Here is a 461,373-nt window from a genome sequence, read left to right on the forward strand (position 1 = left end):
TTAGGATCGTATTTATGAGAACAGACCACGCTCGCGGAAAGTCCCTTGATGACTTGGATACTTTTGAGCGGCGTTTTGGATTGAAGTTTGACCGAAACCTCGGGCTCGGAGAATTCCGCTTCGAGATTCTTATCCAGATTTTGACATTTGATCGGAATTCCGAGAAGAAGAGTTTCGCCCGCGTTAGACGCGCTTGCAAACACGTTCACACGTACGGTGATTTCCTTTACGTTGTCCCGAACTTTGACCGATGCGGGAAAATCCGGAAGTTTATGTTTGATCGTAAAGGATTCGGTTTTGTCCTTGAGGGAAATCGGAGGAATCGTGATCCGATTCAATCCTTCCATCGCGCCGGGAGGTCCGCTCACGTGGATCACCGAAGGAGAAACGAAATGACTCGTCTTTACGTAGTTAGGCGGAAGATCTCCCGTGAATCGAACGTCGATCGGAAGAGTTCTTCCCGAGGTCGACTCGACGATGATCTTGACCTTGTCCTTGAGTTTCGTGATTCTGAGACCTGCGGGCGCTCCGGAAATTCTATAAACGGAAACGAGATTCTCCCCCGCTTTGAGTTCGGCCGCGTTGACGTGCGCTTTCATAAACTGAGAATAATAATTCACGTATTCGCGAACGCCTTCCACTTTTACCGGAACGGTTTTGTCCGAAAGTCTGGAAACACTCAAAGAGCCGCTGAGTTTCGGATATTCCACGGGAATATGAATTTCTTTTACGAGTATTTTAGAATTTTGTAAATTAACATAGAATACGATCGCAAGGATGAGCGATCCGAGTTTGGCCTGCCAGTTGTTGAAGATCCGTTTCAACATCAGCGTTCACCCGTTTTTTCTTCCGTGGAAGAATTGTGTTTTTCGGAACCCGTATCTTTCTTTTGGAGGATCGTAGTTACGAAATTTTTCAACTCGATCGGTTTGACAGGGTGTGTCATCTCCCCGTCGTAACATACGGAAATTTCTCCGGTCTCCTCGGAGGTCACGATTACGATGGAATCCGATTCCTCCGAAATTCCGATGGCGGCTCTGTGTCTTGCGCCCATTCTCGCGTCGTCCAGGTTTTGAGTCATGGGTAAGAATGCTCCGGCGCAAGCGATTCGATTCTGTTCTATGATGACCGCCCCGTCGTGAAGCGCCGAATTTTTTTTGAAGATCGTCAAAAGCAAACTCGTGGAAATGATCGCGTCGAGTTGCACCGATTGATCGATGATTTCCTTCAGGCTGTTTTCGCGGACGATGGCGATGAGAGATCCGGTTTTATTCTTGGCCATGATCTTTACGGCCTCGGAAATTTCCTCCAAGTCGGTCATCTGTTTTAAAAGAAAGGGCTGAAAGATTTTCATTCTGGAAAGATCCGCGGTGATCTTTCTGAGTTCGGGTTGAAGCAATACGATGATCGCGAATACGAGTGCGGGTCGAATGTTTTCTATGATCCAATCCAGAAGTTCGAGTTCGAAGTAACTCGCAAAAATTCCAAGAAGCCAAATCAGCGCGACCCCGAGCAAGAGTTGAATCCCTCTCGTTCTTCGGATCGTGGTATAAAATTGATAGATTAAAACGCTGACGATGATTACGTCTATGATGATGATAAAAGGATTTTTACCGAGAGGAAAGAGAGATATGTTCTTGAAAAAAAACAAATCGATTCTCCCTTTTTTATAACCCTAATACGGCGAACATATCATACAATCCGGGCTTACGTCCGACTAAAAATTCTGCCGCGTGCACCGATCCGACCGCGAACGTTTTGCGGTCCTGGGCCTTGTGTGTGATTTCGATTCTTTCTTCGGGCGTAAAAAAATAAACGGTATGATCTCCGATCACTTCTCCCGCGCGCAACGTATGAATTCCGATTTCCTTCGGATCTCTTTCTTTTAAGATCCCGTGTCTTCCGTGAACCACGTTCTTTTCGGTTCTGCCTAACGTTTCGAGAAGAATGCTCTTCAACTTTTCGGCGGTTCCGGAAGGCGCGTCTTTTTTATGACGATGATGAATGTCTTGGATTTCTATGTCCGAAATTTCTCCCATGACCTTGGCTGCGATTTCGGTTAACTTGAATAATAGGTTCACTCCGATCGACATGTTCGGTGAATATACGATCGCGATTTCTTTGGACGCCACTTTTAAGGAATCTTTTTGTAGCTCGGTAAGCCCGGTCGTTCCTACGACCACCGGTTTTTTTAAGGAAACGCAGGCCTTAAGAGTCAAATCCAAATTCTGATGTGTGCTGAAGTCGATGACGCAGTCCGCGCCTTTGATCGCGGATTCTATATCGGAAGTGAAGTTCACTCCGTTTTGTTTGATTCCGGAATGCAAACCGGAATCCATTCCGTGAAACACGGAGCCCGCGCTTACGACCGCGGAGGAAAGCGAGGATTTATTCGACGAAGAAAGAACGGTGATGATGGCGCGACCCATTCTTCCCGATCCTCCGATGAGAGCGATCTGAAACTTTTGTTCCGACATTTCTTATTCGTATCCTTTTGAAATCAGACCTTCGAGAATCTTTTTAAATTTCGCGCTCGTTTCGTTTTGGGAAAGAGCCGTCATCGGAAGACGAATTTCGGGAGAACAATGTCCGAACCAACTCATCGCGGCCTTGATCGGAATCGGATTGGTTTCCATAAACGCAAGAGAAAAGACGTCGATCAAATCGTAATGAATTCTTCTGGCTTCCGCGAGATTGCCTTCGTGAAACGCGTTCACAAGTTGCACGAGCGCTTTTGGAAATAAATTGGAAACCACCGACACGACCCCCACTCCACCGACGGCCAAAAGAGGAAGAGTTAGATTATCGTCTCCGGAAAGAACCGTCATCTTGTGACCGACGAGAGAAATGAGTTTGGACATCTGACCCAAATCTCCGGTCGCTTCTTTCATCGAACGGATCTGTTTTACTTCGCTGAGTCGAAGCACCGTTTCGGGAAGAACGTTTACTCCGGTTCTTCCGGGAATGTTATAAAGCATCACCGGCACGGAAGAATGTTCCGCAATTTCTTTGAAGTGCTGATACAATCCTTCTTGAGTCGGCTTGTTGTAGTACGGATTTACAGAAAGAATTCCGTCGACCCCGTCCTTACAGGCGGCTTCTGTGAGTTCGATCGCTTCTCTTGTGGAATTGGAACCGGTTCCCGCCACGACTTGAATCCGATTTTTGACCGCCTTTACGGTTTCGCGGATCAGTTCCGCGTGTTCGGAATGGGAAAGAGTCGGAGATTCTCCCGTTGTCCCACAAGGAACAACTCCGCTGACCTCGGCCTTGATTTGTTTTTCCAGAAGCTTGAAGTAACTGTCGTAGTCGATTTTTCCGTTTTTGAAAGGTGTGATGATTGCTGTGTAAACGCCCTGGAACATAAGGTTAGGTTCCCGAGTTTAGCCGGATTTGGCAATCAAAATCATTTCGATTTCTGATTGCAGGGAGATAACTTCCGTCTAGCCTGGAATGCCAGTGGAACCAATCTCACATTTCTGGAATCCGGGAATTCTTTCCGTCCTTTTGTTTTTCATCACGGCGATTTTGTCCTGGATTTATCTTCGGTCGGAAACGTTCGGGATCAGCGACGTCTCCAACGAACGAAGTATGCATGTCGGAACTACGAAAAAGTCCGGAGGAATCTGGATTTTTCTCGGCGTTTTTTCGATCGCACTCGTTTGGTTCGGCGGTTTCGAGAATGCGGAAGAAAAAACGATCTTCTTCTTTGCGGGTCTTCTTTTCTTTTTCGTGATCGGTCTCGCGGACGACCTACTTTCTCTCGGGGCGGGAATCCGTTTGCTTTTGGAAATCGTTTTCCTGATTTTTTTCTTTTTGTATGTTCCGGTGAATTTCACTTTGCTCGGGTTTAAACTGGATGCAATTCCCGGGCTTTCCACCGCGGTTTTGATCGTCTACGTTCTGTTTGTCGTTAATGTTTGTAATTTTATGGACGGGCTCGACACGTATCTCGTTTCTCATTTTTTACTCGGGGTTCTTGCGTTTCCGTTTTTGTTTCATTCTTACCTTCCTACGTTTTACATCTGGATCTGCGCGGGTCTTTTCGGTTTTTTAATTTTCAATCTTCCCAAGGCGCATCTGTTTTTGGGAGATTCCGGTTCTTTGCCCTTGGGTTATGCGATCGCCGTGCTTCCGCTTTTGTATATCGATGAAAAGAATTGGGTCCGGTTCGAAATCAGTTCCGCTTTCTTTTTGCTTCCGGTGTTTTTTGTGGACGGTGTGATTACGATTCTTCTGCGTTTAAAGGATGGGGAGAATATTTTGAAAGCGCACAGAAGACATTTGTATCAGCTCGTGGCCGTTAAAACTTCGCGCAAAGGACTGGTATCGATCGCGTTTACGTTAGGCAATCTTCCCGCGATGTTCTTTTTCGGGCTTCATCGGGCGGCTGGAATTCCGGGAAGCGTCGTGTTTTGGATTTGTTTGGGAGTTTATGCGGTTTTGTATTTTATCGGCTTTTTGAAAGTAAGAAAGAATCCGGCTCCTTGAAAGTCGGCGCTTTCTTGAAATCAAATTACAACTCGCAAACTTATTTCAAAATTTTGAAAGTCATTCTATAAAGTTCCGTTTTCACGTTCAACCTCAGTGGATTCTCAGTCTATAATCTTCCTTGTTTTTCGGAGAATTGAGTATTCAAATCCCTCGCATATCGATTGTTTGGTTGCAAAAATATCCGATTTTGGTATATTCTATTTCAGAATGTAGAATATCCCTGTTTTGTATAAGTCTCTGTATTCAACCGAAGCGAAAATTTTTTGTAAAAATTTAATCGCCGCCAGAAAGGAAGCCGATCTGACTCAGGTTCAAGTCGCGAAACTTTTGGGCCAACCGCAATCCTATATTTCCAAAATCGAGTCCGGTGAACGTCGTCTGGACGTGATCGAGTTCTGGAGATTTTTTAAAATCTTCGGCAAACCGTTCGAATTTTATTTTCAGTTTGATGAAAAGGCGGATTCCACGGATCGAAAATCAAAAACTCTCAAGGCCGCGAGCGGCAAACGTAAGAAAAAACAGAATCGTGCGTGAGGGAATGTGGGAGTTCCCACGTTTTCTTCGCGAATCGTGAAGCTGCGACGTGGGAGTTCCCGCACAATCGCCGCGTGCGCTAAAATGCTTACTGCGTTTTTATGGATTGCAGGAGTTCCTACGTTTTCGCGGGGAATTTCTTCCGAAGTTTTGTAGATTGAAGGAGTTCCCACACTGATTTGTTTTACAAAGAAACACCTGAACTCAAAACATTACCCACGAATGACTGAATTTTGTGTGAGTTCCCACATCCATTGGTTCTACGAATCGACAACGTCTTCGTCGCGCTCTATGACTCGCAAAAGTTTCGTATGAGTTCCTACATTTGTTTGAAAAACTAAAAATTCCTCACGAAAACGCCCGCTACGATTTCCACGGACGCACGTGCACAGACTGTATGAGTTCCTACATTCTCAGTTGTAACGAATATAAATCCGCTTCAACGCAAGATTTGCGGGAGGATAATTCGGTTGAATTTGAATCGCCTTTTCGTATTCCAAACGGGCCAACTCGATATGACCTAAAATTTCCAAACAAGAAGCCGCATTGAAATACGGATAAACCGGAACCTCGTACCGAGGAGCGGACTTCGCCTTCTCGAACCAAGGAAGAGCGTCCCGATACCGTTTCTGCTGAAGTAGATAAACCCCGATGTCATTATAAGGATTTCCTAATGTAGGATCCGTCTCGATCGCGGTTTTACAGAATTCGATCGCACGATCCAATTTCCCGGCAAGAGAATAGGACCAACCCAAGAACGTCCATGCTTCAGCGGTGGGTTTGACCGCGATGGATTTTCTATAGTGCTTGGAAGCGAGCTTCAGATTGCCCTTGGTTTGATACTCATAGGCGGTCAAAAAATGTTTCTTAGCTTCTTCCGATTCTCCGAACGATTGTAAATAGAGTGGATTCATTCTAAACTTTAGACAGGAGTTACTTGGTGGAAAACTTCAAGAATTTCAAAAACGTGGAATTTAAAAAACCGTCGACCTCGGGAGAAAAGTTGTTGTAGAGAATAAAACCGCCCCAATAGATCAGGGTCGCGCTCACGAGCGCTTTCGCAAGAGATTTGCTGACCTGAGGAGAAGCGGAATAAAAAATCCGAAACAAGGCCACGGGCCATAAGAACCAAAGAAAAAAATAAAAACCCTTACCGACGCCGTAAACCCAGGAAAGAATTTCCACGGGATAACTCGCCGTCAAACGTTCGTAACTCGCCTTTAATTCCGGAAAATACTGAAAGAAGTAAAAGATAAAAACGAAAACGAAAATGATTTTCCAGACGAACTCGAAATCCGAACGGAACAAAACCAAGGTCAGTCCGCAAAACCAGAAAAGGAAAATCGGAAATACGATTTGTTCTAAAAGCCCAGGCATACTACCTCACAACTCGGTGCAGACATTCTACAAAGCTGGCCGGATCTGCAAGCCCTTTCCCGGCGATATCAAACGCGGTTCCGTGATCGGGAGAAACACGGATAAACGGAAGACCCAGAGTCAGATTGACGCCATTCTTCCCTTCCCACATTTTAAAAGGAATCAAACCCTGATCGTGATAACAAGCAAGATGAAGACCGAATTTTTTTCTCGCGGAATCGCCAAACATAGAATCGGCGGACAAAGGGCCTTCCACTTTCAAACCTTTCTTTTTCAAAAACGAAATCATAGGTTCGAGAATCTCGGCTTCTTCCTTTCCGACCTTGCCGCCTTCTCCCGCATGAGGATTGAGACCTAAAAACGCGACCGGCTTTTTACGATCGATCTTCTCACAGGAAAGAATGGAATCCGCAAGAGCCCCGAGATCGATTTCTTTCAAGAACTCGGGAACGCGCACCAAGGGAACATGAGTCGTCAAAGGAAGAACCTGAAGATCCTTTCCGGACATGAGCATAAACGTTTTCGTATTGTATTCTTCGGCTAAGAATTCGGTATGACCGCGAAAGGTAGAAGCGCCCGAAGCGATCACCCATTCTTTGCTCAAAGGAAGAGTGACGAGATCCCCTCCTCCTTCTTTTTGAAATCGGACCGCGAGCGCAAGTGAAGCCAAGGCGGACTTGCCGGATAAAACGGAAGGTTTGCCGAACTTAAGCGCCGTAATTTCCTTTTTGGAAAGCGCATTATGCGAAACCGCAAACAAACCCTTTTTCAATATTTGAGACGACGCCTCGGCGACATCCGCAGTATCCGCGACACGCGCCGTTTGAATCGAAACGAATTCTTTCGGAAGCGGAAACTTGCCCGAATGAAAGTAAACGATCGGTCTTGTTTTGGAGATTTTTTTTAAAAGAGAAAGAGAATGGAGAAAGATCTCCGGTCCGATTCCACAAGGGTCGCCTTCTGTAATCAGGATCCGGTTCACTGTTTTGGAAGCGGGGTTTTCGATTCGGAGAAGGACTTCGTAAATTCTTCCCCGAAACGAAACCGTTTCGATTATTCTTTTGCGGCTCCGGATTGTTTACCGAAGATTTTTTCCACGCTGAGAGAATCCTTGGAATACTCGAGATCGATCAGATCTTTTGCGGAATGTTTGAGGTCGTTGGAGATCATACAACGTCCTTCGAGAATCACTCCGTTCTGGATGATCAACTCGGGCGTGCGGATGTCTCCGAGAATTTTAGAAGTGGGAAGAAGCATCACTCTGTTTCTTGCGGTGATGTTTCCGATAACGATTCCTTCTATGATAACGCTGGCGGCGGTGATATTGGTTTTGACCTTACCGGTAACGCCGATATAAAGCTGTTCCGCTTGTAAGGACTTACCTTCGAATTTTCCGTCGATCTTAAGAGATCCGTTGATAAAGAATTTTCCGCTGAAGTAGGAATTTTCTCCGATGGTGGAGTTCGTAACTTCGGATGAATTTTTAACGAGTGCCATGCGCCTGTCTTTCCTGTATGTCCTTTCGGAGGGAGTTAAAATCACTAAATATGCAGATCCCGCCAAACGGAAAAGGATTTTTCAAGACCTCGTCTTGAAAATTGGCGCAAGCAGGGCAAGGGCTTCGGAAATTCAGCGGATATTCGGAACGTTGATTCGGTCAAGGGCCTCGGCCGTAAATTCCTGGAATTCCTTGAGCGCGTCCATGATGCTCCTTCCTTCCAGCTCGGTGGCTCTTTCGAATCTCGGATTGAATCGGATCGAATCTTCCAAGTTCATGATAACGCCTCCGACTTCCTTCGCCTCTTTGATGACCTTATTTAAGAATTCGTTGAATTTTTGGAACATCTCGAAGGCCTCTGCGATGAAGATCCGAGTTTGTTTGTTCTTCATTCTGCTGAGCTGTTCCCTGAATTCCTGTTTTTCCGCGGCGTGAAATTCTTCGATGGTTTCGGTGAGGACCTTGATGTTTCTTCGGATATTCTCCATATACTTTACGACGCCGTCTTTTTCGTTCGTATGGGAGAAGTCGAAACGAACGTGCGTCTCGTTTAAGACCGGAAGATATTCCCGGTCCATCACGTTGATCCAGGTTCCGATCTGATTGACCTCGGGATCGTTCGAGTTCGGGGAAATTTTCATCACAGGATATTTTGCGAGAACACGACCGGCTTCGTTCGGATTCTCCTTATACCGTTTGATCTGTTCGGCGGCCACGTCGAGGTTGTCCGGAATTCCTTCGGGAGAAATGTCCTTCATCTTCGTTCTGTATTTTTCCAAATCCCGGGAAACACGATAACGTTGTTCGTCGTTCTTCGATCCCTTTGCGATCTTTTCCAGCTGATGAATCATCTTCTGGTATTTTTGCAACTCGAGAATTTGTTCGTGACTGATTGCCATTGGATTGTTCTTAAGATCCTAAATTTTTTAGGAAACTCCGATCGACTTCAATTCTCCGCTTTCGGCGAAGATCTGTCAAGGGAAGTTCCCGGATTTCCTTCGTGTTTCCAGGGTTCCATTCTTCTTACGGCGCATTTCAAAACTGAATTTATTTCATCGAAAAAATCAAACCGCTAGAATCGGATCGTCAGCGCACATTCTTATATCTTTCCAAAACCAAACGGAGATAATCCGAATCCGGAAACTTCATCAACAGACTTTCCAAAAGTCCGATGCCCTCGTCGGTTTGTCCGATTTCGATAAGAGACAAACCTTTCAGATACAACATCTCGGGAGAATAACGGAAACGACCGCAGTGTTCCGCCGCTTCTATGTATTGTTCGAAATCCTTTTTGAAAAAATGCAACACGGCGCGCGCGCGTCTCGTCAGATACGAATCGGGAAGTCGTTCCTCCACTCCTCCGATTTCCTTTTGAACGTTCGAGGATTCGGTGGAATTCAAAAGAATCAAAAGTTCGAAAGGACCGAGCGTGTAAACGAGATGATTTTGTTTCAAGATCGCATAACGTTTCTCGAGGGATTCGTCCTGACCCGCGAGAATATTGTCCTGAAGAGAACCGAGAAGCACCGATCTTCCGTTCTTTTGTTTTTCGCCTTCGAGCCAGGCCTTTCTGTATTCTCGGGGACGGATTCTTTTTAATACGAAGTAGTTTTCCAGATAACCGTGACGGGAAGAATACGCCTTAAAAAAAGATTCCTTTTCGTCCGAGTTCAAAGTTTCGATCACGGTCAGAATTCTTCTTTCGATCGGAAACACGGTTCTAAAACCGGTGGTTTCGTGTTTGAAAAGAATCCACGCGAGTCCGAGCAAACCGGGCTCTTGTCCCGTGACGACGAGATCGTAGATCGTTTCGCGGTCTTCGAGGCTCAGGCCTCCGAACTTCCAAAGAGAACCGTATTTTTGAAAACGAGAATCCCCTTTGTCCTTTAGAAATTCCGAATATTCAATTTTTCCCATAAGCGCGAGAAGCTGTTTCGCTTCCACGATAAACGGAAGATCCTGATCGTAGACTTCGGTCAGTTCTAGATATTCGTCGAGTTCCTGTTCGTGTAAAAGAAAGGATTCCAAAACCTGAAAGACTTCCGGATCGGCTTGGTGTTCCTCGAGGGCCTTGTCCAAAAGTTCCTCGAAAAAAATCTTCAGAAGATTTTTTTCCCGTTCGGAAAGTCCTTCCTCTTCGAAAGGAGAAGTCGCGTCGGATTGAAAACGGAATTCTCCGAACAGATCGATTCTTATGTTAGAAAAGGGAGAATGAAATCGGTTGAGCGCTCCCGAAAAATATCCCAGGATTTTGGATTTAAGACGTATGATTTCCGGATTACGAGGAGCGGGTCCTTCCGATTTTTTTTTCTTGGAAAGAAATGCCGGGACATTCTCCTCCGCGAAATTTTTTTCCGCGCGAGAAGACAGCGTGAATTCCGTCCAGACGTCGTTCGTTTTTTCTTTTTCCAGGATTTGCATTGGAATTTCCTTTTTGCGATTGAATCCTTAGGCCGAAAAGGTAAGTAAAGAATACGAATGAAAAAATTCGCCCTGACCAGCCTACTCATCTTCATTTTCGGCAACCTTTACGCAAACGATGATCTCAAATACCTGATCAAATCCTACAGTCTTCAAAAAATCCATCGTATTTTTCGGGAAAGGAATCCGGGAACCGAATCCGAGGTCTACGCCTTGGTTCGTTATCACGAGGAACACCCCGACGGAAGCCGAGATAAAAAGTTTTCGTATCTGGTTTCTCTTCTCAAAGGGAGAATGGTTTCGTCTCCCGGAAGACAGGACCTTTTGGAAATTTTGAATTCTCCCCTGCCCTCGACCTCGGTCATCACGAAACTTTCGCTTTGGAAACTCTACGAGGAAAGTTCCCACAGAAAAATTCTCGGCAAGGAAGAATTGATCGGCTTACTCAAGAAATTTCCGAGGGAAAACGATCCGCTGAGTCAGAACGCGATCGCGGAAATTTTCAGAATTTATTACGAAGCGGGGATGATCCAGGAATGTCTGGACTTCGCCAAAAGTTTTTCCGATCGGGAACAAGCCGAATTATTCTCGCCTATGATTTTGTATCGTTATGCGAAATCGCTCTATAAATCCGGGAACACCGAAAAAGCCGAGTCGATCTTTTATTCGATCCTGGAAGATCCGTCCGTTCTCGCTTCGGTCAAAAAATTCATTCTCGAAGACCTTCAGGTTTGGAAGGGTCATACGTTTTATTCTTCCCTGACTCCCGAACGCGCGGCGCTTTTTCTTCCTCATCTTGAAACTTCGGAAAAAAAACATCTGATCTCTTCCAAGGACTTGGAACGGGTTTCCTTTTCCAAAGGAGAAGCGTTCCGCAACACGGCCCGCGTTTTAGCGGCGTACGAACCCGAAGCGCTTCCGAACTTCTTTCGCCGCAACGCGAATTTAGCGAGATCCAATCCGGACTTCACCGCCGCGATGTCGAGAGAACTCACCAACCAGAATTTTTCCGGGAAGGCGCTCGATTTGTTAAACGACGCGGGCGCGGAAAAAAACGACGAGATTCTTTACAGCTACGCGAGGGCGTATAAAAAACAGGGAAACAAGGATCTATATTTCAGAAATCTAATAGACTCTTTGGAAAAAAGTCCCACGAATTTAATCAGACAAGACGAATTGATCGATCTTCTCACCGGCAACCACGAAAACTTTTTGGGCGACGCGTATTGGAAGGACGCGCTTCGAAAGATTCCGGATCTTCCGGTCAAGGGAAGACTCGTGTATTGGTATCTTCGTCTTTTAAAAAAGAACGGAAGAACCGAAGAACTTGGGACGTGGCTCAAGTCGTATTACAAACATATCCCGGGTTCGTATTATACGCGCGTGATCCGCGAAGAATTTCAAGACGAGATCGCGGCCTTTCCTCTTCCTTCCAATCCGACTTGGAACAAGGACAACCTTTTCGAATACCTTTCCTTGACCGCGGGGATTCCCGAACTTTCGGGAAAAATTCTCGGGAAGGATTTGGACTTTGCGACTCAGGCCGCCGCGTTTCAACTGAACGTCCGCATCGACAACGCGCATTCTAAAATTCGTGGGAACCGTTATCTGCAATCGGCGAAAGAATATTTGGAAGTCGGCGAGATGGCCCACGCTCTTTCTTTGGTGCAAAGATATAAGATCGGGCAAGGAATCGGAGAAACCGAAAAGGAAGAAATTCTCGCGGCGCTCGGCGAACAAACCGGAACTCCTTATCTCACCGTCTTTCACACGAGAGCGTTGATGAAAAAAGAAAAACTCAGCGACGACGTCATTCTTCTTCCCTCCAAACTCGCGGGGAGAATTTATCCGAGACCGCACAGAGGCCTTGTCGCTTCCATTTCCCAAAACGTGGGAATCGATGAGGACATCGTTTACGCGATCATGCGTCAGGAATCCTTCTTTAAGGAAAACGCGATTTCGGTTTCCAACGCGAGAGGTTTGATGCAGATCATGGGTCCCACCGGAAGGGAACTCGCCAAAAGAATGAACTTGGATTCTTATTCCCTTTTTGATCCCGAGGTTTCGATCGAAATGGGCGCGCGGTTTCTACGTTATCTCGTCGCGTCCAATGGAAATCTTCAGTGGGCTTCGATCGCCTACAACGGAGGTCCGGGAAATCTTCGCAAATGGAAACGAAATCATTACCACGGGGACTTCAATCATTTCTTGGAAGAACTTCCCGTAAAGGAACCTAGGGATTATTGTAGAATCGTGAGTTCGAACTATTACAACTATCAGAACTTGCGGAAGTATAAGAATCTTTAAATTTTGATTTTTTAGATTGTCTATCTGACGGAAAGAATAGGATAGGAATCTGAAACGATTTTAAGCGCAATTTTTTTAGCCGTCGGATTATCCGAAAATTCGGCGAAAACAACGAACACTACTCTAGGAGAGAAACATGGCCGAGGTAGCAATTCTGAAGATCGACGGGAAGGAATACGAACTCCCGATCATCGTAGGCACCGAAAACGAAAAGGCAGTCGATATTTCCAAACTCCGTCAACAGACGGGATACGTAACACTGGACAACGGATACTTAAACACCGGAGCTTGTACGAGCGCGGTCACCTTTCTCGACGGAGAACTCGGCATATTAAGATACAGAGGAATTCCGATCGAACAACTCGCGGAAAATTCCACATTCACCGAAGTCGCCTATTTACTGATCTACGGAAAACTTCCGTCCGACGCGGAACTCAAACGCTGGAACGAAGAACTTACGATGCACACATTGATCCACGAGGATCTCAAACGTCTTTACAACGGATTTCCGAAAGACGGTCACCCGATGGCGATCATGTCTTCGATGATCGGTTCTCTTTCCACTTACTACCAGGATTCTTACGATCCCGAAAACGCGGAACACAGACATATCTCCATGATCCGTCTTCTCGCGAAGTTTCCTACGATCGCGGCGTTCGCGTATAAAAAATCCATCGGGCAACCTACGATTCATCCGTTGAACAGCCTCGACTACTGCGCGAACTTCATGAACATGATGTTCTCCGTTCCGAGCGAAGAATACAAGATCGATCCTGAAATCGTAAAAGCTCTCAACCTTCTCCTCATCCTGCACGCGGATCACGAACAAAACTGTTCCACGTCTACGGTGCGTTTGGTGGGTTCCTCTTTGGCGAACCTCTACGGCGCGATCTCCGCGGGAATCTGTGCTCTTTGGGGACCAAGACACGGTGGAGCAAACCAAGAAGTTCTCGAAATGCTCCAAGAGATCCAGGCGAGCGGACTTCCAGTGAAGAAAATCGTGGAAAAAGCGAAGGACAAAAACGATTCCTTCCGTCTTTCCGGATTCGGTCACAGGGTTTATAAGAATTTCGATCCTCGCGCGAAGATCATCAAAAAGGCCTGCGACAGCGTGCTGAAAAGACTCGGCGTTCAGGATTCTTTATTAGATATTGCTAAAGAACTGGAAGAGACCGCTTTGCACGATCCTTACTTCGTGGAAAGAAAGTTGTATCCGAACGTGGACTTCTACTCCGGTATCATCTATCGCGCGCTCGGAATTCCGGTGAACATGTTTACCGTGATGTTCGCGATGGGACGTCTTCCCGGTTGGATCGCACAGTGGAAAGAAATGATCGAATCGCAAGATATGAAAATCGGTCGCCCGAGACAGATCTACACAGGAGCGACGGAAACATCTTACAAAGAGGCCAAGAAAAAAGCCTGAACTCTCCCTCGAAAAACTTCCGGTTCCGCAGATATCAGCTGAACCGGAAGAGCGAACTTTCCATTCAACGTAAACATCCCTGGGTCTTTAGCGGAAATCTTTCCACAGCGACTACGGCCTTTTCCAACGGTCAATGGTTGAATCTTGTCTCCACCGAAAACGAACCCGTAGCCACGGGAATCTATGCAAGCGCCGGACTTGTTCGAATCCGAGTGATTCAATTTTCGCCTTCCTTTTCCAAAGAAAAAATACGGGAGAATTTAGTCTCCGCTCTTCAAAGAAGATCTTCTCTTCGATCGGAAACGAACGCGTATCGTATCCTGCACGGAGAAAACGATTTTTTTCCGGGAATCACGATCGATCGAATCGCACAAACCTGGGTCGTTCGGATTTATTCTTCTTCGTTGCTCGCGTACGGAAGATGGCTCGTTTGGAATCTGTATGATATATGCAAAAATTCTAAATTAGAAGAACCGCAACCGAAACGGATCCTGTTCGATCCTCCCGAAAAAACGGGGGAAGATAAGATCGTCGCAGCTAACACGGCTTCAGCCGATGTCGCATTAGCAAAAACGCCGGAAGGCGCAAAACGGCGCGAAACACGGCTTTGGCGGGGGAATACGCAACTTCCGTCGCTTCGCATTCGGGAAACGATCCGACTCGGAGATCTGCGTTTTCCGGTCGAACTCCCCGGACAAAAGGGAGGAATCTTTTTGGATCTGAGAAATCTTCGTAGATTTCTTTTGGAAAAAAAAGAATTGAGCGCCGGCCGAGATTGTCTTCATCTTTTTTCACATACCGGACTGACTTCGATTTGTATGGATGCTGCCGGCGCTCGTTCGGTCTTATCCGTGGACGGATCCAAGGAAGCCCTCGATTCTTTTCAAAGAGTTTTGAGCATTCGAAAAAACGAAACAAGATGCGAACATAGATTCGTACAAAAAAACCTATTCCAAGAATTGGAAGACGTTCTCCAAAACAAAACCTTCGGGCTCATCGTAATCGATCCGCCCAATCTTACGCCGGACGCAAAGTCCAAAAAAAACGCGCTCAAATCCTATTCTTATCTGTTCGCAAACGCGCTCGGTTCCTTACAAGAATCGGGAACGATCATTCTTTGTTCTTGTTCGGGGAGAATCACTTCCGAAGAATTGGAAACTCTGGCAAAGAATATTCTCAAAACGAAGGGAATCTCCTTCGAACGATTTACGAGTTTAAAACCGGAATCGGATCATCCGGTAAGAAAGAACTTTCCGGAAGGAAATTATTTTAAGGTACATATCTATGAAAACTGTAAAAAGAACTGAAAGTCCGAGTCTCGACGGATCGTACGTGTTGATCGACTCCGGCGACTTTCGAAAACTCGAACAAATCGGACCTTATACGATCATACGCCCCTCCCCCGTTTCCGCTTGGCCCGCCACAAAACCGAACCTCTGGAAAAACGTTCACGGAGAATACGTCCGCTCCGACAAAGGCGGCGGCTCTTGGACCTGGAACAAAAAGGTAGAAGAGGAATTTTATATTCAAATATTAGAATATTCTATTAAAATCAAGTTTACTCCGTTCGGTCATCTCGGGATTTTCGCGGAACAACTCGAAAACTGGAAAAAGATCCAGAAACTTTCCTCCGGTCTAAAAAAAGAAGAAGAGGTCCTGAATCTTTTCGCATATTCCGGAATTTCAACGCTCGCCGTTTTGGACGGAGGCGCTTCCGCTTGTCATTTGGATTCTTCCAAAGGAATGGTGGATTGGGCCCGGGACAACGCGAACGCATCCGGTCTCGCGGACAAAAAAGTCCGTTGGATGGTCGAAGACGTTTTGAAATTTTTAAAACGCGAAATCAAACGCGGGAAAGATTATCGGGGATTCATTCTCGATCCGCCGACCTTCGGAAGAGGAGCCAGCGGAGAAGTTTTTAAGATCGAAAAGGATCTTCCCGAGTTAATGGATCTTTTGATGCAACTCTGCGACGGCAAACCGGACTTTATCGTTTTGACCTGTCATTCCACGGGCTTCAGCCCTTTGGCTTTGCAAAGAATTTTGGAGGGAAGAATCCGCAACCGAGGCAAGTTTCATTTGGGCGAACTTTCCATTCCCGAAGAAAGCGGAAGACTTTATCCCGCCGGTTCGAATTGTATCTACGTATCGGAGAGACTTTCGCTTTGAACGAAGAAAAGGACATTGCGTTTTTGGAAATCACCAGCTTCTCGAATGAGAAGTTGAAGAATATTTCCAACCTAAAGGAAAAAAAACACAGAGAATCCTCGGGACTTTTTTTTATCGAGGGTTATCGTGAAATTCTAAGGGCGCAAAAATCCGGTAAGGTTCGTTTTCAGAATCTGTTATATTCTCCCGAATGTTTTTTGGGGGAAAACGAATTCTCTCTCATTCGTTCCATCGGAGCGAAGAACATCCGCGTTCCGAAAAAAGTTTTCGAAAAAATTTCGTATCGGGATCGACCCGACGGTTTGATCGCGACAGCGCAATTTTTCTCGACGGGTCTGGATGCGTTTCAAAAAGAATCGACTGCATTCAAAAATTCTAAACCGATTCTCGTGATCGAAGGCGTGGAAAAACCCGGAAATCTCGGAACGATCCTTAGAACCGCGGAAGGCGCGGGTTTTCACACGGTCCTTGTGGCCGATCCTCGTCTGGATCTGTTCAATCCGAACGTAATCCGCGCGTCCACGGGAGCGCTTTTTACCCTCGACGTTTATCTCGGGGAAACGGAGGCGATCTACGAAATTCTTAAGAATCAAAATTATAGAACGTTAGCCGTAACACCCGAGGCGAAAAAACTTTATTTCGACGCCGATCTAAAAGGCAGAATCGCGTTGGTGTTCGGTTCGGAACAATACGGTCTTTCGTCCTATGCGAGAAGTCATTCCGACGAATATTTATCCCTTCCGATGTTCGGAGAAGCCGATTCTTTGAATCTGGCCATGTCCGCGGGAATCGTTATGTATGAAGTGATTCGTCAAGGAAACGGCTCCGCTCCAAAATGAAAATCACCTATTATGTCAGCGGTCACGGCTTCGGGCATATCAGCCGATCGATGGAGATCATTCTCTATCTGCTTCGCAGTTTTCCGGACCTGGAAGTCGATCTTGTTACGGTTCGGGAAGAATTCTTATCCACACTTTCTTTAAACGAAGAAGATTCCAAAAACACGGAGCGTTTGCACATACGCAAGAAAACCGTCGACGTCGGAATGATCCAAAGAGATTCTTTGTCGATCGACATACGCGCTACGGAAGAAAATCTCGAAAAATTCAATTTAGAAAAATCGTATATTCAAATTTCGGAAATCGAAGCCTGTCTTGATTTCGAAACCGATCTGATTATCTCCGACTCGGCTTCTCTTCCGTTTATGGTCGCGGATAAGATCAAGATTCCTTCCCTTTTTGTGGGAAATTTCACCTGGGATTTTATCTATTCGGGTTATGCAAAAGAATCTTCCGTGTTCGAACAGGCGGCGCAGACCTTGTTCGAAGAATACTATCACGCGACGTTCGGTTTGATTCTCCCTTTTGCTTGTCCTGCGCAGTCTCTCGCGGAACAAAAACAAATCGGCTTAGTCGGCCGAAGACCGCATCTTGACAAAAAGGCGGCGAAGGACCATTTCGGTTTTTCGGATGATCGAATTCATTTGTTGTTTTCTTTCGGCGCTTACGGAGTCGAAACCTCTCATTTTCACTGGGAAGAATTCGATTCGGATCGTTATTCAATCGTTCTTTCGGGCACCGATTTCGATTTGATGCAGATTCCTAAAAAGCAGAGAAACGGTATTTTAAAACTTTCTAATGTTCATTATCCAGATCTTTTGACCGCTTGCGATTTCGTGATTACGAAGCCGGGCTACGGCATCTTGAGCGAAGCCGTTTATTCGAAAACTCCGGTTCTTTATACGGATCGAGGCGATTTTCCGGAGGTTCCCTTTCTTCATAACAGTTTGAGGGAGGAGATTCCATCGGCTCATATTTCCAACGAGGATTTGTTTTCGTTTCGTTTTGATTCTGCAATTCGTGCTACGAATTCTTGGAACGGAAATCCTTCTCCCTGGTTTGAAAGGGACGGCCGCGAAGACGTTCGGCACGCCGTTTCCGTTTTTTTGAAGTTGATTTAGTTCGATTTGAAGTGTTCATGTGCCGGTTGTGAATCGTGAATTGCGGCGCGGGTCTCTCTTTGACCCGTCCGATCTTACGTTGTGTCGTCGATTGATTGTAAAGCGTTGTCTTGTCGGTTCAGTTAGGTTTCTGATTTTTTTGTCGGTTCATTTTTAAAGCCGCTTCTTTCGTTTGCTGATACATTGTGGTAGTGCAGATTCTTGCGCCTATATTTTTGTCGGTTTACTTGCGGATCTGTCCGTCGGCTGTTTTCGTTGTATTGAAATCTTTTGTAACGATTCTTTTTTGAAAAATTTTTGAAAACTGCGCTCGGTGGGAGCTCTGCCGCAACGCCCGGCAAAACCGTTTCGAGTATGGGCGTTTTATTGTTAAATTCGAATTACGAAATTCGATCCACTCTTCAGGAAAGAAAAAGCAACGTCGTCACGCTTCTCGTTCCCGAATCTACGTTGCTCCGTTATTCCGTTCGGGAGCGGCGAAATCTCCCGAAAAAAATTCCGGCTTTGTTACGGAGATATTCTAAATTTCTTTCTGCGACGAAGCGATTGGGGAATAAAGCCGGTAAGACCTTGTATCAACCGAGTCCCGGAAAACTAAAAATGAAGAAGATCAACGTTCGGTTGAGCACGGGAAGTTGGGCTTTGTTCGGCGCTCTGGCTCAGGTGCACGGGGTTTCTCGTTGTTTTCTTTTTAATTATCTGTTGTCGTTGGAGGATTCGGGAGTCGGAGATTCTATCGTGAGTGTTATGAATGAAGGAGGTCCTACCTTTCACAAGAACTACAAATACATCCTGGACCTCGATCTTTTAAACAACAGCATCACAAGGAGCTTACGATGCGACCCGCACGACACATTCTACGTGTTGGACTACAGAGATTGGTACGATTTCTAAATTCCGCGATCGACGACGGAACCTGGACCGACGCCGACGACCCCCGAATCAACTTCGCTTAACAAAACCTTGCGCTTATACTCCGCGAAAGAATTTTTCCACCAGGAAGGAAGCCTCCGCACGTCCGCCGTCCATAACCAAAAATGCAAATCAGCCATACTATCATGATCCCATAGAATTCGGAGCAATTCCTGATTCTTAAACGAAGAAGGCCCTTCCGTTTTCAGTTTAGCGGTAAGATTCTTCAGATAATTTTTTCGAACGGGAGAATCCGAACTACGCTTTCGTAGCCTGGAAAGATGAAATTCGTTCAAAGAAGGATCCACGATACAAAGAAAAATCCCCTTACGATTATCGGAGTTCCCGATCCGTCGAGAATATTCGGCCTCGAAAGAACGCAACGTTTGTAAAAGACGATTCTCCCGTAACTCCGGAGGATTGGAAAGAATACCGAACGAATCACTTTTACTTTTTGGAATATAAGAAGTAAATAATGCGATCGGGTAAGCGAAAATCCAACCGAGCAACAAAGGCAAAAACCAAAAGAATAAAATCGGATACGTCGCAAACATCCAAATCCCGATTCCCAAACCGTAGAACGAAGCGGGCAAAATCGCGATCGCCAAAGATCTCAAGTCCGGTCCCAAGGAGGCGTCTCTGTTCTGAGGACCCCATTCTATTTTACGATTGAAGAACGTAAGAAGAATGAATCTCGTATATTGAACCATATATACCGGCGCGGTCAAAACGGAATGCAGAAATTCCAAAAAGAACGAAACGATCCAGGAAATAAAGGAGAATCCCCATTCTTTCCTACGAAAAAGTGAAACCTCCAAAAAGGAAACGATTCTCGGCAAAAACAATATGAGTAAAGTATAACCTTGTAATGTATATGCGACCGGAAGATACAGATCGTCCCGGAAGGCGATCCAGTCCTCGGGTAAAAGCGCCAACCTGAAAAAGTCCACGTCCTCGATAGTGGTCAACGAGGAGGAAATCAATAACAAGGCCCAAAGCGGAGAACTGAAATACGAAAAAATTCCGAGAAGAATCTGAAGCCTGCTCGAAAATCTCAACTTGCCCCCGAACAAAAACCAAAAGTGCTGAAGATTTCCCTGACACCAACGATTGTCTCTTTTTAACGCCTCTAATATGTTAGGCGGAGCCTCTTCATAAGAACCTTTTAGATCCGTCGCGAACCAAACCCCGTATCCCGCCTTTCTGAACAACGCGGCTTCGATCGTATCATGACTCAATATCTTTCCGCCGATGGCGCTTTCGCCGGGTAAACCGGGAAGCCCGCAGTATTTCATAAACGGCTGGAGTCGAATGATCGCATTGTGTCCCCAAAACGGTCCCGAACGTAATTGCCAAAAATAAGAACCGGCTCCGAAAACCGAATTTCCGACCCAGGCCCCGAACGCGGAAAGCTTTTGAAAGACGGACTTGGCTTCGATCACCTCGGGAACAGTTTGAATGATCCCCGCGTTCGGGGTTTTCTCCATCAACAATATTAAATTTTTCATACATTCTCCCGTGACGATGCTGTCCGCGTCCAGGATGATCATGTATTTGTATCGTTTACCCCATCTTCTGCAGAAGTCGGCGATGTTACCGGACTTCCTGTTCAGATTTACTCTTCTTTTGCGGTAATAGATTCTTCCCTGGTTCGAAGGTTTTCCGCTAAGAATCGAAAACGCCTTTTCTTCCAAGGCCCAAAGATTGGGATCGGATGTATCGGATAGTATAAAAAAATCTGTGTTTTGTGCGAGACCGCTTTGGGCGATCTGATCCATCATCAACTCGACGCCGGCGAAGATCCGCGAAACGTCCTCGCAATGAATCGGCATGACCACGGCCACGGGCGGGAATTCTTTCCCGATCATATCCTGTTTTTCTAATATTCTAGAAATACTCAGGGGATCTCCTCCCCTGAGCTTCTGGAAAAAACCTATGAGCGCCGTGGCCGCGCCGAAACAAATAATCGGAAACAAAACGCAGAATAAAATCAAAGTGGCCCATTCGAACGGGCTGATCGATTGAAAGGATAAGAATTGAACTTCTAAAAAAACTCCGATGATTACGAAAAAGAAAACCAATCCTCCGAAGGTCAGTCTTCGATAACTCAAGGTTTTCGAATCGATCCAATGACCCGCTTCTTTTTCAAAAACGTTCAACGCAGAAGTCCGTATAACAAAAATGAATAGATGCTTCCCCAAAAAAGAACGGACAACACGACCGCTACGGGTTCGAGTTTTTCCTTGGGTTCCGCCAATTCGCCGAGCGGTCCGAAGTCGACCGGATTCGGAACCATACTCGAAGGTTCGATCGCGGGAAGCATCGTAATCGCAGAATCATTTTGAGCGGATTTCAAAATTCCCGAACTCAAAAACAAACGCATCGCTTCGGTTTCGAAATCCAGTTTTTCTTTTTTTACGAGGGGAAGAATTTCCTTTTCGACGGAGTTTAAAAATTCGTCGAGCCTCGAATGCAATTCGATCGGATCGGCGATTCCCGAGGCGATACAATACAACTTGATCTTCGTATAAACTCTGGAAAGTTCTTCTTTATGTTCCCCAAAGCGGGGATTCGGTTCAGATCGTGGATTCAAGAGTGAACGTCCAGATCTCGCTCAGGTCTTCCTGATTTTTTTTCAAAATCGCTTTGAGTTCGGCGGGTTTATTCTTATTTTTTTGAACGACTCGAAAGGTGAGTCTCCAAACTCCGGTCTCTTCAATTTTTTGAATATTATAATCCGTTAATTCCGCATTGTCTCCGGTATCGATCGACGCTTGAAGATACGTGAACGCGTCGAGCGCCTTCAGCTTCTCTCCGGCAAAGTCAACATAGAAAACGCGCATATCGGATTCTCCCGGTACGGGTGCGATTCTCGTGGAGACTGTTTTTGCGAGTTCATCCGGCAACGGATCTTCGTTTAACCAGCGTATGGTGTAACTGAATTCATAAGGTTGAAGCGGAGCCGGAAACGAAGCGGGAACCCAAAACGCGCCTATGTTATCGTCCGAATCTCGCACCGTGGGAATCTGTAAAAGCTGAACGCTTCCCTTTCCCCAATCTCCTTCGGGTTCCACCCAAGCGGAAGGACGAAGATGATACTTCATCGAGTTGTCCTGATAACTCGCAAAGTTTCGATCTCTTTGTATAAGACCGAACGCTTTCGGATTTTCGTCTTGGAAAGAATGGATCGTCACTCGTTTCGGATTATCAAGAGGTCTCCAAACCCAATCCCCTTTTCCGGTTTCCAACATCAATCCGTCCGAATCGTGCGATTCCGGATAAATCTGTCCTTCCGGAATTCCTCTCGTTTCGGAATACCAATACATCGATGTCAAGGGCGCGATTCCGAATCGATCCACCTTGGTCCTCAGAGTCACTTCCGCGTTTACGTGAACCGAAGAAACCTTTCCGGGCGAGATTTGAAATTCATACGCTCCGGTCGCGGTCTTACCGTCTAACAACGCGTAAACGAAAATCGTAGAATCCGTTTTATCAGGATGAACGATCCAAAAATGCGTGAACCCCGGAAAATCCTCCGGATAAGGCATTCCTGTATTGATCGCTATTCCTCGCGCCGACAAACCGTAGACTTGTTTTTTGGAAACCATTCTATAATAACTCGCGCCTTGGAACACGGTGAACTCGTCCGTATGTTCCGGAGTATTCAACGGATAATGAATCTTAAATCCGGAATAACCGAGATTCTCCGGGATTTCTCCCTGCACTTTTAAGTTCGTTAAATCGAAATAGGATTCGTCGTAAGGGATCGTTCTCGAGTAATCGGACCGAACCTCGTTTAAGGTTACGTTCGTGTTGTAAAGATGTCCGGGATGAAAGAATTGGATTTGAAACGGATTTCCTTCCTTTTTCCAAAGAGAGGATTCGGGTCGAAAGCGGATGTTCTTATATTGATCCCAACTCAAACCCTGCAAAAAACGAGTGGATACGAATTGCGGTTTCACATAACGTCCGTGGGCCATACTGCGCGCCCTTTTTTTCAGATCGTCAAAGGAGAATCTTGTGACAGGAACCTGAATTCCGGAAACCGGATCGAGAACCACGGATTCTTCCGTATCGGGAAATTTAAAGTCTATCTGCGTTTCTTTTTTCTGTTGTCGGTTTGCGACCGCAAAGAGAAGGATCGTGGCAAAAAAAGCGAGGGCTATGTGTATTCTTAACATTGTCTTTTCCCGGATCGAAAGCCGGCGCCGCGTATCGCAACCCGACCCCAATCCCTACGTTAGCCGACATCGAACGTTAAACGCGCGGCGCCGGACGTCTCTTAGAAAATTCTTCAATGAGAAGATTCTTTCTCAAAAATCAAAGGACTAAATTCTTCCCTGGATCGCCTAACTCTCGTTAGGACCATCCAAGGAAAGAATTCGTTCGTTTCTCCGAAGAGATTATTTCGGAACGACCTTCACGAAATAATTCTTATTTCCGTCGAAATCCTTTAAGATTCCTTCCGATAAATCGGATCCGGTCAACTTGGAATGTTCGGAGATCAGATTTTTGATGATCTCGTAGTCTCCGTTTTCCAAATCCACGGTTTTCACGTATTCTTTGTTGAGAAGAGGTTGAATGTCCCATCCCTTTTGGAAGAAATACGCGCTACCGCCGGTCATACCCGCGCCCATATTCTTACCTACGCTTCCGAGGCAGACGATGGTTCCGCTGGTCATATATTCCAAGAAGTGATCTCCGGCTCCGCCCACAACGGCTTCCGCTCCCGAGTTACGAACTCCGAATCGTTCTCCTGCTCTTCCAGAGCAGAAAAGTTTTCCCGAAGTCGCGCCGTAGAGACAGGTGTTTCCGATAATCGTGTTTTCATAAGCCTTAAGTTTGGACTTACGATGTTTTTTGATCACGATCACTCCGCCGCAAAGACCCTTTCCTACGTAGTCGTTCGCGTCCCCGTGTAATGTGACTTGAACTCCCTTGACGAGCCAAGCTCCCAAGGATTGTCCTGCGGTTCCTTCCAGAATGATTTCGAGTTTTCCGGGGAGACCTTTCGATCCGTATTTTCTCGCGATCAGACCGGAGATCTTCGCTCCCACGGTCCGGTTCGTGTTGCGGACAAGATAAGAAAGAGCCATAGAAGATTTTCCTTCGAGAGCCTTTTCCGCGTCCTTGATGATACGGTCGTCCAATACTTCTCCGATCGGTTCCTTGCGGATCGATCTGTCTTTTTTCTGTTTCGTAGGATCGTAGAACAGAGGCAAACGAACCAGAATCGGATTGAGATCCAAAGAATCCAAACGATCTCTTTCGTAACGAGTGATCTGCTTCAATAGATCGGTTCTTCCGATGATCTCGTCGATGGAACGGAATCCGAGCTCCGCGAGATATTCTCTCACTTCGAGTGCGAGACAGGTGAAAAGATTCACAAGTTGATCCGGAGATCCTTTGTATTTCGCGCGGAACTTGATGTCCTGAGTCGCAATTCCGGTCGGACAGTTGTTCAAGTGGCATTTTCTCGCCATGATACAACCGAGCGCGACGAGCGATGCAGTTCCCACACCGTATTCTTCGGCGCCGAGACAAGCCGCGATGATCACGTCTCTTCCGGATACGATACCGCCGTCTGTTCTTAAAACGACGCGGTCGCGCAGTCCGTTCATTACTAAAACTTGATGTGTTTCGGAAAGACCGAGTTCCCAAGGAGAACCCGCATACTTGATCGATGTGATCGGAGCCGCTCCGGTTCCACCCACGTGACCGGAAATGAGAATCACGTCCGCGTTCGCCTTTGCGACACCGGCTGCGATCGTTCCCACACCCGCTTCGGACACGAGTTTCACGGAAACCTGCGCCTTGTGGTTCGCCATCTTCAAGTCGTAGATGAGCTGTGATAAATCCTCGATCGAATAAATATCGTGGTGAGGCGGAGGAGAAATCAAATCGATTCCCATCGGAGTGTGACGATTGGTCGCGATCTCCTCGTTGTTCTTCTTACCCGGAAGCTGACCGCCTTCTCCAGGTTTTGCGCCTTGTGCGATTTTGATTTCGATTTCTGTCGCGGAATTCAGATACTCGGAGGTCACACCGAATCTTCCGGAAGCGATCTGCTTGATGGAAGAATTTGCGAGATCCCCTTTTTCGTTCACGACGTAACGGGACGGATTCTCCCCACCTTCCCCGGAAGAAGACTTAGCGCCTAACCGGTTCATGGCGATGGCAAGATCCGTATGCGCTTCGATCGACAACGCACCGTGCGACATTCCCGGAGTGAGAAAACGTTTTTGAATTTCGGTAACGGTTTCCACTTCTTCGATCGGGATCGGTTTTCTCGCGACGAAGTCGAATAAGTCGCGGATGTTGATCGGATCGCTTTCCTTGAGAATTTTTGTCGCTTCTTTGAACGCTTCGTAGTCGTTGTCGACCGCGGCCTTTCTTAAGAATTTAACGACTCTCGGAGACCAACGGTGCGGTTGATCGTCCTTCTCGGAAACGAAGTCTTCCGGATTGAGTTCTTTGTAAAATGCCTGTTCGTGGTTTCTAAGAATGTTCTGTTCGATCCCGCCGATTCCGATTCCGGAAATCCGTGAATACGTTCCCGGGAAATATTTGGAAACGAGAGTTCTCGAAAGACCGATCGCTTCGAACACCTGACCGCCCACATACGAGGAAAGAATGGAGATTCCCATCTTGGACATGATCTTGAGAAGTCCGTCGTCTACGCCGTAACGGTAGTTCTCACAAATCTTATGGAATTCCGGACGAGCCGCGCCTTCTTCGGAATCGAATTCTCCCTTTTCCCAAAGATCGAATAACGTGTCCCAGATCAGATAACTGTTTACCCCGGACGCTCCGTAACCGAGCAACACGGCCACATTATGAATTTCGAATGCGGAACCGGTTTCGACGAGAATCGAAACCGCGGAACGGGTTTTGTTGCGGATCAAATGGTTATGAACCGCCGCGACCGCGAGTTCCATTGGAATCGGAGCTCTTTCTTTCGCGAGTTTTTTATCGGAAAGAACGAGAATGTTCGTTCCGGATTTCGCCGCCTGAAGAGCTTGTTCGAGAAGAGCGTCGAGCGCCTTTTCGAGATAGTTGCGGTTGGAATTCGCTTCCGCTTCGATATGCGCTTCGAAGGTTGCGTCTAACGTAAGAATTTTGTACGGTTTCCCGTCCATCTCGCGGATTCTTTTCAGATCCAGATTGGTGAGATACGGATGGGAAAGAACGAGACAGTTCTGAGGTTTTTCGTCTCCGAACAGGTTCATCTTTTTGACAAGACGAGTGTAAAGAGAAGTCACACCTTTTTCGCGGATGTAGTCGATCGGAGGATTGGTTACCTGCGCGAATCTCTGACGGAAATAGGTGTAAAGACCGATTCGAGAAAGCATCAGGATCGACAGAGGAGTATCGTCTCCCATGGAGCTGATCGCTTCCTTGCCCTGACCCGCTTGAGGTTTGATCACCGATTTTTGTTTAAACGGAGAATACGCAAACAACACCTGTCTTCTTCTGAGATCGTCGCCTTTGTAGGTGATCGTATCCTTCATGGAGGAATCCAGATCCTGATTGAGATACGAAACGTTCTCTTTGGACCATTCTCTGTAATCGTATCTCTTTTCGAAAAGAGAATTGATGTCCTCGTTGTAGTAGAGTTTTTTCTCTTTTAAGTTGATCCCGATCATTTCGCCGGGTCCGAGACGTCCCTTTTTGGTTACGATCTCCTCGTCGACCTGAACGAGTCCCGCTTCGGAACCCATGATCAAAAGACCGTCTTCGGTGACCGCATAACGTGCGGGACGAAGTCCGTTTCGATCGAGAGCTCCGCCGATCCAGTCGCCTTCCGCAAACGCGAGCGCCGCAGGACCGTCCCAAGGTTCTATAAGAGTATTATTATATTCGTAAAAGCTTTTCAACTCTTCCGACATCGTCAGGTTTTTGGACCATGCGTTCGGAACGAGCATCGCCTTCGCCTGAAGAACGTCCTTTCCGGAACGAACGATGGCTTCCATCGCGTTGTCCAAACTCGCGGAGTCGCTCATGTGAGGACGGATGATCGGATGAATTTCTTTTTGATATTCTCCCCATTTTTTGCACTCGAGTTCTTCCTCGCGCGCGAGCATCCAGATTCTGTTTCCGGCGATCGTGTTGATCTCTCCGTTGTGCGCGAGAATTCTAAACGGTTGCGCCAAAGCCCAAGATGGGAAAGTGTTCGTGGAATATCTTTGGTGAAAGATACAATACGGGGAAACCATATCTTCCGAGTTCAAATCTTCGTAGAACTGGGAAACCTGGTTTCCGTTGAAGAGACCTTTGAACACGATTCTTTCGGAAGAAAGAGAACAGATGTAAAGATCTCCCGCTAAAGAAAGACGGTCCGCGTCTCTCATCAATTTTTTCTGAATTAAGAATAACTTCGTTTCGAAGTCCTCGTTGGACATTCCTTCCGGTTTGCCGATGAGAACCTGTTCGATCTGAGGTCTGGATTGATTCGCCTTCGGTCCGAGAACTTCCGGATTTACGGGAACGTATCTCCATGCATAAAGTTTAAAGTTGAATTCCATGAGCGCGGACTCTACGAGACTGCGGCACATGTCCTGTTTATCGATGTCTTCTCTTGGAAGAAAAATCATTCCGACGCCGATGGAATCTTCGTTCGGTCTTCGATGACCCATGTCTTCGATGTATGTTGCGAACAACTTCTTAGGAATCTGAATCATGATACCGGCGCCGTCTCCGGTCACCATATCTGCGTCAACGGCTCCTCTATGCGTCAGACAAGCAACCGCCTTGAGTCCCATAGATACGATTCTGTGACTGTTCTCTCCCTGAAAGGAAGCAACAAATCCTACTCCGCAGTTATCATGTTCAAACGACTTTTCATAAAGACCGTTTTCCTCTAGATAATTTTGAAGTCGCAATTGTTCTTTTACATCATTCATTTGCCGAGATCCCTCATGATACAAATTCCCTGGTTAACAACGAGCGTCGGGCGCGCCTATGGCTGAAATTTCAGCAAAATTCCCCAGCTACGGCCAGTAAATTGACAGTTGCGTAAATTGAAAACATTCTTTTAAAAGATAGGATTGAAATAAGAATCGTTCCACGATGTGAAGCGATGATAAAAATTTCAGACCATTCTTCCCTCTTGTTTCCGAATATAACACAGTTTCAAATCCGCCTCCAGACCTAAATTTTTTAGATCGCATTCCTTAGACTGAAATGATTTCGAAAGAAGCGAGAGTTTCCCGAAGATGAGTACAAACTGCCTTATCTTTAAGCAATTCTAACTTGATTTATAACTTCTGAAGAACGGGAAGAAAAAGATCGGAAAGTTTTTTTCTCTGAGTCGCATCGGGAATGCGAGTGAAAAGCTGATCCAATTTTTGACGCAACGAAGAAGTGTCCGGATACTCTTCGAAAATTTTCAGGATATGAGGCCACGCTTTTTTTACGAGCTCTTCCATTCCGGGACCCGCCGTCTTGGATGCTACGAAGGCTCTTTCCAAACCGGACCTGAGTTCCGCGAACGTTCGAGTCAGATCCAAAACCTTCCAGAGTCTCGTATCCTTTAAACCGATTCTCGAAGAAATCGAAGTCACGATCGCGTTCCAATCCACGGGTTCGTTTTTCATTTCCTTCAACACGTAAGAATGAAGTTGTACGAGCGCGCTGAGTTCCGGCGGAAGAGTCATCACCCATTTTTTATACGCGTCCGGTTGTCCGTCTTTTTGAAACTGTCGTACACGGTTTATACTTTCCATATATTTGGAAAACGGAATGATCACGGGAGGTTCGGAAGGAACGATCGGATTTTCTTCTTCGGAGAAGGAAGGTTCCTCGAATCCTCCGAACTGTAGATCTTCCACTTCGGTTAACAATTCTTCGTTGCCGCCGACTGCAACGTTGGTCGCCACATCGTCGTCTTCGAGTTCCTCTTTTTGAAGAACGAGGGCCGCACCCGAAAACTCGGAACCGAATTTTTCCACGAGCTCGGTGAGAATCAATTTTTCGGGAGCTTTCTTCAATGGAACCGGAGGAGGAGCGGGTTTACGAACCGCACCTTCTTCTCCGGGTTTCGGAGGTTCGCCGAAAGAAGAGATGGAAGGTTCCAAATCCTTTCCGGTCGCGTCGTCTCTGAGAACGACGTAACCTTCCATACCGATGAATCGTTTTCCCGGAGGTACCAAGGTTCCGATTGTATCTACGATTTCTTCGGAGATGCGGGAATACTTTTTCTTTCTCGGTTTTCCCGCGTTCGTTTTTTCCTGTTCGATGAGTTTGTTTTTGATCCCTGCGTGTGTGTTCATGAAGTTCTTCGTCATGAACGCGGAAAGATCCGTTTGGGACATTCCTAGATACTCTGCAAACTTGGGAAGATGATCGAAGAACTGTTCCGTCTTCTGGATATTGTTTACGATATAAGAACGTACTTTTTGTTTGAGAGTTTCCTGTTCGGTGGGAGAAATTTTTCTGCCGGAGATCAGCCCGTTAAACAATTGAATATGGGTATGGAAGTAACTTAAGAATTCTCCGTAAGCGGTGAGCTCGAACTCGCCGTGGGCATTCTGTTCTATGATTTTCTTATCGTTTCCGGACATACGATCGATCGCGGCTTCTTTCCGCGGAAACGAACACGAATTTTGCGATCCGATTCGTTTGATTGGTCAGTTTTCGCCTCGTTTTCAGGAATTCAAGAATTTTCGAACGATCCAGTCCTGTAGAAAGGAATCAGATTCTTTCCTTAATCAAACTCTCCCCCGATTTTAAAGAAAGAATCCGATAACGCAAAAAGGTATTGCAGGTCGCCTCTTCCGTATAACGAACCAGATCGTAGTCGGGCCTTGGAGAACGGAAAAAATTGGAATGCAAAAGCCGTTCCGAAACTTCTTTCTGAATATGCGCTCTCGCCTCGGTCCTACGAAAGTATTCGGAAGGAATGATGACGTCGTTCTTATAAGACAGAATATTGCCCCTGTAAATGGCGACCGTAACCCGAATCCTATAGGTCTCGGCGGGTTTTAAAGAAGGAAAATCCATAATCAATTTATTTCCAAAGATGTGTTTGTACTATCGGAGCCGGAGGACCCGGAATCAAATCCTCCGAGACGAAAAATACGCGCGGAATTGCGGGAAAAACGAGAATGACGGGGCGATAAATCCCCGCAAAACTGTCTTAAGAAATGAGGGAACCCGGCTTTAAGACCGGAATTATAGAACGAAATGAATTTTAGATACAATCACACGCCTTTCGGTTATCAGAGAAGAAAAACAAGAGAAGTCAAAGTCGGAGACGTTAAGGTCGGAGGCGACAATCCGATCGTCATCCAGTCCATGATCAACAGCGATACGACCGACACGCAAGGATCGGTGAAACAAATTCTCGAACTGGAACGCGCGGGTTGTGAAATCGTAAGACTCACCGTACCTTCTCAAGCCGACGCGGACAATTTACCCGCGATTCGACAAGAACTCAAAAAAGCGGGAAGTAAGGTTCCTCTCGTTGCGGACATTCACTTCACGCCGAGCGTCGCGATGAAAGCGGTCGAGTATGTGGAAAAGGTGAGAATCAATCCGGGCAACTTTGCGGATAAGAAAAAATTCGCGGTACGCGATTACACGGACTCGGAATACGACGACGAACTGGGAAGAATTTCGGAAGTATTCTCCCCTCTCGTTCTGCGTTGCAAAGAACTCGGGGTCGCGATGAGAATCGGAACCAACCACGGTTCCCTTTCCGATCGAATCATGAATCGTTACGGCGACACTCCGCAGGGAATGGTGGAATCCGCTCTCGAGTTCATCGCCATCGCGGAAAGTTTAGGATATTATGATATTATTGTAAGCATGAAAGCCTCGAACCCTCAGGTTATGGTTCAGGCGTATCGGATGCTCGCGGCGAGATTCGGAGAACTCAAGATGAATTATCCGCTTCATTTGGGAGTGACCGAGGCCGGAGACGGAAAGGACGGAAGAATCAAATCCGCGATCGGAATCGGTTCCTTGTTGGAAGACGGACTCGGCGATACGATCCGAGTTTCTCTCACGGAAGATCCGGTATTGGAAGTTCCCGTTGCGAAACTTCTCGCGGATAAGTTCAACTCGAGAAGAACGGACACGGAGAAAGCGAAAGGATATTCCGAATTTAGAAATCCGTTTTCATACGAAAGATTTTACAGTAGCGAAATCAAAATTGGAAACTTCGAAGCGGGAGACAGTCATCCAGTTCGAGTCGAAACGATTCTTCCGTTTGAAAACACGAACTCGTTTCTTGCAAACGTAGCAAGACTCTATCAATACGGAAAAACCTTGTCGATCGAACCGGAAAGTATTCTGGTCGATTCTCCCCAACCCGATCAACTCGAGGAAATTTCCGAAGCCGCGAACGCGTTGTCGATTCCGGTCGGACTTTTTCTCGCGAAGAACGTTTCTCTCAACGAAAAACTTCAGAAAGAATTGAAACGATTTCCGAAAGTTGTATTCGATCCGTTTTTACAATTCCAAGACGGCGAAAAGATGTTGGCTTATCTGAAGGAAAGACAAAACGCGGGGTTGTACAGCGAAATTCATACGAGCGGAGACAAGATAGAATCTCTTAAAGGCCTGCCGGAAACGTTAGCCGAAAGCGGAATCAAAAACGTTCTATTCTCCCTCGATACGAAGGAAATTCTTTACGATTATAGAAAGCTCGGAAACATTCTGAGCCGTTACGAATTCCCGATCCTTCTTCACGGATCTTTTCAAAATCAGGAAGAGGCCTTGTATGATTCCGCGATCGGAATCGGCGGACTTCTCATCGACGGAATCGGGGACTTGATCCGAATTCAAACTCCGTCTCTCGAAGATATCGAGGAAACGTTTCAACTTTCCTACGATCTTTTGCAGGGCACAAGACTTCGTTTAACAAAAACGGAATATATTTCCTGTCCTTCCTGCGGACGAACCCTTTTCGATCTTCAGGAAACCACCGCGAGAATCAAATCCAGAACGGGACACCTCAAAGGGGTTAAGATCGCCGTGATGGGTTGTATCGTAAACGGGCCGGGGGAAATGGCGGACGCGGATTTCGGTTACGTCGGCGCGGGTCCGGGAAAGGTGCATCTCTATCGGGGAAAAGAAATCGTGATGAAAAACGTCCCGAGCGAAATCGCGGACGAAAAACTCGTGGAACTCATCAAAGCCAACGGACTCTGGCAGGAATTGAGCGCCCCGGAACACGCCCCATAGAAAGTGTTCCGCAATTCTCATTTAGCTCCCCATCGAAGACGGTGAATTGCTCTCTAAGGATCGCAATTCAGGAAGCGAAATTGCCGGAGATAGCGGAGCGTAAAATCGTAGGCTCGCAACGCAGTTGCGACACGCGAGAACGCTCAGAAATTCCCAACGAAGCAAAGAAATTGAGCGCCCCGGAACACGCCCCCTAGGAAGTGTTCCGCAATTCTCATTTAGTTCCCATCGAAGACAAATGACGTTCCCGAAGAATGGCATTTCATTCTCGGGAATAAATTTCGCTTTTCTCCCGTCGTATAGTACAACATTTCGAACCGCCGAGGCCTGATCCCGTTTTGAATCCAACTTCCCGCATTTTTATAGAGTGGAGATCTAAGTATAAATAGTTATTTACTGGATTCTGCAAACCCGGAATCCGATCATTTTAAGAGAATCCGTAAAATAGTGTTGTTTTATAGATTATTCCGAATGACATAGACTCTTTTATCGGATGCAAGACCGGACGGAAACGTTATGAATTCATTTCTCAATTTGTATAACTGGAATATCCGCCAAAAACTGATGGTGATTATTTCTTTCATCATTCTCGTTTCTTTGGGAGTGATCATCGCTCTCGCGACGTATTTTTTCAAATCGGACAACGAGGTACGGATCAAGGAAAACAACCTGAAACTGACCGACGTGATCAGTCAGAAAGTGCGTTCCGATATCGCCTCCTTGACAAAACGTTCTTTGTTACTCGCAAGATCGGTCGCGAGCACGGAAGAATCGAACGATATCCTCCAAAACGACGAGGACATCTTCTATCTGAAGATCTTCAGAAAAGAAGGCCCCGACTATGTCGGTGTGAAACGGGTAATCAGCGATTCCACGCTCAAAGAATTCAAAACCAACCCGGAGGACGCGGATAAGATCGTTCGTAAATATTTAAACGGACAAAAGAAGGCGCAGATCGGAAAGCCTTTGGTCTTCAACGTATCTCCCGATTTTCAAAGACCGGTTCTTTATCTTTCGGTCGTGATCGGAGACGGAGTGAATTCCGCGGTCGTCGTTTCTCTCGTGAGAATGGATTCTATATTAGATTCTTTTAAAACGTCCGGAATCACTCAATTTTTTCTCGTGGGTCAGGACGGAAAACTGATCGCACATTCGGATCCGAAATTGATTCTCCAGCCGACAAACCTTTCGGACGATCCGATCGTTAAGAATTTATTGGAAAGTTCCATCAGCAACGGACAAACCCGTTATAAAGGAAAGGACAATCAATTCTATCTCGGGTCCTTCCGAAGAATCGGTTACGCGGGACTCGGAGTGATTTCGAGCACGTCCGAAAAGAAAGCCTTCGAAGAAGTTTATAACATTCAAAAAAGAAACATCTATCTGATGTTCGTCGTGGTGAACGTTTCCATTCTATTCGTGTTCTTTTATTCGAGAAGATTGACCAGACCGATTCTCAAACTCGTGGACGCATCGAAAGAAATCGAACAGGGAAATTTTCAACTCACGCTCGAACCCGAGTCCGGCGACGAAATCGGAAAACTCACGGCTTCCTTTGTGGAAATGGGAAAGGGGCTTTCGGATCGGGACAAGATGAAGGACGCGTTCGGAAAGTTCGTAAACAAGGACATCGCCGAAATGGTTCTCAAGGGAGAAGTAAAACTCGGTGGAGACAAGAGAGAATGTGTGATTCTCTTTTCGGACATCCGTAGTTTTACGTCCATCTCCGAAAAAATCGAACCGGAACTCGTGGTAGAATTCTTAAATCAATACTTTACCGCGATGGTAAAGTGCATCAACGCAAACGGCGGGAGCGTCAACAAATACATCGGGGACGCGATCATGGCGGTCTGGGGAGAATTGGGACACACCGATTCCGACACGGAAAAAGCGATCAACGCCGCGCTCGATATGCGTAAGAGTCTGATTCAATTCAACAAAGGAAGAGGAACGGATAAAAAACCGAAGATCTTTATCGGAATCGGGATCAACACCGGAGAAGTCATCGCCGGACAAATCGGTTCCGAAGATCGATTGGAATATACGGTCATCGGCGATACGGTAAACCTCGCTTCCCGAGTGGAATCTTTGACAAAGGTTTTCGGAGCGGATATTCTGATCACCGGAAACTCTTACGAAAAAGTAAAAGGAATCTTCAACTTGGAAAAACTAAAACCCATCAAGGTTAAGGGAAAACAATCCCTGCAAACCATCTATGCGGTTTTAGGTCATACAAAGGATAAGAATTGTCCCAAGAATTTGAAGGAACTTCGTAAACAAATCGGTATGGAATTCAAATCGGGCGGGTCTAAATAAAGATATGAAGGATCGATTTCTTTCAGGCGATAGACCGATTCTGTTTATACTCGTATTCAACGTCTTGTTGTTTACGGCCGTATTCCTATACGATTATACTCAGTACGGCTATCAAGGTTCGCAAAAAGTAATCGGAACCATTCTTTTTAAATCCAACACGATCCAAAGAAAATACGATTCCGAAGTCGTATGGAAGGAAATCGAAGTCGGGAACTCGGTTCAAAACCGAGATACGATTTTAACGGCGGAAGGTTCTCAGGCAAAACTCCGGCTTTTGGACGGAACCGAGATTATGATCGCCGAGAATTCCATGGTTTTTATCGATTACTTGGACAACCGCGCCAATCTTGAAATTTCGGTCGGAGGTTTGCAAGTAACCAGAAGACCGGACAATAAGGAGAATCCGTCCTCGCTCGGAATCCGTTCCGGCGACGGGGTTCTCAAACTTGTGGAAGGAATCGTAAACGTAGAAAAAAAGAAGAATCAAAAAACCTTGGAATACGCGGTTCTTTCCGGAAAGGTTAAGGCCGATCCGACCAATCCGTTTCCTATGTTGCCTCGCAAATCTTTGGACGGCTTTGAAAAATTATTCCCCGTAGCCGCGAGCATTCAAACAACGGAGTCGCTTCAGGCGGCGGCCAATTCGGCTGCATCGACGAACAGCGGTTCCACGAACGGCTCTTCCGTCTCGGGTGGAAATTCTACCGATGCAAATTCTTCCAACGCTTCCACAACTGCGGGTTCCGAATCGAATTCTTCCTCAAACGATCCGAATTACGGAAAGTATGATAACGGAAATCCGAATTACAGATCTACGACAGGTTCCAATACGAGCAATACTACGAGTTCTTCAAACTCGGGCGTTACTCCGAACGAAAAAAACGGAAACACTGGACTCAATACGAAATCCGGTTTAAAACTGGAACGTACGTCCGACAATTCTCAATCCGGAAAGGATTCGAAACAAAACGATCCGTCCAAACCCGGCTACGATCCCGGCGATTATCTGAAAAAACAGAAATACGAACAGGGTAAAATTCAGGAGAAATCCGATTCCGCTTCCAATCAAAAAAGAACGGATTTTAAACCGACTGAATCCGAAAAAACCGAAAGTAAAACGGGCAACCATTCCTCATCTCCCGACTTAAAGAAAGACAAACCCGCCCGATCTTGGACTCCTGAAGAATTACTCAGACAAGAAAAGGAAAAACGCAGAAGGGAACGGGAAGACAAGGAACAAAGAGACTTCTTAAGAATGTAATTCGCGAACCATAGAGAGGCGAATGAGCCGGCGAACAACGGCAAAGCATTATCGAGCCATCCATAGAGCGAGATTGAGTTGTGAGCAGCTCTCGAGCGAAGCTTAAAAAATAGAGAGATCCAATCCTAAAACAGTTTTGCAAAACAAACCCGGCGGAACACTTCCTCTGAAGCGCGTTCTATGTTCTATGCAGGAACTACGTCGGCAGGAGTGAGAGATTCGATGTTATGCGTGAAACCTTCTTTGTCGTGAAACAGAACGACTAACTTATCGTTCTCGAAAGAAATCACCTCAACGATCGTATTGGTATGAACGAAAATTCCATTGTGAAGAAACGTACGTTTGGTAATCTTCAGTTTGTCGCCCGGTTTCATTCGGCCTCTTTGTTTAGATAAAGATCTTTTCCTTCTTTTTTCATCACGCCGAACAAATGGATTTGCTTTTGATCCAATCTCGTTCCGATATCGTAGATCGCGTCCGTAAAGTCCGCGCCTTCCACGTTTGCGCCCGCGAGTTTCGCCCAACGCAGATCGGCTCCGCGGAAGTTGGAATTTCTCAGATCCGCGTTGTTCAAGAAGGAACCTCTGAGTTTCGCGCCCGAAAAGTTCGCGCCCACAAAGGAAGAATTCTGAAGGAATGCGTGGCCCAGATTGGCTCCGCTGAAATCGACTCCGTCAAAATTCTGTTTTTCTAATATAATGCTGGAAAGGTCTTCGCCTTTGAGGGAACCTTTTTCTTTGAGAATCTCCAGGGCCTTACCCGCGGTGATTCTTTTTTCTTTAGGAACCCCTTCCCCACTTTCATAGTCTTTCACCGCTTGTAAAAGAGCCGCGACCGCGGACTCGGGATAATTCTTACGTCTTTCGGGAAACTCGAACATCTTTTCGATATCGGCGGGGGTTACGACTTTCAGTTCGTCGACAGATTTGCCTTTTGCGAATTCGGTGGCCATCGCGAGTGCGACGATTCCGAAACCGCAACCGGTTGTGGTATAACTCGCGTCCGTGACGTGATCGGTAGAATCGATTTTGAGATAAATGCGGTAGCCGTCTCCGCAACCTATGTTTCTATAATTGGAAACGACGGTCGCATCCTCCATCTCTCGATAGTTGACCCGATCGTCGTTGATTTGTTTATACCGCGCGAAGTCCATTACGCTCATGAAATTTCACCTGCCCGGTTTTTAGACGGCATAAAGAAGAATGAGTGAGAGAAAACTCTCACTGCATCTTGTATTTTTTCTTGAACTTGTCAACCCGACCGGTCGTATCCACGAGTTTGGATTTTCCGGTAAAGAATGGGTGGCAAGCCGCGCAAATTTCGATGTTGATATCGCCGATGGAAGTTCTCGTATCGTATACGGTTCCACAGGATGCACAGCTGATTTTTGCTACTCTATAGTTTGGATGAATTCCGGTTTTCATAAATTCCCTTTGTAAGCGCTTATTGGGTATTCATGCTGGCCAAAAAGGCGTCGTTTGTCTTGGAAAGACGCATTTTTTCCAGCAATAATTCCATGCTTTCCGTGATGCTCATAGGAGAAAGTACTTTTCGAAGGACAAACACTTTCTGAAGGACGTCCTTGGTGATCAAAAGTTCTTCCTTACGAGTTCCGGACTTATTGATGTCGATGGCCGGGAAAATCCGCTTGTCGGAAAGTTTCCGATCGAGATGGATTTCCATGTTACCGGTTCCTTTGAATTCCTCGAAAATCACCTCGTCCATTTTGGAACCGGTGTCGATCAAAGCGGTCGCGATGATGGTCAAGGAACCGCCTTCTTCGATATTTCTCGCCGCTCCGAAGAAACGTTTCGGTTTGTGAAGCGCGTTGGAATCCACCCCGCCGGAAAGAATTTTACCGGAAGTAGGAATCACCTGGTTATACGCGCGCGCCAAACGAGTGATCGAATCCAAAAGAATAACGACGTCTTTTCCGTGTTCTACGAGACGTTTCGCCTTTTCGATGACCATCTCGGCGACTTGAACGTGTCTTTGAGCCGGTTCGTCGAATGTGGAAGAAACGACTTCTCCACGAACGTGACGCGCCATATCGGTAACTTCTTCCGGACGTTCGTCGATCAGAAGAACGATCAAAGTACATTCCGGATGATTGGAAGTGATCGCGTTTGCAATATTCTGCATGAGAATCGTTTTACCGGTTCTCGGAGGAGCAACGATCAAAGCTCTTTGACCCTTTCCGATCGGACACATAAGATCCAAAATTCTCGTGTCGAGCATGGAAGGATCGTATTCCATCTTAAGTCTTTCGTTCGGATAAAGAGGAGTTAAGTTGTCGAAAAGAGCGCGTTTGCCCGCAACATCGGGAGTATAACCGTTTACGGTTTCCACACGAAGCATCGCGAAGAATCTTTCGGATTCTTTCGGAGGACGGATTTGACCTTCCACCGTATCCCCGGTTCTTAAACCGAAGAGTTTGATCTGAGAAGGAGAAACGTAAATATCGTCCGGCCCCGGAACGTAGTTGTAGTCGGGTGATCTTAAAAAGCCGTAACCGTCCGGAAGTTTTTCCATAACGCCCGCGGCATGAACCTGGCCGTCTCTTTCAGCTTGCGCTTGAAGAATTGCGAAAATTAAATTCTGCTTTTTTAAGCCGCCGGTGTTTTCAACACCGAGACCTTTTGCGACTTCGATTAAATCCGCGATTGCCTTTTTCTTAAGTTCGACGAGATCGATGGGAGCCGGAGTGGGACCTTCGTAACCTCCCCTTTTGCGTTTGCGGGCTCTTTGATCCGCACCTTCGGAGGAATCAAAGTCCTGGGATTCTTGACCGGAACCTTCTTCTTCGATGGAAGAATCGGTCGTTTCGGAATCGTTTTGGTTGTGGTTATTATTTTGGTGGTGGTGTCTGTTCTTATTGTCTCGTCTTGCTGTTGCCATATTAGGAGCTACTTGAGTTTTAAAAAAGGGAAGGATTCGCCTTTTTGAGATTTTATTTTAGAGAATACAGGTTGGAGAAGAGATCTTGCTAAAGATCGGCTCTACTCATGAGATAACGGATTTAAAGGAAGGCTGTCAACGAAATTATTCAACGAGGTTTTCTTTTTTTTGCGGAAGCCTTGGAAACGTTCGATTTCGAGGGAACATTCTTCTTGGATGAAGAATGGGATTTCACCGCATTCTTCCCTTGTTTTTTGGAAGAAGAAGATTTCGAAACGTTAGAGGTCTTGGAGATTTCCGAAGACTTTGTCGGAGGTTCTATCTTCTCGTCGGAAGAAACGGAAGAACCCGCTTTTTTACGGGGAATCGGATTCTCCCTGGAAAGCGAATAACGGCTTTGCAGTTCCAAGAACTTGATTCTATTTTGAAGAGTCGTTCGAGGAACGCCTAACTCGAGCGCGGTATGGGAAATATTGTCCTGATTTCGTTTTAACGAATGAAAGATAAACGAACTTTCCACTTCTTTGAGCATGGTTTCCAAAGGAAGCTTTTGAGTAAACGCGTCGCTCACGGACGGGAATTCCAAACCGCTTTCATCCTGACGTCCCAAAACGGAACGAGGAGAAACAAAATGATAAAGATAACCGACGATCTTCGGACCTTGTTTGAGAACGATGATTCTTACGTTGCATTCGAGATCGGTTACGTATGTCTGCAGGGAAAAGGGAGAATTTCCGTCCAACCGAAGTTCGTTGGATTTTAGATAATCGGCCAGAAGATTCTTACTCATCTCCTTGAGCAATCGTTCCGCTTGTAGGATCGAATCCCGAAAATACTTTTTGGGGAGAATGTTCTGCTCGAAGGTTTCGTTGTAAAAGATCGAACTTCCTTCCAAGTCGGTCGCGAGAAGTCCGTCGGGAAAGTTTTGTAGGATGAGTTCCATAAACCAAAAGCGGGAACTCTGCTCCTGTTCTTGTTTTTTTTCTTCGGTGACGGGTGTCGGACTCGGGCGATTTGCGGCGACGAGTTTGCCGAGCCCGGCCATAACTTGGACCTTGTCCCATTCTTCTTTTTTTTCGCCGGTTTTAGAAAGAACGGGGATCGACTTTTGTCGTTGAAAGTATTGGAAAAAGGATTCGGGGATTTCCGTTTCTAAAAAGGATTCGGGAAGTTCGGAATATTCTCGTTCCGAAGAACTCAAATCGGCCATTTCCATCTGAATCAGCTTACGGGATAATAAGCCTACGAGATCTCCCGACTCGTTCACGACCGGTAAATGTGTGGCGGGTGTGATGAGAAAGTATCTGTAGATGGCTTCTATTTTCATGAAGAAAGTTTTTTTTCCAACTGCCGAATTTGCGTCAGAATACTCTTATTTTCCGGTCTGTTAGAAAATTCCTCTCTTTTTTGAAGCGGGAAAGCCGGTTCCACGAAAAAGATTTCCGGAGAATGTGGGAGTTCCCACACTTTTGAAGTTGGACAAAGCCCAACACGGAACAAGAGCCGACAACTCCGCCGAAATCATTTCCAAGTAAATTATCGAATTGTAAAACGATTACCAATCATTTATAGCGCAGCGGTAATCCTGAATTGAATTCAAATTCAATAAGAATAAAAACCAAAAAGTGAAAAGACTTTTGAATCGTTCTTTGTTATCCTACCGAACACTTCCGACAAAGACGGTGCATTATGATCTTTAAACCGACGGACTTCAATCACGAATCGACTCCGAAATTCTACGCACATTATTTCGAAAAACTGCAAAACTTCGATTTCAAAGGAGCCATGGAGCTTCTCGAATCCATTTTTAAAAACGAACCCAATCAGTATAAAAAAGGAACTCCGACGGATTTTCTCCATGACGAGGACGGGGAAAAACAACAAACCCTCTATTCTCACTTTCAAGAAATGATAAACGCGTTTCATTTCTCGGAGCCTTTGGAAAACAGAGTGGCTCGGATTCTCGAGAATTTAGAAGAAAGCATCCACGAAGAAAGTCTGCGTTCTCACAAGTTCAGACCGTTCAACGGATTTCTGTTTAAGATGAGCGATTACGAATTCTGCACCGCGGTTATGGATTCGATTCATTTCGATCCGCAGACGCAGGAAACCTCGAGAATTTTCGGACTCAATCACGAACTCATCTGGGACGCGGATTCTTATCCGAAAGGCGAAAGTTCCGAATCCTACGATTTTATATACGATCTCGGAGATCGAAAATACAACGTTAGTTACCTTGGAGAGAAACTCAAAGGAAAGGATCTTCACGTTCTTATCAAACTTCTTTTATTCGAAAAGAACATTCGAAAGATCTTCGAGGCGCTTTTATCAAACGAACGCTTCGCTAAAATTCCGAAGTCCTTTCCGTTTTACGTTTTGATCGACTCGAGCGATTGTTACGATTATAAGGGAAAACCGTTTTTACTCGAGATTCTTCCCAAAGTCGAACTGGACTCGTTGAAAGAAAATCCGTATTTTACGTTTTTTGAATCTTCTTCCCAAACAAGCGGAGCCGTTTCCGCAAGCGAAGAATTTCTTTTCAGTCTTTCCTTTTTAGAGGAACCCGATCAAAAAGAATACGAATCTCTTTTAAAACTTGTGGACGCGCATCCGGAATGGAAAGCCCTTCTTTTACAAGGCGCAAGACGTTCTCTTCAAAGAACGAATACGGTGATCGGCAAAGCGGATTGGAAACGGGGATACGCGAGAAAGGAAGTTACCGAATCCGACGTGGCCGCAACGGACGTTTCGGACCCGGCCCTCGGAGATTTGGATCTGGATGCGTTTTGGAAAAAGATCCAACTTTTTCCATCCTCGTATTTTTCCGCGTTTTTTTGGAAACTCGCGGAATTGAAACCTGACTCGCATCTGCAAACCGCGATCGATTTTCAAAAGGAGATCTTTCTCAATTCTCCCCAACCTCTCGAAGATTCGTATAAAGAAGCGCTTCCCTATATTCAAGAATTTTCATATACCCTTTCCGATTCGTATTTGGGAATTCCGGAAAATCAAAAAAACGATCTACGAAGTTCCTTCGAAGAAGCCTTAAACCGTTTGCAGGAACTTCCACATCCCGGATTTAAGTTGAGAGCCATGGAGCTTCGAGCCCGTCTCGAATCAGACGATTGGGATTCTAAAATCAATCCCATTTTAAAAAACGCCACGAAAGAATATATCGAACAAATGATAGAACTCGTTCGTTGTCTTCCGCAGGAATTTCCTTGGTTCGGCGATTCCTGGGATTTTATATTCGAAGATCGATTGATGCAGCTCGGACATCGGGCGATCGGAGTCGAACCCGTATTGACCGAAGTCTTGGAACGATACAACCGGGATCATTTTAACGAAGACGTTACGCGAAACATGGCTCCCGTTTTTTACGAAATCGGATGCGAAGACATTCATCCTTTGATCCATCAACTCCATAAAAGAAACGAATTCTACATGGAGGATTTTTATGACAAATGGGCCAAACAAGCCCCGGCCAATCGATGGAAACGTTTTGAAGAAACGATCCACAACGCGATCGACTCCCTGGGTTCGGCTCAAACATGGGAGAATCTTCTTTATCCGAGCGAACCCGGTTATTCTTTATACTACCAGAACATCGAAAAAGAATCGGATCGAAAACGGATCTTTTATCTTTTACTCAAGTCTCTCAAAAACGAACCCGGCGAGGTCTTGAGAAAATTCGCATTCTTTTATTATGAAAAACTAAAGAACGGCGCCGGAAAAAACAAGGGAACGTTCTTTCAAACCGTTTCCGAAATCACCGAACTCTTAAATTTGTTAAGCGAAACGGAAGAATTGAACGGGGAGCAAAAATTCACGCTGAAATGCGGGATCGCGGCAAAGGCGATGGAAGCGTATCTAAAAGAGGACCGGAACTTTCTCGAACTTCTGGAACGGACGTTGGCCTCCACTCCCGGCAATCCTTTATTATACTTTTTGAAAGTGTCCTGGATCGAAAAGACAAAAGGGATTCAAGCCGCGATTCAGGAATTAAAATCGATTCTTCTGATTCTTTGGAAAGAGGATTTCGTTTTTAGAAAAGCGTTCTTTCTATATTTATTTGCGGAATTTCCGAATTGGGAAACGATCGAAAACGGAAAATTCTACGGTTTTTACAAAAAGGCGAAGAAAGGGTTCGAACATAAGTTTTACACGGACGGAAAGTTCGACGGCAGGCTTGGGTCGTTCGACGCGGATCCGTTCTCGAACGTATTAAAAGATGAATATTCAAAAATTGAAATAGAATCCCATAAAACCTGGATCCGCTCCCAACTTGAAGAATACGAAGCGATCGCCAAATTGGATTCTCTTTCCGATCGAGAGCTCGCCTCTTTTTTAAAACCGGGAAATTTTTCTCTCAATCTTTCAATCGCCAGTAAGTTACTCAAACATTCCGCGGATTTTGCGGGAGAACTTCTCCAAGCCTTGGATTGGGAATCGGAAAAGGAAAACGCATTCGCTTTTTCTAAACTGTTTTTTCAGGACCCCGTGCTCAAGGAAAAACTTTTCGGCAACCGGACGTTTCAGGATCATCTCGGTTATTTCATCAAGAATTACGGGGACATCGTCTCGAAAGACTTGGCGAAAACCCTCTTTACAAAGTTCAAGGAACTTCAAAATTCTTCCACGATTTTAAAAACGATAAAGGAACTCGAACACGAAACGATTTTTCATTGTTTCTTCTCGATTCATTGGGCGTTTCAAAAGGAGAATCGTCTTCCCGAATTCGAAACGATCCTTGAAGGAATTCTCAAAAAAGCGGACGCTCGAAAACCGGAATACGTTTTGATCGCGACGAATCTCGGCGTCGTCCACATTCAAAACGGAAATCTGAATCGTGGGAAAGAACTCTTCGAAAAATTATTTTCGATGGATTGGAGTCGTTTCGATTATCAAAGAGACCACTCCGACGATTTTGCGGATAAGATTTTAGGAGGCTCCTTGGACGAACAGTATGCGTCGATTTTCAAAAAATACTACGCGCTTGCAAAGTTCAACGCGGCGTGTTTGTATTCCAAACTCGAAGATGCCGAACAAAGCGTTCTTCATCTTAAAGACGCGGTGCGCTTGGAACCGAGCCATTACAACAAAGCGAAAATCGCCGCCGAAACCGACTTTGACCCGTTGAAAAATCACGAAGTTTATCTGAATTTTTTAAACTCCTTAAATTGAGGTCTTTATGAAGAACAATCATCTAACGCTCGTAAGTCGAATCAAACTCCCGAGCGCCAATCGTTTTATCGTCCACAAAAATCACGCCTTTGTCTGCCAACTCTACGGAGAAGCGAGGGATATTCACGTCATCGATTTGAAAAACCCGGAAAAGCCGGAGTTGGTTCGCTCCATCCCGTTTCAATCCGCGATCGGAAGTCTTGCGATCCGGAACGAAACGTTGTATGCAACCGAAAGCAGAAGAGCTCTTCATTCCTTCGACCTAAAGGAAGTTTCCGATCCGAAACCGATCGATTCTTATATTCTTTTAGGTTACGATTTATACGATACGGCGATCGTAAACGACAAGGCGGTTCTCGCGATGAACTGGGACGGGGTCGGAGTCGTGGATCTGAATCGTCCGAACGAAATCCAACCGCTCCAAAAACAAAAAATCGAAAAGGGTTACGTGGAACGTCTGGTCCCGTTTCAAGATCATTTCATTCTTACCAACGGAATCAGCGACGATCGTTTTCTATATGAGATTTCCTTAATAAACGGAAAATTGGAAATTCTTTCCAAGACATCGTTCCCGAACTTCAATCCCACCGAAAAAGTTTTTTCAATTTCTTCCGGCGTGATTCTTTACGGAGAAACTAAGATCGGTAAAAAGGAATATTCTTCCGTTTTAATTTTGGATGAGAATCTAAAACAAATCGGAGATCCGATCCGACTGGAAAGAACGCCGAACGTTTGTCTTTCTCTTTCGAACGGGGACGTTCTTTTCGGCTTCGATTATTCGTATGCGATTTTCGATCGTTCCGAACATAAGATCGTTCCGTTGTTTCAACAATACGAGACCGGCGACAAGAAAGAATACTTCGAAGTCGCGAGCAATCCGAGACGAGTCGATCCTGAATACGATCACAATGGTTACAACGAAGAGGATGAAAGTGAGGACGACGAAACCGAAGATCAAGACGATGCCGAACTGGATGAAGAAGAAGATGAAGAAGAAGAAGAAGATGAAGAAGATGAAGAAGATGAAGAAGAGGAAAGTCCTACGATTCAGGGACGCGACCCGAGATTAGATCATTCTTACTGTATGGATTCCTTGAAATGGGTTTATAAGAATGGAAATTATTTATTTGCCACGCACGGCGACGATTTTATTTCCTTTCGGATTTCAGAGAATTCTCCGTTTCAAAACATTCTTTAAAGAATACGATTTCCATCGGTTTTCCGGATTTTTTTTTCTCCGAATCGAATCCGGGAAACCTAAACGAAATCCGTTTTTGTTTTACAATTCTTAACTTTCCCCCGTTTTTCCACACTTCCAAAAAGGAGTCATTTTATCGCACGTTCCTACTGGCTTTTTGAAAAAAGCGAGTAAAAACTCACAGTCAATTTGTTGCATCTTCAGATCAGTTATTTTTATAAATAGATGTATAATTTTTATAATTCCGCGATTTTTAGAATCTCATTCAGTTTTTGTTTTCTGATCTTGATTGGCTGTGTGCCCAAACCAAACGGCATGTCCATCATTGATACGGCTCTTTTTTCAAATTACTTTTTGTCCAATTCCTCCTCGATTTTGAAGATCCGCGTTCAAGGACTTGCAAGCGGAAGTTCCTTTACCGTTTCCAATCAGGATTCCGAAAATCTTACGATCGATTCGAACGGAGATTTTGAATTTCCGAAAAAAAAACCTAAGTTTTCCAGTTTTACGGTTTCCGTCGTTTCGCAACCCGTTTCTTCTCCGCACCAAACCTGCGTTATCACGAATCCTACTGGAACGATCGGACTTGGCGCGACTTTGGTGGAGATCAACTGCGGAACCAGTTTTTTCAACGTGAGTCTCCACGTGTTCGGAATCGCGGGAACCGCGACCGGAAATCTTTCGCTTCGAAGCGGGAACGTGGATACGTTGAGTGTCACAGGCGACGGGGATTATACGTTTGCGGGTCAAGTGCCCGATACGGGAACGTATTCGGTTTCGATTCTTTCGAGTCCGAATCAACACAACTGTATCATCGAAGCCGTGCCTCCCGCGAGCGGAACGATCAACAACGCTCCCGTTACCTTGAACGTAAACTGTTTGAGTCTCGTCGACGCTTCTCCTATCAATCAAACCGCGATGAACGATACCGATTCGATTCAGCTTACGTTTTCCAAACCGGTAACTCCGCTGAGTTGTAATTTTACGGCGCCTACTCCGACGCCATCTTCCGGAGCGTGTTCTTCCAACCTGGGTCCGTCAGCTATTCCTCTTGCCGCGCTGAATTATACGGGAAACGTCGTCACGATCCATCCGAACGTCAATTGGCCCGGAGGACTCAATCAGTGTATTCAACTTTCGGGATGTACGGAATCGGGAACCAATCGTCCGTTTCAGATAACGTCTCCGATTCGTTACGGCGTCGCCGCGACGAATCAAATCAAATACGTTCGACCCGGCGGCGCGGGCGCGGGAAGTTGTAGCACGATCGCGACGGCTTGCGGAGAAATCCAATACGCGATCAACCAATGTACGACGGCGACTCCTTGTTTCGTTCTGGTTTCGCAGGGAACATATTCGATGATTTCGATGAGCCAGAGAATTCTTTTAAAGGATAAACTACAACTCTTAGGCGGTTTTAGAAACGACTTCTTAGCGCGAGATTCCGCCGCGTTTCCTTCGATCATACGGGACGATGTGGGTTTCGGCGGTTGCGGTTCTTCCGATTTCGGTATCTGTACTCCGATCGCAGCCGGAACATTTACGATGAATTCAAATATTCTAATACAAGGATTTACGATTATAACGAATTCGAACAATCCTTGGTCCACTGGACTTTGGTTGAGTAATTTGAACACCGGTGCGTTTTCTTTGATTCTAAACGGCAACGTGCTGTTGGGTTCCACGGACACGACTTCCGCTTACAGTCTTTTTATCGTAAGATCCGCGATCTACGCTTCGAACGTCGGTCCGAACTTCGTTGTATCCGGAAATTATATTCTCGGGGGAAGCGGCAGTTCCTTATCCGCCGGTATGAGAATCTTGGAAGGAACCCAAGGCGTTATCTCGAACAACTTTATCAGCGGCGGTTCTCACTTAAACGTCAACGACGGTTTGGATTTTTCTCTCGGGATCATGATCAACAACAGCATCGAAAACACGACCCAAGCCCTTCGAATCGTGAACAATATATTCAATTCTCATCATATTACTTCGGCCGTTCCGGTCACCGCGGCGTCGAGCGCGGCCGTTCAGGCGTTGTGGATCAATTCTCCGAACTTTATCTTTATCAACAATACGATTTACGGGGGAAGCGGAACCAATCGTTCTTACGGAATTCATCATCAAGCGATTTCAAATCCGATCAACGTAAACGTAATCAACAACCAGATCATCACGAATCCGGGCGCGACGACCAGCACTTGTTTGAATTTCGACGTGAATCCTATGAGCGCGGCGTCGAATATCGCGGGGAATAATTTTGTGGGTTGTTCGACTCCGGTCGATTCCAACGGAACCGCGTTTAAACTTTGCGGCGCCGAACCGAGCGCGTTGCTCAATTCTTTTACCTGTTTCGCTCCGTTGACCAATGCGACTCAAAAAAACTTTTCGCACAATCCGGTCTTCGACAACCCTACGAGTGCGACGAACGTTTTTAAACTCAGCGCGACTTCCCGTTGCAATTCCGTCTACGGCGGAATCGATCCCGGTTACGGGCCTCCGATCCAACCGCTCTATCAGACGGATCTTCTCGGAAACGTAAGAACGAACAACACAACGCCCGCAAGTCCGGTGCCTTTGGGTTCCTTCGGTTATTCGATCGGGGCGATCGAATTCAACGGCAATTGCGCGCCTTAAATACGAACGTTTCAGTCGTTTAACAATTTTGCTAAAACGAAGAATGAATCGACGCGCTCGTTCACGTCGTACTTCGTATTACGAAACTTGCATCTCGTTGTAAGTTCCCCGTTCGATCGTCATTCCCAAACGTTGGATCATCGAGTTGATATCGAAACCCTGTTTTTTATATTCGAGAGCGACGGCGGCTTTCGCGTTTTGAAACTTCTCCTCGTTTTCCCAGACGGCGACGGTTACTACTTTGAATTTTCCCTCTTCGGTCGAGGTTTCGTATACGGAATCTTTTACGAATCCGGAAAGAGTATGTATGAAGTTTCGGTTGATGTTCAGTCTTTCTAAGAATTCTTCCCGGGCTTCGTTCGGTACGGTAAATTTGTCGATGAGAATTGTATGCATTTGAATCTCCAATTTTCAAGAAGTGTAACTCGGGCGTTCTTGAAAAAATTGTAAAAATTCATTTTCTTACCATTCTCGGGGAGTTTTAAAATATTCCTTCGGACTTAGCCCGGTAAAAGTTTTGAAGTCTTTCGTAAAATGAGATTGATCGAAATATCCGAACGAATGCGCGAGATCCGTGAAACTTTTTTCGGGAGTGTAATCCTGGATGAAACGTTTCATTCTCACTATGGTCGAAAATCGTTTCGGAGACGCGCCGACGATGCGTCTAAATTTTTTCTCAAATAGATCCGTGCCCATCGGAAGTCCGGCGATCAAATCCCTGATTTTAAGTTCTCCGGATGTCGCTTTAATTTTTCGGATCGAATCGAGAATGGTCGCGTCCAAATCGATTTGTTTCAATTCGTAGATCAGAAAATTCTCGATCGTCTCGATGCGCTCTTCGTCGTTTTTGGATTCGGAAAGTTTTTCTTCGATATGCGCGACCTTTGCGGGCGAAAGAACGTCGCACAAGGCGATCGTTTTTCCGAAAAATTCGTGAAGAGATTCTTTTAAGAAAGCGGCGGCCCCGGCCTCCTTAAACGTTACGAGAAGATTGGAAGTTTTTTCGGAATACGAAATCAATCGATGCGCGTTTTGCAGGCCCGTAATTCCGACCCTCGGTAACGGATTTTTTCCGGTCGAATCGATTCGGTCAATTTGTCCTCTATAACGAAAATATAATATGAATGAAAAGCCGGGCATGAGCCGATTCTCCATTCCTTCTTCGGTTTCCAATATTATAAAAGACTCAACGAATTGTCGTAAGAATGGATTTTTAGGAAGGAACTTTTGAAGGTTCATCGTAAGCGGACCGAAATCATGTGATCTTGTGGAACAAAGTGTAAGAGTTCCTACTTTGAATTGCAAATCAAAGAACGCAAGTCCGCGAGAAAAATACAAAACGCAGGAGTTCCCACATTCTCATAAAAAAAGTGGCCTTGCAACTTGCAAGACCACTTTTTCACCGACAAACGATTTAGATCGAACGGAATTGTCGTTGGACGGTCTACCGACCCAAAGTTTAAAACTTAGAGCGCGGAAATTCTCGCGATCGCCTCTTCCACGTCTTCTTTTTTACCGAAGGCGCTGAGACGGAAATAACCTTCTCCCGCGGGGCCGAATCCGGAGCCCGGAGTTCCGACCACCTGAGCCTTGTCCAACAATCGGTCGAAGAAATCCCAAGAAGAAAGATTGTCGGAAGTTTTCAACCAGATATAAGGAGCGTTGACTCCGCCGAAAACTTCGTAACCCGCTTTTTTCAAACCCTCGCGGATCTTCGCGGCGTTGGCCATATAGTACGAAATCGATTCTTGAATTTCTTTTTTTCCTTGAGGAGAATAACAAGCTTCCGCGCCTTTCTGAGTTACGTAAGAAACTCCGTTGAACTTGGTCGTATGTCTTCTGCTCCAAAGAGAATTGATGCTGACCTCTTCTCCGCCACGGGTGCGACCTTTGAGTTCTTTCGGAATTACTATATAAGCACAACGTAATCCCGTAAAACCCGCGGTCTTCGAGAAAGAACGAAACTCGATCGCGACTTCTTTTGCGCCATCCACTTCGTAGATCGAACGCGGAACTCCGGGTTCGCTGATAAACGCTTCATACGCGGAATCATAAAGAATGATGGAATTGTTTTTCTTCGCGTATTCCACCCAAGCCTTTAAGGATTCTTTCGTGGTCACGGTTCCGGTTGGGTTGTTCGGATAACAAAGATAAACGATGTCCGCTTTTTCTTTCGGAATCTCCGGTTGAAAACCGTTCTCTTTTGTCGCGGGCATATAAATCAGATTGGAATATCTTCCGTCCGGTCCGATCTCGCCGGTTCTTCCGGCCATCACGTTCGTGTCGACGTAAACGGGATACACGGGATCGGCGACCGCGATCTTCGCATCGGTGGAAAAGATTTCTTGAATATTACCACAATCGCATTTAGATCCATCGGAAACGAAAATTTCGCTTTCGTCGATTTTAATTCCGAGAGAACCGTAGTCGTTGTCCGCGATCGACTTTAGCAAAAATGAATATCCTTGTTCGGGTCCGTAACCGTGAAAACCGCCCGCGGTTCCCATCTCTTTGGAAGCTTCGACCATAGCGTTTACGACCGAAGGAACGATCGGAAGAGTCACGTCGCCGATTCCCAAACGAATGATTTTTGCGGAAGGATTTTTTTCGGAGTAAGCCTTGACTCGTTTCGAAATTTCGGGAAATAAATATCCCGCTTTTAATTTTAAATAATTCTCATTGATGTTCGCCATCTTCGTTTTCCCTATCGATTAATTTTCTTCCGGCAAAACCTTCTTCGTAACCGTGTTCGAAAAGAAGATCCTCTTCGCCGAGGTGCCAGCAATAATATCCGTTACCATTGTCGAAATCGATGAGCCAAAGACCTTTGACTTCGATTCCGTATTCCTGGATTTTGGAGGACCATTCGAAGATCGACTTTCGAACCTCTTCCTCCTTGCTTTCCATTTCGTTTTCGGGAAGAATTTTTTCCCGAAGTTGAACGGTCAGCTCCGATACGTAGGAATAATATTCTTCCGTAATCTCCCTGAATACGGGTAGAATTTTACGAGCCTCTTCGTATGTCCAGAGTTTCCGTTCCAAGAAGATTAGAAATCCTGTCCCAAGGAAAGACAGAGCAAAGCCATTCTACTCACGACTCCGTAACGCGCCTGTCTGAAGTAGGCGGCGTTCGGAAGATCGTCCACATCCGTCGAGAGTTCGTTCACTCTCGGAAGCGGATGAAGAATCGTGGTTTCCTTTTTGGAAGCGAGAATCAACTCCTTGTTGATCTTAAAAAGATCCTTGAGTCGTTCGTATTCCTTGTGATCGGCGAAACGTTCCTCTTGAATTCTCGTGACATACGCGACGTCGCAATCCCAAACGGCTTTGATGTCCGTGGTTTCCTCCAAAGAAAGAGGATAACCTTCCAGACCTTTTTTATAAGAATCGGGCAAAGCCAATTCCGGGGGAGAAATCAGATAAAGACGAACCTTATAATGTCTGAGAAGATTGATCAGCGAATGAATCGTTCTTCCGTATTTGAGATCGCCGATAAACGCGACCGTCAAGCCGTCTAACGTTCCTTTTTCGGAGATGATCGTATAAAGATCGAGAATCGCCTGAGTCGGATGTTGACCCGCTCCGTCTCCCGCGTTGATCACCGGAATCTTAACCGCGCCCGCGGCGATTCGGGAAGAACCTTCGACGGGATGGCGGATCACCGCAATGTCCGCGTAGGCTTCCACCATCTTCATGGTGTCATACAACGTTTCCCCTTTCGAGATGGATGAGAATTGAAAACCCACGGTGGAGATCACTCTTCCACCGAGACGTTCCATCGCGGCCTCGAAGGAAAGTCTCGTTCTTGTGGAGGCTTCGAAGAACAACGAAGCCAAAAGTTTACCGGTTAAGATGCCGAAGGCCTTGTTCTGTTCGACCAAACGTTCCATATCTCTCGTTTTGCCGATGAGAAAATCGAGGTCCGCCTTTGAGAATTGTTCCGTATCGAGGACGTTCTTATGATTATAGGACATTAAGCGACAGAATGTAGAAAAACCCGCTTTTGACAATCAAATTGAGTTAGGAGTTTCGAGATTTTTCGGGAAGAATCAAAAGGCCTTTCAGTTGTAGAAACGCTTGTTTCAAAAGAGGAAGATCCATCGTATCCCGGGAATTCTCGAATTGAATCGGAAGACGGTTCCAAGGACAACCCGGAAAATGATGATGCACACGATGATAATTGAAATGGAGAAACAGAAAGGAAAAGGATTTCGGAAGAGATAAGTTAAAGGAAGAATAAACGTTATCCAATTCCTTCCCGTAGTGATACGAATGATCCAAGAAAGAAACGATAAAACCTCTTAGAAACAATACGCTTAACAAAAACGGAAACGAAGAACCCGAAAGATAAAACGCGGTTCCGAACAAAAGAAGAATCCACAAAGAATCGATTCGAAGTTCCCGAACGATCTCCGGTTTTTGAATCTGCTTAAAGAAAGCCTTATGAACCGGAAACTTGGAGACGGATCGATCCGCGATCCGAGTCGTAAACGAAAGAGGAAGACTCAAAAAAAATCCGCCCGCGACTTCCAAAAAGTAAGTTCCTAAAAACAGACGAACGTAGTAAAAAAATTTCTGAACAAGAATCGGACCCGCGCCCGCTTCGACGTATTCGATCCGTTCTCCTTCGGCGCGATTGAATTTATGATGCATGAGGTGCGCCGTTTTTACGACCTGATACGGAGTTCCGAAAAGAATACAAAGAATTCTTCCCGAAAGATGACTTTCATTTCGGGAGTTCGAAAAATTTCCGTGCACACATTCGTGGATCAAAGCCCAAAGCGTATAAGAAAAGATCGTGGAAAACAAAAGGAGAATCCCAAAAATCCAAAGCCAACTAAACGCGTCTCTGTTTTCGAAGGCGCGAACATCCAAACCGAAACTTTCGAAAAGAATCGATCGAACCTGGATCGCATCCGCAATCGGAATGCAAAAATAAACACACAGAAAGAATACGCTTAACAAAAACGCGATCGTGCGGTTCGTTTTTTCGGGAAGATTTCTGCGAGGAGCCTGAGACATCTGCGATCTGAAAAAGGGATTTTTTCCTTTTTGAAAAGAACGGCGATTTCATGCAATTGAAAATGATCGAAAACGTAGGAACGAATCGTCTCGAGATCCGGAAGGGATGTATTAGAATTGAAGCAAAAGCGGTCGCCGAAGCGCGCCGATCGGATCGATATCTCAAAGCCGCAATCGGAGCGTTCTACCGAAATCGAGATCGACGGCTTTAAAGAATTTCAAAAAATAAAACCGGGCCTGCCTGAAAAGGATGAGAACAATCCACGCAAACCCGGTTTCGAATACGAACCGAACTTCGGATCGGACCGCGTCATCATAACAACATTCAGTTTTTAGAATATTCTTCTTTCGGAATTAAGAACGGAGAGGATCAATATCCGCCGCCCCCTCCTCCACCGCCTCCGCTGGAGCCCCCGCTGCTACAAACCGCGAGCACGCCCAAATACAAAGAATCGCAGGCGCCCATCGTTGGATTGGAAGCCGAACAAGCCAAATAAGCGGCGGTCGTCGTTTGACATTTCTTTTTATCGTCGTCTTTTTTAGCCTGGTCTTGGTTGAGTCCGTAGTTGGAACAAGACAACAAACTCAACAATGTAAAAACCGTAATTCCCCAAAGAGTTAAAAGCTTCACTGGAATTCTCCTTTTCAAAATCGAAACGAGCTCACTCGAATCATTTTGAGGATAACACCCGCGATCGCAAAAGAAATAGAAAAACGAAATGAACCTCCTCTCGAGGAACATACTCATTGTTTTATGGAACAAAGAGGCGCTCTTGTCCGAAGTCGGGCAGATTTTACATTTCAAGTATTTTTCCGGCCGACACTTTGTCGGACCAAATAAAAATAAATTCTTGCAAGAACGAAAAAACCCGATTCTACGCTTCGATTTTCAAAAGAAGATTCGCAGAACTTTCCGGGATTCAGGAACCTGGTGAAAAATTCGGGATCGAACGAATCAATCCGCCTATGAAAAGAATCTTTCTTCTAATCGCCATTCTCCTCTTTCTTCAAACCTGTTTTCCCGTGGACCCAGAACGGGTTCGGTCCTCTCACTTTCAGGACGGCAAATATCATAATATCGAAGACGACGAAAAACTGAATAAGGGTTTCCTCGCGGTGATTCGCTGGAAACTTTTCGGTCCGAACGATCCTCCGGTTGTGGAAGGAAATTTGGAAAAAATTCCCGATGTGATTCCGAGAAAGAAAGAGGATTTTCTCGCACCCGAAGGTAAGGTGAGAATCATCTGGCTCGGACATGCCACCGTTTGGATCGCTGCGAACTTTCACGGCAAAAGAATGCATATTCTCACCGATCCGATCTTTACCGGAGTTCCTCCTTTTGTTAAGCGACTTACTCCTCTTCCGATTCAACCCGAAGATCTTCCCGGCGTGGATGTCGTCGTTATCAGCCATGCGCACAGGGATCATCTCGATATAGATTCCATCAAAAAGATTCAGAAATTATTTCCAGAAGTTACGGTTCATCTTCCGTCTGGCATGGGAGAATTCGCGAAAGACGAGGGTTTTGAAAATTCCGTGATTCAAGAATGGTGGAACGTAACCGAATATGCGGGCACAAAGATTCATTTTCTTCCGGCGAAACATTGGAGCAGAATGGGACTCACCGATACGAATCAGTATCACTGGGGAAGTTACGCATTCGAATTTGAGAATATTAGAATATACTTCGGCGGCGACACGGGCTTTTCCAAACATTTCTCCGAAATCGGGAAACGTTTCCCTCAAGGATTTTCGGCGACTCTTCTTCCGATCGGAGCGTTCAAGCCGAGATGGTTTATGGAAGCCGCTCATATAGGACCGAAAGAAGCTCTGGAAGCGAGTGGAATTCTCCGTTCTTCTCTTCTTTTGCCGGTCCACTGGGGAACGTTCGCATTGGGAGACGATCTTCCCTCGGAAGCGCCTCTTTATCTGAAGAAACTTCATTCCGAAAAAAACGGAGCCGCTCCTCCGCTTAAGGTTTGGACGATGGGCGAGATCATCGATCTTTGAAGTAAAGAATTCTTTTTCTAAGGTTTTGTGGGAGTTCCCACGGAGAATCGTTTAGAAAATTCGTTGAAATAAAGAGGATACTGTGATAGGGAAATTTTCTCGATTCTTCCCACCGCCTCTCCACCTCCACCCAATCAGGGTGGGGCGCACGTTTTACAGAAGGATCGTCGGAGTTCCTACAAAATTCACTTTACTCTAAGTTTCGAAAGCCTCGTGTGGAACCATGATCTCAGGGCTAAAAGGAATTCTCAAAAAACTGGAAGTCGGTTTTGCGCATATCGAAACCGGCGGCGTAACCTACGAAGTTACGATTTCCTTTAAAACCTATCTCGAACTCAAAAGCCTTCCTTCCGCAAAAGACGTTCAACTTCATATCTTCCACGCGATGAACGAAAGAGGTCAGAGACTTTTCGGATTCTTAACCGAACAAGACAAAGAATTCTTCAAAGTAATCAAAGGCCTTCAAGGAATCGGAGAATTGACGGCGCTCAAAATTCTCTCCTTTTTTTCGGCTGAAGATTTATATAGAATCGCTCAAACCGGAGAAGCCAAAGAGCTCGAAAAAATTCCCAAAGTAAAAGGCAAAACGTCGGAAAAGATTTTCTTCGAGGTAAAACAGAATCTAAAAAAGTTGGAAATCTTTTTGTCGGGTTCCTCAAAAGAACTTTCGGTCGTTCTACCGACCTCTTCCCAAACTCCGGAAGAAGCGGCCTTTTCCAGAAAACGAGAAATCGCGATTCTCGGATTGGTTCAATTGGGTTTCGAGGAAAAAACGGCGAGCAAGGAAGTGGATAAGATTTTAAAAAATTCTCCCGAAACTGATCCGGGCGAGATCATTCGGGAAATTCTGAAAAGTTTGTAAGAGTTCCCGCAAAGTTCAGTGAACGAACGAGTTTTTGAAAACCAAGATTATCCGACGTGTTTACTTCGACTCGAATAGATTTCTTTCTTATCTAAGACCTTAAGGATCTTTTTATCCAACGTCCAAAGTCGTAGCTTCTTACTCTTCGCTTCGTTGATAAGGACCGAGTCAATCAATCCAATCCCTTTGTCGGTATGTTTATTCTCAAAGGAAAGTTTTCCCGCCGACAAAAAGCTGCCGTCCGAAGTTAAAGAATTTAGGTTTTCCCAATATTCTAAAATAAAAGAGACTTCGTGTTTATTCTTACATCCTTGAAGCAACTCTCCAAAAACGACTTCATGAACGATCACTTCCGATGATTCGAGTAAGTCTTTGAGTTCACTAAAATGAGGTTCATTGCCTCGGAAGAATTCAATCCAAACGGACGTATCTACAAAAATCATTGATTACGGTTCAGATTACGGACTGTTTCTGCGGAGAAGTTTTCTCGAAACGAAAGCGGGGATTTATTTAATTTGGTATTTAGATTTCTGATTTTGGCCTGTTTTAACCATTCCGTAAGCGCCTTCTGGAGAGAATCCGTTATGTTTTTTCCCCCGGAGTATTTTTGAATCTCGGCAACGAGATCATCCGGCAGTATCGCGGTCACTTTCATACGATACTATATACGATACAGATTCGTATTTTCAAGCGTTTAAGGAAGAATTTTCTAAATAATTTACCTCTGCTTTCACACTACCGAGTTCCCATAAATTTCCCCGATTCTCCCTTACAAGCGCGCCTCACCTTGTGGACGGAACTCCGCCCTCGGAACGTTTCCCCGATTTCGATCCCTTGAAATCATTCGAACTCAAAACTTCCCCACCGAATCGCCAATCCTCTGAATTTTTTACTGACACCAGAGTTCCTACCGAAAACATTATAAATTTAGAGTAAACTTTACCTCCTACTAAAAGCACTGAACTAAGTTCAATGAAGGTTAATTCATGAAAATTCACGAGTATCAGGCAAAAGAAATCCTGAGAAGGCACAAAGCCAACGTTCCATTTGGTGTCGTAATCGATAAGAAAGAAAACGCATCCAAAGCCCATGACGAAGTTACCTCCAAAACCGGCGGTTCTGTCGTAGTTGTAAAAGCGCAAATCCACGCCGGCGGGCGCGGAAAGGGTGGCGGCGTTAAAGTAACCAAAACCAAAGAAGATGCAATCGCAGCCGTAGACAAAATTCTCGGTATGCAACTCATCACTCCCCAAACCGGACCCGAAGGAAAGAAAGTCCTGAAAGTGTATCTGGAACAGGGAATCGATATCGCAAAGGAATATTATCTAAGTATCCTTCTGGATCGTTCCATTCGCAAGACCATCATCATGGCTTCCACGGAAGGCGGGATGGAAATCGAAGAAGTAGCGGAAACTCATCCTGAAAAGATTTTGAAAATCGCAATCGATCCGGGAATCGGACTCCAAGTAAACCAAGCAAGACAACTCGCCTTCGATCTCGGACTTCCCGCCGAATCACACAAGTCTTTCCAAAGTTTGGTGTTGGCGATTTATGAAGCGTATATCAAAGAAGACGCTTCCCTTTTGGAAATCAACCCTCTCATTCTTACCAAACAAAACGAAATCATCGCGGGAGATTGTAAGATCGACCTCGACGAAAACGCTCTCTACCGTCACGCGGACAACGCGGCTTTCAGAGATATCACCGAAGAGGATCCTCTCGAAGTTCAAGCTTCCGAGTTCAACCTCAACTACGTCAAGTTAGACGGTAACATCGGTTGTATGGTCAACGGAGCCGGTCTTGCGATGGCGACTATGGACATCGTAAAACTCGCCGGTGCCGAACCTGCAAACTTCCTCGACGTGGGAGGTGGAGCGAACAAAACCACCGTAACCAACGGATTCAAAATCATCCTCGGCGACCCGAACGTAAAAGGGATCTTCGTAAACATCTTCGGTGGAATCGTTCGTTGCGATATGGTTGCCGAAGGGATCATCGAAGCCGCTAAGGCAGTGGATCTAAAGGTTCCCCTCGTGGTTCGTCTCCAAGGAACGAACTCGGAATTAGGAAGAGAAGTCCTCAACAAAAGCGGACTGAAAATTACCGGAGTCGACGATCTCCGTGAAGCGGCAAGCACCATTGCCAAATTGATTCAATAAGAGAGAGCACACATGGCAGTATTAGTTGATGAAAATACAAAAGTCGTAGTTCAGGGAATCACCGGTAAGGAAGGTTCCTTTCACGCGACACAAATGCTCGCTTACGGCACAAAGGTTGTTGCCGGAGTGACTCCCGGAAAAGGCGGAAGCAAATGGGAAGATAAGGTTCCCGTATTCAACACGATCAAGGATTCCGTAAAGAACGAAGGCGCAAACGCAGCGGTTATTTTCGTTCCTCCCGCATTCGCGGCGGACGCGATCATCGAAGGGATTCTCGCGGAACTTCCGCTCGTGATTTGTATCACGGAAGGAATTCCTACGCACGATATGTTGAAAGTTTACAGCGTTCTTAGAAATTCCAAAACAAGACTCGTCGGTCCGAACTGCCCCGGAGTGATTACTCCTCGTGCAAAACAAAAACTCGGAATTATGCCCGGTTTTATCCACAGCCCAGGTTCGGTTGGAATCGTTTCCCGTTCCGGAACCTTAACTTACGAGTCCGTTGCTCAGATCACGAAACAAGGTCTGGGACAATCCACTTGTATCGGAATCGGCGGGGACCCTGTTCCAGGAATGAACCACACCGAAGCAATCAAATTGTTGAACGAAGACCCTGAAACCAAGGGAATCGTAATGATCGGTGAGATCGGCGGAACTTCCGAAGAAGAAGCCGCAGAATACATCAAGAATCACGTAAAAAAACCGGTGGTCGGTTTTATCGCTGGTCAAACCGCTCCTCCCGGCAAAAGAATGGGGCACGCGGGTGCGATCATCAGCGGTGGTTTAGGAACTGCAACCTCCAAAATGAAAGCGATGCAGGAAGCGGGCATTCAAGTTTGCCAATCGATCGCGGAAGTTGGAGAAAAAATGAAGAAGGCTCTGGGGTAACCAGGGTCTATTCTACAAGGGTCCAAAACGGAAGGAGCACGGAATGGAAAATAAGGTCAAAAATTCTCAAACAAGGATTCCGAAAGTTCGGGAAATTTCCCGGATACTTTTAGGAAGTTTCGTTCTTCTTCTGTCGACGACACTTTTTGCGGAAGGAACTCTTCTCAAACTCTCCACGGAAGAAACCGTAAAACGCGCTCTCGAAAGCAATTATAACTTACAGAATCTTCGTTACGAATTGGCGAAATCCGATACGAATTTTTTGAAAAACGATTCCAAGTATTCTTGGAGATTGGTAGCGGACGGAAGAGCGAGTCAGTCCATTCTTCCTTTTAACCAAGCGAACCTCCTCTCAGGGACGAAGATCTCCGACGATACCATCAAGGGCGGGATCGAAAAAACCCTACAAACGACCGGAACCTACTTCAAAGTGGAAGCCGGAACGAGAAGATTCGACTCGAACGCTTTTGAAAACGCGGCCACAACTCCGGCCGGATTCGCGGCGTTGGGAATTCCTCCTTTGTATACCGGTTTTGTTAGAGCGACCATCAGCCAGGACTTGCTCAAAAATTCTTTCGGTTATAAGGGAAGAAACGAAGTAAAAATTCTCGAGTCCCAAGCCGAGATCGCAAAAAACCAAGTCTCTCAACAAATCTCCGGTGTGATCGTGGATTCTCTCGTCGACTTCTGGGATTATTCCATCAAAACCCAAGCCGTTAAGACTTACAGACAACTCGTTGAGAATACGAAAAACATCCGCAATCTTACCGCTCGTAAACAAGGACTAGGACTTTCCGAAAGTTTCGAAGTCAATCAGTGGAACGCACTTCTCGCCCAAGCGGAAAACCAATTGGAAACCGCTCAGGTTCAAAAAGAAGAAGCGAAACGTAAACTCGTTCGTTCCTTGAAAATTCCGGACGGAACCACCCTTTCCGAAGAAACCAATCTTCTCGAAGAGCTGGCGGAAAAACCGGAATATACAAAAGATTTAGAATATGCTTATAAACACAGAGCGGACTTTTTAAACGCTCTGAAACAAAAAGAGATCGCGGAAGCCGCTTTGAAAAACGCGAACAACGATCGTCTTCCCACTCTGACTCTTTCCGGAACCGGAGCGAGTCAGGCTCAGAACATCGTTTCTCCTCAGGAGAACTATGTGGATTCCACCCACGGTATCACCACTGCAAAGTATAAGGAATGGACCGGACAAATGAACTTTGTCTATCCGATCGCGGACAAAGGAATTTATGCCGGAGTCAGAGACGCGAATATCGGAATGCGTCAGGCGACACTGAGAGAGGAAGAATTGAAGAACGAAGTGAGAGACGACGTAAAAACTCGGATCGAAGCTCTCGAAGCAAGTCACAGAATTTATAAAAACAACATCATCACCGAAAGAGAAAGTAACAACTACTACAACGGAGTTCTTCGTAGCTTCCGTCAAGGTAGAGCCGACGCGGTTTCCGTAAAGAACGCGTTAGACACATACGTTCAAGATCAGCTTAGATTGACTCAGGCGAAAGTGAACTTCAACATCGATCTTCTTCGTTATTATCTTGCGAAGAATTCCCTGCTCGAACGCTTTCAAGTGGAACGAGACAAACTTCTCCCGAACTTAGATTGATAGAAAGAGGCCGAGGTACGATTGAGAAAGAGTTTTTTTGTAGCCCTCGGCCTGTTCTTTGCCTCCATTCTTCTCGGTTTTCTCGTTTGGAAAATTCTCACCCGAAAAACCGATTCCGTTTATAAGAATTTTTCCAAAGGGAACTGGGACGACGTCGTTTTAGAGGTTCTTTCCAAAAAGGATCCGGACTTGGAGGATTATTCCTATGCTTCCATGTCTCTTGCGGAATACAACTCTCAGCTTCTGACCGTGGCCGCGGAAAAGAAGGAAAGAATCGTTCAAAAGTTCGCGGACAAATCGGGACTGAAATTTTCAAAACGCGAAGTCGGCGGAAGAACGATCTTCACCTTCGAAGACAGATTCTTTTCGTTTTTACCGGACGGTTCTTTTTTAAAAACAAGAGCCCTTTGTAAAAAACTCACTCTCGGCGCGGAATACGAAACACAGGACATTCTTTCCCGTTATCTTACGAAATTAATTTCTTCCAACCCTCTTCCGCTTTACAACGAATACAACCAAGCTCTTCTTAAATCCTTATCCGCGGGAAGCGCGAAGGAACTGGACGAAAGCGGAAGAACGAAACTGGCCCGTCTGCTCGAATACTTTTCGGGTAGAGAGGATTCTCCGTTTAGCGGCGGTAAGGCGGAGATCGAAGGAAAAAATCTGAACGTCAGAACGGGACCGGGAACCGAAAACCCGATCGCGTTTCAGTTTAAGGGCGGAGAAACCGTATTCATTCTCGATCGGGACTCTCGCACCGAAACCATCGCGGGCAAACGAGGAAACTGGAATCAGGTTTTGGATCTGAGAAACGGAAGCGTAGGTTGGATCTTTTCCGGGTTTCTAAAAAACGTGAGTTCGGATCTTTCGATCTCACAAAGTATGGAAGAATCCTTCCGCGCTTTGGACCGTTCTCCCGTTTGGGATTTCGAATCTTGGAAAGAATCTTCGCCGCCGAACGGATTCCAAGGTGAATATCATCCCACGGAAAAGATCGCTCTCGACGGCGACACGGGCATCGTTCTCCATTCTTCCAAAAATAAATACGATCTGGTTTGTCGTTCCGTTGAGGAACCGTTCCGCGATCTTGAATTCTATCTCACGTTCTTAGGCGGTGACGAAAGCCTTCCGGTTTTTACCTTGTTCGCCGGTTCGCCGGGCGACCTACAGAAGGCCTTCGAAATCGAAATGGATAAGGAAAGTATTTCCATCAACCGAAATCGATACATCACCGGAGACAACTTTTCGAAGAAGAGATTTCGTCTAAATATACAAAGCGGCGGTTCCGGTTTTCAGGGCGGTTTGATCGTTTCGGAAAAAAGGGTTCTTTCGGGTATCGATTCCCTCGAATCGATCGACGCGAGTTCCGGAATCCGTTGGAGACTTTGTCTTCCCATGGCGAGAGAAAACGGGGATTCGAGTTTGAGCGTTTTTCAATTCAAGTTCGTCCCGTAACAAGCGATAGTAAATTAGAATATTCTAATAGAGAGATTTCCATGCCGACATACGACTACAAATGTAAAGCCTGCGGACAAACGTTCGAGATATTTCATTCCATGAAAGACGACCCCGTTAAAGATTGTCATCTTTGCGGAAAACAAGGGGACGTGGAAAGAATGATTTCCAACGGTTCCGGAATCATTTTCAAAGGAACCGGTTTTTACGTGACCGATTATAAAAAGAGCGGTTCCGGTTCGGGAGAATCCGCGAAATCATCGGCTTCTTCGGATTGATTCGGTTTTAACCTTGGGAAGACTCGGAATTCTCGCGGGCGCGGGAGAACTACCTCATATCGGAATGAAAGAGGCTCTCGCGGCGGGCGAAGATCCGATCTTTCTTTCCATCATCGAATCCGATTTCCAACCCGGAAATTACGGAGATCGAAATCTTCCGATCCATATTGTCAAGATCGGAACGCTTATGAAGTTGTGCAAACAACACGGCATCGATCGTCTTCTCCTTCTCGGGAAGGTCAAAAAGGAAATCATATTCAAAAATCTTAAATTCGATCTCAAGGCGATCAGTCTTTTGGCGAGAATGATCAACAAACACGATTACTCGATTTTCAAAACGGTTTCCGAAGAGTTCGCCAAAGAAAAGATCACGATCATTTCCCAAAAGACGTATTTAAAATCCCTATTTCTTCCCGAAGGAAGATACACGAAAAAATCCCTCACCAAAAAGGAACTCGAAGACGTCGCGTTCGGTATGGAATACGCGGAGAAAATGGCCGGACTCGATATCGGTCAGACCGTCGTCGTTCTCGACAAATCCGTTCTCGCCGTGGAAGCCGTGGAAGGAACCGATCTCGCGATCAAACGAGGCGGTTCTTACGCGAAAAAAGGGAAGGCGGTCGTGTGTAAAAGTTCCAAACCGGGTCAGGATCATCGTTTCGATCTTCCCACCGTCGGCGAGGAAACCCTAAAGACGATGTATGAAAACAACTGCGGAACCTTGGCGCTTCGTACAGGCGAAACGATCATCGTACATCCAAAAGAATTTATTAACCTTGCAGAAAAATTAAAAATTCACATCTTGAGTATCGGCAGTGGCAACCTTACGAAAATCAACTCTACAACCCAAAAAATCCGGTAGTCAAGCCGCGTCCAAACGTTCGGTCTCCGCGCAGGTCAAGAAGGAGGATCCGAAAATTCTCATGTTGGCGGGCGAACATTCGGGGGATCTTTTGGGCGGAGAACTCATCCGAGAACTCAAGAAAAACTTTCCCGATCTCGAAACGTTCGGCGTCGGCGGGGAAAGAATGATCGAAGAAGGTTTTACTTCGATCGAATCCATGGAAGAACTTTCCATCATCGGATTTTCAGCGATTCTTTTTAAATACAGATTCTTAAAGGCTTTGATCGGAAGACTTCTCGACGTCGCCATCGAAAAGAATTGTACGCACGCGATTCTCATCGACTATCCCGGTTTTAATCTTCGTCTCGCCAAAGAATTGAAGAAGCTCGGAATCACGGTTATCTTTTACGTTTCTCCGCAACTCTGGGCTTGGAAGTTCAATCGAATCTTTACGATCCGGGAAAATATAGATCTGATGCTCGTTCTGTTTCCGTTCGAGAAGGAAATTTACGATCAATACGGTGTTCCTTGCGAATTCGTAGGTCATCCTCTTGCGGTTCGGCTTCGCGAAAAAATAAGAAAGGAAGCGGCCGTTCCCGATCCGGAGGACAAAACCCATTTTCATTCCGTCATTACTTTGATGCCCGGTTCCAGAAGTGGGGAAATCAGAAGAATCCTAAACGATCTTTTGGAAACCGCGGGGCAACTTTCCGATCACTATGAAACCGAAAAGAAAAAGGTTCGTTTTCTTTTACCGAACATCAACCAAAAGGAAGAGGTTTATATTCTCGAACAGATCGAACTTGCTAAAACGAAATACGCAAACCTGAAAATCGAATATCTTTTCGACCGTTCTCTTCGCGCCATCGAAGCCTCGGATCTCGTCCTAGTAACTTCCGGAACCGCAACCCTCGAAGTAGCCTACTTCGAAAAACCGATGATCATACTTTACAAAGTTAGCATGTTCACGTATGTGATCGGTTCGCTTTTTATCCGCACGCCTCATATCGGTCTTGTGAACATTCTTTCCGGTAAGGAAATCTGCAGAGAACTCGTTCAAGCGGAATGTACCCCTCATCATATCGTGGAAGAATCGATCGCACTTTTGGAAAACAAAAAATACAGAGCAAAAACGATCGAAGATATCCGCAAAGTAAAGGACGCTTTGGGAAACGAAAATTCCTCCCGTCACGCTTCGAGAGAAATCACAAAACTCATCAAGGGAATCTACAAAAGAACCGGTGCGACCGCCAACGTTGAAAAAATCGGAGAACCGATTTAAGAAGGTTCGGCCGTTTCTCCGGTCGTTTTTACTGAAAGAGTTCGCAACCTTGTAGACAACTCTTCTTCGTGTCGTTGCAGAACATTACGGTCGATGCGAGCATAATCGTTGTGAACGTCTTGGCGGAAGAACGAGTTTCATGAATGCCAATTTTTTCGAAATCGGCTTCGTGAAAACCAATTATTGAAGAAACGCGTATAACGTTTAACGCGAACCGTTATCCGAAGAAAGTCTTTTTAATACGACGAGATCGTCTCCCCAAAGTCCCTGCCAAGTGTTCGACTTCAGTTCACGAAATAAAAAATAACCGCTCGGAGTTTCTTCCCCTCTTCTTCTAAGTTGAAGACCTTCTCCGTCCTCCATCAGATACAACTTGGTTTCGTTGTTTTCCTCCAGAAGGATCGCCTCTTTTTCGCTGATAAACCGGATCTGCATCGCGGGCACGATCGGAGAAACCCTCCAGGTTCCGATCAGATCGATTCTCGTTTCCGCGCCTTTTCCGATTGGAATATCAGATTTTCTGAATATATAAAGATAAATTCCGAAAGTGAGAAGGATCGTCAGAAGAACTCCTGCGACGACTAAGATTATCTGTCTCCTGTTGATTCCAGTTTGCATTCTCCGGATTCCTCCCTGAATTTTCTTCCGATAAAAGCGTCGTTCAACTTTCCGTTCGCGCTGATCCGAATCCGATTCGGTTCCACCGCGCCGTAGCCGGTAAGATCGGCGGTCTCGTTTTTCCAAAAGATATTTCTGTAATAGGATAAGGTGGGGAGAATATTCTGTTCGTAACCGAAGTCGAACGGTTCTCTCAGATTCAAAGGAAGAGATCGTTTATCCTGAAAACGGGAACGATTGAAACTCACGTTATGCAAAACGTTTAAGGAATTGTGAAGCGCCAAAAAATCGTCCCCGAACAAACGAATCGTAGTATCCGAAGTGATCGTTTCCGGCACGAGCAAGGCTCCGCAAAAGCCGTTCACCGTTTCTTCCCAAGGCATTTCCGTAACCTTCAGTCTCAGATCCATATACGGATTGTCCTGACCGAACGTAAAATTCGCGAACGCTTCTACGAATTGATTCTCGCCTTGATAACCTTTCAGATCCAATCTTGAAAAGAATGGAACCACTTTTCCGTCCAAGGTCGCTCTTCCGAGATCCTTATCCTTGAATCGAAACGACTTCAACTTCCAGTGAACGGTAAAGGTAAGATACTCTATTAGATATTTGTAAAATGGAGTTCTGGTCCAACGGATTTCGGGAACCAATTTTTCCTGACGGGTTTTGATATCGGTGCGAATCCAATTCTTCCAAGAATGATAAACCGGAAGAAAGTCCTTTACGGAAATACGATCGAGTTCCAGATCCCATTTCCAATCGTTGTATAAGGGATAATAATTGGTTCCGTTTCCACGGACGGATTTTTTCCAACCGGTTTTGCCGGTGATCTTGGTCGAAATCGGTTCCTGAAAAAGATCTCCTTTCGCGTTAAACTCCACTGTATTTCCGGGAAGAACGTTTAAATTCGCCTGATCCAAACGAACGTCGAAAAAAGGATCTTTCCAGTGAAATCCCAAAAGACTGAGCGAAACGTTGCTTTTGATCCAATCGCCGTAGTTTCCCGATTCGTCCCATTTCCCTTTTAGGTTTAATTGACCTTCGAGAATTTCGAGATCTCCCGGAAGTTGAAAAACGGATTTTAATTCCTGAATATTCTTCCAGTCCGCGAAAATTTCCCAGCTCGCGAGTTTTTTCGGATTCGCCGAATACGTTAGACGAAACAGATTCTCCTCTTTGGTAAAAGTATGAATTTGTTTTTCGCCCGTTTCGTCGAGTTTCAGATCCATCTCGTGAACGAGATCCGCGTCCTTCAAATCGGGAATTTTTAAACCCAAGGGAAGATCCTGAAGAATCTTACCCGAAACGTTCGTGAACTCGTTTTTTCCTTTTACGGAAACGTTTTTGCCGTTCAAAAAAATCTCGTATTCTCCGGAGATTTTTCCGGAACTTAAGGCCATCTTTCCGAAGAGGGAATAAATTCCGCGGATCTTCTCCGCTTTTACATTCTGAAAACGGAATTTACTTTTCGATTCTTCCGAGCCGAACTTGGTTTCGAAAGTTCCTTGGATAAATCTGGAATACGGCAAAGGAAAAAGAGAATCACTCACGGCGACGGTGACACCTTCGGGACGTTTGGTGATAACGATATCGATTCCTTTGAGGGCGTTCAAGACTTCTTCGCCGCCTTTGGAAATCGTGATGGTGGTGTTCATCAAACGGATCTCGGGAATGTTGATCTTTTGGACGTAGTCGATCAATTCTTCCGAAATCTGATCCTGAAGATCGATGTTGATCGAAGAATCCTTCACGACGATCCCGCGGATATACGGTTGTCCCTTCCACAAACCTCCGAGTCGAAACTGGATCTTATTGGTTCTAAAAAGAATATGATTGAGCGCAAAATCCTCTTCGGAAGAAATCCGAAAGTCTTCGAACACGACCGCGTTTGGAAAATCGTATTCCACGACTCCGAGCGTGACAGCGCGTCCGAGTTCTTTGTTGATGAAGTTTCTGGAAAGTTCCTTCAGGCCGCGCAGATCCAAAAGATAATTCCGCACGTAATAACTTACGGATTCGACTACGATCGCGTGTACGGAAACCACGATCACAAACGAAACGAGAATGATTTTCGTTCTTCTGTTTTCCTTTAAAAAAAGAAAGAAGGATCCGAGGAAACGGAGAATATCAACGGGGGCAAAGGTTTGAAACCTTTGCCGAACCTTTTGAAATAGACTGAATTTGAGATTGGGGCGAGTTATCTTGGAAGAACCTGAGAAAGTTGTTCCTGGATTTCCTTCAGAACCGGGCTCTCCGGAAATTTCTGAAGTCCCTCTTCCAGAACCATCTGACATCTTTTGAATTCCTTGATCCGCATAAAGCTATTGGCTACGGTTTCGTAAAAGAGAATGTCTTTTTCAAAATCCTTTTCTCTGGACGCGCGTCCTAAAATGCCGAGTGCGAGTCCGTATTTTTCCTCTTGATAGAGGGCTTTTGCGTACATCTTTTTACGAGTTGTGGACTCGTAGTTTTTGTCCACGGACTCCGATTTTCTAAAATGAACGATTGCGTTTTCGGTGTCGTTGATTCCCAGATAAGCGGTTCCGAGGTAATGGTCTAAGTGTTCGAGACCTTTTCCTTCTTTAGAACTTTGGATTTGCTTTAAAACGATGGAAGCTTCCTTGTAGGATTCGATTTGAAGCAAAAGTTTTGCTTTTTCCATGAGTAGGGACGAACGTTTTTTTTCGTCCAAATTGGAAACGGAAAGTTGAGAATCGATTCCTTGAATCTTGGAGCGGACTGCGGATTCTTGGGAAAGACCCGAGTCTACGGATTTCTGACCGCTTGCACAGGCGGAAAGAGCAAGGAGTATCACCAGAGTAAATATATTTTTGTAAAAAGTCATGTCTACGATCCTGTTTTCAATTTTTCAAGCTCGGCGAAGAAGTCATCTGTCTCCTGTTGTCGAACCTCATCATTGGAAACCCAGTCCATAGTCTCCGAATCGATTTCCGTAAGGAACCGGGAGGCCTGGGTAGCCATTTGCTCCCCAAATTTGCGTCGATTTGCGGCCCCTGTCAAGCATAAATGCTTCTTAGCCCGGGTCATGGCCACATACAACAAACGCCTTTCCTCGTCCACGGAAGATTCTTCCGTAAGCACCCTGGAGTTGGGGAGAATCCCCTCTTCCATTCCCGCGACATAAACCGAATCGAATTCCAATCCCTTCGATTGATGAATCGTGAGAAGTTGGACCCGATTGTCTTCCTTATCCTCTTCGGAAGGAGTTTCGTCCTCCATGAGCAAATTCAGACGATTGATAAAATCGAATAACGTCGGTTTTTCGGGAGAATCGTGATTCTCCTCAAAGTAAGACATCATGTTTACGAGTTCGGAAAGATTGAACGAACGCGCCTTGGCGACCTTCTCGTCTTTTTCCTCGAGAAGGATTTCTTTTTCGATTCCGACCTCTTGGATGAATTCTCGGAACGCAAAATACATCTTAGGCGCGGTGGAGAATTTCTTTTTGGTCCGTTCGATCAGGTTTACGAAATTGTAAATCTCGGATTGAATCTTCTTTTGAAGACTCGGTATAAAATCCGGAGATTCGCAGACTCGAAAAAGAATCTCGTATAAGGATTCTCCCATGTGCGCGGCCTTTTCGTGGATGAGAGAAATGCTTCCCGGTCCGATTCCGCGTTTCGGATAATTCAAAATTCTTAATAAAGACGCGTCGTCTCTCGTGTTCGCGATCAATCGGATATACGAGATCATATCCCGGACTTCCTTTCGATCGAAGAAGTTGTAACCGCCCACGAGTTTATAAGGAATGGATCTGCTTCTCAGTTCCTCTTCGAAGGGACGCGTTTGAAAATTGGTTCTGAAAAGAATCGCGATCTGACTTCCGACTCTCGCGTCTTTGATCATTTCTTCCCGGATACAATCCACGACGTAAGCGGCTTCGTCCTTCTCGTCCATTCTTTCTATATAACGGATTTTTCTTCCTCCGGGAATGGAAGAGAATAGTTCCTTCGATCTTCTCGAAAGATTGTTTTTGATAAGCGAATTGGCGCCTTGAATGATTACCTGGGTCGATCTGTAGTTCTCCAAAAGACGCACAACGTTGGCCTCGGGAAAATCGTTTTCGAATCCGAGAATCAAACTTAGATCCGATCCCCGGAACGCGTAGATGGATTGGTCGTCGTCTCCGACCACGCAGAGATTTCGATTCTCCCCCATGAGAGATCTTAAAAAAACGTATTGAGTTTGGTTCGTATCTTGAAACTCGTCTACCATGAAGTATTGAAATTTCTTGTGATATTCTTCCCTGACTTCCGGAAACTCTTTGAGCAAAACTCCGGGTAGAAGAATGAGATCGTCGAAGTCGAGCGAGTTCTGTTCTTTCAAAGAATTTTGATAACTGTCGAAGATGAGGTTTGCGATCTGATCCGATTCGACAAGAGAAGAATCCAAATATTCCCGATACGAAGGTCCGGAGTTTTTGATCCTGGAAATTTTTCCGAGCACCTCGGAGACTTTCGCTTTCTTGAGTTCTACTTTATTAGCAATCAATAATGTAGTTACGAATCCTTCCTGATCGTTCTGATTTAAAAGAAGAAACGGATGTTTGTATCCCAAAAGTCCGATATGTTTTTTGAGAATGTTGAGTCCGAGAGAATGAAACGTGGAAAGTACGATTCCTTTGAGCTTTTGTCTCGGAATCATTTTGCGGACCCGCTCTTCCATTTCCCGCGCGCTTTTGTTCGTAAAGGAAAGCGCCACGATTTTTCCCGCGGGAACTCCCGCGTTTTCGATCAAATGCGCGATTCGATTCGAGATCACGCGCGTTTTTCCGGAACCGGCTCCGGCAAATATGAGAATCGGTCCGTCTACGTGGCGAACCGCCTTTTCCTGTTCAGGATTGAGCTTCATGGGACATGTGACATAATTAGAGTGGGAAAGATTCTGTCAATCCTGTACGCCCCGAATTCCCAAACTCGTGCAAACTATTTTTGAATCGGTTGAGTTCCCACAGATCGAGCGACGTAGAGCGAGTGAGATGGCCAACGAATAGCGGACGCTCGTTCCAGTGGCCCTCAACTCAGAGGGGAAATAGCGATCCGCAGTGATCCAGGCAACTTGCAGGAGTTCCCACATTTTGGATTCCTAAAAAACGTCATTCTTCCCGAGGTTCCAATTCTCTCTTGGAGAAAAAAACCTGTTTCGAAACAATGGAGAGGAGAATGAAACCCTTTAACCCGGAAGAATACGATCCTCTCTCGAATCTTTGGTCCAAAAGCGATCGCAAAGATATGATCCAAACGCCGATTTTCAAACTCGTTTCTTGGCATACGACTTCGCCCGACAAAAAAGTTTCCAAGGATTTTTTTCACTTAGAATCCCTGGACTGGGTCAACGTGATCGCGCTCACACCGGAAAATAAAATTCTTCTCATCGATCAATACAGACACGGAATTCACCGTTTTAGTCTGGAAATTCCCGGCGGCATCGCGGAGAAAAAAACCCTTCTCGAATCCGCCCAAGCCGAACTCGTCGAAGAGACGGGTTACGTGTCGGAAGAATGGGAATACTTAGGAAAGGTCACGGGCAATCCCGCGATCCTGAACAACTGGTGTCATACCTTCGTTGCGAAAAACGTTCGTAAGCTTCACGATCAAGATCTGGACGACAGCGAACAAATCGAAATTTTTGAAACTCCCCTTCGGAACGTTCCGAAACTGATCGAAGACAATATTCTCCACCACGGGATGATGGTCGCAGCTCTCGGAATGTATTTTATCAAAAACCCAATTCAGAATTAGAATGACTCAAACCAATACAAAACACGATCCCTTTCAAGCCTTACGAGTCGCGGACTACCGTTCCTTTTTGTTCGGTAAGTTTATGGTGACTCTTTCCATCAGCATCCAAACCACCGTAGTCGGTTGGCAAATGTATCATCTCACGGGAAGCAATTTACACGTGGGTTTTATCGGACTCGCGGAAGCGATTCCTTCCATAGCGATGGCATTGTTCTCCGGTTTGATCATCGATTCTTTTCCGAGAAAAAAAATCGTAACCTCGGCCCTCGGTCTTTTGTCGATCTGCTCTTTACTTCTTCTTGTATTAGTAGTTCCTAATATGAGTTGGATCCTCGCGGACTTCGGAGTGTATCCGATCTACGGCGTGATCTTTCTTTCGGGAATCGCGAGAGGATTTTTAAATCCCGCGACCGCGGCGTTTCAAACGCAACTCGTGGATAAGGAAACGTTTCCGAACGCCGCGACTTGGAGCGGAATCGCTTGGCAGACTTCTTTGGTTCTCGGTCCTCTGACGGGAGGTTTGCTCATCGTAGCCGGTCTTTACTTCGCGTATTCCGTGGATCTTCTTTTGATGACCTTCGGATTGTCGATGATGCTTCTCGTAAAAGGAAAACCCGTTCCGGAAAAACCGGAAACGAGCGAAACGATCTGGGAAAGTTTAAGCGGGGGTTGGAAATTCGTTTCCACACATCAGATCATTCTCGGCGCGATTTCACTCGACTTGTTCGCGGTTCTTTTCGGAGGAGCGGTCGCTCTTCTTCCTTCTTTTACCGAAAAGATTTTAGGACAAAGCCCCGAGATTTTCGGAATTCTCCGTTCGGCTCAAGGAGTCGGCGCGGTTCTTTGCGCGTTCTTTATCGCCGCAAGACCTCCTAAAAAACATTCGGGATGGATTCTTCTTTCCTGCGTTTTCGGTTTCGGAATCTGTATCATACTTTTCGGACTTTCGGAAGATTATAGAATTTCCTTTCTTTGTCTCGCGGCCGCGGGAGCCTTCGACATGGTCAGCGTCGTGATCCGTCATACGATCGTTCAGATGCATACGCCCGATCACATGAGAGGAAGGGTTTCCGCCGTGAATCATATCTTCATCGGTTCGTCGAACGAGATCGGAGAATTCGAATCCGGCGTAACCGCGGAATGGCTCGGAATCCGAAGATCCATCGTCGCAGGCGGGGCCTTGACCCTTTTGACCGTCGCCTTTGTGGGCGCGATCGCTCCCCGTCTCCGTAAAATGGAATTGAAAGATATTCTATAATCATTGTATTCTAATTTTCAAATATAGGTAGAATCGATCCATGGATGCTCCCAACGTACTTACGCAAACAGAAGCCTTAGAAAGAGCCGGCCTTGTCAATCAGGTCAGCTACGAAATCCGTCTGGATCTGAACGCCGGATCGTCCACGTATCAGGGAGAAACCAAAATTCTTTTCTTTTATACGGGAAAAGGAAAGGGAAAACTCAAGGTGGACTTCGTGACGAAAAAGATCGAAGTGTTTTTGTTAAACGGAAAAGAATTCGGAGGTTATACAAAAACCGATTCCACCTTGGACGTCCCCGGCGATTCGCTCCATCCGGGGAAGAATGAAATCAAAATCAAATACGTAAACGATTACAATCACAGCGGTTCTGGATTTCATCAGTTCAAGGATCCGTCCGACAACTCGGAATATCTTCACACCGACTTCGAACCGTTCGAAGCGCACAGAATGTTTCCCTGTTTCGATCAGCCCGACCTCAAGGCCACATACGAACTTTCACTCGTCGGTCCGAAAGAATGGAAATACGTTCACAACACACTTCCCGCAAAAGAGGAAATCAAAAAGGAAAAAGTGGAAATCCGTTTTCAAAAGACGGCATTATTCTCCACGTATTTGTTCGCGCTCATCGCGGGGCCTTACGAGGTTTGGGAAGATAAATACAAAAACATTCCTTTGAGAATTCTTTGTAGAAAATCCCTCGCCAAGTATTTGGACGCGGAGAACATCTTTGCGATCACGAAAGAATCGTTTTCGTTTTTGGAATCCTATTTCGATCTTCCGTATCCGTACGGAAAATACGATCAGATCTTCGTTCCCGAGTTCAACATGGGAGCGATGGAAAACGTGGGCGCGGTCACGTTTTCGGAACATTATATTTTCAGAAGTCCTAGAATTTATTCCGAATATCTCGGAAGAGCCAATACGATCTATCACGAGATGGTTCACATGTGGTTCGGAAATCTAGTCACGATGAAATGGTGGAACGATCTTTGGTTGAACGAAAGTTTCGCCGATTATCTTTCCTATTACGCGATGTCTCACGGAAAATTATTTCCGGACGCGCTCGAACATTTTTACGTAAGGGAAGAATGGGCTTATCGGGAGGATCAGCTTTCCACGACTCATCCGATCGCCGGAAGCGCGGAAAACACGTTAGACGCCATCAGCAACTTCGACGGAATTTCCTATTCCAAAGGAGCTTCCGTTCTGCGTCAGCTGATGTATTACATCGGAGAAGACGCGTTTCGCAAAGCGATGCGGAAATACTTTCAAAAATTCGCGAATTCGAATACGGTTCAAACCGACTTTTTGGATACGATGTCCGAAACCTCCGGAATCGACATCCGTGGCTGGAGCAAAGAATGGTTGGATACGACCGGAGTAAACACTCTTCTTCCCGAATGGAAAGAGGATCATCTGTTAATCCGACAACTCCCATCCGAAAAAAACGGGCTATATAGAACGCACGCGCTCGAGGTCACGATCTTCTCTCTCCGAGGAGAATCGTTCGAAGTCGCATGGAAGGACCGAGTCGTCGTAAAGGGAACGGAAACCATTCTCCCCTACAAACACAAACCGGGTTCTTCGGAAATCGTGGTCTTGAACACGAACGACTACGCGTACGCCAAAACGTATCTTCCGAAGGACGGAATCGCTCTTTTAAAGACTTCGCTTAACAAATTGAAGGACCGATTCGCCAGAAGAATTCTCTGGGGATCGCTGTGGCAGATGACGCGAGACGCGGAAATCTCGCCCAAGGATTTTCTCGAACTCGTATTCTCCCAGGGAATTTACGAAGAAGACCTTGCGGTTCGAAGCAGCCATATTCTCACCAAGGCTTCCTCCATCGCCGCGAGTTATTTAAAAAAGGAACACAGGGAAGAATGGTCCACGAAGTTAAACGAGCTGGCCAAAAAAGGTCTGAACGATCCTTCGACGAAAGAAGAGGAAAAGATCGTATGGTATCGAATGCTCGAAGGAACCTCGAGAACACCGAGCCAGCTTTCGTATCTCAAGGATCTTCTCGACGCAAAAACTACGATCCCCGGAATCAAGATCGATCAGGAAAGAAGATGGAGCATTCTAACGAGACTTTCCGCGTTCGGAAATAAGGACGCGTTAGCTCTCATTGCACAAGAGGAAGCGAAGGACACTTCCGATCTCGGGGCCAAAAAAGCGTACGGCGCCAGAGTGGCTTATCCCGATGCGAAATCGAAGGCAGCCGCTTGGAAAGAATTCACCGATCCAAAAACGAAACATTCCACGGACACGCTTCGTTACGGGATGAGAGGATTTTATTGGGATCATCAGGAAGAAATGTTAAAATCGTACGAAGACTTATATTTCCAATCCGTGATCGGAATTTACAAGGATCGGGATTCTCACTTTTCGTCGGCGTTTGGAAATATCTTATTTCCGGGTGTGGAGCCGAACCAGGCGCTCGTGGATAAAACGAACCGGTTCTTAAAGGAACAAAAGGAAATTCCGGCTCTTCTCAAAAAAGATCTGAAACAACACCGAGACGATCTGGAAAGAACGGTGAAAATTCTTTCCAAACAGTAGTCGATAACCCGCGTTTGTCGGAGTTCCGGCGAACACTCGCGAAGGAATTACGGTTGATAAAGGCGGTTTTACTGATACCATCGGCTTTTCCCCGTAATTCCGCCAAAGTAAGCAACGAGGAAAAACAATGACGAACAAAGAAAAAGCGATTTCATTTTTGCAGATGGCCGGTTCCGGAAACGTTCGCGCTGCCTACGACCAGTTCATCGCGGAAAATTTCGTCCATCATAATCAATACTTCAAAGGAGATCGAAACTCACTTTTGGTCGCGATGGAAGAAGCCCACAAAGCCAGTCCGAACAAACAAATCGAAATCAAACAAAGTTTCGAAGACGGAAACACCGTGATCACACATTCTCTTGTGGTGCGTCAAAATTCGGAAGAACCGAACATCGCGGTCGTTCATATCTTTCGATTCGAAAAAGGAAAGGTCGCGGAGCTTTGGGACTTGGGTCAACTTCTTGCAAAGGACTCTCCGAACGAAAACGGAGCTTTTTAAAATTCCATAAACCTTTTTTCGGGGCGTGCCTCCGCGAAAATTTCATCGCGTTCCTGCGCGGAGTCGCGCTCTCGACTTCGGTCAACAAATTGAATTTTATTCTTTTTGAATATTCTTTTTTTAGAATCCAATTTGTCGACCCCGTCTCGATCGCTCACGCTTTGACTGCGTCGCCGACTCCGTAGTGTTTCTTTTTCCAATCTTCGAGTCTCCAATCCATGATCTTAAACCAAAGAGGAGGAAAAAGAGCGATCAAAACCATCACTTCGTAACCGTACGGAAGTTGGGGACTTTCCTCGAAATGTCTCAAAGCCGAATAACGTCTACCCGCGTTCGCGTGGTGATCGGAATGTCTTTGCAGATGAAACAAAAACGCGTTGCTCATCGCGAAATTCTGATTCCAAGAATGGATCGGAAGCACCTTTTCGAATTTGCCCGGAGCGATCTCCTTTCTTTGCAGACCGTAGTGTTCGATGTAATTTACGAGTTCCAAAAGGGAAAACGCGATAAAACTCTGAACGAAAAAGAACGCGGGAACTTCCCAAGAAAAACGTCCCGTATAAAACGTCAGAGCCCCGGTCACGACGGCGATAAACAGAATCGGAACGACCGTGGAAGAAATCATCTCGTTCTCCCAGTACCAAGCGGACTTCCCCGTTTTGGAAAGGCGTTTCGCCTCCAACTTCCAAGCGGAAAAATAAGAACCGAAAACCGTTCTCGGATAAAATTTATAAAACGATTCTCCCTTACGCGAAGAAGCCGGATCTTCGAAAGTGGAAACGTTCACGTGATGCCCTCGGTTGTGTTCGATGAAGAAGTGCATATAACAAACCGTCATCAGAATGAACTTGGAATACCATTGTTCTATCTTCTTGCTTTTATGACCCAACTCGTGCGCGACCGTGATTCCGATTCCGCCCGTGTTGATACCGATCGCAAGAACGAAACCCCACCATTCCAAGCTCGAAAGGGTTTTGGTTTGCACTTCGTATAAGGCCCAAAGAACGAGTCCCATCTGAATCCAGGCCCAAACATATGTTAAAAATCTAAAGTAGAATTCGTTCTGCAAAGCGGGAACGTCCTCTTCGTTCGGATTGGAAGGATCGGCGCCGACCACCACGTCCAAGATCGGCAAAAAACCGAAAACGATCGCGAAGGTCAAAAAATTATACGCTCCTCCTAAAAAATAACCGAGCACCGCAAACGCGGGCACCAAAAAACAAACGATAAACGAATAACGTTTTAAGTTGGTCATGATACTATTCTCTCCGTCTTTTTTTGAATCGGGAAAAGATTCTAAGGAGAATCGTTCCCCGCTTTTTTAGGTTCCAATAATAAACCGAACGAAATCAAAGGAGCGAAACCTCTTACAAGAGCGAATGTCTTTTCGAAGTCCGCGGTTTCCCGATCGAGCATTCTTTGAAAGACCGTGCCGATCAAAACGCTGAAAAAAAGTTTTTCCATCTCCTCATTTTTTAACGCGAGATGACTTTCGATCGCGTCTCGAAAAACGAGGGAACATTCTTTCAAAATTGCGCGGGCCGGTTCGGACTCGTCCAAACGATACAGATCGGAAGCGATCAGAATCAATTTCTGAAAATGCCCTTCTCTTTCTCGGACGAATTCGAAAAGAAGTTCCAGCCTTTCCCGAAAACCGAGCTGCTTACTGGAACCTCTCACTTCTTCAAGTTGCGCCGCGTCTTCTCGAACGACCCATCTCGCCATTTCCTCGAACAAAACTTCCTTTGTCGGAAAATAATGATACAAGGACCCCGTGGAAACCCGAAGTTCTTTGGAAATTTCCCGCATCGTCACCGTTGCGTATCCTTTTTTGGCGAATAAATCCAAACAACGTTTCAGAATCGAAATCCGATACAGCTCGTGATCCACAACCTTTGGCAAAGAAATTCTCCTTAATTTCGAACAACCGTTTTTATAGAACACCCGTTATTATATAAAAAATCAAATCGAAAGCAAGAAAAAAATCTGAGAACGCTTCCCTTAAATCCAATTTTCGAAGTAAAAAGTCGGAATTCCCAGCAATTTATGACAATCTTACAGGTTTTAGGCTTCCAAAGGATTGAGAGGATCGAGGAAGAAGGGCGGAAAAGGGCTGCATAGATTCTTCCGTTGAAAGAAGAATGTGCCGTTAAAACTTGGACGGAAAGAAGCGAAACACTTAAGCGATAGAAAGAGTCAAAATGAAAACCTACGTGCGATACGAACAATTTCAAATTCCGACCAAGGATCCAAAGAATGAAAGAACAGAATCTGGGACTTTACGAAACTCTTTCCAAAATCAAACCTCTTAAATCTTACACCGCAAAAATTCTTCTCATCGCATTTTTGGGAACCCACGTCCCCTTGATTACGCTCTTGGTTTATTACGTAGTGAACACAGGATACGACGTCAAAACGATCATTCAAACGCTTCTTGTCGCGCTTTTGGCCACGTTAGGCGGAACAGGCGTGACCTTGTTCGCTCTCCACAGATTGCTCACTCCGATCACTCTTACGTCGCAGTCGCTCAAAAAATATCTGAACGAAAAGGTGCTTCCAAATCTTCCCACGGATTATACAGACGAAGCCGGAACTCTGATGGCGGGAACCGCTCTTACGGTTCGCAAACTCGACGACGTCATCAATTATCTTTCCAATTACGACGCGCTCACAAGTCTTCCGAATCGCGACTCGTTCGTGGAAAGAATTTATTCCGAAATCAAAAAATCGTCCGAAGATTCCTCGAACCTCGCCGTGGTTTCCTTCGGTATTCAAAAATGGAAAGAGATCAAAAACACATTCGGAAATCATTCCTCGGATTTATTTTTGAGATTCATCGGCAAACGCCTTGCCGATTTGGGAAATAACTTCTTAATCTTGAGCCGTAGCGGCGAGGGAGAATTCTCCCTTCTCTACCGCACGAATCAAAACGCGATCCTCGAAGCGGAAACGAAGGTCACCGGAATTTTATCCGGATTCAAGGAAACGCTTCCGATCGCGGGCGAGGAAATTTACGTAAAGTTAAACGCGGGAATTTCATTCTTTCCCAAGGACGGAAATTCTTCCGAACAACTTCTTTGGAAAGCCGAGGCCGCGCTTCAAGGAAGTATCGCTCTCGGAAACGACTACGGTTTTTTCACTCCCGAACAAAACGATAAACTGAAAGAGAAACTCACATTCGAAAAAGAATTGAGAGACGCTGTCGCCAAAAACGAGTTCACCGTTTTGTATCAACCGAAGGTGGATCTTCAATCCGGTCATTTGATCGGGACCGAAGCCTTGGTTCGTTGGAATCATCCGAGTCTCGGAGTCGTCTCCCCTCTTCAATTCATTCCTCTTGCGGAAGAAACGGGCCTCATCATTGAACTCGGCGAATTGGTTTTGAGAAGAGCCTGCATCGATCTACAGAACTGGAAGAAACAGGGAAATCCCGGGTTTCGAGTTTCGGTCAATCTTTCTCCGGTCCAATTCCGCAAGAAATTTCTTACGGAAACGATTTTGAATATTCTGAAAGAAACGAACACTTCCCCCGAAGAATTGGAATTGGAGATCACGGAAAGCGCTCTTGCGGGAGATCCGGTTTCTACATTAGAAGTTTTGAATTCTCTTCATAAGGCGGGAATCACTCTTTCTCTGGACGATTTCGGAACCGGTTTTTCGTCTTTGAGTTTTTTAAGTCAATATCCTTTGCATACCTTAAAGATCGATCAATCCTTCGTCAAAGGTCTGAGCGTGGATTCCACGAACGAATCGATCATCAAAACCATTCTCGCGTTGGCGGAAAGTCTGAACTTAAACACCATCGCAGAGGGAATCGAATCGGAGGACCAAAGAGAACTTTTGAAAGCGCAAGGTTGCGGCATGGGCCAAGGGTTTTTGTTTTCCAAACCTCTTTCGATTCGGGATTTGGAAACTTTCGTGAAAAATCTTTCCACTCAACCGATTTCCTGACCGCTTCGTAATTTTTTAAACGATGAATTCCCATTTTTGTTAAGCGAAATGGGTTTCATTGTCCGGACGACCCGCGATTCGAATCGAAACAAATCCGGAAATCCCATTCTCGCGCGTTAAACTCCCTCTCCTTTTGATTTCAATCTCGTGTCAATTCCCGTACGAACGGATCTCGACCTCAGTTTCTCCGTTAGTTCTTATTCCATTCTTAATCTGTACGTAATCCGTTCGTAACAGAAATCGGTGAATTTAGTCTCTAAAAAGAAAGTTATTCGGGACAAGTTTAAAAATATTTATGAAGATCTATAAGAAATCGCTAATAGGAATTTTTCTTTCTCTCGGCATTTTTAGTATCCCCATTTTCGCTCAAGGCACCGGTAAGGTCCAAGGTCAAGCGCTCGACGCTCAAACCGCGGAACCGATGTTCGGGGTTACCGCTGTCATTCGAAGTATCAACAAGTTCGGTAGAACGGACGTCGACGGTAACTACGAAATCAGCGGCGTTCCCGACGGAAATTACACCGTAGAGTTCATCATGCAAGGTATGGAAACTCAAAAGAAATCGGTGACGGTTACCGGCGGCAAACTTGTTCGAGCCAACGTCGCGATGGGCGTTAAAAAACTCGAAGAAGTAGTCGTCGAAGACAGAGCGTTAAACGACACCGAGGCTTCCTTATTGAAATTTCAAAAGAAAGCTGCCGCGGTTTCCGACGGTATTTCCGCGCAAGCGATCCAGAAAACTCCGGACTCAAGCGCGGGCGACGTCATTCGACGCGTTACGGGAATCACACTCGTGGGCGGTCGTTTCGTTTTCGTTCGAGGTTTGGGAGAAAGATATTCCAATACGTTGTTGAACAACTCTCCTCTTCCTTCCACGGAACCGAACAAAAGAATCGTTCCTTTGGATTTATTTCCCGCTTCTTTGATCAAAAACATCGTCGTTTCGAAAACGTTCATTCCGGAAGACCAAGCGGAATTTTCGGGTGGAACGGTTAAGATCGAAACCAAGGATTATCCGGACCAATTTTTCGTGAAGGTCGGTTTACAAACCGGTTATAACAACAACACTACATTCCAAAACTTTAAAACATACAGCGGCGGCGGTCAAGACTGGCTCGGTTTGTCCGAAGGAAACAGATCCAAACCGAGTATGGTAGACGTTCTTCCGGACGCTCCGTTCAAAGCGGTGGGCGCCGGTCAATACGGTTACAACCAAGCTGCGGTCACTCTGGGTTCTTTGCAGTTCAGCAATCAGTGGACTCCGACTCAGATGAACGCGCCTCTCAACAAGGGTTTTAACTTTTCCATCGGTAATAAGTTCGACCTCGGCGGCGATCGAAAACTCGGTTTGATCTTTGCGATCACTTACAACAACGACTATCAATACAGAAGAGAAACCGACGTTCTGAACAGAGCAGGCGCGGTCGTTCCCGGAATTCCGGTAGGCGATAAAAACACTCAGTTGAACCGAGCTTACAAATACGATCAGCATATCTACAACGAGTCCGTGAACTGGGGAACCATTCTCAACACCACGTTCCAAGTAGCGAACGGTCATAGATTGCATTTTAAAAACTTCTTCAGCGTGAACAACGATAAGGAAGTGATGGTTTACTCCGGTCAAAACGTGGCTTCCGGTCAGACGATCGCTTCCGATAAGCTCAACTATATTATGAGAAACTTATATAGTAGTCAGCTTTCGGGAGACCATATCATCAACGTAGCGAACGTGAAAACGAAACTCGAATGGAGATTCGCCCAATCCGAAGCGAACCGAAACCAACCGGACATGAGAGATACCATCTACGCGGTTCAATCCGGTCTCGAAGGTCAGATGCCCGCGGTGCTCCAAGGGGGAACCTTGGGAAGCAGTCAATTCTACTCTAAGACAAAAGACTTGAGCAGACACGCGGGATTGGATTATGAAATTCCTTTCAACCAATGGGACGGCTTACAATCCAAGTTGAAGATCGGTTATTCGGCGGTTCAAAGAGAAAGAGGTTTCGAAGCTCAGAGATACTTCTTCAGAGGCCAAAGCTCCGGTTCTATGACCAACTTAGCGGGCGGCGCGATTCCTAGTCCGAATTACCCGATTCCTCCCGAAGTGGTTTACAATCCTTTGAACAGAGGACCGAAGGGTTACTTCGTGGACGAAGCGACCCAACCTACGGATAAATACAACGCAAAACAACAGTTATTCGCAAAGTATCTGCAAGTGGATATGCCGATCACTCCTAAGTTGAGATTCATCGGCGGTGCGAGACACGAGGATAACTATCAATCCGTTGCGACTCAAAACCCGTTCGATCCGAACGCGGCGTTCTTCGATCGTTATAACTTTAAATCCTACTTAAACGGTTACGAACTTTCGATCGTCGATCCTACGTTTAGATCTCCCGCGGCGATCAACGCGAACAAAAACCTTCTTCCTTCTTCCAACTTCGTGTATGCTTGGGACGATAAAACGAACCTCAGAGTTTCTTATACGGAAACGATCTCAAGACCGGACTTCCGGGAAATGGCTCCGTTTCAGTTCTTCAACGTCCTCGGCGGCGGGATCGAAAAAGGAAATCAATACTTAACGAGAACGTACATTCACAACTACGATTTCCGTTATGAAAAATTTCCGAGCGCGGACGAGATCATCGCGATCGGCGTTTTCGGTAAGCAGATGGCTTCTCCGATCGAGAAGGTGATGGAAGTGGATTCTCAGTTTAGATATACTTACACAAACGCGAAGTCGGCGTATGTGCACGGTATCGAATTGGAAGTCAGAAAGTCGCTCAACGCATTGTCTCCGAAACTGGAAAGATGGGCGTTCGGTATCAACACGTTCTTCATCAAGTCCGAAGTTCAGTTCCAAGATTGGCTCTACTATCAACTCAGCGGAACGACTCAAAGACCTACGAACCTTTCCAGACCTCTGCAAGGTCAATCTCCTTACGTATATAACGTAAATCTAAGATACCGTTTCGACGACAAGGGAGATCATACGATCACCATGTTATACAACGAGTTCGGACCGAGAATCAACGCGGTGGGCGGTATCGGAATTCCGGATACGTATGAAAGACCCGTGGGAATGCTCGACTTCGTATATAACCTTAAGTTCCTCGAAAAATGGGACATTAAGATTGCGGCGAGAAACGTAACCGACAGTAGAATTAAAATCGTTCAGGAAAACCCGATTCTGGATTCTACGGTTCATTCCAACACCGGATTCAACATCGGAAACACGTTCATCCCGGTCGGCGGTCATAGTTACAAAGGTGAGACGATCAACTCTTACCGTCTCGGACCTACGATTACATTCTCCGTTACTTACAACTTAAATTAAGTCTCTTTCGACTCCAATCCCGTGACGTTTTTAAAAACGTCGCGGGATTTTTTATTTTTGCGCTGCAGAATCTAATCAAATCATAACCAAAACGAAACACAATTGAAACATAAATCTTGTTCAATGGACTCATCAAATTAGGAGATTTCATATCACAATGAATCCATCCATGAAAAGAATGGGAATCTCTCTGGGACTTGCGGCACTTGCCCTCTTCGCAGCGAATTGCCATAAGAAAAAAGACAACAACGACCTGGCAATATTAGCACTAATCCTTGGACAAGAACAACCTGGCGTTTATATTTCCGGTACCTTAGTAGACAAGAATCAGGCTCCCTTAGCGAATGCTACGGTCCAAATCTTAGGAAGAGGCGAAAGCTCCGCTACCGTTCTTCCTCCGAACTGGATCAACAACAACGCTGCGGGAAAATCAAACGGCGGTGTTTCCGGAAATAACGTAATTCCGGGCGGGTTCCTCTTTAACAACTCTCAAGGAGCGGCGGCGACTGCAGCGGACGGAAGTGCATGCAATAGTTTCGATTCTACGAACCTTGTGAACACGGGAACGAACTGTCCTGCGACTTACATCGCAAGTTTGGCGAACGCGGTAGCGGGTTCTTCCGCAGGAGCTCAATTCGTAGCTTCTAAATGCGGAAGCGACTTAATTGCAAAGATCAACACAACGTATCCTGCGGCCGGAGACGCGACGACCGCCGGTTTAGAACCTTTGAAATACGCGAAAGATCAGTATAGAATTTATTGCGACGTTACGACTCTGGAATCTGCGGCGAACGCGGTCGGAATCGATACGACCGTTCAAGCTGCGGGAACCGTAATCGCGACTTTTACGACGGACGCAAGCGGAAGTTTCTCTCACGTTAAGTTTAACGTTCCTAGTTTAGGAAATACTTATAAACTTCTCGTGACTAAGAGCGACGGAACCGTTCTGAAACCTCGTCGTTTGAAAATCACGAAAAACGGTGTGGCTACGCTTCTCAACCCGGTTTCTGGTAAACTTGCGAACGGTCCTCTGGAACTTTCCACCGGTCTTGACATCACTGCACAAGAAGCGAACAGCTGGACTTCCATCTTCCCTTCCGGTGAACCTACTAAGTATGCGGGTTCTTATGACGTTTCCTTTTCAACCGTTTCTTTGAACGTTGTATATCCAAGAAATTACAACACGATCAGCGGAACTTTGGGAAGCAACGTAACCCTTACAAAAGCGGGCAGCCCTTATCTCTTAAGCGGAACCGTAATCGTTCCGAGCGGTGTGACTCTTACCATCCAAGCGGGAACTACCATCTACGGAGCGGTTTCTCCTGCAGGTGCGCTTTTAGTAAAACCGGGTGGAAAGCTGATCGCAAACGGAACTTCCGCTGAACCGATCACCTTTACTTCTTCTCAAAACGCCGGATCCAGAGCTCCCGCAGACTGGCAAGGAATCATTCTCCAGGGAAATGCAATCCAAACTTTCGGCGGCCGCGGTTCGGTCGCAGTGGGTGAAGGAGACACGGGTTCTTTCGGCGGAAGCAGTTTCTCCGATCCTGCCGGTGCAAGCAAACTGAGCTACGTTGTGGTTCAATTCGCGGGCGCTCCATTCTCCCCTGGTAACGAAAGAAACTGCGTTTCTTTGATGGGTGTTGGTCAAGAAACCACTTTAGATCACGTTCAGTGTCACATGGGTTTTGACGACGGTTTCGAACAATGGGGCGGCGCGTTCACCGCAACTTATATGATCTCTACCGGTAACCGGGACGATCAGTTCGACTTCGCGGATGGATTTATCGGTAAATACCAATTCGGTATCACACACCTTTACAAAAACTCCATCGCGGCAAACGATGATACTTCTCGTTGTATCGAAGGGGACGGTAACTCCGCACTTTCCTGCACGGCTTCTGCAAGAGGCGCCGGTGATTGTGCCGATCCGTACTTCGCAAACATCACTTGTGTCGCTTCCGGAAACTCAAGCGACGTGAACCACGGGGACGCGATCTTCGTTCGTAGAGCGCAAGCGGCGATTTCAGTGGGTGATTATACGAACTTCTTGATCGTTGGTTACAACACGGGAGGCGCGAAAGCCGCCGTTAAGTGTGATAACACTGCGGGTCAGGTTGCGAACGCGACTGCGACGAACATCTATACAAACGATGGAGCGGCTGTGGGTGGATCCTGTGCAACCGCACCCGGTATCACCAACTCCGGAGTTTCGATTTCGACTGCGGCTACCAACTACACTTCTCCGAACTACGCACCAAACGCGGCTAACGTAAGTGCGCAAAACACGACCGCGGTTGCAAACTTCGCGGGGTTTACAAGCGCGACGTATTACGGAGCGATCGACTTCTCGGGCGCGGATTGGACTACCGGTTGGGCGACTTATCCAAGCAACTAATTTAGAATTCATTCTAAGTTAGGAAACGAAACCCACTTCGGAAACGGAGTGGGTTTTTTATTTACGGAATATTTTAGGATTTAAAAATTCACACATGAAGTCATTCGTTCAAACAACGCTTTCCCTTTGTATCCTCGTATTCGTTTATCAATGTAATCTTTTTACGAACTATCCGATCACACATCTCTATCCCACCAAAGAGGAAGTCGTAATCAAAGCGATCGACGCGCTTCGAAAAAAAGATCTTCCCGCGATCGAGGATTTGATCTTAAGTCCGGAAGAACACAACACCATGTTTTGGAAACACGTTGGAGAAAGATTCACGAGCGATCCTGGCATGACTCCCGAACTCGCTTATGAACACATGAATATGGAAACCAACATCGTCATCAAGGAACAGTTCAATTTTCTAAGCGGAGCCGGAATCGATTATCAGTTCAAATCCGTTCAGTGTAAAAGAAAACCGGAAGAATACGGACCGTTTACGCTTCATCTCGGGTGTGCGACCACCCTACTCAATCCGAAGGATCATACGACGATCACACTGCATTCGTTCAGTACATTCTTAGAATATAAGGGAAAATACAAACTCTATCATCTCAAACGAGAATGATGATCGGAAAACAAACCGACAAAGCGAGTTCTCCCTAAGTTCTCGTTTCCTTTGCGGATTCTTTTCAACCTTTTTGTTGTCCGCTCTTAACGAGTCTTGTAGTTGTTTAGAAATTATTTCGTATTCTTTCGCTAAAACGACGCGAACACAAGGCATTCTCCTCTTTCTGAAGTCGCAAACCCGTAATTCTTTTGTAATCTTACGGTAACAATTCTCCCCTATATTACGATCACATTTTGATCGGAGATATCGATGAAATTTTCTTCCATAAAAAAAGAATTCAAATGGGTAGCGACCGCGCTCATTCTTTCGGGACTCATTTCCCTTTCCACTACCGCAATTTTAGCTCAAGATAAAGTTACAGACCCGACGAAAACCGAAGCTACAACTCCGGCAACGAACACCGAAACGGCCCCCACCGAAGCTCCCGCACCCGCTCCGAAAGCGGAAAAAAGTTGGGGATTTGTGGACCTCTTTCTTCTCGGCGGTTGGACCATGTATCCTCTCGCTCTTTCCTCGATCGTCGCGTTGGGAATCATCTTCGAAAGAATTTATTTCCTTTCTACGGCGAAACTTCTTCCAAAAGGTTACAACATAGACTTGGGAGACGCAATGGATTCCAAAGGACTCGACGCGGTCCAAGGATTCTTGGACGAAAGAAAGGATTACAAGATCACTCAGGTTTTATCGGGTGGTATAGACGTTTCCTCCGGCGACGCGGAAATTTTCGCGAAAGGCGTCGAGAGAGAAGCGGCGGAAGTAATCACCGTTCTCGAAAGAGGGCTCGTAATCTTAGCGGCGGTATCCACGATCGCTCCACTCATCGGATTCTTAGGAACCGTATCCGGGATGATCAACGCGTTCGACGCGATCGCAAACGCGGATCAAGTAAACGCGAAAGTGGTTGCGGGCGGTATCAAGGAAGCATTGATTACGACCGCTGCGGGTTTGATCGTAGCGATTCCCGCAATGACCTTTCACCAATACCTTACTTCAAGAATCGACGGCTTCACTTCCGAAATCGAAGAAGCGGCCAACAGAATCTACAAAGAATTCCTGAAAAGAAATTCCAAAAAAGGTTAATTCGATTTTTGTAATATAAAGGTATCTTTATGATCCAAATAAAAAAGAAACGCGTATTGGAAGAAATCTCCGCATCGTCGATGTCGGATATCGCATTTCTTCTTTTGGTGTTCTTCATGGTGACCGCGGTCTTTTTCGTAAAGGAAGGTTTGAACATTCAGCTTCCGAGAAAGAACGCGAACCCGACGACGGTTCTTCGGGAAAACGTCTACGAAATTCTCGTGACGGGCGAAACCATCAAGATGAGAAATAAATCCATCGGAACGAAGGATTACAGAAATCTAAACGATTTCCGTCAGCAGTTGAATCTATTGGAGATTCCGGATATCGCGAACAAAGTCGCATTGATAAAAACGACCGGCGAAACGAAATACGGAAACATGCTCGACGCTCTTTCGGCCGTACAACTACGGGGATTCAAATTGATCTCCGTCAAAAGGTTAAAATAACCCATGAGCTTAAAAAAGAAAAAGAATCCTCCGTCCATTCCGGTAAGTTCCATGGCGGACATCGCGTTCCTTCTGCTCGTATTCTTCATGGTTACTTCCGTATTGGATACGGACCCGGATATCCCGATCGCCCTGCCGGACGTTCCCGGCGGAGAACAGTTGAACAAGAAGATCGCGAACATCTATCTGAGCGCGGATCCGAGTAGAACCGTATTTTATAATTCTATAAAGATGCCGATCAACGAAGCGATCAATAACATAAGAGCGAAACTCACGACCACACCGGATTTGAAAGTTCTTATCCACGCGGATAAGGAATTGCCTTACGCCGAGTTGGATCAGGTGTTCGAAACCTTACAAGAAGCAGGCGCGCTGAAGATTTCTCTGGTAACGAAAACGACCCAGGGCGGCGGGTTGAAATAAAGGAACTGGCATTGAATACCGGGACTCAAAATAAACTCAAAACAAAACTCAGACGATTTATCGAAAGATATCCGTACGAATCATGGATCGGACTTTCTTTCGTTATACAAATACTGATTCTTCTTTTTTGGTACACACCTTCGATCGAATTCAATCGACTGGAAAAACTCGTGGAAGAAGTGGCGTTCATAGACAACCTTTCGATCCAAGAACCCGCGGAAGGAGCGCCCGAAGACGGCGACTTCGAATTAACGGATACGTTAAAGAAGAAGGAAGATCCGAGAATCGCAGGCGCGCAAGACGCGGTAATCTCCGGAGCGACCGCTCCCGTCGATTTGACGCCGAACGTCATCCCCGTATTTACGAGCGAAGCGAAAGCCGCGGGTATTTCGGGAACGACCACTCTTGAAATCGTAATCGCCGATACGGGAGAAGTTTTAAGAGTCAGATCCGTAGGAAAGGCGCTCGGATTCGGATTGGAAGAATCCGCGATCGAAGCCTTCTACAAAAAAAGATATTCGCCTTCCATCTTGGAAGGAAAAGCGATCACGGTAAAAGTTCTCATACCGGTTCGTTTCAGTCTTTATTAACCCCACTCGAAAATTTAAACGGACAGGGCCTCGGCTCTGTCTTTCTTTTAAAATTTCCGGTTTAATTGATTGCAAATCGGGGAAAAAAATAATCTCCTTGTAACCTCGAAAGTTTTCTTCCGAAGAACTCTGCGATGTTACCAGTACAATACAAAAATATTCAACACACGTTCAACCAACTCGCGGATCTCCTATCTTTCATCGAAGAAAACGAATATTCAAAAGAGATCACTCAAGTAAAAGGATCGAGCATCGGCAAACACGTGCGCCACTGCATCGAAGTATTGGAGAATCTCACGGACGGAATCGAAACATCGAGCGTTTCCTACGATCGAAGAAAAAGAAATCCTTTATACGAAACCTCGCCTCTCGCCGCGAGAGATAAGATTTTCGAACTGCTCGGAAAACTGGAAAGAATCGAAGAAAATAAAATCATAGAACTCGTTTATCTTGTGGATCCGAATACCGGACTGGAAGGAAAAACCTTGAGCAATCTAAAACGGGAATTCTTATACGTCCAAGATCATACGATTCATCACATGGCGATCATCAAACTTTATGCGGAGTGTTTTTTAACGAATGTTTCTCTACCGGAAGAATTTGGAGTCGCGTTATCGACTCTTCAGTTCCAGAAAAAAATCTGCGTTCGCGAAGCCTAAATCGGATCTTTCGAAGAAAACTTTTTTCTTCGGGAGAATCGAACTAAAAAAATTAATGCGACCCGAGTTCTGGCCGGCTTGGCTGTTTTACGCGCCTTTGGTTCCTTATATCGTCTATCTAACGATCCGTTACAGAGGATTCGGAACGATCTGCGCCGCCAATCCGGGAATTCCCTTAGGCGGCCTCGTGGGAGAATCCAAGGATCAAATCTTAAAAAATCTAAACTCGGAACACGTATTAAAATTTCTGAAAGTATCCAGAGGACTCGAAGATACGAAAAAAGAATTCGAAATTTTGAAACTGAAAACTTCCCGAAGTAAATTCAAATATCCTTATATACTCAAACCGGACGCGGGTCAAAGAGGGGCCGGATTAAAACTCGTAAAAAACGATTCCGAGGTTTTGGAATGTCTTCGCTCGACGAACGTGGACTTGATCGCGCAGGAATACCACGCGGGCCCGGAGGAAGCCGGAATTTTTTACTATCGTTTTCCCGGAGAAAACAAGGGAAAAATCTTTTCGATCACACAAAAGACGTTTCCGATTTTGGAAGGAAACGGAAACGATTCTTTGGGGGAATTGATTCTCAAACACGCTCGCTTTCGATATCAATGGAAAGTTTTTTACGAAAGACACAAAAGAGAATGGAATACGGTGTTAAACCGCGGAGAAAAAAGAAGATTGGCCGAAGCCGGAAATCATTGTCAAGGAACTCTTTTTACGGACGGAACCCGTTTGATCACGGATGAATTGACCGAAAAAATAGACCAGATCTCGAAAACGTTTTCGGGTTTTTATTTCGGAAGATACGATGTACGATATCGTTCCGAAGAAACGTTCAAAAAAGGGAAAGAATTCGGAATCGTAGAATTGAACGGAATCACATCCGAATCCACGAATTTATACGATCCGAGTTTTTCGATTTGGAAAATGTATTCGATTCTTTTTGAACAATGGAAACTTTTGTTCAAAATCGGTTCCGAAAATCGCAAACGCGGAATTCCCAAAACGAGTTTGGTTGAAATCATTAGGACCCTGCTCCGTTTTTATGTCGGAGATAGAAAGGTGAATCCTAGATCCGATTAAAACGTCCGGTAGGAAACGCGGCTTAAAATCGACTTGAAATTCATTCAAAAACCGTAAACTACAAATACAAAAAACCGTTAGAAGGTGAAGACGATGACTCATTCCATTCTTAAGATCGTATATTTTATTTTTGGCGATCCTAAAAAGAATTCTTTGGAACATAGATTGTTCAATACGATCGCTTTCGTAAACGGAGTCTTGAACATTATCGGGGCTTTCTCTTCCTTTTATCTCGAGAATTTTATGGTCATCTTTCTCCTGAATTTCGTTTCAGGAACTCTTTTGATGGGAATGTATTTCTTATCCAGAATCAAAAACATATATTATTCTCTCTTTTGGCCTTTCAATCTCACCATTCTTCTTTATCTTTCTTCGATGTGGTTCTTCAACGGAGGATCGATCGGCGGGAATCATTATTACTTCATACCCGCGCTCGTCATCGCTACGATTCTGCTGAGAGACCATAACGTGTGGATCGTTTATTTGATATACGCGACCGCGACCGCGTTCTTATACGGAACCGAATATTTCAATCGAGGATTCGTAAAGACGTATCCGAACGAAACGGAAAGATACATAGACGCGGGCGGAAACTATCTGTTCGTTCAGATTTTAACGGGACTTTTGATCTTTATTCTCACAAGAAACCTGAACATAGAAAGAAAAAAATCGGACTCGTTGCTTCTCAACATTCTCCCCGAAACGGTCGCAGAGGAATTAAAAAGAAACGATTCCGTAGTTCCGATTCGGTATGAAAGCGTCACGGTTCTTTTTACGGACATGGCCGGATTCACACAGATCGCGGAAACGATGACGCCCGAAAAATTGTTAAGCGAACTCGATTTTTTTTTTAGGGAGTTCGATTCCATCACAAAAAGACACAACATGGAAAAGATCAAAACGATCGGAGACGCTTATATGGCCGCCGGCGGACTTCCTCTTACGAACAAAACGCATTGCGTCGACGCGGTGTTATGCGGACTTGAATTTCAAAAATTCATGCATCAAAAAAAACGCGAAAGAGAAGACCTCAATCAACCTTACTGGGAACTTCGGCTCGGAATTCACACCGGTTCCGTTGTGGCCGGGGTTGTGGGAACTGAAAAATTCGCGTATGATATTTGGGGAGATTCGGTCAACACGGCGAGTAGAATGGAAAGTTCGGGAGTTCCCGGCGAAGTCAATGTCTCCAGCGAAACGTACGAAAAGATAAAGGACTTTTTTGTCTGCGAACACAGAGGAAAAATTAAAGCGAAGAACAAGGGCGAGATCGATATGTATCTCGTCAAAAAAATCCGCGAAGGTTTACACGATCCCGAAGACGAGTCGAAGCCGAATCAAACCTTTCTTCGATTTTACGCGCAAATTCAAAGGGGAGAATTTCCGGTTTAGGAATATTTTAACAGAAATCTTGTCATGGTCCGAAATCGTTCCTTTTTCTATTTCTCATTAGTTTTATTCTTTTTAAACGGAATATCCTGCCGTGTTCCCGAGGATCTCAAGAAAAAGCCGGAAGAAAGCCTCGCTCAGTTGAAGGAATCCGGCGCCGAATATAAGGAACTTTTTCTGGAAACAAAAGGAAAAAGAATCTATGCAGTTGCAAGCGGTTGCGAATCAAAAAAAGAGAATATTCTAATATTCATACACGGATCTCCGGGGGGCTGGCAAAACTACGCCTGGTATCTGGAGAACAAAAAACTTACGGACAAATTCTGTATTCTTTCTTTGGACAGACCCGGATTCGGAAAATCCGATCCGAACGAAGCGGTCGCGGACGTCGAAAAACAATCGGTTCTTTTAAGCGATGCGATTCAAAAATTTTCGAATTCGATCCCAAAGATCGAAAATCAAAGGATCACGTTAGTCGGTCATTCTTATGGAGGTCCGATCGCCGCAAGGATCGCTTCGATTCCCGAAAACAAAATTCATACGTTGGTTTTATTGGCGGCGCCTTTGAGTTCCCACGCAGAAGAACTCCAGTGGTATAACAAGATTGCCGATTGGAACTGGGTAAAAAAGCTTTTACCTCAGGAAATTCGAAACAGCAACGACGAAATGCTTCCGCTCAAATCTCAGCTTTTTTCCTTGGAACCTTTTTGGAAAAATATTTCCTGCAAAACGATTCTCATTCACGGTAAAGAAGATTCTCTCGTGCCGTTTCAGAATTTGGACTTTTTTCAAAATCAACTTCCGAAGTCGCAACTTTTACCGATCGCGTTGGACGAAGAGAATCACTTTATCCCCTGGACTCAAAAGAACTTGATGGAGAAAGTTTTGCTGGAGACAGCGCGTCCATGACACGCGTTCCGCCGGGAAAGAATTTTTTGAATTGAGTGCAGTAAAGAATTTTCGAAATATTCAATAGCATACATTTGATTGAACATTTCGATTTTTATAAAAAACATCATTGAGCTTTTCCAAACAACCCGTCCGATTTCCTGCATCAATCATTGTTAGAATTGGAATCGGACCAAGCCTTAGATCTAAGAGTTCCTTTTGACCTAAGGCTTGCAGAATTTTCATTTTTAAATTTATTTCAAGCGAAACAAAAAACTCAACTCCAAAGAGAAACCAAATCCAGAACTTCGTTTTCCTTCAAAGATCGAATTTTTTCTTCCACATCCCATTTTTTCGCGTATAGAACTTGGCCTACTCGGAAAAGATCCAATTCGATCCGTTCCGCCAGGTCGGCTAAATCTTCCGAACTCAATATATGAAACGTGTTGTTCGCATCCCTCCAATCCGGGAGACCTTCGATTTTGTCTTTAGAATAAAGAGTTAATGTTTTCTGAATATTCTCAAGATATTGTTTTCCAGAATCCCAAACCGCTCCCGAGAAATCCACCGTTCCTCTATAATATTCCAACTTAGAACGAAAGATTTGCTTATTCTGCAAAAGCAAAGATTCTTTCTTTAAATTCTCGTCCACAATCCAAGCTGAACCGGTATATTTTTGATACGCTAGACGATTTCCGCTTTGATCCTTTAGTGGTTCAACATATGTTTCCGTTTCAAGATCGATTTCATCTTCCCAACTTTGTAAAAGTCTTTCAGCACCGGTAATCTTGTGATAGACCTTCCGATTTTCGAAATCCTTCGCGATCCCATTCTCTAAGTTCGCTTTAAATTGTTCTCCGATTTTCGGATTGTAATGAACCGCATAGGCGATCTGATGCACGTTTGCATCGAACTGAGACCAAGCGGACGTACCTTCCAATTGGTTCGGATCCGTGTTGATCCAAACCACCGATTTCGATTCTTTATCGATGATATAATTCATTATGCTACCCTCACTTTATATCTTACTGCAATGTAGGCGGGAGTTGTTTCGTCGCCGGTTCGGGGCGCTCCGTTAATTCCATCCGAAGCGGGATTTCCTAATGCGGTTGACACCCCGAAAGTGTTTCCATCCATCATGGCTGTTCCAGGAGTCATTCTTAAATATGATCCCAAAGTTCCATGAATATGCCCTTGACCTTGATCCTGCCCTTCGAATCCAATCGCACCAGCATTGTAATTGCCGTTAACAGCTTTTGCCCTCGTCCCATGCACACCGGCCCCTCTCGTAAAAACCCCTCTACGATCGGGAACATTATAGGTCGTCGAACCGTCCCCGAAACCATATTCAACATTTGTAATCATATCACCCGTTTGTGAAGAAGTGAGATCGATGATCGAACCGGAAGAAGTCGCAGAAATCTGGAAGTCATTTGCGGTTGGGTTCCGAACATAGTATTTTGTAAGAGCCGTAATTCCACCTCCCGTAAAGGAAAACTTTACAAGCTGACCTTCGATACATCCGTGGTTCGTCGAATTGATTCGATCCGTAGCAGGAACGATTCCGGTAACGGCTTTACGAACGAGATCCCAAAGTGCAGAATACGTAGTTCTTGAAATCGCTTGAGCATTCGCATCTTTGAAGTTGGAAGAAGGAGCAATGTTCAAGTTATCCTCTACAATACTTCCGATCGGTATCAGAAAGTTTAAAAGATTATTATCAGTAGCATCGATGCGGTCTTTCAAATACTGGAGACTTTCATATTGACGATCAAATTCATCGTCCATCATATCTCCGTCTGCGGGTGTATTCTTCGTCCATGTTCTCGTTTTCGTTGCGTTAAATACTGCCACTTTAATACCTCCTCATCCGTTTTCGTGCAGAGACCATTTTGATTATGCCACTCTTACTTTGTATTTTACCGCAATATATGCCGGAGTCGTTTCAGTTCCAAGACGAACGGCTCCTCCCGCCGGATCATTTTTAGGCGTAAGATCTTCATAACCTCCAAGCCAAATTGCATTATAGCCATAGGTTCCGGAATTAAAGGAATCATTCAAAATTTGCTTGGTAGATATCAAAAATCTTTGAAACTGGTCCTGTCCCTCGAATCCGGTTGCACCACCATCATAATTTCCGCCCAATGCTTTCGCCCTATTTCCGTGTTGACCAGCCCCTCTTGCAAAAATACCTCTTCGATCGGGAACATTATATGTCGTTGAACCATCTCCAAAACCATATTCCACATTTGTAATCATATCCCCCGTCTGCGAAGCGGTAAGATCCACGATAGTTCCGCTAGCGGTGGTAGAAATTTGAAAATCGTTTGTGGTCGGATTACGGACGTAATATTTTGTAAGCGCCGTAACTCCACCACCCGTAAAAGCAAACTTGACCAACTGACCTTCGACACAACCGTGCGCCGTGACGTTAACTCGATCCGTCGCCGGCGTCATGCTCGTGATCGTTTTATGAATCAAATTCCAAAGCGCTGAAAAACTCGTACGCGAAATTGCTTGCGCATTTGCTTCTTTAAACAAAGCGGAAGAACATTGATCCAAATTATCCTCTACGATTCCGCCCAGAGGAATCCGAGCCGTTGTAAGATTCGAATCGGTTTGATCGATTCTATCTTTTAAATATTGATCGTTCGAATAGAGACGATCGACTTCGTCATCGATCAAATCCCCATCGGCGGGAGTAGTCCTACTCCAGGTAATGGTTTTTGACGGATTGAATATTGCCATATTGACTCCTTTAATTTTTATATAATATTCTAAATTTCATATGTATTTACGAATCAACTCGAAGATCTGATGCATTCTTACGTCAGTCACGTTAACAGAAAAGGATAAACATACAAAAAGAACAAGTCCTGCATATAACTCAGACCTTATACAAACTCTTCGTGAATCGCAAAGTCATAAACGATCAAATTGTCCTTAGGCTTAGAAGGAAATGTTTTCAAAAAGACCAAGTTCCCATCTCGATCAAATAACCCGAGTTCGTTGATTCCCGCTCCGATAGCCTCTGCTTGTTTGATCGACGTTTTAAAAACTCTCGAACCATCCGAATTGTTTTGAATTTCAATCGACTTTCTCAAAACTTCGTTTTGCAATCCGATATCGTCTGCTTGAGGAATTCTCGGCGTTCCAGCGCTCAAACCGCCGATCCCGAACGCAATCTGGCTCGGTAAAATTTTTACGTTTGGAATCGAAAGCATTGTGACACCGTTCATTGTCCATGTTTGGTCTAACGCAGATGAGCGCCGAGCCGAGTTGTAAAGTCTTCCGCCTAACGTGGACATTTCAAATCGATACCGAATGATCGCTTTCACTCCACCCGCTCGAATTTGCGCCATCGCTTTGTTAAACTCCGGGGCGACCACAACCGAATCGACCGAACCGGAAAAAATGACTTCGATCGTTGCAGGACGTTTCGTGCTTCCGGAGAGAGGATATTCTCCGTTTAAAGTAAGCATTGCGTCCAAGAGCATCGGCTCACCGCCGTAGCAAAGTTCTTTGATTTCATATAACGTTCCCGTTCCCGCGAGGATTTGCGAGCCGATCTCGTTCATGGAATGAATATCGCCTTTCGACTTTCTTTTTTGTCTTGCGATCGAAAGAAAAACCCTATAACGAAAATCATCCATCCCGTCTCTGGGTTGTTTTAGATTTTTACCGATCAGATCCAGAATGGCACCGCTCTGAGTTCTGAAGTCGGTCACTCCCTTGGAGGATTCGAGCACGTTACGCGCTTCGTTTAACAATTCAAGATCGGCTTTCCATTTTTTTCCGATTTGAGAATCTTCCTCTCTCGTAAAAAGGGAAGAAGGATACTTTTGAAGAACTTCATTCAATTCGGTCATATGAGGTTCACCTGAATATTCGCCGTGATCAGCTTCGCTCTTTGACGACTGTTGATCGAAAGTTCGTCCAAAGTCGCGGGAGAAGATAAACCGACCTTTGCAGTCATGGATTTAATTCCTAAAACTTTAACGGAATCGTATTCGCTGAGTCCGCTCTGAGACGCGATCAACTTCCAAGAGAATACGTCTGCACCGGTTCCGTCTCCTTTGAAAGCGGTGGAAGTCGCGCCGATCGTGTCGACGCCGCCGACTACTTTGATACAATTCGTTTTAACGATCGTTTCCGAACCCGGAACCCAAAGAGCTAAATCTCGAACGATATCGATCTTTACGAAAACGAGAACGTCGGCAGGACGATTGAAGTGATACGTTCTTGCGACGCCCTTCGTATCGAGAACGGTCGCGTTTTGAGAGCCGAAAGATTCGATTCCTCCGGGCCAGTTTCTCAAAAGAGTTTCGCCGATTTCTTCGGGGGTTCCTCCTTCGATCACCGCTTCCATCGAATGCGGAGGTCTACCGTCCACATCGACAAAGTCGGTATTGTTTTCGTAAACGATCGCGGTTAAAACGGATTCTATCTGATTCAAAACACCTTGTACGTTCGCTGCGGAAGAACCTCCGTTGATTCCTTCATTTAAGAATCGATTCAAATACTCGACGTCGGTTTCGATCGATCTTCCTCCTCTCGCGGGTTCCGGGTTCGTAACGGAATCCACACCGGCGATCGCGGTATTGATCGTAGTGATCGCGTTAGCCGCAACATCTCCGTTGATTCCGTATTCGAGACTCAGGGCTTGCGCGTTTAAAATCACGAATCCTCCGGCAATCACACCGGATTGAATCGTGATGAATTGAAGGCCGCTTCCGGTTTGACAGATCGTTCCCACGTCGACGAAGGAACCGTTCACTCCCAAAAATTTTAATGCGACAATGGATCGTTTTGCGGGTTGGCGTTCGCTCCCTAAAGGATTCAAAACCCGATCCAAAGAAGCGCCGGTCGCGGTATGCGCGAAGTTGGAATAAAAAACGGATTCCGCGAGTTGATGGATGGAATCCAACTCGTCCGCGAGAATTCTCATTCTCATTCCGTCCTCGCTCAAGATAGAAAGATCGATGTCCTGTCCCAAACTCGTTTTATATTTTTCCTCGAGATCGGAAAGAATTTCGTCTCTTGTCTTACGAATAAATCCCTGTTCAGTCACACCGGCCATAATCAAACCTCCTCCGTTACGGTTCCGAAAATAGTATTTGCAGAAAATTGAATATGAATTCTTCTTTCGGAATCGTTCGATTCCACGATTTCGATATTGTTTACCGAAACGGTTTCCGGATCTTTGATGAGAATTTTTCGAATCTCGACCAACACTCGCTCTCTTGGAATTTTCGTCGAAAAAACCGTGAACCAATCCAAACCTACGAGCGGTTCGTAAACGGATTCGCCCAAAGAAAGACGAATCGCGTGTTTGATTCTTTGCGAATAATATTCGGCGTTTTCCAATATTACCGGCTTTCCTCGGAAACGGACGACGTCCCCGTTTTCAATTTTGATTCCTTTCATCCTATCTTCACCTTGTTCGAAAGAATTTGATCCACTTCCGCCTTTCTCATAGTGAGTTGATTTACGACCGAAGCTCCGAGACCTGCGGGAGCGCCGAGAGTGGTGTTCGTAGTAAACGCTCCGGCGTTGTTTATAAAAACGTCCAAAATCGCTTTGATCAAATCGGCCAACGTTTCACCTAACACCGCGTATTCGGAAAGATCCGCTATGCCGCCTTGAATTTTGATACGATCGTCCTCCAACTGAATGAGCGATTTACCTTCTTTATTTCCGATGATTAAACCGGATTGACCCGCCGTAGTCGCCGGGGCCTCGGTCTCTCCTTTAAAGCCGCTCACGATGCAAGCGCTTTGAAGATCGAATAAGGAATCGGAAACGACCGAACTTACGCCGCGAACCGCATCCGAAATATCGTGCGTGGAAAAGGAAATCCAAACCTTGTCCCCTCGTTTGTAATCGGGTTTGATATAAAAATCGCCGGCCCACAAGGTTCCCACCCTTACGTTGGAAAGAATCGGAAAGGATTTTTCCTCACCCGCTCCGTCCTTTTGTTTAAACGGAATTTTAACGTTAGCCGTCATCTCGTTCGGATTGAAGGAATCTATGATTCCGGGCAAACCTACTTGAACCCTAGAAAGCGATTTTTGCATCGCGGCGAGAATCATTTCATCGAGACTCATAAAGGCAACACCTCCAATTCGGAATAACATTCGGATTTAAGCGTGGAAAAAAAATGTTTCCCTTTTACGATCCTACAATCCGCGTCGAGACCTCCTCCTTTTACGGAGACGATCACATTCTTTTTGAATTTATGTCGAAACAGGCTTTTGATTTTCCAAGTGGTCTGTTCTTTTTCCGGAGTTCCGATCAAACCGGAAGAATCGTCCAAAAAAATCGCGCTCGGTTTTTTCTGAGGTTGTAAAGAATCAATGTGAAGAAGACCGTCTTGAAACCAATATTGCGTTTTGGTCAAAGAACAAAAGCGACGGATACAATCGCCTAACGAAGTATTGGCGCTGAAATTTATGATCTTATTATCGGCGATGTTGATTCTTCCCGGCTTGAGATCGCCTCGATCCAGAATATCGAGAATCACGGTCATCGCAGGAAGTTTACTATACGTTTTCATAATATAAAAACTCGACCATGCGCCCGCGTTTGCGCTGATCTGAAATTCCAGAATCCGATTCGTTCCGTCTTGTGTCATCTTAGGACGAATCACTTCTCCGCTCACGACCAGACCGTTCTCGTCCTTATAACCCGCGTTTAAAAACGCGCTCGGATATTGCAATCCGCCACCTTTCGACTTACCCTCGATCAAGTTCATCGTATCTTGGTTTACGTTGTATAAGGTCACCGTGGTCAAATTCATCGGACCGATCTCGGTTTCAAACTCGATGTCGAAAGGAGGATACGTGAATTCTTTTCCGCTTCCCGTTTTGGGAAGAATCTCCAGAGAAGCGACTCTTCCGAATAATTTCGGATTTCCGGTCATAACACGTCCTCCATATAAATTTGTACGGTGGAACCCAACGTGCCCCGATTCACGGGGATGTCTTTATATTCTTCCCTGTAAAGATCTTCGAGATCCAAGGGTTTGAGAAGAATTGAAATCGGAAACTCGTCCACGACTACATGATTAAAAGGAACTCCATACACAAGACGGGAAGAAAACAAATCGTTTCCGTCCTGATCTCTTACGAGAACCGTGATAAAATCCCCCACTTCGTTGTACGCGAATTCGAATTCGTAATCTTTGGAACCGATCTCGTAAGTGTTGCGGATCGGAAATACGTTTGGATCTACGGGTAAATATTTGAATATTGGCATATACTAAAATTCTAACCTTATTATTTTACGGGCTCTTCCGATTTGGAAACTTCTTTAGTCGGTTTTTTTCCGCCCGATTTCACGCTCTTCAATTCTCTCGTCTTCGCTTCCGCGATCAAAATCGGAAAAATGGAAATCGAAATCGGAATGTCGTCTCCCGTGTCCTTGGATTCGGAAAAGGAAATGTCTCCGAGAAGAAGATTCGGAATCTCGTCCACCGACCTTCCCAAGTATCGTTTATCGGGATCGTCCGGTTCAACGTAACGAAAGATAGAAGGCAACATCGATAAAACACGGCTGATAATTCCGCCGGTCCCGTAACCCAATAACGTAAGAAGGGTTCCGCTCGTCTGCCAAGCGATCAACGTTTCCAATTTTTCATCGACCGTTTTGTTTGATAGGGTCAAAACTCCGAACGAGGAAGATAAAAGAGCGCTTAACGTGATTCCTCTGTTTCCCGGAATCACATGGTCCGTCAGCATCGTTTTTCCTTTTTCCTTTTCGACCGTGTGTTTCGTAATTTCCGCCGGATACGTATATTGCAAATCGAAGGAAACGTTCATCTCGATCTCAACATCGCCGTCCGTAAGCGCGATCGTATCTCGTCCCGTTATCATTCCCATGATTATGCTCCTTCCGGCGTAAGACCGGATGCGATCCCGATCTTTAACGCGATTTTATCCAGTTCTTTTTCCAAATAAGACGCGAATGCTTTCGCGTCGTCTTTCGTGCTCGCAGAACCTAACACTAAATTGGCGATATTTATTGATATAGGATTGGATCCGCCTCGATTCTTTTTAGAATTTCCTAAAGTTCCCAAGTCCTTTACGGCTACGACGTTATCGTCCGGGTGAAATTTGACGATCTCGCCGTGTTTTGTAATCAGAGCGTCGTTCACATTGGTGACGTTTCCGGTCTCAGCGGGCGGAGCTCCCGACGCTTTCAAAAGACCGAACAAGGATCCGATCTTGGAATTCTGAAACGAACTTACGAGACTCATGAATCCGTTTTTTACGGCCTCCAGTATTCTATTAAAGTTTTTGAATATTAGAATGATCCCGCCGATAACCAACCCGATCGCGACACCCGCTGCGATAAACGGAATGAGAGGAGCCACTGCGCTCCAAGCGGCGACCGCAAGCGCACCGAACACTCCCACGACAACGCTTCCCAAAAGGATCATGGTCGTTTGTAGTCTTTCGGACGCATCTTCTCCCGTGGTAAAGTAATCGATTAAATCCGAGAACATATCGAAGAGAGGTTTCATCGATTCCACCATTTTCGTTCCCATATTTTCCGATAAACGGCTCATTCCTCCGTCGAATCGTTCCAAGATCGAAGACGCTGTTTTCATATCCTCTGCATAAGAATTTTGTAATGTTTTATTCTTATTGATCGCTTGAAAAATCAGCTCTTCCCTTGCGATTCTTTTGTCCGCTTCGGACATTCCGGAACGGTTGATCTTCTCGAAATCTTTGGAGTAAGAGGAAAAAAGAGATCCGCTATTTTTTAAGAATTCGTTATTACCCGATTCGATCGCGTCAAAAGCCTGCTTCATAGACGAAGACAGTTCATTCCCGGTCAGCTTACTTGCCATTTGGAGACCGGAAAGATTCTTCGTGATAAAATCGATCGATTGTCCCGATCGAATCGCATCATCCGCGATTTTTGTAAGTTCCGCTTGTGTATGAAGTCCTTTGGAAGTTTTAATCGTGTTATTGATCGCGGTTTGAAGTTTGGAATATCCGTCTCCCGCCAGATTCTTTAAGATCGATCTTTGTTTATCCAATTCGATTCCGGATTTAAAAGATGGAACTATAACCTGTTGAAAAGCGAACGTAGCGACCGTGCTTAGGTTTGAAAAAGCGCCGCTCAGACGGGAAGTCTTTGCGGCATTCGTAGCCAACCCCGAGTCCAAAGCCTTGACTTTTTTTCCGGCGTCATCGGCGGACCTTGCCATCTCCGAAAACGGATTCGACAATTTCGCCATTCCTTTCAATTTGGAAGAAAGACCGCTCAGGCTCGAGTCGAGTTTTTTTGTCTGTTCCGTAAAAGTCGATAATTCGGATTTCTTACTCGCAAAACTCGAAACGGAATCCTTCAATGCCTTCCAAGATTTGACTCCTCTTTGAGAAACCAAAGTCATCGCATCAGAAAAAGCTAATACTTGATCCTTTAGTTTTTTTACGTCCTTCTCAATTAGGGCGAAGGAATCCTTCGGATCCACAGAAATTTTTATCTTAACGTTTACGTCCCGCTCGGCCATATTCTTTCCTATTCCAATCCTTTTTTATCGGAGACTAAAAACCCGAACCGTGAATCAGTTTCGCCAGAAACTTCAGTTCTTCCGCTTTTTCTTCCGCTTCTCTTTTTTTCCTGCGATCCACCACTTCCAATATTTTCATATAAAGAACGGTGGGCGCGTCCTCGAGCTCCTTGCTCGTAAACTGCGCCGCACCGAGGATGAAAGGTTTCCAGAAGAAAAGTTCACGATCGATCTCTTCATCAATCCACTTCATCCATTCTTCCGCGGAAGGGTTGTATCTCAGATCCGGGAATCGTTTATTCCAACTCCCACTTAAGAAATCGATTCGCTACATTCAGCCAGACCTCCACGTGATTCGGCTCAATGATGTCTAACGTAGGCTCGAAGGAATGACCCATCGGTCTGACGCAGAACTTGAAGAATTTGTCCATCAGTTTATCCTGATTGAGTCCTTCGGTCAAAGAGATCGACTCTTGTCTCCAACGGAGAGCCTTACGATTTCCCGGATGTTGAAGTTTATATCTGCGTCCGTCCACGAAATGAATCTGTGCGACCTTCGCGTCGTCGTCGATCGTCTCCAAAATCGGTTCCGATGGAAAAACGGAAACTTCCGATTCCAGCGATTCCTTTTTAACGAAAACCCTTTCCGGTTGAACCGAGTCTTTCGAAACGTTATCCGTCATCATGCGGTTATCACTCCTTTGTAATCGGGAAGAAGAAACACCCAGACCATGTCCTTGTATTCTTTTCCCTTTTCGATGTTCGGTCTTTCCCAAACTCTTCCTTGTGCGGAGAAACCCAACATTCCGCCGTCGCTCTTATCCTTGATCGTAAACACACAGGGAAGTCTTCCTTCTCCCAATGCGAAGAAGTATTGGTTCTCGGGAGAATCACCCATAAGAGTCAGAGTCAACTTTACTCTTCCGTCATATACTTCGGAGATGTTCCAATCCCCTTTAATTCCCACTTGAGAGAGAATATACTCTTTCGTTACGGGTTCGATTTTAAAGAACCCGTCCGCTTGGCTCATGCCGGACACGTCTCGTCCGTTGCAGTTCACGTTTAATTTCTTTGGATCCCAAATACCGTTCATTCTTGATTGCTCCTTAGGTTAATTCGCCGTCGATGTCGACTTCGTTGATCGCTCCTCTCAAGCGGCACGAGAAAGTGATGTTGGGAAGAATCCGATTGTTGCGATCGTTGGTCGGAATTTCGTCTATCGTTTCGGGAAGATCGATCTTATACTGATAATCTCCCAGATCGGAACGGACTTTGTCGGATTCGTTTTCAACGGGTGCGATGATTCCTTGAACGCCCGCTTGAGAAAAAACTTCGCGCATTCTCGCTTCGATCATCTGAATTCCTTGAATCGTATAAGGAACGACGTCTGAGTTCAGAAAAAGACTCGTGATGTTCTCATTCAATCGCGCCTTCAACCAGGAACGATTCTCTACCACATCCGCATAAACGTTTCCGGTTGAAATACCGGGATAAGGAACCTGTTTCCCGCCGAAGTCCACGATCAGATTTCCGTTGTCCGCAAAGATGGAACTTGTTTGAGAATTCGTGTAACCGGAATTCTCCACTCCGTCGAGAGGCAGATAAGCGTAGTTATACGAACCCACTCTTCGAGGAGCGGAATTTCCGACCCACGCCGCTTCCGGAAATGAATCCGGATTTTTATGAAGCGTAAAGAATTCCCAGATGGAATTTCTTCCGGTAAGAACGGTTGCATCGTCCGTGCAAGCGAAGAACATCTTCTCGATGGAAGCGAGATAGTCGCCTAACGCCTGTATTTCGGACTTCGTATGAGTGGTCGCGATCGTTTTGAACCAAGCGTCCTTTCCCGAATTTCTCAAAGCCGCGATTTCCACGGAAGCGTTCGCCCAAGAAGTTAGAAGAAATACCGCGACGGTTTTCGGTCTTGGAGTTTGTCTGAAGATTTTCGTTGCTTGCAGATATTCCTTATCCGAAGAAACAAAACCCAACTCCAAAAGATCGTCCGCGGAGGAAATCTCCATATATCTTTCGTAAGCAAGAGGAGCTTGAGCGAATGCGACAACGATTCCGCTTCCGGCGCTTGCAGTCTCGATTACGTTTACGATCTTAGTGGCTCCCGCGATATTGGAAACGGCCTCCGCGGCGAGTTTGATCTGATGCGCCGTGGAGGTAGCAAGACCGCCCGCATCCGTCGCAACGTTAACCGAAATTACGTAAGGATCGATTTCGGTTCCGGTTCCCGAACGAACCACGGTCAAAGCCGTATTGTTCCCTGCGACGACGTATTTAACTTGGATAAACACGGTCCCCGAAGTGGCCGATTTCCAGATCAGTCCGCTCGGACCGCTGGATACTTGTAAAGAATAGGTTGGCGCTTTGATTCCGAGAATCAAAGGTAACCCGAATCCCATTTGAGAAACCGGAGTATTTCTAAGAAATAGATTGATACTGATCGGCTCTATTTTAGAGACTGTTTGTGCGCTCATGCTTCCTCCTGATATTCAACCGTTGGTGCGCTCGCGGTCGATTCGCCTTGTTTTTCATTATACTTTCTTAATTTGAATACGATGTCGAAACTCGCCTTGTAAAGATACGTCGCGCTTTCGGTTAAAACGGTTTTGTCCTGAATGTTCGGAGAAACGAGAACCGGAGTGATTCCGAACTTCTCGCATTCGATCATTCCTTCTTTGGAATCGAACCAATCCATCGACTTTTCGGAGAGCTCCCAACAAGTCGCGATCGAACTGTCGTGTAAGAATATTACGTTAAGCGAAACCGCTTGATTGATCCTGGACGTTTCCTTAAAAGTCGCGGAATCGATCGCCTGAATTTTACGCGATGCGTTTGCGGAAGAATCCTGATTCAACTGAACGATTTTATAAGTTCCGTACGGAAACGTAGTGGGCAAACTCGTTTGATCCGCGAGAACGAAAGGAATCGGGGGATCCGGCTTAAAGATCTCCGTAATCATTTTGTTCATCGCCGATTCTATATCTTCGAAATTCATGTTTCCGATTCGTCTCCTTGAAACCGATGCGCCGAGTTTACGACACAAGTCGGAGGAAATCTACGTCGCCAACGAACGGGATAGACCGGAATTTCCACTCGGTCCCAATGTGAAAACGAAACGAGGTTCAGGGAAGAATGGAGAACGCGGGTTTTGTTCCCTGCAAAACACAAGGCATTTTTGGTTGAGGATTGGTTTGTCGGTAGAATTGATCGGGTCAAATTCGGATGGACAAAAACGGAAACGAAGAAAGGTCCGTACGCGGCCCACAAAAACCTTCAAAAGCCACGGAAATCAATCGGATTAGAACATTCTAAAATTCTTAAATACTAAATCGATGCAGAGAGGTTTCCAACGGAGCCAAAACGGAAACTGAGCGTATAAATTCGAATCCGAACAAACGCTCTTCGTCTAAAATAAAAGGCAGGAACCGAAACTAAAATCTTATATCCGACCGTTTCTTCGAAAGAATCGCACGATCACTCGCACGAATCGTCCGATTCCACAAAATGAGATCTAAAAAATTCTTCGACGCCGATTCGGGAATACAAAACGCTTCCGTCTCGGAGCTTCCAAAATTTTCCGAGCAATCCTTCTCTACGATAATCTCCCACTCTGCGAACCGAGCGTTTCAACAAGGCCGCGACTTCTTTCGGAGTCATCGTATCTCTTGAATCCTTTGGAATCGCGGGATCGTAGTTCGACGTCGACGCGGGCAAATTCCGAACCGAATTCTTAGAAGCGGAATTTTTCAACAAAGAACCTTCCTGGGAAAATCCGACAACCTTCTTCGACGAACCTTCGCTTTGAGGGCGGGTTTGGTCCGTATTCTTTTTGATTTCAATCATAGGCCAAACGAAAGAACGGGATCGAATTTTGTCAAGCGCCGATCTATATTCATAATTTTGAATCTATTTTCAGGGACCGAGTGAACGGAAAAATAGACTTGAAATTCTCCCGAAAACTTTTTTCAAAAGAAAACGTCTAAAAATTTTTCGAACACGGAGTTTTTGTCCGGGGTCGGAAATAAACTGTTTTGAAAGGAACGGGAAACGAGGTTCAAACATGAGCCTCGAAGGATCGATTCGGCTTCGTTGAAAAGGAGCGAGATTGTCGGAAGATTCGCAAGTAAAGGAGAGAAAAATGGCAAATATAATCAAAAGAGATCGAGTGAGAATCCGCTTTCTCTGCGATCAAGTTGGAGAACTCAAAACGAAGGGATTGAACGTGAGATCGGTATTCGACCAATGTTGGAATCGAATTCCGGAAACGATGATTCAAAAACTCAACGCGGAAGAACTTCTTACTTACATGCAACGGCATATTCTACCGGTCGAAGTGGCTTTGCTCACCGCGGAACGGGAAGCGGAAGCGTATAAAACCAAGTCCGCGTAAATGTTATGGCGACAAGGCCGAAGATCGACGACGGGCGCGTACGCGAACGTCAGGACAACTCAGGACAAAAAAAAATCCCGAATTCCAAACCGGAATCCGGGATTTTAGCACATTCTAATATTCGAATGTGATTCTTAGTCTTCCTGGCTCTGAAGCGAGAATCTTCCGATTTCAAGAACCGTATAACGCGTTTCCGCGCCGGTAAGGTTCAATACCGCGGAATCCCCAGTCTTCTTGCCGAGAAGGGATTTTGCCAAAGGAGATTGGTAGCTGATGATATGTCTTTCGGTGTCCGCGTCCCAAGCTCCGAGAATGGAGTAAGCGACAACTTCTCCGGTGGATTCGTTCTTGAGTTTCGCGGTAACGCCGATGTTGATCTTGTCCGTTTTGACGTTGGTAAGATCCAAGATGATCGCGCTTTTGATTTCCGCTTCGAGTCTTTTGATCGCGGCTTGAAGCTGAACTTGTTTTTCCATCGCGGCCTTGTATTCCGCGTTCTCCCGCAAGTCCCCTCTTTCCTGGGCCTCTCCGATATCCTTGGAGTTCTCCGGCATTTCCACGTTGAGTAAATGTTCGAATTCTTCCTTTTTACGGTTGAGGGCGCGTCTTGTGACGAGAATCGCACCTTCCGGAATACGGTTGAGAATATCGTCGTCCTCTTCATCCTCGTCTTCGTCTTCCTCCCAAGCGATGTCGGGTTTCAACTCGACGATCAATGCATACAAACGTTCCTTTTCAAGATCCGTAAAGTATGGAACTTCCTTATAAAGAGCGTATAACTTGCGGATGTATTCGGAATCTCCGGCGTTGATCGCTTCGCGTAAAACCTCGTCGTCGTTTCCGTGGAGAATTTCCTTGGACGCATTTTTGAGCTTGGTTCCTTTGTCTTCGATCTTAGCGAGAGGTTTGAACAAACGAAACACTTTCAGAATGAGCTCGAGACGTTCTTCCGGTTTGGAGGATACGAGCCATTCTCCTTCCCAAGTTTTGGTAAGAATGGATTTCGCAACCCAGATGAAAACTTCGGGAGCTTCTTTAGCCCTCGCGCCCGCGGATTTGATAAACGAATTGAGAAGATCGAACTTCCCTTCCTCTTCCAAAATGGAGAATACGTATTTGTTCACTTTGATCGGAACTTCGAAAAGAATTCCGGTCAAAACTTCTTCCGGGTTATGCGCGTGTTTGCGGACCAGATTCACGTAACCTTTTTTGATTTCCACGTTTCCGATCTTCGTAGAAATTTCGGATAACGTGCTTACCGGTAAGGACTTGATCAGATCGGCGATTTTTTGTTCGGTCAAATGTCTCGGAATTTCTTCGTCTCCGAGTTCTTCCGACGCGGCTTGCAAATACAAGAAAGCCACCAGCTTACGAACCGGATCCGCCGCTTCCTCTTCTTCGTAATAAAAATGATTGAATGCTTCGATCGCACCTTCCGCGTCTTCGCGGTTGTCCAAGGCTTCCATTGCGATATCGAGCTTTTTGTTCGCGTCCGTCTGGTGCGTGAACTTCTCGGATAATTCTTCCGACAAGGAGATCGCTTTTTCGCGGTAAACGAGTTCGTCTTTTTTCTTCGGATCAAAACCGATGTTCGGTTCTTTTTTGATAACGTTCTTCGCCTTATTCCACCACTTGGACCATTCCGCCAAAGGAAGGAATTTTCCGGAAACTTCGGATTTGATATCGGCGGTCAACATTCTGTTGTCGAAAGAAGTCAGCAATTCCTTGAAGAAGTCGGGAATGTTGTTCTTGAAAAGATCCACGATCTCTTCCTTGTTTTCGTAGAACTTCACCCAGATATGATCTTTTTTCAAAGGTTTTAAGCTGGTGATCGCCATTTGGATCGAAAGTTTATGATCTTTCTTATCCTTAAAGTCTACGAAGATGGAATCTCCGTTAGGCGAAATCGAAGTGATCTTTCCCACGCCCCAGTTTCTGTGAAGAACGTAGTTGTTCGTGTCGAACACGATGTTTCTTTCGAAGTTCGCGATACAAACCTTGATCGGCTTTCTGTTGTTTCCGATCTCGGACATCTTGAGAAAATCCTCAAGAAGGGAATGATTCGCATACTTCGCTTTATACGCACGGATGAGTTCGTTTCTTGCTTTGTTGGAAGAAGCCTCGTGCTCGAGAATCTTCTTTAAAAGATAAATGACCTTGTCCCAGTCTTCGAGTTGTTTGTAAGGTTCTACGATCGGATAAAGATAACCGACAAGTCTCGTTCTTTCGCGATGACCCAACATGATTCTTTCGATTCTTTCAAAGAATTGAAGGTCCTCGTGGTTGTTGCTTACGATGATCGGCCAGATCTCTTCGAGTTGAACGTAGTCTTTCGTTTTTGCGAAAGTTTCGATCGCCTGTTTGAGATAAGTGATCGCGCGTTCTTTGTTTTCTTCTAATATGGAGAGTGCGTATTTTTTGAGGATCTCGGGGTTTTTGCGGTCGTGTTTGGCGAGTTTTTCGAGAACAACTTTGAGTTCCTTATTCTTCTTTAACTTTTCAAGAGCCTCGGCCTTGTACTTCAACGCGAGTCTTTGATCCCCGTATTTCAGGATCTGATCGGTGATGTGTTCGATGATCGCCCACTTCCCCGCTACTTTAAAAGATTCTAATAGGTTTTTTAAAAGACCGGAATCGCTGATCTCTCCTCTTTCGAGGGAAAGAATTCCGAGTAAATAACGTGCGGAGATACTGTCTTCGTGCTCGCCGAGATATTCTTCTATTTTTTGTTTGGCTTCGTCTATTTTTCCGGCCGATTTATAAAATTCGATGAGGTCGTCAAAAATCTTAAACTTGGATGCGGGAATTGAGTTCGCGTCCGTGCGAACATAGATTTCTTCGTTGAAAAGAGATGTCAGCTTATCCAGATCGCTGGCCGGTCTGGATTCCGTAGTTGCTGATATTTCGTTAGACATAGGATACTCCACCGATTGAGTCTCGGCTTGATGAAAATTGGGACTTTGGGGTTAAATTCCTCTCTGACAGCCCTGTATTTATCAATTATAGCCGAGTTGGCTTATCCGTAAACCAGAATTTAGAGAGAGGGGGATTTCCCGGTAAAACCGTTTTTTCGGCCTCACCGAGAGAGAATAAACGGGATTTAGAACATCCCGTTGATGAAGAAATCTTATTTACCTGCCGCTCCACCGCCGCCGCATTCTTTGTCGACTTTGGTCTTGAGCATCTTGTCGAGTTTGTGTTTGCTCTTACAGTCTTCGTCGTCGAAGTCGATGGACGCTCCGTCGAAGTGAACTTCGAACACGTCCGAAAGAACTCTTAACTCGTCGAAGAAAAGATACACGGTTTCACCGCTCGTATCGGGACGGGAACGAATCTTAAACTGTTTGAAAACGATCGTCTTCACTTGCGGATAAGAATTTACGTCCTGAGGAACTCCTTGAGGAATTCCAACCGTAAGAGGTCTCCATCCGATAAAGTCGAGAGATCCGAACTGAAGAATATGAGTGTCGCCTTTCCAGTCTTCGATCCAACCTTCGAGGTTGTATTCGTTTCCTCTTCCGCAGACCCAAACCGAAATCGCCTTACTCACACCCGGAAATTCCACTCCGTAAATTTTGGAGATCTTTCTTTGGTTGTTCGAATCCAAGTACGATTTTGTACGAAGCACTTCGTATTCCGGAACTCTCGGAGGACGAATCGTTACCGCATTGTCTCCCGGAAAAGTGAACTGAAACTTAACGCCGAGAACTTTCGCGGTTCCCGCGTCCACGTTCTTGATGTCTCCGGGTTTACCGGAAATCAACTTCACTTCTCTCAAAGACTGCGCGTTTTGCGCGGTCGGTTGATATTGCTGTTGTCCGTTTTGCGGTTGTTGCGTATCCTTATCGGTGGATACTTCCCAACCGTAAGCCGCGGAAGCCGCCGGGTTATCCCAGGATTCCACGGTGATGGATCTGAGTTCCATTCCGCTTACGTCGATCCCGGTCGCGGTGTCGATTCCGCGTTTGCTTTTGATGATGTTTTGTCCGTTAACCAGCCCCAGAAGAATCGCTCCTCCGAGAATCGTAGTCAGGGCCGCTGTAATTTTGAACGAATTCATGAACCTTCTCATGTCTGCTTCCTTTCTTTTGAAGATTACCAGTTATCTTTAATTTCGGATCCGGGATACTTCGCATCCGATTTATCGGCGCGAACTTCCAAATCATCCACATAAAAGTAGAATTGTCCGCCTACTTCGTGAACGTCGCTGGTTACGAACAAGGATACGAAGTGTAGATTCTTATCCAGAAGAGCGAAACGAGTACTTTGCGGAACGTAACCCGGAATCGTCGCGGTCAGTTTTCTCCAACCGAAATAATCCAATCTTCCCAAGCGGATGTTATGAGTGTTTCCTCTGTAGTCTCTCAGCTTCGCGAAAAGAGTGTGACGGAATTTTCTTCCGAGCGCCCAGATGGACAACTGACGCGCCTTTCCTTTTACGACATACTCGTGAGGAGGAAAAACTTCCACTCTGTCAAAACCTCTGTTTGTGTAGTTGGTTTTAACGCCGAGAATGTGGTTCTTTTCGATCTGATCTCCTCCGTTATCCGGAACCGTGTTCTCGTCGAACACGTCTCTCATCAGACCTCGTTGAACCATTTTGAGAACCTTGGTTTCTCCGAGCGGAGTCGTGGACTTAGCTCTCCAGTCTTCTGCCTCTTCGAAATTCTCGAGAATGAGTTTCTCAAGAGGATCCGGCGTAGCTCCTGTTTGCTGATTTCCACCAGCCTGATTGTTTCCGGTCTGCTGGCTATAGACACCTGGTACAGCAAGAATGCAAAGCAGTCCGGCAAGTAAGATGATCTTCTTCCTCATGAGAATTTCTCCTGGTTACAAAATACAAAAATAAAAAATCGTTTTAGAGACGGATCGCGGGATTCTTCAAAAAGAGAATCACGGACGGAGAGAAAATCTGATTCTACTACCCGTCTCTGTATAAATATCGGAAGATAAAGGATCAAAATTAGCAAACGAAAAAGTTTTTTGAGAAATCGAAGATTTTTTTGCGTGGAGCGACGGCCTAAGTTGCGACCCTTCGGAAGCGACTTCCGAGTTCCGACTTTTCGACGCCTCGCAGGAAACCGCGCAGTTCCGACTTTTCGAAAAAGGTCCGTCGACCATTCTCCCCTATTTCTCTTTCGTGAAGAATTTCCCCAAAAAGATACAAACAAACCAGGAATAGTTCAAGAAAAATAACCCCGAAAGCCCGTACATTCCCGCGCGAACCAGCTTCTTTTCGGGATCTGCGATCGGGCGAAAGATCGTAGGATTATCGGGAATCGGAAATTTATAAATTCTCCCCGCATCTTGCACCGAAAGTTTGTAATACGGGTAGAGAGAATGGGTTTTGAGATTCTCCCCCCAAAAAAAGACGGAATTTCCCCAAGTGCAGTTGGGCAATTCCATTCTTTCACAAGCGACCCAAACGTGAATCGGATCGCCTTCCTTCCAGTTCGCGGAAACCAAGGGCGCGACGTGAAAGTAAATTGTTTTGGCTCGTTTGGGTTCCGACTTCGCTCGGCTGATCGCGGATCTCGATGAGACATAGTTATCCAGAATTTTTACTCCGCGAAACACGAGAATCCGATCGTTTCCGAATTCCCGGCTTTGCGCGAGGTCGGTGTTTTTTCCGACCGGAAGTCCGAGGAAGAATCCAATGCTATGACTGATATAAAGCGAGGAAACTCCCGCTGATAAAAGGCTTAGGAAAAGCGCGACGTAGAGGAGATTTCCGAACTTCGTGCTGAGTCGGATGACCAAAAACAAAAGAGGTAGAAACGAAAACAAAAGCAAAGCGGCGGTCAGTAAAACCGATCCGTAAATTCCGAGCGGAATAAACAGAAGCGCCATTCCGTCCACGAGACAAAAACCGATCAGCAATAGTTGCCAATGGGAATTTTGCGAGGGCGGTCCCGGCGGATACGGACGATCTCCTGTTTTTACGAGCCCAAAAATCATAGCCTATTCGACGATCAGTTTCTGATTCAATTGTGACCAGATTTGTCGGATGCGATCAATCTGTTTTTCCGGCCCGGCTACGGAAAACAAAAGTCCCCGATTCTCCCGTAAATAATATTTTTCCAAAAGAATCCAGGAAACCTTTCTTCCGTCCTTTCGATACGTATCGAATCTACTTACGTACGAATCGTCCTCTTTTTTTCTTCGGAAATTCGTTTCTCGGATCGTTCGAGGATTGATTCCCCGTTTGAGATCCCAGAGTTGGAAATAATTTTTAGATGTGTAGACCGCCGCGACCGGATGATAGGTGAGACCGATCGTAAACAGAATCCGATCCGGTCTGTAATACAGAAATTTTTCGGATTGGGATTCGTATTTTTTTTCCCATTCTCCCTTTTCCTGTTCGGTCGGGAGGGTTTGATAAAACCTTCGGATTTTCCAGATATGATCGCCTTCGTTTCCGCTTTCGGGCGTTTCGAGTTCCGGAAAATAATGTTTCCAATCGTTGGTCGTTTCGAGGGAGAATCGAAACGGTTCACTTTCAATTTTTAGAATATTCTTTTTTGCGCATCCGTATGGATCGGTGAGATCGTCGACCTCGGATTTTTTGTGAGCCATGTGTTTCATCAAACGGCTCAATTCTTCTGTGGCGGTTTGATATCCTTCGGGTACGAGTTTGCCGAATTGAAACCGATAACAAAGTCCGACTCCTTTCAACAATCGAATCGCGGAATACGGTTCTCCGTGTTCCGCCAGAATCGTGGCCTCGCTTCTGTGAACGTCGAGTTCGGATACGTCCGGAAAAACTTCTTCGTATTCCCGGTCGATGAGGAACTCCACTCTTCCGTCTTTGTAAAATCTATAGTTTCTTCCTCGCAGGTCGGTCTTCCATACGAAATGCGGACTTCCACGAAAGAATTTCATGACCTTGTTGTATAAGACCGCCTCTTTTTGTTCTTGGTCTTCGAACCAGGAACCTCGCAGAAGCGGATCGATTGTCTTCGCGGTTTCGGAATTTTGCGGAGAAGGGTTTGTCACGGCAGGGTTTTGATTTCCGGTTTGTGTTTGTGAAACGTTCGGTTGTCCAGGCGCGTTTTGTGCAAACGAGGAAATAGAAATCAAACAACAAACGAACGCGATCGAAAAAATCAAAACGCGCTTTTGGTTTAAAGTTCGGATGAGAATGAGAATTCTAAACATAGTCGTTTGCAAAAAATGTTTCCGATCGAAATCGAGATCATCCGAATTCTTTGAATTTTTTGGAACGCTTTTCGAATGAAGTTCGGAAATCACCGGATTCTTAGCTTTGGAGACGCTCGCTTCCGCGTCAATCATTCACAAAGACGCGATCCGGACCGAAAGGCGTAAGACCGGTTCTCATTCGAGCTGAAAATCCAAATAGAGAACCAACGACTTTTTTTCGGAACATCCTACAAATTTTTCATCGAACTTTCAACATTAAACTTAAAACGTTTCGATACGAAATAAAGAAACATATTCAGTTTTTATAAACTTAAATTCTTCCTTCGACGCCTTGCTTAAGTATTAATTGACAGTTCCCGATTTTCGATCCAAATTTAGGAAAGAATTTTCTGACGTTAAGACCGAGGATCTGTATGAAACCATTGACTTTTATTAAAAAAGGCGTTTTAGAATGGAGGGAAGTTCCCGATCCGAAATTAGAATCGAGGGAAGACGCTTTAGTACGCCCTTTTGCGGCGGCTCGTTGCGATTTGGATTATCCTTTTCTTTTTAGAGATTTTCATTCCATTCTCCAGAGAGGGTTACAAAGACATTCGATGGATGAAATGACCCTGCACGCTTGGGGACAAACTCCATTCAAAGGCCCTTTTCCGTACGGACACGAATGTGTGGCAGAGATCGTTTCCTGCGGCGATAACGTCAGAAATTTCAAAGTAGGAGATAAAGTAATCGTACCCTTTCAAATTTCCTGCGGTAAATGTTTATCTTGTCAAAAGGATCTGACCGGATTGTGCGAATCTCATCCGAGAAGATGGTATAGTTACGGAGACATGGGCGGAAATTGGGGAGGAGCTGTAAGCGATATCGTACGAGTTCCGTATGCGGATTCGATGTTGATACGAATTCCGAACGGAGTCGACCCGATCGGTTTGGCAAGTGCGAGCGATAATATTCCGGACGGATATCGAGCCGTAGGCCCGTTCTTAAAAACGAATCCGAATTCTCCTGTTTTGGTCGTTGGGGGCGGCGCTTTTAGCATCGCTCTTTACGCCGCCGCGATCGCGGTCGCAATGGGATCTCCGCAAGTGGACTACTTGGATACCGATCCTCTTCGCTTGGAGATCGCAAAAAAAGTCGGTGCGAATCCGATCGATGGAAAGCCGGAAGGTTCCCGCGGATCCTATCCGATTACAGTCGATGCGAGTGCAGCGCCTGCGGGATTGGATTGTGCGATTCGTTCCACAGCTCCGGGCGGAGTCTCAACGAGCATCGGAATCTACTACGAAAAAGGAACCCCTATGCCCTTATTCGAAATGTGGATCAAACAATTAAACTTTAGAACCGGAGTTATAAACGCGAGAATCGAAATACCCGAAATTTTATCCCTGGTTCAATCGGGACTTTTAAAACCGGAACTCGTAACGACAAAACTCGCAGATTGGGAAGACGCCGAAAAAGCCTTCTTGGACCCGACTTTGAAAGTTGTAGTACATCGAAAGACTTTATTTTAAATGAGTTCCCGCAAACGAGATCGGTTCCACAAAAAAACTTCGTTGTAAGAGTTCCCACGCGGTCCGGTCGAACAACCGATCCTTGGCAGAATGCAGGAGTTCCCACATCCTTGACGCATAGAACAACTCCGTGGTAGTTCCTACATTTTCCCCGATCTTACGTTCAGCGACCGCGCCAAGACGGAAAACCGCGGCCAATTTTAATTCGCGCCGGGAAACAAAGAACGAAGATCGTTCAAGGAGCGAATTCCTTGGATCTGAATGTCCAAATTCTGATCCAGTTCGCTTAAATTTCCTTCGGGAAGAATGACCTTCTTCATTCCGACGCCCGCGAGTTCTTTGACTCTGAGATTGGCTTGTCCGATGCTACGAACTTCTCCCGAAAGACCGACCTCGCCTAAAACGCAGGTCCCTTTCGGTAAGGGTTGATCCAGATAACTCGAAATGATCGAAGTGCAAATCGCGAGATCCAAAGCGGGTTCGTCCGCGTTCAAACCTCCCGCGAGGTTGCTGAATATATCACATTCTCCTAATTTGATTTTGATATACTTTTCGATCACGGCCGCGAGAAGAATCACACGACGCGTATCCGGACCTTCCGCCATTCTTCTGGCTTGAGCGAATCCTGTTTTACTGACAAGCGCCTGCACTTCCACGGTTAACGCGCGGCTTCCTTCGAGAACGGCGCTGATCGCGGAGCCGCTTCTTTCTTCCGCGCCCGCGCTTACAAAAATACGATTGCGATCGCCTACTTCGCGTAAGCCGCCCGAAAACATTTCAAAGATCGCAAGATCGCCCACGGCGCCGAAACGATTTTTCACCGCACGAAGCAAACGATAGTAGTTCAGTCGATCCCCTTCGAAGTACAAAACCGTATCGACGAGATGTTCCAAAATTTTAGGACCTGCGATCGTTCCTTCTTTGGTGATATGACCGGTCATCAAAATCGGAATTCCGGTTCTTTTTGCGGTTTCGAGAAGGACCTGTGTACATTCCCGAAGTTGTGTGACGGTTCCCGCTTGATTGGGCAACGCTTCTCTTGCAATCGTTTGGATCGAATCCACGAACACAACGGAAGGTTTTTCTCCTTCGATCATGGCCGCGATATTCTCTGCAACCGTTTCGGAAGTAAGAAGAAGTTTCGAGGTTTGAATTCCCATTCTTTCGGCGCGCATCCGAATCTGCGAGGGAGATTCTTCCCCGGAAATATAAAGAACGTTTTTGTTTGCCTGTGACAGATAACGTGAAACTTCGAGAACAAGAGTGGACTTTCCGACACCGGGTTCTCCGCCGATCAATGTCAAGGAACCGGGAACCAATCCCCCGCCGAGAACAAGATCCAATTCTTTCAAACCGGTTCCCATTCTCGTGAGAGATTCTTCCCCGACTTTATCCAAGGGAGTCGGTTCCTTATACGATTTATTCTTCTGAGAATTTCCGTTGGAGGAAGCGAAACGTTCTCCGCCCACTTCCTCGACGATCGTGTTCCAGTTCCCGCAGGATTCGCACTTACCGGCCCAGCGGGAATAATCCTGACCGCAGGACTGACATACGAACGTTCGGATCAGTTTCTTTTTCAATGTTCGAAAAGAGCGGGCATCTCAAGCCAATCGATCTGGTTGAAAACGGGAAGACAAGCGAACGCTTCTCTTGCGAGAGTTTCCCTTCCTTCTCTCGCGAGGATTTCGGTCAACTTCTGTTCGAGGGAAATCAGATACTTCACGTCCCCGCTCGCGTAGTCGACTTGATCCTTGGTGAGAATTTTTTTACCCCAATCCGAGGACTGATTTTTTTTATCGAGAATCTCATCGTAGAATTCCTTGATGAGATCCTTCAAACCGTGTTTGTCCGTATAAGTCCGCGCGAGTTTGCTCGCGATCTTCGTGCAGAAAACGTTCTGCAAAGAAATTCCCAAACGATAACGCAGAAAGAGAGAATCCATTCTCGCGAAATGAAAAATTTTTACGATCTCCGGATTTTCGAATAAGGACTTGAGAAGAGGAGCTTCGGTTTGATCGGGAAGAATTTGAACCAAACTTACGTTATTGGAAGAATCGCAGATCTGAACCACGCAGAGTCGATCTCTTCTCGGATTGAGTCCCATCATTTCGCAGTCGACCGCTAAACGATCGTCCGCCTTGTATTCCTCGAATCTTTTTTGAGAGAGATCCCCCGGAAAAAGCTCCGGTTTTATAGTTGAAGGTTTTGGAGGCATAATTTCATAATAATCCGTACCGCGCGGTTTCGGGAACCAAAAATACGAAACGGGGACTGCGGAATTATAGAAAAGTTCCCGTTCGAATTAGAGAAAAAAAGCGGCCAAGAAAAAGAGAAACATGAGAGCCATTTTAAACTACAAAGTCTATGAGGATTCCTTTACATCCTCTTTTGAAATTTCAGGAAAAGAATTAAAGAGCAAAAGCGATTGCGGAAATTTTTCGCTTTCACTCGGTCATAAAAAAACGGGGAAGAATGAAACCTTCAAACCTTCTCTGGAATGGATCGGTGAACAAAGACCGAAGGCGGGAACAGAAATTCTCACCTTGGAAATCGAACTTCCTCCGCACGCAATCGAAGAACCGAAGATCTTTCAACACGGTTATCAATCTTGGAGTCTTTCGGCGGTTCATTCTCTTTCGGACGTGGACGAATCTCCTCGTTTGGATTTTCTTCGATATTCTCAGGAAAACGTTTATACGAATCATTCCGGAGAAAGCGGCGATTGGCAGAGCGAAGGTTTGCTTCTTCTCATTTCCTCTTCAAAGGATCCGCACTACTTTGCGGGCGCGATCGGTCCCGGAGAACAAGGGATTAAGTTTAGAGTCGTTTCCCCCCAAAGAAAAGAGGCTCTGGAGAATTCCAAAAAACATTCTTGGATTTCAAACTCGGGCGTTTCTTTGATCTATGATTTTTATCGTTACGAGGATTTCAGAGGAAACAAACTTTCTCTCACTCCGGTCGGCGTAACCCGTTTTACGATCGAACCCGAATCGTTCTTAAAAAAGTATTTTAGCGAATTAGGAAAAGCTCATAAAGTAAAACTCTCGACGACTCCGGTTCCCACGGGTTGGTGTTCTTGGTATCACTACTACACCAAAATTTCGGAGAAGATCATTCTCAAAAATCTTTCTCTCGTAAAAGAGAAAAAACTTCCGATTCAACTCTTTCAGATCGACGACGGTTATCAAAAGGAAATCGGAGATTGGCTCACCACGAACGATAAATTCCCCGGAGGAATGAGACTCATCGCGGAAGAGATTCGACGCGAAAAACTCACGCCCGGAATTTGGCTCGCTCCCTTTTTAGTCAGAAAGAAATCCGAGTTCTATCAAAAATATCCGGAAGCGGTTTTAAAGGATCGGGACGGAAAACCGGTTCCCGCTCTTTGGAATCCTCTCTGGGGAATGGACTACACGTATTGTATCGACGTCACTCATCCCACTTCCCGAGACTTCTTGGAGAACGTTTTGAAAACGATCGTAAAGGATTACGGTTATCCGTATCTCAAACTCGACTTCTTATACGCGGCTCTTCTTCCGGGATGGACATACGACCGGGGAGTCTCGCCCCACAAACGTTATACGGACGCGATTCGATTCATTCGTAAGGTGGTGGGCAAGGACGTTTTTCTTTTGGGTTGCGGCGCTCCGATCTATCCATCGATCGGACTTTTTGACGCGATGCGGATCAGTTGCGATGTCGCTCCGTTTTGGGGAAGGGAAAAGAAAAGAATTCTCGCCAAAGACAAACACGCGCTTTCCACGGAAAGAGCTTTGATAAACGACATCACACGTTCGTCGATGCACAGAAATCTTTGGTACAACGATCCGGATTGTCTTTTGGTCCGCGAAAACAAAAACGATATGAATCCCGCGCAAACGAAATTGATGGCGAGCGTGATGGCCGTAAGCGGAGGAATGATTCTCGTGAGCGACGATCTTGCTCTCATCGGCGAGGAAAGATTGGAACTTCTCAAAAAGACCTTGGAACTCGGCGCGAAGTGCAGAAACAAAACTCCGATTCCGATCGGAATCGCATCGAGTTTGTTTCCGAACGCGATTTATAATCCGGCAGGCTTCTTAGGAATTTGGAATCCAAGCGAAGAAGAAAATACGATCGACATCAAAACTCCGTTCGTATCCAAGTTGAAACAATTCCCGGATTATTGGACCGGAAAAGTTCCCGAATCCTTCGAGTATTCCCCGAAAACCGGAATCTTAAAATTAAAACTTCCCGCGTTCGGCTCGGTGGTTTTACAAACCGCAAAAGTTGTTTGACTGAATGAAAGGAAGATATAAAATTCCAACCGAAAAAACGAATCCACGGAGACTCCATTTCATGAAACGCACGCAACGACTATTGACGCTCTTAACGATCGGACTTTTTATCATCGGTCTGAACAACTGCTTTATTTTCGAATCGATCTCGACCGGACTCAACTCCATCAGCAAATCCTCGGATTCTTTGGAAAGTCTTTCCAAATCGGTAAAATCGATTTCGGGATCGGTAAGTTCCATTTTCTCCTCTTCTTCGGACGACGATGAAAAAAAGGAGAAGGCTTATCTCAAAGACGTTCGCGATTTGACAGCGATGCACATCGAAAACGGATTTCAGGAAATCGAATTCAAAAACGATCTTTCGACACTCGCTCTGCAAAACGGACTCACCAACTGGAAGTCGTTGCGCGTAACGTATCTCGGGATCGGAAGCGGACTTAAAAAGGCGGGAGTGAGCGAAGAAAAATTTCAGACCTTCGTTTCCGCGCTCGGAACTTCCAAGCCGGAAGTGATCGAATCCATCCGCAAAGGATTTCATCAACTCTGAGAAAATTTCTTTCTTCGTCGATCACGGCCCTGCTTCTTACGGCGGGGCTACATTCCTCACCCGCGACCGCGGACTTTATCTACGTGGATTCCAACACCGGTCAATCCAGCGGCGGCCACACGGGCCTGAGAATCGGAAACAAAGTCTATCACTATCAATTTTTTCCGGACGATATCTTTCACTTAGTCCGAGAATCCTATGACGACTTCGCGTTCAGTTACAACATAGTATCCAATCGTACGAGCATTCTCACCCGATTGAAACTCGATCCGAAAGAAATTTCCGTTTTGGAATCGGGACTCAATCGTCTTTATCTGGTTCAGTTCAGACATCTGCAGAACTTGGAACTTTTAAAAAAGGAAACGAAGTTCTTCGAGGAATTGAATTCTCCCGAAAAAAAAATCGGGCTGCGCGCCACGGCGTATTTTACTTTCAAAGAACGTTCTCCAATTTCAAAGAATATAAAATCGGAGATCGTTTCTCTTTTAGGCGAGGATTTTTTAAGCGATCTAGAACACACGCTCGAGTATCAACTCTATTCTCCGAAAAGTCCCCTGGAAAGAATGGAGTTTCCTCCTTTGCCGGAAAAGATGACCCGAGACCGGTTTCCTTTTTTTAAACCGGGTTCCTTTTTGAACCTCAGAGACGCGCTCGAAGGGATCGCGTTCTGCAGAATTCTGAGGGAAGAATGGGCCGCGAATCCTGAATTCAAAATTTCGAATATACAAAATTCTTTAAGTCCTAAAGAAATCGAACTTCTAAAAAACTTTTACAAAAAACAAATCCTTTCCTTGGCGCAGATCGTGTCCGAACGAGATCCGGGCTGGGGGTACAGCGCGCTGGTTACATTAGGAAGATTGCATGCGATCGAGGAGAGTTTGCGAACCGGATATCCCGTTTTTTTATCCAGCTTTCCGGAAAATTCTCCCATCGTTTATCGGGAGGACAAAGAGGATCAAAAAGCCCTCGATTATCTTTCCGAAGAAAATTGGTCCGTGGTTTCGTTGGCTCGTAAAAAAATTTCCGAGATCGACGAACTCACGGAAAAGGAATATCAGATCTGGGAAGATGCGACCAACCGGGCATTCGAACTCAAGGAAGGAATCGACAATTCGATCCCGGTTCGAGTCACTTCGGGAAAACTGATTCCGGAACGGGAAAACAAATTTCTGCTTCCGATCGTGTTTCCCGAAGAAACGGTCCTCGCCGAATATCTCAAACTCGCAAAACAAAGAGAAACGGAATACCATGTCCGTTTAAAAAAACTCTATCCCTTTCATCTGTTGTTTGAAAACTGCACGACCGAAATCATCCGAAGCGTTCAAAATTCGTTCGATGCAAAAGCGAATCCGTTTCCCGGAGAAAAAATAAACTTCGATTATTCGATGGCCTTGATTCCGTTCCACGCGTCCGATTCGGTTTTCAAAAACTGGAACTCGACGGGACAAACGACCCTACTTTCGTATCGAAGACGAAAACTTTCCGAACTTTTACAAAAGGATCCGAGTTTCAAAAATTCTCTCAGGGAATCGTTTACGTTTTCTTCCACGATCTACAAACCCAACCGGGAAGATCATTTTTTTCCGCTTTTTACGGACGACGTGTTTTGGCTTCGACCGATTTACGGAACCGTAAACTTGGGCGCGGGACTCGGCGCGACGACGATCGGAATTTTCACATCCCCATTCGATAAGGGAGACCGGTTTCAAAAAGGATTTCAATCCCTCTTCTTTAGTTTTCCTGAATTCGTTTTTTTTAATATTCGAAAGGGAACGTTTCCCGCGGTTTCGATGCGTGAAATTCCCGAAGAAATCTTTCGGTTTCAAGACGAGGATTGAAGAGCGTTCGAACCCTGGGCTTACATTTCCGTTTTTGATCGCCGTTTTAACTTTTATCGGATTTCCAAAAGAACGTACGAAGCGTCGTCTCTGTATTCTCGGGAAGGAATCGAAGAACGTACATAACCGTCGAGAGCGTTTTTCATTCTCTTCAAGGAATCGTCTCCCGACTTGTGAATCTGATTCAGTTCCTCGATCAGCGGATGATTGAGATTGTTGATGATTCCGTCCGAAAAAAGAAAGATCACATCCCCGTTGTCGAAACCGGCTTCGTGACTTGGAAAATCAAGATCTTCTAATATACCCATCAGCTGACCGGACTTATCCTTTAAAAAGGAAAAACCTTCCTTGTGAAAGTGAACCGGAAAGGGATGTCCTCCGCGCGCGTAGACGAGTTTCTTTTCGTTCGGAAAAAGAATCACGCAAGCCGCGGTCATACTGTGGGTTCCTATGTTCAGACAAAGTTCCTGATTCATTCTTCCCAGAATGTCGCTCGGATTGTCCGAATTCTTAAATTCTTCCTTGGCGAGAGTGGTCATCAAAAGCGCGATCAGTCCCGAAGTGACCCCGTGATCCTCCACGTCTCCCAAAAGAAGAAGCGTGGATTTTTCCTTTTTCAGAATCACGTTAAAGTCCCCGCTCACGAAAGAAACCGGGGTTACGTCCGCTTCCACCTTATAAGGGCTTAGGTCGGGAATCGAAAAGATCTTTCCCTGAACTCTGGACGCAAGACGAAGATCGCGCATGATCACCTCGTCGCGCAGATCCTTTTCCTTTAGAATAGTATAATAATCGAATGCTCTTTGGATCGCGATCTGGACCGTCTGAATGGAAAACGGCTTCAAAAGAAAGTCGCTCGCCTTGTGCGTAAGCGAAGTCACGACGTTGTTGATGTCCCTTTCTCCGGTCATCATGATGACCTGGGTTTTGGATTCCAAATTCTTAAAATAGGGAAGAATATCGAGACCGCTCGTTCCGGGCATGTGAATATCCAGAAAAACGATCGGGTTCAATTCCTTTTCGAAGTATTGTTTCCCCTGCTCCACAGAATCGAAAAACACGCTTTGATAACCGAGTTTGCTGAGAATGAGTTCGAGAGTTTCGCCGACGTCCCGATCGTCGTCGAGAATGATGATTTCCGGCCTAAGGGAAAATTCCGTCATATTAAACTTTCCTTATATAATGGGTTCCTAAAACGATCCGTTCCACTTTTTTGTAATATTCTTCGTCGAAAAGCGCGGATTCGAGATAACTATTGATGCACGAGACCATCTCTCCGTATTTCCAGGAGTAAACTTCTCCCGTGGAAGCGTCGCAGATTTTTTCTTTGTGAATCTGATCGCTCAATTCCCTGAGATTGGTTCTGCTGAATGATTGTAGAATCGCGCGGAACCTTCCCTCTTTTTCGGGATCTACGAACTGAAAGGATTTATGAAATAATACCGCGTCATGAAAGTATTCCGGAATATTGAAGGCTCCGTAGGCTCCCATCTTCGTGGCGAGAATTCTGATAAAACCCGTGATCTCGTTCATCAAAGAAAGCCCCGGATATTCCTGGCCCTGATAGAGTTTCTTTTTGGCCTTCATGTTTTTCATCTTTAGGTTCTGGGTCAAGAGCCAGTCAATATAAACGAGTTTGTAGGATTGATCCAGCTTTTTAAATTGAAAGTCGGAAAATTTTAGACGCATGTGAACTAAAATTCCGCCGGAAGGATCCTTGATATAAATCCGATTGTCCATGTCCGAAATTCCGTCCAAGGAAAGTTCGTATTCCTCGTAACCTCTCGCGTGAAGAATCCGAAAGATGCCCGCTCTTTCGAGCATCTCCTTCACTTCTTCTCCGGTGAAACGATTGAAGAGACTGTTTTCGATTCCCAGCGAAGTATGAAACTCCCTGGATATGTCGATCATTCCCAGTTCTTGACTGTCCAAAAATCCTGGGTTGCCTTTTTTCTTATCGGAATCGGAAAAGATGCTCATGTCAATCGGCCGCGAACACTTTGATCGTGTTGTAATGAATCGTCACCGTATCGTGAAAGTCCTTCGCGTAACCGCCCGCGGGAAGAATCACGGCGGGAGCGTTTAACGCAAGTGCGAAGTCCCTAACGATCTTATCTCGTTTACGCAAACCTTGGAACGTCAACTTCAGATCTCCGAGAGAATCTCCTTCGAAAGGATCGGCGCCCGCAATGTAAAAAATCAGATCGGGTTTGAAATCCGCTTTGATGTCGTTCAAGGATTTTTCCAAAAGTTCAAGATACTTTTTATCGTCAGTTCCTTCTCCGAGCGGAATATCCAATCCCGATTTTTCCTTCTTGGGATATAAATTTTCCTGATGCATGGAGAATGTAAACACGTCCGGGTCTCCCTGAAATACGACGGAATTTCCGTTGCCTTGATGAAGATCCAAATCGATAAAAAGAATTTTTTTACCGGGATGTTTTTTCTGATAAAGTTTACCTGCGATCGCGGCGTCGTTGAGATAACAAAATCCTTCCGCACGATCGGGCATACTGTGATGGAATCCGCCGCCGATATGATAAACGAACTTGTATTTCTGGGTCAATTCGGTGGCGAGTATCGTGCCGCCCACGGCCAAAACGAAACTCTGAACGATCTGTTTTGTAAGTGGAAGTTCGGAATACTGAGTTCTTTCCGTGATTTTGAGGGAAAAAAAATCTTTGAGGAATTCTTTGGTATGAACCAAAGCCAAATCCTTTTCTTTAGCTGGGTCCGGCTTGTATACATAGAGATCCGCAAGTTTAGGATCTTGTTTTACGAGATTATAAACCATTTGGTATTTCCTTGCCGGAAATACATGGGGGCCCAGATCCATGTTATAATCTGGGTGATAAACCAAACCAATTCGTTCTAACTGCTTCTCCAAGGAGAGGACGCCTATTTTTGGTTCATTCTATTTTCCGGTTTCCGTTCGTAAAGAGGAAATATTCGCTGGAACAACGGAAGGCGTTTGTCTACAATTGCCGTTCATGAAAATCCTGAACGGGAAAAAAACCAAAATCGTCTGCACCATCGGGCCCGCCTCTTCTTCGGAAGAGACCGTTCTTTCCATTCTCAAAGCCGGAATGGATATCGCTCGTATGAATTTTTCGCACGGCACTCACGATTCTCACAAAAGAGTGTACGACACTCTTCGTAAATGTGAACAAATTACGGGGTTTCCTTTGGGAATTATGGCCGATCTGCAAGGACCCAAAATTCGAACCGGAAAATTAAAACTCAATTCCGTTCTACTCCACAAGGATCAGGAAATTACCATCGTCCCCGACGCGGAGTATCAAGGAGACGAACACACGATCGGTTGTACTTATCCCAATTTGATAAACGACATCAAGGACGGCGATAGAATCCTCATCGACGACGGTAAGTTGGTCTTGAAAGTCGCTTCGAAAAAATCGGATTCTGCGGTTCTTAAGGTGGTCGTGGGTGGAATTTTATGGAGCAACAAGGGAATCAATCTTCCCGGTACTCCGATCTCCGCTCCGGCTCTTTCCGAAAAAGACATAGAGGATTTAAAATTCGCCCTTTCTCTCGGAGTCGATTACGTTGCGCTCAGCTTTGTTCGCACCGGAGCCGACTTGGAACTCGCGCGATCCCTTCTGGAAGGAACTTACACGGGGCTCATCGCAAAGATTGAAAGACCGGAAGCGATCGGAAACATTGAGGACATCATAGAACGCGCGGACGGAATCATGATCGCGAGAGGAGATCTCGGCGTGGAGATCGATACCGAAAAGGTTCCCATTCTTCAGAAAGAATTGATCTATAAACTCAACCAAGCGGGAAAGCCCGTGATCACTGCGACTCAGATGTTAGAATCGATGATCGAAAATCCGAGACCGACCCGAGCCGAAGCGAGCGACGTGGCCAATGCGGTGATGGACGGAACGGACGCGGTGATGTTATCCGCGGAATCCGCGAGCGGACATTATCCCGTGGAATCGGTGGAGATCATGTCCAAGATCATTCAAGAAACGGAAACCATCGATCATATCTATGAGATTCATTGGAATATAAAAAAGACGTTCTTGGAATCGGAAAGGACCGCGCTCGGAAACGCCGCGAGAGAAATCGCACACGGAATTCACGCAAAAGCGATCGTGAATTTTACGAGAAGCGGCTACTCCGCTCTGATCACATCGGAGATGAGACCGAAGGTTCCGATCTATTCCTTTACGCCGTTTGCGACCACCGCGAGAAAGATGAAATTGTATCGGGGAGTGATTCCTTTTGTAATGCCGTTTTTTACGAGACTGGAGGACATGATCGCCTATATGAATCAGAAACTCAAAGAGGACGAGTTTCTTTTTCCGGGAGACAAGGTCGTGATTCTTTCCGGCGCCCCGGGAACCACCGTGCGAAGCGTGGATTTTTTACAGATCTATAAGATCCATTGAATATTCTATTTTTTGAATGTTCTCGACCCGATCGTAAAGAAAACGTTCGATACGATCGGGAATATAAACCGGGAACTCATATCTATTTACCTGACTAACAAAACGCGTCTATTCTTAATTAGACGTGCACAACGACGGAGCGATCAGGGAAGAATTCTCCGTAAGAACTTTGGTTGCGCCGTCGTGATTGAAAATGTCGATTCCTCCTCCGGAACTCCAAAAATCGATCGTGGGCGGATTGTGATCCCAGTTGTTATTCTGAGCGAACAACTCGGGCACGAGTAAGGACCCGTGATCGATAAATACATCCCGGATCGTATTGCAGAAGATCCAATTTCGTCCGAGACTTCCCGCAGGACCGCCTCCCAAATCCAATTTCAAATCGAACAAAAGAATTCCGCTCCCGTTGTTTTGAATCCAGTTCTTTTCGACGCGATTGATCGAAGTCGCCCCTTCCTGGTAGATCCCGATCGAATTGTTACGAATAATATTGTTATCAATCAAGTTTGAACCCGATTGATAAACGTAGATCCCGGTAGCGCCGTTGTTTCCGTCGATCACGCTGTTGTTTCGAACGGTAGCATTGTTTGCGTAATACAAAATAATCCCGGACGCCATCGAATCGGACATACGATTCGTGATCTTAAAACCCCCGATCACGGAATTGCTCGCAAGAATCACAGCGGGAGAAAACGGGGAAGGAATCAGGTTCCCTCCGCCTTCGATTGAGGTCGATCCGAAATTCGGCGAAGAACCCGAGCCCGTGTAATATCCCCATGATCCTCCCTTGGTCGACTCGTCTCCGAGAATCGTAACGCCGGATGCGATTGAAATCGGAAAGATTTCGCCTAACGCGGCATTGTATGTTCCCGCGGCTACGAGAATCACATCCCCGCTTTTCGCCGAAAACGCGGCCTTGGTGATCGTTTTGAACGGCAGAGAAGGTGAAGTTCCCGAATTCGCGTCCTTGCCGTGTAAGGCGTCCACGTAATACGTAACACCCGCAAGCGTAGCAACGGAGAATTTACTCCGGTCCGTTTGCGAATCTCTTACCGTTTTATCGGAAAACAGCGAAAGAAAAACGGAAACGTTATCCTTTCCTTGGTTTTGGTCAGCACATCCGCCTAATAGCGCGAAGGTGAAAACACAAATGATTAAACTTTTTCTCATTTAATTTCTCCTTTTGAGAATGCGAAATCTAAAAGGAGGCGTCGATCCTGTCAACGCGATCGATAAAAACAAAATTTTTGAATATATTAAAAATATATTCAAAATTATAGATATACTTTCCGGATTTTATAAATTTGGTAGCGAAAGAAAGGGAAAAATTGCGGTCTTATCGATTTCGGTTATCGTATCCCAGATGATCCCAACGAACATTTCCTAATATTATAATTTTATAAAAACGTTTTACGGAACAAAACACGTCCTGGTTCGTTTCACAGACCCTTTCGGTCAGATCGTTTAAATTCGCCGATAAATATGTAAATAGAAACATTCCTACGATTTGATCCGCTTCGATCGGTCCGATCGTTCTTGAATCCAAGGAATCGTCCCGGTTGTCCCCGAGAAGATAGAACTCTCTTTCGCCTAACGTCAATTTCGGAACGGAAACGAACGTGGGTTGGCTTCTGCTTTCGAAGATCGGAACCGAATGTTCGCCGATATGCTCCGTTAAGACGATGAGATTTTTCGGATTCAGACCGGTTTTCCATTCTTCCGCTCGAACCTGCGAAACTTCCAACGGAAACGTTTCACCGTTTACGGAAGTTCTCAGAACCTTAAATCCCTCCGGCGAGACTTCCTCCCAAAGTTCTAGTTTGTCTCCGGGAAGGCCGACGATTCTCCCCAAAAAACTGCGATCGGAATTCTTATCCTTATACGCGACGATGTCTCCGCGTTTGAGTTCTTTCGTTTCGAACAATTCGGTCATGTAAAAAGAATCGTTCACGTTCAAACTCGGCATCATTCCCGAGGAAAGTTGAATCTTAGCCCTGAGAACCCGATCCTTATAAAGCGCGTCGATCAAAACCGTTGAAACGAGCAGGAATAAAAACGAAATCGGTAAAAACCAATATGCGGAAGGAAAGATCCGATTCGAACCGTCCCGATCGGTTTCGTTTTTCTCTTTCGACTCGGAACGAAGAGTCGCGTAGATCAAAATTCCCCACAAAAAAAGAAGATACACGATCAACGTGATCAGTGCGGTTCTTCCGGAACCGTTTACAAAAGCGGAATACGTCCAAAGAGCTCCGAACAATCCAGAAAGCATCGCGACCAAAAAAAACCAACCGAAGAATTTCCGGTCCTTGAGATAATAAAAACCGTACGGAGGCAGGAATAGATTCAGCAGGATCGCGATCGTTTTACGTTTCATGTATATTATAAAATTCGAATACCCGGAAACTGTTTGAATTCCTTCAGAATCTGATGCGAAATTTTCGTCTTCATGTCCCTGCGTTCCCGAACGTGGGTCAGATAACGCAGAGAGAAAAGAATTCCGCCCTCTTCCAAAGAAAGATAAACGATGGGAGACGTTTTTCCGAGACGAACCAGATAGTTTTTGGAAAGTTCCTGAAGCGTATAATCGATTTCACCCTGATCGATGATCGCGTTGTTGCGTATGATTCCGTTTAAAAGTTCTTCCGCTTTTTCGAAATCGGAATCGTACGGAATTTTGATTCTCATCTCGTCCCAAACGTAATTCATCTTGTCCTTCACGACGATCACTTGACGAAGAATCACGAAGTGATTCGGAAAGTGCACGAGACGGTTCGTGGATTGATCGGACTTGGGATCGGAGGAAATTTCCATCAGAGTAAAACGGTTCATCCCGATATTGATGACGTCTCCTCGGACCCCTTCGATTTCGATTCGGTCCCCCACTTCGAAACCGTTGCTTCCGTGGATAAAAAACCAACCCACGAAGTTGAGAGTGATGTCCTTGAGAGAGATTACGATACCGGCTCCGGCCAAACCCATCACGGTGGGAAGATACGAAAGACCCGAAAACACAACCGGCAAAAGAGTGATGAGACCCAAAATGACGAACGACATACGAGCCATCTTTCTTCGGTTGTAACGAGAAGTGACGTCGATGGTGGGTTTGAAAAAATCGAGAACGAGTATGATTACCTTATAGGAAAGAATCAGAAAAAGGATGAAATAAACGATCAAAATCAATTCTTCCGCAAGACCTCGTTCGTTCAGCTTTAGAAGAATGAACGGATTGATGCTTTTCAGAAAATCGATTTCAAAACTCATCCCAGGCCCTTTTGTTTACGAATCGCTAATATGATTTCCTCGGACTCGACCGGAATGTCGAAGATCGGAGAACCTGGTTTTTCCAAAAGAACGAAACGGATGGAACCGCCCACGTTCTTTTTATCGTGAAGCATATGTTTTGCGAGTTCCTTGGACTTCAACTTTGTCTGAAACGGAAGACCGTAATTCTTCAGAGTTTCGATCGTCTGAGTCGTGGTGATCGGATCCAGATTCGATTTTTGTTCGCTTAACAAAAGCGCTGTGACAAGACCGATCGCGACCGCTTCCCCGTGGGAAAACTTTTTGTATTTCGTAACCGATTCGATTGCGTGTGCGGTCGTGTGACCGAGATTTAAAATCTTACGAAGCCCCGTTTCCTTTTCGTCGCTCGAAACAACGTTCGCTTTAAAACGAACGGACTCGGCGATCAAGTAGGGAAGAATCGGAGAATCCACATTCAAATCTTTGAATGAATGCGCCTTCACTTTGTCCCAATATTCTCCGCCGGAAAGAAGGGAATGTTTGATGATCTCCGCCTGACCGCATTTCCATTCCCGTTCCGGAAGAGTGGACAAAGCGAACAAAGGAGCAAAGACGAACTCGGGTTGATAAAAAGAACCGATCATATTCTTCCCGAAGTCTGCGTTCACCGCGACCTTACCGCCCACGGAAGAATCCACGCAAGCGAGTAGAGTCGTCGGAATCTGAACGAAACGAATTCCTCTCAAATAAGTCGACGCGATAAAACCCGCAAAGTCTCCCACAACCCCGCCGCCGAACGCGAGAATCAGAGATTTACGATCGGCGCCGTATTCAATGAGTTTATTATATACGTCTCCGGTTCGATCGATATGTTTCGACTTCTCGCCGCCCTTTACGTAGATTTCTCGGACCGGAATTCCGAGAGGATCCAATTCCTTTTCCAGATATTTCGAATATAAAGAATGAATCGATCTTTCCGTGATTAAAAAAATGGAAGTGACTCCGGGAAGTTTTGCGATTTCTTCCGACAAGCCGGAAAGATCGGTGTGAAGATGAACCGGAACGGATTTGTGTTCCGTGTTCACGGGAACGGTTTCGATAAGACTCATTTTTTTTCAGATACCCAAGTGCTTTTGATAAAGGGCGCCGATTTGAAATCTCCGTTCAAAAGAAAGGATTTGATATCGGGCCTAAGATCCATTTCACGAACCGCCGCAGGAGAAAAATAACCGAAACCGGTAATCGCCTTTTCTTTCAAGTTGAGTTCGGGAACTTCCTTTTTGACGTTCACCGCAAAGACGAGTTGAATGAGATGTCTTTTTCCGCCGGGTTCAATGGACTCATTTAAGAGTAAAAAAGAAGCCGATTTCATTTCAAGAGAAAGTTCTTCTTTAAGTTCTCTTTTCAGAGCGTCTTCCGCGCTTTCACCGAATTCGATTCCGCCGCCCGGCAAAAGCCAATAGTAAGAATCCTTTTTCTTTTGCTGAATGAGAAGAATTTCGTTTTGAGAATTTTCGATCAAGGCCGCAACCCTGACCCTCATTCCTTTTTTTTTAAAGAAAAAATCCATCTACTTAGATTGTCGTCCTTTGATCCGAGGAATCTTGATTTGGAAAGGAATGTTTTCTAAGTTCCTCTCTGAATTCGATTGTAAAGTTCTTTAGCCGCGTTTTGTTCCGCCGCCTTTTTGCTGACGCCCGAACCGCTCGCTTCCCATTTATCTCGGATTCGAACGCTGACCTGAAAGACCTTCGCGTGGTCCGGGCCCGATTCTCCCTTCATACGGTAGACCGGAAGAACCTTAAAATGTTTCTGAGAATATTCCTGAAGTTGCGTTTTGTAGTCCCGGACAGATTCTTCCTTTTCCGGATTTTCCGCAAATTCTAATAGATGTTGAACGATGAATTTTTCCGCGATCTCAAAACCCAAATCCAAATAGATCGCGCCCACAAGAGATTCGAAAAGATTCGCGGAAAGTTTACGACGTCCTTTTCCTTGAGAATTTTTTTCACCCTTCCCTAAAAGAAGATATTCTCCGAGTTCGAGTTTCTCCGCGATCGAGTTTAAGATCGGCGTGGAAACGATCCTGGATTTGATCCTGGACAATTCTCCCTCGTTTGCCTGGGGATATCTTTGAAACAACGCGCGTGCGGCCACAAGACCCAACACGGAGTCGCCTAAGAATTCGAGACGTTCGTTGTCTTCGACGATCTCCGGATTCTCGTTTTTATAAGAGCTATGGATAAATGCGGTATTATAATATTCTAGTTTAGAAAACTTGATTCCGATTTTTTTGGAAAGCTTTTGAAGACTTTGGACCCGGTCCGGGTTTTTCAGAGAGAAGGAAGGTTGTGTTTTTTTAAAGATCAAAGGAGGGAAAAAAGAATTCCGAGTTCCGCGAAGAACCCGGAAAGTCTCAAACGATTAGGACTTGAGGTTGTCGATGAACTTAGTTACGTCCCCGACAGTTTGAATTTTCTCAGCGTCTTCGTCAGAGATTTCGATTCCGAATTCTTCTTCGAGAGCCATTACTAGTTCAACCGTGTCCAGAGAATCTGCACCGAGGTCGTCTATGAAGTGAGCCTCAGGTGTAACTTCAGATTCATCCACTCCAAGTTGTTCTACGATGATAGATTTAACTTTTTCAAAGTCTGCCATTGTTTCCTCCGTACCACATTTAGGTGGTATGATGATTTTTTGTTAGATTTAGCCAGGCGGATATAAAATCCACCGAATTTTATAGATTTAATTCCGAAAATATTTGGCAAGCCAATATACTTTTTTTCAGAAAAAAACTCCTTTAAATCGTGATTCGTTTTTATTTTTCAAATCGGTTTTTTAACGATCGAAAATGATTTGATGCAATGCAGGAAAATTTCGTAAGAGTTTGTCTCATTAGAATCGTTTCGAATTCTTTGATTCGATTTCATTCTATTCCAAAAATAAAAAAGTGAAACGGAAAAAGATTCTTTTCTTCTGCGAACAAAAAAAAGAACGAATGGGAATTTGTTTTTTTCGAACGAATATGAGGAAATACGGAGAAATCGATTCTTTCACTCGAGAAAAGAGTGAAAGAATCTTTTGAAATTCTAAATTCTTACCCTTGAGCGCCCGGGAGAAATCCTCCGCCGTTCACTTCGATTACCTGACCGGTAATAAAGGAAGAAATATCGGAAGCTAAGAACGCGATCGTGTTCGCGATATCTTCCGGTTGTCCCGCTCTTTTCAGAGGGATGGCCGCAACCATGGCAGTTCTGATTTTTTCCGGAATCGCTTCTGTCATTTCAGTGGCGATAAAACCCGGTGCAATCGCGTTACAACGAACCTTACGAGAAGCCATTTCCAATGCGACCGCTTTCGTAAAACCGATCACTCCCGCTTTGGATGCGGAATAGTTGGTTTGTCCGATGTTTCCGTTTACTCCCGCGATGGAAGAAAGATTGATGATCGATCCTCCGTTCGGATTTTTCATCATGAACTTGATTGCCGCTTGAGTGCAGTTGAAAGTTCCGGTAAGGTTTACCGCGATCACCGCGTCCCACTGTTCTTTTTTCATTCTCATAAGAAGAGTGTCTTTCGTAATACCGGCGTTATTTACGAGAACGTCCACGCTTCCGAATTCATCTACACAAGCTTGGATCGCTTTTGCGGAAGATTCAGCGTCCGCTACGTTCGTTCCGATTCCGATAGCCTTCACTCCGGTTTGTTTTGCGATTTCTTCCGCAGTCGCCTTGCTCGCTTCTTCGTTCAAATCCGCGATTACGATGTTTGCTCCCGCTTTTGCAAGAGTCAGAGCCGTTGATTTTCCGATTCCTCTTGCGGATCCGGTGATTACGGCGTTTTTACCTTTTAAATCGATCATAATTCTTTCCTATTCGGGTGCTCTGCGGCTAAAGTATTTCCTTCGAATAGCGGGTCAAGGGAGTTTTCCGCGTTTTAAGCCCGGGGAACAGAACGAACGTTCTGCCCCGATGATTCGAAAAAGTCGGTTATAATTGAATTCTTTTCGGAAATTTTCTACCCTCTTTCGAAAAAGACTTTTCGAATCGACGACCGGACGTTTTAACCTATCGATTCAACGGAAAAAAGCGATCCAAGAATATGAGCAAAAAGAACGGCGTTTCCCAAAAATTATCCACGGAACAAATCGAAGAATTTTTCAAAACGTTAAAGACCCGTTTTGAAAAAAATAAAAAACGTCATCAGAATTTAGAATGGGAGAAGGTTCGAACAAGACTCGAATCCAAGCCCGAAAAACTCCATTCTTTGTACGAAATGGAAAGAACCGGCGGCGAACCGGACGTAGTCGATTTCGATTCGAAAACCGGGGCGTTCGTTTTTTACGATTGTTCCGCCGAAACTCCGAAAGGTCGCAGAAGCGTTTGTTACGATCGGGAAGCTCTGGATTCCAGAAAAGAACACAAACCATCTGACAACGCGATCGACATGGCCCGCGCGATTGGAATCGAACTTTTAAACGAAGAACAATACCGCGCGTTGCAAGAGCTCGGAGAATTCGATACGAAAACTTCGAGTTGGATCGTTACTCCGCCTTCCATTCGAAAATTGGGAGGGGCTCTTTTTGCGGATCGTCGTTACGACGCGGTCTTTGTATATCACAACGGCGCTTCTTCGTATTACGCGGTCCGAGGGTTTCGAGGTTTGCTTCGCGTTTGAATTGTAGAATTTGTTCGGCTTCGACGCGAAGACGTTAAGTTCTTTTCGGTAAAACATACACGGGAGAAAATCCTCCGCCCGGAGTTCTAAAATTCGTGGTTTGACCTCGGTATAAACGGGAAGCCAAAAGTAGAATTTCTTCCCGATAAACATAAGCTCTTAAATCCGTCTTATAAGTTTCCTTCTCGCCTTCGTTCAAAAGAATTCTTTCGGACGGATTTACGATTTCTTGATATATGTAATCGGCATCGATAATTTCCTGAAAGACTCCCTTTGTCAGTTTATCTCCTCGATATACGGCTTTACTTCCGTAACCGCAAGTCGGTTTAAAAAAGAATTTTTTTCTTTCGGACCATAACGTTTGGGGTTCCACGTTTTTCACAAATCCTGTGAATGGAATCGCTTTGGAAAGAACTTCCCGATCTTTGGAATCGATTCCAGAATTTTTTAAAAACTCCGGATCGTTCCATAAAATGAAATTTGTTTTTTTCGCATAGAGCGCGTAGTCCAAAGAGTTCGGAGTTAAGACGATCGTTTCTTCCTTCCATGCGTTTTTAAGAAATCGATTTTCAGGTTTGTCCAAATAAAAATCCGTAAGACGATTGTAGATTAAATCGACTTTGATTCCGGAATAAAAAAGGGAACCGTTCTCGTCGGCTTGCAAAGATTCCGGGGAAACGATCTCGGATAAAATTCCGTGTTTTAAAAACAGATCCCGAAACAAAATAAATTCTGGATAAAGAAATTGTTCCGTCGGGTTCTCGTCTACGATCGCAATAAACTTCGGATTTCCCTCTCTGCCGGAGGATTTCCATTCGCGGAAGAACGTGTTCAAGAAATTATCTTCGATTGCTCGAATCTCATCCGCTCGGGGAAGCATTTCGGAAACCTCGGGACAACATTCTTTTTGTGCCTCCATGAGCTTCGTTTCCAAAAACGCGCCTCCCGCGTTCGTATTGATTTCTATCAACTTAGGACCTTCGTTCGTTAGATGAAAATCGAAACTCAAAAAAACGCCGCCTTCCGAAAAACGTTTTCTTAAATTTTGCGGAAACTCCTTGAGAATTTCGTTTCGAACGATTTCGTTTTTCAAAACGTTTTGAATCGATTTGACCACCCGTTTCATAAAATCGAAATCGATTGAATCCAAAAAGGTCGCGCTGGGAGAAAAGAATCGTTCCGATAAAATTTTCGAACTCGTTTCGTCTCGATCCTTAAAATTAGAAATCTTATCCAAAAAACTTTTTTCTAATTTTTCCTCCGCAAGGGTAATACATTGACATTCTCGGTTGAGCACTTGGGAAAGATTTGTCATAGTTTTTTTCTTTTAACGTTTTATAATTCCTTCATCGGCAATTTCAAATCTTTCGATTCAAATCACTTAAGAAATCCTGAATATAATCTCTTATCATACTCCGAACCTTCCTGAATTCCTCTTCGATCTCCATTTCGGTTCCGCTCGCTTTTGCCGGATCGGGAAAATTATGATGAAGCCTTTGAGCATTCGAAGGGAAATACGGACAATTCTCACGAGCGTGATCGCAGACGGTGATGATATAGTCGAAGTCGATCTTTTTATATTCTTCGATTCGGTTCGATGTTTGTTTCGAAATATCGATTCCAACTTCCCCCATCGTCCGAATCGCCCGAGGATTGACTCCGTGCGCTTCGATCCCCGCACTGAATATTTCCATACGATCCCCTGCAAAATGTTTGAGCCAACCTTCGGCGATTTGGCTTCTACAACTATTGCCCGTGCATAAAACAAGAATCTTCGGTTTCTTCATCAACAGCAATTCTCCCGGTCCTGAGTTTTATATTTATCTAAGCCATCAAAGAAAGCGTTTAAATCCTTTCTGAATTTTTCAATCTGCGTCCAGTTCAGACAATAACAGGATTTATTACCGTCCACCTCGCCCGAAATCAATCCAGCCGATTTTAATTCCTTGAGATGTTGAGAAACCGTCGCCTGCGCCAGCGGAAGCACTTCAACGATTTCGCCGCAGATACATTCTTTTTTTTTGGCGATCGTAGTTAATATCGACAACCGCGCCGGATGGGAAAAAGCCTTAGAGAATTCCGCGAGCGATCTCGCGCCATTCTTAAACTGATCTTTTTTATTGACCGCCATATTGTATATCGTAAATATACGATAGTAAAAAGTAAATAAAAAATATCGAAACTAAGCCGAATCCGAAGAAGCAATTGAAAGAAAGATAAAAATTCTCCTCCGTAAGGCGAATAGACTCTTCCGAAATTCGCGGGTTGAAAGGTTGGAATAAATCGCGTAAGGCCGACGAGAAAACGGAAAGACGTTTTCTAAATTCGATTTTTTGAATACGAGTCCTCAATCGAAAGAAAGAATCGCTTTCACCCAAAAGAAATTCCATACGGTTCTGAGAAGGGTCTTGAGAATCGCAAAACTCAAAAGGATCGACGAGAAAATAAAACGCAGTTCCGTCCGCATTCTTTCGAAAGCGGGTTCGTCCGATTCTCCACCTTGCAGAACGTTTTCCCATAGAATACGAATCCATTTGGATTGATACAAAACTTCTCCGAAGATAAACACGAACACTAGAATTCCCGCCAAGATCCGAAACGATCTCGGAATCTTTTTTTCGAGAATCAAAGATATATCGATCCCCGCAAAAATCAAAAACATAAGTCCGTAAAAAAGCGCGGAATATCGGAAAAGACTCGGCTCGAAAGTTTCAGGGTCGACGCTGAATCCCAAAAATCTTCCGAGCCAAAGATTCAAAACGAAGAATAAAAAACCGAAGATCAAATCCGTTCTTAAAAGTTTTATCGATTTATTTTTCGTTTTGTTCATACGTATACAATTTCGTTCGAATGTTCGAGAGAGAATTTTTCGATTTGTTCGATCGTATAATCGGCGAGTTTCCCGATCTCGAACACAAACGATCTCATCTCAACGATAAGCGAACGTCTTCGAACCGAGTCCGCAATTCCGAATTTTAAAATCCTTGGTCCTTTGAATATTTTGAAAAACGTTTCGTTCCATTAGAATTTTAAGAACCTCGTTCATAGCGGAAGAATAATCGCTATTCTCCTTATCCTTGTCTTCCAATTGATTGTGTTCCTGAAACAGAGCTTCGTCGAAAGGTGTTTGAAAACCGCGATTGAGAGCGCGAAAGCAGGCAAAACCGTGATACGCCCAACCGTCAGGATCGTTGCGAAGCGTGGAAATTTTTTCAGGAGAATCGTAGTAGCGGGGAGATTGTAGAGCGAGTTCTTTGAGAGCTTTTTCGAAATGACCGACCGAGTTGAAACAAAGTCGACTTTCGTCGATTGCAAACGCGTAAAACGTTTCGTTCGAATGTTCGAGGGAGAATTTTTCGATCTCGGCCTGAGCAAAGTCGGCCAATTTTTTTACATCAAACATAGAGCCCATCCTGCTTTCGTTATAAAAGGTCTACAACCGTGGGTTTATTTTTTGATTCTTTTTTGATTTCTGATTAAAAGTCCGCGTTATACGAAACGAGTGAAGTTATGCGTGCTTGCGTTCGATGTCGCATTAAAAAAAGAATTGTGCGTCGCCAAAAATCATCTAACGAAGCCGCAATAACGGACGAACCCAGAAGTGAAACGTTTTAAATATTCTTTTATAGGAAGATAAGGAAATCGATTTATAATGCGGAAGGTTGAACGATAATTCGATTCGAATTAGATATTGTATTTCTTCAGATCGGCCGCGATTCGATCGTTGATCTGATGCCCGGCGCAGACGTTCACGACTCGGATCGCGCTTTGCACCGCGAGCGCGTTAGACGATCCGTGTCCGATCAGACAGATTCCGTCCACGCCGAGCAACAAGGCCCCGCCGTATTCCGCGTAATCGAGACGTTTTTTGATCGCGGCAAACGTCGGCTTGAGTAAGAGAGCACCCGTTTGCGCAAGACTAGATTGTTTGATGCTTTCCCGCAAAACGTTAAAGATGGATTTGGAAAGACCTTCGGTCGCCTTTAAAACGATATTCCCGATAAAACCGTCGCAGACGACTACGTCCACGTCCTTTCCGCTTCCGTATAAGTCCCGCCCTTCCACATTTCCTACGAAGTGGATCGGAAGTTTTTTGATCATCTCGAAGGCCTTCAAAGAAACCGTGTTTCCTTTTTTGTCCTCTTCCCCGTTGGAAAGAATTCCGACTTTCGGATTAGAAATATTGAATATGAGTTTGGAATAAATTTCCCCCATCACCGCGAACTGCGCCAGATAATCCGGTTTGCAATCCACGTTGGCACCCGCGTCCACAAGAAGCATAGGAGGTCCGTTTTCCTGGGGAATCGGCGCGGCGATCGGAGGACGAAGAACTCCGGGAATTCTTCCCAGATACAAAAGCGCGGATGCCATGGTTGCGCCCGTGTTTCCGGGAGAAAACATTCCCACGCAGGTCTTATCCGCTACGAGTTGTGTGGCTTGAACAACGGAAGAGTCTTGAAGTGTGCGCACGGCGATCGACGGAGAATCGTTCATGTCGATGATCTCCGATGCGTGCTGGATTCTTACTTTAGCTGTGTCGTATTCGAATTTGAGGAGGATCTCCCCGATTTCTTCTTCTTTGCCGACCAGGACGACATTAGCCCCATCCTGGTTTACGGCATTTACGGCGCCTTCAATGATCTTTTCCGGCCCGTAATCGCCGCTCATTACATCGACGGCGACCCACATCATAGGTATTAATTTTCTTCTTTAGGCTTCTTAACTTTCGGCTCTAAAACGATTCCTGTTTTGTAAAATCCGCAGGTTGGGCAGATTCTATGAGGAAGTCTGTAAGAATTACAATTAGGACAAGGAACCAAATTCGGTTTCCCGATGGCATGATGAGCCCGTTTTGTCCTTACTTTTGATTTCGATTTGCGTCTTTTGGGAACTGCCATTGCTTTCCTCTTGGGAAATTGAAGTTGTTAAACAATATTTTTTTGAGGCTGGTAATCCTCAACTATTATTTCATGGAAACGAGGAATTGGCTCATATTTTGGAAAGAGAATCCATAAACTCCACGGCTTCCTTTCTTTTTCCGTACAGGGAAGAACGGTTGAAAACGAGCCTTGCCGAAGATTCTAAAATTATGTCCAACTCTTTGAGTCCGTTGGCCTTAAGCGTTCCGCCGGTGGAAACCAGATCCACGATACAATCCGAAAGTCCGACGAGCGGAGCCAATTCGATACTTCCGTAGAGTTTGAAAATCTCACAGGACAATCCTTTGTGAAAAAAGAATTCCCGCGCCAAGTTCGGATATTTGGTCGCGACTCGGATCTTACGATGACGCGCTTCCAACGTATAACCTTCCGGCGCCGCCAAGGAAAGCCTGCACTTTCCGATCTTTAGATCCAACGGGGTCGCGAGATCGTAGCCGCCTTCTTTCAATACGTCCCAACCGCTGATTCCCGCGTCCGCAGCGCATTGTTCCACGTAAGTCGCAACGTCTTGGGAGCGCACGAGAAGAATCCGAATTCTTCCCTTAGGATCGTTGTAGATCAGTTCTTTGGAATTTGGATCGGGTTTGGAAGAAAGCCAACCCTTGGAGATCATCAGATCGATGCTCTCCTCAGCAAGTCTTCCTTTGGGCAAAGCCAGTGTAAGCATCAGCCTTTCTGGTTGAGTTTGATTAAGAGGAAGGTCGCGTATTGTTTTACGGTGTTGTAATCGGTGGCGGGGGTTTTGATGTCCTGATCGAGAACCTTTTTTAATGATTCGATCGCTTCCGCCTTTTTACCGTTCTGCGCCTGAAGTCTTCCGGTTTGGTATAAACTCCAAGCCAAGAATCCGTTCGCCTCTCTCGTGTTTGTGAGAAGATTTGCGGAAGTCGCAAAGTCGGTTTCCGCAGACGCAAGATTCCCTTCTCTTTCACGAAGGTTTCCCGCGAGATAAAAGTAATACGCTTTGACTTCGGTCGGTTCGTCGATTTTTTTACCGGCCCATTCGAGTTTGTCCGCGGCCTTTTGGAATTCTCCGTTTCGGGAATAAAGATCCGAAAGAATTTTAGCGAGTCGGAGATCCAATTTTTTGGAAGAATACTGTTTGGAAACTTCCTCGTAAGCCGCGATCTTTTCTTTCAAATCGGTTGCGGGATTGGCTCTGAACTTTTTGTCCAAAGCTTCGAGGGCGATCGTTCCTTTTTCGAACTGAGAATCTTGGTATTGAAAGTAGATTACGAAAGCGAGAATGATCACAAGAATCGCACCCGCGCCGATCAGAACTTCCTTGATACGCGCGGCGATCGCTCTGAAAAATTTAATCAGAGCCAATTCCACTTTGCTACCTTGGAAGTCCGCGTAAGGATCAACCTTAACTTCTTTCGTCATCTGACCGGATTCGTACCGTTTCATATCAAGTCCTTGTTTCGAGGATTCTTATCTGAGAGAAGTGTTTAAGAAACTTCCCAAACTTTCACGAGAAGGAGCGTCCGAAGTCTTGAGATACTTGGACATTTCCTCTCTTTCGAGAGCCTTGTCGAAATCCTTGATGGATAAAGAGATCTTCTTATTCTTCACATCAATCTTGATGACTGCGGTTTTCACGATCTCGTCCGGTTTGTAAATTTCCGCGATGTTCGTTTCTCTTCCGTTCGGAACTTCGGAGATATGAACCAGACCTTCGATTCCGGGAGCCACTTCCACAAAGATACCGAATTCTTTGATGGACTTGATCTTTCCTTCCACGATGGTTCCGATCGGATGTTCGTTGCGGAAAATTTCATACGGATTCTCGAGAAGTTGTTTCAGACCGCAGGAAATTCTCTGCGCGTCCAAGTTTACGTCGAGGATCATGTATTTAACGGTGTCGCCTTTTTTGAGTTGAGAAGTAGGATTGCTCGCTTTCTCGTCCCAAGTGATGTCGCTGATATGAATCAAACCTTCGATTCCGTTTTCAACTTCCACGAACGCGCCGTATTTAGTAATTCCGGTGATCACACCTTCCAAAACGTTTCCTCTGCGGATTTCAGGGCTTAACTGATCCCAAGGATTCGGTTGGAGTTGTTTGAGTCCGAGAGAAAGTCTTCTGTTTTTGAAATCGATGTCCAAAACCAGAGCTTCCACTTCTTGACCTTTTTTTAATATGTCTTTCGGTTGTGGGGGTTTTTTAGACCAAGCCAATTCGGAAGTATGAATCAAACCTTCCAAACCTTCTTTCAATTCCACAAACGCTCCGAACTTCGTAAGAGAAGTTACGGTTCCGCGGATGACCATTTCTTTTTCCAAAGAACGTTCCGCCCAAACCCAAGGATCTTCGTAGAGTTGTTTTAAACCTAACGCGAGTTTGTTGTTTTCCTTATCGAGTTCGAGAACCACGAGTTCCACTTCTTGACCGATTTGGAAATATTGTTTAAAAGGAGCGTATTTTTTGTAAGAGATATCTCTTTGACGAAGAAGTCCGGTGACTCCGTCCACTTCGCAGAAAACTCCGAAGGAAGCGATCTTGCTGACTACGGATTTAACCTTGTCGCCCACTTTGAGTTTGAGAAGAAGAGCGTCCCATTTTTCCTCGTTCACTTCGTCCAAAAGTTTCTTTCTAGAAACCACGCCGGAACGGGTGCGGTCGTTGAGTTCGATGATCTTAAACTCAAGTTCCTTGTTTTTGAAGGTTTCGCCTTCTTTGAATTTATAGCTGAGTTGAGAAGCCGGTAAAAAGAGATCCACTCCTTCTACGTTTACGATGTAACCTTTGCCTTTGATTTCGTTTACTAAACGACCCGTTACTTGATAGCTGTTTTTAAAAGCTTCCTTAACGATTTCCCAACCTTTTCTTTGGTCGGCTTCTTTTTTGGAGAGAATACATCCCGAGTCTTGGGATTCTTTTCTTTTTACGATTGCGGAGACATAATGGCCGCGTTCCGGAGTTTCGTCGAAATCTCCTCTTGGGATACGGCCTTCTTGTTTGAGCCCTTCGATTGCCACATAAACGTAGTCGTTGTCGACGGAAACGATCTTTCCTTCAACGACTTGATCTTTCCGGAGTTCCGGTTCTTCGTGTATTGATTGTTCCCACTGTTTGAATACTTCTGCAAAAGTGGACTTCTCTTCCTTGTTTGTCATGGGGCGTAGGTTACTCGGCTAATGGTAGTTCAGGATCCGTCTGGAAAATTTCGGGGATCATCGATCCAGAATCTCAAGGATCTTGCTAATTACACTATTTTTGGAGAGGATATCAGTGTCAATTAGGAATGCGTCCTTTGCCTGATAAAGAGGCGCGATTTCCCTTTCCATATCCGATTTATCCCGAAGAATGATTTCACTTTCGATCTCGTTCCGGTCGACTTCGATCCCCTGCTCCTTCAGTTGTAAAAATCTTCTTTCCGCGCGCACTTTGGAAGACGCGGTTAAATAGAATTTGAATTTCGCGTCCGGAAAAACTTCGGTTCCGATATCGCGTCCGTCCATAATCAATTTGTAAAGTTTCGCGAGAGAATGGAGTTCCTTGTTCACGAAGTCGCGATAAATTCTTCGGTTGGCGATATGTTTGATCTCTCTCGTAATTTCCGAAGTTCGGATCGCGAGAGAAACGTCTTCCCCGTTCAGTAGAATTTTGTTTTCGTTTCCGGCCGAAAATTCGCAGAGGATATGCGCCTCGGAAATCGACCTTTCCGCCTCGGGGGTTTTGACCCAATCGGAGAATTCTCCCGCGTTAGTCGCCTTTTGATATCTCCGGAATAAAAACAAGGTCAACGCGCGGTAAAACGCCCCCGTGTCCAAATAATTGAATCCGATCTTTTCGGCGATTTGTCTCGCTACGGTGCTTTTGCCGGAACCGGCGGGTCCGTCGAGCGCGATCACATTCTCATTCATAAATACATCCTTGGAGCAACGTTTCGAATCCAGGGAAGGAAGTTTCGATCCAGGAAGTTTCGTCGATTTCGAGTTTAAAACCGGAAAGCGCCTTGAGGATCAAAAAGCTCATCGCGATCCTGTGATCCATGTAGGAAAGAATGGGGATTTTCTTTCCCTGGGAAAGTTCCGCCCATACTTCCTCTGATTTTCTTGAGGTTCCGTCTAACGCGTAACCGTCCGGATATTCTTCCACTTCGATTCCGAGCGCGCGAAAGTTCGAAACCATCGTATGAATCCGATCCGATTCCTTGGCGCGAAGTTCTTCCGCGTGACGGATTTCGAAACCGCCTTCCGCAAAAAGCCCGGCCACGGAAAGGATCGGAATCTCGTCGATGATCGAAGGAATTAAGGATTCCGGAATATTCGATTTTCTTAATGTGGATGGAAACGTTTTAAGATCGCCGACCGGTTCTCCGCATTCGATTCTTCGATTGAGAATTTCGATCTTGGCGCCCATCAGTTCCAGCGCGGTCAAAATCCCCGTTCTCGCCGGATTGAGTCCGATGTTCTGGATCAGAAGATTCCCTTCTTTGGCCAAAACTCCGAGCACCAAAAAAAACGCGGCGGAGGAAATATCGCCCGGCACTTTGAATTCTCCTCCGTTCAAAACATACGGAGGTTTGATCTTAAAGCGAAGGGGAGAAATCTGTTCGATCTTATTTCCCAAAAAACGAAACATATTTTCCGTATGATCGCGGGAAAGTATGTTTTCCGAATATTCCAATTCCGTTGAGGACGCGATGGCCGCGAGCATCAAACAGGATTTGATCTGCGCGCTCGCGATCGGACTTTCGTAACGAAAGCCGTTTAACTTCTTACCCGAAATTTGAAGAGGGGCCGTTTCTTTTTCTCCGAGCCCGCGTATGTCCGCGCCCATGGCCGTAAGAGGTTTGATGATTCTTCCCATGGGACGTTTTTTCAGAGAATCGTCTCCGGTCAAAGTCGCGTTCACTCCGGGCAAGCCGCAGATCAGCCCCGCCGACAATCGGATTCCCGTTCCGGCGTTTCCGAAATCGAGTTCCACCTTCGGCGAAACGAGCGCGTCCTTTCCCGGACTTTTGAATTCGTATTCACCGGGTGCGATTTTTTTTGCGTCTAACCCGAGTTTGGTGAATGCGGACATCGTGTTCAAAGGATCTTCCGCTTCGAGAAATCCGGTCACCTTGGATCGGCCCGTCGAAAGGGCCGCGAACAAAACGGAACGATGGGAAAGGGATTTGTCTCCGGGGACCGTGATTTCCCTGGACTTGAGTTTAGTGTTTCTTGGAATCATCCTGGTTCTTCAAAATATAATCCCTGGATCTTCGGGAGGTTTCCATAAAACCCTCCCATTCTTTATGATTCAGAGTGTTCTTTGGATTCAATTTTTCTAATATAATATCGAGACGTTCCCTGTAATCCAGAAGGGAGTTGTAGATCTCTTCCTGATTGGACGCGAAGATCGCGGACCACATCTTCGGATTGGAACCTGCGATCCGAGTCATATCCCGAAAGCCTCCCCCGTTCAATGGAATCGGAGAGAGATCCGTGTATTGTTTTACGATCTTTTGATTGGCCGCCCAGTCCGCCATGATCGAGGAAAGTATATGAGGAGAATGTGATAGATACGAAAGAATCGAATCGTGTTTATCCGCGGGAATTTCGATCGTTTCCATTCCGATCTTTTTCCAGAAAGCGTCCAAATTCTTCCCTACTTCCGGTCTTGCGTTTTTCGGACAGGTCAGAATACAAAGCCTTCCCTCATACAGGGACGCGTTCGCGAACTCTAACCCTGATTCCTCGGAACCGCACATAGGATGCGAAGAAACATAATTGTGCGCGCCCGGAAAACGAGCCTCGACCGCGTGAATGATTTCTTTTTTCGTCGAACCGAGATCGGTGATCACTCCCTCGTAATCCAAGGGAAGTTCGGAAATCAGCTTTACGGTGAGATCCACCGGAACTCCGAATATGATAAAATTGTAATCTTTCCAACTCTTGGAAGAATGAAATTCCTCCGAGGTAAGAATTTCGTCCGCGGACTTGAGAGATTCTCCCTTGGTTTTGCTTTTGGAAGAACTGACGACTCCGGTTACGCGCGTCCCGATTCCTTTTTTTTTGAGCGCAAGCGACAAGGAGGCGCCCATCAACCCGAGACCGTATATGAGAATATTAGAATATTCTGTTTTCACAGGCTTTGAGGAGACATCGGATAGGAACCGAGGACTCTTAAAAAGATCGTGTTTTCTTTCAGACTGGAAAGAACCTTTTGGATGGATTCGTCCTTTTGATGACCGTTGAAGTCGATAAAGAAGTTGTATTCCCAGGAATTTCTTCTCGTGGGTCTGGATTCTATCTTGGTAAGATTCAGTTGATGATCGAAGAATGGTTTTAATACCCGATACAAGGCTCCCGGTTTATCGGGACAAGAGAACACGACGGAGGTTTTATCGTTCCCCGTGGGAGGGCATTGATTTTTTCCGATGATCAAAAAGCGGGTCGTGTTGTCCGCGAGGTCTTCGATCGATTCTCGGATTAAACTGAGTCCGTAAATTTCGGCCGCGATGGAAGACGCGATCGCCGCACATCCTTCTTTTTTTTCCGCTACGATCTGAGCGGCCTTTGCCGTGGAAGAAGTTTCCACGATCTCCACGTGCGGAAGATTGGCGGCCAACCAATTCTTACACTGGGAGTTCGCGATCTTGATTCCGTATAAGGTTTTGATTTTGGAAAGATCGTGTTCGAATCCCAGAAGGCTGATGCTGATTCTTAAGTAATGTTCGGAGTAGATGAGAAGATCGGAAACCAAAAACTGATCGAGCGTGGAATTGACAAGACCTTCGCTTGAGTTCTCGACGGGAACGACTCCGTAATCGATCTTATCGGTTTCCACCGCGCGAAACACGTCGGGAATGGAATTGAATTCCAAGGCTTGGATGGAAGCGCCGAAACGGGTACGAACCGCTTGGTTGGAAAAAGAACCCGCGGGTCCGAGATAACCGATTTCCAATCCTTTTTCGACGGAGATGGAACCGGACATGATTTCGCGATAGATCGCGATGAGAACCTTGTCGGGAAGAGGTCCTCCGCTGAGAGACTTTATCTTTTCATAAACTTCTTTTTCGCGATCGGGACGGAATACGGGTTCGTTTCTTTCCCGTTTGATTTCTCCGATCTTCGCGACGAATTCGGTACGGGCTTGGATCGCCTTTACGATTTCCTGATCCAGAGAATCGATCTGATCCCGGTATGTTTTTAGTTGTTGATCCAAGTCACTCATGTTCGAGTAAATCGTCCAGGTTTTCGAATTTTAGCTCTTTTACTTCCACGGGAGCCGGAAGATCCGATAGTTTATTCAAACCAAAATGAATCAAGAATTCTTTCGTGGTCCCGTAAAGCGCGGGTCTTCCGGGAACTTCCTTGTTTCCGATCGGTTTGATCAGTTTTTTTGAAATCAGAGAAGTCACCATTGCCCTGGAAGAAACGCCTCGGATCTCGTCTATCTCCGGTAAGGTGATGGGTTGTTTGTATGCGATGATGGCAAGAGTGTCGAGGCTCGACTTGGAAAGTTGTTCCCTTCTTTTTTCCTTGAAGATGTTCCCGAGAATTTCGGAATATCCTTCGTTGGTCACGAACTGATAGGCCCCGCCGATTTCCTTCAGCAGAAAACCCCCGTTTTTTTCGGAGTAGTCTAAGACGAGTTCGTCCAGAATTTCTCGAGCTTCCGTCTTTTCCATCTCGGCGGATTTGGCGATGCTCGCCAATTTCAGAGGTTCGCCGGAAACGAATAGTAATGCTTCGATCAATCCCTTGAGTTTTGTCCTGTCCCGTTCCACTGTTCCTCGATCAGAAATAAACGGATTTCCCCGAAAAGTTTGTGCTGTTTAGCCCGGAGAATCCTCTGCTTACTTAGTTCCAGCAATGCCAGAAAAGTGGCAACGATTTCTGCCTTTTCAGGAACTTCCTTCTCGAATAATTCCGGAAAAGAAACTTCCTTTTTTTCTCGGAGGGAAGAAAGAATTTTTTCCATTTTCTCTTCCACCGTGAATCGGTGAGGTGTGGTGAGTAAGGCGGGAATTTCCGCGTCGTCGACTTTGGATTCGAGAATTTCGTTGAATGCGGAAATCAAATCGAGAAGAGAAACGTCGAGCCAGTTGTCTTCTTCCTCTAAGGTAACGTTGGATTCTCTTCTGAAAACTCCGGCTTGGGTTTGATCGATATCCGAAAGTCGCTTAGCGGTAAGCTGGAATTTTTTATGTTCTAAAAGTTTTTCTACAAGTTCGGGAGGAAGGGGCGGCTCGTAGTCTTCTTCTTCAAAACCCGGATCCGGCAACAAGGCCTTGGATTTGAGATAGATAAGATTGGCCGCCATCAAGGCGTACTCGGCGCTGAGTTCTAAGGAAAGGGTCTCAGAAATCCGAAGGAAGCTTAAAAAATCGCGGGTGATGCGAGAGAGAGAAACATCAAAGATGTCCACTTTATAACTTTCAATCAAACTCCAGAGGACTGACAGAGGTCCTTCCGTCAAACCTCCCTCTGAATTGTTCCATTGAACTACAAAGGACTTACCGGATTCTTCATTCTCCATTCAAAGACGTCTGCCTTATGAGTTCAGAGCTTTATCCGCCGCCTGCTGGAGTCTTTCCGGAGAAAACGGTTTTACGACGAAGTCTTTGACTCCCATCTTGATCGCTTTTGCCAAAAGGTCTTCCTGACCAAGAGCGGTAACCATGATAATTCTCGCTTTAGCGTCCAACTTGAATATTTCCTGAGCCGCTTCGATTCCGTCTTTTTCACGCATGGTAATATCCATCGTAACTAAGTCCGGTTTCAAAGACTTATATTGCTCCACTGCAATATTCCCGTTTTCGGCCTCGCCTACGATCTCATGACCGGTTTGCGTAAGCGCGTCTTTCACCATGGTTCTCATGAATTTGGCATCATCCACAACGAGAATTCTGGCCATATTAAATTCCTCTCTCTTTCAAAATGATTTGGATCCTATTGATGATATCAGTAACAGGCTCGATATATTCGACGCCTCCCATTTCAACAGCCTGACGGTTCATTCCATAAATTACGGAAGTTTGTTCGTCCTGCGCGATCGTAGAACCCCCGGCTTCCCTGACTTTTACCATGGCCGCCGAGCCGTCCTTTCCCATGCCGGTCATGATTACGCCGACAATCCCGCTTTTGTATTCTTCGATCGCGCTGTTTAGGAGAACTTCAATGGAAGGTCTGTGTCCATTTACGGGAGCTTCCCTGTTCAGGGCAATCCATTTCCTCCCGGCTCGAGATTGAATGGAAAGATGCGCGTCTCCCGGAGCAACGTAGCCCGTATTTGGTTCTATCGGCTCGCCGTCCTCCGCTTCCTTAACTTTAATTTTAGAATGATCGTTGAGTCTCGTCGCAAACGCCTTCGTAAAACCGGCGGGCATATGTTGCACGACTAGAATCGGCAGAGAAATGTCCGCGGGAACTCTCGAAAAAACTTCCTGCAAGGCCCGAGGTCCGCCGGTGGAAGTGCCGATGCAGATCGCTTGCACGGGAGATTTTTTTGCGTGCGCCCCTCCGGCCGGAACCGTAGGAACGGGAACTTTTTTTAATGCGACATTGGAGGGAATCCGAATGCGGCTTTCGAAGTACGCGAGAATTTTCGCCTTGAGAATGTTTCCGATTTCTTCGGGATCGAATTGAAACGCGCTCGAAGGTTTGGGAACGAAGTCGATGGCTCCGTATTCCAACGCTTTGAAAGTCGCTTCGGCTCCGTTCTGAGTCAGAACGGAAAGCATGATGACCGGAATTCCCAACTTCTTTTTTTGAAGTTCGTGAAGCGCGGTCAAACCGTCCATCACGGGCATTTCCACGTCGAGAATGATGACGTCCGGATTCAGTTTTTGAGCGAGCTCGATACAATCGACTCCGGTTTTACCCGTGGCGACTACGAGAATTTTAGAATCCTTTTGAATCTGATCGGAGATGATATTTCTGACTAAAAGAGAATCATCGACAATGACGGCGCGAACCGGACTTGGAACCATCTGGATTAAAACCTCGGAATCAACTCGATCAGTTCGTCAAAGTCCGGAAGGAATAAAAGCACTCCTAAAAGGTCGTTCCCCTCGTGGTTGAATTCTGTAAGCATACTCAAGAACTTGGTTCTCTCCGGTTTTACCACGTCCAGGACCTGCATGAACGTTCCCTCTAAAAACTCGGGAACGGAAGGCATAACGCTGGCCTTCGCCTTATTCGATATGGAGTTCATTACCGAAGAACAAACGATGTTGGAAATCTCGCTTAACATCGATTTGGCGTCGTCGTTCAAACCCGCACCCGAAGGCATTTCGGAACCGAGGAGTTCTCTTGCGAGATTCCCTGCGTTCTCTCTGGAAAACATCATCAGAAGGTTTCCGTTTAAGTCTCCGTTCATACGAATTCTCAAGCCGTAAAAGTGATCGTCCGAAAAACGGATTTCTTCCGCAAGACCGTCCCGGTCGTTCATAATGATTTCCGGAATAAAAAGATCGATGTTCTTTTTCAAAAGTTGGGAAAGAACCATACCGGCGTTCATCATACCGGTATTGACCACACTTTCCAATTTTTTGATTTCTTCCTTGGAAAGCGCGCCTTTGAAATCCTTAGCGGGACCGACGGACATCGTTCTTTCTTTCTTTTGAGTCAAGAAACTGTCGATGATCGCCTTGGCGCGTTTTTGTTCCTCTTCGCTCGCACTTTGATCGAGCGCGATATCGGTGATATGAGAACGATAGTCTTCTTCGGACTTGGAAACGAACGGTTTACGAGGCGGAGAAGAAGGAGCGTCCGAATACGAAGTAACGGTCGGAGGTGGAGTCGAAGTCGTTTGCGGAGCATCCGGAATCGCAATTTCTCCCGAAGAAGGAAGTTGTCTTTCCTGAGGAGCTTTCATCTCCACGCTGAGAGCCGCAGCCAATTCTTTCTCTTCGCGGATCACTTCCTCTTTGTCGACGACGATGCGTCTCATCTCGCGCGTGCGTTCCGTCTTTTTCTTTTTCAGACGTTCGCGGTTCGTGATGTCGTGCAGTTTATGATTGTAGACGTTCGTAGGATTCGTCGTTTTTTGAATATAGAGTTCTTCTTCTCTTTCCGCGGAATGAATCGAACTGATTCTCCGCATCGTTTCCAAATGATGATGAACCACGGTTTCCGCGTCCTCGAGTTCGGAAGCGATTTCCACGATCCCGGGAATGTCCAAAACCATAATGATGGTTCCGTCTCCCATGATGGAAGCGCCGGTAAGACCGTGGATGTTTTTAAAATTCTTTTCGAGAGATTTGATGACGGTCTCGTGTTTGCCCACGAGTTCATCGACCATAAATCCGATCTTGCGGCCCTTGTATTGAACGATGACGACCGGAAATTCTTCCCTGTCCGTTTTGTCCTGAAGACCGATGATTCGGTTGAGTCTGTAAATCGGAAGAACCTCTCCTCTGAGGTTGATGATTTCGTTTCCTTCGAGAGTCGTGATCTGATCGTTGTGGATCTTGATCGTTTCGTTGACTTCGGAAAGAGGAAATGCGTAAACCTCTTCTTCCATAAGAACGAGAATCGAAGGAATGATCGCAAGCGCCTGAGGAAAAGAAAGAACAAAGGAAGTTCCCTGACCTTTCGTGCTGTTGATGAGAATTTTTCCTTTGAATTCCTGGATCAGATTGTTCACGACGTTCATACCGACGCCGCGTCCGGAAATATCCGTGATCGTTTCCGCCGTGGAAAATCCCGCTTGGAAGATGAATTGATAAATTTCCTGTTCGGTAAGATTCGATCCTTCGGTCGCGCTTACGAGACCCTTTTCGATCGCTTTGCGGAGAATTTTTTCCGCATCCAAACCGCGTCCGTCGTCTCGGATCTCGACCATGATGTTGCTTCCACCTTGGTAAGAATTGAGTTCGACCGTTCCGGTTTCGGATTTACCCGCCGCCGCTCGTTCTGCCGGAGTTTCGATCCCGTGATCGACGGAATTTCGGATCAAGTGAAGGAGCGGTTCGCCGAGAGCGTCGATGACTTTTTTGTCGAGTTCGGTGGACTCTCCGCTGAGAACCAAGTTCACTTTTTTGCCGGTTTCCAACGAAAGATCTCTCACAAGTCTGGAGAATCTTCTGAACACCGTTGAAATCTGAACCATACGAATGTTCATGATTCCGGATTGAAGTTCTTTGGAGATACGATTGATCAAATCGATTCTGGATTTGAGATCGTTGAAAAGTTGATCCTCACCGAAGATACGAACCAAGTCGTCGTAGATTCTTTGAAAGCCGGAGTTCGTGATGATGAGCTCGCCCACGTTGTTCATGAGTTGATCGAGTTTATCGGAGGATACTTTAATACTTTTTAATGTGACTCTGGACTCGGAGGCGGCCATGTCGTCGTCCATCTTAAAGCCCGCGCTCGCGGAAGCTTCCTGAACGACCGGAACGAATTCCTGAACGTCGAGCGATTCCACCATATCGACGTTAGCCGCCGTACGGATCTGATCGAAGGATTCGGAAGAAAGAAACAACAACGCGATCGAAGCGACGTCCACTCCCTTTTCCAATTCTTCCATATCGGGAACGGACTTATAAACGACGCCGAGATTTTTTAAATTCTGAAGGATCAAAGAAAAACGAAGACCTTTCATCGGAGAATCTTTTCCGAGCGTAACCGAAATTTTCCAGCACTTGCCGGACTTTTTGATTTCCTCTTCGAGTTCACGCGCCTCTTCCGCTTCGAGACGGATTTCCAACCCGTTGTAGGAGGCGGGTTTTGCGGGAGCGGCGCTCGCAGTCGGAGCAACCGGCGCCGCGGCTTGGCTCGGAGCTTCCGCAGGTTTTTGCGCGGGAGCCGAAGGAGCGGAAGTCGCCGGTGCGGAAGCGGCCGCAACTCCGGAAAAAGAAGAAGGATCTTTTTCATACGCGTCGAGTTTTTGAATCATCTCCGTAAACGGAGTGTCGATTTTTTTTCCTTCGGCGACGTTTCGGATAACGTATTTAATCAGGTCGAAACATTGAAACAGAAGATTGACGAGCGGAAGTTTAACCACCAGTTTTCCGTCCCGAGTCAGCTGAAGAAGATTCTCCATTTTATGAGCGAGATCGGAAAGATTGTATAAACCTACGAAAGCCGCGGAACTTTTTAAGGAATGCGCCGCGCGAAAGATATCGTTGATGATTGAAAGATTCTTATGATCCGCTTCCAACCGAAGAAGGTTGGCGTTGAGTTCCTCGATTTGATCTTCCGATTCTTCGAGAAAGAGTTCCGTGTATTCTCCGAGAATTCCAGCCATTAGATTGCCTCCTGTTCGAAGTTGATCAGGACGGATAGATTTAAGTTGAGTATCAAAGTTTCCTCCGCCTGGCTGACAGATTCTATCAAAGAACTGTAATTGAGAGTGAGATCGTCGGTGGCCTTGCTGATTTTGTCTAATTGAATTTTTACGACTTGTTTCACCGTATCCACGAGAATCCCGGCCCGCTTTTCTTCGTGAACGACCACGATGATTCTTGTGGAAGGAATGATATCGCTGTAACCGATTCCGAAAACCTGCTTTAGATCTAATATCGGAATGATCTCACCTCTGAGATTAATCACTCCTAAAATATAATCGTCGCCGTTCGGAATTCTTGTGATCGGAACCGGTTTTAGAATTTCGTGAATCTTGAGAATATCGATTCCGAAAATTTCCTCTTCCACGTTGAAAGTCAGATATTCTTTCTGGGATTCCGTGGTTTTATCCGCTTCCAAGGATTCGAGATATTGTCTATTATCGAATGATGCCATGATTGTTTTACCTGACGGTTCTCCCTACAAAATCCAGGATCAATATATAAAACAGATTGCGATTTGTTTTTCAAGAACAATCGAAAGAAAGAATTCCTTAAACTTAAAAATTCTTGCGCTAACCATCAAATAGACAGTATTTTACCGCTTTTTCAGACGGTTTGATAGATTTTTTTCTCCGTAATCACTCGACCGACTCTTATGTCGTGATCCTCTTTCGCAAAGCTCGCCGGAAAGAGTTCTTCGTAAGTAAGTCCGATTAATTTGCTCGGGTTTACGTCGTAAATCGTCCGATCGTAAAACCCCGCGCCGCGTCCGAGTCGATAACCGAGTTCATCGTAACCTAAGGCAGGTACGACAATCCATTCGGCTTCGTGGAAATCCAATGTCTTTGTCCCCTTGGGTTCCGAGATCCCGAACGGTCCGTCCTCCCAGGTTTCGGGGAGAATGAATTCTAATTTCTGATCCATCATTTTCGGGAAATAAATTTCCTTGTCGGGAGCGATCCAGCCCAAGGCTTTCGGATCCACCTTGACTTCCCATTTATCGGGAGCGTATGCGATGATCGTACGGGCGCCGGCGGTGATTTCCTTTAAAAACCCGAGAATGGCTCGGTCTTTGGATTCCCTTTCTTCCAAAAGGGTAAGAAGAGTTCGGAGTGCGTTTCTAGACTGAAGTTTCAAGGAGAATCACTAAAGAGATCAAATTTTTACAGAACAAAAAAATCAAAGGTCCCCGATGATTCCTTCTTCCAACATAGTAATTAGCTTTCTGGTTTTTTCTTCGATCTCTCCGGTCCCGGTTGAAACGGGTGGAGAATCGTTTTTGATTTCTTTCGCTTGTTGCAGTTCGTCCGCAAAGTTGAGTGCGGCTAAGATGGCGAGTTTCTGTCTCGAAGCGCCGGGCATTCCGGCTCCGAGTTCTCTCAGTTTGCGGTCCACTTCGTCCGCAAGAGAATGAATGTAGTCTTCTCCCGTTTCACTGAGGATCGTATATTCCTCTCCGAGGATTCTGACTTTTACCCTACGTGGGTCCATTTAGAAACTCAAGGTTTAGGATCGTCTTCGATGATGAGAAAGTCGTCGTCTTCATCCGCGTCGAAAACGCTGATCGCGTCGTCATCGTCTTCGATGATGATGTCATCGTCGTCGCCGGTCAACGGACTGAATTCTTCCGCGGATTCTTCTTCGTCGGAGATTTCGATGATGTCTTCGTCTTTTTCGGGAACTTCGGTGATCAGAGAAATATCGTCGTCTTCTTCATCGAGTAAAATGATTTCGTCGTCTTCGCCGAATTCGTCTTCCGCCGAGGAAGATTCCTTCACTACGTTGGAAGCCGCCGCTGTAGTCGCGGCCGCTGCGGCGATCGGAGCCGCGCTGGAACCGGAAGAAGAAGGAGCCGAAGAAGCGGTTGCTCCTCCGCTTCCACCTTGCGGAAGAGAATCCAATCTTCCGAGAAGTTGATTGATCTTTCCTTCGAGTTTTTGTTCTCTTTCTTTGAGTTCCGTAAGTTCTGCGTTTGTTTTTTGGAGTTGAGCGCGTAAGGAGGAAAGTTCTTTTTCCTTCTCTTCCATCGCCAGTTTCATCTGGTCGTTTTCTGCTCGGAGAGTTTCGTTTTCGGATTCTAAGCGACCATTTTCAGCGCGAAGATCACCGATGAGTTCGAGGGCTTTTATGACCTTGCTTTCTAATTCTTCAATGGTCTCCATAGTGAGCATACCTGATTCTCCTTAAAAAACGATTCTCTGAAAACAGAAAAAGCCCTGTAAACTTACAGGGCTGTCGATTTCGGTCAAGCTGGATTGATTATCCGGCTACTTTGATTTTTTCGACCAGGGCGTTGAATACTTCCCGATCGCTAAAAGCCAGCTCTGCAAGGGACTTACGATCCATGTCGATTCCCAATTTCTTTAGAGAATTCATGAATACGGAATAAGACAAACCATTTTCTCTCGCAGCGGCGTTAATTCTGATGATCCAAAGTTTGCGAAAATCTCTTTTCTTCGCTCTACGATCGCGGTAAGCCCACTGGCCCGCTTTCATTACCGCACTTTTTGCCGTTCTATAAAGTTTAGAACGAGCGCCGCGGAAACCTTTCGCGTCCTTTAAGACTCTTCTTCTTCTGTTTTTGTGGATAGTTCCGTTTACCGCTCTAGGCATTATCGTACTCCATAAGGCATTAATCTGACGATGGATTTCCAGTCAGAGTTGTTGACCAGGGTCAAACCGCGAAGACGTCTTCTTCTTTTCGGTCCCTTTTTGGTCAAGATGTGACGGGTATTCATACTCTTGCGTTTGATTTTGTTGTTCTTAGTGAACTTAAAGCGCTTTGCAGCGGCTCTGTTCGTTTTCAACTTTGGCATTTTGATCTACCTTTAAATCCTATTTCCGGAAATTACTTCGGATTAATAATTACAACGATCTGTTTTCCGTCTTGAACCGGATCTCTTTCAGCAGTTCCGAATTCTTTCAGGTCTTCGACCATTCTATAAACAACTTTCATCCCGAGGTCGGAGTGCATCATCTCTCTTCCGCGGAATCGGAGACTTACTTTTACTTTGTCTCCCTTTCCAAGAAACTCCTGTGCGTGTTTCTTTTTAATATCGTAATCGTGACTTTCGATTCGAGGACGAATCTTAATTTCTTTTACGTTGATTACGTGTTGTTTTTTCTTAGCTTCTTTACTCTTTTTGAGTAACTCGAACTTATACTTACCGTAGTCGATGATCTTACAAACGTGAAGTTCTTGATCCGCCGATACTTCTACGAGATCCAGATTCTCTTCCCTTGCTTTTCTAAGAGCTTCGTCGAAAGGTACGATCGCAACTCCGTCATCCGAAACCAATCGAACTCTGGAAACGCCCGTAATTTTCTCGTTGATCCTGTGATTGAAAAGTTTATCCGTTGTTGACTTTTGACTCGGTTTCCTCTGCATTCATTCTCCGGCTAGATTTCCAAGATTTTATTCTTAGGCGTGTTTTCAAGCGATTTTTGACTCTATTTCTGGAGAATCAGCCTTTATTTCAAGCGGATTTTACCGATTTCAAAAGGTTCGTGGGAGTTCCCACAATTTCGAAGAGTAAACGACAGAGTTCGCGTCCGAAAGTGGGAGATCCTACATTTTCAGGATCGGATTCCGATCGTTTTCGGGAGAATGTGGTAGTTCCTACAATTCTCTTCCCAAAAAAATCCGAACTGAGTTGCGAAAACGCAGGAGTTCCCACAAATACAAAGTTCAACCGAGAATTCCCCGGCTCATACAAGAACGTTGTACATCCTACATTCTCGGGAAAAATCAACCCGCCTTGATCTCGTCCTGAAGATTGGAGATAAAACCGGCGCGAGTCAGAGTTTTCGTATCCTCTTGACCGAGCTTTCTCACGGCGAGAGTTCCCGATTCCATTTCCTTTTCGCCCAGAACCAAAAGATAATTCGCCTTTTTTAAAATAGAATCCCGAATTTTCGCTCCGATCTTTTCGTTTCGAGAATCCATCTCCACACGAAAACCCGCGTCGACTAACTCGCGATAAACGTCCTTCGCGTAATCGGCCACCTTTTCGGTAACGGTCAAAATTCTCACCTGATTCGGAGAAATCCAAAGAGGGAATTTTCCTTCGTAGTGTTCGATGAGAATTCCGATGAATCTTTCCAAGGAACCGTAAATCGCTCTATGGATCATCACCGGTCTTTTTTTCTGACCGTCGCTGTCGGTGTAATCCAAATCGAAACGTTCCGGCATGGAGAAGTCGACCTGAATCGTTCCGCACTGCCAAAGTCTTCCGATGGAATCCTTGATATTGAATTCTATCTTCGGCCCGTAGAAAGCGCCCTCGCCTTCTTTGATTCCGTATGGAATTCCTTTCTTCTCAAGAGATAACTTGAGAGTGTTTGTGGCGAATTCCCAATCCTCGTCTCTGCCTTGCGATTTTTCGGGTCGAGTCGCGATGAAGGTTTTGAATTCGGAAAATCCGAATTTCTTATATACGGTAAACGTAAAGTCGATGATGTCCATCACTTCGGATTCCAAGAAATCCAAAGGTGCGTAGATATGAGAATCGTCCTGCGTAAACGCTCTCACTCTAAAAAGTCCGTGAAGAACTCCGTGCAATTCGTGACGATGAACGCTTCCGAACTCCGCAAAACGCAAAGGAAGTTCACGATAAGAATGAAGATGATGTTTATAAATCAAAGAACATCCGGGACAGTTCATCGGCTTGAGCGCGTAGTCCTCTTCATCGATGTCCGTGAAATACATATTCTCATGAAAGTTTTCCCAGTGGCCGGACTTCTTCCAAAGTTCCGCGGACAACATCGCGGGAGTTTTGATTTCCTGATAACCGCGTTTGTTGCATTCCGCTCTGAGATATTCCGCGAGAGAATTCCAAAGAATGGTTCCTTTCGGATGCCAAAACGGAAAACCGGGACCTTCCTTTTGAAAGGAGAATAGATCCATCTCCTTTCCGATTTTTCTGTGATCTCGTTTCTTCGCTTCTTCGATTTGAAAAAGATAAGCGTCCAATTCCTTTTTGGAAGGAAACGCGACTCCGTAAATCCGAGTGAGCATCGCGTTGTCTTTGTCCGCTTTCCAATACGCGCCCGAGATCGCGGTTAGTTTAAAAGATTTTAATATACCGGAGTTCGGAACGTGCGGTCCGCGGCAAAGATCGAACCATTCTCCCATTCCATAGATGGAAACTTCTTCGCTCGGAATTCCGCCGATGATTTCGATCTTATATTTTTCTCCGAGTTTTTGAAACGTTTCGATCGCTTCCTGTTTCGGGACGACCTTTCTCCAAACCGGATGATCCGCCTTTACGATCTTTTCCATCTCGGCTTCGATCTTCGGAAAATCCTCGGGAGTGATGATCGTTCCTTGAAAGTCGATGTCGTAATAAAAAAATCCGGGTCCGTTTTCGATCACGGGACCTACGGTGAGATTCGCATTCTTATATAAATTCTGAACCGCCATTCCGAGCAAATGCGCCGCGGAATGTTGAAAGGTTTCCCAACCGTCTTTTTCGGTGTAGGTCAATACTTCTATGTTTGCATCCGTCTCTACCGTTCGGGATAAGTCCTGGATATCCTTGCCATTGAGACGTACGGCGAGCGCCTTGTTTTTTAAAAAAGGTAATTCTTTTTCGATGAAGTCTCTGTAAGTCGCGCCTTCGGAAACTTCTTTTACGGATTTGTCCGGCAGTGTTAGCCTATGCATATCGTATTCTATTCCAGGAATTAAATTGGGTGATCCCCTTTCCATACGTTGTCTAATAATTAGACTAGTATTACATTTTTCAGGTCTAATTATTAGATAGCGTGTTAGTTTTCCATTCGCGAAAATCGGACATATTTTTCAACCGATTTGCATTTGCGGGGGAAAAACCTTGACTGTGCCCAACCCCGCATCGACGCTGTATGAGATGAAAGCGTTCCTGGTTCTCGACAACGGCACGGTCATCGAGGGAGAATCCTTCGGTTACGAAACGGAGTCCGTCGGCGAGGTTGTCTTCAATACTTCCATGGCCGGTTATCAAGAAATTCTAACCGACCCTTCCTACTGTAATCAAATCATAACGTTGACGTACCCGATGATCGGGAATTACGGAATCCATCCGGACAACATGGAATCTTCCAAGATCCAAGCGAGCGGATTGATCGTAAAAGAATACGTGGATCGACCTTCGAACTTTCGATCCGAAAAAACCCTTTCCCAGTTTTTAAAGGAATATAAAATCCCGGCCATTCAGGGGATCGATACGCGCAAGCTGACTCGTTATATCCGAACCAACGGTTCTCCGAACGGCGGAATTTTCGTCGCGCCCGAATATTCTCCCAAATTTTTGGATACGGTGAAGTCTTTTCCGGGAATCATCAACGCGGATCTTGCAAAAGTCGTAACGACTTCTTCGAAATATATCTTCGGAACTCATACAGGTAAAAAGTTTAAACTCGCCGTTTACGATTACGGAGTGAAGACGAACATTCTCCGTTTGTTGGACGAAAACGGATTTGCGGTCACGGTTTATCCGGCCTTAACTCCCGCGGAAGATATCATGAAGGAAGGAACGGACGCATTCTTTCTTTCCAACGGTCCCGGAGATCCGGCGCCGCTCGACTACGCGATCGATGCGACCCGCAAGATCATGGAAAAAGGATATCCTCTTTTCGGAATCTGTCTCGGTCATCAGATCATCGGACTTTCCCTCGGTAAAAAAACCGAGAAGATGAAGTTCGGTCATCGAGGCGGAAACCAACCGGTTAAGAATTTATCGACCGGACAAGTGGAGATCACTTCGCAAAATCACGGTTTTGCGGTGATCGACGATCAGAAGTCCGATGAACCAGTTTCGTTTTTAAATCTGAACGACGATACCGTCGAAGGAATTTTAAAGTCCGGTTATCCGTTGCTTACGGTTCAATATCATCCCGAAAGCGCGCCCGGCCCGAACGATTCCCGTTATCTGTTTCAAAAATTTTACGATCTCGTTGAAACCACTAAAAGAGGCAAATAAGAATGGCAGAATTTCCGCAACTCCCCGATAGAATTCTCGGCCTTCCGGTCGGAAAAGATTTTTCCATGGAGGCGCTTGTAAAAGACGTTTGGAATCCGGAAACGGACGATCTTTTTCCTCCTAAAAATTTTCTCGGGCTCGGTTACGGCGTAAACTTTTACGCGATCGCAAGAAAGACCGGACTTCTTTAAACAAGAAAAAAATATCGAGCTTGTCGGAGTTCCGACAAGCTTTGGGTTAGAGAATTCTTCTTGAGAAAAGTATGATTTTCTGATAAGGAAGAATTTCCCGAGTTTTCCACCACCCGCCCCTCCGCCCAAGATCAGGGTGGGGCCTTCCATTTCACGAAAAAATCGTAGGAACTACTACAAAAAGCTCCACTTACGATTCACGATTGCGGGATTCTTATGTTTCAAAAAATCGAGGAGTTCCCACAAAATCCGGACGCTCAATGATCCGCGTGTTTGAGCGGGACAAACGAAACGGTAAAATCCGAAAATTTCGTTTTTAGAATCAGATCCTTTTTCTTCTTTTCCAGTTTTTGAATGTCCAAAGAAACCCTGTGTTGTTTGGCGAGAATATGTCTGCGATCCCGTTTCGGAATCTTATCCTCTTCGAACAACTTTTTGTATTTGGAAAGGAATTCATGATCGATTTCCAGTCTTCTCACGCATTCCTCATACGGATCGGTAATGTCGTCGATCGTTTCGTCGCTTTTGTCGACGAATTCCGAATTTCTAAGTTCGATCAGAAAATGATCCTGATTGGCGAAGGGGATCTTAAACTTCAGGTTCGAGTTCGTGCTTTTGGAAATAAAACCCCGGTAATTGTGAACCAGATCGTGAATCTTTTCGCGAGAAGCGGAGATTTTTTTGGATTCGATCTTTACGTTTAAGGAATGAGCGTAGAGTCTCCTTTCCGAATGGGAATGTTCGCCGTCGTTTGCAGGATCCGCGACGAGCGGGAAGACGCAAAAAATTAATACGAACAGAGAAAACCGAAAAGGCGCCGTTTGCATTTGGGGATATGATAAGAAAATTCCGAGTTTCGTCAATCTCGCTTTTAATGTTTTATAATAAGACTATCAAAAGCCGCGCGGAAATGGAGGGTTCGTTATTCGTAAAAATCCATTCTAAATTTTTCGGAAGCCTCTTTGAAGGTTTTGTCGGCCTCGTCCATTCTCAAATGGATCTTATAATACGTGTCGTATACTTCCTGAGAATCGGAGGGATTGTTTCGTTCGAGAAGAGATATTAATCTTTTATAATATACGATCAAATGATCGGAAAAAATATCCAACGTGAAATCGCTCGCGTTTTTCAGGGAAGAATTCCCGCGAAAACTTCCAATTCTCCTTAGGCTTTCTTTGGCGGTCTTGATTTTTTTCTCCCAAGCGGACGTTTTGACTTTTGCATCCGAAAAATTCTCTTCTTCCAACGCGAGATCGATCGATCTTGCGTCCTCGAAAATTCCGTCCATGACGAGTAGAATTCTATGATTGTATTCGATCGGATCTTGTTTGCATCCGCAACAAAGGACTAAGAAGATTCCGATCCACAAGGGCGTTCCGTTTTTCCGCGCGTTCTTTGACAACATGCGCTGCAAATTAGAAAAACGAAAACGGAAACGCAATCAAAATTGATCGATTTGGTAAGTGACACTTTTTTAAAGTTATAATTTTAAGAGAAAAAATTTTTATCCCTTTATAACTGTGCAGTTCGTAAAATTCGATCCTTAGGAATCTTACGATCCAAGAGCGGAAATTTTCCAGGGTCTTTATCTTATAATCCGAACGGAACAAACTCGGTTCGTATTTTACGCTTCTTTGGATGTTAAATGTTAAAACTCGTTTCCGAAAGTTTTGAATCTTTCGCGGAAAAATTTTATAAATGAAAACTCCAGAAAACGAATCGATCCAGTTTAGAAAGAGAACATAAAAACGGAGTTCAGATGAGAATACAAAAAACGTTCTTTTCCATCGTTCTAATTTTTTGCACAACTTGTATTTCGGTGCCAAAACAAAATCTCTCCGCGGAAATACCCGAAGTCAATCGCCGTAGAAACGCAAAACTCATCTCCGCTTTTTTCGGATTGGACAATTCGCTTCCTTTTCGATCGATCGCGCTCTGGCGATCCGCTCCCGGCAAAGACGGTATGCCCTTGGTTTTTTCTCACGAAATCGATCCGACGAGTTTAGACATCTCCGATTTTCGGATAACGACGGCCAAAGGAGAAATTCTTTATCCTTCGTTCGTTACGTACGCACCCGCTTTGGAAGCGTTCGAACTGCGGACCGTTTTGTTGATCGGCGAGTTCGGAAATTATCCCGATAACGAACCGAAAAAAATCGAGATCGTCGGCGAACTTAAAAGCAGAGACGGTCAGAATTTTTTCGGACAAAATGTTTCGGTGACTTCTCTCATAGAGGGACCGTTTATTAGTTATGCTGAATATTTCGATTTTGGAAATTCTTATCCTTACAACGAATCCGAACGTGGAAAAGACTGCCCTCGCGCGGAGACCGCGATCGTGGTTAGAATCGTTTGGGCAGGCGGAGTCAGAGCGGCCGACGGACAAGAATTAGGCGATCGAGATTTGAAACGATTTCGAATTCGGATGACGTCAGGAAAAAAAACGTGGACGGCTTTTCCGTATCAAATCGCGGATATCGACGATAACGACAACAATATCGACTTGTGCATTTCCGAAAAAGGAATTCCAAAGTTCGTGGAAGTGGAAGCGAACACGGCCATCGATCCGAGAGGCGATGCGAATCCGTATACGAAAAAGGAGATTTTAAGTCGCTGGTGATCAGACCGCAAACCGCGGTTTCGATGAGCTTCGCCGTTCGTTTCCCGTTTTAGTATCTTCTAAAATTCTAAAACGAAAAACGGAAAGCGAACTTGAATCGGGAAAATTCTTTCCTTAGAACTGAAACGCGTCCAGAACGAGCTGATCCTGTTCCTGCAAATGCAGTTTCATATGACCGGCCGCCGGGCTCGGAGACTCGTGTCTTCCCGCGTAGGCAAGTCTTACGTTGGAAGGAATCAAATCTTCGATTCTTTCGCGAACAAAGAACCAAGCGCCTTGGTTTTTCGGTTCTTCCTGGCACCATACGAACGATTTCGCGTTCTTAAACTTCTTGAGCGCGGCTTCGATTTCTTTTGCGGGGAACGGATAAATCTGTTCCACACGAACGAGCGCCACGTTCTGAACCTTGTTCTCGTCGCGGTATTTCATTAAATCATAATATACTTTACCCGCGGAGAAGATGACCTTGTCGATTTTTTCCGGTTTGGAACCGCTGTCGTCGATCAGGATTTCCCGGAACGCTCCCTGAAGAATATCTTCCACCGGAGAAAGAGAAGCGGGGAAACGAAGTAAACTTTTCGGAGTTACGATCACGAGAGGTTTACGATAGTTTCTAAGCATCTGTCTTCTTAAAAGGTGGAAATACTGAGCCGCTGTCGTGAGGTTACAAACCTGCATGTTGTTGAGAGCACAGAGTTGTAAAAATCTTTCCAATCTCGCGGAAGAATGTTCCGGTCCCTGGCCTTCGTATCCGTGAGGAAGAAGCATGATCAAACCGGAAAGTCTTTGCCATTTCACTTCCGAACTGGAAATGAACTGATCGAAAATCACCTGCGCGCTGTTCGCAAAGTCACCGAACTGAGCTTCCCACATCACGAGAGCGTTCGGATCGGCGAGAGAATATCCGTATTCAAAACCCAAAACCGAAAATTCGGAAAGGGAAGAATTGATGATCTCCGCCTTACCTTGTTTAGGCGAAATGTGATTGAGAGGAATGTATTTTTCGTTCGTGTTCGTATCCACGAGAACCGCGTGACGATGAGAGAAGGTTCCTCTTTGCGAATCCTGACCGGAAAGACGGATTCTAAATCCGCTTTCGAGAATCGATCCGAAAGAAAGAGCTTCCGCAAATCCCCAATCCACTGGAATTTTTCCTTCCGCCATTTCCTTTCTGCTCTGAAGAAGTTTCACGAGTTTGGAATTCGGAGTGAATCCTTGCGGGACCGAAGTCAAAGACTGAACGATTCCGTGCATTTGCTCTGCGAGAAGTTTTGTAGCAGGCTCCGAATCCAAGGAAACCTTGGAGAACTTGGACCAAACTCCCTGCATGGTATCGACACGGATCTTTACGTCCTGTTCTTTGGCTCTTTGGAAAGAATCTTCCAGCCCGTGCATCGATCCGTTTTTGATGAAGTCGATGTCTTCCTGTTGGATATCGCCTTCGCTCACGAGTCTTTTCTCGTAGAGATTTACAGTCGGAGGATGACTCTTGATGATCGAATACATCTTCGGTTGTGTGAACGCAGGCTCGTCGGTTTCGTTGTGACCGAGTCTTCTATAACATACGAGGTCGATGATAAAATCTTTTTTGAATTTCTGACGGTATTCCATACCGAGTTTTACGACTCTGTAAACCGCTTCCGGATCGTCCCCGTTTACGTGGATGATCGGAATCTGAAATCCTTTTGCAAGATCGGTTGCATACAACGTGGATCTGGATTCGTCCGGAAGAGTCGTAAATCCGATCTGGTTGTTTACTACGATGTGAAACGTTCCGCCCGTCGTGTAACCTTCGAGGTTCATCAGGTTGAGAGTTTCTGCGACCACACCTTGGCCCGCAAACGCCGCGTCCCCGTGAATCAGAACCGGCATGTATTTCGCGCGATCTTTATCGCCGATCAAGGTTTGACGCGCGCGCACGGAACCGGTTACGACCGGGTCCACACATTCCAAGTGACTCGGGTTGAACGCCAAAGAAAGTTTTACTTCTTTTCCGGCCGCGGTCATTCTGCTGTTGGAATAACCGAGGTGATACTTCACGTCCGCATAACTCAGATTATCCTTATCCGTTTTTTCTTCGAACTCGGCAAAGATGAGCGACGCCGGTTTTTCGATGATGTTCACGAGAACGTTGAGTCGTCCTCTGTGTGCCATTCCGATTACGAGTCCGTCCATCTGATGATGTCCGGCCTCTTCCACGATCGTGTCGAGAAGAGGAATGAAAGATTCTCCCCCTTCGAGAGAGAATCTTTTTTTACCCACGTATTTTTTCGCGAGAAAGGTTTCGAAATAATCGGCTTGGAATAATTTTTCGAAAAGTCTGAGTTTGATGTTCTTCGAAAGAGGGGCTAAGAATTCGGGGGACTCCATTTGTTTTTGAAGCCATTCGCGTTCTTCGTCGTTTACGAGATAGAAGTGTTCCGCTCCGATCGTGTTGCAATAAACCTTTTCGAAAAGATCCACGATCTCTTTGAGTTTCACTCTTCCAAGCGTATCGCTGTCCACGACGGTTTCCAAATCCGCAGGAGAAATGCTATGCAGTTTGGAATCGATGAACGTGCGGTTCGGTTTTTGAATTTCCAACGGATCGAGTTTTGCGGCGAGGTGACCTTGTCTTCTGTATGCGTTTAGAAGGTTGATGACCCCCATCTCCCGGATGGAACCCGCTTGCGCGTCCGTAAAGGAAGTGGCGACCGCGGACTTACCGTTGCCGTTCGAATATCCGTTTCCGTTCCCGTTTGCAAGACCGTTGGAATCCACTTCTTGGAAGAATGTTTTCCATTCCTTATCCACGGTCTCGGGATTGAGTTTGTACTGATTATAAAGTTCTTCAAGGAGAGCGCCGTTCTCGCCGTAAAGCGCCATGAGTTTTTCTATCTTCATTTTGAAACCTACCTAATGGCGCCCACGCTTATGCGTGAATCGCCCACTTATCCACCGCCATCGCCGCTTCTTTGATTACTTCCGCCAAGGTCGGATGGGCGTGGAAACTTCTTGCGACGTCTTCCGCAGACGCGCCGAATTCCATTGCAACCGCCAATTCCGCAACCATGTCCGAAGCCCTCGGTCCGAATATGAACGCACCGAGAATTTTATCCGTTTTTTTATCCGCTAATATTTTGACCTGTCCTTCGGCCTCGTTCATCGCTTTTGCGCGCGCATTCGGTCGAAAGAGTGATTTTCCGGTTTTGTATTCGATTCCAGCGGCCTTCAATTCTTCCTCGCCCTTTCCTACCCAAGCCATTTCCGGCCAAGTATATATGACGCTTGGAACCGCATCGTAATTCACGTGTCCCGATTGGCCCGCGATCAATTCTGCGAGAGCGACGCCCTCTTCTTCCGCTTTGTGTGCGAGCATCGGTCCGTCCACCGCGTCCCCGATCGCATAAATTCCGGGAACGGACGTTTTAAAATGTCCGTCGATTTGAATTCGTTTGCGCGGCGTCAATGCGACTCCTGTCTCTTCCAGTCCCACACCTTCGAGGAACGGCCTGCGTCCGACCGCAACGAGAACGACGTCCGCTTCGAGTTCTTTCGCCACGCCTTTGGAATCTTCGATTTGAACCTTCACTCCGTTTTTGCCCGTGGTCGCGCCTTTCACTTTGTGTTCGAATAAGAATTCCATTCCTTGTCCGGTAAGGGAACGTTCGAGAAGAGAACCCATCTGACGATCCACGTTGGAAATGAGTCCGGGTAAGAATTCAACGACGGTCACTGCGGTTCCGAGTCTCGACCAAACCGATCCGAGTTCGAGTCCGATCACACCGGCGCCGATTACGATCATCTTCTTGGGAAGTTTGCGAATATCGATCGCGTGATCGGATGTGATGATATTCTTTCCATCCACGGTCAAACCGGGAATGTCGATCGGAACCGATCCGGTCGCCACTACGATATGTTTTGCGTTGATCGTTTCTTTGCTTCCGTCGTTTAATGCGACTTCGACCTTGCCCGCTGAAAGAACCTTGCCGAAACCTTCGTAACGTTTGATCTTATTTTTGTTCATCAGAAAGTCCACGCCGTCGGTGACTTCCTTTACGATCTGATCCTTTCGGTTCATCAGCTTGGTTAGATCCAGATCGACTTTACCGACGGTGATCCCGTGAACGTCGAGTTTATGGAGCGCTTTGTGGTATTCTTCGGAAGAATCCAAAAGCGCCTTGGAGGGAATACAACCCACGTTGAGACAGGTGCCTCCGAGGGTTTTTCTTTTTTCGATGATTGCGGTTTTGAAACCGAGTTGTGCGGAGCGGATGGCACAAACGTAGCCCCCCGGTCCGGCGCCGATCACGACTACGTCAAATTCTGCTGACATGGTTCCTCTTTCATTAAAGTTCTAGTAAAAGACGGGCCGGGTCTTCGATCGCTTCCTTGACCTTCACGAGGAAAGTAACCGCCTCCTTTCCGTCCACGATTCTATGATCGTAGGAAAGCGCGAGATACATCATCGGACGGATTACGATCTGATCGTTGACAACCACCGCACGTTTTACTATATTATGAAGTCCTAAAATTCCGCTCTGAGGAGGATTGAGAATCGGCGTCGACATCATCGATCCGTAGATTCCCCCGTTGGAAATCGTGAACGTCCCGCCTTCCATTTCGGCGAGTTCGATCTTTCCGTCCTTCACTCTGTTCGCAAGTCTTCCGATTTCCTGTTCGATTCCGGCAAAGGTCAAAAGGTCCGCGTCTCTTACGATCGGAACCACAAGTCCTTTCGGTCCTCCGACGGCGACTCCGATGTCGTAAAAATTCTTATAAACGATATCGCTTCCTCTGATTTCCGCGTTGATGGCGGGAATCGTCTTCAGCGCGTGAATCGCAGCCTTGGTGAAGAAGCTCATAAATCCGAGACCCACGTTATGCGTCTCTTTGAACTTATCCTTATAACGGTTTCTGAGTTCCATAACGTAACTCATATCCACTTCGTTGAACGTGGTGAGAATCGCCGCGTTGTGTTGCGCAGACACGAGTCTTTCCGCGATGACCTTACGAAGACGGGACATCGGAACCGCGTTTTCTCTCGGAAGATCGGTTCTTCTCGCGGCGGGAACCGCTTTTGGAATTTCCGGAGAAGGTGCGGAAGCCGGAGCCGCTTTTGCCGCCGTTGCAGTTCCCACACTTGCGGAGGATTTGGATTCGATTGCTTTCAATACGTCTTCTTTTGTGATTTGTCCATTCTTACCCGAACCGGAAATCGAAGACGCGCTTAGTCCGTTGTCGTCGATCAATTTACGAACCGCAGGAGGAAGAGTTTCGTTGATGTTTCCGTTTCCTGAGGTTTGTGTTGTTTGAGTTGGAGTCGGTGCGGTAGAGGAAGGTGCTGGTGCGGAGGCGGTTGCGGCGGCGTCGATGAGACCGATGATCTCTTTCACTTTCACAGTGTCCCCGGCCTTCTTATGAATTTTCTGAAGAACGCCGGAGGAAGGAGCCGGAACTTCCATGGTCGCCTTGTCGGTTTCCAGTTCCAGCAGGATCTCGTCCTGTTTTACTTGTTCTCCTTCTTTCTTTACCCAATTCGCAATAGTTGCTTCCGTGATCGATTCTCCCATTTCGGGGACCTTGATTTCTACAGACATTAATGATTCCTTTTGAGAGGCTTTGGATGCAAAAAAGCGTAAGCCCCGGTTTCAATCCTTATAAACGAAAAAATTCTGTAAACGAAATTCTCCAAAACGCGATTATTCCGTTCTTGGTTTAAACTTCCGATCTGTTTTGCCTAATTCTTCATCACTAATCTGATATTCTTTTTGTAAGAACTCTCTAAAATCCATCGACTTGTGGTGATCGCGTTCTCCGTCGCACTGACGATTGCCCATCACCGCCTTGGTAACTCCCGCAACCGTAATCGGCTTGAGAGTCAGGTTTTGAGTTACGGGACATACTCCCGGTTTCGGAGAAAGTCCGTTGTAGGCGCAGGTTCCTCCGCCTTGCACTTCGTCGGGCATAATGTCTTCGCCGAAGGAAGGATAATTCTGACCGCCGTAAAAACGATTGTACATTCTTCCCCAAATCGGAACCGCAAGAACCGAAGCGGCCTGTCCTCTTCCCAAAGAAATGGAACTTTTATCAAAACCCAACCAAATCACGGTCGTATAATTCGGATCGAACCCGCAATACCAAGCGTTGGTGAACGATGAAGTCGATCCGGTTTTTCCGGCGGCGGTTCCTCTGTAATTTCCTTTGTCCGGATCGCGCAAACCCATCGCGGCGGTTCCGGCCATCGCCACGTTGGTCAGCATTTTCTTAAGAATGTAAGCGGTTCCTTCGGAGATGACCTGAATGCTTCCGTCCTTGGCTTGTCTTTGTAATTCTTCCTGAACCTTGATCTCTTCGTTGTAAACCACGTTGCCGCTTTGATCGATCACATAACGCACAGAAAACGGAATCACTCTTCTTCCGTTGTTGGCGATGGTCGCGTAACCGAGCGCCATCTCAAGCGGCGTAAGTTCCGCGATTCCAAGAGCGAGAGCCGGGCTGGGCGGAAAACGATTCGGATTGACTCCTAAAAGTCTGGAAGAGAAGTCGATGACCGCGTCGGGTCCGGTTCGAAGGAACACTTGCACCGACACGATGTTTAAAGATAAGGACAAGGCGCGGGACAACGGAACCATTCCGAGAAAATCTCCGTCGAAATCCTGAGGCGACCAACCTTCTCCCTCTTCGGTTAAGGTCGTTAGCGGTGCGTCCATGATTCCGGTTCCGCTTCCTACGACTCGTTCTTGAATCGCGGCTCCGTACACGAACGGTTTAAACGCGGAACCCGTTTGGCGTCTCGCCATCGTCGCGCGGTTGAACTGATTCTTCGGAGTGAACTCGTAACCGCCGACCATCGTTTGAATGTAACCCGTGGAAGGTTCGATCGTAATCGCCGCGCCTTCTACGTGCAGGTTTTTTCCGAAGACCGCGGTTTGTTTTTGAAACTCGGAGATCGCGGCGGATTCGTTTTCGCCCGGAGTTAAGATGGTAAGAATATCGGCGGCGTCGATCAGTTCTCTTTCGAGGGCGACTCGGTAGTTCGCCTTATCGTCGAGTTTACTGACGAAGGGCATTCCCACCGGAAAGATGGAACCCATCAGATAATAAAGACCCACAAGACCGCGATCCGCTCCGCCGGAATAATTTACGGTTACGCCGGAAACGAGATCGTCGTGTTTTTTGATCGCCCTGGACAATTCTTCCTGAGCGATCTCTTGTTTACGAGCGTCGAGGGTCGTATAAACTTTCAAACCACCCGTATAAACCTTGTCCTCTCCGAGTTCCTTTTCGAGTTTTTGACGAACGTATTCGGTGAAGTGCGGAGCCTTGTTCAAACGATTTCCCCAAGTCGACTGAGAAGGAGATTGTGTGATGACGACCGGCCAATACTTGTTCCAGAAATCGTCGTGGATCGATTGAACCTTATCCGCGGGAATATAACCTTGTTCCGCCATCAATCTCAGAACGCTCAAATGCGCGCCTTTGGAAATCGCGGGATTTTTAAACGGAGAATATTTCACGGGCGCCTTCGGAAGTCTCGCAAGCATAGCCGCTTCCGCGATGTCCAAGTCGCTTACGTCCTTTTGAAAATAAACGTCCGCCGCGGAAGCGAGCCCCGTGGTTCCGTGTCCGAGGTAAATTAGATTAAAATAAATTTCTAATATTTCTTCTTTTGAATATTCCTGTTCGATCTGAAGGGTAAAAAGAGCCTCGATGAATTTTCTCGCAAAGGAACGTTTTCTGTTCTGCAAAACGGTTTTGGCGAGCTGTTGGGTCAGCGTCGAACCGCCCTGTTTGATTCTTCCCGAAATCACGTTTACGATCCCCGCGCGGAGAATCGCCATAAAGTCGATCCCGAAGTGATTGAAGAAGTTGTTGTCTTCCACGGAAAGAAACGCCTGAACCACGTGCGGAGGAATGTCCTGGTATTTCAGAAGTTGTTGTTTGTGTTTGTAAAGTTCGGCGAAGACGACTCCGTTGATATCGTAAAGCCGGGTCGGAGTCGTGGGTTGATACGAGGCGAGCATCGCGAGTTCTCCCCCTTCGTCCACTTCCGAAAGAATATAACCGAAAAAGAGGCCGCCTAAGAGGGCGATAACGAGCAAGGCTTTGGAGGTTCTATGAAGTCCGATACTTTTCATGATAATTTATATACGTTCCCTTCTACGGCTAATTCTATCTGGATGGACGAGTTACCGAGCGCCGCCGCGTGCGCCCGAGCTTCCTCGAGAATGATGTCCAAAACGTCGTCCGCATAAGCGGGTTCGTGATGGGTCAAAACGAGTTTCTTCACGTTCCAAGCGACTGCGCAGTTTACGGCCATTGTGTAGGATGTATGTCCCCAGTCAAATTTTTGGAAGGATTCATCCAGGGTATATTGAGAATCCAGGACGAGCAGATCCGCATTTTCAAAAAAGGGCTTCATTTCCGAGACGGAACCGAAGTCTTCTCCGGTAAATTCGGCGTCCGTGGCAAAAACAAAAACCTTTCCCTTCTCCTCCACCCGATAGGCGAAGGAGCCGCCCGGATGTTTGAGAGGATAAATGCCGACCTTACAATCCCCTTCTAAATCCAAAGTTTCGCCGGGACTCAGACAGGTAAAGAGTTTCGTGGATGCAAGAGCGGAAAATGGAATGGGAAAGAACTCGGGAGATTGTTGTTTTTCAAAACGTTCCTTCAAATCGGGATAAGGAGAATAAAAATGCAGTTCGTTCCCGGGAATATAAAGCGGCTTGAAAAACGGAATTCCTTGGATATGATCCCAGTGCGTGTGGGTAAAGAAGAATGCGATCTTTCCCTCACCTTTTTTAAATTCTCCCTGCATCAATTCGTCCGCGATCACTCTGGCTCCGGTTCCGCAATCGAAGATCATTCTTCTGCCGGAGGAAGGAATCACCGAAACGCAGGTCGTGTTCCCGCCGACCACATGCGTAAGATAAGAAGGAAGATTAGAAATAAATTTTTGAATGTCCCTCAGGGCATCGGGGCCTGCGTCCCGGACGAGCTCCAGGATTTGAGTCACCTTCTGAATGTATTCCGGGGTTCTGAGCGGAGAGGAAATCGAGCCCCGAGTTCCGTAGAGTTGGACGATCACCTTGAACCCAGGATTTCGATTTGAATCATTCTGTCAAAGAGAAGAGGAAAAAGAAAAATCGTTTTACGGTTGTCGTCCGATTCTAAGGAGAAATCATGTTCCCCTATGACAGGCATCTACAATCGGATCGGCCCGGAATTAACTCCCGTAGTCCGCACCCTTTTGATTTTGAACGGGGGACTTTTCGCGGTTCAACTCCTTCTTTCATGGACGGTCGGAGATTATCTGACTCTGTATCTCGGGATGACGCCCGATTTGATCACACATCGTTTTTTTGTCTGGCAGTTTATCACGTACGCATTCCTACATTCGGTTCAGAATTTCTTTCATATTCTGTTCAATATGTTTTCGCTCTGGATGTTCGGCTCCATTCTCGAGAATTATTGGGGCGGAAGAAACTTTCTGAAGTTCTATCTATTCTCCTGTTTTATGGGAGGATTTTTTCCGTGGATTCTTCACAACGTCGGATTTCATCAAGGAACCATCATCGGAGCTTCCGGCGGAATCTACGGTCTTTTGATCGCGTTCGCGTTGATCTGGCCCAATCAAGAACTTCTTTTTATGGGATTTTTTCCTCTCAAAGCGAAGTATATGGTCGTCATTCTGATGCTCATCATCGCGCTTTCCGGTCCGGGCGGAAACATCGCGCACATGGCCCATTTGGGAGGCGCGATCGGCGGCGGTCTTTATTTTCTATATTATAATAAACTAAAGTCAAAAATCCCGGCTTCTCTTTCTCTCGGCCGTTATCTTCAAAAACGAAAGATGAGAAAATGGCAGGAAGAGATGAACCGAAAGATTCACGTCCGAGAAGAAGTGGATCAACTCCTGGACAAGATTTCGAAATCGGGAATGGATTCCCTTTCCAGAAAGGAAAAGAAATTTTTGAAAGACGCTTCGAGTAAGTATTATTCGGAAGAATGATAGACGTTCGAAACCGGATTTGATCCACATGAAACATTCCTACCCGCCCGAACCCGTTTCTCTGATCGGAAACTTCGTAGAACTCCGTCCGCTCAGAACGGAACACAAGGACGCGCTCGTCAAAGCGGTGTTTGACGGAGAATTGTGGAAGCTCTGGTTTACGATGGTTCCTTCCCCCGAAGAGATGGAATCCTGGATCGCAAAGGCCCTCGCGGAGGAAAAGGAAAAACTTTCCCTTCCCTTCGTGGTCGTTCGCAAAAGCGATTCCAAGATCATAGGAAGCACGCGTTATATGAACATCGAAAAGGTTTCGAACCGTTTGGAAATCGGTTCGACCTGGTATTCGAAAGAATTTCAAAAGACGAACGTAAACACGGAATGCAAACTTCTTCTTTTGGAACACGCTTTCGAGAATTTGGAATGTATCGCGGTCGAGTTTAGAACTCATCGTTTGAACGAAAACTCGAGAAGGGCGATCGAAAGACTCGGAGCGGTTTTGGACGGAATTCTTCGCAATCACAGAATCATGCCGAACGGAACGTTACGCGACACTGCGGTCTACAGCATTTTGGAAAACGAATGGCCGACCGTGAAGGCGAATCTTTTGTTTAAGTTGCATCGAAAGAAAGAATAAGAATCGGCATTCTAAACGACGGCGACTTCTTCGGTAAGTATGGCTATACGATCAGGTTATCGAATATCAAAAATTGAAAGCGATTCGTTTTAATGTTTCCGGTTTCAATTCAATTACATGAAATTTTGCAAGCTCTCCCTTGAAACGAAAATCGGGAAAATATACTTCGGAAGAATAGCGATTCGAACGCATAGCTCCTGCCCCGAAATACAACCTTTTAATACCAAATTGTTTCGTATTATATAATCCGTATACCACCTCAAAGCCTTTTTCAAAACAATATTTTGCAACGGTTCGAAACGTACTTTTAGCCGCGTAAACACCAAATTTAGTCGGTTCGAATGCAATAGAATTCCAATCCGCGACATTGTTTTCTACAACCGCATAACGCATGGCGGGATTGCCTCCGTCGTCGATCACGGCGATCTCAAGCGGAATCCAATTTTCAGGAGCTTTTTCGATAATCCTCATGGTCGCAAGGATCCGTTTTCCATGTTCAACCCAAAACCAAGTCGCCCACGGATCATAATTATGATTTCTCCAGGGAGAATCCGAATACCCGCCTTTCTCAAAAATTTTCGAAATAAATTCCCTAAGACGATTCAAGGTTTCAAGATCAATATCCGCATTCTTCATTATGTTTACTTTCATCAAAAGAAATCCCTCCATAGTTCAAATCAACAACACAACTTCCCAACTCAAAAATTCAAAAACAATAATTACAATTCCTTAAATAAAAATTCTTCTCAGAACTTGTTTAATTAAAATATCAAACTACATAAACATTTCTTAATTTATATTTACATAATTCATATTTTTAATAACTAAAGAAGAACATTGAGATATACAAGCGTCTTAAAGATAGAAACATCATTGTTTTTTTCAAAAGTGGTAAAATTTATTATGAACAATACGCAACCCAACCAAGAAACACGGATCAAAATTGACGGTGATCGGATCGAATACGTCGTCTGCTCTTTCAAAAAAGAAAGATCGTTGATCGAAAAGGCGAGAACATTCATTCAGGATCAATATTCTAAATTAGAGTATGTAGGATATAACGCGGACTTCGATCGTATGTTTGACATAGATGGATCGAGTCGTTACTTCATTGCGATCAACGCAAAAGAAGAAATCCTCGCAACATCTCGAGTAGTAACCAAGGGTCGCTCTGGTTTGCCGATCGAATACGGACTTTTTTGCGGGAATCATGCGAAAGTTATATTGGAAGGAAATAAAATCGCGGAAATGAATTCCTTTGCGGCCGCAGCATTAAAACCTGGGAATAAAGTTTTATCCATGAGTACGGATTATACGTTAGAACAGGATTTCGAAACCATATATGGATTATTTGATATTGAAAGACCGACAATCGGAAAACTCTATAACCGATTCGGAGCGGTTCTTTCGGAAAAACTCCAAGATCCAATTTATTTTCCGGGATATGGGAAACTGATTCAAAACAAAATTGTTCCCGCCAAATGGAGAATTATGGTTTCAGATAAATCTAGAATGATTGCAAGAAAGAGACCAATGTAACTGCGCCCGGGGAAACAATTCAGATTGCGTTTTCAAAAGCAAATACGAACCCTGTATAGGACTCTAAAGTTTTTCGAATATGCGTACATTCTCCTTTATCCAAAATTCTCGGCGATCCGCAGCGGCCAATCTTGCGATCGAAGAAGCGATCGGACTTCACTTGGTTTCCTCCGGCTACGGAGCAGGACTTAGAATTTGGAAAAATCCGTTCTCCATCGTACTCGGTCTTTCCGAAAAAGCGGAAGATACGATTCTTCCATCGGTATTGCAAAGATTTCAAGATGCGAATTCTTCTTTGAAAGGCGACGCATCTAATCCGAATGAATCTAAAGACAAAAAAGCAAATTCTTTTCAAGGCGAAGGCTTTCATCAAAAAGTTTTTGATGCCGAATTTCCTTCGATCGTACGAAGGGCCAGCGGCGGAGGCACGGTGGTTCATCATCCGGAGGAGAATCTAAACTTTACGTTTTTCGTTTCCTTGGACGTAAAACCCGAACTCTACAAAGTAAAAGAATCCTACGATTATTTTCTGGGCCTGGTTATAAACGCGTTAAAGCGACAAACGTTAGACGCTTCTTTCCGAGGCAAATCGGACCTCGCTATTTTCGAAAAAGGACTCGAAAAAAAAATCTCGGGCAACGCTCAGTTCCGAAAAAAGGGCGCGGTCGTTCATCACGGGACATTGATTCTAAAATCTTCCCTGATCGAAAGGGTTGCGGGATTGCTGGGACATCCTCCCGAAGAACCGGAATACAGGAAGAATCGCAAACATTCCGATTTTGTGACCTCTCTTCCGAACGATTTTTCCGCCGTAAAATTTGGCCAGGACCTATCTCATGTATTTGCCGAATCACTGGGCCTTTCGAAAATGGGCGTAGAGAATGATCTCCGGTTTAAAAAAGCCGTCTTTCAGGAAGCGAAACGGCTTTGGAAGGATAAATATTCGAGGATGGATTTCATCTTCAGAGACTAAATCGGACTTCTTCTCGGAATTATCACAAAGAAGGGCCAGATGCAGTTTCTTCCGAAAGCAGATCCAGAGATATTCGCAGCGTTAAAAAAAGAGGACGAAAGACAGGAAAACAACCTGGAAATGATCGCCTCCGAAAACTTCGTTTCCAGATCGGTTCTGGAAGCCTACACATCCACACTTACGAACAAATACGCCGAAGGTTATCCCGGCAAAAGATATTACAACGGTTGTCACAACGCGGACGTTGTGGAAACACTCGCGATCGAAAGAGCAAAAAAACTTTTCGGCGCTGAATACGCAAACGTTCAACCCCATTCCGGCGCGCAGGCGAACATGGCCGTGTTTCTCGCGTGTCTCGAACCGGGAGATTCTTTCTTAGGAATGAACCTCGCGCACGGAGGTCACTTGACCCACGGTTCTCCGGTGAACGTGAGCGGAAGAATTTATAAACCGATTCCATACGGGGTCGACCCTAAAACCGAAACCATCGATTACGACGAAGTCGCTCGACTGGCGAGAGAACACAAACCGAAGTTGATCGTCGCGGGAGCTTCCGCTTACGCGAGAACCATCGACTTCGCAAAGTTCGCTGAGATCGCAAAGGAAGTCGGCGCGAAATTGATGGCGGACATCGCTCATATTTCCGGACTCGTTTCCACGGGCTATCACCCTTCTCCCGTAGGAATGTTCGATTACGTCACGACGACCACCCACAAAACGTTGAGAGGACCGAGAGGGGGTTTGATTCTTTCTACATTAGAAAATGAGAAAGTACTAAACTCTCGCGTATTCCCGGGAATCCAAGGCGGTCCTTTGATGCACGTGATTGCGGCGAAAGCGGTCGCTTTCAAAGAAGCGCTTCAACCGGAATACAAAACGTATATCGAAACCGTTCTCGCAAACGCGAAAACTCTCGCGGAAGTTTTTGTGAAACGCGGTTATCGAGTCGTGAGTGGCGGAACCGACAACCACTTGGTTCTTTTGGACGTTTCCGTCAAAGGTCTTACCGGCGCGCAAGCCGCGGACGGTCTGGACGAGGTCGGCGTTACCGTGAACAAAAACGCGATTCCTTTTGATAAAAATCCTCCGGCGGTTGCTTCCGGAATTCGTTTGGGAACTCCGGCGCTTACCACTCGCGGTTTGAAACCTGCGGATATCGAAGTGGTCGGAAATCTGATTTGCGACTTTCTCGACAATCCGAACGACGAGAAAAACAGAACCAAAGTCAGAGGCGGCGTCAAGGAAGTGACTCAAAAATTTCCGATGACCAATTTCCGTTTGGATTGATCGAAGTTCGAAACGGACAACGGAACGTTCCGTTTTTGAAAAAGGCGCCTTGAGGAAAGGCGCCTTTTTTATTTGTGGGAACTCCAGCGCCGTTGTCGCGCTTATCCAGTTCGGGACAGAACACCCCCGAAATCATTTTTGGGCGCCTCCACCTTTCCGGTGGACCGAGCTCTGCCGCGACTTCGCTAACGCTTCGGCCGCATTCGCGTCGCTCGGATCTCTGGCGCATGGATTTTTTTGGGAAAGAAGTATGAGTTCCTACAATTGAGAAGACATAGATCGATTCGATTCCAGCCGTCGCTGTGGGAACTCTTACATTTTCCTTTCACTGAGAGTTTTACTTATGTCTTTTCAAGTGTAGGAACTACCACGCAGCAAACGCCAAGTCGACACGGGCCAACTCCTTATGTCCCCCAAAAATGTAGGAACTACCACAATTCCCGAGCACAACAAAGACCATGGCGCCTTCCCTTTTTATCATTCTACCCAAGCATTTGAAATGAAAATACTTTACATTTATATACATATCATATAATAAGTATACATGGAACTCCAAGTATTCCCGACCTCGTTTCCACAGGATCACGATCCCCTTTACAACCCGATCTTGAGTTGGGAAAGAAAAGGCCTTGGAATGCTGACCGGCATGAGTGGGATCTACAACTTGGCGCTGCAATGGGAATACGCATTCGCCGTATCCGGGTTCAAAATCTTCAATTTGGATTGTGCGATACGTTTCAATCCGTTCGTAATCACCGAAGAAACGCGCAAAAGAAGAGTTCCGCCCGAAACCTTGCTCGAAAACATCCTGGTTCAAAGAGCGTTTACGCCCTATCAAATCCTGGATGCACTGCATACGATCGAACACGAAGCGGCCAAAGATACGATCTACTTTCTCTTAGCCCCTTGCAAACAATTCTTCGACGGAGACGTTCAAGAAGACGAAGGAATTTTTCTTTTAAACAAGATGCTTCTCATACTCGAACGTCTTCACGCGATGGAGATGCCGGTGCTCGTCATAGAGAAGATGAAATATCCGCATCCCACATACAAAAATTTCTTTCCAAGACTCGTAGAAACCTCGGTCGATCTATGGGAACTCAGAATCGAAGATAAACTATCCTATATCCGAACGATCAAAAAACCCGTTCCGCATTCTTCCGTTCCTCCTCTCGCGTTGAACGAAAAAAATCTAAATCAAAATCACGAGGCGAACGTATGGGCCGAACGGTAACTCCCTATTCCAGACAAATGCAACAAGTAGAATCCGGTCTTCTGGAATTCCGACGCGGGCTTCGCAAACCAGATCAAGAAGTTTTTGACGATCTGATTCGAATCGCGAAGTTGCAAGTGCAAGCCGGAGTGATGGCTTCGGGTCCGTATCCGATCGACACGATGCTTTTGACGATGATGATCGATCTTAGAAAAGAGCTTCATCGATTGAAAAAGGAAATAATCACACTGAAAGAAAACGCGACGAAAACGAATTCGATCGAATCTGAATCGCGTATCCAATCTGAATTTGAATCTAAATCTGCGGCGAATCACACATAAGTTCAGGGCAAAACAGAAACGTTATGGAATCGCACAAAAACACAACGCGAAACGATAGAATTAAAACGCGCACCGCAAGTTCTTTACATTCTTTGCAAGCGTTTTTCGGCCCGATAGTTTGTCGGAACAAGTTTAAATAAATCCTTGAAAAAGCGAAAACAAAAAATCCGCAAGAACAAGTTGGAAAGAAAATGTCCGATTCTCAACTCATAGAAGGAACTCTATTCGATATTTATCATATAGAAGACAAGATCCATCTATGGCTTCTGACGGAAAACGGAGAAACCCTTCTATTCCACGATCATTATCAACCGGTCATTTATGCGAGAGGGGAAGAATCCATTCTCAAAAAACTCGTCCAAAGATTATACGAACTCGACGCGATATCCGGAATTCCGAAACTCGTCGATAAAAAACTATTCTACGAAAATCTCGCCGTGCCCGTTTTGGAAATCACCATTTCCAGACCCTCCATTCTTTCCAAAGTCACCAAAAAACTCTATGCGCTTTACGGGAAGTTCGATATCTATCATTCGGACATAGAAGTTCCCACGAGTTATATGGTGGAAAAAAAGATATTCCCTTTGTGTAAATTAGAAATTTATTATATAAACGACAAAAACGGAAGAATCATCAAGACGATCCGCACGAACAAAGGGGATGAAATAGAAAAAACGGAATACGAGATCCCGAACTTCAAGACGCTTTCCATGAGACTCAAGATGAGTCATCGGATTCCGATGCAGGACAATTTTTTGGTTTTCGAAAACGAAATCGGATCTTGGGAATTTTCGGGAAAAAATCCGAAAAATCTTCTGCTTCGAATCGACGAACTTCTCAAACAGGAAGATCCCGATATCATTCTTTCCTCTTACGGAGATCAGATCATCTTTCCGTATCTTTTCACTCAAGCCCAACGTATGAAAATTTTTCCCGCTTTCGATAGGGATAGAAGTTCTCCGATCCGAAGAAACATTCAAACCAAAGGAACGAGTTTCAATACGTACGGAAAGATCGTGTATCGCGCTCCTTCTTATCCGTTGTTCGGAAGATGGCATATCGATCGTGAAAATAGTTTCGTTCACAAGGCCGCGGACCTTCTGGGGATCGCGGAGCTGGCGAGATTATCCAGACTTCCCATACAAAAGATGGCAAGGGCTTCGACCGGAAAGGCTTTGACGAGCATCGAAACAGACGTGGCGCTTCGCGAAGATTACCTCGTTCCCTGGCAAAAAAGCGCGATCGAATCACCGAAGACCGCTCTTCAACTTTTGGAAGCCGACAAAGGCGGTCTCGTGTTTCAACCGGATATTTCTTTCGGAATGACGGCGGAGAATGTGGCCCAACTGGACTTCGCTCAGATGTATCCGAGCACGATGGTGATTCATAACATTTCTCCCGAATGTGTGAACTGTCTTTGTTGCGTGAACGATCCGGACGTAAACAGAGTTCCCGGATTGGGTTATAGAATATGCAAAAAACGTAAAGGAATCGTAGCCAAGGCTCTCGACCACGTATTGTACAGAAGAGCGTATTACAAACGCAAAACGAAAGAAATCAGAGAAGCGGATCAGGAAAAAAAATACGCCGAAAAACTTTCGGAATACGATCAAAAACAATCCAGCTTAAAATGGATGCTCGTCACTTCGTTCGGATATCTCGGTTATAGAAACGCGAAATTCGGAAGATTGGAAAGTCACGAAAGCGTAAACGCGTTCGCAAGGGAAAAACTTCTGATCGCAAAAGAAAGCGCGGAAGAACGAGGATACGTTTTTATCCACGCGATTACGGACAGCATCTTTATCCGTAAGGAAGATTCTTCTTCTTTTTCAAAAGAGGAATTGGATTCCCTTTGTTCCGAGATCGAGAGTAAAACGAAAGTGAAAATCGACGTGGACGGAATTTACACTTGGCTTTTGTTTCCTTCCTCCAGTCAGGATCCGCAGATGCCCGTAGCCAATCGATACATGGGAAGATTTCAAAACGGACAACTCAAGTGTAGAGGAATCGGAGCCAGAAGAAAGGATCTTCCGATCTTTATCCGAAACGCCCAACAAGAAATGCTCGATTGGATGCGGGAAAAAATTACTGTCTTCGATTTAAAAAACGCAGAATCAGAAATTCTTAATATTTACGATCGATACGACGCCGCTTTAAAAGCGGATCGGGTTCCTTGGGAAATTCTTCTTATACGCAAATCGACTTCGAAAGAATTGGACGAATACGAGGTCGCGGGCCCCACCGCGGTTTCGCTTAACAATCTTAAGGAAATGGGAATCGAAGTTCAAGCGGGGGAAAAGATCCGTTATCTGGTTCTCAACCGAAAAGCGAAAAGTAGGGATCAGTGGTATCTTCCCGAAGAGATGATCCCGATTCTAAAACAAAAAAATCAAAAGATCCACTTGGATCTCCCGTATTATCGGAAACTTCTCGTCAACGTCTTTCGGGAAGTCTGGTCCGAGTTCGCGTCTTTTCGAAATTTCGATTCTCTGATCGACGAACAGAGGTGGCTTCCTTTCGAACGTTGTCTCAAAACGGAATATGAAAGATTCTTAATGGATCAAAGAGAGATCGCTTAAAACTTTTTAGGTTTATCCCCGGATCAAAGAAGGAATCCAACCGATGCTTTCGAAGACGATCAGGGTTCCGCCGCTGAAAAAACCCGCCAAAAAAAACCGATAACTCCAGCGAATATATCTATATTTCGTAAAGTAGATGGTTTTTCCCATCTGATAGATATCGAATGAAATCGCCTTATAAAGAGAAGCGTCCGTTTCCAGGGTGGCTTCCACGTTTTTAAAAAAAGTTTCCTCGTCGTCCGCGGCAAAATCTCCGAAGAACAAAGGATTCTTTTTTCGAATCTTATCCGGTCTGGACAAGGGCATCACGGCGAAAATCGCCAAGGAAGCGGCGATCGCGATAAATCCCATCAGAAGAACGATTCCGGTGACGTAAGTGCCTCTTTGCAAAAAGCCGAGAGCCAAAGAAAGAATCACGAAGGACGCCGCGATTAGGATATTGGCTTTTTGATCCGCCATCAGACTCAGTTGGACATGGTGTTGGTGAACGGTTCTTAATAGATAATCCACCGAGGATCGGGCCCGGGTGTTTGAAAAATATTCTGACTGCATTTTAGAAAGTTTCTCGGACAAGATTGAAAGGGAGCTTCAAATAGAAAATCAGATTTAAGGCGGGGTTTATAAATTTTTTAATACGAAATCGTAAAATCAATCCTCTCTCGCAGTCGTGTAAGTTAGATACACCCCGCTCATGGGAACCTGGCTTTTCTCCTCGTCCGTCCTATACGCGAAATGAACTCCGTCCGTCAGATATTCCACGTGGCCTAAAAATTCCATATTTATAATATATTGTTTGTGAACCCTCGCGAACTTTTCCGATTTCAGCTTTTGCAAAGTCTGCTTCAGCGTGCCCACTACTTCCAAGTTCTGATCCAAAATGTGCAAAACGGAATATCTTCCGTTAGACGATATATAAACGATATTCGAAAGGGTGACCAAAAGATTCCGATCGACTCCTCGAAACACCGCTCCGTTCGATTCCATTTCGTTGAGCTTCATCAAAAAAATGCTTCGCAAAACATTTCAAATTAAACCGACTTAAAAAGAATTTCATACGACTGATAAAAACCTCTCGAAATTTGATTTCAACGTTTCATTCGATAGCGACAAACGAATTCTCCCGTTCTTTCAGCCGTAATTCGAAATTCGGAAACACGCAAAAGAAACCGCGATCATTGAAAGATTTTTTCGCTTATTCTTATAGACGTGCCGCTGCAGCATAAAAGAAATCTTGAATGAAACGAAACGGTTTAAACAAATATTTAGTTAGATGGATTTGGCCGAGCTTAATAACGGCAAGTTGTTGCGAGGCTAAAAAAAAATCTGAGTTCCCTCTACAAAACGTCCTTAAAAAAAACGAGCCTCGATTCTTTTGAAATCGAAGCTCGGTAATTTAATTTCAACGAAAAGATCTCAACTAAAAATTCCGGAAAACAACATCGCGATTCTGGAAACCAAACCGATACTTTCCAACTGATCGTCCGATTTGGCGACTTCGTAGTGCGAGAGATTGACCGACTTCGTTTTCAATCTGAATTCGAACGTAAACCCCGGCCAAAGAGTCGTGTTCTTTCCGCTTTTCGTGCGATACCAACTAACGCAACCGCCCGTGTTCCAGATGGATTTTTCGAGTCGTTTTTGGATGCTTTGGTTGTATTTGTCCTGAGCTTCCTTCAAGACGTTGATGAACTTCAATCGTTTCTTGCGTAAGGAAAGAATACACTGAAGCGTATAATTGATCTGAGATTCTATCATCAACACCATGGAACTGTGACCGAGCCCCGTGTTCGGACCTACGATCAAAAACAGATTCGGAAAACCGGAAACCGTGGTTCCGAGATACGCCTCGGCGCCGTTTTTCCACGCGTCGTTCAGGTCCAAGCCTCCGAGTCCTTTCAGTTCGAAAGGAGCCATCGCTTCCGCGGCTTGAAAACCCGTGGCGAGAATCAAAGCATCGATCGGATGTTCCACCCCGTCCTGGGTTACGATTCCATTCTCCCTGATTTCCTGAATCGGAGTTGTTATCACGGTCACATTCGGTTTTTGTAATGCGCCGTAGTATTCGTTCGAGATCAATACCCTCTTACAACCGATCGTAAAGTTCGGAGTCACCTTTTGTCTGAGTTCGGGATTCTTAACCTGTTTTTTGATATAACCTTTCGCGAAAAATTCCAGCGCTTTCATAAGACCAGGATGAATCGTAAACGCGATCACTCTGAATTCCAACATCCAGTAAATCGCAAGACGGAACAACCACTGAGCCGGAGGAAAAATGCGGAACAACCATCTTTCGCCTTTCGAAATCGCACGATCCGGTTTCGCGATCACCCAAGGAGCGGTTCTTTGAAAGAGATGAAGTTTTTTAACGTCAGGCTGAATCGCCGGAACGATCTGAATCGCGCTCGCGCCCGTTCCGATCACGGCGACGGTTTTATTGTTCAGATCGTAGGAATGATCCCATCTCGCGGAATGAAACATCTTTCCTTTGAATTTTTTCAAACCGGGAATATCGGGAAGAACGGGACGACTGAGACCGCCGGAACCGTTGATAAAACTTCTGCACTTATAGGAATTTCCGTTGATAGACGTTACGTGCCACAGCCCCGACCTTTCGTCGAACACCGCCGAATTCACGGAGTTGTTAAAATGAATATGCGATCTAAGATCGTATTTATCCGTGCAATGATTTAGATAATTTAGAATTTCGGATTGAAGTCCGTACATTCTGGACCAGTTGGGATTTCTTTCAAACGAGAAAGAATACAAATGCGACTGAACGTCGCAGGCCGCGCCCGGATAATGATTGTCTCTCCAAGTTCCGCCCACTCCTTCGGCTTGTTCCAAAATCACGAACGAGTGAATTCCCGCTTGTTTCAAACGGATTCCCATACCGAGTCCGGCAAACCCGGTCCCGACGATCACGGCGTCCAAAACCGCGTGATCCGAAGTTTTCGCTTTTTCGGTCTTCTCTTTCAATTTCTGAGTCATTTCCCTATTCTCCCAATTCGATTCGAAATTTTGGAAAAATCCCAGGTCGAAACCTTTCGCTTTTCAGGGAGAATCTTAACTCGGAATTCCGACATCTTCGACCAGACTTATGATTTTTGACCGCAATCGACTGATCGATTCCGAAATCAGAAAGCTTTTTTGCGCCGAAGAATGCGGGAACTCCTCCGAGTTTCTCGAAAATATCAGTTTTTCAGGAGAGAATGGAGCATTTTCCTCGTTGCGGAGCCGGTCAGAGAGAAGTCCCGTCCGGTTTCCTCCAAAAGATGATCCGCTTTCGCCGGATCCAAGGTCGGGAAGATTTCCTTCATTTTGGTCCCGAGCTCCTTTTCCAAATCATATTCAGGTTTCATTGTATATTCGTGCCCGAACGTGGAAATGATGGATTCGTTGATCGAATACGCGTGCGAGGACGCCTGCTTTCCGACGAATTTCATCAAATCGGCGTTCGACGATTCTCCCGGAAATCCGTCGTATTCCTTTGTCAAAAAGTTTGTGAGCGCGGTCGTAACCGGCGTAGGATTTTTATAGAATTGAATGAGCCCGTAAGAAACGAAGTCTTCGTATAAAAAATGGCGATTGGCGACCAACTGCGTCGTCTTCGTTTTCATTTCCTTTTTGGTTTCCTTCGAGGAAAAAACGTAACGAACATAATAAAAGAATCCGGCGTCGGGTACCGCCTTTGAGTGATACGGTTGACCGATGTCCTGCATGTAATGACAAGCCCAAGCCGCGAATCTATATCTCCAGTATTCGTGACCGGTTTTTCCTGCGAGTTTTGAAAGACGGGAGAATAATTCGATCCGATCCAACATCATTCCGCCTTCGACCACCTCGGGCGCAAAAAGAGAAATCAGCCAATTTTCGTTTTGAAACTGGAGGTGAAAGGGCGCCTTACTGCTTTCCCCTTGCGGTTTTCCATACGGTTGTTTTCCGTATCCGTATTCCTCGAAACCCCAAAGACTGTGATCCATCCCCCAATCGGGTTCGTCGATGAACGTATACAAAACGTTTCTGATTTTTATTTTCCTACCGGCCGTGGATTGAAATCTCGCGGGAAGTTCGGGAAGATCCGGCAGATATGGAGTAATCGAAGTCACGGGAACGTTACCCGACATCGACCTGGAGCCCGGGAGAATCCTCTCCACTTCCGAAAATCGGGTGGACGGATTGAGCCTCGCGGCTTTTAAAAAATCGACAACGGTAGGAGATTTCGCATTAAATTCCACTTTTTTAAAGCGCTTTGAGCCTCTGGATTCTTCCCAAGCCGCAAACTCGTCGAAAAGAATCTTCAGTGAATCCTTCTCCTTTCTTACGAAAGAATCCAGGGATTCGGAAGCCACTTCGTCCGAAGTAAAACGCATGGACGGATGTTCAAGAGCGCGATCCATAACGAGATAGTGCGTTCCCCAGGAAAACAGCGTTCCGGGTAAAAGGACGATCAACGAAACGATCCATAGAAGGGCCGAACGTCGGAAATTTTTTTCGATCCGCGATTTTAAAAACGAAACCGGATAAGATGCGGATAACGGCTTAGAGGTTGCAATTTTTTTATGATTCATCGTGATTTTCTCTTCGTTCTATATTGAGGTCGTCCAACCCTATTCGTAAACGCAACTAACGCAATCAAAGAATCGAATTCTTTTCGAAATGAGCGCAAAACATCGAGCTCGATTTTTCAAAAGAGAAAAAGAAAAAACCTTCGTGAACCCCGTATTTTAACGCGGAAGTTTCGAAACCGGAAAATAATTTTTTGACAATTTATAAATGGAGAATGCGCGCTTCTTGAGATCGAAACGTTTTCGAAATCCCCTCCGATCGCAAACTACCCGAGACCGAAAATTCTCATCGCGAAGAACGCGCGGCTTTTGACATTTCCGTTTTCGAATCTAAAAATCTCAAAAAAATCGAACCCGGTTTAACAAACAAGAAACGCATAACGTTCATAAATCGGAAAAAAATTTCGTAAATTCTTTTCAACCGGAATTTTCGGATTCCCACCGACTTATAAGAACGGAATGAACGACGGGAAATATGGAATAAAATTATTTCCTGAAATGAAAAACTCCGTTCGAGCATGAGTTATCTGATTCGAACCACAACGCGACTAACGGATGTTTGTTTCCGTTTTTGCGCGTTTAGTTCCGAAATAGGAGACCTTTAATGCAAACAGAAAAAAAGACGGTTAGATTATTCTTGGCTATCGCGCTCATCGGAGCGGCGATCGGCTTTTCGAATTGTGCCGACGATAAAAAAACGGATCTGACCCCTATTGCCGCCTTACTGGCGTTAGCCGGTAGCGGCCCTGCGGATCTTCCGCAACCCGTGGACGGAACCGCGATTATGAAGTTGGGAACGGAAACTTTAGTGTTGACCAATCAACAATTATGCGTATCCGGCGTGGGCGGCGTCATCGTTCAGATGGTCGACGCGGATAACCTTCCGATTCTTAACATTCATAATATCAACTTCGCTCAAACGACGACACACACGTTGGGTGAAGGCGGCTCGGCCTTGGATATCGACACTGCAGGAGGAGTTTACGGTGCGGGGACCAACAACGTAAGAGGAACCTGTACCGCGACCGTCAAGGAAACATCCGCGACGATCTTCGATCTGCAAGCTTTGAATTGCCCGATCACGAAACAATTCGCCGCGAGCAACATTCCCGATACGACTCTTTCGTTTCGCGTTCGTTGCAGAAGATAAAAATAAATCTTAGATCCGTAACAAATAGAGAGGCGCAATGAGCGTCGAACGTTGCGACTTAAAAAACACGTTGTATGAAACGGTAATTCCCCTTCACCCTCGATCGATTCGGTCGAGGGTGTTTTTTTAATTAAGAACGTTTTAAGATCCAGGTTCCGATCAGAATCGCTCCGATCTCGGTCGCCATGCTGATATAAATGTACTCGTTGCCCGGTCCGTCCAAAACGAGAGTGTAAATTCTCCCCGACAAAAGTCCGACTGCCGCGGTGAGCGCCAAAACGACGGATGACTTTTTAAATTCTTCCCTGAACAAACCCAAAACGAAAAGGGCGCTTATGCCCAAACAAAGTCCTCCATACATCGCCCTAAAATCGGCGAGGGCCGCGGAATCTCTGATTTCGATTCCGATTAAGGAGGCGAGTCGAATCGGAATGAAAAAGAATCCCAGCGTAAAGCCGCCGTAAACGATCAGGTTCATAACGAGATAAACTTTCGAGATTAAGGAGAGAATTTTATTTCCGTCCGCGGTTCGATTCATTGCGATACTATCAGTTTGCATTCTTACCTACCTTGTTGAACGATCAACATAGATCCAGTATGCGCCCGCTTCAATTCGAAATCGACCGGTGTTATAACGGCTTACACATTTTTTAATGCGAAATCGAATTTTTCGGGTTTTAGGATTAGACCTTGGCGGTTTTTCGAAAATCGATCGGCGTTTTTTCGGTGAGTTTCAAAAAGGCTTCGTTGAAGGAGGAACGATTGTTGAATCCGACTTCCATCGCGATTTCCAAAACGGTTTTGTCCGTTTCCTTCAAAAGTTTTTTTGCCTCTTCCACCCTGTATTGATTCAACCACACGAAAAAACTTTTGTTGAGTTTGCGGTTGATGAGTTCGGATAATTGATGGGTCGTCAACGAAACTCTTTCGGCGACGTAGCCGAGAGAAACCTCTTCGTTTTGATACATCCTTTCGGTTTCCATCATCGTTTCCAAACGGGCAAGAATGGAATCCACTTCCAAACCTCCCAATCTGGATCGGGAATACTTCGCCTTAACGAGTTCGACGTGAATCGTTTCTTCCAGATTCGAATATTCTTTTCGAACATAATAGATTCCGCATAAAGCAATCGAAACGACTACCGCCGAAATTTTCAAAAAGAAGATCCCGTAATAAAGTCCGAGAAGCCCGAAAGCGGAAACCGTGGTGAAATCCATAAAACAGATCCAAATCAAAATTCTCAGTTTCATTTCGGAAACCGCGGAAAGAATCCGAAAGATCAAGACTCCGAATAAAAAGGAATAAACTCCGGCAAACCCGTAGATCCAAAAGATCCAGTTCACGTTTTCGAAGGGAAGATCCGGGTTTCTTTCCCAAGGAAGAATCAAGGTTTCTCTCGGAACGACGAACAAGACAAGACCGCACAAAGCGGCCGGAACAAAGGAAAGAATCGACTTCGTATTCCATTGAAATTCTTCTTCAACCATCGCTCTCAAAGCGACGTACGCGACCGGGCCGATCAGAAACAAAACGGGAAGACTGAATCGAACGTATAAGACCGTATTTTGAAAAACGCCCTGAAATGAAATCGCATTCAAGATTTGTAAAATTCCGATCAGAAGCAGAGCGGCGGAGAAGTAGATTTGAAATTTAGTTTTTTTGAATGTGATCCATTCTGAAACGGAGAGTAAAAACGCGAGAAACCCGCCGAAAACGGCAAAGGCATTGGCGAACCATTCTACGTAGATCATATCACTTTCGAAACGCCGCTTGTGCCTGGATAAAACTCGCGACGTCGGCTTCGAATTTCGGTCCCTGTTCCTGATACACGAACTTAGGGGGAGAAGTCACCTGCTTCAGAGCGTTGCATCCCATTCTTTTACATTCTTCCGGAACCGAAGAGGCCCAGACCGCGCCCAAAACGGAATATCCGTTGTCGTATTTGATGGAAGTCAGTTGATTCAGATTCTTATCGAAGATTCTGATTTCGGTTCCGGCCTGCAAAGACGCATAACTTGGAATCAAACCGAAACTGATCACGGAAAAAATGGACGTGAACAATTGAATCGCGCCGCTTCCTGCGTGTTTCGGGGTTTGAAACGCGGGCGTATGAATTCCGAGAACGTAATAATCGACTCCGATGTCCTTGAGTTTGAAGATTTTTTCGTCTCCCTTTTTTTCAACGCTCGTTACGTAGGTAAGTTCGAGAACTCCGCTTTCCTTAACCTCGTTCAAATAATCCTGAACGAATTTTTTCACCTTATCCGAGGATATGTCCTTTCTATATCCTACCGATTTCAGATCGGACGCGTACGATCCATTCTGAAATTTTAATATAGTTCGATCGGGATAAATCAGATTCGCGGTATAAATCCTCGTTTCCGCGGAAGACTTCGTGATCTCCGCTTCGTAAGGACGAAACCCGATATACGCGATTTTCACCTTGGACAAATTCGGAATCGAAGCCGTCGCTTCCGGAGGGGATTGTTGGACGTAATAGTGATAATTGCAATCGAAGACGCAAAGAAGACTGAATAATAAGAATCCAAATGTTTGATCGTATCTCATAGACTTTCCGAAATCCGCGGATCGAGACGAAACCCGATCCGTTTTCGTATTAGATTCTCCTTAATGATTTCCGAACGCAATCAAAAAGAAGAATCGAATGTGCCGAAATCCGAAAAATTAAATCTTCGATCCGCAACAATACGAATCGGATTTCAAAACCTAAGTTCGATTCCGAAATTCAAGTAAGGAATTTTATTCTTATCGGTTTTAAAGAACCGCAATCCGTTCCGATAAATGTATCGAACCTCGGGGTTGACGTTCGCGCCTACGGAAGAAACGGCAAGAAACGATTCTTTGTCGATCTAATTGGATCCTTTCGTTTGAATCGAATGAAGCACGTCCTCTTCGATCTTTGGACCCATTCCGTCGTAAACGAACTCGTACGGAGAATCGAAGTTTCCTCGATTGCATTTAAAGCTATGACAATGATCCGGACTTGCCGAAGCCCAAACCGCGGATACGGAAGTATAAGAATTATCGTATTCAAGTCTGTTGACTAACTTTAAATTTTTATCATATACCCGAACCTCGGTATTCGCGAGTTCGGAAGAATAGATCGGAAACAAACCGAACGAAACGATGGAAAAAAAGACCGAAAAAACCTTTCCGAGCGAAATCCCGATATGAGCGTCTTTGACAAACGCGGGGCCGTGAATTCCGATCACGTAATAATCCACCGGATAATTCTTAAGTTTATAAACGAACTGCGAGCCTTCCTTCTTTTCCACTTCGACCAGTTGAGAAATTTCGAACGCTCCGCTGGACTTTACAAGATTCAAATATTCGAATGCAAACGCCGCGACTTTTTCGGAAGGAATATCGGTTCTTACGCCTTCGTTTTTCATTTGGTCGATAAAAACCCCGTTTTCGAGTTTCGGAATCGTTCGATTTTTGTAGTTTAAATCCGCCGTGTAGGTGCTTCTTCTTCCGCTTACGCTCGTAAGTTTGGCGCTGTAGGTTCTAAACCCGAGATAGGCGATCTTCGGTTTTTTACCGACAACGGCGGTTTGTCCCATAACCGGGAATTCTTTTACGTAAAAATGTCTGTTGCAACTGATTGCGGCCAAAATGCAGATCGCCGCAAGGATATGTATTTTTCTCAACGTGTTGTCCTTGAACCTTGAATTCTATTTCGATTCTAAAAAAACCGGAACCTAAGAAGTTCCGATTCTTTACGGAAGATATATAGTTCAACGTTGCGAACAAGGTCATCGTTCGTCGCTTTTACGTTTAGATCACTTGTAAAAAATATCGACCGCGCCCGAGTTCGATACGCTGTCGTTGTCGGTTGCAGGCGTGGGAGGCGCTCCGGTGGATCGATTCCAAATCGTTCCAAGTCCGTCGTCGTCGTTTTGAGCGCCGACCGCGATCAAATCTCCGTCGATACAAACCAAAATTCCGAACGCATCCGAGGCTTCCGCGTTCGGAGCTTTGAGATAGGATTGAAAGGTCCATCCGCTTGCCAATTTTCGAAACACATATGCCGCTCCGGAATTACTTACGGAATCGTCGTCGGCTCCGGGTCCCGGAAGAACCGCAGGAGAATGTAAAATGGACGTGGAAGAACTGTCTTCTCCAATCGAACCGACTACGATCATATCTCCGTAAACGGAAACGCTTCTTCCGAAGTTATCGTTCGCTTCGATATTCGGCGATTTCAAATACGCTTCAAACGCCCATAGGCTTCCGGTTCTGCGGAACACATAGACCGCACCGGACGCAAGGGTAGAATCGTCGTCGCCCGCCGTTGTGAGAGTGGGTCCGAGAGAATGGGAAATCGTCGTTTGGGCGCTGTCTTCGTTGTAGGCTCCGACCACCGCGACGTTTCCGTCGTCCGAAAGATCCAAAGTTACTCCGAACTGATCGCTGTTGTCCGCGTTCGGGGCTTTGAGATACGATTCGAAAGCCCAGGCAGCGCCGGTTTTGCGAAATACGTAAACTGCTCCCGAAGTGCTCAGAGAATCGTCGTCGCCCGCAGAAGTAAGATTCGGTCCCAAAGAATTTAGAATCGAAGTGTTCCCGCTGTCCTCTCCGACCGCTCCGGCGATCAACGTGTCGCCTCTGACTTGAATTTTTCCTCCGAATAAATCCGAGTTCTCCGGATTCGGAGCTTTGATATAGGCGTCCCAAGCCCAAGTTGTTCCGGTTCTTTCAAAGATATAAACCGCCCCCGCTGTCGACGCAGAATCATTGTCGGTCGCTCCGGAAAAACCAGGGGCCGGAGCCTGAATAATCACGCCTAAACCGCCCCGTTCCTGAATGGCGCTGACTGCAATTCGATCACCCGAAATCGAAACGCTCGCACCGAATTGATCTCCCTGACCGATATCAATGTTCGGAGCTTTGAGATACGCTTCTAACGCCCAAGTCGTTCCGGTACGACGGAAGACATACGCCGCACCTGCGCTCAACGCAGTGTCATCGTCTCCCGCAGGCGTCAAACCGGTAAAGGGAGAATGGAGAATGCCGGAATTCCCGTCCTCCGCCCTAGCTCCGACAACGATCGTATCTCCCGAGATCGCAACGGCGCATCCGAATTGATCGTTTGCTTCCGCGTTCGGAGCTTTGAGATAAGCCTCCAAAGCCCAAGTTGTTCCCGTGCGTCGAAACACATAGGCCGCTCCGGAGCCGCTTGCGGAATCGTCGTCCCCCGCCGAAGTCAAACCCGCAAACGGACTGTGAAGAATCGCGGTTTGAGCGCTGTCCTCTCCGCACATTCCCAGCACCAATGTATCTCCGGAAAGATCGAGATCAAAACCGCCGCTTGTATCGCTGATATCCGGATTCGGAGCCTTCAAAAGACTTTCCCATTCCGCGTTGAGGGCATCGACCGCAATTTGAATCGAGGCGGAAGAAGAACCGGAAGAATTCGAAGCCGTAATCGTATAAGAAGACGCGCTCTGTTTCGTCGCGGGAATTCCCGTAATTTCCCCCGTCGTCGAATCGAAGGAAAGACCGGAAGGCAACGCGGGCGAAATCGAAAACGAAGTCGCACCCGCCGCGTTCGGCTGAATCGCCGAGATCGCGATATTCTTTACAAATTGAAACGAACTCGTCGTGTACGTCAAGGTTGGAGGAGTTCCCACAAAAGGAGGATTGAGTTCCGTAACCGTGATCGAAGTCGGATTTCCCAAAAGCATAAATGCCGGATCAAGATTTCGATTCTGCAGACATCCCGCAGGAATCAGAGACAGAAGAGAAACAAACCAAACGGATCGATTCCAAGAAATAAATTCTTTCTGCATGGGTTCTCTCTTCTGTCCTTCCAAAAAATTCAAAGAATATCTTTGTACGGGAGAATCGTAGGTCAATCCAAGAGAATCAACAACCCTGTTTATAAATGAGGAAATCTACGATTATAAGCATCCAAGAACGTTAGCCGTCATCTTAAAAATGCAACTTCAACTGTAACTAACTACAAGAAAGACATCCGGCGCGCAATGCAACTACAGGAAGGACCATTGTAACAGGTTAACAGCGGCAACCTCCATTTCGAAGATGATTTCAAGGTCAACGGCGACAGGACCTCGAAATTGCATCTGATCCAATGGCGACTAACTTAACTTATAACAAAGTTTATTTCAGATCCAGCCATATCCACGACGACCGCAAAGATGGTCAGGACAAAAAAAATCCATGCCCTTCTTTCGAAGCGGCATGGAGCTTTCCAATGGTTGTAACGGTTGCTGATTTACTTTTTCAGTTCAGGCGCAAGTTCTGCCAAAGGAACCTTATCCTTAGGAAGCGAAGCATAATCCGGGAATTCGTATCCGTTCGGATAATGTTCGTGATCTTCAGGATTGTAAAAGTGGATATAATCTTTGCTGTATCCCCAAGTAAAAACGGACTTGGAAGGATCCTGACCCACAACTAAACAACGGGGGTTGATCCACCCTTCGCTCTTTTCGGTTTTCACACGAACGAAAGGTTTCGGATTTGCTTGATGATTTCTATAATCGTAAACTCTTACAACGGAACCCGGAGCGATTCTTTCCTTAACCGCGGATGTTGCATCCGCTTCGGCAAAAATCGGAACGGTAGGTTCCAGAGAAGGATTTACTAAAGAAGGATCGCAATTCTTATGATTGGTAACCTGCGCGAGTTTCGAACAGGCTCCCAAAAAAAGAGCCATACTTGTTAAGAGAACGGTCAGTTTTAAATTCTTTTTCATCGTTCCTCCTCTCTTATTGATGATGATGTAAGGATTGATCCAATCTTGGATCTCCCACCGGAATCAGAGCCGCGGACTCGTAACGTTTCAACACTACGAAACCGAAAAGACCGATAAAACCGATCACCGCTCCGAGAGTTACGATCAAACCGGAAAGTTGAAAGTTTTCGAAGTTAGCGGGGAACACCAGCCAATAGATTTCGATCACTTGTGTAAACACGATCCAGATCGCTACTTTCACGAGGAAGTTGATGTCTCTTTTGTTCGGTCTGTTTAAGAGCAACAAGAACGGAAGAATGAATTTGATAAACGGAAGAGCGTAAGTAAACACTTCCCATCCGCCGGTCAATCTCTGCTCGTAAAAGAAAGTTTCTTCCGGAATGCTCGCATACCAGATCAACATGAACTGGGAAAATCCTACGTAAGCCCAGAACACGCAGAAACCGAGCATGAACTTACCGATATCGTGGATATGGTTTTCGTTCACGAGATTTCCGAGATAACCTTTCTTTTTCAGAAAGTAGATCATGATTACGAGAGTGGAAAGACCGGTTTGATACGCTCCGGCAAAACAATACACTCCAAACATGGTTGAGAACCAATGCGGCGTAAGAGACATGATCAAATCGAAAGAAGCGAGGGAAAAGGAAAGAGCGAAGAATACGATAAATCCTCCGGCCAATCTCGCGTTGAACTGAGTGTGAGCTACGTCCTTATCGCCGTCTTGTTTGGTGGAACGTTTGTGGAACAACCAACCGAACGCAGACCAAGCCGCTCCGAAAAGAATCATTCGGATCACAAAGAAAGGAGTGTTCAACAACGGTTTTTTATGCTGAAGCAGATGATCGTGTGCTACAACTTCTTCGTGGCTCCACTCGTAGAGGTCGTGAATTCCGACCGTGGTGATCAGGAGCAGAACCGCAACGACAGGAAGAAACAATCCGTAACCTTCCGCGAGTCTTCTAACGGTGATGGACCAATGTGCGCCGGTGATGTTGCTGATCGCGGTGAAAAAAACACCCGCAAGAGAAATCCCGGTGATAAAGAAGGTTCCGATCAAAAACGCGGACCAAGCCGGGTTGGAATGTCCACCCTCGTGTCTTGGAGGAGTATGAGAAAGGGTAAAATACCCGATGAGTAAACTTAAGACCCCGATCCCGATCATCCCGAAAAGGGCGCTGCGGGTTTTGGAGTCGAGTTTAAAGTTAATCAGATTTTGTTCGACTTTGACTTCCATGATTCTTAATTCCTAGCCACGTCTTTTTTTGTTCTGTTGTCGTATTCCTGGAGTTTTCTCACGTAGAGAACGATCTTCCAGCGGTCTTCCGGAGAAACTTGAGAAGCGTAGCTTTTCATTCTTCCCCAACCCGCGGTCATCACGTGATAGATCTGTCCGTCGGAATATCCTTGGATCTTAGGAGAAATCACGGCAGGAACCGGAAAACCGATTCTTGGAGCCGGACCTACGATGGTTCCATTCCCCGCTCCTCTTACTCCGTGGCAAGGGGAACAATAGGTTTGGTATTTAGCCTCTCCCTTTTGGAGATTGGCTAAATCGTTTTTAAAAGGATTAGAAAGTCCTTTATTCGGTAATTGTGTTACATCCAATCCGAGATACTCGTATGGATAATAATTCACCGGAACCGCTCCTTTCGGAGGAATTCTGGAAGCCGCGCCGTCGTGTGCGATCGGATCTTCTTCCTGAGCTTCTCTCGCCGGAGAATCCGCCATATCCGGAAAGTATTCCAGAGGAGGCGTTTTGGACTCGCAGTTCCAAAGAAGAACAGCGGCCAAAAGAAAAATTAGAGATTTGTAATATTTCATTCTTATCCCTGCTCCTATTTCACAACCTCGACGTTTTTTCCGCCGAGACCCTTGATGAAGTTCACCACTTCGTCTTCCTTATAACCTTTGGAAGAGGAAGGAATCCAGAGTGCGAACTTGTCCGTAGTGATGTCCGGATGCAAAACTCTCCGATTTACTTTCGGAAGCCTTGTTAGGAAGAACATCGCCGCAGCGGTTCCCACACCGGCCATAAACACGGTGAATTCGAACGTAATCGGAATATACGCGAACCATGCGTTCAGGTTTTTACCGGAGATATTGATGGGCCAATCGAACTTGTGAGTCAGATACTGCATTCCGAAACCCACGGTGCATCCGAAAAGTCCCATGAAGAATGTAACCCAAGGAAGACCGGAACGGGGAACTCCCATCGCGTCGTCCAATCCGTGAACCGGATACGGAGTGAAACAATCGAAGCCGGTATAATTCTTCTCTTTGGTTTTTTGCGCCGCAGAGATGATCTCCGCGGGGCTGTCGAAAAGCCCGAATACTCCCGAGCTTGTTTCTTCGAACGTATGAAATTGTTCTTTATGAGGTTTATACATCAGTGGTGTCCTCCGTCTTTGTGAGGCATAACGGTTTTAACTTCCGCAACCGCGATAACCGGCATGATTCTGCAGAACAGAAGGAACAACGTGAAGAAGATTCCGAACGTTCCGATGAGCATCATGAAGTCGTAAACGGTTGGGATATACATATCCCAGCTGGAAGGAAGGAAGTCCGCGTGAGTCGTCATAACGATCACATATCTTTCGAACCACATACCGATGTTTACGATGATGGAAATGATAAACATAACCGGGATATTGGTTCTGAGTTTTTTCCACCAGAATACCTGTGGAGAAAACACGTTACAGCTAAACATGATGAAATACGCCCAACCGTAAGGACCGAACGCTCTGTTTACGAAAGTAAAACCTTCGTATTCGTTACCGGAATACCAAGCCATAAAAAACTCGGTGGAGTAAGCGAGACCCACGATCAAACCGGTTACCATGATGACCTTGTTCATGTTTTCCAAGTGTTTCATGGTGATGTAGTCTTTCAGGTTGAACACTTCTCTTGCGATTACCATCAGAGTCACAACCATTGCGAACCCCGAGAAAATCGCTCCTGCCACGAAGTAAGGAGGGAAGATCGTAGTATGCCATCCGGGAAGAATGGAAACCGCGAAGTCGAAGGATACGATCGTGTGAACCGAAAGAACCAGAGGAGTGGAAAGAGCCGCGAGGATCATCGCCACCATTTCCAAATGAGACCAAGCCTTGTTGGAACCGACCCAACCTAAGGAAAGAATGTCGTAAATCTTACGTTTCATTTCTCCTTTGGAACGGTCTCTTACGGCCGCGATATCCGGAATCAAACCGATATACCAGAACACGAGAGAGATCGTTAAGTAGGTCGAAACCGCGAACGTATCCCAAATCAGAGGAGAACGGAAGTTCACCCAAAGAGGTCCTCTTTCGTTCGGATACGGGAATAACCAGAATCCCACCCAAGGTCTTCCGATGTGGATGATCAGGTTGGAAGCGGCGGTTAATACGGCGAAGATGGTCATCGCTTCTGCGGCGCGGTTGATCCCGGTTCTCCATTCTTGGCGGAACAGATAAAGAACGGCTGAAATCAGGGTTCCGGCGTGACCGATCCCGATCCAGAATACGAAGTTTACGATGAAGAATCCCCAAGCCACGGGATTGTTGATCCCGAGAATGTAGAGACCTTCCCACATCAGGTATCCGATGATACCTAAGTCGATAACGGTAATGGTAAGAACCAGAAGGAAAGCCTTCCACCACAGAGAAGTGGGGAACGCTTCGACCGGTCTTAAGATATCCTCGGTAACGTCCCGAACCGACTTACCGCCGGTTACGAGAGGCTGGATATCCAGGGCTTCTTTGACTGCGTTGGACATTGACATAGCTTTTTACGTTACTCCATTAAATTGAGCTTCTGACCCGGGTCAGGTAAGCGACCTGAGGACCGACGTTCAGATATTCGAGGACACGGAAGGATCTCGGGCTGGAAGAAAGTTTCGCAACTTCCGAATCCTTATCGTTGGTGTTACCAAAGCTGATCGCATCCGCCGCACAACTTTGTTGGCATGCGGTTTTAACTTCTCCGTCTTTCAGAACACGGCCTTCGTTTTTAGCCGCGATCTTCGCTTCCGCGATTTTGTGGGAACAGAAGTTACATTTTTCCATAACCCCGCGACCACGAACCGCAACCTCGGGATTGAGTCCCAAGTAACGAGGAGCTTTGGAACCTTCCGCTCCGTTATACCAGTGTTGCATCCAGTTAAAACGTCTTACTTTGTAAGGACAGTTGTTCGAGCAGTAACGAGTTCCCACACAACGGTTGTAAACCATGTCGTTGATCCCTTCGGAACTGTGAACGGTTGCGAGAACCGGACAAACGGTTTCGCAAGGAGCGTTGTCGCACTGTTGGCAAAGCATCGGTTGGTGAGCTACTTGAAGAGTTTCAGGTTGATCCGGTTCGCCGATATAATAACGGTCGATTCGGAGCCAGTGCATTTCGCGGCCGACACGAACCTCGTCGCGACCTACGACCGGAATGTTATTCTCCACTTGGCAAGCGATCACACAAGAACCACAACCGGTGCAAGAGGAAAGATCGATGCTCATTCCCCACTTGTAACCAGGATATGCGTAAACCGGATTTGCACCCGTAGCGTTTACGAGTTTACCGTCTTTGAGAATCTGAGGAATTTCGGACGGAGCCTTGCCGGAAGCAGGGTCTTTGCGATATTCTTCGATCGAAGTGGATTGAACGATTGGACGATTCGGATAACCGAAACCCGGAGACAACATGTGGTGGTGTTGAGTGCAAGCGAGCTTGTAAGTTTTACCCGTTTTTTCCAAAGAAGTAACGGCGATACCGGAATAGATTCCGTTTTCGGAAAGACCGTAAGCGTTCTTACCGACTCCGGTTCCGACCGCACCCGCCGCCGTTCTACCGTAACCGACCGCGATACCGATCGCTTCTTTGTGCATACCCGGTTGGATCTGCGCCGGAAGTTCGATCGTTTTGTTTGCGGTTTTTAAAACCAGAACGTCGTTGGAAGAGATTCCCTTTTCTTTTGCAAGAGCGGGAGAAATAAGAATGTAGTTGTCCCAAGTAACCTTGGTCACCGGGTCCGGAAGTTCTTGAAGATGCGCGTTGTTCGCGGCTCTACCGTCTCCGATCGCGGATGTTTCATACAACGCGAGTTTTAATCCCGCCGAAGAAGAAGCGATCTTTTTGAGAGAAGAACGGTTGAAGTTTCTGGAAGAACCCGCGACTTTCTTGCGCTCGGAAGCCTTGAGCGTCGTTCCCGCTCTTAAGAGGTCTTCCCATCTTTGTTTCGAACCGAGTTTTTTAGTCCAAGAATTCTTCACGTATTCGTAGAAGCTGGATTCTCCGCCGAGCGAACCGCCCGCAAACGCGATCAAGCTGTCTTCGAAAGAACGAGAGTTGAACAACGGACGAACCGCAGGTTGTTGAATGGAGAAAATTCCCTTCGTAACTTCGGCGTCTCCCCAAGATTCGAGGAAGTGCGTGGTGGTCGCAAGAACGTTAGCCGCAAGAGCGGTTTCGTCCGCACGATCCGTGAGAGCCACGACCAAAGCCGCTTGGTGAAGAAGATTCTTCCATTCTTCTCCGGCTTGATAAACCAGGTTTACGTCGTTTACGAAAAGAACTCCGACCTTGGTTTGTTTCAGCTCGGAAGCTAAAGAATTTAGATTGTTGGAATAATCCGCAACGCCTTCTTTTTTCGGGCTGGAATGATCCACGGTTTTGCCGTCGTTTTCCAGAACGCTGTTGAGAAGGTTTACGAGGATTTGAAGATCCACCGCGTCTTTTGTGGAAGCCGCAAGACTTCCCGCAACCACGAGGGACTTTCCTTTGTTCGACCAAAGAGCCTTTGCGGTTTTGCGGATGCTGTCTTCGCTTACACCGAGAGAAGAAGAAAGGCTTGCTACGGTTTCACCGCCGAGAGCGTCCTTCGTGTTCGCGCCGAGTTCGCCGAGAGCCGCCGCAATCGCGAGAGCGAGTTTAGTCTGATCGCCGGGACGAATCGGAAGACGAAGATCCGCGTTGGAACCGGACATCGTAGGAATCGATTCGGCCGCAACGTAGAGGTTTACGTCTTTTGCGCCGTTACGAAGGTTTCTTCTTTTGGAGAAATCCTTTTGGTGTTCTTCGGGAGAAAGCCAGTTCCCCATAAAATCGCAATCGATGGAAAGAATCACGTTTGCGAGATCGAAATGATAGTTCGGAATCAGAGCCTTGCCGTAAGAAGCGGCCTGCCCTTTTGCAACGACGTCTTCCGCGGAAGTAAGAGAAATCTCGTAGTGTTTACCACCGCCTACAGTGCGGATAAAATCTCCGATGATCGCCTTTGTAGAAGGAGAATCCAGAGGTTTTGTTACGACAACCGTCTTACCTTTGTTAGCCGCAAGAACCGCTTTTACTTTTGCGTCGATCGTAGCCCAGTCGGATTTAACTTCGACTCCGCCTTCGATGGTCGCCGGGTTTTGCGCTCTATCCGGATCGTAAAGATCGAAGATGGAAGCCTGACCCGCGGCGCTCAGAGCGCCTTGAGAAACCGGGTGATCCGGATTTCCTTCCAGTTTTAAAGGACGACCGTCCCTCGCTTTAACGAGAATACCGGTTCCCGCAAAAACGGAAGCGTAGTAGTAGGAATGTCCGTGTTTCACGAAATCGTATTGAGCGTTTTCGTCCGCTTTGTTGAGATCCACGTAAGGAACGATTTTCTCAACGGGCTTGCGGATACAGTTTAAGGAAGTCATCGCGACTCCCGCGCCCATCAGTTTTAAAAAGGATTTACGATCGAATTCTCCGGATTTGATTCTCGCGATCAAAGGATCGGGAGAAGTGAAGAATTCGGACTTCTGCATCTCTTTGACTTCTTCGTCTTTGTCTCTCAGATCGTAAGACAGCCAGTGAGCCTTCTTTTCTTTTTGGAAATTTTTTTGATCCATGCTAAGTATTACTCCCGGTTATCTGTGGCAGGTTGAACAGTCGGTCGGTGCGTTGTTCTCTCTGTGACAATCCACGCAGTATCCCATGTTAAGGGACGCTACTTGTTTCACTTTGACCATCTCCGCTACGTTACCGTGACACTGAGAACAATCCACTCCTCTCGAAATGTGACGAGAGTGATTGAACTGAACGTGGTCAGGCATGTCATGAACTTTGATCCATTCGATCGGCTTATTGTCGTTATACGACTTAGCGAGTTTCTTGATCAGAGGTTTGGAGGTTGCTACCAGAGAGTGGCAGTTCATGCAAGTGGAAGAGGATGGGACTGTTGCGTGTGCTGAGGTTTCTACCCCGGTGTGACAGTATTTACAGTCTATCTTATTATCTCCGGCATGTATCTTGTGATTAAAGGGTATAGGCTGATCGGGCGCATACCCAACATACTTGGAGGGAGAGAAAATCAGATACGCTACGGCCGCGAGGGCAATGAGCGGTACCGAAAGTTTCAGTGCTCTGTTATTCATTCGTATGAAGTCCCTATGAATCCAATATTGGTATTGGAAACAGGATTTTTGGCTCTGTAAAAAATTGCAAGTAAACGAAGAACCGACGACTTTCCCTTTGCGTTTATTTTGAAGTTTACTTGAGAATAAGTATCAATTAGAAAAGTTTCATAAAGGAAAAAATAATTTTCGAAATGGAAGAAAAAATTTTTAAAACTTCGAAGCTAAAAATTTTAAAAACCGGAAAATTTCGGAAACCGAGAATGGAAATTATCCAAACTCTCAAAAAGAAAACTGTCTAAGGAGAATTTTTTACGATGCACAAAATTAAGATCCGCTCCTTGCAAAGAATTCTTTTGTCGATTCTTCTTTTTTTTGCAGTGCTCCTTAGTCCTAAGTCGCTTAAGGCACAGGATTCTCGGGTGAGAATCGCAAGTTTTAACGCGATGTTTCTCTATGATGAGATCGGAGATGAGAAAAAATCGCCCCAAGGAAGGATTCCTAGAAAGAAATCCGACTTCGAAAAAATCAGAACGCACCTTTCCAAGATCGATCCCGATATCATCGCTCTCCAAGAAGTGGAAAATGAAGAAGCGATTTGGAAAATTCTGCCGAAATCTTTTTCCTGTTCTCTCACAAAGAAAGTCGTCGGATACGATCAAAGGGTCGGGATCTGTTGGAAAAACAAATTCCGCGCAGTGGACGCGGCTCCATTTTCCATTCTTTCGATTGAACCTGGCTTGAGAAGCGGAGTGGAAGCGATTCTTTTCATCGGAAAGAAAGAATATTCCTTTTTGAGCGTTCATCTGAAAGCCGGAAACTCGAAGAGAGACAGAAATCTTAGATCGAAACAACTCCTCGTCTTAAACGAAATTTTAAAAACAAAGAAGAATTATTTTCTTCTGGGAGATATGAATTCTCCTCTCGGCAAGGACAATCGGTCCTGGAATCTTCTGGCGCAAAACCTGAATTTAAAGAATCCGGGACGTTATGCGAAACAGAGCTGCTGGGGACACAAGGATCTGATCGATTTGATTTTGACGAACGTCGATACGGGCGGCTCGAAGCTCAAGCAGGTTCCGTTTTCGGAAGACGACGGAAGTTTCGACGGCGATCCCGCCGAGGAACAAGGTCTTTCCGATCATTGTCCGGTCGTGTTGGACGTGCGTTTGGGAGAATGAAGATATCAAAAAAAATCAAGAACCGAGTTCCACATTCTTTGCAAGTTCTTTGAACTTACGATCCATCGCTTCGATATGTTGCATATTTTTCGTTAGTTTCCACAACGTTACGTGTCCTTGATAGATCGCGAGCATCTCGAAGGCGATATCCTTTGCTTTTAAATCCTTACGAACGGTTCCGTTCTTTTGCAAACCGGAAACGAAATCGGAAAGTAGTTTCATCCAATCCCGACTGATTTCCTCCATCTTCGGAGTAAAAAGTTCGATATCGTCTTTCGAAAGTTGATACGCGAAACCGGCAAAGGGACAACCGTGAAATTGATTCTCTTTGATACTTTTCTTAATATACCAGATCCATTTACTCAAATATTCCCCGAGCGATTTTCTTTTGTTTACCCAGAGTTCGATTCGTTTAAACAAATCCTCTTTCATCATCTCCAGATACGCCAACCCGAGTCCCGCCTTGGATCCGAAATGATGGTATAAACTCGTCTTCGCCAAATTGCATTTGTTTAGAATTTCGGCCAAGCCGGTGTTATTGTATCCGTTCGTATAAAATAAATCGGCCGTGATGGCCAATATATCCTCTTTTCCCGACATGTAGAACCTGCCCTTTTCGCGACCTCGTCGTTTTCAAGAAATTTCCTTGACTCAGTACGTACCGTTCGGTACATAAAATCATAAATCAAATTGTTGGAAAAGAATTTTTTATGAGTGAGAAAGAAAAAAAGGGAATCGTGGAAGAATTCGATCTAAACATAAACGGCTCTTTCGTAAAAATCGCAAAGTTGAAAAACGAATACGCCGATCGGCCCTATCTCGTCTTTTTGCACGATTCTTTGGGCTGTATCGCGCTTTGGAGAGAGTTTCCGTTTTTGTTGGCGGAAAAAAATCAATACAACGCGCTCGTATACGATCGAATCGGTTACGGGAAATCGGGTCCGTTCACCGAGAAAAAACGGGATCATTCTTATTTGGAAAAGGAAGCCGATATTCTTTATCAAATTCTACAAACGTTACATCTTAAAAAAACGATTCTATTCGGACACAGCGACGGAGGTTCCATCTCCTTAATCGCAGCCGCAAAATATCCCGAATCGATCGCGGGAGTCGTTACGGAAGGCGCGCACGTTTTAGTGGAAGAGATCACGCTCAATGGAATCCGCGAAGCCGTGGAATCGTATCGAACCACAAAATTAAAACAGGTATTGGAAAAATATCATTCCGATAAGACGGACGACGTTTTCAAAGCCTGGTCCGAAACGTGGCTTTCGGATACATTCAGAAATTGGAATATTGAGCGTTTCTTGCCTTCCATTCAATGCCCCGTGATGGCGATCCAAGGGGAGAAGGACGAATACGGAAGCGAAGATCAAGTCGATTCGATCGTAAATCAAGTCTCCGGAAAATCCTTTAAGAGAATGATCCCCGACGTAAAACACAGTCCGCACAAAGAAGCTCCGAATCTCATTCTCGAAGAAACAAGCGAATTTCTGCGGGATCTTTCTCCGTAACGAGTCGAAGTAAAAATCGACTTGTGGTTCCCAAACGTGCTTTTAGAAAAGTTCTTTCAAGTTGGAAATTTATCGGATACTTTTTCGTAAAGGACGATTTCTTACGGAGAAAATTAGAATGGAAAACCATAAAATTTTTACGATGTCCTTCGCCAGTGTTTATCCTCTGTATGTGAAAAAAGCGGAAAAAAAAGGACGCACTCAATCCGAAGTCGATCAGATCATCTTTTGGCTTACCGGTTACGATGAAAAATCCTTACGAAAACTTCTGAAGGACAAAATCAACTTCGAGGAATTTTTCGATCGTGCGCCCCGCTTAAACGAAAACGTCTCCTCGATCAAAGGAATGATTTGCGGCTATAGAATCGAAGAGATGGAAGAAGGACTTATGAAAAAGATCCGTTACCTCGACAAGCTGGTCGATGAGTTGGCCAAAGGAAAGGCAATGGAAAAGATATTACGAAAATAATATATAACAATCGATTCTGAAATGAAAAACGTTTTTATCGAGAAAAAATAAAGAATGGAGATACGGTCATGGCTCTGAAGCGAATGGATAACGTAGGAATTGTCGTAGAGGATCTCGAAGCCACGATCGCTTTGTTCGTGGAACTCGGTTTGGAATTGGAAGGACAAATGCGAGTCGAAGGATCTTGGGCGGATCGAGTCGTAGGACTGAATGGTATGCAAGTGGATATCGCGATGTTGCGAACTCCGGACGGACACAGTCGATTAGAATTGTCGAGATTTATAAAACCCGAGGTTATCAAACCGGAACTCCGAAACGCGCCGGTAAACACTCTCGGATACAGTCGAGTTATGTTTGCGGTCGAGAACATCGAGGACGTTCTCGCACGTCTTAAAACTCATGGAGTTCAACTCGTAGATCAAGTACAAAGATATGAGGATAGTTATCTGCTTTGTTACGTTCGTAGTCCGGAAGGTTTTATCATCGCGTTAGCCGAGGAACTCAAGTAAGAAAATACCAGAATCGAACCTTCCGTCTTCTTGAATCGAATTGAAATCCATTGCTTGCAACCTCCGATTCGAATTTTTTTCAAGAGAGTCAATCTGTGAAATGCGTTTATTCATAGAATCAGCTCCGATTTCAAATGTCTTTCGCCTTGATCGTTTATAGCGGGCAGATCAAGATTTAAGATTCAACAATTCCCGAAGTCGCAAAGTATCGTTTGGATCTATTTTATGATTTTCGAAGAAATACCGTGACTGCCAAACTTGAGACGCAAGCGCTTGTTTACTGGACGGCGATTCCCAAGAAGGATAAATTCGAAATCCCCTCTTCCCTTCTTTGTTTGCGGTGAAAATCCCTTTTTCGATCAGAATCTCTTTGTTAAATACGAAGTGCCCGACTCGATTCGATTTTCGAACTTCAATGACGACAAGATCGACCTTATCTTTTTTGTGATAAGGCGCGGTGATCCCATTCTTATTTCTTTTCCAAAGAGTAACGAACATTCCGATTTTCTTTGGAGTAATTTTTGCCAATCGGAAGACGACTTGTTTATTATTTAAGGCGAAAGACGCCGCATTGTAATCGTCGCTTTCCTTTTCGATCCGATAATCTTCGATTTCCAGATCGCAGTTTTTGGAGAATAACAATCGTACTTCGTTTAAAATCGCAGGAAGTTTTTTTGAGGTCGTTGTTTGACTCTGCATGGACCGTCACAATGTTTGATTCTTGTAGATTGGGAATTAGAATTCGGCGACTTAGCGTGGGTGAATGCGGTTTTGGAAAGTTTGCAGTTCGAGCACTTCAATCATATTTGATTCGATCGCAATTCCGCAATAAAATTTTCGAATCCATTCCGGACCAATACAGGATCTACCATTTGTTCCTGTAATTCGCAAAACTTGCTTTCAAGAAGATTGATTCGCTTTACAATAGAATTTTCATATTCTTCACTCTTATATTGAACTCCGAACATCCTTTCAGAAATACTTTCTGAAGTCGTCTCACCGACTTCCAATTGCGGTTTTGAATTCAACAATAAAGCGATGATAAAAATCGAAATCATATCTTTAGAATTTTCCAAGTCAGCCAAATAATCTTTGTATTTACTTGATCCAAGCCAACTCAGTTCAAACAAACAGCGATAAGATAGGATCGGTTCAACGGAGGGTTTATAATAATTTTCATAGGCATATTCTAAATATTGAGCGTTTTCCGATTCAGATATTTTTCCAATGTTATAAATGGAACTATGTGTTTTACTTCGATTTACAGGATTCAGATTTTTCACCAATACGTTCATAAAACCGTGTTCTTTTAAATCGGTATAAAACCTGTTCTTCTCTTCTTTCGTTAAATCGGAACCGATTAAAAAATCTCTCGCATAGGTAACGGCATGTCCATAACCTTCAGGAGAAGCGTCTTGAATATAACGAGTAATTTCCGCGGCCAGCGGAGCGGAACCGTACAACACATACGTATCTCTTAACTTTAAATCAAAATCATAATTCGAAATGAGATTTGATATATTCATCATGATAGAATTTCCCGAAACCTCGACCCGCTCAACCGATATCCCCAAAGACCATTCTAAAATCCTTAAGTATCCTCAAAAGAATCGATTGATCCTCCTTGGAAACCGCGCCCAAATACGGTTGAAAATGTTTCATCAAAGTGCGCGGAATGATTTTTTCCAAACCTTGACCGTATTTCGTAAGAGTCACAACGGTCGCCCTCTTATCCATTTTGGAAGGCGTTTTCGAAATCAAACGTTTTCGTTGCATTCTCGCTACCGTGCGGGAAGCGGAAGGAGCGTCTTGAAGGGTCAAAGAAATGATCTGCGCCTGGGAAAGCGCGCCCTTCTCCCAGAGCGCCGCTAAAATCTGCCATTGCTCGGGCGTTAACTCGTAAGTTTTGAGCGCGTGCATCAACTCGCGGCGAAACAAAAGCGCCACCCTATACACGTTAAAACCGATCTGATCGTCCAAATTGAACATTTTTCAATAAAATCCGATCCGAACATTTTGTCACGATTTATTTGTTCGGACAAATAATCGGCTTGACATTTTTTCGGGATCGGTTAATACGAAATTTAGTTGTCCAGACAAGCATTTTCAGGCAACAAGGAGTTTATATGAAACTAATGGATCGAATCGTACGTTGTGCGCTGGCCTGCGTTTTCATTTTGTTCGGATTGAGTAAATTTTACGCTTTTATGCCCGTTCCGCCGATGATGCCGAAGGCCGCAAACTTTATAGGCGCGCTCGTATCTTCGGGTTATTTATGGCAAATGGTAGGAATCTTCGAAGTCTTAGGCGGATCGGTTTTGTTATTCGATCGGACCTCGAACATAGGTCTTATATTGTTGGGACCGGTCATCGTAAACATCGTGACGTATCTTCTTTTCTTACAGATCGGAATCGGTTTTCCTCCGATCGCGATGACCGTGTTTCTTTTAAGCGGGTTTGTTTTTTTGGTTTATAGACGCAGGGAAGAATGGTCCAAACTTCTTTTGGGTTGAAGAAAAAATTTCAGAACTCGTTGTCGAGGATTCCGATCGCGGATCAAAGCGCGCCGAAAATCCTCGATCACGAGTTCTCTCGTTTCAAAAACAACATCTTTCCTTTAAAGGACATCACGATCTCGTCCTTCTGGTTGATCAGTTCATTCTTCCCCATCACAAGACCGAGATTGGCTCGAAATTTACTCTTTTCTAATATGATAAATCTTCCTCGAAGAGTATCGCCCGCGAAAACGGGACGTTTCCACTTCAACTCTTCCAAACCGGGCGAACCCATTCCGTGAGCGCGATTCATCAGATGATCCACGAAAAGTTTCATATAAACCGCGGTGCTCTGCCAACCGGAAGCGATCAGTTCCCCGTAAATCGAATCTTTCGCTTTTTCTTCGTCGATATGAAACGGTTGAGGATCGTATTTTAAAGCGAACTCGAGCATTTCCTCTTTCGACAAAGTATAACTTCCCAATTCGAAAATCTCGCCGACCTGCAAATCATCAAAATATTTCATGAAGAATGATTCTACAACGGGGCTTTCTATGCGAAACACAAAAATCGGGGATTCGGCGGAGGAAAAATTCTCGGGTGAAAAATAAAAGGGAGAATGCGGAAGGAAAAGGAAAAGCAGTCCCCGGTTTTACCCAGGGACCAAAACCAAACCAGGCTCACAATTTAGCCTAATTCATTTTTCGGGTGAAACCTAAAATTCCCCTCGTCTTTTTTTCAAAACTCTCATTTTTTCTTAGAATTTTTTAAGGTCGCTTTCATCAAAATCACCTTGCCGACGATCTGATCTCTTTGCGCTTTCAGAAAGAATTTTCCTTCCGGAGTCGCGACTTTGTAGGACAGAAATTCCTGAACGGTTTCGAACTTGAGATCGTTTCCGAAAAACTCGTCCATCTTCGGAAGCCATTTGTCTTGAACGATCAGATAACGTTGTCCGTCCTTCTGAACGGCTTCGGTTAAAATCGCGGGATCAAAAAGCGTTCTTGAAATCCTCTGAGAATAATACGCATACGATCGTTTGGACGCTGGAACTCCGAACAAAAACAACTTTTCCTTACCGGCTTCGTGTTCTCTGATAAAGGCTCCGATTTGTTTGGAAGGTTGATACGAAGTCAACATCGGATACAGATACAAACTTACGATCGAGAAGAATAAGGAAACCGGAAAGATCCAGGACGCGAGCAACCTTCCCTCTTTACCCGATTGAAAAAATACCCAAAGAAAAATTCCGAGATAAACCAAGGGGAGAATCACGTAACTCCAACCGACGGAAACGCTGATCGAAGGTAGAATAAAGACCGTCGCCAAAAATGCGCCCGCGGTAAAGAGCAACAATGTTTGACCGATCTTGTCGAACGTGTTTCCGTTCTTACGGTCCCGAATGGAAAGAAGGATGGATTCCAAAACGCCGGAACCGATCACGGCCGCCGCGGGCAAACACCAATAGATGTATTGAGGAAGCTGATATCTGGAAAAACTGATCAAAAACAGAAACAGAAACAACCAGAAACCGGGAACAAAATCCGAATTCTTATATTCGTTATTTAGAATATTCTTAAATAGTCCTTTTACCTTTCCTTCCTTAAAAAAGATCCGAACCCGATCGACTACGAATCCGGCGAACGGAAGTATAAAAACTCCGAACGCCCACGAAAAGTTGGAATAGAAAAACAAGGGATTGAATTTCTGGTTATACATCTTTACGTAAAAACGACCGAAGGATTGAATCCACAAAAAGAAATAAGGACCGTAGGTTTGAAACTCGAGATACAAAGGGATCGACCATAAAAGAGGAGGAAGAATCGCGAGCAAAGCACCGGGAAACAATTTCATTTCCAGAAGCCGTTTCCAATCCCTTCTAAAAAGAATATCCCCTCCGATCGAAAGCCCCGGAATCACCATCGCGATCGGGCCCTTCGTGATAAAACCGAGGCCCATCGCAAAATACATTAGAAAATAATAATTCTTATTCTTCTTAAAACCCAAGTAGTAAAACGTATGAACCAGAATCAGATACGGCGTAAGATACACGTCGATCTTCGGATCGACCACCATCGAATAAAGACCGGGAGAAAGAGCGTATAAAAACGTAGCGATCCAAGCGCGCAGACTGCTTCCCGAATAAAGCTCCGTAAGTTTGAACATTCCCCAGAGGGAAAGAAACGTGAACAAAAGAGCAGGAAGACGAAACGCGAAGTTTTGATAACCGAATACGAGAAAGGAAAGGGAAATTTTCCAAAAGGTAAGAATCGGTTTGTCCAAATATCTTCTACCGTTGTCGCGGATAAAGAACGGATTCCCGCCTTCCACCATCTCCCTGGAAATTTCGGCGTATTGCGAAGAATCGATATCGATCACGTCGAGAGGAAGCGTAAAGATCAAAGGAAGAATCGAAACGATCAAAAGAACGAAAAGGACCTTGATTGAAATCGGCTGTTTGTTATCTGCGGAAATCTGATTCATAAGAACTCCTTTCAATCCATAAACCCGGATTCCATCACGCAAGTATTAAAACCTTTGCATGTGGTTTCGGATTCGAAGCAGGGAAGAACGAAACTTTGCTCGCGGATACAACCGCTTTCGCAATCGATCATCGCTTGGTTTTTTTCCGCGTCGGTCACCTTCACGTCCTTAAACGTTGTCACGGCGCACTGAACGAAGAACTTACAAGCGGAACTGCATTTTTGCTGAACGTATTCCTGACAGGAAACGAAAGATGATAGGCATAAAAAAAGAATAATAGTTCTTTTTAGATTCATTGCCCCATTTTTCAGAAACGAAAGCTGAGGTCAACTTTTTGAGGCGAGCATTCCGCAGGCCCCGAAGATATCTTTTCCGGGCGATCTTCGATTGAGAATCGGAACTCCGGCCGGTTCCAAAAGAGCGATGAACTCCATCACTTCTTCTCGAGTCGGCCTTCTCCATCCGAAAAATTCCGTGTTGAGTGGGATCACGTTGATCTTGCAGTCGAGGGATCTCGCGATCTTTACGAGCTTGTTCGCGTTTTCGACTCCCATGTTCACGCCGGGAATCATCACGTATTCGAATGTGATTCTTCTTTTTAATTCTCTCGTAAAATCCTTTGCGGCTTGTAAAAGTTCGGGAAGAGAAAACTTCTCCTCTATGTCCATGATCTCCAGTCTTCCGCTCGGATCTGGATGATTGAGAGAAATCGCGAAGTTATACGGTTCCTTGTTTTCTATAAAACGTCTGATCCCGTTGACCACTCCGGAAGTGGAGATCGTGATGCGTTTTGCCCCGAGGTTGAGCGCGTCCGGATCGTGAAGGATGGAAGCCGCGCGGATCACGTTGAAATAATTGTGAAGGGGTTCGCCCATTCCCATAAAGACGACGTTAGTCGCCTTGTCCTTTACGATTTTTTCCACCTGAAGAATCTGGTCCACGATCTCGTGGGCCTTTAGATTTCCTTGAAATTCTAATTTAGCGGTGGCGCAAAATTTACAGTTCAGCGTACATCCGACCTGCGAAGAAATGCAGATCGTTTTTCTTCCTCCGTCTCCGGAAGGAATCCAAACGGCTTCGAATTCTTTTCCGTTGCCGAGTTCGGAAGTGAACGTGAACTTCTGCGTTCCGTCCACGGATTTCAAATGTTTCGAAACTTGAAGTTGTGTTAAAGAACAAAGGTCTTCCAGTTTTTCCTTAAGCGCTTTGGAAAATGTGGAGAATTGATCCCAAGATTCGTAGCGGTTTACGTATAAACCGTGATAGATCTGTTTTGCACGGAACGGTTTTTCCCCGAGAGAAATCATAATTTCCGAAAGTTCCTTTAGGGTTCTTCCCTTGAGCGGAATCTTACCGGTTTGAACTTCTCCGAGTGTGTCTTGAGTCATAAGGAAAGCCTTCTTTGTCGATTTTTTTGCAACGCCCTCGAGTGCATACTCTTTTCAAGCGGATCTTTTTCGGATTCTTATGTTCCAAGAAACTCGATCAACGAAAGGATTTATAAAATAAGAACGGAGCAAGTCCGATCCAAATCAAAAGAAGAGGCCAACATTCCCCTTTCCAAAGAGAATGAACTTCCCAAAACGTTTCGAAAGAATCTTTTCCCCCGAACACGATCATCGTAAACTCGAACGTTTCGGTTAACAAAATCCATATAAGACCGACTTGAATCGCCTGTTTTTTATTTTCAAAAGGTTTAAACCTTACGATCGCCCAGATCGGAATCGAAAGAAAAATCATTCCCGTAAAAACGGAAATTTGATGGGATAAGAATTCTCCCGTCGCGTTTTTATAAACGAGCTCGCGAACGGCCGCGTTGATAAACGCGAACACCAAAAGCAGAAACCAACCCAAAGTATATACGATCATCGTTTTTTCCCCGATCGAACATATCGGATTTTTTTCGGATTGTAAAGTACGTATTTGAAAGGAAGAATCCCTTAAGACACAAGAAGATTCCTTAAAAAAACGGATAAGAATAGTTTAAAATTCTAAAATAGATCCAGCCAGGCTTTGCGGATGTCCGGCTTTTCCATAAAATAGGTGCCGATCAATGCGGCGTCGACCAACTTGCGAAACGCGTCGAGGTCGGAACGGTTTTTCACTCCCGATTCTCCCACCTTCACGATGTTAGGGGGTAAGAACGCGGACACTTCTTCAACGAGATTCTTATGAATCTGAAACGTGTCCAAATCTCTTGTGTTGATTCCGATGATTTCCGCTCCGCAATCGAGCGCGAGTTTTGCCTCGTCCGCGGTATGAACTTCCACGAGAGAATCCATTCCGAGCGCGGAAGCGGTTTTCAAAAAAGTACGAATCTGCTCCGGTGTCAAAATTCTCACGATCAAAAGAATCGCGGAAGCTCCGTAGGCTCTCGCTTCTCGGATTTGAATCTCGTCCAAGATAAAATCCTTTCTCAAAACGGGGATCTTCAACTCGGAAGAAACGTTTTTCAAATCCTCCAAAGAACCGCCGAAATAATCCCGATCCGTTAAAACCGAAACCGCGGAAGCTCCCGAAGCCTCGTATGTTTTTGCGATTTGAACGGGATCGTAATCCGCGCGGATTTCACCGGCGGAAGGACTCTTACGTTTGCATTCCGCGATGATGGAGAAGGTCCTGCTTCTTAAAGAATCGCGAAGACCGAGTCCGCGATACGGAGCGGGATCACAATCTACGATCGCTTTGATTTCGTTTTGTTTTGTGGAGATGATTTCCCGGAGCACCCGGTGGAGTTGAGCTGAAGACATCGAGGCTTAGAAGGATTTCAAAGCCTCGTCTTCGGTTTCGCGGATATCAAAAAGAGATGTGAGTTCGATTACGTCGAAGATCCGCTTGACCGCGGGTTTGATATTACTGATTTTTAATGCACCCTCTTTGGAGTTCAACTTTCTAAGGGTGGAGATACAAGCTCTGAAACCGGACGAGGACATATAATCCACTTCCTGCATATTCAGAATTACTTTTTTATGACCTTGATTGTCGATCAGATCATTCAGATTTTCCTCAACCTCATTGGCGATGGAAACATCCAAACGTCCTTTGAGATAAACAATCAAAACACCGTCGCGTACTTTGTGATCGAGCAAGGGAATATCCTTAGTTTTTTGCTACTGACAACTATCGGGGGTGAAAATAACCTGTCAATCACTGTTCACCGGTCCAAAAATGAAATTTCCAGAGTCCCTGAAAGGTTTGAAGACTCTCGTTCTCGGAGGAGGAATCTCCGGCAACTCCGCTCTCCAACTTTTGATCTCCGAAGATGCGCAACCGATTCTTTGCGATCGCAATCGACCCGAGTCCATCCAAGTTCCTTTTCTTCCCGATAACATAGATCCGAATCACCTTCCGGAAATTTCTCTGATCGTAAAATCGCCCGGCGTCCTTCCGACTCATCCGATTCTTTCGTATGCGATCGAAAAAAAGATTCCCGTGTTCTCGGAGATCGACCTTGGAAAAAAGTTTTTTCACGGGAGAATCATCGGAGTCACGGGCACGGACGGAAAATCTACGACAACTTCGCTGACCGCGCATCTTCTTCGGAAAGATTTTTCCGATCTTCAGGAAGGCGGCAACTTGGGAATTCCGTTTACTTCGTTTAGCAAAAAACCGATTTCGCTCGCGGTTCTCGAACTTTCCAGTTATCAACTCGACGATTCTTCCTCTTTGAATCTGAACGTTTCCGTTTTCTTAAATCTCGCGCCGGATCATTTGGAAAGACACAAGACGATGGAGAATTATTTCCAAGCCAAGTTGAAGATCGCGGATCTTTTCAATCCCGGACATACCTTGGTCGTTTCCGAAAAGATTCGGGAAAAAATCGAAGGCTCCGTTTCGTTTCAATGCAAGTTGAAGAGTTTCGGAAGAACGTCCTCTTCGGACGCGTTTCTGGATGAGAATTCTCTGACGATCCGAACGTCCTTGTTTACGTATGATATTTCTCGCTTTCATCTTCCCGGAACGCACAATCGGGAGAATCTCGCGGCTTCCATTCTCGCCGCGGAAGCCATCGGCGGAAAACCGGAATCGATCCAGGCTCAGATTCCATTGTTTCAGGGACTTCCTCATCGGTTTCAAATCGCGGGTGAAAAACACGGACTTTCGTTTATCAACGATTCCAAATCCACGAACCTTCACAGTATGCTTGCGGGTATGGCGACTTGGAAGAATCTTCCGCAAACCTGTCTCATTCTCGGCGGAAGACCGAAACAGGAAGATCCGAAACCGCTTTATGATTTTCTAATCCGGGGAATCGGCTCGGTCGTTTTGATCGGAGAGGCTCGTTCCGTCTGGGAGGAAGGAATCCGCAACACGATCGGAGACAAACTGTTCGCTGCGGAGAATCTAAACGATGCTTTTGGAATATTCAAAAACGGGAATATAATTTCCGAAACGGCAAGTTCCGCGGACAAAACGGATGTTTCGGAAAAAACCGTTTCGAAAAAGATCCGATTGTCGAACGGCGCGGAAATCGGATCGGTGGTTTTTTCCCCGGCCTGCGCGAGCTTCGATCAATACAAAAATTTCGAAGAACGAGGAAATCATTTCCTTTCTTTGGTCGAGGATTTTTTAAACCGAATCGATGGATGAACGTGCGAAAACGAATTCAAAACGTTTTTCTTCTCCAATGAGCGAACGCTTTTTTACTTAAATTTTCTCGGGCGCAAAATTCCTTATCGCTCAATCCGCTTTTTTCCCATTCTTTCAAGAGGGCTTCCCATCGTAACTGAGAGGGTTTTGCGGTTTTTTTCAAAATCGTTTCCACGATCTCCGATTTGTTTCCCATTCGTTTGGATTTGCGCGCGTAGAGAGCGGCGGATTTTTCGTCTCCGAGTTTCCAAAAGATCTCGGCTCGATTGGCGGGATAAATGGATTCCTTCGGATCGGATTCTTCCGCGCGTCGAAACGACTCGATCGCTTCCGAGAATTTACCCATTTCGTCTAACGCACATCCGATACAATTATGAAGTTTTCCGATCCCCGAGACGTCGACCGGGGCGACTTTGGAAAGATTTTCAGTCGCTCGTTTCCAACCCTCCTCCACGGAACCGGAGCGAATCCAAACGAGTCTCGCATCCAAAAAAAGCGCCTCCCCGTTTTCCGGATATTCCGCAAGGACGGACGCAACCCATTCTTCCGTTTTTGAATATTCTTTTTTTCTTAAATGCTCCCAGCCCTTTGCGATTCGATCCGCGACCCTTCTGTGACGGACCTCGTGCACCTCAGTCGTCGGATACGACTCCGATGCGGATAAGATCCGATCTTCGATCGCTACGATCAGATCGTCCAGGTTGTTCATCGCGGTTTTGTTTCGTTTCAACTGAGCCGCAAGTCGATCGTTGACCACGGTAAGGGCCCAACGTTTGGCCACATAAAGACATTTAAGAATCGCAAACGTATGTTTAAAATCCAGAGCGAGTTCCAAAAGCGGCGCTGTTTCTTGGGGAGATTGGATCAGATACGAGGAAAGCAGACTCGCTCCGCCGGCGTATTCGGGTTGTTTTTCTTTTTTGTTCAAGAGTTCCCGAAAGATCAGAAGATTCTTTTCCGGCGAGGCCCAACCCCATATCTCGGCGCCCTCCCTTTCGTGATAAAACCGATCCTTGGGATAATATTCCAATATTTGAATGCATTTTTCTTTCCAAGATTTCTCTTCGTCCGGATCGTTTTTTCCCAAACGATGATACGCGTTTGCTAATGCGAAATAGGCGTCCGTAAGCGAGGAGATTTTCGGATGTTTTAGAATGGAGGTTTCGTATCGATTGAGAAGTTTTAAAATTTCCTCGTCGGAAGCGGCCTTGATCTGATCCTTCAATCGATACGGTATAAAATCGAAGGCGTCCGGATGGACCTTAGGCCGATGAATCGTACGTTTTTGGAATCTTCTTCTTTCCCCGGAAGAACCCCATTGACTTTCGATAAACGGAAGGAGATCCGTTTTCATAGTCGTCCAAGTTTGGTCCGGAAATATATGAAGTTCTTCATGGCTTGCGTCCCAAGCTCCGTACGATTTTAAACGCGGAAGCCATACGAGCGCTTCGTGATATTCTCCGTAAGCTTCGGTATTCGAAATCAAACCCACCGCGTGCGTATAATATTGTCCTTCCTCTTTGGAATGAAATGGCCCGATCCGAATCGAAGTGAATTTGAATTCTTGAGAGGAAGCAAGATCGAACCATCCTTGGGAACTCGACGTTAGTCTTCTTCCCTCGGTTAAGTCCCGTGCCAGATCCTCGGGAAGATCATAATTCTCTTTCATACGGATCTCCTTCCATAAAAGATAGTATATCCTAGAGACAGATCCACCTCTTGGCTTCCGATAATTTGAGTATTTTTTTGCATTCGAAGCCGAAACTTCGATCCGCATAAGAGGCTTTCGATAGGTTTGAACGTTTTAGAAATCTATTTCCGATCGAAGACCATAAATGGAACGAATACGTTAGTTGTTTTAAAGGCCTGGAAGTTCCCGCAAAGACCGTATTCTTAAACGAAGGCGCGACTTCACTACGACAGTTTCAGTATACGTTGAGTCGATCGAGAGGAGAAAGAAAAATCGGATACGGAGCCTGATTCGAAAACGTCCTTATGGTTTCGTCTAACGCAGATAACCGGAACTGTTTAACCTTTCGTAAACCTTTCCCTCGATAAAGATCTTTAACAGATCCTGATCCACGTGATTCTCCCTTGCTTCCATCTGCAGAATGTCGAGCGCTCTTTCGACGGGAACCGCTCGTTTGTAAGGCCGATCCTTGTCCGTAAGCGCGTCGTAGATATCGGAGATCGTCATGATTCTGGATTGAACGGGAATCGAATCGCCCGCGAGGCCCCTTGGATAACCGGTGCCGTCCAATTTTTCATGATGCGCGTGCGCGATCGAAGGAACCATTTTCAGATCGCCGGTCCAGGGGATCTTACTCAAAAATTGAAACGTATGTTCGACGTGGGATTCGATTTCCTTTCTTTCCGCGAAATCGAGAGAACCTTTTTTGATCGTCAAAAATCCGAATTCGTACGGAGAGATCAGACGCAGATTATCTCCGCCCGTGGTCGAATAATTTACCTTTGCAATCTCTTCGAGCATTTGAAAATTAGATTCTTCTAATATGGAAGGTTCGTTGGAATCGACCACGATCTGAAACATCTGATCGAGTTTCTGGTATTCGACCTGAAGTTCGAACTCGAGAGAGGTTTCGTAATCCGCAAAACCCGCGCTCCCGTGTTTTTTGAGATAGTCCGTTTTTTTCTGAAGAATTCTGGATTCGATGTCCTTTTTGATGTATTCGAATCTCCAACGGATCAGTTCGAGCTCGTAGTCCTCCAGTTTTTTGGACTTAACGAGAACCTTTTCCCGAACTCCCACTTTTCCGAAATCGTGAAGCAAAGACGCATAACGTATTTCTTTGATCTGTTCCTTGGAAAATTTGATATCCCGGTATTTTCCGTCGTTTACCAAATCCACGGTTTCCGCCAAACCCACGGTGAGAACGGCGACCCGAAACGAATGACCGCTCGTGGTCGGATCCCGGGATTCGATCGCGTTTACGGAAGCGGTCACAAAACCTTCGAAAAGGGCTTCGATTTCCTGCAATAAGTTATTGTTCTGAATCGCGACCGCCGCTTGGCCCGCGACGCTCATCACGAGTTGCGCGGAATAATCGTCAAAGGGAAGAATGTCCTTTCCCTTCATCTGATCCACGGTCAACTTCTGGTTGAAGTTTCTCTTTTTGTTGATAAGCTGAATGACGCCCACTACTTCGTTTCTATGATTCTTCATCGGAACCACGAGCATGGATTTCGTATGATAATTCGATAATACGTCGAAGTTGCTGTTGAACGTATATTCCGCGTCTTCGGGAAGATCGTAAACGTCCGGTATGTTCAAAATTTTTCCGGTGGCCGCGACGTAACCCGCGATGCTCGACTTGTTGATCGGAAGCAGAAATTCTTCCGTGTCGATGTCCATCGATGAAATTTTAAACCGAAGATTGCGGATAAAACCGAGTTCGTCCTTTTCGACGAGATACAAGGAACCCGAATCCGCGACCGCGATCTCTCTCGCGCTGAAAATAATTTCCCTTAGAAGTTTGTTGAAATCCTTTTCGTCCGCAAGACTGATTCCAATCCGAGTCAGTTTTGAAATTTCGTATTTGGTGGTGTTGACCTTGTGTTGAAGATCGAATTGATCGGTGATCATCTGAAGCTGGGTGAACGCGTTGAGAAAGGTTTTGTTCAGAATCATATCCGAAGAAGATTCGGGAAGAATGGAAAAAATCAGATCCTCTTCGATTTTTACGTCGTCCGACTGGGAATAACTGAGCTCGTCGTTCAGAATAAAACGGCTTAAGATCAAAGGATTGCTCTGAAATTGTTTATGAATTTCTCTTTGAGATTCTTTGAGATTGGGAACGGTTAAATAGAAGATAACGTTTAAGAATCCGATGGAATCTCGGATGTTTTCGGACTCGAAAAATTCTTTTAAATTGAGGAATTGGACTTCTAAACGAAGAGCGACCGGGTCGAGTCTTTTGGCGATTGAACGGGAGTCCGTAACTATGTATTTTGGGAACTTCTGACTCATTCTTACCAGGAACCAATGAAACCGTACTGGAAATATAGTGGAAAGAGAATTTTTCCCCGGACCTTGTAAAAAAAAGGAATGAATCTATAATTTGAATAGAATGGAATTCGAATCCTCTTCGGTGAGTTTCAGTCAGCCGAAGAGGACATCGCGAGAAGAAAATCCTTAACGTTTGAGACCTAGGACTTCCTGAATCATCTGATCGGAGGTTGTGATCGTTCTCGAGTTGGCCTGAAAACCTCTTTGAGTTACGATCATGTCCGTAAACTGATCGGAAAGATCCACGTTAGACATTTCTAAAAGCCCCGCGTTGATCTTACCTCTTCCCTGAACTCCCGCCTCACCGATGTTTGGTTCTCCCGAGTTCATGGAATATGCGAACATAGTGTCTCCCGCCTTATCCAAGCCGGCCGGGTTGTTAAAAACGGCGGTCGCAATTCTTGCGAGAGGCTGACGAACTCCGTTTGAGAAAACTCCGGTGATGGTTCCCGAGTTGTCGATCGAGAAAGATTCCAGATAACCCATCGTATAACCGTCTTGTTTTACCGCTTTAGTAGTGAAGTCCGAGGAGAATTGGGTGATTCCGTCCACCATTCCCGCTTCGCCGAGCGCGAGATCGAAACTTTGAACCGCTGGATTTCCGGGGATTCTAAAGGAAACCTTCGCGTTCAACTTACCGCTGTTCATCGAGTCCACGCCGTCGGAAACGTAAACGAGTTTTCCGTCCGGAGTAAATCCGAATTCGAGTTCGGTGTTACCGGGAAGTTGCGTGTTTTGACCGCCGGTTCCGGCCACGTCCGCGGAAAGCTGAGTGGCGTCCGTCATGCTCAAACGAGCCTTCCAAGTGTTATCGCGGACCTTATAAAATTCCATTTTGAATTCTCTTTGAATTCCCTGATCGTCGAAGGTCTTAATCGTCGTTACGTGACCTCTTCTCATCTTCGGATCGGGATCGTTGATCATCGCTGTGATCTCTTCCTGAGTCGCGTCAGGAGGAACCGCAGGCGCGGAAGAATTCAGGTTCGATTTAAAATCGATTTGAGAAGTCGCTCTCGCGGGTTCTTTGGAATAAACCGGAATTACGATGTCTTCGATCGACGCGGAAGAATTGATGAACTTGTTTCCTTTCTCGTCAAGTCTGGAGTTCCATCCCTGAACCTTAAGACCGTTCGCGGGGTTTACGTAGTAACCGTTCTTATCGAGGTTAAAAGCGCCGGCTCTCGTATAAAATTGTTTGTCCCCGTCCTTAACGATAAAAAATCCCTCACCGGACATAGCCACGTCCGTATTCTTCCCCGTGGTTTGAAGAGAACCCTGCGTCATGATCTTATCGATCGCGGCGATCAAGGAACCCAGACCCACTTGTTGAGGGTTCACACCTCCGATATTCTCCTTCGGCTCGGAAGCTCCTCTGAGTTCCTGGGAAATCATATCCTGAAACGTAACTCGCTCGGTTTTAAAACCGTGAGTGTTTACGTTGGAGATGTTGTTACCGATGACATCCATGCGGACCTGGTGGTTCTTAAGTCCGGATACACCGGAATAGAGTGACCTCATCATAAAGCTGTTACCTCGATTATCCTTTGTTTATTCGTATGAATTGCTTTTGTCTTTTCCCGGAAACTTCCAATCCGAAGGTTTTTCTTCGGCGGCGGTTTTGTCCTTCAACTCGGGAGCCTGTTCCGCGTTAGCGTCGACCGGCGCGGATTCTTTTTTGTCGGCCTTCAGCTGGGACGCGTTAGGCGCCATTGCGGACGGAGAAGCGGCCGGAGTTTGTTGCATCTGAGCTTGATTGTAAGCCGCTTCTTGTTCTTTCAGAACGGTAGGATCGCTGACCAAAGAAATCTGCTCCACGTCCACGGATCTTCCGTTGACACGAACGAATGTCTTCCCTTCTCCGTCGAAGAAAAGAGCCCCCGCGATTCCGGCGACGTTCTCGCCCGTTACGAAGTCGGGACCGGAAACCAGTTTTCCAACGAGAGAAAAACTCTGACGGTTTCCCATCTTCTGAATTCCGGTGGAGATATTGTTCATCTGTTCGAGAGAAGAGAACTGCGCCATCTGCGCGATGAAGTCCTGATCCTTAACCGGGTTGGTCGGATCCTGAGATGATAATTGCGTGATGAGAAGTTTTAGAAAATCGTCCTTGCCGAGAGCCTTAACCGTCGAACGAATCTCGATTCCTTTGAGACCGTTCTTCTCTTCCCTTTCAATATTCTCCATGTGGTTCCTAATATTGAAACTTCTGTCTCCTTCGAGATAACGATCTCTTGTCGCTTGTTGGCTGACGCCTGTGGTCTCTGGCATGATTTCCTCCGAAGCCTATACTTTCAGATCGAGCAGTTTCTCGGTTTTCCCATCGGTTTTTTCCGAAAAACCGTGAGAGTCCTGAGAATTTTCTTCGCCGAAAAGTTCGTCCTCTTCGTAAAAAGAATTTTTGAAATCGGAGTTCCATTCCTCTCCGAAAGCGGCTTGGAAAGAATTTGCGTCTTTTCCGTTTTTATCCGAGTCCTGATTGAATGAGAAAGATTCTTCTCTTTCCTTGACTTCGATGACGAGCGATTCGAGTTCGAGACCGTTCGCCTTCAGATCCTGTTTTAAGTTTGCGAGTTCGGCGACTAACTGTTGTTTGACGGCGTCCGATTCTACTAAAAGTTTTCCGCGAACGATATCCTTGTCCGTGGAAATGGAAAGGGACATCTGACCGAGATCCTTCGGATTCATACGAATGCTCGCTTCGGTTCTTCCGTTTTCGAGAATTTGAACGCGTGCGGAACGAATCAGGTTCTGAAAGTTTTGTTGAATGTCTCTTCTGGAAAGAACGTTAGTCTCCTTGGATACGGAAAAATCCTTACCGAGTTGGTTCGATTCTCTTCCGGCCGCGTTCGGACCGCCCACTCCTTTTACCAAGGAAGAATAAGAATCGTTTCCAGCGTTTCCGCCGGAACGAAAGGATTGTTCCTGACCGGATTTTCCGGAAGAATTTTCGGAGAATTGATTGAGGACCGCCGTTTTGATTTCTTCTCTTGCGGATGTTTTCAGATTCATATAAGAGTCCGTTTTTTTATCCCTGCTGATCTTCCATTTTTCGGAATCGAGCGCGAGTTCCTTGGAAACTTCGATTCTCGCCTCTTCGGCGCCTTTCAAAACGTTTTCCTTGTTGGAAAGATTTTTCGTATTTCCGTTTTCTTTGGATTCTTTTGCGTTCGTTTCGTTAGCCTTTGAAATTTCGGAAGCGGATTTTGTTTCGGATGATTTCGATTCTTCTTCGCGGATAGATTCTTCCCTTTTGGAGATCGGGCGTTTGATTTCCTTAGAATCATCGAGAGAAAGAAAGGATTCTTCGACTGCTTCTTGAAGCGTCGTATTTTCCTCTTCTAAAGCGACTTCGCTTAACAATTCGGCGGATTCTTCCCTGGAAAAAACGGTTTCGATCAGTTCGCTCGTCGAGGAAGGTTTTGTTTCGAGGGTTTCGATCGAAACTTCCTCGATGATTTCGTTTTGCAGTTCGTCCAGGATCACCGATTCGATTTCCGGATCGACGGTTTCGTTTTGTTTGGCTTCCGTCACGAGAAACCAAGGAAGCGCGGTCACATTAGTCGCTTCTTCAACGGTTTCGAATTCTTCCTCTTCTTTGGAGGTTTCTTCCGTAGCGACCTCGGCCTCGTCTTTCGTTCTTAAGGACTCGGTTTCTTTTTCATCGATGATTTCGGTTTTTTCTTCTTTGTTGGTCGGAACTTCGGTTTTTGAAAACGCATTTTGAATTCCGGTCAAAGTTTCATCCAGTCCCTTCTGCGCGGAACCTTGTAGGGACTTCATCAGATCCAAAAAGGAATTCTTTCCGATGAGCGCTCCTATTGTCGGGAGAGTTGGAGTGTTGTCGGGATATTGTTGTGGTTTAAATTCTGAAATCGATATGTCGCCGGAAATATTCATACTGCGCTCCGCAGTATTAAAATCGATCTTTCACGAAATTCCTTGACGGTTTTTTAAATTATCTTCTTCCCTTTTGTGATTATGTCGCGTTTCTTTTTTCAAGGGAGAATGGTGTGTAGGAACTCCTTCGTTTTCGTCCGGATTAAGTTCGGAAATTGTAGGAACTCATACATTTCTCACGAGGCAGTTTCTAAAAAATGTGGGAACTCATACCTTCTTCCCTAAAACACGAACGTAGTTCCGACCTTTTGTATTCTCCTTCCATCCACAAACGCGAAAATGTGGGAACTCCTGCAAATGCACTCTAAAGAAAATTCAAACGAAGCGGCTTGAGTTCCGCCGACAAGACCGGGATCGGAGTTACGACCTTTCCCAAACGAACAAAAACGTTGCGTTTTGTCGCGACGGGAAATCCGTCGATCGTTTGAAAGTCCGTCGTAAAATGCGCGCCCTTCGCCCAAGGACCGACAATGTCCGCGGTATAATCGTTCCGAACCAAAAGGCCTTCCCGATCGAAACGATACGATTGTCTTTTGCAATGAGTGTGCAGATTTTGCGGGAACTCCGCGTCCACTTGAAAACCCCCGTCCGCAAGTTCGAATTCTCGAACGCCGAACTCTTCGAGAGTAAAAGGCACGCTTAAATATTGGGTGATCGCATAACCGAAAAAATACGAAGTGTCGAGCGGATTCCATCTTCTATATTTCCGAAAACCTCGAAACGTTTCCCTGTAATTCGGAAGATCGAACTCGGCTTCGGTCCGATCCATATTAAAGATTCCTACTTTACCGTTATTGAATATGATTCTTTTTTCGGGAACGGGATAATCTAAAAATTCTGCGATCCTTTTTTTCGGAAAAACGCGCACGTTACCCGGCATCGGAAAGGTTTCATGAAGTCCTTTGAGAATCGGAAGCGGACCGCCCAGAAATGCGAAAAAGAATTCCACGAAATCCATACGATTCCAAAGATCCCAGCCTCCGTATCGAGCGATGGATTTTTCAAGAAGTTTCATAACGATCTCCGATCTTTCATTAGAACCGGATTCGTATCAAAAAATCAACTCTTTGCTATTTGCAGGCTTTTTGTTTGCGAATCATTTCGTTCAGCCTGCCCTCTTCTTCCTGGGTGATATTGTGTCTTTTCAACACGGACTCGGCTAAGACGACCGCTGAAGAATCCTTGTTCGCGCACTGACTGAAAAATTCGATCGCTTCCGCCCTTGTGTTCTGATTTTCCTTGCCCAAACGGATTCGATGCAGTTCCAAACGTTTTTCTTTCGTGGACAAATCCACGATCAGATAATCGGAATAACATTCCTTGATGAGATGATCCGGAAGATCCGTGATCGTACATTTTTTCTTGGAAGAATTTTGTCTTTCGGTTTCGCGATTGGAATCGTTTACGATCCGATCCACCGCTTTTTGCGATTCGGAATTCTCCCTGGTCGGATTCGGAATCAAAGACGAGTTATTTTTGTTTTCCTGATTTTTCGATTCTTCCGTTTTAACGGTTTCGGTTTTTTCAGGAGGATTCATCTTACTTTCAGCGATCGGTTCCTTTTTCAAAAGCCTTTCGAAGAAATAGTCTATCATAAAAATTGAATATTTTTGGATCTTGTCCTCGTCGTGAAAACTCAATACGGCTTTTTTAGCCGACTTCGCGCTCCCGAGAATCTCCGCCTTATTGGCCTTGGATGATTCGAGTTGTTTCACCGTCGCCGCCAAACTCTGGTGGAATTTTTTACGATAAGATTGATTCCAATTCAGAGCCGATTCTTTCAGAAGATCCTGAAAAAGATTGAAACTGCGATCGCGTTCTTTGAGTTTTTTTTGAACCATTTCTCGATAGAGTTTTTTTAGATCGTCGTCCTTCGGAGATTTCGAAGTCGTTTTAACGGGTGGAGGAGTCGGTTGCGGTTCCGCTTTTTTATCGGAGTCGAACCAGTTGTAAACCGTATTCAAAACCCCGTCGACCACCGATTGAAAGATGTCCCCGATCAAAGAGGTTGGTTTGGATTTATGATTCTTATCCGCGACAAGTTTACGATAAATCAATTCGTATTCGAGGTTTCTACTTTTCTGAAGTTCCGCGTATTTATCGGTAAGATTCTTTTTTAATATTCTCCAATCCTGATATAGATCGCCGCTTCTTTTTAAAAAGGGAGTCAGGCCGTTTGGGGAAACGTTGTCCAAAGAGGTTTCGTTTTTTCGAAACTCGTCCCTGAAGTGATCCAAGGTTTTGGTTTCGATTTCGCGATAGTGTTCGCTGATAAAATCCGCGTCTTGAAAGGATTCCGAGGCGATGGGAGTATGATCGGGTGTGATTGCGGGCAATGTTTATTCCTTCCATTTGATGGAACAACCCATCGAAGGCATTTGATTGATCGGTGCGGGATTTCCCTTTACGAGTTGATGGACCGCGTATTCAAGTTCCTTTCTCGAAACCTGTTTTTCGTTTTTCCAGTTGTCGTCCATTCTTCCGTGGTAAAAAAGTTTTTGATCGGAATCGTAAAGATAGATATCGGGAGTGCACATGGCTTTGAGTTTTCGAGCCACTTCCTGAGTTTCGTCGACGAGATACGGAAACGGAATTTCCCATTCCTTGATTTTAGAAAGCATAACCTCGGGAGAATCGTCCGGGTAATCGGGACGAATGTTCGGATTGATCGCGACCGTTTTGACTCCGAGGGAGAGAATTTCTCCCGCAAACCGGATCAGTCTCGGCCAAATCGCCTGCGCATAAGGGCAATGATTGCAAGTTACAACCAGCAATAACCCGGTGGAACCGGAAAGCTGATCGGAAGAATAGACTTTTCCGTTCGGATCGGGCAACTGAAAGGAAGGTAATAAACTTCCCAAGGGGACTTTTTCGGATTCAAGAAGAGACATCGTTTTCGTCTTAGAGTGAAATCCCACTCATTTCATGAAATTATTTTTTTATAGAAAGTAATAAGATTTTTACAAATCAAAACAAAATTCTTTCGCATATTTCCATTTTACTGATATTCTTTTCCGTATGTTTCACGCTCATTTCTCCCGATTTTCTTTTACATTTTCGTTTCAACCCTCTTCAAAACCTAACACGCGTAAGTCGAGTCGACTCGATTCTTCCGATCGAAAGAAGAACGGCGTCCGTAAAACCGATATTCGACGGTTTCGAAATTTCGGAAAATTTCTGTTAGGGATTTTGATCACGTTATGCTTCTTGTTCGGATGTACAGGGACAAGACCGATGACTCTCGGCGTTCAAAACGGAAAATTAGGACTTTGTCCGGAAACTCCGAACTGCGTAAGCAGTTTTTGCGCGGAATCGGACTCGGAACATTTTATCAAACCTCTCGCCTATTCCGGAAAACCCGAGGACGCAAAGGCAAAACTCAAAGCGATCCTCGCCGAAACGTCTCGGACGAATCTTATAAAAGAGGAAGACAAATATCTCTACGTGGAATTTACGAGTTTCTTATGGAGATTCGTGGACGACGTGGAATTTTTGATCGATCCGAACGCGTCCGTAATTCACGTACGTTCGGCTTCAAGGTTGGGAAAATCGGATTTAGGAGTCAATCGCAAGAGAATCGAAAAAATTCGAAGCGCATTCTCGCTTTGAGAAAACGCATTCGAATTTTTGAATGCGTTTCTTAGAGAATTTTCGGCAACGCGTGGATTTCCTGAAGAGAATGGATCGTAAATCCTTTGTTCTTCATCTCCACCATTCCTTTGATGAGCGCCTTAGCCGCGTTAGACGTCGTTAGACAAGGAACCTTAAACCGGATCGCCGCCTGACGGATCGTAAAACTATCGTCTCTCGTAACTCTCGAAAGCGGAGTGTTGATGATCAGATGAATCTTATTCTCCCGAATGTAGTCGAGGGCCGTAGGAAACACTCCGTCATAAACCTTGTTGATCTTGGAGGAAAGAATTCCGTTGTCCGAAAGAAATTTATGAGTTCCGGAAGTCGCGATCAGATTGAAACCGAGTTCGGAAAGATCCTTGATGTAGGAAAGAAGTTCGGACTTGGTCTTATCGTTGATGCTTACGAACACGGTTCCTTGCGAAGGAAGTTCGTCACCGGCCATATATTGGGATTTTAAGAACGCTTCCCCCGCGGTCGCGGCGATTCCCATCACCTCGCCCGTGGAACGCATCTCAGGACCGAGAATCGTATCGACTCCCGGAAATTTATTAAACGGAAGAACGACTTCCTTTACGGAAACCTGAGAGAACGCCATCTCTTTCGGAAGAGGAAGACTTTTCAAAGGTTCTCCCATCATGATCCGAGTCGCGTATTTTACGATCGGATGTCCGAGAGCTTTCGAAACGAAAGGAACGGTTCTGGACGCTCTCGGATTGACTTCGATGATATAAAGAACTTCTTCCTTAACCGCGTACTGAATGTTGATCAGACCCTTGACTTGCAGTTCGAGAGCGAGATTCACGGTGGCCTTACGGATTTCGTCCATCATCTTTTTGGAAAGTGTTTGCGGTGGAAGAACACAAGCCGAGTCGCCGCTATGAACTCCGGCTTCCTCGATATGCTCCATGATCCCGGTTACGAAGACGTCCTTACCGTCGCAAAGGGCGTCCACGTCCACCTCAATCGCGTCTTCCAGAAAAGAATCGATCAAAAGAGGACGATCTTTTGAAATCTCCTCCGCTTTTTCCATATAACGATCGAGTTCTTTTTCCTCGTTGATGATGAGCATCGCTCTTCCGCCGAGAACGTAACTCGGACGAACCAAAACCGGATACGTGATCTTCTGCGCGATCTCTCTCGCCTCTTCCATGGAAGTTGCGATCCCGCTTTCGGGAGAATTCAGTTTCAATTTTTCTAATACTTCGATAAAACGTTTTCTGTCTTCCGCACGATCGATGGAATCGGGGCTGGTTCCGAGAATCTTAACGCCCTTTCTTTCCAGATCCTTTGCGAGTTTCAGCGGGGTCTGACCGCCGAACTGAATGATGACACCTTCCGGTTTTTCGTTCTGATAAATGCGGAACACGTCTTCCAGAGTCAAAGGCTCGAAGTAAAGACGATCGGATGTATCGTAATCGGTCGAAACCGTTTCCGGGTTCGAGTTGACCATGATGGATTCCACGCCCAAGTCTTGAAGTGCGTACGAAGCTTGACAACAACAGTAGTCGAATTCGATTCCCTGGCCGATCCGGTTCGGACCTCCTCCGAGAATCATCACGGACTTAGCGGGAGTCACTTCGGATTCGTCCTCTTCATCGTAAGAAGAATAGAAGTAAGGAGTGTAGGCCTCGAATTCTCCGGCGCAGGTATCGATTCTTTTGTAAACGGGAAGAATCTTTTTAGAACCGAGTTCGGCTTCGATTTCCTCTTCCGATTTTTTGAGAAGGTTTTGAATTTCCGTTTTTTTCAAATCCACACGAAGAGAACCGTCAAGCAGATCCAGAATTTGTTTTTTATTCTTGAGAAAGGAAAGCTGGCGATTGGAAAAACCGGCCTGTTTCATCTTAGAAAGAATGGAATTTCCCTTTTCGGAATATTCTTTTTCCAATTTGAGAAGGTCCTCCATCTGCCAAAGGAACCATCGGTCCACCTTGCAGAGATCGTGGATCTGATCCACGGTGTAACCTTCGTCGAACGCGAGTTTGATGTAAAAGATACGTTTATCGTTCGGACGTTTCAAAAAGGAATCGATCCATTCCTTTCTTTGATCCGAGTTTAAACTTCTTGCATATAATAATTCTTGAAAGTACCCGTCGGAACCGAAACCGTACCGGTCGATCTCCAAGGAACGAAGAGCCTTTTGAAAACTCTCCTTAAACGTTCTTCCGATCGCCATCGCTTCGCCCACGGCCTTCATCTGAACGCCGAGCGTATCGTCGGTGCCCGGAAATTTTTCGAACGCGAAACGGGGAACTTTTGTTACGACATAGTCGATCGAAGGTTCGAAGGACGCGGGCGTAACTCGGGTGATATCATTCTTAATTTCGTCTAATGTGTATCCGATGGAAAGAAGCGCGGCGATCTTCGCGATCGGAAATCCGGTCGCTTTCGAAGCAAGAGCCGAAGAACGGGAAACCCTCGGATTCATTTCGATCACGATCACGTCTCCGTTTGCGGGATTGACCGCGAACTGAATGTTGGAACCGCCGGTTTCCACGCCGATCTCGCGGATGATCGCGATCGACATATCGCGTAGATTTTGATATTCCTTATCGGAAAGGGTTTGTTGCGGAGCTACTGTGATGGAATCTCCCGTGTGAACTCCCATCGGATCGATGTTTTCGATCGAACAGATGATGACCACGTTGTCGGCGAGATCGCGCATCACTTCGAGTTCGAATTCTTTCCAACCGAGAACCGATTCTTCCAAAAGAACCTGGCTGATCGGAGAGGCTTTGAGACCTTTGGAAACTACTTCTTCGAAAGTTTCTTCGGTGAACGCGATTCCACCTCCGGTTCCTCCGAGCGTAAACGCGGGACGAACGATGAGAGGAAGTCCGAGTCTTTTTTTGATTTCGAACGCGTCTTTGAGATTGTTGGCAAGACCGGATTCGGGAACTCGGACACCGATTTTTTCCATCGCCTTTTTGAAGAGTTCTCTGTCTTCGGCCTTTTTGATCGCGTCCACTTTCGCGCCGATCAGTTCGACGTTGTATTTTTCCAAAAGACCCGCGGTGTTGCAGGCGAGCGCGAGATTGAGTGCGGTCTGCCCTCCGACCGTGGGAAGAATTGCGTCCGGTTTTTCTTTCTCAAGAATTTTTTGAACGACTTGAACCGTCATCGGTTCCACATACGTGGCGTCCGCGAGATCCGGGTCGGTCATGATCGTGGCCGGATTGGAGTTCAGTAAGATAACACGGATCCCTTTTTCTTTCAGGGCTTTTGCGGCTTGTGTTCCGGAGTAATCGAATTCACAAGCCTGTCCGATTACGATCGGACCCGATCCCAGGATGAGTACGGAACGGATATCTTCTCTTCTAGGCATACTAAAATTACAGATTTTTAGTTTAACCCTATCCTTCAAGCATCAATTTGAGGAAGGTAGCAAATACTCTCCCGCTTTCTTGAATTTTCCCGAAGAGATCAAAAACGAAACAAGAGAATCCTTTAAGGAAGAACATAGTCCGATCGGAAGAGGATGTTCGTTCCAAGGATCGGCGATTCGATCATAACAACGCCAAATCACCCCGTTCTCCGAAGGAATGTAGAGGAGCTTGCGATTCGCGTTTTGAAACATTCTGTGTTTGGAAACGATCACACTTTCCTTTGCGTACGGATCCGCGATCGAAATCAAGGGAAGATCGCCGGTTTCGATGGAATGCAAACGAAGAATATTGGGATAGAAAATTCTTTCCTTTTGAAAGAAATGATCTCCTCGATCGCTGAACCAAATCCCGGTTTCTCCGTAAACGTTTCGAAGATCCTTCCAAGTCGCCGACTCGAGCGCAAAAGAAAGATTTCGACCCGGGCGATTTTTGACTTCTTCGGAAAGTTTTTCCTTTAAGGGAGAATGGGAAACGTCCGCCAAAACCGTTTCGAGCAAGGTCGGAAACAAATCCAAAGAACTGCTGATGCCCGAAAACTTTTTCCCGGCTCCCGCGTTTTTCGGAAATTTAATCAGAAGCGGAATGTGGGTCACACCTTCCCCTCTCAGATGTTCTCCGTGCCCGTGACTGTGATCGGCTTCGAACAAGGATTCACCGTGATCGCTTGTCAAAACGATCAGAGTGGAATCGTACAAACCTTCTTCCTTCAGACGGGCGACGATCTCGCCGACCGCGTCGTCAAACGAAGCGATTCCCGCCTGAAAAAGACCTCGAATCTGTTCCCGATCCGCGGCGGAAAGTTCGGAAGAATCGCTCGGATCCACGAACTTAAAATACTTAAACTTTCCATAATATTCCGAATTCGTAAAATTCTTATAATACGGATACGGCGGACTGAACGGAAAATGCGTCACCGAGGAAAAGAAAACCGTAAAGAACGGATTTTTTTCCTTTCTTAAGGTTTCAAAAAGATCGGGAAGAATTCTGGAATCGTCTCCGAGACTCGGAAGTCCGCGAAGTGATTTAAAATATTCTCCCGCGCCGGGAATCGAACCGGTCACGATCGGCAAAAGAAGAATCTGAGATTCTAAGATTCTCTGAGCCGTAAGAGTTCCCGCGTGAAAGATCGGAGCCTTTACCGTTTGAAAACCCCAATCCGCTCTCGGAAAAATATCCCCCGCAAACGAAGAAACGACGTTCGTACGATAACCCAACTCGGAAAGAAAATACGGAATCGTTCGGGAAGAATTCTCGTTCAGACCGGAACGGTCCTTTGCGTCCGGAAACATATCCTGAATCCCGTGTACAAAACTCGGCCGCCCCGTGAGCAGATCCGCCCAGGCAGGAAAAGTTCTCGGAATCGTAGTATGATGATCTTGGAATATTACGGAATCTGCAGATAGGGAATCGATATGCGGACTCATTCCCTTTTTTCCGAGAACGTATCCCATCTTGTCGTATCGCAGACTGTCCGCGCTTAGGATCAGAATGTTCGGAAGAGTTTCGGAAAACGGAGCCACGATCGATTTCTTCTCCGCTTTTCCGTTCCAAAAAAGAACCGCCGCAGACAACACTACGACAACGCCGGAAGCGACTTGATGTTTAGAATTTTTGAATATACCGTTCGACAAATACAAGATCGTTGCAATAAAAACACCGAGAACGCTTCCGAAACGATGAAAGATAAAAAGAAAAACGCAAAAGGCGACGAAGACGACGAGCCGATTCCAATTCTTTTCTCGAATCAAAACGACCGAATGTCGAACCGCACAAAAACCCAAGATTCCGAGCGCGATCGTCTGCGGAATCCAGGGAAAAATCCAATCGGTCAAAAAGAATAAAAAGAAACGCAAAAATGCGAACCGATAAAAGAAAAATTCTCCGTAGAGTTGCGGATAGAATACGATCGAATGACACCAAAGAAGAAAAACAAAAACTCCGAAGATCCAAAATTCTTTTCGTAAAGAAAAACCCGCGTCCTCTTCTTTGGTCGTTTCGAGTTCGCTTTTTTCTTTCCCGTTTGCAAACCCGTAGGACAAAAGCAAACCGATCGCTCCAAACAAAATCCCGCTGGATAATAAAGTTTGAATATAATCTTTTAAGAATAGAGGTAGAAAGGACAAAAAGAGGGATTTGAACTCGGAAAGATCCACGCCCATGATCTGAAACGAAGAGTTCAAGATCAGAGTAACGAAGGAAATCCCCATTCCGATCCCAAAAAATACGAGATAAACGCGCACTCGTTTTTCCGCAAAGATCGTTCGTATTCTTTTCGGAATCGACTTAAACAATTCGTTCGGCCCTAACATTTTTACGAAAGATTCTCTTCCGACAAGAAAGAACGTTTCAGTTCGGATCTTCCGACAAAGGATTCGAAGAATTTTCTTCCACCGACGAGTCGTCTTCGATTTCCGAATCTTCCGACGCGTCGAAACCGATCGGCGAGAGATCCGATTCTTCTCCGATAAGACCGTTGACTCGGAAGGTCAAAAAATTCTTACCGAACTTACGAGTTTGAAAATCGGACCAATGCGGATCGATAGGAGATTGGATAAAAACCGCGACGGTCGTGTTGTCGCTTAACAAAGATTCCAAAAGAGTTTTGATCTTCTCGTTTTTTTTGTCCCAAAAAGAATACGGAGGATCCAAAAAGTAAACCTTCGATTTTTCAGGGATGTCGAGTTTATCATAAAAACGGAATACGTCTTTTCTATAGATCGTGCAGTTATCTCCGAGTTTTGCGAAAAGTTTCCGAAGACTGTCCGATCGTTCCCAGGCGAGTTCGTATAAAACGACTCTTCCGAATCCTCGACTGAGCGCTTCCAAACCCATCTGCCCCGAGCCCGCAAAAAAATCGATGAACGCGGATTCTTCCGTAGCCAATCTTCCCTTTAACACCAAGGACCCGATGATATCGAACACGGATTTTTTGATTACCGCGGGAGTGAAGTTCGTATTCCCCGCCACGGCCGGAGGCGTTTCGATCGACTTACCCTTGAGTTTTCCGGTTTGTACTTTGAGTACTTTCACGTCTGCGCCTCCATTTTTTTTTCTATGCTGAGTTCCAAAATTCGAATCTTCTTGATCATCTTTTCGGTGGACTTGGATTCCTTAAGTTTGGCGAGAATCCGTTTCGCTTCCGAAAACTTTCCGGCCTCGTACAAGATACAAGCGTATGTGTAAAGACCTTCCGCATAACGCACCGAAGACGATCCGTTTTCGGTGAATATTTTTCCCCAAAAAATCCCGGAGGATTCGTCCTCCAATACCAGACAACGTTCCAGAAACAAAAACACCGAGTTGTAAAAGATTCCCGGATGAGAATCCTTCTTTTCGTAAATGCTTCTTAACGTTTTATCGATCTCCTCGGGATCTTTTTCCGCGGCCGTGTATAAAAGAAGAATTCTATAATCCACTTCTTCCTTGCGGAGCGCGGCCCTGGAAACCTTTACTAAAGTATCATAGTTTCCTTTTTTATAAAAATCATAAACGTCGCTGAAATCGGTCGAGAGGATCGGACTTTGAAAGATGAATGAATAAAGGATGAATGCAAACCCGAAATGCCGGAAAGCGGAATTCTCGAGGAATCGCCGAACCGGCCGGGTATTTTTCAAAGTTCGATTACTGCAGAAGAACCGCACATCGGACAAATCGCCCCTTCCGGACCATAGTCTTCCGCTTCGTAGGCGTCTTCTTCCCAACGGTGATCGCAATCTTCACAGGCAAACGTTAAAACTTCTTCATCGGAGTGTTCCTCGTCGTCTCCGGTTTCTACTTCAAAATCTTCGTCAAAATCGTAATCGTAAGGCATAGAATCCAACGGAATCAGGGGTGCCCTCAGTGTCAAGTTTTAGGGGCCGAAGCGACTCCAAAAAATACGTGAACCCTGAATAGGCGGGTAAAAACTAGGACGAAGTATGCTGTATCAATCCGGCCTGAAAAGTTACAAAAAGAAAACCAGTTATAAATCTTATATCTTCACCGTTCTAATCTTGCTCTTAGGCGGAACGGGATTTTTTTTCCGGCAAGACATTAAGAATCTGTTTGCGGGCGATCGAAAGATTCTTCTGGAAAAGGAAAGAAAAAACATTCAACAGCAGATTCTTTCCGGAAATCTGGAAGAAGGGTCCGTGAAAAATTTTCAGAGCGCGGCCAAGGATTACGTCGCCGCCAATCCGTCCGACGAACTTGGATACTTTTACACCGCATTAGGAAATTATGATTTGTTTTTGTTAAACGGATTCTCCTTCGACTCGGGAACTCTCGTAAAACTCGCCTATTCGGGGTTCAACGATTTTCTAAAAGAGGACGGCTCCTATCTTCCGATTCTGGAGGAAATGTATCGTAACGCGCTTCGTGCGAAGGCGATCGATCCGGCGATGATCGAAAACCCGGACAACGAAGTGATGATCGCGTTTGGCGAAACCGTCAAACAACATCTTTCCAGAAAATCTTTGACCGGTCTTTTGAATTCGATTCCATACGATAAGATCAGCGCCGAGTTTAAGATCGGTTATACTTGGATCGCGATCTTAGGTTCTTCCTTGTCCGGCGATACCGAATTTTTAAAGCGAAATCTCGCGAGTCCCGAATCGAGCGGATCGATTCTTTTGACGGACCGCGAATCCAATTTTTTAATCGGACTTTCCGAATTCAGAGCGGGTCAATACGTTTCCTCTTTGAATTTTATCCGAAAGGTTCGAAACGAAAACGAGGATTTTATAACGACCGGTTCCTGGATTTTGGAAGCGAAGATCTTCAGACTTCAAAACCTGCACGCGAAATCGATCGCGATCTTAGAGGAACTTTATCCGAAAGCAGAAGAAAGAAGACCGGAAATCATAAAACTCGCAAAGGAAATCATCGAGGAAAAACCGACCCTCAAAACCAAACTCAACTTGGAACAGGAATCGGATCAGTAGGTTTTAAAAGATTCTTAAAATGTTAAACGAAGTGAAGGTTTTATTCTTAGGGAGAATTTGCAAAAAATCTAATACGATTCTTTCCGTATTTTTCGCGACGACCTGGATCGTGTCCTGCGGATTAAAACCCGTTCCCCCGCCCGAAGGAAGATTCTGCGACATTTGGCACAAGCCCGTGGAATGTGTGGAATTGGATTTCAGAAAAGGAATCGCCGACTTGGGACGGGGAAAAATTCCGATGCAGATGAAAAGCGTCGTGATCTACAACGTCGAAATCGAAAACAAACAAAACGCGCTCGTGGAAGTTCTTCACGAACACAGGGTCAGAGTCACTCTTCCCGGAAAAGAACCCAGAATGTACATCAAGATCAAGGACAAAGAGGATCGCAAACGCAGATGGGAAAAAGCAAAGGAAGAATGGGATGAGTTTTTCAAATCGAGCGATCCATAAAAAGAAAACTCAACGCATTGCTCCCAATGGGTCGCATTGCGGATTGCCAAAAGCCGCGAGGCAAAGGCGTCGGTTTCGACGAAGTCGGGAAATAATCGCGAAACGAGCAAATATATCGGAAAGAAAAAATAATTTACCGTCCTAAAGCGATCCGGATCATCAGTCCGATGGTTCGGCAAACGACACAGACGGAAACCAAGTCCCCGTATTTCGTTTCCATCGTCGAAGACAATCGTCATACCGCTCTCAATCTGCAGGAACTCTTAAACAAATCCTCCGATTTCCGTTTTTTAAAACACTATTCGAATTCTCAAAAAGCGATCGAATCCATTCCTGAAGAAGCGCCGGACCTGGTCATTCTCGACATCGGATTGCCCGGAAAAAACGGACTCGAATGTTTGAAAGAACTTCGGGAAAAAACGCCTAACACGAAGTATGTGATCTTCACCGTATTCGAAGACGAGGAAAAAATCGTGGAAGCGATCCAAGGCGGCGCGTCCGGTTATTTATTGAAGGACACTTCTCCCGAATTGTTTTTGGCGGAACTGAAAGTAATCGTATTGGGCGGCGCGCCCTTAACCGCAAGAATCGCGGACAAGATCATACGCGAATTCGCAAAAAAAGAGGAAACCAAAAATCCTCCGATCGTAAACACGCTCGGACTCACCGAAAGAGAATTACAAATTTTGAATTTTGTCGCGCTCGGTATGACGTTTCCCGATATCGCGGAGGAACTGGACATCTCGAGTCACACGGTCAGCCGTCATATCGAAAAGATCTACAAAAAGATGGAAGTCCATTCCCGATCGGAAGCGATCATCCGCGGAAGAAGAATGGGAATCATTCGGGACGTTCCGGGTTATCCGTAAAACAAACCCATGCAAGGATTTTTATATTATATTTTCTTAATATTATTTTGGTTTTCGACCGCTTGTTCCCCCGCGGTCGGCTCTAAGGATCGTCCGAGCGCCGTAAACGGAGTCATCGATCTCAGAAATTTCAATCTCAACGAAAACACGACGACCCTCGACGGAAACTGGGAATTCTATTGGAAAAAAATCGCAAACGGAAGTTCTAAGATCGAAGACGCAAACCCTTCCTACTTTCCGGTTCCGGGAATCTGGAGGGATTACGATCGGGATTTCACTCTCGAAGGTTATGCGACGTATCGTCTGCGCGTGTTATGCGACTGGAAACGTCCCAATCTCAAGATCAGAATTCCGAGACTGCCCGGAGTTTACGACGTTTACTTCGGAGATCATAAGGTCTATTCCAACGGATTTACGGGAACCGATTCCTTGGACACGGTATTTGTCGCACATCCTTTGTTCACGAGCGTCACCGTTCCTTCCGGAGATTTTTTGATCACCGTGGTCGTTTCCAACTTCAAAGGAAATCATCTCAAAGGAGGAATACGAAGATCCTTTCAGATCGGAAACGGAGATTCCATCGACTCCGAAGAACGTAAGGGAGAATGGTATGAAATCATCCTGATCGTCGTGATCTTCTCGTTCGGTATCTATCATCTCGTATTCTTTTTCTCTTATAGAAAGGATCCGGTTCCTTTGTATTTCGCGGGGTTTTGTTTTTTGGTTTCGGGTTATTCCTTTATCACTTCCGGAATCCAATATATGGCCTTGCCTACACTTTCCTTGAACTTAAGAATCCGAATCGAATTCTTCTGCGAGGTCGCATTCTTTCCCGCTTCTTATATGATGTTGAAAAACATGTTTCCGATTCAGTTCAACGTTCGATGGATGCACTTCGCGATCGGAACAAGTCTCGTTTTCTTTTTGGGAATCTTTATATTAAACGAATACGATCTGGTTACGTTCTATTCCAAGTTTATGTATTTCCCTCCGATCTACGGAACGGTTTTGATCATCGGAACCATAAACGCGTTTCGCGCAAAGGAACCGAGGGCCAAAACGATTCTGCTGACCGGTTTCGTATTGGCCTTAACGATGATGAACGACGTCTTTTACGGCTTATACGAAATCTATTTTTTATTTCCGTACAGTTTTCCGTTCGGTCTCGTCGCCTTTGTCGTATTAAATTCTTATATTCTTTCTTCGAGATTCGCTGAGAATTTGGAAAGAGCGAAAGAGTTCGCGCAGCTTCAGATCAAATACAACGAACAACTCAAGTTCCAAGCTCAGGAAAGGACGAGAATCGCTTCGGACATCCACGATTCCATCGGCTCCGAGTTGACCGCGATCCTATTCGAATTGGAATCCAAGGATAAAAACGATTCCACATTGATCAAACTCAAATCGGAAGTGAGTCATCTCATTTCGAACGTAAGAGATATCGTTTTTCTAATGCACCATCAGGGAACCAACAAAGAACTCGTCGAAGACGTAATTCGCCGTTACGGGGAAAGAATCGGGGGAACCGGAACGATCCGCGTGCAAACGAACGTGGAGGACGTTTCGGATCGGATTCACCTCGATCAATGTCTTCACGTTCAGAAAATATTTTTGGAAGTCATGTCCAACATTCTCAGACATTCCGAAGCGAAGAATATTAGAATTTCATGGAATATGGAAGAAAAAAATCTGATCCTCAAAGTGATCGACGACGGTAAAAAATTCGAGATCGACGCGGACAAACCTTCAGGAATCGGACTCGGAAGCATTCGAATGCGGGCAGAAAAACTGGGAGCCGTTTACGATTTTAATTCCGAGGATTCCGAAAACAACTTCGTTTTGTATATTCCAATTTCTTAATGCGTCTTTCGCAGACCGGTCGAACCGCGACCGCGGAGGCCGCGTAATACTCGGATCGCGATCAATCCGAATTGGCTTGATTGCTTCTTGCTTCCACTTCGATCGGACCGGAAAGAACGGAAACCGTAACGGATTCGATCGAAGGATCGAACTTATGAAGTCGGTTTAATTTCACGAGAAGATCCCGAAACAAAAAAAGAACCACCCTGGAATTCGCGCTACCCGCGGCCCCGTCGTAAGAACAAGTCCAAAAAGTTCTCGGCTCCTTCATATCCCAATCGTGCGGATAAAAAAGTTTTTTAGAGCGGATCGTAAACGATTCCAAAAGCGCGGCGACCGCTTCTTGGTTTCGCGAGGCGACGACTTTCAACTCGAGTTCGAACCAACTGTAATAACCGAGTTCGGCGCGATCTAAAATTTCCCGATAACCGCGGACGGAAATCACAAGACGTGAAAGGGCCCTTTCGAAAAGAATCTGCCGAAACCATTCCATCAAAAGAATCGAAGGAAACAAAAGAGCGACGATCTTTACGATCGGAGAAGCGAAAAAATACGGCAGAAGACAAAGTACGTAAAACGAGGGCAAACCCATCAAAAGAAGGAATATGATAAAAGTATAATTTACGATCCAGAGATCCGCCAGAAGAAAACGAAAATATCGTTTGATTCCGATCCAAACCGCGGTCCCTGCAAGAAAATCGAAAAACGACATTAGGCGTTCTTTCCATCGATCCATTCTTTCGCGACGGGATCGGTTTCTAAGAACCTCGAAACGTTCCGCTTCCTGCAGACGTTCCTTTTCTCGGATCGCTTTTTTTACGGGGTCCATTGTGATCGGATTTTTCCTTTGTAAAGCCGCGGATAAGAATTATATAAAATTTATGGAATATTCTAAAATTTGAAATTAAAATCTCAGCGCGTCCGCATCATCGGAAAGATGAAGTTGATCCCGAAGATCATCCCTTGCGCTTTTACCTCTTCGGGAACCTTTCCGAAATTTTGACCGCGGATCGAATCCATACAGGCTTGACTTACGACGTCCTGACCTTGGGTGGAAACGAGCTTCACGTCCAAAACCTGACCGCCGTCGCTTAACATAAAAAGAACCTTCACCTGACCGGGAAGAATTCCTTCCCGAACGACTGTTCCCGCCATATCACGATAGGCGAAATTCCCGCCGCCCGGAGGCGCAAAACTTCCTTCGATCTGTTTCAACATACGTTTAAAGTATTCGTAACCCGCGAGTTTTTTTCTCGGAATCGAAAGCGCCTGATTCCCGTCCCAACGAAACAGAAAGTCCTGTTCGAATCGATAGTTGAACGGGATCTTCGTCATTCTTCCGTAGGTTTGAGAACTTTGTTTCGTTTCCTCGGTGGTCGTTGTTTGGACCGGATCGATTTTATAAATCCCGACTTCGAAAGCCTTCTCGTCGTTTTTCTCTTTGGCTTCCTGCTTTTGCGACTCGGATGGTCTTCGGGCCATACTGCCCATGACGAATTCGCGGAACGGACTCGCGGAATGAAACCCTTCCTTCTTCGTGATCCCGCCTGCACCCGCCGCGTCGACGTTGGAAAGGGCTTTGTATTCGTCCTTGATATTCTTATCCACGAAGTCCTGTTCGAGAAGAACCTCGTAGATCTTTTCCTTTTCCTCGTTGCTTTCCATCTTAACCATGGGTTCGCTTCCGAGAATTTTCCAGAGCATATTGCGCGTGAGTAAATGAGCGGTAAAAAAAGACGCGAGTGCTAAAACGAGAAACGAGGCGTAGATCAACCTCTTATCGTCTTCGGGGATTCCGGAATATTCAGAATAAAGTCGGGTCTTGTCCATGGTTTCCGGAGAATTCTTCCATTCGCTTCAATTGCCGATACGCTTTTTCGGTCGCAACCCTACCGGCGGGAGTTCTGTTGATCAGACCGATCCGAACCATAAAGGATTCGTATGTGTCTTCGATGGTTTTTTCTTCCTCGCCGACGACAACGGCGATCGCCTTCAAACCGACGGGCCCGCCCTTATAACGATCGATCATACAACCGAGTATCTGTCTATCCATAACATCCAGTCCCAGGTCGTCAATCCCCATCTTTTCAAAGGCTTTGATACAAAGTTCCTTTTTCACGGAAGAATGACCGTCGACCTCGCTGAAGTCGCGGATTCGTTTCAAAAGATGATTGGCGATCCGGGGAGTTTTGCGGGAACGTTTTCCGATTTCCAAAGCCGCGTCGTCTTCGATTCCGACGCCGAGAATTTTGGAAGAACGCAGAACGATCTCCTTCATCTCTTCGTCGCCGTAGTAATCGAGACGAAGTTGAATTCCGAAACGGCTTTTGAGAGGTTCGCTGATCAGACCGCTTCTGGTGGTCGCGCCGACCAAAGTAAACGGCTTCAGAGGAATCTGAACCATCTGCGCCGTCACGCCTTCACCGATCACGAGATCGATCATGTAATTCTCCATCGCAGGATAAAGAATCTCTTCGAGTTTTTTGTGAAGCGTATGGATCTCGTCTATAAAAAGAATTTCATTCTCCCCCATACTCGTAAGAAGACGCGCGAGATCCGCGCCTTTGGTAATCACGGGAGCCGACGTGATCGTAAGTCTGGTTCCGAGTTCGTTGGAGATGATTCCCGCCAAAGTCGTTTTACCGAGACCGGGCGGACCGGAGATGAGAACGTGATCGAGCGCTCGTTTTCGATTCTTAGCGGCTTGAACGTAAACGCTTAGGTTATCAAGAACTTCTTTCTGGCCTATAAACTCGGAAAGAAGAGAAGGACGTAGGCCCGACTCTTCTTCGAATTCTTCTTCAGGATTGAGTGTGTGGGATTTGGACAATCAGTTCGGTCTTTCCTTGAGTTGGATCGAAAGTCTGGAAACGTTTCCCTGACGTAAGATCGTAACCGTGATACGATCTCCCACCTTACTCTTTTTCACGAGGCTGACCACTTCTTCGGGAGAATTGATCTTGGTTCCCGAAATTTCCGTGATCACGTCCATCAATTGAATTCCGGCTCGATCCGCCGGAGAATCGTTCATGATCTGTACGACAACCGCGCCGCCCGGAATTTTCAACTGTTTGGCGTCTTCTTCGTGGAGATAATCCACACCGACTCCGAGCCAAGGTTGTGCGGGACGTTTGACCTTGCCGGTGGTTTTTAATTCTTCCATGATCGCCTTCGCTTCGTTAATCGGAATCGCGAAACCGATTCCCACGGAACCGCCGCTTTGAGAAGCGATCATACGATTGATACCGATCACTCGGCCGTTGATGTCGAGAAGAGGTCCTCCGGAATTTCCCTGGTTGATGGAAGCGTCCGTTTGCAGATAATGAACGCCGCTGTTGTCGATTCCGGTTCTACCCACGGCGCTTACGATTCCCGCGGTCAAAGATTGTTCGTAACCGAGAGGAGCTCCGATAGCGATCGCCCAATCTCCCACTTTCACCGCGGAAGAATCTCCGAGTTCGATAGCGACGAGTTCGGTGTCCGGCTTGATTTTTAAAAGAGCCAAGTCGATCACCGCATCGGAACCGATGAGTTCCGCGTTGTATGTCTTACCGGTTTTCAAACGAACGGTAAGTTTATCCATGGAACGGACCACGTGTTCGTTTGTGAGAATATAACCTTGCGTATTGAGAATGATACCGGAACCGAGACCGGTTTGTTTTTGTTTCATTACTCTTCCGCCTTGCCCCTGACCTCTTCCGAAAAATTGGTCGAAGAACGGATCTCCGAAAGGATGAACGGGAACGTTTTGAGTTCTTTCGGTCGCGATGGAAACCACGCTCGGAGAAGCGGTTTGATAAACCTCTTCAAAGGCTTGTTGAATCGTGATCGCTTGACGGGTCGCGGCGCTCGGTTCCTTGTCGCCCTTCGCGCTCAGAAAGAGGGGACTGTTCTGACCGGTTCCGCAAAACATCACGGGAGATAAGAATGCTCCGAGCAGAAGTGAAACGCTAACAACCGCAACATACTTCAGTTTTTCCATATTTTTCATTGAATTCTATCCCTCTGAAAATGAATTTCCGATCGGTACCTGAAAGGATCGGCTCGCTTCCCCGACTGTCAAGTTGGATTTGGAAGCAAGTCTTTCGAAGGCACATATCGGTTCAAGAATTGGATTGTGACGAAAGGGAGAATCCTTACGTCTTTGATTCTTAGACCGTCGCTGCGATCGAGAGTTTCCAATTAAATCTTACAAAACGAAGGAGAACTTATGCCGAGGTTTTCGCTTTGGATTTCGACTTGGCTTCTCGGTTTTTTCGAATCTGAATTTTGGTATTGATGTATTTCAGAATCGCCGCTTCTCCGCGTTGGTGCGTGTAGTAATCCAGCTTCTCGACGGGAACGATGTCCTCGTCCGGAGTTACTTGCAAAATCGCTAAATCGATTCTTTTGTCTATACCGATTACGATCGCTTCGTACGCCTTACCGGATTTCAACTTAACCAAAAGATGATCGTGCGCTTTGATCACGTGCGCGTTGGTGAGAATATAACCCTGTTTGTTAAAAACGACGCCGCTTCCGAGAGAGATCAAAATCTTTTCGGAAAGATGACCGCCCTTGTGATGGATCGCGGAAGACTTAACCGTCTTTTCGGTGAAAATGGAAACCGAACTCGCGGAAGAAGTCGGATAAACCTCTTCGAAAACGTGATGCACGCGGATTCTATCCCTGGGATGAGACTTGGAGGATTTGGAATCGACGGGAGTTTCCTCCAAACCGAGTTCGCGTTCCAGTTCTTGTTCGGGGTTGAGATTAGCGGCCTGGGTCTGCGTCGAAATCGACGAAGAACAAAAGTCGAAAAAGAATTCGAGGACCAGAATCAAAACGAGAAATTTCAGAATCGAAAATTTATATTTCATAGTGGAAGTTTTTTCGTTGGATTCTTCCCTTCCGAAAGAATCCATGTAGGTTGTAGAAGAATGATTTCTCAAAAATTCTTCCCTGTCAAGAATTGAATTGGAAACCTAAGAATGAAGAACAAAAAACCTTTCTTTATCGTGTTTGAAGGAATCGACGGAAGCGGAAAATCCACTCTTTGCAAATCCTTGACCGAAAAACTTTCCGCGCGGGGAATTTCCTCCATCGGTTTCACCGAACCGACAAGCTTGGAAACGGGAAAGTATTTGAGAAAATTCTTGAGAGGAGAAATCGAACTCGGAAGAGAGGAACAGATCGAAGCGTTTCTAAACGATCGTAACGAATCGTTGCGACAAAACATTCTCCCTTCTCTCGAATCCGGTAAAAACGTTTTACTCGATCGATATATGTATTCCACCGCGGCGTATCAAAGCGGAGAGGATTTATCACCCGAAACGATTTTAAAAAAGAATTTAGAAAGAAATTTCAAAACTCCGGACGTTTTGTTTTATCTGGATTTAAAACCGGAGATCGCACTCGAAAGACTCGATCGAAGAAAGGAGAATAAGGAAAGATTCGAAACGCTTTCGCAACTTCAAAAAATCCATTCGGCTTACGAGAGAATTCTTCCCCAAGAAACGATTCGAATCGACGGAGAAAAAGGTCCGGATCAAATCGTTTCGGAATGTTTGGAGATTCTTTTGAAAAGAATCGAAAACTAAATTAGAATTTTTGAATTTAGTGGCTTTCGATTTGGAATTCTTTGAGAGCCGCTTCGTGACGATCCGCCTGACGATCCAAAGAATCCGCCATTTTGTAAAGTTTCTCCTTACGCACCTTTGCTTGCAGAAACTTTTCACCGTGAGAAAGCTGAGCCAATTCTCTGAGTTCGGCGGCTCTGGTTCTTTTTGCGACCGCGGTCGCTCTGAGATAATTTGCGATCGCTTGTTTTTGACCCGGGGTTACGGCGCTTTCGAGAAGTGCTTTTTCCAAAAGCCGTTCTTCTTCCTCATCGCTCACGGAAAATGCAGGAGAAAGAATTCCCAAAATCAGTACGAAAATAAAAACGGAAACAACTTTGCGAAGGGACGGAACTCCCTCCTTTTTCAGAAACGAAACCTTCATCTCAACCTCTATCTTTTAGGAAGATGATTTCATACCCGATTCCTTTTTCAAGGACTTTCCTTTCTCTTGGACCAGGCTTCAGGATTTGCATTTGACAGCTCGAGCCTCTTCAAAAGACTCACTTGTAAACGTACCTATAGCTCAACGGATAGAGTACAGGCCTCCGGAGCCTGGGGTCCGGGTTCGAGTCCCGGTAGGTACATTTCTCCTATAAGGAGAAATGTAGCTTGAGGTAGCGGAGCGTTACCGAAAGTTCTCAACGAAGTTGAGAACCCCTAATCGCACAAAGAAACCGCACTGCATTCACAAGACCAAGTGGATCCTACCTTACCCCTTCCCTGCTACCTACAAAAACCTCCTGCGAAATCGAATACGCCCCCGACTGAAAATCCAAAACGATTTGTTCTTTCAAACGATTCTTGACCGCATCGGGCAAGGAACGACTCCAAACAAGCAGAAGATCCCGCTTCGGAATTGCGAATTCAAACTCGTTTCCGAAACGTTTTACAAGTCGCTTCCGAAGTTTCGGCAATAGAATTCGAGTCGCTTCGTAAGAATCAAACATACGAACCGCAAAAATTCCGGGACGCACCTCGACGATCTTCACGTCGCGGCTGATCCGATCCAAGTTGATGATCGCGTTTCGAAACATTTCCTCTTCGGAAACTTTCCAAAAAGTCGGATCTTCTTCCAGAACGTATCGATAACCTTCTTTGTAATTTACGACGAACGAAACGACCAGACCGTTTCCGAAAGATCTTCCCGAAAAGATCCGATTTTCGTTCGCGTAATCTCGGCGAATGATCTGCGGCATGAGAATCGTTTTGGCCTTTTCCCAAGACAACGCTGACTTAGGCCGATTCTCAGTCATTCGAAGAGCCTTTTCGAAATGATTGAAAATCACTTCTTCTTCGTTTCCGGCCGCAGTTTGATAGATTTTGTATAAATTGGAAAGAATATATTCAATTTCGTTTATATAGATGCGTTGTCGGTCTTCGGTCTTTCGAATTTTTTCGTTCGGGAACCTTTTTTCCAAAACGGCAATGACAAGATTTTGAAATTCTTTTTCGCCGAGTTTGTCTTTTGATTGCGATTCCGCACCAAAAGAAACGACGAGAATCAAGAAAATAAAAATCCCTATTTTTTTCACAAAATTCGTCTTGAAAATAATATTCTAATTTTATAATATTTAAAAATTCACGGCAAGGAATCAAAAACATTTCGGAACACATTCCAAATTTTGCATAAACCTGCAAATCGCACGGCTTTTTTAAAAACGCCGTGCGTTCTTTGATATGACCTCTCAGTTGAGATCGTCTATCTTAAAGTCGTTCGGTGCCGGTTGACCTTTCCCCGCTTCCACAAGACTTTTCAAACTAAGAAGAAACACCGCCCATTTCATACTGCAATGCGCCGTAAAATCGCTTTCGTTCTTCCAATCTTGATGACGAAAATGAATCAGAGTGATCGGTTCTCCCTTCGGAGTGTTCGCCGAACTCAATTGAAAATCAATATGAGAACCGATCCAATCTTCAGGTCCCGTAGTGCATTCCCAGAGGACGCGTTCGGGAATTTGTTCCTTCACTTTCATTTCGATTCCCGCGATTCCGAAATCGAAATGGATCGATTCCCCCGCTTTGGAATACCCGCCCGCGAACGTTCCCCCGACTTGTTCGGTCCACCAACCCGCAAGCCCGGCTTGTGTCGTAAGCGCGCGTAAGACCTCCGTAGCCCCCGCGTGAATTCCGATCTTGTGATAGATTCCGTTCATATAGTTTTCTCGCTCCTTCTTCTTTGCTTTTTTACTTTGCTTCAATCCATAAAAACTGATTTTACGTTTGCGATTTCTGCCATCGTTCCAGTCCCTCAAGAATCCTCGTCCAACCGTAGGTATGCGATTCGATTTCCTCGTCGTTTGCAAGACGTTCCTGAATCAACGTTATGAGAGTTTGGGGTTTGAGGTTTTTGTTTCCGGAAGAATCCTTCTTGTCGCTTAACAATTCGGTAAAAGTCACGGTGACCAACGTATCTCTCCATTCGGTCGCTTCCGATCTCCAAGTGAAAACGAGTTTAACCGGTTCTTCGATGACGCGGTATTCTCCTTCGTGAGGGAGAATTTTTCCGTCAAGATGCATGTTGATTAAGAACTTACCGCCCGGTTTCGGATCCATGGTCACGGTTCCGATCGTGATTTCTTCGTCCGGTAAAAACCAACTCGAGAACGCGTCCGCATTCAACCAGGCTCTGAACAATCGAGTCGGTTCCGCGTTAATTTTTTTTTCTACTTTTAGAACTTCCGAGATCATGATCTTGTTCCTCTATAAAAGATTCCAGTTTGTCGAGTTTGCCCGTCCAAAATTCCCGATGATATTCGAGCCATTCGGAAGCTTCGTCGAGCGTTCGATTTTGAAGTTTCAAGCGAAAACTGCGGCCGTCTTCGGGATCTCGTATCTTTTGCACAAGCCCGGCTCCAGTAAGCACGTCGATATGTTTGGCCACGCCGGCAAAAGACATCGAAAAAGGTTCAGCGAGCTCCGAGATCGTCAAAGGACGTTTCCGCAGACGCACAAGCATTTTTCTTCTCGAGCCGTCGGAAAGGGCGGCAAAGACCCGATCCAATTTTTGTTCCTTGTTTAACAATCCAACCATTTAGTTGAATATTTTTTCTCGGAACAGGAATTGTCAATTATTAAACCATTTTGTTGAATAAATTCCTTCGGGATTCGGCGTTTAAAAAAGGGAGAATTTACGGTTTATCCGGTTTCACACAATGTTTTCAGAGCTTTCAGAGCGCGAGGCCACATTTTTTGGAACATATCCTTGTATTCTTCCGCGATTTGCATTTCCACGATCAACTTCGTGTTTCCGTTCGATTCTTCTTGAAAGGTATAATTCTCGAAAGAAGGCGCCCACTTTTTGACAGCTTCGCTTTCGGTATCTACGACTCCGTCTACGATCAATCCCAAATGGAGAATGGAAATAAATTTATACGGAATATTCTCCTGAACCTTACTGAACATTCCCTGCAACGCTCCGTTGTCGTCGGGTCCTACAAAACGGATTTCCGTTCCCTTTTCCCAAGTGCCTTCGTAGTAAGAACCTTCGTGAAATTCTTTGGTCCAGAGTCGATAGGTTTTATCCTCGAGCATCTTTTTCCAAACGGTTTTTACGTCGGCATGGATGGTAATATTGAAACTGATCGTCTCCATATTCGATTCTCCTTAAGTCGAAACAAGGTTTATCTTTTTTGCGCCCGCGTCAACGGAAAATCGACTCAAACTTCGAGAGCCTTGGCTTCGATCACATTCCCTTTTTCTAATGCGATCGCGTGCGGCGTTTGTTCTTCGGAGCTCATCCTTTTTTTATCCGCGCCCTTTTTTAAAAGAAGTTGAATGATCTCTATACTTCCGGATCGGCTCGCCGCGATGTGTAAGGGCGTGATCGCTCCGGGATTTTGAAGCGCGTTTGCATCCGCTCCTTTTTCCAAAAGAAGCTCCACGACCGCTTTTTTTCCGGTGGCTACCGCGGAATGCAAAGCCGTGTTTCCATACGAAAGTTTACTCTTGGACGTCAGACTTAAATCCGCGCCGGAAGCAACTAAGAATTTTACGATTTCCAGATGTCCGAAATAAGCCGCGAGATGTAAGGCGGACCAACCGTCCTTGGAAAGAGAATTGATCGTTTCGGGAGAAGAGGCGACGATCCGTTTTGTTTCTTCCAAATCTCCGAGCGCAGCCGCTTCGAAAAGATTCCGTTCCGAATTCAGATCGTATATCTCTTTAGAAATATCTAATTTTCCGTAATAAAGCGAAAATAGAACCGGAGTGATTCCCTCTTCCGTTACGCTTTGGAAAAGTTCGGGATCTCTTTTTAAAAGACCGATCACCTTGGCCTTTTGCCCGCTTGCTATCGCCTGAAAAATTTCCTGCATAGAGATCACCGTCGCTTTTTTGTGAGAGGATTAAATCCCGTTTTTGAAAAAAATTCAAGAGAATTCTTGATTCGAACTTCATAAAACGATTCGAAAGAACGACGTTGCGCGAACGCGGAAGATTCTTATTTTAATTCGATCAGATCGTAAGGCTGAAGATCGACGGAAATCGGATTCGGAGTCAAAAGCGCGTTTCCCCTTTCCGTATCGAACATCGTCACACCCGGCTGTTGAAACTGAGTGTTTCCCACATACAAAATCTTATCCGAGGCGAGAAGAATGCTCGAAAGACTCGCGTCGTAACTCGAAGGAATGGTGAGAAGGGTGGAAATTCTTTCTCCCGTACTCGGGTTGAACACCTGCAGGGTTTTGGTGAACCCCGCGTCCAAAACGGCGGCGTAACCCACGGAATCCGATTTTATCTGAACCACGAGAATATCTCCGCCCGCAACGGTTTCGGAATACAAAAATCGGGAAACAAAGGAACGTGTTGATAAGCGAAATGCGCTCACTCCTCCGTCGATCTGACTTTGAAAACCCATTCTCGCGGGAGTCGCGATCACAAGATGCGGTTCTCCGAAAAGATCCACGAGTTGCGGTTTGCTTACGGGATTGGAAGTCGGAAACGTATACGTTCCCACGACCGTGTCCGTCGCGATGCTGATCTCCAATAACAACGAAGTCGTGTTAGGCGGAAAATATCCGGAAGGATCGTTTCGATCCAATCTTTGCAAACAAACAAAAAGAGAATCTCCCACGATCTTCAGACCGTTCATCTCCGGAATTCCGTCCGGCGCCCCGCCGAGAGAAAACGATTCCGCATAAGCGCCCAGATCGATCGAACCGGTGATCGTCAAATACGTCGGATCGACGATCAACAAACGATTGGAACCAAAAAGACTTACGTACGCTTTGGATGCGCTCGCAAATTCCATGTCGACCGGGTTGACCTTTAAACCGAGGGAAAGTTCCGCGATGGTCACAAAACCGTAGTTAGGTTCCAAAACCTGAATGCTGTCCCGATTGAGTCTGTTTAAAACGAAAACCCTTCCGATTCCGAAACGAGCCACCGCGTCCGAATGGATCGGAGTCAAACCCGGATAACTGTAAAGAAGAGAGGGATTGATGACCTTAAATCGTCCGCCTCCTCCGAAATCGGTCGTAACGACTCCTATGTTTCCGGGAGAATTTTGGGTCAACAGAAGACTCAAGAACGAAGGACGTTCTATGTCCCTGCAAAACACATTCAAAAAACAGAATAAAAGAATAATCTTAAGTTTTGATCTCATTTCAAAACCTCATACTCAGGGTGGCGTACCAACTTCTTCCAGGAAGCGGATAACCGATCAGATCCGAGACCCTTTTGTCCGTAAAATTCTTCACTTCAAAGGTAAGAAGAAATTCTTTCGAAGGAGCCGATTCTTTCGGATTCCCCAAAGCGTCCTTCGTAATTTCTCCCGGCTCCGAATAAAGAACCCATGTGAAAAAATAATTCCAGATCTGTCTCGCGGGAATGTAATTGATGTATTCGTTTGTTCTATCCCGAAACACCGCGCCTATGTATAAAAGTTCGATTCCGGTTTCCAGTTTTTTACCCTTCCAAGACAACGTGCTCGAAAATTCGTGCCTCGGCCTTAAGGGAAGAATTTTTCCGTGCAGATACGGAGAAGAGGAAGTGTTGATCGCTTCTTGATACGTATAATTAAAGAGAAACTTGATTCCGTATTTCCAATCCTCTCTATGAGAAAATTCTAATCCTCTAATTCTCGCGGAGTCCACGTTCTCCGGTCTTAAGGTAAACTGGGAGTTCGGAAGAAACAAAATCATATCCTTGATGTCTTTGGAAAAATAAGAGACGCTCGTTTTCGTTTTCAAAAAAGAATGATCCGATTTTAGAACGAACCCCGCGTCGCCGTTTCCGCTTTGTTCCGGTTTCAGATTCGGATTGGCGATGATACTTCCTTGTTCTCCGAACATTTCCAAAAAAGAAGGAATTCTATATTGTTTAGAAACGTTCGCTTGGAACTGAACGTCCCAGGTTTCCTTTTCGAACAACTTCCATACGAAACCGAACTTAGGATTCGTAAACGCGGTTTTTTTCTGATCGCTCGCCAGAGGATCCTGTCTTCGATACCAGGGTTCTTCGGAAGGAAAACGATCCTTATAATGATCCCAGGTCACGGAAGGAATCAAAAGAACCTTCGCGTTCCAAAGACGGACCTCGTCTTCCAATCGAAAGGAAGAATACGTTCGCTCCTTCATAGGTTCCACTCTTCCTATGATATTGGACGGAGTCAGTCTTTCCCGATCGAAGGATTCTTTTTCCAAAGAAGCGAAACCGCGGATGATCTGATTGTAATCCGTGAGATATAAGGTCGGCATCAGTTGAATTCCGGTTTGGCGGATCTCCGCTCTCGCGTTAGGCGTTCCTTTGGAAAACTCGGAACCCGGATCGAAAAGATCGTCCTTGGCCGCGGTGTAAAAACTTCTCGTTTCCAATCGAAAGGAATCGACGAACAAACCCTTCGTGTCCGTCGCAAACGAACCCGTATATCGATCGTATTTTCTGTGAACCTGATTGGTCTGATTGGAACCGGGCCCCGGAAGTCCGTGGATTCTATGATTGAAGTCGTTTAACAATTTCAGTTCGGTTTTTCCGATCTGATATTTCAGCGTTCCGAACAGCGCGGCTCTTTCGAAAGCCGCGTTTTTTCTTCTATCGATCGTGTCGTCTAACGTGTTTAATACGACCGTACCGTGATCGTTTTTAAAGGAAAAATTCTGATCCGATTTTTCCCCGAGCGCCAAAAAGCTGGTTCCGATTCCGTTGTAGGTTCCGGTATGCGATACGCTCGCCTTGCCGGTGTTAAACGATCCGCCGCCCAGGTTGATTCTCGTTTTGGGTTTTCCCGAATCCTTTCTCGTAACGAGGTTGACCGATCCTCCGATCGCTGAACCGGAAAATCCGATCGGGTTTCCGGATCGGTAGACTTCCACGCTTTCCAAACTGTCAAAGGGGAGATCCGCGAGATTGACTTCCCCGCCTTGGGAATTATTCAAAGGAATTCCGTCCAAATAGATTCTGGATTGGTTCGGATTCGTACCTCGAATGGAAAGAGTGGAATAAGAACCCAAACCTCCGAAGGAACGAACCCGAAGCCCGGCTTCCCTTTCCAAAACCTCCGGCAAAGACGTATAACGTGCGGAGGTTTCGTCGAGTTTGATCGCGGATTGAAAACCGCTCGGATTGGATCTGAAATTTTGGGAACCGGAATCGGAAACTTTTCCGACGACCTGAACCGTTTCCGCTTTTTGCGTCGGTTCCGTCGTTACCGAGTTCCGATTACGATCTTCCTGCGCGGATAAACCCCGGACGATCAGGAAAAACAGGAAAAAAGAATATTCTAATCTTCGAATGTATTTTTTGAGCGCCATTCTCAAACCCGACCTTAACTCCCGAAAGTCCCATCAGTTTGTATTAACTTGTCAGGTTTTCTGGCTTTCGCCGATTTCGCTCCCTTCCCGCGAAAAAACGCAGTGGGCTGATTGCGAAATCCTTTACGGCGATTACAGCTGCGGGTTCAGCTCCGGACTTAAACCGGATTCCCTTCCTCTCGAAAAAGAGGACGTACAAGTTTCCGTTCCAGGTTTTCCGAGAGGGATCAGGCGAGCAAGAGAATTCCTTTGCGAAGAAGACGAACAACGGCCACGCTCCGCTGCCTTTTGTTTAAAACGCTCTCTATGGGTCGATAGCTCAGCTACGCTGAGGAACAACGGCCACGCTCCGCCGCCTTTTGTTTGAAACGCTCTCTATGAATCGCGTTTCAAGGAAGAATGGTTCCGTCTTCGGAAATTTTAGGACCTTTGCCGGGGAAATCTTCCTTGGTCAGTTTTTTCATAAGATCGATGGTTTTCTTTTCGGGATCGTATTCGGGGATCGAAGCCGAGTCGAGTTGCAACGGGATGATTTTTCCTTTTACGAACTTACCCTGAGAATCCACTTCCGCTTCGAGAACGAGGGAGTAACCCACGATTCCTTTGGAAGACAAGGCTCTATAACCCATAAAGTTTCCGAGAGAATACGCGATCAATCTCCCCTTATACAATTCCATCGCACGCACCAAATGAGGACCGTGACCGATCACAAGATCCGCGCCCGCGTCGATGAGAGAATGACTGAACTCGACTAAGTTTCCTCTGTATTCTCCGTAAAAACGTTCCATCTGATTTTTTACGTGAAGAGCCGGACCGCCCTCCGCTCCGCCGTGAAAGGAAATAAAAACGAGCTGCGCTTTTCGTTTCGCTTCCTTGACGAGTTCCACTCCTTCCTCGATTTCGTTCACGTTGTTATGCGACTTCAAATGGGAGAATCCGATCCAAGCGATCGAAACGTTTTTGACGTTCATATAAGTGATCATTCCCTTCTTACCCGTATAACGGATGCCGACGTCGGAAAGATTTTTCTGAGTGTCGTCGAAACCCTGCTGGTGAAAATCCAAGGAATGATTATTAGCAATACTTAAAATATCGAAACCCACGTCCTTCAAAACTTTCGCGTACGAAGGAGGAGTTCTGAACGCGAAGATCATTCTTCTCGAAGTGTCCTTCGAAGTGTTCGGATAATTGGTAAGAGTACTTTCGAAATTTCCGAAAAGAAGGTCCGCTCCTTTCAGATAATTCTCCACCTTGCCGAACAAAAAGGATCTCGGATCTTGAATGTTCAAAGGTTCGGGGAAGTTCGTTCCCGGCACCATGTCTCCCACCGCTTTGATTTTAATCGTCGTGGCGGCCGGGGAATCCGCGAGAAGAGCGGAAGAAAAAAGAAGGAAAACGGATAGAATGGTAAGAATTACGTTTCGGTTCATGTCCTTTCATGAGTTTCAACGAGAAGATCCTCGTAAAGCAGAATTTCTATCAAAGGAATCTCGGCGACGCCCGATAAGAATCATAGAATGGAAAGAATCCCCTGCAACACATGCGGCTCGTCCGAGTTCGAACCGCTTTTTTCCAAATCCAATCATAAGAACGAACTCTTTCATATCGTTCGATGCAAACGTTGTGCGCTCGTGCAGGTAAGTCCGCAACCTTCTCCGGAAGAAGTGGCTTCTTATTATTCGGAAGAATATTTTTTAAAACGAAGCGACCGCGGTTACGATAATTATTTTTCGGACGGAATCAGAAACGAAATCTCGCGCGTGTTCGGACTCAACTTAAAGGATTTGGACTTCAACGTTTGGGAAGAATCCTTGTCCTCCGAAAAACGATGTCTCGACGTGGGCTGCGCGGCGGGTTACTTCGTGGATTATATGCAACAAAGGGGTTGGGATTCTTATGGAATGGACATCGCGGAAGCGCCCGTGAAGTTCGCGAAAGAAAAACTCAAACTCAAAGTGGAACGACTGGACTTTCTGGAATGGAAACCGAAACGAGAAGAGAAGTTCGATCTGATCACTCTTTGGGCTTCCATCGAACATCTTCATAAACCCAAAGAAACATTAGAAAAGATTTATACACATCTGAAACCCGGAGGAAGAATCATTCTTTCGACCTGCCGCTGGGGAATTCTCGCCAAACTCCAAGGCCCGTCCTGGAGATATCTGAACGTTCCCGAACATCTCTACTACTATTCTTTGCCGGGAATCGTAAAACTCTGCGCGTCTCTCGGTTTGAAAAAGAAAAAACACATCACATACGGAAGCGGTCTCACCGCAAAAAAGAACGCCTCCGCGCTTTATAAAATTCTAAAATACGTCGCGGACCCCGCGGTGAAACTTTTGGATCAAGGCGATATGATGGCTCTTTCCTTCGAAAAATAAAAAAACAGGCCGGACTTCGCTTCCGCTTTGAAATAAATTCTTGCCCGATTTGTAAAAAGTGGAATATAATTGCCACGTTTCCGAGCGGGAATCTTAAGATTTTCTTGCTATTTTTAAGTTCCTAAACTATAAACGTCATCTCCATTTTTGAGGTTGCCTTGAAAAGTGCGATTGAGAAAAACATCGTCCTCGGTTTGAGCGTTATTGTCGCTTTAAACATAGTCATCGCAGGCGCTTCGTTTTACGGACTGCAACAATCCGAAAAACTGAAGGAATGGGAAACTCATACTCAGGAAGTTCTCATCAGTCTCGAGGAAACCTTATCGGCGTTCGGCGAAATCCATTCCATTATCCGGGGTTTTATCCTATTTACCGATCCGAATTTTCTAAAGAATTTCTACGATACAAAGGCGGAGATCTACGATCGTTTGAATAAGGTCGACGGGCTTATACGGGACAACCCGGAACAACAGAAAAGACTGAAACTCGTACGTTCTATGATCGATGAAAAGATCGCTTATCTGGAAGAACAGGTCGTGGAAAGACAGCGCAGATCGATCCAAAGTTATTCGGTGCCCTTTCGTTCTCCGAAGGGAATTCCGCTCACGGAAAAAATCAAAGACGTATTGCGGGAAATGAAAAAAGAGGAAGCGATTCTTTTGACCGCCCGCAAAAAAAAATCGGAACTGAATTTGACGATAGCGACCGCGTTCGTTTTTTCGGGAATCGTTTTGAATCTTTCGTTTATCATTCTTCAGAACTTTCTGATCTACAGGGAAAGCAAACGAAGACGATCGGCCGAAAACGCCTTGGAAGAATCCAACAAAAACCTCAAGACCCATTCCGCTGAATTGGAAAGATCGAACAAGGATCTCGAAGCGTTCTCCTATTCGGTTTCGCACGACCTTCGCGCTCCGATCCGAGCTATATCAGGATTTTCTAAAATTCTAATGGAGGATCACGGAAACGATCTCGGAGAGGAAGGAAGAAGAATTCTCAACATCGTCATCCAGAATTCGGAAAACATGGGACAACTCATCGACGATCTTCTCGAATATTCCCGATTGGGAAGAAGGGAGATAGCGTTCTCGGTCGTGAACATGAAGTCGATGGCCGAAAAAATTCTCGAAGAGATTACGAACTATTATCCGGAAACAAAGATTGAAACGATCGTGGGCGATCTTCCGCAGGCAAAAGCGGATTCGGGTCTTCTCAAACAACTTCTATTCAATCTGGTTTCGAACGCGTTTAAATATTCCAACAAAAAAGATTTTCCCAAAGTCGAAATCGGTTCGTATCAAAACGACGGAGAAACCGTATTCTTCGTAAAGGACAACGGAGCCGGGTTCGATATGAAATACCAACACAAACTTTTCAACATCTTTCAAAGACTTCATCACGCGGATCAATTCGAAGGAACCGGCGTCGGACTTGCGATCGTAAAAAGAGTCATCGAAAAACACGATGGTAGGGTTTGGGGAGAAGGCAAACCGGACGAAGGCGCTTGTTTCTATTTTACCTTGGGAGCTCACGAGAATCATGGATAAATTTCAAGACGATCTGATTTCGATCCTTTACGCGGAGGACAATCCTCAGGATTCGGAACTGACGCTACGAAGTCTGAAAAAACACAATCTGAGCAATCAGGTCAAACTCGTTCGGGACGGCGAAGAAGCATTAGAATATCTTTATGCAACCGGACGTTATGCGGATCGGGACGTTTCCCAAATGCCTTCTTTGATTCTTCTGGATCTGAAGATGCCGAAAGTGGACGGGATCGAGGTTCTTCGAAAAGTAAGAAGCGAAGAACGAACGAAGATGCTTCCCGTCGTGATTCTCACCTCCTCCGCGGAAGAAAAAGATATCGTCGAAAGTTATAGACTCGGCGTGAACAGCTACGTGGTCAAACCTCTCGAGTTCGGGAAGTTCAGCGACGTCGCGAGCGAAATCGGATTTTATTGGATTCTAATGAACAAAAGCGTAATGTAATGATTCAGAGAAAAGTTTACATCATCTGCATCGAGGACAACCCGAACGATTTGGGTTTGATGATCCGCCAAATCAGCGCGAGCGGACTGGACTTTTCATACAAACAAATTCAAACGAAGGAAGAATTGGTTCAGGAATTCAAAACCAGCGAACCCGATATCATTCTTTCCGATTTTTCGCTTCCTTCCTTCGACGGAATGGAAGCGCTTCATCTCGCTCAAAAGTATCATCCTAAGGTTCCGTTTCTTTTCGTTTCCGGTTGGCTCGGCGAAGAAGCCGCCATAGAAGCGCTCAAACAAGGCGCCACGGATTATATTTCCAAAAATAAAATCACCAAACTGATGTTCTCCGTGGATCGCGCTTTGAAGGAATACGACGAAAGAAATCTTCTCGAAGAAGCCGAACGGGAAAACGAAGCGCTCAAATCCCAGTTGATTCAAGCGCAGAAACTCGAAGCGATCAGCCTTCTTGCAACCGGCGTGGCGCACGAAATCAACAATCCTCTTACGATCATGATCAATTACGCGCAATTGATTCTCGCACAAAGCAAGGACGATTCCATTCTCAAATACGCGACGAACATCTTGGACGAAGGGGAAAGAATCGGGAGGATCACGAAGGATCTTTTAAAACTTTCCAGACAAGAGAAACTCGTTTTATCGCTCGTCAACTTTAGAGAGATCGTTCAAAAGACCGTTTCGCTTTGCGATCAGTTGTTTAAGAAGGATATGATTCATATCGAATCGGATTTGCCGGATTCCCTTCCGGAAATCCGATGTGTTCCTCAACAGATTCAGCAAGTCATATTAAATCTTTTGAACAACGCAAGAGACGCTCTCAATCAAAAATATCCCAAGTTCGATTCGAACAAGATCATCCAACTTCAGGCCAAACGGTTCGACAAGGAAGGAAAACTTTGGATTCAGATGATCGTAGAAGACCGAGGCATCGGAATTCCTCCCGAGGAAGCGAAGAAGATTTTCAGTCCGTTCTTTACCACGAAGAAGGTGGAAAAAGGAACCGGACTCGGCCTTTCCGTCAGCACCGGAATCATCAAGGATCACGGCGGAGAGCTATATTACGAAAGTAAAGAAAACGAATATACTCGTTTCTTTATAAACCTTCCCGTAAATCCGGAAAATAAAAATCAACCGGACCTTTCGGTCGAAAAGAATTTCGCTTAAACGAACTTTATGCGTTCGGCATTTTTTCGAACGCTTTCAAAGAAGGATCGATCTTGTCCCAAGCCAATCCGCGAACGCTGTATGTAAGCGCCTGCGGAGAAAAAAGACTCGGCTCGTCCAAACTGGTCGCGTGAATCGCGATCAGATCCGGCATCGCGGCAAAACGTAAGTAAACCGGAGTTCCGCAAACGGGACAAAAAGAATGGATCTTTATGTTTCCGCTGTCTCCTTTTACTTCCCAGTGGGTCGCATCGCCGCTGATCGACATTTCGCTTCTGGATGGAAAGGTCAGATAAGAACCGTGACCGGTGCCGCTTCGAAGCTGACAGTCGCGGCATTGACAGTGATTCTGAAAGATAGGTTGATGTTTCGTCGAATAGCGGATCGCGCCGCAAGCGCATCCGCCCTCGTATGTCTTACTCATGAACGATTCTCGCTTGAAGCCAACTTCGGTTTAGCAAAAACGTCGATTCCTTCTCCCGTTTCCAGCAAAGACTTGAGACTGGAAAGAACGATCGGCCATCCTTGTTGAATTCCTTTTGCCATACCGCTACCCGCTTCCAGTTCGTCGTGCGTTACGGTAAGCCTTACCATCGCATCATACGGTTCGATATCGAACGTAACGCGGCTATAACTCTCCGGATCGTCGGCTTGAGAAGGGTTGGCCCAAGTGATGACCAAACGCGAAGGAGGAGTAACCTCTACCACCTTACCCACGATTTGAACCGTACGTTGTTCGTTGGCGCGCACGTGTTCCCAATCCGCGCCGGGCTTCCAATCGGAAACATTCTCGTGTCCCCAATAACGTCGTGCGATCTCCGGTTTCATAATCGCTTCGAACACCTTCTCCGGCGTCGAACGGATATAAGTCACATAAACAAAACTCGTCTTCTCTTTACTCATGGTCACTCTCCTTCAAGCTCTTTCTTCAAGTCGTGCAAAAGACTCAGTCGATGTTGTTCGAATTTTCGAACCCATCGCTCATAAACTTCGTGCAACGGTACCGGGTTGATGAAATGCAACTTCTCTCGGCCGCGCCAAACCGTACTGATCAGATTGGCCGCTTCGAGAATCCCGATATGTTGCGTCGCGGATTGCCGCGTCATCTCCAAGTGTTCGCAGAGTTGACTCAGAGTTTGCCCGTTCTTGTCATACAACAAGTCGAGCAGCTTTCTGCGCGTCGGGTCTCCCAGTGCCTTGAAAACATTGTCAGCGTCCATCCGTTGCGTTCGTTACAAAATCATTATGCAGGTATTTACCTGCATGTCAAGAAAAATAAAAACGAGGTTCTCGGTTTTTTGGGGAGAATTTTTTGAATTTTAAAAACGGAAAGCGACTAGAAAGCGCGTTTGGAAATCGGAAGAAATCGTTATACGACCTTTTCTCGGATGATCAAAACCTTACCGATCACCTTGCTTTCGTTGCCGAGAATGGCTCTGTTCATAATCTCAACGTTCTTTCGTTCCCCGTTCTTCGATAACAAAAAACCTTCGACCGGACTGGAACGGGAATTAAAAACGAAATCCCGAGCTTCAACGTCGTTCGATCTGTTCAACGGAACTAAGTTTAAAATTTCATGAATCGAACTTCCGAGCGCCTCTTCTTCTTTCCAACCCGTAAGTGTCAACGCAACGGTATTGATAAAATAAACGGTTTCGGTGTTGTCGATTGCAACGATTCCTTCTCCCATATTTTTCAGAGTGGAACGAACCAATCGGTCCTTCTTTTGAATTTCTTTTTCGGAAGTATTCTTATAAAGAATCAATTCGATCGCGATCTGCAACTCCCGCGTTTGAAACGGTTTCAGAATAAATCCGTTCGGATTTGTTTCTTTCGCTTCCTTCATCGTATCCACATCCGAAGAAGCAGTTAAATAGATGATGGGAACGTCTAAAAATTCTCGGATTTTTTTTGTGGATTCGATTCCGCTTATACTTCCTTTCGAAAGAACGATATCCATCAGAATGAGATCCGGTTGAAAGACTTTCGACTTTTCGATCGCGTCCTCTCCCGAAGCGGAAACGAGAAGATTGCCGTAACCCATTTTCAAAAGACGACGTTTGATGTCTTGCGCGACAAGAGTTTCATCCTCTACAATGAGTATCTTCGAAGATTCCATCTCAGCCATTGAACCTTACACGACTTTACTATCGCTTTCTAAAGAATAAAAAGCGTAGCGATTCTTCCCTTTTAATTTGCATTTATACATCGCCGCGTCCGCATAACGGATCAGTTGATCGATGTCCGTGCTGTCTTTCGGATAAACCGAAATTCCGATGCTTATGCTGAGCGGAATCGTAAACTCATCGATCGAAAAAGGTTTTTTCAAAGAAGAGAATATTTTTCGAACGACTCGTTCCGCGTCCGACGGATTCGCCAAATCGTTTAGAATGATTACGAACTCGTCGCCGGAAAGTCGAACGATGATATCGTCCTCCCGAACGATCCCCCTCATTCGATCCGAAAATTCCTGCAACAACCGATCTCCGGCCGCGTGCCCCATCGAATCGTTTACTTTTTTAAAATCGTCGAAGTCTATGAACAAAAAGGACATCGTATATTCTTTTCGTTTTGGTCTTGCGATTTCTATGTTTCTTTTAAAACGTTCAAAGAGCGAGGTTCGATTCGGCAATCCGGTCAGAGGATCGTGATATGCAAGATATCGAACGCATTCTTCCGTGACTTTCCTTTCTGTAACGTCTCTGAAAACGAGCACGGCTCCCAAAGTGATTCCGCCTTCGAGTTGAATGAGAGAAGCCGTACATTCGATCGGTCGATCCTTTCCGAATCGATCGATCAGACGAATATCGCTCACAAAAAGAATCTGTTCCTTACTTTCCAAAATATGAGAAATCGGATCCGGCATCTCGTTCTGTTCGGAATACGATACGATCTTAACGATCTCTTGAATTTTTCTTCCAGCTACGTCGGATATGTTCCATCCGGTAAATCCTTCCGAGATACGATTCATAAACGTGATGTTTCCGGATTCGTCGGTCGCGATCACCGCGTCTCCGATACTTTCCAGAGTCGTTAAAAGAAGCTGCTGATTCTCCCTTAACTTTCTTTCCATCGTATGTTTGTTCAAAGCGATTTCTATCGCGATCTGAAGCTCGAGAGTCCGCACGGGTTTGAGAATATAACCGTACGGTTCCGTTTGTTTTGTCCGAATGAGAGTTTGATCGTCCGCATAAGCGGTGATGTAAACCACGGGGACGTCCATTGTTAAGCGAAGTTCCGTCGCGACTTCGACTCCGTCTATCTTCCCTCGGGTCAACATGATATCCATCAAAACGAGATCCGGTTTGAGCGCGGAAGCGGTGGACAACGCCTCGGCTCCGTTACGCGCGATCGTCGGAAACGGATATCCCATTTTTACCAATCGATCCCGTATGTCTCTGGCGACTATACTCTCGTCTTCTACGATTAGAATCCTTGCTGAATATTGATTCATTTTCTTACCCTGTTTAAATCCATCGCCGTCAGTTTAAACTTTGTTCCTTCGCTTTTTTCCAAGGTCAGCGTCGCCCCGATTTGTTCGGAAAGTATATTCACTAATTGTAATCCAAGAGAATCCGTACGGCTGAAATCGACGTCCTCGGGAAATCCGATTCCGTCGTCCTCGACCGTAAGAACGAAACCTTCCTCCAAATTCCGAATCGATATATATATGTTTCCTTTCTCCCGTCCTTTGAAGCCGTATTTTAAGGAATTCGTAACCAACTCCGTGACGATCAAACCGCAGTGAATCGCGGAATCCAGAGATAAAAAAATCGGATCGGCTTCGATCACGAAGTTGATCTCCGAATTGACCCGATACGTTCTCAGAAGATTGGTAGTTAGGTTATATAAGTATTCCTTAAAGTCCATCTGCGCAAGATCCTTGTTTTGATAGAGTAGCTCGTGGATCAAAGCGATGGATTTGATTCTGGATTGAGCGTCTTCAAACAAGTCGAAGGACTTGGAATCCGTTATGTAATTGGATTGAAGATTGAGAATGCTGGAAACGATCTGAAGATTATTCTTAACCCTGTGATGGATTTCACGAAGTAAAACCTCCTTTTCCCGCAAAGAATTCTTCAGCGCTTCTTCGGCCCGTTCCCGATCGGAAATCTCGTTGATTAAATTTTGATTCGCCTTATTCAACTCGGACGTTCTTTCTTCGACGCGTTGTTCCAACTTATCGTGACTTTCGCGGAGCAATTCGTCCTGAAGCATCAGAGTCTGATTCTTCCTGTGAAGATCGACGAAAACGGACGCCTTGGATTTTAGAATTTCGGGAGCGACCGGTTTAATGAGAAAATCGACCGCGCCCAAAGAATATCCTTTGAACATCCAAGACTCGTTGTTTCCGTAAGCGGTTAAGAATATGATCGGGATCTGCGCGCACTTCTCCCTTTGACGAATCAAGGAAGCGACTTCGAATCCGTCCAAACCGGGCATTCTTACGTCCATAAAAATTAATGCGAAATCATCCGGTTTTAACAAAGCCTTTAAGGCCTCGTCTCCCGAACGCGCTTTGATCAGATTCAACTCGGGACTCATGAGAATATTCTCCATAACCCAAAGGTTTTCCTGATTATCATCCACGATCAAAACGTTCACTTTAACTTGCGAGGACACAACGATCACCTGCATAACCAAACGTGAAGCAAGGAAAGCAACTGATCGACGTCCACCGGTTTGGTGATGTAATCGGTCGCCCCCGCTTCGATACATTTTTCACGATCCCCTTTCATCGCCTTGGCCGTAACCGCGACGATCGGAAGAGAAACGAATTGATCCATAGATCGAATGGCCCGAGTCGCCTCGTAACCGTCCATATCCGGCATCATCACGTCCATGATGACGATTTCAATATCGGGCGTGTTCTGAAGAATTCGAATCCCTTCGCTCGCGTTCTCCGCAAAGGCGACTTTCATCTTTTGTCTTTCGAGAACGCTCGTAAGCGCGAAGATGTTTCGAACGTCGTCGTCCACGATCAACACTTTATGACCTTTTAATATAGGATCGTTGTGCGAAGAATCTAGGATCATCTTTCTCTGGGAACTCGATATGTTCTCCTGTGATCGATGAAGAAAAACCGCGGTTTCCTCCACAAGCGCGGACGTCGTTTCCGCTTCTTTGATCGTATTCGTTTCTCTGAGAGTTTGAATCTTAACGGATTCGTTTTCGCTCATCGGACTTTCGAAATAAATCACGATCGGAAGAGAATCCAATCCGATCGTATTGACCGTTTCCACGAGTTCGAAAAATTTTCCGTCCTCGAATTTTGAGGAAACGATCATACAATCCACTTGCTCTTTTTGTAATACTTCGATCGTATCCTTGGAGGAATTCGTCGTACGGATTTTGATATCCGAATTTTCGATCAACTCGACCAACTTTTTCGGTTCCTCTTCGTCATCGTCCGCGATCAACAAAAGTTTCGGTCTTCTTTCGATGAACTTCCGCATCTTGTCGATGGCTCGTAACAAGGATTCTTCCTGGATCGGCTTCGTGATTTGTCCGAGCGCGCCCATTCTCAAACTCCTTCTCCATTGTGTGTCGTCGGAGACGATGAGGATCGGAACGTGTCGAAACTTAGGATCTCGTTTCAACCAGTTGAGAATGAACCATCCGTTCATATCGCTTAGATTAAAATCGAGAATGATCGCGTGAACGGGATACGCCTTCAAAAGCGATAGACCGGTTTTTCCGTCCAACGCGACGAGAGCTTTGAATCCGTTCTTTCTTACCAGCTGTAAAAGTTGTCTCGCCAACGTTTCGTCCGCTTCTAGAATCAACAAAACTTCTCCCGAAAGTTCGGAGCGATCGTCGTCGATCATCTTAAACGAAGAGCGATTGTTTTCCCGAAAAGGAACCTCTTTGAATATGTTCGGAATGAATTTTCCGCCTCGATCGTCGAGCACGGGAGGTTGAATCCACTTGGAAACTTCTTTCAGATTTTCTTCCATCAAAGATTCTTCCGTTGGTACGTATTCGGAAGGAAGATAAAGCGAGAATGTACTTCCTGTTCCCGGTTCGCTGATCAATCGAAGTTCTCCACCGAGCAATCGAGTGATTTCTTTGCTGATCGAAAGCCCAAGACCGGTTCCTCCGTATTTTCTACTCGTACTTCCGTCCGCCTGACGGAACGCTTCGAAGATCAGATTTTGTTTTTCGGGAGGAATTCCGATTCCAGTATCTACCACCGAGAACTCGATCACCGATCCCGCGTGATTTAAGATCGTATGTTCATCACTCCATCCCGCGTTCACCGGTTTGATGTGCAAGAGAACGCTTCCCTTTTCGGTGAACTTAAACGCGTTCGAGAGAAGGTTTCTAAGAATCTGTTGCAACCTTTGCAGATCCGTCGTCATCCGAACCGGCAGTTCTGAATTGAGATCCACTTGAAAGTTCAATTCCTTGTTTCTTGCGGTTTCGCGAAAAGATCGTTCGAGATATTCCGCGAGTTCCTTAAAGGAAACCGAATCGAGATCCACCGTCATTTTGCCGGATTCTATTTTAGATAAATCTAATATATCGTTGATCAACTGGAGCAGATCGTTCCCGGAACTGTGGATCGTACGCGCGTACTCGATTTGTTTTCCGGAAAGATTCTCGCTTTCGCTGTCGAACAACAATCTGGAAAGAATCAGCATGTTGTTGAGCGGCGTGCGCAATTCGTGCGACATGTTCGCCAAGAATTCGGATTTGTATCTCGACGTCAGAGCGAGTTGTCTCGCCTTCTCCTCCAAGGAATGACGAGCCTGTTCCACCTCCATATTCTTGCGCTCCACTTCGTTGTTGTTCTTTGCGAGTAATCTCGCCTTTTCCTCCAACTCGTCGTTCTTTTCCTGCAATTCTTCCCTTTGTTCTTTCAGAAGGTCTTCGGAGGCTTGCAGGGATTTTGCCTGATCCTCGAGTCGTTCGTTCGTTTTGGTCAATTCTTCCTGGCGACCTTGTAGTTCTTCCGTAAGAGTTTGGGATTGAATCAAAAGTTCCTCGGTCCGCATACTCGCCGCGATCGTGTTCAAAACGATCCCGATACTTTCCGTCAACTGATCCAAAAAGTTTAAATGGATCGGAGTGAAACTGGAGAACGAAGCCAATTCTATAATCGCCTTTACTTCTCCTTCGAATAACACGGGTAATACGACGATATTCAACGGAGCGGCTTCGCCCAACGCGGAACTGATCTTGATGTAATCGGAGGGAACGTGTGTGAGAAGAATTCTTTCCTTTTCGAGAAAACATTGACCCACCAATCCTTCGCCGGGTCGGAAACGATTGGAAACGTATTTGCGTTCTTGATACGCGTAACTCACGAGCAGTTTGAGAGAAGGTTCGTTCTCGACCATCTCCGTGATAAAAAACGCGCCGTGTTGTGCGGACACGAGCGGAGCCAATTCGGATAAGATGAGTTTACTGACGTTGACTAGGTTTCTTTGACCTTGTAACAAACGGGTGAACTTGGCGAGGTTCGTTTTTAACCAGTCTTGTTCGGTGTTGATCCGAGTCGTCTCCCGCAGATTTCGAATCATCTCGTTGATGTTATCCGAAAGGGCGGCGACTTCTCCGGCGGCCTTTACCATTACCGTTCTCGACAAATCTCCTTTGGTCACACCGGTTGCCACTTCCGCGATCGCACGCACTTGAGTCGTCAAATTACTCGCGAGCTGGTTCACGTTGTCCGTTAAGTCTCTCCACAAACCCGCCGCACCCGGCACGCTTGCTTGACCGCCTAACTTACCTTCGATTCCCACCTCGCGGGCCACCGTAGTAACCTGATCGCCGAACAGACCGAGGGTATCGATCATATCGTTGATCGTATCGGAAAGCTCCGCGATTTCTCCCTTCGCTTCCAAGTAGAGTTTCTTTTTTAAATCCCCGTTCGCTACGGAGGTTACAACCTTTGCGATCCCACGAACCTGAGTCGTAAGGTTGTTCGCCATAAAGTTCACGCTGTCCGTTAAGTCCTTCCAAGTTCCGGCAACACCGCGAACGTCCGCCTGACCTCCGAGAATCCCTTCCGTCCCCACTTCCTTCGCAACCCGAGTCACCTCCGATGCGAAAGAATTCAACTGATCCACCATCGTGTTGATCGTATCTTTCAGCTCGAGAATTTCACCTTTTACATCCACGGTGATCTTTTTGGACAAGTCGCCGCGTGCGACCGCGGTCGTTACGTCCGCGATGTTCCGAACCTGACCCGTTAAGTTCGAGGCCATCGAGTTTACGGAATCCGTTAAGTCCTTCCAAGTTCCCGCAACACCGCGAACGTCTGCTTGACCGCCGAGAATTCCTTCCGTTCCTACTTCCTTCGCAACCCGAGTCACCTCCGATGCGAAAGAATTCAACTGGTCCACCATCGTGTTGATCGTATTCTTAAGTTCTAATATTTCACCCTTTACATCCACGGTGATCTTTTTGGACAAGTCACCGCGTGCGACCGCGGTCGTTACGTCCGCGATGTTCCGAACCTGACCCGTTAAGTTCGACGCCATCGAGTTTACGGAATCCGTTAAGTCTTTCCAAGTTCCCGCAACACCGCGAACATCCGCTTGTCCGCCGAGTTTTCCTTCCGTTCCTACTTCGCGCGCGACCCGTGTCACTTCCGATGCGAAAGAATTCAACTGGTCCACCATCGTATTTACGATCTTAGCGGTGCGAAGAAATTCTCCCTTTAAGGGACGACCTTCGATTTCCAAGGACATGTTTTGTGAAAGGTCGCCGCCCGCAACGGCGCCGATCACTCTCATCACTTCGGTATTCGGTTGCACAAGATTCCCGATCAATGAGTTCACCGAATCCATACAAGCGGCCCAGGAACCGGTCGCGGCCACCGCGTTGATCCTTTGTGAAATTTTACCTTCTTGTCCGACCTCGTTGCTGATTCGTTCGAACTCCTTCACCATTCGATCGTTTTGATCCACGATATCATTGAGAACGTCCGCGATCTTACCGGAGATACCCACACAATCCAGAGGCATTCTCTGAGAAAGATCTCCCCGCTTGAAAGCGGACAAAACTTCCAATATCTTTTTTAAATCCAGAGAATCCTTTTCGGTAAGTTCCGCCGTTGCTGAGTCTGCCATGTTTGCACCTCGCTGGTCGCTGAATATCCCTTAAATAATGGATCATAACTTAGGAATGCGCAACAAAAAATGAATGAAAATGTTTCGCCTTGTGATTGTTAAATGAATGAAACGATTGTCATCGAAAATGCGACAAGAGACCCGTTAAAAAAAACGATTTCGCAATAATTCAAACGTATTAAACGGAAATAAATTAAAAGGATTAGAATCGACCGCGCTTATTCCAAGAGTCGTTGGTCGTAGGCGTAACGTATCAGTTCTTGAACGGTCTTTACTTTCATCTTATTCAAAACTCTCGCTCGATATGTGTTGATCGTATTCAGACTCAAAACGAGATCCTGTGAAATCTCCTTCACGCTCTTTCCCTGCACCAAAAAAAGCATCACTTGAAACTCGCGTTCGGAAAGGGTTTCGTGCAAAAGTTTATCCGTGGAACCGGAAATTTCCCTCAGCAGGATTTCGGTCGCCGCGGAACTCAGATAACGATTTCCTAAAACGATTTTACGGATCGCGGTCACCAGTTCTTCCGCGGCGCTGCTCTTCGTTAAATATCCCGCGGCGCCGGACTTGAGCGCCCTTACGGCGAAACGATCTTCGGGATACATGCTCAACATGAGAACTTTCAAATCAGGTGCAAGTTTTTGAATGTATTTCAAAGCGTCCAAGCCGCTCATACCGGGAAGATTGATATCCAGAATGAGAAGGTTCGCATTGTTTTTAACGAGAAAGTCCAACACTTGTTGCGCATTCTCCGCTTCGTAAATCACGTCTATATCGTTTTCTTGAGAGAGAACTTTTTTCAAACCCTCTCGAATCAAAGCGTGATCGTCCGCGAGTATGATGGAAATCATATCTCTATCTCCGAACCCGCGGAAGAATGAGAAACGTCGATCGGAATCCGAACGATCACCTTGGTTCCTTTTTCGAGAGACCCCGAAATTTCAACCTTACCTCCGAGAACGATCGCACGTTCGCGCATCCCGATAATTCCCAACGATTTGGAATCTCCGATCTTATTTGCTTGGATTCCGATTCCGTTATCGGAAACGATCAAAACGATCGAAGAATCTTTTTCTTTTAGAATCACGTTCACGTTTGTCGCTTTAGAATGACGGGCCACGTTCGTAAGAGTTTCTTGAAAAATACGAAACAAAGCGATCGAAATCTCTTTGTTCAAAGTCGACTGGATTTGGGTTTTCGTAACTCTACAAACGATACCGGTCCGTTTTTGAAATTCCTCCCCGTACCATTCGATTCCTTCGAGCAATCCCAATTCCTCCAAAACGAGAGGACGCAATTCCGTTGCGATCCTTTGTGTGGATTCGATCGCAGAATCGACCAACTGAATCATCGAATCCAATTCTCGGATCCTTGGATCGTTCGAAGAATCGGATCGAAATACATTCTGTTTTTGTAATGTTATTTCTATTTTAAGAACGGTGAGAATTTGCCCCAGCTCGTCGTGAATTTCTCGAGCGATCAAAATCCGTTCCTCTTCCCGCACTTCCTGAAGACGGGCCGTTAAAGCGCGAAGTTGCTCCTGGGATTTTCTCAGATTCGTTTCAGCGTTTTTTCTTTCGAAAGCCCTTCCGATTTGGGAAGCGACATGAGAAAGGGCTTCGATCAGGGACGGATCCGAATGTTCCGAATTTAAAAAGAATTCCATCACGCCGACGATCCTGTCTTCGTTCCAAATCGGAACGACAAGAGCGGAATCGATTCCCGCCTTTACGGCGAGTTCTCTTGCGCTCAAATCGAAATTTTCTAAAAAGTCTTCATACCAGATCGTTCTCTTTTGATTCAAAACTCGAAGAGGAAGTTTCAAATCCAAGTTTTCCAACAACGATCTGAATTCTTTGACGGGTGGTTCTTCTCCCGAATACCAAATCGGTTGAAGCAATGGAGCGAGTTCGGATCCTTCCAACAACTCGATATGACCGAGTTTCCATCCCGCGATCACACAGATTCGATCCACCGCAAATTGCAATAAGGTTTCTATGTCCTTGGTTTCGTTGGCCGCGGTGGCAATTTGTTGCATCAAATCCAAGAGGGAAATTTTTTTCAGCAATTCGACCCGAAAAACATCGGAGCCTTCTTGTCCTTCGCGCACGCGCCTGTCCGTTAAGAATTCTTTGCGATCGAAGAAATGTTCGATTTGATCTTTTATGTTTCGAAATTCATTCGTAACTTCGACGCAATGAGCGTTAGGATTACCGCCACCTTCGTTGTCGCCGCTCCGATCCCGAGAATACGGTTTATCATTTAAGAATATACAATATTGATCATAAAGTCTCAGCTTTCCGATGAATACATAAGTGTCCACTTCTTCGAAATCATTTTCAAAGCGTGGGATTTTCGTTTCCAAAATACATTCAACCAGATCGCCGGCGATCTCCTTCCATTTGGAAAGAAATCCGCGCTGAATTTCATAAAAAGAATCGCCGTATTTTAAATCCGCTTCTTGGTTCGAGTAGACGATTCTCCATTCACGATCTACGATGAAGAACGGAAACGGAATGTGAATCGATTGTTTCGAAAATTCTTCCCAAATCCTCGACCCAAGCACTTGGCTGTTTGAGCTTTCGTTCACACAGAGATTTTGATCGAAAAATCATAACTTTCAATTCGTTTTTAAGCGATTCTTCGTTTTAATAAAGATACAAAAGTATCCGACCAAAAAAGAACGTAAAAAAAACAGAATGTCCTAAACGAATCCACTTCCGTTTAACACGCGATAAAGGAATCAATTTTCTTTATATCCTTTGTAATTTAGAACTTTAGGACTTTCCATTAAACCGAAATGGTTTTTGATTAAGCGGCCGCCTTCCTACGGGAAACTGGCGTTTCTTCCTTTTTGACCGAAGGAATCAGATGCTCTGCCGTTTCCGAAAATTTTCCGCGAATCTCTTTGTATTCTTTTTCAAACCGATTGAAAACGTCCGAATATGCGTTGAAAGTTTTGTCCGCTAGATCCCGTATCCGAACCGCAAATTCGGAATTATCGCCGGCTCCTTTCGCTCTCAAGTTTTCAAAAATCGAATTGGTATTCGCTTTGAACTTGGCAACGCTTTCGTTTGCAATCTTTAAGATTCCGAAACACGCATTCAATCCGTCCTTGATTTGCTGATCCATTGTGTTCTCCTTTTCAAATTTCCAAAGGAATTTATAACAAAATATTCTGCTTCCGTCCAGAAATTATATCTCGAACGAAAGAATTTTTCGATTTCTATACTTTGATTACACATTTTGTCATCCGGAAAACGTCCGAGAACGTAGATGAACCTAATAGGCGTTTAGCGGATCTCCGATCCTTGAGAAAGATTTGAATCAAACGTTTGTGTATAACGATCCTTGCGAATGTTTTCTATACATTCAAAAATAGAAATCGAGATTTAAACAAAGAAGCGAAACGCACAATGTTTTTTTAATATAGAATCCCGGTTCCAGATCGTCCGCGAATAAGGTTCCGCGCCAGGGATAGAAGCGGAATCCTGCGGCGAGCCGCAGATGAAGCGGATAGCCCGGTCCGAGCGGAGCGAGGAGGCGCCCCATAAATTAGAATAATATAATATTCTTATTCGGCTCCGACACCCAAATACGTTCTTATCTTTTCCTTTTCATACAATTCCTGCGCGCGCGTTTCCGGAAAAAATTTCGAAAAGAGATACGCAACCGCAAAAGAAAGAGACATCGATACAACGGCCGGATTCTTCAAAGGAAAGATCGCCTTTTCAAAACCGAACAAGTCGACCCAAACCGTTGGACTGAGAATGATCAAAACGATCGCAGAAATCGATCCCGTAAGAATCGAAACGACTCCGCCGATCGTGCTGAAATTTTTCCAAACGATGGATAAGAATAACGCGGGAAAATTACCGCTCGCGGCCACGGCAAAAGCGAGACCGACCAAAAAAGCGACGTTCTGATCCTTGAATAAAATTCCGAAAAGAATACTGAGCACGCCGAATGCGACGGTCGCCCTTCTCGCGACTTTCACTTGTTCTTCTTCGGTCGCTTCTCCCCCTTTGACAACGCTCACATAAATATCATGGGAAATCGTCGAAGCAGCGGCTAACGTTAAACCGGCGACAACCGCGAGAATGGTCGCAAACGCGACCGCCGCGATAAAACCCATGAGTAAGGTTCCGCCCAAAAGTTCGGCAAGAAGAGCGGCCGCCATATTGCCGCCCTTGTCGATGCTCGCGATCGGTTCCCTTCCGATTAATACGGCCGCGGCAAAACCCACGATCGGAATGATCAGATAAAAATATCCGATAAACGAAGTCGCATAAGCGACCGACTTACGCGCCTCTTTCGCGTCCGGAACCGTATAAAAACGCATTAGAATATGAGGAAGTCCTAATAAACCGAGCATCAACGCAAGACCGAGAGAAACCGCGTCCAACGGATTCGCCACCAAACCGCCCGGCTCCAAAGAGGTTTTACCGAACTTTTGTTCGACCGCCCCGTATAAATTCTCGAGACTAAAACCGAATTTAGAAAGAGCTAATAGAGTAAGCAGCGTGACGCCGAACAAAAGAAGACAAGCTTTGATGATCTGAACCCAAGTCGTGGCGATCATACCTCCGAACAAAACGTAAAGAAGCATCACGATTCCCACCAAAACCACGGCCGCCTCGTACGGAAGACCGAACATCAGATTGATGAGTTTTCCGGAGCCCACGATCTGAGCGATCGAGTATGTGAGAGTGACTAAAATTCCTCCCACCGCGGCGGCGATTCGGATCGGTTTTTGTTTTAATCGAAACGCGACCACGTCCGCAAACGTGAACTTCCCCAGATTACGAAGAGGTTCCGCGATCAAAAACATAAGCGCGGGCCAACCGACCAACCATCCGACCGCGTATAACATTCCGTCATAACCTTTTAATGCGACCATTCCCGAGATTCCGAGAAAGGAAGCGGCGGACATAAAATCCCCCGAAAGCGCGAGACCGTTTTGAAACCCGGTGATACTTCTTCCCGCGGCGTAGAACTCGCTGGACGTTTTCGTCTTACGCGCGGCCCAATACGTGATCACGAGCGTTAATGCGACAAAGATAAAAAAGAAAGATATGGATAAGAAGTTCGGTTGTCCTAAATGAGTTTCCATCTTAATCCTCGAGTTTTCTTTTTAACGAGTTTACGTTTTTATCATACGATCGATTGGCCCAAACCACGTAGATCAAAGTCAAAAACCAGGAAAACAAGATGACTAACGCGCTCGCTAAGATTCCGACGTTGGAAAAACTTCCGACTTTTCGAACCAACAACTCGGGATAAAACGCGACGGTAAGAATGTAACCGTAATACGACACGAATAGAAGCGCGAGAAGCGTAAAACTTACGATCCATCTTGTGGAAACAAGCTTTTTAAACTCGGGTTCGTCGACTAACTTGTGTGCAGGAGTTTTCATTTTCTTTTTTCCTAATACAATTTAAAACGAATGTCTTTGAGGCGAAATCGATCCGATCCGAAAACTCGGACGATACTTTCTCTTGCGAGAAAGCAAAATAAAACATTCTAAAAGCCGCTCAAGGAGAATTTATTTTCGCTCGGAAAATAAATTCATTCCTTTAGGAAAGATTCGATTCTTTCCCAAACAAGAACGTCGTTTAGTAGATCCGAATGTTCCGCCTGCGTCTCAAAACTTTGATAAGCGACATCCTCGGGAGGAATCGAACTCGTAAACGTAACCCGTCCGTCTCCCGGTGCGCGGACCGAATTCTTAAAATCCCAGAGCCAATGATCCGGATTTTTTTCGGGAATCAAGGTTCTCATCGTGGGTCTGTTCTTCGCGTGAACGACGAGAGCGGGAGGATATTTGTTTCCTTTTTTCGTTTCCAAAGAATTCCGAAATGCAAGCGCGAGATCCAATCTGGATTGAAATTCTTTGATCGACGGAGGCGGTTCGCAATGTGCCTCGTGAGAATACGGACCCAGTTCGTATTTTTCCCAATCGGTCGCATTAAAAAAACGGAATGGAAGAATCTTTCCTTCCGCGTCCTTTAAAACTTCCTTCGTATCGAAACTTCCTTCTCTCGGAAAAAAAGTATAAACCGAATGAAAGCTGGATACGACGCAGGCGCTCGTGATCTCCGGATTCAAACCCGTGGAAACTCCGGAAATCAAATCCTCCATAAAACCGATCCCGCCCCGAAACGGAACACCCGCAAAGACGACCTTGGAAACGAGATCCGGTCTTCGATTGAGAACGGATAAGGAAAGATTTCCTCCGTTGCTATGGCCGACTAACACCGGTAAGACGCCATTCTCCCTTTGAACGAGTTCCAAAAAGGCTTCGAGTTTCGCGGAATTCTCCCCGTTGTCCTTTCTCCAATCGTACGGAAAAACGTAGAGTTTCACCAAACCGGAAGAACTCATTCTTTCCAACCAAGGTTGATACACTTTTACCTCGATCAAAGAAGGAATCAAAGTGACCCGAGTGAGAATATTTCCGACTTGAACCTGATCGTTTTTTTTCAACGTAAGATCGGGAACGGTAAGATTCAGAGCCTGCCAAGGAGTGAGCCAGATCCGATCCAAAGAACCGGATTGGTTTTTTTGATAAAGCTCCGAACCCTTATAACCGGGAACGAACACAAGAGGAATTTGTTTTCCGGCGACGACGGAACGACTTCCGGGTTCGTTCGTCCAAAGCCCCGGGCCCAATGCCGATTCTTTTTTACCGGCGCAGAATACGCACAAAAGGATTCCGATCCAGAATCCGAAACGATGAAATTTCACGGAGCAAGAATCGTTTCTATGATAAACTTTGTCTATGTCAAAAACGATCCTTTTTTCTTTTTAGCTTGTAAGTTCGACGGAATCGAATCTTGATTCCAATAGGTTTGATACGATGAAATTCCTTTTGTCCATTCTTCTGTTTTCGATTTTCTTTTTGCGATGTGCGACGTATTCGACTTCGAGTTATTCCCAGTTCGAACAGGAAAAATCCGTGAACTTAAGCAGCGTTTCTTCGAACCGACTCAGCCTGCTTACGACTCGTTATCTGAAAAGCAACGATCTCGACGAGAAGTTCGAAAAATCTCCGTTAGTCGTCCTCTACGACTTGGACAATCTTCTGGTCGCTTATAAATCCAGGGAACTCGCCTATTATCTTTCCGAACTTTGTTATCTTACGGGAAATTCCTTGGATATGGAAGATCCTCAGTTCGCGAAGATGTACGCGTCCGCATTAGTATATTCTTATACGTATCTTTTCGATAAAAAGGCGACTCCGGCCGCCGATCCTTTTTCCGCCGAGTTCCGATTCGCGTTGCAGACATACAATCGTTCTCTAGCGCAGTTGGTTCGTTTCGCGAAGAAGAATCGCAAACTCGCAAACGTAACCGATCTCAATCTTCCTTTGATCCGAGGTTCTTTGGAAATGATCGGCTCCGAAACGGAAACGGCTTGGCGTCCTCAGAATTTTCTTCAAGTGGAAGTCGCATACGATTACAAGGTCAAGGGATTCTCCAATCATATCAGCAAATACGGAATCGGAACTCCTTTGATTCTCAACCGTAAGTTTCCCGAAAACGAATCCGAGGGAAGAATCAAATACGAATTCATCAACGGAGTCGGTCAGGCGTATCCCGCAACCGCGTTCGTAAGTTTGGAAGAATCGTATCTCGGAACAAGGGATCTTATGAATCTCCGCGCCAAGATCCACGTCTACGATCCGGTCTTTCGAGACCGCATCACGTTAGACGGAATCAGCCTTCCAATGGAAATCGACACGACCACTCCGCTCGCTTATATGCTTACGATCGCACAACAAAGGGACAGTTTAAAAGCGGTCTTCGACGGCGAAACGAGTATGTCGCGCAAGGGTCTTTATCTCGTGTATCCGTATCACAAGGACAAGATCCCAGTCGTGTTTCTACACGGTCTTGCTTCTTCTCCCTTCGTTTGGTTTCCGATGATCAACGAACTTCTTTCCGATCCGGAAATCAAGGCGAAATATCAGTTCTGGGTCTATTGGTATCCGACCGCGATGCCCATGGTTTTTTCCGCCGCGGACTTTAGAGATACGTTATATGATTTGAGAAAGACATACGATCCGAAAAACGAAAACAAAAATTTCGATCGTTCCGTTTTGATCGGTCACAGCATGGGCGGGCTCATCACGAAGTTAGCCGTCACCGACAGTACGATCGAACAATGGATGAAGGCCGCCGAAATTCCGAGATCGGTGTTCGATTCCATGAACGACGAATCGAAAAAGGAAATCCGCAGGGTTCTCGAATTCAAACCGGTTCCTTTTATCAAAAGAGCGATTTTTATCGCGACCCCGCATCGTGGTTCCAACTTGGCGAACGGAATTTTGGGAACGATCGCAAGATTCTTGTTTCGATTGCCCAAAGAAGTCATTCAAAAAGTGGAATATGGTTTGGCGTTCTTAAACGCGACCCACAAAAAGGGAGAATTGGTCGCGGGCGTATACGGATTCGACGGACTCGCGCCTAAAAGTCTTTTTATGAAAGTAACGGGAGAATTTAAACCGCAGGTCAAGTTTCATTCCATCATCGGAAATTCGAAACTCGCGGACTTGGATTGGATCAGCGATTCGGTGGTTCCTTACGAAAGTTCTCATTTGGAAAACCCGGAATCCGAAATCCTCGTTCCGTCCGAACATTCGGTTCAGAATCATCTTCCCACTTTTTTGGAAGTGAAACGGATTCTGAAGGAACACGCAAAGGAAAACGAACCGGAAAAAACGAAACCCGAGGGCAAAAACCCTCTTCCGTTTTAGCATTTAACATTTAGCGTAAATCCGAATTCTCACTCGAATTCTTTACATAAAAAAAGGAACCCGTAGATTCCTTTTTTTGAATATTACTTTTTTCTTAACTCTTCGGCTTTGTCGATGGCTCGTTGTCTGTTTTCCAACATCGCCTTTTCCACGGCGAGCCGCGCTTCCTCAAAACCTTTTTCGTCGAGTCTTTTCGGAACGTAAATCGGATCCCCGTAGGACACGACGAACGTAGTGAACGGTTTCGGAATTCTATGTTTGTCCCAAGCCCTTTCCGCGATCCATTGACGCGTACATTCGTAGTGCATCGGGATAATCGGGATCTGGGAAACTTGAGCGCACGCGATCAAACCGGGTTGAAGCACAAGCGCGGGACCTCTCGGACCGTCGGGCGTAATCGCCGCAGGAAGATTTTTTTTCAAATGTTTGAACAAAGCTTTGAGAGCTTTCGAACCGCCCTTGGAAGAACTTCCTCGGATGCTGTAATTTCCGAAACGATGTACGACCTCGTTGATAAAATCTCCGTCCTTGGATTCGGAGATCAGAACTGCGGCCCCCGCATTCTTATTGAGATAAGGAGAATAAAGAACGTTCGTATGCCAGATGGAAAGGATATAAGGCTTTTTTTCCTTACGGAGTTTAACGAGATTCTCGTCGCCGATATTGACTCTTCGAGAAGTAAGACCGATCAATCTTTGAAGATTGACCACGAGAAAAGGAATCAACCAAATTAAAAATTTTCTTTTGAACGATTGTTTTTCGTTTACCTTAGAATTTTCTTCCATGTAACACGAGAATTTTTCGAATTCGAAAATCCATCACCTCTTTTTTGGACTCGATTTCGCTTCGGATTAAACCGGAATTTCGGGAGATTCGTAAAGGTTGGAAAATTCTTTTCCTCTCGGAAACAAAAGAAGCATCGCCGCAAAAAAAACACCCATACCGATCCAATGAATCGGATTGGAAGTCACGAAGTAAAAAACTCCGTTGATCGTATAACCCGCGTCCAAAAAAATAACGGAAAGAATTTTCGACTGAGAATAGGAAACGAACTTTTCCTTAACCTCGGGATCTCCCTGCATCAGTTTCTTTTTCGCGATCAACAAGGGAACATACCAAGCGATCGGCAAAAGAAAAACGGTGATTCCTAAAACGATTCCGCTACTTTCTTTCGGCAAACCTCCGTTCGGATTTGCGAGAACGATAAAAAAACCGCCGAACAGAACTAAGCCGATTAAAAGCGCCACGTAAATGATTTTTAAGGTTTTCATCGTATTCGAGAAATATATTTCCATTTTTTTCTTTGTCAAGCGTTCGATAAAAAAGAAATCGGAAACATAAAATTCTCCGAATTCGAAAATTCTGTCGACTTGAGATCCGAACTCCGGTACAGAGTTCGAAACAAAAAATAGGTCTTAACTATGGAATCCAATTTGCTTACGACGGTATTTCTTCCGATCGCGTTAGGTATCATCATGCTCGGCATGGGAATGACGCTTACGATCGACGACTTCAAACGGATCTTCGTTCTTCCCAAGGCGGTGATCACCGGTTTAACTCTGCAACTTTTACTTTTACCGGTCACCGGTTGGTTGATCGCGAGCGTATCCGGTCTTCCCGGAGAATTGGCGGTCGGTCTGATGTTATTGGCGATTTGTCCCGGAGGCGCGACTTCCAATCTGATCACTCATCTCGCCAAAGGAGACGTCGCACTTTCGATCACGTTAACCGCAATCACGAGCTGCGTTACCGTAATATCCATTCCGTTTTTATTAAACGTTTCGATGCATCATTTTCTCGGAGCGGGACAGATGATCGAACTCAACATTCCGCAGACGATCCTTCAGATTTTTCTGATTACGGTGTTGCCGGTCGCGCTTGGGATGTTTCTCAACGCGAAAAAACCGGAACTTTCCCAAAGGTTCGAAAAGACTGTGAAGATTCTTTCCGGAGTCTTTTTGGTATTGATCATCGCGGGTGCGATCGTTCGCGAAAGACAGAATATCATTCCGTATTTTATCAAAGTCGGTCCGGCGTCGTTGGCTCTCAACTTGATCACGATGGCCCTGGGATTTTTAGGCGCAACCTTGATGAAGGTCACTCAATCCCAAAGAACCTCGATCACGATCGAAGTGGGAATCCAAAACGGAACCTTGGGAATCACGATCGCGAGTACGATTCTCAACAACCCCGCGATGGCGATTCCTTCCGCGATTTACAGTTTGATCATGTTCGCAACGGGCGCGATCTTTTCGCTTTGGATGCACAGAGTTCCCGAACGACAATAAGAATTGAAACGTATTCTTTCCAGAATCCTCTTTCTTTCGTTTTGTCTGTTTGCGGTTTCCTGTACGACGGTCGGATTTCATCGAGACGGAATCCGGCAGGAAATCGACTTCGGAAAAGAGGAAGTTCTCAGGCTCTGCGTTTGGAAGGACGTAAAGGTTTCCGACGAGGAACTCACCGAACTCGTCGGCGCCTGGAACGAAGAATTAGAATATTATAAAATCAAAGTTTTGTTAAGCGACATCAAGGATTGGGAACGTCCCGGTTGGACCGGAATGCCGATCATGGATCAGGTGTTCGCCGCCCCGCTTCCCAAACAATGCGATCGTCTGCTCGCGGTCGCGGGCGGAAAGATCAGCGATACGGCGTTCGAACTCGTCGGAATTTTTATGGCGTTTTTCGGAATTCCTAGCTTTCAGGTTTTGGGCGCGGTGGAAAACAAAACCGGAACGAGAGGTTATATTCTCGGACAAACCAGAACGATCTCGCATTGGTTGGCGGGAGGTTCCAAGGGAACTCTGATTCACGAAGGATATCATCTTCTCGGTTGCGGACATTCCTTCTTTTTGAGCGATTGTTACGTTCAAATCCGAAAGGTTAAGGAACTCAAACGAAAGAATCGCGAAACGGGTTCGTTATTCTTCCCTTCGGTGGACGAGGAAGGAAATATCTTTATCAAAAGTCCTTGGGAATAAGCATGGATTTATGGAAGTTTCCGAATCCAAGTGGAAGCCCTTTTTAGGCGCGTCCTTAGTTTTAGCCGGCGCGGTTTTCTTTTCCGCAAAGGCGATCTTTGTCAAATTAGTCTATCGATATGAAGTGGATTCCATAACGGCTTTGGCGCTTCGAATGTTGTTCGCGATTCCCTTCTTCGCTTGGATCGCATACAAATCCAGAAACAACAATCCTACGGCCGCTTTGACCAAAAAAGATTGGGCCTTGGTTTTTATTCTCGCGTTTTTAGGTTATTATCTCGCGAGTCTTTTCGACTTTATAGGTTTGGAATATATCTCCGCAGGTTTGGAACGTCTTACCCTTTTCGTATATCCTACGATCGTTCTCGTAATCAGTTCGATTCTTTATAAAAGAAAAATCAAACGCGTGGAAGTGTTCGCGATTCTTCTTACGTATTCCGGAATCGCGGTCGCGTTTATCGGAGACATTCAAACCGAGGGACCGAACGCGACCAAGGGAGTTTTGTTCGTATTCGCATCCGCGATCGCATATTCTTTGTATCTTGTGGGAAGCGAATCCCTCATACCGAAACTAGGTTCGGTTCGATTCACTTCGTATCTGATGCTCTTGTCGGGTTTGATCGTGGTGATTCATTTTTTCATCACGAAAAATCCTTCCTCCTTAATGCAACCGAGTCCGGTTTATTTATACGGATTGGCCTTGGGAGTTTTGACCACGGTGATTCCGGCCTACTTTACGACGGAAGGAATTCGTATGATCGGATCGGGAAGAGCCGCGATCGTAGGTTCGGTGGGACCGATTTCCACGATCTTACTCGCTTGGATCTTTTTGGGAGAACCGATCACTTCGTCCGGGATCGCGGGAACGATTCTCGTGTTGGCGGGAGTTCTTTCGATCGGAAAGAAAAAATCGGAAACGAAAAAACAAACCGATTCGATTGTTTCGACCGATTCTCGGACAAAAGATAAGAACGGTTCTTACGAAAGTTCTTCCGTAACAAAAAAAGAAACGGAAGAGGACGAGAATCCGGACAACGCCGAAATCACGATGAACTAATCCTTAAGAAGAATGGAATATTCTAAATAGCTAACTAAAGAACTCAAGGTCCGTCTTTTACGCACCGAGTCGGATTTGTAGTCCCCAAAAAGGAAGACAAGGAAATCGGCCCGTACGCGAAATCGAGAAGAAAAAGATTCTTATTGGAAGCGTCCGCGTTTACGTTGCTCGTCATATACGTGGAGTTAGGCGGAGAATTCTTAAAATAAGTCGTATCAATGATTCCGTTTCCGACCGTCAATCCGTAGTCGACCAAACTTCTGAGCTCGTGAACGTTCGGAAGTCTCCAAGGTTTTCCGTCCGAAACCGAAATTCCGTTACAAGCCGCAAGCCCCGCTTGTCTGGAAAGATTGGAAGGGGAACCTCCCGAACAATCCGAACCCGTTTGTCCGATCGAACACATGGCCCAGCGAAGATTGTTGTTTCGATCGAGAATGGTTCCGTCTCCCAAATCCGCATAGTTCTTTGCGGGAAACGCGCCGCTCACGACACAACGAACCTGAAGCGCCCCCGTTTCCGAAAGATTACTGCTCGTTCCTTGCGTAAAGTTGAAGGTCCAACGCGAAGTGGAATTCGGAGTTGCGACAAGAGTCGCGGACCAAATCGTCGCCGAAGAATTCGGGAACAAGGTCGCGTTCAAATAAGGACTCGGAGTCGGATTTTGATAAGAGGAAAGAGTGTACAATTCCTGAATGTTCGGCAATCTCCAATTCTTATAACCCGCGTAACCGTTCCCGGAATTTAACGCGGAACAGGCGGCGATCGCGGACGCGTAGGAAAGGGAAGAACCGGTTCCGGTGCAATCGGCGGCGTTGGTTCCTTCCACACATTGTTTCCAAACAAGTCCGGCGATCTTATCGTGAACGACGGGCTGATTCGGAAAATCCGAAAAGACCGTTTTTACGTATGTAGGTTGAGGTCCGTTTTGAAAATCCCCGTCCTGACCGGGATTGGCTCCGTTCCCACAGGCGATTGCGTTTAAGGAAGCGTCGTAACACAACTTTTGATTCGCGTCGGTCAAAGGAGCCGTCGTTGAAATCGTGATTGTATAATCCTTTTGTTCTCCGGTTTCGGAAAGAACGGAATAAACGACCGGATTTGAAAAATCATTCTTATTGATCCCGCTGATCTGAGTAATTCCTCCGACCTTTACGGTCGCGCCCGAAGAAACGTCGAAACTCGCTTGCAAACGAGCGATCGCCCCGTAGGGAATCGTAGCGGTAATGTTGGTTCCGTTGATCGTCGTAGGATAATCTTGGGAAAGAATATTGTCGGAGGCCTTGAACGAAAACGAAGTGATCGTGGTTCCCGTTCCCAGATTTCGAATGATTCCAAGTCCGCCCTGAAGTAACAAACCCGCGTTCGAGGAAGAATCGAAACTGATCTTATCCGCTTGCGCGCAGGAAACCGTGATTAGAACACAAAGGATCCGTAAACTTCGTAGAATTGGGTGCATTGACAAACGACCGTATAATTTAAAAACAAGCAAGTGATAAGAGTTTGTTTATTTTTTTATAAATCGACGGTCTTTTCCCGAGGTCAACGCCAATTCTAAGCTTCTTTTTTGCAAAGAAACGAGAAAAGGGAGAATGGAAGTCAAAAACCTTCGCTTACACAGCGAACAGAATTGAGAGAACTGAAAAAGTTCAGATTGATCACCGCATTCGTAAAGTTGACCCTGTACATCTGTCCGCTCGGAATCGAATTGCTCGTCGTAAACTCCGCGGCGGTCGGAGTATTGGGAAACGCCGCGGAATCGATTTTCGGATTCGAAGCGGTATTAAAATCCAATAAACTTCGGAGTTCGTGGACGTTCGGAAGCCTCCAACTTCGACCCGCTAAATTCAAATTTCTGCATATAGACAAAGAATTGGAAAAATTATAAGTGGCCGCGGTTCCGTTGGTACAATTCGGAGACGCAGAGGACCAATTCTGCCCCATCGAACATTTCTGCCAAACCAATCCGGTTCGATCATCTCGGACCGTCCCATCTCCTAAATCGGAATACGCGTGAGTCGGCATGGACCCGCCCGCAACACAACGCGCAAAAGCGCTTCCCCAGTATTTATCCGAGGTGCTGTTCGATCCATCGGAAAAGTCGTAACCCCAAGCCTCCGCGGTATTCATAACGTTGGAAGAAGCCGCCCAAAAGCCTCCGGCTCCTCCGGGAAATTCCGTGAGATCGATATGTACGCTACTCGGAGTTTTAAAAGTGCTGAGAGTCATCAATTCTTCCAAGTTGGGAAGTCTCCAATCGGAAATCCCGGCGTAACCGGAGCCGCCGTTTTTGGTGTTCAAATCGTTGCAACTTGCATCGGCGGCGTATTGAGTAAAACTTAGGGAAGAACCGCAATTCGTATCGCTCATTCCCTCCCCGCAATACTTCCAAATCAATCCGCTTTGCCCGTCGATCGTAACGGGATCGTCGGTATAACCGGAAAATTTATGATTCGATTGAAAGGCCTCGGGAACTCCGGTCGTATAATCCGCGTCCTGCCCCGGATCGGAGGAACAAGCGGGATAACAATTCAATTGTCCCGCATCCGTTAGACGAAACATCGGAACCGTCCGCACTCGATACTCGGCGACGCTTCCGTTGGAAGCCGTGACTTTGTACACAAGAGGAGAAGAGAAATCGTTTACGGTTTGTCCCGAGATTTGAGTCACGCCGTTGATCTGAACTTGAATTCCCGAGCTTTCAAATGTGGCTTTCAAACGGGGAATCGATCCGAACGGAACTCGAATCGTGATTTGATTCCCGGAGATTGTTCCGACAAAATCGGTCGTAAAAAAATGATCGGTCGCGTTAAACCGAAAGGAATTGATTTCCTTTGCGTTCGGATTGTAGGAACCGCTTCGAAAAAAATCCACTCCGCCTTGCAGAAGAATTCCCGCAGCGGAAGAAGAATCTAAACTGATTCGATCCGCTTGGGAACAAAACGTAAAACAAAGAAGAGTTCCCGCAACAATCCAAGAAAAATTATAAATTCGATCCATAGAGTGCTCATTGATCTAATGATTCGAAAAGTATAATTGGTCTAACGAATTGTCTCCCTTCAGATTATAAGATAAATTCTTAATAGATATCCAAGATCATCAAAGCGATATCGTCTCCGAAATTTCCTCCGGAATACGCAAAGATATCCGAAACGATCAATTCTATATAATCCTCGATGGATTCCGTATCGAGATATTCTTCCAAAATCGAAATCAAACCCGTGAGGTCCAAAATCTCTCCTTGGGAATCGAAGATTTCATACATTCCATCCGAGAAAAAAACGATCCGATCCCCGTGCAAAAGATCGATGGATTGATCGTAATACTGCGCGCCTTCAAACGCAAGAAGAGGAAGATTCATTCCGTCCAGTTCGATTCTCCTTCCGTCTCGAAAGAGAAAAATCGGAGGATGTCCCGCGTAAGAATAAACCAAACGTTTCGACTCGGGAATGTATTTCACCCGAACCGCGGAGATATGATGATCGACTACGAGAGGTTTTAAATCCTCCACGATTCGTATCAAACCTTCGGCGGGAGAAAGACCGATTCTCGAAGAATTCTTAAACGAGATGACGACCATTCCCGAAACCATCGCCGAAGAAATTCCGTGACCGGAAACGTCCGCAAAAAGAATGTCGATACTTCCGTCCTCGTTTTGAATCGTGCTGATCACGTCCCCGCCCACTTTTTCGAAAGGACGAAAGTAGGTTTCCATTCTGAAATATTTGGAATCGGGAAACGTACGATCGACTAAGGATCTTTGAGTCAATCTTCCGAGTTCGAGATCGTAGTGCATTCTATCGTAAAAGGCGTTTAACGTGCCTTCTTTTTCCTTTCGATCAAAAGCGAGAATGATCAAGTCTCCGATCAAACCCAAAATGGAAATCTCTTCGCCGGTCCAAACCCGATCCTCTCGAACCATGTCGATTCCGAAAAAACCGATTTCCTTTCCCTGATACGTAAGTCCGATGATGAGCAGGGAGCGAATTCCTCTCGGAAGAAGAAGTTCTCTCAAATAAGGATCCTCGTTTTCGATTTCTTCCACGGAATTTAATGCGAAGTAACCGAACCTGCGCACGTTTTCAAACTTTGCGAGAGGGATGTTTTCGACGGCGATGTTCTGGAAGAATTGTCTTTGTGAGGGAACTCCTTCCCGGCACCATTCGTATGTGTTGGAAAGATATTTATGCGAATTTGAGTATTCTATAATATACGCGCGGTCGGCGTTGCAGATTCTACCCGCCTTTTCCAGAGAATCGCGGATCGCCTGATCCAATTCCTTCGGTTGAACCTTGATGAAACTTTTGGAGATTTCCGTTAAATTACTCTGAAGAAGAAGGGAATATTTCAGTTGATCCTCTGTTTTTTTCAAAGGTGTTATATCCCTTTGGGAACCCCAGATCTGAACGAGTTTGCCCTCTTTGACGACCCCGACTACGCTGTTTAAAAAGTATTTCAGATTTCCGAAACGATCCGATTCCTTAGATTCAAAATCCTTCATATTGTATCCGGCTCGAACGAACGCGAAGTATGGTTCCAGATCCTCGGACGAATCGGAGGGAACCAATTGGGAAAGGGTAAGCCCCATCACTTCGGAAGGGCTTCGATATCCGTACATTCTCGCCATAGAATCGTTGCAGATCGTTAGTCTAGCGTGTGTTAGGAGGAGCGAAACCTGCTCCTTTTCGTGAAGACCGGTTTCTATGGGCGTGGAAAGATCGAAACACCAAATGCCTTCCGCGCTTCCCAGGAAAAAATCCCGATAACGCTCCAGTTCAAACGATTCCGACTTCATCCACATAACAGCAATTACCGAAAATCCGCCCTTTATTCTTTCCGTCGGCGACAAAGGTCAAAGGTTTTATCAAAGAAAACGGAGAATTCTCCCCGATTCCAAAAAATAAATTCGGGAATCTCCCAAAAACGCGTCATTCTTCCCTTTTTTGTCCGAGGTCCCTTGTATTCTGGTTTTCAGATAAGAGGTAACGATATGCAAACCATGAATTCGGAATGGATGGACGAAAGAATCGAGGCGATCGCGGAAATTCTCGCGGATAAGCTGATCGAGGAAATCCGCAAACGGGCGCTTGAAAAAGAAGCGCTTCGCAACAAACCCGAAGCCGCGTAACGACTTCGCTTAACAATTCGAGCAATCGAGAAACATCAGGAGGAAACCACAATGGCGGAATACGCACTCAAGGAAAAGAAGGGAAGTCTCTTCAGCAACGCGACCAAGGAAAAGGAAACCCAGCCCGATTATACAGGAAAGGTTCTTCTCGACGGAAAGACCTATCGACTCGCGGGTTGGATCCGAAAATCCGCAACGGGGAAGAATTATCTTTCTCTCAGCCTTTCCGAACCGAATCCGGAAAAAAAATCCGAAGGAAATTCCGTATCGGCCGAAACCGACGGCAATGACTTTACGGATATAGAGGAAGATTTTCCGTTTTGAGAAATGAAAATTCGATTTACGATCCGGGTCTAATCGTAAAAGAATTACACCTCTACAGGAGAAAGAAATTTCTTGAAAACGAAAATTCTTACCAAGTCGTTTCTGACGATCGCGCTTACGCTCGCGGCTCTCGTTTCGTCCAACTGCGGTTACAATACAATCCAGGAAGAGGACGAGGCCGTGACCGCGTCTTGGGCCGAGGTTCTCAACCAATATCAGAGAAGAGCGGATCTGATTCCCAATCTGGTCAACACGGTGAAAGGTTACGCGGCTCAAGAAGAGAAAGTGTTAACCGAAGTGACGCGGGCAAGAGCCGGAGTCGGTTCGATTCAAGCGGACGAAAAAACGCTGAACAACCCCGAACTTTTTAAAAAATACGCGCAGGCTCAGTCGCAGATGACTTCCGCGCTTTCCCGATTGCTCGTGGTCGCAGAAAATTATCCGCAGTTGAAATCCAACGAGAACTTCCGCGATCTTCAGGCGCAACTCGAAGGGACGGAGAATCGAATCACGGTTGCAAGAAACAGATACATTCAAGCCGTACAAAAATACAATATTACGATCCGCCAATTTCCGAGCAACTTGACCGCGAAATTTTTCGGATTCGAAACAAAACCTTCCTTTACGGTCGAAAACGAAAAGGAAATCTCCAAACCTCCGGAAGTTAAATTTTAAGAATTTTGAATATGATTCGTATCGGATTCGGAATCCTTCGATTTATTCTTTTATTTCTGATCGTAACGGGTTGGAACCTGAAAACCGCGAATTCTTCCCCGATTTTTTTCAGGGAAGAATGGAGGTCGGAGGACCCTCCGATTCCTCTCCTACTTACTCAGATCACGGACACGACTTCCACGTTGACCGATCTTCAAAAATCCAGACTGACAAGCACGTTAGTCGCCTTTGAAAAAAGAAAAGGAAGTCAGATCGCGGTTCTTGTCGTCGGTTCGACCTTGGATTGGAGCATCGAAGAATACGCCGTAAAGGTTTTCGAAACCTGGAAGTTGGGACGCAAGGATATACGGGACGGAGTTCTGATGGTCGTCGCGATTCAAGATCATAAAACGAGAATCGAAGTCGGTTACGGACTCGAAGGCGCGTTGCCGGACGTGATCTGCAAACGGATCATAGAGGATTTTATGATTCCCCATTTCAGAAACGGAGATTATAATCAAGGGATCGTCGAAGGGGTCGCAAGAATCATAGAACGAATCGACGGAGAAGAACTTCCGGCCGCAAGCGGCCGGGTCGCCGGATCGGATTCGGGATCTTCCTCCTCGACGGAAGGACCGGAACTTCCGAATCATCTCGTCACCGCGTTCATCATTCTCGTGGTTCTCGGAAAGTTGTTCGGATTTCTTTTCGGAAACGGTTTGTCCGGCGGAATCGGCGCCGTTCTTTTCGTGATCTTAGGTTTGTTTTGGTCCATCACGCTTTGGCTTTTGATACCGGGCGCATTCTTACTTTGGTTTTTCGTACTCGCAAACGGAGGAGGAATGGGTTCCTCTTCTTCTTGGGGATCTTCCTCGGGCGGAGGCGGTTCCTGGAGCGGAGGCGGCGGCAGTTCGGGCGGGGGCGGAGCCTCCGGAAGCTGGTAAAGGATATTCGAATATTATGATAAATCAAAATACTACCGAACGATCGACCCTGGGAAGAATTTGGATTCACGGATTGGAATCCTTCTTTTCCGCATTCTCCCTAAATCCGGATAAATCGAAATCGTATCGTTTCAAAAAATATTTTAGTGCGACGGATTTAAGCAAGATCGAATCCGCGGTCGCAAAATCGGAAACGCTTCACAATGGAGAAATCAAGGTCGTATTGGAAGGCGGACTTCCGGTGTTTCGGGTGATTTCCGGTCTTACCGCAAAACAAAGAGCGACGGAACTTTTTTCCGAAAAAAAAGTATGGGACACGGAAGAGAACACGGGGATTTTAATCTATGTTCAGCTTACGGATCGAAAGATCGAACTTTTGGCCGACCGGGGAATCTACAAAAAGATCGGACAATCCACGTTAGACGAAATTTGTGATCGAATGCAGAACGGTTTTCGAAACGGAAATTATCTGGAAAGTATTCTTACCTGCGTGGATACGTTTACGCAACTTCTTCAAAAACATTTTCCTCCCGGAAAACGGAATCCGAACGAACTGAGCGACCGACCCGAAGTGATCTAATTTGTCAAGCGAAGTCGTTTTTTCGCCGCGTTCAGCTGTTGCGGAGAATATTGACCATGGAATAGAGACCGTTTCTTCTCGACATGGAAAGATGTTTGTCGAGTCCGATCTCCTTTAAAAATTCGAGAGATGCGTTTTTGATTTCTTCGCGAGTTCGTCCCGAAAAAACGCGGATGAGAAGCGCGATCATACCGCGCGTGATCGCGGAGTCGCTGTCGGCTTGAAATTCTATCTTGCCGTCCTTTTCTTCGGAAACGATCCAAACTCGGGACTGACAACCCGGAACCAAACGTTCCGAAGTTTTTGCGGAATCGGGAATCGCGTTCAGTTCGTCTCCCATTTCGATCAGAAGTTGATAACGTTCCTGCCAATCCGTACATTCCGAAAATTCGGAAACGATTTCTTTCTGAACGTCCGCAACGCTATTCATAGTCTTTGATTCCAGCTTTTCCACGTTCCCCCTCCAATCAATCAGAAAACAACGGAACGATCCTTATCTTTAGACGGACCCAGCTCCTAAAAACAAAACGAATCCGCATCGAATCCGTAAAAAGAAAAATTTGTTTTCTTAAACACGAACCCTAAATTAGATTCTCTAAAAACGGAAAAGAAGAATGAAACGATCCGAATCCGTTCGGAATTTTCAAAAGTAATTCTCGCCGTTCGGAGCAAACGCATTCATGAAAGTTTATGAAATTCAAAATCAATTCGGATTGGAGAATTTAAAAATCGCGGATCGCCCCGATCCGACTCCCGGACACGGAGAAGTTCTCGTTCGTTTTAGAGCCGCTTCCTTAAACTACAGGGATTATCTGATGGCGATCGGAAAGTATAATCCGAAACAAAAACTTCCGTTGATTCCTCTTTCGGACGGAGCCGGAGAAATCGCGGAAGTCGGTCCCGGCGTCACCAAATGGAAAGTCGGAGATAAGATTTGCGCGAACTTCGCTCAGACTTGGTTGGACGGCGCGCCGGATCATAGAATGCTTAAGAGCACCCTCGGCGGACCTCTCGATGGAACTCTTTGTCAGTATAGAATTTTTCCGGAAGAAGGAATCGTTCCAATGCCCGAGAATCTTTCCTTCGCCGAAGCCGCCACTCTTCCCTGTGCGGCGCTCACCGCTTACACCGCGATCGTAACGCACGGAAACATTCAACCGGGGGCGACCATAGTGGTTCAAGGAACCGGAGGAGTTTCCATATTCGCATTACAATTCGCTAAAATGATGGGATGCAGAGTCATCGCAACTTCTTCGAGCGACGAAAAACTCGAAAAGTGCAAGGCGCTCGGCGCGGACGAACTCATCAACTACAACGAAAAACCGAACTGGGAAAAAGAAGTCCGTAAAATCACGGATATGAAAGGAGCCGATCTCGTCATCGAAGTCGGCGGCGCGGGAACTCTGCAAAAATCCATCTCAAGCACGAAACCTTGGGGAACGATCGCGTTGATCGGAGTATTAGCCGGTGGAGAAAGCAACAACTTATCCCTCTTCCCGATTCTCATGCAGGGAATCCGCATCCAAGGAATCATCGTAGGAAGCAAAAGAAATTTCGAAGACATGAACATCGCGATCGGCACGAACAAAATCAAACCGGTCGTAGACGAAACGTTCTCCTTCGAGGAAGCTCCGATGGCGTTCGAAACTCTGAAGTCCGGAAAACATTTCGGCAAGGTTTGTATCGAAATTTAATCGGACATTCCAAAAAAAGAATATAGACGCGCGGCGCGGAACTAGAAAACCAACGGGAACACGAAGGCAAGACCGGTTTCGCGAAACTGGCGAATTTTTAACCCGCGCGTTTGTCCGTTTTTCTGCGGATCTTATCTCCGGTCCACTGGATCAGTTGCACTAAAATCACGAGAATCGCGACCGTAGCGAACATGATTCCGTCCTCGTAACGGTAATAACCGAAACGGATGGCGAGGTCTCCGATCCCTCCTCCGCCCACGATTCCCGCCATCGCCGAAAAACCCAAAAGACTGACCGTGGTCAAAGTGATTCCAGCGACGATTCCGGGTAACGCTTCCGGAATCAGAATCTCTCGTATAATCAATGTTAGGCTGGCTCCCGTCGCGACCGACGCTTCCAAAACCCCTTCCGGAATTTCTCGAAGAGCGGATTCCACAAGTCTTGCTAAGAATGGAATCGCCGCAACGGACAAAGGAACCGAAGCCGCGATCGGCCCGATCGTGGTTCCGGTGATCCATTGAGTCAAGGGAAGAAGCGCGACCAAAAGAATCACGAACGGAACCGAGCGAACCACGTTTGCAATCGTGTTCAAAACGGAATGAACGATTCTATTGCGGATAAAAATTCCCTTGTCGGTCAGATAAATCAGAAGTCCGAGAGGAATTCCGAAAAGAATCGAAATGGAAAGCGAAATTCCCACCATCCAAAACGTTTGGACAAATGCCTTTGCGAATTCGTCCATCGGAAGATTTTCGAATATTAGATTCATGGAATACGATTCTCCGCGAAAGTTTTGGAATCGTAAAAGGATCCGAGAATCTTTTTGGCGGCTTCCGACTTAGGGTTCGCAAAAAAAGAATGCGTATCATCGAGTTCCACGATTTTTCCACGATCCATGATCGCGGTTCGATCACAGATTTCCCGGACCACTTCCATTTCGTGCGTTACCACCAAAATCGTAATCGAAAGGGTTTCGCGGATCTGTTTCAAAAGTTTTAATATGGATCGGGTCGTTTCCGGATCGAGCGCCGAAGTAGGCTCGTCGCATAACAAAAGTTCGGGATGATTGGCCAAAGCCCTTGCGATTCCCACCCTTTGTTTTTGACCGCCGCTGAGTTGCGCGGGATAAACGGTTTCCTTTTCGGGGATTTCCACCAAGGTCAAAAGTTCACGCACCCTTCTCGCGATTTCCGCTTTGCCGGTTCCGGAGACCTTTAAAGGAAACGCGATGTTATCGAATACGGTTCGATTGGACGCGAGATGAAACTGCTGGAAAACCATTCCGATCTTTTGTCTGTGCCGTCTTAAATTCTTACCTTGAAGATCGGTGATGTCCGAACCGTCCAAAAGAATACGACCTCCATCCGGTCGTTCCAATAAATTAGGAAAACGTAATAGAGTGCTCTTTCCGGCTCCGGTCGTTCCGATGATGCCGAAAATTTCTCCCTTTTCGATTTCGAGACTTACGCGGTCCACGGCCGAAAAGGTGTTTCCCTTTCCTAAGGAAAAGGTTTTGGAGACTTCTTTAAATTCTAAAAAAGGAATGCGCGACATGAATCAGAACAATCTCTTGGGAGCGCCCTTGCTTTGAAAGAAAAAGACGCTCCACAAACGAGACAAAGAAGAATTTATTTACTTCTTGTTCAAAAGCCAATCCGGTTTTTGAAAGCCTTGAAAGTCCGTGTCGATCACCTTTGCAAACTCGGGAGAATGAACGGACTCGATCAGATCCTTAGCGAAAGGAACGTCTTTTTCGTTGGAACGAACCACGAGGATGTTCTTGTGTTCTTCCGCGAGGGTTTCCAATTTGATCGCCTTTGTCAGATCCAAACCGGAAGCGATCGCAAAATTTCCGTTCACGGCGGCGAGTTCCGCGCTTTCCAGAGATCTCGGAAGTTGAGCGGCTTCCAGAGGACGCAGATCGAGTTTTTTCGGATTGTCGGTCACGTCCGCAAGCGAAACCTTTGCGGGATTCGCATCCGGAGACACTTTCAATAATCCTAATTCTTGAAACAACTTCAACGCTCTCAACTGATTGGTCGGGTCGTTCGGAAGAGTGATCGTTCCTCCGTTCGGAACCGCTTGAACCGTTTTACTCTTTCCGGCGAAAATCGCCATCGGCGCGGTTGGAACCGAAACGATCGGAGAAAGATTCAGATTCTTATCCTTGGAAAACTTATTCAGATAAACGGTATGTTGGAAAAGGTTCGCGTCTATATCACCGTTTTCTAATGCAAGATTCGGTTGGATATAATCGCTGAATTCCACGATCTCGATCTTATAACCCTTCTTGATCAGATTCGGGAACACCGCCTTTTTCAAAAGGTCTCCGTAGGGTCCGGGGCAAATTCCGATCTTTAAGGATTTGCGATCGCCTGGAAGTTGGGGCGCGCCCGCCTTTTTACAAACGGCGGTCGAAAAGAAAATCGAAGCCGATAAAAGAATCAAACCGAGTCGAATGGATTTCATCGTTTATATTCACCTTTGCTAAATTTGAAAATGGATTACGAAACAAAAAACCTGTCAGCGACGCTCGTGCAAGTCGCTTTAAAATTTTTCCTAAAATTTTCTATCTCCGCCGTTCACAAGACGATTCCCAAAAAGAATTCCCGGAATTAAACCGAACGCAAACACAAAACCGGAAAGCGAACCGGCTGAGATTCCCGAAAAAAAAGCGCCGAAGGTGCAACCCACAGAAACGCAGGCGCCCCAGCCTAAAAAAATTCCTCCGAACCAATAGATCAAAGTTTTTCTGCCCGGCAATTCCGGAATCGAAAAATGAAATTGAGAAGAGGCCAAAGAGGAAACGAAAGAACCCGCGATCAAAGAAAGCGTAAAGACCGCGTTGATCGTCAAAGCGTGAACCTCTTGTTTTGTCGCGCAACCCGCGATCGAATCCAAACCGTAAAGACGATCCGGAAGAATTCCGAACGAGCTCGCAAGAGTTCTGGAAATTCTCCCCAACTCGGAAGTCACGCCCAAAGGACGAACCCGAAGATAATAAAGAATCGAAATCAAACCCACTAAGATTCCTCCGATCCAAGAAGGCCAACGACCTTCGAACAGAACGTTTGGAAACTGATTTCCGTAAGAATGTAAGGTTTCGTTCGATTCTTTTTTTGCATCGGGAACGATTCCGTTTCGGGAAATCGCAAACGCGGAGACAGCAAGAACGAAAAGAATCAAAAGCAGACTTCCCGCATAACCGAGACGTTGCGGCAACCAGATCACCGGGGCCTCCGCGATCCAAAGACTGTAAAAGGAATTCCAGGTTAAAAAGCCGAGAATAAATCCGAACACAACGCCGACTAACGTGGGGATCGAACCGAACGAACCTTCCGCGATCCGATACAGATGACCGCTGATGCACGAACCGGAAACGACCATTCCCAACCCGAAGGAAAAACCTCCGAGCAAAAGATGAACGTGAACCGGCCCGACGAAAGCGTTCGGCGGAAGATAACCCGCGTTAGGTGAAGGAATCCACGCCTCGAACACCGCGAAGGTGCCGATCGTGGAAACTGCGATCGCCGTCAAAATTCCGAGCGTCCCTCTTGGATCCTTCTCCCGGTAATAATCCCGAAAATTGCAGAAGAAACAGAACCTCGATCTCTGCATCACAAACCCGAGTGCGGAACCCGCCAGCACGCTCACCGAAAACTCCCTTCCGAAACTTTCGGAAGAATGAAACCAATACGCCGTCGCCAGAAGAAGGAGAAACAACGTCCCCGAAAGAATCTTTCCGATTCCTCCGGGATTTGGTAAATCCTTTCCGGCTTCGATCGAACTCAGTTCGAGAAGATCCACGTCCATATTCGCCTAACAATGATTATTTTCCGGTCCACACGGTTCCGGACGGATTGTCGATGGGAACTCCCACCGCGTTTCCGTATTCCGTCCAAGACCCGTCGTATTGTTTCGCGTCGTAACCCAAAAGTTTTGCTAATACGAACCAGGAATGGCTGGAGCGTTCTCCGATTCTGCAATAGACGATCACGGGCTTGCTTCCGTCGACTCCGACTTCCGCGTATAACTTTTTCAGATCCACGACGGATTTAAAGGTTCCGTCTTCCGCGTTCACAGCCTTTGCCCAAGGAACGTTGACCGCACCCGGAACATGGCCGGCGCGGATCGCAAGTTCTTGAATCCCGGAAGGAGCGATGATCTTACCGCTGTATTCGTCCGGAGAACGAATATCTAAAAGAACGGTTTTGTTTTTGGAGTCCACCGCTTTCAAAACGTCCGGAAGTTTCGCTCTGAGTTTTTTATTCTCGCTCGAGATTTTATAAACGGAAGCGGCCACGCTCGGAGTTTCGGTGGAGAAGGGTTTCTTATCCAGTTCCCATTTTTTACGTCCGCCGTTTAAGATACGAACGTCCTTATGACCGTAGAGTGAAAAGATCCACGCGCCCCACGTCGCGAACCAATTGTTGTTATCTCCGTAAAGAACCACAATGGAATCGTTCGAGATTCCCGAAGAGGAAAGAAGTTTGGAGAATTTTTCTGCGGAGACAATGTCCCTTCTCGGTTGATCCACGAGATCGGTATGCCAACGAAAATTCAACGCGCCCTTGATATGTCCTTTTTCATACACACCCGGATCCACGCTTACTTCCACGATTTTTACTTTAGGATTTTCTAAATTTTGCAACAGCCAATCCGTGCTGACGAGAACCTCGTCGGCTCCGGCAAACAAAGCACCGATCGGAAAGAGCAGAATCAAAACGAATGAAAGCCAACTTCGCTTCATAAGAATACCTCCCGTTTTTTAGAAAAAGATTTCGGATTTCTCCTGAACTTTGAGCAAGAATACAATTTCTAAGATTGCAATCATTTTTCTGTTTTAACGGATTATTTTTCTTAAAAATTAAATTTGAATGCGGAGTTCCGACCGTAGAAGTGAAGTATATTGAGAATTCTGAAAAGGATCTTGTACGAACCGTTCTAAAATCATTCTTTGTTAAAGAATCAAAGGACTTAGGAGTTCCCACAAAATCATCGCGGCTTGTGAAGAGTTCCCGCACAAATCCGAGCAAAAGCTCCCATTCATTTTATTAAATTTTTGTCTGCTATAACAAATACTTCTTGCGTCTAAAGAATGAAACATTCTTCATCGTACTAAAAAAGACTTTTTCCAAATCAATCCATGATTACGATCTGGAAATCTTTCGGGGGACGTTATACGCCATGGCAACCAAAACCTTATCCAAGCCCAAATCGAAAAACAAAACGCAATCTAAACCGAAATCTAAAACGACTTCCGCAAAAAATATTAAACCGAAATCCTCGCCTTCCTTATCCAAGGGATTTCTCGATTCTAAAAATCCTCTTCCGGTCGTTTATCAACCGAATACATTGGATCAAAAAAGCAAAGAATCTCTGATCCGTTGGATCAAGACTAACAAACGCGCGTTAACCGAAGATTTGAAAGAATACGGGGCAATCTTATTTCGGGGATTCGACGTTTCCTCTCCTCAAGATTTCGAGGACGTGATATTCAACGTGGATTCCAATCTGAAGAATAATTATCTCGGAACTTCTCCGCGAAACCAAGTGACGAAGTATGCGTTTACCGCGACGGAACTTCCGCCAGCGTATCCGATCATGCAACACGCCGAGATGAGCTTTTTGGATTCTCCGCCGAGAAAACTTTTCTTTTATTGCGGCAAGGCTCCGGGCAAGTTCGGGGAAACTCCGATCACCGATCTGAGAAAGGTTTTGAACGAAGTGCCTTCTTCCATTCGCGAAAAATTCGAAAAGGAAAGAATCCGTTATTCGAGAGTTTACGACGGACCATCCAAACAATCCCGTTTTCAATTTTGGAAAACCAAACGTTGGGACGAAATGTTCCAAACGAAAGATCGGGACGAAGTGGAAAAGATTTCCAAAAAACAAAACTTCAAAGTGGAATGGTTCGGTCAGGACAACCTGAGATTGATCAACACTACATTAGCGATTCGTAAACATCCCGAGTTTAAGTTTCCGGCATGGCACAACCATTCTCAGGTGTTTCATATCGACGCGGCTCGTAAAGAGTACTGGAGAATTTTCGCGCGTCAAAAAACGGTTCGCGGATTTTTCGTAGGTCTCACTCTCGAGATTCTAACCTTTATCAAAAAGCTCACCACTAAAACGGAATATCTCGATACGCATTGCACATACGGAGACGGTCAAGAAATTTCAAGCAGGGAATTGAAACAGATTCAGGACGCGTTCTGGAACAACATCTCCCTTTTCTCTTGGAAAAACGGGGACGTGTTGGTGATCGACAACTATTCCGTTTCGCACGGAAGACATCCGTTTTCCGGTCCGAGAGAAATTTACGTGGCTTGGGCGGATTAAAACATGCACGAGTTGGACGCAGTTCGGATTAATTTCAACGAAAACGGTTTAGCTTTATTGAATCTTCTTTTGGGATTGATCATGTATGGGATCGCTCTCGAACTTAAATTGGAAGATTTTAAACTGCTTTTTGAAAGACCGAAGGCGTCCCTCACGGGAATTCTTTCCCAGTTCGTTCTTTTTCCGTTCGCGACGTATCTTCTGCTTTGGATTTTAAACCCGCCGCCCGGAGTCGCTCTTGGAATGCTTCTTGTTGCGGCTTGTCCCGGAGGAAACATTTCGAACTTCATTACGCTTCTCGCAAAGGGAAACACGGCTCTTTCCATTTCGTTGACCGCGTTTTCTTCCGCGCTCGCGATCTTTGCGACGCCTTTTAATTTTTTCTTTTGGGGAAATTTATATCCTCCGGTTCACGCGGCTTTAAAGGAAATCTCCCTCAATCCTTGGGACGTATTTAAGGCGATCCTCGTGATCTTGGTAATCCCGATCATCCTCGGTCTTTTGACAAAAAGATATTTACCGAAGGTCACTGCAAAGATCGAAAAGCCGATCAAAATTCTTTCCGCTTTGATCTTCGCGGCGTTTTTAGTCATCGCTCTTGCGGCCAATTTCCAGATCTTTTTAAAGGTGATTCATAGAGTCTTTCTTTACGTTTTTCTAATGAACTCGGTGGGATTTCTCCTGGGTTATTACTTCGCAAAACTCATGCGACTCGACGAAAAGGACGCTCGTTGTATATCCATCGAAACCGGAATTCAAAACTCGGGGCTCGGCCTTGTGTTGATCTTCGCGTTTTTCGGAGGTCAGGGAAGTATGGCCATCATCGCCGCAACCTGGGGAATTTGGCACGCGATCGCGGGTGTGACTCTCGCTTGGTTCTGGTCCAAGAGAACGGCTTCGTTAAACGTTCAAGCGATTTCGAAAGGTTATTGATTCCGATAGAGTTCGGAAACTTTCGGACGGATTCTCGACTTCGTAAAAAAACGATTCTCGTTCAACTTTCCTTTGCGGATTTCCTTTTGTTCTTCCTTGGAAAGATGAAGAACCGTTCTACATTCTTCCGTGCAACAACCTTCGAACTTTTCGGAACAACTTTCGCATTGTATAAAAAGAATATGACATCCGGGATTCGCACAGTTTACGTGACGATCGCTTTTTTCTCCGCATTGGTGACAGGTTGAAATGATTTCGTTTCCGATCGCTTCCTGCAATCTTCCGTCGAACACGAAGTTCTTTCCTTTGAACTTGGATTCGAGTCCCTTGTCCGCGACTTCGTGCGCGTATGCGATGATCCCGCCGTGAAGCTGGTTGACGTCCTTGTAACCGTGGTGTTTGAGCCAAGCGCTGGCTTTTTCGCAACGGATTCCGCCGGTGCAGTACATTAGAATTTTCTGATCTTCTTTACCGTTTAAAAGTTCCAGGAGCATTTGCATCTCCTCGCGGAACGTATCGGACTGAGGAAGAATGGCGTTTTCGAAATGACCGATCTCGCTTTCGTAATGATTCCGTACGTCGACTACGATGGACTTTCCGTCCTCAAGATAACGATTGAATTCTTCCGCGGAAAGATGAGTTCCCACGTTAGTCACATCGAAGGTTCCGTCCTCCAATCCGTCCGCTACGATTTTTTTTCGAACCTTAAGATCCAGTTTTAAAAAGGAACCGTGATCGTCCTGAACGGCGATCTTAAACGGCATGTCCTTGAATTCTTTTCTCGAATCCAAATTCTCCCTAAAAGAATTCAGATTGTGAGAAGGAACCGAAAGTTGCGCGTTGATTCCTTCGTGAGCGATGTAAATTCTTCCCAAAACACCGAGCGCGTCCCACTCGGCGTAAAGACGATTTCTCAGTTCGTCCGGATTTTCCAAAATGACATAACGATAAAAGGAAAGAGTGGTTCTCGTAAAATTCTCGGCTTCGAGACGTTTTTTAAGAATCTCTTTTCCGTAGATATTATGAAGAGGTCGTCTTTTAGTTTCGCTCTTCTTTTGAGAATCGTCGCGATCAGCCATACATTCTTAACTCTGAAATTTAGACCGTTCTTGACAAGCCTTTCTTCTACGAAACCTCGCTTCGATTCCGAGTTTCCTTATCCTCTAAGTCACGAGTTCCGAAATAAAATTCGGCGTTGCCGTTTAAGAATTTTCATAGATTCTTTTTCCGTCGAGTTTATGACCCGCGATCGCGATCAACGTATATAGGAACAAGGCTTGGATCGCAAACGCATAGATGTTTTCGGGAACGGGAGCGAAGGGATTGATCAGAATCAACGAAAGAAAAACTCCGGCGAGCGTCGTCATTCCCCACTTGCCCGCAAATCCTTCTCCTTGTTTACTTCCTTTTAAATAATAAGCGAAGGAAAGAACGGTCAACGCAACTTCGATTCCCACCGTCAGCCAGAGATTGTTCCAAAGACCGAATCCCAACTTCGTTCCCGCGTCCGTAAAAACGGGAAGATCGGGAGTATGTACGGGAAGGTCCAAAATATAATGCGACATCACGGAAAGGGCCACCGCGAGAGGAATCTTCCATCTCTGCGCTCCGCTTTCTCGGTTCGTAAGAAAGTAAAAAAGAACGAACGCGAAGACGGACCAAAGAACGCCCGCCACCAAACTATGCGTATACGGCATATAATAAAGATCGAACGGATTGCTCGCGGTAAATCCGGGAACGAGTCTCATATGTTCGATCCCGATCATGATGAAGATCATAAATAAAAAATCCACGAACTGAACTCCGACGAGCAGGGACCAAAACGGAGTTTTAGGAACGGCTTTTTTGAGCGCGAACGCGACGCTGTAATGTCCGATAAACATAGAATTCTCTCCACATAAATAGGATTTGAACCGCGTAGAATTCCACACCGGCAAAGAATGGAAGTCAATCCTTTCCCGAGGCTTTTAAAGTCGTTTTTCAATTTTTCAAACGGCTTCACTTCGCGTTATCGAAAAACGCGGGAACTTGAAAAAGATACTTTACGGTCTCGGGTTAAAAGGGATTCTAAGTTTCGGAACTTTTATGAATACAAAGATCGGATATATTCTTATTTTATTATATACTTTCGCGCTTGTGGACTGCGGCGGCAACCTCAGAGGCAAACCGATTCCCGCAAATCCGGATCTCGCGGGATTTTATCTTTCCTCCGAAACCTCGGAATGGGCCAAAGACGACAAGATGAAATTGGAAGTGTTGAGCATTTTTCCGAAAGCCAACGGAGATCTTGCCTTCGAAAAAAAAGTGATCGTAAGACTCAGCTTTCTCGCGAGCGACGATCGGGAAGAATGGAGAATCAGAACCGGCGGAATCGTGACGAGCGACAAGGAAATTCTTTTGCAGGAATCGCTTTATCAGGAATTCCATCAGCTTCATATGGGCAAAAGACAATCCGATCCGAGACTTTGGAAACTCAGCGAGATGGGAGCGGCTTCGAAAGTAAGAGAGGTCGGAAACGTCACCGCAAGCGGCAATCTTTTGGGAGAATTCTCCCCCGATGGAAGAACATTAAAATTTTCTAAAGCAGTTTTCACCAAGATCGGAGAACCGTTTCAGGGAAGAATTACGGCTAACGTGAATCAGAAAACCGTAACGATCGACAACGAAATCGCCGGAGTCGTATTTTATAAAATTCCGGGCGCGGAGGAAAAGATCGTATCGGTGTTTTCCAAAACGGAATTGATCAAACCCGGAATGATCTTTCTCGTAGGAAAGGATCAAGTTCCCTGCAAGATCGTGGAGGTCTTTCAACAATCCGGAATCTTGGAACCGATCGATTCCAAAAAAGTCGTTTCCGTATCCGTGGGCGACCCGGTCGTTCTCAAAGGAACGATCGACAGAAAGGCGATCAACAAACGGGCCACCGCGGACGAGATCATTCGCAAACTCAAATCCGATCCAAACGTAAGTAAGGAAGAACTCATCCGAGAAATCGAAAAACTCAAAAACGAAAAGTGAGTTTCAAAACTGCGGGTATTCGAGCAAAAGAGCTACGAAGGCCGCAGTCGATTTTCCGTACGTCTCCCCTATTTTTTTCAGAGCGGAATCGAACTCGGTCACGGCCGGAGTCGAATCGAACTTAGGCAACATTCGATCCAGAGATTTGGCCGGATCGCCGTTCCTATCCGGAATCAATATCAAACCGTTTAAAGTTTTGATTTTCGTTTCGGAAGAATCGGCGACAGCAACCGCGTGAGAACGATACGTTCTCGAATACGCGTCGGCGACTAACGCGAGTTTGATTTCGTCCATTCCCGAAAAGACGGGAATGCCGATCTCTTCGTGGGACCAAAACGAAATCGTATTAGCGACGATCGTATAAACCGAACTCATTGTTAAGCGAAATCGATTGCTGTCGTGCGCGGGATTCCAGTCGTTTACTCCCAAATCCTTCGCGACTTTTAGAGCGACCTCTTTGTTCACGATCGCTTCCACCAAAGCCAAAGAAACCGGAATCGAAGCTGTAACCGCGGTCGTCGTCACGATCTTTCCGTCGGCGACATAGCGACGATTTCGAATCCAAGTCGTGTTCGGAAATTTTTTTTCCAGATCGTTTAAGGAATACCAGAAACCGGTCGCCTTCTTTCCGTTTAAAAGACCTGCGTTGGCCACCACCCAAACCCCGTCGCAAACTCCGATCACGGTCGCGCCCTTGGAAGACTGTATGTTCAACCATTTTAAAAGAACCGCATTCTCCGAACGATGAACCGCGGGAACGATCACGTAATCCGCTCCTTCCGGAAATTTTTGATCGAAGGAAGAAAGAGATTCTTGAACTTCGATCTTCATCGCGGGAAAAAGATTCATCGTTCCGATTTCGGTTCCCAAAGCGAACACATCCGCAGCTTGAGAACGAGTCAAAACACCGTAAGGAATCACGAAGTCCGTCAACTCCGTCATAAAATTGTCTCCGATCACGGCGACCACGGGACGCGTTCTTCCGAATCGACTTTGATATTTAGGAATCGTTTGCATTTCGACGACCGGTTGATTCTTTGAGGCCGTTTCCGATAGCGCGTTCTTTATGGAAGAATTCGAATCCTTTGTTTCCGCGGAAAGCGTAAAGACGTAGAACGAAAAAGCGAACGCAAGAACGCTTAAACTTAGAATTCGCATTAGAAATTTAGAATGGTTTTTGAAACCGAAATCTCGTGAGAGTAAAAATGGACGTTTTGTTTTCATATCCTTAGTATGCACCGCATTGCGTCCGATGTCGTCCTTTGGGATACGGACGGACCCGGCGCGCTTCGCAAAAACGAAAAAAAAATCTGGACTTGGACGGAAATACGAACCTCAATACCCTGCATGTATACCTTTTTGGCCTTCGGGGCGGGACTCGCGATCCTGCTTGCGGTTTCCGGTTTTATGAATTCCCTGCGAAACGAACCGGAGAATCTACGAAACGACAAAGACGGAATCCCCGAATCTCGACCAAAGCCAAGTCGTTTAACAATTTTTATCCAAAAACACGCGGTTCCGTTTTTGTTCCTATCCGTTGCCTTCGTACAACTTCATATCTTCTTCGAATTATCCGATCGGCTCGTGCGGTTCTCTTGGTTTGGCGAGTTTCACATTCCGTTTATTTTTTTGATCGGACCTCTGACTTATCTTTACTTTCAACATTTAAGCGGACAAATACCGGATCGATTTTCCCCCTTTCATTTAATTCCTGCTTTGCTTTCGGTTTTAATCCTATTTCCTTTTTATATCCGAGATTCAAACTCTAAGAAAGAATTTATCGCCTTGTTGAATCCTTCCGATCCGTATCATACGATCGTTCTTGTTTTACTCGTTTTAGGAACGATATTGAATTTCATCTATCCGATCACTTTACTAAAAGACGTGTGGAGATGGCGCGGCGCGGCGAAAGACAAAAACAAACGAGCTTCGTTCGATCCCTTTCTTTTTTTATTTGCGGGAACGATTTTCGTCCTCGTTCTTTTTGTGATCGCGCAAATCGTTTACATGCCCTTGTTCTTGATCGCGTCTTCGGGAGTTTCGATTTTGATGTGCGTCATTTTTCTGATCGGAAACGGCACGAACGGAGTCTGGATCGAAAAATTCAAAAAAGAATCGAGAGAAGCCCGTTATACGGAAAGCCGTCTCAAAGGACTGGACGTCGATTCGGTCGTATATCGTTTGAACGATTTAATGCGAAGGGAACGATATTATCTCGACGAGGATCTTACGCTGGGACGTCTCGCGGAAGAACTCGAAATCCACACACATCAACTTTCCGAAATCTTAAATCAAAAACTCGGCAAAACGTTTCGAGAATACGTGGCCGGTTTTCGTTTGGAAGAAGCCGCGAGAATTCTGATCGAAGAGCCGCAAAGATCCGTTCTCTCCGCGGCCTACGCATCCGGATTCAACTCCAAGTCCGCGTTTCACAAACTCTTTCAGGAACGTTTCGGATGTACACCCACCATGTTTCGCTCCGAAACGATCTCTAAAAATAAAATCGAAGGAGTTTCTTGAACTCTGTGCAAGTGTTGCAAAGTCTCGGTAGCGACTTTCTTTTTACGAGGAAGCATTCTCGTTCTTAAATACTGAAACGGATATTCGATGAGCATATACAAAGGAACCGAAAGAATCACGATCAAACCAAGAACGGCGGTAAACTGAACGAAAAAAGTTAAATCGGAACTCGGTTCCGATTTGATACCCAAGATGGAAAGAGCGACTCCGATGAGAACGAGATGCCAAAGATAAATCGTAAAACTCAATCTCGCGACGGGAACAAAAATTCTCATACTGAAAAAACGACCCAACCAATTCTCCAAACGAACGACCGCGAGAAGAAGAATTCCCGCAAAACCTATGTTCAAAAGATTGTATTTAAACGTTTGAGTAAAAAATCCGCTCGTCCCCTGATGAACCCAGTGCGCCGTGAACAAAAACGAAAGAAACAAAAATAGAAGCGGATAATAAAAACGATCCTCTTGCCGCAAACGATCCATAAGATTTTTGTGATTCGTAAAAAGATCCATCGCGATCACACCCATCAAAAGAGAATCGAATCGGGTGTGAGTCGGAAAATAAATTTCATCGAAGTATTCCGGACTGAGGGGATAAGTCGTTGTCGTATAAACGACAATCCGAGCGATCGTCGGGATCAAAACCAAACCCCAAAGCAAGAATTGTCTGTGCTGTTCCCGAATCCTTTTGAATAAGAAGAGGCTACAAAACAAAGGAAACACAAGATAGAATTGTTCTTCGATCGACAAGGACCAGGTGTGAATGTTCATACCCGGAAAATAATTTCCTAAAAATACGAAATCACCCCACGCGTTCGAAAGTCCGAAGGAAAGTATATACGATTCAAGAACCAGACCTTTCTGTTGCGCGATCTTTAAAGCGAACTTGGAAACGACCAGACTGAACGTGATAAAAAAGAAGTAAGCGGGCAGAATGCGAAGCGTTCGCTTTAAATAAAACTGTTTAAAGTTGATCGATCCGTTTCGATTCCAATCGCTTAAAAGCCCCTTGGAAATCAAAAACCCGCTCAACACAAAGGATAAATCGACGCCGGACCAAAAAAAAGAATCGGATTGAAACGTTCCTAATTCTTTCCAAGCAAGCGCGTAGTGATTGAGAATCACAAGAACGATTGCAAACGCCCGAAGACCGTTCAAAGACTGAATCTCATTATCCCGATGATACAAAAGATCCTTAATAAAAGCTTTCATAGCTTCTCATGACCCTTTGCGGAAATTTTTCGGAGAGTCTTTCCGCAAAAATATATTTTTATTCTATAACTCTTTAACATTCGATGAATCAATTTTTTTGATTTTTTATTATTAATACTCTTTATTCGTGAAAGTGCGCCAAAAAAAAATTCTGAATGTTTATTAAGCAAAAAATTTCCTGAGCGAACAAAACGTACAGAAAGCGACCAATTTCAAATTCTATCGTCAGAACTAAATCATTCTCGCATAACAACAACTAGTTTCATTTTTAATCCACTTTGCTCTTATAAATGAACACATTTGAATCATAAATCAAAGAACGACTAACGTGAGTTTAGCGACCTTTCCTTGAAGACGAACAATTGTTATATTCCATTCTTTGCATCTTCTTGATTCTTCGTAGAAAGGAAATCGGAGAAAACGGTTCCCTTTTTTTCGGATTCTGAAGTTCGTTTTTATAAGTTGAAAACAAAATAAGAAACAAAGAAACGGAATGAGGGAACCAATGGCGATTCAATCCGAACAAAAGTTCGATTGAAAATCGTAAAAAGGAAATTTATAAAACGAAGAGAAGGATCGGATTGAAAACGTCCAGACGTAAGTTTCAAAAAATCGAAACAGAAAAAGATAATACGAAAGGATTAGGAATAAATCTAAAAAAAATCAGAGAAGAACGCGGAAAGGAAAAACGTGAAAAAAGAGAGAATCAAAATCGAATGAAAAAAGAGAACCAAGAAAGCACTGCAGGCAAAAAGAAAATCGAATCGGATGAGAAGATCGGGAAACGAAAGTGAATCAATCTTGACGAATGATTCTTCGAGAGTTTTAGATCCGGAGCGAATCCAAAACTCTCGAGAGAAGTTTTACTTGTTGCGTTTACGCATCGTAGCGTCGAGGTATTTCTTACGAAGACGCAGACTTGCAGGAGTTACTTCCAGAAGTTCATCGTCGTCAAGAAACTCGATGTTTTGTTCCAAGGAGAATTTTCTCGGAGGAACCAAACGAATCGCTTCGTCCGCACCGGAAGAACGCACGTTACTCAGCTTCTTCTCTTTTACGGGGTTCACTTCCAAATCGTTTTCGCGAGAATGGATTCCGATGATCATTCCCGGATAAACCGCGGTGTTCGGTCCGATCACCAATTCTCCCCTTTCCTGAATCTTCCAGAGAGCGTATGCGGTGGATTCTCCGGAGTCCATGGAAATCAAGGCGCCGTTCTTACGACCTGGGATTTCTCCTTTGTAAATATCAAAACGGAGGAAGCGGGAAGACATTACGCCCTCGCCTCTGGTTTCGGAGATGAAGAATCCTCTGAATCCGATGATCCCGCGTGTCGGAATTACGAATTCGACCCGGGTCATTCCGGACGGATGCGCGTCCATCAACTGAAGTTCGCCCTTTCTACGATTGAGTTCGGCGATGATCTGACCGGTGAACTGATCGGGAATGTCCATTACCAAATACTCGTACGGTTCGAGCTTTTGGCCTTGTTCGTTGGTTTTTAAGATTACTTCGGGGCGAGAAACCTGGATCTCGAAACCCTCTCTTCTCATCGTTTCGATCAGAACCGACAAATGAAGTTCACCGCGGCCCAGAACCTTAAAACGGTCCTTGTCTTCGGTTTCTTCCAGTCTCATCGCCACGTTGGTTTCGAGTTCGCGGTCCAGACGTTCGCGGATATTTCGGGTCGTTACGAACTTCCCTTCTTTTCCGGCAAACGGAGAATTGTTTACCATAAAGAACATGGATACGGTCGGTTCTTCAACCTCGATCGCCGGTCTTGGAGCCGGTTTTCCCGGTTCGCAGATCGTATCCCCGATAAACACGTCGGGAAGACCCGCGATTGCAACGATATCACCCGCTTCCGCGTTGTTGACCTCGTTTCGTTTCAGACCTTCGAAGTTGTATAATTTGGTAATTCTAAAAAGCGCGGTATCCGCCGGTGCGGCCGTGTCGGACTTCTTCGCCGCAAGTTGGATCACGTTCATTCCGAGCGCCATCTTTCCCGCGTAGATTTTTCCGACCGCGATTCTTCCTACGTAGTCGTTGTAATCCAAGGAAGTAACTTGGAATTGAAGAGGAGCTTCCGTATCCGCTTGAACGGGCGGAACGTGTTTGAGAACGGTGTCCAAAAGCGGATCTAAGTTCGTGCCCGGAGATTCGCTGAGGTTATGAACCGCCCAACCTTGTTTTGCGGAAGCATAAACGATCGGGAAGTCGAGCTGTTCGTCGGTTGCTCCGAGGTCGGAGAAAAGATCAAAAGCCATGTCTACGACTGCTTCGGGTCTTGCACCGGGACGATCGATTTTATTGATTACGAGAATGGGCTTGTGTCCGAGCTGAAGGGATTTTCCCAATACGAAACGAGTTTGTGGCATCGGTCCGTCGAAAGCATCCACGAGTAAAAGACAAGAATCCGCAGTTGCGAGAACTCGTTCTACTTCCCCGCCGAAATCCGCGTGGCCGGGAGTATCTACGACGTTGATTCTGGTTCCTTTGTAAACCACGGCGGTATTCTTCGCCTTGATCGTGATTCCTTTTTCCTTTTCCAGGTCGTTGGAGTCCATGATCCTTTCCCCGTCTTCTTTTGCAGTGACGGCGCCGGTTTGACGGAGAATTCCGTCCAGAAGTGTGGTTTTCCCATGGTCTACGTGGGCAATGATAGCTATGTTGCGGATTTCCATTCTAAGACCAAAAATTTCGGAAGCCTTGTGGTGTAAACCTTGTTTTTTGTCAATTTTTTAAAGGAAGAATTTTTTAACCGGTTTGAAACGAAGAATCTTCGGCAATGCCATGGTTCGGCCGTAGTCCTTGGGTTGCGCCGTGCTTGGTCGCGTTGGAAAAATCTTTTTCTAAGAATTTGTGGTAGTTCTTACAATCTTAGGAGATCCAAATCAATGGATTGAATCCGTAAAAAGTAGGAGTTCCACCAATCCTTAGCACCAGAAAGTTTTCTCGAACTGGGGGAAACGTAGTAGTTCCTACATCCGTTGGAAATCGAAAGGATTCCCGATCTCCAACCGATTCTCCGTTCTTAGGTCCGATCCGATCGATTCTCAAACCTTCCGCTCCGCCCTAAACTCGTTCCCCGAGTCGTGTTCCGCATGAACAAAGAAAAATAAAGGCAACTTCTTCACCTTTTGAAAACCTTCTCCTTGCACCAATCGATCGATCATTCTTTCAAAGGAAACCTGCGCATAAATCCGATCCCGATGAAGCAGATTGTTTTCATAAACCGTATTCCGATCTGTACCGTGATATTCCGAATATCGTTTGCGGGCCTTTTCCAAGTTTTGATAGGTTTCCAGACAAAGATAATAGGAGAATCCGTCGTCTTCATAATCCCATTCGAGAAGCAAAGCGCCTAAATCCGCTTTTTGAGAATCCGCAAACTCGGATAAAATCCCGTCGAGCTCGGCCGCTAAATCGTTTTCGACGGCGAGGATTTGGGAAGAATCCAACTTCCAACCGGACGCGATATGACCGTCTTCCAGTTCGGCGAACTTAAGCAAGGCTTCGTGCGGAGAATCGAACTTAAAAACGTTCTGAGAAATTTCCTCTTCCGCAAACTGATTGCGCTCGATGACTTCGTCGTCGTTCCAGATCAGTTCGATGAAATCGTTTCCGCGAGAAACGGTTTCACTGACATGCGGATTGTTTACGTTTTCGATCAACACGCGAAACGCCGTCGTCTTCGTCAAAGGTTTCAGATCCTCGTCCTTGTTTAATTTTTCGATCGGATACTTACGGCGAAGAGTTTCCATCGCGGCCCGAATTGCGGAAGCGGTGTCGTCTAACGCAACATAAACGCAGGCCAAATTGAGAAAAAAGGTGTTCTCATCCGTGGAAACGCTCCAAGGATCGCCCAGATCTTCGATCGCCTCGGAATATTTTTTTGTCGCGTAATAGGCCCAGAGAACGTTCGTTAAAAACGTTCCCTTGTCGCCTTTATCCTCGGCGGCCTGTGCCTTGTATTTTTTCCAAACGGAAAGAAGTCCTTCCGGATCGGATTTGTGGATATGATTGGCGAGAATCAAATTCAGCGCGCCCAGATTGAATTCTACATCGAGGGTTTTTTGCGCCCATTGACCCGATTCCTCTAAGTCGCCCAGTTTCCAATACGCGAACGCGATATTGTACGGAATTTTCCAATCGTCCGGAAACGCGACCATGGCCTTGAGACCGGCCGAAATCGATTCTTTCCATTCTTCTTTTTGAATATTCTTATATTGTAATGCTCTATAGGGGCGAGAAGTCGTATCCTTAGCGCCGAGTCCGTCCAACCATTCCACGATGTCGTAGTGTTTTCCTTCCAACGCGGTCAAATAAGCGTTTAGATTCTCCTTCGGATTTTCCGCTTTTAGATCGGCTCCGGCCTTTGCTAAAAGTTTTGCGAGTTCCAAATTTCCTTGTCGAACCGCCCACATCAAAGAGGATCTTCCCTTCCAGGTTTCGTGAACGTTTACGTCCGCGCCCGCGGAAATCAACGCGGCGACGATCTTTAGGATTTCGTTTTGATTCTTATCGGAATCGATACAAGCGCGGATCAAAGGAGATTCTCCGTCTTTTATGTCGACCGTGTTCGGATCGGCTCCTTGTTCGAGTAAGAATTTTACTTTTTCAAAACTTCCCGAAGAAACCGCGCTATAAAGAATCGTTTTGCCGATTTCTTTTCCTTGATTGATATCCAATCCGAAAGAGAGAAGAATGTTTACGGCTTCGGAAAATCTTTCGATGTCCTTACAATAATATACGAGATGATAGAACGCGCCGCTTCCTTTTTTATTGGTCGCGCGTATGTCCGCTCCGTTTTGAAGAAGCGCGGAAAGGGATTTGGGTTTTAAGGAAACCCCGCCCGAAAAACTGATCGGCAAAGCGCAGAACCAAAGGGGAACTTCCAGACTTTTAACATACGTTATGCGATTCGGATCGGCGCCCGCGGAAATCAGTTCTATGATTTTCGATTCTTCTTCGGCTCGAATGGCCTTGGTTAAAGATTCTTGCAATTCGTGTTCGGATAAAGACATGTTGGATCCTTTCTGAGTTTGAATGAATCAACAAGTTTGGATTCTTCTTTTTGACGTCGGGTTATAACTCGATAACGCGGAACCATAATTCAAGAGCAGATAACGTGCCCGCTCCGGATCGTTCGAAACGAAATGGAACAAAACGGAGCGGCGCGATTCGATTGATTCGAATTATTCTCCCGGAACAAAATCGGGTTCCAAGATGCGGGGACAAAACTCGAAGATCGCCGCAAAATAATGTCTCGCGATCGAATGAAAGATCCATTCACCCGCGCGCTTTAAGGATTCCTTAAACTCCGGAACCGGATAACCCTTTCTTCGAAAGAGCGAATCCAAATCCCAATCTTCTTCGCCGGGAATTACCTGAATCTTCAACATCGCGTAAAAAGAATGAGAACTCGGATCGTATCGAAACACGAGCGATCGACCGCCGAAAGGATTGCGAATCGTAAACGTCGCCCAACTTCCTTTCGGACCGGGTTCTTCCCCGTTTAAGGAATACAGTTCATACCCGAGTTCTTTTTCATCTCCGAAGAATTCTCTGAATTGCAAAAAGAACGCGTCCGCAAATTCCTTTTGAAGTTTGAGTTCCGGATCCGGTTCCATTGACATAGGAAAAGAATTCGATTCTCCCCTTTTGTGAAAAGCCTTTTGAAAACGAAAGTCCTCACTTTTTTCGGGAGAAATTTCAAAACAAAACGAACGAATTTCCCATGCGTACGCGACTTCGACGCATAAAATTCTTGCCCATTTTGAAATTCGGGATTCTATCAATGTGTTGAAACTAGGGAGAATTTTATGAGTTCACAAACCCACTATCGTTCTTGTACGCTCTGCGAGGCCATGTGCGGTCTCAGAATCGAAGTCGAAGACGGAAAAATTTCTGCGATTCGAGGCGACAAAGAAGATCCGTTTAGCCGAGGTCATCTCTGCGCGAAAGGACCCGAGCTCAAAAATCTCTACGAAGATCCGGATCGTCTTAAGTTTCCGGTCAAAAGAACGGAACAAGGTTGGGTTCAAGTAAGTTGGATCGAAGCCCTTTCCGAAACGGCAAAGGCCCTTTTCGAAATTCAAAACAAATACGGAAACGATGCGGTCGCGATTTACAACGGAAATCCCAACGTTCACAACTACGGTTCTATGTTGTTCGGAGACCGTTTTACAAATCGTTTAAAAACCAAAAATCAATATTCCGCGACCTCCGTGGACCAACTTCCGCATCAGCTCGTTTCCTATCTTATGTTCGGACATCAACTTTTGATTCCGATCCCGGACATCGATCACACGAAATACTTTCTGATCCTGGGAGGAAATCCGTTTGCGTCTAACGGCAGTTTGATGACCGTTCCCGACGTCAAAAAAAGACTGAAAGAACTTCAGGAGCGCGGAGGAAAGTTCGTCGTGGTCGATCCGAGAAAAACGGAAACCGCTTCCAACGCCGACGAACATATTTTTATCCGTCCCGGAACCGACGCCTTCTTTTTATTAGCGATTTTGAATGTGTTTTTTGAAAAGAATCTCGTAAAACCTTCCGTTCTTTGCGATTCGGAAGAATTGAACAAGATCCGAGAACTTTCCTCGCGTTATGCGCCTTCCAAAGTCGAAAAAGTCACGGGAGTCGACGCGGCGACGATCGAAAGAATCGCTCTCGAATTTACTTCCTCCGAAAGCGCGGTTTGTTACGGAAGAATCGGGGTTTCCACACAGGCCTTCGGTTCGCTTTCCCAGTGGCTGATCAATCTCGTAAACGTTCTGAGCGGAAACATGGACAAACGCGGCGGCGCGATGTTCACCCTTCCCGCGGTCGATCCGATCGATCCTAAAGGCGCGTTAAAAAGTTCGCCGGGCAGTTTCAATTCTTTTCAATCGAGGGTTCGCAAACTTCCGGAGTTCAACGGAGAACTTCCGGTCGCGGCCCTTTCCGAGGAAATTCTCACGAGCGGAGAAGGTCAAGTCAAGGCGCTCGTCACCTCGGCTGGAAATCCAGTTTTATCGACGCCTAACGGCGCAAAGCTGGAAGAAGGCATTCAAAATCTTGAATTTATGGTCTGCGTGGATTTTTACATAAACGAAACGACGAAACATGCAAACTACATTCTTCCCCCCACTTCCACGCTCGAACACGATCACTACGATATGATCTTCAACGTATTCGCGGTTCGGAATACGACCAAATACGCACAACCGGTTTTCGAACCGCAACCGGGAATGCTTCACGACTGGGAAATCTTCGTGGATCTTACGAAACGTCTCGAACTTTTACGCGCGGGCAAACCTCTACCGAACGAACTCATCACGACGAAACTCGGTCCCGCTTCCATCATCGACTTCGCATTAAAAGGCGGACCGTACGGTGAAAAAGGAAAACACAATCGTATGCTCAACATCAAATTGTTAAAGGAGAATCCTCACGGAATCGATCTCGGTCCTTTGGAAACCTGTTTTCCCGAAAGACTTTTGACGGAGAATAAAAAGTTTCATCTTCTTCCCCAACCCGTTTTGGAAGATCTTCCGAGACTCGCGGCCAAGTTCGAAGAATGGTCCGCGCGCGACAACGGTAAGAATTTTCTTTTGATCGGAAGAAGACATTTAAGGAACAACAATTCCTGGATGCACAATCTTCCCAAGCTGATGACGGGTAAGAATCGTTGTACTTTGATGATTCATCCGGACGACGCGAAGAACCTCGGTCTTCAAGAAGAGGAAGAGGTTCAAGTGGAATCCAGAGTCGGTAAGATCGTGATCCCCGCGGAAATCACGGACGAGATCATGCCCGGAGTCGTGAGTATTCCGCACGGTTTCGGTCACGGTAAAAACGGGGTTCGATTGAACGTAGCGAGTCAGTTCGCAGGCGTGAGCATCAACGATCTTACGGACGAAAAGGCGATCGACGAACTTTCCGGAAACGCCGCTTTCAGCGGAGTCCCGGTGAGCATTCGTAAATTCTAATATTATAATTTAGGTTCGGGCAACGGGATTCGTTCCGTTTCGCCCGGAACCTTCGGGAAACGTTCTTCCTTCCATTCCAGTTTCGCCTTTTCGATTCTTTCCAAGGAAGTCGACACGAAGTTCCACCAAAGATGTCTGTGTTCTTCAAACGGAACTCCGCCCAAAAGGATCGCTCTGCTTCCCTCTTCGGATGAAAATTCTATCTTCTCACCGCGGGCAAACACGGCCATCTGACCGACTCCGATCGTTTGACCTTGTATATTCAAACTTCCTCGAGCGACATACAACGCGGATTCCTGATCGTTCGGAATATTCCATTCTCCCTTTGCTCCGGGGTTTGCTTCCAAGTCCGCGTAGAATAAGGTCGAATAAACTTTTACGGGAGATTTTTTTCCTAAGAATTCTCCGGCGGCAAGTCTGAGTTCCCATCCGTCTCCGTTCACGACGGGAATGTCCTTACGATCGAGATGAAAAAATTCAGCGTCCACTTCTTCGTATTCTTTCGGAAGAGCGACCCAGGTTTGAATTCCTTCCAAAAAAGTGTACTGCGGATCCAACTGAGAACGTTCGCTGTGTGCGATCCCGGAACCCGCGGTCATCCAGTTGACTTCGTACGGACGAATGGGCATCTCCGATCCGATGCTGTCTCGATGAAAAATCACGCCGTCATACAAATACGTGATCGTAGCGAGCCCGATATGAGGATGAGGACGAACCACAAGTTCCTTTCCGGTTTGAATCGGAACGGGTCCCATGTGATCCACGAATACGAACGGTCCCACGTGACGCGCTTCGATCGAGGGAAGAATTCTTCGAACTCGAAAATTGTCTCCGAGATCTTTGAGGATTGCTGAAATGATTTTCATAAGATTAAAACTTAGACTGTTTATTTTTTGATTTCAGGATTTTTGAATGCGATTTCCTGAGCGCAGTATTGATTCGAATGTGTGAGTTCCGTTTCCGCTCGGCTCTTCAACCACTCTCCGTCTTTTTGAAACTTTTCGCCCACGAAGTCGTAGATACGAATATCGTTCGGATCGGTATGACTGACCACGTGATTGGTTTCCTTTTTGAATTCCTTTCTCCAATTTTTTACGAAATCGGAAAGTTGATTTTTTTGAAACTCGATCAGATTCTCGCGCGCGGCGTCGCAGTTTTGAATCAATTCCTCAACGGCGGCCTTTGCGATCCGATCCTCTTTTTTTTCACGGATCTTTCGATACGCGATCGTGATAAGACCAACCGTAAGAACTGTTTCCACAGCGCCTGGAATCGGAACGATCAAAGCGATCAGAACCGCTGCGACCAATTGTCTTTTGATCGATGTGCTGTTCTTTTCGAGTTCGAGTCCGTGCTTTTTGATTTCCTCGATTCGTTTATCAAAACGTTCCATCAAAGGTTTGTGAACGTTCTCTTCGAACTGATTGAGTTTGTCTTCGGCTTCCTTGTATTTCGTTTTAACGCCGATCTTGGAACTGTAGACAAGACCGTCTTCGTTGATATAACCGAGAAGAAGTTTTTGATTGTTCGGAATCACGGAAGGTTTTTCCCTCGGAAACGAAGAACAACCCATCGACAACAAAACGATTCCCAAGAACGAAAGTTTCGATAACGACCGTCTCATCTGCAATTTCTTGACCTTCCCGAAAACATCAAGGTTTCCCAATATTCCTTTTTTCTCAACTAAGAATGATGTTTTCGAAGCGAACCCACGGAAATCCAAAGACTCGCCGCGGTCAAAATCGTTCCCATCCAAAGCGGAGCTTCGGGAGAATAAACCGGCGCGCCCTTTGCGGTGAAGTATGAAAAAAGACCCGTCATCAAAATCGGTCCGATCACCGCCGTAACGCTCGTCAAACTCGTAAGAGCGCCTTGCAATTCTCCTTGTTCGTTTGCGGGAACCTGAGAGGACATGATTCCCTGCAAAGGAGGCATCGCGATTCCGCCGAGACAATACGGAATCAAAAACACGAACATCATCCAACTTTTCGTGGCAAGAGCGAATAACGCGTAACCCAGCGCGCTCAAAGTAAGACCGAGATAGATGCTTCGGTTCTGACCCAACACGGGAAGAATGATCCGAATCAAAACTCCTAAAGTGATCGCGTAAACAAACCCGACGACCCCGAGAGAATAACCCACCATCGCTTCGTCCCACTTGAACTTTTCCATCGTATAATAATTCCAAGTTCCCTGAACCGCGTGAGCCGCTGTGTTTATTAGAAAAAACGCAACTACCAAACCCACGATCATAGGATAACGCTTTAAATTGATAAGCGAACCGATCGGATTGGCCTTCTTCCATTCGAACTTTCTTCTGTTTTCCGGAGCCAAGGATTCGGGAAGAATGAAATAACCGAACAACCAATTTAAAAGCGCGAATCCCGCGGCGACTAAAAAAGGCGCTCTGGATCCGAACTGACCGAGGGAACCTCCGATGACCGGCCCGATGATAAATCCCAAACCGAAAGCCGCGCCTAAAATTCCGAAGTTCTCCGCTCTTTTTTCCGGAGGACTGATATCCGCGATATACGCGTACCCGGTCGTAAAACTCGCGCCCATAATACCGGCCACAACTCTTCCTACAAAAAGCCAAAGAATGGAAGGTGCGAACGTCAAAAATAAATAATCCAACGCGAAACCGAAAAGCGACGCGAGAAGAATCGGCCGTCTTCCGTATCGATCGCTGAGGGCGCCGACAAACGGCGCGCAGACGAACTGAACGATAGAATACGCGAACATCAAAAGCCCGCCGTCCCATGCGGCTTCGCTCAAAGATCCGTGAGTTAATTCTTGTATGAGTTTCGGCAATACGGGAATGATGATTCCGAAACCGATTACGTCGATGAGGATCGTTACGAAAATAAAACCCAATGCGGCGGGGCGTTTAGAATTCATAGGACCTACTAAACAAATAGTTAGTTTGTCGGCAATCAAAAAAAGGAACGTTTAAAACTTTGAAGGAAACGATTCGAAAGTTCGAAAAGGAAGAATTTCATTCCATCTGCGATCGTCTGTCGAGAAAAGACCGGGATCTACATTCAATTCTTCTTAAATACGGTTATCCTCCGTTTTGGAGCCGAAAACCGAATTTCGAAACCCTGGTTCATATCATTCTCGAGCAACAGGTTTCTCTCGCATCCGCAAAGGCCGCTTTGGAAAAATTGAAGGAAAGAATCGGCGCGGTTACCGCCAAGAAAGTTCTTTTGTTAAGCGACATCGAGTTGAGGGAATGTTATTTCAGCAGACAAAAAACGGTTTATGTTCGACATCTTGCAAACGCCGTTTTATCCGGACAACTCGCGATCGGTTCCTTGTCCGAAAAAACGGACGAGGAAATCCGAAACGATCTGGTCGCGATCAAAGGAATCGGCAACTGGACCGTGGACGTTTTTCTTTTGATGGTCCTGCATCGTTCGGATATTTTTCCGATCGGGGATCTTGCCTTGATTCAATCCTTAAAAAAAGTCAAACGTCTTCCGGCCGACGTGTCCAAGGAAAGAATTCTTTCCATCGCCGAAACTTGGAAACCGTTTCGTTCGGTCGCGGCGATGATCCTCTGGCATTCTTACATTAAGGAAAAGAATATTAAAATTTAAGAATATTCAATTCTTTCGTCCTACGAATCGAATCACAGAACCTTTTCCGTTGTGAAACAGACCTTCGTTCAATTCGATTACCTTTTCCGTAAGCTCGATGATCTCGTAGTTCGGAAAATCGGACTTCAATTCTTCGATTGAAAACAACATAGCAAGTTCGTTAGGACCTCCGACCTTCGGATTTTTTGCGAGGTATTCCAAGTGATTTTTGCTAAACGCCTCGAAGATGATAACGCCGTTTTTGCGTAGATACGAATCCAAGGTTTTGTGAAGAGAGGATTTGATGTCCGACGGAAAATGAGCGTAGACGAGCGCGATCGCGTCGAATTGTTCGGGTTGAAACTTCAACCGATCCAGTTCGCCGACTCGGTAGTCGATTGTGACGTGGTTTTTTTCGGCGAGTCGATGCGCTTTTTTTTGTCCTTCGACGCTGATATCGAACGCGGAAACCTTCCAACCCCGTTTGGCGGCAAAAACCGCGTTTCGTCCTTCTCCTTCCGCCGCGAAAAGAATCGTCCCTACATTCAATTTTTCTAATTGTTCTTTGAGATAATCGTTGGGTTGTTCACCGAATGCGAATTCTTCCTGAGCGTATCTTTCGTTCCATTTATTGAGCCAAGCGTTTTCCATATATTTGTTTGACTACGGCCGCGAACGCGGATTCGTAAAAATCGGAATTTTGTCCGATCGTAAAAATCTATTTTCCGAGAGAACTCAAAAAATTCCTCAAAGAAGCGACGCCGGACGGAGTATATCCTTCCGATTGAAAAAGAATCTCACGATTCCGATTCAAAATAAAAACCGTGGGAACTCCCTTGATTTTCACCTGAGAATAACTCGAGGACAAAGGATCGACGAGGGTTTCGGCAATTCCGCCTAACTTTAGTAAATTGGAATATTCTTTTCCGGTTCGAAAATCGTCCCCTACGAACACGATCCAAAGATGTGTTTTCCAGTTTCCGGTCGCGGAAAGATTGGTTTGTGCGGCGAGATTCAAAAGAACGGGAACCTGTTCCTTGCAGGGTTTACACTGAGAACCCGTAAAATTCAGAATCAGAACTTCCTTTTCCGAAAAATTTTCGAGCGAATCCGCAAGAATGATTCTTTCCTCTTTTAGATTATAAAAAGCGAAATTAGAAAGGGGTTCGGCGAAAACGGTTCCCAAAGGAAGAAGTAAAAATAAAAATAGGAACGCGGAACTTCGATCGAAGAGGGCCGTACAAAGCCGAATCGTTCTCGTCTTGAATCTTTCGCGCATCGATTTCGATTTCCGAGAATCTAAACGAACCCGATCGACGGAATTGTAAATCCTAATTCTAAGAATTCAAATAATTGTTTACTTTTCTCCAAATCGGATTTCGATTTAAGAAGACATTCGTTTCAAAAATCAGGATCGCCGATGAACGTCAGACTTCTTTTTATTTTCGTTTTTCTTTTATCCCTTTTTTCAACGATCGAAACTTCGGCCCAATCGAAGTCCTCTAAAATTTACGTTCACAAACTGGTTGTCGATGGAAATCTAAACGCGGGTTTGGAAACTCGTTTTCGAAACGGGATCATCAATTCCGTTCTGAGAAATTTCGAAGGAAAATACACGATCGTAGACGACGAATCCCTTTCGATTCTTTATAAAAAAGTCGCGGCCCTTCAGAAGTTGGATTGTTCCGATGAAATCTGTATGAAACAGATCGCGGACGCGATCGACGCGAACGAAGTCATCTCCGGAAACATCTCCTCAAAAAACGGACTCGTTTACGTTTCTCTTCGCAACCAGACAAGAGATTCAAAAACTTTAAACTACTCGATCAAGTCCACGTTTCAAATGGAGTTTCCCGAATTTCTTTTGGATTATTACGCGGGAGAATCGGGTAAAAAACTTTTAGACAATCGTTACAACCCGGACCCGAATCAAATCCCCGCTTCGACAAACGGAAACTTAAGCGTCGCGTTCTTAAAGATCAAACCCGTTCCCGGCACGAACTTAAACTCGATGGAATTCAAAACCTCGGATAAAATCCTCGAAGGAGTTTTGGACGAGGTAAGGGAAGAATTGGACGAGGCCGCAAAACAAAGCCTATCCAAAGAATTTTCGGAATCAACCCAGATATACAATCGAATTCTAAGAGCGTTTAACGATCGCCTTTCCGAAGAGTCCCTCAAAAAGTTGGAACCGTTCATCCGCGAAATCCAATCGAGCATTACGAATAACTTCAGTTTGGAATATAAGGAAAAGATAAACGAAGCCGATCAAAATCTTTTCATAGCCGGTCAATCGAACTCGGCGGATCTGCAAAAACGTCTCTTCGATTATATTTCCCTTGGAGAGGAATATTCCGCCAAGGTTCCCGAAAAACACAAACAACTTCAGATCCAACAAAGCATTCAGGAAAGAAAGGAAAAGGTGGAACTCGCGTTATTTTCTTTAAAGGAAAAAGAAGCGGACCAAGCGTATTCCAGTTTCGACTTTTCGCTTTCCTCCAAACTATATGCAAATCTTCTAAAGGAGATTTCCGATAAGAATTCCGTTCCTTATAAATCCTTGCGGGAAACGATCGAAAAAAAATCGGAGACCGCCGAGAAAACGGGCCGATCTCATTTGACCAATCGTTTGGAAACGATTTATCTTTTAATCGAAAAGGAATTCACCGCGGAAGCGTTGGCCGATACGGAAGACGAAAAGGAAACGCACCAGATTCGGATTCACGACGCGTTCCGCGACGGAATCGAAATTCTCGCCAAATCGGAGTTTGCCGCTCTTTCGCAGTTCGAAAGAATCAAAAAGGAAATCAAACGCGTAAATCAAAAACTAAAAAAACCGATCTCGCTTCAGGAACAGATCGATTCTCTTTTACACGAAGGCCTGGAAACGAGAAACCCGACTCAGATCGTAAACAGCCATCAACTCGGCGCGGATTGGGAAAGTAAAACCGGTCTTTTTTGGGGTTCCGCAAAATCCAAGCTCAAGGATATTCTCGAAAGTACAGCGGCCGCTTCCAATCCGAACCGGGAATTTAAAAAACTATTGAACATTCATTTTCAGGGAGAAACAACTTCGACCTTTTCGAAACCGTCCGCAAATTCGAGCTCGGGTTCGAACGCGAGCTCAAATACGAATACAAACGCGAGCGCAAATACAAACGGCAACGTTTCCAAAAACACATTCCAATCTTCGAATATTCAAAAATCGAGTTCCGAAAAAAAACGGATCCAAAAACAATCCTCCCCTAAGGAAATATTTTGGGAGATCACGGAAGGAAGTTATAACTGGTATCAGGCGAGTCAGATCTGCGATTCCAGGGATCTTCGTCTGCCCACGATCGAGGAATTGGAAGATTCTTACGAAAGCGGGGAAACCGAATCATGGACGGGAAACGATTCTGAAAAACGATATTGGTCCTCCACCGTTTCCGTCGGAGAAAACGGAGCCTACAACCTGGACGTGTTCAAGGGAGAAATCCGTTGGGATCATCTCAGCAACTACGCGGGAGTTCGTTGCCTAAAATAAAAGTCGATCCTTTTTCGAAGCGACTGTTCCGACAAAACTCCCTAAAAAGAACTTGCAAAAATTCTAATATTTTCCCTCGGCCATTCCGGCGCGCAAAACCTTCTTATCGAATTTGCCCACGCTCGTTTTCGGAATCGCGTCGATCAAACGGATATCGTCCTGATGCGGCACTTGCCAGTTCGCAAAATTCTCCCTAAGAATTTCAAGAACGGATTTTTTATCCACGTTCTCTCCTTCCTTGGCGACTACAAATACCACGGGAACCTCTCCTCGAATTTCGTCCGGTTTTGCGACCACGGCCGCTTCCAAAACTCCGGGGGTTTTCAAAACATAACCTTCCATCTCGACGCTGGAAATCCATTCTCCCCTGGTTTTGATCAGATCCTTTTTGCGGTCCGTGATTTGAACGTAACCGTGTTCGTCGATCGTAATCACGTCTCCGGTTCGAAACCATCCGTCTGGAGTAAACGATTCCCTGCTCGGATTTCCATAATAAGAAGCCGCGATCCAAGGTCCCCTTACGATCATTTCTCCGGGAGTTTTTCCGTCCTTGGGAATTTCCTTTCCCTGATCGTCGATTCCTTTAAGTTCCACACCGGCGACCGCGGGTCCTTGTTTGGCGAGAATATGCAATTTTTCTAATTCGTTTAAATCCTTCATCGTCGTTTTGAGTCTGCACACCGTTCCCACGGGGGACAACTCGGTCATTCCCCACGCATGGAGAATGTGAATTCCGAAATCGTTTTTGAATCCTTCGATCATGGATTGAGGCGCGGCCGATCCTCCGACGATCATCGTATGAAGACGGCTCAAGTCGTAGGAATTCTTTTTCAGATGTTGGTAGAGTACGTTCCAAATCGTGGGCACTCCCGCGGCCATACTTACCTTTTCCTGTTCCAAAAGAGAAGCGAGTCCGTGACCCAAAAGATGTTTTCCGGGAAACACGAGAATCGCTCCCGTCATCACACAACCGAAAGGAATTCCCCATGCGTTCGCGTGGAACATCGGAACCACGGGAAGAATCGTTTCCTTTTCGCAAACCCCGAGACTATCGGACATACAAATCGACATGCTGTGCAGATAAATCGAACGATGACTGTAAACGACTCCCTTCGGATTTCCGGTCGTTCCCGAAGTGTAACACATTCCCGCCGCGGAATTTTCGTCTAACTCCGGTAAGGTGATATCCGAGCTTCCGTTCTGAATTAGAATTTCGTAATCTATTAAATCCGGCAAAGGCGCGGGCTCCATCGCTTCTAAATCGTCCATAACGACGAATTTCGGTTTCTTTTTAAACTGTGGAAGGAGATCGTATAAAACCTTGCTCAAACTTTTGTCCACGAAGATCACCGAATCCTCCGCGTCGTTTACGATATACACGAGTTGTTCCGGAAAAAGACGGACGTTCAACGTGTGAAGAATGGCGCCCATCGAAGGAGCCGCGAAATAAACTTCCAAATGCCGATAATGATTCATCCCGAACGTAGCGACCCGATCGCCCGGCTTGATCCCGAGTTTTTGCAAAGAATCGATCAGCTTTTTAACCCGAACCGAAAATTCTCCGTACGTATAACGGTGCATCGATTCGTCGTTCATCTTCGTTACGATTTCCTTTTCGGGATGAACTTCGGAAGCTCTTCTTAAAATGGCGGGGACGGTAAGTTGATAATTCATCATCGTTGATTTCACTTGATTTCTCCCGGGCAAAAGCCGATTGGATTTAAAACGTAGGAATGAAATTTCGGAAGTTTTCAATCTTCGTCAATAAAAGTTCGATCGTAAGCGATTCGATTCTCCGCTTTGAAACGAAAAACATTCGGAAATAACCGTTTGACAGTCAGGTTTTCCGGTTTGAAATGGAATCGGAGCGCACGTTTGGATTCAAAAGAACCTTCTAAAAAAACCACCGGCTGGCCGCTTTATATCGCAGCGGGTATTCTCCTATTTTCCGCACTTATCTTTCTAATCAGCAAATTCAATCGAACCGGTTTAGAGGAAAAAATCGCGGCCGGTAAACCGATCTATTTTTTATTTCATGCGCTCGGCGATAACGAAGAATACGAATTCGGTCTTTTGGCGACCTTGTTCCCTTCCAACAACCGTTGCGCCTTGTATTTCATTCATCCGATCACTTCCTTCGACGATCCGGACGATTCTTTGGATCTTCTGAAATCCGGAGCCAAGTCCTCGGTCAAAAGCGCGGTCACCGATTTGATCGGAACCAAGCCGCATTATACGATCGCTCTTACCGCGTCGAATTGGATTCGTCTTGTGGACCTTCTCGGAGGTTTGAGCGTTTATACGGATAACAAAACCGTTCGCAATTCTTCCGAATACAACCGCGAACCCGGAGTTTATACGATGTCCGGTCAGGACGTGTACGACTACGCGAGCAAGATGGATAAAAAAGAAACCTTGGATTACTTGGAAAGAATCAGCCGTCAAGAAAGCGCCGTTCTGACTTTGTATGAAACTCTTTTCCAAAAAAAAGAATTCTTAACCACTCCTCTTCTGATCTTCGCTCATAGTCTGATCGAATCCGATCTTTCCAAAGAGGATTTCGTAAGTCTTGTTAAGTTCGCCAATTCCAGAAGAATCCAATTCGGAATCAGCGAACTTCCCGGCGAACCGGCTAACGATCCTAAGACGAAAAAATTATATCTGAAGACGGATATCGCGAGAGCGAGAGTCGCGTTTCGTAAATTCTCCAAAGATATGAACTCCGACGTTTTTATGGACGCGGAATTCGCAAGAACCGAAGTGTTGAACGGAACCGAGGTCGCGGGTCTTGCAAAGGACGTTCGTAGCATTCTTTCCGATAAAAGAATCAAGGTCCTCGCGGCGGACAACGCTTGGAAAAAAGGATTTCCAAAAACCGTGGTCATCGATCGTTCCGGAAACACCGCGATCATGGACCGCATTTCGACAGTATTAGAAAAAGCAGAAGTACATCACGTATTGAGAAAGGATCTGGGCCTCGACGCGACCGTTGTCGTCGGCTCCGATTACGAACCGAGAAAATAGAGATTCATGAGTCCCGCTCCCAAACAAAACCCAACAACCAAAGAAATTCTTCAGATCATCCACGATATCATGGTGGATAAGAAATGCGAAGAAGTCAGCATTCTAAACTTGGAAGGCGTCAACAGCTATCTGAGTTACTTCGTCATCTGCACCGTCAACTCCGCCGTTCAAGCGAACGCGGTCGCAAGAGAAGTCAGAAAAACGTTAAAAGAATATAAACTAGCCCATAAGGAAGCCGATAAAACCGGAACTTCCGCGAACTCGGGTTGGACGCTTTTGGATTTCGGCGAAATCATCATTCATATCATGACTCCCGAAAAAAGAGAATATTATAATTTAGACAGACTCTGGCGAGACGCCAAGAGAATGGAACTCTAAAGGAGAAACCGTTCCTTTCGGATCGGTCCGTCGATCATGATCTTTAACTCTGCCGTCTTTATCTATTTCTTTCTAATCGTTTTGGCGGTTTGTTATTTTTTCGCCGCAAGAAAAACGTCTCGAAACGTTCAGAATATCTTTCTTCTGATCGCGTCTTATACGTTCTACGGTTGGTGGGATTGGATCTTTTTGATTCTAATCATCTCCGTTTCCGTTTCGAACTTCTACATCGCTCTTCTCATCGAACAAAAAGAATCGAACAAGATCCGAGGCTGGCTTTTGTTTTTGGCCGTCGTGATCGATATGGGGATGCTCGGTTTCTTCAAATATTATAATTTTTTTATAGAGAATTTAAGCGTCGCCGTCAAAACCTCCGCGGGTCTTTTCGGAGTCGAAGATCCGACCTTGTTTCAGGACGCGACTTTTTTACAGATCATTCTTCCCGTGGGAATCAGCTTTTTTACGTTTCAAACCCTTTCGTATGTGATCGACGTTTACTATCGCAAACTCAAAGCGGAAACGAACCTGGTGGACTTCTCTTTGTTCGTATGTTTTTTTCCGCAGTTGGTCGCGGGTCCGATCGAAAGAGCGGGAGATCTTCTCCCTCAGATCAAGGAAGACAGAAAGATCAACTTGGATCTTTTTTACAAGGGTTGTCTTTTGATTCTCGTGGGCTTTTATATGAAGACCTACGTGGCGGACAATCTCGCCGAACTCGTAAACCTCGTTTTTCTCGACAATCCCTTGATCTATAAGGCCAATCCGGATTTGGCGGGCGGGCATTCCGCGATTCATACCATTCTTTCGTTTCTGGCGTTTTTCTTCCAAATTTATTGCGACTTCGCCGGGTATTCGTATATCGCAAGAGGTTCCGCGTTTTTACTCGGATTCAATCTGAGCGAGAACTTCATCACACCGGAGTTCAGCGTGAACTTCCGTGAATTGTTCCGTAGATGGCACGTTACGCTCAACCGATGGTTCACCGATTACGTATACATTCCGTTAGGCGGAAGCAAGGTAAGCAGACTTTACAATTTCAGAAACCTATTCATCATCTTCGGTCTTTCCGGAATTTGGCACGGTGCGAGTTGGAACTTCGCGTTTTGGGGACTCGCCTGCGGTCTTTATATCGTACTTTATATGATCTTCAAAGAACCTTTCGAAAAACTGAAACTCTCCGCCAAAAGCACGTTTCCGATTTTGAATCACGCGTTCTTTACGAAAGGATTCTTTTTCTGGTCCTGTTTTTTCACGACGTTTATGTTCGCGATGACCTCGATCTTCTTCAGAAGTTACGACGGTCAGCACGCGAGAATTCTTTTGGCGAGCATCTTTGAGAACTTCTTCACTCTCAGAGGACCGAACGATCAGATCAGCGTCGCCAACTATTTCACCGAGATCGTAAAGGTGGTCGGACCGCTTCTCGTCTGGGATTATTTCCATTATAAGAATAATTCAGCTTTCTTTATATTCGAAAAACCTGTAGTAATCCGAGTTCTTACGTATCTCTTTTTCTTTTACTGCATAGTTCTAAAAGGTGTGTTCGGCAAAAATGTCATTTACTTCGCTTTTTAAGAATAAGGTCGTTTTAATCGTTCTCGGAATCGTGGTTGCGATCGAGCTTACGGCCCGGTTTACGGAGATCTATTTTTACGAACACACCGAAGTCTTTTTGGTGAACAACGTCCGTAAAAAAATGGAATCAGGCGTTTTGAACTACGACGGATTGATCTTCGGGGATTCCAGAAGTATGTCCTTGGTTCCTTCTCCAACTTCGAACGTTTATAACTTCAGCCTTCCCGCGATGGGAGCCCGTTATTATACGCATTATCTCTCCAAATATCTGAACGCGGGAAACAAAAAGCCCGAGTTTATCCTATTCGCGTCCAGTCCGGGGCTTATCACGAGAGGATACGGGGACCCGATCATCGATCCGACTTTGATCCAATACGTAAAACCGAATATGAGCCTTTCCGAATATTTGACGAACCGTTTCGTTTCCGGTTTAACGTATAAGAATTTCGTAATGGAAAGCGCGCCCGCATCGATGCAAAAAACCGTTTCCGAGATCAACTGGAAGTTTTTTTCGCACAGGATTCTCCATTTATTCTCCATGAAAGAAATGATCGAACAATACAGAGGACCGGAACTTTTATACGTTCTTTCCGCTTCGATTCCCAACGCGTTTTCCACATACAGATACAGAAAGGCGCTTTTAAACGTTTTCTCCTACGAAAACTACAAACCCGCGGAAGCGAAGATGAAACTCGACTGCGGTTGCGAAGAACTTTATACTCCTCAGTGTATGCCCCCCGAAAGCAATTTTCGGGACAACAAATGGATTTCGGAAAAGTTGAACTTTCAAAACGGAGGACTCAATATTTCCGATCGGATGAAACCGCAACACGCCGTTCTGTATCAGATGAGTCAGGACAAACTCAAAGAAGAAGTATTGGCTCCGTATAAGGTCGAACCTTCGTTCGACTTTGCAGCGTTCGAAGATTTTTTAAATTATACGAAGAATCAAAACATTCAGGTTTATTATATCGTAATGCCGTTTCCGGATTACATAGAATCCACGGATTACTTTCCGAAATTCTGGAAGGCGTTCGAATCTTTGAAAACGAAGTATCCGCATCTCAAGGTTCTTCGGTTTGAAAAACAGTTTATGAAACCTGAATTTTATTCGGATCAAATCCACCTCAACTGCCAAGGCGCCAAAGCCACCAACGAGATGTTTCACAAGCTCGGATACTAAAGGAACGCTTCGTTTTGTCGAAACTCCGACAAACGCCCTTCGATTCAGTTCGAAAGGCGTTCTCGACGTTTTCGGTTTCGGAACGATCAATAAATAAATCGAATCGCTCTATTTCCTCGGTCGCTTACGAATACGATCCCACCCAAACTCTGCACAACATCCATCGGATGATTGAATAAGGCGAAACCGAAGGCGCCGTCCCTATAACCGATTTGATCGGCGCGGGCATCCCAGCTGTTCACCTGAACGGATTCCCTAAAAACACCTCCTTTGGTTTTTGGAAACGTCGTTTCGGTGGCAAAGAATGTGGCTCCGATCTGATTTCCGTCCGCTGGATCGTGATAACGGCTGATCGTCAAACCTCCTCCACCGAACAGAGAATTTCCCGAGCCTACCGCTCCGTTCTCACAACCGTGCGCGATGACATTCTGCTTAACGAAATCGTAATTTACCGTACACATCGATTCCGGCGTAAGCACCGGGCTGTAATCATACGTGTTATAAAACACATGAGAAGGAATCGGCGAAGCGGAAATATCAAAAGGCCCGTAGTCTCCGATCGTCACCGCATTCGGAACGATCGTATCGACCATGTCGTTGGCAATATCGTATCGGCGAACCTTATTGTTTCCGTAATCCGCTATAAACAGATATTTGTTGTCAAAGGACAAATCGATTCCTTTGGGCGTGTTGAGTCGAACGTCGTAGGTTCCCGCACCGTCGTGATATCCCGCAACCGTTCCCACGACGGTCGACAACATATCGTTCGCGATATCGTATTTGCGGATTCTATGATTGTTCGTATCCGAGATATAAATATATTTCGCCTGATCGTCGACCGCCACGTAACTCGGGCGATTGAGCTTAACGTTCAAATCCACACCGGCTCCGTCTTTGTTCCCCGGTAAAAAACTTTTTCCAACGATCGTCGTCATTTTTCCGTAGATATCAACCTTACGAACGCAGTTGTGATCCGGGTCCGCGACGTAGACGTTCGTGTATTTATCCACCGCGATTCCCGCGGGACTAAAGGAAGAATCCCCTTGATACAACGTATAAACCCTGCTGTTTGCGCTGGTAATCAACCGATTCTGATCATTCGAACTCGCGATCAATTCATGTAAGGAAGGTCTTTCCGCATTTTGCTGTTCGGAAGATACGGACCCGATTAAGGCCAAAATCGAAGAACGATTTTCGTTCGACGAATCGGGATTCAAACAAGACGTGAGAAAAGACGCTCCGAAAACAAGAAGCGCGATCCTTTTTTTATAACTCATACTTTACTCCTTTGTGATTCGGGATTTATTTTTGGATCACCCCAATTTCACAAAGATACTAACAAGGAAAGAAATCTTTTAGAAACGAAAATAGAACATTCGGAACAAACGACGAACATTGAATCGCCATCGTCATTTCGAGATTACCGCATTATTTTTATAAATATTAATTTATTATAATATTTGCAAGTTATCAAAATATCGGGATTGTTTTCTAAAAATCAGGAGGATTTCGGGGAGAATGGAGACAAGAATGTGTAGAAGTGTTCCTACACTTCGATCGTGATCGCGAGGCGGGCCCGCCCTGTGGAGCGCCCCATAGGAAGCGACACATTGAGTTTATTGGCGGAGGCGGGCTTGTGGGAAAACTCCCGCAATTCTCCTCTAACAGAAAAATCGCAACCTGTCAAACGCGATTCTAACCCTCAGCCTTGTCGGAACTCCGACAAGGCGCCTGCAAAATTGAATTTACTACTCGAGAAACTTTTCCAAATCCGCGACGTTGTTCACCGGAAGTTTGCACGCAAAGTTTTCACAAACGTAAACGAGCGCGTCGCCCCCGCTGTCCCTCGCATCAAAAAGAGAAGAAAGTTTTCTCGCATCCTCGAGTTCGTCTTCGCTTACGACCGCAACGACCGAGTTCGGCAAAAATTTCTTACCGATTGCGGCCAAAAGATCCTTACCCGCGTCCGAGTTCTTACGAATCAAAACGATTTCTTTCGAATGATTTTTATAAGACCAATACGCGGAAAGAAGGAACGGATAACTCAAAGCGTGTGTGGATAATTCTTTCGTAAAATACAAAAAGATGGATTCCGCGATTTCACGATAACGATCCGAGTGAACACCCAGCAAGGACAACTTCACCAAAGAATACGAAAGAGAACTGTTCGCGGAAGGTTCCACGCCGTCGTAACCGTCCACGCTTCTTCTCAAAAGAACCTCTCCGTCGATCCCCGTGTCGAAAAAAACGCCCGCCGGAGAACGGAACAAACGGATCGCCTCTTCCATCCAAAGAACCGCGTTTTTCAAATAACGAATTCCTCGGCCCGCCTCGAACAACGCGATCGAAGCCGCGATCATCTCCGCGTAATCATTAGAATATCCTAATATACCGGATTCTCCGTCGCGAAATCTTCGTAAGATTCTTCCGTTTGAATCGATCAGATTTTTTTCGATAAAAGAATACGTTTCTTCCGCGAGACGAAGAAATTCTTCCCTCTGAAACGCCGCGCCCGCCTTGACGAGAGCCTTGATATAAAGACCGTTCCAAGAAGTAAGAATCTTATCGTCGCGCAACGGACGGATTCGTTTGCTTCTCCGTTCTAAAAGTTTTTTCCTGCCTCTATCCAAGGCCGCGTCGATTCGTTTCAATTCTTCAGCGTCTAGTTTTGCGACCGCGCTTCGATAACTTTCATGAAGAATATTCTTCCCTTCGAAGTTTCCCTTTTCGGTAACGTTCCAAAATTTTTCGAGCAGGGAAGAATCTTCTCCGCAGACTTCCCGGAATTCCGCGAGATCCCAGATATAAAAAAGTCCTTCTTCTCCTTCCGAGTCCGCGTCTTCCGCGCTACAAATTCCCCCGCCGGAAATTCTCATGTCGCGATGCAGATATTCGATCACGTCCAATGCGAACGACTCCGCCGGAATCTTTTTGGAAACCTGAGAATATTCCACAAGGCTTTCCAAAAACAAAGAATTATCATAGAGCATCTTCTCGAAGTGAGGAACCAACCAATGATGATCGGTGGAATAGCGACAAAGCCCGCCCCCGACCTGATCGTAAATTCCACCTTGTTTCATGGCTAAAAGCGTGTTTTCGACCATTTCCAGAGCTCGGGGATTTCCGGAAGAATGATGATATCGAAGCAAAAACGAAAGCCCCATACTCGGTGGAAATTTATTGACATGATTGGTTTTAAAACCGCCGAACTGCGGATCGTAATAACTTTCGTACAGAGAATACCCGGCGTCGAAACTATTCTCCGGTGGAAAACCGGACTCTTGTTTTTCGCTCGCGCGCCCTTCTCCGGACTCCTTCAAATACTGGGCGAGCTCCGTGGAAGCGGCGATCAATTCCTGACGTTTGCCGCTCCATACTCCCTGAATGACATTCAAAACTTCTAAAAAACTCTTTCTCCCGTATCTTTGTTCGGGAGGAAAATACGTTCCGCCAGTGATCGGCTTTCCGTCCGGAGTCAAAAACATATTGAGCGGCCAGCCGCCCTGTTGATCCATTGCGTGCAACGCATCCATAAAGATTCGGTCGATATCGGGTCGTTCTTCCCGATCCACTTTGATCGAAATATAATGTGAATTGAGATAATCCGCAATGGTTTGATTTTCAAAGGATTCTCTCTCCATCACATGGCACCAATGACATGTCGCATAACCTATGGATAAGAAGATGAGCTTGTCTTGATCCCTTGCCTTGGTCAATGCTTCCTCACCCCATGGATACCAGTCGACCGGGTTGTACGCATGTTGTTGGAGATACGGACTTTTCTCTTGTGCAAGACGATTGGGTTTATGGGAATGTAAATTCATTGAATTGTTCTCTTTTAGACTCGTAAAATTCATTTTTCGATTTGTAAAAAACTTCCTGCATTCAACCATGTCCATTAAGTAGGCACTTACATGGATCTTAAAAAGGAAAGGACTCGCAGAAAATTCAGAAATCTTCTCATTTTCGGAACCATCCTTTTTACTGCGATTCAGCCCACTGCCGGAGAGGACATCATTCCAAACGAAACCGTTTTGGAAGAGGAAAAAAAATCTTCGGACGGGAACCTAAGCGATTCTAGAAGGGTACTGCGTTTAACTCTAAGAGAAGCGGTCAATCACGTCCTCGAAAAAAACATCACGATCCAAAACGCAAAGATGGAATACGTAAAAGCGGACGGAACGGAACTCAAAAACGAGTCCCAGTTCACTTGGAATCTCATCGGCGGGATCACGGTCTTTAAAACGAATCTTCCCAACAACCGAAACAACGTCTTCGCCGGACAAAAACAAAGTCAGGACAAGATCAGCGTCGGGATCGAAAAGAATTTTAGAACCGGTACCTACGCAAAATTCGAAGCAAGCACGACCCGTTTCGATACGAGCGCTTTTGAAAATCCGCAGACCACCCCTTCCAACCTTACGTTTCTTGCGATTCCTCCGCAGTACACGAGCGCCCTTACGATCACTCTGAGCCAGGAACTTCTCAAATACAGTTTCGGGAAAACCCAGAAAGACAAAGACGCAATCATCCGACAAAACACCGTCATCAAACGGGAAGAATTGATTTATACACTTTCTCAACTCGTGGTTCAAACCCTCGTTCAATACTGGAGTTTGAATATCTACGATTCCAACGTAAGAACCTTGGAAGAACTGCAATCCAACACGAAAAACATCCGCGATCTTACCGCGAGAAAACGCAATCTCGGACTTTCCGAAAACTTCGAAGTCAATCTTTGGAGTTCCATTCTTTCCCAAACCGCCGGGAATTTGGAAAAGGCGAAAGTTTCCCGCAAAGAAGCGGAAAGAAACCTGATCCGTATTTTAAACGCGGATCCTACTTCTAAAATCGAAGGTGTTACCGATCTTCAAGAGGAAGTTCCCGCGGATTTCGAAGTGGAAAAGGATTATCTCTACGCTTTGGATCATAGAACCGATCTGAAGAATCTTCGCAAACAAAGAGAAATCGCTGAACTCAACCTAAGAATCAAAGAAGCGGAAGATATGCCTTCTTTGAAAATCTCCGGCGCTTATTCCACAAGAGGTCAGAACATCGTTTCTCCTCAACAGAACGTCACCGATACGAATCGCGGTATCGCTTCCTTTAAATATCCCGAAGCGTATGCGGCGTTCCAATTTTCGTATCCACTGTGGGACAAGGGAATCAAAGCGGATATTCGAAACGCCAAATTGGATGTGGAGAATTTAGAGAAGAAAGAAGCCGAACTCAAACTCAGCATCAAAGAAGAATTGTCCAACCGTTATGCGGCGATCGTTGCCGATAAGGATCTCTTTGAAGGCGCGAAGAAAAGAAAAGAAGAAGCCAACAAATACTACAGAGGTCTTTCCGAACGTTTTCGTCAGGGGAGATTTACCGCGGTGGCCGTGAAGGCGGCATTGGATAACGTGATTCAATCCGAACTGCAAGTGACTCAATCCAAGATTCAGTTGAACATCGACATTCTACGATACGAACTCGCAAAGAATCATATCTTCGAAAAATTCGGCGTCAACGTAAACGATATCATCGATCGTTTGATGAAGATGGTGGACACCGCGCAACTTCAAAGCGCGGCATCCGCAACCAATCCTCCCGAACAAAAATAATTCTTTTTCGTTTATTTGATCGCGAACCCGTACACGTGCGGTCGGATCGGAAGAAAAATCATAGGAAGCGAACGTTTTTCGATTTGTAAACTCGAGAAATTCGCGTTCTGAAGCGTTTGATACGTATCTCTGTTCAGATGACAACCTTCGAAAAACCAACGCCAAGGTTTATAAACGATCTTCTGAATCCATTCTATCCAAGAACCCTGCTCCGCGGCGACGTGTTCCAAAAAAACGAATTTTCCTCCCTTTTTTAAAACCCTCTGAATCTCTTTCAAAACCTGTTCGGGTTTTTCAACGGTACAAAGAACCAAACTGCAAACCACCGCGTCCACGGAAGAATCCGCAAACGGAAGTTTTTCCGCGGATAAATTCATCAGCTCGACATGGACCGAATACTTTTCCGAATTCTTTTTCAAAAGAGAATGTACGGTCTTGTTCGGCTCCACAGCGAGAAGAGTCGTTCCCGGTTTGAAATATCTCAGGTTCGAACCGACTCCGGGACCCAACTCTACGATCTTTTCGGGCATATTCTCGAAAAGATTCCTTTTGATCTTTCGGTATTTGTAATGGATATATCCCTGCAAGGATTGGAAAAAATACGCGTTTACCAAGCTCAAGGCGGAAGTTTTTTGGACACACATGATAAATTCTCTCTTATGTTTTTATTATATTCAATTTTTAGAATTCTTTTTGATTTTCCGGATTCCAATTTCCGGGAACCATCCACAACGCTTCGGAATACGCGACGCACTTGCGGTCTTCGATTCTGTAAATCGCGGTTCCGGCGATTCTCTGCCTTCTGTTTCTTCCGATTTCCCAAGATAGAATCGCGTAAGGAACTTCCGGGAAAATAGGTTCCAATAATCTTCCGCGCAATTTCGCCAGAACGATCAAGGTCGGTTCCACATAAGAAACCGCAAAACCTCCGGGACAATCCAACGCGGCCCATACGATCTCGTTGCGGACTTTTCCGTCCGTTCCGCTCAAATCCTTCCAAGGATTCCAGAATGCTCCGTGCAGATGCGTAAACCCGACTTGATCCGATATCTTTGCGGGAAAGATTCGCATCCCGTCTTCGTGATTCCGATTCGGTCCGCATACGAAACAAGTGGGGAAAGGATGTTGTTTAAAACCTAAGTATTCTTTTTCGGGATGTTGAATTCCTTCCAAAGAAGAAGAATTCAATTCGGGAACGTCCCTATAAAACTCGGAGTCTTCCTTTGCTTCCGCGATCACTAGGTTCGATTCTTTACTCACCAATCGAATTCCGTTCTTACCCGAATCTCCGGAATAATACAAGGTTTCGCCGAGCGGAGCCGGAGCTCTGATTTTGATAACCGCGGCTTTGTGTTCGATCGGATTGGCTGTGATGCCCGCGACATATCCTCCGTTTCCGCTCTTGGGAGGTCCGCAGTATTTTTCGTTGATCTCAATACTTTCAAAGTTAGAAATGGATGAAGTTTGTTTCATAAAGATTTGTGTATATCGAGAATGGAAACGGTCAACGTCTTTGATCCGAGGAAGAATCTCCGATGTCGATATTTGCTTTTGGTACAAAGCATTTTTAGGAGCCGTGTTGTATGAGCGCGCAACCCGAAAAGATCGTACACTTGCTCTCCGGAATTTCGGAAAGAATCTTCTTCAGTCTTTCTTTGAGTTATGAAAAGGAAGGATACAAGGACATCAGTCCTCCGCAAGGAGCGGTGCTCTGCGCGTTACGAAATCAAATACCGGAGTCTATGACTTCCATCTCCAAAAAAATTTTCAGAGATCGATCCACGGTCACGCAGATCGTCAAACGATTGGTCGCCAACGGTTACGTGGAACGATTCAAGAACGTGCAGGATTCTCGGGTTTCCGAAATCATTCTCACGGAAAAAGGAAAGGCCGCGAGGTCCGCGGTGGTTCGTTCTTCCCGAAAGATGTTCGCGAGAATTTATAAGAATACCACCTTCGAAGAAAGAAGAATTTTGATCGGGCTTTTGGAAAAAGTGGATTCGGGAAGTTGAGGATTTTTACAGATTAAAAACGGCCCGCGTAAAATCGAGCCGCTCTCGTTAAAGTGGAGGAATTCCCCAAAAACATTAAGCTTTTGGAATTTTAGGCATTTCTAATGGATGCGATTCGCCTTCCAAGGATTTCAGGAACTCGATCAGATCCTTCTTTTCCCCTTCCGTAATCGTAGCCGGTTTTAAAAGAGGATCTTCGATGGAGCCGCTGGAACCGCCCTTTACGAAATGATCCACGACGTCTTCCAGTTTGGTGAACTTTCCGTTGTGCATGAATTCGTTCTTTTTACTCACGTCGCGTAAACTCGGAGTTCTTATCTTTTGTGCGATCCCGCTCAAACCGGTGGTATGCTTTTCGGAATCGGAAAAGTTCGGACCCTTATGACATTGAGAACACTTCGCCTTGTTCATAAAAACGTCGAGGCCGCGTTTCTGCGAAGGAGAAAGCGCGGATTCTTCCCCCATCACGTAACGATCGAATTTTGAATTTTTGGATACGATCGTTCTTTCGAACGCTGAGATCGCCTTTACGATCCGATCCATAGTGATACCGGGCGAGCCGAATGATTTTTCGAAAAGCTCCCGATATTCGGGAACCTGATTGAGTCTTGCGACGATCGTTTTTTCGTCCTTTAACATCACCGCGGTATGAATTCTTTCTTTTACGATCTCTTCCAGATCGTTCGCCTGCGGATCGGCGAATACGTCCTTATACAAACCGACGTTCGTCAACGAAGGCGCTGAGGATTTGTGGATCTTGTTTCTCGGTAAAGAATTTTTTTCCGAATTCTGAATTTCCACGGAATGACAGATGGCGCAGTTCGTATCGCCTTTTAGAGAAAGTCGCTTATCAAAATAGAGAAGTTTTCCCAATTCCACCTTGTCCTTGTTGTAAGGATTGTTGTTGGGATGAATTACGTTCTTTACGACGAAACCTTCCAGTTCCGTCTTTTGAACCGGTTCCTTGCAGGCCCCGAAGGCGGCCAGAAGCGAGATGAGAAACAAAATGGACAAAATCCTAAACATGTGGACCATCCTGGGTCAATGGTTCGAACGACGGGCTCTTCTGTCAATTCGAATTTAGAACAATTCTAATTACATATTCATGAATGCCGATTCGGGCAAAGTTTTTTAAGAAAGAAAAAATTTACGATTTTTGTCACGGGAGAATTCCGGGCCGCGTCTTCCTTGCAGACAGGGAGGCAAACATGTCACAAGTCAAAACCGTTTTGATCGCAGGCGGAGGTTACGCGGGAATCGTCGCGGCCAATCGTCTCGTCAGAAAGAAACTTCCGATAGAAATCGTTTTAGTCACGGCCCAGGAACAATTCCAGGAAAGAATCCGCAATCATCAACTGCTCGCGGGAACTCTCAAAAAAACCTATTCGGTACGATCCTTGTTGCACAAAAAAGTAAAACTCGTGATCGAAAAAATCGCAAAGATCGAAACCAAATCCAAACGCGTTCTTTTGGAAAACGGATCGAATGTATATTACGATCATCTTATATACACTTTGGGAATTCAAGGATCGCCCGTGGAAACGACCGGAGATTCTTACGTTGCGGTTTCCGACGTGGAAGCCTGCGCGAAAATGCATGAAAGAATCAAACAAAATCCATCCGCTAAAATCACCGTTCTCGGCGCGGGTTTGAGCGGCATCGAAACCGCCGCCGAACTTGCGAAAGTGTTTCCGAAATCGACCGTGACTTTAGTGGACGCAAACGTTTTCGGAAAAGGCTTTTCGGACGAGGGAAAAAACAGAATGATCGGATTCTTCTCCGAAAACAATGTGGAAATATTAGAAAATACTAAAATTCTAAAATACTCCGATAAAAAACTTCTCGCCGCGAACGGCGGAGAAATCGACCACGACTTTTGCGTATTGGCAAACGGTTTAACCGCGTCCAAGGTCGGAAGCGCTTCGGGTTTAAGAACCAATCCGATCGGTCAGGTTTACGTAAATCAATTCTTGGAAGTGGAAGATCATCCCGAAATCATCGGCGCGGGCGACTGCGTCCAAGTCGTTTCGAGCGGTTACGATCATCTGAGAATGGCTTGTGCGACCGCGCTTCCGATGGGTGTTTATGCCGCGGAAAGACTTTCCCACAAACTCGGAATCGATTCTAAAAAAGGAAAAAACCCGTTCTCCTTAGCGTATCTCGGAAGAAACGTAAGTCTCGGAAGAGAGGACGCGGTCGTTCAAGAATCGAACCCGGACGATTCTCCCACCGATAAAATCTGGACCGCAAGAAGCGCGAAATGGATCAAGGAACTGATCTGTAAATTTACGATCCTTTCGTTCCGATTGGAAAAATCGTTCGATTTTTATTTCTGGAAATCCTTTCCTGAAAACAAGAAAGAATTCGAAAGCGGAACCCTCGCTACGGAAACGGAGAAATAATCTTGGACAGACTCGGGCAATTTTTAGAACACAAGTCTCTCGTTTTCGGGATCGCGTATCGTATGACCGGAAGCGTAACGGATGCGGAAGACATCGTTCAAGAATCCTTTCTTCGCTGGGAAAAATCCGGTTCCACCGAAATCCGATCGCCGAAAGCGTTCTTATCCACGATTGCAACGCGTCTGTCTTTGGACACTCTTCGTAAAGTGAAGAATAAACGCGAAACCTATATCGGGCCTTGGTTGCCCGAACCGATTCCGACTTCGCCGGAAATGGAAGAGCCGGATCCTGAAACCTTGGATCTGGCCTTTCTTCATCTATTAGAAAAATTGAATCCGATTGAAAGGGCAGTTTTTATTCTCCGGGAATCCTTCGATGTGGATTACAAGATCATCGCGGAGGCCGTGGGAAAAACGCAGGAGAATTGCAGACAAACTTTAAAAAGAGCGAAGGATTCTCTCAAGTCGGAAAGAAAAAAATATTCTCCCGATAAGGAAACGAAACGAAAACTGCTTCATAACTTTTTATTGGCTTCTGCGAAAGGACAACCAGAACTTCTTCTTCCCTTTCTCAAAGAGGAGATCGTTCTCTGGTCGGACGGAGGCGGGAAGGTTCACGCGGCGAGAATTCCTCTTTTCGGCAAAGAACGAGTCGCTTCGTTTCTCATCCGCACTTCCAGAAATCCGATCTTTATTGAAACCGAATTTTATTACGCCGAAAGCAACGGCGCGGAAAGCCTTCTCGTTTATAAGGACGGTAAGCCGGTTTATCTCAGAAGCTTTCTTATGGACGAAAACGGAATCAAATCCATCTATACGATGTTAAACGACGATAAGCTCCAAGCCTTTGCGAACAAACGGGAACTCTTGGACAAAAAGATCATCGTTCCTCTGGAATTTTTTCTTTTGTTCCCCAAGTCTTCGATCCAAAACCCGACTCCTCCGATTTGGACCAAACCTCTTTTAAAATTGGTTCACTGGGCGATCACGCGTAAAAAGTAGATTATCATAGGATAATCGCATTCTCGGTTCGGAGAAGGCTCGCGGTCTTGACATTTTCCGCTTCCTAAAGCAAACTCTGGTTATGAAAAATCTAACCCGCATCTTAACCGTATTGTATATCGGATGGATCGTCGCATGTTCGGGAGGACAGGAAATGCAAACCGTGATCGAAGAACCGAAAACTCAAAGCGAGGAAAAACCCACCGGCTTTATTCCCACTCGAATGGGTCGTATCGCGTATTGGATTCAGGGCAAAGGAGACAATACCCTGATGCTTCTTCATTCCGCGGGTCCCGGTCACGAACATAGGGACTTCGAAGCGATCGTTCCTACATTAGCGGAATCTAATAGAGTGATCAGCATCGATTGGCCCGGTCACGGAAAATCCGAATCCCCTACTCCTTTCGAGTCCGCGTCCGCGGTGGAATTCGCGAACGTTCTTCCGGAGGTTATGGAAAAACTCGCGCCTCAGGGAGCGGTTTTGGTGGGAAATTCTCTCGGCGGTTTCGCTTCCATGAATCTAGCATTAGAAAAACCGAATTTAGTTAAAGGTTTGATCCTTGTGGACACGGGCGGTCTAAACGATCCGGATTTTAAGTCGAGAATTTTCGTAAAACTAATGAGCACTCTTTGGTTCACCGGAGCGACTTGGAATTCTTTTCCGAACTATTACATCAAAGTGGAAAACGATTACACAAAATCCATTCTCCATAGAATCGAAGAAAAAAAATCGGTGGAAGGTTCCAAAAACATCAGAGCCGCGATCTGGAAAAGTTTCGGAGACGAAAGACACGACCTCAGGGAAAAAGTTTCCAAAATCTCCGCGCCCACCCTCATCGTTTGGGGAGAAAGCGATCCGGTGATCGTTCCCGAACTCGGAACAAGATTACACGAAAAGATCAAAGGTTCCAAACTCGTGTTCTTAAAGACGGGACATGTTCCGTTCGCGGAAGATCCGAAAGGATTTTTAGCAGCTACGATTCCGTTTTTAAAATCGATTCGTTAAAAAGAATCGATCGTCACACTTACGAAAATTTGAATATTTCTGCCGACCCTATATGGAACGAACCAAGGGTCGGCTTTTTTTGGAAAATTCTTTCCAAGAGAGCGTTTCTCGTTTCAATATGATTTGCAAAAATTCCAAGATCGGTTTCACTGCTGCGAGTGGCAGAATATCCAGTCGCGGAAAACAGTCCGGAATGGTGGACGATCTACGAAACGGTGAACTTGATTTCGCCGATTCCGAAAGAGGTTTGGACCCAAGCAGAACTCGTCTATACGGTGAAAGAACTTTCCTACGGAGATTTTTTAATCCGACAAGGAAAAACTCCAACCGAGTTCGCGTTCGTATTCTCGGGTGTTCTTCGCGAATACTATCTCACACCGGACGGAACCGAATACATCAAAAGTTTTAACTTTCCGGGAGAATTCACCGGTTCGTATTTCGACCTTCTCACCAAACAACCCTCCACGTGCAACATACGCGCGATCACCGATTGTAAACTCGCGGTCGCAAACTTCTCCCACCTAACGGAGTTATACGATACTCATATCGCGTGGGAACGTTTGGGAAGAATGGTGGCTGAAAATCTTTTTTTAAAAAAAGCAAGAAGAGAATACGAACTGCTCGCCTTGAGCGCGGAAGAAAGATACGAACTTCTCAAAAGAAATTATCCGAACATAGAGGACGTCATTCCTCAGTATCATATCGCTTCTTATCTCGGAATCACCCCGGTTTCTCTCAGCAGAATCCGTTCCGGGAAATCGAAAAAGGAAAAGAAGAAAGATTCTCTCTCCGTCAAGTCCGTCGATTCGACAAACGACTCAAAATAAAAAAGGCGCCGGTCTTTCAACCAAGCGCCTTTGAAAATCCGAACAAGATCGGATTTCTTATTTAGCGGAAGCCGCCTCGCGAATCACGTAAGCCGCGATTTCGTTTTTCTGAATCTGAGTGGTTCCTTCGAAGATACAAAGAATCTTCGCGTCTCTCATCAGTTTTTCAACCGGATATTCTTTTGTGTAACCGTATCCGCCGAAAATCTGAACCGCATCCAGAGCGCATTTCATTGCGGTTTCGGAAGCGTGAGCTTTTGCGATCGCGGAATACTTCGGAAGTCTCGGATCATCGGCGTCGGACATTCTCGCCGCGAGATAAGTCACTTGGCGGGAAGTTTCAAGACCGATGGACATATCCGCAAGCATGTGCTGAACCGCTTGGAAGCTGGAGATCTTGGATCCGAACTGCTCTCTTTGTCTCGCGTATTTGGAAGCGTAGTCAAGAGCCGCTTGAGCGACACCCACTCCCATAGCCGCAACGTAAGGACGAGAAGCGTTCAGAGTTTGAAGTGCGTAAATAAATCCTAAGTTTTCTTTTCCGATCATGTTCGCTTCTTCAACGGCACAATCTTCAAAGATGATCTGACGAGTATCGGATGCGCGGATTCCGAGTTTGTCTTCTTTTTTACCGACGGTCAAACCGGGAGTGTCTCTTTTAACGTAGAAACAGCTAACTCCTCTGGTTCCTCTTCCTTTATCGGTGTATGCAAATACGGTATAAGCTCCGGCGCTACCGCCACCGGTGATCCATTGTTTGGTTCCGTTGATGACCCACTTGTCGCCTTTTTTAACGGCGGTTGTGCTCATACCGGGAACGTCCGATCCTGCGCCAGGCTCGGAAAGACAGAAAGATACTCCGTATTCTCCGTCAACGACCGGTTGTAACCATTTCTTCTTTTGCTCGTGAGAAGCACCCTTCAGGATAGGAAGGATTCCAAGACCGGTATAACCGAAACAAAGAGAAATTCCGAGGCATCCTCTGGAAAGTTCTTCGGTAACAAGGCACTGCTCAACAGAACCGAGTCCCCAACCGCCGTATTCTTCGGGGATGGTCAAACCGTTGACCCCGAGTTCTTTTCTCATACGATTGATGAGTTCTTCGGGGTGTTTATTTTCTTCGTCCCAGTGGATTGCGACTTCGTGTGTGATTTCTTTCTTCACGAAATTGCGGATCTGGTCCCTGATTTCGAGCTGTTGTTCAGTAAATTCCTGGTACATCGGTTTTTCCCTTCTTGCGAGAGTGTTCTGATCCTACTTTTTTTTTTACAGCGATTAGATCAAACCAAAATATGGGGGAAAAACCGTAAGTCCCGCTTGTTTTTGAGCTTTTTTATTCATTCTAAATTTGGAATTTAGATACCCGTAATGGACCTCTTCGAAACGAAAGCGTATCTATATAATTCTTATCATATTCAAAGAACGAACGTTCTGTTTGGGTTTTCAAAGTTTTTGAATTAGGAAAAATATTTCGATGTCTTTCCTATTTCAAAGTTAAATCAAATCACTTTTTCCTTTTTCATCGTTTCGATTTCCTCCTCCGTATAACCCAGAGAACGGTAAATCGACGTATTATGTTCCCCGTGTTTCGGCGGCTCCAAACGATATGTGACCGGGGTTTCGGAGAACGGAAAGGGCGCACCGAACTGAAAGTAGTCCCCGTATTCCGGATGTTTTTTATCAAGGATCATTCCCCTTTCTTTGAGAACCGGATCTTGGCTCACCTCTTCCATCGTTTTTACCGGAGTCAGACAAGAATCCCCGTTTTCAAAAAGAACATTCAAATCTTCTAATGTTTTTGAGGCGAAATAAGAGGTGAGAATCTCCTTCCATTTACCGAAGTTTTTTTCCTCGGCAGGAAATTCCTCCAGATGTTTGTCCAACCCGGATTGACGAAGAAACGTTTTGAAGAACATGTCTTCAAGAGCGCCTAACGCAACCCATCTTCCTTCCTTGGTCTGATAAACATTATAATTCGGTAATTTACCGGAGAGAAGTTCGTTTCCCCCTTCCGGATTTTTTCCAGTGGCGGCGTAAATTCCTCCGTATAAGGAAAGAAATGGAAGGGAAGAATCCATCATCGACACGGCGATCTTTTGTCCTTTGCCGGTTTTTTCCCTCGCATACAAGGCAGCAAGAATGGAAGACAAAGCCGTCATCGTTCCTCCGCCTATGTCCGCGAGCTGGAAACCGGGTATCTGAGGCGTTTTGCCCGTTTGAGAAAGAACTCCGGATAAGGAAAGATAATTCACGTCGTGACCCGCGAAGTCGCGGTATTTTCCCTCGGTTCCGTAACCGTAAATTCCGCAATAGATCAATCTAGGAAATTTTTCCTTGAGATCGTCGTAACCGAGCCCCATCTTGGAAAGTCCGTCCGGTCTGAATCCTTCCAAAAGTATATCAGCATCTTCTAATAGTTTAAAAAGTATTTCCTTGGATTTTTCCTTTTTCAGATTGAGAGTGATCGCTTTTTTATTTCGGTTTAACATAAGGAACAAGGAAGGCGCTCCGTTCGCTTTTTTAAACATGACTCGGGTCGCGTCCATCGCTCTCGGGTTTTCGATCTTGATTACGTCCGCTCCCATATCTCCCAAATACATGGAGCAAAGCGGACCGGGAAGAAGCAGACTTAAGTCGATTACTTTTACGCCGGAAAGTGGACCTTTGTTCATCGGATAACAACCTCTCAAAGAAGAATCTTTGCCCATAGAGACGAAAAGATGAAATTGAGATACCTTTTTTTTCGGCGATTTTTACGATTCGTCTCCGATCGATACGCTCGGAAACTCCGCCGCTCCGTTCGACTTGCTGTTTTACGAAATTTAATTTCTCGTTTTCGCGTTTCGGTCTTCGCGATTCCATGGGCGCGCGCTCGCAAAAACTTCATTTTTTTGGAAAAAAGAAATTTCCTTCTCTATTTTTCCTATCGTAATTTTTTCGAGTAAGATTATTCTGGAATGGTTTCGTTTGGATAAATACGATGATCTACAGAATTCTTTTTTTATTCTTCCTTTTGATTTCCTGTTCTAACGAACAGGTTTACAATCCGAGTATTTTTATGAGTCAGGCCTGGAAGGAGAATACGTTCTTGGACTGTATTCTCAAGGAATGTTACTTGTGTAGAATGAAAGTGACAGGCAACCCGGTCGTCACCTTGTTTGCCGGAACCGGAACCGCTTCCAGCGTCGACGGAGACATCTCGACCGCAACGTTCCAAAACCCTTTCGGAATCGAATTGGATTCGTTCGGAAATATTTACGTTTCGGAACAAAACGTGAACAAGATTCGTAAGATCATTCCTTCAACCGGCGTCGTTTCCACTCTGACCACCAGCTTCACGTTAGGCGATCCCGCCGGAATCAAATACGATCCGGTCACCGGAGACAAATACGTTTCCTGTAAAAGTAGCGCGCAGATTTATAAGATCGACGCGCAGGACCAATTTACCCTGTTCGCGGGAAGCCCGGGCGGTACTGCGGGACTTCAAAACGGAGACAACTCCGGCGCGCTGTTCAACGGTCCCTTCTTTATGGATTTCGATCGTGAAAGAAATTTATACCTGGGAGAACTCGGCAATCACGACATTCGAAAATTCAATCTGAACTTTCAATCCGTCAGCACGTTATCGGGAAGTTCGTTGGGTTATCAGGATGGAAGCGTTTCGACTGCCTTATTCAAATCTCCGATCGGTCTTGTTTACGATCGAAAGAAGAATTCTTTGTTAGTCGTGGATATCCAGGATCATCGAATTCGCAAGATCAACTTGGACACGATGCAGGTTTCCACTCTTTTAGGAACGGGAACGGGAGCCAGCGTGGATGGAAACGGTTTGAACGCTTCGTTCTTCGGTCCCGCTCACATTGCGTTGGATAACAGCGGCACGATGTTTGTGTCCGACTCGAATTCGAACAAAATCAGAATCATCGATCCCGATCTCAACGTTACTACGATCTCTTATACGTTTGCAGCGATCGGAGTGATTAAGATCGATTGCGCGAATCAAAGACTTCTTGTCGCCGATTCAACCGCGAACAAGATTTTTCAGGTTACGTTTCAGTAAGAGTTGCGCGATCAATCACGACTTCGCCTCGAACATATTGGCGGCGCAAAGCCAAACGCCTGCGAGGATCAAAACGATTCCCGCCCATTGAGGCCAAGTCAATCTTTCCTTAAACGCGATTGAAGAAACGATCAACACGATGATAAAACCCGCGCTCGTAAAAACGGGATACGCAAGAGAAAGTTTTAAACCCTTTCCTAAAACGAAACGATAACCCAAAAGCGCCAAACCGAAAGAAGCCAAACCGCCGATAAAGATCGGATTGAAAATAACTTGAAGAAGTCCTGGAAGTCCTTCCGGTTTTTCGGAAGCGTCGCCTAAAGAACTCGCCTTAATGAGAATGTTTGCAAGTGCGTTAAACGCAAGAGCGATGATAAAAACGATAAGGACTTGAATCTGCATGAAAGGCTCCGGTTTTGACTTTACGAAAACCAGTTCACCGCAGGAGTTGGAAAGATCAAGGTCAAATCTTTTCATCATGCTCAGAAAAACGTTCTCCTTTCAAGGATTGAATCTTTCTTATATCGATACGGACTCGAATTCTTCGTCGAAACCGATCCTTCTTCTCTGCCACGCGAACGGCTACAGCGCGCTTACTTATAAGTTTTACATCGAATCTCTTCGCAATACGCACAGAGTGATCGCCTTGGATTTTGCAGGTCACGGGGAATCCGAAGGAACCGTAAATTTTAAGAATTGGTATTTTTTTCGAGATCAGATCCTCGCTTTAATTCGACATGAGAATTTGGAAAACGTCGTCGGAGTCGGTCATTCCTTAGGAGGCGCGAGTCTTCTTTTGTCATCGTATCATTCTCCCGAAAAGTTCAAGAAGGTGATCGCGCACGATCCGGTTGCATTAGATTTTTTGCAAATAACTTATTCCAGACTTTTTCACAATCCTCTCGCGAAAGTCGCGATCAAACGAAGAAGGGAATTCAAGGATCTGGATACGGTTCGTAAAATTTATAAACGAACTCCTTCCTTTTCGCGTTGGGACGATACGATCTACGAGGATTATATTCAAAGTTGTTTTAGAATCGGCGAAAACAAACAAGCGCTGTTGCGTTGTGCTCCCGAAATTGAGGCTAAGATTTTCGATTCGGTGAGTTATCTGAGTTTGTATCAATACGGAAGAATCAAAACGGAAACCCACTTAACGATTCCGAATCCCCACGAAGTTTGTTCCCCTTCCGGCGCGAGAAGGATCACTTCCGGAGATAAAAAATCGACTCTGGAAATTTGGCCGGGAACCACTCATTTTTTTCCGTTCGAGGAAAAACAAAAAACCTTGGAAAGAATTTTAGGCGCCTTGTGATTTAGAAAGTTCGCAGAGTTGTTAGGAATCTCCATTCTAACGCAAAAAAAATGGCGTTCGCAGTTTCGGAATCCGTATTTGTTCACGGAGATCCGTACGTTCCGATGCGATTCGAAAACCCTGATCGAAACGCGTAAGTTCGGCATTTCCCGGACTTACCATGCTCAAATCGATCAAATATTATTTTTTTGGAATATTCCAATCCGATCCGAGAGAAATCTCTTCCTTAAACGGAATCCGCTGTTTGGGTTTTTTTCTTCTGGTATTGGGACATCTTCACATAGGTTTCGAAATGTTCATCCAGGACAAAAGCTGGATCATGCGAAATCTATTGTATTCCACGAGCCAGTGTATGGACATTTTTTTCGTTCTAAGCGGCTTTTTGATTTCGGGTCCTTTGTTTAAGGAAATCGAAAATAAGAATACGATCAAACTCGGAAAATTCTTCAGCAAACGTACGCTTCGAATTTTTCCTCCTTACTTCGCGTTTCTGATCTTTCAGACATTTATCATCGCGCCTCTTTTTATAAAACTTCGTCCGGATTATACGGAATACATCAACAATCTTCAATCCAAGGTCGTTTACGATTTTTTTTACGTTTCCAATTACGTGATGGGAACTCTACCGCACGGTTGGTCTCTTTCCTTGGAGGAACAATTCTATCTTTTATTTCCTCTTTTTCTTTTGTTGATCTTTAGAAAGGTCAGAAAGAGATACAGACTTCATACGCTCTTCGGTTTTTTAGTCGTTCCGATTTTGTATCGTTGGATCGTATTCCATTCGGTGATAGAACCTGCCGCACCCGAACTTACGAGAAAACTCTATCTCGAAAATATCTATTACCCTCTCCAGGGAAGATTGGATTGTCTTTTTACGGGAATTCTTCTCGCTTACGTTTACAATACGTATCCGAAAGAGATTCAAAACTTCTTAAACGATCCGAAAAAATTCCGCATCGCGTCCTTAGCCGCTTGGGGCTCGTTGATCGTAGTTTCCGCTTTTTTCTGCGAATACGACAAAGGACTGATTTCCATGGTATTTCGCTTTAATATCAACTCCGTTTCCTGGGCTACGATCGCTTTGTTGTCGATGAAATCCGGAAGTTGGACGAATCGAATCTTTTCTTGGAGAATATTCTCGCCCGTGGCGAAGTTGACTTATTGCACGTATCTCATTCACTTTTTCTTTCAGGGGATTCTCGCTCCCGTATTCATCAACGCCAAAACCGCGAAGTATTCGGATCTTCTTTTGAACACGATTCCGATCGGTATCGTTTTATTGTTGTTAGGTTATATTTTTCATCTGATCACCGAAAGACCCTTTATGCTCATTAAGGAAAAATGGTTCGGGAAAGTAGTAGAAATGCAACCGGCGTTACGGGAATCCGAATCGAAGATCGAAGTCAATAATACTTGAACAACTTGATCGTCGCTCCGTAATCGAAATCGTTTTTTTGAAACGTCGTATTCGGAATCGCTAATGTTCCGTCCGGAGTATAACTTCTCGAAGTAGTAACCGGAACGGATAACCCGACGCTCAAAAGATCGAGATGCGCCAACAACCCCGGCGCGACGATCGTTGAATATAAATTCTCCTTTTGAGGATCGTATTGGATCACTCTCGAAACTTCCACGATCCACTCGAATACCTCGGCTTTATAGGAAAACCAAAGATCGAAATACCATACCTTCTCGAATTCTTCCCCTCTTCTTTCGCGAAGATACGGAGTGACCTGGGTGTTCCATCGCGCTCTCGCAAAAAATCCCCAAGGACCTTTTCGAAACAATAAACCGCCGTAAAATTCCAAGTTTCCGAATTTTTCCGAACCGATCTCCAATCGTTCCTTACCGGTCGCGAAGAAATAATGCGAACCGCCGATCGCGCTCAAATCTCCGAAGTTGTATAAAATTTTTAAACCGACTTGCTGTTGATTCAGATGTTCTCTTCGATTTTCACCGGATTCCTGAAGCCTCGTATAAGGCGCGGAGGCAAAGATCGAAAAATTCTTTCCCAACGTTTTCTCCGCTTGAATCGAGACGTTCGTGGTTTCCTTTTTGGCGGTTCCAGATTCTTGAATTTGTTTTTGAAAAGCCCCCGCAAAACGATCTTTCGGCTCAGGAGAAGTAAAGAATAAGGATTCTCCGAAAACGGAAGAAAAGCAGATAAATACAAGAATAACGTAAATTATAATTTTATAATTCATTGAATCAAAATTCCGCCCAAACGAAACGCTTCCTTGACAAGAGGGGACAAAACCTCGTAACCCCGATACGTAAGATGTCCTCCGTCCATCAACATGTCCGGCGTGATTTCCGCGGTAGGATCCAATATGAATTCGTCGTGGATCGTAGATTTCATCTTATCGTTCAACTGACGCGTTGCGAAGATGGGCCAAGGGGCTTCGACGTTCCAAAAACCGATTACTACGATCGAGTCGCATTTCGACTTCATCACTTCGATCGTATCCCGTTGTCTTTGAACCGTTTCGGAGATACGTGCGTCGTTTACCGGAGAAACGATCCCCAAGTAATCGTTCGCGCCTCCGTTATAAGTGCAGGCTCTATAATGTCCTTCCACGTTTTGAGCGGCGGTTAGAATCTGTTGTGTGTTTCGATTCGGAAACGCGGCCTTTACAACCGTGAACGGATCCAAGGATTCTTCCGGCCAAAAAGAAGAGATGCTGTCCCCCACCATCAAAAGCGACGGACGTTCCATAATCAGATGCAGAAAAATTTCGGCGTTCGAATCGGAGGATTTAGTATCGCAGGCGAAAAAGACGAATAACGTAACGAATAAGAATCGTTTTCTTTGTTTTTGTTTCATACGCGTAACATCCTTCGATGTTACGAAGGATAACGCATTGATCTACGAAATCGAAAAACGAGTTCGCCAAATAAAAAGAAAATCATTCCGAAGAATCTTATTTTTTAAAAGACCCAGGTAATCGCAATGGACGAGGTTCTGCCTCCGTCGTTCGTCGACAAGCGAACGCTTCGAATGCTTCCTTCCGTCAAACTTGTGCTACTCAAAACGACGTCTAACGTTAGAACCGCGGCCAAAGCGATGCCGTAAAATTCCTTCTGTTGATTGAACTCGGTTTTTTCCATGATATGACCTCTCTGCGTAACGACGAGTTGCGGAGCCTGGAATTGGAAAAACAAAGTCGGGAAATTGTTCGTGCTCGCGTTTAAAGGAGAACTTATACTCGCGATCCAAGGAATGACCGCTTCCGAAGCGGGCGGACCGAAAGGCGCTTGGAAAAAACGTTCCGGTGTCGCGAAGAATTCAAAACCCTTGTAAAGAATATAAAGCTCGGAGAAAGCGATCAAACCGCCCGTCGCTTTTATTTTATAATCGTCGGAAAGCAAAAGCGGAGACCAACCCGGAATCAAGGCTTGTACGGGATACCACCGACTTCGTTTGGGAATCTCCGTTTTCGATGTCGCATTAATTTCGGGCGGATTTTGAGCGTCGTTTTTCGAAACTTTATTCAAAACCGGAGAGGAAGATTCCGGCGCCGATGGAATTGGCGACGTCGAAGTCGTTTCGGCAAGTTTTTCTTTTTTAGGTTTCTTTCGAACGGAGAATTCAGGCAGAATCGACTCCACTTTAGAGAATTCTATCGTTTGAACCTGATTTCCGATCCGAATTTCGACCAGATTCCCCGCTTTCATCCGAACTTGATCCGCTTTGATTCTCTGACCGTTCTTTAGAATCAAAACATCGGCTCGAATTTTCGAGGAAAACGCGAAGGCGAGAAACACCGAAAGGGAAAGAAAAAACTTTTGTACCGTTTTTTTAGAAAAAGAATCAATAATTTTGGCGAACATGCAATCGTCCATTCGTAGTAAGTCTTGGAAGCGCCCCCGCACGAATGAGTGTAACATTAGACAACGTCGAGTACCTTTATAAGAGTTACTACGATAAACTCAAGTTTTTCTTTTTAAAGTCCGGAATTACAACCGAGACGGCGGAAGAACTTTGCCAAGAAACTTTTATCAAGGTGTACAATCATAGGGAAAAGTTCGACGCAACCAAAGGATCGGAAAGTACGTGGGTGTATTCGATCGCAAGGAATGAGTTGATCGACTTTTACCGCAGGAGCCATAAAGAAAAGAATTTAGTGGAATTTTCATCATGGGAGAACTTAGTTTCCTCATATGAATCCTCAGTTTATAAATTAGAAGAACAAAAAATTTTAATGGAGAAATTGAAGAAATCGATTTCACTATTGAAAGAACCGGAACGATCAATCGTTATTCTTCATTGTATACACGGGAAATCGATCGCGGAAACTTCCGAGCAAACCGGAGTCGCGCAAAGAACCGTAAGCAGAAGATTGGTCTCCGCGCTCACTCTTCTTAGAGAAGAATTAAAAATGTTGGGAATCGATAAAACCTGGTTGGAAGGAGTGAAGGAATGAAAGATCGTTCGAAAGAAAATCTACTTCACTTATTTTCGGACGGCGATCGATCCAAAGAACTTCCGGAGGAATTGAAAAACGATCCGGAGGCCCTCAGAGAATATTTCGATTTGATCCGGGTCAAAACCCTTTTAAGTTCCTTAGATCCGAAAGACTTTCCGATTCCGCAAAAAGTTTCTGCGATTTCTTGGCAAAAGAAAACCGGCGCCTTTCTTCTGGCCGCCGCTTCACTTTTAATCGTTTTTGGAACGTTCTTATATTATCAAATGCGAGAGGATTCTTACAAAATCGTCTTAAACAAAAAAGCGTCTCAAGGAATCTGCGAACAAATTCAAATCGGAAACGAGATTCAATTGCAGACGCAGGAAAATTCAACCTGCGATCTCGGATTAAACGGACAAGGAGAATTCTCCATACGTGCGTTTCCCAAAACGCGCTTCACGGTAAAATCCGATTCTCAAACTCTGAAAATCGAAGTTCGGGAAGGTTCAGTTCTTTTTTCTTCCGTATCAAAACGCGAAGGTTCCGTCGTGGAAGTGAACAGTCCTCATATCCGCTCCGTTCTGCTCGGAACCTCCTTGTTGGTTTCCGCAAATCCGGATAAGGAAAAAATCGTTTTGATAGAAGGACGTATCGAAGTACAAATATTAAATTCTTTGAATGCTTCCGAAAAACCGATCGCGGTCGAACCCGGCTTTATCGCGGAAGCGACGAACATCGCCGAGGCGAACGATCCTTCCCAAACCTATCGGATTTCCATAAACAAAATGTCCCCCAAGGAAGAATCCGCTCTACAGTCCCAACTGGATTCCGTAGGAAGAATCCGCGAAGGAAATTCTCCGAAAGAATACGACAAAGCCGATCTGGATTCGATCGAGAATATTAGAAATTCCGAAAGTTGGTCTTCGAGACCCTATGTTCAGATCACGACGAACGACGGAAAAACTAAAGAAGGATATCTTACCGAAATCGGGGACTTCTATTCGATTTATACGATCGACTCGGGATTGATCCGAATTCCCAAATCCTCGATCGTCGAAATGTCCACGCTTCGACAATAACTCTTTCCATTTGTTCTTATCGGGTTCGTTTATCTTTTTTCGGGCGGAATCGAAGAAAGTTTTTTTACGAACTCGAGATGCGCTTCCGTATTGATCGGCCGAAATTTTTTCTTCGTGCTCGCCGGATATTTTCCCAAGTAATTATCATCGTTCCAGTTATGTACGGGACGAATCGGACGCGGAACGAAATTTCCTCCGCAGTTCGGGCAGATCCCGAAAAGAAATTGTTCGTAACAGGAAACACAAAACGTACACTCGAACGTACAGATCATCGCTTCGGTGGATTCCGGAGGCAATGGTTTATCGCAATTTTCGCAACTGGGTCTTAATTCTAACATGATCCCTCCGGAACGAGGGAAATAAAAACTTTTTTCCAAGTCAAGTGAATCAATCGAAAAGAAACAAACCGTAAAAATTCGGGAATTATGATTTTACATTCTTTCGCCCCTTATTAATATTGGCTTATCATTAGCATTAAAACGAAATGATCGCAAAAGGTCTCAAATCCGGATTTCTCGCCATTCTGCTTACGCTTTTTGTAAGCACGGGCCTTCATATCCACTCGGAAAGGGAGAATCGGACCTTTAACAAAGCTACGTTTTCGGTCGATCAGGATTCTCAGCGTACGCAGACTTGTCCGATCTGTCAGTTCCAAAGAAGCGCGCATTCTTTTTGGAATCCGGATTTTCAATCCACCACTTGGTTTCCCGTTTCGCAAAGGGAAGAATTTTTTACTTCCGCAATCATCGTTCTTACTTTCAGCTTCGATCCGATCCGTCTCGGCAGAGCCCCTCCTCTGAACTCCTAAAATCCAAAATCGTTTTATCCGATTTCGTTTTAAAATGGACTTTTGTCCGGGAGTTTCGCTTGAAAAGGCAATCATTTTTATATATTAGAATATTCTTATTTTCGATTTTTATTTCACCGTTTTCTTTGTTCGCTTTAGATGTCGCATTAACGGGCGTTGTCAAGGACAAGGACGGAAATCCGATTTCTAACGCAAGGATTCTCATCCAGGAATCCAGAAAAGGCGCGATCACGGACGACAAGGGAGAATTCGTCTTAGATCACGTTCCTCCCGGCAAATACACCGTGATTACGATCGCAAGGGGTTATCAATCCGAAACCATTGGGGTTCAGATAAACGACAAGGATCAAAAAATCCAATTCGTTCTTTCCAAAAGTTCTTTGGACGAATCCGCGATCAACGTCACCGCAAAATCCACGATCTCGGACTTTCTCACTTCTCCGCAACCGATTACGGTTCTTTCGGGAAGACAACTCGATCGTCAAAGGGGCGAGAACGCGATGTCCGCGATCAACAACACTCCCGGCGTTTCGAACCTGACCACGGGCGCGGGAACTTCCAAACCGATCATCCGGGGTTTGACCGGACAAAGAGTTCTTGTGATGACCGACGGAATCCGTCAGGAAGAACAACAGTTCGGCGACGATCACACGGTGGAATTAGACGCTTTTAATATTCAAAAAATTGAAATCATTCGGGGACCGGGAAGTCTTCTCTACGGTTCTGACGCGTTAGGCGGTGTTGTCAACGTGATTCGGGACAAGGCTCCTCTCAGCGGAGAGGGCGTTCCCAAAATGGCGGGAATCTTCAACTCCAACAGTTATTCCAACAACAAACAGGACGCGGGTAACTTTGCGATCTACGGGAACATCGACGGCTTCGGTTATCGTGCGAGTTCGAACACGAGAAAGGCGGGAAGAATCACGACTCCGAACGGAACGATGCGCAATACCGGCATGATCGAAAAAAATCAAAGCGCTTCGATCGGCTCGGACGGCAAATGGGGAAACTTCTATGTGGATTCGTTTCGTAGAGAACAAACCCAGGATCTTTTGGACAACCCGAACGAAAATCCGGGCGCGACCGTGTTTCAAAAACTGCTTCACGAAAAATCGCATTTCCATTCTTTCTTTATCTTTTCCCCGGGAAACTTGGAGATCGATCTCTCGTATCAAAGAAACAATCGAAGAGAGATCGAATCCAAAAACAAACTTCTTCCGATCAAGGACGTTCTTTTGGACGAAAGCGTGGACGTTTTCGATAAGTCCTTTCAGTTTTATCAGGTAACTTCCAGAGCGAAGAATCAAGGCCTGAATCTTTTTCTCGACACGGCGACGGCCGACGCGAAGTTTCATCACAAACCCATATTCAATCTTTTGAAAGGAACCTTCGGAGTTTCGGGTTTGGAACAAAAAAACAGAACGATCGGAACCGAACCTTTGATTCCTTCTTACGGAATCGTAAACGTAGCGGGTTATTTTTTAGAGGAACTCAAACTCGGCAACGTCACGTTGAGCGCGGGAGTTCGAGCGGATAAACGATCCGCGGATATCCGTAACAACGCCGCGTTAGGCGTAACCGAACGCACGAAGAACTATTATGCGACAACGGGTTCGACGGGGCTCGTTTGGAGAATCGATAAATTCTTTTCTACGGTGTTGAACTACGGACGGGGGTTTAGAGCTCCCACTCCTTTCGAACTTTTTTCCAACGGAGTCCACGAAGGAACCGGAAAATTCGAGATCGGAAAGGATTCCTTAAAACCGGAATATTCGAACAATCTGGATCTTTCGTTTCGATACGCCTCTTCGAGAATCCAAACCGAAATCAGCGTCTTTCAAAATCACATTCAAAATTTCATATATGCCGCGAGCATCGCGGAGATCGACGTCGATTCCGGTTTGCCCAAATACAGATACAAACAAGGCGACGCGGTTTTACGCGGGGGAGAATTTTCGATCCAAGCGGAACTCACCCGTAAACTCGTGTTGTCCGGCGGGATCGATATCGTTCATTCCAGAAATCAAAACGACACGAATCCTCTTCCCCGAACGACACCAAACCGCGCACGGGCCGGGCTTCGATGGACGGAGGATTCCATTCTCGGGTTAAAGAACTTTTACGTTTCGGTCAACGGAAGATTCTACGATTCTCAATACAGGGTCGATCCGAAGGAAACCCCCACGAAGGGTTACAATCTTACGGACATCGGATTCGGTTTCGAACTTCCCAACTTCGGAGACGGAACCTCCAAACCGAGCCTGGACTTCAGCGTTCAAAACGTATTCAACGTTTCTTATGTGGATCATCTCAGCAGATACAAGGACTACGCTCTCAACCCGGGTGTAAACGCGATCTTAAAGGTTTCGTTTCCGTTTACGATGGTTCAATAGGAGATTTTATGAAACAGTATATTCTAATATTCTTAATGATTCCGATTCTTTTCTGTCAAAAGGACAAGGAAGAATACGAAAAGGATCAAACCGTCCGTCTTCTCGCGGGTGCGTTTAACGAAACCCGTTCCGATTGTGTTTATTGCACGGACACGCAGGCGTTTCAAGGAAACTGTTCCTGTTTTACGAACATTCCTGTTTGGAGTTGTCAAGGTCGTTCTGCGGGACGTCAGAAATCGAACTCGGTGAAAGTTTCCTGCGCGGATCTGACTGCAAAAGGGGTTTGGACCGATGACCCCGAAAACTCCGGTGCGAAATCCTGTTCCTATTTGACCTGTCCTCCCGAAGCGTATCGGGCCGCGTTCACTCCGGACGGAATTTGAATTTCTCGGGATCGTAAGTTTGTCGGAGTTCCGACGATCTTGTCGGAACATTCTCGGAAATCCGAAAACCGATTTACAATTTCGCCGAGGATTTCTTTGATTTGAAAAGAGCAAACGGCCTCGTTCGTTGCCCGCGTAAAAGCGGCGACGCTTCCAAATCGTTTCTCTTCAATCTAAACGGAGTCGTTTCCCATGCCTTACGTAAATCTGCAAGTCGCCGGTCCTCTTACGCGCCAACAAAAAGAGGAAATCGTAAAAGAATTTTCCGAAACCTTACACAGAGTCGCCGGTAAACCTCCCGCGGTTACCTACATCGTAATCGAAGAAGTCGCCAAAGAAAACTGGGCCGTCGGCGGAAAACTGCTCGAATAACTCCGAATCGTTTCGTTAATCCAATAAGGAGAACGGGACGGTCGTCCCGATCCATTCATGTCCACAATCTTATTTTCGATTTCCAAACTCGTTACGCTCGTATTGTTTCCTTTGTCCTTGGTTCTTGTGATTCTTCTTTTCGTCGGGGCCAAACTTAGGACCTGGAAGGAAAAATTCTCGGTTTGGATTCCGGTTTTGTTTCTCTGGATCTTATCCACGAGCACGGTTTCGCAAACCCTCATCCGATCTTTGGAAATTTATTATCCGCCCGTTTCGCTCGAAAAAGTTCCGAAGGCGGACGTCATACTCGTGTTAGGCGGAATGGTTTCCACATTGAGCGTTCACGACGAACCCGTGGAACTCTACAACAGCGCCGAAAGACTCACCGAAACGGTGCGACTTTACAACGCCAAAAAGGCCCCGAGAATTCTATTCTCCGGAGGTTCGGGAAATCTTTTTTATCAGGAAGTCCCCGAGTCGGAACCGGCCGGAAGATTTTTAAAACAGATGGGAATTCCCCATTCTTCCCTGATCCTGGAATCGAAGAGTAGAAACACGGCGGAGAACAAAAGTTTTGCGGTGGAGTTACTCAAAGAGCACGGTTGGACCTCGGTGATTTTGGTCACTTCTTCCTTTCATATGAAACGATCCGTGGAAATCTTTCAGGAAAAGGGAATCACGATCATTCCGTATCCCACGGACTTTAGAACGCAGAAATCGGTTCTGACCTTGGATAACTTTTTTCCATCCACTTCCTGCCTCGAAAACTCGACGATCTCGATCAAGGAATGGATCGGAATTCTCGTTCATAAGATCCGAAATTCCTGATTCGGGTTTAGAATGGAATAAAACGGGGATATTTCCACTTTTCTCCGTCCGTCCGTTCTGATTTCATGGTCTAAAACAAAAACAATCGATCGGAACTTTAACGATGAACATCAAATTTACGGTCCTCGCAGGGATCATCCTTTTATCCCTCGGCTCCATCGCGTATTTCTCTTCCAAGGAAACTTCTTACACACTTCTCGACGCTTCCGAACTCGCCGCTTCCCCCGCCAAATACAACGACGACCTTTTGAGAGTGAGAGGTTTTGTGAAGTTGGGCTCCGTGGTTCGGGAAGGCAAAACCGCGAAGTTCATCTTAGAATTTAACGAAAAACAAATCCCCGTTTTTTTTACGGGAGAATCCCTCCTCCCCGACGCCTTTAAGGAAGGAACCAGAGCCCGAGTCGACGGTTATATGAAGGACGGGGTTCTCGTCTCCAATCACGTGGAAGCGAAATGCGCTTCCAAATACGAAGCCGATTATTCGGAAGAAAACAAGTAAAAAGGATTCCAATTTTCTAATATGAATGATTTCGGCGCACTTTGCATCATAACCTCCTTCGCGATTCTTCTTTTTTCGATCGTTCAAACCTCGTACGGAATCTGGAAGGACGACAAACAAGCCGTCGAACTCGGACGATATACTTTGATGGCCAACACCGCCGTCATTCTTCTCGCGTTTATAGTTCTTCTCGTTCAACTTTTCAGAACCGATCTTTCCAACTACTATGTCGTGATGCATTCGAACGAACACCTTCCGTTGTTCTACAGACTTACAGGAATCTGGTCGGGTTCCTCCGGTTCGCTTATTTTTTGGAATCTTCTTCTTTCCCTGTTCACGTTTATCGTTTTGTGGCAAACCCGCGAACTCGTTCAGGATAGAATTCCCGTCATGAATCTTACGTTAGCCGCAATCGCGGCTTTCTTTTCGTATCTCGCCGTTTTTTATCCGGACGCGCAACCTTTCCGCGAGTTTCAACCCGCGGCCGTGGCGGGAAGAGGACTCAATCCTCTTTTGCAACACTGGGCGATGGTCATCCATCCTCCGATTTTGTACATCGGCTACGTCAGTTTTGCGATTCCGTTTGCGATCGCGGCTTCGGCTCTGATCACGGGACATCTTTCCGAAAACTGGTTTCGTTTCGTAAGAAGATGGACGATCTTCTCTTGGTTCTTTTTGGGAACGGGAATTCTTCTCGGTTCCAAATGGGCGTACGAAGAATTGGGTTGGGGCGGTTATTGGGCCTGGGATCCGGTCGAAAACGCATCGCTTATGCCTTGGCTTTTATCGACCGCGTTTCTTCATTCCATGATCATTCAGGAAAGAAGAGGAATGTTAAAGTTTTGGAATATGCTTTTGATCATTCTCGCGTTCCATTTTTGTTTATTGGGAACGTGGATCACACGAAGCGGAGTTCTCGAAGGCCCCCACAGTTTTTCCAAATCCACGATCGGAACCCCTTTTATCATCTACATCGGAGTCAGCTTCTTTTTCTTTCTCGGATTTTTGATCTATCGCAGGGACGCGCTCAAACCGGAGCGCAACCTCGAAGCGATGACTTCCAAGGAAGGAAGTTTTCTATTCAACAACTTCCTTCTTGTGATCGCAACCCTTGCGATTCTTCTCGGAGTGTTTTCTCCTCTTCTTTACGGAAGAGAATTCAAAGCGCCTTGGTTCAATTCTTGGGGGGTTCCTTCGGGAATTCTTCTGATCCTTTTGATGGGTTCTGCTCCGCTTCTTGCGTGGAGAAAGGGCGCGGATAAGATTTTCTTTTCCACTCTCTTCAAACCGTTGTTAGTCGGAATCGCGGGCGCGGGCGCTTACATTCTTTTTTATACGCAGAACTTTACGATCAGCGATTATAGCCTCGGAGACGTTTTGGGAGAAGTATATTCGGTCGTCGCGGTCGGTCTCGGAATTTTTACGATCGCGGGAATCGCGCAGGAATATCACAGAGGGATCGTCGCCAGAAAGGCTTCTTATCCGAGTGAGAATTATTTCTTTGCCGGTTTTAGAATGCTTTTGAAAAACAAAAGAAGATACGGCGGTTATCTCGTTCACTTGGCGATGGTGATTCTTTTTATCGGCTTTGCGGGAAACGCGTTTAAACAAAACACGTCCATTAAGTTTTTCTACTTCTTAAACGCTCCCGAAAAAAACGAGATCGTTTATTCGAGCCAGGACACGGGGGTTCTCGGAAACTATCAAATCTCCGCGAACACGCTGAAGATCAAACCTCTCGTAAACGGAGACGCAAAGAACGGACTCAACATTCAGAACGTGATCGTTTCGCACGAGGCTACGTTTTTGGTAAAACGTCATCTGAAAGAATTTTCCACGATGGTTACCGAAAGAAGATTTTATCCGCAGATCTCCCACCTGAGCGGAGACTTTGAAACTCATATTCCCACGAGCGAACCCGCGATCACTTCCACGCCGAAAGAGGATCTTTATATACAACTCGGAGCGATCGAACATTCCGATCTTTCGGATGAGAATCCGGATCTTCCTCTTTTGTTTATGAATTATCTTTTTACGAACGAGAATCAACCGGTCCGCAAACTCGAAAACTTCAACCGGTTTCCGAGACAGATCGTGGCCAACTTGGAAGTTTGGGTGAACCCTCTCGTAAAATTCATCTGGGCCGGATCTTTGCTCTTTTTCTTTTCGGGTCTTTTGATTCTTCTTCCGATCGGAGAATCCAGATCATGAAAAAAGAATATTCTAAATTTATAATGTTTTTGGCCGTTTTGGGCGCGGTTGGAGTTCTTCCCGCGCTTGGACTTTCGAACGTTTCCCCGGATTCCACGTTCACCAATCTCACCGAACCGGATCAGATCCGAACCTTTCACGAAGTCACGTCCAGAATCCGTTGTATTTGTATTCCTTCGATTACGATCAAAAGTTGTTCCTTTAACAATTGTACCGTTTCCGCAAAACTGAAACTGTTTATCGAAAATCGGATTCAAAAGGGAGAAAGCGCGGACGTAATCGTAAACAAGATGGTCAACGGTTTCGGAGAAGAAGCCCTGACCGATCCGGTGATTCAAAAGTTCGTGGAAGCAGGAAATACCGGAATGGCGAACTCGGTCGTTTTCGGTTTTGGGGAGAATATTCTTGCGACTCCCGATTCGACTTGGATCAACCTAAGCCTCGCACTCGCGGGTTTACTCGGAATTCTTTTTATCTACTTATACATCAAACGTAAAAACCCGAACGCGGCCAAACTCGAGTCGGACAAAACCGTCAAACAAGGCGAAGATTCTTTTCATAGATATCTTTCCGAAATACAGGAAAAACAGAAGTAATGGATCTTTTACTCATTCCGTTTTATATCGTTCTTTTAGGAATCGTAGTTTCCCCGTTTTTATACGTTCGTTTTGCGATCAACGCAAAGGCTTCCGAAACGGAATCCGAAAAACAGGAACTCATCAATCGACGCGAAGTCATCCTCGAAAATTTACGGGACATCAAAATCGAATTCGATACGGGCAAACTTACCGAAACGGAATTTCAAAACATCTCTTCCGGAATCGTAAAGGATCTGGAAGATTTCGACGAGAAGATCCGAGTCATCGCGCAAAACATTCCGAAACCGATTCAGGCTTCTTCTCCGAGTTCGGGAGAAATTCTCACCAAATACTGTCACGAATGCGGTTTTAAAATCGAAATTTACGGAGCGAAATTTTGTCCTTCGTGCGGAACCAAACTGATCGTATAAATCCGATTCCGGCGGAGAAGGCCGAATTTGCGCGAAAAGAACTTTCGTTTTTTATAATATTCTTATATTTTATTTTTATTTTAGACTGTTCGGGCAAAACCTTAAAGCTCAAGGGAGAACCGAACCGTCTCGCCGAACTTCCCTACTACGGCGCGGGTTTTTACGTTTCCGCGTCCAAAATCGAAAAAGAGGATTTGGACGAAATTCGTAAGGACCTCAAAAATGAACTGGCTTCTCGAATCCCCAAGGATCGAGTGGATCGATGGAAAGAAGTAAACTCTCTCAACGGAAACGAAGGGATTTATATTCTGTTTCAGATCGTTCCCGAAACGAGGGTTTTGCCCGAGTTTTTGGAGTTTCAATTTTCCTTAAACGATAAGGCTTCCGAAAGAATTTGGAGTTATTACGCGCAGACGTTTACCGCGAGGGTTCGTAATTCCAGATTTTCCGCGCTTCCGGTTTATGGAACGTTCGGATATCCGTATCACACCGTTCCGCCCGGCGTTTATCCGTCGGGAACGATTCTTTACGATTCCGACGTGACCGCGGAAACGGAACATATCTATCGTTTTTTGGTGCGTTTCCCGAAGGATGCGCTGAACAAAAATTCGCCGAGCAAGAACATCTTTCAGGTCGTCACGCCTGCCAAGTCCATTCTTCTTTTTGAATATTAGAATTCCATGAAATATAGGCACTCCATTTTCCGCAGGAGTTCCTACGTTTTTTGCGGTTATTTTTTCGTTGAATCGAGGATGTTTTTTATGATATTTGGATTTTTCGTAAAACTTCCCGCCGCCTAAACTCAGCGATTTGCTCCTATGGTCGCTCGTCACCCACCGCTTTACGTCGCGACCCGTAGGGAGCGATGTATTGAGTTTTCGGGCGGGGCGCGCTTGATTTCACGGAAGAGTTGTCGGAACTCGACCGAAATATTCCCGAATCAAAAGTTGTTTCAATTCTTCGTCGTTCTTATTCGCATAAGGAAAACCGTAGAGTGTGTTTCGATACGCTTTTAAATCGAACGGATAATAAAAACCTTTTTCGGTTTCGGCCACTGCCTTGAAGTTTCCTTTTCCTAAAAAAGCGAAGCTTAATATCGTCGCCCAACGTTGTTTCGTCCAAAGTTCCTCTTCGCTTAACAATCGGACTTCGTAATAAAAATGATCAAGCAATGGGTTCGGAAGCGAAGCCGCGGTTTCCTCGATGTATTCTTTATAACCTTGAGGCAACAGACGAACGTAATGACCCGGAAAACCCTTACCCGGCAGACGCGCCAAAAACGGATCGATGATTCCCAAAAGATCGATCCAATGAACCCCCGGCCCTCCGTAATAACCCGCTAAACCGACATTGGTCGTAACGTGCACACGTTGTGCGGGTTCCACTTCCGTCGCCGCATTTCGTCGGACTCGAATCGACTCGATCGTTTCCGCATTTTCGTTTGTTACGCTTCGCTTGTTTGTTGCGGTAAGTTCGTTCATTACTTCGTGTTCGTTTGTTTCTGCGACGGAACCGGGGAAACCGATCTTCTTACCATAAACGGCCCAGGGATGTGTTTCCGGAGTCACCCCTTGTAACCAACGTTTTAGGGAAGAATTGTCCTGATACGAAGCCCTTTCGTCCACCACGCCCTTCTCCACTCGAACCGGAGATCTCACAAATGTATAACGAAACGGGCTCGCCGGGTGCGCCAAAAAATAAAACGCGACAAACGCGCAAAAAACGAATGTTATTTTTTGAATATTCAAATTCGATTGTTCAACACGGAGAACCCCGAAAAGACATTGGGAAAAAACGGAAAGAATCAAACAGGTTCCCAAAAATCTCCCCGCCATAAAATCCCCTCCGACCCAAAGGAGATACAAAAACGCGAGTGCGATCGAACCCGCGTTCAAACCGAGAATCGCGCGTTCTTCTTTCGATAACTTCCATCGAAACTTTAAAAATCGGCGTAGAACCGGACTTGCAAGATCCGCGAAAATCCAAAAAAAATGAAGACCGAAAACGAAAATTACGATCGGATCCCATTTCAAACTGATCCGCAGATAATCCCAACCCGCTCCGATTCTTTCCGAAAAACTCGATAAAACGTTTGTCTTTGCGTAAAAGGTGTTCGGAAAAAAAGAACCGTAATAAACGAGGGAAAATCCAAAATAAAAAACCAAGGGGAATATTCCTAAAAAGGAATATTTCAAAAATGGAATGCGATTGCCCCGATAGATTCTCCCCAAAATAACAAAACCGGGAAGAATCAAAAACAAACCCAGATCCAAACGGGTCAAAAGCAAAAGCGCGGATAAAAATCCGATTTCTATCGAGTCTTTTCGAATCGTTTCAATCGGCTTCCTTTCCGACTCCGTCGATTCCTTTTCCGTTTCGATCGATTCCCGACCCGCATACAAGGAATAAAACTTAATCTGAAAAATCAAAAGAAGTAAAAATGAAAGAGGATTCTCAAGCCCTGAAGTATTATAATCTATGAATATTCGAGAAGAAAAAAATACACCGAACGACGAGACGATCCACAAAAGGCCGTTCTTAACCCTCAAAAACGTAAACCAATAAACGGATAAAAAAAGAATTCCACAGACAAAAGAAAGCAGATACGCCGAAATAGAAATCTCTCGAACCGCCCACTCGATCGGAATCAACAAAAACAACCAAAGCGGATGCGTAAAGACTTGAACCCTTTCGAGAGGATTCCAACGCAAACCGAAACCGTTCAAAAAATTATCGACTACGCGAAACGTGATAAACGAATCGTCGCTCAGCCAAGCGCTTTGATAAAAAAGAAAGATATAAAGTAAAAGGAAAAAAAGAGAAAGGACGATTCTTCCGGAAATTCTTTTAAAAAAGACGATCGCCGGAAGATCCATTTTAAGAATGGCGTTTGCGAAGTTCTTCCACGATGTCTTGCAGAGAAATTCCCTGTTCGACGAGCAACACTTGCAGATGAAACAGAAGATCGGCGGCTTCGTGTGTGAGTTCTTTTTTGTCGGAATTCTTAGCCGCGATGATGACCTCACCGGCCTCTTCCCCGACTTTTTTGAGAATTCGATCCACCCCGCCTCGGAATAAATCCGCGGTATAAGATTTATCGGGAAGATCCTGTTTTCTTTTTTTTAGAATGCTTTCCAACTGTAATAAAAATTCCATGAGTCCGGGTTTCCTTTACAAAATCTGCCCCTAGTTTTCCGGGACTCATGTTCTCCGACAACCGTATTTTTGGGATTCTTCCAAAAGAAAACGCTCGCTAAAGCGTTCGCAAAAGAGTCTGATGATTGAGAATGAAGAATCTACGTTTTCCAGTTTCCGTATTTTTGCTGATCCTTTTCGTTTCCCCCGTCGCCGCCGAAATCCAATGGGAAAAATCGGTTAAGACCGCGTTTGCAAAAGCGAAGGCCGACGGCAAACCGATCTTCATCGACGTCTATGCCGATTGGTGCAGTTACTGCAAAACTCTGAAGAATGAAATCTATCCGAAAAAGGAAGTTCAACTCGAACTCTCCAAGTTCGTCGCTCTTTCTTTGGACGGAGATACGTTTCCGAATTTAAAACGCAAATACGGAATCAAAGGTTATCCTTCGATTCTCTTTTTGGATCGGAACGGAAGTCTGATCGATAAGATCACGGGGATGCCCGATACGAAGATGATTCTCAAGTTGCTTCGAGGAGCATACGCACGTAGAAACTTGGAAAAGGAATATCTCGACGTTTTATCCAAGGACCCGAACGGAATCAAAGCCAACTTTCAAGTCGGAGTTTATTATTTCGAAGCGAGAGAATATCCGAAGGCGATCCAATTTTTTCAAAAGGCTCTCGAATCCAACGATCCCAAAAACGCAGATAAAAAACACGACGCGTTGTTTAATTTAGGAATTTCTTATTTAGAAACCGGAAACTTCAAGTCCGCCGTTTCGACGTTCAACGCCTACGTATCCAAATATCCGAGCGGAGATTTGTCCTCGGTTTTATTCTTTCGAGCGAACGCCTACGAAGAATTGAACCAAAAGGAAGAAGCGAAGGCCGACTACAAAAAGGTTTTGGAGATGACTACCGATCCGGACGAGAAGAAGGATCTTCTGATCCGAATCGAATCTCTAAATTAGAATATTCTAATCTTTTAAAAAAGCAAGTCCCCAATCCCGGACGTTTCCCGCTCCGAGAGTCACGAACTTGTCTCCCGGTTTTAGAAAATTTTTCAGGACGGAAACCCCTTCTTCGATTTCTTTGGGAAGAATTTTCGCGGAAACCTTCATCGCATCCGCGATGAGTTCCGTTTTGACTCCGTCGATCGGGTCTTCCCCCGCGGAATAGATCGGCAAAAGATAAACCGTTTCTCCCGTATCGAGGCTTTCCGCAAATTCCCGATAAAGATTTTGAGTGCGCGTATAACGGTGGGGTTGAAACAGAATGATGGCCCTTCCGTCTTTTTTCAAACCTTCCATGGATTGGATCACCGCTTTGATCTCGGTGGGATGATGTCCGTAGTCGTCGTAGACCTCGATTCCGTTTTTACTTCCCATGTATTCGAGTCTTCTGCTGACGCCGGAATAATCCGGGATCTTCGATACGAGTTCCGCGATGTCCGCTCCGGCCTCGTGACCTGCGAGAACAGCGGCAAGCGCGTTTTTCAGATAGTGTTCCCCGGGATATTTTAGAGAAAACGAATATTCTTTTTTTTGAAAGCGAAAGAACAAAATCCCGTCTCGGATCGTATATTTCGCCACGCGAGAATCTTCGAGGGTCGATACGATCGCGTTCGACGTTTCTTCCTTCGCGAATCCTAAGATTTTAGATCGATCCCCGATCAAATTCAAAGAATCCACGATTCCGATATCGTCCAAGTTGAGTATCAGTCTCCGAGTCGTACGATCCATATAACGGGCGAATGCGCTTAACAAATTCTCCCTTGTCTGATAATAATCGAGATGATCCTCGTCTACGTTCGTAAGAATTCGGATTTCCGCATTATGATTGTTGAATGTTCCGTCGGACTCGTCGGATTCGAAAACGCCCCATTCTCCCTTGCCCCAAAAGCCGCCCTTTCCGTTTAAAAACGCGACCTCTCCGCCCACCATCACGGACGGGGACATCCCGCATCGTTCCAAAAGAAACGCGGTCATCGCGGTCGTCGTCGTTTTACCGTGCGAACCCGCGACGGAGATTTGTTTTTTTTCGGACATGACTTGATGCAACAATTCCGATCTGTGCACCAAAGGAATTCCCCGATCGCGAAATTTTTTGACCAACGGATGGGAATCCAATCGGATCGCGGAGGAATAAACGGCGAGATCGTAATTCTCCACCGAAAGCGTATCGGATTTATGCAGAACGGTCCCGCCGTCCGATACGAGTTTTTCCACAACGGAAGAATGTTTTCCATCGTAGCCGCCCACTTTCAATCCCTTGCTCAAAAGCAGAAATGCGAGCGAAGACATTCCGGAACCGCCGATTCCGAGAAAGAACGGTCTTTGAAAGTTTTTCCAATCGGAGTTCATCTTCAATCGAGGGAGAAAAAATATTTCGCGGTGTCTTTGGACGCTTCGACGTGGGAACACTGAAGCGAACTGATCGACATGTCGTTTAACAAATTCACGTTATTCGCCATTTGATCCAAAATCCGAAAAAGATGGGATTCGTCCTCGTCCTTTTGATCGATGACGACCGCGGCTCCGTTCATTTCGAAGTACTTCGCGTTGGCCATCTGATGATCGTCCTTTGCGTACGGATAAGGAATCAGAATCATCGGCAATGCGAATGCGGCGCATTCGGAAAGAACTCCCGAACCGGAACGTGCGATCACGAAGTTGGCCCATTCGTAGTGTTCTTTCATATTGTCCGAATAAGAGATGAGTTCGGCGTCCTTTTTGGTTTTTTGGGAAACCTCCTCATACAACGCGGAGCCGGTCAATACGCGAAATCGAAACTGTGTGTTGATCTCTTCGTGACCCATCAACGCGACCACGATGTTGTTGATCTGTCTCGCGCCTTGGCTTCCGCCCATCACAAGAACGTTGAATTGTTTTTTCTTCTTTGTATCGTATTTTTCGGAGAACTTTAAGGACATCTTCGGAATCGTCTTCTTTCGAAGAGGATTTCCGAGAACTTGATAATCGCACGGGATCGCCGAATTCTTCGGTGGAAAACTGAAGGCGGCCTTGTTCGCAAAACGGAAAAACAAACGGTTTACGTTTCCGGGAACCGTGTTCTGTTCGCAGAGATAAACCTTCTTTCCGAAAACGATTCCATAAAGAATAGAGGAAACCGTGGAATAACCGCCCATTCCGATGACTACATCCACATTCAATCTTCTGAATAAAAGAAAAGTCTTGAGTATTTGATACGTATAACGAAAAGGAAACAGCAGAATGTTGCTCGAAAGAGGCGGAAGGTCGTGCCAAAGAACGGGACAAGGAGCCTGTTCCAGATCCGGGTTGTTCCGATTTCTTACGAGAGAATAAAGATATAAATTTTCGAATCCGATTTTTTCCTTCATTTCGGTCAATACTTCCGCCAAGGCGACGCCCGGTGAAATATGTCCGCCGGTCCCGCCGGCCGCGATTACGATCGATCTCATAGACCCAGGTTTTCCTTTCGCGTAATATTGACAAGAATTCCAAGAGAAATCAACACGATGAGAATGGAAGATCCTCCGTAACTCACGAACGGCAAACTGATCCCCGTGATCGGAAAGATTCCCGTCACTACGAACATGTTGATGATGAACTGCGTTCCTAAGATGATCAGAATTCCCGCTCCCAAATAAAATCCGAAAGGATCTTTGACCTTTTGGACGAGATAAAAACTTCGGAATAACAAAAGAAGGACGAGAAAAATAAAAGTCGCAAACCCTAAAAAACCGAAATCTTCGACAAACGTCGCTAATACGAAGTCCGTATGGCTGTATGTTAGATATCGATGCGCGTAACCCGAGGCCAATTTATTTCCGAACCAGCCTCCGTCCAAAAAAGCGCGAAAAGACGTTACGAGCTGATGGCCTTCGTCGAAACGATAACGATACGGATCGAGCCAGACCTCCACGCGTTTTTTACGATAACCCACCCGATCGATCAGAATGTAGATCAAAGGAAGAGAAACGATCCCCACAACCAATAGATTCCGAAACGGAAATCCGAATAAAAAGATAAAACCCAAAATGACGAATAGAATTTCAAGAGTGGTTCCGAACGCGGGTTCCACGAGAATCAAAACGATGACGGTCAACAAAAGCACGGTGGGAATCAGAAGCTTTTTGTAATCGGGAGTGGATTCCAACTTCAACTTTTGAAACAGAGAAGCGAGATAAATGAGAACCGCGACCTTTGCCATCTCGGAAGGTTGTAGCTGATACGGACCGATCGCGATCCATCTGTGGAAATTTCTTCCGTAATACGTGGAAACGGACTTACCGACTCCGGGAATAAAAACCAAAATCAAAAGACCGATCGCGACGATCATTCCGACTAACGCGAGTTTTTCGAGCTTCTGATACGGAAACGCCGAAAAGAAAAAGAAAAATACGAGACCGATGCAGGTCCAGATCGCCTGTTTTTTTAGGAAATATTCGGAATCCTTAAATTCTCTCCAAGCGGTTATACTCGAAGAGGAATACATCACGCAAAGTCCGGTGAAAAGAAGAATGAATATCGTAACGATCAAAAGAACGTCCAGAGAATTCTTTCCCGGAAGCCAAACCTCCCTCCACTTTCTTGCGAGAAAATCGATCATTGAATTTTCAATGTGGATAAGGAGATGATCGCGAGAATGACCGCGATGATCCAGAAACGGATCACGATCTTGGTTTCTTTCACGCCGCCCAACTCGAAGTGATGGTGCAAAGGAGCCATCTTAAAGATTCTTTTGCCGGTGAGTTTAAACGAACCGACTTGAAGAATCACAGAAAGCGCTTCGCTGACAAAGATCGCACCTAAGATCAAAAGAAGAATTTCCTTTTTCAAAAGAATGACGACCATCCCGAGAGTCGCTCCCAAAAAGAGAGAACCTGTATCGCCCATAAACACCTGAGCCGGATGCGCGTTGAACCAAAGAAAACCCAAAAGAGCTCCCGCAAGAGCGGAAAGAAAAACGGAATATTCGTGAGCGCCCGGAAGATACGGAATGTTCAAGTAATTCGCGACGATCGGAGTTCCGGAAAAATACGCGATGATTCCGAGAGTTACCACTGCGATCGCGACGGTTCCGGTCGCGAGTCCGTCCAAACCGTCCGTAAGATTTACGGCGTGCGAAGAACCGATGATCACGATGATCGAAAAGGGAATTGCAAGAACGCCTAACGCGATCACGGGGCCTTTTACGAACGGAAAAAACAGATCCGTCAGATGAAAAGGAATTTTACCGGAATGTCCGAACGGGGTCACACCCGTATAATAAAAGAATAATATACAAAAAGCCAGAGAGATCAGAATCGAAAGAACGAACTTGGTTCTCGCGCGCATTCCCCCCTTGATCTTTTTGACGGACTTCATATAATCGTCCGCAAAACCCAAGGCGGAAAAACAAAGAGAAAAACCGGCGAGCATAAGAACATTCAAATTCTTTAAATTACCCCAGAGCAGAACCGAAAGCAAAAGCGAACCGATGATCAAAAGACCGCCCATCGTCGGCGTTCCCTTCTTCGCTTCGTGGGATTTAGGACCGTCGTCCCGAACCGATTCCCTAAACTTCAAACCGTATAAAAAGTCGATGACCTTATGTCCGAGCCAAAACGTAACGAGCATGGAAGTCAAACCCGCCATCAACGCGCGGAAGGTAACGTAACTGAAAATCCGAAGAGAATCCAAGTGATTGAAGTAAAGATCGTAGAGATAATAAAACATTTTGCCTGCCCTGTTTTCAAAAAAACGGAGTGTTCTTTTTTTGTATCGGAGAATTTTTAAAAAAGACCGAACGCTTTTTGAACTTCTTCCACATCGCTGAAACGGCGTTTTTCCTTACCGATGATTTGATATTCTTCGTGTCCCTTTCCTGCCACAAGAAGACAACCGCCTTCCGGCAAAGCCGCCACTCCTTCGGCGATCGCACGGGCCCGATCGACCTCGCGTAAAAGAGGTTTAAAACCCGGAGAAAACCCGGTTTGAATCTCGTCCAAAATCGATTCGGGCGGTTCGGTTCTCGGGTTGTCCGAAGTGAGAATGACCTGATCGGAAAGTTCCTCCGCGATACGCGCCATCTTAGGACGTTTGGTTCTGTCCCGATCGCCTCCGCATCCGAACAACGTGATCAAACGTTTCGGCTGAGAATCCCTGACGCTGGAGATTATATTTTCAAGCGCGTCCGGAGTATGCGCGTAATCGACGACCGCCATCCGAGAACGGTCTTTGCTGTAAACGATCTGAAATCGCCCCGGGATCTGAGGAATTTTTTCCAAGGAAGAAAGCATCTTTTGAAGATCCAAACCCAACCGAGCGCCCGTGATAAACGCGAGAGCCGTATTACGCACGTTAAACGAACCCAAAAGATTGGTATGGATCGTACATTCGCTGCCTTCGGTTTGTCCTTTTACGTCGTTCGGCAAAACGATCGTGTAAGAAGTTCCCTGCAACGTCAAAGAAAGATCGTCGACCTTCCATTCCTTGGAAGGACCGTCTAACGCGTCTACGGACAAACCCGCCAACTTGTTTAGAATTTTATCATATAAATCTTGACCGCCCGGAGAAGCGTAATCCAAAACCGCAAACGGAGATTTGGATCGGTCCAGAATTTCGAACAAACGAAACTTGCTTTCGAAGTAATCGTTCATATCGGAATGAAAGTCGAGATGATCCTGAGTGAGATTGGTGAAAACTCCGGCTTTGATCGCAATCCCGTTCATTCTTCCGAGTTTGAGTCCGTGAGAACTCGCTTCCATAAATACCGTCGTTACGCCCGAATCCCTCATCTGTTTCAAAATCAGATTTAAGGAAGAAGCGTCGGGCGTCGTATAACCCGTGTCGATCAACCGATCTCCGAACTTCACTCCGATCGTTCCGATGAGTCCGCAGTTTTTTCCCTGATCCGTTGCCAAAGCGAAAAGAATGTTCGTAAGCGACGTTTTTCCGTTTGTTCCGGTCACGGCTACGATTTCCAAATCCTTGGATGGATCGCCTAACAAGAAAGATGCGATCGGACCTTGGAGTTGTTCGGGATCGCCTTTGTATTCCAAAACGGTTTTGGAAGAAGGAATCTTAAAGGACGAAGTGGAATCGTTTGAACCTGCGATCGCAGTCGAAGTTTCATTTTGCAAGTTCGAATTCGTAACCGCGCCCTTTTCGACCGCGACCATCGCGTCTTCGCTTAACAAAATCAGGGAAGCCTTCGTGTTCGTTATGAATTCTTCCCTTTTGGAACCGATCGAATCGGCGACGCAAAAGATATCGGATTCGTTCGCCCTTCTCGAATCGGATTGGATATAATCGACTTCGATCGAATCCGGATTCTTATCCGAAGGAAGCGATCTGATTTTGAGTTCCGGAAATTTATGGAGAAGGCTGGTTAACTTCATTCTCGTCTTCGTTCTTTTCGGGAGGTAAATTCAACGTGATGATTCTATCCCCCACGGTGATGGGAAGATAGTTGTATGTTTTTCTATAAAGGGTTTCGATTCTTCTTGCGGACGTATAAGTGGCGACTCCGATCTTTAAGTCGTCGTTCTTTTTGATCTGTTTGATTTTTTCGCCCGTAGCGATTCCGATCTCGCGGTTGAGTCTTGCGACCTGGACGTTCTGCCAAACATAAAGAAAGAATAAACTTAGGAACAAAACGACCTTGCCCAGATTCCAAAATAAAATTCCGAGATCCTTCCAAACGGGACGACTGAAAAACGCGGAAAGCGACGACATCTATTCTTCCTCTTCCTCGAAATCTTCCTTTCTATATTTTTTATCGACCGATTTCGTTTTTCTAAGCACTCTCAATTTTGCGGAACGGGAAGCCGGATTCTCCCTTGTTTCCTCTTCGGAGGGAAGAATCGGTTTTTTGGTGAGAAGTTCAAAACCGTTTTGTTTCGCATAATCGCGAAGGGAATTTTTTACGATTCTATCTTCCAGAGAATGAAACGAGATGACTTGAATCACCCCGCCCAAACGCAAAAGATTCAAAAGAGAATCGAGTCCTCTTTCGATATGGGCCAACTCCTGATTGACCTCGATGCGAAGCGCTTGAAAGATCCGAGTCGCGGGATGTCTTCCGGGAGGCCAAAACTTACGCGGTATGATTTTGGAAATGAGATCCGCGAGATCGGACGTATAAGAGATCGAATTTTGTTTTCTTCTTTCTACGATGACCTCGGCGATCTTCTTGGACCAACGTTCCTCGCCGTACGTATAAAAGATATGCATCAACTTGTCTTTGGAATACGTGTTGATTACGTCTTCGGCGCTGAGTCCACCGTCCGGAGTAAGTCGCATGTCAAGCGGTTCCGCTTCCCGAAAACTGAATCCCCTTCCCGAATGAAAAAGATGAAATGTGGAAATCCCGAGATCCAAAAGAATTCCCTGAGGCGCTTCGGTGATTCCGTGTTTGTTTAAAAGATCCGAATCGATGTCCGAAAAATTCGTTTCGATCGGAATCACTCGTTCCGCAAAATCGGAAAGACGGGCGCGGGCCCTCGACAACATGACCGGGTCTAGGTCGCAGAGTATGACTTTGGATTTGGGAAATTCTTTCAAGAAGAGAAGGCTATGTCCGCCTTCTCCCGCGGTTCCATCTAAGAATAAAACGGAATCGTCTTTGGAAAAATTCTCCGCAAATATTCGAAGAATATCGTTTCCTTGAACTGAATAGTGAACCGGTTCCAATCTCGTTCCATTCTTTTCCGAAGTGCCGGTCCTGCAAGGAGATTCTATTTTGACACGGACGAGCGCGGGATTATTCTAGGGTCAATGGAAGAATCGAATTCTACGCAATGGGACGAACCTCGGAAAAATCTTTTTTCAATTCATAAGCTGGATTATGCGAGAGGGAAAAGACCCGAAGTGGATTGTATCCTTTGCGGAATTTGCAGAAAGGATCCGGACGTTCCCAATCTCACGATTTCGGAATCCCCTCTTACGATCGTTTCGGTGAATCTTTATCCGTACAATCCAGGACATCTGATCATTTTTCCGAAACGTCATATTCTTTCCTACGAAGAACTCACTCGAGAAGAGGCTCTTGAAATTCACGAAGGTAGCGTGAAGGCGATTTCGATTCTTAAAAAACTTTGGAACGTTCAGGGTTTCAATCTCGGTTATAACATCGGGAAGAATTCTGGCGGTTCGATTCCTCATATCCACGCGCATATCGTTCCGAGATTTCCGAACGAAGCCGGTTTTTTGGACGTATTAGCAAATTCAAGAATTGTAATCTACGAACCCTACGAAATGCAGAAGGAATGGATTCGTATCTGGGAAGAATTTAAGTAAGTCGTGCGAAGAATCGAACAGAGAGACTTTGTCGTAGTTCCGACGGATTTTTCGTGAAAGGCGGCCCCCACCCGAGTTTGGGTGGTGGTGATGACGAGCGATCCATAGAGAGCGAGGCGCTGAGTTCTTGGCTTTGTGGGAAATTTCCGGCAAAATCCTAATATCAGAAAAACTGCATACGGTCAAGCCGACTTCGATGGCACAATCTTGTCGGAACTCCGACAGATCGCCAAGATCAAATCACGGGTTTTTTCTAATAAATCGTATGTCCGAGAAACTTATAACTTTCCGAAATTCCGAACAAGGTTTCCGAATGACCGATCACAAGAAGACCTCGATCCTTTAATACCTTTTCAAAATTCTCAAATATTTTTTTCTGAGTCTGTTTGTCGAAATAGATGATTACGTTTCTACAAAACACACAATCCATCTTTTCGGGAATCGGATACGGGGTTTCCAAAAGATTCACTTTTCTAAAATCGATCAGCGCCTTCAATTCGGGTTTGGCGTGATAGGATAATTCTCCCCTTTCCGGATCCTTGTGTTTGGTAAAATATTTATTTTTGAGTTTGTCGTCCACCGGTTGAAGACGATCCTCCCGATAAATTCCTTCCTTAGCCGTGTTGATTACGTTCGTATCGATATCGGATGCATAAATCTTAATATCCCATCCGGGTTTGAACGCGAAATATTCGAGACAAGTGATCGCGATCGTATACGGTTCTTCTCCCGTCGAACAGGCGCTGGACCAAATTCTCAGGATTTTTTTTCCGCTCTTTGCGGCCTTTTCTTCCACCGAAGGGAAGAACGTACTTTTTAAAAAATCAAAGTGATGATTCTCGCGGAAGAAATCCGTTTTGTTCGTTGTGATTCGATTGATGAGTTCCGTGAGTTCGCTGTTGAAAAAACCGTGATCCGCGCGCAATCTTCCGATGTATTCGGATACGGTTTTTAATCCGAAATGCCTCGCCCTTCCGTTGAGTCTGGATTGAACCATTATCTTTTTATGATCCGCGAGAAATATCCCGGTTTCTTTATACATGAGGGATTTGATAAATTGAAATTCCTCGTCGGAAATCGTCGTCATCCCGAATTGGCTTTCTGTCATAGTATGGAATGGTTTATAAAGAGCCGAAAACTCTGTCAAGAGATACAAGTCTTAGGATTTGTTTCAGACGAGGAGAAACGTTTTGTGTCTCCACTTCGATTCCCAGACCGCGAACACGATTGGTAAATCCCACCAGAATTCCGAGAGCGACCGAGGAGATCACTTCGATTTGGGAGAAATCCAATACGATACAAGTAGGATTTTTTTCTAGATGCGAATTTAGATAGTTTCGTAGATCCTCGTATTCCATAGTTAGGTCGTTCAATTTCAGAGAGATGGTAACTTTCTCGTTGAAAACCATTGATAAAATTAGACGGTATAAAAAATAGAATTCAACCGCAATATTTTCGAGTCCCTATGGAACCCTTTGAAAGAAACCAAGAAGAAAACGAAGACGATTTTTCGGCCCGATGGGAAACCTCCGATCCGATGTTATTGTCCATCGTGAAATCGTTTTTGGACGCGCAGGAAATCCATTATTTCGTAGTCGGGGAAGAATTGTTCTTTTTGGAAGGAGCCGCCGTTCCCGCCGGAAACCACTCCGCGATCCTTTATATGGGAGAACGGGATTACCCGATCTTATTGGAGTTTTTAGAAAGAGAGCACCGTTGAAAATAGGAATCGTTAAACATCTAAACGCAAGACCGTTGACCTGGGGATTCGAACAAGACAATAAACACGAAATCGTTTCGGACAATCCCGCAATACTCAAAGACTATCTTTTAAACGGAGAAATCGATCTCGGTTTGATCTCTTCCATCGAATGTCTTCGCAACGAAAAAATTCTCAACACGTATTACGCGACCGGCGTATGCGCGCGAGAAAAAGTAAGATCCATTCTATTCTTTAAAAACAAAAGGGAAGAATTTCCGCCGCGTTTGATTCTTACGGACAACGGTTCGAAAACGAGCATGTCCTTAGTGAGAGTTCTCGTTCACGAAGAAAGCGGAGTCGTGCCGGACGTACGACCTACGGATTCGAATACGATTCAGGAACAGATCGAAAACGGAATCGGATCTCATATGCTTTTCGGTGACAACGCGCTTCTCGCAAAATGGAATCCGGATTTTTACGAGGTCAAGGACTTAGCGCAATGGTGGAACGAGATCACCGGTCTCGGATTTATCTTCGCGCTTTGGGCGAGTAAAAAACCTTTGGAAGCGGAAGATTCCCTCTTCATTCAATCTTTGGAATATGGAATTTCTCACATAGAGGAAATCATTTCGCACGAATCGAGGCTTCCCGAATCCGTGGTCCGAGAATATCTCACAAGAGAACTTCACTACAAAGTGACGGAAGAGGATCGAAACGGATTCTTACTCTTCGGCGATAAATGCAAAAAATTGAATCTTTTGTAGATCGATAAGAAAATCAGACCGACGATACGAAACAATCAAGGACGACGATCCATGGCTTCTAAAATTTCAAAGGAAGATTTCGAATTTTTTCACACTCTCCGAGTGCGTTATGCGGAATCGGACCCGCAAGGAATCGTATTCAACGCGAATTATCTCGTCTACTTCGACGTCGCGATCACGGAATATTTCCGCGCGCACGGTCTTCCCTACGGGGATTCGATTTCCACACACGAAATCGACTTTCACGTCATCCATACTTCGATCGACTATAAGGCGCAGGCTCGTTTCGATGAAGAACTTCAGATTTTCGTTAAGGGTTCTTATAGCAGCGTGAAAATTTCTTGGGACATCGCGGTCTTTCGGGATACTACTTTAATCTGTTCGGGGATTTTGATCTACGCCGCGGTCGACACGAAAACGGGAAGTTTAAAAAGAATCGATTCTCGGCTCGCGTCTTTATTGAAGCTCGAACCGAAATCGGATCGGACAAAGGGCGTTTCCTAATCCGATCAGTAGATGACGGTGATTCTATAATCCCAGGAATTGTTCCCGGTCTTTTCGATCGTTTCGGCTAACGGAAGACGATAACTGAGTTTTCCTAGATTCACGTCTCCCCGATTCGATCTGCAAACGGAAGCAATCGGAAAGTTCACCTTAAAAAGAATGGAACTCGTTCTCAACAATCGAAGCGTTTCGGAATAAATTTTCTTTTCTCCGTCCTTCTTCAACGTTTCCGGCCCGCGGCTGATCGTCGGGATCTCCCGTTTTACGTAAACCGTGTTTCCTTTTTTACGAATCTGCACCTTACCCAACATCGCGTCTTCGATCTGGGAAAGATCCTGAAATTCCACCTTGTAATAAACCTTCGCTTTTTCTCGGAACAAACTCGGATCGGTTTCGGGCGTTACGATTTTTTGATACGTGTAATCTTTGAGGGAAACGTTTTTGGAAAAAAATCCCTTGTTCAATCTTCCTAAAATTTCGTCTTTTTGAGTGGGTAAGAATTTAATGAGAGATTCGTCCGAATTTCTGCGGGTCGGAACCACATAAGAAACTTCTAATGTTCCCGAAAAATCGTGATTGATCGTGAGCGTTTCCTCGTAATCGAAACAGTTCGAAACGAAAAGAAGAACGATCGCTAAAAGAAAGAATTTGGAAACCCGGCCCCAGAAGTGGCTCATGCATCAAATCTGAGACCGAAAAGGATTCCGTCAACGTAATTATAAACGCCGGAAACGAACCCTTTCCGGCGCTAATACGAAATGGTTTTTAAAGTTCCATTCTCACTTAGAAATCGGATACGCCTCGTTTCCGTGTTCGAGAATATCCAAACCGGTAATTTCTTCATCCTCGGAAACCCGAAGACCCAGAGTGTATTTCAAGATCAGAAAGATGATCGAACTTACGCCGAAGGACCAAACGAACGCGATTCCAATTCCGGTCAACTGAGTCAGAACGACGCTCAATTCTCCTCCGAAAAAGAGACCGTTGATTCCGCCGTAATTCTCCTGCGCGAACAATCCCGCCGCAAGAGTTCCCCAAGCGCCGCAAACTCCGTGCACCGAAACCGCTCCCACGGGATCGTCGATATGAATTCTATCGAAGAACAATACGCTGAGCACCACGAGAATTCCCGCGATAAAACCGATGATGACCGCAGAAGAGATGCTCACGTTCGCACAAGGAGCCGTGATCGCGACAAGACCGGCTAACGCGCCGTTTAACGAAAGACCTATATCAGGTTTTTTGAACATGATCCAAGTGACGATCATGGAAGCCAACGCTCCGGAAACCGCGGCCATGTTCGTAGTTACGGCGATCACGGCGAAGTTTCCTCCGTTGACCGAGGTCGTGGAACCCGGGTTAAACCCGAACCAACCGAACCAAAGAATAAAAACTCCGAGCGCGGCCATCGACATATTGTGACCGAGAATCGGAAATAATTTTCCGTCTTGGTACTTGCCGATCCGAGGCCCGAGAATCAAAGCTCCCGCAAGACCGGCCCAACCGCCGACCGAGTGGACCACGGTGGAACCCGCAAAGTCGATAAAACCTTGTTGTTCCAAAAATCCCTTGCCGAGTCCCCAAAGTCCCGCCCAAGCAAGACTACCGAAGAACGGATATACGAGCGCGGTCATCAAAACCGAAAAGACGATATAAGAAACGAACTTGGTTCTTTCCGCCATCGCACCCGAAACGATGGTCGCGGCCGTTCCGGCAAACACCATCTGAAAGATAAAGAATGCGAATCCCCATCTATCCGGAACTCCGTCCTTAACGATCAGATTCTCCGCAATACCGGGCATACCGATTCCGAAACCCGGAAAAAGTTGAGGACCGAACATGATCGAAAATCCGACGAGCCAAAAGAAAATAGAACCCAGACAAAAGTCTATGAAGTTCTTCATCAAAATGTTCACCACGTTTTTTGCGCGGGTAAAACCGGCTTCCACGTAAGCGAATCCAGCCTGCATAAAAAAGACCATAAATGCGGCGATACAAGTCCAGAGCCAATTGATCTCGGACCTTAAAGTTGCGATGTCGGCGCTCACCGCTGTGATCGCGGGGTCCGGTGTAGGAGCGACGGATTCGGTTACGGGCGTTTCTTGGGCAAAGATTCCCGTGGTCAACAAGGCGAGGATTAATATAAAGTACCAACGCATGCAGAGCTAATCTCCTTTTTTTGTTTAGATCGAGCCGAGGTTAAACGGCTAATTTCGCTTCTTCCTCTCCATCGGGAGAAGAATCTTCTTTCTTACGCATGAGATCTTCCAGTTTCTTGAGAGAGATCTTTAGATATTCGTTCGTAGGCGCGCTTTTGATTCCCTGCTGAAGAACCTTGATCGCCTTCGGACTTTGGTTTTCCTTGAGATAACATCTTGCAAGACGAAGACTCGCCTTCGAATACGTGTGATCGATCGCAAGAGAACGTTTGAGGGAACGTTTCGCTTCGTTGATATTATCCGTTTCGTAGTAGGCGCGTCCGATCAGATAATGGATGTAAGCCGAATCTTCTCCCGATGTTTTTACGAACTTATCGAGGAACTGAATCGCCTTCGGAAAGTTGCGGTCCCTGTAGTACATTCTTCCCAAAAGAAGAAGACTGTCCTTGATCGAATCGTCCAAAGAATAAACGTCCAAGGCCTTATCATACGCGAGAGAATCGTTCTTTTCGCGCGCGGCGGTTTTTGCGACGTTCATCATCGACTTGGCCTTGTTCAAAAGCGGATTACACTGAAGAGCCATGATCGAAATGTCGTCCCCGTTTCTCGCGTCGCCTTTGTAACGTTTGAAACGCGAGATCAAAGAATCCACAAGATCCGCGACGTAGATACGATCCCTTTGTTCTTCGAGCGTTCTTTTTTCCTGACGCACCCAATCCAAAAAGCGAGTGTTGCCGAGCTCCTGACGTTCCGGATTTTTTTGTTCCACGATTCCGTCCGAGGTAAGAATGAGAATATCTCCGGGATTGATACGTCCGTGTTTTTCCTCGAAGTTGCTTCTGCTGACTTCGAAAATTCCCATAGGAACTCCGTTGGAATCGAGTTCGTCGATCACGCCGGTATCGTTTCTAAAATGAATCAGCTTTTGATGCGCACCGTTCACGTAAGAATACGAATAGTCTCCGTAAATTCTCAGGATAAACGCGGTGAAATACGTTCCGTCCGGAAGTTGAGGACGAATCGATTCTCCGAGTTCGGTTAACGTTTCGGTAAGACCCAGACCGAGAGAAGTACATCTTCTGAATTGGTAGTGGATCGACATCGTAACCAGAGCCGCGGGAATCCCGTGACCCGAAACGTCCGCGATGATGACCGTGATCGCATTGCCGTGACGCACAACGTCGAAGTAATCCCCCGAAACCTCGGTCATCGGTTCGTAGTAGGTTCCGAAATGAATTCCGTTCCAAGGAGAAATGTTCGTGTTGATGATCTGACTTTGAACGTTACGACCCATCTTCATATCGAACTCGAGTTGTTTGAGAATCGCGGCTTCCCGTTGATTCGCTTCCACAAGACCTTCGATCAAACGAACGGAAGTCAAAGCGAGGGCGAGTTGCGCCGCGAGCGCCTCGAGAATTTCGACATCGTCTTCGATGTAAAAAAAGCTGTGTTCGGATTCGACCGCGATCGTACCGAGAACCTCGTCCTTGTAAAGGATGGGAACGCACATTACGGAAAGGGTGGATTCTCCCTCGTCAATGTATTCCGGATGATACGCGAGATTTTGAACGAGAAGAGAGGACTTCGTTTTAAACGTGTGACCGGAATAACCTTCGTCTTGTGTGACGCTTCTTCTCGGCGGAGTCGTTTCCAAAAGATAACGAACCGGAACGAGAAAACCGTCCTTCCAAATTCTAAGCGTCGTATTATCGCACTCGAAGATGTCCTTACAAATGTTAATTACGGATTCATAAAGTTCTTCGTGTTTGTCGACCGAAGAGAATTCCTTACTGATATAGAGAAGAATATCGATTTTATTCTTCTCCGTTAGGCCGCCGACGACCTTATGACTCCCACGAAAACTGACTACCTTACGTTGACCAAATTTTATATCTATCATATACCGCACTCCAAGGAAAGGATTGGCTCCTTGAATTCGCTTCTGCTTTCCCTTACAACAATGCAAGAAACGTACCAGGAGAAATACGGAGAATTCTGCCCTTTTTTTAAGAATAAAGACGTTTTTAAAAGCCTCGGATTATAAAATGCTCGTAAAACAGGCATTGGAAAATCAGATCTTCTAAAAATTTAGCAGATATTAGGTGAGAATGGATCGAAATTTACGGAAGTTTAGCGACGAAATCTGGAAAACGTAGAAAGAATCCCTTCCTTGATCTTGGCCGCGATTCCGGGTTGGGAACGAAGTCCGTGTTTTTTCAAAAAGGATTCCACGTATTGAAAGACGTCGTCTTCGGCGCGGTCGCCCATCACGAGACAAGCGTGACCGTAATCGTCCGAAGAACCGTTCGCCTTGGAGATCACTCTGAATTCTTTTTTCTTGGAACCCGCGTTTTCATAAACGGAACGAACCGCCTCGGGAGTCGCGATCACGTCCTTTTCCCCCGCGATAAACAAAGCGGGAACGGAAATATTTTTTTGAAGTTCCACGTAATCGTAAAAGCCGTTGAGGGAATGCATCCGTTTGGTTTCGATCCAGTGCATAAACTGCTCGGTGACTCCGTCGCTGATGTTTTCGATCGCGTTCTTCATGATCTTCTTCACGGTTTTGGAGGAAGTCACTTTCGGGTTGTAGAGAATTTCGTCGATCGGCGTATACAATTCTCCGGCTAAGGGCGCAAGAATGGAAGCTCCGAATTTCAGATCCAACATTTTTCTCGCGCGCGGAAAGCGGGAAAGAAGACCGATCAAAGTGATTCCGATATGATTCAGATTTCCCGGACCGCCTAACGACACAAAGGCGGCGATATCCTTGGTGTCCTTTTTGTGTTCGGACATGCAAAAATGAGAATATAGAATCATCGCCCCCATCGAATGTCCCACATACGAAACACGATCGGAACCGGAAATTTTTTTCACCTTGTCGATCATCGCCGGAACGTCGTATTTCACGATATCGTCGAACGTAAAGTCCTCGTAACGCGTCGGGCTTTCGTGATAAGAACGTCCGCATCCTCTCAGAGAAACCGCGTAAACCTCGTAACCTCTGAGTTTGAGATAATACGGAAGGGAATGTCTTCGATCCAGATCGACCACGAACTTATTCGTCGCGATTCCGTGAACGACCAACACGGGCGCGAGTTGACGGTTGGGTTGGGGAGGAATATGTCTGTGAAGCGCGAGGTTCCATCCGTCTTTTGTCTTCGCGAAATGAACCTCGTCGGCGATGTCTTCTTGTCCGTATAATTTTCCGATCCAGTTCAATAGAAGCGGATGTATGAGAAGAATTAAAATCAGAACGCCGGTGAAAATGAATGCGAGCGTGGAAGCGAACAACGCGAATAACAAAAGAATTAAAAACGTAGTCGCTAAGTAGAAAGGACTTCTACGATTCTTAAGAATGGCGATCACAGAATAAAAAATAATACAAATTGGGAATTGTCAAGAATTAGAAGCTGCTTGCCCGAAAAATCCATGAAAAGAATCTGGTAGGAAGGACTGTAAGAATTCATGTCTCAAACTCCGGAATACAAACTCTACACTTCGCCCAACGGTTGGTATTCGATGGTGATCCCGGCGCATTGGGTTCACATGGTCATAGAAGGAATTCCCGCTTTTTTCGAGGAAAACGGAAGCGGCGCCTTGCAAGTCTACGCGTTTGAAAACAAGGCCGGAAATTACAATCTTCGGGAAGAATTGGAACGGTATTTAAAAACCCACGAGATCGACTTCGAAGAGGACAAGATCGCCGCGTTTGAAAACGAAGAAGGAAGTAAGATCATGGCCTGTGAGTTCGTAAAGGAGGATCGTTTCTGGATGGTTTATATGATCGCCAATCAAAAACGAATGACGTTACTCACTTACAACAGCGATGAGATGCCCCCGAGTTATTTAGTCAGCGAACTCACCACCGTTATCAGTTCGATTCGTTTTAGTTAAACGAATCGATTCTTACCTTTAATCGAATTCTACTCGATCGAAAGAGTCGCCGCGACGGCTTTCTTCCATCTTTGAATCTTCTGCGTTCTTTTTGTTGGGTCCATCTTCGGCTCGAAAGACTTATAACCTTTTTGAAGACTTTTCAGTTCGTCCAAATTCTTCCAAAAACCGATCGCAAGTCCCGCGAGATAAGCGGCTCCGGTCGCGGTCATATCCGGTTCGGGCGCGCGGTCCACTCGTACATTCGAAAAATCTGATAAACACTGAAGTAGAATATCGGACTGGGAAACTCCTCCGTCCACTTTGATCTCTTTGATCTTTACCTTCGTGTCTTGTTGAATCCCTTCCAAAATTTCGTAAAGGCTCAAGGAGATTCCTTCCAAGACGGCCCTTGCGACGTGTCTTCTGTGACTTGCCAAAGAAAGTCCGATGACCGAAGCCTTGGCGCGGGGATTGAAGTAAGGAAAACGAGCGCCGGTCGGAGTCGGAATAAAAACGATTCCTTCGGTATCTTCGGCTTGGGATGCGAGTTCGTTCAAAACCTTCGGAGTATCGGAAAGTCCGATTCCCTTACCGAGCCAATCGATCAGAGTTCCCGCGGTTGCGACAAAACCTTCGAGCATATAAGTCGTTTTACCGTCGATTCTCCAAGCGATCATCGGAAAAAGACCGCGTCTGGAAAGTTTCGCTTTCGGTCCTATGTTGATGTCGACGAACGCTCCCGAACCTTGGGAGATTTTTACTTCGCCGGGTTCGAAACAACATTGTCCGAACAGAGCGGCCATCTGATCTCCGATGGAAGCGCGGATCGGAATCGAATTTCCTCCGAGAAATTCCGGCAAAGAATGTCCGAAGTCCCCGTTGCTGTCCCTTACTTCCGGAAACAGATTCGAAGGAATTCCGAAGATGCTGAAGATCGGTTGGTTCCAGATCAACTGAAACGGATTGAACATTCCCGTAGCGACCGCGTTAGACGAATCCGTTAGGTGTTGTTTGCCGCCCGTGAGTTTATAAATGAACCAAGTGTCCAGGGTTCCGAACAGAACTTCTCCCTTTTTACATCTTTTTTTGAGTTCCGGATTCTCGTCCAAAACCCATTTCAATCTGCAGGTCGCGTGATCGGTTGTGAATCTCAACATAGAAGTCGCGATCATCATCGGGTGATTGGTCAATCTTCCGATGATCGTGGAAACGAAACGAATCAGGTTCCATATCAAATTGCGGTTCATCGCTTCGGCGGTTTTGTGGGAACGAACGTCCGCCCAGCTGATCAAGGGAGTCAGAGGTTTGCCCGAGGATTTTTCCCAGAGAAGAAAGGAACCTCGTTGATTACAAATTCCTAATGCGGCGATTTCTTTCGCGACTTGTTTGTTCTTTTGGATTTTTTTCAATAAGGAAAGAAGGGCCTTCCACAAAACTTCGGGATCGTGTTCCAAAGCCCCGGCCGTGGGAATGTTCGGAGGAGTTTTTTCGTATTGTCTTTCGACGATCTTTCCTTTGCGATCCAGTAAGAACGCTCGGATTCCACTTCCACCGCTGTCGATGGAAAGCACGTATTTGCCCTGCGAATTGGCCATTCCAGTATCTCCGAATATCGATTTATTTAAAAAGAAATCAGAAATTATAAAATCGAAGGTCTTGGATTCTGTCCATTGATTTCCCAAAAAAAATGCCCTCCGATCTTCGGAAGGCATTCCTTGCAAAACGGATTCAAGTTAGAATGTGGATTCTTTTCTAAACGAGAATCCCTCTGAGATGCGATAGTATCTCGCGGTTGTTCGTCGCGGCGAGGTCCTTTCCCATCTTATGAAAGATCATGGACTGGGACTTACGATCCATCTTATCCAAAATCATTCCAAGGAACCGAGGTTCGGAAACGAGAACGAGACTGAGAAAACGATTGGATTTTCTTCCTTGAGAAATCACGTCGGAGATCTGACTCGCAAAAGATTCCGCAACTCTTCGTTTCGGTTCTTGTACGGATTCCGTGTCGAATGCAACTCTCTGTGCCTTTGCGCTTTTGCCCGGACCGGAAGACTCGAGAATCAGTTCTCGATTTTTCTTTCTTCCTTTCGGATTTTCGATACTTTCAAGAAGTTCGAGTCCATTCCGTGTTCCTTTATACTCGAAGATTTTCGCTTCGGATCGGTTTGCGACCACCACCCATTTATTCTTCATACTCGTTTCTCCTATCGAGCACCTCTGGTGCGAGATGCTGAGTTCTTTTCGAGCACCTCTGGTGCGAGATGCTGAGTTTTCTCTCGAGCGATTCATTGCGTTTGAGAAGAATCGAAGTAGTCGAAATAAAAAACCCGTTGTATGTCCCGCTTTCCGCACTCCAAAAGATTCGTTTGAGCCGGGTCGCGCTACGTTTTTCATTCGGTCTCTTCTTCTTTTCTCACCCTTTGAATCAGAACTTTCCAATGATTTATAAATAAATCCCGAACCCGCTCTACTATATAGAAAGCATTCGCCTTAGTAAACTTTGTAAGAACTCAAAATCCCCATTGTTTTATACGAATTGATCGGAAAGTTCAATCCCTTTTTTGAGAATTCGGTTTGCGGATGGTTTTCGGAGGCTTATGTATAACGAACGTTTAGTTATCGGTTCGGTGATCCCGAGTTTATTTGAGGAAATGTGGGAACTCTTACGGATCCCTTATGGGCTGTGGGATTTTGTCGATTTCCACGGGAAAATGTAGGAACTCCTATGAATGATCGAATGCACAGGGAAAGTCATGGAATCAAAACAAGGGTGGAACTGCTACAATCCATAAAATTTAGAAATCAAAGCTTTGTAGGAACTACCACAAAACCTCCGATTTCACGAACGAACAAAAAAACGACAAAAAGAAGAAATCAACCAACCCATAAATAACATTAGAATATTTTAATTCTTTTACATAATCAAAGAAACGAACCATACCCAAAAAACGAAAAATCAATATTCCCAATGCTTACCCCATCAGTTTAATCATAAAACTTTACAACTCATCCAACTGAAAAAGGTCCTCTCGCCTTGGGTCACCATTCTTTTCCATTCAAATACCCAACCCAATCCCATATTCACAACCCAAGATATAACCTGCAAACTTTCAAAGAAGAATTGAGATTCCCCAAAAGAAGAATCAGTCGTAGGAACGACATACTTAGACATGTTCCGTTTACGAAAAAAACCGAACACGAATTCGAAATAAAAACAAAGATCTCAGAACAAAATAAATTCGGAATTTCCATTTTGTTCGAGTTGCACGAGGTTGGGTATGAGCAGAAATTACATTTACATTCTTTTCATTCTATTCCATTTTGATTGTATAGCACATCCGCCGGACAAACCGGACCCGCCCTACACTCTTCTCAATTATCTGATCAATCCTTCCGGATCGAATAATAATAACACGCCTACCCCCACGCCATCGCCTTCTTACAACCCGAGCACGATCAGCGATACGGGACAAACCCTATGCTACAACAATGCGGGCGCCGCGATCGCCTGCGCGGGAACGGGACAAGATGGAGAATTTTCCGACGTCCCCAATGTACGTTCGTTTACCGGACCAACACAACATTCTCAATATACAAACGATTATACGACCTTGGACAATCTTCGCGGTCTCATATGGAAAACTTGTCCGGAAGGTCAAACCGGCGGGACATGCACCGGACTTGCGAATCAAATTTCCATCACCAATGCTTTGTTAGGCGCTCCCGGTTCTTGCCAAACTCTCAACGCGATGAACGGAGGAAACGGATACGCGGGAAAAACCAACTGGAGAATTCCACTCATCCGAGAATTTTTTCCTCTGTATCTTTATACGAACGTTCCTACTCACATGGAAACGACTCAGTTTCCGAATCCCGATATGAGTGCGTTGTATGTTGCAAACACGGACGACGCGACAAACGCGGCCCAAGCTTGGCAGTTCGATTTTTTAAATATGACGAACACAAGAACGTTCGCAAAGAATACGAACGGCATACTTCGATGTGTTTCCGGAAATCCGCCGCCCGCACCCTCTTATCAAGTGAATACGGGAGCCTTGTTGGGAACCGTAACGGATCGAAACACCAATCTTTTATGGGTAAAATGTCCATTCGGAAAATCCTCCACAACTTGCGCGGTTGGAGTTCTCTTCGTAGGGAATGTGAATTCGGCTTATACCAACTGCAACAACTTGGTTTATGCCGGAAGAAGCGACTGGAGATTGCCGAACATCAACGAACTGCTCAGCCTGGTAGATCATTCGATTGCGGTCGCGCCCGTCATCCCGACGGCGACCTTTCCCAATTTTCCAGGGGCGGTTTTTTGGTCCTCCACGACAAATCCAAACGTTCTGAACGAAAACTTAACGATTGATTTCACAAACGGAACCGTAGTTGGAACTTCAAAGTGGGTCGGAGCTCGAGCGATTTGTGTAACGAATTGATCCACAAAACCGGGAATCTCTGCGATCGCTGCAATCGTTTTGCCCATTGTGTCACCGATTGATTCGCAGAAACAAAGAAGAGTATGTTCAGAATATAACCTGAACTCGCTTGTTCTTAAAATTTGATTCTCAAAAACCCGAGAATATCGTATGTACAAAAACGTTAGATTCATAGATCGGATTCTAAAACGGATATTGGATTCTGAAATCCGGAAATCATTAGAACATCCGTATATTCTAATCTTTGAATCTATTGTGAAATAGAACTTTGAGAACGGCCTATGAGATTCATACTTATTTTCTTAACGATGTTGCAACTCGTCTTCTGCGTAAAACCACCGGACAAACCCGATCCTCCTTACGTAGTTTTGCAGTATTTAAACGGGCAGAATTCTTCTCAAAATCAAAACAATCAGCCGCCCGCGGAAGAATGTCCGACCGGATTTTCCAACTTCAACGCAAACGCGATCTCCGATACGGGACAAGTCAATTGTTACGGCGGCGGAGGGGGCGGGGTTAGTATTCCTTGCGCCGCGAACGGAGAAGATGCGGATTACAATAACGTTCCCAACGCGAGAAGTTTCGTAGGACCTACGCAATATTGCAAATACCCGACCGACTACACGACTCTCGACACGCTTCACGGTCTCACTTGGAAGTCTTGTGTTCAGGGACAATCCGGTTCGAATTGCGGGATCGGAGTTCCGACTGCGATCACTTGGACGGCTGCAAACGCGGGTCTTCCCGGAAGTTGCACGGAATTGAATACTCTCAATGCGGGAAAGGGATACGCGGGAAAAACGAATTGGAGAATTCCGACCGTGCGAGAACTCGCTTCTTTGTTGCACTACACGAACAATCCGCACATTGACGGTCAATTTCCGAATACGTTTTCGGGCGTCAGCTATTGGAGCAATACGATCGATCCGCTGAACCTAGGAAACAATTTCGTAATTCGTTTCGACGCTCCGAATCTCGGATTCTATTCAAACCTGCAAGGATCGATCATCAATCTTCGTTGTGTTTCCGGAAATACGATCTCTCCTTTCGCCTTTGTAGACAACGGAGACGGAACGGTCACCGATTCGAATACGAATCTTCTTTGGATGAAATGTGTGGATGGAACGGCCACACCCGGATGCGCGGGCGCTGCGAACCTGCTTGATTGGAACGGCGCCCGCAATACGTGCGAATTTTCGAATTTTGCGGGAAGAAACAATTGGAGGCTTCCGAATCCAAACGAACTTTTAAGTATCGCGGATTATACGCAACCGTTGGCTCCCTTGATCCATCCGATCTTTCCGAACAGTCCCGGTTCTCATTGGACTTCGACAACCTTTGACAATATAAAAACGGGAGCTCTTCTTTTCGACTTTACAAGCGGACAACTGGGATGGAACGACAAAAGCAGTTCTCTTTCGGTCCGTTGTGTTACCGCAAACTAAAGCAAAGACGACAGATCGGACCAAACAAAAACAACGTTATGCGACACAGCTTGGAACGGAAAACGTAAAATCTTTTACAGCTTATAACCCATTTCCGGCGTCAAAGGAATCGAACTCTTTGCAAAATTACCGATTCCTCTTCCGACTTCCCTACCTCTTTCGTCCCAAAGTGTGGATTCGGCGATGATTTGATGCGCCGCGTTTTGAACGACCAAACCCTTTGCCAATAAAATCCCGGATTGAATCGGCCGGAGCAAGGTAAGATGGAACGTGGAAGTAAGAACAAAACTTCCTTTTACGAGAGAATTGGCCGCAAAGAACGCCGCGTCATCCGCCGCCTTGAAGTAAACTACACCGTGGGTCGCACCCGCCGCGTGAAAGAAATCTTCTCGGATTTGAATCCTAAGTTCGCAAGCGCCTTTGGATATGGTGAGTGTCGGTTTAAAATATTCGTTCACCGGAGCGCCGTTGTACATTTTTTCCAGTTTTCTATAATGTTCTTCCGAAGTTGTTAAGATCGTTTCTGACATAGCACAATTGGATTTCATCCTACGGAATGGAGAATTCTTTTTTTGTAGGATCGATCTCTAAAATATGTTTTCAGGAATAAACTCCGTAAGAATCGGAGGATACCGCATAAAGTAAGACTCAATCTTCCTATCGAAATAAAATTCGATATAAATCGAATGCGATCGAACGTCGTGTCGCACAAATAATTTTTATATCAAACTATTTCTTTTGTTCTCGAAACTCGCTCGGGGTCATTCCCTTTTCTTCTTTGAAGGCTCTTAAAAAACTCGTCTTCGAATTGAAACCCGCGTCCAATCCGATTCTTAAAATCGGAAGATCGGTTTCTTTTAAAAGTTCTTCGGCCTTTGCGATTTTAAATTCCCGGCAGAGTTCCAAAAATCCTTTTCCGAAATATCTTCCGATCACTTGAGACGTCGCGTGCGTGGAAATCCCCAAGATCCGGGAAAGAGTTCCCAAATCGAAATCCGGGTCCAGATAGGATTTTTCTTCATTCAAGATTTGGAATATTCGTTTTCCATTCTCCGTTACTGTGTCCTCGCTCAAATACGCTTTTTTGTATTTCGATTCTTCCTTTTCCTCGGATGCGGATTCCGCGTTTTCGGAATAAACTCGGGACCAAGCGAACACGATGATCCAAATTCCGAGCGCGGCGTTCGAAATCGTTTCCGATCGAAGTCCGGGAAACAAAACGAAGAATAAAATCGAAACCGCCAATAAAAACACGCACACCAATACGAACTTTCGAAAAACGGAAACTTCCCGGATCGCGGCGCGGGAGAATTCTTCCTCGAATCCTCCCAATCTGTAATAGATTCTCGTAAAGATCAGAATATTGAACAACAACGTGACCGCCCCGATCACCGTACATTCCAAATGCGGGGATTTACGATCTTCCAATATGTACGCGAGTTTTTCGTCCCAACCCATCGCGTAATGCGGTATCGAATATAAGAATATGAGAGTCGGAACCGCGAAGAACAGAAGAATCCAAATTCTTCTTTCTTTGGGATATCCGAAATACTTCTGAAGTGCGATCGCGAAAAGCGGCGCCGCCAACGCGCCCAAAGGATGTCCGACCCTGGATAAATGCGGGAACTCCAGCACAAGACCGGTTTGAAACGCAAGCCCGAGCGCCAAAAGAACGGACAAAAGCAAAAACGCCCAACCCAATAAGGACGAGTTTCTCCCGGATCGATTCGATCGTTTGAAAAAGAATCCGAGCAACACGGATTGAACCAATCCGGAGGCGATCACAAAGGAGCCAAAATCTAAACCGAACAAAAAATTCTCCTAAAAAACGGGTTCCACCCCATGGGGCGGGGCGACCGGTTCCTTGAAACACGCTAAAGTAGAATCGTTCGGAGGAACCCAATGTCAACAATGTTAAAGAAAACAATTATTTCCCTTCTTCTCTTTTTTACCGCATTCTCCTTAAACGCGGAAGCGGTTTCGATCCAAGGCGGTCTTTCCCAACCTCTTTTAGGCGGTTGGAATGTGGCGGGCACGTATTACGGTAAGAAATTCTTATTCGAATATTCTCACGGCACGGATCTGCACTTCGATCGTATGGGCGGCGCGGGTTTAAGCGAGGCTGAAAGAAAACAGGATCTCAAAGTGCACGTCCCTTATACGACGGGTTTCGGGATCGGTTATCTTTTCACTCCCAACTTCGATCTTCGTCTCGAATTCAAGGAACATTTTTACAGAGTTCAATCCAATACTTCGCCGGACGAACTCTATCTTTCTCAGGCTCTGGGCATTCGATCCGATCTTCCCGTGAGCGGAAACGGCGCGGAGAATTGGGTGCCTCCCCTTTCTCAAAACGAAAACTTTATGGACGTGACTCTTCGGAAAGCGGTCGAATCCGAATTTCTTTACAACGCGCATTACGTCATGCCCGGTACGACACATCGTTACAGAACCAGATCCGCGGGTCTCGGTCTTTACTATCGCATTTTTCCGTTAGGCGGCAAAGAAGGTTTGATGATCGAGCCTTCGATTCGTTTTTGGCCGAACGTCTGGACCGATTCTCCCAGTCCCGTCGCTTTCGAAAATCAATACGGGGTTTTGGGTCTTCACAAAGCTCACGATCAAGGTCTGTTCGTAAACGTTTCGATCGGTTACTACAAACGTCTGGAATAAAAACGAGGACGCAAAACGAATTATAAAGTTAGAATATTCTAAACATATTATTTTATATCGATCCGTTCGATCTCGGAAGCCTTTTACTCCATCCACGAACATTGAAGAGTATTCGGTCGGACTCGGGCTCCCCGCCCGGGTCCGACCCTTTTTTTTGAAGACGCGGCTTGTCGAGAGTTCGAGGTTTCCCGAACTTGAAGAAGAAAATTCTACACAAAGCGAGAAGGATTCAAAAATTCTTAAGGAAGTTTCGGAGGAAATTTTAAATTGAGAATTTCGCGCATCGTGTTTTCAAGTTCTACGCGAAGAGTTTTTTCGTTTTCCGAAACGTACGCTTCAAAAATGGAAGGAAGGCTATCGGGATCGTTGATCGCTCGGATCGTAGCCACCGCTTCGATGCGAAGGTTCAACTTTTCCCTAGAGTTTCTGGCAAGAACGAGTAACGCAGGAACGGCGTTCTTCTCTTTCAATTCTCCCAAGGAATGAATGAGTTGCCACTTGACCATGTTCTCTTTTTCTTCGGAAAGAATTTTCGTAAGTTCGACCGCGCTCGTGTTCGCTCCGAGTTTTCCCACGGCATACGCGGCCTTGGTTCTGAGTTCGGGTTCCTCTCCGTTCGTCAATACCGCGAGAATTCCCTGACCTCCGCCGTTGTTTCCCAGATCCAAAAGAAGATCGATCATTCTCGCCTTAAGAAACAAAGTGTCTTCCTTTGCGAGTTGATCCGAGATCGCCTTGGCTCCTTGTTTATCCTGAAAGATCAAAAGCGCTTCCAAAGAAATTCTTCTGAGATCGGGATTGGAATCCGTAAGTCCCTTATAAAACAACGAGATATACTGGCGGTTCTTTTTGTTTTTGAGAATTTCCAACGCGACCATCTTCACGTCGTCGTCCGGATCGCTCGTCGCGGACTTTTGAAACTGAGAGAATTTTTCGGTCATCCCGAGCCGATTGATCGCGATCAGATATTTTTTACGAACACCCGAACTTTCGTCGTTTGCAAGTTTATGAATCTGATTTTGAATCCTTTCGTCCTTGATGATCAAAGAAGATTCGAGAAAATACATTCTTTGTACCGGATCCTTGGACAAGGACATATCGAGCAGGATCGGAAGCGCGCGGTCGTCCTTCAAAAGATGCATCAAACGATAACTGAGGGTTCTGACCGGGGTTTCTGGATCGCTGAACGCGGCGATTACGGAATAGATCAGTCTTTTTTCCTTTTTCTTTTCCGCTAAAAGGAGAATCTCCTTTTTCAAAGTCACGTTAGTCGTCTTTTGAAAGACCGCGTCCAATGCGTTGACCCAGTTCGGCGCCAAAGAATCAAGATCGTCCAACTCCGAAAAAAGTTTTAGAACCGCGATCTGAGTGCGTTCTTCCGCGGATTCGTTTTGAAAGATCGCGGGCAGTTCCTTTACGAGATCCAAACGGTTTCTGGAACGGATTTCGGAAATCGCCGCAGCCTGCGTTTTGGAAAAGCCCATTACCTTTTCCTTAAATTCATCCTTGGGAGTTTCCGCGGCGGAGATCGAAATCGTGATGAGAAAGAATGAAAGAAAAACGGTAGGAACGCTCCGGAAAAAAATCTTCAGAAAAATCCCTCCCTGCGCGTGGATTCTTCCAGAGCGGCGGAAGCGGCGCGTTTGTTCTCATACGCTTCGGACAAGGAAGGATCGAGGTCGATCGAACTTTGAAACGCGCGAACGGCCCTCTTGAATTCTCCGTTTTTATAATAACAAATTCCGAGATAGTTATACGCGGTCGCCGCGGTTTTCGGTCTTACGTCGGAACGAACGATCGCGGTCAATTCGTCGATCGCCTTTTCACGATCCAAAATCGAATTGGAGTCTATTAGAATTTTTGCAAGTACCAAACGACCTTCCATATCGTCCGGGTCCATGTGCGCGGAACGGAACGCCTCGTCCTTGGCTCGGTTCTTCAGATCCGGGTCCTTGGACTTGTTGTATAGAAGCGCGAGTTTTTTATGAGCGTTTTTCAGATCGGCTCCGTCGCGGGAAGTATTCAACACTTTCAAAAGAATCTTTTCCGCGTTGGAATCGTCCTGCATTCCCATATAGGCTTCCGCCATTTTGAGATAAACCTTATACGCGTCGTTTTTGTGTTTTACGACTCCGATGTATTCTTCCACGGCTTCGCGAAAAAATTTATTTTCGAGAAGATAATCTCCAAGCGCTTCGCGACTCTGAACGTTCTCCGGTTCGATCGCCGTTGACTTTCTCCAGTTTTCGATGGCGAGAGTTCCGTTGCCGGAATGTTTATAAACAAGTCCTAATGTATGATAGGCCTTTGCGCTTTTCGGATTGAGTTCCAGCACTCGGTTTAACGCGGTGATCGCTTCGGAATAACGTTCCATCTGATCGAGAACCACTCCCAAATTGATGAGAGCCGTCTCGGTAAAACTGTCTCCGGGCGTGGAAGAAACGATTCTACGATAGGTTTCTTCTGCGGATAAAAGATCGCCTTTGTTGTAATACGCTTCCGCGAGTTGAAAGAGTGAATCGATATCGGTCGGATTGTATTTTAAACTTTTCTGAAGCGCGGAGATGGACATTTCTCCTTGGTTTAAATTGGAGAATCCTTCCGCGATCAGCCTATAAATTTCGGGATCGTTCGCACCCGCGTCACGCGCGAGTTCAAGATATTTGAGAGCCTCTTCCTTGTTTCCGTTTTTCTGAAGAACCACCGCGAGATTGTAGAGATACTTCGCTTCGTTCGGAGAAAGATTGCTCGCCTGACGAAAATGATATTCCGCGCTTTTATAATCCTGTTTGTTGTAGGCGATGTTTCCGAGATAAGAATGCGATAACGCCGCGAGTCTTCCCGAAGGAGTTTTCATTACGACTTTCTTAAATTCTTCCTCGGCTTGAGGGATATCGCCTTTTTTAAAATAACTGACCGCGAGATTGTAGGTCAGATACATATCGTCCGGCGCGGCGGAAAGTCCTTCCTTATACGCGTCGATGGCCGCGTCCGGATCGTTCAGTTCGTTGAAAAGATTTCCCGCAAGAAGGGAAACCCTCGGATCGTTCGGAGCGATTTCCTTCGCTTTGAGCGCGGCCATTCTCGCGTCCGCAAATCTTCCGGCGTGTTTGTAAGCGAGCGTGAGATTGTAGTACGCGTAAAAATTCTTAGGATCGTATTGAACCGCTTTTTGAAGACGTTCGATCGCTTGCGGATAACGTCCGCTTTCGTCGTGAATGACGCCTAACACGGTCAAGGCGATCGACTTCTCTTCCTGAGTTCCCGTGGAATCCAAAAATTCGTTGCAATAATCGAACGCCTGTCTCGTGAATCTTTCCTTATAAAGATTGATACACTTCGTCAGTTGTGGGTTCGCGTTTCCGTCGGGAAGATAAGGTCTTTCTAATAAACGATTGATATCCGACTTGTTTTGGATCAGATCCTTGTTGAATGCGCCCGCAAACTCGGAACCCGGAGAAGAAGAACGGAAGAATTGATAGTAAACCGCGAAACCGAGTCCTCCCAGAACGAGAACTCCCATCAAAATCCAGAATATTAGAAGTTTATTGTATGATCTGCGAATCCGAACGGGTTCCCTGTCTTCGGGAAAATAGAGTTCTTTCTCCTCCATTCCCTCCAAGAACAACCTGTTTTTTCGGATCTCTTTATCCATCGGATTTGATTTCGTTTTTGAGAATTGCGTCGAGTATTCCGTTTATGAACCGCGAGGATTCTTCGCTTTCGAATTCTTTCGTAAGCTCCACCGCCTCGTCGATCGTAACGTTCTTCGGAACTTCCCAAGTAAACAACAAAGCGTATACGGACAAACGAAGAATCGCCTTATTCACGACGCTGATTCTGGAAAAGTCCCAATTTTTGGAATACTTCTTGATCAGAGTATCGATCTGTTCCTGGTTTTTCACAACCCCATTTACGATGGAAATGGCGAAATCCCTTTCTTCGGGTTCTGTTTTTTTGTCATACCACTTGAACTTAAGAACCTCTTTGAGCGGAGGTCCGGTAAGTTCCAATTGGTAAAGTGCCATTACGGCGATTTCTCTGGATGTGCGTCTGGCTGACATTTAAAGAAGGGAAAGCAGATTGACCATTTCGATCGCCGTGGCCGCCGATTCGGCGCCTTTGTTACCGGCCTTGGTCCCCGCTCTTTCGATCGCTTGTTCGATCGTATCGGTGGTCAACACCCCGAACACGACGGGAATGGAATGTTGAACTCCGATGGAACCGATCTTCGCGGATTCACCCGCGACGAAATCGAAATGGGCGGTCGCGCCTCGGATGACCGCGCCGAGACAAATGATGGAATTGTATTTTTTAGAAGCCGCCGCTTTCGCGACCACCACGGGCATTTCGTATGCGCCGGGAACTCGAACCACGGTCACGTCTTCTTCCTTAACTCCGTGCATACGGAAGGATTCAAGAGCGCCTTTCAAAAGGCTTTCGGTGATAAATTCGTTGAAACGGGAGACGATCACACAGTGTTTTTGTCCCTTTCCGTTTAGATCTGCTTTGAGTTCTTGGATCATAGATTCCTGATTGATTCTATTGTTGAGAAATCACATGTTACCTATTGTGGCAAATCAAAAAGTCCTCTCAGGATCGTTTTTCTCCTCTTCTCGACGTTTCGTTTTATTTTTCTGCATCATTCTCGCTTTATCGAATTGTTCCGTTTATAGAAGAATCTTCCCCAAAGAAGATCCGTTTTTAAAATCGCTCAACCTTCCCGAATGGGTTTTGGAATCCAACGTAAAGCTCCGAGTTTTGTCCGGTTTGCAAGACCTTCCGAATCCGGAGGATTCTTTACCCGAAGACGAGATCGCAAGTTTTGAGAACAGAGCGAGAAGAATTTTAGCGACTTCTCCGCAAGCCATGAAGGATCTTTTCGAAGCAACGGGTTGTATCGACGGTTCGAGATTGGCCGGAATCAGAGCCAATCGAATCACGGAAAGAGAAGAAGACGTTTGGTATGGAATCTGTCAGAACGGAAAAGAAGACGCGATCATCTTTCGTCTTTTTCAAATGGGCAACACCGATCTTTATAGAAAGTATGAAAAGGAAACTCTTCCGGTTTGGGAAGAAGCGAGAAAACTCGCGGCGAACAATCCGGACAAGGCCGTACGACTTGCCAATCAAGTCATCGAGTTGGAACCCGCGCATCCCGCGGCGCGAAAACTTTTAGGACAACTCTATCTCAAAGGCGGTTACTGCAAAGGATCGATTCGCAATTACAGATTGTATCTGAGAGTTATGCCTCTTGCCGGAGACAAATGGAAGATCCACGATCAACTCACGGAAAAGTGCGGGGAATTTTTAAAACCCGAACCGAAACGTGAGGAAGTGGAACTTCCCGATGCGGATCCGGATGCGCTGTAGAACGCAAACGTCATCCGACGATGAGAATCGTTTTTTACTTTGTTTATATTTGTAAATCAGTTAAGAATTTTCTAAATTAGGATTTTCTAAACAACTCGTTTTGAACGTTTCGTAATCGCCGCGGACGCGGCCGATCCGGAAAAAACGCATTCGAAATCCCCGGTTTTTTAAACCGAATTCGAAAAACGAAATCAGTTCCGCTTTTCTTTTCCGACCCGGATCACGAGAGAAATCTTGCCGTCGGGTCTTTCCACGACTTCAAAGCCCTCTTCTCTCAGAGTCTTTTTGATTTTATACATTCCAAGATTGACGACTTTAGAGCTTGAAACCGGTTTTGGAGTGGGTTCTTCCATCCCTTTTTATATCGGAAACCGGTAAGGCCGATCTTAAATCCCGAACGCGATTTCTTTAACGAAAGAAGGTTCCTTGACAAGCGTAAGCGGGGAATCTGTTATGAAATCGAATGGCATTTCGCGTCTTTTTTTACACCGCAATTTTTATCGTTCTGGGAGGTTTAGCGTTAGCGGCTTACGCGCCCGATCTGTTTCAATGGGAAACCGTGGAATGGATCTACGAAAAAAGGACCTTCTTTCTTTTTTCGGCGATTTTTATCGTATCGGTCGTATTGATCTATCTGATCTATTTAAAGGCCAAACGGGGAATTCTACATTCCAAAAGCAAAACCGAACTTCATCTCCAGGAATCCCTCAATGAAGTGGTGCAAGACAACCAATCCTTATTCTCCTTTTTAAAAACCGCAAAGGACGGACTCGAAAAACAGATCGAATCCTCCAAATCGAAACTTTCCCCCGAATTCTTTTCGGCTTGTTCCGCCGAATTCTTAAAACTCACTCGGGAATTCGATTCCTCCTCGGATCTGTTCCGGGAAATTCCGCTCGCTCCCGAAGAGGACGAGGACAAAAAGAAAAACGGAAAGAACTTTAGAATTTCCGAATATTCAGATTTAATCAACCGTCATAGAAAACTTTCCAGAACCCTCGAAAAACTGCGGGAGGATCTGACCCGTCTCCGAGACAAGGTTTCCAACGTATGAAATATTTTTTTTCCGTTCTTTTCTTAACGTTCGTTTTACTTTTAAATTGTTCGACGCAAACGAAGGAAGTTTCCGCTTCACAACCGAACGGAATTCTCCCCTTTTTAACATTGGGAATCGGAAAGGATTCTCTGGACACGATCGGGAAAAGCAGATGGTCGTTCCGAGTTAAATCGATTCTTTTACATCACACTTCCGGTTTGAAAGCGGAAGAATATTTGGAGAAAAGCAAATCCGGCGGATGGATGGTTCACTTTATCGTTTTGGAAAACGGAAGCGTATACGGAGTGGAAGATCCTTCCAAAATTCTTTATAGGGCCGCGCCGGGAATGGACGAAACGACGATCCACGTTTCTTGGGAAGGCGCAAACGATTCCGTGTTGAAAAACGAGGCGCAACTCAAGGCGCTCACCGAATTGATCCAATCCCTTTCCAAAGAATATTCAATTTCTCTAAACAACTTCGACATCGCTTCCGGTAAAGGAATTTTTACGCATACGCAGAGCAAAAAGAAGTTCGGGCGTTTTCTCGATACGGGAGAATGCGGAAGCGAGAAAGTTCTTTCCACGGTTCTTTCCAAAGTCCAGGGAAAATTCTTTCCCGAATCCGAATGGAAGGATCGATTCGTTCCGGGTTGGGTTCTTCGCAAGGAAAAGTTCACGGATTCTTCCGGTAAAAAAATCGTCCAGACCTATAGCCACGGAAGAGGAACCACCCAGGCTCCGGTCGTAAACTTGGAATCGATCGAAAAGGATGGAAACGGAAAAGCTCCCGAAGAAAAAAGACTTCGTTACAATCATCGCGGAACGATCCGTCCCGATTGTATCGTTCTTCATTATACCGCGATTCCGGATTATCAAAAGACTTTGGAAGTATTAGAAAAACGGAATCTATCAGCGACCTTTCTCGCCGATCAGGACGGAAAAACATATCAGCTTTTGGATTCCATCTTCGATACGGCCGCCGCGGCGACCGGGACAAACGCGAATTGTTTTCAAGTGGAGATCGTCGGCAAGGATACGGACATGCTTCTTGCCAACAAAGAACAGACCAAGGCAGTCGTTCGTCTCGTAAAAGAACTTTCCGAAAAGTATAAAATTCCTTTGAACAACGAACGCGTCGAATCCTTACGCGGGGTTTATTCTCATACACAAGCCAAGAAAAAATGGGGCGGTTCGATTTATCTCGACGGAAAGGATTTCGATCCGGGCGAACCGTATATGAAAGAAGTTTTGGAACAAGCAGGCGGAACTTTTTATCCGGAAGAAAACTGGTATGAAAGACAAAGCAACGATTGGATTCTTCTCTTCACCGCATTTCAACCGTAAACGTTTGCGCTTTGCAACGCTTCTTCGCTCTGATTTATAATTAGCTTTTGATTTTCTCCGAACAAAGAACGTTAAACAGCATCGATTGAATTCCGCCTAACGGATTTTACCGAAACGGAATAAAAATTTTCATTCCTTTCAATTATTCGTTGATGCCCTTTCTTTAAAAATTCTTTCCATAATAATCAACCGCAAATTCGATCGAAGAAGGACCGAAAAAATCCGGTTCTAAAAATTGAATTTCGACTCAGTTAGAACGATATGAAAAAACACATTCAAAACATTTTTGCCGCGACTCCGGTTTTCCTTTTTCTTCTATTCGGATTCGCGGAACCTCTTTCATCCGAATCTCCCGCGCAGGAACTTTCCAAATCCGTGGATCCGATCTGGATCATCGTCTGCGCCGCGTTAGTCTTCTTTATGCAGGCCGGATTTCTTATGTTGGAAACTGGTTTGTCCCGTTTAAAAAATACGATCAACGTCGCCGTTAAAAATCTGATGGATTATATCGTCGGAACGATCGCGTTCTTCTTCGTGGGCTTCGGTCTTATGTTCGGACTTTCCAACGAAGGTTGGATCGGAACGGACTTATTCTTTTTGGAAGGTTTAAAGGACGGCAAAGAATTCGCATTCTTCCTTTTTCAAGTGGCGTTTATGGGAACGGCGGCCACCATCGTGTCCGGAGCCGTCGCTGAACGCATTAAGTTTTCTGCATATTTAATCGTTTCGGTCGCAGTTTCGATTTTTATCTATCCGGTTTTCGGTCACTGGACCTGGGGCGGAGGTTGGATCGCAAAACTCGGTTTCGTGGATTTTGCGGGCTCGACCGTAGTACATTCGTTAGGCGGTTGGATTTCTTTGGCAGGTGTGATTCTTCTCGGTGCGAGAAAGGACAAGTTCAAAGAGGACGGAACTCCGCGGAAAATCCAAGGACACAATCTTACGTTTTCCGTTTTAGGCGTTTTTATTCTTTGGTTCGGTTGGTTCGGGTTCAACGGAGGAAGCGCGCTTTCTTTCACGGATCAGGTTCCGTTGATCATTCTCAACACGAGTTTGGCGGGAAGCGCCGGCGGTTTGTCCGCCATTTTTATTTCGTGGCTCTTTTATAGAATCGCTTCCGTGGAAGAATGTATGAACGGAGTTCTCGGCGGGCTCGTGGCGGTTACCGCGGGTTGTCACGAGATTCAACCCTCCTCCGCCTTGTTGCTCGGAGCGATCGCGGGCGCGTCCGTCGTGATCGCCGCTTGGGTTTTGGAGAAAGTATTCCGATTGGACGACGTCGTGGGAGCGTTTCCGGTTCACGGAGTTTGCGGGATTATAGGAACTCTTCTCCTTCCCGTTCTATCAAAAAATTCTAATATTCAAATATACTCACAGTTGATCGGCGTCGTTACCTGCGCCGTTTGGTCCTTCGGTCTCGGTCTCATTCTTTTCTGGATCTTAAAAGTTTCGATCGGAATACGAGTCAACGAAGAATACGAGGAAAAAGGTTTGAACGTCGCGGAACACGGAGCGGGTTCGAGTTGGATCGATCTGATCCATTCTCTCAAAGATCTTTCCAAGGGCGGAGGAGATCTTACGAGAAAGATCCACGTGGACACCGGAACCGAAGCGGGTGCGATCGCGTTTCTGATGAATCAATATCTCGGTAATCTCGGAAAGATGATCTACACGATCAAAGAAAAATCGGGTGAATTGGAACATTCCGCTTCCGAAATTTCAACGGCTTGGGGACACATGAGCCAAGGGATTCAGGAACAAGCCGCAAGTCTCGAGGAAGTCACTTCCGTTTTCGATTCTTTTCGAGAATCGTTTCGAAGAATTTCCGCTTCCGCTTCGGAACAAAAAGAGATCGAACAAAACGCCAAGAAAATGTTAAACGAACTCGTCTCGGGCTTTCAACGTTTTAATATCGATTTGGAAATCGGTTCTCAAAAATCCGAAGCCTCCGTAAAAACGATCGACTCCAGTAGAAAGGAACTCGGCAATCTCGAATCCGATATCAACGACATCGGCTCCTCGGCGAAGAAGGTGGAAGGTCTCGTAAAATTGTTAAACGACATCTCCACAAAACTGGGAATGCTTTCCATCAACGCTTCGATCGAAGCCGCTCGTTCCGGAACATCGGGGAAAGGTTTCGGAGTCGTCGCGGAAGAAATCAATAAGCTCGCATCGGGAACTCAGGAAAGCACGAAGAAAGCGACCGAAATTTTGGGAGAGATTCAATCCTCCGTTTCCCGAGGTAAAACGACCGTGTTCAACACCGTTGAGTTTTTCAAAAATCTAACCGATGAATTCAGATCCATCGCTCAAACTCAGATTGCGATTCGTCAAAACAGCGCGCGCTATTCCGATCTGATCGATAATCTCAATCGCCTCAACGTTTCCATCACCGATCAAAGCGAGATCATCATGACCGACATCGCACAACGAGTTTCCGAAATCGGAGGTTTGTACGAATCGGTCGAATTTATCAGCGGCGCGTTTCACGAGATATCCGCTCAATCGGAAGAATTGACCGCAACGGGCGATTTTTTAAAACAACTCGCGGGCATTCTCAATTCACTCGTTCGAAACTTCAGAGTGGAAAAGGAAGTGGTGCAGGAACTGATCCCCGGTTAACAAGATTTCTTCCTAGAAAGAAGTGTCTTGTCTTTATCTTTGCAAATGATCGATTCCTAACGGAAAGTTTAAGAAAAAAATCGTGGGTTACGATCGACATATCGAAAAGGGGAAAACCCAATGCCGTTGAGATTTTTTTTGAGATCGTCCTTACGTTTGTTTCTATTCTTAAGCTTGTTACCGTTTTTTTCCTGCATTTGGCTTACTACGGATACGCAACAAGTTCCTCTCAAGAAAAGAATTTTTCAGACGGAAGACGATGTAATCTACAAGCCGATCCTGATCCGAATTTCCGAAGGAGCCCCTCTCATCGTCGGAGATCCATTAGGCTCTTTGGAATGCGTTAGTGAAAACGGTCAACGCAAAATCCCCGCGTTTGATGTTTACGATCGAAACGAAATGTACAACGGAAAACCTACGGACAAACTCAGGACTTTGATCAAAAACGCGATTCCGAACGTTCTTTTCAAATTCGATTACTGTTCTACCGTCGAAACCAAAGAAAACGTTTATCTCGACGACAACAAATGGAAATCCCAACTTGAAAAATATGCGGAAATGCAAAAAGAGAACCCGCATCTATGTCATAAGATTCGGAAGGAACATTCCATAAATATAATACGTTCTAGATTTTCGGAAACTTGTATTCGAATTCCTAAATCTGAAATGACCATAGATATTAGCCGTCAAGAGGCTGATTTGTTGGCGGAAGGGAAAATACGATTTAACATTCATTATACAACTCGAAGTTTAGGTTACGGCCTGGGATGGATGCTGAACGTCCTTTCACTCGGTTTTATGAGCTTGGATGCCACCGTTTACGCCGGTTTTACATTCAAAACCGAATCAGAAGTCGTAAGTGAAAATGAAACGTACGTCATGCGCTATAAGGGAAGGATTAGAAAATCGGTTTGGAATTATTTTTTATGGCCGATTTGGATATTTAGACCGACGGAAAGAATTCGATTTGGAACGCCTTTTTCCGATCCGGACGATACGATCGGATCGGACGACTTTACGCAAGAATCCGCGAGACAAGCATTGATCGTAAAATTTTTGGAAAACCGTTCGATGAATAGGAAATAATTTCGATCAAATCCGCCCCGTAACGTTAGACGCGTTTGTAAAGAAGAATCCGTTTCAAAACTTAAACTGGGAAAGAATCGAATTGAGTTCGTTCGCCTGGCGCTGGATTTTTTCCGCGACTCTCGAAACCTCGTCCGAATTCGAAGCGATGGATTGGGATTCGGTCGTAATCAACTGAATCGTATCCGCAATCTGATCCGTGGAAAGTTTTTGTTCCTTCGTCGCAGTTTCGATCTGTAGCGATTCGGAAGAAACCTTTACGATGGTTTCGGTGATTCCGTCCACACGTTGTGTATTCTCCCTTACGTTGTTCACGAGATCGACGACCTCTTGTTGATAACGATTCGTGTTTTCAATCAGCTCCAAAAGAAATGCGACCACCGTGTTCACGTCGTTCGATCCTTTGGTTACGGCCTCGTGTGTGTTGGAGACGAGACGTTCGATGTTTCTTACGCTCGTAACGGAACGATCCGCCAACTTGGAAATTTCTTCCGCGACGACCGCAAACCCTCTCCCCGCTTCTCCCGCGCGAGCCGCTTCGATGGCCGCGTTCAACGAAAGTAAATTCGTTTGATCCGAAATTCCGGTGATTAGGGTCGTGATCGAGTTGATCTGTTTCGCCATCTCGCGAATCTCGTCGATCGCCTTGGTCGCTTGCAGAATCGTTTCCTTTCCTTCCACCGCGGCCGTCGCCGTCTTACGAACCGAATCGCTGAGGCTTATCAATTTTTCGCCCGCTTGACCCATGGAAGTTTTCAACTCGCCCGATCTTACCTTCAAATCCTGAGCGTCTCTCGCTTCGCCTTCCACGGATTGAAGAACGTTTTGCAACGAAGCCGCGATCTCTTCCAAGGCCGCGGAAGATTCTTCGGTCCCCGCGGCCTGCGACTGCGCCGATTGATTGAGACTTCGTATGGAGTCCGTTAGTTGATTTACGATTTGATTCGAGTTATGCGCCATCTTAGAAAGAGTTTGAAAAAGATCGGAAAGATATTTTAAGAATTCGTTTGCGGTAACCGTAATGTCTCCGATTTCGTTTTTGTAAACGGCGTCGATTTGAATCGTAAGATCCCTTTCTCCCATCGCTTGTTTCAAACCGAGTGTGATCTTATGAACCGGATCGATGATGGAACGAATGACGATAAAACAGAAAAGAGTGGTCGTAAGAAGAAAGAGCGCGAGCCCCGAAGCCGCGAGAGCGATCCTAAAACGATCGGCACGAAGTCTTTCCCGAAGAATCGACTGCGTTGTCGCCAACAGATCCTTTTCAAAATCCTGATACTTCTGCACGAACAAAACCATTCTTTTTAAAAAAGCGTCCGGGCTTTCGGAGGATTGTCCCGAAAAAACCCGTTTGCAAAGATCCAAATTCTCCGAGACCAACCTGTCTATATCGGCGATTCGAACTTCGAAATTGGATTTGACCGTTCCGTTTTGTGCGACCGAACTCCGCAAAAGAGTGGTCACCTGTTTTTGACTTTCCTCCACTCGATGGATCTTATTGGATATGAGAACGGCCTCCTTGGAAAAAAGATTCCCGTCCCCCTGTTCCAAAACCTGATAGCCCGAACCTCGAATGTTCGCGATGTCGCTTAATATATTCGGAATTAGTAATATATTGGCCGATAGAACGTAGAAAGTCTCGGGATCGGAGTCCAGCAACAAATGAGAATCCGCCGCAACGTAATCCTGATAGTCCAGGAGAAGTTTAAAAAAAGGTTCGTGAGTTTTTCTCGATCCTTCCAGACCGAGCGAAGGGTCCGGAGTTTTGGGAAGATTCTCCCATTCCTTCCGCATTGCGGAGACGAACTCGGGAGAACGTTTCATAAATCCCGATTCCTTTTCGAGATTCTCGAGATAAACCAGTTTCGCTTCCAGTTTTTTATCGCTTTCCCTAAGCGTCTCGATAGGGATTTTTCCTTTCATAACGTAAAAGAAATCCCTGCGGCGATCCACGAGTTCGGAATAGAGTTCGTTCGCACCGAAGAAAAAATCGATACCGAGCAATTCTTTTCTCGTAAACTCGCTCTTATCCATAAACTCCTTTAAAAAGAAAAAACTGGCGAACAAAAGGGGAATCAGAGTGGGAAGAATGACGAGAGAAAGTTTTTTAAGAAGGGAAAGGTTATAGATTTTTCTGATCACGATTTTCGGTCCTTGAAGTAAAAGAGTGGAACCGATTTTACGTTCTTTTCAAGAAATTATTGCCAGAACGAAACGAAGATCCAAAAGGAATCCGCCCGAATCGCCGAAAAAAAACGGGCGATTTCCGTTTAAAGAAAACGCCCGTTTTGATAAACGAATTCGGTTTAATTTTCAGGTACTTTTTTCGACGACGAGCATACTACGGAGCATCCACGCTGTTTTTTCGTGGATTTCCAATCTCTGCGTAAGTAAATCCAAAGTCACTTCGTCGCCACCTTCGTCCGCTGCGGGAAGAAGAGCGCGAGCCGTTTTAATCACGGTTTCGTGTCCGCTCACCAAGTGACGGATCATATCTTCCGCAACTGGAACTCCTCCCTCTTCGTGAATCGAGGTGAGTTTGCCCAATTGATGCGAAGAACTGGGCGCGTAAAAACCCAAGGAACGAATTCTTTCCGCGATCAGATCGATGGAAAGCCAGAGCTCGTTATACTGTGTTTGGAACATCAGATGCAAAGTGTTGAACAACGGACCGGTTACGTTCCAGTGATAACTGTGCGTTTTGAAGTAAAGAATGTAAGTATCGGCTAGAAGTTTTTGCAACCCCGTGTTGATGGTCTCTCTATTTTTTTCGGATATTCCTATATCTATGTCAGCCATATTCAGATCCCCCTCGTTTCATTTTAGACCGAGGGAATAAAAGAACAAGAAAAAAGTTATAGAATGAAACGGAGCGGAAGAATTTCCACTCCGCTCGTTTTGAATTATTTTTTGTTGGAATTGTAGGCGCGGATCGCGGAGAAAACTTCCTCCAGCTCCTCGTCTTTCATATAAGGAAACAAAGGATAGTTGAGAACGGAAGCGCAGATTCTCCCCGTCGTATGTTTATCCCCGAACTTTCCTTTGATATAAGGTTTTGCTCCGGGTTGATCGCTCATCGCGCCGGGATAAATATTACCGAAACCGATTCCTTTTTCTTTGAGAACATCCTGAATCAAAGGACGTTCTTCCGGAGTGGAAAGGGTCACGTTGCAATAACCGTTCTCCTCGTAGTCCTTAGGCGGTTGAATTACCTGAACGCCTAAGCTTGGGAGTATATCATAATATTTTTGTGCGGCTTTTTTACGAGAAGCGATTCTCGCGTCGAGGTGTTTCAGATTGATGTTGAGAAACGCGGCCTGTAAAGTATCGAGCCTCGAGTTCCAACCCACGTCGCCGTACGCATAATGGGAAATTCTTCCGTGATTGGAAAGCATTCTTACTTTGTTCGCGAGTTCTTCGTCGTTCGTAAAAACCGCGCCGCCGTCTCCGGCTCCGCCCAAAACTTTCGCGGGATAAAAAGAAGTCGTCGTGATCAACGCGTCTTTGTAAATCGAAGCGCCTTTGTATTTCACTCCGTAACACTGAGCTCCGTCTTCCAACAAAGGAATTCCTTTCGACTTGCAGAGTTTGCGGAAGTCCTCCAAACGGGAAGAACCCCAACCGTAAAGATGAACGATCATCGCGGCCTTCGGCTTCACTTTGTCCACGGCCTTTTCGAATTCGGCGAAATCCATTTGAAGATCGTCCGGGTCGGTATCGATCGTATAAGGGTCGGCGCCTACGTTTACTACCGCTTCGAAAGTCGCCCAGAATGTTGAATCGGGAAGAAGAACCGCGTCGCCTTTTCCAACGCCTAACGCGCGCAATGCGAGCTGAAGAGCGTCCGTTCCGTTCGCGCAAGCGACCGCATACTTTACCGCGGCTTGAGCCGCCAGATTTTTTTCCAATAGGGAAACTTCTTCCCCTCCGATAAAACTCGCGTTTTTGCTGAGAATCTTAACCTTCTCTTCCCATTCTTCCAGTAGTCCCGGTTCAAACCTTTTGATATCGATAAATGGAACGCCCATTTGGCTCTCCTATATTTTTTTAAATTTATATTTAAGAATATTCTAAAATACTACTTCTTACTTTTTTTCGCGGCCTTCTTCTTGGAAGGAGCCGTTTTCTTTTTGGAAACGATCTTCTTTTTCGAAGCGGCTTTTTTTACGGGAACTTCAAGCGCCTTCAACTTTTCGCGAAAGGAAGGATTGGCCTTCAGAAGAATCTTCTCGTCGAACATCAAAGCCGCGACTTCCTCGTAACGACTTACCGGAAAAAAGGACATTCCCTTTTTGACGTAATCCGGAATCTCTTCCAGATGTTGCAGATTGTCCTTCGGATAGATGATCTTATGGATTCCGACGCGTTTGGCCGCGACGATCTTTTCCCGCAAACCGCCGATCGCAAGAACCTCTCCGGTCAACGTGATTTCTCCTGTCATTCCGTAACCCGCTTTGATCTTCGTGTTCAACGCAAGGGAAAGAATGGCGGTCGCCATCGTAATTCCCGCGGAAGGACCGTCCTTGGGAGTCGCTCCGTCCGGAACGTGCAAATGCACCATTCTCTCCGAAAACAATCCGTCATTACTTAAGAAATTCTTAATATAACTCAAAGCGATACTGGAGGATTCTTCCATCGTCTTTCCGATCATCCCGGTAAGAAGAATTCCGCCCTTTCCTTTTACGAAAAGAGCTTCGATGAGAAGGGTCGCTCCGCCCACCGACGTCCATGCAAGACCGAGAGCGGTTCCCGGAACGGAAGCGCGAACCATTCTTTCGTCCGTAAACTTCGGAACTCCCAAAAACGTTTCGAGATCCTTTTCCTGAACGACCTTCGGAAACGGTTCCTTTTTTACGATCTTCATCGCGATCTTTCGCACGAGTTTATCGGTGACTTTTTCAAGACCACGAACTCCCGATTCTCTCGAATAAGAATCGATGAGCGCGACCACCGCCTTTTTGTCGAAATCGATTCCGTACGGAGCGACTCCGTTTTTGTTAAGAACTTTTTTCCAAAGATATTTCTGAAAGATCTGAACCTTTTCGTCCGTGATATAACCGGAAAGATTGATGATTTCCATTCTATCCAAAAGAATTCTCGAGATGGAATCGAGCGTGTTCGCGGTCGCGATAAAAAACACATTCGAAATATCGAATGGAAGATCCAGATAATGATCCCTGAAATTCTTATTCTGCTCCGGATCCAACACTTCGAGCAAGGCCGAAGCAGGATCGCCTTGTATGCCGACCGCAAGTTTGTCGATCTCGTCGAGAAGAATGACACAATCCCTTTCTTTTGTTATGCGAAGTGCGGAGATGATTTTCCCCGGCATGGATCCGATATACGTTCTTCTATGTCCTTTGATCTCGGCCTCGTCCCTCATTCCTCCCACGGAGAATCTGAAAAATTTTCTTCCCATCGCTTCCGCGATGGACTTTGCGATCGAGGTTTTTCCGACTCCGGGAGGTCCGACTAAAAGAAGAATCGTTCCCTTCTCGTCGCTTTTCAGTTTTTTTACGGCGAGGAATTCTAAAATTCTATCCTTTACGTCTTCGAGTTTGTAGTGATCTCGGTCCAAGGTTCGTTTGGCCTTGTCGAGATCGATCTCGCGGTTGACCGCGGGTTCCCATGGAAGCGACTCGAGAATGTCCAAGTAATTTCGGATAACGTTGTAATCTCCGGTGTTCGGATCCGCGTATGAGAATTTATCCAATTCTCTCGTCACTTCTTCGATGACTTCGGGATCGGCTCCGATCGACTTTAGACGCTCCAAAAATTTCTCGTATTTCTTTTCGAACTTATCGTCCTTGATTCCGAGTTCGTTTTGAATCGCCTTGAGTTGTTCCCTTAGGAAGAATTGTCTTTGTTGTTTGTCGATCTTGTCCTGGATCTGATCGGAGATTTCCCTTTGTATGGATACGAGTTCGATTTCTTTTTTCAAAAAGAGAAGAACCTTTTCGATTCTTTCCTTGAGCACGTTGGATTCGATTACGGATTGATATTCTTCCTTTTCCAGGTTGAGAATGGAACACACGAAATCCGCCATCTTTCCAGGCTCGTTTACGTTGAGCATCGTGAGTTTCATCTCTTCGGTAAACAACGGATTGTTTTGCGCGAGTTCGCGCGTCATGACGAGAAGGGTTCTCATCATCGCTTTGATCGTATTCTTTGGCGCGCCCGGTTCCTCTTCCGGATAAGAAACCTTTGCGATCAACGGATCGATGGTCGCATACGATCCGATTTTAAAACGACGTACGGTGTTGATGAGAATGTTGACCGCGCCGTCGGGTAGATTCACTTTTTTTAATATCTTTGCGACTACGCCGTATTGATAGACGTTCTCGGAGGTTTCCTTTTCGTTCTCCTCGTCCTTTAAAAGTACGAGTCCCAGAAAAGAATTTCCTTTGATGGATTCTTCCACCGCCTTTGCGAATTTTCCGCTCGGCACGATCAAGGGTGTGATGATTCCCGGAAACACGGGTCGGGACTTGATCGGAATTAGAAACAATTCCTGTGGTAAGATCGAGTCCAATGGAATGATTGGATTCTCTTCAATTCCCGACAAATCCTCTAAAGGTTCCAAAAGGCCTCCTCAATTTTCGCAAAAAATACCGGTGAAGACCGGATTTTGTCCAGGTTCCTACATAGGAAGGGATTCTCAAATCAAATCCGAGCCGTTTTCCATCTAAAAAAGCCGGGCCGGATCGGGAGTTCCCGCAGTTCGTTCCGCTTGATTTTCGATTTCTGCGGTATCGGTTGACTTTCCTTACGCGGAATCCTATAATTGGCGAGTTCAAAAGAGAAACGAACGAGTGAGGAGTTCAAAAATAATGAAACGATGGGCAATATACTTCATGGCTGTTTGTCTGATTCTGTCGTCTGCGGATTGTAAAAAACACGAAGACGATACCGACAAAACGATTCTCGGATTGGTTGTGGCGGACTTTTTATACAATCCCTACGAAAAGATCACCCCTTCCGCGGGTACGATCACGGTCGCGGGCGCGAGTTATACGAACCGGGCTTATTCTCCGGCATGTACGGGAGCGGACGGTAATACTACATTCTCCATTTACAGAAAGAAGGTGAGCGCATCGAATAAAAAACTTCTCATCAACTTTATGGGCGGCGGCGCTTGTTGGAGCAGCTACAACTGTTTCGGATCGAGCACTACCACGTATTTCAATCAGCTCAATTCCGTTCCCGATCTTTTCGTCAAGGTCGCTTTTCAAGGTGTGATGAACGAGAAGAACGCTTCCAATCCTTTCAAGGATTACGACGTGGTTTTTATTCCGTATTGTACGGGCGATCTTCATGTCGGTTCCAAGGATACGACTTACACGAATCCGAACACGGGAACCGCGACGGTCGTAAAACACAGAGGTTACGATAACGTTCTTGCGACTTTGAAGTTTATACAATCCGAATATACCGGAGTGGAAACCGTGTTCGTGACCGGACAAAGCGCGGGCGGTTACGGGGCGCTTTTGAATTATCCGATCGTCAGAGAAACGGTGAAAGGTTTGAACGCTTCCGTAAAAATCAACATGCTTTCCGATGCATCTAACGGTGTCGTGCCGAACGGTTTCTTTAACCTTTTGAGCACTCAGTGGGGAGCCGATCCGAACCTTCCGACTTGGGTGACCGGGATCGCGGGCAACTATCTCACAACCGGTACTCCTTCGATTCAGGATTTCTTTACGAAGGTTTCCACGTATTACACGGCTTCCGGCGATAAGACCGGACAATACACCGCGACCTTCGACGGAAATCAAAGATTCTTTTACAAGGTGATGACCATCATCAACGCGGCTCCGACTTATACGGATTCGAAAACCACGGACCCTTATGATTCTTCCAAAACCTATTCTTCCTTATTCGGAGATACGGACGGAAGTTCGGTTCCCGACGGAACCCCCGCTTCCACGGACGGTTCGACTTGCGGTTGGACGCAACAAGCGGTGACTTCGATGAACGGAATCTCGGGTGGAGCTACGAACTATTCGTATTACATCGCTCCGGGAGACGTTCATACGATCACCACTTCGGAGGATATGTACGGCGTGAACTCGGGCGGAACCAACTTCGTCACTTGGCTTACGACTCTTTCCACGGGTGTGAAACCGGGGAACGTTAAGTGTACGAACAACGGAGGAAACTGCGCGACTTCGAATCTGATCAAGAGCAAGATCAATCTCGCTTTAAGCGCCGCGACCTCGGATCAATCGTATCCGAGTTCTAAGAATTTAGCGACCACTTGTGGGACCATTACAGGTCTCTAATATAAAAAAATCCGCACGGCCTTTCGATCGTGCGGATTTTCCTTATCGTTTTTCTTTTCTAAATTCAAAAAAAATCAATTCGGGGTTACAGTCAAACGAGCCGCTGTTGTGGAAATGGACGCTCTCAAACCTTGGCATGTGTAAGGAGAAGAGGAAGCGATTCCGCTCACAGTAAGCGTATATTGGCTATTGGCCGCGGCGTTGATATCCAAAGAAGTTCCCGTTGTAGAGCTTGTCAGAATCAAAGTGTTACCCGGATCTTTCACGGTCAGCGTAAAATCGGAATAATTCGAAGTACACTTGCTCGAGCTATGCGTTTGAGTTCCGTTGATTGCAGTGAGTTTATAACTGCCGGCTTGCGTAAAAGTCAACGTCGGTGTTCCGTTTTGATCCGCACAGATCGTCATACTCTGACCCGCGGGAACGGTGAAGCCCGTCGGACTAACGCTGAAACGATTCGCTCCGTTGCAGGGATTTAAGAGAACGGTCGCGAAGATGAGATTCTGAAAAAGTTTATCGGACTTTTCCTCGTCGGTTTCTTTCGGTTTACAAGAAACTGCGATTGTTACAATCAAAAGACCTAAAATTAAACCTCTAGAAATCTTATGAAACCCGAGCAAACCTCCTTTGAACGTATTTGAGCAACTAACTTTATTGAATTCCTTCATTTCTATTTTCCTTTAAAGGGTGTTTAACGTTTATATCTTTTCAAAGAGTAGCACGGTCAATGCCCTCGTAAAAAAAGAATCAATACCCGCATTCGGAAGCGGCAAGACATCCGGACATTGTACTATAACAGAAGGAGGAATTCGTACAGGAATAAGGCTTCGTTGTGCACCCTCCGGCAAAACCAACGGCACTACAAGTGAGAGCGCCAGCCGCAAAAACCTTAATCGATTTCACCCCTGCAACGGTTACCGGCGATCCGCCATTTGCGGTTACGGAAGCCGTAAAGGAAATCGTAGTCGGACCTCCCTGAGCGGTCGGCGTCCCGGTCACATTCCCGGTGGAAGAATTAAAACTAAGACCGGCAGGCAAAACAGAAGTAAGGGTAAAATTTTCGAACTTGCAGTTCTTATTCGCTAAAAGCTGATTTTCATTCGCGGACGGAGAAGTAAAATGAATTCCTATCGCGGGAATCGCGCTTCCAACCTGAGCATTGAGCGTGGTATTACTTGAGATCATCGTAATATTCGATGGACAAAGAGTGGACAATTGTTGCAAAAGAAGAAGTGATACGTTGTCGTCTTGTTTTTTCTTTTCATCATCGCAAGAAACGAAAACCAAAGAAAAAAGCAACAGCGCAAAAATAGATTTTTTCAAGAAACAGATCCTTATTTGAAGTATTAGTAATTCATTCTATTTACTCCGCTTCAAAAAACAGCCATCTACCTCGCATAAAATATGAGAATTTAATATTTTAATTCTAAATTTGGGGAAGAACGAAAAAATTTTGATAAGCGAATTCGCTAAAAATGATCATCGAAAACCTCGCGTCGAACCCAGCCTAACGTAGAAACTTCGCCCGAGAGATCCCTCAAGTAAGGCCGGGCCAATCCTTTCCGGCCCTAAAACGTATTAAATATCCTTAATGATCAAATCCATCATACGGATAAAAACCTTACGGATATCGTCGCGGGCCTCTTCGGAAGGAAGAACCTTATGATTCCAGATTTTCAATCCGAAACGAATGAAAAAATTATCCAGAAACTCCGATTCCACGTGCGTTTTCAGCAAGGTTTTGCCCGAATCTCGACTCCAGCTAAGCGCGACCTTGGTTCCCTTATCGCCGTTCGCGTGAACGAGCGTTTCCGTGAATTCATGAATGATCGATTCGAGATTTCCCGGAATCACAAGATTGATCGCCCAAGTCGGAATCACATACGAAAAACCGCCGGAAACGTCGAACTTCTCTATCTTCTGAATTTTAAAAGAAAGCGAACCGTTATCGGGATGATTTACAAAAACGCCCGAAAGAAGAATTTCCGGATTCTCTAATAAAAGACCGTAGAGATTCGCTTCGAGAGAAACACGCACTTGGAACGGAAAATGATTCAAAGAAGGAATCGAAATCGCGTCTTCCGGAAAATGATTTTTGGAATCGTAAGGAAGAATTTTCCCGTGCGAAGTCAAAAACTTAAACGTGATATCCGGGGTTTTGGAATTTAAACGAATTTCCGCGAGAGTTTTTCCCTTTTGATTTTCGATCTTGATATTCACCCAACCCAAATACTTGATCGTATCGAGATAATCGCCTAACTCCTCGTAGTCGTCCGAAAGATTTCTGGAAATCGATCCTTTAAAGTTGAATCGTGTGACTGCGGATTCTCCCTTGCCTTCTTTTTCCTCCGAAAGAACCAAAAGAGAATCCAATCCGAAATAATAATTTAAGAATTTACCGAGATCGGGAAACGACTTGGAAAGATCGTTCAAAACTTTTCGCGCTTCCGGATTGTTGATCTTTTTGAAAATCAGAGTATTCGGCGCGTCGATTTGTTTCACGTTATGCGGATCCAAAAATTTCAAGGAAGATTCCATCGCAATCACCGCGTGCTTATGCGTAAAAGGTCCGAGATGTGTGACCAAATCCAGATTCCCGGAATAAGAAGTTCCGCTGTAAAGAGGTTTCGGATTGTGTTTGAGATCGAACTCCGCGCTGAAATCTCCGAAAGAAGGAACGGCGATCGTCTTCATTCTTTTTTCTTCGAGACTGATTTTATATCCTTCGGAGGAGAATTTTCCCTTATAAGAAACCCAATGAGTTCCGTCCTCTTCCTTTTGTAAGAACTCGGAATGATAGAGTTTCTTGAGTTCGAACTTTTCGAGAGATGCCTCGATGTATTTATGAAATTCTAATGCTCTTCCGTCGTATTGAACCTTCTTGGCGACCCCTCTCAAAAAACCGAGGAATTGTTTTGAGATTTCCCTTCCGTCCGGTCCGAGCGAAGGCGGGATGTCCTTGAGTGATAACGCTCCTAATACCGGAAAAACAAGAACAATGGAGAATACGATCGCACCCCGAAAAATCAATTTTTGCATCTGAGCTTTCAAACCAACCCACCTTTATATAACAATTGATATATATTACTGAAGTATTCCCCCAAACCTAATTCCTGATTTTTAAATTGCAAGATTTTTTATAACGATCGCTACAAGAAATTGATTGCGCGGATTCGCATGAAAAATCGGAAAAAGGAGGAGTTCCTACATTTTTGGAGAACCGCTCAAATTCCGAGAATTCAGTGTTTGTGGTAGTTCCTACATTCTTCTCAGGAAATTCGTCGTTTCGAACTGGATCGCAGGAGTTCCCACACTTGCAACGAGAACCGAAAATCCTCGATCTCGTCTCTGTCGCAGTTCGTGGTAGTTCCTACATTTCCTGAAAAAAAGAATCGCAACCTATCAACTGCCAAGAATCCCCAAGTTCGATTCTTTATAATCTCCCCATCATGAATTCCAACGACAAATTCAAAACGATCTTAGAACCATATTTCGGAAAACTGTGCAGAATTAAAAACGCATTCACCTACGAAAGCGGTCTGTATTTTTACGCCTTCGACGGAGAGAAAGAAAAGAAAATCAGCGACGCCTTAGTGGACGACGTAATCGGAAACCGGAAATACTGGAATTCTATTTTAGAAGAATTGAATATAGAATCGGCCAACGCGGTCATTTTCGGAATCACCGTTTCGGACGAAGAATGGTATGATTACGAGGATACGCAAGAAGAACCGGAATTGGTAACCAAGGCCTTAAAAAAGGGTCTGTCGGGACTCATCAAAATCGCAAGCACACCCGGACCGTTATTCTACGATCGAGCGAACGGGAACTGCTATTTTTTCCCCGACGGAAGTCCTTCTTCCCTTTCGGAAGACGGAACTACGAAAAGAACTTTGGAAAAGTTAAAGATCAAAGCATTGAACGACCAACCTTGGTTTACTTAAGATTTCATTCGTTCTTATCAAACTTCTCGAAAAAGTTTGAGGGAGAATTCATTCTCTGCTGACCTGAAATCAACGCCCGTGGTAGTTCCTACATTTTAGAGAATCGATAAAAGCTTTGTGATTCAACCGTTCGTAATAGTTCCTACATTTTCCGAAGAAAACCGTCGAGGTTCGGACAAGACAAAATCGAAGGAGATCCTACATTCTCCCCAAAAAATAAAAATCCACTGGGTTCAAACATGATCGCAAGAGTTCCCACATACGCCCAATCCATGATTCAAAATTCCAAGATAAGAATCTAAATCCATCCTAATATCTCAAAATTTTTTCCTTTTTATTTGACTATAGTCCATTATAGCATATTAAATTTTACTATAACGAATAAGCTCAATCACAGGAGGCTCCAGCATGTCTGAATTGGTTCGAGAAGTAGAAACTGCAAACGAGCAGTATGCAAACGATTTTGGTGACAAGGGAAAGTTAGCTCTTCCGCCGGGAAGAAGGTTCGCCATTCTAACTTGTATGGACGCAAGATTGGATCCCGCAAAATACGCGGGCCTTTCGGAAGGAGACGCGCACGTGATCCGAAACGCGGGCGGTCGGGCCTCCGACGATGCGATTCGTTCATTAGTAATTTCTTATAAACTGCTCGGCACAAAAGAATGGTTCGTAATCCACCACACCGATTGCGGAATGGCGCTCTTTACGGACGTGATCATTCGTCGTCTTTTAGCAAACAGTTTGGAGACCGCGACCGTTGGCGAAGCGGGTTGGAAAGATATCGGAAAAGGTCCCGGTTCCAGAGAAGCGGAGTTCGTGGATTGGCTTACGTTTGAGAATGAATTTTCGAGCGTGGTCGACGACGTGAAACGAATCCGAAATCATCCACTTGTTCCGAAGAACATTCCGATCTACGGTTATGTTTACGACGTAAAAACGGGTAAACTTCTTCCGGTGCCGGAAGCGACCGAAGTTGGTAAGGCGCTCGTGGAAGAGTTCGCTTAACAAAATCGGATGCGATGCGTAGTTTGCAAGACGATGGATTCTCATCTCATGTTTTGTAAGCTACGCAAGCCGGGACGAGACAAATTCTCGCGCGAGCAAGAGCAGTCCTAACGCAGAACCGTATGGCTTCCTTTTTTCTTTCCATTCTTCCTCGGAAAGAAAATCAAAATCAAGGTTCGATGATAAATCGAATCGGATTTCCCTTTCTTTCGTCGAGAGCTTCGAGACATTCATTCAATTCTTCTAATGGATGATGAGAAGTGATGGAATGAGTAAGATTGATTTTTCCTTTCAGATAAAGATCGATCAATTCCGGAATCGCCCTTCGATCGGAACCGTACGAACCGGAAACGGAAATCATCTTTTCGATCAGAATAAAAGGAATCTGAAACTTCAACGGTTGCCTTCCGATTCCGACAAGAACGATTCTCCCTCCCGGATTCATCGCACGAAGAGATTCTTCCACGTTGGACATATAACCCGAAAAGTCCGCGAGAAGATCCACGCCGTTGGAAACTTCTTTCAAAGCCTTTCCCGGATTTCGAACCTCTTTCAAATTGATAACCTCGTCGGCTCCGTATTTCGCCGCATTCTCGAGCGGCCCCTTATCCACGTCGAGCGCGATCACTCGACCGCTCGTCAAAGCCCTTGCCACGGCGACCGCGTGAATTCCAAGTCCGCCGCAACCGAAAATCGCGACGGTATCTCCGTCCTTGATGTTTCCTCGATAACGAATCGCGTGATACGGAGTGGAAACCGCGTCGGCCAGAATCGCACCTTGGTCAAACGGAATCGCATCCGGCAGAGAATACAAATAACGTTCTTCGACGACGTTGTATTCCGCAAAACTTCCGTCCCGATCGAATCCGAAAACGCCCAGGTCCTTACAAAGATTCTCGTGACCCGCCTTACAGTAATTACAGACTCCGCAGGAAGTTCCCGCGGCGATCACGACACGATCCCCTTTTTTAAAACGACTTACTTTTTCACCGATCTCTTCCACAACTCCGGAAGATTCGTGACCGGGAACTCTCGGAAAATGTTTACACTTAAGCGTACCGTGAACGACAAGATGAACGTCCGAGCCGCAGATTCCGCAGGCTTTGATTTTTACTTTTACTTGTTCGGGTCCGAGAGACGGAACGGGAACTTCTCTGATGTCTAAAATTTTTTTACCGGATTCTAAAACAGCGGCTTTCATTTTCGATTCTCCCTAACGAGACGCAACGTAGATTAAGATCGATCTCGTCTCAGTCAAGGTGATTTGAACGGGAATTAGCGCCCGCTCCGTCGAAATTTAAAAAATTCCGATCGCAAAAAACGCGTTGGAACCCGAGAGTTTTTACGGGTTTCGCACTTGAATCCAGAACCTCGGGTTTTTTCATGGAAGAAGAATCGTTCCCGATGTAAAATCGAACGATTCGATCGATAAAACTCCTTCCGGAGGAACCCCATGGAACCAGAGACTATCTACCGGGAGATCAAAGCCAGCCAGAACGGCCAAGATTGGCATCATAAGAATTGTTTCGGTTGCGGTCCCGAGAATGCGAAAGGCATTCACGCAAGTTTTCCCTTTCACGAAGAAAGCGGCGAGGTTCGATTTCCGTTTAAAATCGAAAAGGCCTTCGAAGGCGCTCCGGGTTACGCGCACGGAGGAGTTCTTGCGACTCTTCTCGACGAGGCTCAAGGAGTTCTTTGTTTTCATCTCGGACATTTCGTGATGACGGATCAGCTTTATATGCGATATCACAAAGCGGTTCCTCTCAACGAGGAAGTGGAAGTGCGTTGTTGGGTTACGATGGTTCGTAGAAGAAGACTTTATACGAAAGCGACGATTCATCTTTCCAAAACGGGAGAATTGCTCGTGTCCTCCAAAGCGCGTTGGTATGATATGTCCGAAAGAACGATGAGAAGAATGTTCCAGGGAACCGTATTCCCGATCGACACGCTTCTTCAGGTTTTGGAAGTCAATCAAAGACGAGGCAAGGAAATCCGAAAACGCCTCAAGCTGCAAAAGGCCGCTTCTTAAAAGCGGCCCCATATATTCATTTTTACTAATACATAAAATACTAATACAACGACCCGACTTGGATTCGGTCGTTGTCGTTCACGGTCGACGATCGTTTCATTCTTTTTGGGCGTCGCGCAAGGCTTTCATTTCGTCCGAATCATTCGGAAAACCTGGCGGATCCAAGGTTCCAAACCGTCCAAACCGGGCTTTTTATGTTTCAAAAGAAGACGGAAATACAAACCCCCGTATAAGAAATCGATAAACCCTTCCACTTCCGAATCGCTTACATCGGGAAATTCTCCCGTATGTCTCGCTTGTTTGATGTATTCCGCCGCGATCTTTCTTCTCGGTTTGAGATAATCGTCCTTGATCGCCTTCGCCAATTCCGCGTCGTCCTGCGCGGCCCCGATCACGGAAGAGATTACCTTTCCGTAATCTCCTTGGAAGACCCCTGCCAAACCCTTCATCTGCTTTACGATTCCTTCTTCCAAAGAGGTTCCTTCCGGAAAATCCAAGTAAGGACTGATCAAGGTAAGAATGGTGTTCATCGCCAAGGTCGCTTTACTCGGCCATCTTCTGTAGATCGTAGTTCTTGCGACCCCCGTTTTTTCGACGATGTCGTCTATGGAAAAACCGTAAAATCCTTTCGAAGCCAATAGTTCGAAAGTCGCCTTTAAGATGGATTCTTCGTAATCCTGGGTTCTGGGTCTTCCACGAACGGGAGAATTCTCTTCTTTTTTCCGGGACTTCTTTTTTGCGGCCATATCTTCTTTTCCTAAAAAAACTCTTGACGGTCAAGACATTTACGATACTGCTGGTATCGAATATACGAAACTACCAGTATCGTAATTAATTCAAGGAGAATCACAATGCGTATAGCGATATCGACACTGATCCTTTCCGGCCTCTTTGCCTTCGCCCTGAGCGCCGAAAAAAAATCGAACGCTCCCGTCGACGTGGTGAACGGTTTCTTTTCCGCTTTCGGAAAAGGAGATCTTTCCGGTGTGATCGGAAGTTTTCACGAAAACGCGACCATCACGGCGGTCCGCAAGTCCTCCAGAAAATCCGGAGAACTCTACGGATCGTATTTCGGTAAAAAAGGCGCGGAAGAATTCGTTTCCAACCTGGGAAAAATCTTCAACACGAAGGAATTCGTGGTCGAGAACGTGATCGGAAAAAAGGAAGTGGTGTTTGCCAACGGACGTTTCAAACACGAATTGAAATCCACCGGAAAAACATACGAAAGCGATTGGGCTTTGAAGTGTGTCGTTAAGGACGGTAAAATTTTAGAATATAACTTTTACGAAGATACTTCTTCTTTCGACGTTGCCAATCGTTAAGAAAGAAAAATTCGGTTTCTTGGAACGCTTACAACCGGGTAAACAAGTCGAACGTGCGCCCGGTTTTTTTCGAATTCTTATCAAACGCTCCAAGTTCCGGGATGAATCATCGTTTTGATTCTGTTGAGAATCTCCACAGTTAAATAAGGTTTTTGTAATATATCCAGAACTCCGGCCTTTAATAACTCCGATTTTTTACTCGGTTCTATAAAACCGCTCGCAAGAATCGCGCGAACCTCCGGATTGATCCGTTTCATCTCGTAATACATTCGATCCCCTTCGATTCCGGGAAGTCCCACGTCGGAAAGAACGAGATCGATTCGATTCCATTGAGCTCTATAAATTTCGACCGCGTCCAATCCGTTCCCCGCGACCGTAACGTTATATCCTTCCTGCTCGAGAATGGAAGTCAAAACTTCCCTTAACATGTCCTCGTCTTCCACGAGAAGAATATTTCCGGAACCGCGTCTGGAAGTTCCGTTTACGATTTCTTGCTTCGTTTCTTTGACGACGGTTTCATAAGAATGAGTCTGCGCGGGAAGAAAGATCTTAAACGTGGTTCCCTTTCCAAGAGCGGTATCGACTTCGATAAAACCTCGATGTCTTTCGACGATTCCGTATGTTGTCGCAAGTCCGAGTCCGGTTCCTCTTCCGGATTCTTTCGTCGTAAAGAAGGGTTCGAAAATTCTCGCTTTGGTAAAAGAATCCATTCCGATTCCGGTGTCGCTTACGCTCAGTTCCAAATAAAGCGGAGCTTCCGCTTTTTCGTGTCTTCCTCGTATATCCTCGCCTTTGACGGTTTTGGTTCCGATGATGATCTTTCCTCCGCCCGGTTCCATCGCGTCTCTTGCGTTCACGCAAAGATTCAAAAGCACTTGATGAATCTGAGAATGATCGGCCAACACTTGCGGAAGATCGCAGTTCATCGTCAGATCGACTTCGATCAGCTTCGGAAAGGTTTCGTCCATCAGATTCACAACTTCGAATATTACGGAATTCAAATGCACCGGCTCGAGGGTCATGTCTCCCTTTCTTGCGATCGTAAGAAGTTGTCCAACCAAGTCCGCGCCTCTTTGGATCGTTTTAGAAATGGCTTCCCTGCTTTTGAAGTGTTTTAAAATATCCGAACCCTCGTCCTGAAGAATGGAAAGATGACAGGACATGATTCCCAAAAGATTGTTGAAGTCGTGCGCGATTCCTCCGGCGAGAGTTCCCAAACTTTCCAGCTTTTGACCTCGGAGCAATCTTTGTTCGAGTTGTCTGCGTTTTGTGATGTCCATAATCACACCCGCAAATCCTACAATGGTACCGTCTCTGAATATTGGTCGGACGGAGATTTGAACCCAAACGGAACCTCCGTCTTTGAGTTTCATTCTACATTCGCACATGTCCCTGCTTCCGGAAAGCGCGGACGAGATCAGTCTTCTGGAAAACTCCCGATCCTCTTCGAGAATCAAATCCTTAAAACCGCTTCCGGTGATCGTTTCGGAAGAATATCCAGTAAGAGATTGAATGATCGGACTGATATACGTCACGTTACAGAGCACATTCGCCGAAAAGATGACGTCGTTGATATTCTCGACGAGTTCCTTGTATTTTTGCTGGGATTCTTGAAGCGCGGCTTCCGCTTTTTTTCGATCCGTGATCACCGTTCCGGACGCGATCAAGAATTTAATGACTCCGGATTCGTCCCTCATGGGTTTGAGCGCGAAGTCGATCACGATAATTTCTTCCTCAGCGACTCGAATCTCCGTATCGTATCGAAGAGTTTCTCCCATACAAGCTCTTCGTATGGATTCTCTCAGAAGTTCCCTGCTTCGATCGGAGAAGGACCACCAATACGTTTGATCGAAAGGTTTTCCGAGTACGTCTTCGAATCTAAGTTTGGCCGCGGTCAAAGGCGCTTTGTTGACTTCGATCAAAACTCCGTCGGGTTGAATCAAACCTACGAACATGTTCGGAAGAAGACCGTCTATGATGTCTCGGAGATGTTTCTGACTTTTTTTCTCCGCGTTTTCGATCTGTTTAAACTGCGTTATGTTTCTTGCAACCCAGTAGACCGTATTTTCGGAACGATACGAAACGCTCGCTTCGAACCAAAGAGTTTCTCCGTGAATCTCCAAATCGTATTCAATGTTTTGCGTTTTACCCGTTTGTAAGGTTTTGCGGATCGTATTCTCGGCGAGATCGGCTTTATCCGAAGCGAAAAAATCGCGTACTCGATTGCCGAGCAGTTCTTTGGGGGAAGCGGTTAAGAATTTCGCTTTTGTGGGAGCGATCTTTAAATATCTTCCGGTGGAATCCATAACGAGAATGATATCGGTCATCGCGGAAAAAAGAGCTCGTAGATCCAACTCGGAATCCTTCAAAGCGTCTTCCGCTTTTTTACGCGCGGTGATATCCTGCGCCATCACGAGTCCGTAATCGATTTCTCCGTTTTCACTTTCGATCGGCGCGTGTTCGAGTTTGAAAATTCTTCCCATATAAGGAATTTCGATCGTAGTCGATCTTCCTTCCAAAGCCGCGTGGTATAAGGGTTCGCTCAAATCGCAGATGTCTTTCGGAAAAACTTCCCGCATCGTTTTTCCCTGAACGAACTCAGATGTAAGTTCCACGAGAGTAAGACCTCGTCCTTCGAAGATGATGTAACGAAGATTGCGATCGAAAACGGCCACTCCTCCGTTTGGGAATTGTTTGGTGATTTGTCTGTATAAATATTCTCGTTTTACTTTGTCCATTTCCGATCGATTCGTTTCTGTCTTCTCCAGCATTTCCAACATAACTCCTGAACCACGACGATAAACCGTTCGGATTAGATAGGATTAAAATCGTTCTAAAGAGAACGAAAATCATTTTCCCTCTATATGAACGGATTATGAAACAAGGCTTTTTTTACAAACGATTCTTATTGAAACGGACTATACACTAAGACTTATTCTCCTAAAACGTTCTCATTAATTCGATCGGTTAAAAAATTGTTTCCAAAAAGAAAGAATGGAACCTCGATCCTATGATCGATTCAGATTCGCAAAGAAGGAATCAAAACGGAAGCCTGAAAACAAAAACGCGGACAAAACACTCGATCCGCGTCCTAAAAGTAGAATATTTGTTAATTAGAATATTTGAATTTACTAAAATAATAAAAAGCGCGCGTCCTCTATCTACAATCGCGACGCGCATAACGATCGCTTTTATTCGGAAACCAGGAACTTAAGACCTAAAACTGACAAAATCAAAGTGGAAAGAAAAAATCCTCTCCAAAAATCGATCGGTTCTCCGTGAAAAAAAATTCCCACAAGAACGGTTCCCACCGCGCCTAAGCCCGTCCAGATCGCGTAACCGGTTCCCATAGGAATCGTTTGAATCGCCTTATTCAAAAAAACCAAACTGAGCACGGCGGAAACCAAAAAGCCTCCGGTCCATGTCGGTTTAGAAAAGTTATCGGACAACTTCAGACAAGTCGTAAATCCGATCTCGAATGCGGAAGCGATGATGAGATAGATCCAAGCCATAACTCCACGCTTTTTTACGTTAGTAAGACATCAACTCATTATCCTTTCCAAAGACTACGCGTCTTTCCGACTTTCGGATCGAAACGAACCGCAAAGTTCTTTTCAAAATAGAACCTTTTATTCAAATCGTTCCGTATGAAACGAACCGGATGGACACGCTATTGCGCGCGATTCTTATTGCCGGTTTTCTTTTTATATCTATTCTCGTTTACGTTTACCGATTCCGAAAACGCGGAATACTCTGGCGTTTCCTCGAAACTCAGAGCGGTTCAAGCCGGAAAAAGCAAACTTCCTTCCCGTTCTTTCGAAGGAGAAGAAAACGAAACCTCCCCTTTTTGGCTTGAGGATACGGTAGAATCCGAAACCGCAAAAACAGAATCGCTTCCGGTTCGATCCGAATTTAAAACCGAGTCCGCGGATCTTATCCTCGCGATCGGTTCCGACTTCAGACTTTCACATTTTCTAATCAATCTTCCGCCTCCGATTTCCTGAAATTTATGACTCGCAGACTTCTTCTTTTTTGATAGAATCTGCTCTCTTTCAAAAAGTTATTTCGGAGCCGATTATGTGCGCATCGACACAACGCGTCGTTTTTATTCGTATTCTTCAGTTTATTATGTTATTCTTTTTTACGTTCGATACTTTTTCCCAAGGGAGAGAAAGTCCCTTGGCTTTGTTCGGCGATCCTCTTTCCGTTCCGAAGGAGGAATCCAATTCTTCCGTTAAAGTGAGAATCGATCTGAAAAAAGCGGAAGAAACTTTTCTACGAAACAATCTTTCGCTTTTGGCAAAACGTCTCGAAGTGGAAGCCTCGAAAGCGGAAATCATCCAAACCCGTCTCTGGGACAACCCGGTTGTTTCCGTGGATCAGAACGCATACAACCAAAACACGGGACAATATCTGGACACTACCAAAAACGGTCAGACCCAGATTCAAATCGAACAGCTCTTCGTATTAGCAGGGAAACGTGATAAACGAATTCGACTCGCGCAGTGGAACGCGAACACGGGAGAACAGGACTTCTACGATCTTTTACGAACTCTCAAATTGGAACTCAGGGTCACCTTTTATAAACTTTTTTATCTCAAGAAGTCCTTGGAATTTTTCGACGAGAACATCCGATCGATCCGGAAGACGATTCAAAGTTCGGAAGCGGTTTATAAAAATCGGGACATTCTTCTTTCCGAGGTGCTTCGTCTCAAATCCATTCTTTTCCGTTTGGAAACGGATCGTTCCGAAATCGTAAGCGGTATTATAGAAAAAGAGAATATTCTAAAATTGTTACTCAACGAACCCGAATACGCGGACGTAGTATTCGAAATCGAAACGATCGAACCCGAAGAAAAAAGAAATCCCATTCTTTCCAAAAGCGGCCAAGAACTTCTTTCGATCGCATTCGATAAAAGACCGGATCTAAAGGCGTTGGAATTCGGAATCAAAGCCGAACAAACGAATCTCGCGTTGCAACGATCCCTTGCAATTCCCGATTTAAAACTGGGAGGAAGTTGGGACCGCGCGGGGAACTATATCAACAACTACTACGGGGTAACGGTTTCCATGGCGATTCCGACCTTCGACCGCAATCAAGGGAATATTAGAGAATCTGAATTGATTCTCGCGGCGAAAAAAACGAAATACGAGGAAAAAAGAATCAAGATCAGAGCGGAAGTTCTTTCGGCGGTGGGAAAAGCGAAAGAGAAGGAAAGACTTCTTTCGGAATATAAGGATTCCTTTACGAAGGATTATCAGAATTTGGCGGGTTTAATGGTTGAAAATTATAGAAAGAAGTATTTAACGATTTTGGAATTTGCGGATTTTTTCGAGGCTTACAGCGACAGCTTTTTAAAAATGATCCGTCTTCAATCGGACCGGGTGGAAACAATGGAATCGGTAAACTACACGTTAGGAAGTACCGTGTTGGAGATCGGTAAATGATTTTTAAGAATGGATTCTCTTCGTTCGTTTCGTTTTATCAAAGAAGACCTAAAATCGTTTTGGCCGGTTCGATTCTCCTTCTTACGCTCGCGGTCTTTCTTCAAAACTGGAACGCTTCCAGAAAGGCGCAGGAACACTGGAAGTTGGAAAAGGCGAGAAGTCCTCGCGTCACCGAAAGCGGAGCGAGAATCGAATTTCCAAAAGATCATCCGGGACTTGCGCGACTCGTTTATCAAAAAATTGGAAAAGGAAACGCCGCATTCTCCGTGATCGCTTCCGCAAGAGTGATCGCAAGCATCAATACATCCGTGAACTCCGGAGAAAAATTGATCCTTTTCGATTCGGGAGAAACGACTCATCTTTATTCCGAATACAAACGCACGCGCGCAGTCGCTTCGAAAGCGTATAAGGACTTGGCGAGAATCAAGGACATGTATGTCAACCAAGCCGCGACGAGAAGGGACGTGACCGAAGCGGAATCGAACTTCACGGTTGCAAAGGCGGAATCCGCGGAAGCCGAATCCAAATTGAGAACGATCGGTTTTAATCCGAAGGAACTCGATTCCGTTTCCGGTTCTTCGTATTGGATCATCTGCGACGTTCCGGAATCCCAACTCAGCGAAGTGGAGAATGGAGAAGAAGTGAAGATTCAATTCTCGTCTTTTCCGGGAAAGATATTTCTTGGTAAAGCGGAGGCCGTGGGCGAAGTGATCGATCCCGTCTTAAGAGCCGTCAAAGTGCGCGTAACGTTAAAAAACACGAAGGAAAGAATTCTTCCCGGCATGTTTGCGAGAGTGGACTTCGGAGATCCGCGCTCCTCGGTCCTTGCGATCCCGAACCACGCAATCGTTACCGTGGACGAAAAACATTACGTTTTTCTAAAGGAAGACGAATATTCATTCCGAAGAAGACAGGTCGTGCTCGGTTCTTCCGGCGACGAAAGGACGATCGTCAAGGACGGTTTGTCCGAAGGCGACGAAATCGTGATCGACGGCGCCATTCTCCTCAAAGGAATCAGTTTCGGGTTTTAAACGATGATCGATAGAATTATAGAATTCTCCCTTACCAAAAGAATTCCGACCGTCTTACTCGCGTTAGGCGTTCTTGCGGTAGGAATCTGGTCTTGGACCACGTTGAAAAAGGAAGCGTATCCCGACGTGGGGGACACGCAGGTTACGGTCATCGCCTTACTTCCGGGCAAGGCAGCGCTCGAAGTCGAAAGACAGGTGACCCTTCCTTTGGAACGAGAACTCAACACGGTTCCTTACGTTTTAACGAGAAGATCGAAGACGATTTTCGGATTGAGCGTTTTACAGATGATCTTCGAAGACGGGGTCAGCGATTTTACGGCGAGACAACTCGTCTTGGAAAAAATCAGGGACGCTGATCTTCCGCCGGAAGCCGATCTTTCTCTGGCTCCTCTTACGGGTCCCGTGGGTGAAGTCTTTCGTTATACGATCGAGGCCGGGGAAGAATGGACCGGCATGGATTTAAGAACGCTTCAGGATTGGGTCGTCGTTCCCGCCTTACGCCAAGTAGGCGGTGTGGCCGACGTGATCAATTTCGGAGGTCTTGTCAAACAATATCATATCATCACTTCCCCGAATCGGATCTATCGTTATAATCTTTCTTTGCAGGACGTCATCGAAGCCGTTTCTTCGAACAACAGAAATACGGGAGGTCATACTCTTACGAGAGGGGATCAGAGTTTCGCCGTACGCGGGTTAGGTGCGATTCAGAACGCGGAGGACATTCGAAACACGGTGGTCGCGTCTTCGGGCGGAACTCCGATTTATATCGGTAATCTCGCTTCCGTGGAAGAATATCCGAAACGGCCCGACGGAGTTTTCAGTTACGCGATCCGAGACGCGGACTCCTCCAAAATCAAACTGAGGGAATCCGGGGTTCAGGGTTTGATCGCGATGCGAAGGGGAGAAAATCCGTCCGAAGTAGTCGCGCGGGTCAAAACGAAGATCGAAGAGATCAACCGAAATTATCTACCCGAAGGAATTCGCTTAACAACGACGTATGACCGAAGCGATCTCGTCAACTATACGGTAAGAACGATTTCCAGAACCCTTTTCGAAGGTGTGAGCATAGTAGTTCTCGTTCTGATCTTTTTTATAGGAAGCGTAAGATCCGCGTTAGTCGTCGCTTGTACGATTCCTCTTTCTCTTTTGTTCGCGTTTTCCATGATGAAGATCACCAACATACCGGCCAATCTTCTTTCCTTGGGTGCGATCGACTTCGGGATCATCGTAGACGGCGCGGTCGTGATCGTGGATAATATCTCGCGAAGATACAAGGAAGCGAAGGAAAAAAAGAATTCCGGCCTTTCGTTCCGCGAAATCGAAACCCTTACGATCGATTCCACGAAAGAGGTCGGAACGGAAATTTTCTTTTCCATCTCCATTATTATTCTTGCATATTTGCCGATCTTCACCTTTCAGAGAATCGAAGGAAAGCTATTCTCGCCTATGGCGTTCACTCTCGCGTATGCGATCTTGGGAAGTATGCTCATCGCATTGACTTTGATTCCGGTTTTGATGACTTATCTTTATCGAACGAAATTGGAAAGTAAGGGAAACGATTCTTTGGAACGGCAGAATCCGATCTTTCTTCGTATTCGGGATTTTTACTCGAGGTTTCTGACCGAACGGTTGGCGAACCCGAAACGGGTTGCGGCCTTCGCTTTGATTCTCGTTTTCGGAATCGGAGGTTTTTCGTATTTTAAATTGGGAACCGAGTTTCTTCCCGAACTGGACGAGGGTTCGATCAACATCCGTTGTTTTCTTCCGGTCGGCGTCTCTTTGAGAACTTCGGAAAAATACGTTCCGATTCTCAGAAGTTCCATTCTAAAACACGAACAAGTGGCTTCCGTTTTGACCCAACTCGGTAGAAACGACGAAGGAACCGATCCTTACGGTCCGAACCGTTTGGAAATTCTGATCGGTTTAAAAGATTATTCGACTTGGAAAGAAAATATTTCCAAAGCTGAACTTCTTCATAAGATCAAAAAGGATCTTCAGGAAACTCTTCCGGGCGTGAGTTTTCTTTTTTCACAACCGATTTTGGACAACGTCACCGAGTCGGTTACGGGAAGCGTTTCGGATCTCGCGATTCTCATCAACGGAGAGGACTTGAACTCTCTGAGAAACTTAGGGAAAGAAATTCTTTCCGTCGTTTCCGAAATTCCCGGCGCGACCGAATCGGGAATCGAACAGGAAGGAGATCAGGCCCAACTTACGATCGAAGTCGATCGCAAACAAGCCGCTCGTTACGGAATCAACGCTTCCGAAATTTTGGATACGATGGAAGCCGCGATCGGAGGCAAAGGTGTGGGAATTCTTTACGACGGTTCGAGACGGTTCGAAATCATCGTACGATATACGAACGACTATCGTTCTTCGATCGACTCGGTGCACACGTTACTCGTCACCGGACCCGGAGGCGCGAGAATTCCTCTTGCGGAAATCGCGAAGATCGAATTCAAGGACGGTCCCACGATCATCCAAAGACAGGACGGCAAAAGACAAATCTCCGTGAGGACCAACGTTCGAGGAAGAGACCAAGGAAGTTTTGTCGCGGAGGCAAAGGACAAGGTCGCGGAAAAGATCAAGATCCCCGAAGGAATCGACATCCATTGGGGAGGTCAGTTCGAAAATCTTCACAGAGCCGTTTTGCGTCTGCGTTTTGTGATCCCGTTAACCTTACTTGCAATTTTTATAATACTCTACACGATGTTCCGCAGTCCTCGTATGGTTTTATTGGCGATGTCCGGCATTCCGATTTCGATCAGCGGCGGGTTGTTGGCCCTGCTTTTAAGGGGAATGAACTTTTCCGTTTCGGCGGGTGTGGGCTTTATTTCCCTTTTCGGAATTTCCACGATGACCGGGGTTCTTTTTATATCAAGATTATTGCATATGATTGAAAAGCGGGGCAACAACAAGGACCTGAAAACTTCCGTGCTCGAAGCTGCCGTGATCCAACTCAGACCGAGAATCATGACCATTCTTCTCGCGCTTTTGGGGTTGATACCCGCGACGATTGCAAGCGGAATCGGTTCGGACGTACAAAGACCTCTCGCGACCGTCATCGTGGGCGGGCTGAGTTTGGAACTTCTCGTTACTTTGATTTATATTCCTTCCCTGTTTTATCTTTCGGAACGAGGAAAAAGGATGGGGTAAAAAATTCTATCCAGGAAAGAATTCTTACTTTTTAATTCGCGGTCTCGTGGTATATAGGTCTAAGTTTCAATAGCCATTTGGCTGCGGTATCTGACCCGACTTCGTTGGAGATAGGCAAGGTTTTGAAAGCAGGTCTTTCAATCTTTGAGGGAACCTTGAAATCCAATTTCGTTGGAGCCAACGGCGACGCTCCGCTGCCTTTTGGCTAAACGCTTTCCTTAGGTCGGCGTTTAGGAGAAAAAAAATTGATCGAGTTATATTCGGCTTCCACTCCCAACGGAAGAAAAGTTTCCATCATGCTGGAAGAATTAGGAATTCCTTATACGGTTCATCCGATCGATCTCGGTAAACTGGAACAAAAACAAGATTGGTTTTTAAAAATCAATCCGAACGGAAGAATTCCCGCAATCATCGACAAGGACAACGACGACTTTGCCGTTTTCGAATCGGGCGCGATTCTGATTTATCTCGCCGAAAAAACCGGCAAACTTTTACCGAAAGACGTGAAGGAAAAAAGTATCGTTCTTCAATGGCTTATGTTTCAAATGGGCGGGGTCGGTCCGATGCAGGGCCAAGCCGGAGTGTTTTTGAAGTACGCTCCCGAAAAAATTCCGTTCGCGATCGCTCGTTATCAAAACGAAACAAAACGATTGTATTCCGTTTTGGATAGAAGGCTCGCCGAAAGTAAATTCTTAGGCGGAAAAGAATTATCCATCGCGGACATCGCGACCTGGCCTTGGGTGAACGTTCACGACTACGTGGAAGTTTCTTTGGATGAGTTTCCCAACTTAAAACGATGGGAAGAGGAACTTTCCAAACGTCCCGCGTTCGCCAAAGGAATGAACATTCCGAACAAGGTGGATCACAAGGCCGACGCCGAGGAAATCAAAAAGAAAGCCCAAGCTATGTTAGGAAAGTAGAATTTTCTAATATTCTTATGGAACCTGATTCTCCGATTGACGTTCGGAGATCGGTTCCGAGAAGGGAAGAATCACGTAGAAGGTCGTCCCCTTTTCCGAAGTTTCGAAGAAGATTCTTCCGTTGTGATCCTCTATGATTCTTCTGCATATATCCAATCCCAATCCGGTTCCCGCTCCAGAAGGTTTTGTGGTGAAGAAAGGTTCGAAGATCCGATCCCGAATCGTGTCTTCGATTCCGGTTCCGCTGTCTTCGATCGCGATCTCCCAGCCGGTCGGTCTTTTTTTACAAGAGATCGACATTCTTCCCTTATAACTCATCGCATACAACGCGTTGCCGATCAGATTCGTCCATACCTGAGTGAGCGCTTCCGTGTTTCCCCAAACCTCGGCCGTATCGGGCATATCGCGAACGATCTCGACTTGGTTTTTATATTTGGAATAATACAACGTGAGAACCGTTTCCAATTGTTTACGAACGTCGACCGAACCCATCGTGGTCCCGGTTCGATCCTTATACGTGTATTCTTTGAGAGCTTGGATCACGAGCGAAGCTTTTTCGGCGGCCTTTTCGATCGTAAAACTCGCGCGCGCGATCCCAGATAAGGAAAAAGCGTTTTGTGCGATGGTTAAGAATTTATCCTTATGCGAGACGTTCTTAAAAATTTCGGAAACCTCGTCGGAATCCAATCCGAGATCCGTGAGAATATCTGCGAGACGCAACACTTCCGGAATTCCGAGTTCGTTTAACAAACCGGCGATTCTTTTTCTCTTTGCCCTCTCCTCTTTCGTATCGTAAAATTCCCTTTGTGAAATTCCTTTGGAAAAAAGTTTTTCCCAAATCGTTTTTTCCTCTTCGCTGAACTTGGAATAATTTCTCAAAAGGGTTTCCCAGGAATTGGACAACACGGATCGGATTCCTTCGTTCGAAGACACGATGGCGCCTAACGGAGTGTTGAGTTCGTGCGCGATCCCCGCGACGAGTTGTCCGAGCACCGCCATTTTTTCGGATCGTATGAGTTGTTTTTGCGCGCTTCTTAGATCTTCGATCGCTCGAACGACTTGTTCGTTTTTGGCGACGAGGTATTGATTTACGGTTCTTAATTCTTCCGTTCTTTTGGTGACGATTCCTTCGAGTCCCTCGTTGATTAAACGGACCTTTTGTTCCGCGTCGGTCATCTCTTTTACGAGAAAGGTTTGTCTCACGCTTGCGATCACGACTACGATCGTGGTTCCCGTCCACGCAACGATTCGAACCCCTTCCGGTAAACCGGCGAGAGTTCCCGCAAGAACGATCGTAATCGAACTCGCAACGATTTCAAACAAAGGTAATAAACGAAGAGCGGCCTCGAACCTTCTTCCCCAAACGGGATGATCGTTGAATTTCGGAACCCAGGTCAAAGCTCCGTAACCCAAGATCAAAGCCGCGACGGAAAAACCGGCGTTGAGAATCGTTCCGTCCGGAGGAATCTCCACGATAAAAAAAGCGTTCCACAACAACCAACAAAGTCCGGTTCCTCCCATTCCGAGAATGAACGTAAGCCAAGACATATCCGGTTGTAATCTCAAAAGAGGTATGAGAAGAATTCCCAAAGCGGACGCGGTCAAAAACGAAACCGGATGATTGATCAAAGGAAGAAGTTGCGGAATTCCCACGCCTTCCCTTTGCGGAAGATACAACGCGAGTGAAAAGGTAAGAATGGCGGTGACAAGACCCAAAGCGTCGAGAACCGCGGCGCGGATTCTCGTTCGATCACATTCAATAACTATAATAGAGTATCCGATGACGAAACTAGGAGCGACCCAGGGGAAAAGATAATCGCTCGGAGTGGGAGTCACGTAGTAGTCGAGATAAACCTGAATCGCCCAAGAAAGTTGACCGAGCGCGTTTGCGGTAAGACCGAGTGCGAACCAAAGTCGGAAACGGTGGATTCCACCTTCGACCGCGAAATAACCGAGCCAAGCGAGAATCGCCGCGCAGAGATACGAAATCGTCCAGTGAACGTTGTCTATAAGTCTGTCCACGTTTCTTTCTTCGTAATGATAATTTGCGAAGAAGGATACGAATACCAAGATCGTACTGATCCAGAAAATCCATAACCCGATTTTGGTTAGGGAAGAGGATCGAGAATGACTTTTTAAACTTGTCATCAATCGCTCGTGAACGACGGACAGTATAGACGTTAAGCGGTCGCACCGTCGATCTCTTTTCTCGTTATAAGACTCTCAAAAACGGAATCTTACGTAAATATTCTTCGGAATTCGTTTTAAAACAGCGTTCTATCGGATTTATCGGGAAGATGCGGCGCGCCGTTGATCGAAACGGGAAGATATTTACCTCTAACCCACCGAAAGGTACTTAAGGAAGTGTTCCAGATCCAAGGCATCCAGGAAAAGTTGTCCTCGTCCTGACGTAATAAACGATGGAGTACGAGAGAAATCGGAGTTCCCGAAGTAAAGATAAAAGTTCTTTCCTGATCCGCAGGAGAGAACCATACATTAGAAGAATGGAATACTCTTGTTTCGAAGTTTTTATACGTTTCGATTCCTTCGGGAGTTTCGGTTCCTTCTCTCCAAAATCGGAGAATCTCTTCCGTAAGTTTAAAGAACACCGCGGCGGAACGGATCCCGCCTTTGAGTCTCACTTTTGAAAATTGGGAAAGAGTTTTTGCGAACTCCGGTTTTCTCGAAGCGAGAAGTTTGGAATAGGAGCTCCAAAGTTCGGGAGAGAATTCGTTCCAACCCGCGTCTCGATTTATAAAAGAATCGGATTGAAACTGATCGCGTGGTCCGATCACGGAAATCGCGCCTTCCAGAAAAGAATCGGCGGTTTCCAAATGTCTGCGAAGAGTTCCCGTAACGATTCGATCGGGAACGTCTCCGTTACGCGCCATGAATTTTCCGAGTTCGTAAGCCTGTTTCTTTCCGTGCGGAGTAAGAAGGTCGTAGTTTTCGCCTTGAGAATTTGCCTGACCGTGACGGATCAGATGAATGACCGACATGAGCGACTAACTTTCCGTGGTGAATCTAGGATTGGTAACTTCCACCTTTTCCCGAACGGTTTCCTTTACGTGATTCCAGGTTTCGACGTCTTCGATGGAAAGTTTTTCCTTACGGATCTTATCCCGAAGTTCCACATTCCAGCCGTGTGCGAGATTTTTCTTTTCGTTTAACGTGGACGGCAGGGAAGAATTCTTCTTCAACAATCGAACGAGACGCGTTAGTTCCTTATCCAGCAATTCCTCGCCGGAACGGATTTCCCTCGATACGACCCCGAGCATATTCCAACTTACTAATGTTTTATAGGATAAAAGATCCTTGTCCTTGAATTGGGGAAGAACTTCCTTCATTAGAAAATCCTGAATCGCTTCGAGTAAGTCCGTGGACGTCGGTTTATCCTGCATTTTCTATGATCCTCATCGCTTCGTATTCCATTTCGCACGCTCTTCTTCCGATCGCTGCGAGTTCGATTCCCTTATCCTTTCCCGAAAGATGTCTTTCCGCCTGACCGATACATCCGATCGCCCAACGGAGATTTCCCATCACTTCCCAATACGTGACCATCGCGGGATCCAGAGTTACGCCGGAAGCCTTTTCATAAGCTTCGTAAAATTCCGTACGATCCGCAAAGCCGCCCGCTTCTTTGTTGAGTTTTCCGAATCTCCAGTCGCGCATACAAAGCCAGGTAAGATCTTCGTGACGATCTCCCCAATGCGCAAACTCCCAGTCCACGATTCCCTGAAGACCGTCCGGGGTTACCATAAAGTTTCCGGTTCTAAAATCTCCGTGTATTAATACGACATCGTCCGAAGGTTTCGCTTTTTTCTCGAGCCAGTTGAGAATCATCTCCATAGCGGGATAAGCTTCCGTCATTCTGTCCAACTCCAATCGAAGAGAACGGATCGATCCGGTCGCGACGATCTTGTCGTTCGGGTCCTGACCCATCCAAAGAGTTTTGCGGAGTTTTTCATCCTTACAATCCGAAGGTTTTACGGAATGAAGTTTGGCGAGATTTTCCGCAAGATCCGTCGTAAGCGACTTACGCATTTTGTTAAGCGAAGGATCCTTAACGACGTATCTCCCCGTAGCCTTTCCGGAAATTTTCTGCATAAAATAGAACGGACTTCCGGTAACGCCTCGATCCGTCTCCAACCAAAAAGGACGGGGAGTGTTTACGCCCGCCTTATACGCAAGATCGCAAACGCCGAACTCGTCTTCCCTGCTTAAGGAAGCGAGTAAGGCCGCGCCCTTGTCCGTTCGAAACACGGTGTCATACGAACCCTTTTCGGGTCCGTCCAATACCTGGACCTGCGCGGAAAAATTTTCCTGACAAGCTCCGCCGCTCAGAGAAACCATGGAATGGATCTCCGTTTTTCCCTTCAATCTTCCGGAAAGATAACCTTCCAGAACGTTTTTTAATTCGGTGTCGTTCATAATATGCTTTAATTCTAATATTAAAAATCGCTTTTGCCGCTGACCAGATTTCTTCCGATCACCATCTTGTGAACCTCGCTCGGTCCGTCCGCAATTCTCGCGGCTCTCGCGTCCCTGTAAAAGAGTTCGAGTTTCATATCCCTTCCGTAACCGTGCGATCCGCAGATCTGAATCGCGCGATCGATCACCTTACAAAGAGTTTCCGAAACCTGCCACTTGGCCATCGAGATGATTTGTCTTGCGTCTTCTCCCGATCTCAAAGTGTGAGCCGCCTTTAAGGTAAGCATATAACCCGATTCGATTTCGAGAGCGGATTCCGCAAACATCCATTGAATTCCCTGATGATCCGCGATTCTTTGGCCGAAAACTTCCCGTTTGATCGCGTATTCTCTCGCGATTTCCATCGATCTTCTTGCGAGACCGATCCATCGCATACAGTGTGTTAGACGAGCCGGGCCCAGACGTTCCTGAGACCATTTAAAACCTTCTCCCACTCTTCCTAAAATTGCGGATTCGGGAACGCGAACGTTTTCGAATTTTAATTCGCAGTGACCGCCCGGTCCGTGCGAACCCATCACCCCGATTTCACGCACCATCGTATAACCCGGAGCGTCGGTCGGAACGAGAAACATCGTGGTTCTTCGAAAAGAATCCGCGACCTTGGACATCACGATGAGAAAACCCGCGCCGTTCGCGCCTGTGCAATACCACTTGTGCCCGTTGATGATATAATCGGTTCCGTCTTTCACCGCATTGGTCGTCAACGTTTGCGGATCGGCTCCCGCGCCCGGCGGAGGTTCGGTCATCGCGAATGCGGAACGAATCTTTCCTTCCACAAGAGGATAATAGTATTTTTTCTTTTGTTCATCGTTGGCCGCTATGTGAAGAAGATGCATATTGCCTTCGTCGGGCGCGTCGCAGTTGCAAAGATAAGGAGCGATCGGAGAACGTCCGAGTTCGGAAAAGATGATCGCGGTTCCGACCATGTCCAAACCGAGACCACCTTCGGACTTAGGAAGATGCGGAGTCCAAAGACCGAGTTCCTTGACTTTTTTTCTGAGTTCTTCGGTGATTTTTTCGGGCATTCTCCCGTGATCGTAATCGTAATGAACCTCGGCGGGAATCGCGTAAGTCTCGACAAAATCCCGAATTTTCTTTTTGATCTCTTCGACTTCCTTAGGTATCGTAAAATCCATTCTCCAACTCCTTAAAAGACAAACGTGCGATTCTATATATCGATATGTTCACACTCATCGACATATTACGAATCCTTTAGGATTCCAAAAATTTTACAACCTCTTTTAGAGTGTCCACAATCAGGCTTTTGTCCACCGAGTAATAGATTTCCTTTCCTTCTTTTCGGGACGAAACGAGGTTCAGAAGTTTCATCTTATTGAGATGATGCGAGATCGTGGTTCTCGATATGTCGAATTCTTTCGCGATATCGCCCGCCTTCACCTCCCGATGACAGGAAAGAATTTTCGCGATCTTCAGCTTTACCGGATCGGAGATCGCGGACATAAGCTGAAGCGTCGCTTCGGTTTCGAAAGGGAATTTCTTCTTCTTTTTCATTCGATCGGTTTAGAGTTTTCTAATGTTCCCGCGTTCAACGAGGAGGGATCGAACTTAAACTTTCCGATCCGATCGTTGTGAAGACTTCCCAAATACAAAAATCCGTTCTTATACTTCACGGACGTGATCGCTTTCAGATGTTTTCCGGTAGGTTCCTGAAAACTGCGGAGCGGGGTTCCATTCTCGTCCAAAAGCAAAACAAAACCGTAAGGCTGAGCCTTGGGCCAAAGAAACTTCGGAAGTTTCGCGATAAAGGACTTCAATGCGGGACGAGGATGAAGAACGTTGTCCATCAAAGAATTTCTCACCGTAAAAAGAGCGAGATAAAAGGTTCCATTTCCGTCCGCGGAAATGTTATCCGGAAAACCGGGAAGATTATCGATGAAAAAATCATTCTCCCCCGCCTTCGGTCCTTTGAGCCAATATCTTCTGATTCGATAACGATAGGTTTCGTTGACCAAAACAAAATCCTCGTTTTTGGAAAGCGCAACTCCATTAGCAAAGTATAATTCTTTTAACAATACGGTCGTCTTACCCGTGGAAGGATCGTATTTCAAAAGACGGCCTCGCGGACGAGCCTCCATCAGATCGTAAAGATATTCTTGGCTTCCGTATTTGTCCGATGCGTCCGAAAAATAAACGGTTCCGTCCTTGGCCACGTCGAGGTCGTCCGTAAATCGAAACGGAATTCCTTCGGCTTCGGTTGTGAGAACCTTCACTTCTCCCTTGGTCCCGATTTGTAAAAGTCCCTTGTCCGCGTCGGCGACGATCAAACGTCCGTCGGGAAGCAACTTACTTCCGAGCGGCCTACCCGTTGTGGCGGCGTGCGCTTTCACGTTTCCTTCGGGAGAAATATGAATCACCTTTCCATTCTCGCAGGAAGCGAAGACGTTTCCAAGATCGTCCACTTCCATATCTTCGGGGCCTTGCAATTTTCCTAATCCGATCAGTTCCGCTTCGGATAAGAATGTATTGGGCGCGTAAACTCCCTCCATCGCAGGAGGTTCCGGCGGAAGATATACAAGAGGATCGATCGGAGAAGGTTTAACGATATAAAATACGATCCCGAATAAAATAAGAATAAAAACAACGGCAAGAATCCGATTCCGGTTCATGCAACCTCCGTTTAAGTTCTAAGACCCCAAAAAATTATGGGAGACGGGGTAAGAGTCAACAGCAATTTCCATTCTTTACGGAGAATGAAGCCTCGTCCATTTCGAGAAAGCCGTTTCGAAAAAGTCGGAACTACACCCTTCTCCACTTTCGCTTTCTATAAATCGCCTAAGCGAAATCGGTCCAGGATTTTAGTTGATTCCGGTTCCGAAGCCTTCCAAGCTGGTGCAGACCTCTCTGAAAGAATTCAAATTCTAAAAAGCGACAAAGTTGATTGCGAAATTATAATTAAGGTCCGTTAAGAACTATGAAAATAACCGAATCCATGGTCCACAGGCTGGGCGTTGAGTTCAAAGAATCCGATATCATCTTCGAAGAAAATCAGGAAGCGGAAGTGATGTATCTCATCGTCCGGGGAAAAGTCGGAATTCACAAAAAAGTAAAGGAAGCCTATAAACTCCTCGTAGAATTAAAAGAGGGCGATATGTTCGGCGAAATGGCACTGATCGATAAGACGCCTCGAAGCGCGCGAGCCGTAGCAAGAACGGATGTTTCGCTTATCGCAATCAACGAAGGCGCCTTTTTCAATCTCATCCAAACGAATCCCGGATTCTCCATGAAGATCGTAAAAATTCTTTCTTCCAGACTTCGGGAAACCAATAAGACGATCGCATCGCTTTTAAAAGCCGACAAAAAGAATTTAGTGACTTCCGCCTTGATCAGTTTTTCACAAACGAACGGACAAAAAGACGGAAACAATTACCGGATTCATCTCAGTCATTTTATCAAGTGGGCGATCCTTAGGGTCGGGTTGGAACACCAAGACTTGGTGAGTTCGATCAGTCTATTAGTAAAAGATAAAATGGTGGAACAGAGAAAAGAGGATCCTTCGACCTTAATCATCCGGGAGTCGCTTTTCAAATATACGGTGGATGCTTGAGCCTTACTAAGCCGACCTTGACAAAAAACCGAAAGAGACTTTTTTACTTAGACAACCTTCGTTCATTCGCTCTCTTACTCGGACTCGTATTTCACGTGGCGATCGTTTACGCCGCTGAAATTAAATATCCTCTCCGAAACGAGGAACGATCGGAGTTCTTCGACGTGTTCGGAGAATGGGTTCATATATTCAGAATGCCCTTATTCTTTTTTCTTTCGGGTTATTTCACCGAGGCGATTTTCCGCGCCAAGGCCCTGAAGGATTTTTTGAGGATGAGAATCTTTCGGATCTTCATTCCCACCGTGATCGGGATTCTTCTTTTTGCGCCGATGCAATCCTACATTTCGATCCTTCAATCCGGGGAAAAAATGTCGTATCTCGATTTCTATTTTAGAATATTCTTAAATGGGAATATACGTCCGTCGCATCTCTGGTTTTTATACTTCCTGATTCTTTTCACCGTGTTGCATATCCTCATACGGGGAGTCACGCTTCCTTTGACCGTGCTTTTAAAAAAGGACCCTTCGCAAAAAGGATTCGCGCAGGAATGGAAAACGATCCTCGTTTTCACATCGATCAGCTTTGTCGGAACATGTCTGATCAACTTCTACTTTATGAAGGACGATTCCTGGTTCGCGATCGAACCCGTGAACTTCGTATATAACTACACGTTTTTTCTTTGCGGAAGTCTTTTGATCTCAAAGGAGAATCTTCTTTTGGAACCGCAATCGGATCGATTTTGGATCTGGGCCCCTCTCGCGTTAGTCGCCTTTGCGGCGTTTTACGAAATCAGCAGGATCGATCCGTTCTGGTCTTACTTCGGTTATACGGGAAACTGGAGAAGAATCCTTCACATTCTCGCCAAATGCGCTACGGGTTGGTTGATGATCCGTCTTTTGATCGGACTTTTTCAGAAGTTCTGCGATTTCAAAAACGATCAAACCGAATATATGAGAACGGCGAGTTTGCCGATCTACCTCGTCCATCATCCCGTTTCCCTTTTGGTCGGCTACTTCGTGGTTCACACTTCCTTGAGTCTCGCGGCGAAATTCTCTCTGCATCTCCTTTTGGTTTTCGGAATCACATTCGCAATTTATCATTTTCTAATACGTCCGTTTCACTGGGTCAATCTGATCCTCGGAAACCAAACACAACCGAAAAAGAACCCATCAACTTAGGAGTCTCCCTTGAACTCGAATCTTAAAAAGAATTTTCTCAAACCGAACGCCGCGTTTTTGATTCCGATCTTTTTGTTTTTAGTCTGTTGCGAAAGCGGGAATTCTTCCCTGATCTCCTCGCCCGCAAACCGCGAGAAAAGCGGAAGCGCGATCGTTAAGTTCAGCATTCAACCGTATAAAGGAACCGTAATCAAATCGGGAGAAGAGATTCTTCCCTTTAAAGTTTTGGAAACGGATAAGAATATCGCCTTGGTCGAAGTGGACGCTCCCGTTTATAAGGACGGCAAAGGAATCGAACTGAAATTCTCCTCTCCCGGTTTTCAAAATTCCTCCTATCGAGCAAAGTCCACGGAAGAATTGAACGAAAAGTTGATCGCTTTGGACAAAGAGGGCGTAACGCATCGTTTTGTTTCGAGACTCAAAACGGGAATGCAACCCAAAAGCGTCCGCTTTATAGACAACACAAGACTTGCGATTCCTCTTTTGGAAGACGAAGGAATGGACGTTCTCGATATAAGCACGGGCGTAACGGTTCGACTCGCTCCTCCCGAAAAATACAAAAAGAAACTCGGCTTTGTGGAAACGATCGCGATCCCGGAACACAACGAACTCTGGGTGAGTCAGATGCAGGCCAACGCGGTTCACGTCTTCGATTTAAAAACTCTCGAATATAAAGCGACTGTGGATCTTACCGGAAAATGGTCCAAGATTCTTCTCTATGATCCGATCCGGGATCTCGTTTATTGTTCGAACTGGATCAGCGAAGACATTTCCGTGATCGACAGAAAAACGAAAACCGAAGTCCGCAAAACGGATAAGATCGGTTTACCGAGAGGACTTCTTCTTTCCAAGGACGGAAAGGATTTGTATATCGCTCAATTCTCCGCAAGCAATCAGGAATCCGGAGGAGGAAGACTCGGAATCTATTCTATGGAAAAGGAAAAGCTGATCGATACGATCGGTCCTCCCGGAAACAAACGTCATATCGTTCCCGGAAACACGGAAAATAAAATCTACGTTTCCGATATGTGTTGCAGTAAAATCGAAGTCTACGATCTCAAAGAAAAGAAAGTTCAAAAGACGATTCCCGTATTCGATAAACCGAATACGATCGCGTTGTCTCCCGACGGAAAATATCTCTACGTTTCCTGCAGAGGTCCGAACAATCCCACCGAAGGTTATCTCAAAAAAGGATTGGTGCTCGGAAGAGTTTACGTGATCGACACCGCGACCGACACCGTTAAAGAATTCTGGGAGGCGGGAAACCAACCCACCGGGCTCGACGTTTCCCCCGATAACCGCTACTTGGTGATCTCGGATTTTTTGGATCATCAAATACGAGTCTATCGCAGAGAAGGTTTTTAATTTCAAACCCGAGAACGTTTTTTTAGTAAAAAACTGTTGCATTTGGGATCTTAGTTAAAAACATGTCTCTTACCGGGCCTGTAGCTCAGCTGGTTAGAGCACACGCTTGATAAGCGTGGGGTCATGTGTTCAAATCACATCAGGCCCATCCGGTAACGACAAGGGGCTTTAGCTCAGCTGGGAGAGCATCTGATTTGCATTCAGAAGGTCGTCGGTTCGATCCCGACAAGCTCCATACCGAATCCTCCCTCGATTCGGTAAAAATTTTCCCCTCCTTTTTAAACTCCGCGGACCTTCTTTCTAAGAATTTCTCTTCGGTTTAATACATTCAATTTTTTGAATATATACGAATTGATTTCACGACCGTTTTTGGTTTCGTCCCATTCTCGGTTGTCAAACCCGTTTTCGACTTCGTTTTTAATTGTTCCGACAAAGTTTAACGTGATAAAATTCGTTGACTTCCAAAAAAGGGAGTTTCTTGAAATCGTTTTTTAACCCCGATCAACGTTTTGTGCAAAATCCAAAGGATATTAGAATTTTCTAAATTTTATCGAAAGCCTTCTCTTCCCTTCCGAAAAAGGATTTGTAACTTTTTAAACCCGAAAACCGAATTGAAACCGAAGAATCGATCCTGTAGAATCAAAGGATCCGGGATCGAAAATCGAATGCGAAATCGAGACCCGAAATAGGAAAAATCATGAGCATACAAATCCCGTTCGTTTCGCGTTACTTTTCCTGGCTTCACAACAACGCCCCCGAAGGCGCCGTTGAAATTTATCCGGAAGTTTCCGAAACCTACGAAAGTTCCGTTCCGGGGATTCGAGTCATCGGAGATCTTACCGGACTTCCTCTTTTGAAATTCGCCGTGGAAAGCGGAACCAAGGTAGTAAAAGAAATCGAAAGGGAGAATGGAAAACGCAATTCCAAAGACGAAACGAAAGATTCTTCCGTTTACGACGTCTTGATCGTGGGCGCGGGCCCGGCCGGAGTCTCCGCGGGAATCGAGTGTAAAAAACTAAATTACAATTTTATTATATTAGAAGCCAATGATCCGTTTCATACGGTGAAAAGTTACCCGAAAGCAAAGCCGATCTTTGCCGAACCGGAGGATCTAAAGATCGAATCGGAAATTCCGATTCAAAACGGAACCAAAGAAAGTCTTTTAAAAGATCTGCAGAACGCTCTTGCAAAATGGAAACTTCCGATTCAAACAAAAACGAACGTGATTCGTGTGCAAAAGGAGAATTTCGGTTTTACGATCTTCACCGAAAACGGCGGAACGTTTCGAACGAAAGAATTGATTCTCGCGTTGGGAAAAAGCGGAGACGCAAGAAACCTCCAAGTTCCCGGCGAAGAATTACCGAAAGTATTTCATCGTTTGATCGACCCGAAAGATTTTGAAAACGAAAAGGTGCTCGTAGTGGGCGGCGGAGATTCCGCAGTGGAAGCGGCGATCGCGATCAGTGATTATGCGGACTCGGTTCAACTTTCTTATCGCGGAAAAGAACTCGTTCGCCCCAAGTCGGATAACAAACAAAAGTTCGAAACCTTAGTCGAATCCGGAAAAATCGAATTCTTAAACGAAACCGTTTTGGAGGAAATTTCGAACCGGGAAGCTCGTTTGAAAAAAACCGATTCCGCAAATCGGGAAAAAGGTTCGCAGGACGTTCGAAACATTCAAAACACGAGCGTTCTCGTTCAAATCGGTTCAAGCGCGCCGATCGAATTTCTAAAAAGAATCGGCCTTCGGATTCAAAATCAAAAACGAATTTGGGATTGGATCGGATTTGCGGCGATGATTCTTTTTGCGAACGTGGTTTATTTCGGAAAGGCGTCCTTTTACGGAAATTCTTTCTACGCGTGGATCGCTTCGATTTCTCTGATCGGGTTTGCGATTCTCGGAACGGGGATCTTATTTCGTTTGTTGAAAAACAGAAAAGAGATCTTTTCAAACTCCTGGAATGTATTCAAAAATTCTTATATATTGTTCGCTTCGGTTTATTTTTGTTCGGTTTACGTGGGAAGCAAATACTTGGACTTTCACGTTTTCGGAAAACAACCCGGCTTTCATTATACGCTGTTGTATTCGCTCACCATTCTCACCTTCGGTTTAAGAAGAATGAAAGCGAGACCGACTCGTTATATCCGAACTCAAACCTGGACCTTGATCTTAATCCAGATTTTTCCGTTGTTTTTATTGCCGGAAATCATTCTTCCGTTTCTCGGTCAAAACGGTTTATTAGGAAATCCGAATGGGTTTTTATTGACTCAAGTGTTTCCGTACGGCGCGTATTGGAACGCGTACGGTTTTATTCTCGCTTGGCCCTTGAACATGGGAATCTTTTACAACACGGGAATCACTTCCTTTTGGCTGATCTACGGAATTCTACAAACCTTCGTCGTAATTCCGTTTTTAGTCTATCGTTTCGGCAAAGGCGCTTATTGCGGCTGGATTTGTTCCTGCGGCGGACTTGCGGAAACTCTCGGAGACGAAACAAGAACCAAAATGCCCCACGGAAAATTCGCCAATCGTTTGGAAAACGCAGGTCAGTGGATTCTTTTGTTCGCCACGATCATCACTCTTCTAAAGCTGAGCGAAATCTTTTTATCCTCTTGGCTCCCTTTCACGCACGTCTTGGGAAGTATCGGCGACGGGGGCAAAAAGATTTACGACGTGGTCGTAGACTTGTTGTTAGCGGGTGTCGTAGGCGTAGGCGCTTATTTCTTTTTGAGCGGTCGAGTTTGGTGCAGATTCTTCTGTCCTCTTTCCGCTCTGATGCATATATATGCAAGATTTAGCAAGTTCCGAATTTTCTCCGAAAAGAAACGTTGTATCTCCTGCAATATCTGCACCAAGGTCTGTCACCAAGGTATCGATGTCATGAGCTACGCGAACAAGGGGCTTCCGATGGACAACGTTCAGTGTGTTCGTTGTTCCGCTTGTGTAGTCAACTGTCCCACGAACGTTTTATCGTTCGGCGAAACGAAGTGAGGGTTTTAAAATCACTGATTCAAAAACTCGATCACTCTTTCCCTTTGAGCAGAATTGCTAGAACCGGAATGCCCTTGATTCGGAGTGACGAATAAGGGAACCTCGGGAACGTTCGGACATTCTTTTTTGAGCGTATTGTTCAATGCGACAACCCAGTTCTTAGAAAGCTCGAGACGATTCTTACCGAACGAACCGTCTTTTGGAATCGCGGGATCGACCGTATCCAACTCGCCGACGGTGACGCTGATCGGAGTTTTGCAAAAATTCTTAAACTCCAAAGAAACGTTTTCCGGAAAGTCCTTCTTCCTTTTAATACCGCTCGGAAAATTTCTTTCGCCATCGGGAAACGTATACCAACCCGGCGCCGATATAAACGCTCTTTGAACCTGAGGACCGTACATTAGAATATAACGATGTGTGAATTGAGCTCCGCCCGAATGGCCGTAAAAATAAAGACGATCGGTATTAAGTTCGTGTTCCGATTTTACTTTTTTAAGGATCTCGCGAAGAAACAAATCCCCTCTTTGATCTCCGTTGATCACCGTGGCGTAATCGTCCCAGAGTTCTTTTTTAAAAATCGGAATGACCATCGGAACGTTCAGTTTATCGGCGATCGGTTTTCCGAAACGAAGATAATTGTCCCAATCATAAGCCTTGCTGTGAACGATCACAAGAACGCCCTTGTTCTTATCGTAATCCTTAGGATAATATTCCAGATATTCAAGACTTGGAATTGCTTGGACCGAAACGGTAAGAATCCAAATCGACAAAACGAGAACGTAACGAGCGGATTTTTTTTTCCAATCGATCTTATTGTTGAATCGTTCCGGCATAACTACGCACCCTCTCAAAAAATTTCGGATCGTCTAAAACGGCCGCAAACTCGTCGAATTCATTCTTTAAATTTTCGTATAAGTCGCCCGTGAAATAATTGTTAGCGATCCCTTTTAGGACGGATAACAGATTCAAATCCCACTGTGAAAGTTTGGAAGCGACTTGAACCGCGTGTTCCAAAACGTTTTCCTTCTCATAGATTTCGTCCACGATTCCCAAACTTAAGGCTTGTGAAGAACGGATCGGATCTCCCTTTAACGTAAGACTCAACGCCTTGGAAGGACCGACTTTTCTTGCAAGAGTTGTGATGAGAGGAGGACCTCCGAAACGAATTTCGGGACGAAACAAAATCGCCTTCTTTTCGGAAACGATATAATCGCCGCAAAGAGCGAGATCAAAGCCGCCCGCCGAAGCAAAACCCTTCAGAACCGTGACTACCGGTTTCGGAAATCCGTAGAGTGCATAATGATATTCTAATATTCTATGACGAAAGGATTCCATATCGGTTCGAACGACCTCTCCCAGATCGTAACCGCTTGAAAAATGTTTACCGGAAGAATGGAGAACGATCGCCTTTACGGAATCGTCTTTGGCGCTTGAGTTGAATACGGTCTCAAGTTCGTCCCGGATCTTAACGTTCAACGCGTTGGATTTTTCGGGACGATTGAGGGTTACGATCAGAATCGTTTCCCTTAACTCCGTAACGAGACATTCATACTTCATGCTTCGATCCTTTCCAGCTCGAATGAAAAACGCGCACGATCCTAACCTCGGGCGCGTCTTATGCAAGAAGAATTTATCGCCGAAGCGGATTCATTCGTTCCAATTCGGAAAATGAGAAAGGGATTCCTGCGCGATCGAATCATGAGAAGGAATCAAATGAATCTCCGGTTTTTTAGAAACGAGTTTATGAACGCGACTCAATTCTTTTCCGAGCTCTTCCGGATGAGCGTCCGCGATTCTCCTGGAAAGTCTCGGTTTGTGCGCGGGAATCAAAAAACCTTCCTTGGACCAGGAAATATCTCCCGTAAAGAAATATCTTTTTTCCTTCGATAGATTGACGAACAACCCGATCGAACCTCCTCCGTGTCCTTCCATCGGAACGAAAACGATACTACCGTCGCCGAATAGATCCAAACTTTTCGAATACGATTCGTAGGGAACGTCGTCGAAAGAAATATTCTCCCAAAGAATCCGATCACCGTCGAACTGCCTTTGAATGTATCCGTGTCTTGAGTCGGACTTGATCGCGGCGTCTCGTTCTTCTTTTGTGGTTATAATTTTCGCCCAAGGAAAATCCTTGATGCCGCTCGCGTGATCCCAGTGCATATGGGAAAGATAAACTTTGCCGATCTGTTTCGGATCGTAACCCGCTTTTTGTAAAACCTCAATTGCAGGAACATGATCCGTATAAGCCATCAGAATTTTTAGATGAATCGGCTTTAACGCGAATTGTTCCCGGATATCGGTTCCGAGTCCCGTATCAAACAAGAACTTTCCCTTCGGATGTTCCACAAGCAGAGCGGAATGCGCGACGATTCTTTTTTTGAGAAGATTTCCTCCCTCGAACAAAAAAGCCTCCGAGGTTCCCGCGTTTGCGGTTCGAATCAACGTAAAACGAACGCCCGGATTTCGAAAATTCGAAAGACGCGGCTCTGCAACTTCCACATCATTCTGAATCTCTAATTTAGGATATCCTAATGAATATACCAATCCGATCGATAAAACTCCCAACACACCCAATGTGATCCACGGATATTTCATAAATTCTTTTCCCCTTGTTGCACTAAAATTTTCGCGGTTTTGGAAGCGGATCGCAAAGGTTCCGGATCTTGACGGGTTCTGGAAAGAAGAATCGCGCCTTCCAAAAGACAAAGAATCGAAGTGGATAACACTGCCGCCTCTTTCTTATCCCAGCCCTTACCGATAAAAAAAGTTTCCAGTCCTTGATTCCATTCTCCAAAAATATTTCTGCAGGCTTCGTTGACCGGGTTTCCTTTGGAAACCGTTTCGGATGCCGTTGTTGCGACGGGGCAACCTTGGCTGTAATCGGTTCCAACGAGTTTGTTCTCCAATGCCTTGAAGATGGAAACGATCGCACTCGAAGCGGATCGGGAAGACGACAACAAAGAGCCCAACATCGCACCCATCGCTCTTCCCGAAGTTGTGATCGCTTCCGCCGCGAGATCTTCCTTTCCGCCCGGAAAATGAAAATAGATCGAACCCTTCGGGGAACCGGAGGATTCAACGATGTCGTTCAACCCGGTTCCGTTATAACCTTTTGTTTCCAAGGAGAATGCCATGGCGCGAACCATTTTCTCCTTCGACGTAGCTCCTTTTTCACCCATAGGCCTCAGGGACACGATATAAATAGACCGGTCAACATATTTTTTGCATCTCGATTTGAAATTTTTTGCAATCAAATCCGCTCAAAAAACGATCTTCGGGGGAAGTTCCAAAAAGGAAGAATATCTTTCAGCGGCTTCGACGATTCCGTCTTTGATCTTTCCGTTCGGTTTGACAAACGGTGAAATCTCGATCAGTATATGATCTTTTTTGAATGTTCTTTTCCAGGTTCCGATCACCTTTCCCGCGACCACGATCGTAGCGCTGAAAACTCCGTTGGCGGGAATCATTCGTTTTTGATAAGCGACATCGATCGAAGCTCCTCGATCCGTATATCCGAGTAAGAATTCGTCGAAACCGGGTAAAAGATAAACGTCGTCTTTTGTGGAATTGTCCAAAGCGGAGTCTTGCAGATTCTTCGGCATCCAATACGTTTTCTCTTCGACTACTTCGCTTTTCAACCTGGATGAAACGCCGTCCAAGGCTTTCTTCGCGTCGCTTGCGCTTAAACCCGACCACCAGATAAAGTCAAAGATCGTAGCAGGTCCTCTGCTTCGGAAGAATCGCATCGCCAATTCGTTTAAGGCTTCTTCGTCGGTTTTCGTTTCGGCTTTCGTTTTAACGAGCCATTCGTCGAACAAAACGTAAGTGAATTCCTTTTCTCTTCTTTCGCCGAAACAAAGAATCTGATCCAAACCCGCTCTCTGAAGAATAAAGGACAAACGATTTTTGGTCGCGTCGATTCCCGCTTTGGAAAACAGATCGGTCAATTCTTCCCGAGTCAGACTTTTGTTTCCCTTTAATTCTTGGATCATCAATCGATTGCATTTTTTGAATAGGGAAGAATCGAGTTCCAACTCCTGGTATCGTTTCGCGTTGTTACGAACGAGCTTCGGACCGAGCAACTCCAACATCCATCGTAAGTCTTTGGCTTCCGTGAAATGCAACGTGCCCCGCAAGGGCCAGGAACGAACGATTCTTTTTTGGGAAATCGCCTTTTCGATTTCATCGTCTCTGGAATTTGTTAAGCGAAGTCCGATCGACCACTTCGATCCGAAATAATCCTGACCTTGTATCGCTCCGAGCCATGCGACCACCTCGGCGGGATTTTTATTTTCGATCTTGGAAATCCGATGAGAGAATAATCTGAGTGCGGCGATCTCCGAAAGTTTCAAATCGATTCTCCCTTTTTAATTAAGAAGACTGGCAAACGTATCCTGATCGGAAAATTCCAAGATCGCCTTGGATCCGGTTCCGTTCGATTCGAAACGAAAGGTCCCCTTCAACTGTTGAACCATCACGGAAATCAAAGTGAACCCCGCCGTTTTCGGTTGCGACCAAGTGGAATTTTTCGCGATCCCCGGGCCCGTATCCGCAACGGTCAACGTATAACGATTTTCGGAGAATTTCAACTCAACAAGTATTATGGATTCCTTATGTTTTGGGGAAGAATGCCGGAGTGCGTTGTTCAAAAGTTCGCAGACGATCATTGCAAATGGAACCGAAATTTCTATACTCAACGGAGCGCCGTTCTCGCTTACGTTCAATTCTATCTTATGCGAAGAGGATTGAAACGAAATCAAACGGATAATCTCCTCCAAAACGGCGTTTAAATCCACCTCGTAGTTCGTTTCCGTTTTGTAGATCGCGTCGTGAATTCTCGACAACATAAGAATTCTTTCGTTGAATTTTTCGATCTGTTGGAGATCGGATTCTCCCTTGGAAGATTGATGCAGATTCGCAAAACCGCTCAGGATCTGAAGATTATTCTTAACCCTGTGATGGATTTCACGGATAAAAATTTCCTTTTCGCGCGCGTGGCTCGTCAAAACCCGAACCGTGATGATCGCGATCGTACAAAAAAGAATCAGCTTTAAAATCGTGTCCACGATAAACGCGGACGACACTTCTCCCTGCGTATACGCTTGATACAATCGGATCGACATTAGAGTTCCCGAATATACGGAAACTGCGACGGTTTGACGGATCTCCGCGAAGTGAAGAAACATGATGATGATCGTGGCCATCGAAAAGAAGATGTTCCCGTTCTTCATTCCGAACTGAAGACCGATCGTCCAAGCGATCAGGGTCAGATATAGAATGGCTTTGATCGCGTAGTTCAGGCGGCCTAACAGCAATAAGGCGATCGAAACGAGGGAAGAAATTCCGAAAACCAAAAATCCGAATCGAATTCCTTGTCGAATGTACATCAAACAAGCGACGAGCGATACGAAAAAGATGATCAGATCCATCACGTAAAGATGACGGGCCTTGTTGCGGGTGAGATAATCCCTTCTTCCGTAAATTCGATCGAGTCTTTCGAAAAACATTTTCAAATTTCGTTCGATTCGAGTCGAATGATCGAATCAAGGACGGGAACATATTCGAAATCCTCTTTGAAATTACAAATGTTTTTCGTTCAATTGGAAATTACTTATTGTTGTTCTGAAAGTCGAGTCAGTCGATCCAGAAAATTCACGGCAAAACTTCCGGTACCGTTAGATTCCTTTGCGGCTTGGGAACCTGCAATCGCGAATACGGCGGAAGCGGACACGGATGCGCGTAACGGATCCTTTTGTACGCCTAAAAAGGAAGCGATCAGCGCACCCAAGGAGCAACCGACTCCGGTAACCTTGGTCATGATCGGATCTCCGCCCGGAACTGAAATAATTTGTTTCCCGTCCGTTACATAATCGACTTCCCCGCTTACGGCGACGATCGCGCCCGTTTTTTCGGAAAGCTCCTTTGCGTAAGGAATGGCTTGTAAAGAACTCGCCGTGGAATCCACTCCTTTCCCACCGCCCACGGTTCCGGCTAACGCAAGTATTTCGGAAGCGTTTCCTCGAATAACAGCGGGTTTGAATTCCAAAAGTTCTCGAACGATATCCGTTCTGAAACGAAGCGCACCCGCGGCGACCGGATCGATCACCCAAGGCGTTCCCGCTTTCCGAGCCGAAGCCGCCGCGATCTTCATCGCCTTTGCGTCGACGGAAGTTACCGTGCCGACGTTGATCAACAAAGCGCTAGCGATCTTCGCAAAGTCTTCCACCTCTTCTTCCGCGATCACCATCGCGGGCGAAGCCCCGATCGCGAGTAAAACGTTCGCGGTCCAATTGGTTACGACGATGTTCGTGATCACATGTGTTAACGGAGAATGTTTTCGTAGTTCGGAAAGATCCTCTACGATTTCTTTTGCGGGCCAGATTCTTTCTTGAATTTGAGTGTTCGACATGATCTTTCACTTCGTATTAACGGAAGAACCCGTTCTTGTAAAGAATTTTCAGTATGAATTCCGGAAACCCGATCCGCGGGAAACAGGTCCAACGCGTATCGATTCGAAACGAGAAACCGTCGAATCGACTTAGGAGCATCGAATGAAATCGATCTTAAAAACTTTTATCTTGGGAATTTGTTTCCTTCCTCTTTTGACCGCGACCTACGCACAACCCTCGGGCGGTCCTCCGAACGACGCGTGCAGAACCGAAAGAGAAACCTATTGTAGGGATTTTCGTCCCGGACCGGAAGGTCATCGTTGTTTGAAGGAGAATGAATCGAAACTTTCCGCGGCTTGCAAAACACAACTCGCAGAAAGAGAAGCAAGACATCACGCGATGAAACAGGCTTGTGCGAGCGACGAGGAAAAATTCTGTAAGGATGCCACAAGGGAGAATGGAGGTCCGATGCGTTGTTTGAAATCTCACGAAGCCGAGTTATCCGCAAAATGTAAGGAAGCTCTTCCTCCTCCGCCGCCCGGGGATCGAAGATAAGATTCGAAATAGGCTTGACCGGACCGGCTCGGACGAAACAAAATCGCTCAGTCAAAATTCTTCGGATTAAAAATGAAACTCAAAACCGTTCTGTTTATCTTTTACGTATTCCAAATCCTGTTCACGTTGACGATGAAATTTCTTTCGTATCAAGGGGACGATTCTCCGCAATTACATGAGCAAATTCTAAAGTATTTTACGGAAGACGACGTCGTCAAAGGAATCGAATACGCAAGGAGCGGTTTTTTCGCTTCGGTTCTTTCCGATCTGATCGATTTCGTGGTCGCCGGTCTTTTCGTATTCTCCCCTCTCGCGGTTCGTCTGGAGGAATGGATCGAAAGAAAAACGAAAAATCAATTTTATCTTACGGTTTTGTTTTTCTTTTTCGTCTTTAGCGCGATTCAATTTTTCGTTTCCATTCCGTTTCAATACTACTTCGGTTTCGTTCTGGAACACAAATTCGGATTCTCCAAGATGACGTTTTTGGATTGGGTGATTTATACCGCCAAGGGACTCGGCATCGGAATCGTCGGCGGTAGCGTCGCGGTTTTAGGCGTCGCGTTTCTTTTGAAAAAATTTGAAAGGGCTTGGAAAGTTCTGGTTCCGGTCGCGACTCTGATCTTGGGTCTTTTGATTTCGATCCTGTTTCCGATCGTGATCACTCCTTTGTTCTACGAATACAAACCGATCGAAGAAGGAAGTCTGAAACAAAAGATCATCTCTCTCTGTGATCGCGCTCAGATCCAAGTCGAAAACGTATACGTCATCAACGAAAGCAAATACTCGGGTCATACGAACGCGTATTTTACGGGTTGGGGACAAAACAGAAAGATATTTCTTTACGATACTCTCATACAAAATCATACCGAAGAGGAAATCATAAGCGTACTCGGTCACGAGATCGGACATTGGACTCACAATCATCAGATCAAGGACATTGCGATCAGCACGATCGAAACCCTGTTGTTGTGTTTTCTTCTTGGTTATTTATTTCAAAAATTCAAAAAGGAAGGATCGATTTCGTTACGCGAATTGTATTCTCCCTCTACATTGCCCTTTTTGTTTTTACTGTTGTCCCTGTTCGGATCTTTGACAAGACCCGTTTGGAGTTCTTTAAGCCGTTACCAGGAAACCGAAGCCGATCTGGAAGCTTTGATTCTTACCGGAGATAAAAAGTCGTTTATCTCCACGGAAATCAAAATGGCAAAGGACAATCAAGGAAGACTCAATCCTCATCCGAGCGAGATTTTTTACTATCATTCGCATCCGACCACTCTGCAAAGAATTCAATTTGCGGAACGTTGGAAAGAATCGAAATAAGTTGTCACCGAGAATTTACATAGGCCGGAGATTTTATAGTTTTCATTTTAATTCTTTTTTGGGATCATAAAATTATAGAATTTACGGCCTGAGATAAATTTCAAACAGCCGCATTCCATTTTTCTGATATTTCGGAGGAATCACAAGATGATTACAATTGCGTCCGAAAGTGCGGAATCGGAGACGACCCGGATCGGACTCAACATCTTTCGTGAAAACGAAAAACGATCCTCGAAATATTTCTCCAAACATTTTTGGATCAAACATCTACTTCGCTTATCATTTCGTTTTCCGAAACTCAAGATAGAATTATTCCGTTTCGTCGACGTATTGCCATCGTTGCGTTCCGCAAAGGATATCACGGATCATTTAAATTTATATCTGCTCGAAAGTAAAACCGAGATTCCGTTTTGGTTAAGACCGTTTTTGAAAATCGGATTCGCCCTATTCCCCTTTTCGTATCTTGCGGGAAATCTCGTCCGCTTTCTGATCTTAAACACGTCCAAAAATTTTATCGCGGGTAGAAATTTCAAAGAGGCAAAACCCAGACTTCAAGCCATCCGCAAAAAAGGAAGAGTGTTTACGCTCGACATTTTGGGAGAAGCGGCCCTTTCCGAAAAGGAAGCGCTTCACTATCAGAAACAATATCTGGACGCGTTGAACAATTTGGATTCGTTTTCCGATTCGGAAAAAACGAGCTACGGTTTTTGTCCGATCGTAAACGTTTCCGTGAAATGTTCGAGTTTATATTCTCAGATTTCGTCTTTGGCAAAAGAGGATTCGGTTTTTGCGTTGAAGGAAAGATTGAGACCGATCCTGAGACTCGCGCGGGAAAAGAACTTCTTCATCAATCTGGACGCGGAACAATACGATTATAAGGAAATTCTAATGTCTTTGGCGGAAGAGATTTTTCTCGAAGACGAATTCAAGGATTATCCTCATTTCGGGATCGTAATCCAGGCTTATCTCAAGGAATCCAAGAATGATTTAAAAAGAATCATAGAATATTCGAAAAATCGAAAGGTTCCGATCACGGTCCGATTGGTCAAAGGCGCCTATTGGGAATACGAGGTGATCAAAGCGAAAGAAAAAGGATGGGAAATCCCCGTTTTCGAAAAAAAACGGGAAACCGATTCCAATTACGAGGAATGTTCCCGGCTTCTGATCGATTCTTTTCCGCATATCCTTTCCGCATTCGCATCTCATAATATTCGAAGTCTTGCATCCGTTTTGGCGCACGCGGAACAAAAAGGTCTGGCCCAAAGGGATTTCGAAATCCAGATGTTGTACGGGATGGGAGATTCCTACAAAGTTGTTCTGACCGAACTGGGTTATAGAATCCGCGAATACACTCCGTTAGGCGAAATCCTTCCCGGAATGGCGTATTTGGTGCGGAGACTTTTGGAAAACACGTCGAATCAGGGATTTTTACAAAACTTTTTAACGGGAAGAATGGGTTACGAAAATCTTTTAAAGAACCCGAAGGAACTCACGAATGACCTCATTTAAAAACGAACCCGTCCGGGATTTTGCGAAAGAAATCAACCGAGAATGGATTTCCAAATCCGTTCAAAATCTGAGGAACAAACTTCCTATATCCGTCCCTTCCGTAGTTTCCGGAAAAGAATTCAAAAGTTCTAATATGGAAATTCATAAGAATCCTTCCGATCTTTCCGAAACGGTCACACGATTTTCGTTAAGCGACGAAAAGATTCTCGCGAAAGCGATTTCCGATTCCAAGGAACATTTGTCTCGTTGGAGTAAAACTTCGGCCCGGGAAAGAATTTCCATTCTTCTCAAAACCGCGGATTTGATTGGCGAAAATAGAAACGAACTCTGCTCTTTGATGCTTTTGGAAACGGGTAAGAATATTCCCGAAGCCGAAGCCGATCTCGTGGAAGCCGTGGACTTTTGCAGATACTACGCGACCGAATACGAGAGAATTTTCAAAGGACAAAGAGTGGATCTTCCCGGTGAGGAAAATCTGTATTCGTATAAACCGAAGGGAATCGTGGGAGTGATTTCTCCTTGGAATTTTCCGGCGGCCATTCTTACCGGAATGTGCGCGGCTCCTTTGGTCTGCGGAAACGCGGTTCTTTTAAAACCCGCGGAACAATCCTCGGCGATCGCGTTTTTTATTCATCGTCTTTTTATCAAGGCGGGAGTTCCTCCGGAAGTGTTTCACTTTTTACCGGGCAAGGGAGAAGAGATCGGAGCCGCGATCGTAAAACATCCCGACGTTTCCATAATCAACTTCACGGGTTCGAAAGAGGTGGGTCTTTCCATTATCAAGGAATGCGGAAACGTTTCTCCGAGTTCGAGAACCATCAAACGCGCGTTATGTGAAATGGGAGGAAAAAACGCGATCATCGTGGACGGGGACGCGGATCTGGATATGGCCGTAGAAGGAGCGGTTCATTCCGCGTTCGGATTTCAAGGTCAGAAATGTAGCGCGCTTTCAAGATTGATTGTATTAGATTCTTGCTATGAAACCTTTAAGTCCAGATTTTTGGACGCCGTATCCTCGTTAAAGATCGATTCTCCCGAAATTCTTTCCGCAAAGATCGGACCGGTGATCAGCGAAGAATCCAAAAACCGTTTGGAAAAAATTCTCGAAGAAAACAAAAGCCGCATTCTTTTTCAAAAGGAAATTCCGAGTTCCCTCAAAGACAAAGGAAATTACGTTCCGCCCACCGTGTTTGAAGAAACCGATTGGAACGGGGATCTTGCCAAGAAGGAATTCTTCGGCCCGTTAGTCGCTCTTTTTAAGGTGAAATCGTTTTCGGAAGCGATCGAAAAAGCGAACGATTCCGATTACGCTTTAACGGCGGGGCTTTATTCCAGAAATCCTAAACATATCGAAGAGGCAAAAGACAAAATCGAAGCGGGAAATTTCTACATCAACCGAGCGATCACCGGAGCGATCGTGGAAAGACAACCCTTCGGAGGTTTTAAACTTTCGGGCGTGGGAGCCAAGGCGGGCGGTCCGGATTATCTCAAAAGTTTTTTGGAACCCGTCACGATCACGGAAAATACGATGCGAAGAGGTTTTTCCGCGGATCTAATCCAATAAAAATCGAATGTAGTTTTCTTTTATGGAGATTCTTTCGGGAGATAATCGACGCAAAGGATCGCTATATCGTCTTCCGGACTTCTTCCGCTCATAAACTCCTCGAGATCGAACATCAAAAGTTCCAAAAAAACGTCTCCGGTTTTGCCGGCGTTGTCGGATATAAATTCGGAAAAGCGATATTCTCCGTAACTTCTTCCCATCTTGTTCTTCGCTTCGACGACTCCGTCCGTAAAAAGCATTAGTTTATCATTTTTTTCTAATGTATCTTTCGAGGAGGAATAATTCCAATTCGATTCCACGCCGAGAATGAACGTGTTTTTGGAAATCAATTCGCGGACCTTCGGTTCTTTTCCGCTCAAAATCAAAGCGGGTTGATGCCCCGCGCTCGAATACGTAAGATTCCCTTCCCCGTCGAGAATACAATAAAAAGCGGTCACGAACAGATCCTGTTTTTCCAACATTTCGCAAACGGATCGGTTGACAAGACCCAAGAGTTCGGCCGGATCTTCCGCGTCTTGACAATGATTTCTAAACGCGACCTTTGTCATCATCGTAACCAAAGCGGAAGCGACCCCGTGACCGGAAACGTCCGCGATGAAGAATCCGGTTTTACCGTTTCCCAAGTCGATGATATCGTAAAAGTCCCCGCCGATTTTTTCCAAGGAAAAATATTTCGCACAAATAAGTAGATCGTTCCGCCGAACGCGCGTTAGGTCGGGAAGCGCGTTTTGTTGTAATCTTCTCGCCAAAGTAAGATCCATGGCTTGGATTCGATGAATTCTATGGAGATTTCTTTTGTGTTTTTTGGTTTCCACCAGATGTCTCGTGAGCTGGTTCCCCATCTTCTTTACGCTTTCGGAAGCCCTCAAAAGCCAAAGATGCATAAAAAAGAACACGACGAAAAGCACTCCGATGGATTTTAAGTTTTCCAAAAAATACGAAGGATGAAAGACGATCATCAACCCGAAAAACACGAAGTAATACGTTACGAACCAAAGAGTCAGATAGATTCCTCTTGCAAGTCCCAAAACCGGAAGTTGTATGCTGATGACGAAGATAAACATCACCGGAAAATACGAAGGAGCTAAAAACGTAAAGTATCCGTAAAACGCGGGAAGCGGAAGCGACAACAACAAGGATCGATTGGCCCACAAAAGCGCGGACCATCTTCCCGTGATCATTCTAAAATTGCTGTAGAGGGTGACCGCAAGCGTGTATAAAAAATTGAGAATCACCCAGATCGGTTCCGGAGTGACCGCGTCCCGGATCCAATATCTCAGAACGACCCAAAACGCAAGGACGCCGAACGCTCCCTGCATCAGGGAAACGGTGATTTCGCTTTTGAGCGTCTTCGTAAGTTGTGTCAGGAATTTCGACATAACGTTTTATATTTTTAATACGAAATGAACATAGGACGCAATACTATTTAGGACTGCAATCCCGGAAGGAATCGAACAAAAACGCCGAAATTTCGGACTGATACTTGAGTCGTTTTCGGTTCCGATCGTTTGGAAGGAAAGAAAGGAAGAATAAAATCTAAGAAGTTCGAAAGAAAACCGAAAGATTGAGTAGCGGTTCCATTCTCAATCTAAGCGGTTTTTGAAAAGGCTAAAATCGAATTTGAAAATTAAGATATTTGAATACAAAAAAAATCAAAAGGCGATTCTTTTATCCCTTACGAGCCGTCGCGATATAAGCTTCGGAAGAAAGCGAAATCGGAAGTTTTTTCAAATTCTCTTTTAGATGCTCGAACATGATCTTTTCCTTTTCGTTCCAAAGAGAAGGTTCCATCTTATTCTTCATCAATTGAAGCGGCGCGCCGCCTTCGATCATGGAATCCAAAAACGTTCTTACGTCCTTGATCTCCATCGAGTTCGCATAAGGAAGAATTTCGATTTCCTGAAAACCAGCGGACTTCAAGTGATCGCGAAAGTAATCCGGATTTTCAAAACTTGCGATATTCATTTGCGGAACGGGAATATCCGGATTGGCCGTACGAAGCGCGCCGAACAAACATTGCATCAAAGGAGATTTGGAAATCGGAGCCCAACTGGAAACCGCAACTTTTCCGCCGGGTTTTAAGACTCTGAAAATTTCCTTTAAACCTTTGAGTTTGTCCGGAAAGAACATCAAACCGAACATGGAGAAAGCCGCGTCGAAACGATTCTCTTCAAACTCCAATCTTTGTCCGTCCATCACAAGAGGAAAAACGTTTTCCACGCCGTCGCGTTGGATTCCGTTTTTCAACTGAGCGATCATCAAATCGGAAAAGTCGATCGCGTGGACTTCTTTTACTTTTTTGGAAAGAGGAATCGAAAGAGTTCCCGGTCCCGCGGCCACGTCTAAAACGATCGCGTCCGGTTGTAAGCGAAGCAACTCCATCGCTTTTAAAGAATAAGCCTCTAAGAATTGTTTGGTGGATCTTGTATATCCTTCTGCAACTAAGGACCAGGGTTCTACGGAAGAAAGGGGGTTGGACATGATTCGAATCCTAAGAATTCAGTCAAAATATGCGAGCAAAATCCGAGACTCCGGTCTTATAAGTCGAGATTCCGGAGCCAACGTCGATTTTTGCGCTATGAAATACATATTCAAAATTCTGCAAGTTCTTGCGGAGTCGTTTATGCGGTCTCCCGAAAACCCAAACCGTTGTATAAATCTTCCGGATATTTCCAGGGTCTTTTTTTGGCGAAGTCGAATAGAATGCAGGAAGATACGGAATCGCAAGCGACCTTCCCGTCGGACTTCCGCACGAGTTTCTGAAAGATTTTTACCCGAGAACCGTCTAATTCCGCGAAGGTGGTGACGACTTGTATCGATTCGGGATAACGGATTTCCGCCTTGTAATCGGTTTCCGAACGGAGAATCATCGGACCGACATTCTCTTCCCGAAGTTTTGTATAACTGTAACCGGCTTCTTCCAAGGCGACCATTCTCCCCTCGTGAAGAAAAACCTGAAAGTTCCCTACGTTTAGATGTCCGTTTGGATCGCATTGACTCCAAAGAACCGGGATCTCATAACTAAATTCCTTTGATTGAAGCGCCATTCTTTGCCTCTTGATCTTTGTTTCTTCCCAAAGATTTGAAGTCCCAACAGAAGGTCGATCCAATTCAATCGTTTGATATAAAATTATAATTTGTCGGAAAAACAAAGGATTCGAGGTAGACGTTCCGACTTTTTCGGATATATTTTTGGGAATTCTCCCCTTTTCCCCCAATTTCCGGAAATCATTGAGCGCGAAAGGGGTTGACAAGATTTCAGAACTAGTTTAATTTAACCTTTAGGTTAATTAACCATATGGTTCAACAAGAAGCAGAGACAGATCACCTTAGCCTTACCTTTGCGGCGCTGGCCGACCCCACCCGTCGCAAAATCCTGGCAACCCTCCGTTATGGAGAAGTTACCGTTAAGCAACTTGCGGAACCTTTTGCTATGAGTCTTCCGGCAATTACCAAACACCTCAAGGTTTTGGAACGGGCAGGACTCATTTCCCGAGGTCGCGAAGCTCAATGGAGGCCGTCCCGGCTCGAAGCGGGACCTTTAAAAGAAGTGGCGGACTGGATCGACGAATACCGACAGATGTGGGAAGCGAGATTGGATCGCCTCGACGAGTATTTGCGGGAACTCCAGCAAAAAGAAACTCAATTCAACCAAGAAAGGAAAACGGATAATGAATCAGGACAAAATTAAGAACATCGTTTATTGGATCGTTACGGCGCTGACGGCGGCTAACTACGCTTTTGCGGGTTATGCGTATCTCGCTCGCGGACCGGAAGTCGTCGAAGGTATGGCCAAACTCGGCTACCCTCTTTACTTCGTAAGCATTCTCGGGGTTTGGAAACTTCTCGGCGCGATCGCGATCACAGTTCCTCGCTTTGCTCTCGTGAAAGAATGGGCTTACGCGGGTATGGTCATCAATCTCACTTCCGCTTCCATCTCCAACGCGATTTCCGGTATGGAAACCTTTCATGTAATCGCTCCCTTGATCGCGCTCGTTCTAGTGGCGTTGTCTTGGTCGCTTCGTCCCGAGTCCCGCAGATTGCAGGGAATCTGGCATCTTTAAGGAGAATTAAAATGTCGAACCCGAATCAAACCAGCAAGGATCTCGTCATTACGAGAATCTTCAACGCGCCCCGAGAAATCGTCTTCGACGCTTGGACCGTTCCAGAACAACTGAAACAATGGTGGGGGCCGAACGGTTTCACCACTCCGGTTTGTAAGGTCGACTTTCGTGTCGGAGGAAGATTTCTGTTTTGTATGCGCGCACCCGACGGCCAAGAATTTTGGTCCACCGGAGAATATCGCGAAATCGCAAGACCGGAAAAGATCGTTCAAACCGACAGCTTTGCGGACAAAGACGGAAATCCGGTTCCCGCTTCGCATTACGGAATGCAAGGCGATTGGCCCGAATTTCTTTTGGTGAATCTTCTTTTTGAAGATCAACAAGGGAAAACCAAATTCACCCTTCGTCATTCCGGCATTCCCGAAGGCGAGATCTTCGAAATGACGAAGGCAAGTTGGAACGAAATGTTCGACAAACTCGAACCGATCGTTCAATCATAAAAATTGAATATACATCAGGAGTCAATGATGAGCGCAAGCAATCAAGCAAATACCTCCACCGCGGATCGTGAGATCCGCGCGACTCGGGTTTTCGACGCGCCGAGAGATCTCGTCTTCAGGATGTGGACCGAACCGGAACATATCATTCACTGGTGGGGACCGAACGGTTTTACGAACACGTTCGAACAATTCGATCTGAAACCGGGAGGCGTTTGGCGTTTTATCATGCACGGCCCCGACGGAACGGATTATCCGAATCTGATCGTTTTTCTCGAAGTGGTCCGTCCGGAGAAGTTGGTTTATAGACACGGTTCCGAGTTGGAGGATCATCCCGGAGACTTTCACGTCACCGTTCTTTTTTCGGAACAAAACGGAAAGACCACCCTGGAAATGACGATGCTCTTCCAAACCGTGGAACAACGAAACGACACCGTCGAAAAATACGGAGCCGTGGAAGGTCTCAAACAGACTATGGATCGTTTGGTCGCGTATATCGCCCAACAAAAAGGTTAAAAAGTATATTAGGAGAATCTTATGTCAAAATTAAAAACAATCCTCTCGGCCGTCGCGGCTGTCTTAATTCTTTTTATTCTCGGAACGTTAGCAGTCGCTTCCACAAAACCGGCGACTTTCCGTTACGAAAGAAGTCTCAGCATCGAAGCGTCCCCGGAAAAAGTTTTCGCGTTGGTAAACGACTATCATAGCTGGCCCACTTGGTCCCCTTGGGAAAAATTGGATCCCGCGGTCAAAAGAACATACAGCGGTTCGTCGGTCGGTCTCGGTTCGATCTACGAATGGGAAGGAAACAACGACGTGGGAAAAGGCCGTATGGAAATCATAGAATCCGATTCTCCCTCGAAGATCAAAATGCAATTGGATTTCCTTTCCCCGTTCGAAGCGCATAACACCGCCGAGTTTACGTTTCACACAAAGGACGGAGCGACTCACGTGACCTGGGCGATGTACGGACCGAACGCGTTCGTTTCCAAAGTATTCGGATTGTTCTGCGACATGGATCAGATGATCGGAAAGGAATTCGAAACCGGTTTGAAAAACATCAAATCGATCGCGGAAAAAAAATAAACGGAGATCGAAAATTCCTAAACTCGGATCTTGCGTCGCGCGGTCCGAACGGAAACGCTCCGAAGTATATGCAAGAAATTTAAAGGAGAATGATCATGACGAATTCGAATCCATCCTTAACCTCCGTTTCCGATCGGGAAGTGGTCAGCGTTCGCGTCGTAAACGCGTCCAAGGAACTTACATTCCAAGCGTGGACCGATCCGAATCACCTTCAAAACTGGTGGGGACCGAAAGGATTTACAAACACGTTTTACGAATACGATCTAAAACCCGGAGGGAATTGGCGTTTTACGATGCACGGCCCCGACGGAACGGATTATCCGAACCACAGCGTGTTCGTGGAAATTTCAAAACCGGACAAACTCGTTTTCGATCATATCTCCGGACATCTTTTCCGCGTAACGACCATCTTCGAGGAAGAATCGCCTAATCGTACAAAGGTGACCTTCCGTATGCTTTTCGAAACCGCGGAAGAATGCGAACGATCCAAAAAAGTGGTGATACAAGGAAACGAGCAAAACTTCGACAAACTCGAAGCGGAACTCGCAAAAATGCAGGCTTAAAGAAAAACGGTAACGAATATGAGAAAGATCATTTTTCAGATGATGACATCGGTGGACGGATATTTCGAGGGGCCGGACGGAACCTTGGATTGGCACCTAGTCGACGAAGAATTCAACCAATACGCGATCGACCTTTTGAACAACGTGGATTCCCTGATTTTCGGGAGAAAAACATACGAACTCATGGCGAGTTACTGGCCGACCAAAGGCGCGATAGAAGACGATCCGATCGTCGCGTCCAAGATGAACGAATTAACAAAAATTGTATATTCAAAAACTCTAAATAAATCGGATTGGCAAAACGTAAAATTCTTCCGAGGCGACAACCTAGGGGAAGAATTGAACGAACTCAAAAATCTTCCCGGAAAGGACATGGCCGTTTTCGGAAGTTCGGATCTAAGTCTTCACTTGATGCGGGAAGGTCTCATCGACGAATATAGGATTTTCATAAATCCGGTCGTTTTAGGCGGAGGTAAAACCCTCTTTCAAGGAATCAAAGACCGGACCAAACTGAAACTCACACAAACAAGAACCTTCCGATCCGGAAACGTTTTACTCTATTATAAAAATCAGTAAGAAGCAAACAGAATGAATTCCACAAATACAAACCTCGCGGGAAGAAAAGAATGGATCGGTCTTGCGGTCATCGCCCTTCCCTGTTTACTCTACGCGATGGATCTTACGGTCCTTTATCTCGCGGTTCCTCATCTCACCGAGGAACTAAAACCCACCGGCTCCCAACTTCTGTGGATCGTGGATATATACGGATTTTTGGTAGCCGGATTTTTAGTCACCATGGGAACGTTAGGCGATCGTATCGGAAGAAGAAAACTTCTGATGATCGGCGCCGCGGCCTTCGGAGTGGCTTCCGTTCTTGCGGCGTTTTCGAAAACCGCGGAGATGCTCATCGCCACCAGGGCCTTACTCGGAATCACCGCGGCGACCTTGGCCCCTTCCACTCTATCACTCATTCGTAATATGTTTTTGGACGCGAACCAGAGAACGGTCGCGATCGGAATCTGGGGAACGAGTTTTTCCATCGGAGGAGCCATCGGTCCTTTGATCGGAGGATTGCTTCTCGAACATTTTTGGTGGGGTTCCGTTTTTCTTTTAAGCGTTCCCGTGATGATTCTTCTTTTGATCGCAGGGCCGAAATTATTACCCGAGTTTAAGGATCCGAACGCGGGAAGTTTGGATATACCGAGCGCGGTTCTTTCCTTAGTTTCCGTACTCAGCGTCATCTACGGACTCAAACAAGTCGCCGAGAACGGATGGGGAATTCTTCCCTTACTGTTTATACTCGCAGGTCTTTTTGTGGGAGCGCTTTTTATCCGAAGACAACAAACCTTAAAAGATCCTTTGATCGATCTTCAGTTGTTCAAGGTCCCCGCGTTCAGCGCGGCTTTGATCGCCAATTCCTTGACGATCTTCGTCGGACTCGGAAGTTTTCTTTTTCTCGCACAGTATCTTCAATTGGTTCTCGGCTTATCGCCGTTAGTCGCCGGCTTTTGGACCTTACCGTCCGCCGCGGGAAACGTGATCGGATCCCTTACCGTTCCGATGCTCGTTCGTAAGATCAAACCGATCATCGTGGTTTCGGGCGGATTGGTTCTCACCATGATCGGGCTCGTCTTCTACGCGTTAGTCGATTCTACCTCGGGTCTTATGTATGTCGTAATCGGTTCCGTCATCATATCTCTCGGAATCTGCGCGGTCGTAATTTTGGGAACCGATCTGATCGTAGGTTCGGCCCCGCCGGAAAGAGCCGGAGCGGCCGCGTCCATTTCCGAAACGGGAGTGGAGTTCGGCGGAGTACTGGGAATCGCGGTGCTCGGAAGCATCGGAACCGCAGTTTATAAAAATCAGATGAATGGAGTCGTTCTTTCGGGAATCAATCCGGAATCGATCGAACCCGCCAAAGGAACGTTAGGCGCCGCTGTCGCATTGGCAAAGGAACTGCCCGATCATCTGGGACTTTCCCTTATGGAACTCGCCAAACAGGCGTTCACCGATTCTTTCCAATTGGTGTCGATCATCTGCGCGGCCATCTCTTTTCTTTTAGCGATCACCGTCTTTATGATGCGTAAGAGTTTGGAAAAGGGGGAAGAATCATGAGCGTACAAAACGAAGTAAGCGTTGAAACAAGGGAGCGAGAACTGATTCTAAGCAGGATCTTCGACGCTCCGAAAAATCTAGTCTATCGCGTCTGGACCGATCCGAAACATATCGTATTCTGGTGGGGACCCAAGGATTTTACGAATCCGATTTGCGAAGTCGATCTCAAAGTCGGAGGTAAATATCGTTTGGTAATGCGTTCTCCGGAAGGAATCGATTATCCCTTGCAGGGAGTTTATCTCGAGATCGTCGAAAACGAAAAGATCGTAAGCACGGACGTGATGGACGATCATCCGGTCGAATGGATGAACGAATTGAAAGAAAAACTCGACGGAAGTCCGGACAGCCCGAACTTTACGGCCACCGTAACGTTCGAAGAGTATCGGGGGAAAACGAAGGTTACGATCCGAAGCACGTTCGCATCGAACAAAGTAAGGGACGCGTTCCAAGCGATGGGAATGATCGAAGGTTGGAGCGAAAGTCTCGTACGTTTCGAGGCAGAATTGTATAAAACGAAAAAAGAATATTAGAAATCGATAAAGAATCCGAACGACATACAATGAAGACTGGTTGCAAATATGAAAAAAAGAATCGAAATCAAAGGCGCCGCGAATAGTCCGACCATAAAACCCGAAGCGAGCCGGGGAAGAATTCTGATTCATCCGGTATTGAAGGATTTATACGCATCGGATAAAACCGAATCGGATGTCGAAAAACGGTTGAAGCCGGAGTATATCTCCATGATACAGTCTCTCCTGTTTTAACGTTTAGGATTTATCGAGGAAAACATGAAAGATAAAATATTAGGAATCCATACTCTAAGCGCGGACGTCGCTTCACTTTTGCTCAGACTCATTTTCGGCGGCCTGTTCATCTATCACGGTTATCCGAAATTGACGAACTTCGACCAGATCATCCCTATGTTTCCCGATCTGATCGGAATCGGCGCCAAGACCTCTTTGACGCTTGTCGTCTTCGCGGAATTCTTTTGCGGCATTTTTGTCGCGATCGGATTGCTCACTCGTCTTACCGTGATTCCGATTTTTATCACGATGTTCGTCGCGTTTTTTATGGCGCACGCAAACGACGCGTTTCAAGTCAAAACTTTGCCGTTCGTTTATCTTCTGTTATCCGTGGTAGTGTTCGTTTCGGGAAGCGGCAAATTCTCGGTCGATAAATACATCTTCAAAAAATAAGATCCGAACGTAAACAAAGGCGGACCTTATTCTTTCCCGATCGATCCGTAAAACGGACATTCGGCGGATCGATCGATTTTAAGGGAGAATATCATGAAAGAACAAGCGCCGAATTCGGAAGAAAACATTAAAGATACGGAATATACTTATTTAAGCATAAACGAACTCGGAGAATTAATCCGAAATCGAAAGGTTTCTCCCGTCTCTCTCGTATCCGATTGTCTGAAAAGAATCGAACGTCTCAATCCTCTCTTGAACGCATTCATCACCGTAACGACGGAACAAGCCCTTCAGGAAGCTCAAGTCGCCGAACGAGAAATCGAATCCGGAAATTGGAAAGGCCCTTTACACGGGATTCCCATCGGAATCAAGGATATGTTTGATACCGCCGGAATCAAAACCACGGCCGCCTTCGTTCATTTTCAAAATAGAATTCCGAAACGGGATGCGATCGCGGTCACAAGATTGAAAGACGCAGGGGCGATCGTCCTCGGCAAAACGAATCAACACGAACTCGCCGCAGGCACTACTTCCGTGCAAAGTCATTACGGAACGGTTCACAATCCTTGGAATGAAAATTATATCGCGGGAGGATCTTCCGGAGGTTCGGCGGCGGCCGTTGCCGCGGGACTTTGTTATGCGACATTGGATACGGACGCGATCGGTTCCTGTAGACTTCCCGCTTCTTGTTGCGGAGTTTTCGGTTTTAAAGCGACATACGGATTTGTAAACTTACAAGGCGTCTTGGACGGAGAACCGGTCGACGAATCCATATTAACTTTGGCTCATGCGGGTGTGATGACTCGAAGCGCACAAGATACGGCGATTCTTTTCAAAGCCTTGTTGGACCCGCAGGACGATCGAAACAAAAAAATCTTAGAATGGAAGTTCAACGCAAATCGAACGGCTTCGTTCAAAATCGGATTTCCCAAAAATCTGAACGCATCCGAAGAAATCCGGACAAACTTCGAAGCCGTAAAGAAAAAACTCGAGGCGCTCGGAAATACATTATGCGAAATTGATGTTCCTCTTTCGCCCGACTTCGATTTGAGCCGCGTTCAAGAACATCGCTCCGACGCGGCGAAAATTCTTTTTTCGGATTGCGACGTTTTGATTTTACCCACGACCACCCAGACCGTTTTGAAAATTGCGGACGCGAGCGCGCAAGGTCCATTGGCTTTGTCTTCGGCGAATACGTTTTTCGCGAACTACTACGGAATACCGGCGATCAGCGTTCCTTGCGGATTTTCCTCTGACGGATTGCCGATCGGATTTCAAATCGTCTCAAAACAAAACGAGGAAGAAAGAATTTTAGAACTCGCCGACCGGTATCAAAACGAAACATACCGGCGACTGAAACACCCTATTTTATAAAATCTGAATGTCGCTTATCATTTTCAGAAATTCAAGGACTGAATTCTTTTTTCCAATTCTTTCGGTTTCATGAGTTCCCATTCCGGAACGATCTTTTCCTCTTTTCCGATTTCGGTTTCGCGAATCCAGAGTTGCCAACCTTTTACGCCGGATCTTTTTAAGGCGTAAAGAATCGCCTTTTCTCCGAACGGAAGATTCGGAAAATACACTTTCCCGGAAGGGTCCTTGTAAGAAGGCATCACGGAACGAATCGAAGGGAGAATCAATTGATACGTCGTTTCGTCTTCCCAAGTCGGATGATTGACGTCCAGAGTCAAAGATACTAAACGAATCTTCATATAAAGAAAACGATCGCAGTTTATCCAACCCAAATTCAGAATCGGATAATAAAACGACCGAGATGCTTCCATTCCTTCGGACATGTTAATGCTTTCGCCGCGTGTCGGCTGTGCACTTTGATTTTTGGCAAGCGATGGCAAAGCCGAAGTTCGTTCCTCAGCGGCCGATTGAAAAAGATTCTTCCCTTCCTCGTTTTTTGAAACGTTAGACGTCTTCGCAACATCCGTGGACCAATCCACCGTTCCTTCGTTCGTTTTAGTTCCGTAAAACACCTGATAACCGGGCTCGAAAGCGGAAGGAAATAAAATCTGAGGCGGTTTTTTCGGATTGGATTTCGCTTTAACGCCGTTTTCCGTGAATGCGTTTAACAAAATCATTCCCTTTGTTTGAATCGGACTTTGACCGGAGGCGGTGCTCAAACCGGAGAGTAATATGTCCGCATTTTTATAATATTCCGATATTTCAATTCTGACGGGGGCTTGAATCAAACTTCCACCCGGACCTAAAAGACTTCCCGAAGGAAAACGAATCTTGGTTCCTTCTTCCGCTTCGATCTCGGAATCCGTTGTTGGATCGATCACAAAAATCTGAACGGGTTTATAACGTGCGGTTCCGATCCACTCCCAACGTTCGGGAGAAGTTAAACGTTCCCAAGTCGCGCAGTGTACGAATAGAGATAGGAATAAAAAAATCCCAAACGACTTCCGAATCATAAGCACCTCTTCTAAAAGTGGTATCGATTCGTTTTCAAACTCGGTCAAAAAATTTCAGATTCTTTTACAAACGTCGCAGTTATCGCATCCGTTGAATTTCGCGTCGAAATATTCGTAGACGAATTCCCTTCTGCATTTTTCCGATTTAAGATAAAGAAGCATCTGATACAAACGTTTGAGACTCGTTTTCTTTTTTTGTTCCAAGAGTTCGACGGACTTCAATTCTTCCGGCAACGGAGCTTCCAACCTCAAAGAATTCTTTTCCAAATCGCCCGAAGTAACTCCGTGTCTTTCAAACAAGTTGAGAACCGTTTGCAGTCTATGATCTCCGCGATTTTTATGGACGATCTTAGATTGAAGTTCGTCGTATTCGATCGAGGAAAGTTTTTCACCGAGTTGTTCCATCGTCTTATACACGCGTGAGATAAAAACGGCGTCCGGATTTTGCCATTCGATAAAATCCATCAGAACCGTAAGATCGTCCTGATTGTAAAACACGTGACAATCCGAAGACTCGCCGTCCCTTCCCGCGCGCCCGATCTCCTGATAATAACCTTCCAAAGAAGAAGGAAGTTCCGCGTGTATGATCGTTCGAATGTTCGGTTTATCGACTCCCATTCCGAAAGCGTTCGTCGCGAGAAGAATCGTATCCTCCGATTTTAAGAATTGATTTTGAATTTTCTTTCTTTGATCGGGGTTGAGTTTTCCGTGATATACTTTGTGGGAAATTTTTTGAACGTCGAGTTTTTCGCTGAACTTTTCTAGACTTTGTATGAGATTGAAGTAAACGATCGTGCTCTTCTTTTGTTTTTTTAAAAGTTCAAGAACCGCATCCGACTTGGAAGGTTCGTCGACAAAAGTCTGAACGTCCAGGAAAAGATTCGGACGGCATATTCCTTCGTTGTAAACCTCGATCTCGGATTCGCTTAAACCCATCTGAAGAATCACGTCCTTCTGAATTTCAAGAGTTGCGGTTGCGGTTAACGCGATCGTGGTCGGATTTTTAAGAATGTTTCGAAATTCGGCGATCTTCGTATAGTCCGGTCTGAAATCGTGACCCCATTGACTGATACAATGAGCCTCGTCGATCGCAAGAAGAGAAACTTTCCGATCCTTCAGCGAATCAATAAATTCTTTCTTGCGGAATCTTTCCGGGGAAACGTAGACGATTTTGTATTTTCCTTGTTTTAAGTTTTCGTAACTCTGCAAACGATCCTGTTTGGAAAGGGAAGAATTGATAAAAGCCGCGTCGATTCCGAGACGTTTCAATTTCACAACCTGATCCTGCATCAAAGCGATCAAAGGAGACAAGACAACGGTCAAACCGTCCAAGGCGAGCGCGGGCAGCTGATAACAAATCGACTTGCCCATACCGGTCGGCATGATGACCAGACAATTCTTACCTGAAAGAACGTCCGAAATGATCTTCTCTTGGGAAGTTCGAAACGATGAAATTCCGAAAAGAGTTTTGAGAGAAGAAAGGGAAGTCATTACGATTAGAATTTGCGAGCGATCTTTAAGAGCAAGAGAAAATGTAATTACTTGCCACGGCGCCGAATTCTTGGAATGCTCGTATTTCGAGACCGGAGAAAAATCGATTGTCCATCACGCATATCACAAGTTTATCGCTCGAGGATATCGCGTCCGAACTTTCCAAAAATATTTTCGAGGAAAGAAAAAAATTTCCACTGCATTCTCCCGTGATCGTGGTTCCGAGCACGAACATGAAACTCTGGTTGAATCTGAATCTTTCTCGGATCGACGGGCTTTCCGCAAATCTTCGATTTCTTTATCTCGAAAAAGCTCTGGAAGAATACTATCACCTCCGAGCGGGTTTGGAGTATGATCCGTTTCATCGCGCGTTTCCGAGCCAGGAAGCGACTCAAAGAAAAATTCTTTCGTATCTGATTCAAAACAAAGAAGAACAGGAAACGAAGTTTTTGCGTTCTTTTTTGAAAAGTTCCGCGAGAGCGTTCTCCTTAAGCGCAAAGCTGACTACGCTTTATAAAGATTACGAATTAAACCGATCTTCTTGGATTCAAAGTTGGGCCAAAGAAAAAGGAATCGACATCCCTTCCCTGTCGCGTCGTCCTACTCCCTTCCCGAAGGAGGACGAATACTATCACTTTCAAAAATCGTTATATCAAAACGTATTCTTGAATACGAAGGAACCGAACACTCTCGTTCAGTTTCTCCTGAAAGAAACCCAGAAAAATCGAAAATATTCTCCGCGCAATTTTCCGTCTTTGCATCTTTTTTGTCTGTCCAATCTCGCGGATACGTATCTCGGAATTTTGGAATCTCTTTCCGCAAAGGACAAACTTCCCGTTTATCTCTATCAATTTCATACCGGCG

The 461,373-nt window shown here is 45.6% G+C and carries 425 protein-coding genes, 3 tRNA genes, 1 pseudogene and 1 riboswitch (2 of these 430 cut by a window edge); of the genes and pseudogenes, 165 read left to right on the plus strand and 264 right to left on the minus strand.

Annotation, left to right across the window (positions count from 1 at the left end; translation table 11 throughout):
• The 4 genes in view from LEP1GSC052_RS08605 to dapA are tightly spaced (at most 16 nt apart) and all read right to left on the minus strand, a layout consistent with a single transcriptional unit that may run on beyond the window.
• Positions 1–824: the 5' portion of a CdaR family protein gene (locus LEP1GSC052_RS08605; protein ID WP_100736671.1), read on the minus strand. It extends 232 nt beyond the left edge of the window; only the first 824 of its 1,056 coding nucleotides appear in the window; it begins with the start codon at positions 822–824; its stop codon lies off the left edge, out of view.
• A 2-nt stretch (positions 825–826) separates the two neighbouring features.
• Positions 827–1,651: a diadenylate cyclase CdaA gene (gene cdaA / locus LEP1GSC052_RS08610; RefSeq protein WP_020986069.1), complete on the minus strand. Its 825-nt coding sequence runs from the start codon at positions 1,649–1,651 to the stop codon at positions 827–829.
• Positions 1,652–1,667: 16 nt separating this feature from the next.
• Entirely contained in the window at positions 1,668–2,477 is an 810-nt protein-coding gene (dapB, locus tag LEP1GSC052_RS08615; protein WP_010575397.1) for a 4-hydroxy-tetrahydrodipicolinate reductase, read from the minus strand.
• Positions 2,478–2,480: 3 nt separating this feature from the next.
• Entirely contained in the window at positions 2,481–3,365 is an 885-nt protein-coding gene (gene dapA, locus LEP1GSC052_RS08620) for a 4-hydroxy-tetrahydrodipicolinate synthase (protein ID WP_010575398.1), read from the minus strand.
• Positions 3,366–3,459: 94 nt separating this feature from the next.
• Here dapA and LEP1GSC052_RS08625 point away from each other — a divergent pair, with 94 nt between their 5' ends.
• The gene (locus LEP1GSC052_RS08625) at positions 3,460–4,491 is read left to right on the plus strand and encodes an MraY family glycosyltransferase (protein WP_020986509.1); all 1,032 of its coding nucleotides are present in this window, start codon (positions 3,460–3,462) and stop codon (positions 4,489–4,491) included.
• Between the two features lie 228 nt (positions 4,492–4,719).
• Entirely contained in the window at positions 4,720–5,028 is a 309-nt protein-coding gene (locus LEP1GSC052_RS08630; protein ID WP_010575400.1) for a helix-turn-helix transcriptional regulator, read from the plus strand.
• A gap of 413 nt (positions 5,029–5,441) precedes the next feature.
• Here LEP1GSC052_RS08630 and LEP1GSC052_RS08635 read toward each other — a convergent pair whose 3' ends face one another.
• The 6 genes from LEP1GSC052_RS08635 to LEP1GSC052_RS08660 all read right to left on the minus strand — a co-directional run bounded on the left by LEP1GSC052_RS08635 (position 5,442) and on the right by LEP1GSC052_RS08660 (position 10,324).
• Entirely contained in the window at positions 5,442–5,942 is a 501-nt protein-coding gene (locus tag LEP1GSC052_RS08635) for a tetratricopeptide repeat protein (RefSeq protein WP_010575401.1), read from the minus strand.
• Positions 5,943–5,961: 19 nt separating this feature from the next.
• Positions 5,962–6,405, minus strand: coding sequence for a hypothetical protein (locus LEP1GSC052_RS08640; protein ID WP_020986007.1), 444 nt, complete (start codon positions 6,403–6,405; stop codon positions 5,962–5,964).
• A gap of 1 nt (position 6,406) precedes the next feature.
• The gene (locus LEP1GSC052_RS08645; protein ID WP_010575403.1) at positions 6,407–7,387 is read right to left on the minus strand and encodes a PdxA family dehydrogenase; all 981 of its coding nucleotides are present in this window, start codon (positions 7,385–7,387) and stop codon (positions 6,407–6,409) included.
• A 71-nt stretch (positions 7,388–7,458) separates the two neighbouring features.
• Complete coding sequence (locus tag LEP1GSC052_RS08650) at positions 7,459–7,902, minus strand: bactofilin family protein (protein WP_010575404.1); 444 nt, start codon at positions 7,900–7,902, stop codon at positions 7,459–7,461.
• Positions 7,903–8,034: 132 nt separating this feature from the next.
• Positions 8,035–8,802, minus strand: coding sequence for a hypothetical protein (locus LEP1GSC052_RS08655; RefSeq protein ID WP_010575405.1), 768 nt, complete (start codon positions 8,800–8,802; stop codon positions 8,035–8,037).
• Positions 8,803–8,989: 187 nt separating this feature from the next.
• Positions 8,990–10,324, minus strand: a complete 1,335-nt coding sequence (locus LEP1GSC052_RS08660; RefSeq protein WP_020985686.1) for a tetratricopeptide repeat protein — start codon at positions 10,322–10,324, stop codon at positions 8,990–8,992.
• Between the two features lie 57 nt (positions 10,325–10,381).
• On the opposite strand from LEP1GSC052_RS08660, the gene LEP1GSC052_RS08665 reads away from it, so the two are divergent.
• The 7 genes from LEP1GSC052_RS08665 (at position 10,382) to LEP1GSC052_RS08695 (ending at position 19,080) form a co-directional block, all read left to right on the plus strand.
• Positions 10,382–12,631, plus strand: coding sequence for a lytic transglycosylase domain-containing protein (locus LEP1GSC052_RS08665; protein WP_020986501.1), 2,250 nt, complete (start codon positions 10,382–10,384; stop codon positions 12,629–12,631).
• A 136-nt stretch (positions 12,632–12,767) separates the two neighbouring features.
• The gene (locus tag LEP1GSC052_RS08670) at positions 12,768–14,057 is read left to right on the plus strand and encodes a citrate synthase (protein ID WP_010575407.1); all 1,290 of its coding nucleotides are present in this window, start codon (positions 12,768–12,770) and stop codon (positions 14,055–14,057) included.
• 38 nt (positions 14,058–14,095) lie between these two features.
• Entirely contained in the window at positions 14,096–15,364 is a 1,269-nt protein-coding gene (locus LEP1GSC052_RS08675) for a class I SAM-dependent rRNA methyltransferase (RefSeq protein WP_084492266.1), read from the plus strand.
• Positions 15,342–16,226, plus strand: coding sequence for a class I SAM-dependent methyltransferase (locus LEP1GSC052_RS08680; RefSeq protein ID WP_010575409.1), 885 nt, complete (start codon positions 15,342–15,344; stop codon positions 16,224–16,226). The genes LEP1GSC052_RS08675 and LEP1GSC052_RS08680 overlap by 23 nt, the downstream gene beginning before the upstream one ends.
• Positions 16,193–17,065 carry a TrmH family RNA methyltransferase gene (locus LEP1GSC052_RS08685; RefSeq protein ID WP_084492208.1) on the plus strand — a complete coding sequence of 291 codons (873 nt, stop codon included), beginning with the start codon at positions 16,193–16,195 and terminating at the stop codon, positions 17,063–17,065. Before LEP1GSC052_RS08680 ends, LEP1GSC052_RS08685 begins: the two co-directional genes overlap by 34 nt.
• Positions 17,062–18,186 (plus strand): arabinose kinase, encoded by a 1,125-nt coding sequence (locus tag LEP1GSC052_RS08690; protein ID WP_010575411.1) that lies wholly within the window; start codon positions 17,062–17,064, stop codon positions 18,184–18,186. The genes LEP1GSC052_RS08685 and LEP1GSC052_RS08690 overlap by 4 nt, the downstream gene beginning before the upstream one ends.
• 354 nt (positions 18,187–18,540) lie before the next feature.
• Complete coding sequence (locus tag LEP1GSC052_RS08695) at positions 18,541–19,080, plus strand: DUF1564 domain-containing protein (protein ID WP_010575412.1); 540 nt, start codon at positions 18,541–18,543, stop codon at positions 19,078–19,080.
• Here the strand turns inward: LEP1GSC052_RS08695 and mdoH are convergent.
• From mdoH to LEP1GSC052_RS08730, 6 genes are all read right to left on the minus strand, one after another.
• Positions 19,077–21,257: a glucans biosynthesis glucosyltransferase MdoH gene (mdoH, locus tag LEP1GSC052_RS08700; RefSeq protein ID WP_010575413.1), complete on the minus strand. Its 2,181-nt coding sequence runs from the start codon at positions 21,255–21,257 to the stop codon at positions 19,077–19,079. The two genes, LEP1GSC052_RS08695 and mdoH, sit on opposite strands and share 4 nt — an antisense overlap.
• Positions 21,254–21,691: a hypothetical protein gene (locus tag LEP1GSC052_RS08705; RefSeq protein WP_040912913.1), complete on the minus strand. Its 438-nt coding sequence runs from the start codon at positions 21,689–21,691 to the stop codon at positions 21,254–21,256. The genes mdoH and LEP1GSC052_RS08705 overlap by 4 nt, the downstream gene beginning before the upstream one ends.
• Positions 21,675–23,279 carry an OpgD/OpgG family glucan biosynthesis protein gene (locus tag LEP1GSC052_RS08710; RefSeq protein WP_020985634.1) on the minus strand — a complete coding sequence of 535 codons (1,605 nt, stop codon included), beginning with the start codon at positions 23,277–23,279 and terminating at the stop codon, positions 21,675–21,677. The genes LEP1GSC052_RS08705 and LEP1GSC052_RS08710 overlap by 17 nt, the downstream gene beginning before the upstream one ends.
• Before the next feature lie 222 nt (positions 23,280–23,501).
• Positions 23,502–28,001, minus strand: a complete 4,500-nt coding sequence (gltB, locus tag LEP1GSC052_RS08715; protein ID WP_010575418.1) for a glutamate synthase large subunit — start codon at positions 27,999–28,001, stop codon at positions 23,502–23,504.
• Between the two features lie 354 nt (positions 28,002–28,355).
• Positions 28,356–29,660, minus strand: a complete 1,305-nt coding sequence (locus LEP1GSC052_RS08720) for a hypothetical protein (protein ID WP_010575419.1) — start codon at positions 29,658–29,660, stop codon at positions 28,356–28,358.
• Positions 29,661–29,790: 130 nt separating this feature from the next.
• Positions 29,791–30,024, minus strand: a complete 234-nt coding sequence (locus LEP1GSC052_RS08730; RefSeq protein ID WP_040913407.1) for a hypothetical protein — start codon at positions 30,022–30,024, stop codon at positions 29,791–29,793.
• Positions 30,025–30,282: 258 nt separating this feature from the next.
• Between LEP1GSC052_RS08730 and ispG the strand changes: the two genes are divergently transcribed.
• From ispG to LEP1GSC052_RS08750, 3 genes are all read left to right on the plus strand, one after another.
• Positions 30,283–32,286, plus strand: a complete 2,004-nt coding sequence (ispG, locus tag LEP1GSC052_RS08740) for a (E)-4-hydroxy-3-methylbut-2-enyl-diphosphate synthase (protein ID WP_010575421.1) — start codon at positions 30,283–30,285, stop codon at positions 32,284–32,286.
• A gap of 516 nt (positions 32,287–32,802) precedes the next feature.
• Positions 32,803–34,602, plus strand: coding sequence for an adenylate/guanylate cyclase domain-containing protein (locus tag LEP1GSC052_RS08745; protein ID WP_010575422.1), 1,800 nt, complete (start codon positions 32,803–32,805; stop codon positions 34,600–34,602).
• A 4-nt stretch (positions 34,603–34,606) separates the two neighbouring features.
• Positions 34,607–35,863, plus strand: a complete 1,257-nt coding sequence (locus LEP1GSC052_RS08750; protein WP_010575423.1) for a FecR family protein — start codon at positions 34,607–34,609, stop codon at positions 35,861–35,863.
• A gap of 185 nt (positions 35,864–36,048) precedes the next feature.
• Here LEP1GSC052_RS08750 and LEP1GSC052_RS08755 read toward each other — a convergent pair whose 3' ends face one another.
• The 5 genes from LEP1GSC052_RS08755 to LEP1GSC052_RS08775 all read right to left on the minus strand — a co-directional run bounded on the left by LEP1GSC052_RS08755 (position 36,049) and on the right by LEP1GSC052_RS08775 (position 40,088).
• Positions 36,049–36,237 (minus strand): hypothetical protein, encoded by a 189-nt coding sequence (locus LEP1GSC052_RS08755; RefSeq protein ID WP_010575424.1) that lies wholly within the window; start codon positions 36,235–36,237, stop codon positions 36,049–36,051.
• Positions 36,234–37,025 (minus strand): pentapeptide repeat-containing protein, encoded by a 792-nt coding sequence (locus tag LEP1GSC052_RS08760; protein WP_010575425.1) that lies wholly within the window; start codon positions 37,023–37,025, stop codon positions 36,234–36,236. Before LEP1GSC052_RS08760 ends, LEP1GSC052_RS08755 begins: the two co-directional genes overlap by 4 nt.
• Before the next feature lie 58 nt (positions 37,026–37,083).
• Positions 37,084–37,287: a 50S ribosomal protein L31 gene (rpmE, locus tag LEP1GSC052_RS08765; RefSeq protein WP_010575426.1), complete on the minus strand. Its 204-nt coding sequence runs from the start codon at positions 37,285–37,287 to the stop codon at positions 37,084–37,086.
• Positions 37,288–37,306: 19 nt separating this feature from the next.
• Entirely contained in the window at positions 37,307–38,761 is a 1,455-nt protein-coding gene (rho, locus tag LEP1GSC052_RS08770) for a transcription termination factor Rho (RefSeq protein WP_010575427.1), read from the minus strand.
• 148 nt (positions 38,762–38,909) lie between these two features.
• Positions 38,910–40,088, minus strand: a complete 1,179-nt coding sequence (locus LEP1GSC052_RS08775; protein ID WP_020985953.1) for a CBS domain-containing protein — start codon at positions 40,086–40,088, stop codon at positions 38,910–38,912.
• Between the two features lie 362 nt (positions 40,089–40,450).
• On the opposite strand from LEP1GSC052_RS08775, the gene LEP1GSC052_RS08780 reads away from it, so the two are divergent.
• The 3 genes from LEP1GSC052_RS08780 to LEP1GSC052_RS08790 all read left to right on the plus strand — a co-directional run bounded on the left by LEP1GSC052_RS08780 (position 40,451) and on the right by LEP1GSC052_RS08790 (position 47,780).
• Positions 40,451–43,945: a TPR end-of-group domain-containing protein gene (locus LEP1GSC052_RS08780; protein ID WP_020986534.1), complete on the plus strand. Its 3,495-nt coding sequence runs from the start codon at positions 40,451–40,453 to the stop codon at positions 43,943–43,945.
• Between the two features lie 7 nt (positions 43,946–43,952).
• Entirely contained in the window at positions 43,953–45,143 is a 1,191-nt protein-coding gene (locus tag LEP1GSC052_RS08785) for an LVIVD repeat-containing protein (protein ID WP_010575429.1), read from the plus strand.
• A 315-nt stretch (positions 45,144–45,458) separates the two neighbouring features.
• The gene (locus LEP1GSC052_RS08790; RefSeq protein WP_020986407.1) at positions 45,459–47,780 is read left to right on the plus strand and encodes a hypothetical protein; all 2,322 of its coding nucleotides are present in this window, start codon (positions 45,459–45,461) and stop codon (positions 47,778–47,780) included.
• Between the two features lie 78 nt (positions 47,781–47,858).
• Here the strand turns inward: LEP1GSC052_RS08790 and LEP1GSC052_RS08795 are convergent, their stop codons facing one another.
• The 7 genes from LEP1GSC052_RS08795 to LEP1GSC052_RS08825 form a co-directional block, all read right to left on the minus strand.
• The gene (locus LEP1GSC052_RS08795; RefSeq protein ID WP_010575432.1) at positions 47,859–48,176 is read right to left on the minus strand and encodes an antibiotic biosynthesis monooxygenase; all 318 of its coding nucleotides are present in this window, start codon (positions 48,174–48,176) and stop codon (positions 47,859–47,861) included.
• A 66-nt stretch (positions 48,177–48,242) separates the two neighbouring features.
• On the minus strand, positions 48,243–49,085 hold the full coding sequence (locus tag LEP1GSC052_RS08800) for an AraC family transcriptional regulator (RefSeq protein WP_156892112.1): 843 nt from the start codon (positions 49,083–49,085) through the stop codon (positions 48,243–48,245).
• A gap of 161 nt (positions 49,086–49,246) precedes the next feature.
• Complete coding sequence (locus LEP1GSC052_RS08805) at positions 49,247–50,473, minus strand: LL-diaminopimelate aminotransferase (protein ID WP_020985969.1); 1,227 nt, start codon at positions 50,471–50,473, stop codon at positions 49,247–49,249.
• Positions 50,457–50,822, minus strand: a complete 366-nt coding sequence (locus LEP1GSC052_RS08810; RefSeq protein WP_010575434.1) for a DUF2203 domain-containing protein — start codon at positions 50,820–50,822, stop codon at positions 50,457–50,459. The genes LEP1GSC052_RS08805 and LEP1GSC052_RS08810 overlap by 17 nt, the downstream gene beginning before the upstream one ends.
• Positions 50,823–50,827: 5 nt before the next feature.
• The gene (gene pyrB, locus LEP1GSC052_RS08815) at positions 50,828–51,754 is read right to left on the minus strand and encodes an aspartate carbamoyltransferase (RefSeq protein ID WP_010575435.1); all 927 of its coding nucleotides are present in this window, start codon (positions 51,752–51,754) and stop codon (positions 50,828–50,830) included.
• Positions 51,755–51,800: 46 nt separating this feature from the next.
• A complete protein-coding gene (locus LEP1GSC052_RS08820) occupies positions 51,801–52,802 on the minus strand; it encodes a fatty acid desaturase family protein (protein WP_020986592.1) in 1,002 nt (333 codons plus the stop codon).
• 370 nt (positions 52,803–53,172) lie between these two features.
• On the minus strand, positions 53,173–53,433 hold the full coding sequence (locus LEP1GSC052_RS08825) for a hypothetical protein (RefSeq protein WP_010575437.1): 261 nt from the start codon (positions 53,431–53,433) through the stop codon (positions 53,173–53,175).
• A 335-nt stretch (positions 53,434–53,768) separates the two neighbouring features.
• On the opposite strand from LEP1GSC052_RS08825, the gene LEP1GSC052_RS08830 reads away from it, so the two are divergent.
• Positions 53,769–54,812: an MBL fold metallo-hydrolase gene (locus LEP1GSC052_RS08830; RefSeq protein WP_040913409.1), complete on the plus strand. Its 1,044-nt coding sequence runs from the start codon at positions 53,769–53,771 to the stop codon at positions 54,810–54,812.
• Between the two features lie 223 nt (positions 54,813–55,035).
• Positions 55,036–55,674, plus strand: coding sequence for a Holliday junction branch migration protein RuvA (ruvA, locus tag LEP1GSC052_RS08835; RefSeq protein WP_010575439.1), 639 nt, complete (start codon positions 55,036–55,038; stop codon positions 55,672–55,674).
• A 47-nt stretch (positions 55,675–55,721) separates the two neighbouring features.
• Here the strand turns inward: ruvA and LEP1GSC052_RS08840 are convergent, their stop codons facing one another.
• Together LEP1GSC052_RS08840 and LEP1GSC052_RS08845 are read right to left on the minus strand one after the other, a co-directional pair.
• Complete coding sequence (locus LEP1GSC052_RS08840; protein WP_010575440.1) at positions 55,722–56,117, minus strand: PIN domain-containing protein; 396 nt, start codon at positions 56,115–56,117, stop codon at positions 55,722–55,724.
• Positions 56,114–56,329, minus strand: a complete 216-nt coding sequence (locus LEP1GSC052_RS08845; RefSeq protein ID WP_010575441.1) for a hypothetical protein — start codon at positions 56,327–56,329, stop codon at positions 56,114–56,116. The genes LEP1GSC052_RS08840 and LEP1GSC052_RS08845 overlap by 4 nt, the downstream gene beginning before the upstream one ends.
• 331 nt (positions 56,330–56,660) lie before the next feature.
• Here LEP1GSC052_RS08845 and sucC point away from each other — a divergent pair, with 331 nt between their 5' ends.
• Genes sucC through lpxB form a run of 7 tightly spaced genes read left to right on the plus strand, consistent with a single transcriptional unit; the run spans position 56,661 to position 64,204 of the window.
• Positions 56,661–57,833, plus strand: a complete 1,173-nt coding sequence (gene sucC, locus LEP1GSC052_RS08850) for an ADP-forming succinate--CoA ligase subunit beta (RefSeq protein WP_010575442.1) — start codon at positions 56,661–56,663, stop codon at positions 57,831–57,833.
• 12 nt (positions 57,834–57,845) lie between these two features.
• Complete coding sequence (sucD, locus tag LEP1GSC052_RS08855; RefSeq protein ID WP_010575443.1) at positions 57,846–58,721, plus strand: succinate--CoA ligase subunit alpha; 876 nt, start codon at positions 57,846–57,848, stop codon at positions 58,719–58,721.
• Between the two features lie 43 nt (positions 58,722–58,764).
• On the plus strand, positions 58,765–60,345 hold the full coding sequence (locus tag LEP1GSC052_RS08860; protein ID WP_010575444.1) for a TolC family protein: 1,581 nt from the start codon (positions 58,765–58,767) through the stop codon (positions 60,343–60,345).
• A 21-nt stretch (positions 60,346–60,366) separates the two neighbouring features.
• Positions 60,367–61,800 carry an SH3 domain-containing protein gene (locus tag LEP1GSC052_RS08865; protein ID WP_020986652.1) on the plus strand — a complete coding sequence of 478 codons (1,434 nt, stop codon included), beginning with the start codon at positions 60,367–60,369 and terminating at the stop codon, positions 61,798–61,800.
• A 41-nt stretch (positions 61,801–61,841) separates the two neighbouring features.
• Positions 61,842–62,078: an FmdB family zinc ribbon protein gene (locus LEP1GSC052_RS08870; RefSeq protein ID WP_010575447.1), complete on the plus strand. Its 237-nt coding sequence runs from the start codon at positions 61,842–61,844 to the stop codon at positions 62,076–62,078.
• A 13-nt stretch (positions 62,079–62,091) separates the two neighbouring features.
• Positions 62,092–62,940 carry an LpxI family protein gene (locus LEP1GSC052_RS08875; RefSeq protein WP_010575448.1) on the plus strand — a complete coding sequence of 283 codons (849 nt, stop codon included), beginning with the start codon at positions 62,092–62,094 and terminating at the stop codon, positions 62,938–62,940.
• The gene (gene lpxB, locus LEP1GSC052_RS08880) at positions 62,894–64,204 is read left to right on the plus strand and encodes a lipid-A-disaccharide synthase (RefSeq protein WP_020985638.1); all 1,311 of its coding nucleotides are present in this window, start codon (positions 62,894–62,896) and stop codon (positions 64,202–64,204) included. The genes LEP1GSC052_RS08875 and lpxB overlap by 47 nt, the downstream gene beginning before the upstream one ends.
• 204 nt (positions 64,205–64,408) lie before the next feature.
• Here lpxB and LEP1GSC052_RS08885 read toward each other — a convergent pair whose 3' ends face one another.
• Genes LEP1GSC052_RS08885 through LEP1GSC052_RS08900 form a run of 4 tightly spaced genes read right to left on the minus strand, consistent with a single transcriptional unit; the run spans position 64,409 to position 69,694 of the window.
• A complete protein-coding gene (locus LEP1GSC052_RS08885; protein ID WP_020985991.1) occupies positions 64,409–64,822 on the minus strand; it encodes a hypothetical protein in 414 nt (137 codons plus the stop codon).
• Positions 64,792–67,116: an LIC_12586 family protein gene (locus tag LEP1GSC052_RS08890; RefSeq protein ID WP_244265276.1), complete on the minus strand. Its 2,325-nt coding sequence runs from the start codon at positions 67,114–67,116 to the stop codon at positions 64,792–64,794. Before LEP1GSC052_RS08890 ends, LEP1GSC052_RS08885 begins: the two co-directional genes overlap by 31 nt.
• Entirely contained in the window at positions 67,020–67,667 is a 648-nt protein-coding gene (locus LEP1GSC052_RS08895; protein ID WP_010575452.1) for a tetratricopeptide repeat protein, read from the minus strand. Before LEP1GSC052_RS08895 ends, LEP1GSC052_RS08890 begins: the two co-directional genes overlap by 97 nt.
• A gap of 2 nt (positions 67,668–67,669) precedes the next feature.
• Positions 67,670–69,694 carry an ATP-dependent helicase gene (locus LEP1GSC052_RS08900; protein WP_010575453.1) on the minus strand — a complete coding sequence of 675 codons (2,025 nt, stop codon included), beginning with the start codon at positions 69,692–69,694 and terminating at the stop codon, positions 67,670–67,672.
• 311 nt (positions 69,695–70,005) lie between these two features.
• Between LEP1GSC052_RS08900 and LEP1GSC052_RS08905 the strand changes: the two genes are divergently transcribed.
• From LEP1GSC052_RS08905 to LEP1GSC052_RS08920, 4 genes are all read left to right on the plus strand, one after another.
• Complete coding sequence (locus LEP1GSC052_RS08905; RefSeq protein ID WP_010575454.1) at positions 70,006–70,584, plus strand: NUDIX hydrolase; 579 nt, start codon at positions 70,006–70,008, stop codon at positions 70,582–70,584.
• 1 nt (position 70,585) lies between these two features.
• Positions 70,586–71,842, plus strand: a complete 1,257-nt coding sequence (locus LEP1GSC052_RS08910) for an MFS transporter (RefSeq protein WP_010575455.1) — start codon at positions 70,586–70,588, stop codon at positions 71,840–71,842.
• 40 nt (positions 71,843–71,882) lie between these two features.
• The gene (gene pepN / locus LEP1GSC052_RS08915; RefSeq protein ID WP_010575456.1) at positions 71,883–74,408 is read left to right on the plus strand and encodes an aminopeptidase N; all 2,526 of its coding nucleotides are present in this window, start codon (positions 71,883–71,885) and stop codon (positions 74,406–74,408) included.
• A 127-nt stretch (positions 74,409–74,535) separates the two neighbouring features.
• Entirely contained in the window at positions 74,536–74,907 is a 372-nt protein-coding gene (locus LEP1GSC052_RS08920; protein WP_010575457.1) for a nuclear transport factor 2 family protein, read from the plus strand.
• A gap of 154 nt (positions 74,908–75,061) precedes the next feature.
• Here LEP1GSC052_RS08920 and LEP1GSC052_RS08925 read toward each other — a convergent pair whose 3' ends face one another.
• Together LEP1GSC052_RS08925 and LEP1GSC052_RS08930 are read right to left on the minus strand one after the other, a co-directional pair.
• The gene (locus LEP1GSC052_RS08925) at positions 75,062–76,162 is read right to left on the minus strand and encodes an alkane 1-monooxygenase (RefSeq protein ID WP_010575458.1); all 1,101 of its coding nucleotides are present in this window, start codon (positions 76,160–76,162) and stop codon (positions 75,062–75,064) included.
• Between the two features lie 41 nt (positions 76,163–76,203).
• A complete protein-coding gene (locus tag LEP1GSC052_RS08930; RefSeq protein WP_010575459.1) occupies positions 76,204–76,809 on the minus strand; it encodes a TetR/AcrR family transcriptional regulator in 606 nt (201 codons plus the stop codon).
• 354 nt (positions 76,810–77,163) lie between these two features.
• Here LEP1GSC052_RS08930 and LEP1GSC052_RS08935 point away from each other — a divergent pair, with 354 nt between their 5' ends.
• The 12 genes from LEP1GSC052_RS08935 to LEP1GSC052_RS08990 all read left to right on the plus strand — a co-directional run bounded on the left by LEP1GSC052_RS08935 (position 77,164) and on the right by LEP1GSC052_RS08990 (position 91,795).
• Positions 77,164–78,858: a putative bifunctional diguanylate cyclase/phosphodiesterase gene (locus LEP1GSC052_RS08935; protein ID WP_010575461.1), complete on the plus strand. Its 1,695-nt coding sequence runs from the start codon at positions 77,164–77,166 to the stop codon at positions 78,856–78,858.
• 295 nt (positions 78,859–79,153) lie between these two features.
• Positions 79,154–82,195 (plus strand): TonB-dependent receptor, encoded by a 3,042-nt coding sequence (locus LEP1GSC052_RS08940; RefSeq protein ID WP_010575462.1) that lies wholly within the window; start codon positions 79,154–79,156, stop codon positions 82,193–82,195.
• 157 nt (positions 82,196–82,352) lie between these two features.
• Entirely contained in the window at positions 82,353–84,593 is a 2,241-nt protein-coding gene (locus LEP1GSC052_RS08945) for a hypothetical protein (protein WP_010575463.1), read from the plus strand.
• 94 nt (positions 84,594–84,687) lie between these two features.
• The gene (locus LEP1GSC052_RS08950) at positions 84,688–85,206 is read left to right on the plus strand and encodes a hypothetical protein (RefSeq protein ID WP_010575464.1); all 519 of its coding nucleotides are present in this window, start codon (positions 84,688–84,690) and stop codon (positions 85,204–85,206) included.
• A 252-nt stretch (positions 85,207–85,458) separates the two neighbouring features.
• Positions 85,459–86,289, plus strand: a complete 831-nt coding sequence (locus LEP1GSC052_RS08955) for a MotA/TolQ/ExbB proton channel family protein (protein ID WP_020986273.1) — start codon at positions 85,459–85,461, stop codon at positions 86,287–86,289.
• A gap of 29 nt (positions 86,290–86,318) precedes the next feature.
• The gene (locus LEP1GSC052_RS08960; RefSeq protein WP_010575466.1) at positions 86,319–86,738 is read left to right on the plus strand and encodes an ExbD/TolR family protein; all 420 of its coding nucleotides are present in this window, start codon (positions 86,319–86,321) and stop codon (positions 86,736–86,738) included.
• A 3-nt stretch (positions 86,739–86,741) separates the two neighbouring features.
• Positions 86,742–87,161 (plus strand): ExbD/TolR family protein, encoded by a 420-nt coding sequence (locus LEP1GSC052_RS08965; protein ID WP_010575467.1) that lies wholly within the window; start codon positions 86,742–86,744, stop codon positions 87,159–87,161.
• Positions 87,162–87,172: 11 nt separating this feature from the next.
• Entirely contained in the window at positions 87,173–87,751 is a 579-nt protein-coding gene (locus LEP1GSC052_RS08970) for an energy transducer TonB (protein ID WP_010575468.1), read from the plus strand.
• Positions 87,752–87,885: 134 nt separating this feature from the next.
• Positions 87,886–88,410 (plus strand): hypothetical protein, encoded by a 525-nt coding sequence (locus tag LEP1GSC052_RS08975; protein WP_010575469.1) that lies wholly within the window; start codon positions 87,886–87,888, stop codon positions 88,408–88,410.
• A gap of 55 nt (positions 88,411–88,465) precedes the next feature.
• Entirely contained in the window at positions 88,466–89,497 is a 1,032-nt protein-coding gene (locus LEP1GSC052_RS08980) for a hypothetical protein (protein WP_020986338.1), read from the plus strand.
• A gap of 93 nt (positions 89,498–89,590) precedes the next feature.
• Positions 89,591–90,889 (plus strand): adenylate/guanylate cyclase domain-containing protein, encoded by a 1,299-nt coding sequence (locus tag LEP1GSC052_RS08985; protein ID WP_020985987.1) that lies wholly within the window; start codon positions 89,591–89,593, stop codon positions 90,887–90,889.
• Positions 90,890–90,913: 24 nt separating this feature from the next.
• Positions 90,914–91,795 carry an alpha/beta fold hydrolase gene (locus LEP1GSC052_RS08990; protein WP_010575471.1) on the plus strand — a complete coding sequence of 294 codons (882 nt, stop codon included), beginning with the start codon at positions 90,914–90,916 and terminating at the stop codon, positions 91,793–91,795.
• A gap of 256 nt (positions 91,796–92,051) precedes the next feature.
• On the opposite strand, the gene LEP1GSC052_RS08995 is transcribed toward LEP1GSC052_RS08990, so the two are convergent.
• From LEP1GSC052_RS08995 to LEP1GSC052_RS09080, 17 genes are all read right to left on the minus strand, one after another.
• Positions 92,052–92,777, minus strand: coding sequence for a DUF4376 domain-containing protein (locus tag LEP1GSC052_RS08995; RefSeq protein WP_010575472.1), 726 nt, complete (start codon positions 92,775–92,777; stop codon positions 92,052–92,054).
• The gene (locus tag LEP1GSC052_RS09000; protein WP_010575473.1) at positions 92,777–93,628 is read right to left on the minus strand and encodes a hypothetical protein; all 852 of its coding nucleotides are present in this window, start codon (positions 93,626–93,628) and stop codon (positions 92,777–92,779) included. Before LEP1GSC052_RS09000 ends, LEP1GSC052_RS08995 begins: the two co-directional genes overlap by 1 nt.
• Positions 93,629–93,670: 42 nt before the next feature.
• Positions 93,671–94,522, minus strand: a complete 852-nt coding sequence (locus tag LEP1GSC052_RS09005; RefSeq protein WP_020985766.1) for a hypothetical protein — start codon at positions 94,520–94,522, stop codon at positions 93,671–93,673.
• 146 nt (positions 94,523–94,668) lie between these two features.
• The gene (locus tag LEP1GSC052_RS09010) at positions 94,669–95,643 is read right to left on the minus strand and encodes a hypothetical protein (RefSeq protein ID WP_020986620.1); all 975 of its coding nucleotides are present in this window, start codon (positions 95,641–95,643) and stop codon (positions 94,669–94,671) included.
• Entirely contained in the window at positions 95,640–96,854 is a 1,215-nt protein-coding gene (locus LEP1GSC052_RS09015) for a baseplate J/gp47 family protein (RefSeq protein WP_010575475.1), read from the minus strand. Before LEP1GSC052_RS09015 ends, LEP1GSC052_RS09010 begins: the two co-directional genes overlap by 4 nt.
• Before the next feature lie 2 nt (positions 96,855–96,856).
• Complete coding sequence (locus LEP1GSC052_RS09020) at positions 96,857–97,201, minus strand: DUF2634 domain-containing protein (RefSeq protein ID WP_010575476.1); 345 nt, start codon at positions 97,199–97,201, stop codon at positions 96,857–96,859.
• Entirely contained in the window at positions 97,198–97,881 is a 684-nt protein-coding gene (locus LEP1GSC052_RS09025) for a Gp138 family membrane-puncturing spike protein (protein WP_010575477.1), read from the minus strand. The genes LEP1GSC052_RS09020 and LEP1GSC052_RS09025 overlap by 4 nt, the downstream gene beginning before the upstream one ends.
• A complete protein-coding gene (locus LEP1GSC052_RS09030) occupies positions 97,878–98,696 on the minus strand; it encodes a phage protein (RefSeq protein WP_020985843.1) in 819 nt (272 codons plus the stop codon). Before LEP1GSC052_RS09030 ends, LEP1GSC052_RS09025 begins: the two co-directional genes overlap by 4 nt.
• Positions 98,693–99,031: a phage baseplate plug family protein gene (locus LEP1GSC052_RS09035; RefSeq protein WP_010575479.1), complete on the minus strand. Its 339-nt coding sequence runs from the start codon at positions 99,029–99,031 to the stop codon at positions 98,693–98,695. Before LEP1GSC052_RS09035 ends, LEP1GSC052_RS09030 begins: the two co-directional genes overlap by 4 nt.
• 20 nt (positions 99,032–99,051) lie before the next feature.
• The gene (locus LEP1GSC052_RS09040) at positions 99,052–99,654 is read right to left on the minus strand and encodes a phage baseplate protein (RefSeq protein ID WP_010575480.1); all 603 of its coding nucleotides are present in this window, start codon (positions 99,652–99,654) and stop codon (positions 99,052–99,054) included.
• 2 nt (positions 99,655–99,656) lie between these two features.
• Positions 99,657–101,297, minus strand: coding sequence for an LIC12611 family phage tail protein (locus LEP1GSC052_RS09045; RefSeq protein ID WP_010575481.1), 1,641 nt, complete (start codon positions 101,295–101,297; stop codon positions 99,657–99,659).
• Between the two features lie 34 nt (positions 101,298–101,331).
• On the minus strand, positions 101,332–101,550 hold the full coding sequence (locus LEP1GSC052_RS09050; RefSeq protein ID WP_010575482.1) for a hypothetical protein: 219 nt from the start codon (positions 101,548–101,550) through the stop codon (positions 101,332–101,334).
• A gap of 43 nt (positions 101,551–101,593) precedes the next feature.
• Positions 101,594–101,980, minus strand: a complete 387-nt coding sequence (locus tag LEP1GSC052_RS09055) for an LIC_12613 family protein (RefSeq protein ID WP_010575483.1) — start codon at positions 101,978–101,980, stop codon at positions 101,594–101,596.
• Positions 101,980–102,390 carry a phage structural protein gene (locus LEP1GSC052_RS09060; RefSeq protein ID WP_010575484.1) on the minus strand — a complete coding sequence of 137 codons (411 nt, stop codon included), beginning with the start codon at positions 102,388–102,390 and terminating at the stop codon, positions 101,980–101,982. Before LEP1GSC052_RS09060 ends, LEP1GSC052_RS09055 begins: the two co-directional genes overlap by 1 nt.
• Positions 102,391–102,403: 13 nt before the next feature.
• Positions 102,404–103,783: a DUF3383 family protein gene (locus LEP1GSC052_RS09065; RefSeq protein WP_010575485.1), complete on the minus strand. Its 1,380-nt coding sequence runs from the start codon at positions 103,781–103,783 to the stop codon at positions 102,404–102,406.
• Positions 103,780–104,304 carry a phage neck terminator protein gene (locus tag LEP1GSC052_RS09070; protein WP_010575486.1) on the minus strand — a complete coding sequence of 175 codons (525 nt, stop codon included), beginning with the start codon at positions 104,302–104,304 and terminating at the stop codon, positions 103,780–103,782. The genes LEP1GSC052_RS09065 and LEP1GSC052_RS09070 overlap by 4 nt, the downstream gene beginning before the upstream one ends.
• 479 nt (positions 104,305–104,783) lie before the next feature.
• Complete coding sequence (locus tag LEP1GSC052_RS09080) at positions 104,784–105,152, minus strand: helix-turn-helix domain-containing protein (protein ID WP_010575488.1); 369 nt, start codon at positions 105,150–105,152, stop codon at positions 104,784–104,786.
• 295 nt (positions 105,153–105,447) lie between these two features.
• Here LEP1GSC052_RS09080 and LEP1GSC052_RS09090 point away from each other — a divergent pair, with 295 nt between their 5' ends.
• A complete protein-coding gene (locus LEP1GSC052_RS09090; RefSeq protein ID WP_020985616.1) occupies positions 105,448–105,699 on the plus strand; it encodes a hypothetical protein in 252 nt (83 codons plus the stop codon).
• A 134-nt stretch (positions 105,700–105,833) separates the two neighbouring features.
• Here the strand turns inward: LEP1GSC052_RS09090 and greA are convergent, their stop codons facing one another.
• The 5 genes from greA to LEP1GSC052_RS09120 form a co-directional block, all read right to left on the minus strand.
• Positions 105,834–108,614, minus strand: coding sequence for a transcription elongation factor GreA (gene greA, locus LEP1GSC052_RS09095; RefSeq protein WP_010575490.1), 2,781 nt, complete (start codon positions 108,612–108,614; stop codon positions 105,834–105,836).
• Positions 108,615–108,826: 212 nt separating this feature from the next.
• A complete protein-coding gene (gene flaA1, locus LEP1GSC052_RS09100) occupies positions 108,827–109,771 on the minus strand; it encodes a flagellar filament outer layer protein FlaA1 (protein WP_020986382.1) in 945 nt (314 codons plus the stop codon).
• Positions 109,772–109,794: 23 nt separating this feature from the next.
• Positions 109,795–110,514, minus strand: coding sequence for a flagellar filament outer layer protein FlaA2 (gene flaA2, locus LEP1GSC052_RS09105; RefSeq protein ID WP_010575492.1), 720 nt, complete (start codon positions 110,512–110,514; stop codon positions 109,795–109,797).
• A 312-nt stretch (positions 110,515–110,826) separates the two neighbouring features.
• Complete coding sequence (locus LEP1GSC052_RS09115) at positions 110,827–111,657, minus strand: hypothetical protein (protein ID WP_010575494.1); 831 nt, start codon at positions 111,655–111,657, stop codon at positions 110,827–110,829.
• A gap of 3 nt (positions 111,658–111,660) precedes the next feature.
• Entirely contained in the window at positions 111,661–112,695 is a 1,035-nt protein-coding gene (locus LEP1GSC052_RS09120; protein ID WP_040913419.1) for an LIC10775 family protein, read from the minus strand.
• 578 nt (positions 112,696–113,273) lie between these two features.
• Between LEP1GSC052_RS09120 and LEP1GSC052_RS09125 the strand changes: the two genes are divergently transcribed.
• Positions 113,274–114,371 (plus strand): alcohol dehydrogenase catalytic domain-containing protein, encoded by a 1,098-nt coding sequence (locus LEP1GSC052_RS09125; RefSeq protein WP_010575496.1) that lies wholly within the window; start codon positions 113,274–113,276, stop codon positions 114,369–114,371.
• Between the two features lie 200 nt (positions 114,372–114,571).
• On the opposite strand, the gene radA is transcribed toward LEP1GSC052_RS09125, so the two are convergent.
• Both radA and LEP1GSC052_RS09135 read right to left on the minus strand, forming a co-directional pair.
• Positions 114,572–115,951 (minus strand): DNA repair protein RadA, encoded by a 1,380-nt coding sequence (gene radA / locus LEP1GSC052_RS09130; RefSeq protein WP_010575497.1) that lies wholly within the window; start codon positions 115,949–115,951, stop codon positions 114,572–114,574.
• Positions 115,948–116,586 (minus strand): ribonuclease D, encoded by a 639-nt coding sequence (locus tag LEP1GSC052_RS09135; protein ID WP_010575498.1) that lies wholly within the window; start codon positions 116,584–116,586, stop codon positions 115,948–115,950. The genes radA and LEP1GSC052_RS09135 overlap by 4 nt, the downstream gene beginning before the upstream one ends.
• A 121-nt stretch (positions 116,587–116,707) precedes the next feature.
• On the opposite strand from LEP1GSC052_RS09135, the gene LEP1GSC052_RS09140 reads away from it, so the two are divergent.
• From LEP1GSC052_RS09140 to LEP1GSC052_RS09150, 3 genes are all read left to right on the plus strand, one after another.
• Positions 116,708–118,648, plus strand: coding sequence for a glycoside hydrolase family 36 protein (locus tag LEP1GSC052_RS09140; protein WP_020985946.1), 1,941 nt, complete (start codon positions 116,708–116,710; stop codon positions 118,646–118,648).
• Positions 118,649–118,709: 61 nt separating this feature from the next.
• Positions 118,710–119,195 carry a putative lipoprotein gene (locus tag LEP1GSC052_RS09145; protein WP_020985886.1) on the plus strand — a complete coding sequence of 162 codons (486 nt, stop codon included), beginning with the start codon at positions 118,710–118,712 and terminating at the stop codon, positions 119,193–119,195.
• 83 nt (positions 119,196–119,278) lie between these two features.
• The gene (locus tag LEP1GSC052_RS09150) at positions 119,279–121,033 is read left to right on the plus strand and encodes a hypothetical protein (RefSeq protein WP_020985636.1); all 1,755 of its coding nucleotides are present in this window, start codon (positions 119,279–119,281) and stop codon (positions 121,031–121,033) included.
• Positions 121,034–121,086: 53 nt separating this feature from the next.
• Here the strand turns inward: LEP1GSC052_RS09150 and LEP1GSC052_RS09155 are convergent, their stop codons facing one another.
• From LEP1GSC052_RS09155 to LEP1GSC052_RS09165, 3 genes are read right to left on the minus strand one after another with little or no spacing between them, the layout of a single operon-like run.
• Positions 121,087–122,196, minus strand: coding sequence for a SpoIIE family protein phosphatase (locus tag LEP1GSC052_RS09155; protein ID WP_010575501.1), 1,110 nt, complete (start codon positions 122,194–122,196; stop codon positions 121,087–121,089).
• A 1-nt stretch (position 122,197) separates the two neighbouring features.
• Positions 122,198–123,013 (minus strand): hypothetical protein, encoded by an 816-nt coding sequence (locus LEP1GSC052_RS09160; RefSeq protein ID WP_010575502.1) that lies wholly within the window; start codon positions 123,011–123,013, stop codon positions 122,198–122,200.
• Position 123,014: 1 nt separating this feature from the next.
• Positions 123,015–123,920 carry a histone deacetylase family protein gene (locus LEP1GSC052_RS09165; protein ID WP_100736677.1) on the minus strand — a complete coding sequence of 302 codons (906 nt, stop codon included), beginning with the start codon at positions 123,918–123,920 and terminating at the stop codon, positions 123,015–123,017.
• A 103-nt stretch (positions 123,921–124,023) separates the two neighbouring features.
• Here LEP1GSC052_RS09165 and pyk point away from each other — a divergent pair, with 103 nt between their 5' ends.
• A complete protein-coding gene (pyk, locus tag LEP1GSC052_RS09170) occupies positions 124,024–125,451 on the plus strand; it encodes a pyruvate kinase (RefSeq protein WP_020986745.1) in 1,428 nt (475 codons plus the stop codon).
• Positions 125,452–125,565: 114 nt separating this feature from the next.
• Here pyk and LEP1GSC052_RS09175 read toward each other — a convergent pair whose 3' ends face one another.
• The 8 genes from LEP1GSC052_RS09175 to fabG form a co-directional block, all read right to left on the minus strand.
• A complete protein-coding gene (locus LEP1GSC052_RS09175; RefSeq protein ID WP_010575504.1) occupies positions 125,566–126,621 on the minus strand; it encodes an LIC10774 family surface protein in 1,056 nt (351 codons plus the stop codon).
• Between the two features lie 166 nt (positions 126,622–126,787).
• A complete protein-coding gene (lepB, locus tag LEP1GSC052_RS09180; protein ID WP_020986157.1) occupies positions 126,788–127,828 on the minus strand; it encodes a signal peptidase I in 1,041 nt (346 codons plus the stop codon).
• Between the two features lie 5 nt (positions 127,829–127,833).
• Positions 127,834–128,715 (minus strand): mechanosensitive ion channel family protein, encoded by an 882-nt coding sequence (locus LEP1GSC052_RS09185; RefSeq protein WP_010575506.1) that lies wholly within the window; start codon positions 128,713–128,715, stop codon positions 127,834–127,836.
• On the minus strand, positions 128,712–129,806 hold the full coding sequence (gene aroB, locus LEP1GSC052_RS09190; protein WP_010575507.1) for a 3-dehydroquinate synthase: 1,095 nt from the start codon (positions 129,804–129,806) through the stop codon (positions 128,712–128,714). The genes LEP1GSC052_RS09185 and aroB overlap by 4 nt, the downstream gene beginning before the upstream one ends.
• Positions 129,803–130,267, minus strand: coding sequence for an NUDIX domain-containing protein (locus LEP1GSC052_RS09195; RefSeq protein ID WP_020986723.1), 465 nt, complete (start codon positions 130,265–130,267; stop codon positions 129,803–129,805). The genes aroB and LEP1GSC052_RS09195 overlap by 4 nt, the downstream gene beginning before the upstream one ends.
• Positions 130,268–130,323: 56 nt before the next feature.
• Entirely contained in the window at positions 130,324–131,067 is a 744-nt protein-coding gene (gene rnc, locus LEP1GSC052_RS09200; RefSeq protein ID WP_010575509.1) for a ribonuclease III, read from the minus strand.
• A 54-nt stretch (positions 131,068–131,121) separates the two neighbouring features.
• A complete protein-coding gene (gene acpP / locus LEP1GSC052_RS09205) occupies positions 131,122–131,355 on the minus strand; it encodes an acyl carrier protein (protein WP_000753030.1) in 234 nt (77 codons plus the stop codon).
• Positions 131,356–131,794: 439 nt separating this feature from the next.
• On the minus strand, positions 131,795–132,559 hold the full coding sequence (gene fabG, locus LEP1GSC052_RS09210; protein WP_010575510.1) for a 3-oxoacyl-[acyl-carrier-protein] reductase: 765 nt from the start codon (positions 132,557–132,559) through the stop codon (positions 131,795–131,797).
• A gap of 239 nt (positions 132,560–132,798) precedes the next feature.
• On the opposite strand from fabG, the gene LEP1GSC052_RS09215 reads away from it, so the two are divergent.
• Positions 132,799–133,374: a DUF4256 domain-containing protein gene (locus LEP1GSC052_RS09215; RefSeq protein WP_020985581.1), complete on the plus strand. Its 576-nt coding sequence runs from the start codon at positions 132,799–132,801 to the stop codon at positions 133,372–133,374.
• 34 nt (positions 133,375–133,408) lie between these two features.
• Here LEP1GSC052_RS09215 and LEP1GSC052_RS09220 read toward each other — a convergent pair whose 3' ends face one another.
• From LEP1GSC052_RS09220 to thrS, 27 genes are all read right to left on the minus strand, one after another.
• Positions 133,409–134,689 carry a circularly permuted ATPgrasp domain protein gene (locus tag LEP1GSC052_RS09220; protein WP_020986571.1) on the minus strand — a complete coding sequence of 427 codons (1,281 nt, stop codon included), beginning with the start codon at positions 134,687–134,689 and terminating at the stop codon, positions 133,409–133,411.
• 43 nt (positions 134,690–134,732) lie between these two features.
• Positions 134,733–135,161 carry an arsenate reductase ArsC gene (locus tag LEP1GSC052_RS09225; RefSeq protein WP_010575515.1) on the minus strand — a complete coding sequence of 143 codons (429 nt, stop codon included), beginning with the start codon at positions 135,159–135,161 and terminating at the stop codon, positions 134,733–134,735.
• Positions 135,161–135,505 carry an ArsR/SmtB family transcription factor gene (locus LEP1GSC052_RS09230; RefSeq protein WP_010575516.1) on the minus strand — a complete coding sequence of 115 codons (345 nt, stop codon included), beginning with the start codon at positions 135,503–135,505 and terminating at the stop codon, positions 135,161–135,163. The genes LEP1GSC052_RS09225 and LEP1GSC052_RS09230 overlap by 1 nt, the downstream gene beginning before the upstream one ends.
• A gap of 216 nt (positions 135,506–135,721) precedes the next feature.
• Positions 135,722–136,204 carry a hypothetical protein gene (locus LEP1GSC052_RS09240; RefSeq protein ID WP_010575518.1) on the minus strand — a complete coding sequence of 161 codons (483 nt, stop codon included), beginning with the start codon at positions 136,202–136,204 and terminating at the stop codon, positions 135,722–135,724.
• Between the two features lie 99 nt (positions 136,205–136,303).
• Positions 136,304–136,777 carry a DUF4303 domain-containing protein gene (locus LEP1GSC052_RS09245; RefSeq protein WP_010575519.1) on the minus strand — a complete coding sequence of 158 codons (474 nt, stop codon included), beginning with the start codon at positions 136,775–136,777 and terminating at the stop codon, positions 136,304–136,306.
• Positions 136,778–137,058: 281 nt separating this feature from the next.
• Complete coding sequence (plsX, locus tag LEP1GSC052_RS09250; protein WP_100736581.1) at positions 137,059–138,066, minus strand: phosphate acyltransferase PlsX; 1,008 nt, start codon at positions 138,064–138,066, stop codon at positions 137,059–137,061.
• A gap of 5 nt (positions 138,067–138,071) precedes the next feature.
• Positions 138,072–138,272 carry a 50S ribosomal protein L32 gene (rpmF, locus tag LEP1GSC052_RS20925; RefSeq protein WP_000290471.1) on the minus strand — a complete coding sequence of 67 codons (201 nt, stop codon included), beginning with the start codon at positions 138,270–138,272 and terminating at the stop codon, positions 138,072–138,074.
• A 91-nt stretch (positions 138,273–138,363) separates the two neighbouring features.
• On the minus strand, positions 138,364–138,981 hold the full coding sequence (hisG, locus tag LEP1GSC052_RS09255) for an ATP phosphoribosyltransferase (protein ID WP_020985919.1): 618 nt from the start codon (positions 138,979–138,981) through the stop codon (positions 138,364–138,366).
• Positions 138,981–139,724 (minus strand): YfgM family protein, encoded by a 744-nt coding sequence (locus tag LEP1GSC052_RS09260; protein WP_010575522.1) that lies wholly within the window; start codon positions 139,722–139,724, stop codon positions 138,981–138,983. Before LEP1GSC052_RS09260 ends, hisG begins: the two co-directional genes overlap by 1 nt.
• A 24-nt stretch (positions 139,725–139,748) precedes the next feature.
• Positions 139,749–141,431 (minus strand): 30S ribosomal protein S1, encoded by a 1,683-nt coding sequence (locus tag LEP1GSC052_RS09265; RefSeq protein WP_020986793.1) that lies wholly within the window; start codon positions 141,429–141,431, stop codon positions 139,749–139,751.
• A gap of 57 nt (positions 141,432–141,488) precedes the next feature.
• On the minus strand, positions 141,489–142,181 hold the full coding sequence (gene cmk, locus LEP1GSC052_RS09270) for a (d)CMP kinase (protein ID WP_010575525.1): 693 nt from the start codon (positions 142,179–142,181) through the stop codon (positions 141,489–141,491).
• Positions 142,174–143,496 (minus strand): 3-phosphoshikimate 1-carboxyvinyltransferase, encoded by a 1,323-nt coding sequence (aroA, locus tag LEP1GSC052_RS09275; RefSeq protein WP_010575526.1) that lies wholly within the window; start codon positions 143,494–143,496, stop codon positions 142,174–142,176. The genes cmk and aroA overlap by 8 nt, the downstream gene beginning before the upstream one ends.
• Positions 143,477–144,394 carry a prephenate dehydrogenase gene (locus LEP1GSC052_RS09280; protein ID WP_020985764.1) on the minus strand — a complete coding sequence of 306 codons (918 nt, stop codon included), beginning with the start codon at positions 144,392–144,394 and terminating at the stop codon, positions 143,477–143,479. The genes aroA and LEP1GSC052_RS09280 overlap by 20 nt, the downstream gene beginning before the upstream one ends.
• The gene (gene pheA / locus LEP1GSC052_RS09285) at positions 144,391–145,482 is read right to left on the minus strand and encodes a prephenate dehydratase (protein WP_010575528.1); all 1,092 of its coding nucleotides are present in this window, start codon (positions 145,480–145,482) and stop codon (positions 144,391–144,393) included. Before pheA ends, LEP1GSC052_RS09280 begins: the two co-directional genes overlap by 4 nt.
• Complete coding sequence (gene scpB, locus LEP1GSC052_RS09290; RefSeq protein WP_040912927.1) at positions 145,475–146,038, minus strand: SMC-Scp complex subunit ScpB; 564 nt, start codon at positions 146,036–146,038, stop codon at positions 145,475–145,477. Before scpB ends, pheA begins: the two co-directional genes overlap by 8 nt.
• Complete coding sequence (locus tag LEP1GSC052_RS09295) at positions 146,005–146,790, minus strand: segregation and condensation protein A (RefSeq protein ID WP_010575530.1); 786 nt, start codon at positions 146,788–146,790, stop codon at positions 146,005–146,007. The genes scpB and LEP1GSC052_RS09295 overlap by 34 nt, the downstream gene beginning before the upstream one ends.
• Before the next feature lie 15 nt (positions 146,791–146,805).
• The gene (locus LEP1GSC052_RS09300; protein WP_004458304.1) at positions 146,806–147,168 is read right to left on the minus strand and encodes a response regulator; all 363 of its coding nucleotides are present in this window, start codon (positions 147,166–147,168) and stop codon (positions 146,806–146,808) included.
• A gap of 1 nt (position 147,169) precedes the next feature.
• Positions 147,170–148,243, minus strand: coding sequence for a protein-glutamate methylesterase/protein-glutamine glutaminase (locus tag LEP1GSC052_RS09305; protein ID WP_010575531.1), 1,074 nt, complete (start codon positions 148,241–148,243; stop codon positions 147,170–147,172).
• 5 nt (positions 148,244–148,248) lie between these two features.
• Positions 148,249–151,506: a chemotaxis protein CheW gene (locus tag LEP1GSC052_RS09310; protein ID WP_010575532.1), complete on the minus strand. Its 3,258-nt coding sequence runs from the start codon at positions 151,504–151,506 to the stop codon at positions 148,249–148,251.
• Positions 151,506–152,000 (minus strand): chemotaxis protein CheW, encoded by a 495-nt coding sequence (locus LEP1GSC052_RS09315; protein ID WP_010575533.1) that lies wholly within the window; start codon positions 151,998–152,000, stop codon positions 151,506–151,508. Before LEP1GSC052_RS09315 ends, LEP1GSC052_RS09310 begins: the two co-directional genes overlap by 1 nt.
• Positions 152,001–152,152: 152 nt before the next feature.
• The gene (locus LEP1GSC052_RS09320; RefSeq protein WP_010575534.1) at positions 152,153–152,683 is read right to left on the minus strand and encodes a 5-formyltetrahydrofolate cyclo-ligase; all 531 of its coding nucleotides are present in this window, start codon (positions 152,681–152,683) and stop codon (positions 152,153–152,155) included.
• A gap of 42 nt (positions 152,684–152,725) precedes the next feature.
• Complete coding sequence (locus LEP1GSC052_RS09325; protein ID WP_010575535.1) at positions 152,726–153,037, minus strand: cell division protein ZapA; 312 nt, start codon at positions 153,035–153,037, stop codon at positions 152,726–152,728.
• A gap of 8 nt (positions 153,038–153,045) precedes the next feature.
• A complete protein-coding gene (locus LEP1GSC052_RS09330; protein WP_040912931.1) occupies positions 153,046–153,717 on the minus strand; it encodes a coiled-coil domain-containing protein in 672 nt (223 codons plus the stop codon).
• An 88-nt stretch (positions 153,718–153,805) separates the two neighbouring features.
• Positions 153,806–154,159 carry a 50S ribosomal protein L20 gene (rplT, locus tag LEP1GSC052_RS09335; RefSeq protein ID WP_010575537.1) on the minus strand — a complete coding sequence of 118 codons (354 nt, stop codon included), beginning with the start codon at positions 154,157–154,159 and terminating at the stop codon, positions 153,806–153,808.
• Positions 154,159–154,362, minus strand: coding sequence for a 50S ribosomal protein L35 (gene rpmI / locus LEP1GSC052_RS09340; protein WP_002765180.1), 204 nt, complete (start codon positions 154,360–154,362; stop codon positions 154,159–154,161). The genes rplT and rpmI overlap by 1 nt, the downstream gene beginning before the upstream one ends.
• A gap of 32 nt (positions 154,363–154,394) precedes the next feature.
• On the minus strand, positions 154,395–154,934 hold the full coding sequence (gene infC / locus LEP1GSC052_RS09345) for a translation initiation factor IF-3 (protein ID WP_010575538.1): 540 nt from the start codon (positions 154,932–154,934) through the stop codon (positions 154,395–154,397).
• Between the two features lie 360 nt (positions 154,935–155,294).
• The gene (gene thrS, locus LEP1GSC052_RS09355; protein ID WP_010575540.1) at positions 155,295–157,211 is read right to left on the minus strand and encodes a threonine--tRNA ligase; all 1,917 of its coding nucleotides are present in this window, start codon (positions 157,209–157,211) and stop codon (positions 155,295–155,297) included.
• Between the two features lie 205 nt (positions 157,212–157,416).
• Here thrS and carA point away from each other — a divergent pair, with 205 nt between their 5' ends.
• Both carA and LEP1GSC052_RS09365 read left to right on the plus strand, forming a co-directional pair.
• Positions 157,417–158,508 (plus strand): glutamine-hydrolyzing carbamoyl-phosphate synthase small subunit, encoded by a 1,092-nt coding sequence (gene carA, locus LEP1GSC052_RS09360; RefSeq protein WP_010575541.1) that lies wholly within the window; start codon positions 157,417–157,419, stop codon positions 158,506–158,508.
• A 2-nt stretch (positions 158,509–158,510) separates the two neighbouring features.
• Entirely contained in the window at positions 158,511–158,699 is a 189-nt protein-coding gene (locus LEP1GSC052_RS09365) for a hypothetical protein (RefSeq protein WP_010575542.1), read from the plus strand.
• A 257-nt stretch (positions 158,700–158,956) separates the two neighbouring features.
• On the opposite strand, the gene LEP1GSC052_RS09370 is transcribed toward LEP1GSC052_RS09365, so the two are convergent.
• Positions 158,957–159,526 (minus strand): DUF4349 domain-containing protein, encoded by a 570-nt coding sequence (locus LEP1GSC052_RS09370; protein ID WP_010575543.1) that lies wholly within the window; start codon positions 159,524–159,526, stop codon positions 158,957–158,959.
• Between the two features lie 95 nt (positions 159,527–159,621).
• Positions 159,622–160,104 carry an LIC11966 family surface protein gene (locus LEP1GSC052_RS21535; protein ID WP_420812763.1) on the minus strand — a complete coding sequence of 161 codons (483 nt, stop codon included), beginning with the start codon at positions 160,102–160,104 and terminating at the stop codon, positions 159,622–159,624.
• Positions 160,105–160,458: 354 nt separating this feature from the next.
• Between LEP1GSC052_RS21535 and LEP1GSC052_RS09385 the strand changes: the two genes are divergently transcribed.
• On the plus strand, positions 160,459–161,319 hold the full coding sequence (locus LEP1GSC052_RS09385; RefSeq protein WP_020985885.1) for a hypothetical protein: 861 nt from the start codon (positions 160,459–160,461) through the stop codon (positions 161,317–161,319).
• A gap of 114 nt (positions 161,320–161,433) precedes the next feature.
• Here the strand turns inward: LEP1GSC052_RS09385 and LEP1GSC052_RS09390 are convergent, their stop codons facing one another.
• The 5 genes from LEP1GSC052_RS09390 to LEP1GSC052_RS09410 all read right to left on the minus strand — a co-directional run bounded on the left by LEP1GSC052_RS09390 (position 161,434) and on the right by LEP1GSC052_RS09410 (position 170,392).
• Positions 161,434–164,202, minus strand: a complete 2,769-nt coding sequence (locus LEP1GSC052_RS09390; protein ID WP_010575546.1) for a 2-oxoglutarate dehydrogenase E1 component — start codon at positions 164,200–164,202, stop codon at positions 161,434–161,436.
• A 28-nt stretch (positions 164,203–164,230) separates the two neighbouring features.
• The gene (lpdA, locus tag LEP1GSC052_RS09395; protein WP_020986725.1) at positions 164,231–165,634 is read right to left on the minus strand and encodes a dihydrolipoyl dehydrogenase; all 1,404 of its coding nucleotides are present in this window, start codon (positions 165,632–165,634) and stop codon (positions 164,231–164,233) included.
• A gap of 13 nt (positions 165,635–165,647) precedes the next feature.
• On the minus strand, positions 165,648–166,898 hold the full coding sequence (gene odhB / locus LEP1GSC052_RS09400) for a 2-oxoglutarate dehydrogenase complex dihydrolipoyllysine-residue succinyltransferase (RefSeq protein WP_010575548.1): 1,251 nt from the start codon (positions 166,896–166,898) through the stop codon (positions 165,648–165,650).
• Positions 166,899–167,000: 102 nt separating this feature from the next.
• Positions 167,001–169,439 (minus strand): penicillin-binding protein 1A, encoded by a 2,439-nt coding sequence (locus LEP1GSC052_RS09405; RefSeq protein ID WP_010575549.1) that lies wholly within the window; start codon positions 169,437–169,439, stop codon positions 167,001–167,003.
• A complete protein-coding gene (locus tag LEP1GSC052_RS09410; RefSeq protein WP_010575550.1) occupies positions 169,436–170,392 on the minus strand; it encodes an MBL fold metallo-hydrolase in 957 nt (318 codons plus the stop codon). Before LEP1GSC052_RS09410 ends, LEP1GSC052_RS09405 begins: the two co-directional genes overlap by 4 nt.
• A gap of 105 nt (positions 170,393–170,497) precedes the next feature.
• Between LEP1GSC052_RS09410 and LEP1GSC052_RS09415 the strand changes: the two genes are divergently transcribed.
• Both LEP1GSC052_RS09415 and LEP1GSC052_RS09420 read left to right on the plus strand, forming a co-directional pair.
• A complete protein-coding gene (locus tag LEP1GSC052_RS09415; protein WP_010575551.1) occupies positions 170,498–171,316 on the plus strand; it encodes a rhomboid family intramembrane serine protease in 819 nt (272 codons plus the stop codon).
• Between the two features lie 28 nt (positions 171,317–171,344).
• The gene (locus LEP1GSC052_RS09420; protein ID WP_010575552.1) at positions 171,345–171,950 is read left to right on the plus strand and encodes a GNAT family N-acetyltransferase; all 606 of its coding nucleotides are present in this window, start codon (positions 171,345–171,347) and stop codon (positions 171,948–171,950) included.
• 66 nt (positions 171,951–172,016) lie between these two features.
• Here LEP1GSC052_RS09420 and LEP1GSC052_RS09425 read toward each other — a convergent pair whose 3' ends face one another.
• On the minus strand, positions 172,017–172,601 hold the full coding sequence (locus LEP1GSC052_RS09425) for an LBL_2463 family protein (protein ID WP_040913423.1): 585 nt from the start codon (positions 172,599–172,601) through the stop codon (positions 172,017–172,019).
• A gap of 186 nt (positions 172,602–172,787) precedes the next feature.
• On the opposite strand from LEP1GSC052_RS09425, the gene LEP1GSC052_RS09430 reads away from it, so the two are divergent.
• The 6 genes from LEP1GSC052_RS09430 (at position 172,788) to LEP1GSC052_RS09465 (ending at position 179,882) form a co-directional block, all read left to right on the plus strand.
• Positions 172,788–173,489 (plus strand): LBL_2463 family protein, encoded by a 702-nt coding sequence (locus tag LEP1GSC052_RS09430; RefSeq protein WP_341853234.1) that lies wholly within the window; start codon positions 172,788–172,790, stop codon positions 173,487–173,489.
• A gap of 79 nt (positions 173,490–173,568) precedes the next feature.
• A complete protein-coding gene (locus tag LEP1GSC052_RS09435; protein ID WP_010575555.1) occupies positions 173,569–174,462 on the plus strand; it encodes a lipoate--protein ligase family protein in 894 nt (297 codons plus the stop codon).
• 39 nt (positions 174,463–174,501) lie between these two features.
• Entirely contained in the window at positions 174,502–175,749 is a 1,248-nt protein-coding gene (gene glyA / locus LEP1GSC052_RS09440) for a serine hydroxymethyltransferase (RefSeq protein WP_010575556.1), read from the plus strand.
• Positions 175,750–176,293: 544 nt separating this feature from the next.
• Positions 176,294–176,983: a hypothetical protein gene (locus tag LEP1GSC052_RS09455; protein ID WP_010575559.1), complete on the plus strand. Its 690-nt coding sequence runs from the start codon at positions 176,294–176,296 to the stop codon at positions 176,981–176,983.
• Positions 176,968–177,303 (plus strand): DUF8156 family protein, encoded by a 336-nt coding sequence (locus LEP1GSC052_RS09460; protein ID WP_010575560.1) that lies wholly within the window; start codon positions 176,968–176,970, stop codon positions 177,301–177,303. Before LEP1GSC052_RS09455 ends, LEP1GSC052_RS09460 begins: the two co-directional genes overlap by 16 nt.
• A gap of 191 nt (positions 177,304–177,494) precedes the next feature.
• Positions 177,495–179,882 carry a DNA polymerase domain-containing protein gene (locus LEP1GSC052_RS09465; protein WP_010575561.1) on the plus strand — a complete coding sequence of 796 codons (2,388 nt, stop codon included), beginning with the start codon at positions 177,495–177,497 and terminating at the stop codon, positions 179,880–179,882.
• Between the two features lie 12 nt (positions 179,883–179,894).
• Here the strand turns inward: LEP1GSC052_RS09465 and LEP1GSC052_RS09470 are convergent, their stop codons facing one another.
• From LEP1GSC052_RS09470 to LEP1GSC052_RS09485, 4 genes are all read right to left on the minus strand, one after another.
• Positions 179,895–180,434, minus strand: coding sequence for a Pycsar system effector family protein (locus LEP1GSC052_RS09470; RefSeq protein WP_020986208.1), 540 nt, complete (start codon positions 180,432–180,434; stop codon positions 179,895–179,897).
• 96 nt (positions 180,435–180,530) lie between these two features.
• A complete protein-coding gene (locus tag LEP1GSC052_RS09475) occupies positions 180,531–180,881 on the minus strand; it encodes a LytTR family DNA-binding domain-containing protein (RefSeq protein ID WP_010575563.1) in 351 nt (116 codons plus the stop codon).
• Between the two features lie 414 nt (positions 180,882–181,295).
• The gene (locus tag LEP1GSC052_RS09480) at positions 181,296–182,870 is read right to left on the minus strand and encodes a flavin-containing monooxygenase (protein WP_010575564.1); all 1,575 of its coding nucleotides are present in this window, start codon (positions 182,868–182,870) and stop codon (positions 181,296–181,298) included.
• A gap of 203 nt (positions 182,871–183,073) precedes the next feature.
• The gene (locus tag LEP1GSC052_RS09485; protein ID WP_040913428.1) at positions 183,074–184,279 is read right to left on the minus strand and encodes a phospholipase C/P1 nuclease family protein; all 1,206 of its coding nucleotides are present in this window, start codon (positions 184,277–184,279) and stop codon (positions 183,074–183,076) included.
• Positions 184,280–185,051: 772 nt separating this feature from the next.
• On the opposite strand from LEP1GSC052_RS09485, the gene LEP1GSC052_RS09495 reads away from it, so the two are divergent.
• The gene (locus LEP1GSC052_RS09495) at positions 185,052–185,597 is read left to right on the plus strand and encodes a hypothetical protein (RefSeq protein ID WP_010575567.1); all 546 of its coding nucleotides are present in this window, start codon (positions 185,052–185,054) and stop codon (positions 185,595–185,597) included.
• Positions 185,598–185,727: 130 nt separating this feature from the next.
• Here the strand turns inward: LEP1GSC052_RS09495 and LEP1GSC052_RS09500 are convergent, their stop codons facing one another.
• From LEP1GSC052_RS09500 to LEP1GSC052_RS09560, 12 genes are all read right to left on the minus strand, one after another.
• Positions 185,728–186,156: a DUF4345 family protein gene (locus LEP1GSC052_RS09500; RefSeq protein ID WP_040912937.1), complete on the minus strand. Its 429-nt coding sequence runs from the start codon at positions 186,154–186,156 to the stop codon at positions 185,728–185,730.
• Between the two features lie 124 nt (positions 186,157–186,280).
• On the minus strand, positions 186,281–187,348 hold the full coding sequence (locus tag LEP1GSC052_RS09505) for a helix-turn-helix domain-containing protein (RefSeq protein WP_010575569.1): 1,068 nt from the start codon (positions 187,346–187,348) through the stop codon (positions 186,281–186,283).
• A 1-nt stretch (position 187,349) separates the two neighbouring features.
• A complete protein-coding gene (locus tag LEP1GSC052_RS09510) occupies positions 187,350–188,165 on the minus strand; it encodes an Lp29 family lipoprotein (protein WP_010575570.1) in 816 nt (271 codons plus the stop codon).
• 302 nt (positions 188,166–188,467) lie between these two features.
• A complete protein-coding gene (locus LEP1GSC052_RS09520) occupies positions 188,468–189,268 on the minus strand; it encodes an Lp29 family lipoprotein (protein ID WP_010575572.1) in 801 nt (266 codons plus the stop codon).
• 132 nt (positions 189,269–189,400) lie between these two features.
• A complete protein-coding gene (locus tag LEP1GSC052_RS09525; RefSeq protein WP_010575573.1) occupies positions 189,401–191,410 on the minus strand; it encodes a putative Ig domain-containing protein in 2,010 nt (669 codons plus the stop codon).
• A 446-nt stretch (positions 191,411–191,856) separates the two neighbouring features.
• Positions 191,857–192,336 (minus strand): E-cadherin-binding lipoprotein adhesin Lsa16, encoded by a 480-nt coding sequence (lsa16, locus tag LEP1GSC052_RS09530; protein ID WP_010575574.1) that lies wholly within the window; start codon positions 192,334–192,336, stop codon positions 191,857–191,859.
• Between the two features lie 13 nt (positions 192,337–192,349).
• On the minus strand, positions 192,350–193,573 hold the full coding sequence (locus LEP1GSC052_RS09535; RefSeq protein WP_010575575.1) for a hypothetical protein: 1,224 nt from the start codon (positions 193,571–193,573) through the stop codon (positions 192,350–192,352).
• A gap of 5 nt (positions 193,574–193,578) precedes the next feature.
• Positions 193,579–194,160, minus strand: a complete 582-nt coding sequence (locus LEP1GSC052_RS09540) for a c-type cytochrome (protein ID WP_010575576.1) — start codon at positions 194,158–194,160, stop codon at positions 193,579–193,581.
• 14 nt (positions 194,161–194,174) lie between these two features.
• On the minus strand, positions 194,175–194,726 hold the full coding sequence (locus tag LEP1GSC052_RS09545; RefSeq protein ID WP_010575577.1) for a DUF3341 domain-containing protein: 552 nt from the start codon (positions 194,724–194,726) through the stop codon (positions 194,175–194,177).
• Positions 194,726–196,093: an NrfD/PsrC family molybdoenzyme membrane anchor subunit gene (gene nrfD / locus LEP1GSC052_RS09550; protein ID WP_010575578.1), complete on the minus strand. Its 1,368-nt coding sequence runs from the start codon at positions 196,091–196,093 to the stop codon at positions 194,726–194,728. The genes LEP1GSC052_RS09545 and nrfD overlap by 1 nt, the downstream gene beginning before the upstream one ends.
• A gap of 25 nt (positions 196,094–196,118) precedes the next feature.
• Complete coding sequence (locus tag LEP1GSC052_RS09555) at positions 196,119–199,184, minus strand: TAT-variant-translocated molybdopterin oxidoreductase (RefSeq protein WP_010575579.1); 3,066 nt, start codon at positions 199,182–199,184, stop codon at positions 196,119–196,121.
• An 18-nt stretch (positions 199,185–199,202) separates the two neighbouring features.
• Entirely contained in the window at positions 199,203–199,709 is a 507-nt protein-coding gene (locus LEP1GSC052_RS09560) for a cytochrome c3 family protein (protein WP_020986727.1), read from the minus strand.
• Positions 199,710–200,005: 296 nt separating this feature from the next.
• Between LEP1GSC052_RS09560 and LEP1GSC052_RS09565 the strand changes: the two genes are divergently transcribed.
• A complete protein-coding gene (locus LEP1GSC052_RS09565; protein WP_010575581.1) occupies positions 200,006–200,869 on the plus strand; it encodes an endonuclease/exonuclease/phosphatase family protein in 864 nt (287 codons plus the stop codon).
• Between the two features lie 15 nt (positions 200,870–200,884).
• On the opposite strand, the gene LEP1GSC052_RS09570 is transcribed toward LEP1GSC052_RS09565, so the two are convergent.
• Positions 200,885–201,469, minus strand: coding sequence for a TetR/AcrR family transcriptional regulator (locus LEP1GSC052_RS09570; RefSeq protein WP_010575582.1), 585 nt, complete (start codon positions 201,467–201,469; stop codon positions 200,885–200,887).
• Between the two features lie 110 nt (positions 201,470–201,579).
• Here LEP1GSC052_RS09570 and LEP1GSC052_RS09575 point away from each other — a divergent pair, with 110 nt between their 5' ends.
• The 3 genes from LEP1GSC052_RS09575 (at position 201,580) to LEP1GSC052_RS09585 (ending at position 203,361) form a co-directional block, all read left to right on the plus strand.
• Complete coding sequence (locus LEP1GSC052_RS09575; RefSeq protein ID WP_020985883.1) at positions 201,580–202,383, plus strand: alpha/beta fold hydrolase; 804 nt, start codon at positions 201,580–201,582, stop codon at positions 202,381–202,383.
• A 118-nt stretch (positions 202,384–202,501) separates the two neighbouring features.
• Positions 202,502–202,852 carry a DUF2200 domain-containing protein gene (locus LEP1GSC052_RS09580; protein WP_020986771.1) on the plus strand — a complete coding sequence of 117 codons (351 nt, stop codon included), beginning with the start codon at positions 202,502–202,504 and terminating at the stop codon, positions 202,850–202,852.
• A 68-nt stretch (positions 202,853–202,920) separates the two neighbouring features.
• Positions 202,921–203,361: a VOC family protein gene (locus LEP1GSC052_RS09585; protein WP_020985653.1), complete on the plus strand. Its 441-nt coding sequence runs from the start codon at positions 202,921–202,923 to the stop codon at positions 203,359–203,361.
• 168 nt (positions 203,362–203,529) lie between these two features.
• Here LEP1GSC052_RS09585 and LEP1GSC052_RS09590 read toward each other — a convergent pair whose 3' ends face one another.
• From LEP1GSC052_RS09590 to LEP1GSC052_RS09600, 3 genes are all read right to left on the minus strand, one after another.
• Positions 203,530–204,060, minus strand: a complete 531-nt coding sequence (locus LEP1GSC052_RS09590; protein WP_010575586.1) for a MepB family protein — start codon at positions 204,058–204,060, stop codon at positions 203,530–203,532.
• A gap of 101 nt (positions 204,061–204,161) precedes the next feature.
• Positions 204,162–204,890, minus strand: a complete 729-nt coding sequence (locus LEP1GSC052_RS09595; protein WP_010575587.1) for a hypothetical protein — start codon at positions 204,888–204,890, stop codon at positions 204,162–204,164.
• Positions 204,891–204,918: 28 nt separating this feature from the next.
• Positions 204,919–205,350, minus strand: coding sequence for a MarR family winged helix-turn-helix transcriptional regulator (locus LEP1GSC052_RS09600; protein WP_010575588.1), 432 nt, complete (start codon positions 205,348–205,350; stop codon positions 204,919–204,921).
• A 137-nt stretch (positions 205,351–205,487) separates the two neighbouring features.
• Here LEP1GSC052_RS09600 and LEP1GSC052_RS09605 point away from each other — a divergent pair, with 137 nt between their 5' ends.
• Positions 205,488–205,874, plus strand: coding sequence for a DoxX family membrane protein (locus LEP1GSC052_RS09605; RefSeq protein WP_010575589.1), 387 nt, complete (start codon positions 205,488–205,490; stop codon positions 205,872–205,874).
• A 67-nt stretch (positions 205,875–205,941) separates the two neighbouring features.
• Here LEP1GSC052_RS09605 and LEP1GSC052_RS09610 read toward each other — a convergent pair whose 3' ends face one another.
• From LEP1GSC052_RS09610 to LEP1GSC052_RS09640, 7 genes are all read right to left on the minus strand, one after another.
• Positions 205,942–206,382, minus strand: coding sequence for a MaoC family dehydratase (locus tag LEP1GSC052_RS09610; protein WP_010575590.1), 441 nt, complete (start codon positions 206,380–206,382; stop codon positions 205,942–205,944).
• 221 nt (positions 206,383–206,603) lie between these two features.
• Positions 206,604–208,340 carry an ArnT family glycosyltransferase gene (locus LEP1GSC052_RS09615; RefSeq protein WP_020986602.1) on the minus strand — a complete coding sequence of 579 codons (1,737 nt, stop codon included), beginning with the start codon at positions 208,338–208,340 and terminating at the stop codon, positions 206,604–206,606.
• Positions 208,341–208,351: 11 nt separating this feature from the next.
• Complete coding sequence (locus tag LEP1GSC052_RS09620) at positions 208,352–208,636, minus strand: Cys-rich protein (RefSeq protein WP_010575592.1); 285 nt, start codon at positions 208,634–208,636, stop codon at positions 208,352–208,354.
• A gap of 30 nt (positions 208,637–208,666) precedes the next feature.
• Positions 208,667–209,728: a dual-specificity RNA methyltransferase RlmN gene (gene rlmN / locus LEP1GSC052_RS09625; RefSeq protein WP_010575593.1), complete on the minus strand. Its 1,062-nt coding sequence runs from the start codon at positions 209,726–209,728 to the stop codon at positions 208,667–208,669.
• A 97-nt stretch (positions 209,729–209,825) separates the two neighbouring features.
• Positions 209,826–210,209 carry a hypothetical protein gene (locus LEP1GSC052_RS09630; protein ID WP_010575594.1) on the minus strand — a complete coding sequence of 128 codons (384 nt, stop codon included), beginning with the start codon at positions 210,207–210,209 and terminating at the stop codon, positions 209,826–209,828.
• A 122-nt stretch (positions 210,210–210,331) separates the two neighbouring features.
• Positions 210,332–211,090 carry an indole-3-glycerol-phosphate synthase gene (locus LEP1GSC052_RS09635; RefSeq protein WP_010575595.1) on the minus strand — a complete coding sequence of 253 codons (759 nt, stop codon included), beginning with the start codon at positions 211,088–211,090 and terminating at the stop codon, positions 210,332–210,334.
• A 6-nt stretch (positions 211,091–211,096) separates the two neighbouring features.
• On the minus strand, positions 211,097–211,429 hold the full coding sequence (locus tag LEP1GSC052_RS09640) for an STAS domain-containing protein (protein WP_010575596.1): 333 nt from the start codon (positions 211,427–211,429) through the stop codon (positions 211,097–211,099).
• A gap of 79 nt (positions 211,430–211,508) precedes the next feature.
• Between LEP1GSC052_RS09640 and murD the strand changes: the two genes are divergently transcribed.
• Complete coding sequence (murD, locus tag LEP1GSC052_RS09645; RefSeq protein WP_020986806.1) at positions 211,509–212,930, plus strand: UDP-N-acetylmuramoyl-L-alanine--D-glutamate ligase; 1,422 nt, start codon at positions 211,509–211,511, stop codon at positions 212,928–212,930.
• 16 nt (positions 212,931–212,946) lie between these two features.
• Here the strand turns inward: murD and tnpA are convergent, their stop codons facing one another.
• From tnpA to LEP1GSC052_RS09685, 8 genes are all read right to left on the minus strand, one after another.
• Entirely contained in the window at positions 212,947–214,599 is a 1,653-nt protein-coding gene (gene tnpA, locus LEP1GSC052_RS09650) for an IS66 family insertion sequence element accessory protein TnpA (protein ID WP_020986486.1), read from the minus strand.
• 336 nt (positions 214,600–214,935) lie between these two features.
• The gene (locus LEP1GSC052_RS09655) at positions 214,936–216,918 is read right to left on the minus strand and encodes an HD family phosphohydrolase (protein ID WP_010575598.1); all 1,983 of its coding nucleotides are present in this window, start codon (positions 216,916–216,918) and stop codon (positions 214,936–214,938) included.
• A gap of 165 nt (positions 216,919–217,083) precedes the next feature.
• A complete protein-coding gene (gene flgE / locus LEP1GSC052_RS09660; RefSeq protein ID WP_010575599.1) occupies positions 217,084–218,478 on the minus strand; it encodes a flagellar hook protein FlgE in 1,395 nt (464 codons plus the stop codon).
• Positions 218,479–218,505: 27 nt separating this feature from the next.
• Positions 218,506–219,225, minus strand: a complete 720-nt coding sequence (locus tag LEP1GSC052_RS09665) for a flagellar hook capping FlgD N-terminal domain-containing protein (RefSeq protein WP_040912939.1) — start codon at positions 219,223–219,225, stop codon at positions 218,506–218,508.
• Between the two features lie 15 nt (positions 219,226–219,240).
• Positions 219,241–220,854, minus strand: coding sequence for a flagellar hook-length control protein FliK (locus tag LEP1GSC052_RS09670; RefSeq protein WP_010575601.1), 1,614 nt, complete (start codon positions 220,852–220,854; stop codon positions 219,241–219,243).
• A gap of 304 nt (positions 220,855–221,158) precedes the next feature.
• On the minus strand, positions 221,159–221,869 hold the full coding sequence (locus LEP1GSC052_RS09675; protein ID WP_010575602.1) for a hypothetical protein: 711 nt from the start codon (positions 221,867–221,869) through the stop codon (positions 221,159–221,161).
• A gap of 55 nt (positions 221,870–221,924) precedes the next feature.
• Positions 221,925–223,190 carry a hypothetical protein gene (locus LEP1GSC052_RS09680; RefSeq protein WP_010575603.1) on the minus strand — a complete coding sequence of 422 codons (1,266 nt, stop codon included), beginning with the start codon at positions 223,188–223,190 and terminating at the stop codon, positions 221,925–221,927.
• A 3-nt stretch (positions 223,191–223,193) separates the two neighbouring features.
• The gene (locus LEP1GSC052_RS09685; RefSeq protein WP_010575604.1) at positions 223,194–223,745 is read right to left on the minus strand and encodes a thioredoxin family protein; all 552 of its coding nucleotides are present in this window, start codon (positions 223,743–223,745) and stop codon (positions 223,194–223,196) included.
• Positions 223,746–224,088: 343 nt separating this feature from the next.
• Here LEP1GSC052_RS09685 and LEP1GSC052_RS21255 point away from each other — a divergent pair, with 343 nt between their 5' ends.
• Positions 224,089–224,463, plus strand: coding sequence for a DUF1499 domain-containing protein (locus tag LEP1GSC052_RS21255; protein WP_100736684.1), 375 nt, complete (start codon positions 224,089–224,091; stop codon positions 224,461–224,463).
• 31 nt (positions 224,464–224,494) lie between these two features.
• Here the strand turns inward: LEP1GSC052_RS21255 and carB are convergent, their stop codons facing one another.
• The 5 genes from carB to LEP1GSC052_RS09715 are packed head-to-tail and all read right to left on the minus strand — an operon-like array spanning position 224,495 to position 231,687.
• Positions 224,495–227,815 (minus strand): carbamoyl-phosphate synthase large subunit, encoded by a 3,321-nt coding sequence (carB, locus tag LEP1GSC052_RS09695; RefSeq protein WP_020985743.1) that lies wholly within the window; start codon positions 227,813–227,815, stop codon positions 224,495–224,497.
• A gap of 42 nt (positions 227,816–227,857) precedes the next feature.
• Positions 227,858–230,185 (minus strand): sulfatase family protein, encoded by a 2,328-nt coding sequence (locus tag LEP1GSC052_RS09700; RefSeq protein ID WP_020986772.1) that lies wholly within the window; start codon positions 230,183–230,185, stop codon positions 227,858–227,860.
• A gap of 37 nt (positions 230,186–230,222) precedes the next feature.
• Complete coding sequence (locus LEP1GSC052_RS09705) at positions 230,223–230,906, minus strand: RsmD family RNA methyltransferase (protein ID WP_010575606.1); 684 nt, start codon at positions 230,904–230,906, stop codon at positions 230,223–230,225.
• On the minus strand, positions 230,903–231,490 hold the full coding sequence (locus LEP1GSC052_RS09710) for a hypothetical protein (protein ID WP_020986052.1): 588 nt from the start codon (positions 231,488–231,490) through the stop codon (positions 230,903–230,905). The genes LEP1GSC052_RS09705 and LEP1GSC052_RS09710 overlap by 4 nt, the downstream gene beginning before the upstream one ends.
• Positions 231,487–231,687, minus strand: a complete 201-nt coding sequence (locus tag LEP1GSC052_RS09715) for a hypothetical protein (RefSeq protein WP_010575608.1) — start codon at positions 231,685–231,687, stop codon at positions 231,487–231,489. The genes LEP1GSC052_RS09710 and LEP1GSC052_RS09715 overlap by 4 nt, the downstream gene beginning before the upstream one ends.
• Positions 231,688–231,793: 106 nt before the next feature.
• Here LEP1GSC052_RS09715 and LEP1GSC052_RS09720 point away from each other — a divergent pair, with 106 nt between their 5' ends.
• The 4 genes from LEP1GSC052_RS09720 (at position 231,794) to LEP1GSC052_RS09735 (ending at position 235,978) form a co-directional block, all read left to right on the plus strand.
• Positions 231,794–232,798 (plus strand): hypothetical protein, encoded by a 1,005-nt coding sequence (locus LEP1GSC052_RS09720; protein ID WP_020986575.1) that lies wholly within the window; start codon positions 231,794–231,796, stop codon positions 232,796–232,798.
• 19 nt (positions 232,799–232,817) lie between these two features.
• Entirely contained in the window at positions 232,818–233,249 is a 432-nt protein-coding gene (locus tag LEP1GSC052_RS09725; protein WP_010575611.1) for an LIC12806 family lipoprotein, read from the plus strand.
• 167 nt (positions 233,250–233,416) lie between these two features.
• Positions 233,417–234,118 (plus strand): response regulator, encoded by a 702-nt coding sequence (locus LEP1GSC052_RS09730; protein WP_010575612.1) that lies wholly within the window; start codon positions 233,417–233,419, stop codon positions 234,116–234,118.
• Between the two features lie 9 nt (positions 234,119–234,127).
• A complete protein-coding gene (locus LEP1GSC052_RS09735; protein ID WP_010575613.1) occupies positions 234,128–235,978 on the plus strand; it encodes a sensor histidine kinase in 1,851 nt (616 codons plus the stop codon).
• Positions 235,979–236,039: 61 nt separating this feature from the next.
• Here LEP1GSC052_RS09735 and LEP1GSC052_RS09740 read toward each other — a convergent pair whose 3' ends face one another.
• The 5 genes from LEP1GSC052_RS09740 to LEP1GSC052_RS09760 form a co-directional block, all read right to left on the minus strand.
• Positions 236,040–236,807: a hypothetical protein gene (locus LEP1GSC052_RS09740; RefSeq protein WP_020986353.1), complete on the minus strand. Its 768-nt coding sequence runs from the start codon at positions 236,805–236,807 to the stop codon at positions 236,040–236,042.
• A gap of 83 nt (positions 236,808–236,890) precedes the next feature.
• Positions 236,891–237,808 (minus strand): TonB-dependent receptor, encoded by a 918-nt coding sequence (locus LEP1GSC052_RS09745; RefSeq protein ID WP_010575615.1) that lies wholly within the window; start codon positions 237,806–237,808, stop codon positions 236,891–236,893.
• Positions 237,783–238,808 carry a Holliday junction branch migration DNA helicase RuvB gene (gene ruvB, locus LEP1GSC052_RS09750; RefSeq protein ID WP_010575616.1) on the minus strand — a complete coding sequence of 342 codons (1,026 nt, stop codon included), beginning with the start codon at positions 238,806–238,808 and terminating at the stop codon, positions 237,783–237,785. Before ruvB ends, LEP1GSC052_RS09745 begins: the two co-directional genes overlap by 26 nt.
• On the minus strand, positions 238,809–239,969 hold the full coding sequence (locus LEP1GSC052_RS09755) for a S1C family serine protease (RefSeq protein ID WP_010575617.1): 1,161 nt from the start codon (positions 239,967–239,969) through the stop codon (positions 238,809–238,811).
• Between the two features lie 217 nt (positions 239,970–240,186).
• Positions 240,187–240,882 carry a trypsin-like peptidase domain-containing protein gene (locus tag LEP1GSC052_RS09760; protein WP_010575618.1) on the minus strand — a complete coding sequence of 232 codons (696 nt, stop codon included), beginning with the start codon at positions 240,880–240,882 and terminating at the stop codon, positions 240,187–240,189.
• A 66-nt stretch (positions 240,883–240,948) separates the two neighbouring features.
• Here LEP1GSC052_RS09760 and tmk point away from each other — a divergent pair, with 66 nt between their 5' ends.
• Entirely contained in the window at positions 240,949–241,557 is a 609-nt protein-coding gene (tmk, locus tag LEP1GSC052_RS09765) for a dTMP kinase (RefSeq protein ID WP_010575619.1), read from the plus strand.
• A 16-nt stretch (positions 241,558–241,573) separates the two neighbouring features.
• On the opposite strand, the gene LEP1GSC052_RS09770 is transcribed toward tmk, so the two are convergent.
• Positions 241,574–241,960, minus strand: a complete 387-nt coding sequence (locus LEP1GSC052_RS09770) for an LIC10421/LIC12816 family protein (protein WP_010575620.1) — start codon at positions 241,958–241,960, stop codon at positions 241,574–241,576.
• A 130-nt stretch (positions 241,961–242,090) separates the two neighbouring features.
• Here LEP1GSC052_RS09770 and LEP1GSC052_RS09775 point away from each other — a divergent pair.
• A tRNA-Arg gene (locus tag LEP1GSC052_RS09775) sits at positions 242,091–242,162 on the plus strand.
• 120 nt (positions 242,163–242,282) lie between these two features.
• On the opposite strand, the gene LEP1GSC052_RS09780 is transcribed toward LEP1GSC052_RS09775, so the two are convergent.
• From LEP1GSC052_RS09780 to LEP1GSC052_RS09825, 9 genes are all read right to left on the minus strand, one after another.
• Positions 242,283–243,110 (minus strand): DUF1444 family protein, encoded by an 828-nt coding sequence (locus tag LEP1GSC052_RS09780; RefSeq protein WP_010575621.1) that lies wholly within the window; start codon positions 243,108–243,110, stop codon positions 242,283–242,285.
• A 153-nt stretch (positions 243,111–243,263) separates the two neighbouring features.
• Positions 243,264–243,731 (minus strand): SRPBCC family protein, encoded by a 468-nt coding sequence (locus LEP1GSC052_RS09785; RefSeq protein ID WP_010575622.1) that lies wholly within the window; start codon positions 243,729–243,731, stop codon positions 243,264–243,266.
• 61 nt (positions 243,732–243,792) lie between these two features.
• Positions 243,793–244,266 carry an SRPBCC family protein gene (locus LEP1GSC052_RS09790; protein ID WP_020986738.1) on the minus strand — a complete coding sequence of 158 codons (474 nt, stop codon included), beginning with the start codon at positions 244,264–244,266 and terminating at the stop codon, positions 243,793–243,795.
• Positions 244,229–244,609: an ArsR/SmtB family transcription factor gene (locus LEP1GSC052_RS09795; RefSeq protein WP_020986076.1), complete on the minus strand. Its 381-nt coding sequence runs from the start codon at positions 244,607–244,609 to the stop codon at positions 244,229–244,231. Before LEP1GSC052_RS09795 ends, LEP1GSC052_RS09790 begins: the two co-directional genes overlap by 38 nt.
• A 104-nt stretch (positions 244,610–244,713) precedes the next feature.
• Positions 244,714–245,169, minus strand: coding sequence for an SRPBCC family protein (locus LEP1GSC052_RS09800; protein ID WP_010575624.1), 456 nt, complete (start codon positions 245,167–245,169; stop codon positions 244,714–244,716).
• 65 nt (positions 245,170–245,234) lie between these two features.
• Entirely contained in the window at positions 245,235–245,891 is a 657-nt protein-coding gene (locus LEP1GSC052_RS09805) for an ankyrin repeat domain-containing protein (RefSeq protein WP_020986657.1), read from the minus strand.
• Between the two features lie 125 nt (positions 245,892–246,016).
• Positions 246,017–247,180 carry a YncE family protein gene (locus tag LEP1GSC052_RS09810; RefSeq protein ID WP_020986219.1) on the minus strand — a complete coding sequence of 388 codons (1,164 nt, stop codon included), beginning with the start codon at positions 247,178–247,180 and terminating at the stop codon, positions 246,017–246,019.
• Position 247,181: 1 nt separating this feature from the next.
• Positions 247,182–249,326 carry a TonB-dependent receptor plug domain-containing protein gene (locus LEP1GSC052_RS09815; RefSeq protein WP_010575627.1) on the minus strand — a complete coding sequence of 715 codons (2,145 nt, stop codon included), beginning with the start codon at positions 249,324–249,326 and terminating at the stop codon, positions 247,182–247,184.
• 33 nt (positions 249,327–249,359) lie between these two features.
• Positions 249,360–249,541, minus strand: a riboswitch (cobalamin riboswitch).
• 174 nt (positions 249,542–249,715) lie between these two features.
• Positions 249,716–250,756: a CapA family protein gene (locus tag LEP1GSC052_RS09825; RefSeq protein ID WP_010575629.1), complete on the minus strand. Its 1,041-nt coding sequence runs from the start codon at positions 250,754–250,756 to the stop codon at positions 249,716–249,718.
• Positions 250,757–250,843: 87 nt separating this feature from the next.
• Between LEP1GSC052_RS09825 and LEP1GSC052_RS09830 the strand changes: the two genes are divergently transcribed.
• From LEP1GSC052_RS09830 to LEP1GSC052_RS09845, 4 genes are all read left to right on the plus strand, one after another.
• A complete protein-coding gene (locus LEP1GSC052_RS09830) occupies positions 250,844–251,707 on the plus strand; it encodes a class I SAM-dependent methyltransferase (RefSeq protein ID WP_010575630.1) in 864 nt (287 codons plus the stop codon).
• A 143-nt stretch (positions 251,708–251,850) separates the two neighbouring features.
• Positions 251,851–253,254 carry a sensor histidine kinase gene (locus LEP1GSC052_RS09835; protein ID WP_084492213.1) on the plus strand — a complete coding sequence of 468 codons (1,404 nt, stop codon included), beginning with the start codon at positions 251,851–251,853 and terminating at the stop codon, positions 253,252–253,254.
• Positions 253,247–253,696: a response regulator gene (locus LEP1GSC052_RS09840; protein WP_010575631.1), complete on the plus strand. Its 450-nt coding sequence runs from the start codon at positions 253,247–253,249 to the stop codon at positions 253,694–253,696. Before LEP1GSC052_RS09835 ends, LEP1GSC052_RS09840 begins: the two co-directional genes overlap by 8 nt.
• A complete protein-coding gene (locus tag LEP1GSC052_RS09845) occupies positions 253,696–254,880 on the plus strand; it encodes a hybrid sensor histidine kinase/response regulator (protein ID WP_010575632.1) in 1,185 nt (394 codons plus the stop codon). The genes LEP1GSC052_RS09840 and LEP1GSC052_RS09845 overlap by 1 nt, the downstream gene beginning before the upstream one ends.
• A 7-nt stretch (positions 254,881–254,887) precedes the next feature.
• Here LEP1GSC052_RS09845 and LEP1GSC052_RS09850 read toward each other — a convergent pair whose 3' ends face one another.
• The 13 genes from LEP1GSC052_RS09850 to LEP1GSC052_RS09920 all read right to left on the minus strand — a co-directional run bounded on the left by LEP1GSC052_RS09850 (position 254,888) and on the right by LEP1GSC052_RS09920 (position 270,708).
• Complete coding sequence (locus LEP1GSC052_RS09850) at positions 254,888–255,304, minus strand: GFA family protein (RefSeq protein ID WP_010575633.1); 417 nt, start codon at positions 255,302–255,304, stop codon at positions 254,888–254,890.
• Positions 255,301–255,783: an SRPBCC family protein gene (locus tag LEP1GSC052_RS09855; protein WP_010575634.1), complete on the minus strand. Its 483-nt coding sequence runs from the start codon at positions 255,781–255,783 to the stop codon at positions 255,301–255,303. Before LEP1GSC052_RS09855 ends, LEP1GSC052_RS09850 begins: the two co-directional genes overlap by 4 nt.
• A gap of 2 nt (positions 255,784–255,785) precedes the next feature.
• A complete protein-coding gene (locus LEP1GSC052_RS09860; RefSeq protein WP_010575635.1) occupies positions 255,786–256,100 on the minus strand; it encodes an ArsR/SmtB family transcription factor in 315 nt (104 codons plus the stop codon).
• A gap of 149 nt (positions 256,101–256,249) precedes the next feature.
• Complete coding sequence (locus LEP1GSC052_RS09865) at positions 256,250–257,008, minus strand: response regulator (RefSeq protein ID WP_243397963.1); 759 nt, start codon at positions 257,006–257,008, stop codon at positions 256,250–256,252.
• A 6-nt stretch (positions 257,009–257,014) separates the two neighbouring features.
• Positions 257,015–258,334: a GGDEF domain-containing response regulator gene (locus LEP1GSC052_RS09870; RefSeq protein WP_084492214.1), complete on the minus strand. Its 1,320-nt coding sequence runs from the start codon at positions 258,332–258,334 to the stop codon at positions 257,015–257,017.
• Complete coding sequence (locus tag LEP1GSC052_RS09875; protein ID WP_010575638.1) at positions 258,331–259,503, minus strand: histidine kinase dimerization/phosphoacceptor domain -containing protein; 1,173 nt, start codon at positions 259,501–259,503, stop codon at positions 258,331–258,333. The genes LEP1GSC052_RS09870 and LEP1GSC052_RS09875 overlap by 4 nt, the downstream gene beginning before the upstream one ends.
• A 5-nt stretch (positions 259,504–259,508) precedes the next feature.
• Positions 259,509–263,960 carry a hybrid sensor histidine kinase/response regulator gene (locus LEP1GSC052_RS09880; RefSeq protein ID WP_020985902.1) on the minus strand — a complete coding sequence of 1,484 codons (4,452 nt, stop codon included), beginning with the start codon at positions 263,958–263,960 and terminating at the stop codon, positions 259,509–259,511.
• 218 nt (positions 263,961–264,178) lie between these two features.
• Positions 264,179–264,811: a response regulator gene (locus LEP1GSC052_RS09885; protein WP_010575640.1), complete on the minus strand. Its 633-nt coding sequence runs from the start codon at positions 264,809–264,811 to the stop codon at positions 264,179–264,181.
• Entirely contained in the window at positions 264,808–266,550 is a 1,743-nt protein-coding gene (locus LEP1GSC052_RS09890) for a GAF domain-containing sensor histidine kinase (protein WP_156892115.1), read from the minus strand. Before LEP1GSC052_RS09890 ends, LEP1GSC052_RS09885 begins: the two co-directional genes overlap by 4 nt.
• 221 nt (positions 266,551–266,771) lie before the next feature.
• Entirely contained in the window at positions 266,772–267,092 is a 321-nt protein-coding gene (locus tag LEP1GSC052_RS09895; RefSeq protein ID WP_010575642.1) for a phasin-related domain-containing protein, read from the minus strand.
• A gap of 442 nt (positions 267,093–267,534) precedes the next feature.
• A complete protein-coding gene (locus LEP1GSC052_RS09910) occupies positions 267,535–269,073 on the minus strand; it encodes a sodium:solute symporter family transporter (protein WP_010575643.1) in 1,539 nt (512 codons plus the stop codon).
• A 1-nt stretch (position 269,074) separates the two neighbouring features.
• Positions 269,075–269,377: a DUF485 domain-containing protein gene (locus LEP1GSC052_RS09915; protein WP_010575644.1), complete on the minus strand. Its 303-nt coding sequence runs from the start codon at positions 269,375–269,377 to the stop codon at positions 269,075–269,077.
• Between the two features lie 152 nt (positions 269,378–269,529).
• On the minus strand, positions 269,530–270,708 hold the full coding sequence (locus LEP1GSC052_RS09920) for a lipase/acyltransferase domain-containing protein (protein ID WP_020986462.1): 1,179 nt from the start codon (positions 270,706–270,708) through the stop codon (positions 269,530–269,532).
• A gap of 112 nt (positions 270,709–270,820) precedes the next feature.
• On the opposite strand from LEP1GSC052_RS09920, the gene LEP1GSC052_RS09925 reads away from it, so the two are divergent.
• A complete protein-coding gene (locus LEP1GSC052_RS09925; protein WP_010575647.1) occupies positions 270,821–272,719 on the plus strand; it encodes an esterase/lipase family protein in 1,899 nt (632 codons plus the stop codon).
• 83 nt (positions 272,720–272,802) lie between these two features.
• On the opposite strand, the gene LEP1GSC052_RS09930 is transcribed toward LEP1GSC052_RS09925, so the two are convergent.
• Positions 272,803–273,504 carry a lysophospholipid acyltransferase family protein gene (locus LEP1GSC052_RS09930; RefSeq protein ID WP_020986784.1) on the minus strand — a complete coding sequence of 234 codons (702 nt, stop codon included), beginning with the start codon at positions 273,502–273,504 and terminating at the stop codon, positions 272,803–272,805.
• A gap of 66 nt (positions 273,505–273,570) precedes the next feature.
• Positions 273,571–273,990 carry a hypothetical protein gene (locus tag LEP1GSC052_RS09935; protein WP_040913438.1) on the minus strand — a complete coding sequence of 140 codons (420 nt, stop codon included), beginning with the start codon at positions 273,988–273,990 and terminating at the stop codon, positions 273,571–273,573.
• A gap of 150 nt (positions 273,991–274,140) precedes the next feature.
• Between LEP1GSC052_RS09935 and LEP1GSC052_RS09940 the strand changes: the two genes are divergently transcribed.
• The 3 genes from LEP1GSC052_RS09940 to LEP1GSC052_RS09950 are packed head-to-tail and all read left to right on the plus strand — an operon-like array spanning position 274,141 to position 276,757.
• The gene (locus LEP1GSC052_RS09940; RefSeq protein ID WP_010575650.1) at positions 274,141–275,007 is read left to right on the plus strand and encodes a bile acid:sodium symporter family protein; all 867 of its coding nucleotides are present in this window, start codon (positions 274,141–274,143) and stop codon (positions 275,005–275,007) included.
• 3 nt (positions 275,008–275,010) lie between these two features.
• Positions 275,011–275,700, plus strand: coding sequence for a hypothetical protein (locus tag LEP1GSC052_RS09945; RefSeq protein ID WP_010575651.1), 690 nt, complete (start codon positions 275,011–275,013; stop codon positions 275,698–275,700).
• Positions 275,701–275,710: 10 nt separating this feature from the next.
• Positions 275,711–276,757: a DMT family transporter gene (locus tag LEP1GSC052_RS09950; protein ID WP_010575652.1), complete on the plus strand. Its 1,047-nt coding sequence runs from the start codon at positions 275,711–275,713 to the stop codon at positions 276,755–276,757.
• 43 nt (positions 276,758–276,800) lie between these two features.
• Here the strand turns inward: LEP1GSC052_RS09950 and LEP1GSC052_RS09955 are convergent, their stop codons facing one another.
• From LEP1GSC052_RS09955 to LEP1GSC052_RS09965, 3 genes are all read right to left on the minus strand, one after another.
• Positions 276,801–278,213 (minus strand): Lcl C-terminal domain-containing protein, encoded by a 1,413-nt coding sequence (locus LEP1GSC052_RS09955; protein ID WP_020986092.1) that lies wholly within the window; start codon positions 278,211–278,213, stop codon positions 276,801–276,803.
• Positions 278,214–278,353: 140 nt separating this feature from the next.
• Positions 278,354–279,754 (minus strand): Lcl C-terminal domain-containing protein, encoded by a 1,401-nt coding sequence (locus tag LEP1GSC052_RS09960; RefSeq protein WP_010575654.1) that lies wholly within the window; start codon positions 279,752–279,754, stop codon positions 278,354–278,356.
• Positions 279,755–279,833: 79 nt separating this feature from the next.
• Positions 279,834–281,549, minus strand: a complete 1,716-nt coding sequence (locus tag LEP1GSC052_RS09965; RefSeq protein WP_164477042.1) for a SpoIIE family protein phosphatase — start codon at positions 281,547–281,549, stop codon at positions 279,834–279,836.
• A 195-nt stretch (positions 281,550–281,744) separates the two neighbouring features.
• On the opposite strand from LEP1GSC052_RS09965, the gene LEP1GSC052_RS21260 reads away from it, so the two are divergent.
• The 5 genes from LEP1GSC052_RS21260 (at position 281,745) to LEP1GSC052_RS09985 (ending at position 284,384) form a co-directional block, all read left to right on the plus strand.
• Positions 281,745–281,882: a hypothetical protein gene (locus LEP1GSC052_RS21260; protein WP_010575656.1), complete on the plus strand. Its 138-nt coding sequence runs from the start codon at positions 281,745–281,747 to the stop codon at positions 281,880–281,882.
• 51 nt (positions 281,883–281,933) lie between these two features.
• The gene (locus LEP1GSC052_RS09970) at positions 281,934–282,206 is read left to right on the plus strand and encodes a DUF736 family protein (RefSeq protein WP_010575657.1); all 273 of its coding nucleotides are present in this window, start codon (positions 281,934–281,936) and stop codon (positions 282,204–282,206) included.
• Positions 282,207–282,278: 72 nt separating this feature from the next.
• Positions 282,279–282,881 carry a LemA family protein gene (locus tag LEP1GSC052_RS09975; protein WP_010575658.1) on the plus strand — a complete coding sequence of 201 codons (603 nt, stop codon included), beginning with the start codon at positions 282,279–282,281 and terminating at the stop codon, positions 282,879–282,881.
• Between the two features lie 11 nt (positions 282,882–282,892).
• Entirely contained in the window at positions 282,893–283,804 is a 912-nt protein-coding gene (locus LEP1GSC052_RS09980) for a TPM domain-containing protein (RefSeq protein ID WP_020985735.1), read from the plus strand.
• Positions 283,805–283,820: 16 nt separating this feature from the next.
• Positions 283,821–284,384, plus strand: coding sequence for a TPM domain-containing protein (locus LEP1GSC052_RS09985; protein WP_020986171.1), 564 nt, complete (start codon positions 283,821–283,823; stop codon positions 284,382–284,384).
• 31 nt (positions 284,385–284,415) lie between these two features.
• On the opposite strand, the gene LEP1GSC052_RS09990 is transcribed toward LEP1GSC052_RS09985, so the two are convergent.
• Positions 284,416–284,814, minus strand: coding sequence for a SufE family protein (locus tag LEP1GSC052_RS09990; protein ID WP_010575660.1), 399 nt, complete (start codon positions 284,812–284,814; stop codon positions 284,416–284,418).
• 250 nt (positions 284,815–285,064) lie between these two features.
• On the opposite strand from LEP1GSC052_RS09990, the gene LEP1GSC052_RS09995 reads away from it, so the two are divergent.
• Positions 285,065–286,078, plus strand: a complete 1,014-nt coding sequence (locus LEP1GSC052_RS09995) for a zinc-dependent alcohol dehydrogenase family protein (RefSeq protein ID WP_010575661.1) — start codon at positions 285,065–285,067, stop codon at positions 286,076–286,078.
• A gap of 97 nt (positions 286,079–286,175) precedes the next feature.
• Here LEP1GSC052_RS09995 and LEP1GSC052_RS10000 read toward each other — a convergent pair whose 3' ends face one another.
• From LEP1GSC052_RS10000 to LEP1GSC052_RS10020, 5 genes are all read right to left on the minus strand, one after another.
• Entirely contained in the window at positions 286,176–286,847 is a 672-nt protein-coding gene (locus LEP1GSC052_RS10000; RefSeq protein WP_010575662.1) for a methionine ABC transporter permease, read from the minus strand.
• Positions 286,844–287,632 carry a methionine ABC transporter ATP-binding protein gene (locus tag LEP1GSC052_RS10005; RefSeq protein ID WP_010575663.1) on the minus strand — a complete coding sequence of 263 codons (789 nt, stop codon included), beginning with the start codon at positions 287,630–287,632 and terminating at the stop codon, positions 286,844–286,846. The genes LEP1GSC052_RS10000 and LEP1GSC052_RS10005 overlap by 4 nt, the downstream gene beginning before the upstream one ends.
• Positions 287,633–287,710: 78 nt before the next feature.
• The gene (locus LEP1GSC052_RS10010; protein ID WP_010575664.1) at positions 287,711–288,547 is read right to left on the minus strand and encodes a MetQ/NlpA family ABC transporter substrate-binding protein; all 837 of its coding nucleotides are present in this window, start codon (positions 288,545–288,547) and stop codon (positions 287,711–287,713) included.
• A 90-nt stretch (positions 288,548–288,637) separates the two neighbouring features.
• The gene (locus LEP1GSC052_RS10015; RefSeq protein ID WP_010575665.1) at positions 288,638–289,891 is read right to left on the minus strand and encodes a YeeE/YedE family protein; all 1,254 of its coding nucleotides are present in this window, start codon (positions 289,889–289,891) and stop codon (positions 288,638–288,640) included.
• 16 nt (positions 289,892–289,907) lie between these two features.
• Positions 289,908–290,828, minus strand: a complete 921-nt coding sequence (locus LEP1GSC052_RS10020; protein WP_010575666.1) for a sulfurtransferase — start codon at positions 290,826–290,828, stop codon at positions 289,908–289,910.
• A 437-nt stretch (positions 290,829–291,265) separates the two neighbouring features.
• Here LEP1GSC052_RS10020 and LEP1GSC052_RS10025 point away from each other — a divergent pair, with 437 nt between their 5' ends.
• Both LEP1GSC052_RS10025 and LEP1GSC052_RS10030 read left to right on the plus strand, forming a co-directional pair.
• The gene (locus LEP1GSC052_RS10025; RefSeq protein ID WP_010575667.1) at positions 291,266–292,420 is read left to right on the plus strand and encodes a TauD/TfdA family dioxygenase; all 1,155 of its coding nucleotides are present in this window, start codon (positions 291,266–291,268) and stop codon (positions 292,418–292,420) included.
• 3 nt (positions 292,421–292,423) lie between these two features.
• Positions 292,424–293,353 (plus strand): bile acid:sodium symporter family protein, encoded by a 930-nt coding sequence (locus LEP1GSC052_RS10030; protein ID WP_020986569.1) that lies wholly within the window; start codon positions 292,424–292,426, stop codon positions 293,351–293,353.
• On the opposite strand, the gene trhO is transcribed toward LEP1GSC052_RS10030, so the two are convergent.
• Together trhO and LEP1GSC052_RS10040 are read right to left on the minus strand one after the other, a co-directional pair.
• On the minus strand, positions 293,347–294,432 hold the full coding sequence (trhO, locus tag LEP1GSC052_RS10035; protein WP_020986211.1) for an oxygen-dependent tRNA uridine(34) hydroxylase TrhO: 1,086 nt from the start codon (positions 294,430–294,432) through the stop codon (positions 293,347–293,349). The two genes, LEP1GSC052_RS10030 and trhO, sit on opposite strands and share 7 nt — an antisense overlap.
• 123 nt (positions 294,433–294,555) lie before the next feature.
• The gene (locus LEP1GSC052_RS10040; protein ID WP_010575670.1) at positions 294,556–295,236 is read right to left on the minus strand and encodes a hypothetical protein; all 681 of its coding nucleotides are present in this window, start codon (positions 295,234–295,236) and stop codon (positions 294,556–294,558) included.
• Between the two features lie 202 nt (positions 295,237–295,438).
• Here LEP1GSC052_RS10040 and LEP1GSC052_RS10045 point away from each other — a divergent pair, with 202 nt between their 5' ends.
• Positions 295,439–296,371, plus strand: coding sequence for an LIC12353 family lipoprotein (locus tag LEP1GSC052_RS10045; protein ID WP_040913448.1), 933 nt, complete (start codon positions 295,439–295,441; stop codon positions 296,369–296,371).
• Positions 296,372–296,374: 3 nt separating this feature from the next.
• On the opposite strand, the gene LEP1GSC052_RS10050 is transcribed toward LEP1GSC052_RS10045, so the two are convergent.
• On the minus strand, positions 296,375–297,595 hold the full coding sequence (locus LEP1GSC052_RS10050) for a DJ-1/PfpI family protein (protein WP_020986257.1): 1,221 nt from the start codon (positions 297,593–297,595) through the stop codon (positions 296,375–296,377).
• 9 nt (positions 297,596–297,604) lie between these two features.
• On the opposite strand from LEP1GSC052_RS10050, the gene LEP1GSC052_RS10055 reads away from it, so the two are divergent.
• Positions 297,605–298,891: a helix-turn-helix domain-containing protein gene (locus LEP1GSC052_RS10055; RefSeq protein WP_051185365.1), complete on the plus strand. Its 1,287-nt coding sequence runs from the start codon at positions 297,605–297,607 to the stop codon at positions 298,889–298,891.
• On the opposite strand, the gene LEP1GSC052_RS10060 is transcribed toward LEP1GSC052_RS10055, so the two are convergent.
• The 4 genes from LEP1GSC052_RS10060 to LEP1GSC052_RS10090 all read right to left on the minus strand — a co-directional run bounded on the left by LEP1GSC052_RS10060 (position 298,813) and on the right by LEP1GSC052_RS10090 (position 305,741).
• A complete protein-coding gene (locus LEP1GSC052_RS10060; protein WP_010575672.1) occupies positions 298,813–300,102 on the minus strand; it encodes an acyltransferase family protein in 1,290 nt (429 codons plus the stop codon). The genes LEP1GSC052_RS10055 and LEP1GSC052_RS10060 overlap by 79 nt on opposite strands.
• A gap of 863 nt (positions 300,103–300,965) precedes the next feature.
• A complete protein-coding gene (gene typA, locus LEP1GSC052_RS10075; RefSeq protein WP_010575675.1) occupies positions 300,966–302,786 on the minus strand; it encodes a translational GTPase TypA in 1,821 nt (606 codons plus the stop codon).
• A 372-nt stretch (positions 302,787–303,158) separates the two neighbouring features.
• Positions 303,159–305,129: an ankyrin repeat domain-containing protein gene (locus LEP1GSC052_RS10085; protein ID WP_010575676.1), complete on the minus strand. Its 1,971-nt coding sequence runs from the start codon at positions 305,127–305,129 to the stop codon at positions 303,159–303,161.
• A gap of 171 nt (positions 305,130–305,300) precedes the next feature.
• On the minus strand, positions 305,301–305,741 hold the full coding sequence (locus LEP1GSC052_RS10090; protein ID WP_040913450.1) for a hypothetical protein: 441 nt from the start codon (positions 305,739–305,741) through the stop codon (positions 305,301–305,303).
• 231 nt (positions 305,742–305,972) lie between these two features.
• Here LEP1GSC052_RS10090 and LEP1GSC052_RS10095 point away from each other — a divergent pair, with 231 nt between their 5' ends.
• Positions 305,973–308,078 carry a molybdopterin oxidoreductase family protein gene (locus LEP1GSC052_RS10095; RefSeq protein WP_010575677.1) on the plus strand — a complete coding sequence of 702 codons (2,106 nt, stop codon included), beginning with the start codon at positions 305,973–305,975 and terminating at the stop codon, positions 308,076–308,078.
• A gap of 2 nt (positions 308,079–308,080) precedes the next feature.
• Here the strand turns inward: LEP1GSC052_RS10095 and LEP1GSC052_RS10100 are convergent, their stop codons facing one another.
• The 3 genes from LEP1GSC052_RS10100 to LEP1GSC052_RS10110 are packed head-to-tail and all read right to left on the minus strand — an operon-like array spanning position 308,081 to position 310,976.
• Entirely contained in the window at positions 308,081–308,944 is an 864-nt protein-coding gene (locus LEP1GSC052_RS10100; protein WP_010575678.1) for a pirin family protein, read from the minus strand.
• Between the two features lie 20 nt (positions 308,945–308,964).
• On the minus strand, positions 308,965–309,702 hold the full coding sequence (locus LEP1GSC052_RS21675) for a hypothetical protein (protein WP_244265277.1): 738 nt from the start codon (positions 309,700–309,702) through the stop codon (positions 308,965–308,967).
• Between the two features lie 59 nt (positions 309,703–309,761).
• Positions 309,762–310,976, minus strand: a complete 1,215-nt coding sequence (locus LEP1GSC052_RS10110) for a TCR/Tet family MFS transporter (protein WP_020986491.1) — start codon at positions 310,974–310,976, stop codon at positions 309,762–309,764.
• A gap of 59 nt (positions 310,977–311,035) precedes the next feature.
• Between LEP1GSC052_RS10110 and LEP1GSC052_RS10115 the strand changes: the two genes are divergently transcribed.
• On the plus strand, positions 311,036–311,677 hold the full coding sequence (locus LEP1GSC052_RS10115) for a DNA-3-methyladenine glycosylase family protein (RefSeq protein ID WP_010575682.1): 642 nt from the start codon (positions 311,036–311,038) through the stop codon (positions 311,675–311,677).
• Between the two features lie 6 nt (positions 311,678–311,683).
• On the opposite strand, the gene LEP1GSC052_RS10120 is transcribed toward LEP1GSC052_RS10115, so the two are convergent.
• Both LEP1GSC052_RS10120 and LEP1GSC052_RS10125 read right to left on the minus strand, forming a co-directional pair.
• Complete coding sequence (locus LEP1GSC052_RS10120; protein WP_010575683.1) at positions 311,684–312,307, minus strand: class I SAM-dependent methyltransferase; 624 nt, start codon at positions 312,305–312,307, stop codon at positions 311,684–311,686.
• 67 nt (positions 312,308–312,374) lie between these two features.
• Positions 312,375–312,935 (minus strand): TlpA family protein disulfide reductase, encoded by a 561-nt coding sequence (locus LEP1GSC052_RS10125; RefSeq protein ID WP_010575684.1) that lies wholly within the window; start codon positions 312,933–312,935, stop codon positions 312,375–312,377.
• 141 nt (positions 312,936–313,076) lie between these two features.
• Here LEP1GSC052_RS10125 and LEP1GSC052_RS10130 point away from each other — a divergent pair, with 141 nt between their 5' ends.
• Positions 313,077–315,182 (plus strand): Lcl C-terminal domain-containing protein, encoded by a 2,106-nt coding sequence (locus tag LEP1GSC052_RS10130; protein ID WP_020986604.1) that lies wholly within the window; start codon positions 313,077–313,079, stop codon positions 315,180–315,182.
• A gap of 63 nt (positions 315,183–315,245) precedes the next feature.
• Here the strand turns inward: LEP1GSC052_RS10130 and LEP1GSC052_RS10135 are convergent, their stop codons facing one another.
• Positions 315,246–316,871 carry a long-chain fatty acid--CoA ligase gene (locus LEP1GSC052_RS10135; protein WP_040913454.1) on the minus strand — a complete coding sequence of 542 codons (1,626 nt, stop codon included), beginning with the start codon at positions 316,869–316,871 and terminating at the stop codon, positions 315,246–315,248.
• Between the two features lie 141 nt (positions 316,872–317,012).
• On the opposite strand from LEP1GSC052_RS10135, the gene LEP1GSC052_RS10140 reads away from it, so the two are divergent.
• Genes LEP1GSC052_RS10140 through LEP1GSC052_RS10155 form a run of 4 tightly spaced genes read left to right on the plus strand, consistent with a single transcriptional unit; the run spans position 317,013 to position 321,342 of the window.
• A complete protein-coding gene (locus tag LEP1GSC052_RS10140) occupies positions 317,013–318,206 on the plus strand; it encodes an LCP family protein (RefSeq protein ID WP_010575687.1) in 1,194 nt (397 codons plus the stop codon).
• 6 nt (positions 318,207–318,212) lie between these two features.
• Positions 318,213–318,584 carry a ribosome silencing factor gene (gene rsfS, locus LEP1GSC052_RS10145; protein ID WP_010575688.1) on the plus strand — a complete coding sequence of 124 codons (372 nt, stop codon included), beginning with the start codon at positions 318,213–318,215 and terminating at the stop codon, positions 318,582–318,584.
• A gap of 36 nt (positions 318,585–318,620) precedes the next feature.
• Positions 318,621–320,159, plus strand: a complete 1,539-nt coding sequence (locus LEP1GSC052_RS10150; protein WP_020986726.1) for an MBOAT family O-acyltransferase — start codon at positions 318,621–318,623, stop codon at positions 320,157–320,159.
• Entirely contained in the window at positions 320,137–321,342 is a 1,206-nt protein-coding gene (locus tag LEP1GSC052_RS10155) for a hypothetical protein (protein ID WP_010575689.1), read from the plus strand. The genes LEP1GSC052_RS10150 and LEP1GSC052_RS10155 overlap by 23 nt, the downstream gene beginning before the upstream one ends.
• An 86-nt stretch (positions 321,343–321,428) precedes the next feature.
• On the opposite strand, the gene LEP1GSC052_RS10160 is transcribed toward LEP1GSC052_RS10155, so the two are convergent.
• Together LEP1GSC052_RS10160 and LEP1GSC052_RS10165 are read right to left on the minus strand one after the other, a co-directional pair.
• The gene (locus LEP1GSC052_RS10160) at positions 321,429–322,619 is read right to left on the minus strand and encodes a beta-propeller fold lactonase family protein (protein WP_010575690.1); all 1,191 of its coding nucleotides are present in this window, start codon (positions 322,617–322,619) and stop codon (positions 321,429–321,431) included.
• Positions 322,620–323,090: 471 nt separating this feature from the next.
• Entirely contained in the window at positions 323,091–325,235 is a 2,145-nt protein-coding gene (locus tag LEP1GSC052_RS10165; protein WP_084492267.1) for a thioredoxin domain-containing protein, read from the minus strand.
• 21 nt (positions 325,236–325,256) lie between these two features.
• On the opposite strand from LEP1GSC052_RS10165, the gene LEP1GSC052_RS10170 reads away from it, so the two are divergent.
• Positions 325,257–326,951: a TolC family protein gene (locus LEP1GSC052_RS10170; protein ID WP_020985575.1), complete on the plus strand. Its 1,695-nt coding sequence runs from the start codon at positions 325,257–325,259 to the stop codon at positions 326,949–326,951.
• Between the two features lie 11 nt (positions 326,952–326,962).
• Here the strand turns inward: LEP1GSC052_RS10170 and LEP1GSC052_RS10175 are convergent, their stop codons facing one another.
• Together LEP1GSC052_RS10175 and LEP1GSC052_RS10180 are read right to left on the minus strand one after the other, a co-directional pair.
• Positions 326,963–327,595 (minus strand): class I SAM-dependent methyltransferase, encoded by a 633-nt coding sequence (locus LEP1GSC052_RS10175; RefSeq protein ID WP_010575692.1) that lies wholly within the window; start codon positions 327,593–327,595, stop codon positions 326,963–326,965.
• A gap of 37 nt (positions 327,596–327,632) precedes the next feature.
• Positions 327,633–328,424: a hypothetical protein gene (locus LEP1GSC052_RS10180; RefSeq protein ID WP_020986373.1), complete on the minus strand. Its 792-nt coding sequence runs from the start codon at positions 328,422–328,424 to the stop codon at positions 327,633–327,635.
• 110 nt (positions 328,425–328,534) lie between these two features.
• Between LEP1GSC052_RS10180 and LEP1GSC052_RS10185 the strand changes: the two genes are divergently transcribed.
• Positions 328,535–328,963: a MarR family winged helix-turn-helix transcriptional regulator gene (locus LEP1GSC052_RS10185; protein ID WP_010575694.1), complete on the plus strand. Its 429-nt coding sequence runs from the start codon at positions 328,535–328,537 to the stop codon at positions 328,961–328,963.
• A 75-nt stretch (positions 328,964–329,038) separates the two neighbouring features.
• On the opposite strand, the gene LEP1GSC052_RS10190 is transcribed toward LEP1GSC052_RS10185, so the two are convergent.
• Complete coding sequence (locus LEP1GSC052_RS10190; RefSeq protein WP_010575695.1) at positions 329,039–329,989, minus strand: cytochrome-c peroxidase; 951 nt, start codon at positions 329,987–329,989, stop codon at positions 329,039–329,041.
• Positions 329,990–330,171: 182 nt separating this feature from the next.
• On the opposite strand from LEP1GSC052_RS10190, the gene LEP1GSC052_RS10195 reads away from it, so the two are divergent.
• From LEP1GSC052_RS10195 to LEP1GSC052_RS10210, 4 genes are all read left to right on the plus strand, one after another.
• A complete protein-coding gene (locus LEP1GSC052_RS10195) occupies positions 330,172–331,365 on the plus strand; it encodes an NAD(P)/FAD-dependent oxidoreductase (RefSeq protein WP_040913456.1) in 1,194 nt (397 codons plus the stop codon).
• Positions 331,366–331,367: 2 nt separating this feature from the next.
• Positions 331,368–332,366: a sigma-70 family RNA polymerase sigma factor gene (locus LEP1GSC052_RS10200; protein WP_010575697.1), complete on the plus strand. Its 999-nt coding sequence runs from the start codon at positions 331,368–331,370 to the stop codon at positions 332,364–332,366.
• 154 nt (positions 332,367–332,520) lie between these two features.
• Complete coding sequence (locus LEP1GSC052_RS10205; RefSeq protein ID WP_040913458.1) at positions 332,521–333,372, plus strand: alpha/beta fold hydrolase; 852 nt, start codon at positions 332,521–332,523, stop codon at positions 333,370–333,372.
• A 158-nt stretch (positions 333,373–333,530) separates the two neighbouring features.
• On the plus strand, positions 333,531–334,199 hold the full coding sequence (locus LEP1GSC052_RS10210; protein WP_010575699.1) for a Crp/Fnr family transcriptional regulator: 669 nt from the start codon (positions 333,531–333,533) through the stop codon (positions 334,197–334,199).
• A gap of 57 nt (positions 334,200–334,256) precedes the next feature.
• Here the strand turns inward: LEP1GSC052_RS10210 and LEP1GSC052_RS10215 are convergent, their stop codons facing one another.
• Both LEP1GSC052_RS10215 and LEP1GSC052_RS10220 read right to left on the minus strand, forming a co-directional pair.
• Positions 334,257–335,420, minus strand: coding sequence for an acyl-CoA dehydrogenase family protein (locus LEP1GSC052_RS10215; RefSeq protein ID WP_000284122.1), 1,164 nt, complete (start codon positions 335,418–335,420; stop codon positions 334,257–334,259).
• A 278-nt stretch (positions 335,421–335,698) separates the two neighbouring features.
• Positions 335,699–336,799 (minus strand): CaiB/BaiF CoA transferase family protein, encoded by a 1,101-nt coding sequence (locus LEP1GSC052_RS10220; RefSeq protein ID WP_341853235.1) that lies wholly within the window; start codon positions 336,797–336,799, stop codon positions 335,699–335,701.
• A 380-nt stretch (positions 336,800–337,179) separates the two neighbouring features.
• Between LEP1GSC052_RS10220 and LEP1GSC052_RS10230 the strand changes: the two genes are divergently transcribed.
• A complete protein-coding gene (locus tag LEP1GSC052_RS10230) occupies positions 337,180–338,259 on the plus strand; it encodes an NHL repeat-containing protein (protein WP_010575702.1) in 1,080 nt (359 codons plus the stop codon).
• Positions 338,260–338,274: 15 nt separating this feature from the next.
• Here LEP1GSC052_RS10230 and LEP1GSC052_RS10235 read toward each other — a convergent pair whose 3' ends face one another.
• Complete coding sequence (locus LEP1GSC052_RS10235) at positions 338,275–338,661, minus strand: DMT family transporter (protein WP_010575703.1); 387 nt, start codon at positions 338,659–338,661, stop codon at positions 338,275–338,277.
• Between the two features lie 76 nt (positions 338,662–338,737).
• Between LEP1GSC052_RS10235 and LEP1GSC052_RS10240 the strand changes: the two genes are divergently transcribed.
• Both LEP1GSC052_RS10240 and LEP1GSC052_RS10245 read left to right on the plus strand, forming a co-directional pair.
• Positions 338,738–339,574 (plus strand): alpha/beta fold hydrolase, encoded by an 837-nt coding sequence (locus tag LEP1GSC052_RS10240; RefSeq protein ID WP_010575704.1) that lies wholly within the window; start codon positions 338,738–338,740, stop codon positions 339,572–339,574.
• Positions 339,575–339,734: 160 nt separating this feature from the next.
• Entirely contained in the window at positions 339,735–340,991 is a 1,257-nt protein-coding gene (locus LEP1GSC052_RS10245) for an acyltransferase family protein (protein ID WP_020985947.1), read from the plus strand.
• On the opposite strand, the gene LEP1GSC052_RS10250 is transcribed toward LEP1GSC052_RS10245, so the two are convergent.
• The 3 genes from LEP1GSC052_RS10250 to LEP1GSC052_RS10260 form a co-directional block, all read right to left on the minus strand.
• Positions 340,978–341,778, minus strand: a complete 801-nt coding sequence (locus LEP1GSC052_RS10250) for a hypothetical protein (protein WP_010575705.1) — start codon at positions 341,776–341,778, stop codon at positions 340,978–340,980. The genes LEP1GSC052_RS10245 and LEP1GSC052_RS10250 overlap by 14 nt on opposite strands.
• The gene (locus LEP1GSC052_RS10255; RefSeq protein WP_010575706.1) at positions 341,775–342,398 is read right to left on the minus strand and encodes a lipoprotein; all 624 of its coding nucleotides are present in this window, start codon (positions 342,396–342,398) and stop codon (positions 341,775–341,777) included. The genes LEP1GSC052_RS10250 and LEP1GSC052_RS10255 overlap by 4 nt, the downstream gene beginning before the upstream one ends.
• A gap of 104 nt (positions 342,399–342,502) precedes the next feature.
• Positions 342,503–343,405, minus strand: a complete 903-nt coding sequence (locus tag LEP1GSC052_RS10260) for a hypothetical protein (protein WP_020986653.1) — start codon at positions 343,403–343,405, stop codon at positions 342,503–342,505.
• 44 nt (positions 343,406–343,449) lie between these two features.
• Between LEP1GSC052_RS10260 and LEP1GSC052_RS10265 the strand changes: the two genes are divergently transcribed.
• Both LEP1GSC052_RS10265 and rsx read left to right on the plus strand, forming a co-directional pair.
• Positions 343,450–343,998 (plus strand): RNA polymerase sigma factor, encoded by a 549-nt coding sequence (locus LEP1GSC052_RS10265; protein WP_010575707.1) that lies wholly within the window; start codon positions 343,450–343,452, stop codon positions 343,996–343,998.
• Positions 343,995–345,059, plus strand: coding sequence for an LIMLP_03685 family anti-sigma factor (gene rsx, locus LEP1GSC052_RS10270; RefSeq protein WP_020986063.1), 1,065 nt, complete (start codon positions 343,995–343,997; stop codon positions 345,057–345,059). The genes LEP1GSC052_RS10265 and rsx overlap by 4 nt, the downstream gene beginning before the upstream one ends.
• Before the next feature lie 29 nt (positions 345,060–345,088).
• Here rsx and LEP1GSC052_RS10275 read toward each other — a convergent pair whose 3' ends face one another.
• Positions 345,089–345,397, minus strand: coding sequence for a DUF1272 domain-containing protein (locus LEP1GSC052_RS10275; protein WP_040913464.1), 309 nt, complete (start codon positions 345,395–345,397; stop codon positions 345,089–345,091).
• 146 nt (positions 345,398–345,543) lie between these two features.
• On the opposite strand from LEP1GSC052_RS10275, the gene LEP1GSC052_RS10280 reads away from it, so the two are divergent.
• The 10 genes from LEP1GSC052_RS10280 (at position 345,544) to LEP1GSC052_RS10325 (ending at position 354,236) form a co-directional block, all read left to right on the plus strand.
• Positions 345,544–345,867: an LIC10965 family protein gene (locus tag LEP1GSC052_RS10280; protein WP_010575711.1), complete on the plus strand. Its 324-nt coding sequence runs from the start codon at positions 345,544–345,546 to the stop codon at positions 345,865–345,867.
• 59 nt (positions 345,868–345,926) lie between these two features.
• Positions 345,927–348,260 (plus strand): TonB-dependent receptor, encoded by a 2,334-nt coding sequence (locus tag LEP1GSC052_RS10285; protein ID WP_010575712.1) that lies wholly within the window; start codon positions 345,927–345,929, stop codon positions 348,258–348,260.
• Positions 348,261–348,268: 8 nt separating this feature from the next.
• A complete protein-coding gene (locus tag LEP1GSC052_RS10290; protein WP_010575713.1) occupies positions 348,269–348,643 on the plus strand; it encodes a hypothetical protein in 375 nt (124 codons plus the stop codon).
• A gap of 192 nt (positions 348,644–348,835) precedes the next feature.
• Positions 348,836–349,015 (plus strand): tautomerase family protein, encoded by a 180-nt coding sequence (locus tag LEP1GSC052_RS10295; RefSeq protein WP_010575714.1) that lies wholly within the window; start codon positions 348,836–348,838, stop codon positions 349,013–349,015.
• A 57-nt stretch (positions 349,016–349,072) separates the two neighbouring features.
• Positions 349,073–349,843 (plus strand): YdcF family protein, encoded by a 771-nt coding sequence (locus LEP1GSC052_RS10300; protein ID WP_010575715.1) that lies wholly within the window; start codon positions 349,073–349,075, stop codon positions 349,841–349,843.
• A gap of 103 nt (positions 349,844–349,946) precedes the next feature.
• Positions 349,947–350,342 carry a cytochrome c maturation protein CcmE domain-containing protein gene (locus LEP1GSC052_RS10305; RefSeq protein ID WP_010575716.1) on the plus strand — a complete coding sequence of 132 codons (396 nt, stop codon included), beginning with the start codon at positions 349,947–349,949 and terminating at the stop codon, positions 350,340–350,342.
• 21 nt (positions 350,343–350,363) lie between these two features.
• Entirely contained in the window at positions 350,364–352,553 is a 2,190-nt protein-coding gene (locus LEP1GSC052_RS10310; RefSeq protein ID WP_010575717.1) for a heme lyase CcmF/NrfE family subunit, read from the plus strand.
• A complete protein-coding gene (locus tag LEP1GSC052_RS10315) occupies positions 352,550–353,149 on the plus strand; it encodes a cytochrome c-type biogenesis protein (protein ID WP_010575718.1) in 600 nt (199 codons plus the stop codon). The genes LEP1GSC052_RS10310 and LEP1GSC052_RS10315 overlap by 4 nt, the downstream gene beginning before the upstream one ends.
• Entirely contained in the window at positions 353,149–353,562 is a 414-nt protein-coding gene (locus tag LEP1GSC052_RS10320) for a zinc ribbon domain-containing protein (RefSeq protein WP_010575719.1), read from the plus strand. Before LEP1GSC052_RS10315 ends, LEP1GSC052_RS10320 begins: the two co-directional genes overlap by 1 nt.
• Positions 353,529–354,236, plus strand: coding sequence for a hypothetical protein (locus tag LEP1GSC052_RS10325; protein WP_010575720.1), 708 nt, complete (start codon positions 353,529–353,531; stop codon positions 354,234–354,236). The genes LEP1GSC052_RS10320 and LEP1GSC052_RS10325 overlap by 34 nt, the downstream gene beginning before the upstream one ends.
• Positions 354,237–354,461: 225 nt before the next feature.
• Here the strand turns inward: LEP1GSC052_RS10325 and LEP1GSC052_RS10330 are convergent, their stop codons facing one another.
• Both LEP1GSC052_RS10330 and hisE read right to left on the minus strand, forming a co-directional pair.
• Entirely contained in the window at positions 354,462–356,438 is a 1,977-nt protein-coding gene (locus LEP1GSC052_RS10330; RefSeq protein WP_020986022.1) for a hypothetical protein, read from the minus strand.
• 1 nt (position 356,439) lies between these two features.
• Positions 356,440–356,718 (minus strand): phosphoribosyl-ATP diphosphatase, encoded by a 279-nt coding sequence (gene hisE / locus LEP1GSC052_RS10335; RefSeq protein WP_010575721.1) that lies wholly within the window; start codon positions 356,716–356,718, stop codon positions 356,440–356,442.
• A 131-nt stretch (positions 356,719–356,849) separates the two neighbouring features.
• Between hisE and LEP1GSC052_RS10340 the strand changes: the two genes are divergently transcribed.
• Positions 356,850–357,671, plus strand: a complete 822-nt coding sequence (locus LEP1GSC052_RS10340; RefSeq protein ID WP_010575722.1) for a tetratricopeptide repeat protein — start codon at positions 356,850–356,852, stop codon at positions 357,669–357,671.
• A gap of 6 nt (positions 357,672–357,677) precedes the next feature.
• Here the strand turns inward: LEP1GSC052_RS10340 and murC are convergent, their stop codons facing one another.
• From murC to rsmH, 7 genes are read right to left on the minus strand one after another with little or no spacing between them, the layout of a single operon-like run.
• Positions 357,678–359,063 carry a UDP-N-acetylmuramate--L-alanine ligase gene (murC, locus tag LEP1GSC052_RS10345; protein ID WP_020985538.1) on the minus strand — a complete coding sequence of 462 codons (1,386 nt, stop codon included), beginning with the start codon at positions 359,061–359,063 and terminating at the stop codon, positions 357,678–357,680.
• A gap of 2 nt (positions 359,064–359,065) precedes the next feature.
• A complete protein-coding gene (locus LEP1GSC052_RS10350; RefSeq protein WP_010575724.1) occupies positions 359,066–360,142 on the minus strand; it encodes a UDP-N-acetylglucosamine--N-acetylmuramyl-(pentapeptide) pyrophosphoryl-undecaprenol N-acetylglucosamine transferase in 1,077 nt (358 codons plus the stop codon).
• Positions 360,139–361,293, minus strand: a complete 1,155-nt coding sequence (locus LEP1GSC052_RS10355) for an FtsW/RodA/SpoVE family cell cycle protein (RefSeq protein ID WP_010575725.1) — start codon at positions 361,291–361,293, stop codon at positions 360,139–360,141. The genes LEP1GSC052_RS10350 and LEP1GSC052_RS10355 overlap by 4 nt, the downstream gene beginning before the upstream one ends.
• A complete protein-coding gene (gene mraY, locus LEP1GSC052_RS10360; protein WP_010575726.1) occupies positions 361,290–362,402 on the minus strand; it encodes a phospho-N-acetylmuramoyl-pentapeptide-transferase in 1,113 nt (370 codons plus the stop codon). The genes LEP1GSC052_RS10355 and mraY overlap by 4 nt, the downstream gene beginning before the upstream one ends.
• 56 nt (positions 362,403–362,458) lie before the next feature.
• Entirely contained in the window at positions 362,459–364,066 is a 1,608-nt protein-coding gene (locus LEP1GSC052_RS10365; protein ID WP_010575727.1) for a UDP-N-acetylmuramoyl-L-alanyl-D-glutamate--2,6-diaminopimelate ligase, read from the minus strand.
• A complete protein-coding gene (locus LEP1GSC052_RS10370) occupies positions 364,041–364,403 on the minus strand; it encodes a hypothetical protein (protein WP_010575728.1) in 363 nt (120 codons plus the stop codon). Before LEP1GSC052_RS10370 ends, LEP1GSC052_RS10365 begins: the two co-directional genes overlap by 26 nt.
• Positions 364,404–365,408 (minus strand): 16S rRNA (cytosine(1402)-N(4))-methyltransferase RsmH, encoded by a 1,005-nt coding sequence (rsmH, locus tag LEP1GSC052_RS10375; protein WP_156892116.1) that lies wholly within the window; start codon positions 365,406–365,408, stop codon positions 364,404–364,406.
• Positions 365,409–365,444: 36 nt separating this feature from the next.
• On the opposite strand from rsmH, the gene LEP1GSC052_RS10380 reads away from it, so the two are divergent.
• Positions 365,445–365,966 (plus strand): HIT family protein, encoded by a 522-nt coding sequence (locus LEP1GSC052_RS10380; protein ID WP_010575730.1) that lies wholly within the window; start codon positions 365,445–365,447, stop codon positions 365,964–365,966.
• 253 nt (positions 365,967–366,219) lie between these two features.
• On the opposite strand, the gene LEP1GSC052_RS10385 is transcribed toward LEP1GSC052_RS10380, so the two are convergent.
• Both LEP1GSC052_RS10385 and LEP1GSC052_RS10390 read right to left on the minus strand, forming a co-directional pair.
• Positions 366,220–367,074: a CheR family methyltransferase gene (locus LEP1GSC052_RS10385; RefSeq protein WP_040912953.1), complete on the minus strand. Its 855-nt coding sequence runs from the start codon at positions 367,072–367,074 to the stop codon at positions 366,220–366,222.
• Between the two features lie 13 nt (positions 367,075–367,087).
• Positions 367,088–367,339, minus strand: coding sequence for an STAS domain-containing protein (locus tag LEP1GSC052_RS10390; RefSeq protein WP_244265278.1), 252 nt, complete (start codon positions 367,337–367,339; stop codon positions 367,088–367,090).
• A 92-nt stretch (positions 367,340–367,431) separates the two neighbouring features.
• Here LEP1GSC052_RS10390 and LEP1GSC052_RS10395 point away from each other — a divergent pair, with 92 nt between their 5' ends.
• The 3 genes from LEP1GSC052_RS10395 to LEP1GSC052_RS10405 are packed head-to-tail and all read left to right on the plus strand — an operon-like array spanning position 367,432 to position 368,936.
• Positions 367,432–367,686 carry a hypothetical protein gene (locus tag LEP1GSC052_RS10395; protein WP_020985663.1) on the plus strand — a complete coding sequence of 85 codons (255 nt, stop codon included), beginning with the start codon at positions 367,432–367,434 and terminating at the stop codon, positions 367,684–367,686.
• The gene (locus LEP1GSC052_RS10400) at positions 367,683–368,432 is read left to right on the plus strand and encodes a menaquinone biosynthetic enzyme MqnA/MqnD family protein (protein WP_010575734.1); all 750 of its coding nucleotides are present in this window, start codon (positions 367,683–367,685) and stop codon (positions 368,430–368,432) included. Before LEP1GSC052_RS10395 ends, LEP1GSC052_RS10400 begins: the two co-directional genes overlap by 4 nt.
• 51 nt (positions 368,433–368,483) lie before the next feature.
• Positions 368,484–368,936: an acyl-CoA thioesterase gene (locus LEP1GSC052_RS10405; RefSeq protein ID WP_010575735.1), complete on the plus strand. Its 453-nt coding sequence runs from the start codon at positions 368,484–368,486 to the stop codon at positions 368,934–368,936.
• Between the two features lie 5 nt (positions 368,937–368,941).
• On the opposite strand, the gene LEP1GSC052_RS10410 is transcribed toward LEP1GSC052_RS10405, so the two are convergent.
• The 4 genes from LEP1GSC052_RS10410 to LEP1GSC052_RS10425 all read right to left on the minus strand — a co-directional run bounded on the left by LEP1GSC052_RS10410 (position 368,942) and on the right by LEP1GSC052_RS10425 (position 374,464).
• A complete protein-coding gene (locus tag LEP1GSC052_RS10410) occupies positions 368,942–369,613 on the minus strand; it encodes an LIC11874 family lipoprotein (RefSeq protein ID WP_010575736.1) in 672 nt (223 codons plus the stop codon).
• A 102-nt stretch (positions 369,614–369,715) separates the two neighbouring features.
• Positions 369,716–371,095 carry an ammonium transporter gene (locus tag LEP1GSC052_RS10415; RefSeq protein WP_010575737.1) on the minus strand — a complete coding sequence of 460 codons (1,380 nt, stop codon included), beginning with the start codon at positions 371,093–371,095 and terminating at the stop codon, positions 369,716–369,718.
• A 40-nt stretch (positions 371,096–371,135) separates the two neighbouring features.
• Positions 371,136–372,995 carry a SpoIIE family protein phosphatase gene (locus tag LEP1GSC052_RS10420; protein WP_010575738.1) on the minus strand — a complete coding sequence of 620 codons (1,860 nt, stop codon included), beginning with the start codon at positions 372,993–372,995 and terminating at the stop codon, positions 371,136–371,138.
• A 230-nt stretch (positions 372,996–373,225) separates the two neighbouring features.
• Complete coding sequence (locus LEP1GSC052_RS10425) at positions 373,226–374,464, minus strand: alpha/beta hydrolase (protein WP_010575739.1); 1,239 nt, start codon at positions 374,462–374,464, stop codon at positions 373,226–373,228.
• Positions 374,465–374,477: 13 nt separating this feature from the next.
• Between LEP1GSC052_RS10425 and LEP1GSC052_RS10430 the strand changes: the two are divergent.
• Positions 374,478–374,992 (plus strand): annotated as a pseudogene (locus LEP1GSC052_RS10430) (hypothetical protein).
• 29 nt (positions 374,993–375,021) lie between these two features.
• On the opposite strand, the gene LEP1GSC052_RS10435 reads toward LEP1GSC052_RS10430, so the two are convergent.
• Together LEP1GSC052_RS10435 and LEP1GSC052_RS10440 are read right to left on the minus strand one after the other, a co-directional pair.
• The gene (locus tag LEP1GSC052_RS10435) at positions 375,022–376,569 is read right to left on the minus strand and encodes a glycerol kinase 5 (RefSeq protein ID WP_040913467.1); all 1,548 of its coding nucleotides are present in this window, start codon (positions 376,567–376,569) and stop codon (positions 375,022–375,024) included.
• Positions 376,570–376,726: 157 nt separating this feature from the next.
• Positions 376,727–377,170 (minus strand): host attachment protein, encoded by a 444-nt coding sequence (locus LEP1GSC052_RS10440; RefSeq protein WP_010575742.1) that lies wholly within the window; start codon positions 377,168–377,170, stop codon positions 376,727–376,729.
• A gap of 1,085 nt (positions 377,171–378,255) precedes the next feature.
• Here LEP1GSC052_RS10440 and LEP1GSC052_RS10450 point away from each other — a divergent pair.
• The gene (locus LEP1GSC052_RS10450; RefSeq protein ID WP_010575744.1) at positions 378,256–379,419 is read left to right on the plus strand and encodes an Lcl C-terminal domain-containing protein; all 1,164 of its coding nucleotides are present in this window, start codon (positions 378,256–378,258) and stop codon (positions 379,417–379,419) included.
• A gap of 281 nt (positions 379,420–379,700) precedes the next feature.
• Positions 379,701–380,864 (plus strand): Lcl C-terminal domain-containing protein, encoded by a 1,164-nt coding sequence (locus LEP1GSC052_RS10455; RefSeq protein ID WP_040912954.1) that lies wholly within the window; start codon positions 379,701–379,703, stop codon positions 380,862–380,864.
• Positions 380,865–380,938: 74 nt separating this feature from the next.
• Here LEP1GSC052_RS10455 and LEP1GSC052_RS10460 read toward each other — a convergent pair whose 3' ends face one another.
• Together LEP1GSC052_RS10460 and LEP1GSC052_RS10465 are read right to left on the minus strand one after the other, a co-directional pair.
• The gene (locus tag LEP1GSC052_RS10460) at positions 380,939–381,394 is read right to left on the minus strand and encodes a PaaI family thioesterase (protein WP_010575746.1); all 456 of its coding nucleotides are present in this window, start codon (positions 381,392–381,394) and stop codon (positions 380,939–380,941) included.
• 199 nt (positions 381,395–381,593) lie between these two features.
• Entirely contained in the window at positions 381,594–382,676 is a 1,083-nt protein-coding gene (locus LEP1GSC052_RS10465; RefSeq protein WP_010575747.1) for a helix-turn-helix domain-containing protein, read from the minus strand.
• 99 nt (positions 382,677–382,775) lie between these two features.
• Here LEP1GSC052_RS10465 and LEP1GSC052_RS10470 point away from each other — a divergent pair, with 99 nt between their 5' ends.
• Positions 382,776–383,537 carry a hypothetical protein gene (locus LEP1GSC052_RS10470; protein WP_010575748.1) on the plus strand — a complete coding sequence of 254 codons (762 nt, stop codon included), beginning with the start codon at positions 382,776–382,778 and terminating at the stop codon, positions 383,535–383,537.
• Between the two features lie 239 nt (positions 383,538–383,776).
• Here LEP1GSC052_RS10470 and LEP1GSC052_RS10475 read toward each other — a convergent pair whose 3' ends face one another.
• The 4 genes from LEP1GSC052_RS10475 to ribH form a co-directional block, all read right to left on the minus strand.
• A complete protein-coding gene (locus LEP1GSC052_RS10475; RefSeq protein ID WP_010575749.1) occupies positions 383,777–385,021 on the minus strand; it encodes a HEAT repeat domain-containing protein in 1,245 nt (414 codons plus the stop codon).
• 104 nt (positions 385,022–385,125) lie between these two features.
• Entirely contained in the window at positions 385,126–387,192 is a 2,067-nt protein-coding gene (locus LEP1GSC052_RS10480; RefSeq protein ID WP_010575750.1) for a tetratricopeptide repeat protein, read from the minus strand.
• Complete coding sequence (gene nusB, locus LEP1GSC052_RS10485) at positions 387,185–387,601, minus strand: transcription antitermination factor NusB (protein ID WP_084492216.1); 417 nt, start codon at positions 387,599–387,601, stop codon at positions 387,185–387,187. The genes LEP1GSC052_RS10480 and nusB overlap by 8 nt, the downstream gene beginning before the upstream one ends.
• A complete protein-coding gene (ribH, locus tag LEP1GSC052_RS10490; RefSeq protein WP_010575752.1) occupies positions 387,602–388,063 on the minus strand; it encodes a 6,7-dimethyl-8-ribityllumazine synthase in 462 nt (153 codons plus the stop codon).
• Between the two features lie 34 nt (positions 388,064–388,097).
• Here ribH and LEP1GSC052_RS10495 point away from each other — a divergent pair, with 34 nt between their 5' ends.
• Positions 388,098–388,910 (plus strand): tetratricopeptide repeat protein, encoded by an 813-nt coding sequence (locus LEP1GSC052_RS10495; protein ID WP_020985587.1) that lies wholly within the window; start codon positions 388,098–388,100, stop codon positions 388,908–388,910.
• 191 nt (positions 388,911–389,101) lie between these two features.
• Here LEP1GSC052_RS10495 and LEP1GSC052_RS21435 read toward each other — a convergent pair whose 3' ends face one another.
• Positions 389,102–389,263: a hypothetical protein gene (locus tag LEP1GSC052_RS21435; protein WP_010575754.1), complete on the minus strand. Its 162-nt coding sequence runs from the start codon at positions 389,261–389,263 to the stop codon at positions 389,102–389,104.
• Between the two features lie 110 nt (positions 389,264–389,373).
• Between LEP1GSC052_RS21435 and LEP1GSC052_RS10500 the strand changes: the two genes are divergently transcribed.
• From LEP1GSC052_RS10500 to LEP1GSC052_RS10515, 4 genes are all read left to right on the plus strand, one after another.
• Positions 389,374–389,964, plus strand: coding sequence for a hypothetical protein (locus tag LEP1GSC052_RS10500; RefSeq protein ID WP_010575755.1), 591 nt, complete (start codon positions 389,374–389,376; stop codon positions 389,962–389,964).
• Positions 389,961–391,292, plus strand: coding sequence for an N-acetylmuramoyl-L-alanine amidase (locus LEP1GSC052_RS10505; RefSeq protein ID WP_020985921.1), 1,332 nt, complete (start codon positions 389,961–389,963; stop codon positions 391,290–391,292). Before LEP1GSC052_RS10500 ends, LEP1GSC052_RS10505 begins: the two co-directional genes overlap by 4 nt.
• A gap of 261 nt (positions 391,293–391,553) precedes the next feature.
• Positions 391,554–393,914 carry an ammonium transporter gene (gene amt, locus LEP1GSC052_RS10510; RefSeq protein WP_010575757.1) on the plus strand — a complete coding sequence of 787 codons (2,361 nt, stop codon included), beginning with the start codon at positions 391,554–391,556 and terminating at the stop codon, positions 393,912–393,914.
• Between the two features lie 120 nt (positions 393,915–394,034).
• Complete coding sequence (locus LEP1GSC052_RS10515) at positions 394,035–395,000, plus strand: hypothetical protein (protein ID WP_020986757.1); 966 nt, start codon at positions 394,035–394,037, stop codon at positions 394,998–395,000.
• A 54-nt stretch (positions 395,001–395,054) separates the two neighbouring features.
• Here LEP1GSC052_RS10515 and LEP1GSC052_RS10520 read toward each other — a convergent pair whose 3' ends face one another.
• The 4 genes from LEP1GSC052_RS10520 to lon form a co-directional block, all read right to left on the minus strand.
• On the minus strand, positions 395,055–397,145 hold the full coding sequence (locus tag LEP1GSC052_RS10520) for a methyl-accepting chemotaxis protein (RefSeq protein WP_010575759.1): 2,091 nt from the start codon (positions 397,143–397,145) through the stop codon (positions 395,055–395,057).
• Positions 397,146–397,316: 171 nt separating this feature from the next.
• Entirely contained in the window at positions 397,317–397,802 is a 486-nt protein-coding gene (locus tag LEP1GSC052_RS10525) for a Dps family protein (protein ID WP_020986422.1), read from the minus strand.
• 104 nt (positions 397,803–397,906) lie between these two features.
• Entirely contained in the window at positions 397,907–399,031 is a 1,125-nt protein-coding gene (locus LEP1GSC052_RS10530; protein WP_010575761.1) for a DegT/DnrJ/EryC1/StrS aminotransferase family protein, read from the minus strand.
• A gap of 50 nt (positions 399,032–399,081) precedes the next feature.
• Complete coding sequence (lon, locus tag LEP1GSC052_RS10535) at positions 399,082–401,586, minus strand: endopeptidase La (protein ID WP_020985529.1); 2,505 nt, start codon at positions 401,584–401,586, stop codon at positions 399,082–399,084.
• Between the two features lie 247 nt (positions 401,587–401,833).
• On the opposite strand from lon, the gene LEP1GSC052_RS10540 reads away from it, so the two are divergent.
• Positions 401,834–403,285, plus strand: a complete 1,452-nt coding sequence (locus LEP1GSC052_RS10540; RefSeq protein WP_020986253.1) for a pectin acetylesterase-family hydrolase — start codon at positions 401,834–401,836, stop codon at positions 403,283–403,285.
• A gap of 74 nt (positions 403,286–403,359) precedes the next feature.
• Here the strand turns inward: LEP1GSC052_RS10540 and LEP1GSC052_RS10545 are convergent, their stop codons facing one another.
• The 3 genes from LEP1GSC052_RS10545 to LEP1GSC052_RS10555 form a co-directional block, all read right to left on the minus strand.
• Positions 403,360–403,953, minus strand: coding sequence for a hypothetical protein (locus LEP1GSC052_RS10545; RefSeq protein WP_010575765.1), 594 nt, complete (start codon positions 403,951–403,953; stop codon positions 403,360–403,362).
• Positions 403,954–404,032: 79 nt separating this feature from the next.
• Positions 404,033–404,470, minus strand: a complete 438-nt coding sequence (locus LEP1GSC052_RS10550; protein ID WP_244265279.1) for a putative Ig domain-containing protein — start codon at positions 404,468–404,470, stop codon at positions 404,033–404,035.
• 393 nt (positions 404,471–404,863) lie between these two features.
• On the minus strand, positions 404,864–406,324 hold the full coding sequence (locus LEP1GSC052_RS10555; RefSeq protein WP_010575767.1) for a hypothetical protein: 1,461 nt from the start codon (positions 406,322–406,324) through the stop codon (positions 404,864–404,866).
• A gap of 410 nt (positions 406,325–406,734) precedes the next feature.
• Between LEP1GSC052_RS10555 and LEP1GSC052_RS10560 the strand changes: the two genes are divergently transcribed.
• A complete protein-coding gene (locus LEP1GSC052_RS10560) occupies positions 406,735–407,229 on the plus strand; it encodes a hypothetical protein (protein ID WP_010575768.1) in 495 nt (164 codons plus the stop codon).
• 408 nt (positions 407,230–407,637) lie between these two features.
• Complete coding sequence (locus tag LEP1GSC052_RS10565; RefSeq protein ID WP_010575769.1) at positions 407,638–408,234, plus strand: beta-class carbonic anhydrase; 597 nt, start codon at positions 407,638–407,640, stop codon at positions 408,232–408,234.
• 169 nt (positions 408,235–408,403) lie between these two features.
• Here LEP1GSC052_RS10565 and LEP1GSC052_RS10570 read toward each other — a convergent pair whose 3' ends face one another.
• On the minus strand, positions 408,404–409,435 hold the full coding sequence (locus LEP1GSC052_RS10570) for a zinc-binding dehydrogenase (protein WP_020986636.1): 1,032 nt from the start codon (positions 409,433–409,435) through the stop codon (positions 408,404–408,406).
• Between the two features lie 252 nt (positions 409,436–409,687).
• On the opposite strand from LEP1GSC052_RS10570, the gene LEP1GSC052_RS10575 reads away from it, so the two are divergent.
• Positions 409,688–410,263, plus strand: coding sequence for a PaaI family thioesterase (locus LEP1GSC052_RS10575; RefSeq protein ID WP_010575771.1), 576 nt, complete (start codon positions 409,688–409,690; stop codon positions 410,261–410,263).
• 125 nt (positions 410,264–410,388) lie between these two features.
• On the opposite strand, the gene LEP1GSC052_RS10580 is transcribed toward LEP1GSC052_RS10575, so the two are convergent.
• Complete coding sequence (locus LEP1GSC052_RS10580; protein ID WP_020986492.1) at positions 410,389–411,009, minus strand: TetR/AcrR family transcriptional regulator; 621 nt, start codon at positions 411,007–411,009, stop codon at positions 410,389–410,391.
• Positions 411,010–411,114: 105 nt separating this feature from the next.
• On the opposite strand from LEP1GSC052_RS10580, the gene LEP1GSC052_RS10585 reads away from it, so the two are divergent.
• On the plus strand, positions 411,115–411,585 hold the full coding sequence (locus LEP1GSC052_RS10585; protein ID WP_010575774.1) for a nuclear transport factor 2 family protein: 471 nt from the start codon (positions 411,115–411,117) through the stop codon (positions 411,583–411,585).
• An 80-nt stretch (positions 411,586–411,665) separates the two neighbouring features.
• Here LEP1GSC052_RS10585 and LEP1GSC052_RS20705 read toward each other — a convergent pair whose 3' ends face one another.
• The gene (locus LEP1GSC052_RS20705) at positions 411,666–414,356 is read right to left on the minus strand and encodes a PAS domain-containing hybrid sensor histidine kinase/response regulator (protein ID WP_020986179.1); all 2,691 of its coding nucleotides are present in this window, start codon (positions 414,354–414,356) and stop codon (positions 411,666–411,668) included.
• Positions 414,357–414,776: 420 nt separating this feature from the next.
• Positions 414,777–415,097 carry a DMT family transporter gene (locus tag LEP1GSC052_RS10595; RefSeq protein WP_010575776.1) on the minus strand — a complete coding sequence of 107 codons (321 nt, stop codon included), beginning with the start codon at positions 415,095–415,097 and terminating at the stop codon, positions 414,777–414,779.
• 135 nt (positions 415,098–415,232) lie between these two features.
• On the opposite strand from LEP1GSC052_RS10595, the gene LEP1GSC052_RS10600 reads away from it, so the two are divergent.
• The 5 genes from LEP1GSC052_RS10600 to LEP1GSC052_RS10620 all read left to right on the plus strand — a co-directional run bounded on the left by LEP1GSC052_RS10600 (position 415,233) and on the right by LEP1GSC052_RS10620 (position 422,140).
• Entirely contained in the window at positions 415,233–415,589 is a 357-nt protein-coding gene (locus LEP1GSC052_RS10600) for a hypothetical protein (RefSeq protein ID WP_125184822.1), read from the plus strand.
• Between the two features lie 73 nt (positions 415,590–415,662).
• Positions 415,663–417,033, plus strand: a complete 1,371-nt coding sequence (locus LEP1GSC052_RS10605; RefSeq protein ID WP_010575778.1) for a TolC family protein — start codon at positions 415,663–415,665, stop codon at positions 417,031–417,033.
• Entirely contained in the window at positions 417,030–418,064 is a 1,035-nt protein-coding gene (locus LEP1GSC052_RS10610; RefSeq protein WP_010575779.1) for an efflux RND transporter periplasmic adaptor subunit, read from the plus strand. Before LEP1GSC052_RS10605 ends, LEP1GSC052_RS10610 begins: the two co-directional genes overlap by 4 nt.
• A 3-nt stretch (positions 418,065–418,067) precedes the next feature.
• Positions 418,068–421,220, plus strand: a complete 3,153-nt coding sequence (locus tag LEP1GSC052_RS10615; RefSeq protein WP_020986039.1) for an efflux RND transporter permease subunit — start codon at positions 418,068–418,070, stop codon at positions 421,218–421,220.
• A 245-nt stretch (positions 421,221–421,465) separates the two neighbouring features.
• A complete protein-coding gene (locus LEP1GSC052_RS10620; protein WP_010575780.1) occupies positions 421,466–422,140 on the plus strand; it encodes a glutathione S-transferase family protein in 675 nt (224 codons plus the stop codon).
• Positions 422,141–422,155: 15 nt separating this feature from the next.
• Here LEP1GSC052_RS10620 and LEP1GSC052_RS10625 read toward each other — a convergent pair whose 3' ends face one another.
• The 7 genes from LEP1GSC052_RS10625 to LEP1GSC052_RS10655 form a co-directional block, all read right to left on the minus strand.
• On the minus strand, positions 422,156–424,288 hold the full coding sequence (locus LEP1GSC052_RS10625) for an ATP-binding protein (protein WP_010575781.1): 2,133 nt from the start codon (positions 424,286–424,288) through the stop codon (positions 422,156–422,158).
• 116 nt (positions 424,289–424,404) lie between these two features.
• A complete protein-coding gene (locus LEP1GSC052_RS10630; protein WP_010575782.1) occupies positions 424,405–425,139 on the minus strand; it encodes a histidine phosphatase family protein in 735 nt (244 codons plus the stop codon).
• Positions 425,140–425,145: 6 nt separating this feature from the next.
• Positions 425,146–425,541 carry a DUF6285 domain-containing protein gene (locus tag LEP1GSC052_RS10635; RefSeq protein WP_010575783.1) on the minus strand — a complete coding sequence of 132 codons (396 nt, stop codon included), beginning with the start codon at positions 425,539–425,541 and terminating at the stop codon, positions 425,146–425,148.
• Entirely contained in the window at positions 425,531–426,571 is a 1,041-nt protein-coding gene (locus LEP1GSC052_RS10640; protein WP_010575784.1) for a phosphotransferase family protein, read from the minus strand. Before LEP1GSC052_RS10640 ends, LEP1GSC052_RS10635 begins: the two co-directional genes overlap by 11 nt.
• 20 nt (positions 426,572–426,591) lie before the next feature.
• Complete coding sequence (locus tag LEP1GSC052_RS10645; RefSeq protein WP_010575785.1) at positions 426,592–427,767, minus strand: acyl-CoA dehydrogenase family protein; 1,176 nt, start codon at positions 427,765–427,767, stop codon at positions 426,592–426,594.
• A gap of 76 nt (positions 427,768–427,843) precedes the next feature.
• On the minus strand, positions 427,844–428,143 hold the full coding sequence (locus LEP1GSC052_RS10650) for an ArsR/SmtB family transcription factor (protein ID WP_010575786.1): 300 nt from the start codon (positions 428,141–428,143) through the stop codon (positions 427,844–427,846).
• On the minus strand, positions 428,140–429,258 hold the full coding sequence (locus LEP1GSC052_RS10655) for an SMP-30/gluconolactonase/LRE family protein (protein ID WP_010575787.1): 1,119 nt from the start codon (positions 429,256–429,258) through the stop codon (positions 428,140–428,142). The genes LEP1GSC052_RS10650 and LEP1GSC052_RS10655 overlap by 4 nt, the downstream gene beginning before the upstream one ends.
• Before the next feature lie 323 nt (positions 429,259–429,581).
• On the opposite strand from LEP1GSC052_RS10655, the gene LEP1GSC052_RS10665 reads away from it, so the two are divergent.
• The 6 genes from LEP1GSC052_RS10665 to LEP1GSC052_RS10690 all read left to right on the plus strand — a co-directional run bounded on the left by LEP1GSC052_RS10665 (position 429,582) and on the right by LEP1GSC052_RS10690 (position 435,731).
• On the plus strand, positions 429,582–430,196 hold the full coding sequence (locus tag LEP1GSC052_RS10665; RefSeq protein ID WP_010575788.1) for a Crp/Fnr family transcriptional regulator: 615 nt from the start codon (positions 429,582–429,584) through the stop codon (positions 430,194–430,196).
• A complete protein-coding gene (locus tag LEP1GSC052_RS10670; RefSeq protein ID WP_040912957.1) occupies positions 430,193–431,374 on the plus strand; it encodes an acyltransferase family protein in 1,182 nt (393 codons plus the stop codon). The genes LEP1GSC052_RS10665 and LEP1GSC052_RS10670 overlap by 4 nt, the downstream gene beginning before the upstream one ends.
• 9 nt (positions 431,375–431,383) lie before the next feature.
• Entirely contained in the window at positions 431,384–432,739 is a 1,356-nt protein-coding gene (locus tag LEP1GSC052_RS10675) for a YncE family protein (protein WP_010575790.1), read from the plus strand.
• 74 nt (positions 432,740–432,813) lie between these two features.
• Positions 432,814–432,887 (plus strand) — tRNA-Ile (locus tag LEP1GSC052_RS10680).
• Between the two features lie 14 nt (positions 432,888–432,901).
• A tRNA-Ala gene (locus LEP1GSC052_RS10685) sits at positions 432,902–432,974 on the plus strand.
• Positions 432,975–433,436: 462 nt separating this feature from the next.
• Positions 433,437–435,731 carry an NAD(P)-binding domain-containing protein gene (locus LEP1GSC052_RS10690; RefSeq protein ID WP_010575791.1) on the plus strand — a complete coding sequence of 765 codons (2,295 nt, stop codon included), beginning with the start codon at positions 433,437–433,439 and terminating at the stop codon, positions 435,729–435,731.
• 11 nt (positions 435,732–435,742) lie between these two features.
• Here LEP1GSC052_RS10690 and LEP1GSC052_RS20710 read toward each other — a convergent pair whose 3' ends face one another.
• From LEP1GSC052_RS20710 to thiM, 7 genes are all read right to left on the minus strand, one after another.
• The gene (locus LEP1GSC052_RS20710) at positions 435,743–436,564 is read right to left on the minus strand and encodes an alpha/beta hydrolase family protein (RefSeq protein ID WP_020985850.1); all 822 of its coding nucleotides are present in this window, start codon (positions 436,562–436,564) and stop codon (positions 435,743–435,745) included.
• A complete protein-coding gene (locus tag LEP1GSC052_RS10700; RefSeq protein ID WP_010575793.1) occupies positions 436,542–437,288 on the minus strand; it encodes an enoyl-CoA hydratase/isomerase family protein in 747 nt (248 codons plus the stop codon). Before LEP1GSC052_RS10700 ends, LEP1GSC052_RS20710 begins: the two co-directional genes overlap by 23 nt.
• 90 nt (positions 437,289–437,378) lie before the next feature.
• Positions 437,379–438,329, minus strand: coding sequence for an MBL fold metallo-hydrolase (locus tag LEP1GSC052_RS10705; RefSeq protein WP_010575794.1), 951 nt, complete (start codon positions 438,327–438,329; stop codon positions 437,379–437,381).
• Positions 438,326–438,868, minus strand: a complete 543-nt coding sequence (locus tag LEP1GSC052_RS10710; protein WP_244265280.1) for a TetR/AcrR family transcriptional regulator — start codon at positions 438,866–438,868, stop codon at positions 438,326–438,328. Before LEP1GSC052_RS10710 ends, LEP1GSC052_RS10705 begins: the two co-directional genes overlap by 4 nt.
• Before the next feature lie 126 nt (positions 438,869–438,994).
• Entirely contained in the window at positions 438,995–440,086 is a 1,092-nt protein-coding gene (locus LEP1GSC052_RS10715) for a winged helix DNA-binding domain-containing protein (RefSeq protein WP_010575796.1), read from the minus strand.
• A 15-nt stretch (positions 440,087–440,101) separates the two neighbouring features.
• The gene (locus tag LEP1GSC052_RS10720; RefSeq protein ID WP_010575797.1) at positions 440,102–441,241 is read right to left on the minus strand and encodes a sensor histidine kinase; all 1,140 of its coding nucleotides are present in this window, start codon (positions 441,239–441,241) and stop codon (positions 440,102–440,104) included.
• 104 nt (positions 441,242–441,345) lie between these two features.
• Positions 441,346–442,143, minus strand: a complete 798-nt coding sequence (gene thiM / locus LEP1GSC052_RS10725) for a hydroxyethylthiazole kinase (protein ID WP_010575798.1) — start codon at positions 442,141–442,143, stop codon at positions 441,346–441,348.
• 142 nt (positions 442,144–442,285) lie between these two features.
• On the opposite strand from thiM, the gene LEP1GSC052_RS10730 reads away from it, so the two are divergent.
• From LEP1GSC052_RS10730 to LEP1GSC052_RS10745, 4 genes are all read left to right on the plus strand, one after another.
• Positions 442,286–442,678: a hypothetical protein gene (locus LEP1GSC052_RS10730; protein WP_010575799.1), complete on the plus strand. Its 393-nt coding sequence runs from the start codon at positions 442,286–442,288 to the stop codon at positions 442,676–442,678.
• A gap of 72 nt (positions 442,679–442,750) precedes the next feature.
• Entirely contained in the window at positions 442,751–443,998 is a 1,248-nt protein-coding gene (locus LEP1GSC052_RS10735) for a M48 family metallopeptidase (protein WP_010575800.1), read from the plus strand.
• A 147-nt stretch (positions 443,999–444,145) separates the two neighbouring features.
• Positions 444,146–445,507: a proline dehydrogenase family protein gene (locus LEP1GSC052_RS10740; RefSeq protein ID WP_010575801.1), complete on the plus strand. Its 1,362-nt coding sequence runs from the start codon at positions 444,146–444,148 to the stop codon at positions 445,505–445,507.
• Positions 445,494–447,071 (plus strand): aldehyde dehydrogenase family protein, encoded by a 1,578-nt coding sequence (locus LEP1GSC052_RS10745; RefSeq protein ID WP_010575802.1) that lies wholly within the window; start codon positions 445,494–445,496, stop codon positions 447,069–447,071. Before LEP1GSC052_RS10740 ends, LEP1GSC052_RS10745 begins: the two co-directional genes overlap by 14 nt.
• Positions 447,072–447,091: 20 nt before the next feature.
• On the opposite strand, the gene LEP1GSC052_RS10750 is transcribed toward LEP1GSC052_RS10745, so the two are convergent.
• The 3 genes from LEP1GSC052_RS10750 to LEP1GSC052_RS10760 all read right to left on the minus strand — a co-directional run bounded on the left by LEP1GSC052_RS10750 (position 447,092) and on the right by LEP1GSC052_RS10760 (position 450,118).
• Complete coding sequence (locus tag LEP1GSC052_RS10750; protein ID WP_010575803.1) at positions 447,092–448,450, minus strand: PP2C family protein-serine/threonine phosphatase; 1,359 nt, start codon at positions 448,448–448,450, stop codon at positions 447,092–447,094.
• Between the two features lie 289 nt (positions 448,451–448,739).
• Positions 448,740–449,552, minus strand: a complete 813-nt coding sequence (locus tag LEP1GSC052_RS10755) for a class I SAM-dependent methyltransferase (RefSeq protein WP_010575804.1) — start codon at positions 449,550–449,552, stop codon at positions 448,740–448,742.
• Between the two features lie 140 nt (positions 449,553–449,692).
• Positions 449,693–450,118 carry an acyl-CoA thioesterase gene (locus LEP1GSC052_RS10760; RefSeq protein ID WP_040913479.1) on the minus strand — a complete coding sequence of 142 codons (426 nt, stop codon included), beginning with the start codon at positions 450,116–450,118 and terminating at the stop codon, positions 449,693–449,695.
• Positions 450,119–450,369: 251 nt separating this feature from the next.
• On the opposite strand from LEP1GSC052_RS10760, the gene LEP1GSC052_RS10765 reads away from it, so the two are divergent.
• From LEP1GSC052_RS10765 to LEP1GSC052_RS10820, 12 genes are all read left to right on the plus strand, one after another.
• Positions 450,370–450,762 carry an ArsR/SmtB family transcription factor gene (locus LEP1GSC052_RS10765; RefSeq protein WP_010575806.1) on the plus strand — a complete coding sequence of 131 codons (393 nt, stop codon included), beginning with the start codon at positions 450,370–450,372 and terminating at the stop codon, positions 450,760–450,762.
• Positions 450,743–451,135, plus strand: a complete 393-nt coding sequence (locus tag LEP1GSC052_RS10770; RefSeq protein ID WP_010575807.1) for a DoxX family protein — start codon at positions 450,743–450,745, stop codon at positions 451,133–451,135. The genes LEP1GSC052_RS10765 and LEP1GSC052_RS10770 overlap by 20 nt, the downstream gene beginning before the upstream one ends.
• An 11-nt stretch (positions 451,136–451,146) precedes the next feature.
• The gene (locus tag LEP1GSC052_RS10775) at positions 451,147–451,635 is read left to right on the plus strand and encodes an SRPBCC family protein (protein WP_010575808.1); all 489 of its coding nucleotides are present in this window, start codon (positions 451,147–451,149) and stop codon (positions 451,633–451,635) included.
• 27 nt (positions 451,636–451,662) lie between these two features.
• Positions 451,663–452,148, plus strand: a complete 486-nt coding sequence (locus LEP1GSC052_RS10780) for an SRPBCC family protein (protein ID WP_010575809.1) — start codon at positions 451,663–451,665, stop codon at positions 452,146–452,148.
• Between the two features lie 21 nt (positions 452,149–452,169).
• The gene (locus LEP1GSC052_RS10785; protein ID WP_020986608.1) at positions 452,170–452,718 is read left to right on the plus strand and encodes an SRPBCC family protein; all 549 of its coding nucleotides are present in this window, start codon (positions 452,170–452,172) and stop codon (positions 452,716–452,718) included.
• Positions 452,719–452,813: 95 nt separating this feature from the next.
• Complete coding sequence (locus LEP1GSC052_RS10790) at positions 452,814–453,281, plus strand: SRPBCC family protein (RefSeq protein WP_020986325.1); 468 nt, start codon at positions 452,814–452,816, stop codon at positions 453,279–453,281.
• 42 nt (positions 453,282–453,323) lie between these two features.
• Positions 453,324–453,857: a dihydrofolate reductase family protein gene (locus tag LEP1GSC052_RS10795; RefSeq protein ID WP_425268409.1), complete on the plus strand. Its 534-nt coding sequence runs from the start codon at positions 453,324–453,326 to the stop codon at positions 453,855–453,857.
• 12 nt (positions 453,858–453,869) lie between these two features.
• Complete coding sequence (locus LEP1GSC052_RS10800) at positions 453,870–455,396, plus strand: MFS transporter (protein WP_010575813.1); 1,527 nt, start codon at positions 453,870–453,872, stop codon at positions 455,394–455,396.
• Entirely contained in the window at positions 455,393–455,926 is a 534-nt protein-coding gene (locus LEP1GSC052_RS10805) for an SRPBCC domain-containing protein (RefSeq protein WP_010575814.1), read from the plus strand. The genes LEP1GSC052_RS10800 and LEP1GSC052_RS10805 overlap by 4 nt, the downstream gene beginning before the upstream one ends.
• 48 nt (positions 455,927–455,974) lie before the next feature.
• A complete protein-coding gene (locus tag LEP1GSC052_RS10810) occupies positions 455,975–456,160 on the plus strand; it encodes a hypothetical protein (protein WP_010575815.1) in 186 nt (61 codons plus the stop codon).
• A gap of 24 nt (positions 456,161–456,184) precedes the next feature.
• On the plus strand, positions 456,185–456,592 hold the full coding sequence (locus tag LEP1GSC052_RS10815) for a DoxX family protein (protein WP_010575816.1): 408 nt from the start codon (positions 456,185–456,187) through the stop codon (positions 456,590–456,592).
• A gap of 93 nt (positions 456,593–456,685) precedes the next feature.
• Positions 456,686–457,966, plus strand: a complete 1,281-nt coding sequence (locus LEP1GSC052_RS10820; RefSeq protein WP_010575817.1) for an amidase — start codon at positions 456,686–456,688, stop codon at positions 457,964–457,966.
• Between the two features lie 23 nt (positions 457,967–457,989).
• Here the strand turns inward: LEP1GSC052_RS10820 and LEP1GSC052_RS10825 are convergent, their stop codons facing one another.
• Both LEP1GSC052_RS10825 and LEP1GSC052_RS10830 read right to left on the minus strand, forming a co-directional pair.
• Positions 457,990–459,018: a hypothetical protein gene (locus tag LEP1GSC052_RS10825; protein ID WP_010575818.1), complete on the minus strand. Its 1,029-nt coding sequence runs from the start codon at positions 459,016–459,018 to the stop codon at positions 457,990–457,992.
• A gap of 54 nt (positions 459,019–459,072) precedes the next feature.
• Positions 459,073–460,509 carry a RecQ family ATP-dependent DNA helicase gene (locus LEP1GSC052_RS10830; protein ID WP_010575819.1) on the minus strand — a complete coding sequence of 479 codons (1,437 nt, stop codon included), beginning with the start codon at positions 460,507–460,509 and terminating at the stop codon, positions 459,073–459,075.
• A gap of 107 nt (positions 460,510–460,616) precedes the next feature.
• Here LEP1GSC052_RS10830 and LEP1GSC052_RS10835 point away from each other — a divergent pair, with 107 nt between their 5' ends.
• Positions 460,617–461,373 carry the start of an exodeoxyribonuclease V subunit gamma gene (locus LEP1GSC052_RS10835; protein WP_010575820.1) on the plus strand. It continues 2,651 nt past the right edge of the window, so the window shows 757 of its 3,408 coding nt (coding positions 1–757); it begins with the start codon at positions 460,617–460,619; its stop codon lies beyond the right edge, outside the window.

Source organism: Leptospira kmetyi serovar Malaysia str. Bejo-Iso9 (assembly GCF_000243735.2).
Lineage (GTDB): Bacteria > Spirochaetota > Leptospiria > Leptospirales > Leptospiraceae > Leptospira > Leptospira kmetyi.

Excerpts from the sequence above, each read along its gene's own strand:
- dapB (WP_010575397.1), bottom strand. The coding sequence starts at position 2,477 with ATGTCGGAACAAAAGTTTCAGATCGCTCTCATCGGAGGATCGGGAAGA.
- dapA (WP_010575398.1), bottom strand. The coding sequence starts at position 3,365 with ATGTTCCAGGGCGTTTACACAGCAATCATCACACCTTTCAAAAACGGA.
- LEP1GSC052_RS08635 (WP_010575401.1), bottom strand. The coding sequence starts at position 5,942 with ATGAATCCACTCTATTTACAATCGTTCGGAGAATCGGAAGAAGCTAAG.
- LEP1GSC052_RS08640 (WP_020986007.1), bottom strand. The coding sequence starts at position 6,405 with ATGCCTGGGCTTTTAGAACAAATCGTATTTCCGATTTTCCTTTTCTGG.
- LEP1GSC052_RS08650 (WP_010575404.1), bottom strand. The coding sequence starts at position 7,902 with ATGGCACTCGTTAAAAATTCATCCGAAGTTACGAACTCCACCATCGGA.
- LEP1GSC052_RS08655 (WP_010575405.1), bottom strand. The coding sequence starts at position 8,802 with ATGGCAATCAGTCACGAACAAATTCTCGAGTTGCAAAAATACCAGAAG.
- LEP1GSC052_RS08660 (WP_020985686.1), bottom strand. The coding sequence starts at position 10,324 with ATGCAAATCCTGGAAAAAGAAAAAACGAACGACGTCTGGACGGAATTC.
- LEP1GSC052_RS08665 (WP_020986501.1), top strand. The coding sequence starts at position 10,382 with ATGAAAAAATTCGCCCTGACCAGCCTACTCATCTTCATTTTCGGCAAC.
- LEP1GSC052_RS08670 (WP_010575407.1), top strand. The coding sequence starts at position 12,768 with ATGGCCGAGGTAGCAATTCTGAAGATCGACGGGAAGGAATACGAACTC.
- LEP1GSC052_RS08680 (WP_010575409.1), top strand. The coding sequence starts at position 15,342 with ATGAAAACTGTAAAAAGAACTGAAAGTCCGAGTCTCGACGGATCGTAC.
- LEP1GSC052_RS08690 (WP_010575411.1), top strand. The coding sequence starts at position 17,062 with ATGAAAATCACCTATTATGTCAGCGGTCACGGCTTCGGGCATATCAGC.
- LEP1GSC052_RS08695 (WP_010575412.1), top strand. The coding sequence starts at position 18,541 with ATGGGCGTTTTATTGTTAAATTCGAATTACGAAATTCGATCCACTCTT.
- LEP1GSC052_RS08710 (WP_020985634.1), bottom strand. The coding sequence starts at position 23,279 with ATGTTAAGAATACACATAGCCCTCGCTTTTTTTGCCACGATCCTTCTC.
- gltB (WP_010575418.1), bottom strand. The coding sequence starts at position 28,001 with ATGAATGATGTAAAAGAACAATTGCGACTTCAAAATTATCTAGAGGAA.
- LEP1GSC052_RS08720 (WP_010575419.1), bottom strand. The coding sequence starts at position 29,660 with ATGTCCGGAAACGATAAGAAAATCATAGAACAGAATGCCCACGGCGAG.
- ispG (WP_010575421.1), top strand. The coding sequence starts at position 30,283 with ATGAATTTTAGATACAATCACACGCCTTTCGGTTATCAGAGAAGAAAA.
- LEP1GSC052_RS08745 (WP_010575422.1), top strand. The coding sequence starts at position 32,803 with ATGAATTCATTTCTCAATTTGTATAACTGGAATATCCGCCAAAAACTG.
- LEP1GSC052_RS08750 (WP_010575423.1), top strand. The coding sequence starts at position 34,607 with ATGAAGGATCGATTTCTTTCAGGCGATAGACCGATTCTGTTTATACTC.
- LEP1GSC052_RS08755 (WP_010575424.1), bottom strand. The coding sequence starts at position 36,237 with ATGAAACCGGGCGACAAACTGAAGATTACCAAACGTACGTTTCTTCAC.
- LEP1GSC052_RS08760 (WP_010575425.1), bottom strand. The coding sequence starts at position 37,025 with ATGAGCGTAATGGACTTCGCGCGGTATAAACAAATCAACGACGATCGG.
- rpmE (WP_010575426.1), bottom strand. The coding sequence starts at position 37,287 with ATGAAAACCGGAATTCATCCAAACTATAGAGTAGCAAAAATCAGCTGT.
- rho (WP_010575427.1), bottom strand. The coding sequence starts at position 38,761 with ATGGCAACAGCAAGACGAGACAATAAGAACAGACACCACCACCAAAAT.
- LEP1GSC052_RS08775 (WP_020985953.1), bottom strand. The coding sequence starts at position 40,088 with ATGAAAATAGAAGCCATCTACAGATACTTTCTCATCACACCCGCCACA.
- LEP1GSC052_RS08780 (WP_020986534.1), top strand. The coding sequence starts at position 40,451 with ATGATCTTTAAACCGACGGACTTCAATCACGAATCGACTCCGAAATTC.
- LEP1GSC052_RS08785 (WP_010575429.1), top strand. The coding sequence starts at position 43,953 with ATGAAGAACAATCATCTAACGCTCGTAAGTCGAATCAAACTCCCGAGC.
- LEP1GSC052_RS08790 (WP_020986407.1), top strand. The coding sequence starts at position 45,459 with ATGTCCATCATTGATACGGCTCTTTTTTCAAATTACTTTTTGTCCAAT.
- LEP1GSC052_RS08795 (WP_010575432.1), bottom strand. The coding sequence starts at position 48,176 with ATGCATACAATTCTCATCGACAAATTTACCGTACCGAACGAAGCCCGG.
- LEP1GSC052_RS08805 (WP_020985969.1), bottom strand. The coding sequence starts at position 50,473 with ATGGCGAACATCAATGAGAATTATTTAAAATTAAAAGCGGGATATTTA.
- pyrB (WP_010575435.1), bottom strand. The coding sequence starts at position 51,754 with ATGTCCTATAATCATAAGAACGTCCTCGATACGGAACAATTCTCAAAG.
- LEP1GSC052_RS08820 (WP_020986592.1), bottom strand. The coding sequence starts at position 52,802 with ATGTCTCAGGCTCCTCGCAGAAATCTTCCCGAAAAAACGAACCGCACG.
- LEP1GSC052_RS08830 (WP_040913409.1), top strand. The coding sequence starts at position 53,769 with ATGAAAAGAATCTTTCTTCTAATCGCCATTCTCCTCTTTCTTCAAACC.
- ruvA (WP_010575439.1), top strand. The coding sequence starts at position 55,036 with ATGATCTCAGGGCTAAAAGGAATTCTCAAAAAACTGGAAGTCGGTTTT.
- LEP1GSC052_RS08840 (WP_010575440.1), bottom strand. The coding sequence starts at position 56,117 with ATGATTTTTGTAGATACGTCCGTTTGGATTGAATTCTTCCGAGGCAAT.
- LEP1GSC052_RS08845 (WP_010575441.1), bottom strand. The coding sequence starts at position 56,329 with ATGAAAGTGACCGCGATACTGCCGGATGATCTCGTTGCCGAGATTCAA.
- sucC (WP_010575442.1), top strand. The coding sequence starts at position 56,661 with ATGAAAATTCACGAGTATCAGGCAAAAGAAATCCTGAGAAGGCACAAA.
- sucD (WP_010575443.1), top strand. The coding sequence starts at position 57,846 with ATGGCAGTATTAGTTGATGAAAATACAAAAGTCGTAGTTCAGGGAATC.
- LEP1GSC052_RS08860 (WP_010575444.1), top strand. The coding sequence starts at position 58,765 with ATGGAAAATAAGGTCAAAAATTCTCAAACAAGGATTCCGAAAGTTCGG.
- LEP1GSC052_RS08870 (WP_010575447.1), top strand. The coding sequence starts at position 61,842 with ATGCCGACATACGACTACAAATGTAAAGCCTGCGGACAAACGTTCGAG.
- LEP1GSC052_RS08885 (WP_020985991.1), bottom strand. The coding sequence starts at position 64,822 with ATGCAAACTGGAATCAACAGGAGACAGATAATCTTAGTCGTCGCAGGA.
- LEP1GSC052_RS08890 (WP_244265276.1), bottom strand. The coding sequence starts at position 67,116 with ATGTCAGATGGTTCTGGAAGAGGGACTTCAGAAATTTCCGGAGAGCCC.
- LEP1GSC052_RS08895 (WP_010575452.1), bottom strand. The coding sequence starts at position 67,667 with ATGACTTTTTACAAAAATATATTTACTCTGGTGATACTCCTTGCTCTT.
- LEP1GSC052_RS08900 (WP_010575453.1), bottom strand. The coding sequence starts at position 69,694 with ATGAAGCTCAATCCTGAACAGGAAAAGGCGGTTCGCCACGTAGACGGA.
- LEP1GSC052_RS08905 (WP_010575454.1), top strand. The coding sequence starts at position 70,006 with ATGAAACCCTTTAACCCGGAAGAATACGATCCTCTCTCGAATCTTTGG.
- LEP1GSC052_RS08910 (WP_010575455.1), top strand. The coding sequence starts at position 70,586 with ATGACTCAAACCAATACAAAACACGATCCCTTTCAAGCCTTACGAGTC.
- pepN (WP_010575456.1), top strand. The coding sequence starts at position 71,883 with ATGGATGCTCCCAACGTACTTACGCAAACAGAAGCCTTAGAAAGAGCC.
- LEP1GSC052_RS08920 (WP_010575457.1), top strand. The coding sequence starts at position 74,536 with ATGACGAACAAAGAAAAAGCGATTTCATTTTTGCAGATGGCCGGTTCC.
- LEP1GSC052_RS08925 (WP_010575458.1), bottom strand. The coding sequence starts at position 76,162 with ATGACCAACTTAAAACGTTATTCGTTTATCGTTTGTTTTTTGGTGCCC.
- LEP1GSC052_RS08935 (WP_010575461.1), top strand. The coding sequence starts at position 77,164 with ATGAAAGAACAGAATCTGGGACTTTACGAAACTCTTTCCAAAATCAAA.
- LEP1GSC052_RS08940 (WP_010575462.1), top strand. The coding sequence starts at position 79,154 with ATGAAGATCTATAAGAAATCGCTAATAGGAATTTTTCTTTCTCTCGGC.
- LEP1GSC052_RS08945 (WP_010575463.1), top strand. The coding sequence starts at position 82,353 with ATGAATCCATCCATGAAAAGAATGGGAATCTCTCTGGGACTTGCGGCA.
- LEP1GSC052_RS08950 (WP_010575464.1), top strand. The coding sequence starts at position 84,688 with ATGAAGTCATTCGTTCAAACAACGCTTTCCCTTTGTATCCTCGTATTC.
- LEP1GSC052_RS08955 (WP_020986273.1), top strand. The coding sequence starts at position 85,459 with ATGAAATTTTCTTCCATAAAAAAAGAATTCAAATGGGTAGCGACCGCG.
- LEP1GSC052_RS08960 (WP_010575466.1), top strand. The coding sequence starts at position 86,319 with ATGATCCAAATAAAAAAGAAACGCGTATTGGAAGAAATCTCCGCATCG.
- LEP1GSC052_RS08965 (WP_010575467.1), top strand. The coding sequence starts at position 86,742 with ATGAGCTTAAAAAAGAAAAAGAATCCTCCGTCCATTCCGGTAAGTTCC.
- LEP1GSC052_RS08975 (WP_010575469.1), top strand. The coding sequence starts at position 87,886 with ATGTTACCAGTACAATACAAAAATATTCAACACACGTTCAACCAACTC.
- LEP1GSC052_RS08980 (WP_020986338.1), top strand. The coding sequence starts at position 88,466 with ATGCGACCCGAGTTCTGGCCGGCTTGGCTGTTTTACGCGCCTTTGGTT.
- LEP1GSC052_RS08985 (WP_020985987.1), top strand. The coding sequence starts at position 89,591 with ATGACTCATTCCATTCTTAAGATCGTATATTTTATTTTTGGCGATCCT.
- LEP1GSC052_RS08990 (WP_010575471.1), top strand. The coding sequence starts at position 90,914 with ATGGTCCGAAATCGTTCCTTTTTCTATTTCTCATTAGTTTTATTCTTT.
- LEP1GSC052_RS08995 (WP_010575472.1), bottom strand. The coding sequence starts at position 92,777 with ATGAATTATATCATCGATAAAGAATCGAAATCGGTGGTTTGGATCAAC.
- LEP1GSC052_RS09005 (WP_020985766.1), bottom strand. The coding sequence starts at position 94,522 with ATGGCAATATTCAATCCGTCAAAAACCATTACCTGGAGTAGGACTACT.
- LEP1GSC052_RS09010 (WP_020986620.1), bottom strand. The coding sequence starts at position 95,643 with ATGACCGAATTGAATGAAGTTCTTCAAAAGTATCCTTCTTCCCTTTTT.
- LEP1GSC052_RS09015 (WP_010575475.1), bottom strand. The coding sequence starts at position 96,854 with ATGGCCGGTGTGACTGAACAGGGATTTATTCGTAAGACAAGAGACGAA.
- LEP1GSC052_RS09020 (WP_010575476.1), bottom strand. The coding sequence starts at position 97,201 with ATGAAAGGAATCAAAATTGAAAACGGGGACGTCGTCCGTTTCCGAGGA.
- LEP1GSC052_RS09025 (WP_010575477.1), bottom strand. The coding sequence starts at position 97,881 with ATGAGTCTCGATGAAATGATTCTCGCCGCGATGCAAAAATCGCTTTCT.
- LEP1GSC052_RS09030 (WP_020985843.1), bottom strand. The coding sequence starts at position 98,696 with ATGACCGGAAATCCGAAATTATTCGGAAGAGTCGCTTCTCTGGAGATT.
- LEP1GSC052_RS09035 (WP_010575479.1), bottom strand. The coding sequence starts at position 99,031 with ATGCCAATATTCAAATATTTACCCGTAGATCCAAACGTATTTCCGATC.
- LEP1GSC052_RS09040 (WP_010575480.1), bottom strand. The coding sequence starts at position 99,654 with ATGGGAATGATAACGGGACGAGATACGATCGCGCTTACGGACGGCGAT.
- LEP1GSC052_RS09045 (WP_010575481.1), bottom strand. The coding sequence starts at position 101,297 with ATGGCCGAGCGGGACGTAAACGTTAAGATAAAAATTTCTGTGGATCCG.
- LEP1GSC052_RS09050 (WP_010575482.1), bottom strand. The coding sequence starts at position 101,550 with ATGAAGTGGATTGATGAAGAGATCGATCGTGAACTTTTCTTCTGGAAA.
- LEP1GSC052_RS09055 (WP_010575483.1), bottom strand. The coding sequence starts at position 101,980 with ATGACGGATAACGTTTCGAAAGACTCGGTTCAACCGGAAAGGGTTTTC.
- LEP1GSC052_RS09060 (WP_010575484.1), bottom strand. The coding sequence starts at position 102,390 with ATGAACGGTATTTGGGATCCAAAGAAATTAAACGTGAACTGCAACGGA.
- LEP1GSC052_RS09065 (WP_010575485.1), bottom strand. The coding sequence starts at position 103,783 with ATGAGCGCACAAACAGTCTCTAAAATAGAGCCGATCAGTATCAATCTA.
- LEP1GSC052_RS09070 (WP_010575486.1), bottom strand. The coding sequence starts at position 104,304 with ATGAATTTCGAAGATATAGAATCGGCGATGAACAAAATGATTACGGAG.
- LEP1GSC052_RS09080 (WP_010575488.1), bottom strand. The coding sequence starts at position 105,152 with ATGATTGAAATCAAAAAGAATACGGACCAAACCCGCCCTCAAAGCGAA.
- LEP1GSC052_RS09090 (WP_020985616.1), top strand. The coding sequence starts at position 105,448 with ATGGCAAATATAATCAAAAGAGATCGAGTGAGAATCCGCTTTCTCTGC.
- greA (WP_010575490.1), bottom strand. The coding sequence starts at position 108,614 with ATGTCTAACGAAATATCAGCAACTACGGAATCCAGACCGGCCAGCGAT.
- flaA1 (WP_020986382.1), bottom strand. The coding sequence starts at position 109,771 with ATGAGAAGGTTCATGAATTCGTTCAAAATTACAGCGGCCCTGACTACG.
- flaA2 (WP_010575492.1), bottom strand. The coding sequence starts at position 110,514 with ATGAGGAAGAAGATCATCTTACTTGCCGGACTGCTTTGCATTCTTGCT.
- LEP1GSC052_RS09115 (WP_010575494.1), bottom strand. The coding sequence starts at position 111,657 with ATGATTTTTGGGCTCGTAAAAACAGGAGATCGTCCGTATCCGCCGGGA.
- LEP1GSC052_RS09125 (WP_010575496.1), top strand. The coding sequence starts at position 113,274 with ATGAAACCATTGACTTTTATTAAAAAAGGCGTTTTAGAATGGAGGGAA.
- LEP1GSC052_RS09135 (WP_010575498.1), bottom strand. The coding sequence starts at position 116,586 with ATGCCTCCAAAACCTTCAACTATAAAACCGGAGCTTTTTCCGGGGGAT.
- LEP1GSC052_RS09140 (WP_020985946.1), top strand. The coding sequence starts at position 116,708 with ATGAGAGCCATTTTAAACTACAAAGTCTATGAGGATTCCTTTACATCC.
- LEP1GSC052_RS09145 (WP_020985886.1), top strand. The coding sequence starts at position 118,710 with ATGAAACGCACGCAACGACTATTGACGCTCTTAACGATCGGACTTTTT.
- LEP1GSC052_RS09155 (WP_010575501.1), bottom strand. The coding sequence starts at position 122,196 with ATGACGGAATTTTCCCTTAGGCCGGAAATCATCATTCTCGACGACGAT.
- LEP1GSC052_RS09160 (WP_010575502.1), bottom strand. The coding sequence starts at position 123,013 with ATGAGCATCTTTTCCGATTCCGATAAGAAAAAAGGCAACCCAGGATTT.
- pyk (WP_020986745.1), top strand. The coding sequence starts at position 124,024 with ATGAAAATCCTGAACGGGAAAAAAACCAAAATCGTCTGCACCATCGGG.
- LEP1GSC052_RS09175 (WP_010575504.1), bottom strand. The coding sequence starts at position 126,621 with ATGAGAAAAAGTTTAATCATTTGTGTTTTCACCTTCGCGCTATTAGGC.
- lepB (WP_020986157.1), bottom strand. The coding sequence starts at position 127,828 with ATGAAACGTAAAACGATCGCGATCCTGCTGAATCTATTCCTGCCTCCG.
- LEP1GSC052_RS09185 (WP_010575506.1), bottom strand. The coding sequence starts at position 128,715 with ATGAGTTTTGAAATCGATTTTCTGAAAAGCATCAATCCGTTCATTCTT.
- aroB (WP_010575507.1), bottom strand. The coding sequence starts at position 129,806 with ATGAGTCTTATCGAAACCGTTCCCGTGAACACGGAACACAAATCCGTT.
- LEP1GSC052_RS09195 (WP_020986723.1), bottom strand. The coding sequence starts at position 130,267 with ATGGATTTTTTCTTTAAAAAAAAAGGAATGAGGGTCAGGGTTGCGGCC.
- acpP (WP_000753030.1), bottom strand. The coding sequence starts at position 131,355 with ATGGCAGACTTTGAAAAAGTTAAATCTATCATCGTAGAACAACTTGGA.
- fabG (WP_010575510.1), bottom strand. The coding sequence starts at position 132,559 with ATGATCGATTTAAAAGGTAAAAACGCCGTAATCACCGGATCCGCAAGA.
- LEP1GSC052_RS09215 (WP_020985581.1), top strand. The coding sequence starts at position 132,799 with ATGAGCAAAAAGAACGGCGTTTCCCAAAAATTATCCACGGAACAAATC.
- LEP1GSC052_RS09220 (WP_020986571.1), bottom strand. The coding sequence starts at position 134,689 with ATGACAAATCTTTCCCAAGTGCTCAACCGAGAATGTCAATGTATTACC.
- LEP1GSC052_RS09225 (WP_010575515.1), bottom strand. The coding sequence starts at position 135,161 with ATGAAGAAACCGAAGATTCTTGTTTTATGCACGGGCAATAGTTGTAGA.
- LEP1GSC052_RS09230 (WP_010575516.1), bottom strand. The coding sequence starts at position 135,505 with ATGGCGGTCAATAAAAAAGATCAGTTTAAGAATGGCGCGAGATCGCTC.
- LEP1GSC052_RS09240 (WP_010575518.1), bottom strand. The coding sequence starts at position 136,204 with ATGAACAAAACGAAAAATAAATCGATAAAACTTTTAAGAACGGATTTG.
- LEP1GSC052_RS09245 (WP_010575519.1), bottom strand. The coding sequence starts at position 136,777 with ATGTTTGATGTAAAAAAATTGGCCGACTTTGCTCAGGCCGAGATCGAA.
- plsX (WP_100736581.1), bottom strand. The coding sequence starts at position 138,066 with ATGATGTGGGTCGCCGTCGATGTAATGAGCGGCGATTACGGGCCGGAA.
- rpmF (WP_000290471.1), bottom strand. The coding sequence starts at position 138,272 with ATGGCAGTTCCCAAAAGACGCAAATCGAAATCAAAAGTAAGGACAAAA.
- hisG (WP_020985919.1), bottom strand. The coding sequence starts at position 138,981 with ATGCTTACACTGGCTTTGCCCAAAGGAAGACTTGCTGAGGAGAGCATC.
- LEP1GSC052_RS09260 (WP_010575522.1), bottom strand. The coding sequence starts at position 139,724 with ATGAAACGGTACGAATCCGGTCAGATGACGAAAGAAGTTAAGGTTGAT.
- LEP1GSC052_RS09265 (WP_020986793.1), bottom strand. The coding sequence starts at position 141,431 with ATGACAAACAAGGAAGAGAAGTCCACTTTTGCAGAAGTATTCAAACAG.
- cmk (WP_010575525.1), bottom strand. The coding sequence starts at position 142,181 with ATGAATGAGAATGTGATCGCGCTCGACGGACCCGCCGGTTCCGGCAAA.
- aroA (WP_010575526.1), bottom strand. The coding sequence starts at position 143,496 with ATGATTCCAAGAAACACTAAACTCAAGTCCAGGGAAATCACGGTCCCC.
- pheA (WP_010575528.1), bottom strand. The coding sequence starts at position 145,482 with ATGAGTGACTTGGATCAACAACTAAAAACATACCGGGATCAGATCGAT.
- LEP1GSC052_RS09295 (WP_010575530.1), bottom strand. The coding sequence starts at position 146,790 with ATGGAGAATGAAGAATCCGGTAAGTCCTTTGTAGTTCAATGGAACAAT.
- LEP1GSC052_RS09300 (WP_004458304.1), bottom strand. The coding sequence starts at position 147,168 with ATGGCCAGAATTCTCGTTGTGGATGATGCCAAATTCATGAGAACCATG.
- LEP1GSC052_RS09305 (WP_010575531.1), bottom strand. The coding sequence starts at position 148,243 with ATGGTTCCAAGTCCGGTTCGCGCCGTCATTGTCGATGATTCTCTTTTA.
- LEP1GSC052_RS09310 (WP_010575532.1), bottom strand. The coding sequence starts at position 151,506 with ATGGCTGGAATTCTCGGAGAATACACGGAACTCTTTCTCGAAGAATCG.
- LEP1GSC052_RS09315 (WP_010575533.1), bottom strand. The coding sequence starts at position 152,000 with ATGGCATCATTCGATAATAGACAATATCTCGAATCCTTGGAAGCGGAT.
- LEP1GSC052_RS09325 (WP_010575535.1), bottom strand. The coding sequence starts at position 153,037 with ATGGACCCACGTAGGGTAAAAGTCAGAATCCTCGGAGAGGAATATACG.
- LEP1GSC052_RS09330 (WP_040912931.1), bottom strand. The coding sequence starts at position 153,717 with ATGCTCACTATGGAGACCATTGAAGAATTAGAAAGCAAGGTCATAAAA.
- rplT (WP_010575537.1), bottom strand. The coding sequence starts at position 154,159 with ATGCCTAGAGCGGTAAACGGAACTATCCACAAAAACAGAAGAAGAAGA.
- rpmI (WP_002765180.1), bottom strand. The coding sequence starts at position 154,362 with ATGCCAAAGTTGAAAACGAACAGAGCCGCTGCAAAGCGCTTTAAGTTC.
- infC (WP_010575538.1), bottom strand. The coding sequence starts at position 154,934 with ATGCAGAGGAAACCGAGTCAAAAGTCAACAACGGATAAACTTTTCAAT.
- thrS (WP_010575540.1), bottom strand. The coding sequence starts at position 157,211 with ATGCATAGGCTAACACTGCCGGACAAATCCGTAAAAGAAGTTTCCGAA.
- carA (WP_010575541.1), top strand. The coding sequence starts at position 157,417 with ATGAAAGCGTTCCTGGTTCTCGACAACGGCACGGTCATCGAGGGAGAA.
- LEP1GSC052_RS09365 (WP_010575542.1), top strand. The coding sequence starts at position 158,511 with ATGGCAGAATTTCCGCAACTCCCCGATAGAATTCTCGGCCTTCCGGTC.
- LEP1GSC052_RS09370 (WP_010575543.1), bottom strand. The coding sequence starts at position 159,526 with ATGCAAACGGCGCCTTTTCGGTTTTCTCTGTTCGTATTAATTTTTTGC.
- LEP1GSC052_RS21535 (WP_420812763.1), bottom strand. The coding sequence starts at position 160,104 with ATGTTGTCAAAGAACGCGCGGAAAAACGGAACGCCCTTGTGGATCGGA.
- LEP1GSC052_RS09385 (WP_020985885.1), top strand. The coding sequence starts at position 160,459 with ATGAGAATACAAAAAACGTTCTTTTCCATCGTTCTAATTTTTTGCACA.
- LEP1GSC052_RS09390 (WP_010575546.1), bottom strand. The coding sequence starts at position 164,202 with ATGAAGATAGAAAAACTCATGGCGCTTTACGGCGAGAACGGCGCTCTC.
- lpdA (WP_020986725.1), bottom strand. The coding sequence starts at position 165,634 with ATGTCAGCAGAATTTGACGTAGTCGTGATCGGCGCCGGACCGGGGGGC.
- odhB (WP_010575548.1), bottom strand. The coding sequence starts at position 166,898 with ATGTCTGTAGAAATCAAGGTCCCCGAAATGGGAGAATCGATCACGGAA.
- LEP1GSC052_RS09405 (WP_010575549.1), bottom strand. The coding sequence starts at position 169,439 with ATGAAAAGTATCGGACTTCATAGAACCTCCAAAGCCTTGCTCGTTATC.
- LEP1GSC052_RS09415 (WP_010575551.1), top strand. The coding sequence starts at position 170,498 with ATGACAGGCATCTACAATCGGATCGGCCCGGAATTAACTCCCGTAGTC.
- LEP1GSC052_RS09420 (WP_010575552.1), top strand. The coding sequence starts at position 171,345 with ATGAAACATTCCTACCCGCCCGAACCCGTTTCTCTGATCGGAAACTTC.
- LEP1GSC052_RS09425 (WP_040913423.1), bottom strand. The coding sequence starts at position 172,601 with ATGAAAGTAAACATAATGAAGAATGCGGATATTGATCTTGAAACCTTG.
- LEP1GSC052_RS09435 (WP_010575555.1), top strand. The coding sequence starts at position 173,569 with ATGCGTACATTCTCCTTTATCCAAAATTCTCGGCGATCCGCAGCGGCC.
- glyA (WP_010575556.1), top strand. The coding sequence starts at position 174,502 with ATGCAGTTTCTTCCGAAAGCAGATCCAGAGATATTCGCAGCGTTAAAA.
- LEP1GSC052_RS09455 (WP_010575559.1), top strand. The coding sequence starts at position 176,294 with ATGGAACTCCAAGTATTCCCGACCTCGTTTCCACAGGATCACGATCCC.
- LEP1GSC052_RS09460 (WP_010575560.1), top strand. The coding sequence starts at position 176,968 with ATGGGCCGAACGGTAACTCCCTATTCCAGACAAATGCAACAAGTAGAA.
- LEP1GSC052_RS09465 (WP_010575561.1), top strand. The coding sequence starts at position 177,495 with ATGTCCGATTCTCAACTCATAGAAGGAACTCTATTCGATATTTATCAT.
- LEP1GSC052_RS09470 (WP_020986208.1), bottom strand. The coding sequence starts at position 180,434 with ATGCAGTCAGAATATTTTTCAAACACCCGGGCCCGATCCTCGGTGGAT.
- LEP1GSC052_RS09475 (WP_010575563.1), bottom strand. The coding sequence starts at position 180,881 with ATGAAGCTCAACGAAATGGAATCGAACGGAGCGGTGTTTCGAGGAGTC.
- LEP1GSC052_RS09480 (WP_010575564.1), bottom strand. The coding sequence starts at position 182,870 with ATGACTCAGAAATTGAAAGAGAAGACCGAAAAAGCGAAAACTTCGGAT.
- LEP1GSC052_RS09485 (WP_040913428.1), bottom strand. The coding sequence starts at position 184,279 with ATGGATCGCGCTCTTGAACATCCGTCCATGCGTTTTACTTCGGACGAA.
- LEP1GSC052_RS09495 (WP_010575567.1), top strand. The coding sequence starts at position 185,052 with ATGCAAACAGAAAAAAAGACGGTTAGATTATTCTTGGCTATCGCGCTC.
- LEP1GSC052_RS09500 (WP_040912937.1), bottom strand. The coding sequence starts at position 186,156 with ATGCAAACTGATAGTATCGCAATGAATCGAACCGCGGACGGAAATAAA.
- LEP1GSC052_RS09505 (WP_010575569.1), bottom strand. The coding sequence starts at position 187,348 with ATGATCTACGTAGAATGGTTCGCCAATGCCTTTGCCGTTTTCGGCGGG.
- LEP1GSC052_RS09510 (WP_010575570.1), bottom strand. The coding sequence starts at position 188,165 with ATGAGATACGATCAAACATTTGGATTCTTATTATTCAGTCTTCTTTGC.
- LEP1GSC052_RS09525 (WP_010575573.1), bottom strand. The coding sequence starts at position 191,410 with ATGCAGAAAGAATTTATTTCTTGGAATCGATCCGTTTGGTTTGTTTCT.
- lsa16 (WP_010575574.1), bottom strand. The coding sequence starts at position 192,336 with ATGAAAAAGAATTTAAAACTGACCGTTCTCTTAACAAGTATGGCTCTT.
- LEP1GSC052_RS09535 (WP_010575575.1), bottom strand. The coding sequence starts at position 193,573 with ATGGAAGTCAAAGTCGAACAAAATCTGATTAACTTTAAACTCGACTCC.
- LEP1GSC052_RS09540 (WP_010575576.1), bottom strand. The coding sequence starts at position 194,160 with ATGAAATATTACAAATCTCTAATTTTTCTTTTGGCCGCTGTTCTTCTT.
- LEP1GSC052_RS09545 (WP_010575577.1), bottom strand. The coding sequence starts at position 194,726 with ATGTATAAACCTCATAAAGAACAATTTCATACGTTCGAAGAAACAAGC.
- nrfD (WP_010575578.1), bottom strand. The coding sequence starts at position 196,093 with ATGTCCAACGCAGTCAAAGAAGCCCTGGATATCCAGCCTCTCGTAACC.
- LEP1GSC052_RS09555 (WP_010575579.1), bottom strand. The coding sequence starts at position 199,184 with ATGGATCAAAAAAATTTCCAAAAAGAAAAGAAGGCTCACTGGCTGTCT.
- LEP1GSC052_RS09560 (WP_020986727.1), bottom strand. The coding sequence starts at position 199,709 with ATGAATAACAGAGCACTGAAACTTTCGGTACCGCTCATTGCCCTCGCG.
- LEP1GSC052_RS09565 (WP_010575581.1), top strand. The coding sequence starts at position 200,006 with ATGCACAAAATTAAGATCCGCTCCTTGCAAAGAATTCTTTTGTCGATT.
- LEP1GSC052_RS09570 (WP_010575582.1), bottom strand. The coding sequence starts at position 201,469 with ATGTCGGGAAAAGAGGATATATTGGCCATCACGGCCGATTTATTTTAT.
- LEP1GSC052_RS09575 (WP_020985883.1), top strand. The coding sequence starts at position 201,580 with ATGAGTGAGAAAGAAAAAAAGGGAATCGTGGAAGAATTCGATCTAAAC.
- LEP1GSC052_RS09580 (WP_020986771.1), top strand. The coding sequence starts at position 202,502 with ATGGAAAACCATAAAATTTTTACGATGTCCTTCGCCAGTGTTTATCCT.
- LEP1GSC052_RS09585 (WP_020985653.1), top strand. The coding sequence starts at position 202,921 with ATGGCTCTGAAGCGAATGGATAACGTAGGAATTGTCGTAGAGGATCTC.
- LEP1GSC052_RS09590 (WP_010575586.1), bottom strand. The coding sequence starts at position 204,060 with ATGCAGAGTCAAACAACGACCTCAAAAAAACTTCCTGCGATTTTAAAC.
- LEP1GSC052_RS09595 (WP_010575587.1), bottom strand. The coding sequence starts at position 204,890 with ATGATGAATATATCAAATCTCATTTCGAATTATGATTTTGATTTAAAG.
- LEP1GSC052_RS09600 (WP_010575588.1), bottom strand. The coding sequence starts at position 205,350 with ATGTTCAATTTGGACGATCAGATCGGTTTTAACGTGTATAGGGTGGCG.
- LEP1GSC052_RS09605 (WP_010575589.1), top strand. The coding sequence starts at position 205,488 with ATGAAACTAATGGATCGAATCGTACGTTGTGCGCTGGCCTGCGTTTTC.
- LEP1GSC052_RS09610 (WP_010575590.1), bottom strand. The coding sequence starts at position 206,382 with ATGAAATATTTTGATGATTTGCAGGTCGGCGAGATTTTCGAATTGGGA.
- LEP1GSC052_RS09615 (WP_020986602.1), bottom strand. The coding sequence starts at position 208,340 with ATGAATCAGATTTCCGCAGATAACAAACAGCCGATTTCAATCAAGGTC.
- LEP1GSC052_RS09620 (WP_010575592.1), bottom strand. The coding sequence starts at position 208,636 with ATGAATCTAAAAAGAACTATTATTCTTTTTTTATGCCTATCATCTTTC.
- rlmN (WP_010575593.1), bottom strand. The coding sequence starts at position 209,728 with ATGACTCAAGACACACTCGGAGAAGTTCAAACCGGTAAGATTCCGCTC.
- LEP1GSC052_RS09630 (WP_010575594.1), bottom strand. The coding sequence starts at position 210,209 with ATGATCGTATATACTTTGGGTTGGTTTCTGCTTTTGGTGTTCGCGTTT.
- LEP1GSC052_RS09635 (WP_010575595.1), bottom strand. The coding sequence starts at position 211,090 with ATGTCTTCAGCTCAACTCCACCGGGTGCTCCGGGAAATCATCTCCACA.
- murD (WP_020986806.1), top strand. The coding sequence starts at position 211,509 with ATGAAATTTCCAGAGTCCCTGAAAGGTTTGAAGACTCTCGTTCTCGGA.
- tnpA (WP_020986486.1), bottom strand. The coding sequence starts at position 214,599 with ATGAAAGAGAATTATGATCTTCCCGAGGATCTGGCACGGGACTTAACC.
- LEP1GSC052_RS09655 (WP_010575598.1), bottom strand. The coding sequence starts at position 216,918 with ATGAGTCAGAAGTTCCCAAAATACATAGTTACGGACTCCCGTTCAATC.
- flgE (WP_010575599.1), bottom strand. The coding sequence starts at position 218,478 with ATGATGAGGTCACTCTATTCCGGTGTATCCGGACTTAAGAACCACCAG.
- LEP1GSC052_RS09665 (WP_040912939.1), bottom strand. The coding sequence starts at position 219,225 with ATGCCAGAGACCACAGGCGTCAGCCAACAAGCGACAAGAGATCGTTAT.
- LEP1GSC052_RS09670 (WP_010575601.1), bottom strand. The coding sequence starts at position 220,854 with ATGAATATTTCCGGCGACATATCGATTTCAGAATTTAAACCACAACAA.
- LEP1GSC052_RS09675 (WP_010575602.1), bottom strand. The coding sequence starts at position 221,869 with ATGAAACTTCTTGAAAAATCCATCGCTCGATACGGAGGCTGGGATCTT.
- LEP1GSC052_RS09685 (WP_010575604.1), bottom strand. The coding sequence starts at position 223,745 with ATGTCTCTTCTTGAATCCGAAAAAGTCCCCTTGGGAAGTTTATTACCT.
- LEP1GSC052_RS21255 (WP_100736684.1), top strand. The coding sequence starts at position 224,089 with ATGACTCTCGGCGTTCAAAACGGAAAATTAGGACTTTGTCCGGAAACT.
- carB (WP_020985743.1), bottom strand. The coding sequence starts at position 227,815 with ATGCCTAGAAGAGAAGATATCCGTTCCGTACTCATCCTGGGATCGGGT.
- LEP1GSC052_RS09700 (WP_020986772.1), bottom strand. The coding sequence starts at position 230,185 with ATGTTAGGGCCGAACGAATTGTTTAAGTCGATTCCGAAAAGAATACGA.
- LEP1GSC052_RS09715 (WP_010575608.1), bottom strand. The coding sequence starts at position 231,687 with ATGCCTTACGATTACGATTTTGACGAAGATTTTGAAGTAGAAACCGGA.
- LEP1GSC052_RS09720 (WP_020986575.1), top strand. The coding sequence starts at position 231,794 with ATGCTGTATCAATCCGGCCTGAAAAGTTACAAAAAGAAAACCAGTTAT.
- LEP1GSC052_RS09725 (WP_010575611.1), top strand. The coding sequence starts at position 232,818 with ATGTTAAACGAAGTGAAGGTTTTATTCTTAGGGAGAATTTGCAAAAAA.
- LEP1GSC052_RS09730 (WP_010575612.1), top strand. The coding sequence starts at position 233,417 with ATGGTTCGGCAAACGACACAGACGGAAACCAAGTCCCCGTATTTCGTT.
- LEP1GSC052_RS09735 (WP_010575613.1), top strand. The coding sequence starts at position 234,128 with ATGCAAGGATTTTTATATTATATTTTCTTAATATTATTTTGGTTTTCG.
- LEP1GSC052_RS09740 (WP_020986353.1), bottom strand. The coding sequence starts at position 236,807 with ATGGACCCCGTAAAAAAAGCGATCCGAGAAAAGGAACGTCTGCAGGAA.
- LEP1GSC052_RS09745 (WP_010575615.1), bottom strand. The coding sequence starts at position 237,808 with ATGGACAAGACCCGACTTTATTCTGAATATTCCGGAATCCCCGAAGAC.
- LEP1GSC052_RS09755 (WP_010575617.1), bottom strand. The coding sequence starts at position 239,969 with ATGAAAAATATGGAAAAACTGAAGTATGTTGCGGTTGTTAGCGTTTCA.
- LEP1GSC052_RS09760 (WP_010575618.1), bottom strand. The coding sequence starts at position 240,882 with ATGGATTCTTTCGGAAGGGAAGAATCCAACGAAAAAACTTCCACTATG.
- tmk (WP_010575619.1), top strand. The coding sequence starts at position 240,949 with ATGAAGAACAAAAAACCTTTCTTTATCGTGTTTGAAGGAATCGACGGA.
- LEP1GSC052_RS09770 (WP_010575620.1), bottom strand. The coding sequence starts at position 241,960 with ATGAAGGTTTCGTTTCTGAAAAAGGAGGGAGTTCCGTCCCTTCGCAAA.
- LEP1GSC052_RS09785 (WP_010575622.1), bottom strand. The coding sequence starts at position 243,731 with ATGAACGGAATCTATCACAAGATCGGAATTCACGCGGGGGCTACGGAG.
- LEP1GSC052_RS09790 (WP_020986738.1), bottom strand. The coding sequence starts at position 244,266 with ATGATCTCGGAAGTTCTAAAAGTAGAAAAAAAAATTAACGCGGAACCG.
- LEP1GSC052_RS09795 (WP_020986076.1), bottom strand. The coding sequence starts at position 244,609 with ATGGTTGGATTGTTAAACAAGGAACAAAAATTGGATCGGGTCTTTGCC.
- LEP1GSC052_RS09800 (WP_010575624.1), bottom strand. The coding sequence starts at position 245,169 with ATGGAGACGATCAGTTTCAATATTACCATCCATGCCGACGTAAAAACC.
- LEP1GSC052_RS09805 (WP_020986657.1), bottom strand. The coding sequence starts at position 245,891 with ATGCAGGAAATTTTTCAGGCGATAGCAAGCGGGCAAAAGGCCAAGGTG.
- LEP1GSC052_RS09810 (WP_020986219.1), bottom strand. The coding sequence starts at position 247,180 with ATGAGATCAAAACTTAAGATTATTCTTTTATTCTGTTTTTTGAATGTG.
- LEP1GSC052_RS09815 (WP_010575627.1), bottom strand. The coding sequence starts at position 249,326 with ATGGCGCTCAAAAAATACATTCGAAGATTAGAATATTCTTTTTTCCTG.
- LEP1GSC052_RS09825 (WP_010575629.1), bottom strand. The coding sequence starts at position 250,756 with ATGAACCGAAACGTAATTCTTACCATTCTATCCGTTTTCCTTCTTTTT.
- LEP1GSC052_RS09830 (WP_010575630.1), top strand. The coding sequence starts at position 250,844 with ATGGAAAGAATCCCCTGCAACACATGCGGCTCGTCCGAGTTCGAACCG.
- LEP1GSC052_RS09840 (WP_010575631.1), top strand. The coding sequence starts at position 253,247 with ATGGATAAATTTCAAGACGATCTGATTTCGATCCTTTACGCGGAGGAC.
- LEP1GSC052_RS09845 (WP_010575632.1), top strand. The coding sequence starts at position 253,696 with ATGATTCAGAGAAAAGTTTACATCATCTGCATCGAGGACAACCCGAAC.
- LEP1GSC052_RS09850 (WP_010575633.1), bottom strand. The coding sequence starts at position 255,304 with ATGAGTAAGACATACGAGGGCGGATGCGCTTGCGGCGCGATCCGCTAT.
- LEP1GSC052_RS09855 (WP_010575634.1), bottom strand. The coding sequence starts at position 255,783 with ATGAGTAAAGAGAAGACGAGTTTTGTTTATGTGACTTATATCCGTTCG.
- LEP1GSC052_RS09860 (WP_010575635.1), bottom strand. The coding sequence starts at position 256,100 with ATGGACGCTGACAATGTTTTCAAGGCACTGGGAGACCCGACGCGCAGA.
- LEP1GSC052_RS09865 (WP_243397963.1), bottom strand. The coding sequence starts at position 257,008 with ATGGCTGAGATGGAATCTTCGAAGATACTCATTGTAGAGGATGAAACT.
- LEP1GSC052_RS09870 (WP_084492214.1), bottom strand. The coding sequence starts at position 258,334 with ATGAATCAATATTCAGCAAGGATTCTAATCGTAGAAGACGAGAGTATA.
- LEP1GSC052_RS09880 (WP_020985902.1), bottom strand. The coding sequence starts at position 263,960 with ATGGCAGACTCAGCAACGGCGGAACTTACCGAAAAGGATTCTCTGGAT.
- LEP1GSC052_RS09885 (WP_010575640.1), bottom strand. The coding sequence starts at position 264,811 with ATGATTTCCATCATACTCGCGGACGATCACGCTTTGATTCGAGAGGGT.
- LEP1GSC052_RS09895 (WP_010575642.1), bottom strand. The coding sequence starts at position 267,092 with ATGGATCAGCAAATCAAGGACGGATTGAATGCGTGTTTCGGAATCTTA.
- LEP1GSC052_RS09910 (WP_010575643.1), bottom strand. The coding sequence starts at position 269,073 with ATGGAAACTCATTTAGGACAACCGAACTTCTTATCCATATCTTTCTTT.
- LEP1GSC052_RS09915 (WP_010575644.1), bottom strand. The coding sequence starts at position 269,377 with ATGAAAACTCCTGCACACAAGTTAGTCGACGAACCCGAGTTTAAAAAG.
- LEP1GSC052_RS09925 (WP_010575647.1), top strand. The coding sequence starts at position 270,821 with ATGAAATTCCTTTTGTCCATTCTTCTGTTTTCGATTTTCTTTTTGCGA.
- LEP1GSC052_RS09930 (WP_020986784.1), bottom strand. The coding sequence starts at position 273,504 with ATGGAAGAAAATTCTAAGGTAAACGAAAAACAATCGTTCAAAAGAAAA.
- LEP1GSC052_RS09935 (WP_040913438.1), bottom strand. The coding sequence starts at position 273,990 with ATGAAAACCTTAAAAATCATTTACGTGGCGCTTTTAATCGGCTTAGTT.
- LEP1GSC052_RS09940 (WP_010575650.1), top strand. The coding sequence starts at position 274,141 with ATGGAATCCAATTTGCTTACGACGGTATTTCTTCCGATCGCGTTAGGT.
- LEP1GSC052_RS09950 (WP_010575652.1), top strand. The coding sequence starts at position 275,711 with ATGGAAGTTTCCGAATCCAAGTGGAAGCCCTTTTTAGGCGCGTCCTTA.
- LEP1GSC052_RS09955 (WP_020986092.1), bottom strand. The coding sequence starts at position 278,213 with ATGCACCCAATTCTACGAAGTTTACGGATCCTTTGTGTTCTAATCACG.
- LEP1GSC052_RS09960 (WP_010575654.1), bottom strand. The coding sequence starts at position 279,754 with ATGGATCGAATTTATAATTTTTCTTGGATTGTTGCGGGAACTCTTCTT.
- LEP1GSC052_RS09965 (WP_164477042.1), bottom strand. The coding sequence starts at position 281,549 with ATGAAGTCGGAATCGTTTGAACTGGAGCGTTATCGGGATTTTTTCCTG.
- LEP1GSC052_RS21260 (WP_010575656.1), top strand. The coding sequence starts at position 281,745 with ATGCAAACCATGAATTCGGAATGGATGGACGAAAGAATCGAGGCGATC.
- LEP1GSC052_RS09970 (WP_010575657.1), top strand. The coding sequence starts at position 281,934 with ATGGCGGAATACGCACTCAAGGAAAAGAAGGGAAGTCTCTTCAGCAAC.
- LEP1GSC052_RS09980 (WP_020985735.1), top strand. The coding sequence starts at position 282,893 with ATGATTCGTATCGGATTCGGAATCCTTCGATTTATTCTTTTATTTCTG.
- LEP1GSC052_RS09985 (WP_020986171.1), top strand. The coding sequence starts at position 283,821 with ATGATAAATCAAAATACTACCGAACGATCGACCCTGGGAAGAATTTGG.
- LEP1GSC052_RS09990 (WP_010575660.1), bottom strand. The coding sequence starts at position 284,814 with ATGAATAGCGTTGCGGACGTTCAGAAAGAAATCGTTTCCGAATTTTCG.
- LEP1GSC052_RS09995 (WP_010575661.1), top strand. The coding sequence starts at position 285,065 with ATGAAAGTTTATGAAATTCAAAATCAATTCGGATTGGAGAATTTAAAA.
- LEP1GSC052_RS10000 (WP_010575662.1), bottom strand. The coding sequence starts at position 286,847 with ATGAATCTAATATTCGAAAATCTTCCGATGGACGAATTCGCAAAGGCA.
- LEP1GSC052_RS10005 (WP_010575663.1), bottom strand. The coding sequence starts at position 287,632 with ATGTCGCGCATTCCTTTTTTAGAATTTAAAGAAGTCTCCAAAACCTTT.
- LEP1GSC052_RS10010 (WP_010575664.1), bottom strand. The coding sequence starts at position 288,547 with ATGAAATCCATTCGACTCGGTTTGATTCTTTTATCGGCTTCGATTTTC.
- LEP1GSC052_RS10015 (WP_010575665.1), bottom strand. The coding sequence starts at position 289,891 with ATGGACGTGGATCTTCTCGAACTGAGTTCGATCGAAGCCGGAAAGGAT.
- LEP1GSC052_RS10020 (WP_010575666.1), bottom strand. The coding sequence starts at position 290,828 with ATGAAGCGAAGTTGGCTTTCATTCGTTTTGATTCTGCTCTTTCCGATC.
- LEP1GSC052_RS10025 (WP_010575667.1), top strand. The coding sequence starts at position 291,266 with ATGGCAACCAAAACCTTATCCAAGCCCAAATCGAAAAACAAAACGCAA.
- LEP1GSC052_RS10030 (WP_020986569.1), top strand. The coding sequence starts at position 292,424 with ATGCACGAGTTGGACGCAGTTCGGATTAATTTCAACGAAAACGGTTTA.
- trhO (WP_020986211.1), bottom strand. The coding sequence starts at position 294,432 with ATGGCTGATCGCGACGATTCTCAAAAGAAGAGCGAAACTAAAAGACGA.
- LEP1GSC052_RS10040 (WP_010575670.1), bottom strand. The coding sequence starts at position 295,236 with ATGTTTATCGGACATTACAGCGTCGCGTTCGCGCTCAAAAAAGCCGTT.
- LEP1GSC052_RS10045 (WP_040913448.1), top strand. The coding sequence starts at position 295,439 with ATGAATACAAAGATCGGATATATTCTTATTTTATTATATACTTTCGCG.
- LEP1GSC052_RS10050 (WP_020986257.1), bottom strand. The coding sequence starts at position 297,595 with ATGAAAACAAAACGTCCATTTTTACTCTCACGAGATTTCGGTTTCAAA.
- LEP1GSC052_RS10055 (WP_051185365.1), top strand. The coding sequence starts at position 297,605 with ATGCACCGCATTGCGTCCGATGTCGTCCTTTGGGATACGGACGGACCC.
- LEP1GSC052_RS10060 (WP_010575672.1), bottom strand. The coding sequence starts at position 300,102 with ATGAAAGCTTTTATTAAGGATCTTTTGTATCATCGGGATAATGAGATT.
- typA (WP_010575675.1), bottom strand. The coding sequence starts at position 302,786 with ATGGAAATCCGCAACATAGCTATCATTGCCCACGTAGACCATGGGAAA.
- LEP1GSC052_RS10085 (WP_010575676.1), bottom strand. The coding sequence starts at position 305,129 with ATGTCTTTATCCGAACACGAATTGCAAGAATCTTTAACCAAGGCCATT.
- LEP1GSC052_RS10090 (WP_040913450.1), bottom strand. The coding sequence starts at position 305,741 with ATGTCAATGGAACCGGATCCGGAACTCAAACTTCAAAAGGAATTTGCG.
- LEP1GSC052_RS10095 (WP_010575677.1), top strand. The coding sequence starts at position 305,973 with ATGTGCGGTCTCAGAATCGAAGTCGAAGACGGAAAAATTTCTGCGATT.
- LEP1GSC052_RS10100 (WP_010575678.1), bottom strand. The coding sequence starts at position 308,944 with ATGAAAATCATTTCAGCAATCCTCAAAGATCTCGGAGACAATTTTCGA.
- LEP1GSC052_RS21675 (WP_244265277.1), bottom strand. The coding sequence starts at position 309,702 with ATGAGACGGTCGTTATCGAAACTTTCGTTCTTGGGAATCGTTTTGTTG.
- LEP1GSC052_RS10110 (WP_020986491.1), bottom strand. The coding sequence starts at position 310,976 with ATGAATTCTAAACGCCCCGCCGCATTGGGTTTTATTTTCGTAACGATC.
- LEP1GSC052_RS10120 (WP_010575683.1), bottom strand. The coding sequence starts at position 312,307 with ATGGAAAACGCTTGGCTCAATAAATGGAACGAAAGATACGCTCAGGAA.
- LEP1GSC052_RS10125 (WP_010575684.1), bottom strand. The coding sequence starts at position 312,935 with ATGCGCGAAAGATTCAAGACGAGAACGATTCGGCTTTGTACGGCCCTC.
- LEP1GSC052_RS10130 (WP_020986604.1), top strand. The coding sequence starts at position 313,077 with ATGAACGTCAGACTTCTTTTTATTTTCGTTTTTCTTTTATCCCTTTTT.
- rsfS (WP_010575688.1), top strand. The coding sequence starts at position 318,213 with ATGAGTCCCGCTCCCAAACAAAACCCAACAACCAAAGAAATTCTTCAG.
- LEP1GSC052_RS10150 (WP_020986726.1), top strand. The coding sequence starts at position 318,621 with ATGATCTTTAACTCTGCCGTCTTTATCTATTTCTTTCTAATCGTTTTG.
- LEP1GSC052_RS10155 (WP_010575689.1), top strand. The coding sequence starts at position 320,137 with ATGTCATTTACTTCGCTTTTTAAGAATAAGGTCGTTTTAATCGTTCTC.
- LEP1GSC052_RS10160 (WP_010575690.1), bottom strand. The coding sequence starts at position 322,619 with ATGAGTTATAAAAAAAGGATCGCGCTTCTTGTTTTCGGAGCGTCTTTT.
- LEP1GSC052_RS10165 (WP_084492267.1), bottom strand. The coding sequence starts at position 325,235 with ATGGTTGAATGCAGGAAGTTTTTTACAAATCGAAAAATGAATTTTACG.
- LEP1GSC052_RS10170 (WP_020985575.1), top strand. The coding sequence starts at position 325,257 with ATGGATCTTAAAAAGGAAAGGACTCGCAGAAAATTCAGAAATCTTCTC.
- LEP1GSC052_RS10175 (WP_010575692.1), bottom strand. The coding sequence starts at position 327,595 with ATGTGTGTCCAAAAAACTTCCGCCTTGAGCTTGGTAAACGCGTATTTT.
- LEP1GSC052_RS10180 (WP_020986373.1), bottom strand. The coding sequence starts at position 328,424 with ATGAAACAAACTTCATCCATTTCTAACTTTGAAAGTATTGAGATCAAC.
- LEP1GSC052_RS10185 (WP_010575694.1), top strand. The coding sequence starts at position 328,535 with ATGAGCGCGCAACCCGAAAAGATCGTACACTTGCTCTCCGGAATTTCG.
- LEP1GSC052_RS10190 (WP_010575695.1), bottom strand. The coding sequence starts at position 329,989 with ATGTTTAGGATTTTGTCCATTTTGTTTCTCATCTCGCTTCTGGCCGCC.
- LEP1GSC052_RS10195 (WP_040913456.1), top strand. The coding sequence starts at position 330,172 with ATGTCACAAGTCAAAACCGTTTTGATCGCAGGCGGAGGTTACGCGGGA.
- LEP1GSC052_RS10205 (WP_040913458.1), top strand. The coding sequence starts at position 332,521 with ATGCAAACCGTGATCGAAGAACCGAAAACTCAAAGCGAGGAAAAACCC.
- LEP1GSC052_RS10215 (WP_000284122.1), bottom strand. The coding sequence starts at position 335,420 with ATGTACCAGGAATTTACTGAACAACAGCTCGAAATCAGGGACCAGATC.
- LEP1GSC052_RS10220 (WP_341853235.1), bottom strand. The coding sequence starts at position 336,799 with ATGTATTTGGGAGATATGGGAGCGGACGTAATCAAGATCGAAAACCCG.
- LEP1GSC052_RS10230 (WP_010575702.1), top strand. The coding sequence starts at position 337,180 with ATGATCTACAGAATTCTTTTTTTATTCTTCCTTTTGATTTCCTGTTCT.
- LEP1GSC052_RS10235 (WP_010575703.1), bottom strand. The coding sequence starts at position 338,661 with ATGCAGATTCAAGTCCTTATCGTTTTTATCATCGCTCTTGCGTTTAAC.
- LEP1GSC052_RS10240 (WP_010575704.1), top strand. The coding sequence starts at position 338,738 with ATGCTCAGAAAAACGTTCTCCTTTCAAGGATTGAATCTTTCTTATATC.
- LEP1GSC052_RS10245 (WP_020985947.1), top strand. The coding sequence starts at position 339,735 with ATGCTCAAATCGATCAAATATTATTTTTTTGGAATATTCCAATCCGAT.
- LEP1GSC052_RS10250 (WP_010575705.1), bottom strand. The coding sequence starts at position 341,778 with ATGAATTATAAAATTATAATTTACGTTATTCTTGTATTTATCTGCTTT.
- LEP1GSC052_RS10255 (WP_010575706.1), bottom strand. The coding sequence starts at position 342,398 with ATGAAACAAAAACAAAGAAAACGATTCTTATTCGTTACGTTATTCGTC.
- LEP1GSC052_RS10260 (WP_020986653.1), bottom strand. The coding sequence starts at position 343,405 with ATGTTCGCCAAAATTATTGATTCTTTTTCTAAAAAAACGGTACAAAAG.
- LEP1GSC052_RS10265 (WP_010575707.1), top strand. The coding sequence starts at position 343,450 with ATGAGTGTAACATTAGACAACGTCGAGTACCTTTATAAGAGTTACTAC.
- rsx (WP_020986063.1), top strand. The coding sequence starts at position 343,995 with ATGAAAGATCGTTCGAAAGAAAATCTACTTCACTTATTTTCGGACGGC.
- LEP1GSC052_RS10275 (WP_040913464.1), bottom strand. The coding sequence starts at position 345,397 with ATGTTAGAATTAAGACCCAGTTGCGAAAATTGCGATAAACCATTGCCT.
- LEP1GSC052_RS10280 (WP_010575711.1), top strand. The coding sequence starts at position 345,544 with ATGATCGCAAAAGGTCTCAAATCCGGATTTCTCGCCATTCTGCTTACG.
- LEP1GSC052_RS10290 (WP_010575713.1), top strand. The coding sequence starts at position 348,269 with ATGAAACAGTATATTCTAATATTCTTAATGATTCCGATTCTTTTCTGT.
- LEP1GSC052_RS10295 (WP_010575714.1), top strand. The coding sequence starts at position 348,836 with ATGCCTTACGTAAATCTGCAAGTCGCCGGTCCTCTTACGCGCCAACAA.
- LEP1GSC052_RS10300 (WP_010575715.1), top strand. The coding sequence starts at position 349,073 with ATGTCCACAATCTTATTTTCGATTTCCAAACTCGTTACGCTCGTATTG.
- LEP1GSC052_RS10305 (WP_010575716.1), top strand. The coding sequence starts at position 349,947 with ATGAACATCAAATTTACGGTCCTCGCAGGGATCATCCTTTTATCCCTC.
- LEP1GSC052_RS10310 (WP_010575717.1), top strand. The coding sequence starts at position 350,364 with ATGAATGATTTCGGCGCACTTTGCATCATAACCTCCTTCGCGATTCTT.
- LEP1GSC052_RS10315 (WP_010575718.1), top strand. The coding sequence starts at position 352,550 with ATGAAAAAAGAATATTCTAAATTTATAATGTTTTTGGCCGTTTTGGGC.
- LEP1GSC052_RS10320 (WP_010575719.1), top strand. The coding sequence starts at position 353,149 with ATGGATCTTTTACTCATTCCGTTTTATATCGTTCTTTTAGGAATCGTA.
- LEP1GSC052_RS10330 (WP_020986022.1), bottom strand. The coding sequence starts at position 356,438 with ATGGATCTTCCGGCGATCGTCTTTTTTAAAAGAATTTCCGGAAGAATC.
- hisE (WP_010575721.1), bottom strand. The coding sequence starts at position 356,718 with ATGGAATTTTTATTACAGTTGGAAAGCATTCTAAAAAAAAGAAAACAG.
- LEP1GSC052_RS10340 (WP_010575722.1), top strand. The coding sequence starts at position 356,850 with ATGAAGAATCTACGTTTTCCAGTTTCCGTATTTTTGCTGATCCTTTTC.
- murC (WP_020985538.1), bottom strand. The coding sequence starts at position 359,063 with ATGAACTCCGATTGGAAAAACTTTCAAAGACCGTTCTTTCTCGGAATC.
- LEP1GSC052_RS10350 (WP_010575724.1), bottom strand. The coding sequence starts at position 360,142 with ATGAGATCGATCGTAATCGCGGCCGGCGGGACCGGCGGACATATTTCA.
- LEP1GSC052_RS10355 (WP_010575725.1), bottom strand. The coding sequence starts at position 361,293 with ATGATCGATTTTCTCGCAAGAAAGTGGAGGGAGGTTTGGCTTCCGGGA.
- mraY (WP_010575726.1), bottom strand. The coding sequence starts at position 362,402 with ATGTTTTATTATCTCTACGATCTTTACTTCAATCACTTGGATTCTCTT.
- LEP1GSC052_RS10365 (WP_010575727.1), bottom strand. The coding sequence starts at position 364,066 with ATGAAGTTAACCAGCCTTCTCCATAAATTTCCGGAACTCAAAATCAGA.
- LEP1GSC052_RS10370 (WP_010575728.1), bottom strand. The coding sequence starts at position 364,403 with ATGTCGTCGCTTTCCGCGTTTTTCAGTCGTCCCGTTTGGAAGGATCTC.
- LEP1GSC052_RS10380 (WP_010575730.1), top strand. The coding sequence starts at position 365,445 with ATGGAAGAATCGAATTCTACGCAATGGGACGAACCTCGGAAAAATCTT.
- LEP1GSC052_RS10385 (WP_040912953.1), bottom strand. The coding sequence starts at position 367,074 with ATGACAGAAAGCCAATTCGGGATGACGACGATTTCCGACGAGGAATTT.
- LEP1GSC052_RS10395 (WP_020985663.1), top strand. The coding sequence starts at position 367,432 with ATGGAACCCTTTGAAAGAAACCAAGAAGAAAACGAAGACGATTTTTCG.
- LEP1GSC052_RS10405 (WP_010575735.1), top strand. The coding sequence starts at position 368,484 with ATGGCTTCTAAAATTTCAAAGGAAGATTTCGAATTTTTTCACACTCTC.
- LEP1GSC052_RS10410 (WP_010575736.1), bottom strand. The coding sequence starts at position 369,613 with ATGAGCCACTTCTGGGGCCGGGTTTCCAAATTCTTTCTTTTAGCGATC.
- LEP1GSC052_RS10415 (WP_010575737.1), bottom strand. The coding sequence starts at position 371,095 with ATGCGTTGGTACTTTATATTAATCCTCGCCTTGTTGACCACGGGAATC.
- LEP1GSC052_RS10420 (WP_010575738.1), bottom strand. The coding sequence starts at position 372,995 with ATGATAGATATAAAATTTGGTCAACGTAAGGTAGTCAGTTTTCGTGGG.
- LEP1GSC052_RS10435 (WP_040913467.1), bottom strand. The coding sequence starts at position 376,569 with ATGGCCAATTCGCAGGGCAAATACGTGCTTTCCATCGACAGCGGTGGA.
- LEP1GSC052_RS10440 (WP_010575742.1), bottom strand. The coding sequence starts at position 377,170 with ATGAAGAATAAATGGGTGGTGGTCGCAAACCGATCCGAAGCGAAAATC.
- LEP1GSC052_RS10450 (WP_010575744.1), top strand. The coding sequence starts at position 378,256 with ATGAGCAGAAATTACATTTACATTCTTTTCATTCTATTCCATTTTGAT.
- LEP1GSC052_RS10455 (WP_040912954.1), top strand. The coding sequence starts at position 379,701 with ATGAGATTCATACTTATTTTCTTAACGATGTTGCAACTCGTCTTCTGC.
- LEP1GSC052_RS10460 (WP_010575746.1), bottom strand. The coding sequence starts at position 381,394 with ATGTCAGAAACGATCTTAACAACTTCGGAAGAACATTATAGAAAACTG.
- LEP1GSC052_RS10470 (WP_010575748.1), top strand. The coding sequence starts at position 382,776 with ATGTTAAAGAAAACAATTATTTCCCTTCTTCTCTTTTTTACCGCATTC.
- LEP1GSC052_RS10475 (WP_010575749.1), bottom strand. The coding sequence starts at position 385,021 with ATGGGCTTTTCCAAAACGCAGGCTGCGGCGATTTCCGAAATCCGTTCC.
- LEP1GSC052_RS10480 (WP_010575750.1), bottom strand. The coding sequence starts at position 387,192 with ATGGATAAAGAGATCCGAAAAAACAGGTTGTTCTTGGAGGGAATGGAG.
- nusB (WP_084492216.1), bottom strand. The coding sequence starts at position 387,601 with ATGTCAGCCAGACGCACATCCAGAGAAATCGCCGTAATGGCACTTTAC.
- ribH (WP_010575752.1), bottom strand. The coding sequence starts at position 388,063 with ATGATCCAAGAACTCAAAGCAGATCTAAACGGAAAGGGACAAAAACAC.
- LEP1GSC052_RS10495 (WP_020985587.1), top strand. The coding sequence starts at position 388,098 with ATGTTACCTATTGTGGCAAATCAAAAAGTCCTCTCAGGATCGTTTTTC.
- LEP1GSC052_RS21435 (WP_010575754.1), bottom strand. The coding sequence starts at position 389,263 with ATGGAAGAACCCACTCCAAAACCGGTTTCAAGCTCTAAAGTCGTCAAT.
- LEP1GSC052_RS10500 (WP_010575755.1), top strand. The coding sequence starts at position 389,374 with ATGGCATTTCGCGTCTTTTTTTACACCGCAATTTTTATCGTTCTGGGA.
- LEP1GSC052_RS10505 (WP_020985921.1), top strand. The coding sequence starts at position 389,961 with ATGAAATATTTTTTTTCCGTTCTTTTCTTAACGTTCGTTTTACTTTTA.
- amt (WP_010575757.1), top strand. The coding sequence starts at position 391,554 with ATGAAAAAACACATTCAAAACATTTTTGCCGCGACTCCGGTTTTCCTT.
- LEP1GSC052_RS10515 (WP_020986757.1), top strand. The coding sequence starts at position 394,035 with ATGCCGTTGAGATTTTTTTTGAGATCGTCCTTACGTTTGTTTCTATTC.
- LEP1GSC052_RS10525 (WP_020986422.1), bottom strand. The coding sequence starts at position 397,802 with ATGGCTGACATAGATATAGGAATATCCGAAAAAAATAGAGAGACCATC.
- LEP1GSC052_RS10530 (WP_010575761.1), bottom strand. The coding sequence starts at position 399,031 with ATGGGCGTTCCATTTATCGATATCAAAAGGTTTGAACCGGGACTACTG.
- LEP1GSC052_RS10540 (WP_020986253.1), top strand. The coding sequence starts at position 401,834 with ATGAAACGATGGGCAATATACTTCATGGCTGTTTGTCTGATTCTGTCG.
- LEP1GSC052_RS10545 (WP_010575765.1), bottom strand. The coding sequence starts at position 403,953 with ATGAAGGAATTCAATAAAGTTAGTTGCTCAAATACGTTCAAAGGAGGT.
- LEP1GSC052_RS10550 (WP_244265279.1), bottom strand. The coding sequence starts at position 404,470 with ATGATCTCAAGTAATACCACGCTCAATGCTCAGGTTGGAAGCGCGATT.
- LEP1GSC052_RS10555 (WP_010575767.1), bottom strand. The coding sequence starts at position 406,324 with ATGCAAAAATTGATTTTTCGGGGTGCGATCGTATTCTCCATTGTTCTT.
- LEP1GSC052_RS10560 (WP_010575768.1), top strand. The coding sequence starts at position 406,735 with ATGAATTCCAACGACAAATTCAAAACGATCTTAGAACCATATTTCGGA.
- LEP1GSC052_RS10565 (WP_010575769.1), top strand. The coding sequence starts at position 407,638 with ATGTCTGAATTGGTTCGAGAAGTAGAAACTGCAAACGAGCAGTATGCA.
- LEP1GSC052_RS10570 (WP_020986636.1), bottom strand. The coding sequence starts at position 409,435 with ATGAAAGCCGCTGTTTTAGAATCCGGTAAAAAAATTTTAGACATCAGA.
- LEP1GSC052_RS10575 (WP_010575771.1), top strand. The coding sequence starts at position 409,688 with ATGGAACCAGAGACTATCTACCGGGAGATCAAAGCCAGCCAGAACGGC.
- LEP1GSC052_RS10580 (WP_020986492.1), bottom strand. The coding sequence starts at position 411,009 with ATGGCCGCAAAAAAGAAGTCCCGGAAAAAAGAAGAGAATTCTCCCGTT.
- LEP1GSC052_RS10585 (WP_010575774.1), top strand. The coding sequence starts at position 411,115 with ATGCGTATAGCGATATCGACACTGATCCTTTCCGGCCTCTTTGCCTTC.
- LEP1GSC052_RS20705 (WP_020986179.1), bottom strand. The coding sequence starts at position 414,356 with ATGCTGGAGAAGACAGAAACGAATCGATCGGAAATGGACAAAGTAAAA.
- LEP1GSC052_RS10595 (WP_010575776.1), bottom strand. The coding sequence starts at position 415,097 with ATGGCTTGGATCTATCTCATCATCGCTTCCGCATTCGAGATCGGATTT.
- LEP1GSC052_RS10600 (WP_125184822.1), top strand. The coding sequence starts at position 415,233 with ATGAAACGAACCGGATGGACACGCTATTGCGCGCGATTCTTATTGCCG.
- LEP1GSC052_RS10605 (WP_010575778.1), top strand. The coding sequence starts at position 415,663 with ATGTGCGCATCGACACAACGCGTCGTTTTTATTCGTATTCTTCAGTTT.
- LEP1GSC052_RS10610 (WP_010575779.1), top strand. The coding sequence starts at position 417,030 with ATGATTTTTAAGAATGGATTCTCTTCGTTCGTTTCGTTTTATCAAAGA.
- LEP1GSC052_RS10615 (WP_020986039.1), top strand. The coding sequence starts at position 418,068 with ATGATCGATAGAATTATAGAATTCTCCCTTACCAAAAGAATTCCGACC.
- LEP1GSC052_RS10625 (WP_010575781.1), bottom strand. The coding sequence starts at position 424,288 with ATGACAAGTTTAAAAAGTCATTCTCGATCCTCTTCCCTAACCAAAATC.
- LEP1GSC052_RS10630 (WP_010575782.1), bottom strand. The coding sequence starts at position 425,139 with ATGTCGGTCATTCATCTGATCCGTCACGGTCAGGCAAATTCTCAAGGC.
- LEP1GSC052_RS10635 (WP_010575783.1), bottom strand. The coding sequence starts at position 425,541 with ATGCAGGATAAACCGACGTCCACGGACTTACTCGAAGCGATTCAGGAT.
- LEP1GSC052_RS10640 (WP_010575784.1), bottom strand. The coding sequence starts at position 426,571 with ATGAACGACACCGAATTAAAAAACGTTCTGGAAGGTTATCTTTCCGGA.
- LEP1GSC052_RS10645 (WP_010575785.1), bottom strand. The coding sequence starts at position 427,767 with ATGGATTTTACGATACCTAAGGAAGTCGAAGAGATCAAAAAGAAAATT.
- LEP1GSC052_RS10650 (WP_010575786.1), bottom strand. The coding sequence starts at position 428,143 with ATGAAAAAGAAGAAGAAATTCCCTTTCGAAACCGAAGCGACGCTTCAG.
- LEP1GSC052_RS10655 (WP_010575787.1), bottom strand. The coding sequence starts at position 429,258 with ATGAACCGGAATCGGATTCTTGCCGTTGTTTTTATTCTTATTTTATTC.
- LEP1GSC052_RS10665 (WP_010575788.1), top strand. The coding sequence starts at position 429,582 with ATGGTCCACAGGCTGGGCGTTGAGTTCAAAGAATCCGATATCATCTTC.
- LEP1GSC052_RS10690 (WP_010575791.1), top strand. The coding sequence starts at position 433,437 with ATGAGCATACAAATCCCGTTCGTTTCGCGTTACTTTTCCTGGCTTCAC.
- LEP1GSC052_RS20710 (WP_020985850.1), bottom strand. The coding sequence starts at position 436,564 with ATGCCGGAACGATTCAACAATAAGATCGATTGGAAAAAAAAATCCGCT.
- LEP1GSC052_RS10700 (WP_010575793.1), bottom strand. The coding sequence starts at position 437,288 with ATGAAGTATGAATGTCTCGTTACGGAGTTAAGGGAAACGATTCTGATC.
- LEP1GSC052_RS10705 (WP_010575794.1), bottom strand. The coding sequence starts at position 438,329 with ATGAAATATCCGTGGATCACATTGGGTGTGTTGGGAGTTTTATCGATC.
- LEP1GSC052_RS10710 (WP_244265280.1), bottom strand. The coding sequence starts at position 438,868 with ATGGCATTCTCCTTGGAAACAAAAGGTTATAACGGAACCGGGTTGAAC.
- LEP1GSC052_RS10720 (WP_010575797.1), bottom strand. The coding sequence starts at position 441,241 with ATGTTTTTCGAAAGACTCGATCGAATTTACGGAAGAAGGGATTATCTC.
- thiM (WP_010575798.1), bottom strand. The coding sequence starts at position 442,143 with ATGTCGAACACTCAAATTCAAGAAAGAATCTGGCCCGCAAAAGAAATC.
- LEP1GSC052_RS10730 (WP_010575799.1), top strand. The coding sequence starts at position 442,286 with ATGAAATCGATCTTAAAAACTTTTATCTTGGGAATTTGTTTCCTTCCT.
- LEP1GSC052_RS10735 (WP_010575800.1), top strand. The coding sequence starts at position 442,751 with ATGAAACTCAAAACCGTTCTGTTTATCTTTTACGTATTCCAAATCCTG.
- LEP1GSC052_RS10740 (WP_010575801.1), top strand. The coding sequence starts at position 444,146 with ATGATTACAATTGCGTCCGAAAGTGCGGAATCGGAGACGACCCGGATC.
- LEP1GSC052_RS10745 (WP_010575802.1), top strand. The coding sequence starts at position 445,494 with ATGACCTCATTTAAAAACGAACCCGTCCGGGATTTTGCGAAAGAAATC.
- LEP1GSC052_RS10750 (WP_010575803.1), bottom strand. The coding sequence starts at position 448,450 with ATGTCGAAATTCCTGACACAACTTACGAAGACGCTCAAAAGCGAAATC.
- LEP1GSC052_RS10755 (WP_010575804.1), bottom strand. The coding sequence starts at position 449,552 with ATGTCCAACCCCCTTTCTTCCGTAGAACCCTGGTCCTTAGTTGCAGAA.
- LEP1GSC052_RS10760 (WP_040913479.1), bottom strand. The coding sequence starts at position 450,118 with ATGGCGCTTCAATCAAAGGAATTTAGTTATGAGATCCCGGTTCTTTGG.
- LEP1GSC052_RS10765 (WP_010575806.1), top strand. The coding sequence starts at position 450,370 with ATGGTTCAACAAGAAGCAGAGACAGATCACCTTAGCCTTACCTTTGCG.
- LEP1GSC052_RS10770 (WP_010575807.1), top strand. The coding sequence starts at position 450,743 with ATGAATCAGGACAAAATTAAGAACATCGTTTATTGGATCGTTACGGCG.
- LEP1GSC052_RS10775 (WP_010575808.1), top strand. The coding sequence starts at position 451,147 with ATGTCGAACCCGAATCAAACCAGCAAGGATCTCGTCATTACGAGAATC.
- LEP1GSC052_RS10780 (WP_010575809.1), top strand. The coding sequence starts at position 451,663 with ATGAGCGCAAGCAATCAAGCAAATACCTCCACCGCGGATCGTGAGATC.
- LEP1GSC052_RS10785 (WP_020986608.1), top strand. The coding sequence starts at position 452,170 with ATGTCAAAATTAAAAACAATCCTCTCGGCCGTCGCGGCTGTCTTAATT.
- LEP1GSC052_RS10790 (WP_020986325.1), top strand. The coding sequence starts at position 452,814 with ATGACGAATTCGAATCCATCCTTAACCTCCGTTTCCGATCGGGAAGTG.
- LEP1GSC052_RS10795 (WP_425268409.1), top strand. The coding sequence starts at position 453,324 with ATGACATCGGTGGACGGATATTTCGAGGGGCCGGACGGAACCTTGGAT.
- LEP1GSC052_RS10800 (WP_010575813.1), top strand. The coding sequence starts at position 453,870 with ATGAATTCCACAAATACAAACCTCGCGGGAAGAAAAGAATGGATCGGT.
- LEP1GSC052_RS10805 (WP_010575814.1), top strand. The coding sequence starts at position 455,393 with ATGAGCGTACAAAACGAAGTAAGCGTTGAAACAAGGGAGCGAGAACTG.
- LEP1GSC052_RS10810 (WP_010575815.1), top strand. The coding sequence starts at position 455,975 with ATGAAAAAAAGAATCGAAATCAAAGGCGCCGCGAATAGTCCGACCATA.
- LEP1GSC052_RS10815 (WP_010575816.1), top strand. The coding sequence starts at position 456,185 with ATGAAAGATAAAATATTAGGAATCCATACTCTAAGCGCGGACGTCGCT.
- LEP1GSC052_RS10820 (WP_010575817.1), top strand. The coding sequence starts at position 456,686 with ATGAAAGAACAAGCGCCGAATTCGGAAGAAAACATTAAAGATACGGAA.
- LEP1GSC052_RS10825 (WP_010575818.1), bottom strand. The coding sequence starts at position 459,018 with ATGATTCGGAAGTCGTTTGGGATTTTTTTATTCCTATCTCTATTCGTA.
- LEP1GSC052_RS10830 (WP_010575819.1), bottom strand. The coding sequence starts at position 460,509 with ATGACTTCCCTTTCTTCTCTCAAAACTCTTTTCGGAATTTCATCGTTT.